Below are 450,920 nucleotides of genomic sequence, written 5' to 3'. Positions count from 1 at the left end.
GAGGTAAACTGATGACTATGCAATTTTCCCGCGTCAAACCGCTGCTTTTCGGACTGGCTTTGCTGGGCGCCTGCGGCCGGATGGACCATCTGGGCAAGCCGCCCACATTCACCCCGGCCAATGAAACGCCTGAACATGTTGCAATGCTGTATCAGGGGCTGCCAATGCAAACGCAGACCCGGCGCACGGTCGACGGCTCCTCTCTGTGGAGCGGCTCGCAGCAGTCGCTCCTGGGCGACCGCCGTGCCATAAAGCGTGGCGACATCCTGACAGTGGTGATCGAGATCGACGAGGAAGCGGAGATTTCCAACGATACCCAGCGGTCGCGTTCAGGCTCTGAAAGCATGAACATGCCTCAGCTTCTGGGCCTGCCGCAGCGTCTGGACCGGAAACTTCCGGAAGGTGCGTCCTCTGCAGACGCTGTAGAGATTGGCAGCTCCAGCGCCTCAGGCGGCAAAGGGTCCGTCAAGCGCAGCGAAAAGCTGGAGCTGCGAGTTGCCGCGACCGTCGTCGACGTGCTGCCGAATGGCGTGCTGGCGATCAGCGGCACTCAGGAGCTGCGGGTGAATTTCGAACTTCGCGAACTTCTGGTCACCGGCTATGTCCGGCCGCAGGATATCAGCCGCCAGAATGAAATCACCTATGACAAGATCGCCTCTGCCCGGGTGTCCTATGGCGGCCGCGGTCAGATCACTGATGTGCAGCAGCCCCGCTACGGCCAGCAGCTGCTTGACGTTGTCCTGCCGTTCTGAGGATTGCCATGCTCTCGAAGCTTCTGCCAGTCATCCTGCTGATCCTTGGAACCGGAGGCGGCATCGGCGCCGGTATAATGTTGGCGCCTGCTCCTGAGGAACAGCACGCCGCTGCAGGCGGCGGTGCTGCGCCTGCCCCGGCAGCGTTTGCGGAGGAACCCGCCGAAGAAGGCGAGGAAGCCCTGCGCGAATACATCAAGATCACCAACCAGTTCGTGGTTCCGGTGGTCGACCGTGATCAGCTGACTTCTCTGGTCGTCATTTCGCTCAGCCTCGAGACAGCCCCCGGTGCGGGTGAGAAAATCCGCGCTTTCGAGCCGAAGCTGCGCGATGTTTTTCTGCAAGTGCTGTTTGATCACGCCAACATGGGCGGCTTCCGCGGCGCCTTCACGCGCTCCGACATCCTAGAGCCGCTGCGCACTGCCTTGCGGGAAGCGGCGCAAAAACATGTCGGCAAGACAATTCACGACGTGCTGATCATGGAGATATCCCGTCAGGATGTCTGACCGGCAAACGGTCCACAGCCACCATGAAGTAACAGGCCGGTCCCAAAGGACCGGCCTGTTTTCTATGTGCAGGATCTCAGGCCCGTCAGCCGTCGAGCAATCTGTCCATCAGCGCCTTTTCCTGGGCAGCCTTGTGCCGCTTTCGCTCGGCTGCGGCCATGGTTTCTACCGCTTGCTTACGTCCAAAAGCCTTACGCAGCTGATCCATCATCCGCAGCTTCTGCGCAGTAGCCTGCGCCAGCTCCATGTTCAGCTGGCGCCGTGTGCGGGTATGCCAGCCCTGCCACAGGAGATCCGCGCCCAGGGCCTTCATGGCATGATCGCCATCCGCTTGCTCCCGGGCTGCCTGCACCTGTGCGTTCAGCTTGGCCAGTTGGCCGCGCAACTCCGCTTCGCGGGCCAGGGCAGGCTGGATCTTGGCATGTTCCTGCATGTATTGCGCTGCGGTCACCGCCGCCATCTGATCCAGCATCTTTTGCTTCATGTGATTTTCCCCTTGGCGCGTTTGCGCATTTCCTCGGCAAAGCGGATCGCAGCGGCAACCGGCGCATAATGCTCTTCCAGAATTTCGTCGCCGATCTCTATGGCTGCATGCAATGCCCGGGCGGTCGGCGGATCGCTGTGGATTGGAACAGCGTTTTCATTCGCCACACGCCGGATCGCCGCGGCCACTTCATCAACGCCCTTTGCGACGCAGACCGGTGCGGCCCCCTTCTCGCGGCTCCACTTGAGTGCTACCGCGTAGTGGGTCGGGTTCACGATCACCACATCCGCATTCGGCACATCGGCCATCATCTGCCCCATCGCAATTTCCTGGCCGCGCTGGCGCCGCTTGCCCTTCATATGAGGATCGCCCTCGGAATCCTTCATTTCGTCCTGGATTTCCTTGCGCGACATCATGTTCTTGCGGCGGTGCTCAGCATGCTGAAAGGCTGCATCAACAACACCGATTGCCAATGCAATGATCAGTGCCAGGAACAGAAACTCCAGTGCCAATTGCGACAGCATCGTTACCACCGACTGGGGACCGGTGCCGGAGGAGGCAATCATGTCCGGCAGCCGGTGGGTCAGATAGACGCTCAGGCACACCGAGTAGAGCAACAGCTTCAGGAAGCTCTTCAGAAACTCGAACAGTCCCGCCCTGCCGAATTTGTTCTTGGCGTTGGAAATGATGGAAATGCGCGACAGTTTCGGCTCCAGCTTGCTGGGCGCAAAAACCAGGGCCCGCTGGCCGACAATCGAAAGCAGAACAAGCGCAAATGGCACTAGGAACCATGGCAGGATGGGCCGTATCAAGCTGCCGGCAAAGCCCCCGGACGGAGCGGCTGCGGAGCCTTCGAAGAATAGCTGTGCCAGCCGGTCTGGTTGGTCCAGAAACGCCATCAGCGCGGTGCCGGTTCCCTCGACGCTGCTACTGCCGGCCGCATAAAAGGCAACAATCAGACCCAAGTAAGCCGCCGCCACCGACAGGTCTGTGGATTTCGCGACTTCGCCTTTTTCGCGGGCCTTGCGAAGCTTTTGTTCCGTTGGCTCGAATGACTTGTCAGAATCGTCGTCGCCGCCGCTCATGGCATGCCGCCTCCGGGATTCACGAGAAATGTCATCAATGCGCGGGACCAGACATCCAGTATCATCGGGCTGCCGACCATCAGGATGAACAGGCCGAAGAAAGTAATGACCGGCGCACCGACCATCGCGACCATTAGCTGCGGCATGGCCCTGTTAATCACCCCGAGAGCCAGGTTGTAGATCACCGCGGTGATTACAAACGGAGCCGCCAGCGTGAAGGCCAGTGAGAAGCTTTCCGACACCCTGAACACTCCCCATTCGGCCAGCCCGGCGGCAGCAGGGAACTGACCGGCAGGAAACATCTGGTATGACCCGATCAGCAGCTCTGCCACCCGGACGTGCAGCCCCAGCATCACCGCCAGGGTCACACCCGAAATCATGAGCACGGCTCCAAGTGCCGGCATTGGTTCCGCACCGATGCCCCCCAGCACTTGCGACAGCGACGTGCTTTGCGCGGCCATTGCACCCGCTGTCTGAAGCGTAAAAACAAAGATCCGCACACCGATGCCCAGCGCCAGGCCGATGATCGCTTCAGTCACTGCAAAGCGGGCGTAATCGAAGATCCCGTCCGGTTCGGGAAACGCTGGAAGCGCAGGCGCCACCACAAAAGTGAATGCAACGGCCACTGCCAGCTTGACCCGCGTCGGCACGTACAGCTCCCCCATCGCGGGCAGGACCGACACCATGGCGGACACCCTCAGGAAAACGATGGCTGCGTGCCAGAACCCTGCCCCCAGCAGCAGAACCAGCTCTGGCGGCAGGAAGTTCATGTTCATGCCTGAACCATCCCGACGAGGGCCGGACGCGCCTCGAGGCCGATTTCCTCAAACGAAAGCACAGGATTGCTGATGCCGCGGGACTTCAGAATGGTCTTAAGATACCGGCGGCGGCGGGTTGAGGTCACCACCGCGGCGAAGACACCCTGATCCGTCGTGGTGCCCAGTTTGTCACTCAGCCCGTCCGCAAGCCTGTTGAACAAGTCAGGCGGCAAGGCAATATCGAGGCCAGCCCCCTGCGCGTCCACTTGATAGGTGGAGAACTTGTCCTCCCATTCCGGCGCCAGCTGGATCAGCGGAATGGTACCATCGTCGCGCTTCATCTCAGCCACAAGCTGGAAGCCCAGCCGCTGGCGCACATGCTCGCAGATCATCTCCGGCTGGGTTGTGTGCATCCGCGCCTCTGCAATCGATTCAAGGATCAGCGGCATGTTTCGGATAGACACCCGTTCCTCCAGCAGCAGCCGCAGCACCGCATGAAGAGTATCCATCGGAACCTTGTCCGGCACCAGCGCATCCAGCAGTTTACGGTTTGACTCAGAGCGGAAGCCATCGGACAGCTGGGTCATCTCGTCCAGGAGGCGGCGCAGCGACTTGAGCGTCAGCAGGCGCGGGAAATTCTGCTTGATGGTTTCCAAAAGATGGGTCGCCAAAATCTCCGGCGGGGTGACAACGGTCGCCCCGGACAGGGCGGCCTGCTCCTGCGCCTTGGCGGAAATCCAGCGGGCAGGCGCGCCATAAACCGGCTCTGTCACATCGGTGCCGGCTGGCAGCGCATCGTGATTGTCAGGCATCAGTGCCAGAACCATGTCGGGATGCAACGTGCCGCGGGCCTGTTCAACGCCCTGCACTTTGATCAAATAGGTTCCCCTATCCAGTTCATTCTGGTCGGTGAGACGGATCTCGGGAAGAATCAGGCCGAATGTGGTGGCAATATGAGACCGCATATTGGCTATGCGTGCATCCAGACCGGTTCCGGCATCCAGCACCATGCTCACTAGGTCCGGTGCAAATTCCAGATGCAGGTCGTCAAGGTCGAGGATGTCGCCCAACGGCCGCGATGCAGCCGGGTCGGACGCCTCTTCGATCTTCTCTTCGATCTCGGCTTCGGCGTCGTCCTTCTTTTTCTTGGCCATCCGGAACGCAGTATAGCCAAGCACCCCGCCGCCGATCACAAAAGGCAGGAAGGGGAGGCCCGGAACCAGCGCGAACAGCACCATGAGAACCGCAACCGTCGTCAGCGCGGCAGGGTGGCGGCCGAATTGCTCGAACAGGGCAATGTCTGTGGCACCGGTGGTGCCGCCGCGGGCCAGCAGCAGCGCAGCGGCAATCGAAATGATCACGGACGGGATCTGCGACACCAGACCGTCGCCAACCGTGAGAATTGCGTAGGTTTCAAACGCGTTGCCAACCGGCATTCCATGGACCAGAACGCCCATGATCAGCCCCATGACCAGGTTCAGCAGGGTGATCAGCAAACCGGCAATGGCATCGCCCTTGACGAACTTCGACGCGCCGTCCAGCGAGCCGAAGAAGGTGGTTTCCTGCTGGTCGCGTTCCCGGCGCTCCTTGGCGGTCTGATGGTCGATGGCCCCGGCCGACATATCCGCGTCGATTGCAAGCTGTTTGCCGGGCATCCCGTCCAGCGCAAAGCGGGCACCCACCTCGGCCATCCGCGCGGCACCCTTGGTGATCACCATGAAGTTGACGATCAGCAGAACGCCGAACACCACCAGCCCGAGGAAGACGCTGCCCCCCATAACAAACTGGGCAAAGCCCTCGATCACATTGCCCGCTGCGTCGGTGCCGGTATGCCCTTGTCCGATGATCAGCTTGGTCGAGGACACGTTCAGCGACAATCGCAGCATCAGCGAAGCCAGCAAAATCGTCGGAAACGACGAAAAGTCCAACGGCCGCTCGATGAACAGCGTGATTGTGAAAATCAGGATGGCCAGCGCAAAAGAGGCCGCCAGGCCGACATCCAGCACCCAGGCCGGCATTGGCAGGATCATCATCACAATGATCGCCATCAAAGCCAGCGCCAGAAGCACAGTCGGGCTGAAAAGTTGTTCAGTTGTCAGCTTAGGCAATGTTCAAGCCCCGCTTCTGGATTGCTTTCAACGGGTTGGAAGCCTGGCTGCACCGTAATGGAGACAGCGTGAGACGAGGCTTGTTCAAACGGCGGACACCCAGCTCCGGCTCACGCCGCACAAAAGGCCGCCCGGCTGCTGTCTGTAAGGAAACTGCATCAGCAACAGCCGCTGCAGCCGGCTGGCAGCAGGACGAAGCAGCTATGGGAATAAGTTTCAGCAGAGCTGCCGCTCTGCTCTCTGCGCCTGTTGCGCGCAGAATCAGCCCGTTCGGGCATTTTTTCGAGTAGTTTTCCGGCATTCTGCCCGTTCCAAATCAGGATTCACCCGTTTGTCACGTTACCGGCAGCCGGTTGACAAAGTGTTATCATCGGGGACCAAGGCCGCCTTGAGACAAGGCGGCCTACAAGCCGTGCATCCCTGTTCAGGTCACTGGCTTACCTCAGGATTTCCGCGTCCTGTGCCCACTTGGTTCAGCAGTTCTGCTATGCCGCCTCGCGTACCTGCACTGCTTTCGACCAGCGCCCGCGCGTGGGCCAAAGGCGCTAGTCCTTCGGGGTCTTTGGCGGTTTCACCGATTTGCGTTGTGACCGAAGCAACCGCTCCGAACGCCGCACCGGAATCTGCCCCGATGGCCTCAATTGCCCCCAGGTTCTCGGAATGCCAAAAACCCCGGGCAGCCGCGTCCGCGTCATCTTCGGCCAGCAGGTATTCCCCGGCCCGGCCGAATTCACCGTTGCGCCACAATGCTTGCGCACGCATGCGGTTGGCTTCTGACCCTTCCAGCCCCATGAGCTCAACCAGCGCCCGGTGCGGCCTGTCCTGGCCCAGGGCAGCTTCAGCCATCAGCAGGCGTCGGGTTTCGTTCTCAGGCTCAAGAGCAAGTTTGGTAAGCAGGTCCTGAGCTTGTCTCGCAAAGCCCAGGTTCAGCAGCCTGCGCGCTACCTGCGCGGCCACGGGTGCTGCCTCAGCCGGGGTCGCCTGCGCGGAAAAAACCAGCGCGTACTGCAGGAACGTCACATCATCGGCTCGTTCTGCCAGCAGCAGCATTAGCGGTTCCAGGGCTGCTGCCCGCGCTTTCGGCCCGTCCCTGTCGCTCACGCTGTTCAGTTCCCTGAAGGCACCGTGAAACTCCCCCATCAGTGCCAGCGAGGCAACGTGGGCGCGGCGCAGTTCCGCGCCAAGTTCCGTGTCGCGGTGCTCCAGCTCGTAAGAGGCGATCAGGTCCGGCACATCAGGCGAAAGCGCCTTGCGTTCTTTGACGCTTAGAGCCACCAGATCAATCAGCGCTGCGGGAGCATTCCCGGTCCTCTCCGCGACTTCGCTGGTCAGTTCCTCGGCCATCTTTTCGGTGTCGCCTTCCAATTCGGCGATTGCTGCTTCGGCCAGATTGATCTCAGGGACGTCTTCCACCCCGGTCCGGTCCACTGAACGCAGCACAGCTTCGGCAACGTGGTGCTCTCCGGCGTCGGCAAACATCGTGCTGATCTTGGGGCCAAAATGCACCCTCAAATGCGGCGGCAGCTTGGAAAACGTCTGCTGGATGGCATCGGTATTGGCGCTTTTCTTGATCACTCCATCGGCCAATGCACCCCAGAACGCGCTGTCGCTCTCACAGCCTTGCTGCCCGGAGAGCGCATGATTGACCGGCAATGCGGTGCCATCCATCAGCAATGCCATCGTCCCCAGCAAAGCGACTTCGGGTTCATTGCGCTGTTCTGGCGGCAAAATTGTCATAATCGAACGCGCTTCAGCCCCGAAGCTGAAATAAAGGTAGAGCCGCGCAAGAGCATAGACACTAGCCGGATTCACGTCATCGAATTCATGCACCAGGGCATTGCGCAGAGGTGCCAGCTGATCCGCAAACGGGCTTTCATTGCCCCAGGACTGAATCGCGACGTCGCGGTCCGGAAGACAGTGGGACGCCTCGCCGCGGTTGCCAGACGAGGCCGCAACCAGCCCGGTCTCACGGTCGATCGCTGAGGTGACAGAAATATGCGCAAGCGGGTTCAGGGGCCTGTCCGCTGCGCCAAGCGGGTCAAGTCCGGCAGCCCTGCCGGCATCCGCCAGCCCTTCTTCAGCAACATTCAAAAGACCCTGGCTCGCTGCCCGGCCGATCTGCTGCAGCAACCGCTGCTCGGATTCGTTTACCGTCGCAGCACGTTCGGTTTCTTCCATATCGATAAGAAAATCGGTTTCAGGAATTTCGAGGACCGTCTTCTCTGTCTGGACATCCGCCTCCAATGCAGGCTGGCTGCCGTCCGTCTTCAGGCCTGGCTCTGCAGCCTCGGCCAACGGTTCATCCGCAGCGCCAGATTCGGTTTCCGCAATTGCCGGCTCAGTCTCTAGCTGCGGCTGAACCGTTTGGGACCGCCCCTGCTGGCCGGCCAGTGCCGCTGCCAGCTCCAGCGCCAGCCTTGCATCTGTTTCGGCCGACTGAGGAAAATTGAACCGGTAGCCGGTCTGCGGCAGCGGGGTTGTGAGGGGCAGAACATTTCCCGCAAATGTACGCTGCTGTTTTCCGCCCGGCCGGCCCCCATCGCGGATATCGACCACCAGATAACCGTCTTCCTGCACATAGGAGGTGACGGTGCAATCGCATCCCAACTGCAGCCTCAACGGCTGGCCAGGGCCGTTTTGCGCCAGTGATTGAAGCCTGGTCCGGGGGATCAGATTAAAAACCCGCGACGTGTCGAAAACCGCTTCCGGCGCACCGATGTTCACCGTCGCCGTCATTCCGCTTTGTGTCAGCGACCAATCTGCGCCTTGCGGCAGCCGCATCACCAGACGCGTGAACCCCTTATGCTCGCCCGAGCGGGTCACAATCGTCTGCGCCTGGGCAGCGCCTGCCGTCAGAAGAACGGCTGCAGTGGCAAATGCTCGCCAGATCATGCTGCGTCCTGTTTCACCGATTTGAGGGCTTCTTCAAGTTCCGAGAAGCCGGGACGGAAGTGCGAGGGAGTATTCTGGCGCCCGACCTCGATACAGATGGCCGCCGCATGATTGTGCAGGTTGGCCACCAGCACCTCACGGATCAGCTGATAGAAATGGGCATCCTCTTCGACCACGGCCTTCACCTTGCCCGCAAAGGGTGCAACCAGGCCGTAAGACAAGAAAACGCCCAGGAAAGTACCCACCAGCGCGCCGCCAATCAGCTTGCCGAGAACTTCAGGCGGCTGGTCGATCGATCCCATGGTCTTGATAACCCCCAGAACCGCGGCGACGATCCCCAGTGCAGGCAGGCCATCGGCCATCGTCTGCAGGGCGTGGCTGGAGTGCAGAGCGTGGTGCAGGTTGGCTTCCATCCGCTTTTCCAGAACTTCCTCAACTTGGTGCGGGTCATCGTAGTTCATAGAGGCTGAGCGCATGGTGTCGCAGATCAGGTTCACCGCTTCCTTGTCGGCCAGAATTTTGGGGTACTTGTTGAAGACAGAGGAGTTTTCCGGGTCTTCGATATGCTGCTCCACCTCGACAGGGTTGGCCCGGGCAATGCGAATCAGCGCAAACAGCAGGCAGAGAAGATCACGGTAGTCATCCGGCTTCCACTTGGGGCCTTTGAACACCTTTCCGATGTCCTTGAGCGTGTGTTTGACACCACCCATATCGTTGGCAATCAGGAAGGCCCCGACAGCTGCCCCGCCAATCATCATCATCTCAAACGGCAGCGACTTCAGGATGATCGCCATCTTGCCGCCGGCCAGAAGGTATCCGCCGAACACCATGGCAAAGATCACCACAATGCCTACAATCCCGATCATAGGTCCACTCCGAATTCCGTTGGTTTTTATAAGATTAGGCGAGTCTTCCTAAGGAATGACTAAGCCGCCGCGCCCAAGTTACTCCGTGGGCACGGATCCGTTGCGCCCTGCCAGAACCACGCTGATGGTATAGGCGGCTTCGGGGCTGAGCCCGGCCATGATTCCCGCCGCGGCCTCAGGCTGCATCCGGGCCAGAAACCCCGCCGCAAAGGCCGGGTCCATTTCCTCGAACAGCGCCGACGCTTCCTTGGGTTTCATCTGCTCGTAAACTGTCGTCAGCCGGGTCACATCGGCCTCGGTTGCGCCATCCGCCAGCGCCAGCGTCGCGCGCAGCTCTTCCTCTGCCTGCTCCAGCGCGGCGAGTTTTTTGTCAATAGCCTGGTCCGCAATTTCCAGCGCTTTCATGCGGTCCTGGATCTCCGCTTCGCGGGCAGCCAATTCCTGCTCCCGCTGCTGAAACGCAGCCAGCATGGTCTGCAGCTCCGCGGACGAAGGCATCGCATCCCGGAGCGGCTCGCCTTTGTGTGCAGGAGAGTCGCCGCCAGTCTCTTGCAGGCTGGCGACCTCACGGGCAATTGCCGGCCCCGCCTCAAGCCCAAGCCGCACCGCCGCGGAGCCCATCAGCAGCACCGCCAGCATCGTCAGCGTGCCGCTGCGCCGGAAGCGCCTGGTTTTCTTAGCCGCCTTCGCCATCACGCCACCCGGTTCTGGCTGCGGTTGTGGCGCACAAACATCAGACCGGAAGACTTGGGCTCTTCCTGCGGCTCGTCAGCAGGCTGCGGACCAGCCTCGTAAGCAGCCGCCATCTCCGCGTCTTCCGCTGCCGCCGGAGCGGGCGCTGCCGCAGTGCCGGCCTCCGGAATGTCGTGCATGGAAGCCATCATCAGCTCCAGCCGCTGAGCCACCGATTCGGCGCGCCCGGTCAGCTGCTGCAAAGCCTTGCTGGATCCGTCGGAAACATGCTGCGCCGATTGCAGCGACTTGTTCAGATCGTCCACTTGCGCAGACAGCACAGCAACCGCCCCGCCCACGCCTTTTTCCAGGTCATTGAACCGCTTCAGCCGGCGCGACAGCACCAGACAGTAGAATCCGGCGCCCAGCGCTCCGGCTGCAAGCAGGATATCAGCAATAATGTCCATCCTGTCCTCCTAGTTCAGTACGAAATCCATGATCAGCAGATCACGCACCCGGCCCTGGCCGGTGGCAATGTTGATCCGCCGCAGCATCTGCGCTCTCAGTTTCGGCAGTGCCATCGGATCGGAAAGATCCTCAAGCTCCAATGCTCTCAGGTAGCTGTTCAGGACATCGACAACCCGCGGGAGGATTTTTTCAACCTCGGCCTGGTGCTCCAGGCCGACCTCAAGTTGTGCTCGGAACCGCAAATGCTTCAAACCGCTGGCTTTGCGCAGGGTAATCAGAATCGGGTCCATTTCGATAAAGGCAAGATTGGCGATATCCTCCGCCGTCTCACCACTGTCCACGCCTTCTGGCGCCGCTTCGGCCGCGGGCACCGGTTCTGGCGCCGCTTTCTGACCAAAGGGAAGAAGGCCTGACTGAACGGCAAAGAATCCGCCGCCCGCGCCCGCCAGTGCCAGCACTGCCCCGATAATCAGGGGCAGTTTGCTTTTCTTGGCCTGGGCTTGTGCTTCGATATCTACTGCAGCGTCTGTCATGGCTATCCCTAAAACGTCGTGCAGCATCTTCATAACCTGCGAGGAACTAACCGAATGTTAAGGGCGATCCGTCAAAACGGTTGCAGACCGGAGAGAACGCCGGTGCGACGGAGGTTAATGTGCAGCAGATCAAGAATGTCTGGGCAGAAATGGACATGCGAAAGCGCCTGATTGCCGTGGGGGCCACGGTGATCATGATTCTCAGCGTGATCGCGATGTCCCATGTGGCAAGCAAGCCAACAATGACACTGCTTTATGCCGGGCTGGAAAGCGGCTCGGCCGGAGATGTGGTGCGGGCGCTGGAACAGCGCGGCACGCAATTTGAAGTGCGCGGCGGTTCAATCTACGTGCCGTCCACCCAGCGGGACGAACTACGGATGACCCTGGCCAGCGAAGGCCTGCCCGCCAACGGGGGCAAGGGCTATGAGCTGCTCGATTCGCTCAGCGGGTTCGGCACCACCTCGCAGATGTTCGACGCCGCCTACTGGCGCGCCAAGGAAGGCGAATTGGCCCGTACTATTGTCGCCAGCCCGCATGTGAGCCAGGCACGGGTGCATATCGCCAATACCGGTTCGAATCCCTTTCAGCGTTCTGTGGAACCAACGGCATCCGTCTCCATCGTGCCAATGGGATCGCCCATCACGCCGCCGCAGGCCAATGCCATCCGCTTTCTGGTTTCGTCCGCAGTCACCGGCCTAGCGGTGGACAACGTGGCCGTGATTGATGCCAATGGCGCCTTGATCGGCTCCACGGACGCAGCTGCGGCAGCCGGGGCCGGGACAGATGACCGTTCTCAGACGCTTCGCGAACGCGTCCTGCGTCTGGTCGAAGCCCGAGTCGGCCAGGGCAATGCAGTTGTCGAAGTGAGCGTGGAAACCGTCACCGACACCGAATCGATCCGCGAAAAACGGGTGGATCCGAAAAGCCGCGTCGCTGTCAGCACCGATGTAGAAGAGCGCGCCGATTCCTCTACCAACCAGTCCGGCGAAGTGACCGTAGCCTCAAACATTCCGGACGGTGATGCCGCCTCCGGCCAGGGCACCAAGGCCAATACCAGCGCAACCCGGGAACGGATCAACTATGAGATCTCGGAAACCGAAAAGGAAATCCTGCGCGGTCCGGGCGCCATTAAGCGCCTGACCGTGGCGGTCCTGATCAACGGCACCGAAACCACAAATGATGCAGGCGAAACCGTTTTCCAGCCCCGGCCCGAGGATGAGCTGGATGCCATGCGGGAACTGATTTCCGCTGCGGTTGGCTACGACGCGGACCGCGGGGACGTCATTACCCTCAAGTCGATGGAACTGCCCGCGGTTGAGCCGCAGGGATCAGTGGCAACTGCTTCCTTCATGGACAACTTGAACTTCGATGCCATGTCGCTGGTTCAGATAGCAGCACTGGCCGTTGTCAGCCTGATCCTGGGTCTCTTCGTGGTGCGGCCGATTCTGTCGAACCAAGCCGCTCCGGCGGCGGCATTGCCTGCGCCGGACCAAAATGGGCTGCCGGGTCTGCCAGGCATGGACGGCGGCGGTTTCATGACAGCGCCTGACCTCGGTGCAGGGCTCGCACTGGATGGTGAAATCCAAAACAATGAAACTGGTCAGTTCGAACCGCTGGGCGGCCTGCCGGCCATGGGAACCGGTGACATGATGGGCGCCGCGGGCCTGCCGGCTCTGGGCGGCGGGATGGATGATCCTGTTGACCGCCTGCGCAGCCTGATTGGCGAACGCCAGGAAGAAACCGTCCAGATCCTGCGCGGCTGGCTGGAAGAGAATAAGGAGCAGGCCTGATGACAATTGCACATTTGCTGGAAGATTTCGGAATGAAAACTCTGGTGGAACCCGCCTTGCCTGCGGTGTCCGAGGAAGTGCTGGAAGAACAGCGCCTTGCATCCTTCGAGAACGGCTACAGCGCCGGCTGGGACGATGCGGTAGCTGCCAAGGACCAGGAAAACATCCGGATTTCCGCCGAGCTTGCCAGTTCCCTCGAAGACCTCAGCTTCACGTTCCACGAAGCGCAAAGCCAGTTGCTCGATTCGCTGGACCCGATGTTCAAGGTCCTGACCAGCGCCGTACTGCCGGATGCAATGGCAGCCTCCTTTGGGCATCACATTGTCGATCAGCTGGCGGAAATGGCCAAAGGCCAGACTGACCAGCCGATGCAGATCGTGGTCTCCCCTGGCGAAGCCGCTGCGGTGCGAAGCCTCCTGCCGGAGAATTTTTCCGTGCCTGTGACCGTGCGGGAAGACAGCGTCCTGACTCCGGGGCAAGCCTACCTGAGCGTCGGCAGTACCGAATGCGAAATCAATTGCGACGCTCTGCTTGAATCGATTCAAGACTCGATTGAGGCCTTTACCTACCACGCAAATGAGGACAGCCAGTATGGATGATGCTGCCGATCTGAACCTTAAATCCGCCGATGCGGGCAATCCCTTTGTTTCGGTTCCCGTAGAGGTGACTGTCTCCGTCGGCAAAGCCCGGCCGCTGATCCGCGATCTGGTCAGCCTGGGTGAGAACGCTGTCCTGACCTTGGACAAGCGGGTCGAAGACCCCGTGGATCTCTATGTCGGCGACCGGCTGGTCGCGCGCGGCCAGCTCGAAGAACTGGAAGGCGACCAGGCGGGTCAGCTTGCCGTGCGCCTGACGGAAATCGCCGATCTGCAAAGCGGGTTGGGATGATACACACAACTTTTGTGCGGGCGGCTCTGGTTTCAGCGCTCCTGCTGGCCTTGCCGCACACCGCCCTGGCTCAAGAATTGAGTCTTTCACTGGCAGACGGGCAGTCGATCTCGGCCCGCTCAATCCAGCTGATTCTGCTGATTACCGTGCTCAGCCTGGCTCCCGGCCTGCTGATCATGATCACCTGCTTCCCGTTTCTGGTGACGGTTCTGTCGATCCTGCGTCAGGGCATCGGCCTGCAGCAGGCGCCGCCAAACATGCTGATTATCAGCCTGGCGCTGTTTCTGACGTATTTCGTGATGGAACCGGTTTTCACTGAGGCCTGGGCCACCGGGATCAACCCTCTGCTGGAAGAGCAGTTGGAACCAGGGGAAGCCATCACCCGCAGCCTGGATCCGTTTCGCGCCTTCATGGCCAACCGGCTGGATCCCGACACTTTCTATGCGATTGCAGATCTCAGACCCGAGACCCAGGGCCTGGACCCGGTCCCTGAAGCACCGCTGTCAGCACTGATTCCCAGCTTTCTGCTGTCGGAAATCGCACGCGCGTTTCAGATCGGCTTTCTGGTTTTCCTGCCGTTCCTGGTGATCGACCTCGTTGTGGCAGCGATTCTCATGTCGATGGGGATGATGATGGTGCCGCCCGCTATTGTGTCCTTGCCGTTCAAACTGGCGTTCTTTGTCGTTGCTGACGGCTGGAGCCTGATCGCCACCGCGCTGGTGCGCAGTTACTATCCCTGACTCAGCTGCTTCACGCTGAAACAAGCCGGGCATTCAAGGTGCCCGGTTTTTTTTGCAAGCTGGGCCCGTCTACCCCTTCTGGCAAATGATTGCCATCAATCCGTCGGCAATGCAGTCAGTTCCGGCAATATGCTGGGTGCTGCCTGCTCAGGAACCAGCGCTGCAGGCCGCAACGGATAAACGCCCCTTATCACTTGCCGGAATGGGACACTGCACAGCCGCCACTCCACCTGTCCCCCTCCGGCCGCTCACTTCATCATCAGAACCTTGAGGCGTTCAGGTGTTTGGTCTCTGATTTGACGATCCGGCCAAAGGCCGCAGGGTACGATTTTCCGAAACAGAAAGCCCCGGCCATTGCACGCAAGGCCGGGGCAGCTTTCTTTTCTGCAGGTCGCTTCAGCGGACCACGAACTCCGCGTGCAGGGCTCCCGCCGCCTTCAAGCTCTTGAGTATGTCGATCATGTCCCGCGGCGACACGCCAAGGGCGTTCAGACCTGCCACAACTTCAGACAGCGACGTGGTCTCAGGAACTTCTGCCAGCTGAATGCCTTCCTCTTCTTCGATGGCGGCACCGGTGCGCGGAACGACAACCGATTCACCATCAGCAAAAGGGTTCGGCTGCACAACCAGCGGGGTCTCTTCGATCCGCAGAGTAAGATTGCCCTGAGCCACGGCCACGCGGGAGATCCGCACGTCACTGCCCATCACAATTGTGCCTGAGCGCTGATCGACCACCACCCGCGCCTTGCGCTGGGGCTCCACCAGAATGTTCTCGATCCGGCCCACGGCATGAGCCGTCGAGCGCGTGTTGGTCCGGCGGATATCAACCTCAACTGTGCCGGAATCCCGCATCAGGGCGACATTGCTGCCGAACTCGGCGTTGATGGCCCGTTCGATCCGCCCGGCAGTCGTGAAATCAGGCTCCCGCAGCGCCAGCCGCATGGAGCTGAGCGAGGCCAGATCAAAATCAATCTCCCGCTCAACGCGGGCGCCGGACGGGATCACCCCCGCCGTCGGCACCCCTTGGGTCACAACAGCTGCATCCCCCTCGGCAACGGCGCCGCCAGCGAGGATGGTGCCCTGTGCAACCGCATAGATCTGCCCGTCAGCTGCATTGAGGGGGGTCATGATCAAGGTGCCGCCCAGCAGGCTTTTGGAGTCGCCGATAGCAGATACTGTCACATCAATGGTGCTGCCAACCCGGGCAAAGGGCGGCAGAGTCGCAGTGACAAAAACCGCGGCAACATTCTTGGGACGGAACTGCTCGCCGGTCACGTTGACCCCCAGCCGCTCAAGGATGTTGGACATGATTTCTTCGGTGAAGGGCGAATTCCGCAACCCGTCACCCGTGCCGTCCAAACCAACGACCAGGCCATAGCCAACCAGGTCGTTGCCGCGCACGCCGTCGAATTCCACCAGATCCTTCAGGCGGATTGTATTGGCCTGAGCCACTGCCGGCAGCAGGAACAGGCACGAGATGAGAAGACGAAGAATTCCAATCATGAGATGTACTTCAGCAGGGAAAGCTGCGAGCTGCGCGCGGTGACCGTGTAAAGGCCTTCGAGCTGTGTTTGCGCTTCCTGCAGCCGGGTGTAGGTTTCATATGGGTCTGCAGAGACCAGGTTGTTCTTGACGATGCTCAGGCTGGTTTTGGAGGCCTCGTTGCGGGCGTTGATCGCGTCCAGGCGCCCCTCGACAAAGCCAACATCGGCCTGCACCTTGATCAGCCGGTCTTCGCTTTCGGTCAGCTCGCTGCTGGCCTCGATGACCAGATCGATCTTCACGTCGTCGTTCAATCCGAGGCCGGGCTCATCGGCCAGCGCCGTGATGACATAGCTTTGCAGCGTATGCTTGAGGTTGTCGTCATTGGCTTGAATGCCCAAAGAGACCTGTTCCCCCTCGCCCACGGTCACGGGCTGCAGGGCTGTGGCGGAGCCTTGGTACATGACCGCATCAAAGCCAGCCGGGTCGTCAAACCAGTCCTTGACCGCTTGGATGATGTCATTGCTTGTCGTAAGCCCTGACACTTCGGTGAGGATCGCAGTCATCAGAGTGCCGGAATCATTCAGCGGCTTGGTATCCGTTGCGGTCCCGGCAAAAATTGTGCGCCCGCCAACAGACGTGTTCATAAGGTTGACGGCACTCTCCATTTTTTGCTTAGCTTGGCTGCCGAACTGTTCGGCGTTGTAAACATCCATTGCCGGCGACAGCCTCAGGATATCATTGCGCAGAGCCTGCACCTGGCTTTGAACCTTTTCTAAGCTGCCCTGGACCGTGGTTGCAAACAGCTGCACCTCGCCATTTGTAACCATATAGCTGTCGAGCCGGTTCAGAGTGCTTTCCAGATCTGCTAGATAGGTGAAATCACCGCCAAGCCGCTCGGTCAGGTTGGAGGTTTTACCTGTGGCAAACTCTTCGGAAAGCGTGGTGACGTTCTCCTTCAGATCCGCATTGCGGCCGCGGAGAAAGAGGTGCTGCGCCATATCGCCGTAAGAATTAATAATCATGCGTCAGATCCTCAGAAGTGTTTCCATAAGCTCATCCACGACAGAGATGACCCGGGCGTTGGCGGCATAGAATTTCTCCACCAGCATCAGGTTTTGCAGCTCGGCGTCCGTATCGACACCCAGCGCCAGTTCTGCCTGGCTTAGCTCGTTAAAACTGGTAGCCGCGAAGGTTGATGCGCGGGATGCGGTTTCGTTGTCCTGTGCAAACCGGGACAGCAGATTTGCGCTCAGGGTGCCTGCAGTCAAATCCGATGTGCCCAGACCAACCGACGATACCGTGCGCGTGGTGTTCAGCGCATCGGTATAGCTCTGCAAAAGGCTGGAATCACCCGGATCGCCTGGCGCAGCAGCATAAAGACCGTCGCGGAACCGCCATGTCTCTGCGCTTCCGGTTAGGGACACCAGGTCATTCAATTCAATCCTGTTTGCGATCCCGACAGTATTTGCAGCATCGAAAAAGCCGCCGTCATCGGTGAAGATACCGGCATCGGTGACCCCGATCGTGCCATCCAGTGCCGGATCCTGGAACCGTTCGATCAGATCCCGCGCCATCGCATCCAGGTCTTCCTGGGCCTCCACTGCGGTGACATCCCGGATCTCAAATTGCGCAGTCAGAGTGCCGCCGCGCAGCGGGCCCTCCGGACCGGTGTCGATCACCCTGCCGTTGACTTCCAGCCCAGAGAGCATTCCATTGCCGAGCGTCATATGCGGCATGATATCCCGCGACGGCGAGAAGCTCAGCTCCGACGCCTTGCCATCCAGCAGCATCACACCGCCCGCCGAGTACAGTGTCACCTGGCCGTTATCACGCCGGACAACGTTGACGGGAATGATTTCATTCACTTGGTCGATCAGCTGATCCCGCTGATCGTGCATGGAAACAGCATCCATGCCGCCCGCCTCCACGACCATGATGCGTGCATTCAGCTTTTCGATCTCTTTCAAGGCCTGGTTGACGGTGTCGACCTGGCTGTTGATTGCGCTGTCGGCGTTGATCCGCAGATCACGCAGCCCCTCGGCTGCACGCGAAATCGATTCCGCAAGGGAATCCGCCTTGACTGACAGGTCGTTGAGCCGGGGTTGTGAATCCGGGCGCGACACGACTTCGATCAGCGATGACTCGAAATTTGATAGTTGCGCTGCCAAGGACATCTCGTCATCCACGGTGCCAACCAGGCTGGACATCCTTTCAAAGAAGTCCGCTTGGATCTTGGCGGCGCCGAAATCCGCCTCGGCGACCCTGCGGTTGGAAATTACCACCGGATCGTTAAGCCGCTGAACATGCCCTACCTGGACACCGGGAACACCAACGCCCGGGCTGTTCAGATCCAAAACCCGGCGCGTGTACCCGGGCGTCAGGGCATTGGCGAGGTTCTCGGAAACGATCTGCGAAGACCGGCTGGCCGCAGTCAGGCCGCTCATCGCGCTGTTTAGGGCGGAATAAATAGACATGTTCAGCCTGCTTTCATGAAGGCAGTGTCAGGGGGCCATCAAGCGCCTTAGCGCTTGATGTTGGTGGTTTCCTGCAGCATTTCGTCAACGGTCTGGATGACCTTCGCGTTGGACGAATAGGCCCGCTGGGTCTGGATCATGTCGGTCAGCTCGGTTGCCACGTCGACAGCCGATTCCTCTTGGGCATAGCCCAGGATTTCACCGGTCGGGCCGTCGCCGGCATCCCACAGGTAGAACGCTCCGGAATCATCCGTCGGCTTGTAGGTTTGGGAATCCAAAGCCTGCATGCCGTTCAGGTTCGACACATCCGCCAGCGGAACCTTGTAGATGACCTTGGTGTCGCCGGAGTCATACTTGGCAATGACTTCCCCGGATTCGTTGATTTCCACCGAAACAAAGGAACCAACCGCGGTGCCGTCCTTCACGGTTGTGCCCGGAACGAATTCATCGCCCAGCTGGCTCATCCCGTTCTGCTCGCCGATAACGCCGATATTGATCTCGATTGGTCCGCCTGCGACGTTGATGGTGACCGAGCCTGCCGTCGCGTCATAGGCGCCGCCGGTCACGGTGGCCACGCTTTGCAATGTGCCGGCGGTGGACGCACTGTCGTCGAAGGTCAGAGTGTATTCGCCGATCACCGTGGCGCCGGTTGCCGAATCGACAATCTGCATCGTCCATTCATTGGTGCCGGTGGTTGCCGGCGGGGTCGCCACGCTTGGTGTGTAGGTGATCGCCAGTTCTTCGGAGCGGCCCATATTGTCATAGTATTGAACAACATGTTCCACCGGAGCCCCGGTGGCGCCAGGATCAGTTTCGGAGGCCGGCAGGTTCGCGGTCAGGCTGATCTCGGTTGTCGGCTCCGCCGAAAGGCGGTTCAGGTCGATGTGGACCGGCTCCAGCGAATTGCTGGTGTCACGTGCAGCATCCGGCACAGTACCATCCGCAAGCGCTGGAAAGCCCATCAGAACCAGGCCGGATTCGGTCGACAAGTAGCCGTTCGAATCGGTACGGAACGACCCGGTAGAAGTCAGCAGCATCGACGGGTTGCCGCCGGCCTCCACCTCGGTGATCGAGGCCACCGGCAGCATTCCGCGGCCGCGTACCGCCAGATCGGTTGCATTGTTGGTCGAGACCAGCGGCCCGCGTTCGTCAATCAGTCGCACATTGGTGGTGCGCACCCCGCCCGCCGAATAGGTGCCGCCAGAACCGGACAAGACCATGGAATGGAAATCTGTCTGAACCCGCTTGTAGCCGCGGGTCGAGGAGTTGGCGATGTTGTCGGAGATGGAAGCCAACCGGCTGGCGTTGGCGCTCAATCCTGAAACGCCCGCGTTCAGCGACGAAGAAATGGTCATAGCACGCCTTTCTGCTGCATCTAATCATTCTGATGCAACAGCTAGCGCAGCAGCCATTAACGGGCGGCTAACAGATCAAAAATGACGTATCTGCCAGCCGCACGTTGTGCGTTTTCAGCGGTTTATTAGCGAAGCAGGATGATTTCGATCCGGTCATTGCGGGCCGCCATTGGATTTTTAGCAGCGAGCTTGCGGTCAGCATGGCCGGTCACACGGTGAATCCTGGCTGCTGCCAAGCCTCCCGATTCGAGCAGCTTTCGGGTTTCATCCGCACGGTCATGGGACAGTTCCCAAACCGGATTCTTCGCCAGCACGACCGGATGCGAGCGGATATGGCCGCCCACAGCAATGTTGTTGGTCACGCCCTCGGATACACGCGCAATCATCCGGACCAGATCCCTGTACAAAGCAGTCGGATTCGCCTGCCCGTCTTCGAACAGCGGCACGTCTTCGGTGGCAAACAGCTCGATTATCAGCCCTTCGTCGGTGACGCGGGTCACAATGTGGCGGGCCATCGCGGTGGACACCATGCTCTCTCCGCCGCGGCCGGACAGCTGTTCCTCAATCGCTCGGAACTTGTCGTCATCCTGATCCCGCTTGTGGTCGGATTCAACCCCCGTGTCACCCTGCGCCTTCTGGGCATCTGCCGGATTGATATCCGTTGCGCCGGTGCCGGATTTTGGCTGGATATCCTCGGTGAACATGCTGTCCCCCTGGAAGGCACCATTGCCGCCGCCTGAGATCCGGCTCAGCGGAATCGATGGCGAGAAATAATCCGCCAGACCCTTGCGTTGTTTTTCCGTCGTCGCGTTCAGCAGCCACATCAGCATAAAGAAGGCCATCATCGCGGTCACGAAGTCGGCATAAGCCACTTTCCACGCGCCGCCGTGATGGCCATCGCCACCACTGACTTTTTTCTTTTTGATGATAATGGGCGCCACATTGCTCTGTGCGCTCATGTTCACCACCACTATTTTCACCCATTCCCGGGATAGCAGGCGGCACGTTAAGCCCGGCTTAACAGTTAAATTTGCCGGCAGTTCCTGCGACGACAAGCACATCTCCACAACGGCCTGCCGCGAACTGCCGGCAGCGCTGCAGCACTGGACCCGTAATCCTTCCAGCCACTTGCCTCGGCATCGGGAAAGCTTGTCAAAGGTTGATCAAGAGCAGTTTAACATGGCGTCGCCAGGCAAATTGGACCAGCACGGCACATGAGAAATCAAATGCTGATCCGAAGAGACCGATAGGCCCGTAGCCCTGTCTATTGCGCTGTGCCGCCCTTGTGCCAGGCTTCGGCCGGATCTATCTCAGCGTAGCCGCGCAGTTTCTGAACGTCCTCGATAACAGCGTGGTTCTTTTTGATTTCCACTCCAGCTGTTTTCAGACGGGCAAAGGCACGGCTCAGGCTTTCCGGTTTCATGCCTAGGCGGCCGGCGATCAAAACCTTGTCGTAGGGCAGGACCACCTCACAGCCGCCGCTATCGCAGCGACAGAGCTTCAGCAGGAATTCCGCCACCCTCTGGGCGCCGGTCTGTGCCTTTAGCTGTTCCAGCTGTTCGACCAGCGAATGCAGATGGGCAAAGGTCGACGCCAAAATGGAAATACTGATCTGCGGCTCCTGTTTCATCAGAGACACCAGCAGCGAAGAGGGAATGTGCAAAACCTCCGCGGGTGTCACCGCTTCGGCCGACACCGGATACCTGGCACCTTTGAGCGCCACCGCTTCTCCGAAGCTTTCGCCGCGGGCAAAGACACTTACCACAGTTTCAGAGCCGTTGGGCGCAATCCGGAACAGTTTGGCCCAGCCCTCGATCATGACGTGGATCTCAGCGGCTTCCTCATCCTGCAGAAAAATGGTTTCGCCCCGGTCATAGTGCCGGAAACTGCCGTGGGACAGCAGCGTTTCGACGTGTTGGTCAGGCAGCGAACGGAGCAAGAGCGAATTGCGTGCGACCGCTTTGTTCTGTTCGTGCGCCAAAGTCTTGTGTCTCCTGGGTTCCGGCTCCCGCCTTTGCCGGAGCTACATGTGCCTAGGATTCATGAATACAGACGCCGCAGGTGAAGGTCCACTGCCGCTCTGGTCCGCAATGGCCTGCCGCCTGTCTGTATCCTTGACCATAGTCATGGATGACGCCGCTGGTCCGTATCAGGATCCGCTCCAGACAGAATGGCAGATGCAAGCGAGCGGAGGCCCAGCCATGGATTTCGAACATTTTTTCAAGGATCGCCTGCAGGAGCTGAAAGACGAAGGAAACTACCGCGTTTTCATTGATCTTGAGCGGCGGCAGGGAGCATTCCCGCAAGCACAGCAAACCGAAGGCGGAACCCGTAGGGATGTGAAAATATGGTGCTCGAACGACTATCTGGGAATGGGCCAATGCCCGGAGGTGCTGGCTGCGATGCATGAGGCGCTGGATACGTCCGGAGCTGGAGCAGGCGGAACCCGCAATATTTCAGGCACCACCCATGCCCATGTGCTGCTGGAGGAAGAGCTTGCCGACCTGCATGGGAAGGAAGCGGCGCTTCTGTTCACTTCCGGATACGTGTCGAACTGGGCGGCGATCGGAACACTGGCCGCCAAGATACCGGGGCTGATCGTGTTTTCCGACAGCCTGAACCACGCCAGCATGATCGAGGGCATCCGCCATTCCCGCGCTGAAAAAGTGATCTGGAAGCACAACGACGTGAACGATCTGCGGGCCAAGCTGGCAGCGGCGCCAGCCAATGCACCCAAGATGATCGCATTTGAATCGGTCTATTCGATGGATGGGGACATAGCGCCGATCAAGGAGATCTGCGACGCGGCAGATGAGTTCGGCGCGATGACCTACTTGGACGAGGTGCATGCAGTCGGGCTTTACGGTCCGCGCGGTGGCGGCATTGCCGAGCGCGAAGGGCTGATGGACCGGTTGACAGTGATTGAGGGCACGTTGGGCAAGGCGTTTGGTGTGGTGGGCGGTTATATCGCCGCCAGTGCGCCGCTGTGCGATTTTGTGCGCAGCTTTGCCAGCGGATTCATTTTCACCACCGCCCTGCCGCCTGTTGTTGCCGCTGGCGCCCTTGCTTCCGTGCGCCACCTCAAGGCATCGCAGAGTGAGCGCATCCTGCAGAAGGAACGGGTCGCCGACGTCCGCGCCCAGCTTGATCTGCTGGGTATTCCGCACATCATGAACCCGAGCCATATCATTCCGATCATTGTGGGCGATCCGGTGAAGTGCAAGTTCATCTCTGATGCGCTGCTGGAGGAATTCGGCATCTATATCCAGCCGATCAATTATCCCACCGTGCCAAAAGGCACAGAGCGTCTTCGGATCACGCCGGGTCCGGTGCATTCACCCACCGACATCAAACAACTGGTGGAGGCGCTGGGAACGCTCTGGGAACGTTGCAAGATTGCGCGCCGGACGTCGGCAGCCCAGTAGGCTGCGGTCCAGTAATCCGCAGCCGGGGCATGCAGGTTGCGCACCCTAGCGGCCGCAAGGCCGCTGGGGCAGTTTACGTTTAGACTCGCCTTGGATTGGATGCATTGAAGAACACTGGGCACCGGGCTGGCACGGCGGAGCCTGGGCTGATTTGAATGGGCTGGCTGGAAGGAATGGCCGCGGCGCCCGCAGTGTTTTGCGGGCGCCGCGGTCCGAAACCAGCCATGCTGTTTGCCGGCCTCACCGTAAGACGGCGCCAGCGGACTGGTTAACCTGCGCCGGAATATTTCCGTCCGGAAAATACCCTTCTGGTCGGCGCCGTTTATTAGGTGCATCCGGATTTTAACCGTTTGGTCCGGCCGCTAGCCTTATCCAAAGTCAAGAGCTGGCCGGTTGAGGGAAATTATTGAGCTGCAGCCGGCGCAAGACGCCAGGCTGCAATCCCACGAACAAACCCGGGGTGGAGGCGAAAACCGGCCCGAAACTCACAAAACCGCGAGCGAAGTTGTCCAAAGTCAAAGAACTGCCGGCAGAATCCCCCTCTTATCCGGGTGCCTCACCAGCAAACGGAGAGTGATCATGTCACTTGGACTCAGCTACAAAAATACCCGCCGGGCACTGGGAGCAGGCTTTGCACTGCTGCTTGGTTCTGCCGCTATCCCCGCCTACGCCGAAGGCCCCACCTTGAGTGAGGAGGCTTTTGAATCTTCCAAGCAGCTTTATTTCGAACGCTGCGCAGGCTGCCACGGCGTTCTGCGCAAAGGCGCAACCGGCAAGAACCTGGAGCCGCACTTTAAACAGACCAAGGCTGACGGCACAGTGGTCGAAGGCGGCACCCTGAAATTGGGCCAGGAGCGTCTGGAAAAGATTATCGCCTGGGGTACCGAAGGCGGGATGAACAACTTCTCGGACATCATGACCGAGCAGGAAATCAAGGACATGGCGACCTACATCCAGATGGATCCGCCGAAGCCGCCAGAGATGTCGCTTGAGCAAATGAGACAGACCCGCAAGGTCTATGTCGAAGAAGCAGACTACCCGACCGAGCCGCTGCACGGCCGCAACTGGGAAAACTTCTTCGTCGTCATCGAGCGTGACGTGGGCAAAGTGGCCGTGATCGACGGCGACACCAAGGAAGTTCTTGCACACATCCCGACCGGTTATGCCGTGCACGTGCTGAAAGCCTCTGAACACCACAAACTGGAAGAGCCGGAAAACCCGGGCCGCTTCTGGTACACCATGGGCCGCGACGGCAAGATGACCAAGATCGACCTCTGGCAGACGCCGGACAAGATGCTGGTTTCCGAAGTCACCATTGGCTATGACGCCCGCGATGTGGCGGTGTCCGGCGACGGCAAATACGTCATCGGCGGTGCCTATTGGCCGCCGCACTTTGCAATCGTAGACGCCAAGACCATGGAACCGCTGAAGGTTGTTTCGACCCGCGGCACCAACGTTGACGGCGACTATGTGGAAGAAAGCCGCGTGGCTGCCATCTACACCACCCCCAACGAGCCGACTTGGATCGTTGCGGTGAAAGAGCTGGGCCAGCTGTGGCAGGTGGACTACTCCGACCTGGACAACCTGCGCATCGACAAGATCAACTCGGCCAAGTTCCTGCACGACGGCTTCTTTGATCCGACCGGCCGCTATTTCCAGATCGCTGCAAACGCATCTAACAAGATGGTTGTTGTCGACACCAAAGAGCGCAAGCTCGAGGCGATGATCGACACCGCGCCGCTGCCGCACCCCGGCCCGGGCGCCAACTGGGTTGACCCGAACTGCGGCCCGGTTGCCGGCACCACTCACCTTGGCGAAGGCACCGTGACGGTCTGGGGCAACGACCCGGAAGGCAACCCCGACAACGCTTGGAAGACCTGCTACGAGGTCGAGACCGATGGTGCGGGCCTGTTCATCCGGACCCACCCGAACTCCAAGTACTACTGGGCTGACCAGACCAAGCACCCCGAGCCTGAGGTTCAGCAGTCGGTGCAGGTCATCTCGAAAGAGACCGGTGAGGTCGTGAAAACGATCCAGATCACTGACGAGGAAGGCTCCGCGGCTGTGCACTTCGAGTTCAACGCGGACGGCACCGAAGTCTGGGTCTCCAAATGGAACCGCTCGACTTCGAAAGAGCCCAACGGCGAAATCGTGATCTTCGACGCCGAGACGCTGGAAGAGATCGGCCGCGTGAAGGGCCTGTATGCCCCGACCGGCAAGTTCAACGTCTACAACCGGTCGAACCACGTCACCTGACGATCAGGATGACAGACCTTCGGAAGGGCGGGCCCAGCGCCCGCCCTTCCTGCCTTAGCGGTACCGGATTGCGGCGGCCGCGGGGAGTCAGGGCACGGCAGATACCTCTGCATCCCGCCCTGCGCCCCCTGCAATCCGGGACTTAGACCTCCGTCGGCAGGGGGCTCATACAGAGATTTATGGAGCCTGGAGATGACCCAGACCAACCAAGCGGAAAAGAAAAGACCCCTCTGGCGGCGCTATGTCCTTTGGGGCATGCCGATCGGCGGGATTCTTGTTGCCTTCACCGCGGGCATTATTTTCTGGGGCGGTTTCAACACCGCCATGGAAGCAACCAACACAAAGCAGTTCTGCGTCTCCTGCCACGAGATGCGGGACTTCGTTTATGAGGAATACAAGGGCACGATCCATGATGTGAACCGCTCGGGTGTCGGCGCGGTCTGTTCTGACTGCCACGTGCCAAAGGACTGGACACACAAGATCATCCGCAAGATTCAGGCCTCGAAGGAAGTCTGGGGCAAGATTACCGGAACGATCAGCACTCCTGAGAAGTTCGAAGCCAAGCGCATTCACCTGGCCATGAACGAATGGGAGCGGATGAAGCGCACGGACTCGCGCGAATGCCGGAACTGTCATGACTTCGAGTCGATGATGCCGGAATTCCAGAAGCCGCGCGCGCGCCAGCAGCACTTGAACGCCATGACTGTGGGGCAAACCTGCATCGACTGCCACAAGGGTATCGCGCACTCCAACATCCGCGACCGGGCGGAGGACGAGTATCTCGAGAAGCTGGAGTCACCAGACCCGCGGTTCATCCGCGAGATTCCGGCAGAATACATGGAAAGCCTCGCCCGCATCGAAGCCAAGGAAGCCGCCGAAGCTGAGGCTGCCCAAGCGGCCAAACAAGCTGAGCAGGAAGTTGTTCAGGCCCGCATCGCCGCTGCAGTCGAGGCGGCACGTGCAGAGGAACGGGCTCTGGCGTCCGGAGAAACTGCCGAAGCGGCAGGATCAGGCGGCAGCAATGTTGCGCCGGGCATTGACTGGGATGCAGTTACCGCGGCGAACATGACTCTGTTCTACCCCGGCCAGGCCTCTTTCGAATGGGTGCAGAACGGCAAGCAGCACGGCGGCGCGCGCCCGCTGACCAAAGGCGGCGACCAATGTTCGACCTGCCACGGCAAAGAGGTGGAAGCCATCGGCAGCAAGATTGTCGCCGGAACCGAGAACACCGAGCCGACGCCAGTACCCGGCAAGCGCGGCGTGATCAATGCAACCGTGCAGGCGGCACATGACGGTGAGAACCTCTATGTGCGCATGCAATGGCCGGACGGTTCCCATGCTCCCGTACCCTTCGTGGACGGCGGCAAAATGGACCCGGACAACCAGATCAAGGTCGCAATGATGATCACCGGCACCGGCATCGAGATGGGTGAGCAGGTAGGCTGCTGGGCGACTTGCCACGCGGACAACACCTACATGCCCTTTGACCCTGGCGCCGAAGCGATTGCCGCCAGCGGCGATGTCGCGGCCCGCCTTGAGGCCAACGGCTCTGTCACCAAGTATCTAAGCGAGACCCGCTCCAGCATCGAGATCAAGGGGCGCCGCGGCAAACCGCAGGGCGGCTGGGATCAGCTGAAGGCGGCAGAGGAGATCGAGCAGTACCTGGCCGACGGCACCTTCATGGACCTGATGCGGGTCTACTCGGACGGCAGCGGCTCCAACGGGTATCTGCTGGAGCGCCGGGTCGAGAACGGCGGCGAGTTCGCCTCCGAAGCCACCCTTTCGGCCGGTATGTGGACCGTGGTCTTCTCACGGCCGCTGAACTCCGGCGCGCAGGGGGATGTTCCGCTGGAACCGGGCAAAACCTACACTGTCGGCTTCGCCATCCATGATGACTATGCCGCCGCGCGGTTCCACCACGTGACGCTGAACACCACCATGGCCCTGGACAACGGCGAGGCGCAGATCAACGTAGTCGGGCAGTAAAAACAAACCGGCGGCCGGGCCTTCCGGCCGCCGGATCTTCCGGCAAGGAGACTTCAGATGAAAAGGCTATCCATTCTTGTGTCTGCACTGCTGCCGCTTGCGGCAGCTTTTCCCGTTCTGGCGGAAGACGACGGTAATGCCGCGATTTGTGCTGAGGCCGAGGAGCGCTATGTCTCTATTTTCGGCAGCTCTTCCGCCGACGCGGAAGGCGTGACGGTCGTCAAAATGTACAAGTACAACTTCTGCCCTGCGGCAGTCACGGTGCCCGTGGGAACCACCGTGCGCTGGGTCAATGTCGACAAGCGCACCAGCCACAGCGTTTTGTCGCCCGCTGCCGGAATGCCGGAATCGGATCGCGCTTTTCCGGAGGAGAGCGTCGAATTCACCTTTCTGACCGCTGGAAGCCAGGAATACCTCTGTGGTCCCCATTGGGAGACACAGCAGATGATCGGAATGGTCACGGTCACAGAGGAATAAGCACAGCGGAAGCTGCGCTTTCCGCAGCCCGCGGCTGCGATTACCACGGGCACGAAGCACGGGATGCCGGTGCTCGCCAGAGCATCCTTTTCGAAGCCATTTAATTATCTATTACAATGGCTTAGACGAATATTGGCAGCAAGATCCCAACGCGCGACCGGCACCTTAACTTAAGTCAAGGAACCCGTGCCGGCTCCGGGGCATTCTGCCCCTGACATACCGGATTCGCAGGATCAGGCCATCTCCGCTGTATGGAACAAGCGGGACAGGACGCCGGGTCTTGGAAACCCTGATTATGGAAACAACAGATACATGCGAGGGACCTCATGAGCGGTAAAGTATTCCTGATAGGCGCTGGCCCGGGAGATCCTGACCTGCTGACCCTGCGGGCGCTCAAGATGCTGGAAGGGGCGGATGTTGTTGTCTACGACCGTCTGGTTTCGGATGAAATCATGGCGCTGTGCCCAAAAGGGGCGGCGCTGATTCCAGTCGGAAAATGCCCGAAAAACCATCCTGTCCCGCAGGACCGTATCAACGAGATACTGCTTGAGCAGGCAAGCCAAGGCCATACGGTGGCACGTCTCAAGGGCGGCGATCCGATGATTTTTGGCCGGGGATCCGAAGAGGCGCTGTATCTGACCGGGCACGGAGTCAGTGTCGAATACGCGCCGGGGATCACTGCAGCACAGGGCGCGTCCTGCTCGACCGGGGTGCCGCTCACCCACCGCGGCATCGCCACCAGCGTGCAGTATGTGACCGGGCACCGGCAGGCGGACAAGATTCTGGACCTGGACTGGAAGCGGCTGGCCGATCCTGACACGACGCTTGTCGTCTACATGGGGGTCGCCAATATCGGCCAGATTGCCATGGGGCTGATGACCGAAGGCCTGCCGGCGGGCACACCTGTGATGGCGATATCCAAAGCCACCTCGGCTGAGGAGCGGCGCATGGTCTCGACGCTCGGCTCGATTGCGCAGGATGCCCGCGAGGCCGGGCTGAAGCCGCCCACATTGTTCATCATCGGCCAGGTGGTTTCGCTGTATTCCGAACAGCCCGTTGCCGAACTGGTGGCGCAGGCTAAAGCCCATGGCTGACATCCGGCACGGCATAACCGCGGCTGCCCTGGCGCTGCTGTTGCCATGTGCCGCCGCTGCCGGCCCTGCTGGAGCGGAAGGGGCAGATGCCCTGCAGCGTCTGGTACACCAGGATTGCGGTTCGTGCCACGGGCTGCAGCTCAAGGGCGGGCTGGGGCCTGAACTCACACCTGAAGCGCTGCAGCACTACGACCGCGAGGTCCTTGTTTCGGTGATCCTAAACGGGGTTCCCGATACCCCCATGCCGCCCTGGCGCCCCTTGCTGAGCCAGGAAGACGCTGCGCGGATTGCCGATTACCTGTTGTCAGGAGAAATGAAGTGAAGCACCTCCTTGCCGCCGTCCTGTTCTGCGCGTCCGCAGCCGGTGCCGAGACCGTTGCCACAGGCGATCTTGGCGTTGTTATAGAGCGGGCCACAGGTTCTGTGCTGCTGGTCGATCAATCCGAGCGCGCGGCACTTGCGCGGATCGAAGGCTTCGGCGACCTCAGCCATGCCAGCCTCGTCTATTCGCCGGATGAACGTTTTGCCTATGTCTTTGGCCGCGACGGCGGGCTGACCAAGCTGGACATCACCACCCGCAAGGTTACGGGCCGGGTGATGCAGTCGGGAAATGCCATCGGCGGGGCGATCTCAGACGATGGCAAGCTGGTGGCGGTTTCCAACTATGACCCCGGCGGTGTGCGCATCTTTGACGCGGATACCCTGGAAATGGTTCTGGACATTCCCACCGGCGGCAAGACCATCGGCCTAGTGGATGCGCCCGGCACCCGTTTTGTGTTTACCGTCTGGGACACAGGCGAGACCTGGATCGCCGACATGTCCGGGGCGGAACCGGAAATCACCCGTATCCCGGGAATGGGCGATCGCCCCTATGATGCGCTGATCACGGCCAGCGGGCGGACCTATATCACCGGTCTGTTCGGAGAAGACGGGCTGACTGCACTGGACCTGTGGGCCGAGCAGCCGGAGCCCATCCGGGTGCTGCCCGGCTATGGCCGGGGGCAGGAAGAAATGCCGGTCTACAAGATGCCTCACCTAGAAGGCTGGGCACTGACCGGGCAGGAGTTCGTGCTGCCGGCAGTGGGCCACCACGAAGTGCTGTGGGTGGACGCAAACACTCTGGAGGAGACCGCCCGCACCAAGACGCACGGCCAGCCGGTCTTTGCCATGGCGCGGCCAGACGGGCGGCAGGTCTGGGTCAACTTTGCCCACCCTCTGAATGACACGATCCAGGTGATCGACAGTGTTTCCAAGGAAGTAATCCACCAGTTCAAGCCCGGACCAGCGGTGCTGCACATGGAGTTCACTCCGCGTGGTCACGAAGTCTGGCTGAGCGTCCGGGACGCCGGAAAGATTATGGTCTACGACACGCAGACCTTTGAGAAACTTCGTGAAATAGACGCGGAAAGCCCTTCGGGGATCTTCTTTACCGCACGGGCGCACAGGACGGGTTTGTAAGAAATGGACGGGATCGCCTGCTCGACCGACCGCCGCCTGCTGGATGACTGGCAGAGGGATTTCCCAGTCACCGCGCGCCCCTTCGCCCTGCTGGGCGAGGCGCTCGGGATCGGCGAGGACGAGGTCATCGCGCGCCTGTCGTTCATGCAGGGCGCTGGCCGCGTCAGCCGGCTCGGCGCAACCATCGCGCCCAACACAATTTCGGCCTCTACTTTGGCTGCGGTGGCGGCCCCGCCCAACCGCATCGAGGAAGTCGCGGCGCTGATCGGCACGCAGCCTGGCGTGAATCACAATTACCAGCGCGAAGACTTCTGGAACCTTTGGTTTGTGGCGACGGGGCCGGATCGTGCGCATGTGGATGAAACACTTGCCTGCATTGAGAAGGCCACTGGCCTGCGGGTTCTGGATCTGCGGCTTGTGCGTCCCTTCAACGTCGATCTGGGGTTCCGCATGAACGGCCCGCGCCAGCTCAACCCGCCGCGCCCGGCCGATCGCAGCGTGCTGCTTGATGGCGACAGGGACTTGCTGCAGATCCTTGCCAGGGGCATGCCCCTGGCGAAGCGGCCGTATGCTGAAATCGGGCTGCAGCTCGGTTTGGGCGAAGCAGTTGTGATCGACCGGATCAACGTGCTTCAGCAGGCAGGGATCATTTCGCGTCTTGGCGTCATCGTCCGCCACAGGGCGCTGGGATGGTCGGCCAATGCAATGGTGGTCTGGGACCTGCCCCAAGCGCAGATCGGCACCGCGGGGCCCGCGCTTGCAGCGCTGGACGGGGTGACGCTTGCCTATGAACGCAGGCCAGTTCCGGGTGTCTGGCCGTACAGGCTCTACAACATGGTGCACGCCCGCACCCGCAGCGGCGCGCAGACGGTGATCGATGCCGCAAGCGCCCTCCCTGAACTGGCGGGCGCGCGCAGCAAGGTGCTCTTCTCGAGCCGCTGCTTCAAACAGACCGGGGCTCTGATTGCCCGAAGCGATGGAAGGGCTGCATGATGCTGGACGATACCGATCGCGCATTGATCAACAGGCTGCAGGACGACCTGCCGCTTTCCAGCCGCCCCTTTGCCGCCGTCGGGGCGGAACTGGGGCTCTCAGAAACCGAGGTCATCGAGCGCACGAAAGCGATGAAGGACGCAGGCGCGATCACCCGCTTCGGTCCGTTCTTCGACGTGGCAGCCATGGGCGGGGCTTTCTGCTTGTGTGCGATGGAGGTGCCGACGGACCGTTTTGAAGAAGTCATGACCGAAGTCAATGACTTCCCGGAAGTGGCGCACAACTATGAGCGCGACCACGCGCTCAACATGTGGTTCGTGCTGGCCACCGAAACACCGGAGGGCATTGCGGATACGGCAGCGCGGATCGAGCGCAAGACCGGCCTGCAGGTTCTGTGTTTCCCGAAACTGCAGGAGTTCTTCATCGGCTTCCGGGTGAATGCATGACTGTCGAGACCGAAATTTCTGACCGCGAGATTACTGCGGCGCTTCAGGGCGGCCTGCCTCTGGTAGCTGAGCCCTATGCCGAAGTGGCTGGGCGCCTCGGTATCAGCGAAGAGGCACTGATCGAACGGATCCGGGCCATGAAAGAAAGCGGTGCGATCCGCCGCATCGCCGCGGCTGCGAACCACTACAAGCTGGGCATGGTGGCAAACGGCATGACCGTCTGGGATGTCGAAGATGCCCGGGTGGCGGAACTAGGCGCCTGCATTGGCGCGCTGCCTTTTGTCACCCATTGCTACGAACGGCCGCGCGCACCGGAGGCCGGCTGGACCTACAACCTCTTTGCCATGGTCCACGGCGACACCCGTGACGAAGTCGAGGCCAAACGCCAGGAGATTGCCGCGCTGCTGGGCGGTGCCTGCCGCAGCCACGACATTCTCTATTCCAAGCGCATTCTGAAAAAGACGGGGCTCAGGCTCCGCAAGCGGGGGTAATCCCATGTTTCGCATGTCCGAATACATGAAGCAGCTGACCGAGCCGAAACCCGTGCGCAAGCGCGGTGGCGCGGGGATGGTCAAGCCGGTGGTGATCTGGAACCTCACCCGCCGCTGCAACCTGAAATGCCGCCACTGCTATACGGTTTCGGCTGATGTCGATTTCCCTGGCGAGCTGAGCCAGCAGCAGGCGATGGAGACGCTGGAGGATTTGGGGCGGTTCCGCGTCCCCGCACTGATCCTGTCGGGCGGCGAGCCTTTGGACTGCAAGTACCTTGATCCTCTGGCCCGCCGGGCGCGGGAACTGGTCCGGGTGCTGGCGCTGTCGACCAACGGCACCAAGATCCACGGCGATGCCGCAGACCGGATTGCAGACATTGGATATGACTACGTGGGCATCTCGATCGACGGCATCGGCGCCACCAACGACTGGTTCCGCGGTGTCGAAGGCGCCTTTGACGCCGCCGTGCGCGGAGTGCGCGCGCTCAAGAAGCGTGGTGTCAAAGTGGGGCTGCGCTTCTGCCTGACCGAAGGCACCGGCCACCACCTGCCGGACCTGCTGCAGTTGTGCGACGATGAAGGGGTGGACAAGTTTTACCTCTCGCATCTTGTCTATGCGGGGCGCGGCGACAAGAACCGCGGTGAGGACGCGCATCACAAACGCACCCGCGCGGGCCTGGACCTGCTGATCGAACGCGCTTGGGACGGAGTGACCGGGAAGCGCGCGCCGCTGGACGTGGTCACCGGAAACAACGATGCCGATGCCGGGTATTTCCTGGACTGGGTGCGCCGCAATTTCAGCGCCGAGCAGACCGCCCACGTGCGCGAGCATCTTGTGGCCTGGGGCGGCAACTCCTCCGGCCTCGGCGTTGCCAATATCGACTTCCTCGGCGATGTGCACCCGGATACCTACTGGTCCAGCTACACTGTCGGCAACGTCAAGAAGACGCCTTTTACCGAGCTCTGGACCGGCAATGATCCGATGCTGGCAACGCTGCGGACCCGCCCGCGCCCGCTGGAAGGCCGCTGCGGCGCCTGCAGCCTGAAAGATGTCTGCGGCGGCAATACCCGTATCCGCGCGCTTCAGCTGACCGGCAACCCATGGGCGGAAGACCCGGCCTGCTACCTGACCGACAGCGAAATTGGTGTTGCCTCTGCCGGCCCGCGGCTGGAAGTCACCCCCTTCAAAGGAAAGAGCCATGACCCACAACACCGGTTTTTCGGATAACCCCGCGCCGAAACCGCTGGTGCGGAAAAAAATCTGGGCTGCAGCCCTGCCGGCGCTCATGCTGTTTGGCGGACCCGCCGCTGCCGATCCCGCCGAGCTGTATCATGAGCAGTGCAGCAGCTGCCACGGTGAAAGCCGTTTGGGCGGAACCGGCCCCGCGCTGATCCCTGAAACACTGAAGCGCATGCGCGGGCCGAAGGTGGCAAATGTCATTCTGCACGGCCGCGAGGCCACGCAGATGCCAGCCTTTGCCGAAGTGATTCCGGCGGATCAGGTTGATGAACTGGCAGCCTGGCTCAAGACGCCGCTGACGGAGGTGCCGGCCTGGAACGCAGAGCAGATTGCGGAAAGCCGCCAGATGAACCCGGACTATGCGCCGGCGGATGCCCCCGTGTGGTCTTCGGACCCGATGAATATCACCCTGGCGGTAGAGACCGGCGATCACCACGTGAGTGTGCTGGACGGCGACACCTTTGAGGTGCTCGACCGGTTCCCAACGCCTTTTGCTGTTCATGGCGGACCCAAGTTCGACCCGAAAGGCCGGTTTGTCTTCATCATGTCGCGGGACGGCTGGGTGCAGAAATACGACCTGTATTCGCTGAAAGAAGTGGGCCGTGTCCGAGCGGGCCTCAACAGCCGCAACATCGCAATGAGCGCCGATGGAAACTGGCTGGCTGTAGCCAACTACCTGCCCAATACTCTGACGATCCTGTCCACTGAGGACCTGACTGTTGCAGACGTGCGCGAGGTCAAAGGCAAGGATGGAACGCCCAGCCGCGTGTCCGCCGTGTACCAGGCGCCGCCGCGCGAAAGCTTCGTGCTGGCGCTGAAGGATGTGCCGGAGATCTGGGAAGTCTTTTATGGCAAGAACCCGCCCCAGCAGGGTTTTGCCCATGACTGGCGCATGGAGGGGCCTGCCCACACCGATATTCCTTTCCCGGTTCGCAAGATCACCACCCCGGATTATCTCGACGATTTCTTCTTTGACCAGACCTACGAATACGTGATGGGCGCTTCGCGCAGCGGTGAAGGCGGCCAGGTGATTGATCTGGTGATCGGTCAGAAAGTGGCAGATCTGGACCTTCCCGGTATGCCGCACCTCGGGTCCGGGATCACCTGGAAGTACGGCGACACGACAGTCATGGCGACGCCGCACCTGAAGGATGGCACCATCTCCGTGATCGACATGGAAAGCTGGGAAACCGTCAAGCGAATAGAAACCCAGGGTCCGGGCTTCTTCATGCGCAGCCACGAAAACTCCCCTTATGTCTGGGCCGATGTGTTCTTCGGACCGCATAAGGACAAAATGCATGTGATCGACAAAAAGACCCTCGAAATCGTCAAGACCCTGGACCCGGTGCCTGGCGCCACGGTTGCGCATGTGGAGTTCACCCGGGACGGCAAGCATGCTCTGGTATCGGTCTGGGAGGACGACGGCGAGGTTCTGGTCTATGACGCCAAGACGCTGGAGATCGTCAAGCGGCTGCCGATGCGCAAACCGTCTGGAAAATACAATGTCTGGAACAAGATCACCTTTTCCGAAGGCACCAGCCACTAGCGCAGTCGCTACGGTGCAGGGCAGCCGCGTTGGCCCGGGGCGATGACGCCCGCGGCAACTGATGCATCTGCGGAGCTTGGCGCCAGTTTCTGGCGAGCGCCGCACCGGCCGCTGATGCTGTGTGCGGTGCTGGCCGCGCTGGCTGGACCATTGCTGGCTGCAGCGGACCCGCAGAACCACGCCCGTATGATGGTCTTCGGCTTTGCCGGTGCGGCTATAGCAGCCTATCTGCTGACAGTGCTGCCGGGCTGGACCGGTGCGCGCGCTTCGCCTGCGCGGGTGGCGCTGCTGACGGCGCTGTGGCTGCTGGGGCGGTTGCTGCCCGGCCCCGCCGAGGCGCTGTTCTTTTTGCTGCTGGCTGCAACGCTGGCTCCGCCGGTTCTGCGCGCACAGCTGTGGGATCGGCTGTGGGCACCGCTGGCGGCGGTTCTTCTTGCCATGGCTGCACTGGTGCCCGGTCTTGACAGCGGTGTGCCGCCGCTTCTGATTGCTGCCCTTATTGCTGTGGTCGGCGGGCGTGCGCTGCCGTCCTTTCTTGCCAGCGCCGCGAGACTCCCGCAGCCATCGGACCGCCCCCTTATCCGGATCGCCGCCGCACTGTGCATCCTCGGGGCGGCCGTGCTGCCGCATCCAGGCTGGTATGCCGCCGCTGTAGCTGCCTTGGCCTGGCAAATGCTTCAATGGCCGCTGCGGCTGCCACCGATCGGCTTGCTTCTGCTGCCGCCGTGGCTTTGGCTAGCAGCGTCGCTGCTGCTGATGATGCAGTGGGAACAGCAGCCGTCGCTGGCCCTGCATACGCTAACGATGGGTGGCATTGGCGGCATGATCCATGCCTTCCTATCGCGGGTGTTTGCCCGGCGCACCGGGGCTGGACTGGCAGCTAGGCCGACCAGCCTCGCGGGCGCCGCATTGCTTCACGCAGCGGTCATTGCGCGTCTGGCAGAGATGCTGCCATCCGCCCACGCTCTGTGGGGCGCGGCTTGGGCCATCACGCTTTTGCAGTTGATCTGCCATTGCCGCCAGCCGCACAGAACGCCGGTCTTTATCGGATCCAGGTCAGGGACAGCATCAGGGGCCGGAAAGACAAAACCCTAACATAGGCCCGTTGAAAATGCGTGCAGCACGGCGGCCGGTATTCACCGACGGGCAGTGGCGCATTGGGTGGCACAGGCTGGCCGGTCTTGGCCCAGCGCGTACAGAAACCGCTGCGCCAAGTGCGGGATTGTGAACCGGGCTGGAAAACAGGGTGCCGCGCTGTGCATCAGCACAGCACCACACCCAACTGTGAGGGATCTCCGCAAGGAGTCCAGAAACGGGCGGGAGCGCCCTGCTCCCGAGGTCAGGATGCCCGGCTGTAGCGCACCCCTTCGGGCACATGCGCGTCAAAGCAACTGGCGATAATCCGGGTCAGCGGGCGGCCTTCAGGCAGGATCTCCAGAGCTTCCCCATCCAAGAGCACAAGATCGCCAAAGCGGGCTGCGATCTGCGCCAGATCCGCATCCAGTGTTGCCGCCAGACCATCGAAGCGCTGCTGCAGCTCTACTCGGTCCAGCCGGAATTCGCACATCAGCATTTCGATGGCACGGCCGCGCAGCAGATCCTCCTGGCTCATCACATGGCCGCGTGCACCGGTCAGCTGCCCGGCCTCAACCCGCTGCACATACGCAGGTGTGGCCGCTGCGTTCTGGATGTAACCGCCGGCAAAACGGGAGATCGACGACGCGCCGAAGCCGATCAGCGTCGGGCATGTGTCGTCGGTATAGCCCTGGAAGTTCCGCCGCAGATGGCCGGTGCGGGCCGCCACCTCCAGCCCGTCGCCGGGTTTGGCAAAATGGTCGATGCCGATTGCCGCAAACCCCGCCTCGGCGAATTTCTCCGCCGCAAGCCCGGCCAGATGGTAGCGGGCCAGATCGTCCGGCAGCGTCTCTTCCTTGATCAGCTTCTGACGCTTGGCCACCCAGGGCACATGCGCGTAACCGAACAGCGCCAGCCGGTCGGGATCGAGGCTCAGCACCTTCTCCACCGTGTCCGCCATCCGTGCCTGCGTTTGATGCGGCAAGCCGTAGACCAGGTCGGCATTCAGCGAATTGATCCCCGCCGCGCGCAAATCCTCTACACAGGCCTTTGTCACTTCAAACGGCTGCGCGCGGCCGATCGCTTGCTGCACAAGCGGATCGAAGTCCTGAATGCCGATGCTGGCCCGGTTCATGCCTTCCGCTGCCAGCGCAGCAATTTTCTCGCGGTCGACCATGGTGGGATCAATCTCGACCGAGAACTCCCAATCGTCAGTATGCGGAAATACAGCCTTCACCGCCTGCGCCAGCCGGTGGATCAGCTGCGGCGGCAGGATGGTCGGAGTTCCACCGCCCCAATGCATCCGCCCCATCCGCAACCCCTTAGGCAAAAGCGGTGCCACCAGCTTCAGCTCCTGTTCAAGCGTGCCGATGTAGCTTTCCACTGGACTCAGCGTCTGAGTGCCTTGCGTCCGGCAAGCGCAGAACCAGCACAGCCGCTCGCAGAACGGGATGTGTAAATAGACGGAAACCGGCACATCGGGATCCAGCGCCTGCAGCTCGCGGGCCTGTTCCGCAGCCCCCACAGCAGCGGAAAACACTGGCGCGGTTGGATATGAGGTGTAACGGGGCACCCGGCTGTCGAACAGCCCAAGGGCTTGGAGGCGGTCAATCTGTTTCATGACTTTCCTATGCCCCTTTTGCGAATCCGCTACTTTGCGCAGGATCAAACCGCCATCCGGATTTCTGAATAAGCGGAAACCGGGGCACTTTCGCCAACGCACTGGATTCACTTGGGAAAACGATCACAAGGCAAATTCTGGGGAATTTCGGTCTAGAGGCACATTTTCCGTTTGACGCTGCCTGCGACTCCGCTTATACGCCCTCCTCACGACACCTGCCCAGGTGGCGGAATTGGTAGACGCGCTAGCTTCAGGTGCTAGTGTCCGTATGGACGTGGAGGTTCGAGTCCTCTCCTGGGCACCATTCCCCCTCATTCAATAACCGGCTCACTGCAGCAACGAAACTGCGTGCTTTCGAAGCCATGCGCGCCCGCCGTTTCCGGCAGGCGCAGCGGAGAGTGTCAGGCCGCCTGATATTGCGGTGCTGTAGCCAGAAAGCGGCCATAGGCACTGGCATCGGGTGGTACGAATTGCTCCGCAAATCGATTCGACCGTTTCCACTGCGTGGCGCCCATATCCATCAGCAGCTCGTCGAAATGCTTGAAGTGGAATGGCGCCGAACATAGCCCTCCATAGATCTGCGCTGCTGGACGCTCCTTGCGGCGCCAGTCGAGCATCATCTGAATGTTCTCTTCCATCTCCGCCCGCGACGGCTGGCGCGCCAGCTTGCCATCGGCGTAGCGCACCAGCCAATTTGCCACCATCTCAGCCGACAGGATGGTGCAGAAGCTGGAGTTGAACCCGACAAAGCCCATCTCGGGCAAATCCGGGTTCACCGCCAGGCGGTAGGTCCGGTACTGGCCGTCCGCCTCGATCAGCTTGTCCAGATGCTGCTGCGCCAGATAGGGGATCCCCAGCTTCCAGCCGACCGCCGAAATCACCAGATCAGCGCCAATCCGCTCACCATTCTCCAGCACGATTTGATCACCGTCATAGTGCGAAAAGGTGGTGCGGTGCGGTTGAATCGAGCCGTCCTTGAAACCCTCGAACAGACCGGGCGTCACGATCGGCACCGAGCACGAGACATCCTTTTCAATCGGAATATCCGGGACCATATCCCATTTTTTCAAGCCCAGCTGCAGCTTCAATAGCGTCTCTAACCCGCGGAAGTTCGCCCATATCAGCGGCTTGGCGAGCCCGTAAAATGCCTTGTGCAGCCAGCTGCGCCCCCAGCCGTTGAACTGCACTTCTTGCGCCCGCATATAGAGAAGCTTCTTAAAATTGATGCCGCCGACGAAATACGGAACCCGCCAGACATTCTGCCGGTAGACCAGATGGACCTGTTTCGCACCGTTTTGCGCCGCGTTCACCGCCACATCGGTTGCGGATTTTGAGCCGCCCAGCACCACCACCCGCTTGCCGCGCGCGTGCTCTGGATCCAGGTACTCAGAGGAGTGCATCACCTCCCCGCCCTGCTCGGTGAACGCCTCTTGCCCGGGATGGGTCAGGATATTTTTCTCTGAGAACTGCCCGGTGCACACCACCGCGAAGTCCACATCCTGCACCCTGCTGTCGCCGTCCACCTCAATCACCAGCCGCCAGCCTGGCTGCCCGTCCGGGCGCCGGTCCATCTCAAGCACATTGGTGTTCATCTGGAACAGCCGGTGCAGATCATGCTTGGTTGCATAGGAATGCAAATAGGCATGCACCTGCGGCCCCTTCGGCCATTCCGGGTAATCATCCGGCATCGGGTGATCGGTATAGCAGTAGAGATCCTTGGGCGACTGCGTCTGCACACCGGGATAAGAGCGCGACGGCTCCCAAACCCCGCCCAAATCATGGCTCCGCTCGAACCCCAGAACCTGATGCCCCTTCTCCGCAAAGGCCTTGGCCGCGGCCAGCCCGCTCACCCCGCCGCCGATCACGGCGACCGTCTTGCGTTTCACCATGTCCGCCTCCCTTATTCCGCCGGCGGCGGCAGGAAATCGACCTCATGTAGGGCCGACAGCCGCACCAGTTCTTCCGGGTCGGTCACGCCGTCAAGCGCGCAGAAAAGGTCATAAAGCTTGCGTGAGGGCGCCACCCCGAAGACACAGGACGCGGTGCTGCCCGAGCGGTTGAAGATGCCGTGCGCCACGCCCATCGGCATTCGCACGGTGTCGCCCGGCCCTGCCTTGTAAACATCGCCGCCGAATTCCACGTCCAGGGTACCCTCCAGCATGGTGATCCATTCATCCTGGGTAGGGTGTACATGCGGTGGCACAAAGGTGCCGTCTGGAATGACTGCGTGCCAGATAAAGGCATTCTCGCTGTGAAGCTTGGGCGTATAGGTATGCCCGACCACATTCCAGGACGTGCCGCTCAATCCGTCGGCGGCCTTGGTGATTCCCTGATCCAGAGCCATTTGTTCCTCCCTTTCCAGCTCGTTCCAAAAGCCTAGGGGCAGCTCTGGAAAAGGATTATCCAAAATGCGCAAATAAGCGCACCCCGCCGTGATTGCCTGACCTGCAAACCGTGCTAGGCTGCGGGAATGACAGCACTGCAGCCTTCAGGAGAACGCGAGCCGCTGCGCGCATGGCGGCAGTTCCACAGCCGTGACATCGACGAAGTGCGCGCGCTGGTGGCACGGAAGTTCTGCGACCACCGTCTGCAGCCGGAAGGCCCTTCAAGGGGAACTGGCGCCCGCTACAACCATGTGCGCGGGCAGGCCTTGTCACTCAATTTCCTCAGCTACGGATCCGCGGTGCAAATCGACCCGGGCGAGTTGCAGGATTTCTACCTGGTGCAGATGCCGCTCAGCGGCCGGGCGCAAGTAGCCAATGGCAGTACTTCGGTGGCGTCAGACCGACGCACTGCCACGGTGCTCAACCCGACCCGGGCAACCCGGATGACCTGGCACGCCGACTGCCGGATGCTACTGCTGCAGATAAGACGGAGTGCCCTTCACAGGATTGCCGAGCAGGCTGCCGGCCTGTCCCTGCCAGAGGCTGTTGTTTTTGACACAGCACTCCCCGTGTCCGGCGGCGACTTGCGTGGATGGGCGCGCCAGTTCGCAGCCTGTGTCAGCGCCACTGAAAACCAGACCGGCTTTGGCAGCTGGAGCGCGCTGCAGCAACAAGTGATCGAAGAGCAGCTGATTCTTGGCCTGCTGACCCATCAGCAAAGCAATATCCGGCACCTGCTGGCTACCCGCGCTTCAGGGAGCAGCAACCAAATCCGCCGCGCCCAGGACTTTATCCACGCCAATATTGGCGAGCCGCTTTCCGTCCCGGCCATAGCTGCCGCCGCAGACTGCAGCATCCGGTCGCTGCAGGCCGGGTTCCGCAAGCATTTTGGCCTGACCCCGATGGAATACCTGCGTGACCTGCGGCTCGACCTGGCACGCTACCTGATGTTGTCGCGGAGCGCGCAAACCGCGGTCAGCAGCATTGCCTATGACTGCGGGTTCTCCCACCTCGGCCGCTTTTCCCAGCTCTACCGGGCCCGTTTCGGGGAACTTCCAAGCGCTACCCCGGGCATTCCGGGCCATTCTCTGTGATCCCCACTTGCACGGGAATTGCGCAGTGTTTAAACGGACATCACTTGTCTGCCGCCACCGGCGGAGGCCGGTGCCGCTGTAGCTCAGCTGGTAGAGCACGTCATTCGTAATGATGGGGTCGGGGGTTCGAGTCCCTTCAGCGGCACCACTAACCTTTCCAAATCAAGTCTGTGCGCCAGTTTCTGAACCTGGCAGGACGCCTTTCCCGGCGGCCGCCTGCCGCACCCGCTTTTCCGGTGACCGAAGTCCTGGCAGGAATTCAATAACCCGCAACCAAAGGAGTTTTAAGCAGAGGGATTGCCAGCTGAAACAACTTTATGGCGACCCCGGCAGGATTCGAACCTGCAACCTGCCCCTTAGGAGGGGGCTGCTCTATCCAGTTGAGCCACGGGGCCGCGCTTGTTTACGCGATAGCAAATCCCTCTTGCGATCACAATGGGATGGAGGCTGGTGAAAGCCGTTTTGCCGCGCGCAGTTTCCATTGTGCAGCAAGTGATGTCTGCGCTAACGTTAGAGGCAGACAAAACAAGAGGCTCAGGAACGTGACCACGGACAGCAAGCGCCCGCTTACCCTTCGCGATGTATCCGAAGCAACCGGTGTTTCCGAAATGACTGTGAGCCGGGTTCTGCGCAATCGCGGCGATGTGTCGGAGAAGACCCGCACCAAGGTGCTGACCGCCGCCAAGGAGCTGGGCTATGTGCCCAACAAAATTGCCGGCGCGCTGGCCTCGAACCGGGTGAACCTGGTGGCGGTGATTATTCCGTCGCTCTCGAACATGGTGTTTCCCGAGGTGCTGACCGGCATCAACAAGGTGCTGGAAAACACTGAGCTTCAGCCCGTTGTCGGCGTGACCGATTATCAGCCTGAGAAGGAGGAGAAGGTCCTCTACGAGATGCTGTCGTGGCGTCCTTCCGGGGTAATCATCGCGGGCCTGGAACATACGGACGCCGCCCGCGCCATGCTGAGCAGCGCCGGAATCCCGGTGGTGGAGATTATGGACACTGACGGCAAGCCGGTGGACGCGATGGTCGGCATCTCCCACCGCCGTGCAGGCCGTGAAATGGCCAAGGCCATCCTCAAGGCCGGCTACCGCCACATCGGCTTCATGGGCACCAAGATGCCGCTGGACCACCGCGCACGCAAACGGTTCGAAGGCTTTACCGAGGTGCTGGCCAAGGAAGGCGTGGAGATCGAGGACCGCGAATTTTATTCCGGCGGGTCGGCCTTGGCCAAGGGCAGGGAAATGACCCAGGCCATGCTGGAGCGTTCCCCTGAGCTGGATTTTCTATATTATTCCAACGACATGATAGGCGCAGGCGGCTTGCTGTACCTGCAGGAACAGGGCATCAGCGTTCCCGGACAGATCGGCCTAGCCGGTTTTAACGGGGTTGAACTGCTGCAGGGTCTGCCCCGGCAGCTCGCCACTATGGATGCCTGCCGCCTGGAAATCGGACGCAAGGCGGCAGAGATCATTGCCGCCCAGCTGGAAGATCCCGAAGCTGACATCGAAAAACATGTCACGCTGACCCCGACCATTTCTTATGGCGACACGCTGAAACGGCGCTGATGACGCTGCAGCGGCTCGGCAATCAAGGCGCGCGGTGGCTGTTCCTGGACCGCCACGCCCTGCTGGAGCAGCCTGCTGGCCCGGCCAAGGGCGCGGATCTGCTGGCACTTATCCAGCGGCTAGGGTTTGTGCAGCTCGACAGCATCAGCACCGTGGCACGGGCGCATGACGTGATCCTTTTCTCGCGCCGGCCGGGATACCGCGCGAAGAATCTCAAACAGCTTTACGAGCGAGACCGGGGGCTGTTCGAACACTGGACCCACGATGCCGCCATGATCCCGATGGCGTTTTTTCCTCATTGGCACCTGCGGTTTCAGCGCGACACTGAGCTGCTGCGCAAGCGCTGGCGCAACTGGCGGCGGGATGGTTTCGAGGCGCAGTTCGAAACCGTGCTGAACCATGTCCGGGACCACGGGCCTGTCAGCTCCTCCGATGTGGGCAAGGATGAAAAGAAAGGCTCTGGCGGCTGGTGGGACTGGCACCCGTCCAAAACAGCGCTGGAATACCTCTGGCGCTCCGGAGCGCTGACAGTGGTCGGGCGCGAAGGTTTTCAGAAACGCTATGACCTGACCGAGCGGGTCATCGAAGAACATCTGCGGCCCGGAACTTTCTGCGACGAGGCCGCGACCATCGACTGGCTGTGTTCCGCCGCGCTGGAACGGCTGGGATTCGCCACATCCGGCGAACTCGCCGCTTTCTGGGATACAGCTTCGCCAGCGGAAGCCAAGGCCTGGTGTGCCAAGCAACTGCGACGGGGAGAGCTGGAAGAGATAGAAGTGGAGCAAACAGACGGCCAGCTGCGCAAAGTATTCGCCCGTCCGGGCACGGTGGAGGCCGCCGCAGAACTTGGCCCGGCACCGGGCCGGATGCGTGTGCTCAGCCCCTTTGATCCTGCCCTGCGCGACCGCAAGCGGGCTGAAAGGCTGTTTGGCTTCCATTACCGGATCGAAGTCTTCACTCCCGCCGCCAAGCGGCGGTACGGATACTACGTCTTTCCGCTGATGGAAGGCGCGCGCCTGGCGGGCCGCATCGACATGAAGGCGGACCGCAACGCGGATCTCCTGTGCGTCACTGCGGTCTGGCCGGAACGGGATATCAAATGGTCAGCGGCCCGCACCAAACGGCTGGAGGCCGAACTGGACCGGGTCGCCCGTTTTGCGGGCGTTGGCCACGTGCGTTTTGCCGACGGCTGGCTGCGCTGATCCGCGTTACTCCGGCCGCAGCTGCGCCTCGATCACCTGACGGTAATCCTCCGGCGCGGGCCTTGCAGTGAAGCTTTCTGGTGCAATGAATACACAGACGAACTTCCCCTCGAAACACAGCTTGCCATCCTGCCGCGCGTTCACCCGGAAGGTGACTGACTTACTGCCCAGCGCCGAGGGCCAAACCTCGCACAGCAACCGGTGCCGCGGGGTGACCGGCGAGCGGAAGTCAATGCTCATGTGCACAAAGGGAGTGCCGGTGCCGCGGTCCAGCTCCATCTGATACCAGCCATCACCGCCCAGGTGATGCTCCCACCAGGCGTCGATTGCCTCCAGCGCAAAGGCCGGCAACCGTCCGGTATAGGCGATCCGCGCCGGATCGCAATCGCCCCAGCCCACGCGGATTTCATGGATGAAAGTGTCCTGCCCTGCCATTTTCTGCCGCCCCGCATATTTCTGCAGGTGCATCCTAGCGGTGCCGGTCTGAGGTATCAAACTGCAAAGGCAGAGGGGACCGCCGCGTCACGAACTGCCGCGGTTGCGGGACAGGATAAGATCCGGCAGCACCAGCGCGTCAATCAGCGCCTCGCACAGTCCAACGCAGTTGCTGCAACCCACACAGGGCCCTTGCAGCCCGGAAACCTCGGTGGCCAATGCCCTGACCTTGGAGGCTGCGGCTTTGCTTCGGCTGATTTGCATGGCGGGTCTCCCCTTGTGCGCGGTGTCGGACAGTACCAGCGGAACCCCGAAAGGTGATTCAGGTCAATCCGGGCTGGTGTCACGAAATATTTCCATATCCTGCACCAGCAGGCGAAAGGCCCCATCCCGCGCACAGCGGGAGAGGGCAGTGTGTCACTGCATTAGCATCAGCGGCAGCAGCGTGATGATCGGGAAGGCCACAAGGATGATCACCCGGATAATGTCGGAAGCGACAAAGAACATGACCGCCTTGTAGGTGTCGATCATACGGGTCTTGCGGTCCATCGCATTGATGATGAACAGGTTCATGCCCACCGGCGGGGTGATCAGGCCAACCTCCACCACGATCAGCACAAGCACGCCGAACCAGATGGCGACATATTCCGCTTCGATCCGGTTCACCCTGCTTTCGGTTACGCGGATGCCCAGTTCCTTCATCTGCTCGCGGGTCAGTTCGGCCCCGGTCGCGATGGCATCCTGTATCGAGGCAAGCATCTCCGCCCCCATCCCCTCAGGCACGCCGGCCTTCAAAACCTCCATTGCCGCATCCGCCTGCATCGCGGGCAGCGACAGCAGGCCAAAGTCCATGGCGGAGATCACAGGGAAGAAGATCGGAATGGTCAGCAGGATCATCGACAGCGAATCCATCAGGCAGCCGAACACCAGGTAGAAGGCCAGGATCAGCGCCAGCACCATCCAGGGGCTCAGGCCCTGGCTAACAACAAAATCCGCCAGTTCCTGCGGCACCTTGGTCAGCGCCAGGAAACCGTTGTAGAAGCCCGCGCCCAGCACGATGAAGAAGATCATCGCAGTGGAGCGCGCGGTCACTAGGAAACTATCCGCCAGGGTTTCGCGGTTCAGACCGCCATTGAGCCACGCGATCAGGCCGGTGCCGAACGCCCCCACAGCCGCGCCTTCAGTCGGAGTGAACCAGCCCAGATAAATACCGCCAACCACAAGGCCAAACACCAGAAGCACCGGCCACACATGGAATAGCGCGGCGAAGCGTTCGCCCCACGGGACTGGCGGGCGGGTGCCTGCGCTTTCCGGGAAAAGGCGGACATAGATGGAAATCGCAATCACGTAGCCAAGCGCTGCCAGCAGGCCGGGGATGAAGGCCGACAGGAACAGTTTGGCAATGTTCTGCTCGGTCAGAATTGCATAGATCACCAGCACCACCGAGGGCGGAATCAAAATGCCCAGCGTGCCGCCTGCAGCCAGTGTCGCGGTCGAAAACCCGCCGGCATAGCCGTATTGCTTCAGTTCCGGCAGTGCGACCCGGCCCATGGTGGCCGCAGTGGCCAGCGACGAGCCGCAAATTGCACCGAATCCGGCACAGGCACCAATAGCCGCCATAGCGACGCCGCCCTTGCGGTGGCCCAGGAACCCTTCGGCTGCCTTGAACAGCGCAGTGGACATGCCGCCCAGCGTCGCAAAATGCCCCATCAGCAGGAACATCGGCACGATGGTCAGCGAATAGGAGGAAAAGGTGGTATAGGTCTCGCTTTTCAAGCGGCCGAAGGCAACCTGGGTCCCGTCTGTCACCCAGATCAGCCCGCCGAGACCGACCAGGAACATCGAAAGCCCAATCGGAACCCGCAAAAAGATCAGAAGCATCAGAACCGGGAAGGAGGCGATGCCAATTTCAAGAGCTGTCACTGTTCACCCTCCACGCCGTCCCAGATCAGGATGCGGCCGGTAAAGAATTCAATGGTGCGAACCGCACCCATGTAGATGCCCACGATGGCGGCTACGACTGCTGCCAGCAGGCTGATGGCGTAAGCCCACCAGATCGGGAACTCGAGCAGGAAGGAGGTCTCGCCGTTGGAATATTTACCTGCCAGACCTTCCGCCAGCCGCCAGGCAATTAGCACCAGAACCGCGGCAAAGACAATTTCGGTCACCATCCGCAAAAACCGCTTCACACTGCGCGGAAAAGCATTGGCCACCACATCGACCGAGGCATGCCCCGCGGTGATCTGGCACAGCGGCAGAAAGGCGAAGATGGCAAAGGCCACCCCGGCCTCGACCAATTCGAAGTCGCCGTTCACAGGCCCGACCCAGCCTGTCATCCATTTCGAAAACCCCGGTGCAATCCGCTCCATCAAATCGCCATGGAAGAAACCGTTGAGCAACCGCCCAGCGATAGAAACACATGTCAGAATGATCAGAAGAGTGAGGACCGCACCGCCCAGGTAGGCCATTGATTTGGCCAGCCGCATCATGAGCTTGTGCATGGTTCAGTTGCCTTGTTCCGGTATGCAAAGGGCCGCAGTGCCAATGCCGCGCGGCCCTTCACCTTTATCAATCCAAACGCCTTACTGGTACTGAGGCGTGTATTTCTCGATCAGTGCGCTGGCTTCGTCGATCAGCGCGGCACCGTCGATGCCCTTTTCCTTCATGTCGGCGATCCACTGGTCATAGATCGGCTGCGCGCGCTCGCGCCAAATGGCGGTCTGCTCTTCGTCCAGAGTGATCACGTTGTTGCCCAGATCCAGTGCCATCTCGCGCGAGGGGCCGTCCGAGTCCGCCTGGGTGCCACCCGCGAAGACCGAGAATTCAAGGCCGGAGTTGTCGTCGATCGCCTTCTTCAGGTCATCGGGCAGGCTCTCATACTTTTCCTTGTTCATCGCCAGAACGAAGGTCAGGGTGTAAAGAGCCTTGCCGGTGAACTCGGTGTGGTTCTCCACCAGTTCCGGAACCTTCAGCGCCGCGGTCACTTCCCAAGGAATGGTGGTGCCGTCGATCACGCCTTTTGACAGGCCTTCCGGGATCGCCGGAACTGGCATCCCAACCGGGGTTGCGCCCAGTTCGGTCAGCAGCGCGTTGACCGAGCGGCCGCCGCCACGGATCTTCATGCCTTCCAGATCTTCAGGCGTTTCCACCGGATCCGAAGTGTGGATCATGCCGGGGCCGTGCACCCATGTGCCCAGGATGTGCACATCCTTGAACTCGGTGTCTTTCATATGCTTGTCGAACATCTCCCAATAGGCGTGCGAAACGGCGCGCGCATTGGTCATCATGAACGGCAGCTCAAACACCTCGGTTGAGGGGTAGCGGCCAGGAGTGTAGCCCACCACGGTCCAGACGATGTCGGCCACACCGTCGATGGCTTGGTCCATCAGCTCCGGCGGCTTACCGCCCAGCTGCATCGAGGGGAAGCGGTCGATCTTGATCCGCCCGCCAGACGATTCTTCAACATTGTCTGCCCAGACGTCCAGGATCAGTTTCGGCACGTTTGCCTGCGCTGGCAGGAACTGGTGCAGTTTCAGGGTCACCTCCTGAGCAAGAGCCGGCATCGCGCCGAACATTGCCAGGGCCGCTGCGCCCGCTGCCCCCAAAAGCTTTCTGCGAGTGGTCATGTGTGTCCTCCCTTTGACCAAATCACTTGCCGGACCTTCCGCCTTCGCAACATTGCTGCGGCGCCCTGCGAATTTCTTTCCGATTCTGCCGTCAAAGACCCCCATTGGGTTCGTTTAACGAACCGGCTGCTTCCCTGCTATTAGGTGCGTTTGTAACCATCAACAGCAGATTATGCATTTTTTACTCATGAAATCTGCCTGCACATCCTGTCTTCAGGCAGATTCGCCGGCCAACGTGTTACGAAACAGTCAGAAATCACACTTAAATTGATACATATGGAAACAGCCGCGTGGCAACAACTATCGAGGCATAGGCCGCTATGCGTCATTCCGCAGCAGCCAATGTCAGTTCAACCGGCGCCAGCCCGGCAATCCCACCGCGTATCCGGTCTCCGGCCTGCACAGCCCCTACCCCGGCAGGTGTGCCAGTCAGGATCAGGTCCCCCGGCCGCAGGTGGTAGAAACCGGAGAGGTGGCAAATGATGTCTGCTACAGACCAGATCATCTCTGCCAGAGTGGCTTCCTGGCGGGTCTCACCGTTAACCTCCAGCCATATGCGCTGCCCCTCGGGGCCGTCCCACCCCGCCGCCCGGGTCAGCGGTGCCAGGACCGTGCCGTTCTCAAGGTCCTTTCCCAGGTCCCAGGGCCGCTGCTTCTGCCGCTCGCGGATCTGCAAATCGCGCCGGGTCATGTCCAGCGCACATCCATAGCCGAATATGGATGCCGCAGCGGCTTCCTTTGTTGTCCGGAAAACCGGCGCCCCGATTGCCACAGCCAGTTCCATTTCATAGTGGAAATTTTCAGTGCCTGGCGGATAAGGCACAACCGCCCCCGTCAGCACCGCATTGGCGGCGGCTTTGGTGAAATAGAACGGCGCTTCCCGGTCGACTTCATTACCCATCTCCGCGGCATGCGCCGCATAATTGCGCCCAACGCAGAATATCCGCCCAACCGGGTACACAGCCGCTTCCCCAGCGACCGGGATGAGCGGAGCCTCTGGCAGTTCAAACAGAGACTGTCCCATGGGCATTTCCTTTCCGCCACCTGGCTTGCGTTCTTTGTCTCAAGTCAGAACTGTTTAAACCCCAGCTGTAAACCCTTGTTTTAACCGGCCGTGCCTAGGCAATTCCTCGGTTGTGCCCGGTCTCCAGGTCCAGAAGCTGTCACTTTTTCGGGTCATGATCCGGTCGCCGGAAGGCCTGCACGGCAGTTCATCAGACACGCCGCACCTATGCGGAAATAAAGCGGCGCGGCGGTGTCTGTGTTAAGCGCCCGCTCTCAGCAGGGGAAAGGGCGTTGCAGATCAGCGGCCCGTGGTACCAAGAATCGCCAAACCGGTTCTGGCGATGATCCCGACGTCCTTCCAGAAGCTGCACCGAGCCAGATAAGCCACGTCCAATGCCACGCGCGCCTCATAGCTGACACCATTGCGGCCGGAGACCTGCCACAACCCGGTGATGCCGGGTGTTTGGGCCAGATAGGCGGAGACGCTGCTGCCGTATTTGGCCAGCTCCGCGGCGACGATGGGGCGCGGCCCGACAAAGCTCATCTCGCCTTTCAGCACGTTCCAGATCTGCGGCAGCTCATCCAAGCTGGTCCTGCGCAGGATCTGACCCAGCCGGCTGACGCGTGGATCGCGGGCCAGCTTGCGGCTGCGCGCCCACTCCGCCGCCGCCGCCGGATCAGCGTCAAGGAGCGCCTGCAGCTGCGATTCAGCATCCGCCACCATGCTGCGCAGCTTCCAGCAGGTGAAGGGCCTGCCGTTCCGCCCCACCCGGGTATGGCCAAAAAACCCCGGGCCGCCGTCTAAACGCACAAACGTCCAAATACCCAGGACAACGGGTGCCACTACCGGCAGCAGCAGCAGAGCCAGGCCCAGATCAAACAGCCGCTTTCCCGACCGGGCGTAAAAGCCCAGGTTCACCGGGCCGCGACGGGCCGCGGTAGCGTCAATAGCAGTCGCAGTGAAGGTTAGATCATTCATCGTCAAACGCCTTGATCTGCAATGCGAATTAGAAGAATTGCACCCGCTATACGTGTTTGTTTTATTTCAAATGCAACTAAGATGGAATGACTGGGGGCAGAGTTTCCGGCATTTTTACGGTCGCTGGACTTCGCGCAGCCTGCGTGAAGCCCGGAGCGGTAGCGGCTATGCGGCGCCTGTAAGGGATCTTCTGCCCGCACCCGGGTTAGCTCCTCCGCCGACGGTTCAGCTCCCAGACCAGGGCCAGCGCGGCACCGGTAGCGGCCAGCGCCAGCAGGCCAGAGCCTGCATCAATTTCTGGAACCCCATGCGGGTTGCCAACCCCATTGCTCCAACCGTTGCCGCCGGAATTCCCATTGCCGGTGCCCCAGCCGCCATTGCCATTACCCCTGCCAGCGGCAAAGGCGGCGGATAAAGTTAAGCAGTTCACAACGGCTGCTGCTGCTGCGGCAACAGTCAAAAAGGATTTCATCGGCCCAGCCTCAAAGCGGAGTTATCTACTCTTTTTCGATGAAAATTAACACTTGTTAACCCAGCGCTCAATTTGGAGGCCATCCTTAGCCAACGCTTGCCCCCAAGCTGTAGCCGGCCTGCACCACTCCGCCCCGGCGACAGGCCCGGGCGCGCATGGCGCGAATCGCACCGCCGGCCTGCACGAGTTGGCGCTTCTCCAGTGCGGCGAAAACCGGTGCCGGGCCTCAATACGGGTTAAAAAGGTCAGATGGCGATGGCCACCCGCTGCGGGGCAAGCACTGCCGCTCCGGCGCTGTGGCAGGCAGGCTCCCCCTTCAAGATGATCTCGCTACCCTTGATCTTGGTCGCCCCGGAAATCCGGTTGCACCCCTCTACCATGAACCAGGCCTTCACGGGCGCGGGGCCGTGGAAGCCGAAGGTGGTGCCGCATTCGGCGCAGGCGCCGGGCTAATAATTTGCGCGGCAATAACCATGCCCCTTCTGAAACCGGGCCGACTCTAGCGAACCCAGACTTCTACCCGGCGGTTGATCTGCCGTCCCCATTCACTGTCGTCGCAGGCCATCGGCAAGGCCTCGCCAAAACCCTCTGTTCGGATATCAACACGGCTTGCATCTGCTGTTTCTGCTGCCTGGACAATAGCCTCCCGCACGGCAGCGGCCCGTTTCAATGCAATCTGCCGGTTGCCAGTGGCAGGTCCGACCCCGTCCGAGAAACCTGCAAAGACAAGCTCCTTTGCATCGAATTCACCTGCCTCCAGAGCCCGGGCAAGGTGTTCGATATTGCTGCGGGATTGAGCATCAGGGCGGGACGATCCAGGTTCAAAGCGGAAGGAGACCGTCAGCCGCCGCATTCCGCCCAGCTGGTTCATCAAGCGTTGCAGCTCATTGAGGTCTTCTTTTCCTTCTGCGGCAAGAATCGCGTTGGCCAGCCGGTTGCCCTGGCGGCTGACCGGGATCAGCTCCGGCGCCTGATCCACAAACCCGGCCCGGCGGATCACGGCCTGCGCAGCGGGCCCGCGCACATAGGCGAGAAAGTCCCGCACCACCTTGGGAAGGCGCCGGGCCGGCAAATACAGGAACATGGGAACCGTCAGCGGATAATCCTCTGTCTTGACTGCCCGGCGGCTGGCCTGCAGCGAAAACCCGCAAGGGCCGGTCAGCGTCAGCACACGTGCTGCGCCTTTCTCGGCGTAGCTGGCAATGCCGATGGCAAAAGGATCGATCAGTACCCGCCGGACCAGCGTGCTGCTGCGGTCATGGCGGCGGATTGCGGGTGTAAAGCCGGCGCCAAAAGGCACCATCAGCTTGTCTTCCACCGCCTGAGAGAGGCCGGAAGCGGACACCGGCATATGTATGGAAACGGGTGCATCCGGGCCGCCTAGCTCCTGCCAGTTTGTGATCCGGCCGGACAGGATCCCGGCAAGCTGCGGCAGGGAGATTTCGCGCACCGGGTTACCGGGCGCCACCACCGGCACAAACGCGTCCAACGCCAGCACCCGGCTGCGGCCGGCACCGGTCAAGTCCCCCAGCCCGGCCGCCCTCGCGGCCTTCCGCTCCAGCGGGCGGATTTCCCGCAATGCCATCGCGACATCTGCCTCATCGGAAATAAGGGCCGCAAAACCAGCATCGGTATTGCTGGCAATAAAGGTGAAGCGTGCAACCGGTGTCTGGCCGCGCATCAGCACATGGCTGAAGTTCCCTTCCGGCAGGGGCTCGCGGCGGCTCTGGTACCCGTTGCGCCGGGCAAAGCCTTCAATCAGCGCTGGCAGCAGCACTTCCGACATTACGGAGGAGCCAGCAAGGGTGATCTCGGCCACAAAGCCGGACAGACTGGGGCACCCAGGCCCTTCGCAGTCCACTCCCGAGCCGTCCACGGTGAGTTCGCCGAACTGGGTTTGCACCCGGTAGAATTCACCATCAAAACCCAATAGCGTGCCGGTGATTTCAACCGCGCCATCCGGAGAAGACAGGGTGACATCCTGGGCCGCGAGACCGCGCGCCAGAACCGTCAGAAAAAGTGCGGCGCAAACGGCCGCACGGAAGAAGGTCATGTGGATACCTGAAGTTACCGCAAATCAGTTGGCGGCGATTTTCAGGTCTTCCACCAGATTATTCAACACCAGAAAACTGCCCTGTGCGTCACAGTCCGGCATTGCCAGCACCAGATCACGGCTGCTGAGCCTGCCGCCGCGCAGCTGCAGCGCCTGTGCAAAGATGTCCCGTCCGCAATTGCTGGTGGTTACCTCAGCTTCTGCGGTCAGGGATACGGTGCCCGATTGTCCGGGCAGACGGGATGGCAGGCTGTAGACTTCAGCAACACGGGCTGCCAGATGGCTCTCGTCGCCAAACCGGTCGATCCACCCGGCTCCTGACCCGCCTGCGGCCCCGTGCCAGACGTGGCCTGCACTGCCATAAGCTGCACCGAATTCGCGGGCGTGCACTTCGAATCCGCTATTGCCGCTCCACTGCACGACAACACGCTCCATAGATTCGATACCATCCACCTCGGCAACCGCGACGGCCCCGGCGCCGCTTGCCGTTTCCGCAATAAAAACGGCTGTCCGCGCCAATGCAGGCACAAGGGATGCATACTGCCCAGTGCTGTCCAAGGAAGCTGTAAAGCTCATGCCGCTGTGATGCACTGTCAGACGCTCATGCGCGCGGCAAGGCGCATCAACGGAGAACGCCACCATTGCCTGGGGTGCGGCTTCGGCAGTTGCTGTCATCTGACATGATGCTGCCGGCACCGGATCCGCCCCGGGAGTGCCTTTCGGCTCGATGGCCGTATCCGGCGGCGCAGAGGTCAAAGCAATCCGTTCGATCCGAAGCTCGGCCGCTTCCGGCTCAATCGGCAATTCGGACGCGCCCCCTGCCAGTCCCTGGGCAGTTTCCACCCCGCGGCCGGCACCGGAATACTGCATGTAAATTCCGATGCCCAAGGCGCAAGCCAAAGTCATCGCAGCTGTCAGAATTACCTGTCTATTCGGCATTGGATCCTCCTGAGCCCGCCCAGTAGAGGAAACCTGCCCGGCAATGACGGCCAGTTTATGGCCGCCAGCAGGAGAGAATCCGGCAATTTCGCCGATTTCGTTGCGCACAAGGAAACAAACTCGGGGGAGCTGCCCACTCGGATTGGCAGCGCACTGCCCTCCTTTGACGAACCTGGTGCAGCACAGCACCTTCTCCAGCAGAGGCTTGCCATTCCGGCCCTGCCCTGGCCGCAGCCAGGGGCAGGTTACCGGAGTCAGGCTGTTACTTTATTGCAAGCCCGCAATCAGGCCAGGCTGCCGTGGCAATGCTTGAATTTCTTGCCTGACCCGCAGGGGCATTTTTCATTGCGCGAGGGGGTGCCCCAAGTTGCCGGGTCATCCTCAACGAAGCCTGGAGCGGGTTCTTCCGCCGGTGCTTCCGCTGCATGAGCCTGAGTTGCCATCTGCTGCATGGCGGCCTGGCGGGCTGCCATTTCCATCAGCATCTGCTGCTGCTCTTCCTCGGTCATCGGGCGCACGCGGCTGAGCTGCTGAGAGACCTCTTCGCGCAGACTGTCCAGCATGCCCTCAAACAGTTGGAAGCTCTCGTTCTTGTACTCATTGAGCGGATCGCGCTGCGCATAACCGCGGAAGCCGACAACGGAACGCAGATGCTCCAAAGTCAGAAGATGCTCGCGCCACTTCTTGTCGATGGTTTGCAGCAGCACCTGTTTTTCGATGTTGCGCATGTTTTCCGGACCGAAGGCTTCGGCTTTTTGCGCCATAAGCTTGTCAGAGGCTTCAACCAGGCGCTCTCTGATCTGCTCATCATCGACGCCCTCCTCAGCCGCCCATTCGGCAACCGGCGCGTCAATCGACAACATCTCCCGAACCTGTTCCTGCAGGCCGGCAGTATCCCACTGATCGGCGTAGGTCTTAGGCGGCATATAGGTGTCGAGCAGGTCGTCAATCACTTCATGACGCATGTCGTCGGTAATCTCGGACAGGTCATCCGCAGCCATAATCTCACGGCGCTGGTTGAAGATCACCTTGCGCTGATCGTTCATCACATCGTCAAACTTCAGAACGTTCTTGCGCATGTCGAAGTTGCGGCCCTCGACCTTCGCCTGCGCGCGTTCCAGCGATTTGTTGACCCACGGGTGAACAATCGCCTCACCTTCCTTCATGCCCAGCGAGGACAGCAGCTTGTCCAGCCGTTCGGAGCCAAAGATCCGCATCAGATCGTCTTCGAGGCTGAGGTAGAAGCGGGTACGCCCCGGGTCGCCCTGGCGGCCGGACCGGCCGCGCAGCTGATTGTCGATGCGGCGGCTTTCGTGGCGCTCAGACGCCATCACGAAAAGGCCCCCGGCATCCAGAACCTTCTGCTTTTCCTCGGCGTGCTTGGCTTCCTCAGTGGCACGCAGCTCCACCGGATCCGCCTCAGGGTTTGCTGCCAAGGCTTCCAGCACCTTCATCTCGACATTGCCGCCGAGCTGAATGTCAGTGCCGCGGCCGGCCATGTTGGTGGCAATGGTCACGGCACCCAGGCGGCCTGCATCCGCCACGATCTGCGCTTCCTGCTCATGGTGGCGGGCGTTCAGCACGTTGTGCGGGATGCCTTCCTTCTCCAGCATCTGGCTCAGCAGCTCGGACTTTTCAATCGAAGTCGTGCCCAGAAGCACTGGCTGACCCTTTCCGTGCGCTTCCTTTGCCTCTTCGATCATGGCTTCATATTTCTCACGGGCCGTGCGGTAGACCTGATCATCCTCGTCCAGACGCGCAATCGGACGGTTGGTCGGAACTTCCACCACGCCAAGGCCGTAGATTTCGGCAAATTCCTCGGCCTCAGTCATCGCGGTGCCGGTCATGCCCGACAGCTTGTCATAAAGGCGGAAATAGTTTTGGAAGGTGACCGAGGCCAGGGTGGTGTTCTCCGGCTGGATGTCCACCTCTTCCTTAGCTTCAATGGCCTGGTGCAGCCCTTCGGACAGGCGGCGGCCGGCCATCATGCGGCCCGTGAATTCGTCGATCAGCACCACCTGGCCGTTGCGGACAATGTAATCCTTGTCGCGCTGGAACAGCTTGTGCGCCCGCAGGGCCTGGTTGACGTGGTGAACCACCGTTGTGCTTTCGGGGTCGTAAAGCGACGCCTCTCCTTCCAGCAGCCCATGCTCACGCAGAACCTGCTCCAGGTATTCGTTGCCATCCTCGGTAAAGGTCACACCGCGGGTTTTCTCATCAATCTCATAGTGGTCTTCCGCCAGCAGCGGGATCACCTTGTCGATGGTCGCGTAGAGCTCCGAGCGATCCTCGGCCGGGCCGGAGATGATCAGCGGGGTGCGCGCCTCGTCGATCAGGATCGAATCCACCTCGTCCACGATGGCAAAGTTGTGCTGCTTCTGAAACACCTGATCCAGCGACGGTTTCATGTTGTCGCGCAGGTAGTCAAAGCCCAGCTCATTGTTCGTCGCATAGGTGACGTCGCTTTGATAGGCGGCCATTTTCTCGGCATCGGGCTGGCCCGACCAGATCACGCCGGTGGTCATGCCAAGCTGGGCAAATACCTTGCCCATCCACTCACTGTCGCGCTTGGCGAGATATTCGTTCACGGTGACCACATGCACGCCCTTGCCGGTCAGGGCGTTCAAGTAGGCCGGGAAGGTGGCAACCAGGGTCTTGCCCTCGCCGGTCTTCATCTCGGAAATGTTACCCTGGTGCAGGAACACACCGCCCATCAGCTGGGTATCAAAGGCGCGCAAACCCAGGGCCCGCTTGGCTGCTTCACGCACGTTGGCAAATGCCTCAGGCAGCAGCGCATCCAGGCTCTCGCCATCCAGCGCCCGCTTGCGCAGCTCCTCGGTCTTTGCCACCAGCCCGTCATCGCTAAGCTTCGCGAACTCATCTTCCAGCCCGTTGATTTGCGCAATCAGCGGCCGTGTCGCCTTGATTTTACGGTCGTTCGGCGTGCCGAAAACCTTTTTGGCGATTGTTCCGAAACCCAGCATATCTTCTCCAGCGATCCTATGTCCGGCCTTTGCATCGGGCAGGCTTGCCCGCCGTGTCCGCAACCCATAAACAATGGTGGAAAGACGGTCCTGCCAATGGCCTCAAAGCGATGTAAGCGGCAGGGTATAGAGTGTCAACGCCAGGCCCCACCGCGGCCAAGGAATAGGAAGGTTTCAATGCGTAAAGGTCTCACATTTCTGCGCGGCATGGCGATTGCTGCCTGTGCAGCGCTGCCGCTGACCGCAGCAGCAGCACCGCATGCAAACACCGTGGTTGCCTCGGTCAACGGCGAAGAGATCACCATCGGCCATATGGTCATGGCCCGCGAAAACCTGCCGGCCCAGTACAAGCAGCTGCCGGACGAAGTGCTGTACAACGCAATCCTGGACCAGCTGATCCAGCAGACGGCGCTGAAACAGCAGCTGCGAGGCGAGGTCCCGCGCTATGTCGAGCTTTCGGTCGAAAACGAGGAACGCGCCATGCTGGCGGCGGACGTGATCGAAATGGTTATGGACAAGGCCAGCGGTGAAGAGAAGCTACGGGCGGCATACGACGAGAAGTATTCCACCGGCGAAGGCGGCGATGAATTCCACGCTGCGCATATCCTGGTCGAAAGCGAAGAAGACGCGGTGGACGTCAAGGCCGAGCTGGACGCTGGCGCCGACTTTGCGACCCTGGCAAAAGAGCGTTCCACCGGCCCGTCCGGCCCCAATGGCGGTGACCTCGGCTGGTTCACCACCGGCCGCATGGTACCGGAATTCGAGCAGGCGGTCCTGAAACTGCGCGCGGGAGAGGTATCAGCCCCGGTCCAGACCCAGTTCGGCTGGCATATCATTCTGCTGAACGACCGCCGCAAAACGGAAGCGCCCGAATTCGAAGAGGTGCGTGCAGAATTGGCGGATGAGCTGCGCCAAAAAGCTGTTGAGGAGCGGGTGAACGAGCTGACCGCTGCCGCCAAAATCGAACGGCCCGAGATCGAGGACCTGGACCCGGCCATTCTCAAAGACATTAGCCTGGTAAGGAACTGATCATGGCCAAATCCATGCCCGTTTCACCGCTGGCACCCGCTAGCTTCCCCGATCTTCCCGTGATCAGCGGCGTGCGCTTTGCATCTGCTGCCGCCGGTGTCAAATACCAGGGCCGTACCGATGTGATGCTGGCTGTCATGGATCCGGGCACCGCGGTAGCCGGTGTCTTTACTCGCTCCAAGACCCGTTCCGCTCCGGTTCTCGACTGCCAGTCCAAGCTGGGCGGCGCGGCGGATGCCGGCGCGGCCATCCTGGTGAACTCAGGAAATTCCAACGCCTTTACTGGCCACTACGGCCAAACCTCAGTAGCGGAGATTACTTCGGCTGTGGCCGCAGAAACCGGCATCCCGGCGGAACGTGTATTCTCTGCCTCCACCGGCGTCATCGGCGAGCCGCTGCCGCACGACCGGATTATTGCCAAGATCGGAGAGCTGAACGGCGCATTGGATGAAAACGCGCTGGAAGACGCCGCCAAGGCAATCATGACGACCGACACATTTGCCAAAGGCGCCAGCGCCACGGTCGGCATCGAAGGCAAGACGGTCAAGGTCGCCGGCATCGCCAAAGGTTCCGGTATGATCGCGCCGGACATGGCGACGATGCTGGTCTACATCTTCACCGATGCCAAGGTGGAGCAGGCGGCGCTGCAGGCCCAGCTGGCGGAGATTTGCGACCGCAGTTTCAACTGCATCACCGTGGACAGCGATACCTCCACCTCCGACAGCCTGATGCTCTGCGCCACCGGAGCGTCCGGCGTGGACGCCACTGGCAACGCGGAATTTGCTTCCGGCCTGGAGCGGGTCATGCTGGACCTGTCGCACCAAGTGGTGCGCGACGGCGAAGGCGCGACCAAATTTGTGGAAATTCAGGTAACGGGCGCAGCTTCGGATGCTGATGCCAAGGTGCATGGCATGGCAATTGCCAACTCCCCCTTGGTGAAAACCGCCATAGCCGGAGAAGATCCGAACTGGGGCCGCGTAGTGATGGCAATCGGCAAGTCCGGCGCCGCTGCAGACCGCGATCTCCTGTCGATTTCCTTTGGCGATGTGCTGGTGGCCGAAAAGGGCTGGGTGTCGCCAGACTACAAGGAAGAGCTGGGTGCGGCGGAGATGAAGAAGCAGGAGATCAGCATCAAGGTCGACTTGGGGCTTGGCAGCGGCTCGGCAACCGTCTGGACGTGCGATCTCACGCATCAATACATCTCAATCAACGCGGATTACCGGTCATGAAGACAGTACTGGTATCCGCGGTTGCACTTATCGATGTGGATGGGCGCGTGCTGCTCGCGCAGCGGCCTGAAGGCAAGTCCATGGCTGGCCTCTGGGAGTTTCCCGGCGGCAAGATCGAACCGGGGGAAACTCCGGAGGCCGCGCTGGTCCGAGAGCTGCATGAGGAGCTGGGCATAGATACCTGGGCTTCCTGCCTGGCTCCGCTAACCTTTGCCAGCCATTCTTACGCGGATTTCCACCTGCTGATGCCGCTGTTTGCCTGCCGCAAGTGGGAGGGCATCCCGCAAGCAAAAGAAGGCCAGACCCTGAAATGGGTCCGCCCACAGGACCTGCGCGATTACCCGATGCCGCCAGCCGATATCCCGCTGATCCCCATCCTTCGCGATTGGCTTTAGCACGCGAACAGTCATTTTGCGGCGCAGCCGTCGCAAAGCGGAATCCGTTTTCTGCTTTTTTGCCGGGCATTTAACTGCCCGGCCCCGGCGCGCGTGAACCCTTTGTTAATTTATCTGATCAAGTATTTAAGAACAAACGGGCTTACCGGCTTCGACTTCAGCAAAACAGGAACCGCCTCTCATATTGAGGGGGATCCTTTCCCTGCTTCTCGGCTTCATCATACGGGCATTCCCGAACGGAGTAATCGCGGTGCAGTCCCCCCGGCAGCACCCGCGGCCTGGGCAGCCACTCACGCACGCCAGGCAAGGAAGGGCAGCTCCTCAGGCTGCCCTTCTTCCTGTTTTCACTGGTGACGCTGCTGAAGAGGGAAATGATGAACAAAAAAGGCCCCGGCAAAAACCGGGGCCTGTCTTTTCTGCTTCCCGCCGGGATTAATCGAGGGTGCGGGTCACTTCTTCGCGCTCGAAGATTTCGATCACGTCATTCGGGCGGATATCGTCGTAGTTCTCAAACGCCATACCGCATTCCTGACCGGACTGAACCTCAGAGACCTCATCCTTGAAGCGCTTCAGGGTCTTCAGCGTGCCTTCGTGGATCACCACGTTGTCACGCAGCAGGCGCACACCGGCCGAGCGGCGGGCAACGCCCTCGGTGACCAGACAGCCGGCAACTTTGCCAACACCCGTGACCTTGAAAACTTCCTTGATCTGCGCATAGCCGATGAAGTTTTCGCGGATCTCCGCCGACAGCAGGCCCGAAGCCGCTGCTTTTACGTCATCCACCAGGTCATAGATCACCGAGTAGTAGCGGATCTCCACACCCTTTTGGTTGGCGGTGTTACGGGCCGAGGCATTGGCACGGACGTTGAAGCCCATGATCGGTGCACCGGAGGCTTCCGCCAAGCCGACGTCGGTCTCGGTGATCGCGCCAACTCCGGAGTGCAGCACGCGCACGCGCACTTCCTCGTTGCCGATTTTCTCCATCGCCTGAACGATGGCTTCGGCGGAACCCTGCACGTCGGCTTTGACCAGGATCGGCAGTTCAGAGACGTTTTCGTCTTCCTTCGCCTTGGCCATCAGCTGTTCCAGAGTGGTTGCGGCACCAGCGGCGGCACGCTTGTCCTTGGCGGCCTGCTCGCGGTAGGCGGCGATTTCGCGCGCCTGCGCTTCGGTTTCGGTCACGTTCAGAACGTCGCCTGCTTCCGGAGTGCCGTTGAGACCAAGAACCTCGACCGGAACCGAGGGGCCTGCTTCCTGAACGCGCTCGCCCTTGTCGTTGATCAGCGCGCGGACCTTGCCGTACTGCTCACCCACAACAAAGATATCGCCCTGGCGCAGGGTGCCGTTCTGAACCAGAACGGTGGCCACGGGGCCGCGGCCCACATCCAGCTGCGCCTCGATCACGGCACCCTGTGCAGCGCGGTCGGGGTTGGCTTTGAGTTCCAGGATTTCCGCTTGCAGCGCAATGGCTTCCAGAAGCTCATCCAGACCCTGACCAGTGACAGCGGAGACTTCCACATCCTGCACTTCACCGGACATCTGCTCCACGATCACCTCGTGCTGCAGCAGGTCGGTGCGGACCTTCATCGGGTCTGCTGCCGGTTTGTCGATCTTGTTGATCGCGACGATCATCGGAACTCCAGCGGCCTTGGCGTGGTTGATCGCCTCGACGGTCTGCGGCATCACCGCGTCGTCCGCGGCCACAACCAGAACCACGATATCGGTCACCTGCGCACCACGCGAGCGCATCGAGGTGAAGGCAGCGTGGCCCGGGGTATCCAGGAAGCTGAGCACGGTGCCGCCTTCAGTGGTCACCTGGTAGGCGCCGATGTGCTGGGTGATGCCGCCGGCTTCGCCTGCCACCACACGCGCATCGCGGATGGCGTCCAGCAGCGAGGTTTTGCCGTGGTCGACGTGGCCCATGATGGTGATGACCGGGGGACGCGGTTTCAGGTCCTCTTCCTTGTCCTCGACCTCCTTGATCACATCCTCGACGTCCGCATCGGAAACGCGGGTCACCTTGTGGCCGAATTCCTCGATGATCAGCTCGGCGGTATCGGCGTCGATCGACTGGTTCTGGGTGACCATCATGCCCATCTGCATGAGCGACTTCACCACATCGGCGACGCGCTCAGCCATACGGTTGGCGAGTTCGGAAACCACAATAGTTTCCGGCAGCTGCACGTCGCGCACAACCTTTTCACGCTCGACAGAACCGCCCATGGCCTTCTGGCGCGCGCGTTCCTGCTTGCGCTTCATTGCAGCCATCGAACGCTGGCGGTTGCCTTCACCGCCAGTTGCCTGGCCCAGAGTCAGCTTGCCGGAGCGGCGGTTGTCGTCACGGCCCTTGCCGCGTGCCGGGCGCTGCTCGCGTTCCCGGTCGGCTTTGCGGGGCGCTGCAGCGGGAGCAGGCTTGCTGGGGGCAGGACGCTCTGCCTTGGCAGCAGCAGGTGCGGGCGCAGCGGCGGCACGTTTGGCCTCTTCTTCGGCCTCGATGCGCTTGCGCTCTTCCTCTTCAGCCTTCTGACGGGCGCGCTCTTCAGCTTCGCGCTGCTCGCGTTCCTTGGCTTCCTGCTCCGCCCGGCGGCGCTCACGCTCTTCGGCGCGGGCCTTTTCCTCGGCTTCGCGCTGCGCGGCTTCTTCAGCCTCGCGGGCCTTGGCGGCCTGCAGAGCCTTCAGGCGGCGTTCCATTTCTGCGTCGCTAATGCCGGCAGGCCGGCGCGATCCGGATGTGGAAGGCGCAGCACCGCTGCCGCCCTTGGCCGCACCCGGCTTGGGAACCACAACGCGCTTGCGCTTGGTTTCCACCACGACATTCTTGGTCCGTCCATGGCTGAAACTCTGTTTCACGTTCCCCGGACGGGAACCCCCACGCAGACCCAGTGTCTTTTTGCCGTCACTATCGCTCATAAAGCTACTTTTCCTTCCGTGCGGCCGTTGCCGCCCACCATTTCGCGCAAACCTTGCAGTCGTTGCGCCTCATCTACAACACGTTTGCTGAGTCCGCCAGAGGCGAGGGCGGCATGGATCGCAGTTTGGCGTCCAAATGCCATTCCCAGCTCGTCCGCCGTGAGGCAGCCGATGAATTTGCCCTTGTAGGGCGTGCTCAGCTTCGACTTTCCGCGCCCCGACCCGTCGGAGGCCTGGATCAGCACCCGCGCCTCTTCCTTGGCCAGCCAGTCCTTGACCCGCTCAAAGCCAGACACCGCATCGCCCGACTTGCGCGCCAGGCTGATCAGTTCGATCACCCGTCGAGCGACCTGGCGCTCGACATCCTGAACCAGCTCTTCCGGCACCTGGACTTGCGCCTTGAACCCGCGGGCAAACAGCTTCTTCTTGACCGCAGTGCCCAGGGCTTCCCGGCTGGAGGTGACATAGACGCCGCGGCCGGGCAGCTTGCCCATCACGTCGGGTACGACCCGCCCTTCAGGGCCCATCACAAAACGGATGAGGCCCTGCTTGGGCTGAGATTCACCGGTGGCGATGCATTTGCGTTCGCTCTCGCCAGTCCGGTCTTTTGTGACCCCGCCGCGTGTCATTCAGTTCTCCTGTACGAAGCCCCGGTTCAGGCTTCGCCTTCCTCTTCACCAGCTTCTTCGCCTTCAGCCGCTTCGGCTTCCAGCTCCGCCGGATCCACCCAGCCCAGCATGATGCGGGCGGTCATCACCAGATCCTGCGCTTCTTCCAGGGACACGCCAAAAGGTTCCAGGATGCCATCATCCTTGACCCGTTCGCCGCCATCGGTGGTCCAGCCGCCGGCCAGTTCCCAGTCCGCGCAGGTGGCGAAGTCTTCCAGCGATTTCACGCCGTCCTTGGCCAGCGCCTCGACCATCTGAGGGGTCAGGCCCTCAAACTGGATCAGGCTGTCTTCGGCACCCAGTTCACGGGCCGCATCCAGCGCCGCCTTGGCCTGGGCTTCCAGGTAGTCGCGGGCGCGGGCCTGCAGTTCCTCAGCAGTACCTTCGTCGACACCATCGATGACCAGCAGCTCGTCCAGCTCAACATAAGCAACCTCTTCGAGGTTGGTGAAACCTTCGGACACCAGCAGCTGGGCAAAGAACTCGTCCAGATCCAGGGTTTCCATGAACAGCTTGGTCCGTGCCTCGAATTCCTTCTGGCGGCGGGCCGATTCTTCTTCCTCGGTCATGATATCAATGTCGAGACCGGTCAGCTGCGACGCCAGGCGCACGTTCTGGCCGCGGCGGCCGATGGCCAGGCTCAGCTGCTCTTCCGGAACCACGACCTCGATCTTCCCGGCTTCCTCGTCTAGGACCACCTTGGACACTTCTGCAGGCTGCAGCGCGTTCACCAGGAAAGTCGGCTGATCTTCGTTCCACGGGATGATGTCGATCTTCTCGCCCTGCAGCTCGTTCACCACGGCCTGCACGCGGGAGCCTCGCATACCCACACAGGCGCCGACCGGATCGATCGAGCCGTCGTAGGAGATAACGGCAATCTTGGCGCGCGAACCGGGATCGCGGGCAACGGCCTTGATCTCGATGATGCCATCGTAGATTTCCGGCACTTCCATCTTGAACAGCTCGGCCATGAATTCCGGCGCAGTACGCGACAGGAAGATCTGCGGGCCGCGCGGTTCGCGGCGCACATCCTTGATATAGCAGCGCACACGGTCGTTCGGGCGGTAGCTTTCGCGGCCGATCTTCTCGTTGCGGCGAAGGATCGCTTCGCCGGCGCCCACATCGACGATGACGTTGCCGTATTCTTCGCGCTTGACCAGGCCATTGATGATGGTGCCTGCGCGGTCCTTGAATTCTTCGTACTGGCGGTCGCGCTCTGCTTCGCGGACCTTCTGCAGGATCACCTGCTTGGCCGACTGGGCGGCGATCCGGCCCATCTCAACCGGCGGCACTTCTTCGACGAAGGTCTGGCCCACTTCAGGGTCCGCCATGTATTGGCGCGCCTGCTCGACGGTCATCTCGGCCTGGTAGTTTTCTAGCTCATCATCGGCCACGACGGTGCGCACGCGGGTAAAGGTGGCGCGGCCGGTCTTGCGGTCGATCGAGACGCGGATGTCCATCTCGGCGCCATAGCGGCTTTTGGCCGCACGGGCGAGGCTCTCTTCCATCGCCTCAATCACCAGACCGGGGTCGATCATCTTTTCGCGCGCCACGGCCTCGGCGGTTTGCAACAGCTCCAGCTGGTTTGCAGAGGTGATAGCCATTACTTGTTCTCCTCTTCGGACTCTTCGGTCTCGATTTCGTCGAATGCGTCTTCGTTCAGCGTGCCGGCCTCTTTGCGCTGGCGTAGCATTTCCTTGATCAGATCATCAGTCAGGACCAGCTTGGCGTCGCTCAGCCAGTCGAATTTCAGACCAATGGTCACGGTTTCGCCCTGATCGTCGATGTTGATCAGAACTTCATCCTCTTCAGTGCCCGCCAGTTCGCCCTTGAAGCGACGGCGGCCGCCGACCATCTCGGCGGTTTCCAGCTTGGCCTCGTAGCCTTCGAACATCTCGAAGTCCTTCAGCCGGGTCAGCGGCCGGTCGATGCCGGGGCTGGAGACCTCCAGCGCATAGGCATCGATGATCGGATCCTCGACGTCCAGCACCGCGCTCACGGCGTTCGAAATTTCGGCGCAGTCATCCACCTCGATGCCGCCATCCGGCTTGTCCGCCATGATCTGCAGCGTGGTCGCCTTACCAGACATCAGCCGGATTCGCACCAGCTCATATCCCAGATCCTCGATCACCGGGGTGACGATCTCGGCCAGGCGCCGGTCGATGGCAGCTTTGGCAATCAGGTCGTTGGTCATCAGACCTCCACTTGGGGCGTGCAGACAAAGGCCTGCAAACACAAAAAAACGGGCGCGCGGCCCGTCGAATTTCCCGGTGGAGCCTTGAGCCAGAGGTTCAACGCGCCGCTGTTGTCAAAGGCATATAGGGGGAATTGGGGAAAACTGCAAGGCTTGTGTTTTCACCGGCTCCGAGGGGGCCTACGCTCGCCACCAGCGTTCAGCGATACGGCCATCGTCCAGCGGTGCGCGCTGCCCAACTTTGCGCGGAATGCCGACATCGTGGCGGGCGGCCAATGCCATATCCCTGGAGGAAGGATAGTACAGGAACTCCCCGCGCTTCAGCAGGCCCCGCGGCTCCGGCAGGGCAGCCACATCGACATAGCCGTCGCGCAGCGCCTCGGCCCGGACTGCAGAGTCCGGGATCACGATAATATCAATCGTATCCGCCCAGCCAGCAACGCCAGCCTTGTAATGGCCGGGCACTTTCGCTGCGCGGAAATGACGGTCCTCCTGAGCACGTTCAACCCGGTAACATCCGGTCCCCACTGCATCAGTCAGCGGCACGGGAAGTTTCCCGCCCGGGGCAATCAGCTGATCCGCATTGGCCAGCAGATAGGGAAGATGCGGGTTGGGCTGCGCAAGTTCCAGCAGCAGCTGATGGCCACCCAGCGCAGTGACGGACCGCACATCTGCACCGGTCACGCCAAGCGCGTTGAGCGAGGCCGCGGCATCCGCCGCCGTCAGCGGCGAGCCGTCGTGAAAAGCGACACCGCCGCGCAGATCAAAGGTCCAGGTTCGTGCATCCGGCGCCGATTGCCAGCTGGTTGCCAGCTCCCCGCGCAGCAGCCCGTCAGGCGCGATTTCCGTCAGCGTGTCATAGACCGCGCCGCGGGCAGCCTGCTCCAGCATTCCGCCCTCACGCGGCACTGCCAGGCGCAGCACACCGCCAGCCTTGGGCGACGCATGAACCGACCCCCCAGCTGCCGCCAGCAAGGCTGCAGCAGCACCCGAGGTGAACAGCGCACGGCGGTCGATGCGCGTCATGGCACAAGCTCTCCTGCGATCCGGTCCATCGCCCGGACCAGCTCTGCGCTGATTCCCGGCTCCGACAGAGCATGGCCCGCATTGCGCACCATCTTCAACTCCGCATTTGGCCACAGCTCGTTGAGGCGCCAGGCGGAGGACGGCGGGCAGATCATGTCATAGCGGCCCTGCACGATCACACCCGGAATATGGGAAATACGCCCCATATTGGCGAGAATCTGACCATCGTAGTCTAGGAACCCGCCGCTGCTGAAATAGTGATTCTCCAGCCGGGCAAAGGCACGAGCGTAATCGCCAGGGCTTTCTCCGCTGTGGCCATTGGAATGCACCGAAGCCAGCGCGTTTTCCCAAGCCGACCAGGCCCGGCCATAGCGCACTTCCTCGTCCAAGTTTCCGGAGAACAGCCGTTTCTTGTAGGCAGCGATCATATCGCCCCGCTCCGCATCGGGAATCAGCGAGACGAACTTGGCCCAGGTCTCTGGCCAGAACTTGCCCGCGCCGCCACCATAGAACCAGTCCAGCTCAGCCTTAGTCATCAGGAAAACGCCGCGCAGGATGATCTGGTGCACCCGGTTTGGATGGGTCTGGGCATAGATAAGCGCCAGTGTCGCCCCCCAGCTGCCCCCGAACAGGATCCACGAGTCGATTCCCAGCTGCGAGCGGATAAGCTCCATGTCGGACACCAGGTGCCAGGTGGTATTGTTCTCGCAGGACGCATAGGGGCGCGACCGGCCGCAGCCGCGCTGGTCGAACAGGATGATTCGATAAACATGCGGATCGAAATAGCGCCGCATAGCCGGGCTGCTGCCGCCCCCGGGGCCGCCGTGGCATACGATCACCGGAATGCCGTTGGGATTGCCGCTTTGCTCCGCATAGATACGGTGGCCCTGGCCTGCGTCGATCATACGCTGGTCAAAAGGCTCAACCGGCGGGTAAAGATAATGCACAGCGCGCTTTTGGTCCGGGTATCTATCCATTACTGACCTTAGTGAAACGTCAGACTACAAAAGAGCACACGGAGACAGGAATGCAAGCGCCTCAATCCACGGTCGACCCTGCGGAAATCGCCAAATTCGAAGCGATGGCGGCGGAGTGGTGGGATCCGAACGGCAAGTTCAAGCCCCTGCATATGCTGAACCCGTGCCGTCTCGACTACATCACCAGCCAGATCGCTGGCGAATTCGGCCGCGACCTCAGGTCACAGCGCCCGTTTGAGGGGCTGCGGCTTCTGGATATCGGCTGCGGCGGCGGGCTGCTGAGCGAGCCGATGGCGCGGCTGGGCGCCACCGTCATCGGCGCGGATGCAGCCGAAGGAAACCTGCCGGTGGCCCGCATTCATGCCGAGCAATCCGGGCTGGAAATAGATTACCGCCACACCACCGCGGAAGCGCTGGCCGAGGCAGGCGAACAATTCGACGTTGTGCTGAACATGGAAGTAGTAGAGCATGTCGCCGATCCGCTCAGCTACCTGACGGCCACGCAGCAGCTTCTGAAACCCGGCGGCTTAGAGATCTGCTCAACCATCAACCGCAACCCCAAGAGCTTTGCGATGGCAATTGTCGGGGCCGAGGTGATCATGCGCTGGCTGCCGCGCGGCACCCATGAATGGTCCAAGTTCATCACCCCCGACGAACTGTTCGAGCTGCTGCGCAACGCCGGGCTGAAACCGGTGGATCGCAAAGGATTTGTCTTCAACCCGATCACTTGGAACTGGTCGATCTCCGAGCGCGACCTGTCGGTCAACTACGTGACTGCCAGCGTGAAACCTGGCTGAGAAATCGGCCCGTGATGCCTGATCACGACAGCGGCTTATCCGAAAGGATAGGGAGTAATCCCTATGCACACTTTGTCGGCTAAGACCGGCTTGCTATCGTCAGATAGCGGATTTGGAATGTTTTCCGCTCCGCAAACGGGCGCAAGCCCAACAACCAAGTGAATGCTTGCCACTTTTAAACGGGTGGGTCCGCCCAAAGGTTACCGGGACCGCCACTCACGGACCGATGGGGAAGAAAGGCGCCTGCTTGCAGGTGTCTTTCTTTTTTGAAAGGTGTCCGCGCTTGGCCGAGTGCGGCCGTTTGGATCAGCCGCTCTCTTCCAGCTTGCCTCGGAGTTCCCGCAAAATCGGGAGGGTGGCCCGGACCCTGTCGCTGCCCAACTCCCCGACAACTTCGGAAATGACCGGGATGATCCCGGCCAGCGCCGCATCACGGGCCTGTTTTCCTGCCGGACTGATCGCCACCATTTTGCGCCGCGCATCGTCCCAATCGGGACGCACATGGATATAGCCAGCCACTTCCAGCTTGTTCAGGGTGTTGGTCATGGCGCCGCGTGTCACATGGAACGCTTTGGCCAGTTGCGCAGGCGACCTTTCAAGCCCGGCACGTGCCAAATGGTTCAGCACAGAGAAATGCGACAGTTCCATTCCCTTGGGCAGCACTTTGCTGAGACGTGACCGGGCCAGCTGGTCAGCCATCAAAATCTCGCTGAACAGCGATACTGCCAGGGAATGGGTCTCGTCCATCAGGGTCCGTCGAACTCCCGGTCATGGGTCAAAGAAGGCACACGTTTGCGTGCTTCTGCCACTTTTTCGAAGTCGAGATCAACGTAAGTCACGCCTGGTTCCTGACCCGCATCTGCCAGAACTTCGCCCCACGGGGCGACGGCCAGCGAATGGCCAAAGGTCGTGCGGCTGGGACCGCGGGACGCCGGGTGCCTTCCGGTCTGCGCAGGCGCCAGCACGAAACAGCCGGTCTCGATCGCCCGGGCGCGCAACAGCGAATGCCAATGCGCGGCACCAGTCACATAGGAAAAAGCGGCCGGCACGGTGATGATCTGCGCGCCGCCCTTGGCCAGCACCCGGTGCAGATGCGGGAAGCGCACGTCATAACAGATGGTCATGCCGATTTTGGCAAACGGCGTGTCTGCCACAACCGCCTTGGCGCCCGGACGGTATCCGTCGGATTCGCGGTAGGTTTCCTCCGGTGTAACCTCGACATCGAACATGTGGATCTTGTCATAACGCGCCTTGATTTCTCCTTGCGGTGAAATCAGGAACTGGCGGTTGGCAAAGCGGCCGTCATCATCATGGGTCTTTATCCCCAACGATCCGAGCAGCAGCCACACCCCATGCCTGGCTGCTTCTTCCTGCAAGGCCGCCAGAGTTGGATCATCTTCCTCGTGGCACAGCACACCATTCTGATGCGTCCGGCTGCCTGACAGGCAATTGGTGACCTCCGGCGTTAGTACAAACCCGGCACCGCCGCGCACAGCTTCCGCCATCATTGCCTTCACTGTTTCCAGGTTTTCGGCCGGAAGATCAGTGGATGTCATCTGAAGCAAAGCTGTACGCATGTCGATTCTCCGGGCTCAGGCCGCAAGCAGCGGGTCCAGCTTGCCCGCCTGCTCAAGCGCGTAAAGATCATCACAGCCACCGACGTGGGTATCGCCGATGAAGATCTGCGGCACCGTGCGGCCGCCATTGGCGCGCTGGATCATTTCCGCTTTGCGATCCGGCTGCGCCAGCACGTTAATTTCCGAAAATGTAACACCTTTCTGGTTCAGCAGCCGCTTGGCAGCGTGGCAGAAGCCGCAGAGCGGCGAGGTGTAGATTTCGACCGGTTTCATTCAGGACCCCATATTCTGGTTTCGAAGGTTGTGGAGGAATTGGGCATTCATTGCAACAATTGCCAGTGGCCGACCCGCGGCCTCACGCTTGCGTGACCCGGGCCAGAACCGCCACCCTCACTTCTGCCGCACCCGCTTGCAGGCAGGCATCGGTGCAGGCGCTGAGCGTGGCGCCAGACGTCATCACATCATCCACGATCAGCACGGCCCGCCCTTTGATCCTTGCCTTCCGGCCTCGCGGGACAGTTATGGCAGAGCCCAGGATCTGAAAGCGCTGATCCCGCGTTTTCCCCTCCAGCGCCGGTGTTCGCCGAGCGCGTCTTAGCAGGTCCGGGCAATGCTCCAGCCCCGCGCGCCGGGCCAGCACCCCCGCCAGCAAGGCGGATTGATTGTACTTGCGCTTCAGCAGCCGGGTCCAATGCAGCGGCACCGGGCAGACCAGCGGATGACCGTCCAGCAGCTGTTCAGAAGCCCTTTGCAGCCAGCCGGCGGCCGTGTCGGCAATTTCCGTGCGGTCCCCATGCTTAAAGGCCAGCACCAGCCTGCGGCCCTGCCCCTCATAAAGCAGTGCAGACCGCCCCTGGTTCCAAGGCCGCGGATGGCGCATGCAGCTGTCGCATTCTAGCCGAAACCCGTCCGCCTCCCCAGGCAGCGGGACACCGCAGCCTTCGCAAACTGTGCCGCTTATGAAATGCATGCCCGACCAGCAGTCGGCGCAAAGACCGAAGTCGCTGCCAACCAGCCCGCCGCAGCCCAGGCATTGTGCAGGGTAGATCAGTGAAACAGCGGTTTGAATCCGGGCCGTCAGCATCTAAATAGCCCCCATGACACAAGCACCCACGCAGCTTTTCGACCGCCGCGCCCTGGAAGCCCGCCGTTCACGCCGGCAGCCGGATGCCCTGTTCCTGCACCAGATGGCACGGGACGAGGCAGAGGATCGCCTAAGCCTGGTTAACAGAACCTTTACAGCCCCGGCTGTGGTCTGTCCCTTTCCGGAGGTTTGGGAAGGATCTCTGCCAGGCGCGAAGATCGTGGAAGATCAGGATGTGCTGGCGCTGGAGGAAGGTGCCCATGATGTGGTGATCCACGCCATGTGCCTGCATTGGGCCAATGATCCTGTCGGCCAGTTGATCCAATGCCGCCGTGCTCTGAAGGAGGACGGTTTGCTGCTGGTGATCACGCTGGGCGGCCAGACCCTGCACGAACTGCGCGCAGCCATGGCGGAAGCCGAAACCGTGGTGCTGGGCGGCCTCTCGCCACGGGTTGCGCCAATGGGAGAGATTCGCGAACTGGGCGGCTTGCTGCAGCGTGCGGGCTTTGCCCTGCCGGTTGCCGACCTGGTGCCGCTCACTGCCGAATACCGCGACCTGACCCATTTGATACACGACCTGCGCGGCATGGGGGAAACCAACGCCCTTGCCCAGCGCCTGAAACGCCCGGCGCCGCGCGGCCTGTTCCAACTGGCCGATCACATTTACCGGGAGCATTTCGCCAACGCCGAGGGCCGCCTGCCCGCCACCTTCGAACTTGTCTGCCTGACCGGCTGGTCGCCTTCGGACAGCCAGCAGAAGCCGCTGCGCCCGGGGTCAGCCCAAATGCGCCTGGCGGATGCGCTGAAAGTGCCGGAGACCAAACTTTGAACCCGGTCAGTTTCCGCTATAACTGCGCCAATGTGATCCAATTGGCCTTCTGCCCGTAAAGACAGTAACTTGCCTTCGTTCAACGAACTCTCAATCCCACAGGACCTGCCCATGCTGGACGCCGCCCGGACCGCCAAATGCCCTGCCCACGCCCCTGCCGATCACCCGAAGATCCCGGCGGAGAAGGTCGGCATCCTGCTGGCCAACCTAGGCACACCGGATGACTACTCCTACTGGCCGATGCGCCGGTATCTGAATGAGTTCCTGTCCGACAAGCGGGTCATCGACTACCCGTCCTGGAAGTGGCAGCCGCTACTGCAGCTGGTCATCCTGACCAAACGCCCGTTCTCCTCAGGTGCGGCCTATAAATCGATCTGGAACCACGACAAGGGCGAAAGCCCGCTGATGACCATTACCAAGGACCAGACCGCCAAGATGGCCGCGGCGATGAAGGCCCGTTACGGCGATCAGGTGATGGTCGATTTCTGCATGCGTTACGGCAATCCCTCCACCAAGTCCAAGGTGCGATCGATGGTGGATGCCGGCTGTCAAAAGATCCTGTTTGTGCCGCTGTACCCTCAGTACGCCGGCGCCACGTCGGGCACAGCCAACGACCAGTTCTTCCGTGCATTGATGGAAGAGCCCTGGCAGCCCGCCGCCCGCACCATCGCGCCGTATTTTGATCAGCCCGCCTATATCGACGCTTTGTCACGGTCGGTGGAAGAAGCCTATGCCAAAGCCGAGAAACGCCCGGATATTCTGGTGGTTTCCTACCATGGGATGCCAAAGCGGTATCTGGTGCAGGGTGACCCCTATCACTGCCAGTGCCAAAAAACGACGCGGCTGCTTAAGGAGCGGCTTGGTTGGGACGACACCCAGATTACCAGCACTTTCCAGTCGGTATTCGGGCCCGAGGAATGGCTGAAACCCTACACGGTTGATCACGTCGCCACGCTGGCCAAGGAAGGCAAGAAGAGCATCGCAGTGATTGCTCCGGCCTTCTCGGCGGACTGCATCGAGACGCTGGAAGAAATCAACGAAGAGATCCGCGAGAGCTTTGAGCACGCAGGCGGAGAAGACTTCCTTTATATCCCCTGTCTCAATGACGATGACGATCACGTTGCGGCACTGGCAGGCGTGATTGAGGAAAACCTGAAAGGCTGGCTGGACTAACCCTCCGCCTCAGTCCAAAAAGTATCCAATATTCAATTTCCGGACCTGCCGGAACACGGGGAGATATTGGATGACGCTTGCGCATTGGGCAGCTGCACTCCGGGAGCATTGGGGAATTGAGGCGGAGCTGACTCGCCTGGATGGGGAGTACGACCTGAACTTCCTGGCCAAAGGGCTGGATGGCCAAGGCTATATCCTCAAGGCTATGCGCCCCGGCTGCGAGGAGTGGCTGGTCGATATGCAGGTGAAGGCATTCGAGCATATCGCAGAGCGGCAGCCGGACCTGCCCTGTCCGCGGGTCATTGCCTCTGCCACCGGAAAATCTTTGCTGACCCTGCCGGACGAGGAAGGTCAAGACCGCCTGGTCTGGCTGCTGAACCAACTGCCGGGGCGCTGCTACGCCAAGACAGAGCCCAAAAGCGATGCGCTGATCCGTGAGATCGGTGAGGTTCTGGGCGGCTCGGCCAAGGCACTGAAAAATTTCCAGCACGAAGGGATGACGCGCGACTTCAAATGGGATCTGATGCGCGCAGGCTGGATCCAGGACCAGCTTTCCTGCGTCACGGATCCCGCGCGCCGGGCGATCTTGGAACAGATTTCAGCGGAATTTACTGGATTAGAGCCTGATCTGACAGCGTTGCCCGCGCAAGCCATCCACAATGATGCCAACGATTATAACATCATGGTGGCAGGTGTTTTGAACGAGCCGCGCCGGGTGTCCGGCCTGATCGACTTGGGCGACATGTGTGCTGCGCCGCGGATCTGCGATCTGGCAATAGCCGCGGCTTACATCGTTCTGGACCACCCGGCGCCGGAGGCCGCACTTGCGTCACTGGTCGCGGGTTACCACAACATCTACCCGCTCACCGCTGCCGAAGTGGACATGGTCTGGCCGCTGCTGCGGATGCGTCTGGCGGTCAGCGTGGTGAACTCCACCCTGATGGCCGCGGAAAACCCGGATGATCCGTATGTCACCATCTCCCAGGCGCCGGCCTGGCGGTTCCTGGAAGGCAATAAACTGCACGGCGGTCTGCTGACGGCCCGCCTGCGGGCCGCGTGCGGCCTGCCGGTGGTCGAGGGCGCAGACCGCGTAATGGCCTGGCTGGAACACGAACGCGGCAGCTTTGCCCCGCTAATGGGCTATGACCTGAATGACGCCCCGATGGGCTCGCTGTCGGTCGAAAACTCCACATGGCCGCAGAATCCCTTCAATATGCCTTTGGAGGAAGCCGCTCGGGTTGGCGGCGAATTCGAGGACAACGGACGTGTATGGCTTGGCTACTACCACGAACCACGTCTGATCTATACCGATAGCGCCTTCCGAAAGGGACCGTTCAAATCAAGCAACCGCCGCACCGTGCACCTGGCCGTTGACGCCTTTGCTCCGGCGGGCACGCCAATGTTTGCGCCATTGCGCGGCGAGGTCTTTGCCGCCGAATTCCGCAGCGGGCATCTGGACTACGGCGGCGTGATTATCCTACGTCATGAAACACCCGATGGAGATTCGTTCTACACCCTTTACGGCCACCTGGACCCGGAGTTTCTGGACCGTCTGAAGCCGGGCGACACGGTGGAAAAAGGCGAAGAGTTCTGCCGCCTGGGCGATCCTGGCCAGAACGGGGGCTGGGCGCCGCATGTGCATTTCCAGGTCGCGCTCAGCACCGAGGGAATCGAAACCGATTGGCCAGGCGTCGGGGATCCTGACGAAATGTACCTTTGGTGCGCGCTCTGCCCGAACCCGGCTGCCCTGCTGAACCTGCCGGATGAAAAGGTCCGGTATTATCCCACGAGCAAGGAAGACGTGCTTGCCGGGCGCCGTACCCATTTCGGCGGCAACCTCAGCCTCACCTACAGGGATCCGGTGATGCTGGTACGCGGCTGGAAACACCATTTGTTTGACGAATGGGGACGGCCGTATCTGGACGCGTATAACAACGTGCCGCATGTAGGACATGCGCACCCGCGTATCCAGGCTGTTGCGGCAGACCAGCTGAAGCGGATGAACTCAAACACCCGCTATCTGCACCCGGCACAGACCGCCTTTGCCGAGAAGGTGCTGTCCAAGCTGCCTGATCGTCTCGAGGTCTGCTTCTTTGTAAACTCGGGCACCGAGGCCAATGAGCTTGCCCTGCGCCTGGCCCGCGCCCATACCGGATCCAAAGGCATGGTGACGCCCGATCACGGCTATCATGGCAACACCACTGGCGCGATCAGCATTTCCGCCTACAAGTTCAACAAGCCCGGAGGAGTTGGACAGGCAGACTGGGTTGAGCTGGTCGAAGTAGCCGACGATTACCGCGGCTCCTTCCGCCGCGATGATCCTGACCGGGCGCAGAAATTTGCCAACCTTGTGGATCCGGCAATTGAACGCCTACAGAAGAAAGGCAATGGCGTTGCTGGATTCATCGCGGAAACCTTTCCCTCAGTTGGCGGGCAAGTCATTCCGCCCAAGGGGTATCTGCCTGCGGTTTATAAGAAAATCCGCGCCGCAGGCGGAGTTTGCATTGCTGACGAGGTGCAAACCGGCCTTGGCCGCCTGGGAGACTTCTATTTCGGCTTCGAACATCAGGGAGCAGTTCCTGACATAGTGGTCATGGGCAAGCCGATCGGCAATGGCCACCCCTTGGGCGTGCTGGTGACAACTAGGGAAATCGCCGACAGTTTCGATAACGGGATCGAGTTCTTTTCCACCTTCGGCGGCTCGACCCTATCCTGCCGGATTGGCAAGGAAGTGCTGGATATTGTCGATAATGAAGGGCTGCAGGAAAACGCCCGCGTTCAGGGTGGCAGGCTGATGGCAGGCCTGAAAGCGCTGGAGCAGAAATATGCCTGCGTCGGCGATGTCCGCGGCATGGGTCTGTTTCTGGGTCTCGAACTGATCAACACGGATGGCTCTGAAGCCACGGAAATCTGCTCCTACATCAAGAATAGGATGCGTGATTACCGGATTCTGATCGGCAGCGAGGGCTCAAAGGACAACATTCTGAAAATCCGCCCGCCCCTGACCATCGAATCAGACGACACAGACGTGATAGTCCGCACTCTGGACACTATCCTTCAAGAGGTGGAGGCGGCTTGACCGCCCTGCCATTTCACATTCGGGCAACAAAAAAGGCGGTGGGAAACCACCGCCTTTTCTGTAACCGTTTTTCGAAATTAGTTCGATGCAACAGCTACGCCGACCAGGACCAGCAGCAGCAGCGGCAGCAGGATGCCGCTGGAAGAGCCCTGAGCTTCTTCAACGATGACCGGCGGTTCAACAACCGGCTCAGCCAGGTTGCCAGCGGTTGCAGTCGAAGCAGCAGCGGTCAGCGCAGCAGCGATAACGAGTTTTTTCATGTTAACCTCCAGAATTTGCGCGGATCAAACATCTGAACCGCGCACCCAAGACTTACCTCGTATTTTTTTCTAACCAGCAAAAACGCGGGATTGCAATTGCTTGTTATAGTTAACAGCTTAGCGCCCAGCCGCGTGTCGTCAAATTAGCAACACCTGTGTGCCAACTTTTGCCAGACTGAACAGTTCAGCGATATGTTCGTTGTAAAGACCGATGCACCCGTTGGAAGATTTGCGGCCGATCTTGCGCGTGTCGTGGGTTCCGTGGATGCGGTAATACTTCCACCCAAGGTACAGCGCATGGGTGCCCAGCGGATTGTCCGGGCCGGGCGGAATATATGCAGGCCATTCCGGATTGCGCTTGCGCATGTTCGGAGTAGGCGCCCAGCCGGGTCCTTCGACCTTGCGAACGACTTGGGTGCGGCCACGGCGGGTCAGATCATCTGACAGCGGCACCGAAGAGGGGAACAGCTTGTAGGTGCTCTGGTCATGCGACCAGTAATGCAAAGCCCGGCTGTCAATGTCGACCAGAATCGCCCCGTTGTGCAGATTGTCGAAATACGGCCTCCAGGACTTCGCGCGGAAAGCTGAAATATTTCGCTGAACCGGCGGTTCCGGTTCCGGCGGCGGGCGCAGCGGATCGAAGGCCTGCTGCGTCACGTCACTGTCGTCCTGCGCCAATGCGGGAGAGGAAATCAGAGCGGCACTGCCGGCAAGAAACTGCCGCCGGCTGAAGGTTTCAAAGGGGTTTCTGGACATCACTCTTTCCAACTTGCGCATTCAGGATCCTAGATTGCGGCATTTTATGGCCGGAAAGCCGCAGTCGCAAATCAATCCGGGCGGGAGGCCTGCATATTTCTGCCGGTCCGTTTGCACCCCTGCCACAGGAAGGATAAATGCATCAGCAACTGATGGAGCGAGAGAGCATTATGAATCGCGTTTTTCTGCTGGTGGCTGCTGCACTTCTCACGGTGGCGGCTGCGTGTACGCCTTCAACCGAATCCGGCGGCTCCTACCGCATCAGGAATGCGGACAAAGTGCAGATCCGGATGCTCGACTCGGTCAATGCGCTGCGCCAGGCCTCCGGTGCGCAGGCCGTTCAGCTGAACGCGGAACTGAACGCAGCGGCTGCCACCCATTCCCGTGACATGTCGGTGCAAAACCGTCCTTGGCATTTCGGCTCCGACGGTTCTTCGCCGCTGGACCGGGTCGCCCGTGCGGGCTATGTCGGCACTCTGCTAGGGGAAAATATCTCCGAAACCTACGAGAACGAGCAGCAGACGCTGGCCGCCTGGCTTGAAAGGCCCGCAACCCGCGCAGTGATCCTCGATCCCAAGGCAGTGAACATGGGCTTCTCCTGGTTCCAGGAGCCGAACGGCAAGATCTGGTGGACGCTGGTGATGGCAAACTGAGCAGCGGCGCCGTGCGGCCGCACGGCTCTGTTCCCAAGCCCGGCTGTGTCTACACAGCTCTGCGGAGCGATCGCAGCCGCTGCAGAACTGTTCCTTACACCCGTTCCTTCTGATCAGGGCCGCAGCGCGATGGCAGTGCCATCCTGCACCATGGCATAGATCTCTTCTATTTCTTCGTTGGTCACGGCGATGCAACCGGCGGTCCAATCGTCAACCCGTGCTGCGCGCTTGCGCTCTTTGGGGTTGTTAGGCTGCCCGTGGATGAAAATCTCGCCGCCCGGCCGCTTTCCACTGGCCTGCGCATGGGCACGGTCCTGGCTGTTCGGATAAGAGATACCAACCGACAGGTGGTAACGGCTGTTGGGGTTACGGCGATCGACTACGTAAGTGCCTTCGGGTGTCTTGCCATCGCCTTCGAACTGCTTGGGCCCAAGCGGTGCAAAGCCGAGATCAACTGTGTACTCCCTCAGGATTTCGTCATCATGCATCAGGTACAGCTTCCGCGCACCCTTGTTGATCACAATCGACGTGACCTGCGGACCATCATACGCCCGGAATCTGCTCACCGATCCGCCTGTGGTGCTGCAACCCGCCAGCGCAAGGCTAGCGGCAGCACCGATGCCAAATGCCCTTCTGTTCATTGTCCCAGCCTGTATTTTGTTTTTGCCTCTATTCAGGCTTTAGCGCGAATTGGCTGTTAAGGAAATTCACAATTTCCTGTCTTGGGCCGCCTGATTGGACAGCTTCTGCTCGATGGCCTCCAGCCTGCTCAGAACCTCGTCCCGGTAAGCATCCGTGCGTTCGCCTTCTTCCTCGCCATGCGCATCCTGCATGGAATTGACGATCAGGCCGACCAGCAGGTTCACCACCGCAAATGTGGTGACCATGATGAAGGGCACAAAGAAGGCCCAGGCATGCGGATGAACCTCCATCACGGGCCGAACGATCCCCATCGACCAGCTCTCAAGTGTCATGATCTGGAACAGCGAATAGGCACTGAGCCCGAGGTCGCCGAACCATTCGGGAAAGTCCTGGCCAAACAGCTTGGTGGCAATCACCGAGCCGATATAGAAAATGATCGCCATCAGCAGAAACACCGACCCCATTCCGGGCAGCGCGGTGATGAACCCCTCGACCACCCGGCGCAGGCGCGGTGCAACCGAAATCACCCGCAGCACCCGCAGAATACGCAACGAGCGCAGCACCGACAGCCCCTGAGTGCCTGGCGCCAGCGCAATACCGACAATCACGAAATCAAACACATTCCAGCCGCTCATGAAGAACCGCAGACGCCGGACAAAGAGCTTGGCCAGGATTTCGACAACAAAAATCGACAGGCAGGTTTTGTCGATCAGGTGAATAAGCCCACCCACCTTCGCCATGACTGACGGCGCCGTCTCCAGACCCAGGGTGACGGCATTGACAAGAATGACAGCGGTGATGAAGCGGCCAAATCGGCTGCTGTCCAGAATGGCTTCCAGGCGGCGGGTCGGTGTCATCACATAGGTATCCGTCATGTCAGTCTTTCAGGGTAAATCTTGCAGCCAGTTCGGTATGGGCCGACCATCGGAACTGGTCAACAACCTGAACCCAGTCAAGGCTGTAGCCCGCCCCGGCAAGCACCTTTGCGTCGCGGGCAAAGCTGACCGGATTGCAGGACACATAGGCGATCACTGGGGTGCGCGCCTTGGCAAGCTGCGCGACCTGCGCCTCTGCTCCGGCCCGCGGCGGGTCGATCACCGCAGCCTCAAAGGCGGCGCCAAAGGGATTGAGGTCTTCCGGCAGCAGCGGATTGCGGAACAGGTCGCGGGCTTCGGTGGTAACTTTTTTCAAGCCCTTTGCCTTTCGCCAGCCGGCATCCAGGGCCTTCACCATATCCCGCTCACCCTCCACCGCATGCACTTCCGCCATTTGCGCCAAGGGCAATGCAAATGTGCCGCAGCCGGCAAACAGGTCCACGATGCGCTTGGCGCCTTTGGTTGCCTCCAGAACGGCGGCAAGCAGGGCTGCCTCGCCTTCGCGGGTTGCCTGCAGAAAAGCCCCCGGCGGCGGGCAGACATGCGCCGCGCCAAAGGGCTGCACGGGCGGCTGCTCCATCGCGACGGGCTCATCCTCCCAGGTCAGTCGTGCAATTCTGTGTTTCTCGGCCAGCTGCGCCAGTTCTATCCGCAAAGGGCCATCCAGCGGTTTTCCGTTGCGGACGAGCATATCAAGGCCGGCATCCGAAGTGGTGACCGTCACTGCCAGCGGCGTTTTCCGGCTGGCACCCGCCAGGGCCAGCGCTTCGGCCACCGGAATGGCCGACAGCAGCTCTGGCTCCAACAGCTGGCAGTCCGGGATCTCGGTGATCACATCAGACGCCTGACCATGAAAACCGACCATCGCCCCTTTCTTGGTGCGCCGTACCGCCAGCGTCGCGCGGCGGCGGGAGCGAGGCGGCGAAGTCAGGATCGGGCGGAACTCCGTCTCCAGACCTTGCGCAGTCAGCGCATTGCGCACCACATCTGTCTTCCACTCTGCCACAAAAGCATCGCTGGCGTGCTGCAACTGGCAGCCGCCGCAGGATTTATAGTGGCGGCAGGGCGGCTGCACCCTGTGTTCCGAGGGGGTCTGAATACGGATCTGGGTCAAACGGCTGCCCTCGGCAATACCGCTGACGATCTCACCCGGCAGGGTCCGCGGGGCAAACAGGGGGCCATCGGCCACGCCATCCCCCTGATGGCCCAGCCGGCTGATCGTTGCTGTGGTTCTGGCTGCGTCAGTCATGGCCGCTCATTACCCCGGCAAAACGGTCAGCAAAAGCAAAATGCGCCGGGAGCTTTATTCAGCTGCTGCCGTCCGCTCATCGTCGGTGCAGATGAAACCGCCCGACTGGCGGGCCCAGAAGGAAGCATAAAGGCCGCCCTTTGCCAGCAGCTGCGCATGGCTGCCGCTTTCGGCTATCCGGCCCTTTTCCATCACGATAATGCGGTCCATCTCGCTGAGCGTCGACAGGCGGTGCGCGATGGCCAGCACTGTCTTGCCTTCCATCACCCGGTGCAAAGCGGCCTGGATCGACGCTTCAACCTCCGAATCCAGGGCGGACGTCGCCTCATCCAGCACAAGGATCGGTGCGTCCTTGAGAATGGCGCGAGCCAAGGCAATCCGCTGCCGCTGCCCGCCGGACAGCTTCACCCCGCGTTCGCCAAGGTAGGCATCATACCCGGTGCGGCCCTGGCCGTCCTCCAGTTCGCTAATGAAGCCGTGCGCTTCGGCCTTCCTAGCCGCAGCTGTCAGTTCAGCCTCAGTTGCATCCGGCCGCCCGTACAGGATATTCTCCCGCGCGGACCGGTTGAACATAGCAGTTTCCTGCGTGACCATGCCGATCTGGCTGCGCAGGGAGTTCTGGGTAACATCCGAGATTTCCTGCCCGTCAATCAGAATGCGCCCGTTTTCTTCGTCATAGAGCCTGAGCAGGAGCGAAACGAGTGTCGATTTTCCGGCCCCTGATGCCCCGACAATGCCCAGTTTCTCGCCTGAATTGATCCGCAGGCTGATCCCCTGCACCCCGCCCACATCGCGGCCATAGGCAAATTCCACCTGGTCAAACTCAATTTCACCTTCAGTGACGCGAAGAGCTTTGGCGCCCGGCGCATCTTCGACCCTGTCGCGGACAGACAGGGTCTTCATGCCGTTTTCGATCTCGCCCACGTTGGAGTAGATCGCCATCAGCGTGAAACTGACCCAGCCGGTCATCTGCGCAATGCGGATCGAGACGGCACCTGCAGCAACGATGTCGCCTTCTGTTGCTGTGGCGAACTGCCACAGGAACAGCGTCGCACCTATTAGCAGCACCGGAAGAACGCCAGCTAGGCACATGAGGCAAAACCGGAAGCTGGCGGAAAGATAGCCGAAATGCAGCGACCTCTCGCGAAACGCAACCATAGCGTCCTGGGCCGTGCGCTCCTCGTGGTCGGCATGTGCAAACAGCTTCACCGTCTTGATATTGGTGATCGAGTCCACAACCTGCCCGGTCACCATTGCCCGTGCGCCCGCCCGTTTTCCGGACCGTTTGCGGATGCGCGGCAAGAACCAGCGGATCAGCGCGAAATAGGCCACCAGCCAGACCACGAACACACCAGTGACGCGCCAGTCAATAGAGCCTAACAAAGCCAAAGACCCAGCCAGAGAGGCCAGAGCAAAGGCCACCACGTTGATCATCTCAGTCGTGACCGACGTGACTGCCGTCGCCGTTTGCATCTGTTTCTGAGCAATACGGCCCGCAAAATCATCGTCAAAGAACCGCACCGACTGCCCCAGCGTCCAACGGTTCAGCCGCGACAGCACCAGCGGGTTCACATTAGGCTGCACGATGATCGCATTGGACGCCGCCGACAGGCCAAACAGCACCGGGCGCACAAACAGGAAGAAGCACAGCGCCAGCGCAATGACAGCCGTATTGCCAGCAGAGAAAAACTGCCCCGGCCCGCTGGCAATTGCCGTGTCGATCACCATGCCCAGGATGAAGGCCGTACCTGCCTCCATCCCGCCAGCCAGCGCAGAAAACGCCGCTGCCAGCAGCAGCATCGGCCAGGCGCCTTCCAGGCACCAGCGCAGGAAGGCCCCCAGCTTTTGCGGCGGCGGACCCTTAGCCGGGCGGAAGGCGTCGATCAGATTGCCTATGTTCATTCTGCTGCCTCGATGTTCAGGAAGCCTCCGGACTGGCGCGCCCAGAGCTGTGCATACAGCCCCTGCGCCTGCAATAGCGCCTCATGCGAGCCTTCTTCTACTATACGGCCCTGATCCATCACCAGGATACGGTCCATCTGCGCGATGGTGGACAGCCGGTGTGCAATTGCGATCACCGTTTTCCCCTGCATCATTCCGTACAGAGTCTCCTGAATTGCCGCTTCCACTTCGGAATCCAGCGCTGACGTCGCCTCGTCCAGCACCAGGATCGGCGCATCTTTCAGGATCACGCGCGCCAAAGTCACCCGCTGGCGCTGTCCGCCGGACAGTTTCACCCCGCGCTCCCCCACATGGGCGTCATACCCCGTGCGGCCCTGCGGATCCTCAAGGTCCAGAATGAACTCATGCGCCTGCGCCTGTTTGGCGGCAGCAATCATCTGCTCCTCGGTTGCATCCGGACGGCCGTACAGAAGGTTGTCTCGCACCGAGCGGTGCATCAGCGCGCTGTCCTGCTGCACCATGCCGATGCGGCTGCGCAAGCTATCCTGAGTGACACAACGGATATCCTGGCCGTCGATCAAGATCTGACCGCGCTCGGCGTCATAGAACCGCAGAAGCAGTTTCACCAGGGTCGATTTGCCGGCACCTGAGCGCCCGATCAGCCCAATCTTCTCTCCGGGCTGGATGGTGAGGCTGATCTTGTCCAGCCCGCCAGCCTCGCGCCCGTAATGGTGCGAGAGATTTCTCAGTTCGATTTCTCCCTTTGTCAGCTGCAGCGGTTCCGCATTGGCCGCATCCACCAGATCGATCGGCTGCGCGATGGTTTCCATCCCTTCGGCCACAACGCCCAACTGGCGGAAGAAGGACGTCAGCGCCCACATGATCCATCCCGTCATCGCGTTCAGACGCAAGGTCAGTGCTGTTGCCGCGGCGACCAGCCCGACCGATGCGGAACCCTGCATCCACAGCATCACTGCCCAGCCCACCACGCCGACAATCAGCAGCCCGTTCAGCGTGACCAGCGTGGCGTCCATGATGGTAAAGATCCGCATCTCTGTCTGAAACGTTTTGCGGGTATTCTCAATCGCATCCCGCGCATAGGTCAGTTCCCGGTTGTGATGGGCAAACATTTTGACTGAGTGAATGTTCGAATAGCTGTCGACAACACGCCCCGTCACGGTGGAACGCGCATCGGAAGACGCCTGGCTGGCAGGGCCAACCCGTTTGACGGTCCACATCACAAGCATCGCATAAAGCGCAAACCACACCGCCAGCGGCAGCATCAGCCGCACGTCCGCGACCCACAGCAGAACCGCCGCCCCGGCCAGATAGGCCAGCGAAAAAGTGATGGCATCAAAGACCTGAAAGATTACCTCCCCCGCGGCAGGCGGGGTTTGCATGATCCGGTTGGCAATCCTGCCGGCAAAGTCGTTCTCGAACCAGCCCACCGACTGGCGCAGCACGTGCTTGTGCGCCCGCCAGCGGATCAATGTGCCGTAGTTCGGCAGGATGGCGTTGTTCAGAAGCACAACATCCAGGAACTGGATCAGCGGCCGCAATAACAGGATGAACAGAGCAACCAGGATCAGCTCTGTGCCGTGATTTTCCCAAACTTGCGCCGGCGTCCCGGCCATCAGGTCCACAACCCGGCCCATGTAATAGATCAGGCCCACCTCGATCGCGGCGACAATCACCGACATCAGCGCGGTCAGCACAAAGATCTTTTTGAATGGCTTGGAGTAGTCGCGCAGGAACGGCCACAGACGCGTCGGCGGCGTGTTGGTTTCCGGATAGGCGCAATAAGGGTCAATTAGGTTTTCAAAAAAGCGAAACATGCGGGTGCTCCAGAAGTTCGAGCAAATCGGAATACAGATGAAGACAGCGGGCCGCCCAAGGCTCCCACGTCACACGGGGCAAGGTCTCAGGCGTTAGAGAAACCAGATCCCGTAATACATCAGCATTCCTCCGTCATGTGGTGGCTGCCTTATGGGTACGCAAGATTTGCCGTTTTGTCACCCCCCAAGGTTGTGACGCTGCTGACATCCCTTGTCAGCGCAAGGAGTCCAGCAGTTCCCCGCGGCTAAGGCTGAAACCCGACGCAATCCAGTCGGCTTCCATTTTTTTCAACGCCGCGCCCAGCTCCGGCCCCTTCAAATCCGGCAAAAGATCCCGCGCTTTCACCGGGAGCTTGGCATTGGCGCCCAGCTCAATATCAGTCTCTAAACTTAGGGAAAGCGGCTGTTCCAGCAGGGCAGCGCGCAGCAGAAGCGCATCCAGCGCTTTCTCCGCACCCAACCGGTACCCCAGCTCCCCTGCCCCCGCAGTACCAACGGCCGCTTCCCGGATTGCTTCCAGATGAGAGGCCTGAGCCTTGCTCAGCCGCAGCGCCTTCTGCAGATCCTCCCCGCCCAGCGCGGCAAGACGGCGGATGCCGGAGGCCACCCGGCCTGTCTCCAGGTGAATCAGCGGCGCAAGGGAACGGTCATCGGCCCCAGGCAGAATCTGTCCCAGGACGCCAGCCTGCTGCATTGCTGCAACCGAGGGCGCCGGATCGGGTGCTGCGAGCAGTTTCAACAGCTCCGCCCCCACGCGCTCTTTGGACAGCGAGACCAGCCCGTCCAGGTTGGCTGCAATCGCTGCCAGCGCATCCGCGTCGAAACCCTCTGCGTGATCGCCGTACCAGGCATGAAAGCGGAAATATCGCAAACTGCGCAGGTAATCTTCGCGGATCCGGTTTTCCGCAGTGCCGATAAAGCGCACCCGGCGCCGGGTGAGGTCCGCCAGACCGCCCAGCGGGTCGACGACTTCGCCATCCGGGCGGGCATAGATCGCATTCATTGTGAAATCGCGGCGGTGGGCATCCTCGGCGATATCGGTGGAATATGCCACCACGGCCCGGCGGCCATCGGTCGCTACATCCTTGCGGAAGGTGGTGATCTCATGCGGGATGCCGTTTTTGACGAGGGTCACGGTGCCGTGGTCGATCCCGGTCGGCACCGCCTTGATACCGGCACGGGCAGCCAGCTCCATCACCTGCTCCGGCCGCGCATCGGTGGCGATGTCCATATCTGAGACCGGTTCACCCAGCAGTGAATTGCGCACGCAGCCGCCGACAAACAGCACCTGCGCCCCATCCGCAGTGACAGCCTCGCACACCGCCTGAGTCGCCCGGTCCTTCAACCAAGGCTGATCTATCCGCATTTTTGCTCCATCCGTGCCGCAAGCCCGCGCAGCATACGCGCGGTGGCGCCCCAGATATAGTAGGGGCCATAGGGCACGGTATAATAGCGGCGCCGGGTGCCGCGCCAGCGGCGGGATTCGATGATGTAGTTCTTAAGAGCCAGAACATGGTCCAGAGGCACGGAAAACACTTCCGCCACCTCACCGGCTTCCGGCCGCGCGGCAAAGTTTTCCTGGATCAGCGCAACAACCGGGGTCACTGCAAACCCGGTTACCGTTTCATGCTCCGGCAGGCAGCCGATGATCCTGGGCATATCCGGCGGCAGGCCGATCTCCTCCCAGGCTTCCCGCAGCGCTGCGGCACAGGCATCCTTGTCGCCCGCATCCACCTTGCCGCCAGGAAAGGCGATCTGCCCCGGATGGTGCTTCAGCGCCGAAGAGCGCTTGGTCAGAATCAGCCGTGGCGAGCCGGAAGCAATGGAAACCGGGACCAGCACACCGGCAGGGCGCAGCTTGCGCCCCTGCGGCAGCACGGTGCCGGGATTGAGATCAAAATCGGACGAGCCGCTGCCCTGGCGGTTTAGGGCGGCGGCAATCCGGTCCGTCAGATCCTGGTTAGGTTCACTCACTGGGTGGGTTTTCCGCATCAAAGCCTACGCTCGACGGATCCAGGTCGTAATGCGCTCCGCAGAACTGGCAATCGGCTGTCACCCGGCCGTCGTCGGTGGTCATCTTCTCGATGTCCTTGACCGAATAGATCGACAGGCTTTGCCGCACGCGGTCCTCTGAACAGGTACAGCCAAACCGCACCGGCTGGGTATCGTAGACCCGCGGTTGTTCCTCGTGAAACAACCGGATCAGCAGATCCGTCGGCGTGACTGACGGGCCGATCAGTTCCAGTTCCTCCACCGTGCTCAGCAGCGTGGTGGCCCGGTTCCAGTTCTCTTCCTCGTCCCCGGACATCAGGTCGCTGGCCTGCAGGACATCCCCCGTCCCTTCACTCTGTGCCGCAAAGGGGGAGGCTTTCGGCATACTTTGCAGCATTACACCGCCCGCGCGCCAATGCTCCGCCACGCCCGGTTCCGCCGACTTGCCGAAGCTCATCTTGAACATGGTCGGCAATTGTTCGGACTGCGCGAAATAGGCCTCTGCACACGCGCTCAGCGATTCGCCGGACAGCGGTGTGATCCCTTGGTAGGGCTGGGTGCCGTTGCCCTGGTCAATCAGAATGGCAAAATAGCCTTCGCCCACTTGGTCAAAGGGGTTGCAGTCTGTCAGACGGTCGCGGTCAAAACTGGCATAGGCGCGGATCTGGCCGATCTCACCTTCCTTTTGCGGCGCGTAGTAGTCGGTTGCAATCATCCGCACCGCACCCTTGGACTGCACCTGCAGCGACAGTTTCCAGCGCAGCGCCACCGTCTGGCCGATCAGCGCCGTCAGCAGAGCCATCTCCGCAACCAGCGCCTCAACCACGGGCGGGTAGTCATGCTGTTTCAGGATGCCGTCCAGAACGCCGTCCAGCCGCGCAACGCGGCCGCGCATATCCGATGCATCAAGCTGGAAGGGCAGGACGGTGTCGTCCCACGCGATTTTCGAACCAAGAGTCATGGGGTTTCCTTACGCGCCGGGTGTTGGCATACCGGGGCTATATAGGAGAAACGACAGCAGAGTGAAGGGGCCGGCCCGTGATCAGACGATTTGGCGACACGCCTCAGAAGGACCAGCACTACCAGGTTCGTCCCGGCGCCTATGCGCTGCTGCCCCGCGACGGCAAGCTTTTGATCACCTGCCAGTATGATCCTCATCCCGATTTGCAGCTGCCCGGCGGCGGCATCGATCCGGGCGAGTCGCCAATCCCTGCGCTGCACCGCGAGGTCTATGAGGAAACCGGCTGGAGAATATCCACCCCGCGCAAGCTGGGAGTGTTCCGGCGGTTTGCCTATATGCCGGAATACGATCTTTGGGCTGAAAAGCTGTGCCACATCTACGTGGCCCGCCCGCTGCGCCGGATCGGCCCGCCTGCCGAAGAAGGGCATGAGGCGCTGTGGATCGACCCACAGATTGCTGCGCACCGGCTGGGCAATGCCGGCGACCGCCATTTCGCGGCGCAGCTCGCAGCGCGCATGTAGCAGCTCCAGTCAAACATTGCCGCAGACGCAAAAAGCCCGGCTGCAGCCAGGACACAATCAGGCAGAAGCGAATATCTGGATTACGGTCCTTGGTACTCAAACAAGGTGGCGGAGACGTCATCCTCCAGCCCGTGTTCCTTGCTCATCACCTGGGTGAGATGCCAGTAAAGGTCATCAAGGAATTCTTTACCGCTCTGCTCCGGACCGCATTTTCCAACCAGCTCCAGAAGGCCTTCGGGCTCCAGCATGGACCCATCCTCCAGCCTCGCTTCGGTGAAACCGTCCGAAAACAGCAGCAAACGGTCGCCATGCTCCATCACGAACTCTTCCTGGCTGTAGCCGATGTCAGGAACCAGCCCAACCGGCACGCCGCCTTTGCCGATGAACTCCAAGTCACCGTTTTTGCGCAGCAGCAGCGGGTGCGGGTGGCCGGCCTGCACCATCTTGACGACACCGCTGCGCAGGTCGGCAATGCAGTAAGCCATGGTGAAATACTCTTCGATCCCGGTATCCGCGATCAGCCGCGCATTCAGCAGGCTGGCGACCTCTTCGGGCTGGCGCAGGGCATAGAAGCGGTTGAACCGCTTTTCCATCCCGACGTTCTGGTCGAAATAACTCGAAGAAAGATACCCGCCCAGCCGCGCCGTCATCATTGCAGAGGTGATGCCATGGCCGGACACATCAATCGAATAGAAGCCGATTCGGTTCACTCCCGGCGAAAACATCCCCACCAGATCGCCGCCAATATGGCCGCAGGGTTTCAGCAGCAGACTGACCGTGGAAGAGCCGAAGCTTTTGGACAGTTCCGGAACCAGCGATTCTTGGATCTTGCGTGCCTGGATCAGGTCCTTGTCGATCGCATCATAGACCCGTTGCAGTTCCCCCAGAGTTTCCGACACGATACGGTTTTTCTCTGACAGCTCCCGCTGCATCCGCAAGATACGTTCGCCGGCGGAGATCCTCGCTCGCAGCTCATCCGAGCTTACAGGCTTTGTCAAAAAATCGTCGGCCCCGGCATCAAGCCCCTCGGCGACTTCGTTTTTTTCGCTCTTGGAGGTAAGCAGAATGAAATAGGCATAGTCGTCACTGGGCCGGGCGCGGAAGGCGCGGCAGAACTCCAGCCCGTTCATGCCCGGCATCATCCAATCACTGAGAATCAGGTCGGGCGGATCCTGCTGGCAGATTTCCATAGCTGCCTCGCCGCTCTCAGCCTCGACGACCTCAAAGCCCCACTTCTTGAGGGATGCGACAAGGATGCGTCGTTGGAGGCGGCTGTCGTCCACAACCAACACACGGCGTATTGATCCAGCCACTGCGTGGTCCTCGTTGTCCATCGAACTTTCTGGCAGCACCGAAGGCACCTCACAAATGGCAAAATCAGAAGATCTTGTGATACTATCGGTCCAGAGATTTAACAGGCGGTGAAGCCTAAAATTTGAGCTTCCTTCTTTATTTCACTATATTTTTACTGCAATCAACTTAAGAAAAGCGCACAGCGGAAGATCGTAAGGACGTATCACATGATTGACTGGCCACGCGTGACGGAGCTGCGCGAAGAAGTGGGTGCCGAGGACTTTCAGGAAGTAGTTGAAATCTTTCTGGAAGAGGTCGAAGAGGTCATTGGCAAACTGGAAGGCGGCGACCGCGGACAGCTGGAACAGGACCTGCACTTCCTGAAAGGCAGCGCTCTCAACCTCGGGTTTGACGAATTCTCTTCCATGTGCCTGGCAGGGGAACAAAAGTCGGCGCAAGGCGAGGCAGGCAGTGTCGACCTCTCGGCTATCATTGCCAACTTTCAAGCATCCAAGTCGGCGTTTCTGAGCGGCCTGTCCGAGAAATTCTGACGCTGGAAATCAGCGTCAGATCACGAACTGCGCCAGTGTCTCGTCCCGGGTGATGTCCGTATAGGTCATGCCTGCCGCATCCAGACGCGCAAACAGCTGTTCAAAGTTTTCCGGCCGCTTGGTTTCGATACCGATTAAAACCGAGCCGAAGTTCCGGGCCGACTTCTTCATATACTCAAAGCGGGCGATGTCATCCTCAGGACCGAGGATGCCCAGGAATTCCTTCAGCGCTCCGGGCCGCTGCGGCAGGCGCAAAATGAAGTATTTCTTCACCCCGGAATAGCGCTGCGCCCGTTCCTTTACCTCAGGCAGCCGCTCGAAATCGAAGTTTCCGCCTGAGGTGACGCAGACAACTGTCTTGCCGCGAATCCAGGAACGCACATCCTGCAGCGCCTCAACGGACAGCGCACCAGCCGGCTCCAAAACAATGCCCTCGACGTTCAGCATCTCGATGATGGTGGCGCAGATGCGGTCTTCGGAGATTGCCAGCACATCCGGCAGCGGCACGTCCTTCAGAATATCAAACGGCAGATCGCCGATCCGCCCCACCGCAGCGCCATCGACGAAGGTATCCACCGTGTCCAGCGGCACCGGTTTGCCCGCCGTCAGCGCCGCCCGCAGGCAGGCGCCGCCGTCCGGCTCCACAAACAGGCTGTGGACGTCTTCGCCAAACCAGGAGGAAACGCCCGCCGACATGCCGCCGCCGCCGACCGGCAGCAGCACATGATCGGGTGCCTTGCCCAGCTGCTCCTCAATCTCCACCGCGATGGAAGCCTGGCCTTCGATCACATCGGCATCATCGAACGGCGACAGGAAATGGCCGCCCTCCTGCGCACACCATTCCTGCGCGGCAGCCAGGCAGACGTCGAAATAGTCGCCGACCAGATGGATTTCGATATTGTCACCGCCGAACATCCGGGTCTTCTGGATTTTCTGCTGCGGCGTGGTGACCGGCATGAAGATCACCCCGCGCTTCCCCATGTGGCGGCACATGAAAGCCACGCCCTGCGCGTGATTACCGGCTGATGCACAGACAAACAGTTCCTGATCCGGCTGCTTGCGCATCGCGTTCATCGCGCCGCGGATCTTGTAGGAGCGGACCGGGCTCAGGTCCTCCCGCTTGAGGTAGATGTCGGCGCCGAAACGTTCGGACAGATGCACGTTTCGCTGCAGCGGCGTTGCCGGGAACACGTCGCGCATCGCCTGCTCAGCGGCGCGGGCCTGGGTCTTGAAATCACTCATGTATCCTTCAGTGGCGCAAGCCCGCCTCCAAGGCAAGAGGCGGGCTTGAAAGCATACATAAGAATACCGGCCGTCAGACCGGTCGTCCCTCGACGTAATGACCGTAAAGGGTGGTCAGAATGCTAATGTTCAGCAGCGCCAGAGCAGCAGACACCAGGATTGAAACACCAGCGGCCAAAGACGGTGATACAGCTAAGGATTCGGCAAAGAACTGTGCTGCATATTGCGCCGCAACCAAAATGGCAGCCAAACCCAATAGGTCACCAAAAGCGTTCCCGGTGAAGTTCCAAGCGTCGCGCAGGCCCATATCCGCACCCAGGGCTGCCGCAGGCAGAATGACAGAAAGCCTCAAAACCAGGTAGGTGACAAAAATTGCAATCGGCAGGTTGATCAATTGCAGTGCAGCCGGACCTGCCCCACTGAGAATGGTTGTCACCAGGAGGACGACCAGCATGACAGGGATCATCATGCAGATAAGAACAAGCGCGATCTGCACAGAGCGGCCGAAATAGGCCATGATCCGGCTGCCTTGCATGCGCGGCATCCAGCCCTGCGGCATTTCCTCGAGCAGGACGAAGCGATGCCAGGCAACGACACTCCACATACCGATCAAGAGCGAAAGAACTACGACCAGAAAAAACGGACCCCCGAGACCCGAGTCTTCCGGCAGCGGAGTCACTACGCCCCATTGCAAGATTTCCCACAAGCCCGTCGTCTTCAGAAACGTTGCAGACAGTGCCACGATCAGAAGCGTGGGGATCAAAAACACCCTCAGCATGTCGCTGAAATTCCGTGTCAGCATTCCAACTGAATGGCTGAACAGCGCCCAAGGTTTCATGAAAATCCGCTCCAGTTTGAAAATCTTGTTTGGCGCGGACCTTAGTTGCAGGGCAGTCTGTGCGAAACCCCGGAAAACCTTGCCCTTGCGGCCAAAACCCGCTACGCCGCAGGCGTTCTGACCTGAGAGGGAATTCCATGTCCGCGCCCAAGAAAGTTGTGCTCGCCTATTCCGGCGGCCTCGACACCTCGATCATCCTGAAATGGCTGCAGACCGAATACGGCTGCGAAGTTGTCACCTTCACCGCCGATCTCGGCCAGGGTGAGGAACTGGAGCCCGCCCGCAAGAAAGCGGAAATGCTGGGCATCAAGCCGGAAAACATCTTCATCGAAGATGTGCGCGAGGAATTTGTCCGCGACTTCGTGTTCCCGATGTTCCGCGCCAATGCGGTTTACGAGGGCCTCTACCTGCTGGGCACTTCGATCGCCCGCCCGCTGATCTCCAAACGCCTGGTTGAGATTGCAGAGGCCACTGGTGCCGACGCGGTTGCACACGGCGCCACCGGCAAGGGCAACGACCAGGTCCGCTTTGAACTGGCGGCCTATGCGCTGAACCCCGAAATCAAAGTGATCGCGCCCTGGCGTGAATGGGACCTGTCCTCGCGCACCAAGCTGCTGGAATTTGCCGAGGCGCACCAGATCCCGATCGCCAAGGACAAGCGCGGCGAGGCTCCCTTCTCGGTCGATGCCAACCTGCTGCACACCTCCTCCGAGGGCAAGGTGCTGGAGGATCCGGCGGAAATGGCGCCCGATTACGTCTACCAGCGCACCGTCCACCCCGAAGAGGCGCCGGACACCCCGGAGTTCATCGAGATCACCTTTGAAAAGGGTGATCCGGTTGCCATCAATGGCGAGGCGATGAGCCCGGCAACCATTCTGACCGAACTGAACGAGTACGGCCGCAAGCACGGCATCGGCCGCCTCGACCTGGTCGAAGGCCGTTTTGTCGGCATGAAGTCCCGCGGTATCTATGAGACCCCGGGCGGCACCATCATGCTGGAAGCCCACCGCGGCATCGAATCCATCACCATAGACCGCGGAGCAATGCACCTTAAGGACCAGTTGATGCCGCAGTACGCAGAGCTGATCTACAACGGCTTCTGGTACAGCCCCGAGCGTGAAATGCTGCAGGCGGCCATCGACAAGAGCCAGGAGTTCGTGTCCGGCACCGTGCGCGTGAAGCTGTACAAGGGTCTGGCTTCCACCGTTGGCCGCTGGTCGGACAATTCGCTCTACTCCGAAGCACATGTGACTTTCGAAGAAGACGCCGGCGCCTACGACCAGAAGGACGCTGCAGGCTTTATCCAGCTGAATGCCCTGCGTCTCAAACTGCTGGCCGCCCGCGAACGCCGGATCAAGAAGTGAGTGACCAAGACGGCATAGACGGCGAATTCGAGGACGATTTCGCGGAAGAGCTGGACATGTTCGTCGAAGCTCAGGACACCGTCTGGACGGCTGTCCTGAGCGAACTCTCTGCAGGAAAAAAGACGAGCCACTGGATGTGGTTTGTCTTTCCCCAGCTGGCTGAGCTTGGCCAGTCCCATATGGCGCAGCTTTACGGGATCGAAGACCTGACCGAAGCCACAGCCTATTTGAACCACGAGATACTGCGCGCCCGACTGGTCGAGGTCAGCCTGCTGATGCTGTCTCATCAGGGTGCGGATGCCGCACAGATCCTTGGCGGCATCGACGCCAAGAAACTGCGCTCCTCGATGACGCTGTTTGCCGCCGTCCCTGGCGCACCGGTGGAATTCCAGCAGGTTCTGGATGCCTTTTACGGCGGCCAGCCTTGCCCGCTGACCAAGACCGCACTTGCCGCGGCGTAATCCTTCCGCCTCTCCCGCGGTCAATCTTGCCCGGTTTTATCCCTCTGCCTAACCCTTTCGTATAGCGAGGGAGGACGAGATGGCATTGGACGATATTGCGGCTGGAATCCGGGACGGTCTGGCCGGGAAGAGTTTCGACGGGTCGCTGAAATTCGATTGCGGAACGGATGGTGTGATTGTCCTGTCGGAAGGAAGCGCCAGCACAGACGACCGCGAAACGGATTGCACGCTGCGGTTGTCGGCTGAAAACCTGAAAAAGCTGCTGACCGGAAACCTCAATCCGATGACCGCCGTCATGATGGGCAAGATCAAGATTTCCGGCGACATGGGCGTTGCGATGAAACTGAGCAAGCTGATCAGCTGATCCATTTCGAGCGGCAAGTTTCCTGGGCTGAGCGCCACAAGGGCGAGGGGAAGCACTCCTCAGCCCGTCAGATTTTGGCCGCCTTCATTTGCTCGTAATAGGGCATCGCTGCCTGCAGGACTGGCTGCAAATCCTCCGGCACGTCCGGCAAGGGGCCTTCAGGGCCGGCGAATCCGGTAGAGGTCCAGACAGCGCCATACCAATGAGCAGCCCAGACCCCGTCGTCCTTGTGGCCGCCTTTGGGCCAGCTCAGCATCTTCGGTGAATAGGGCATCCCCATCATCTCGCACAGCTGCTCCAGCTTGGCGGCTGGATCCTCGCGGATGTCATGGCTGTCCACCACTACCGGCACCTGACCCCAACTGCGCACCAGATCAAACAGCTCCGCCTGCTGGCGGAAGCCGATGTCCTCCAGCACCGGGTTCTCCCGTTTCGCTGCATAAGACGCGATCACCCGCGCCGGATGGCGGATCAGAAAGACGTTGGTGACATCCCGCATCCATTCCCGCGGAACCCCTGAGATCATGTGCTGGGTCATGTGTTTCTGGTAATAGAACGGCTTGGCCGCCGGCACCGGCCCCAACAGCGCCTGCGCCACGGTCTCAGGATCCTGCGGCTGGCTTTCCAGGATTTCCGCGCGCATCGGATGGTCGAGGCCCGTCATCGCCAGATAGGCCGCGTAAAACGGCTCATCCACAACGGCGCAATCGCCACGGTTGCCGAAGGCATACATCATTGCCGTCGACAGGTTCCGCGGCCCGGACCACATGGCAATCCGCATCAGGCGCACTCCTTCTCGATCAGCGCCTTGTAGAGACCGCGGATGCGCTCTGTCATCGCGCCCATCTGCCCGTCGCCGATCTGCCGGCCATCAATACTGCCCACAGGGGTTTGGGCGCCGAAGGTTCCGGTGAGAAAGGCTTCATCCGCACCGTAGGTGTCCACCAAAGAGTAGTTCCTCTCATAGACCGGGATGCCGTTCTCGCGGCAAAGATCGATTACTTTCTGCCGGGTGATGCCGTTCATGCAGTAGTCCCCGGTGGAGGTCCAAACCTCTCCCTTGCGCACGATGAAGAAGTTGCAGGCGTTGGTGGTGTTCACAAAACCATTCACATCCAGCATCAGCGCCTCATCCGCGCCGGCCTTCTCCGCCGCGATGCACGCGAGGATGCAATTCAGCTTGGAATGGGAATTGAGCTTGGGATCCTGCGTCATTGGCAGACCGCGGAGATGAGGCACTGTCGCCAGCTTGATCGGGCGCGGCAGATTGGGGCGGGAATGCTCCATGATAATGGTCATCGTCGGCCCCTGGCGCGACAATGAAGGATGCTGAAACGGCCGGGTTTTCACACCGCGTGTCACCATCAGCCGGGCATGGGCATCGGTCGTCATTTCATTGGCTGATTGTGTCTCTAACAAGGCTTTTCTGACACCATCTCGGTCAAGGCCAATATCCAGATCAATAGCCTTGGCCGCCTCGAACAGCCGGTCCAGATGCTCATCCATGAAAGCCCAGTTGCCATTGTACAGCCGCAGCCCTTCCCACACGCCGTCGCCCAGCATGAAGCCGCTGTCATAAACACTGACTTTGGCCTCGGCCTTGGGCACAATTTCACCGTTCAGATAAATCAGTATCTCTTCGTTGCGCTGATCTTCTTCCGCCTGGTGGGTGCTCATCTTGTCGGTCATGGAATCCTCCTTGGCCGGCACGTTAGTAATACTGGATCCGGAATCCAAACGATAACTTGCTGTCACCAGTCCGTGAAATCCTGACTTGCCGGGTTGAGCCGAGACGCGACAGCCGGCAGGCTGGCGGCAAGGCAAGATGGAGTCGGGAATGCAAATTCTGGAGAAATTGAAGCCGCTGGTTTTGACCGGTTTGATTGCCGTCGGGTTTTCTGCACACGGCAATCCGCTGCACGCGCAATCCACCGAAGTTCTGACCGTTGCCGGTGGCTGTTTCTGGTGCGTGGAGAGCGATTTCGAAAGCGTCCCGGGCGTAGTTGAAGCCGTATCGGGCTACACGGGTGGCACCACGGCAAACCCCACTTACAAGGACGTCACCCGCGGCGGCACCGGTCATTATGAGGCGGTGCAGATCGTCTTTGATCCTGCGAAAGTCTCTCGCGAGCGCCTTCTGGAGCTGTTCTTCCGCTCAGTTGACCCCACCGATCCCGGCGGCCAGTTCTGTGACCGTGGCGACAGCTACCGCACTGCGGTTTTTGTCTCTAACAGCCAAGAAAGGGCCCTAGCCGAACAAACGAAGGCGCAGGCGCAGCAAGATTTGGGGCAGAAGATCGTAACCCCAATACTTCCAGCCAAGACTTTCTATCAGGCCGAAGACTATCACCAGGATTATTACAAGGGCGACAGCCTAGTGTTCACCCGGTTCGGACCCAAGCGGCAGGCGGCAGCATACAAGCGCTACCGCCAGGCCTGCGGGCGCGACGCGAAGGTCGCGCAGCTTTGGGGCGACGCGGCTCCTTTTGCCAAAGGGCATTGAGCCTAGGCCGTCCGGTTTTAGAACCGGGCGGCTTGCACTTCCTTCAAGGTAGGAATGACATCAGCCGTGCCCCGTCGCGTGACCATAAGCGCCCCTGCCCGGCTGGCCTGCGCCATTGCTTCGGCAACCGTAAGGCCGAGATCCAAGCCAGACAGGACGTAACCAGTGAAGGTATCTCCTGCACCGGTTGTATCGACCGGCGTGACCGGCAAGGCGGGCACATCACTAACCGCGCCCGTTTCCCCGTCGATATGCCGCGCGCCCTTGGCACCCAGGGTGATGATCACATCCTTGACGCCCAACCCGCCCGGCTCTTTTCCTGTGGCCTGCTGAAGCTGCTGGGCCTCGACCTCATTCAGGATCAGGAAATCCAGGCACGGAAGAACCGCCTGTACCGCATCTGCGTCAAACGGTGCGGCTGCGTAGCAGACGCGCAGCCCCATCTTCCGCCCTAGCTGCGCCGCCTCTGCCTGCATGCTGGTTTCATTCTGCATGACCAGAATATCGCCGGCGCCCGCCCGGGACAGAGCCTGTTCCACCTGTTCCCGGCTCAGCGTCCTGTTAGCCCCAGGAAACAGAATGATCTGGTTTTCTCCCTCAGGTTCCACCGCGATGATGGCATGCCCGGTTGGAGTGTCCGCCTGGACGATGTGGCTGATGCCAACCCCATACTCCTTAAGACGCTCCAACGCCCATTTGCCGTCAGGCCCCACAGCACCGACATGGTGCACGTCGCTGCCTGCGCGGGTGGCGGCGACGGACATGTTGGCGCCCTTGCCGCCAAGAAAGCGGTCAAGGCTGAGGGCAGCAAGGGTTTCCCCCGCCGCCGGCAGATGCGGCATGGTATAGACCATATCCGCATTGATAGAGCCGAGGTTCCAGATCGCCATATCAGATCACCCGATATTGCAGGCTGCCAGCACCGCCATGTTCAGAATGTCATTGGTGGTGGAGGTGGTCGAGCAAATCTGGATCGGCTTGTCGATACCGGACAGGATCGGACCGATCACGGTGGCACCGCCCATCTCCTGCATCAGCTTGACAGAGATCGAGGCTGAGTGGCGGGCAGGCACGATCAGGATGTTGGCCGGGCCGGTCAGGCGCTGGAACGGATAATACCGCTGCGCGCGCTCGTTCAGAGCCACATCGACGGTCATCTCGCCTTCGTACTCGAAATTGACACCGCGCTGGTCCAGGACGGTCGGTGCGACATGCATTTTTTCAGCCCGCTCCGACACCGGATAGCCGAAGGTGGAGAAGCTGACAAAGGCAACCCGCGGCTCAAGGCCCATGTGGCGCGCCACCACGGCAGCACGCTCCGCGATGTTGGCCAGGTGGTTTTCATCCGGCCATTCGTGCACCAGTGTGTCGCCAATCAGCACGATCCGGCCCTTGTGCAACAGCGCGGTCACGCCGGCCACGCCGTGATCAGCATCGGCGTCGAACACATGGTTGATCCGGTCCAGCACATGCGCCGATTTACGGGTTGCGCCAGTCACCAGCCCGTCTCCGTGCCCATGCGCCAGCATCAGGCTGGAGAACACATGCCGGTCACGGCCCACCAAGCGGTGAATATCCTTGCGGTCAAACCCTTTGCGCTGCAGGCGGTTATACAGGAAATCCTTGTACATCTCGAAATGCGGCGTGTTGGCGGCGTTCACCACTTCCAGTTCACGCACGGCGTCACCCAGGCCGGCCTTTTCCAGCTTACCGCGCACGTCATCCGGCCGGCCCACGACCAGCGATTTGCCGAAACCGGAACGCTGGTACATCACTGCGGCACGCAAGGCCCGCGGATCGTCGCCTTCGGCAAAGATCATCCGGGACTGGGCAGAGCGTGCCCGGGCATTCAGGCCGCGCAGGATCGAAGCGGTCGGGTCCATTCGTGATTTCAGGCCAACCTCATAGGCGTCCATATCCACGATCGGGCGGCGCGCCGCACCGGTATCCATCCCCGCCCTGGCCACGGCGGGCGGAATCCGGTGGATCAGCCGCGGATCAAATGGTGTCGGGATGATGTAGTCGCGGCCAAAGGTCAGCGACTTGCCATAGGCCAGCGCTACCTCGTCCGGCACATCCTCGCGCGCCAGCGCCGCCAGCGCATGGGCGCAGGCAATCTTCATCTCGTCGTTGATGGCGCGGGCGTGAATGTCCAGCGCACCGCGGAACAGGTAGGGGAAGCCCAGAACGTTGTTCACCTGGTTCGGATAATCCGACCGGCCGGTGGCAACGATGGCGTCCACCCGAACTTCATGCGCCTCTTCCGGAGTGATTTCCGGATCCGGGTTCGCCATCGCAAAGATCACCGGATTGTCGGCCATGGAGGCGACCATTTCCTGGGTCACTGCACCTTTGACCGAAACGCCGAGGAACACATCGGCACCGCGCATCGCCTCTTCCAAGGTACGAAGATCGGTGCTGACGGCATGCGCCGATTTCCACTGGTTCATGCCCTCGGTGCGGCCTTGGAAGATCACGCCCTTGGTGTCGCAGACGATACAGTTTTCGTGACGCGCACCCATCGCCTTCAGCAGTTCGATACAGGCAATGCCTGCCGCGCCGGCGCCGTTCAGAACGATCTTCACATCCTCGATCTTCTTGCCCGACAGATGCAGCGCGTTGATCAGACCCGCGGCACAAATAACAGCAGTGCCGTGCTGGTCGTCGTGGAACACCGGAATGTCCATCTCTTCCTTGAGCTTCTGCTCAATGATGAAACATTCGGGCGCCTTGATGTCTTCTAGGTTGATGCCGCCAAAGGTCGGCCCCATCAGCTTGACCGCCTTGATGAATTCGTCCGGGTCTTCCGTGTCCAGCTCGATATCGATCGAGTTCACATCGGCGAACCGTTTGAACAGGACGGATTTACCTTCCATGACCGGCTTGGAGCCCAGTGCCCCCAGGTTTCCCAGGCCCAGCACGGCGGTACCGTTGGAGATCACCGCGACAAGGTTGCCCTTGTTGGTGTAATCGTAAACGGTTTCGGGGTTCTCCGCGATTGCCTCGCAAGGCACCGCAACCCCCGGAGAATAGGCCAATGACAAGTCCCGCTGGGTGGTCATCGGGACGGTCGCGTTGATCTCCCATTTGCCCGGAGACGGCTCCAGGTGAAACGCCAGGGCTTCTTCGTCGGTGATCTTGTTCTTAGGCATCTATTCTCATGTCCTCTCCTCGTCGCCGACCGTCTTAGCCCAGCACACGGCGCCCCTCAATCCGCGGTTTCAAGAATCTGTATCGCCAGATTTTAGAAAAAAGCGGCCAAAAGACGATAAATACCGTCAGGTTTTCGCCTTAAAGCAGACCTCCAGATGCTGTAATTTATTAATAGGTATTAACGCGCACCTGTGTTCCAGGTGGCGCTGAGGCCTGGAATTCATCGGCCTGCAGGCAACGCTCAGAACGGCGTTTGTCCGCCCGCAGTGCGGGCTTTGGATCAAAGGAAAAGCGAGGAATGATAAGCTTTCACAGCAATTCCGGTGCGATGGTCGCCTTGCAGACTTTGGGTGGTGTCAATAGCCAGCTGAATACCGTGCAAGACAGCATATCCACCGGCCAAAACGTGAACACAGCACAGGATAATGCAGCCCTTTGGGCGATCTCCGAGATGATGAATTCGGACCTTTCCGGGCTGTGGTCAGTTTCGGACACTTTGTCGCTGGGCGAGGCCACCGTGGCGGTTGCCTCGGCCGGGGCTGAGCAAATTACCGAAACACTGGCAGAAATGCGGTCGCTGGCGGTGATGGCTGCCAGCGGAATGGGCGACTTCAGCAAATTCGAAGATGCCATGGCGAAGAAGACCGAAAAGATCAATTCGATCATTTCCGCCTCCGGCTTCAACGGGGTGAACCTCCTGAGAACCGACGTCGACGGCGCTGGCGGCACTTCCCTCACTGTCCCGTCCGGGCTGTCAGGAGTCGGCAGCCTTTCAACGCTCAGCGTTGACGGGGTAGACTTTGAAGGCAGCCCGCAGTTTGACCTCGGCAGCCGCACCGCGGTCACCGACGGCGCCAGCGCTCTAGCCGCATTGGGTGAGATCGAAGGCTTCCTGTCCTACGCGATCGACAGTTCGGCTGCGTTAGGGGTCGGCGCCAATCAGCTTGCTGCCCAAGGGCAATTCGTCGGCAAACTGTCGGACTCCATCACCCAAGGCGTCAGTTCGATGATCGACACCAGCATTGAAGAGGCCGCGGCCAAGCTGCTGGCCTTGCAGTCTCAGCAGCAACTGAGCACCCTGTCGCTTTCTATCGTCAACACGATGCCTGACACGCTGCGCAATCTCTACTGACAGCAGGCTGCCGCCGGGGCTGCTGGCGGTAGCCATATCCGGGTTTTCCTCGGCCACCCCCCATTGTAGATGTCTTGCAAAGACGACCCCGGGGGACTTCCAATGACCGTAACGCCCATGATGGCGCAGTATCTCGAAATCAAAGAAGCACATGCGGATGCTCTGCTTTTCTACCGGATGGGCGATTTCTACGAGATGTTCTTTGAGGACGCGGTCAATGCTGCCGAGGCGCTGGACATCGCACTGACAAAACGCGGCAAGCACAACGGGGAGGACATCCCGATGTGCGGCGTGCCGGTCCATGCCGCCGAAGGGTATTTGCTGACCCTGATCCGCAAGGGGTTCCGCGTGGCCGTTGGCGAACAACTGGAAAGCCCGGCCGAGGCCAAGAAACGCGGGTCCAAATCGGTTGTGAAACGCGATGTGGTGCGTCTGGTGACCCCCGGCACCCTGACCGAAGATTCCCTGCTGGAGGCCCGCCGCCACAATTTCCTGGTCTCCTATTCCGAACTGCGCGACGACGCTGCACTGGCCTGGGCCGATATCTCCACCGGCGCATTTCACGTGATGCCGGTTGCGCGGGTGCGCCTATCTCCGGAACTGGCCCGCCTTGCACCTTCGGAACTGATCGTTGCCGACGGCCCGGCCTATGATGCCGCCCGCCCGCTGGCCGATGAATACAAGATCCCGCTGACCCCCCTGGGCAAGGCGAGCTTTGACAGCACCGCCGCCGAAAAACGCATCTGCACCCTGTTCAACGTCAGCGCGCTGGACGGCTTTGGAACCTTCACCCGCGCCGAAGTCTCGGCGATGGGCGCGCTGATCGACTACTTGGAAATCACCCAGAAGGGCAAACTGCCTTTGCTGCAGCCGCCGCAGCAGGAGGCTCAGGACCGGGTGGTGCAGATCGACGCCGCCACCCGCCGCAATCTGGAACTGACGCGGTCCCTGTCCGGCGGCCGTGCCGGCTCTCTGCTGTCCGTCGTGGACCGGACCGTCACCCCGGGCGGCGCCCGTCTGCTGGAACAGCGGCTGTCCAGCCCTTCGCGCAATCTGGGCACTGTCCATCAGCGGCTGGCCGCCCTGGATTTTGCCGTCGAAAATACGCGTACCGCCGAAGACCTTCGCACCGCGCTGCGCAAGACACCGGACCTCGACCGCGCGCTCTCGCGTCTCGCGCTGGAACGCGGCGGCCCCCGGGATCTGGCCGCCATACGCAACGGCTTGTCCCAGGCAGAGGTGATCGCCGGCCTCTGCTCCGGTATGGATCTGCCGGACCTGATGTCAGGTGCCTTGTCCGATCTTCAGGGCTTCGACGGTCTGCTGTCCTTGCTGGACGCCGCGCTTGTGGCAGAACCACCGCTGCTGGCGCGCGATGGCGGCTTCATTGCAGCAGGCTATGATCCGGAACTGGACGAGGCCCGCACCCTGCGCGACGAAGGCCGATCGGTCATCGCCTCGATGCAAAAGAAATACGCAGAACACACCGGCGTCGGCTCGCTGAAGATCAAGCACAACAACGTGCTGGGCTATTTCATCGAAACGACAGCGACACACGCGGACAAGATGATGTCGCCGCCGCTGAACGAGACCTACATCCACCGACAGACCACAGCCAACCAGGTCCGGTTCACCACGGTGGAACTGAGCGAGATCGAAACCCGCATCCTGAATGCAGGCAACCTGGCGCTGGAGATCGAAAAGCGGCTCTATGCAAGGCTTTCCGGCGCCATTCTGGACAATGCCGCGCGTCTCAACACTGCTGCGCGGGGACTGGCAGAACTGGACCTGCTGACCGGGTTGGCCGACTTGGCCCGCGGCGAGAACTGGACCCGCCCCAAGGTCGACAACAGCCGCGCGTTTCTCGTGGAAGGCGGCCGCCACCCGGTTGTGGAACAGGCCCTGCGCCAGCAAGGAGGAGAGACCTTCGTCGCCAACGACTGCGATCTGTCTGCGCAGGACGGTGCCGCTGTCTGGCTGCTGACCGGTCCCAACATGGCCGGTAAATCGACCTTCCTGCGTCAGAACGCATTGATTGCCCTGCTCGCCCAGATGGGCAGCTATGTCCCGGCTGAGGCCGCACATATCGGCCTGGTCAGCCAGCTGTTCAGCCGCGTCGGTGCCTCCGACGACCTGGCCCGCGGCCGCTCGACCTTTATGGTGGAAATGGTCGAGACCGCCGCGATCCTGAACCAGGCGGATGACCGGGCGCTGGTGATCCTCGACGAAATTGGCCGCGGCACCGCCACCTATGACGGCCTGTCCATTGCCTGGGCGACACTGGAGCACCTGCATGAGGTGAACCGCTCCCGCGCGCTGTTTGCCACCCATTACCACGAGCTGACTCAGCTTGCCGCCAAGCTGGACGGCGTCGACAACGCCACCGTTGCGGTCAAGGAATGGGAGGGCGAGGTCATCTTCCTGCACGAAGTGCGCAAAGGCGCTGCCGACCGGTCCTACGGTGTCCAGGTGGCCCAACTCGCCGGCCTGCCTGCCTCCGTCGTTGCACGTGCGCGCGACGTGCTCGACATGCTGGAACAAGGCAGCCGTGAAGGCGGGTCCAAGGTCCAGATAGACGACCTGCCTCTCTTCGCAGCAGCACCGCCGCAGCAGCCCAAGGCGCCGGCGGGCCCCTCTCCGGCCGAAGAGCTCCTCGCCGGCATCCATCCCGACGACCTCTCCCCGCGGGAAGCGCTGGAGATGCTCTACAAGCTCAAAGAAGCGGCAGGTTAAGAAAAAGGCAGGCCCGAACCGGACCTGCCTTTTCATCTTTCAGAAGTTACTCCCGCCGGAGGCACTGGCCCGTCAGGGCCTGTCCGCGTCAGCTGGCCGGCGTCGAGGACACGCCAACTTGCGCGGCCCGCAACAGCCGGTCATGCAGCATAAAGCCTTCCGCAGACACCTGGATGATGTCGCCCGCCTTGGTGCCCGGCACCGGCGCCTCGAACATCGCTTCATGCACTTGCGGATCGAACTTGTCGCCCACTTCCGGCGACACAATCCGGATGCCGTGCTTCTCGAACACCCCCAGCAGCGAGCGCATGGTCAGTTCCACGCCCTCGATCAGGGCGGCGGATACTTCGCGCTGCTCGTCGGTTGCCGCTTCGATCGCGCGTTTCATGTTGTCATAGACCGGCAGCATGTCGCGGGCCAGTTTCGAACCGCCATACTGTTCCGCCTCGCGGCGTGCCTTGTCACCGCGCTTGCGAGCGTTTTCCGCATCCGCCAGCGCCCGCATGAAGCGGTCCTTCAGCTCATCCCGTTCCGCCCGGAGCGCATCGATTTCCAGCGAGGCATCATCAAATTCCTCGGTCTGCGCTGCCAGCTCTTCAGCTTCGGCGGCGGCGATGTCGTCCAGAAAGTCTTCGTCCTTGAGCTCTGCCATGTTTCACCTCTAACTCCGGTCGGACAACAGTTTGCCGACCAGCTGTGCCGTGTAGTCCACGATCGGCACAATCCGTCCGTAATTCAGGCGCGTCGGGCCAATCACCCCAACCGCACCGATGATCTTTCGATCCGCGTTCATATAGGGAGACACCACCAAAGAGGAACCCGAAAGTGAGAAAAGTTTGTTCTCCGACCCGATAAAAATGCGCACGCCTTCGCCATCCTCGGTCAGTTCCAGGAATTCGGCGATGTCCCGCTTGCGTTCCAGATCATCAAACAGCGTGCGGATCCGCTCCAACTCCTCTGCCGCGCCGGTCTCGGCCAATAGATTCGCACGCCCGCGCACAATCAGCCTGGCCTGTTCGCTGCCTTCTTCCTCCCAAACCGCCAGACCGCTTTCAATCATTGCGTGTGCGAGGCTGTCAATTTCCTGACGCCGGGCCGAGATCTCCTTTTGGATCTGCCGTTGCACCTCGCTCAGCGTTTTTCCTTCGATCAGCGCATTCAGGAAATTCGCCGCCTCCCGCATCGAACTGGGCGTCTGCCCCGGCGGCGGTGTGAACAGCCGGTTCTCCACATGCCCGTCAGAAAACACCAGGACCACCAGCGCCCTGTCATGCGCCAGGGAGACGAACTCGATATGCCTGATCTCCGCCTCATGCTTGGGTGTCAGCACCAGAGAGGCGCCCTGCGTCACGCCCGACAGCGCCGCACCAACGCGGTCCAGCATTCCCCCGACATCTCCCGCATTCCGGCCAAGCGTCGCATCGATCTTCTCGCGGTCATTTGCGTTGAGGTCGCCAACCTCAAGCAATCCGTCAACAAACATCCTGAGCCCCATCTGTGTGGGCACTCTGCCCGCGCTGACATGCGGGCTGTCCAGCAGGCCCAAATATTCCAGATCCTGCATCACGTTGCGCACCGTGGCGGCACTGACCTTTTCGCTCAGCGACCGGGTCAGGGTGCGGCTGCCAACCGGATCGCCGCTCTCCAGATAGCTCTCCACCACTGCCCGGAACACCTCCCGGGAGCGGTCATTCAGGTCCTTCAGAATGTTGTTCGGATCGCTCATCAGCCTACCAGCATTTCTTCCGGTCTAAACATAGGAACCCAGCGCCAAAATGTCATTAAAGAGCACTTCGGGAAAAGGTCAATCGGGCTTGCATAGCCCCGCGTCCGGGGGATATCCCCAAGCCAACAGCAAAAGGATGTGCCATGCGACCCTCAGGACGAGAACTGAATGAAATGCGCCCTGTCTCGATCGAGACCGGCTTCACCAAACACGCCGAGGGCTCCTGCCTGATCAAGGTCGGCGACACCCATGTCCTGTGCACCGCCACCATCGAAGACCGCGTGCCGCCTTTTATCAAGGGCACTGGCTTAGGCTGGGTTACCGCTGAATACGGGATGCTGCCCCGTGCCACCAATACCCGGATGCGCCGCGAGGCTGCCTCTGGCAAGCAAGGCGGCCGCACCGTGGAAATCCAGCGCTTGATCGGCCGTGCGCTGCGGGCCGGCGTCGACCGTGTTGCCCTGGGCGAACGCCAGATCACCGTCGATTGCGACGTGCTGCAGGCCGACGGCGGAACCCGCTGCGCCTCGATCACCGGCGGCTGGGTCGCCCTGCGTCTGGCCGTCAACAAGCTGATGAAGGCCGGCGACGTTCAGATCGACCCCCTGATCGACCCGGTTTCTGCCGTGTCCTGCGGCATCTATGCCGGCCAGCCGGTGCTGGACTTGGACTACCCCGAGGATTCCGAAGCCGGCGTCGACGGCAACTTTATCATGACCGGATCCGGCAAGCTGATCGAAGTGCAGATGTCTGCAGAAGGTTCCGTCTTCTCCCGTGATCAGATGAACCAGCTGATGGATCTGGCAGCCAAGGGTACCACTGAACTGGCAGAAATGCAGAAGGCCGCCTGCAGATGACCCGCAAACTGGAAGGCGGCAAGCTGCTTGTCGCCACCCACAACAAAGGCAAGCTGAACGAGATCACCGAAATCCTCGCACCCTTCGGCGTGGAGGTCATTGGCGCCGGCGAGATGAACCTGCCGGAACCGGAGGAAACCGAGGATACATTCGTTGGCAATGCCCGCATCAAAGCCCACGCCGCCGCCGCGGCAACCGGCCTGCCGGCCCTGTCCGATGATTCTGGCATCACCATCGACGCACTGAACGGCGCGCCCGGGGTCTACACTGCCGACTGGGCAGAAACACCCAGTGGCCGCGACTTCAAACTGGCGATGACCCGCGCCAACGACGAACTGGCCGCGGCCGGCCCTGAAGCTCCCCGCACTGCCCAGTTCCGCTGCACACTGGTGATTGCCTGGCCCGACGGCCACGACGAGGTGTTCGAAGGCGTGATGCCGGGGCAGCTGGTCTGGCCGATCCGGGGAGAGCACGGCTTCGGCTATGATCCGATGTTCCAGCCGGACGGCTACAGCGTCACCTGCGCTGAGATGGACCCGGCGGAGAAGAACAAGATCAGCCACCGCGGCAAGGCGGTTGCGCAGTTCGTCCAGGGCTGTTTCGGTGGATGACTGGCGCAATGGGGGCTTTGGCCTTTACGTGCATTGGCCCTTTTGCCAGGCCAAATGCCCCTATTGCGATTTCAACAGCCATGTTTCGGCAAAAATAGACCAGAACCTATGGGTTAGTGCCTATCTGCAAGAACTCGACAGACTCTCGGAACAGCTTCAGGGCCGTGTTCTGAACTCCATTTTCTTTGGCGGCGGCACCCCTTCCCTGATGCAGCCGGAAACCGTGGCCGCAGTCATTGAGCGCGCACGTGAAATCTGGCCTTTTGCCAATGACATAGAGATCTCTCTTGAAGCCAACCCCGGGTCAGTCGAGGCCGGACGCTTTGCAGGCTACCGCGGCGCAGGCGTGAACCGGATCTCCATGGGCATTCAGGCCCTGAACGACGAAGACCTGCGCCGGCTTGGCCGCATTCATAGCGTTGCAGAAGCCAAGGTAGCTTTCGACGTAGCCCGCAAATGTTTTGACCGCGTGAGCTTTGACCTGATCTACGCGCGCCAGGGACAGACATTAGAAGCTTGGCAGGCAGAACTGCGCGAAGCACTTTCCATGGCAATTGACCACCTGTCTCTTTACCAGCTCACAATCGAGGAAGGCACCGCCTTCGGCGACCGCTACGCGCGCGGCAAACTGCGCGGCCTGCCAGAAGATGACACCGCCGCGGACATGTACCAGGCCACCCAGGAAATCTGCGCCGGGTTCGGCATGGCCGGCTATGAAATCTCCAACCACGCCAAACCGGGCGCGGAATCCCGCCACAACCTAGTCTACTGGCGCTATGGCGACTATGCCGGCATCGGTCCCGGCGCCCATGGGCGTCTGACCTTGAATGGCCAGCGTTATGCCACCGAAACCCATCTGGCGCCCGGGGCCTGGCTGAATGCGGTGAACAAGGGCTGCGGAGAATCCCTGCGCGAGCTGCTGAACAGGGAAGATGCTGCGGCTGAATACCTCATGATGGGGATGCGCCTGTCCGAAGGTCTGGATATGGCACGCTACAACCAGCTTTCAGGCCATAAACTGCCAGAAGACCGGCTGGATGACCTTGCACAAATGGGTATGGTGACTATCTCTGACCAGAGGCTTCGCGCGACTGACCAGGGCCGCGCGGTATTGAATGCGGTAATCCGCGAACTGTTGATGGATTGAAGCAATGCGTTTCCTTTACGCCGGCCTTGGACTGTTTTGCGTCGCTCTGGCCGTCATCGGCATTGTTCTCCCCCTGCTCCCCACCGTCCCATTCCTGCTGCTCGCGGCGTTCTTCTTCGCTAACTCCTCAGAGCGCCTGCATAACTGGATCGTCGCCCACAATGTGTTTGGTCCGATGATCATGGATTGGCGCGATCATGGCGCCATCCGGCCGGGCGCAAAAAAGGCGGCAACCCTGTCGATTGCCGCCGTCTTTGGCCTGTCTCTGCTGCTGGGTGCCCCGGGTCACGTTCTGGGGATTCAAGCAGTGGTTTTGTCCGCCGTGCTTATCTTCATCTGGACCCGGCCTAACGGCTGAGCAGATTGCACAGTTCATCCAGCTGATCCAGGGATTCGTAGCTGATCGTCACCGCGCCCGCCTCACCGCCAGGTTTATGGTCGATTGAGACTTTCATTTTCAGCATCGCTGACAGGTCGCCTTCCAGCGCCCGGGTGTCGGCATCCTTTTCCGGCACCTTGCGCGCTTTCTTTGCGCCGCCTGACTGGATACCCGCGGCATCCTTCTTGACCAATGCTTCAGTCGCACGGACAGACAGGCCGCCTTTCACAATCTTGGTTGCAAGTTCCGAAGCATTATCGGACGTGATCAGAGCCCGCGCATGGCCTGCCGACAACTTCCGCTCCTGCACCAGGATCTGCACATCTTCCGGCAGATGCAAAAGCCGGACCAGGTTGGCAATGTGGCTGCGGCTTTTGCCGAGCGCTTCTGCCATCTTTTCCTGGGTATGGCCGAACTTTTCCATCAGCTGCTTGTAGCTCTGCGCTTCTTCCATCGCGTTCAGATCGGAGCGCTGGATGTTTTCGATGATGGCAACTTCCATCATCTCCAGGTCAGAGTAGTCCCGGATAAGCACCGGAACTTCATGCAGCTGGGCCGCCTGTGATGCCCGCCAGCGGCGTTCGCCGGCTACAATCTCATACTTTCCACCAGGCCTTGGCCGCACGATCAGCGGTTGCAGGACGCCCTTCTCCTTGATGGAGGCCGTCAGATCATCCAGATCCTCCTGCAGGAACTGCCGGCGCGGCTGGTTCGGGTTGGCAATCACATTTTCAATGGGCACCAGAATTTCTGCATTGCGGGGTGCCTCAGCCTGCGTGCTTACCGGCGCAGGGTTCACATCTGCCATCAATGCCGACAACCCCCGGCCAAGCCCGCGCGGTTTTGTCTTTTTCTCTGCCATGGTTGCCTCCGGTTAGTGTTCTTCATTTACGCTGCTATCTTGTGATGCTTATTCAGGAGTTCTTCTGCCAGAGCCCGGTATGCCTGTGCGCCGAGGGAGTTTGTGTCATAGTTCAGAACCGGCTGCGCATAAGACGGGGCTTCGCTGACCCGGACGTTGCGCGGAATCTTCGTCTGGAACACGAGGTCTCCAAGATTATCCCGGGCATCCTGCTCAACCTGCTGGGACAGGTTGTTTCTCCGGTCGAACATGGTCAGAACGATCCCCTCGATCCGAAGATCGGGATTTGCCGACTGGCGCACTTCGCGAATGGTGAGCATCAGCTGCGTCACCCCTTCCAAGGCGAAGAATTCGCTCTGCAAAGGGACCAGGACAGAATGCGCGGCAACCATCGCGTTGACAGTCAGCAAGTTCAGGGAAGGCGGGCAATCGATCAGCACATAGTCCCAGTCGTATTCATCCATGGCCGTTTGCCGCAGCGCGTCATGCAGCAGAAAGCTCCGTTTTTCATTGGTGAACAGCTCAATATCTGCAGAACTCAGATCAACGGTCGCCGGTATGATGCATAGGTCCTCGATCTCTGTTTGGCGGATAACGTCCTGGAGAGACGCGTCTTCCACCAGGAGATCATAGGAGGTGAGTTCCCGCTCAGATGGCTCAATTCCCAGACCTGTCGAAGCGTTACCTTGCGGATCGAGATCCACCACCAGCACGCGCAGTCCGCATTCAACCAAAGCCGCAGCAAGGTTAATTGCCGTTGTTGTCTTCCCCACCCCGCCTTTCTGATTTGCGACCGCGATGATACGAGGCCCCTCAGGGCGGGAATAATCAGACACGTTCAACTCCCCAGATTTTCAGGATAACTGCTTCGGGCTCAGTCAGACTTTTAACGGGTTCCACTTCGAACCGCCATCTCTGCCGCGCGTTATCCACTTCTTTTTTCCAGTTCTGCCCCTTTGGAAAAAGCGCGACGCCATCCTCCGCAAGATGCCGCTGCGAAAACTCCAGAAGGTCAGAAAGATCCGCCAAAGCGCGCGCCGACAAGACCCCTGCCCCCTGAGGATTCACCTTTTCGATCCGGTCGGAAACAACCCTGACGGCTGCGCCACATTCCCGCGCCGCACTTCGGAGAAACGCTGATTTCCGCTGATCACTTTCAATGAGGGTCACTTCCATGTCCGGCGCTTCCTCGGCAGCCATCAAAGCAACGATAAGGCCGGGAAATCCTCCGCCGCTGCCGATATCCGCCCATCGGGAGGGCGCGGGAGTGCAGCGGAAAATTTGGACGGAGTCAGCTATATGCCGGGTCCAGAGGTGCTCCAGGCTGGACCGTGATACGAGGTTGATCTTCGGGTTCCACTTCCTTATTACGCCCTCAAACAGCTCCAGGCGCCCCATTGTTTCACGTGAAACATTGAGCGCCTTCCACAACTCACTGTCGATCATGCGGATTTCTCCTGCCGGACCTTGTCTTTTCGCAGTCGCGCGAGGATCAGCGCCAAGGCTGCCGGCGTCATGCCTTCAATCCGGGCAGCCTGCGCAAGTGTTTCCGGGCGGGCCTGCTTCAGTTTTTGCTGGATTTCATTCGACAACCCCTCAACCCCCTCGTAGACGAAGTTATTGGGGATCCGGTGCCCTTCATCACGCTTCAGCGCGGAAACCTCCCGTTCCTGGCGCGTGATATAGTTCGCATAAAGCGCGTCACGCTCGAGTTGCCGGCAGATATCCAGAGAAACGGTATTCAGCCCGGGCATAAGCGGCAGCAAATCTTCGAAGCTCACGTCAGGGAACGCAAGAACATCCAGCCCGGTTCGGCGGTTGCCGTCTTGATTGATCCGTATTCCGGCCTCGGAAATCTGTTTCGGTGTGAACGTCTGTGCTTCCAGAACTTCCCGCGCGGCCGACAATTGCTCGCTCTTATCCAGAAAGGCGCGTCGGCGCTCCTCTCCAACGCAGCCCAGGTCAATCGCCATTGGCGTCAGCCTCTGATCTGCATTGTCGGCACGCAGGGAGAGCCGGAATTCCGCCCGGGACGTAAACATCCGGTAAGGCTCGGCGACACCGTTTGTGGTGAGATCATCGATCATCACCCCGATATAGCTATTGGCCCGGCTGAAAGTCACTGGTTGTTCACCTTTTGCGCGGAGCGCAGCGTTCAGGCCGGCAACAAGACCTTGCGCCGCGGCTTCCTCATAACCGGTGGTTCCGTTGATCTGGCCGGCGAGATACAGCCCCGGGACATCCTTCAGAGCAAGATCCAGCTGCAGCGCGCGGGGATCGACGTAATCATATTCGATTGCGTAACCGGGTTGCAGGATGACCGCGTTCTCCAGGCCTCTGATCGACCTGACATAGGCCTCCTGAATGTCCTGCGGCAGGCTGGTTGAAATGCCGTTCGGGTATACCGTGTGGTCCGACACTCCCTCCGGCTCGAGGAATATCTGATGAGAGTCCTTGTCAGCAAACCGGACGATCTTGTCCTCGATCGATGGGCAATACCGCGGCCCGACCCCCTCAATATGGCCGCCATACATGGCCGAGCGACCCAGATTGCGGCGAATTATCTCATGGGTTTCCGCGTTAGTGTGGGTAATACCGCAAGATACCTGCTGAGTCTGGAGCGACTTCGTCAGAAATGAGAAGAACACCGGATCATCATCGCCGGGCTGTGCGTCCAGAATATCCCAGTTGATTGTGCGCCCGTCCAGCCGCGGCGGCGTACCGGTTTTCAGCCGGCCCAGCGGCAGTTCAAAACTGTCTAGCCGCTCCGCCAGCCTCACGGACGGCTTATCCCCCATCCGTCCGCCTGGTTTGGACACATCCCCGATATGAATAACGCCACGGAGGAAGGTTCCGGATGTCAGAATCACTGCTTTTGCGGGGATCTCGCTGCCATCCGCCAGAATCACGCCGGCGACCTGGCCACCCGCCATGAGGAAGTCCGTGACCTCCCCTTCGACAATATCCAAATCCCGCTGCGCTTCCGTCAGACGCAGCATTTCCTGCCGGTAAATTTTTCTGTCAGACTGAGCACGCGGCCCCTGTACCGCCGGCCCCTTGCGGCGGTTCAGCAAACGGAACTGAATACCGGCCCGATCGGCGACGCGGCCCATCACTCCGTCCATGGCGTCGATTTCCCGCACAAGGTGCCCCTTGCCAAGGCCGCCGATGGCCGGATTGCAAGACATCACCCCGATACCGCCCCGGTCAAGCGTCACCAGTGCAGTGGCGGCTCCCATCCGCGCGGACGCATGAGCAGCCTCGGTGCCGGCGTGGCCGCCGCCAACAACAACGACGTCGTACGATGAATGTTTCACGTGAAACACTCCTTCACTTTCCCAGACAGAAACTAGAGAAAATCTCATCCAGGAGATTTTCAACCCCTATGCGGCCCACCAGCATTTCAAGGGCCCGGATGGCTGAACGCATCTCTTCGGCAGCTATATCATAGAACTCAGAGCCGCGCTTCAGAATTTCCCGCGCTTCTCTGAGGTTGACAGCAGCAGACAGCATTGCGTCCCGGTGGCGGGCCCTTGTGGCGATGCCGGCCTGGGCCGAGCGCGCCTTCAGAACCTTCGACACATGATCAACCAGAAGATCGACCCCCTGCCCCGAACGGCCGGAGATTGCGCCGCCGGCGTCCGGCCGCAGATCCGCCTTTGGACGCAACCGGATGTCCCCCTGGCGCATTTCGACATCCAGGACCTCGCCATCTTCAGCCAGAAAGACGCGAAGATCAGCATCTTCCGCCCGCCGCCGGGCCAGGGCAATGCCGATCCCCTCAACATGGTCTTCGGTATCCCGCAGGCCGGCCGTGTCCAGCAGGGTGACCGGCAGCCCCGCCAGGTCCATGCGAACTTCGATGATGTCCCGGGTAGTTCCGGCGTATTCCGACGTGATGGCGGCTTCCCTGCCAGCAAGCGCGTTCAGCAGCGTGGACTTCCCGACATTGGGGGCGCCGACGATCGCAACTTCAAAACCGGTGCGGATCCGTTCGGCAATCCTGACGCCGGCAGTCTCCCGGTCCAAGCCGGCTTGGACTTCTGCCAAAAGCGTTGTGACCTCAGGTGTTACGTCGACAGGCACCTCTTCGTCCGCGAAGTCAATGGTTACTTCGATCAAAGAGGCCGCCCGGATCAGCTTCTCGCGCCAGGCCTCTGCCACTTTTCCAAGCCCGCCGGCGAGAATAACTTGCGCCTGCTTGCGCTGTGCCTCGGTTTCCGCGTCTATAAGATCGGCCAGACCCTCGACCTGTGCCAGATCCAGATTGCCGTTTTCCAGGGCGCGGCGGGTGAACTCACCTGGCTCGGCCATTCTTAGTCCATCGATTCGCCCAAGCGAATCAAGCAAGGCAGAAACAACCGCCGTGCTTCCATGTGTTTGAAATTCAACGGTATTTTCGCCAGTAAAGCTGTTGGGAGCAGTAAAGCTCAGGACCAGAGCTTCGTCCAAGCGTTCACCTGATTCGTCTTGCAGGATTCGCAGGCTGGTGCCCCGCGCCGGCAGATCGCCGCCGCAAAGCTGCGCGCCGGCAGCAAGCGCCAAAGGACCGGAGACGCGGATCACCGCGACCCCGGCCTTCCCTTGTGCGGAGGCCAGCGCAAAGATCGTGTCCATGGGGTGGCCTTTCTCTCTTGCCGGCCCGGATCAGGTGTTCATCGAGTCGAAGAACTCGGAATTCGACTTGGTCTGCTTCAGCTTGGACAGCAGGAACTCGATGGCGTCGGTGGTGCCCATCGGGTTCAGGATCCGGCGCAGAACAAAGGTCTTTGCCAGATCGCCCTTGTCGACCAGCAAGTCCTCTTTCCGGGTGCCGGATTTGAGAATGTCGATTGCCGGGAACACGCGTTTGTCGGCAATCTTGCGGTCCAGAACGATCTCCGAGTTGCCGGTGCCTTTGAATTCTTCAAAGATCACCTCGTCCATGCGCGAGCCGGTGTCGATCAGCGCAGTGGCGATAATGGTGAGCGATCCGCCCTCTTCGATATTCCGCGCAGCACCAAAGAAACGTTTGGGGCGCTGCAGAGCGTTAGCATCGACACCACCGGTCAGAACTTTACCCGAGGACGGCACAACCGTGTTAAACGCTCTACCAAGTCTTGTGATGGAGTCGAGAAGAATCACGACATCTCGCTTGTGCTCCACCAGCCGCTTGGCCTTTTCAATGACCATTTCGGAAACCGCAACGTGGCGTGTCGCCGGCTCGTCGAAAGTGGAGGATACGACCTCCCCCTTCACCGAGCGCTGCATGTCTGTCACCTCTTCCGGGCGTTCGTCGATCAGCAGGACGATCAGATAGCACTCCGGGTGGTTCTTTTCGATCGAGTGGGCAATGTTCTGCAGGATCACCGTCTTACCGGTCCGCGGCGGCGCCACGATCAGCGAACGCTGGCCCTTGCCGATCGGTGCAACCAGGTCGATCACCCGGGCAGAGCGGTCCTTGATGGTCGGATCCTCGATCTCCATCTTCAGGCGCTCATCCGGGTAAAGCGGCGTCAGGTTGTCAAAGGCGATCTTGTGGCGGGCCTTCTCAGGCTCCTCGAAGTTGATCTTGGTGACATTTGTCAGCGCGAAATAGCGCTCAGTCTCCAACGGCGCCTTGATCTGGCCTTCGACCGTGTCACCGGTGCGCAGGGAATACTGGCGGATCATGTCGGGGGAGACATAGATATCATCCGGGCCAGGCAGATAGTTTGCTTCCGGAGAACGCAGGAAACCGAAGCCGTCCTGCAGCACTTCCAGCACACCGTCGCCGCCGATGTCCCAGCCTTCATCCGCGCGCTCCCGCAGGATCTGGAACATCATCTCGCCCTTGCGCATGGTCGAGGCGTTTTCGATCTCAAGCTCCTCGGCCATCGCCAGCAGCGCTTTTGGGCTTTTCGCCTTGAGATCGGACAGATTCAGGGATTGCACGGTCATATAGATACGGCCTCTACTCCCCGCTTACCCGGGGGTCGGTCACACGACAGGTTTGGAAAACACGGTTGCCCGGACGGGCCCGCTGAGAGCCATACATAGGGACTCGTTTCAGATGAGTCAAACGCCGGCTGCAAACGTTTCGCAGCCACAGCCCCCACCCTAGCGCCGCTGCGTCAGAATTTGAAGATGACCGAGATCACAATCACCGCCATCAGGACCGTCGGCACCTCGTTCATCATCCTGAACTGCCGCCCCGTCAGCGTATTGCGTCCGTCTTTGAAATCCCGGTGGCGGAACAGCAGCCAGTGATGGAACCAGGTCATGGCGATAACGGACACGCCCTTGGTCCAGGGCCACAGATAGCTCCAGTCGACAATGCCGGGTGTCAGCACGATGAACAGCCCTGCGGCCCAGGAGACATACATTGCCGGGCGCATGATGATCCTGAGAAGCTTTTCTTCCATGGTCAGGAAGATCGGCAAAGCCTCCTGAACCTTCTCTGCCTGCTCCACGTGATACACATACAGACGGGGGAGATAGAATAGACCGGCCATCCAGCTGAGCACCGCCATGATGTGCAGCGACTTGGCATATGGGTAGAGCGTGAACATCAGATCGCTCAGGTCCATGGGCTGTTCTCCCCGGTCAGATCGGACCACCCTAATAAATAAAGAAATATTAGAAGGATGATGTTTTTGTAGTGTGCGTGGATTCCAGTGGATAACTGAATCTTCCTTCGCTTATCCCCAGCAGGGATAAGATTCCAGCGCACATGGGACAGAAGTCTCGAAAATTTCCTTACCGTCTTGTAAACAAGGCTTGTTAAGGTGCGGTTTACCAATCTGAACTTGGGGATAACGCCGGGATGATCCGGGGAGAGCCGGCATATCCACGGATTCAAAGTTATCCTGACTCACAAAGGACGACTCAGCCGGCTGAATCCTGAGATTTGCGTCAACCCCTGGAGTCTTTACTTAACCGCGGAAAACCATACAAAACGTCCTGAAACGATCTGCTTCTTTCCCACGGGGTTTTCCACATGACTGCCCACATTGTGCTGGCCTCCGGCTCCGAAATCCGGGCGCATCTGCTGCGCCAGGCGGGCATAGAATTCGACTGCGATGTTCCGCGCCTGGACGAGGATGCGATCAAATCGGCGCTGCTGGCCGAAGAAGCGCCGCCGCGGGACATCGCCGATGCGCTGGCAGAGGCGAAAGCGCGCAAGATCAGCGGCAAACACCCGGGAAGACTGGTGCTGGGCTGTGATCAAGTGCTTGATTTCGAAGGAAACCTTTTGTCCAAACCCGCCAGCGCAGAAGAAGCGCTGCGTCAGCTTCAGGAAATGCGCGGCAAACGCCACATGCTGCTGTCGGCGGCCGTGATATACCGGGACGGCGAACCCATCTGGCGGCATGTCGGGCAAGTCCGCCTGGTGATGCGTAATTGCTCTGACACCTATCTGGCGGACTATGTCAGCCGGAACTGGGATAGCATCCGCCACGCCGTTGGCGCGTATAAGCTGGAGGAGGAAGGTGTCCGGTTGTTCGCCAGTATCGACGGCAGCTACTTTAATGTCTTGGGATTGCCGCTGATGGAGCTTATCAGTTACCTGGGTCTTCAAGGGGTGATCGAGCAATGACAGAAGCAAGAATCCCGCTCGCCGGCGTTATTGGCTGTCCTGTCGCGCATTCCAAATCCCCGCAGCTTCATGGCCACTGGCTGAAGACGCACGGCATTGCAGGCCATTATGTTCCGATGCATGTGGAGCCGGATGACCTGGCTGAAACCATCCAGGCGATGCCAAAGATGGGTTTCGTTGGCGCCAATGTCACCATTCCGCATAAGGAAGCGGTGATGGAGATCGCCGGCAAGGTAACGGACCGGGCCAAACTGATCGGCGCCGCCAACACGCTGATCTTCCGCGAGGATGGAACGGTCATGGCCGACAATACCGACGGCTATGGATTCATCACCAACCTGCATCAGGGGGCACCGGATTGGGATCCGCAGACTGGACCTGCCGTCGTGCTGGGCGCTGGCGGGGCCTGCCGGGCCGTTGTCGCCTCGCTGTTGGAGGCCGGCGTGCCGGAAATCCTGCTGTCCAACCGTACCCGCGGCCGCGCTGATCAGCTGCACAAGGACTTCGGCGACCGGGTCAAAGTGGTGGAATGGGTTCAGGCCGGAAATGTCATCGAAGAAGGTGCGCTGATCGTGAACACCACCTCGCTTGGCATGGTGGGCAAGCCGCGTCTGCGGGTTCCATTGGACGGCCTGCAGCCAAGCGCGGTGGTGACCGACCTTATCTATGCGCCATTGAAAACCGATCTGTTGCAAACGGCAGAGGACGTCGGTTGCACCGTGGTCGACGGGCTGGGCATGCTGCTGCACCAGGCGGTGCCGGGGTTTGAGCGCTGGTTCGGCCACCGCCCGGAAGTTGACGCTGCCACGCGGGAAGCGGTGCTCGGATGAGTTTCAGCCTTGGCCTCACCGGCTCCATCGGCATGGGCAAAAGCACCACGGCCCAGCTTTTCGCGGCGCAGGGCTGCGCGGTCTGGGACGCGGATGCAGCGGTGCACCGGCTTTATGGCAAGGGGGGCGCTGCGGTTCAGCCGATGCAGGCGGCCTTTCCTGACGCGGTGGAGAATGGCGAGGTCAGCCGCACCGCGCTGAAGCGGATAATCGGTAACGATCCGGAGGCGCTGAAGCGCATCGAGGCCATTGTGCATCCGCTGGTCGCACAGGACCGGGCGGCGTTCCGGGCAGCGGCCCAAAGCGACATTCTGGTGTTCGACATCCCGCTGCTGTTTGAAACCGGCGGCTATGCGGAAATGGATGCGGTGGCCTGCGTGACAGTGGATGCACAAACCCAGCAACAGCGGGTTCTTGCCCGCGGCACGATGACGGTTGAGCAATTCCGGCATATCCTGCAGAAACAGATGCCGATCGAGAAGAAACTCTCCCGCGCCGACTATGTGATCGAGACAGATACGCTCGACCATGCCGCCGCGCAGGTAGCAGAGATCCTCGCAGATATCAGGAGCAAGCTGGGCCATGCGTGAAATCGTTCTCGATACCGAAACCACCGGGTTTGATCCGTTTTCCGGGGACCGGATCGTCGAGATCGGCGCGGTGGAACTCTACAACCACATGCCGACCGGGGAAACGTTTCACGTTTACATCAACCCGGAACGGTCAATGCCGGCTGAGGCTTTTTCTGTACATGGTATCGGCCCGGACCTGCTGGAACCGCCGCAGAAACCCGAACCAGGTGCAGTAACGCTGCGCGACAAGCCGGTCTTTGCCAAGGTCGGCCAGAAGTTCCTGGACTTTGTGCAGGATTCCAAGCTGGTCATTCACAATGCCAGCTTTGACATGAAGTTCCTGAATGCGGAACTCGACTGGATGGGGCTGCCCAAACTGCCAATGGATCAGGCCATCGATACGCTGGCGATGGCGCGCCAGCGGTTTCCGGGCTCGCCGGCGACGCTGGATGCGCTTTGCCGCCGGTTCAATATAGACAACTCCAACCGGACCCTGCACGGGGCGCTTCTTGACTCCGAAATCCTTGCGGATGTCTATCTGGAGCTGATCGGCGGGCGGCAGCCCGATTTTGGCCTGTCAACGCAGACTTCCTCTGCCGGCAATGCGCAGGTGGAAGACGACTGGCGCCCTGCCCCGCGGCAGTCTCCGCTGCCGCCGCGGATCACTGCGGAGGAACTGGCAGCACATGAGGCGTTTGTCGAAAAAATGGGCGACGGCGCTTTGTGGAAAGCGTCATGAGCTTTACGAAAGCCGCCAAAGAAAAACGCCGCTGAATTTCAGCGGCGTTTTCTGTTTCAAAGGATTGACGCCTTACTGCGGCGTTGCCGCAGCCGCAGCCTCTTGCTGGCGGCGGGCCAGTTCGTTGCGGTAGATCCCGACAAAGTCGATGTTGTCCAGGTTCAGCGGCGGGAAGCCGCCGTCGCGGGTAACGTCGGACACGATGCGGCGCAGGAACGGGAAGGTCATGCGCGGGCATTCGATCAGCAGGAAGGGGTGCAGCTGATCCTCCGGCACACCGACGATGTTGAAGACGCCGACATATTCCAGCTCCAGCACGAACAAGACGTTGCCGCTTTCCTTGTTTTTGGACTCGACGGTCAGTTTGGTGACAACCTCATACTGGTTCTCGGCCGAGCGCTTTTTCGCATCCAGGTTCACCTGCACGCTGACGTCGGGCTGAACCTCGCCGCCGGTGCCTTTCTGCGCCATCACGTTTTCGAACGACATGTCGCGGATGAACTGGGCCAGAATGTTCATCTGGACTTGCGGCTGCTGCTGGGCTTCGCCGTTTTCGGCCATCGGGATACTCCTGAAAATATGCTTTGGACCGTGCTTAACAGCTTGGTCCAGCCAGCTCAACGGGGCCCGTCGACCCAGCCCGACGGGCCGCTGGGCCGCTGTTCTGGCGTCACATCTTCGTAATCGCCGTCGATGATGTCATCCGGCCTGCCGGCGGTGCCGGGATAGTGCCTGCCCTGCATGCTGCCTGGCCCCATCTGGAACTGCGCTACAGTGACACGGGCGCGAATGTATCGGTAGACCGCCAGCCGCACGGGCGGCGCTAGCAGGAGAAAGCCGGCGGCATCGGTGAAAAAACCGGGTGTCAGCAGCAATGCGCCAGCAAACAGGATCATCGCCCCATGGGCCAAAGGTTCCGCCGGATCCGACAATTGCTGGAAGGAAGACCGCAGCTGACCCATTGCCATGCGCCCCTGGGTCTTCACCAGCCAGGTGCCCAGCACTGCGGTCAGCACCACGATGGCCAATGTCGGCCACAGGCCGATGGCGCCGCCGACTTGAATAAACAAAGCAATTTCAATGATGGGAACCATCAGAAAGGCCAGGAAGAGATACATGAGGGTTTCCTTGCGATCATACACCCGGGCGGTAGACTTGCCCCCGCCCGTCACCTACATAAGACCTGACCGCTTTGGTTTCAAACAAAGCACGAACGCCTAGCATGAGGTATCCATGGAGTCGCCTGTGATTCAGCTTTTGGTTCTGGCCGGTATCGCCGTGTTTCTGATCCTGCGCTTGAAAAGCGTTCTGGGAACACGCGAAGGTTTCGAGAAGCCGCCGCTGCCGAAGTCGGAAGCCAAGAGCCGCCGCCCGGATCTGGAAGTGATCGAAGGCGGGCCTGACCGCGACATCACGGATTATGTTGAAGAAGGCAGCACGCAGGCTCAGGCCCTGGCTGCGATGAAACGGGCTGAGCCCTCGTTCCAGGTGCAGGATTTCGTTCAGGGTGCCCGCGGCGCCTATGAGATGATCCTGATGGGGTTCGAACACGGCAATCTGGATGATATCCAGCCGTTCCTGGCGGAGGATGTGTTCGAAAGCTTCGTGGACGCCGTCGCACAGCGCGAAGACCAGGGTTACAAGATCGAGGCCGAATTCATCGGTGTGCGTGAAACCACCCTGTCCGACGCACGGTTTGACGCGCAGTCCGGGCGTGCGGAAATCACCATGCGTTTCGTGGGAGAGCTGACCTCGGTCGTGCGTGACCGCGGCGGCGACATCGTCGAGGGCGACCCCAAGGCGGTCAAACGCCAGAAGGACACCTGGGTTTTTGCCCGCACCATGGGCAGCGACGATCCCAACTGGCAGCTTGTCGCGACGGACGCATGATTGCGGCGCTTCGGGGGGCACTTGGGGCGGCTGCTATTGCAGGTGCCGCGATGACCGCCTCCGGGGCGCAATCCGAGACCGTGTCCAGCATACTGGATTTTGCCCAGCTGGATGGCTGGGCAGAGGATGATCATGCTGCTGCACTGAAGGTCTTTCTGGAAACTTGCCTGGATCTTAAAGATCCTGACTGGGCGGCGCTGTGCAACGCTGCGCGATCCCAGTCACCGGACGGTGCGCGGGCGTTTTTCGAGCTGTTCTTCCGCCCGGTGCTGATCGAGGACGGCAGCCCTGCCCTGTTCACCGGCTATTTCGAACCAGAACTGAACGGCTCGCGCTATCCCACGGACCGCTTCCGCTATCCGGTCTACAAGATGCCGCCGGAAGCACGCAGCACTGATCTTTGGCTGCCGCGGCGGGACATTCTGACTGGTGGCGTGATGCAGGGCCGCGGGCTGGAAATTGCCTGGGTTGATGACCCGGTGGAGCTGTTCTTTTTGCAGATCCAGGGCTCTGGCCGGATCCGCCTGCCCGACGGGTCAACCATTCGCGTGGGGTACGGCGGGGCCAACGGCCACCCTTACAAGTCCATAGGCAAAGAACTGGTTCGCCGCGGCGTTTACAATGCCCACCAGGTGAGCGCGCAGGTGATCAAATCCTGGGTGCGGCGAAACCCGGCGGACGGCAAGGAGCTGCTGTTCCACAACCCGTCCTATGTGTTTTTCCGCGAGGTGCGTAAAGTGGCGGCGTCCAAGGGGCCGCTTGGTGCGATGAACCGCTCGGTCACACCAATGCGCACCATTGCCGCTGATCCGGCTTACACCCCGCTGGGCGCACCGGTATGGGTGGAAAAGGACGGACACATGCCGCTGCGCCGGCTGATGGTGGCGCAGGACACCGGTTCCGCGATCAAAGGGGCGCAGCGGGCCGACATCTTTGTCGGAACAGGCGACGACGCCGGTGAAGCCGCCGGCACGATGAAAGACCCGGGACGGATGGTTGTGCTGCTGCCGATCCAGCGGGCCTATGCGATGCTGCCGGAAGATCTTTGAATGACACGGCGCAAACTGACAGGCGATGAAATCGACCTCTGGCACAAGGTCGTGAAGCACACCGAGCGGCTGCATCCGGGTGCGCATTCCACTCCGCCAGCCCTGCCTATGCCGAAACCCAAACCGGTCAAGCAGCCAGAGCCGCGCCTGGCGCCGTTCAAGGTCGGAAGCAATGCCAAACCCAAGCCGGTGAAACACGATCTGAAGCCGTCGATTGCCCGCAACTTGGCCAGTGATCCGCTGCAGATGGACGAAAAGGCCTTCCGCCGGATGAAGCGCGGCAAGATCAGGCCGGAAGGCAAACTGGACCTGCATGGCATGCGGATCGACACCGCGCATCCTGCGCTTACACGCTTCATCCTGTCGGCGCAGGCCTCTGGCAAGCGGCTGGTGCTGGTGGTGACCGGCAAAGGCAAGGACCGGGATGAACCGGGCCCGATGCCGGTGCCGCGCGGAGTGCTGCGCCACAAGGTGCCTCAGTGGCTGGCCTTGCCGCCGCTGTCGCAAGCGGTGCTGCAGGTCACGCCGGCCCATGTCAGCCATGGCGGTGAAGGCGCCTACTACGTTTACCTCCGGCGCTGCCGCTGAGGGCTGTCATCTGTTGTCGGATGGCGGGAGTGCCAGCGCCACGGCAATGACGTTGTCCCGGACTATGATCTGGCCGGGCAGAATCCTGCGAAGCCCGTCCTGATCCCTCTCGAACGACTCTGTCGTTTCCCGGGCCCCCTTTAGCAGGGCCAGCAGCGCCGGCGAGGTCGCAGCAACAAAATGCTGCGATTCAGCTTCATCGGCAAATGCAGTGGTATCGATGACTTCTACCGGCAGTTCGCTGATTTCATCGATATTATTCAGATTGCCCAGCCGCGCGCGCCCGTCCAATCCGCGCAGACGTTGAGACAGGGTCAGAACGTTGTCTTTTTGCGATACGAAGATCACAAAAGGCTGCGGTACTTTGGCAAAGCGCTGCATCTGCGATTTGAACACGTCAACATCCAGGTCCGGTGACATCAGCACAACGCCGCCAAGGTTGCCGGCAGCCCAGCCGGGGGTTTTGATTTCAATCTGCCGCAGAGCCTCCATGGTCAGCAGGCCTCCCATGGAATGCGCAACCACGACAACCCGCCCGGCACCGGATGCACCCAGCTTGCGCAGCAGCATTTCCAGCCCGTCCCGGGCAAACAGAACGCTGTCTCCGTCGTAAGCATAGCCAAGCGCCTTGCCTTTGCTGGGCCAGGAATAGATCACTGTTGCGCCGGGAACATTGATGTCGTGGGTCAGCTGTGCGGCCCGGAACGCAGTCTCTGCCTGGGTGGAATTGAATCCATGTACAAAAACCGTGACGTCCCGCTCGCCGGCGGGAAATTTGGCCAGCTCCTGCCGCAGCCTCGTGGAAAAGGCCGCTTCACTTTCGAATTTCCTGCGCCCGGCCATGGTGAACTCGGTAGTGGGATCCGGGTCCCCATAACCGAACTTCAGCGAGCCGGGCTTGTGTTCCGGCGGAATGGAGACCGTAAGTTCCAGAAGGCTGAATCCGTCGGTTCTCTCTGACCCGTATGTGCCATCCGGCAGCGGTTCGCGGTTTGTGGCGGCAAAGACGGTTTTCGGGGTGCCGATCTTCAAGGCGCTGGGGACTGTCGGCGAGAAGGACCTGTCCGCACAGCCCGCCAGTCCGATCAGTAGAAAAACGCAAACCGCGCGCAGGACCTGCTTCATGTTTGCCCCCAAATTCAAATGGCGGCAGGCTATCCGACCTGCCGCCATTGTCCAGTGGCTGCGACTGGCGCTGGCGGTTTACAGCACGTAACGGCTGACATCGGCGGAGCGCCCAAGCTCGCCAAGGTTCTTTTTCACAAATGCAGCATCAACCGTGACTGCCTCACCGGATCGGTCAGGCGCCGTGAACGAGAGCTCTTCGAAGACACGTTCCATCACGGTGTAGAGCCGCCGTGCGCCGATGTTTTCCACCGTCTGGTTCACCTCGGCCGCAATCCTGGCCAGCGCAGCGATACCGTCCTCCGTGAAAGTCACTTCGACTTCCTCGGTGCCCATCAGCGCAGTGTACTGCCGTGTCAGCGCGTTGTCGGTCTCGGTCAGGATGCGGACAAAGTCCTTTTCGGTCAGCGCCCGCAGGTTGACCCGGATCGGCAGGCGGCCCTGCAGCTCCGGCAGCAGGTCCGACGGTTTGGCGATGTGGAAGGCGCCGGAAGCAATGAACAGGATATGGTCGGTCTTGACCGGCCCGTGCTTGGTGCTGACGGTGGTGCCTTCGATCAGCGGCAGCAGGTCGCGCTGCACGCCTTCCCGGCTGACGTCACCGCCGCGGGTCTCCTGCCGGGCGCAGACTTTGTCGATCTCATCCAGGAACACGATGCCGTTCTGTTCGACGGCTTCCAGAGCGGTGCGGGTGACGGTTTCGTCGTCCAGCAGCTTGTCGGCCTCTTCGCTGATCAGCACCTCATAGCTTTCGGCAACGGTCATCTTCTTGCGGGTGGTGCGCCCGCCCATCGCCTTGCCGAACAGGTCGCCAAGGTTCAGCATCCCCATGTTGCCGCCGCCGGGCTGGCCGGGGATTTCGAACATGCCCATCGGGTTGGAGGTGTCGGCCACGTCCAGCTCGATCACCGTGTCGTCGAGTTCCCCCGCCTTCAGCTTCTTGCGAAACATCTCGCGGGTCGCTTCACGTGCATCGCTGCCGGCGATGGCTTCCACAACCCGGTCTTCCGCCGCCTTGTGGGCGTTGGCCTTCACGTCCTCGCGCATGTACTCGCGGGTTTGGGCAATGGCGCTGTCCACCAGGTCGCGGATGATCTGCTCCACATCACGGCCGACATAGCCAACTTCGGTGAACTTGGTGGCTTCAATCTTGATGAAAGGCGCGCGCGCGAGTTTGGCCAGGCGGCGGGAAATCTCGGTCTTGCCGACGCCGGTGGGGCCGATCATCAGGATATTCTTGGGATACACCTCATCGCGCAGGTCGTCAGCCAGCTGCTTGCGCCGCCAGCGGCTGCGCAGCGCCACCGCCACGGCGCGCTTGGCTTCCTTCTGGCCGATGATGAAGCGGTCCAGCTCCGAGACGATTTCGCGGGGGGTCAGATCGGTCATGTCAGTCCTTTCCGGGGCAAAACTTTTTAGAAAAAGTTTTGCTAAGAATCTTGAGGGAAACTCTTAGCCGCCGATAGTTTCGACGGTCAGGTTTCCATTGGTGTAGACGCAGATATCGGCGGCGATGGCCATGGCATCCCGGGCCACGGTTTCGGCGGATCTATCGCTGTCCATCATGCCTCGGGCGGCAGCCAGCGCAAAATTGCCGCCGGAACCGATGGCAGCAACATCATGCTCAGGCTCCAGCACGTCGCCGGCGCCGGTGATCACGAACATGTCGGTGCCGTCGGTCACAATCAGCATCGCCTCCAGCTTCTGCAGGTATTTGTCGGTGCGCCAGTCCTTGGCCAGTTCAACACTGGCGCGGGCCAATTGCCCGGGGGTGGCTTCCAGCTTGGCTTCCAGCCGTTCCAGCAGGGTGAACGCATCTGCGGTCGAGCCGGCAAAGCCCGCCACCACGTCAAAGCCGCCCGGCGACAGGCGGCGCACCTTGCGGGCGGTTCCCTTGATCACTGTCTGCCCCAGCGATACCTGGCCGTCGCCGGCGATGACCACCTGGCCGTCCTTCTTGACACCGATGATGGTGGTGCCGTGCCAGCCGGGGAATTGATCGTCTGCCATAAATGCCTCCGTTAAGTTGCCCCCTATATGGAACCATCCCCACGCCGGCACAAGGGACAGGGCCGGATCCCGCGTGCTGCACCGGCTGCAAGGCTTTTTGCTGCTATGCAGAAAGCGCAAGGCGGGGCTGTTGAACCGGCAATTGCGGGACTCAGCTGCGCATCCTACATGGGGCTTACAACCGGCACAGGGTCGGCTGTTTCTCAGAAGGATATGCGCAAATGACGACCGCAAACATTCATGCGCCGCTCGGAGCAGTCACCGTTCTCCGTGTGGTCGACGCCATGACCAGCGTGAAAACCTCCATCGTGGAGTGGTACGAAGCCCGTGAGACCCGCAAGGCACTGGCACAGCTGACTGATGCGCAGCTGGACGACATCGGCCTGAGCCGCGCCGACATCGCCAAGATCTGAGACTGAAATGGTCGAAGACTTAGAATGAGCCGCCCTGACATGGGCGGCTTTGTTCATTTTGGGGCGGTGATTTTGTATTTTCCAGCCTGATCCGGCAGCCAGGCCTCGATCGCAGCGGTTGCCACCACGTGGCGGCTGCCGGCGTCTGCATCCTCCACACCCAGCCCGCCCTTGACGGCGCGCACGCTGGCCCTGCCCCGCGGCAAATCCTGCGCCACCAGATCGCAATCCACCATCTCCGGCTGCTGCACGCCGATGGTCACCTCCACCCGCATTTCGCTGTGATCGATCCCAAGCTGGGCAAACAGGGTGATCGAAGAATGGTGCAGCGCGTCCTGCACCGCGCGGCGGGCTGCCTTGGTGTAATCCTGGCCATAGAGGTCGTTGCCGGTGCCCATTTCTAGGATGATGCGTTTTTCGCTCATTCCGCCGCCTCCAGGTCAAACGACACGATCACGGCTGCATTGGCGATCACGGTGCGCCCGCCGTTTGGTTTCCCGACGTCCAGCCCGCCTTCCACAACACGGATATTGGGCTGGCCGTAGGGGAAGATTTCCAGCAACGCCTCTGTGTCCACCGCCTCCGGTTTCTGTACGCCGATCTCGGCATCGATGATCATGTCTTCCTTACGGAAATCGAACAGTTCCGCCATATTGACGGAGTTATGCCACAGCGCGTCTTTGATCGCCCGGCGGGCGGCTTCGGTATAGTCTTCGCGCCTCAGCGACGTGCCCATGCCGAATTCCACGAGAACCCTTGTCTTGGCCATGCTGCCTCCTGAAATTGTTCCAGCCCGGACCGTTGCAGTCCGCGGCACCAAAGGAAAGAGCCAGTTTCAGGCCGCCGGCTGAACCAGTGCGCAGGTACAAAAAAGGGCTGTCCCGGCGGGGACAGCCCTTGGAAATCCGTTTGGATCCGGCTTAGATCGACTCTTCGATCCAGCTCTGCAGCGCGGCCTTGGGGGCGGCGCCGGCGCGGTTGGAGATCACCTGGCCGTCCTTGAAGATAAACAGCGCCGGGATGCCGCGCACGCCCATGGCGGCAGCGGAGTTCGGGTTGCTGTCAACGTCGACCTTGGCGATTTTCACCTTGCCGCCGAATTCCGCGGCCAGCTCTTCCAGAGCCGGGCCGATCTGTTTGCAGGGACCGCACCACTCGGCCCAGAAATCCACCACAACGGGGATATCGGAGTTCTTGACTTCGGCGTCAAAAGTGGCGTCGGTGACGGCTACGGTGGACATATGCATGTCTCCATGAGTGTGTGGCAACTGGAGTCGGAACCTATGTACGGCTTAACGGATCGTCAAGGTTCCAGACGCCGCATCAGCGCGGCTGTCACAAGTTCGTGCGGCAGCGGCATCAGCGTGGCCGTTCGGGTCCAAAGAAGCGCGGTTTCGACGGTGCGGCCGGGGTAGATCTGCGCCAGCGCATGGGCATAGGCGCCCATCTGGCGCAGCAGCCCTTCGGGGCATTGCCCGGGTGTTACAGGCACGGTGGCATTTGATTTGAAATCGACGGCCAAAACCCTGTCCGGTGTGACAATCAGGCGGTCGATGATGCCATGCAGGCGGGTCCCGTGCAGGTCCGCGGTTACAGTGACTTCAGCCAAAGTTTCCGGGGCGAAAATATGGGACAAGCCGGCGTTTTGCAGAACACCGGACGCCTCGGCGAGCAGTTCCGCAGTATCCTCAGCGTCCTGCAGAAGGCTGCCGGCTAGCTGCGGCCAGTGGGTTTCAGGCCGGCCCGGTAGGTGCTCCAGCAGCAGGTGCAGCCGGCTGCCGCGGGCCTTGGCGGCATCCTCGTCCAGGCCCAGATCACCTGGCAAAGCCTTGGCTCCGCCCAGGTCAGAGGGGCTGAGCGCCGGCGCCGGCGCCTCATAGGCTTTGGCCGCGCGGGAGAAGACCTCTGGCAAGCAGTGTTTCACGGCTTCCTCGACCGGTTTTTCGATCAAAGGCAGCCGGTCCCAGTTCCCGTGCTGCAGGCGCAATCCTGCCCCGCCAGGACAGTCAAGCTCCACTGCGCCGCCCTCGCGCATGGCGCGCTCTGTCATGCGGTACCAGCTGTCGCCCTGCTCGCCCGCGTCGCCGGCGGCAGCGACAATCAGCCACTTTTCTGCCCGTGTTAGAGCCACATACAGCAGCCGCAGGCGTTCATTCTGCAGCTTTTCCTGGGCAGCTTCACGGGCCGCCAGCATGGCGGCAGGCATCTGGTCCTTGGGCAGTTTCCAGACCGGGGTGCCCTCGGCCAGCATGATCTCCGCGTCCCGCGGGGCCTGGCGTTTGGCGGTGTCCGGCAGGATCACGATCGGCGCCTCCAGCCCCTTGGACCCATGCACCGACATCACCCGGATCATGTTGCCGGCGGCGCCCATCTGGCGTTTGATTTCCAGATCGTCAGTCTGCATCCAGACCAGAAACCCGGTGAGGCTGGGCACGTCGGTGCGCTCATAAGCCAGCGCCTGCGACAACAACGCGTTGATTCCATCCTCTGCCTCGGGCCCCAGCCGGCCCAGCAGCTTCTGGCGGCCGCCGTGGCGGGTCAGGATGCGTTCGATCAGGTCAAACGGGCGCAGGAAATCCGCATTGGCGCGCAGGTCATCCAGCACCGCCATGGTTTCCGGGAACTCCCCTGCCCGGTCGCGCAGCGCCGGCCACAGGTACATGGCCTCCCGCCGGTGCGCGAGATCGAACAGAGCCTGCTCCGTCCAGCCGAAAAGCGGCGATTTCAGCGCTTCCGCCAGCGACAGGGAGTCTTCCGGCAGCGCCAGGAACCGCAGCAGCGCGGCAATGTCCTTGACCGCCAGTTCCGCGCCGACCTTTAGCCGGTCAGCGCCGGCGATGGGCAGTTCCGCCTTCTTGCAAGCGCGGATGATTTCCGAAAACAGATCGGACCGGCGCTGCACCAGGATTAGGAAGTCGCCGGCCTGCACCGGACGGCGCTGAAAGGTGCCGCGTTCGGCGCCGTCCTCGGGGATGGTAACGCCGGTCTCAATCATCTGCTTGATCGACGCCGCAATCCTTTCGGCCAGGATCACCGTATGATGGCGGCTGCTGGGGCGGTCGACGGGGCTGGTCCAGTCGGGATCCTCGTCATCCTCCACCTTTTCGACCACCGGCCACAGGTCTACCCGGCCCGGCAGGTCCGACTTGAAAGCCCGGTGCAGTGCGTCCTTGCGGAAACCGGCGCGGGGGCTGTCCTTGAACACCAGGTCGACCAGCTTCAGGATTGCAGCAGAAGAGCGGAAGGAGAAATCGAGCGAGGCATCCTGCAGCCCTGCCCCGGTTTCCGCCAGCCGGTTGCCGAACTCCTGCTGCATCCGGTCAAACGCATCCGGGTCAGCGCCCTGAAAAGAATAGATCGACTGCTTCTTGTCACCGACGACAAAGATGGTGCGCTCCACATCCGAGCGCGCGCCCTCGCCCGCGGTGAATTCCTGTGCCAGCTTCTCGATCACGTCCCATTGCACCGGGCTGGTGTCCTGTGCCTCGTCCACCAGAATGTGGTCGATGCCGCCGTCCAGACGGTACAGCACCCAGGCGGCCACGCCCGGATCGTTCAGCAGTTGGCGCGCCTTCAGGATCAGGTCATCAAAGTCGAGCCAGCCGCGCAGCTGTTTGCGGCGCTCATACTCCGGCAAGAAGGCGGCGGAGAAGCGGTGCAGATCGTGGCTCTTGCGTGCGGCACTCAGCGCCAGACGTTTCGCGCGGGTATCCTCGACCCGCAGCATAAGCGGTTCCAGCTGATTCATCAGCGACAGATGCGCTTCGCGCAATTTCTTGGTCGGGAACTTGCCCACTTTGGCGGTGAATGGCTCTTTGGCGCTGGCCCCGGTCAGGAAAACACTTTCGAGCGTGCTCAGATCCGTGAGCGTTGGTTTGGTGATACCACTAAGCTTCACCCCTGCCTTCTGATCGGTCGAACCGCCGTGCCCCAGCATTTCACGGGTGCGTTGCAGCAGCTCTTCCTCGCCGCCCAGGAACACCAGGGATTCCAGCGCTGTTTCGTCGAATCCCGCGGGCAGTTCAAAAAGGTCCAACAGCCCGTCCCAGTCCAGCGGCTCGCCGAAATCGGCGCGGCGCTGGCAGATCGCGGAGGTCAGAGTCTCGAAGTCACTGTCGCTGACATGGCGCGCCAGCGCATCGACCAGCAGGGCGTCAGCTCCTTGAGCAAAATCCTCCATGATTTCCGCCCGCAGCAGCTGGCCTGCGCGGTCGTCCATCTCGGAAAACTGCGGGCTGACGCCGGCCTCCAGCGGAAAGCGGCGCAGCAGCGAGGAACAGAAGGAATGGATGGTTTGGATCTTCAACCCACCCGGCGTCTCGATCGCGCGGGCAAACAGGGTGCGGGCCTTGGCCAGATCCTCAGCCGCAGTGTTGACTTCACCCAATTCGGTCAGCGCTGCGATAAGCGCCGGGTCTTCCAGCATCGCCCATTCACCGAGCCGCTTGAACAGCCGGTTCTGCATCTCGCTGGCGGCGGCCTTGGTATAGGTGAGGCATAGAATGTGCTGCGGCTGAACGCCCTTCAACAGCAGCCGCGCCACCCGGTCGGTCAGCACCTTGGTCTTGCCGGAGCCCGCATTGGCCGCCAGCCAGGTGGAGGCATCAGGGCGGGCGGCGCGGAACTGCGCCTCGGAGGCGGCGTCGCGGATGGTCATGCCAGATCCTCCGGTTGCGGTTCAGCGCTGCGGTCCCATTCGCCGTAGCGTGCCAGGTGGTCGTAATCGCCGGCGATGTCATCCCGGTGCACCATGCGGCGGCTCGAATAGCCTTGTTCAGGCTCGAAATAGGCGCCGATCAAGGTGCGCAGCTCGTCCCAGACCTTGGCGGGCGGTTCTTCCTCCAGAGGAGCGCGCACCTCTTTCATGCTGCTGCCCAGCCCAATGAACAGGGCGCGGGCAACCTCAGCCGGGCCAAGATCGTCAAAGGCGCCCTCTTTGGCCATGGCGGCTTCGATCAGCAGTTGCTTTTCGAACTTCTTCTGCTGGGACTCGCTGGGCGGCGCGCCAGTCTTGTAGTCATAAAGATGCAGGAACCCGCGCTCATCCATGTCGATCCGGTCAGCGCGGCAAGCAATGGTAAAGTCCAGCGGATCCAGCCGGGCGCTGCCCTTGGCTTCAAACGCAACCGGTTTGGCGCGGGCCTGTCGCTCCTGTTCCGCCAGGACAAAGTCTCCGGCAATCTTGCGGATGCGGCTGTGCCACAGGATGCGGGCAACGGGCCAGGGCACATGGGTTTCCAGCAGTTCACGGGTCTTTTCGATGAGCTGGCCGGCGGTCAGCAGGCTCGGATCTGCCTGGGCTTCCTTGATGAAATGCTCGAACACCTCATGCACCACGATCCCGCGCAGCAGGGCGTCGGGCTCCTGCACCAGCGGGTTAAGCGGTTTTAGGCGCAGCACATGCTTGGCGTAGATTGCATAAGGGTCACGGATGAGCCGCGGGATTTCCGTGATCGTCAGGCGGCGCGGGCGGGCCGCAACTGGCGGTCGCGGCGAGGGGCGCGGCATCTGTGGAATGGGCGTGGGCTCCTCCAGCGCGTCTGCCCAGCCGAGCCATTGCTGGCCCCTTGCACGCATCGCCATCAGCGCATCCTGGCCGCCCTGATCCGGCAGGCCGGACAGCAGGTTGGTCAGCCGGTTCAGCCAGCGCGACGGTACGGTGTCGGCTTCCTCCGAGCGTTCAGCACGGGTCAGCCAGACTTCTGGCGCCGCAATCGCCTGCTGGAAATCATGCGCCGACAGCCCGATGCGGCGTTCGGGCAGCAACAGGCCTGCCTGATTGCGCAACTGGCGGTTCAGCCAGGGATCGGGACTGGCGGCCTCCGGCCAGCTGCCTTCATTGAGGCCGCCCAGAATGACCAGATCGGCGCCCTGCACCCGGGCCTCCAGCGTGCCCCAGATCATGATCGAGCCATATGGCGCATCGCGGTCGCGCACCTCGCCTTGGCTCAGCAGCGCGCCCAGCAGGTCAGCGAAATCGCGGGCGGTCATCTCGCCGCCATAGGGGGCCTCAGTTTCCAGGTTTTCGATGCAGGCGAGCGCGGCCTGGCCGGCCTTCTTGTCCCACAGTGTGCCGGCGCCGTCCGTCTGGCTGCCGGCAGCGATGCGCTCGGCCATATCACGCAGCCGTTCGACCCAATCGGTCAGGGGCAGGGTGCCAGCGATCTCCTGATCCGCGAAACAGGCGCTCAGCCAGCCGGTCCAGCCCGGTGTCAGCTGTCGGCCCTTCTCAAAGCCGGCAAAGGCCGCAGCATCGGGGAAGGGTGGGCCGTTGCGGCGCAGGGACAGCTCCAGCTCGCGGGTCTGGCGCAGGTGGTTGCCACGGTCCGCACCGTCATGGGTCAGCGGGTGCTTCAGCAGCGTCAGCAGGCTGTCGCAGGCCAGCGGCTTGCAGAACAGCCCCGCCACGTGGCGCAGGAACCGGCCAGGCGGCGACAGCTGCAGCGGCTGGCCGGCGGAATCATCCGGCAGGATGTCCCAGCGGTCCAGTGCGGCAGAGACCTGACGTGTCAGCATCCGGTCGGGCGTGATCAGCGCAGCGGTCTGGCCGTCCTCCGCCGCCTGGCGCAGGCGCAGCGCAATGGCGAGCGCCTCGGCACGGGGGCTGGGAGCTTCGACAAGCAAAACGTTTTCCGTTGCGCTGTCCAGACCGGTCAGCTTGGGGCCTTCGCTCATCCAGGCGTCTGTCACCGGGGCCGGGCGCAATGCCAGCGAGACCAGCCGGTTGCGTTCGGGAGAGACCGGCGGGGTATCGGTCCAAGGCCGCACATCGCGCGGGGCCAATTCCAGGTCTTTCATCAGCTTGTGGAACCGGTACTGAGGATGGTCTTCCGAGATCATCGGGTCATCCAGACTGCCCCAGACGTGGTCCGGCTGATCGAAATCGAAACCAGGCAGCACCACAGCGCCCTGCGGCAGACGGGCAATGGCTTGCATCAGCATCAAGGTGGTGCCGCGGGACCCGGTGGAACCGGCCAGAATGACGGGGTGCAGCGGCGGGTTTTGCTGCCATTCCTCAATCAGGTTCAGAACCACCTGCCGCTGCCGCGCCTGGGCATCCATTGCGCCTTCGTGCAGGCCGGTGAACTCGTCGGCGATACCGATGAAGGCCTGCGCCCGCGCCCAATGGCCGGACATGTCCGAGACGTCCAGATCCCGGATGGCATCGGTGCTGACACCTTCACCCTGCATCTCGTCGATCAGAGCCGCGAGGCTGTCAGAAAGGTCATAAAGTGACGCGCGGGAGGCGAGGTCGGGCTGCGCATCCAGCAGTTTGGCGATCAGCTGCGACAGCTCCAGCCGGCGCCGCAGCGGGGGCAGGGCGGGCGGCAGCCCGTCCAGTGCAGCTCGATGCGCCAGATCGGTCAGCATCAGCATCCGCGGCAACAGCATTGCGGGGCCGTCGTCAAACAGGCTGCGGATACGCCGCGCCATGCGGGAGGTGTTGACGATCAGTTCAGCCCGGGCCAGCGCTTCCGGCGCCAGGTTCCGGGAGCGCTCCCGCAGCCCCTCGACCAGCGCACGCGGGAAATCGACACCGCAGGGCACGGCAAAGACGCGCGGTTTGGCGGATGGCTCAAACATCATCTGCGGCTATCAGGTCCTCGGCCAGTTTGATCCCTTCGGGATGGCCCACATCGCACCAGCGGCCGGGATATTCCAGCGCAAACAGCCTGCCGGCTGCAGCCATCCGGTTCCACAGGACATTGAGTGAGAATGCCTGCTCCTCTACCTCGTGCAGCCCCTCCGTTTTCAGGATCTGCACACCGCCATAGACCAGATTTCCGCCGCGGCTGATACGGCCGTCGGCATCGGCTGAGAAATCGCCCTGTCCAGTGCGGCCAGCGGCATACGCAAGCGGCACACAGACCAAAAGCGCATCCATACGGTCCGGGTCCCAAGCCTCTTGCGCCAATTGCAGCGGGTTCGGGCCTTTCCAGATGGCATCCGTGTTCATGGTGAAAACCGGGCCGCCGCCCAGCAGGGGCAGGGCATGGCGCAACCCGCCGCCGGTATCGAGAATCTGGGGCGCTTCATGGCTGATCCGCACGTTTTCAGGCTCTAAAAAGGCTTTTAGCGGCTCAGGCTTGTAATGCAGGTTGGCTGCAATCCGGGCTGGCCGGACCGCTTTGGCCAAGTCCAGAGCATGGGCAATCAGCGGCCGGCCGGCAACTTCGATCATCGGTTTTGGCATGTCGCGGGTCAGCTCCCGCATCCGGGTGCCAAAGCCTGCGGCAAACAGCATGACGGCTTCGGGCGAGCGCTGCATCAGGGCCTCAGCTTGTCCAGGTTTTCCGGGGTTGGGGCAGGCAGGCTGTCACGCAAAAGGCCTGCCACCGGGGCCAGTGCCGAGTGGTCCAGCCCGCGGATGAAATGGTCCCAGACCCGCGGGATCAGATCCACATAGTGCGGTTTGCCGTAGTCGAGGCTGAGCCGGGCAAAGACACCCAGAATGCGCAGATTCCGCTGTACGCCCAGCACGGTATAGGCGGTGCGGAAGCCGGATTCATCGGCGCCGGCAGCTGTTATATAGCGGCTGATCATTTGCATCTCGATGCCGGCGGGCACGTCGCGGCGGGCGTCTTGCAGGAGAGAAACAAGATCATAGGCAGGGTGGCCTGCGCGTGCGTCCTGGAAATCCAGAAGGCCTACGCGGGCAACACCGTCCCGGTCCGGCAACCACAGCAGGTTTTCAGCGTGGTAGTCCCGCTGCACCAGGACCGGATCGCCCTTCACCGTTTCGCGCAGGATGTCCTCGAACTGGTTCTCGAACCGTGACTGCAGCTCCGGGTCATGGCCGCCATGAATTCCATCGCGGTATTTCGACAACGCAAGCCCGGCCATTTCCGCCATCAGCCGCGGGCCATAGGGTGCCAGTTCCGGCATCGGCGCCTGGTGGAGGGCAACCAGCGCGTCTGTTGCGGCTTCGTATAGTTCCCTTTCCAGCGTCGGCTCCCGCTCAATGACGCGCGCATAGAGATCGTCACCCAGATCCTCCAGCAGCAGAAAGCCATGCTCAACATCTTTTGCCAGGACCTCCGGGGCGCTGAGGCCCTGGGCACGGAGGTATTCGGCAATGCGGATGAAGGGGCGGACGTCCTCGCCCTTTTCCGGCGGTGCGTCCATCAGCACGACAGTCTCACCGGCTGAGCCGGTCAGCCGTTCATAGCGCCTGTTGGAGGCATCGCCTGCCAGCGGTGCGCTTTGCCAGCTGGCATAGGCCGTTTCCGAGAGAAAGGTTTCGCGCAGGGAATTGCGATCGGTCATGCGCAGATGCGCTCCATCAGGGGCAGCCATTTTGCATCGCTCCAGCGGAGAGTCAGATGGCGGCGGTCTTCGTGTTCAGGGTCCAGCGCCAGCGTAAGATGCAAGGCGTGCGGCGGTGTCAGTTCCTGCAGCCGGTCAGGCCATTCGACCAGGCAGATTGCATTGTCAAAGGCTTCGGTCAGGCCCAGTTCCTCCAGCTCATCCAGGGAGGACAGCCGGTAGAGGTCGGTGTGCCAAAGCTCGCCGGCGGGAACATCATAAGTCTGCACCAGCGTAAAGGTGGGCGAGGGCACATCCTCTGGCTCTTCCATCAGAGACTGGATCAGGTGGCGTGCGAAATGGGTCTTTCCGGCGCCGATCACACCGTCCAGCAACAGGCAATCGCCGGGGCGCAGGGCTCCGGCGATCCGCGCGGCCAGCTGGGCCGTTTCCTCAGGTGAATTCAGCGTGCAGGCCGCAGTCTTTGTCGTCATGGCGGTACAATGGCGCCGCCGCCTGCCCGCTGCAAGCCGGTTTCCCGGCTCAGTTCTTGCTTGAAGCGGGGAAGCGCTCCTGGCCGGCCGGAAGAGCCGCAGTTTGCGGCGCCCGGAAACTGACCATGGTGGCGCCGTTCTGGATCGCAGTCACCTTGCAGACCATACGGGTGCCGTCGCGAAGCTGGATGTGCGACCACCACGATTCGCGGCCATCGCATCCCGCCACAAAGTCGCGGATCTCGCCCCAGACAGGGGTCGGTGCGCAGGTGTCCTGCCAAACCCGGCTCGCGTCCATGATCGACACTTTGGCAAAGCTCGCATTGGGATCCATTTGCCAGAGGCTGTCATAGGTGCTGTTAGAGAAGGTCATGCTGCCGTCGTTGGCGAAAACCGCGATGCCCTCATCCATCTGATCCAGAATTGACTGGCCCATCTCCAGCTCGGAGCGGAACTGGCGGGTGAGGGTGACTTCGGCGGTAATGTCCTCGAACAGGAAGGCAATGGCGCCATCCGGGTGCGGTCGGCCCGAAACCTTGTAGACAGAGCCCGACGGCAGCGACCAGGTCTCCTGATAGCGGCCCTCGGCTGCGGCTTCCAGCAGGTCGGCCATCTGGTGGCGCCAGCTGGAATAGCTTTTCGGCTCCGGCATCATCCGCTGATCGCGCAGCCGGTCAAAGAAAGTAAGAAGGTTCGGACGCGAACTGAGGAAATTTGCCGGCAGCGCGGTGAGGTCGATCAGCACCGGGTTGAACAGAACCAGCTGCCGGTTGCGGTCGAAAATTGCCAGGCCGATAGACAGCTGGGCAAAGGTCTTGGCCAGCGTCTGGACAAAGTTGCGCTGGGCGACCTCGGCATCGACGACAGCGTTCACGTCGACCGCATGGCACAGCCACCCGGCCTCCGTTTCGGTGGTTGAAACGTTGTACCACAGCTTCTTGTTGCTTTCCGGCAGCGGAATATAGATCCGTTCCGGCTTGCCGCTTGTCATCGGGTCGTGGAGGTCGGTGAACAAGGGGTCCGCAAAATCGGCGCCGCGGCCCCGGATTTTGTGGTTGAGGTTGTCGTAGGCAAGATTGGACCAGGTGACGCTGCCCTCTTCCGACTGCAGCCAGACCGGGTAGGGCGCCTGATGCACAGCGGCCCGCAGGGTGGTCAGCTCCTGATCCAGGGATTTGTTCTGCTCGTCCAGGGTGCTGCGGCGCAGCTGCACGCGGGTCACCCCGTCGATCCATTCGCAATGCGCCTCGCGGCTTTCGGCAGCGGCGGTGCCTGACAGCACCAGCGGCCCCACGTCTTTCAAATAGCCTGGCGACTGCGGCAGGCCGGGATAGCTGCGGGACAGCTGGTCGCGCAGCATGCTCCAATCGAAATTTTCCGCCTGGTCACCGATGAACTTGCGGGCACCGGAGGACCAGCCGATCAGGCTGCTGTCATCGAACAGAAACACCGCATCGGTGCGGCCATCGCCAGCCAGAAGGTCGTGTTCCAGCCCCTGCCGGCGGGGGGCGGGCGACAGCCACCAGACAGCCGCAGCAGCCGTTGCCGCGCAAAGGGCTGCCAGCACAAACCATTCCATCGAAGCGAAATCCTGCATGTTTTCCTGCCTAGTTCAGCTCTTTTTCACCCGTATGGTTCCCTAAAAATGGTTAAATGAAGTTTAATTGGTTGCCCAAAAGTGAATAGTTAAATTTCTAAAGGTAAATTTTTGCCGGTAACAGGGGCTCCTGCTTCCATGGCGTCGATTTTCTTTCGCGGCCAGGCGACTTCGACGATGGCGCCGCGCCCGTTGCTGTTGCTGAGCGTCTGATAGGGGTCTGAGCCGTTTGCAAACCTCAGCTGGGCGCCGGTGCGCTGCAACAGGGTCTTGGCGATGAACAGGCCCAGCCCCATCCCCTCGTATTCCGGGCGCTGCTTCCGCTCGCTTTCGCCCCGGCGGCGGCGCACAAAGGGATCGCCTATGCGGCCCAGCAAATGCGGCGGAAATCCTTGGCCGTCGTCGCTGATCGTCAGAATAATCCGGTCGTTGTCCCAGGCCGCATCTATCCAGACGGTGGATTGCGAGAAATCGACGGCATTCTGAACCAGGTTGCGCAGCCCGTGAATGATTTCTGGCTTGCGCAGCACCGTGGGCTGCTGAAAATCACCGCCTTCCAGCGGCTCCTCGTGGTAGAGGACTGCTTTGCCGCGGTGCATATGCGGCTCTGCCGCTTCTGTCACCAATGTCGAGAATGGGGCCTGGCGCAGGTGCAGGTCGTCTTTGCCGGCCCGGCCCATGCCGCGCAGGATATCGCGGCAGCGGTCGGCCTGTTCGCGGATCAGGGCAGCGTCCTCGCGCAGGTCCGGGCGGTCGTCCAGCTCCTCGATCAGCTCGGCGCTGGTCAGTTTGATGGTGGCCAGCGGGGTGCCCAGCTCATGCGCTGCCGCCGCCACCACGCCGCCGAGGTCGGTCAGCTTCTGCTCGCGCGACAGGGCCAGCTGGGTGGCGCTCAGCGCATCGGACATCAGCCGCATTTCGTTGCTGACCCGGAAGGAGTAGGCGCCGATAAACAGGATGGCGATGACGATGGCAATCCAGTTGCCGAAGATGAACACATCCGGGATCCGCAGGATGAAACCCTGCTCCGTGCGCAGCGGCAGGTGGAACTCCGCCATCAGGGTGACCAGGATGATGGCGGTTGCACCGATGATCAGGGTGGAGCGCAGCCCCATCACCGCGGCAGAAATCGTTACGGGGCCCAGCACAAGCAGGGCAAAGGGATTGTTCAGGCCGCCGGTCAGATACACCAGAAAGGCCAGCTGCAGCAGGTCGAAGAGCACCATGAGAAAGTTTTCAAACTCGCTTAGGCGCTTGTTTTCCGGAAAGGCGAAGATTGCGATCAGGTTGCCGGCGGCCGAAATGCCGATTGCCAAATAGCACAGGCCCAGTTCCAGCTGCAGGTTGAAGCGGTGCTGGGCTACGGCAATTGCGGTGATCTGCCCCGCAATTGCCACCCAGCGAAGCAGAATCAGCGTCCGCAACCGGATCCAGTGGCTGTGATCGTGGCTGCTCGGCAGCATGAAGAGGCGATCGCTCATTCGGTACCGGTGCTCCCTCAAATGTGACGCCGTGCGCCAGTTGCATCGGCTGTATTTCTTGATAGGTCTGGCGCTGCAAACGATCAACAACCCTTCCTATTCGAAAAGTGTGATCTCATGACCCGCGTTTATGCTCTCCTAGCCGCTGCTTTTGTCGCTGCCCTTGTGGGCGGTGCCTGGTTCCTGACGCGCGGGGGCAGCGGGGGTGACAAATTCGCGCAGTGCCGCAGCAGCCAGATCGCGGGCGGCGCTGATACCATTGGCGGGCCGTTTGAACTGGTCAACGCCAAGGGGGAAACGGTCACTGACCAGGATGTGATCACCGAACCGTCGATTGTCTACTTCGGCTATACATTCTGCCCGGATGTCTGCCCGATGGATGCCGCCCGCAACGCTGATGCTATCGACGTCCTGGCAGAGCGCGGCTACAGCGTTACGCCGGTGTTCATTTCCATCGACCCGGACCGCGATACACCAGAGGCCGTTGGTGATTTTGCCGCAAACCTGCACGAAAAGATGATCGGTCTGACCGGCTCGCTGGACCAAGTGAAGGCGGCCAGCAAGGCCTACAAGACCTATTTCAAGAAGAACGAAGGGGATGAGGAATACTACCTCGTCGACCATTCCACCTTCTCCTACCTGGTGCTGCCGGAGGCGGGTTTTGTGGAGTTCTTCCGCCGTGATGAAACCGCTGAGCAGTTGGCTGACAAAACCGCCTGTTTCATAGAAAAAATCTGAGCCAGGATAGCTGTTTGACCTTTCCCCTCGCCCGGACATATTCTTGCGTGAACGGATAAGAACTTCGCGGAGGACCGGGCATGGCCGAAACTGCTCTGCAGGACATTGGACCCGACAAAACACTGCTGCTGGTCGATGATGACGAGCCTTTTCTGCGGCGTCTGGCAAAGGCAATGGAGAAGCGCGGATTTGAGGTGGAAACCGCCGGCTCAGTCGCCGCGGGCAGCGCCATCGCAACGGCGCGGCCGCCGGCCTATGCGGTCGTCGACCTGCGGCTTGAGGACGGCAACGGCCTGGACGTGGTCGAAGTGCTGCGTGAGAAACGCCCTGACAGCCGGGTGGTAGTGCTGACCGGCTATGGCGCAATTGCCACGGCGGTTGCCGCGGTCAAGATCGGCGCAACGGATTACCTCTCCAAGCCGGCCGATGCCACCGACATCATGAATGCGCTGTTGTCCACCGGGGATGAGCTGCCGCCGCCTCCCGAAAACCCGATGAGCGCCGACCGGGTGCGCTGGGAGCATATCCAGCGCATCTATGAGCTCTGCGACCGCAACGTTTCGGAAACCGCCCGGCGGCTGAACATGCACCGGCGCACCCTGCAGCGGATACTGGCCAAGCGCAGCCCGCGCTGATCCTCAGATTTGCGACATCAGTTCCGCATGGCGGCGCAGGAACGCCATGCGGGTCTCCAACGGCGGCCGCAGCACGATATCCAGCCCCTCGACAATCTCCGGTTTCGGGGTGCCGAAGAACTTGCTGGCTTCCTTCTTTGAAAACCCGGCGATTTGCACGGCCTCCATCCAGGCGCTGACCTTGTCCGCCCGCTTGATCTGCGCCTTCACCGTCTTCGGCAGCGCAGCGGGCAGTCCGAACCGCAGATGGATGGCGGAGGTCAGCCGCTGGTCCAGATCGCCATAGCCCGGTCCCACAGCCGCCTTGACCGGCGAGATCATGTCGCCGATCACGTATTCCGGCGCATCGTGGAGCAGGGCGGCCAGCCGCCATTTGACCGGCGCCTTGGGCTGCATCCGGGCAAAGATATCTTCGACCAGCAGCGAATGCTCGGCCACCGAATAGGCAAAATCCCCCATCGTCTGGCCGTTCCAGCGCGCCACAAAGGCCAGCCCGTGGGCGACATCCTCAATCTCGATATCCACCGGTGTCGGATCCAGCAGATCCAGGCGGCGGCCGGACAACATGCGCTGCCAGGCACGGGCGGGTTTGGCGGGCATAGGGGATTCCTGTCGCTGCACTCAACCTTTTGACTACCTGCTGCGGCCGGGCCGGGCAATGCTTGCCGTGTTTGGAGTGTTTGCGCGAACACGGGTGAGAACGCGCAGTTTATGCTCTGTGAGTTTGAAAAAGGCGCATTTCGCACCAATATTTAAAGTATAGAAGGGGCATTGCCCCCATTACGGCAAACCCCCTTTTCCTGACGTGGCACGCAATGGAAAGGAGTTTGTCATGTTCAAGCGTTTACTGGGTCTTTCACTGTTGTTCGGCATGGCAGCGACGGCGCCGCCCGCTCTTGCAGCCAGTTGCGGCGACCGGGAAGTTCTGACGCAGAAGCTGGAAAGCGGATATTCGGAACGCCTGACCGCGGGCGGATTGCAGAAATCCAGGCCTGAGGCCACCGTGATCGAGGTCTGGTCGTCGGATGAAACCGGAACCTTCACGGTTCTGGTCACACATGCAAACGGAATCAGCTGTGTTGTCGCAACCGGTTCATCCTTTTTCCATATCACTGAAAAACAGCCGGATCCGGGCACGCCGAGCTGATGCCGGCAGCCTGACAGGCTTTCCCCTACAGCCTGGCATTTGACGAAAAGCCAGAGCCATCGGCTCCGGCTGCGGGTATCTTCGTTGAATATCAACAATTGCAGTGCTAGGCCCTGCTGCAAGTGTACTCGTAACCGGAATGGAGCAGACTATGGCCGGGGATTATATCGTCAAGGACATCGCGCTGGCCGGGTTTGGCCGCAAGGAACTGGACATCGCCGAAACCGAAATGCCGGGCCTGATGGCGCTGCGCGAGGAATACGGCGAAAGCAAACCGCTGAAAGGCGCGCGCATCGTCGGCTCGCTGCACATGACTATTCAGACCGCGGTACTGATCGAAACGCTGGTGGCGCTGGGTGCCGATGTGCGCTGGGCCTCCTGCAACATCTTTTCGACCCAGGACCACGCCGCCGCGGCAATTGCCGAAGCCGGCATTCCCGTATTTGCAATCAAGGGTCAGACCCTGGAAGAGCATTGGGATTACCTGGACAAATCCTTCATGTTCCCTGAAGGCGCGAACCTGATCCTGGACGATGGCGGCGACGCCACCCTCTATGTGCTGCTGGGCGCCCGCGCCGAAGCCGGCGAGGACATCATCCCGGTGCCGCAGTCCGAGGAAGAAGCGGTCATCAAGGCGCAGATCATGAAGCGCATGGAAGCATCGCCCGGCTGGTTCACCAAGACCCGCGACGCGATCCTGGGTGTCTCCGAGGAAACCACCACCGGCGTCCACCGCCTGTATGAGCTGCAGAAGAACGGCCAGTTGCCGTTCCCGGCGATCAACGTGAATGACTCGGTCACCAAGTCGAAGTTCGACAACAAATACGGCTGCAAGGAATCGCTGGTCGACGGCATCCGCCGCGCCACCGACACCATGATGGCCGGCAAGGTTGCCGTGGTCTGTGGTTATGGCGACGTGGGCAAAGGCTCCGCAGCCTCCCTGCGCGGCGCTGGCGCCCGGGTGAAAGTCACCGAAGCTGACCCGATCTGCGCTCTCCAGGCCGCCATGGATGGTTTCGAAGTCACCCTGCTGGAAGATGAAGTCGCCACTGCTGACATCTTCATCACCACCACCGGCAACAAGGACGTGATCCGTATCGAGCACATGCGCGAGATGAAGGACATGGCGATTGTCGGCAACATCGGCCACTTCGACAACGAGATTCAGGTCGCCAGCCTGCGCAACCACAAATGGACCAACATCAAGGACCAGGTGGACATGATCGAGATGCCCTCGGGCAACCGCATCATTCTGCTGTCCGAAGGCCGCCTGCTGAACCTCGGCAACGCCACCGGCCACCCTTCTTTCGTGATGTCGGCGTCCTTCACCAACCAGGTGCTGGCCCAGATCGAGCTGTGGACCCGCGGCGACCATTACGAAAACGACGTCTACATCCTGCCCAAGCACCTGGACGAGAAAGTCGCCCGCCTGCATCTGGGCCGCATCGGCGTCAAGCTGACCCAGCTGAGCGCAGAGCAGGCCGCCTATATCGGCGTCAAGCCCGAAGGCCCGTTCAAGCCGGAGCACTACCGCTACTAAGCGGATACCCCTCGAAAACATCGGCGCCGTAGGAGCAATCCAGCGGCGCCTTTTTTGTGCCCGATACCGTCAATTGCCGGTGGACGGGTCAATCACGGTCTCGATCCTGGTTATCTTGTTGGCCGGGAAGCCGCTCAGCTTCGCGTGCTCGTGTATCGCCTCTTCGGAATCGGCCAGGTAAATGCAGAAGGTCTTGTCGCCGGCGACATAGGAATGCTGCCATTGCACCCGGGGCGCGAGCTTGGCCAATGCCTCGTTGGACGTGCGTGCTGCGCCGCCCAGTTCTTCGCCGCTCATGCTGCCGACCTTCGGAATCTCCCGTTCAATGAGAAACTTCTGCATGAAACCCTCCTGATTTTCGCTGTTTCCGGTCTTCCATGTAGGACCGTTTCCCGAAAAGGCAGCAGTGCGGCATGAGTGATACAGCAGAAACCACCAATTCACCGTCGCTGCCTGCCGCTGGCGATTAATACCCAATCATGCACTGGGCGTACGGGCCGCTACTTCCTGAGCGCAACTGGCCCGGATGCCAGTGAAAAACCAAGTTATTCCCAACGGCTATCTGCGAGTATTCCGCGCCGGAGCTTCTCACACCGGGACGCCCCTTTCAGGTACTAAAAGACATCTCCGCCTCGCTACCGCTTCGGGTTGAAATTCTGAGCGGTCATTCGCGGGTACCTCCCATTTAACTCGCATTGTCAGGGTTATTGCTTTGCGGAATCGGCCGGACGGAAGATATACACAAGTAACCGGCCAGGACGGCCAGGAACCAGATTTTCAAACGCGTGTGGTGGATAGTGGAGCACGCGGGGTGGAAGGGAAGGTCCTGATTGTCCTCAGGTCCTTCCCTTTTTCAATTCAGTGCCTCTTTGAAGTCAGAAGAGTGTCAGCACCAGACCGGCCGCAGCGCAGGCCAGCGTCGCATAGCCGCCATCAATCAGCGTCAGCTTGACCGGCCGCATCCCGTACATGTTGTTCAGCGCAATCCAGGGGCTGATGAAAAACAGGCCGATGCCGGCGCCGCCGACCAGCCCTGCGCCCAGGGTTTCGATGCCTGACAGGCTGAATACATGGCGCATCATTCCGGCCACGATCAGCTGAAGGACAAATGCCATGGCAAAGATCATGGGGCTTTGCCCGCCCTCCGGCTTGCCGGTTTCGTCACACTCGACGCCGGAAGCCTCGACCCATGGTTTGGCCAACGCGCCGTAGTAGACGGCACCCAGCACAAACGCCGCCGCTGCCGCAACAATCACACTCAGGAATTCCACGATGCTCTCCTCAATGGTTTCAGCCACTTGAGAGCAGAGTGGCAGATCAGCTAGGGTCTGTCTCCCCCAGCGCGCAGATGGCGGCCCATTCGGCTTCGCTCACCGGCTGCACCGACAGGCGGGAGTTCTTGACAAGCACCATTTCCTCCAGACGCGGATCGGCTTTGATCTGGTCCAGGCTTACCGGCCTGGCAAAGGGGCGCACTGCCTTGATGTCGACGCATTCCCAGCGGTCGTCCTCGGTGGTGCTGTCCGGGTGCACCTCTGCGCAGACCTCAACGATGCCGACCACGGATTTCTCTTTCTGCGAATGATAGAAAAAGCCGCGGTCGCCAATTTTCATTTCGCGCATGAAGTTGCGCGCCTGGTAGTTGCGCACGCCGTCCCATTCCTCGCCCGCAGCACCCTTGGCAGCCTGGTTATCCCAGCTCCAGGTGGAAGGTTCGGATTTGAACAGCCAGTAACGCATCAGCCAATGACCTTTTTCCAGGTGATCAGTTCGACAGCTTCAAAAAGGCCGGCCTTGTTGTAGGGATCGTTTGCCGCCCATGCCTCGCCTGCTGCCATGTCCTCGACGTCCAGGATAACCAGGGAACCGGCCATATTGCCATCCTGATCCAGCAGCGGGCCTGCCTGCGCCACGGCGCCGGTGTCGTTGATATAGGCCAGATGGGCGTCACGGTTGTCCAGCCGGGTCTGCAAATGGCCGGGTTTGTCGCGGGCGATCAATGCGATGAGCATTTTATTCCTCTTTTAATGGTCTTTTAAGCAAATGTGCCGCTGCCTCGCTGATCGTCAAGCGCTGATCTACTAAATTGGTTACCGTGAGCGTGACCGGCATATCCAGCCCCCTCTGCTGGGCCTGCTCCGCAACGGCCCGCGCGGTGGCGGCACCTTCCACGGTGATGCTGGGATCGAATTCCTCGCCCCGGCCGATGGACAGGCCCAGCCGGTAATTGCGGGAGAGATCCGAGGTGCAGGTCAGCGCCAGGTCGCCAAATCCCGAAAGCCCGGCCAGGGTTTCCGCCTTGGCGCCGCTTGCCAGCGCCATCCGCTGCATCTCCGCATAACCCCGGGTCATCAGCGCAGCACGGGCGCTGTCACCGAGCCCGGCGCCGATCACGGCACCGCAGGCAATTGCCATCACGTTTTTCAGGGCGCCGCCGATTTCCGCGCCTATGGTGTCCGTCGTGCGGTACAGGCGCAGATTGGCCGTGGTCAGCTGCTCCTGCAGTTCCTTGCCCAGCTCCGCATCGCTGCAAGCCAGCGTCAGCGCGGTTGGCAGTCCGCGGGCAATGTCAGCAGCGAAGCTCGGCCCGGTCAGCAGTGCGGCCTGCGCATCCGGCAGAACTTCACGGATGACGGCAACCGGGCCTAGCCCGGTCTCCAGCTCAATCCCCTTGCAGCATGCAACGAGCGATTTTCCTGCGAGGTGTCCGCTGTACTGCTCCAGCACACCGCGGAGCGTTTGCATCGGCACCGCCAGAAGCAGAACTTCGGATTGGCAGGCGTCCGCGATATCCGCAGTGATGGCAAGGTTCCCTGGCAGCTCCACACCAGGCAGGCGGGTCCCGTTACGGCGGCTGTCCTGCATCGCCTGGGCCTTAACCGGGTTGCGGGCCCACAGGGTCACCGGCCCGTTGCCGGCCAGCGAAATCGCCAAGGCGGTGCCAAAGGCGCCCGATCCCAGTACCGAAATGCTCATGCTTTGGCTCCCTTGCGGCCTGACCCGATCAGCGCCGGGCTGCTTTGATCCAGCGGCCAGCGCGGTCGGGCGGTCAGGTCCAGCCCGTCGCGCGCACCCGTCTTGAACCGCTCCAGCCCGGCATAGGCGATCATTGCGGCATTGTCGGTGCACAACCGCAGCGGCGGCGCGGTAAAGGCGGCGCCGGCCTCGGTGCAGACAGTCTCTAACGCGGTGCGAATGGCAGTGTTTGCTGCCACACCTCCGGCAACAGCGACCGTTGGCTGTGCCGGTTCTTCTTGAAGGTACAGGCGGATGGCGCGGCGGGTTTTTTCCGCCAAGGTATCAACCACAGCAGCCTGAAACCCTGCACATAAGTCGGCACGGTCCTGGCGGGTGAGGCCGCCTTTTTCCGTCACGATCTGATCGCGCATCCGCATCAGCGCGGTCTTCAGCCCCGAGAATGACAGGTTGCAGTCCGGCCGGTCCAGCAAGGGACGGGGAAAGCGGAAGCGCTTGGGATCACCCTGTTCCGCTTCAGCCTGCACTGACGGCCCGCCCGGCTGCGGCAGCCCCAGCAGCCGGGCGGTCTTGTCAAAGGCCTCGCCCGGCGCGTCGTCAATAGTTCCGCCCAAACGGGTGAAATCCTCCGGCCCGCGCACCAGCAGGTACTGGCAGTGGCCGCCAGAGACCAGTAGCATCAGGTAGGGATAGGCGATCCCATCCGTCAGCCGCGGTGTCAGCGCGTGGCCTGCTAGGTGGTTCACCCCGACGAGCGGCAGGCCGGTTGCAGCGGCAATCCCCTTGGCGCACATCACCCCTGACATAACCCCGCCGATCAGCCCCGGGCCGGCCGTGACGGCCACCGCATCCATGTCCTTCAGGCTCAGCCCGGCCTCCAACAGCGCATCGCGGACGCAGATGTCCAGCTTCTCGGCGTGGGCGCGGGCGGCAATCTCCGGCACCACGCCGCCAAAGGCGCTGTGCAGCTCAGTCTGGCCGAAGACAACCGAGGACAGAACCTCGGGCCGCGCGCCTTCAGTCTGCCGCACCACGGCGGCAGCGGTGTCGTCACAGCTGCTCTCCAGCCCCAGAATTGTCAGGGTCTTTGTCATGGCCTTACCGTTGCATCAAACTGCCGCCGGGGCTACCACCGAAGCGGGTTGCAAACAATCCCGGGAGCCGTGCGATGGTGCCTTTGCTGATGACACGCCCGCTGGCAGCGGCAGAGAGTTTTGTGGACGGCCTGCCTGCCGGGGGGCGGGCCGGGCTGCGGGTGATCTATGCGCCGCTGATGGAGATCCGGCCAGCGCGGGCACCGGTCGCGTTGCAGGGTGTGAAAGGTGTGATTTTCACCTCGGCCAGCGGTGCCGAAGCCGCTTCACGTGAAACCACAGCGCGGCTGCCTGCCTATTGCGTCGGGGAACGCACCGCGCAGGCTGCCGCGGAACTGGGCTGGCAGGCGGAGGCCTTGGGGCAATGCGCCGAGGAGCTGACAGCAGCCCTGCTGCAGCAACGCCCGGCCGCGCCGCTTCTGCATCTGCGCGGTGCCCATACCCGTGGAAGCATTGCCCGGCGGCTGACGGAGGCAGGCCTCCCCTGCGGCGAGCAAATCGTGTATGATCAGGTGCTTCTGCCGCTGACAGCTGAGGCGCAGGCCGCGCTTGCTGCGCAAACTGATGTGATCGTGCCGCTTTTTTCACCCAGGACTGCGCGCCATTTTGCCAATCTGTGCGGGGATGCCTCGCATTTGCATCTGATTGCGCTTAGCCAGGCCGTTGCTGAACCGCTGAAAGGCTTGAATTGCAAGGCGTTGCGCGTAAGTAAGGCGCCGGATGCACCGGCCATGGCAGCGGCTGTCCTTGATGCCGCAGCGCAGCTGTCCCGGCTTGAGGGCAAGGGGCGCGCAGAGTAGGGTCCAGCGTGTTCGCACGAATGTATTTCAGGAATCGAGGGGGGAGGCCGGCGTGGCTGACAAGAAAAATCCGGAAGACGTGATTGAGCCTGGCCCCGGTGAAACCAAGCCGGCCGAGGATGCAGCAGAGACCTCCGGGCACGGAGCGGCGGATGAATCCGCTGCCAAGCCTGTTGACACCTCTGACGAAGTAGACTCTGCGGTTCCCGAGACCGAGACCGAGACCGAGACCGAGACCGAGACCGAGACCGAGACCGAGACCGAGACCGAGACCGAGACCGAGACCGAGACCGAGACCGAGACCGAGACCGAGACCGAGACCGAGACCGGGATTTCGCCCTTTGACCAGGACACCGCTGCAGAGCGGGAAGAGGCTTCGGTTGAACCGCTTGCCGCGGCTGAGGCTCCCCGCGCAATCGAGCGGGTGGTGGAAAAGCGCGGTGGCTTCGGCTCCGCCGTGCTGGGCGGTGCTGTAGCAGCTGTTATCGGTTTTGTGGCCGGCCAGGGCGGCTGGCTCGACAGCATCCTGCCGCCGTCGATGCAGGAAAACAGCGAAGAGCTGGCAGCCCTGGAAAGCGGCCAGTCGGACCTGAAGGCGGCATTGGCAGACTTGAAACAGCAGGTTGAGGCCAATCAGGCCCCTGATCTGGCACCGCTGGCCTCCCGCATTGACGCGTTGGCGGCTGAGATTGAACCCCTGAAGACTGCTCAGTCCCCTGACGCGGGCCTGCGCGCGGATCTGGATGCCTTGGCCGACCGGGTGGCGGGCCTGGAAACCCGGCCGCTGGAGGGGGCGTCACCCGAGGCCGTTGCGGCATTTGAAACCGAACTGGCCAAGCTGCAGGACAGCCTTGCTGCGCAGCGCTCAGAAGTCGAAGAGATGCTGGCCGAGGCCCAGGCGATGGATGTTGCCAGTGCCGAAGCCGCGCGGATCGCCAGCGCCCAGACCCAGCTGGCACAGCTGCGGTCCGCACTGGACAGCGGCAACAGCTATGCTGCCAGCGTTCAGGAACTCACCGCCCTTGGCGTAGAGGTGCCTGCGGCCCTGTCCGGCCCGGCCGAAAGCGGCGTAGCCACGATCTCTGCGCTGCGCGACAGCTTTGCCCCGGCAGCACGCGACGCGCTGGCCGCGGCACGCGAGGAGACCAAGGGCAGCGGCGGCTTGCTGGACTACGTGAACCGCCACTTGGGGGCACGTTCTGTGACGCCGCAGGAGGGCGGCACCCCGGATGCGGTGCTGTCGCGCGCCGAGGCCGCGGTGGCTGCGGGCAAGCTGCAGGATGCGCTGAACGAATTGTCCGCACTGCCCGAAACGGCGCGGAATGCCTTGTCCAGCTGGGAAGCTGCGGCAAATGCACGGGTGGCTGCCGTAACAGCCGCCGCTGATCTGGCCCAAAGCCTGCAAGCCAAATAAGGAAGCCGCCATGCTCTGGTCGTTGTTGAAGATCCTCGTATTTGTCGCAATTGTCGCGCTTCTGGCCTTTGGGGGCCGCTTGCTGATGGAAACCTCCGGCGGGATGCAGATCACCGTCGCCGGCACCGAATACACGCTAAGCGCGCTGCAATCCGTTATCGCGCTGGGTGTGCTGGTTGTGGGCGTCTGGCTGTTCCTGAAACTGCTGTCGCTGCTGGTTGCGACGCTGCATTTCCTGAATGGCGACGAAACCGCCCTGTCGCGTTATTGGGACAAGGGCCGCGAGCGCAAGGGCTACAAGGCGCTGGCCGACGGGCTGATGGCGCTGGCTTCGGGCGAGGGGCGCCTGGCGCTGGCCAAGGCAGCGCGGGCTGAGAAATACCTGCAGAAGCCGGAGCTGACCGATCTGCTGGTGGCCCAGGCAGCTGAGATGAGCGGCGACACCCACAAGGCGGCGGAGGCCTATAAACGTCTGTTGGCGAACCAGCCGACCCGTTTTGTCGGGGTGCGCGGGATCATGAAGCAGAAGCTTTCGGAAGGCGACACAGAGACTGCCCGCCAGCTGGCTGAGAAGGCGCTGGCGCTGCGGCCCAAGCATGAGGAGGTTCAGGACACGCTGCTGCGTCTGCAGGCGCAGGCCGAAGATTGGGCCGGCGCGCGCAAAACGCTGTCGACCAAGCTCAAGACCGGCACCCTGCCGCGCGATGTGTTCAAACGCCGCGATGCGGTGCTGGCGCTGTCGGCCTCCAAGGGCATTCTGGACGAGGGTGCGACGGTCGAGCAGCAGGAGCAGGCGATCGAAGCGAACCGCCTGTCGCCGGACCTGGTCCCTGCTGCCGCCATGGCAGCCCGCGCCTATATTGCCAAGGGCAAGAAGCGCCCGGCCGTCCGGCTGCTGAAAAAGACCTGGGAAAGCCAGCCGCATCCGGACCTGGCCCATGCCTTTGCGGAAATCGAACCGGAAGAAACCGCCGCCGAGCGTGTCCAGCGGTTTGATCAGCTGGCGCGTATCAAACCGCTCAACGACGAGACCCGCCTTGTTATGGCGGAGCTGAACATCGTGGCCGAAGACTTCCCCGAAGCCCGCCGCTGGCTGCATGATCTGGCGAAGCGGGCGCCGGATGCCCGCGCGCTGACGCTGATGGCTGCAATCGAGCGCGGCGAAGGCGCCGGCGACAAAGTGGTGCAGGGCTGGCTGGCCAAGGCGCTGACCGCCCCGCGCGGGCCTCAGTGGGTCTGTGACAGCTGCAACCACATCCATGCGGAATGGGCGCCGGTCTGCGAGCATTGCTCCAGCTTTGACACCCTGTCCTGGAAACGCCCCGAAACGCCGGAGGTTGCCAGCATGGCGGCCGCCCATATGCTGCCGCTGATCACTGGTGCGCTGGAGGACAAGTCCGCAGAGCCGGTCGAGGACGCGGAAATTGTCGAGGCCGCCGAGGATGCAGGGGGCAAGACACAGGACACGGTCACAGCGGTGAGCTGACACCGGTTTCCGGTCAAATGAAGACCCGTGATGAACGGCAGGCACGGCCTGCCGTTTTTCATTTCGGACGGTTGGCGCAGCACGCTTCCGCCAGCCGCGGAAAACTCCGTGACTTTGATGTTCATGATGTTCGGGGAATGGTGCCCAGGAGAGGACTCGAACCTCCACGTCCATACGGACACTAGCACCTGAAGCTAGCGCGTCTACCAATTCCGCCACCTGGGCAGGTGTCGTGGGACCGGCGTATAAGCAGCTTCCCGGGGGGCGTCAAACGGATTTTTTCAGGATCGCCGGGGCGGGATAGCAGAGGGAGTGGCGCTCCGGCAGAAAAACTGATGCAGGCAGGCCGCTTGGGCCGCAGCAGCGGCCATTTGCGCCTTGTTCGGCGCCTCTTGCGGCGCTAGAGCATACTTGCAGCTAAGTTCAGGAGCCAAATGATGTCCAAACTGGTCACGATCTACGGCGGATCCGGATTCGTGGGCCGCTACATCGCGCGGCGCATGGCCAAGGAAGGCTGGCGGGTGCGGGTCGCCGTGCGCCGCCCCAATGAAGCCATGCATGTGAAACCCTACGGTGTTCCGGGCCAGGTGGAGCCGGTGTTCTGCAACATCCGCGACGATATTTCGGTCGCGTCGGTGATGCAGGGGGCGGATGCAGTGGTGAACTGCGTTGGCGTGCTGAACGAGCTGGGCAAGAACACTTTTGGTGCCATCCATGCCGAAGGCGCGGGCCGCATCGCGCGCATCGCGTCGCAGCAGGGCGTTGCCAATCTGGTGCATATCTCGGCGATTGGCGCCGATGCGGATGCCGCCAGCGGCTATTCCCGCACCAAGGCCGCCGGCGAAGCTGCTGTGCAGCAGCATTTCCCGGGCGCGGTGATCCTGCGCCCCTCGGTGATCTTCGGGGCAGAGGACGGCTTCTTCAACCGGTTTGCTGGTATGACCCGCCTGTCGCCCTTCCTGCCGATTGCCGCAGGCGGCACCAGGTTCCAGCCTGTGTTTGTGGATGATGTGGCCAAGGCTGCGGTCAAGGGCGCGCTGGGCGAGGCCGAAGGCGGAGTCTATGAACTGGGCGGGCCGGAAGTCAAAACCTTCCGCGCGCTGATGGAGCAGATGCTGGAGGTCATTCACCGCCGCCGCGTCATCATCTCGCTGCCCGGTTTCATGGCGAAGCTGGTGGCTTTCGGCTTTGACATGCTGCAGTTCGCCAGCTTCCAGCTGATCGAGAACAAGATGCTGACCCGCGATCAGCTGAAAAGCCTGAAGTCGGACAACGTGGTATCCGACGGCGCCAAGGGTTTTGCGGATCTGGGCATCGACCCGGTGAACGCTGGCTCGGTGCTGCCGGATTACCTGTGGAAGTTCCGCCCCTCCGGCCAGTATGACGAGATGACCAGCTCCGCCCGCAATCTGCGTAACGGCGCCTGATTTTCGAAACGAGTCGAAGCTTTGAAAGCGCGGGGCAGCCCCGCGCTTTTTCCTTTCCGGTTCAGCTGCTGTAGGCGATGGCCAGAAGCACCGTGCCCAGGATCACCCGGTAGATCACATAAGGCGTGAAGCTGACCGAGCGCAGCAGCCGCATCATCAGGCTGAGCGCGGCAAGCGCCGAGAGCATCGCCAGTGCCGCGGCAATGGCGGCATCGCGCAACAGGGCGGTATTGGCCTCCAGCGCTACACCAGTACCTAGCAGAACAGCGGAGGCAAAGATCGATGGAATCGACATCAGCATTGCAATCCGGGCACCTTCCTCGCGCGTGTAACCCAGCTGGCGGGCGCCAGTAATAGTGATACCGGAGCGTGATGTGCCGGGAACCAGCGCCAGCATCTGCCATAGGCCCATGATCAGAGCGTCGCGCGTGCCCCAGTCAGCGGCCTGTTTTTCTTCGCTGCCTTTCTGGTCGGCCCAGTACATCACCAGGCCAAAGCCCAGCATTGCCCAGCCGATCACGGTGATCGACCGCATCGCCAGGCTGAGCCCGGTGCAATATAGCAAGGTACCAACCATGACGGTGGGAATAGTGGCGATGATCAGTCCCATCGCTAGTTTGGACCCCGGAGTGTCGGTGCGGCCGGAAAGGGCGCGGGGCAGGCCAAGCAAACCTTCGCGCACGTCGCCCCAGAAATAGAGCATAACCGCTGCCAGGGTGCCTGCGTGCACGGCCACGTCGACTACTTGGCCCTGATCTTCGAGGCCCGTGAGGCCGGGCAAGAGAATCAGGTGGCCGGAGGAGGAAACGGGCAGGAATTCCGTGAGGCCTTGGATAAGTGCAACCAGAATCAATTGGAAAAGCGGCATCCGCAAATCATCTCCTGCTGGCCTCGAAGGGGCGGTAAACTGTCGCGACTCTGTATAAATCCCGGCACTGGATTGGAAAGCAGATATTAAGGTCCGAATCGGGCCTAAAATTCCTGTACATTTCCGTCAAACACGGTATCAGAAATTAAGCGCTGGCAAAATAGGTCAGCAAAGTTGACATAAAAGCGTATCCGTACCCGAAATGGTGCCTGCGCAGCCAGACAAACGATGGAGTCCAGCCCGTGGCCAAGCAACCGATGCTGAAATTTGTGCAGATCGAACGCGACATGCCGGAAAAGCGTGACGCAAGTGTACGCAAGGAAGACTTCAAAGAGATTTACGCAGAGTACGCTGCTGCCAAGGCCGAAGAGCAGGCCAGCCGCTGCAGCCAGTGCGGCGTGCCGTATTGCCAGAGCCACTGCCCCCTGCACAACAACATCCCCGACTGGCTGCGCCTGACCGCCACCGGCCGCCTGGAAGAGGCCTATGCCACCAGCCAGGCCACCAACACCTTCCCGGAAATCTGCGGCCGCATCTGCCCGCAGGACCGCCTGTGCGAAGGCAACTGCGTGATCGAGCAGTCGGGCCATGGCACCGTGACCATCGGTTCGGTTGAGAAATACATCACCGACACCGCCTGGGAAAACGGCTGGGTGAAGCCGGCGGCTCCGCTGGCCGAGCGCAGCGAGAGCGTCGGCATCATCGGCGCCGGCCCCGGCGGCCTGGCGGCGGCGGACATGCTGCGCAAGGCGGGGGTGCAGGTCACTGTTTACGACCGCTATGACCGTTCCGGCGGTCTGCTGATGTACGGCATCCCCAGCTTCAAGCTGGAAAAGGACGTGGTGGAGCGCCGCAACAAGCTGCTGGCCGACGGCGGCGTGACCTTTGTCCTGAACTGCAACGTGGGCGAGGACATCTCGTTCGAGGAAATCCGCAAAAAGCATGACGCGGTGATCATCGCCACCGGCGTCTATAAATCGCGCGATCTGGCGATGCCGGGCAGCGGCTCGGAAGGCATCGTCAAGGCGATCGACTTCCTGTGTGCCTCGAACAAGAAGAGCTTTGGCGACGAAGTTGCTGAGTTCGACAACGGCAGCCTGAATGCAGAAGGCAAAAAGGTTGTGGTGATCGGCGGCGGTGATACCGCGATGGACTGCGTGCGCACTTCGATCCGCCAGGGCGCAACTAGCGTCAAATGCCTTTACCGCCGCGACCGGGCCAATATGCCGGGCTCGCAGCGGGAAACCCAGAACGCCGAGGAAGAAGGCGTGGTCTTCGAGTGGCTGTCGGCGCCCAAGGGCTTCACCGATGAAGGCGGCAAGGTTGCCGGCGTGATGGTTCAGAAGATGCGCCTGGGCCAGCCGGACGCCTCGGGCCGCCAGGCGCCGGAAGTGATCGAAGGCGCAGATTATGTCGAGGAGGCCGACCTGGTTATCAAGGCGCTGGGCTTTGAGCCGGAAGAGCTGCCCGTCCTGTGGAATCAGCCGGAGCTGCCAGTGACCCGCTGGGGCACCATCAAGGCAGCGTTCAAATCCGGCGCGACCGAGCTGGACGGTGTCTATGCGGTGGGTGACATCGTGCGCGGCGCATCGCTGGTGGTCTGGGCGATCAAGGACGGCCGTGACTGCGCCGAAGCGATCATCGAAAACTTCAACAGCAAGGCCGCGGTGGCGGCGGAATAGGCCGGCACCCCCTGTACACCGTCTGTGCACCCCCTGTGCACCGGCGGAACAGCCGGGAAACGCAGCAAGGTCAGCGATGCTGACCCAGCCAGCAGAAGGACAATGGATATGAGCGAACTGAAGGGACAATGCATGTGCGGCGCGGTAACCGTCACCGCCACCCCTGCGCGCGCTTCCATTTCCGCCTGCCACTGCGAAATGTGCCAGCGCTGGGCCAGCGGCCCTTACCTGAGCTTTCAGGCGGCCAGCGGTTATGCGGCGCTGGGCCCGGTGCAGACCTATGAGTCCTCCGGCTGGGCCGAGCGGGCGTTCTGCGGCAAATGCGGATCGTCGCTGTGGTACCGGATGACCGCAGGAGAACATAAGGGCCAGACGCAGATGTCGGCTGGCCTCTTTGAAAACGCAGGCGGCAACGAGTTGCGCCTGGAACTTTACATCGACAAGAAGCCAGCGGGCTACGCCTTCGACAGCAGCAGCCGGAAACTGACCGGCGCTGACGTGATCGAGATGTTCGCCCCCTCCGTAGAAGGAAACAGCCAATGACCAAATATGATGCCGATTGGGTGCGCGCCGAGGAAGCCAAGCGCAAGTGGATGGCTGATAACGGCCTGTATTCCGAGGAGGAAGAGCATTCCTCCTGCGGCGTTGGCCTGGTGGTTTCGGTTGACGGCAAGAAAAGCCGCAAGGTGGTTGAGGCCGGCATCGATGCGCTGAAGGCGATCTGGCACCGCGGCGCTGTGGATGCCGACGGCAAGACCGGCGACGGCGCGGGCATCCACGTGCAGATCCCGGTTCCGTTCTTCTATGACCAGATCCGCCGCACCGGCCATGAGCCGCGCCAGGATGAGCTGATGGCGGTGGGCCAGGTGTTCCTGCCGCGCACCGATTTCGGCGCCCAGGAACGCTGCCGGACCATCGTCGAGACCGAAGTTCTGCGCATGGGCTATTCCATCTACGGCTGGCGCCATGTGCCGGTGGATGTGGCCTGCCTGGGTGAAAAGGCCAATGCGACCCGCCCCGAGATCGAGCAGATCCTGATTTCCAACGCCAAGGGCGTGGACGAGGAAACCTTTGAGCGCGAGCTTTACGTGATCCGCCGCCGGATCGAGAAAGCGGCCAATGCCGCGGCGATCTCGGGCCTGTATATCGCGTCGCTGTCCTGCCGCTCGATCATCTACAAGGGGATGATGCTGGCAGAGCAGGTGGCGGTGTTCTACCCGGACCTGATGGATGATCGGTTCGAGAGCGCCTTTGCGATCTATCACCAGCGCTATTCTACCAACACGTTCCCGCAGTGGTGGCTGGCGCAGCCGTTCCGCATGCTGGCCCACAACGGCGAGATCAACACGCTGAAGGGCAACCTGAACTGGATGAAGAGCCATGAGATCCGCATGGCGTCGGCGACCTTTGGCGACTATGCCGAGGACATCAAACCGATCGTGCCGGGCGGCGCGTCCGACTCCGCGGCGCTGGATGGTGTGTTCGAGGTTCTGGTGCGCGCCGGCCGCTCCGCGCCGATGGCCAAGACCATGCTGGTGCCGGAAAGCTGGTCCAAGCAGGCGGTGGAACTGCCCCAGTCCTGGCGCGACATGTATTCCTACTGCAACTCGGTGATGGAGCCCTGGGACGGCCCCGCCGCGCTGGCGATGACCGACGGCCGCTGGGTCTGCGCGGGCCTGGACCGCAACGGGTTGCGCCCGATGCGCTATGTGGTGACCGGCGACGGGCTGGTGATTGCGGGCTCCGAGGCGGGCATGGTGCCGGTTGACGAGGCCACCGTGGTCGAGAAGGGCGCGCTGGGCCCGGGCCAGATGCTGGCCGTCGACATGGAGAAGGGCAAGCTGTTCCGCGACACCGAGATCAAGGACAAGCTGGCCCGCGCGCTGCCGTTCGGCGACTGGGTCAAGCGGATCAACGATCTGGACGCGGCCCTGGCCAAGGTGACGGAGCAGCCGCTGTTCAGCGGCGAAGAGCTGCGCCGCCGCCAGGTTGCGGCCGGCTATTCGATCGAGGAGCTGGAGCAGATCCTGGCGCCGATGGCCGAAGACGGCAAGGAAGCACTGGCCTCGATGGGGGATGACACCCCGTCTGCGGTTCTGTCCAAGCAGTACCGCCCGCTGAGCCACTTCTTCCGCCAGAACTTCTCTCAGGTGACCAACCCGCCGATCGACAGCTTGCGCGAATTCCGGGTGATGTCGCTGAAGACCCGCTTCGGCAACCTGAAGAACGTGCTGGACGAGGACAGCTCGCAGACCGAGATCATCGTGCTGGAAAGCCCGTTTGTGGGCAACGCCCAGTGGGACAAGCTGGTGGAGCAGTTCAACGCGCCGCTGGCGGAGATCGACTGCACCTTTGCGCCGGGCCGCGGCTCGCTGAATGCGGCGCTGGCGCGGATCCGGGCCGAGGCCGAGGAGGCGGTGCGCTCCGGCGCCGGCCATATCGTGCTGACCGACCAGTATTCGGATGAGGGCAAAGTGGCGATGCCGATGATCCTGGCAACCTCTGCCGTGCATTCGCATCTGACCCGCAAGGGCTTGCGCACCTTCTGCTCGCTGAACGTCCGCTCTGCCGAATGTATCGACCCGCATTACTTTGCGGTGCTGATCGGCTGCGGCGCCACCGTGGTGAACGCCTATCTGGCTGAGGATTCGCTGGCCGACCGTATCGAGCGCGGCCTGCTGGACGGCTCGCTGACCGACAATGTTGCCCGCTACCGCGAAGCCATCGACCAGGGCCTGCTGAAGATCATGGCCAAGATGGGGATCTCGGTGGTGTCTTCCTACCGCGGCGGCCTGAACTTTGAGGCGGTGGGCCTCAGCCGCGCCATGTGCGCCGAGTATTTCCCGGGCATGACCTCGCGCATCTCCGGCATCGGTGTCAGCGGCATTCAGGTGAAGGCAGAGGAAATCCACGCCAAGGCCTGGAAGGCGCCGGAAGGCGTCCTGCCGATCGGCGGTTTCTACAAGGCGCGGAAGTCGGGGGAGACCCACGCCTGGGAAGCGACCTCGATGCATATGATGCAGATGGCCTGCAATAGGGCCTCATACGAGCTGTGGAAGCAGTATTCGGCGAAAATGCAGTCGAACCCGCCGATCCACCTGCGCGACCTTCTGCAGATCAAGCCGCTGGGCAAACCGGTGCCGATCGAGGAAGTGGAATCGATCACCTCGATCCGCAAACGGTTCGTGACCCCGGGCATGTCGCTGGGCGCGCTGAGCCCCGAGGCGCACAAGACGCTGAACGTGGCGATGAACCGGATCGGCGCCAAGTCCGACTCCGGCGAGGGCGGCGAAGATCCGGCGCACTTTGTGCCGGAGCCGAACGGCGACAACCCGTCTGCGAAGATCAAGCAGGTGGCGTCGGGCCGCTTTGGCGTGACCGCCGAATATCTGAACCAGTGCGAGGAACTGGAAATCAAGGTGGCCCAGGGCGCCAAGCCCGGCGAGGGCGGCCAGCTGCCGGGGATGAAGGTCACCGACCTGATCGCCCGCTTGCGCCACTCGACCAAGGGCGTGACGCTGATCTCGCCGCCGCCGCACCACGACATCTACTCGATCGAGGATCTGGCGCAGCTGATCTACGACCTGAAGCAGATCAACCCGCGCTGCAAGGTGACGGTGAAGCTGGTGGCGTCCTCCGGCGTTGGCACCATTGCAGCAGGCGTTGCCAAGGCCAAGGCCGACATCATCCTGATTTCGGGCCACAACGGCGGCACCGGGGCGTCGCCTGCGACCTCGATCAAATACGCCGGCCTGCCGTGGGAGATGGGCCTGACCGAGGCGCATCAGGTGCTGGCGATGAACAACCTGCGCGAGCGGGTGACGCTGCGCACCGACGGCGGCCTGCGCACCGGCCGCGATATCGTGATGGCAGCGATGCTGGGGGCCGAGGAATACGGCATCGGCACCGCGGCGCTGATCGCCATGGGCTGCATCATGGTGCGCCAGTGTCAGTCCAACACCTGCCCGGTCGGCGTCTGCACCCAGGACGAGAGCCTGCGTGCCAAGTTCACCGGCAACGCGGACAAGGTGGTGAACCTGATCACCTTCTACGCCCAGGAAGTGCGCGAAATCCTGGCCTCCATCGGCGCCCGTTCGCTGGATGAGGTGATCGGCCGGGCCGACCTGCTGGCGCAGGTGTCGCGCGGTTCTGCCCATCTGGACGACCTGGACCTGAACCCGCTGCTGATCACCGTCGATGGCTCCGCCAATATCGCCTACAACCGCGACAAGGAGCGCAACGCGGTGCCGGACACGCTGGATGCGGAAATCGTGCGCGATGCCGCCCGCTTCCTGCAGGACGGCGAGAAGATGCAGCTATCCTATGCGGTGCAGAATACCCACCGCACCGTGGGCACCCGCACCTCCAGCCATATCGTGCGCAACTTCGGCATGCGGAACTCCTTCCAGCCGGATCACCTGACGGTGAAACTGCAGGGGTCCGCCGGCCAGTCGCTGGGCGCCTTTGCAGCGCCGGGGCTGAAGCTGGAAGTGTCGGGCGACGCCAACGACTATGTCGGCAAGGGCCTGTCGGGCGGGACCATCGTCGTGCGCCCGCCGCAGGTGAGCCCGCTGACCGCGTCCGAGAACACCATCATCGGCAATACCGTGCTGTACGGCGCCACCGATGGCTACCTGTTTGCGGCCGGCCGCGCGGGCGAGCGCTTTGCGGTCCGCAACTCCGGCGCCAAGGTGGTGATCGAGGGCTGCGGTGCCTGCGGTTGCGAATACATGACCGGCGGCGTTGCGGTGATCCTGGGCTCGATCGGTGCCAACTTCGGCGCCGGCATGACCGGCGGCATGGCCTATCTGTACGATCCGGAGGGCAAGGCCGAGACCCTGATGAACATGGAATCGCTGGTCACCTGCCCGGTTGCCGTGGCGCATTGGGAGGCAGAGCTGAAAACCCTGATCGAACGCCATCTGGAGGAAACCGGCAGCCGCAAGGCGGCAGAGATCCTGCAGCATTGGGACATCGAGAAGGCGAACTTCCTGCAGGTCTGCCCGAAAGAGATGCTCGACAAGCTGCCGCATCCGGTGATGCAGGAGCAGGAGGCTATTCCGGCGGAATAAGCCTGCTTAGAGAATGAAACCAAGCCCCGCAGGCCGTGCCTGCGGGGCTTTTCGTATCTGCTGGCCTCCCGCTGCCAGCCGGAATTTTCCGGGAGGTTTGTGCCGCAGCTGCAGGCGGGGCCGGCCCCAGGCGCGCGGATCAGCGGAATGCGGCGTCAAGCAAACTGTTCCTTTGTGAATGCTTCGCGGCCGTCCTATAGAGGGGCATGGCCAAGGCAGTTGCAAAAAAGAAGAAAACCAAGAGCAGCAAGAAGACAGCGAAGCTGAAGATTCAGCCGCTGCGCTGGCTGCGGCGCTGGGCATTGCGGGGCGCGCTGGCGCTTGCCGCGGTGTTTCTCTTTCTCATTCTGCTGTTTTCGGTGGTGAACCCGCCGATCACCCATACCATCTGGGCCGAGCAGCGCCGCCTGGGCGAGGTGGACCGGATGTGGGTGCCGCTGGAGGAAATCTCGCCGGTGCTGGCCCGCTCAGTCGTGGCGGCGGAGGATGCGCAGTTCTGCCGCCATTGGGGCTTTGATGCCCGCGCCATCCAGGCGGCAATCGAGGCCGGCGGCAGCCGCGGCGGCTCGACCATTTCGCAGCAGGTGGTGAAGAACGTGTTCCTTTGGCAGGGCCGCAGCTGGCCGCGCAAGGTGCTGGAGACGCTGCTGACCCCGGTGGTGGAGATCGTCTGGAGCAAGCGGCGCATCCTGGAGGTCTACCTGAACGTCGCCGAAATGGATGAGGGCGTGTTCGGCGCCGAAGCGGCGGCGCGCAAGTATTTCGGGGTCGGCCCCGACGAGCTGAGCGCCCGGCAGGCGGCGCTGATTGCCGCCGTGCTGCCCAACCCCAAGGAGCGTTCGGCCCGCAAGCCGTCAAACTTTGTGCAGCGCCGGGCCCGGCAGATCCAGGACGGAGCGGCCACCATTCGCGCAGACGGGCGGGCCGATTGTTTCGAGGATTGAATCTTTGCCCCGCCCAAGGCATTGCTGAACCAACCGTTGTAAGTTTTCTGGAGACCCCCTGTAGCCATGGCGCGCCTGTACCACGTTCCCCTGTCCCCCTATTGCCGCAAGGTGCGGCTGTCGCTGGCAGAGAAGAAGATCGAGGTTGAACTGGTCGAGGAGCGCTACTGGGAGCAGGATCCGGACTTCCTGCGCCGCAACCCGGCCGCCAAGGTGCCGGTGATCCGGCTGGACGGCCAGATGATGGCCGAGAGCGCCGCAATCTGCGAATATCTGGAGGAAACCCGCCCAGAGCCGGCGCTGATGCCCAAGGATGCCGCCGGCCGCTATGAAGTGCGCCGCCTGGTGAGCTGGTTTGACGACAAGTTCCACCACGAGGTGACATCGAAGTTGCTCTATGAGCGGGTGAACAAGAAGATCACCGGCGAGGGCTATCCCGACAGCCGCAACGTCAAGGCCGGCGCCAAGGCGATTAAATACCATCTGGATTACATGGCCTGGCTGCTGGACCACCGGCGCTGGCTGGCGGGGGATATGATGACGCTGGCGGATTTCGCCGCGGCGGCGCATCTGTCGTCGCTGGACTATATTTCGGATGTGGACTGGAACCGCTCGGCGGTGGTCAAGGACTGGTACGCCAAGATCAAGTCGCGGCCTGCGTTCCGCTCGATCCTGGCGGATCAGGTGCCGGGGTTCCGGCCGCCGCCGCATTACACCGATCTGGATTTCTGATATCAAGCGGGGTGAGGGGCGCTGCCCCCGCGGCCTGATGGGCCGCTCCCCCGGAGTATTTGGGCAAAGATGAAAGACGGAGCCGGCATCAAGGACAGACTGGTGGCGCAGGCGCTGGCCGAGGGGTTCGTGTCCTGCCGCATCTGCCGGCCCTGGGATGTGCCGCAGGTGCCGGGGCGGCTGCAGGCGTTTCTCGACGCGGGCTATCACGGGCAGATGGGCTGGATGGCGGAGCGTACCCATTGGCGCGGCGATCCGGCGCAGCTGTGGCCCGAGGCGCGGTCGGTGATCATGCTGGCCGAAAGCTACACGCCTGAGGAAGACCCGATGGCGGTGGTGGGGCAAGCGGACCGCGGTGCGGTGTCTGTCTACGCCCGGAACAAGGATTACCACGACCTGGTCAAGAAACGGCTGAAGCGGCTGGCGCGCTGGCTGATTGCGGAGGCTGGCGAGGATTGCGAAGTGAAGGTGTTTGTCGACACCGCGCCGGTGCCGGAGAAGGCGCTGGGCATGGCAGCAGGGCTGGGCTGGCAAGGCAAGCACAGCAATCTGGTGAGCCGGGATTGGGGGAATTGGGCCTTTTTAGGGTCTGTTTTCACCACGCTGGAGCTGCCTGCGGACAAGGCAGAACCTGACCGCTGCGGGTCCTGCCGGGCCTGCCTGGACAGCTGCCCGACGGATGCTTTCCCGGCGCCCTACCAGGTTGATGCGCGGCGCTGCATTTCCTATCTCACCATCGAGCACAAGGGGCCAGTAGACGAAGAGCTGCGCGGGAAACTGGGCAACCGGATCTATGGCTGCGACGATTGCCTGGCGGCCTGCCCCTGGAACAAGTTTGCGGTTGCCGCCAGCGACATGCGCTATGCCGCGCGCGAGGAGCTGAACGCGCCGAAGCTGGCGGAGCTTGCGGTGCTGGATGACGCCGCGTTCCGGGCGATGTTTTCCGGCTCGCCGATCAAGCGCATCGGGCGCGACCGCTTTGTGCGCAATGTGCTTTACGCGATTGGCAATTCCGGTCTGGCGGAGCTGCGCGAAGTGGCGCAAGGGCTGGCGGAGGATCCGGACCCGGCGGTGGCGGATGCGGCGCGATGGGCGGTTCAACGGCTTTCGTGACGCAAACAGGATGGACGGGCCGCAAATAGGCGTTACACCCGGTCCGGCGAACAGAGTTTGAGAGGGCTGGGCATGGCGTTGCTGCTGGGAGTGGACACGGGCGGAACCTATACCGATGCGGTGCTGATCCGCGACGAGAAAGAGGTGATCGCCTCGGCCAAGTCGCTGACCACGCGCCAGGATTTGGCGATTGGCGTTGGCGGCGCGATCCGGGCGGTGCTGGAACAGTCCAGGGTGAAGCCGCAGGAGGTGTCGCTGGCGGCGCTCTCCACCACTTTGGCGACCAATGCGCTGGTCGAGGGCCAAGGCGGCCGGGTGGCGCTGATCTACATTGGCTTTAAAGAGGATGATCTGGACCGGCACGGGCTGCGGGACGCGCTGAAGGGTGATCCGGCGCTGGTGATCGGCGGGGGCCACACCCACGCGGGCAGCGAGGCAGCGCCCCTGGACACGGAGGCGCTGGAGATGTTCCTGCGCACTGAAGGCCAGGGGGTGACGGGTTTTGCCGTGGCCGGGGTCTTTGCGACCCGTAACCCGGCGCATGAGATGGAAGCGGCGCGGGTCATTCACGAGATGACCGGCGCGCCGACCACCTGCTCGCATCAGCTGTCGGCCAAGCTGAACGGGCCCAAGCGGGCGGTGACAGCGGTGCTGAATGCCCGTCTCATCGGCATGATCGACCGGCTGATCGGGCGGGCGCAGGACACGCTGCGCGATCTGGGGATCGAGGCGCCGATGATGGTGGTGCGCGGCGACGGCGCGCTGATGAGCGGCGAGCAGGCGCGGGAGCGGCCGATCGAGACCATCCTGTCGGGCCCGGCGGCGTCGATCGTGGGGGCGCGCTGGATGACCGGGGCGGATCACGCGCTGGTCAGCGACATCGGCGGCACCACGACGGATGTGGCGCTGATCAAGGATGGCAAGCCCGCGATTGACCCCGCAGGTGCCCGGGTCGGGGCGTTCCGCACCATGGTGGAGGCGGTGGCGATGCGCACCACGGGCCTGGGTGGTGACAGCCAGGTGCATCTGAACACCAGCGGGCTGTCCGGCGGGCTGACCCTGGGGCCGCGGCGGGTGGTGCCGGTCTCGTTGATTGCCACCGACGCGCCCGAAGTGGTGCATGCGGCGCTGGATGAGCAGCTGCGCAATTCCACGGTGGGCGAGTTTGACGGGCGTTTTGTGCGGGCGGTGCCGGGGGTGCCGGTGGCGGGCCTCAGCGAGCGCGAGGCCGGGCTGCTGGCGCGGATCGGGATGCAGGTGCACCCGCTGGGCCAGATCCTGCGCACCCGGATGGAGCATGGCTCGCTGGGCCGGCTGGTGGACCGCGGGCTGGTGCAGGTCTCCGGCGTGACGCCCTCGGATGCCAGCCATGTGCTGGGCCGCGCGGATGCCTGGGACCGCGAGGCGGCAGAGAAGGCGCTGACGCTGTTTGCCCGCCGCCGGGTGGGCAGCGGCGATATGGTGGCAAAAGATGCGGAAACGCTGGCGCAGATGATCATTGATCAGCTGACCGAACAGACCGCTTTGACCTTGTTAGAGTCTGCTTTTGCCGAGGAAGCCGAAGATTTTGGCCTGCCCGCGGATCAACTGGCGCGGCATGTTCTGATGCGGCGCGGGCTGGCGAAACACCGCGGGCTGCTGGCGCTGGATGCGGCGCTGAATGTGGATGTGGTGGGGCTGGGTGCCTCTGCACCCAGCTATTACCCCGCGGTGGGGGAGCGGCTGCACTGCAACATGATCCTGCCGGAACATGCCGGTGTGGCCAATGCTATCGGCGCTGTGGTGGGGCGCGTCACCATGCGGCGCAGCGGCACCGTGACCTCGCCTTCCGAGGGCAAATTCCGGGTGCACCTGGAGAGCGGGCCGGTGGATTACCAGGCCTCGGACGAGGCGCTGGCAGCACTGGAGGCGGCGCTGGCAGGGGAGGCCCGCGGCGCAGCAGAGGAAGCCGGTGCCGAGGATATCCATGTGCATGTGGAGCGGGATATCCGCACCGCGCAGGTGGAGTCGCGGGAGGTGTTTGTCGAGGGCACGCTTACGGTGGAAGCCAGCGGGCGGCCGCGGGTGGCGCACGCCTAGGCCGGTTTCAGCAAGCGGGTTTTCAGGGAAAACCCGCTGCTTATGGCGGGGATATTTTTGGCCAGATGAAGCACGGATGGTTGCTGCGGATCTGATATTTGAAACGCCCCGCCGGAGTGCAGCGGGGCATTGAATGCCTTGTTAGAGCCTATTCTGCAGCGGCATCGCGCTTGGGCAGAACCCAGTCGGGCCGTGCGAAATGGCAGGTGTAGCCGTTCGGAAGCCGCTGCAGGTAGTCCTGATGCTCTGGCTCAGCCTCCCAGAAGTCGCCCACAGGCTCCAGCTCGGTGACCACCTTGCCAGGCCAGAGGCCGGAAGCGTTGACATCGGCGATGGTGTCTTCGGCCACGGCCTTCTGGGTTTCGTCCGCGTAGTAGATCGCCGAGCGGTAGCTCATCCCCAGGTCGTTGCCTTGGCGGTTCAGGGTGGTCGGGTCATGGATCTGGAAGAAGAATTCCAGAATCTCCCGGAAGGAGGTGACGGCGGGGTCAAAAATGATCTCGATCCCCTCGGCATGGGTGCCATGGTTCCGGTAGGTGGCATTGGGCACGTCGCCGCCGGTATAGCCGACGCGGGTGCTGATGACGCCGGGGCGCTTGCGGATCAGCTCCTGCATGCCCCAGAAACAGCCGCCTGCCAGGACGGCGCGTTCGGTGGTGCTCATTTCACGACCTCCACTTGGTTGATGTAGGCGCCATAGCCCTCGGCCTCCATGTCGTCCAGATGGACAAACCGCAGCGAGGCAGAGTTGATGCAGTAGCGCAGGCCGCCGCGGTCCATCGGCCCGTCCGGGAACACGTGGCCCAGGTGGCTGTCGCCATGGGTGGAGCGGACCTCGGTGCGGATCATGCCGAGGCTGCGGTCCTCCAGCTCCTGGATATGCGCGGATTCGATCGGCTTGGTGAAACTGGGCCAGCCGCAGCCGGATTCATACTTGTCGGAGGAGGCAAACAGCGGCTCGCCCGAGACGATGTCGACATAGATGCCCGGCTCTTTGTTATAAAGCAGTTTGCCGGTGCCGGGGCGTTCGGTGCCCGCGTTCTGGGTCACATAGAACTCTTCCTCCGACAGCGCTGCAACGGCGTCCGGGTTCTTGAAGTATTTGGTCATGGTGTCCTCCCGCCTGTTCGCGTTTGGTGCAGAACATGGGGTCTGGGTGCTGAAATGCAAAGCCCTGTTACAGGCGGCTCGCAAAGCCGTGTAGCGGGTGCCGGTCAGGCGGCGAAGGCGCCAGCCAGCTCCGCGGGCAGGGTGAATTCGCCCAGCACCCGGGTGCGGGCCTCTGCCGACATCTTGCGGGCGGTCTTTTCGACAATGCGCTGCACCTTGTCCGCCGGGTGCTTGGCGGCAAAAGGCTCAAAGTACCATTTCAGGAAGACAAAGCAGATGATGTCCTCCAGCGCCTGCACCTGGTCGTCGCGCTTGATGCCTTCCTTGCGCAGCATCTTTGCGGCGGCGTCCACGTCTTCTGCGCCGTAGCCTGCGTCCTGCATCAGCGCGGTGACGACTTCGGCGTGGTGCTCTGCCTCGGCCTTGCGCCAGGCGAGGTAGCCGGCGCGGCCTTCGGGGAAGGCGCTGCGTTCCAGCTTCCAGCGCTCCACATGCTGGCCGCGGGCGGCGATCTGCAGCGTCTCGGAGGCGTCCGGGAACAGGCGGGCCTGCTCTGCGCTCATCCGCTGGCCGTAAAGCAGCGCGGCGGGCTGGCCGTCTTCCAGGTTGGGGTCCTTGGCGTTGGCGGCGTCGATGGCGTCCAGCACCTGGGATAGTTGCGCGCTCATGCCCTTGTCCTCCTGTTGGGTCTTGGTGCTTCAGGTTAAGGCGGAAACCCAAGGACTTGCAACGGGGCCGCGCCGCGGCAGCGGCGCCGGGCCCAAGGGGCGGGGACGGGCGTCAGCCCGGTTTTGCCGCGCGGGAGAGTTCCGATTGCGGATGCGCGGGTTGCCGGGCCAGTTGCACGGCCAAAATGCCGCCGGTGACGATGGCAACGCCGAGCAGATCGAGCGGGCCCAGTTTTTCGCCCAGCAGCACGCTGGCGACGGCGACGCCGAACACCGGGTTCAGGAAATGGAAGGTGGCCGCGCGCACCGCGCCGATGCGGTTCAGGAGCAGCACCCAGATGAAGGTCGCCATCAGCCCAGGCACGATGGTGGTGTAGGTGAAAGCCGCCGCTAGCTGCCAAGTTGGATTGACAAAGATGTCCTCACTCAGCGGTGCGGCCACAAACAGGATGGCAGAGCCGATCAGCATTTGCAGCCCGACCACCATCATGAAATTGCCGCCGGAGGTGGCGCCGCGCAGGGCGAGGGTTGCGGCGGTCAGCGCCAGCACGCCAATGACGCAGAGGCCAACACCCAAGAGGTCCACCCCGGCGCTGAGACGGGTGCCCATGATCAGGGCAACCCCCAGGATGCCCGCCGCCAGCCCGGCATAGCCCAGGGGGCGCAGCCGCTCGCCGAACAGCATCCAGCCGGCCAGCGCCACCAGCAGCGGCATAGTAGAGGCGATGATGGCGGCCAGGGAGGCCTCGATCCATTGCATGGCGACGAAGTTGAGGCCGAGGTAGAGCGCGTTCTGGCAGATCCCGAAAATCACCGTGGCGCGCCACTGGCCCGGCGTCAGCCGCCAGGTCTGGCCCAGGGCGCGGGCGATGGCGACGCCGATCAGGCCGGAGATCAGGAAACGCACCGCAAGCGAGAACAGCGGCGATGCGTCCTGCACGATGATCCGGGCCGAGGTGAAGGCCGAGGACCACATCAGGGCAAAGGCCAGCCCCATGGCAATTGCGCGTGCGTCCATTGTCCCTACCCTTTCTGCTGCGGCGGACCTTCGGGGAAGCGGGCGGCGGGTTCAAGCCCTGTCAGCTGAGGCGGGCTGCAAAGATCTGCCAGCTGGCGGCGCCGAAGGCGGCGGCAAACAGGGCCTCGAACCCGCGGCGCAGGCGGATGTAGATGCGGCTCGCGGCGGCGCTGGAGAACAGGATCGCGTAGCCGTGGAAGATCAGCGTGCTTTGCACCGCGATGGCAGCGATCACCACCAGCAGCACCGACGGTTCTGTTCCGGGCGGGATGCCGATGGCATAGAGCGAGCCGAAGAACAGAACCGCCTTGGGGTTGGTCAGATGCAGCGCCAGCCCCTTGGCATAGGCGGCGCGCAGCGATGCGGCTGAGGAAGGGCGCAGTTCCGGGGCGCCGGAACGCAGGGCAGAGCGGGCGGAGCGGATGGCAAGATACATCAGGTAGGCCGCGCCGAAATAGCGGACCACCTCGAACATCCAAGCATTGGCCAGCATCACGGCACCCAGGCCGAAGGCGGCAGAGACCGACCAGATCAGCGAGCCGCTGCTGACCCCGGCTGCCAGTGCCAGCCCGGCAGCGCGGCCGCGTTGCATGGCGGTGCCGGCAATGGTCAGGGTCGCGGGGCCGGGGCTGGCGCCGGCCAGCAGCGCCGCACCCAGGATCAGCAGCAGATTGACGTTCTCCATGGCGCGGCTCCCTTGTGCTTTGACCTCAGCCTGCGCCTCTGTGCCCGGTTTGGCAATCGGGAACGCTGCGCTGGCGGCCGAACTGTCGGCGCAGGCTGCGCGGGGCAAAAGAAAAGGGCCGCCCGCGAGGGGCAGCCCTGTAACTGTCCGGATCAGGTCCGGTATCAGCCGTTCACGCTGTCCTTCAGCGCTTTGGCGATGGTCATTTTCACGACCTTGTCGGCTTCCTTGGTGAACTTCTCACCGGTTGCCGGGTTGCGCACTTCGCGCTCGGGGCGCTCGCGGCAGTAGATCTTGCCGACGCCCGGCAGAGTCACTGCGCCGCCGCCCGACACTTCGCGGGTGATCAGCGAGCAGACCGCTTCCAGGGCGGAACCTGCGACTTTCTTGTCGCTGCCCATTTCCTCTGCCAGAGCGGCAACAAGCTGGGTTTTGGTCATCGGTTTGGACATTCTTCGTCTCCTTAAAGCTGCCCGAACTGTGGGGCCTCATCGCGTGACATTATCGTTATGTTGTTGGACAACACAACTTCTTGTGTGCTCAGCGCAGGCAAAAATGGGCATTTTTTCTAGGAAATCCGCAAAAATCGGCCTTACAGGAAGGCTGTTTCGTCGAACGAGCGCAATTTCCGGCTGTGCAGGCGCTCCAAAGGCATGCCGCGCAAGCGTTCCATGGCTCTTATGCCGATTTGCAGATGGCGTGCAACCTGGGTCCGGTAGAAGTCCGACGCCATGCCCGGCAGCTTCAGTTCACCATGCAGCGGCTTGTCCGAAACGCACAGAAGCGTGCCGTAGGGCACCCTGAAGCGGTAGCCGTTGGCGGCGATGGTGGCGCTTTCCATGTCCAGCGCAATGGCGCGGGACTGGGACAGCCGCTGCACCGGGCCGGATTGGTCGCGCAGCTCCCAGTTGCGGTTGTCGATGGTGGCGACGGTGCCGGTGCGCATGATCCGTTTGAGGTCGAACCCTTCGTATTCGGTGATCTCTGCCACCGCCTCCTCCAGCGCGACCTGGATTTCCGCCAGCGCCGGGATCGGGGTCCAGATCGGCAGGTCGTCATCCAGCACATGATCCTCGCGCAGGTAGCCATGCGCCAGCACGAAATCCCCCAGCGCCTGGGTGTTCCTGAGGCCCGCGCAATGGCCGACCATCAGCCAGGCGTGCGGCCGCAGCACAGCGATGTGGTCGGTCGCGGTCTTGGCATTGGAGGGGCCGACGCCGATGTTGACCAGGGTGATGCCGTTCCCGTCCTCCCGCTTGAGATGGTAGGTGGGCATCTGCGGCAGCTTTCCGGCCTCGGGGATCACGGCCGAGGGATCGGTGATCTCGTGGTCGCCGGTGCTGACAAAGCTGGAATAGCCGCTGTCCGGATCCGCCAGCTGGGCGCGGGCGTAGGCTTCGAACTCCGCCACGTAGAACTGGTAGTTGGTGAACAGAACATGGTTCTGGAAATGCTCGGCGCTGGTGGCGGTGTAGTGGGTCAGCCGCGCCAGCGAGTAGTCAATGCGCTGGGCGGTGAAAAGCGACAGCGGGCCGGTGCCGTTGGCGGGCTGGTGGGTGCCGTTGACGATGTCGTCGTTGGTGGTCGACAGGTCCGGCACGTCAAACACGTCGCGCAGGGTAAAGCCGGCCGCGCCGTCCTGCGGCACGGTCAGATCCGGGCGCGAGGCAACCGCGAAATGCACCGGGATCGGGGTGTCCGAAACGCCGATGGTCACCGGCTGGCCGTGATTGCGGATCAGGAGGGAAATCTGCTGGATCAGGTAATTGCGAAACAGGTCCGGCCGCGTCACCGTGGTGGCATAGGTGCCGGGGGCCGAGACATGGCCGAAGCTGAGCCGGCTGTCCACCTGGGCGAAGGTCAGGGTGGAGAAGCGGATTTCCGGGTAATAGGCCCGGATGCGCTGATTGTCCGGCGCCCCGTCGGCCATGGCGCGGGTGAATTCCTCGCAGATGAAACCGGTGGCCTGCCGGTACAGCAGCTCCAGCCGGTCCACGGCCTCGGTGGCGTCATTGAAGCTTTCGTCCGGCGGATGGCCGGGGTGTTTTGTTGTTATCATTGGGCAGGCTCGATCACCGGGATTTTCTGGAAAGTGCGCACATCGACAAGGCCAAGGTCGGAGATCCTGAGTTCCGGGATCACCACCAGCGCCAGGAGCGAGTGCTGCATGTAGGCATTATTGAGCGCGCAGCCGCAGGCCTGCATCGCTTCCATCATCACCTGCGCCTTGGCGGCAACCTCGGTGGCGGGGCTGTCGGACATAAGGCCGGCAATCGGCAGCTCGACCAGCGCCAGCTCCTGCCCGTCCTTATAGAGGGTGATGCCGCCGCCCACCTGGGCCAGCCGGTTGGCCGCCATCGCCATCTGCTCGCGGTCGGTGCCGACAACAATCATATGGTGGCTGTCATGCGCCACGGTGGAGGCCATTGCCATCTTGCCCTGATAGCCGAAGCCCGAGACAAAGGCGTTGGTGACGCCGCCGGTGGCGCGGTGGCGCTCGACCAGGGCGATCTGGCAGACATCGCCGCTGCCCTCGACCAGACCGTCCACCACAGGCAGCTCTGCCTGCAGCGCCTTGGTCGGGGCCTGGTTTTCGACAACGCCGATCACATTGGCAGTGACGGCATTGGCGCCCTCCGGCGCGGCCAGTTCGAAATCCTGCGCTGTCAGCTCATGACCCAGATGCACGGTGCCGCGGGCGCTGGCGGGCCAGTCGTAATGCGGGCAATCTACCTTGATAGAGCCGGATTCCGCGACGATCCGGCCGCGGGCGATCACCACCTCGATCGGCAGTTCGCGCAAATCGGAGGTCAGGATCACATCGGCGCGGCGGCCGGGGGTGATGGAGCCGATCTCCCGCTCCAGCCCGAAATGGGCGGCGGTATTGATGGTCGCCATCTGCAGGGCAATCACCGGGTCGCAGCCGCAGGCAATGGCGTGGCGCACCACCCGGTTCATGTGACCGTCATTGACCAGCGTGCCGGAGTGGCAGTCATCGGTGCAGAGGATGAAGTTGCGCGGATCCAGCCCCTTTTCCGTCACTGCGGTGATCTGGCTTTCGACGTCATACCAGGCAGAGCCGAGCCGCATCATCGACCGCATCCCCTGGCGCACCCGGGCGATGGCGTCGGCTTCGCAGGTGCCCTCGTGATCGTCCGCCGGGCCGGCGGCCACATAGGCGGCGAAATCCGGGCCAAGGTCGGGGGAGGCATAATGGCCGCCTACGGTTTTGCCCGCGCGCTGGGTAGCCGCGATCTCGGCCAGCATCTTGGGGTCGGCGTTGGCAACGCCGGGAAAGTTCATCATCTCACCCAGGCCGATGATGCCCGGCCAATTCATCGCCTCTGCCACATCTTCGGCAGAGATTTCATAACCGGTGGTCTCCAGTCCCGGTGCTGAGGGCGCGCAGCTGGGCATCTGGGTGAAAATGTTGACGGGCTGCATCAGCGCCTCGTCATGCATATAGCGCACCCCGTCCAGACCCAGCACGTTGGCGATCTCATGCGGGTCGGTGAACATCGAGGTGGTGCCATGCGGGATCACTGCGCGGGCGAATTCCGCCGGCGTCAGCATGCCGCTCTCGATATGCATGTGGGCGTCGCACAGGCCCGGGATCATGTAACGGCCGTTTGCCTCGATGATCTGCGTCTCCGGCCCGGTGCAATAGGAGGCATCCGGCCCGACATAGGCGATGCGGCCGGCCTTGATCGCAATGTCATGGTCCGGCAGCTGTTCGCGGGTGTGGACGTTGACCCAAATGCCCTGCCGGATCACCGTGTCGGCCGGCGCGCGGCCTGCGGCTACTTCGATCAATTGCGGGGCGGTGTCGGGCCAGCTCGGGAAAATGTTATCTGACATAGTCCAATTGTTCCGATTGCGGGCGGGAAGGCAAGCGGATTGCTTGCATTGCCATCAAAGCTTCATGCCTGCGGTGGAAAGGCGCCGAAGGCTGGCGCATTTGGGATTGCGGCAGGGCGGAATCAGGGGAAGACTGGGCCGCATGGATTATGGACAGGCAGATGCGGACAATTTCGGACGCTCCCTGCGCGGGATCGGGATCAATCTGCTGGTGCGGGATGTGCCGGCAGAAGTTGCCTTCTTAGAGACTGTTTTTGCGATGAAAGGCCATCAGGTGACGCGGGATTTTGCCATCGTCACCTACGGCGGGCAGGTCTTTCAACTGCACAGCGACGGCACCTATGCGGAAAATCCGCTGCTGGGGCTGCTGCCGGAAAACCCGCCGCGCGGGGCCGGGATCGAGATCCGCCTGTATGACAGCGACCCGGATGAGGCCGTGGCGCGGGCGGAGGCGGCAGGGTGCACCATTCTGCAAGTGCCCACAGACAAGCCGCATGGCCTGCGGGAGGCTTATATTCTGTGTGAAAACGGCTACGCCTGGGTGCCAAGCCGGCCCAAGGGGTAAGCGGCGGGAAATCCTCCCCTTTCGCCGCGCGGCAGGCCGGTCCATGCTGGGCGGACCCGTATTGATGCCGCGAGGGACCGCAGATGCATGCCATTGCCGATACAACCGCGCTGGTCGAGGAAGGGGTGCTGACCCCGGTTCAGGCCCGCACCATCGAGGCGCGCTCGCGCGAGGTGATGGTGTCGCTGGCGGTCAATGCGATCCTGTGTTTCGGGATTATCGCCGCCACCGCTGGGTTCATCTTCTGGCTGGCGGATCCGCTTGCGGTAGCGGTCACCGGCATTCTGATGCTGGGCGGCGGGCTGGCGGTTCTGGCGCGCGGCGGCGAAATGCTGCGGATGTTCGGCAATTCCGCCACGCTGATCGGCGCAGGCATGCTGATGGGCGGCGCCGGGATCGAACTGGTAGACAAATACGAGGACGTCGCCGGCTGGGTGATGCTGCCTGCCGGCGCGCTGGTGGCGCTGATCTGCACCTGGCGCTGGCGTCACGGGGCTTGGTCTGCGGGCTTTGTGCTGGGGGCGATCCTGCTGATGGGGCTGGCGATGCATCTGGCCGGGATCGAACTGCTGCTGCAGCAATACGGCATCGGCTCACCGCTGCGGAACTTGGCGCTGCTTTACTATGCGGCGGCGCTGGCGCTGGCCGGCTGGCAGGTGGACGTGCGGTTTGTCACCGCGCTGGCAATTGCGCCCTTTGCCCAGATGCTGGAGACCGGCACCAGCTATTTCCACGCGGCCTATGTGTTCTATTCGCCGGAATCGACGCTGACGATCCTGCAGATGGTGCTGCTGATCGTGCTCTGTGTCTGGGGTGCCTCCCGGCTGGCGGAGCGCGATGCCCGGCATCTGCGCATTCTAGCGATATTGGGGTTTGTGGTCGCAAACCTTTGCGCGCTGGTCGGCTCGCTGTGGGGGGACGTGGTGGGCGAATCCGTCTGGGGGCCGGGCCGCTACAGCGATGGCTACCAGGACTGGGAGGCCTATGCCGCCGCGCGCGATGCCTTCCGCGACAGCGCGCTGTTCATCTCCGAAAACGTCTACTCCGTGCTTTGGGCAGCCGTGCTGGCGGCGGTGATCTTCTGGGCGGCGCAGCGGCACCAGCGCGGGCTGTTCAATGCAGCCCTGACCTTTGCCGCGATCCACGCCTATACGCAGATGTTCGAATCCTTCGCGGATGAGCCGCTGGCTTATGTGATCGGCGGCCTGGCCGCGATCCCGCTGGCCTGGGGGCTATGGCGGCTGAACCAGTGGATGGCAGCCAAACAGGCCTAGCCGCTGCTGCGCAAGCTGCGCGGGGTGGTTCCGAACTCCGCCTTGAAAGCCCGGGTCAGCGCGCTCGGGTCGTCATAGCCGCAGCGCAGGGCAATCTCGGAAACGCTCAGAACAGTCTCTAACACGAGCTTTCTGGCCTGTATCAGACGCAGCCGCCGGTAGACCGCCTGCGGCGTTGCCCCCAGTTCACCCTTCATCCGCGCCTCCAGGTCCTTCTGGCTGCGGCCCGCTTTCTTTGCCACGGCTGCGATGGGCAGGGGCGCCTCCAGATTGGCCTGCATCACCGCCACCGCGCGGGCAACCGATTTGCCGCGCACCAGGATCGGATCCTGTGTTTCTGTTGCCTCGGGCGCCATGAACAGCGTCGCCACCTCCAGACGCAGCGCGGCGCCATGCTGATCGCCGATCAGCTCCATCATGGTGTCAAAGGCCGCCAGCGCGCCGGTGCAGGTGATGCGGTCGCCGTCCCGGACCTGCCGTGCGCGCTCGGCCTGAACCTCGGGGAAAGCCTCGGTGAAACGGCCCAGCTCTTCCCAGTGGATGGTGGCGCGCCGCCCGTCCAGCAGCCCGGCCTGCGCCAGCAGCCAGGCGCCGGTGTCAAACCCCGCCAGTCCCTTGTAGCGGCGGGCAGCGGATTTCAGCGCGCGGGCGGTGGCCACGCTGGCATGGCGTAGGAAGTCATAAGACGGCATTGCAATCAGCAGATCGCCGCTGCAATCGCCCAGTTTCCCATGCGCCCGCACCTCCATGCCTGACGACGACACCGCCGCCCCGCCGTCTAGCGTCAGGAACCGCCAAGTATAGACTTGCCGCCCGGCGAATGTGTTGGCGGCACGCAACGGCTCCACCGTGTTGGCCAGGCAATGGGCCGAAAACGCATCGAACAGCAGCACATCCAATTGCTGCGCCGCAGCGGCATCTTTTGTCCAACTTCGCATGATTATTTCTATTCCCGCATGATGGGCGTGTGCAAGCGGCGTAATCTGATCCGCAACAGATTTGCAGAGGAAGACCGCCATGCAGTTCGGGATGACCGAAGAACAGTCGATGATCGTCGAAACCACCCGCGCCTTTGTGGAAAAGGAGCTGTATCCGCATGAGGCGGAGATCGAGCGCACCGGCCAACTGGACATGGACGTGATCCGTGAGGTGCAGAAAAAGGCGATGGAAGCGGGGCTTTACGCGGCCAACATGCCCGAGGAAGTGGGCGGTGCGGGCCTCGATACCCTGACCTGGCTGATGTATGAAAAGGAACTGGGCCGCGCCAATTACGCGCTGCACTGGACCGGAGTTGCGCGCCCCTCGAATATTTTGCTGGCAGGCACTGAGGAGCAGAAAGAGAAGTACCTGTTCCCCTGCATGAAGGGCGAGAAATGGGACTGCCTGGCGATGACTGAGCCGGACGCGGGCTCCGACCTGCGCGGCATGAAGGCCACCGCGCGCAAGGACGGCGACGACTGGATCCTGAACGGCACCAAGCATTTCATCAGCCACGCGGACATCGCCGATTTTGCCATCTGCTTCATGGCAACCGGGGTTGAGGACACGCCGCGCGGGCCAAAGAAGAAGATCACCGCCTTCTTTGTCGACAAGGGCACGCCCGGTTTCGAGGTGCGCGACGGCTACGGCAACGTCAGCCACCGCGGCTACACCAATGCGGTGCTGGAATTCGACGACTGCCGCCTGCCGTCCTCGGCCATTCTGGGCGAGGTCGACAAGGGGTTCGAGGTGGCCAACACCTGGCTGGGTGCCACCCGCCTGCAAGTGGCCGCCACCTGCCTGGGCCGCGCCGAACGGGCGCTGCAGCACTCAATCGAATACGCCGCAGAGCGCAAGCAGTTCGGCCAGCAGATCGGCAAGTTCCAGGGCATTTCCTTCAAGCTGGCCGACATGGCGCTGGAGCTGAAGGCGGCGAATCTCTTGACCTGGGAAGCCGGCTGGAAGTTCGACCAGGGCACCGTCACCGAAAGCGACATGTCAATGGCCAAGCTGAAAGCAACCGAGATGCTGGCCTTTGTCGCCGACGAGGCGATCCAGATTCACGGCGGCATGGGCCTGATGGACGAGCTGCCGCTGGAACGCATCTGGCGCGACGCGCGGGTGGAGCGTATCTGGGAAGGCACCAGTGAAATCCAGCGGCACATCATCAGCCGCGAGATGCTGCGCGCCGTCGGAGGCTGATCCATGACCCAGACCGGGAAACCCGTAGTTACCATTACCTACTGCATCGGCTGCAACTGGCTGCTGCGGGCCGGCTGGATGGCGCAGGAGCTGCTGCAAACCTTCCAGGACCAATTGGGCGGGGTGACACTGGTTCCCGGAGATTTGGGCGGGATCTTTGAGATCCATGTTGATAAGGAGCTGGTCTGGGAACGCAAACGGGACGGCGGCTTTCCTGATGTGAAAGAGCTGAAAACCCGCGTGCGCGACCGGATCAATCCTGAACAAGACCTCGGCCATCTGGACCGCGGCAAGACCGGTGAATAAGATCAAATGCAGTCTCTAAACAGGCTTTTCCGCCCGAAAACCATTGCTGTGATTGGCGGCGGCGCATGGTGCCGTCTGGTGATCGAGCAATGCCAGAAGATGGGGTTTCAGGGCATCATCTGGCCCGTCCACCCCAAGGCCGAAGAGGTCGCGGGCCTGCCTGCGTACAAGGATGCGGACAGCCTGCCGGAGGCGCCTGATGCGGCGTTCATCGGGGTGAACCGCTTTGCCACTATCGAAGTGGTGCGGGCGCTGTCGGCGCGCGGTGCCGGCGGTGCGGTGTGCTTTGCCTCCGGCTTCCTGGAGGCTGCGGCCGAGGATGCCGAAGGCGCGGACCTGCAGGCGCAGCTCTTGGAAGCGGCGGGCGAGATGCCCTTCCTTGGCCCCAACTGCTATGGCTTCATCAACTATCTGGACGGCGCGCTGCTGTGGCCGGACCAGCATGGCGGCCAGCGGGCGGAGAAGGGCGTGGCGCTGGTCACCCAAAGTTCCAACATTGCCATCAACCTGACCATGCAGAAGCGCGGCCTGCCGCTGGCTTATGTGGTGACTGCCGGCAATCAGGCGCAGTCCGGCATTGCCGCAATTGGCGAGGCGCTGCTGGAAGACGACCGCGTCACCGCGCTGGGCCTGCACATCGAGGGCTTTGGCGATCTGCGCGCTTTTGAGGCGCTGGCCGCCCGTGCCCGCGAACTGGGCAAGCCGGTCATTGCGCTGAAGGTTGGCAAATCGGCCGAGGCCCAGGCCGCAACTGTTTCTCATACCGCCTCGCTTGCAGGCGGCGACGCGGGGGCCGGGGCTTTGCTCTCACGCCTTGGCATTCCGCGTCTGGATGACCTGCCGTCCTTCTTGGAGACGCTGAAGCTGTTGCATGCGGCGGGGCGGCTGCCCTCGAACCGCATTGCAACCATCAGCTGCTCCGGCGGGGAGGCAAGCCTGGCGGCGGATACCGGCCATGCACGGAAGGTGGAGTTTCCGCCCCTGAACGCGCGCCAAAAAACGGACCTGCGCGACGCGCTGGGCCCGATGGTGGCGCTGGCAAATCCGCTCGACTACCACACCTATATCTGGCGCGATACCGAGGCGATGACCAAGGCGTTCTCGGCGATGATGGATCCGCAACTGGCAATGACCATGCTGATTGTGGATTTCCCGCGTGACGACCGCTGCGATGCCTCTGACTGGGAATGCGCCATTCAGGCGGCCATCGGCTCGCGCGAGCGGACTGGCGCCAACGTCGGTCTGGTGGCAACCCTGCCGGAACTGCTGCCTGAGGATGTGGCGGCCCGGCTGATGGAGGCCGGCGTCGTGCCCTTCTGCGGTCTCAGCGAAGCGGTTGCCGCCTGTGAGGCGGCCAGCCTGCCGCTGCCGGAAGCGCCTGCGCCGCTGCTGCTGCCGACGCCGGTTGTGGAGCCTGATCTGGTGCCGGAAGCCGAAGCCAAATGGCAGCTTGCCAGCTATGGGCTGCGCACTCCGCGCTCCAAACGGGCGGCTTCGGCCACCAACGCCCGCGCGGTGGCGGTGGATGTCGGCTTCCCGGTGGTTCTGAAAGGCGAAGGCGTCGCGCATAAGACCGAAGCAGGGGCAGTGGCGCTGAACCTGAACTCAGGCCAGGAGGTGAGCGATGCAGCCTTCAACATGCCTGCGGAGCGCTTCCTGGTGGAGGAAATGGTCACCGGAGCGGTGGCCGAACTGCTGATCGGCGTCGTCAAGGACCCGGCGCATGGGTTTGTCATGACCCTGGCGGCGGGCGGCACCCTGACCGAACTGATGGAGGACAGCGCGTCCTTCCTGCTGCCGGCCTCAGAAGCGGAGATCGAAGCCGCGCTCCAGTCGCTGCGCGTCTCCAAACTGCTGGACGGCTACCGCGGCGCCCCGGCGGCAGACCGGGAGGCAATCCTGCGCGCCATCCGCGCAGTTGAAGCCTACGTGATGGAGAACGCGCTGGGGCTTGAGGAGATCGAGATCAACCCGCTTCTTTGCACCCCTTCGGATGCGGTGGCGGCAGACGCGCTGATGCGCCGGAAATACTGAGGCTTCGGCCCTGAAACAGAACGGCATGCCAAATGCCAGGAGGAGACGACATGAGTGAAAGCCCCGTGAAAACCCGCCGCGACGGCGCCATTCTGGAAGTGACGCTGGACCGGCCCAAGGCCAACGCCATCGATCTGGCCACCAGCCGGGTGATGGGCGAGGTGTTCCGCGGCTTCCGCGATGATCCGGAGCTGCGGGTGGCGATCCTGACCGGCGGCGGCGAGAAGTTCTTTTGCCCCGGCTGGGACCTGAAGGCCGCGGCGGACGGCGATGCGGTGGATGGCGATTACGGCGTCGGCGGCTTTGGCGGGCTGCAGGAACTGCGCGATATGAACAAGCCGGTGATCGCTGCGGTGAACGGCATCGCCTGCGGCGGCGGGCTGGAGCTGGCGCTGTCGGCGGACATGATCATTGCCGCCGGTCACGCGACCTTTGCGCTGCCGGAGATCCGCTCCGGCACGGTGGCGGACGCGGCCAGCGTGAAGCTGCCCAAGCGCATTCCTTACCATATCGCCATGGAACTGCTGCTGACTGGCCGCTGGTTTGATGCCGAGGAGGCCAACCGCTGGGGGCTGGTGAATGAGATCGTTCCTGCGGATCAGCTGATGGACCGTGCCTGGGAGCTGGCAAGGCTGCTCGCCTCCGGTCCGCCGCTGGTCTATGCGGCGATCAAGGAAATCGTGCGCGATGCCGAGGACAGCAAGTTCCAGGATGCGATGAACCGCATCACGCAGCGCCAGCTCAAGACGGTGGATGTGCTTTACGGCTCCGAGGACAACCTGGAAGGCGCCCGCGCCTTTGCCGAAAAACGCGATCCGGTCTGGAAAGGCCGCTGACGAGGTTCTCCCGCCTGCTGCGGGGCATCCAAAGATGCCCCTGCACAGTTGGGCCCGGCGCCGCGCTTTGCGCGGCGTTTTCCTTTCGCTGAGAAGCTCTTTAGGAGCAGGTTTGCTCCTAAAGCAGCCTGATCGATTGTGTCATCCGCCAGCACAGCCTCAAGGGCAAGCCGCGCGTGCCGCACGGAGGCTGCGCCTCCCTTGACCCTGCGCTGGCGGGGCATTCTAAACTTTCTGGAACAGAGCAATCAGCGCGGTGTCGTCCTTGTGAGCCCCGGTGGCCCGCGAGCCATAAATGCGCAGCTCCGGCAGGGTGAGGCTCTTGATCCATTGACCGCGCAGCAGCCGGTCAAAGGCTTCGGCAAACCCTGCCTTTTCGTAGAACCTGGCATTCACCGACAAGGCAAACCAGGCACCGGGCGCAGCCACGCGCAGCAGGGAGGGCAGCACCTCAGGGCCCAGGTGGCCGTGGGTGAAAGTGCCCGAAGACACCACGCCGCGGTAGGAGCCGCGCGGCACCGGGATGCCCTCCAGCAGGTCGGCCTCTATCACGTCGCGGTAGGCGTCCTTGCGCAGCGCCTCGGCCAGCATGGCGGCGCTGATGTCGGTGGCGTCCACAGGCTCGACCCCAAGCGCCCGCAGCGCCTGGCCGCAGAGTCCGGTGCCCGCGCCCGCGTCCAGAACCGGACCTTCTCCCCCGGCGGCGGCAAAAGCCTTGGCTGTCAATCCGGGCAGCAGGTAATCCTGCCCGGCGGCGAAATCCTGATCGTAGGTGCCGGCCCAGTCCGCATAAAGCCGCCGGGAATCCTCAGGCGTGCTCAACCCATAGGCATCAGACAATCCGGGTGGTTGTTTTTTCATCGGGCCATCAAAGTCGTTGCGGAGATTCGAATCAACCCTTGCGCCCCGGGCTGTGGCGACGCATCTAGGAACCATGGGAAAAACGCTGCTTTGTCTTGGATTTGGCTATACCGCCCGGGCGCTTGCGCCGCGCCTGCTGGCGGACGGCTGGCGTGTCATTGGCACCTCGCGTGAGCCGGTGGCGGCTGAAGGCGTGGAGATGATCACCTGGCCTGGCCAGACGGTGCCGCTGGACGGCGTGACGCATGTCCTGAATTCGATCGGCCCCGCTGCGGACGGCGATCCGGTGCTGGCTGCGATGGGTGACGAGATCACCGCGGCCCCGGGCCTTGAATGGGTAGGGTATTTGTCGACCACCGCCGTCTACGGCCACCGCGACGGCGCCTGGGTGGATGAGGACACGCCGATGACGCCGTCAAGCGAGCGCGGCGACTGGCGGGCCAGGGCAGAGGCGCAATGGCAGGCTGTCCCCGGCCTGCCGCTGCATATCTTCCGCTTGGCCGGCATTTATGGCCCCGGCCGCGGCCCCTTTGCCAAGCTGATGGCGGGCAAGGCGCGGCGGATCATCAAGCCGGGGCAGGTGTTTTCCCGCATCCATGTGGACGACATTGCCCAGGTGCTGGCCGCCTCCATCGCGCAGCCGCGCCCCGGTGCCATCTACAACGTCTGCGACGATGACCCGGCCCCGCCGCAGGATGTGCTGGGCCATGCGGCAGAGCTGCTGGGCCTGCCGGTGCCGGCCGAGGTGCCCTTTGACGAAGCCGGCATGACGCCGATGGCGCGCAGTTTCTATGGCGAGAACAAGCGGGTCAGGAACCGCCGGATCAAGGACGAGCTGGGAGTGGAGCTGCTATATCCCACCTACCGCGAGGGGCTGCGGGCGGTGCTGGAGGCCGAGGATATGGAGAGCTTTGTGCCGCCGGCGCAGCCGCCGGGGGTGTGAATGCGTTGAACGGGTACGGCCAGGCGGGCCCCGGTCTGAAGTCGCCGGGAATTAGGCCCGCTTCTCGCTGATTGTCGCCACACCCAGCACGTCCAGAACCTTGGCCTCGATCTGCGGCGCGTTCATGGCCGCGATCTCATACATGTCTGCCGGGCTGGCCTGGTCGATGAAGGTGTCGGGCAGCACCATGGAGCGGTACTTGAGGCCGCTGTCGAACACGCCTTCCTCGGCCAGAAGCTGCGCCACGTGGGAGCCGAAACCGCCCACCGCGCCCTCCTCGATGGTGATCAGCGCCTCGTGATCCGCGGCCAGCTGCAGGATCAGATTGCGGTCCAGCGGTTTGGCAAAGCGGGCATCGGCGATGGTTGGCGTGATGCCCTTGGCGGCCAGCGCTTCGGCGGCCTTTTTGACTTCACCCAGGCGGGTGCCGAAGGAGAGGAGGGCGACACGTTTGCCGGCTTGGATCATCCGGCCCTTGCCGATTTCCAGAACTTCCGGGGTTTCCGGCATCTCGACGCCTTCGCCCTCGCCGCGCGGGTAGCGGAAGGCAATGGGACCGTCGTCATATGCCGCGGCGGTGGCGACCATATGGGTAAGTTCGGCCTCATCCGCGGCGGCCATCACCACCATGCCGGGCAGGTTGGCCATGAAGGCAATGTCGAAACTGCCGGCATGGGTGGCGCCATCGGCGCCGACCAGCCCCGCGCGGTCGATGGCAAAGCGCACCGGCAGGCGCTGGATCGCCACGTCATGCACCACCTGGTCATAGCCGCGCTGCAGGAAGGTGGAATACATCGCGCAAAACGGCTTCATGCCGCCGGCCGCCAGTGCTGCTGCAAAGGTGACGCCGTGCTGCTCGGCAATTCCGACGTCAAAGCAGCGCGAGGGGTAGCGTTCTGCCATCAGGCTGAGGCCGGTGCCATCGGGCATCGCCGCGGTGACGGCGCAAATCTTGTCGTCCTTGGCGGCCAGCTTCACCAGCTCATTCCCGAAGACCGACGTATATGAGGGCGCGTTGGAGGGGGCTTTCTTCTGCTCGCCGGTCACCATGTCGAACTTGGCGGTAGCGTGGCCCTTGTCGCGGGCGCGCTCAGCCGGGCCGTAGCCCTTGCCCTTCTTGGTGAGGACGTGGATCAGGATTGGACCGGTGGCGCGGGCCTTCACCGTGCGCAGGACCGGCAGCAGCTGATCCATGTCATGGCCGTCGATCGGGCCGAGGTAGGAGAAGCCGAGTGCTTCGAACATCGTGCCGCCGACGGCCATGCCCTTAATCATATCTTTGGCGCGCTTGGCGCCTTCGCGGAAGGGTTCCGGCAGCAGCGAGACCGCGCCCTTGGCGGCGGCCTTCAGCTCCTGGAACGGCTCACCGGCATAAAGGCGGGAGAGGTAGGAGGACAGCGCGCCCACCGGCGGGGCGATAGACATCTCGTTGTCATTGAGGATCACGAACAGCCGCTTGCCCAGGTGGCCTGCGTTGTTCATCGCCTCAAAGGCCATGCCTGCCGACATCGAACCGTCGCCGATCACCGCGATGGCGTCGCCGTTGCCCTCGGGGATTACACCGCCAAGGTCGCGCGCCACGGCAAACCCCAATGCGGCGCTGATCGACGTCGAGCTGTGGGCGGCGCCGAACGGGTCATAAGGCGACTCGGAGCGTTTGGTGAACCCGCTGAGCCCGTCCTTCATCCGCAGGGTGCGGATGCGGTCGCGGCGCCCGGTCAGGATTTTGTGCGGGTAGCACTGGTGGGAGACGTCCCAGATCACCTTGTCCCGCGGCGTGTCGAAAACCGCGTGCAAGGCGGTGGTCAGCTCCACCACGCCGAGGCCTGCGCCCAAGTGGCCGCCGGTGACGGAAACCGCGGAAATGGTTTCCTGCCGCAGCTCGTGGGCCACCTGCACCAGCTGCGCATCCGTCAGCCCCTTCAGATCCGCGGGGCGCGTGATCTGGTCCAGAAGCGGGGTCTTGGGCCGGTCGGACATGGTGTCTCCTTGGGCTGCGCCTTGAGGGTCGTGGCGCGGGGTTAGCTGTCGCGCGCAATAACGAAACGCGCGGCTTCCTTCAAGGTTGCGGCGTCTGCTTCATAGGGGGATAGTGCGGCGCAGGCTTCATCGCAAAGCGACTGTGCGCGGGCTTTTGCCTCTGCCAGCCCCAGCAAGGAGACAAAAGTTGCCTTACCGGCATCGGCATCCTTGCGCACGGCCTTGCCAACCTTGGCGGCGTCCCCTTCGACATCCAAGATGTCGTCGGCGATTTGGAAAGCAAGGCCCAGGGCGCGTGCGTATTGCCGCAGCGGGGCGGGGTTGTCACCGGCCAGTACTGCGCCGGCGGTGGCGGACCATTCGATCAGGCAGCCGGTCTTGCGGCCCTGCAGCAGGGTGATCTGTTCCAGCGTCAGCGGCGCGCCGGCGGTTTCTGCCGCAATGTCCAGCATCTGCCCTGACACCATGCCGTCCTTGCCGGAGGATTGCGCCAGCCCGCGGATCAGGGTCAGCGCATGGGGCCCGATCTTGGGGTCCGCCAGCAGCTCGAAGGCGAAGGTTTGCAGGCTGTCGCCTGCCAGAACCGCCATCGCCTCGTCCCATTTGCGGTGCACGGTGGGCTGGCCGCGGCGCAGATCGTCGTCGTCCATGCAGGGCAGATCGTCATGAACCAGCGAGTAGGCATGGATGCATTCGATGGCAAGTGCAGCCTCGATGGCGGCCTCTGCCGCGACCCCGTGCAAACGGGCGCTTTCCAGCACCAGGAAGCCGCGCAGCATCTTGCCGCCGGTGATGGCGTAACGCATCGCGGTGTGCAGCTCATCGCTGCCCGCCAGCCGCATCTCCATATGTGCGGTGATACGGCCTTGGGCGTCTTTCAGCGCCTCCGCGAAGGGGCGGGTCCGGGCGTCTGCTGCGGCGCTCATCGATCAGCCGGCGTCCAGCGGCTGGGTGCCCTTGGGGGTGCCGTTTGCGTCCAGCGTGATGGCAGCGACCTTTTCCTCGGCGCGCTTCAGCTCATCCTCGCAGCGTTTCTTCAGCGCGGCGCCGCGTTCATACAGAGCGATCGAGGCATCCAGCGCCACATCGCCGCGTTCCAGCTGGTCCACCACGCCTTCCAGCTCGCGCATCGCCTGTTCAAAGCTCATCTGGTCTACGGGGGTCTCAGTCATGCCGTTGCCTTCATCAATTCTTCCACATGCGCGCGGGTTGCCGCGGACAGCGCGTTCAGATCATATCCGCCTTCCAAAGTCGAGACGATACGGCCCTGGCACAGCTCACTGGCAAGTTTGCAGAGTTCCGCCGTGATCCAGGCAAAATCGGCAGTGGCCCAGTTGAGGCTGGCGAGCGGGTCGTCCTGGTGGGCGTCAAAGCCGGCCGAAATGATGATCAGCTCCGGCTTAAACGCGCGCAGGCGCGGGAAAGCCTGGCCCTCATAGGCCGCCTGCATTTCCACCCGGCCCGATCCCGGCGGCAACGGCATGTTGAGGATCTGGCCATGGGCGCCGTCCTCATCCGGACGGCCGGAGCCGGGCCACAGCGGCATCTGCTGGCTGGTCACCACCAGGGCGCGCGGCTCGTCCCACAGCAGGTCCTGGGTGCCGTTGCCGTGATGGACGTCGAAATCCACCACCGCAACGCGGCTGAGGCAATGGTGATCAAGCGCGTGTTTGGCCGCCAGCGCGGCATTGCCGAACAGGCAAAAGCCCATTGCAGTGTCTGTTTCAGCGTGATGCCCCGGCGGGCGCACCGCAGCAAAGGCGTTTTGCACCTCACCGCCCAGCACCATGTCGACGCCGCGCACCACGGCCCCCGCCGCGCGGAAGGCGGCATCGAGGGAACCGGGGGACATGAAGGTGTCGCCGTCGATCTGCGCCCAGCCCTCTGACGGGGAGGCCTTGCGCAGGTCCGACAGGTAGCCGGCCGGGTGGATGCGCAGGATGTCATCCTCGGCGGCCATCGGGGCCGTCACGCGCTTCAGGTCCAAGGGCTCCAGCGCGTGCAGGATGTGTTCCAGCCGCGCGACCCGTTCCGGGTGGCCCTCAGGTGTGACGTGATTGAGGCAATCCGCGTGGGTGATCAGGGCGGTGGTCATGGGCGCGTTCCTCCGGCTGCGGGTCTTGGCGCGACACTAGGAGGGGGCGGGCTGCGGCCGCAAGGGGAATCCGGGGCGCTGCCCCGGACCCCGGGAAATTTAGGGCCAGAAGGAGGCGCTGACCGTGCCTTAGTCCGGCGCCAGCATGTAGCCCGCGCCACGCACCGTTTGCAGGTACTGCGGCTGTTTAGGGTTCGGCTCGATCTTGCGGCGCAGCCGGGTGATTTGCACGTCAACAGCGCGCTCCTGCGCTTGGCCACGGTCGCGGCCCAGGTCCTCCACCAGCTTGGTGCGGGAGACCGGTTCGCCGGGCTGGGCGGAGAAGATTTTCATCAGCTGGCTTTCGGTGCCGGTCAGGCGGATCAGCTCATCGCCCTGCCACATCTCGCCGCGCTCGATGTCATAGCGGATGGCGCCCAGGTGCAGCACCTTGGGGGCGGCCTCCTGCGTGACGGTGTCCGGCATCCGCCGCAGGATCGCATTGACACGCAGCAGCAGCTCCTTGGGCTCGAAAGGTTTCGGCAGATAGTCGTCCGCCCCTGCCTCCAGGCCCGCAATCCGGTCCTCGGTCTCGCCCTTGGCGGTCAGCAGCAGGATCGGGGTGGTCATGGTTTCGCGCAAGGAGCGGGTCAGCGACACGCCGTCCTCGCCCGGCATCATCACATCCATCACGATCAGGTCGAAGTCGAGCCCGGCCAGCACGCGGCGCGCATGGGCGGCGTCACGTGCGGCCGTCACCAGAAAGCCGGAGCGCATCAGGAATTTTTTCAGCAGGCCGCGGATGCGCTCGTCGTCATCGACGATCAGCAGATGGGCGTCATGGGTGGTCATGCCTGATCAGTCCCGCAGCTTGGCGTAGGCGCGGCGCATGTCCGCGTCCATCATTGCTTCAAGCACCGTCTTGAAACCCTGCACGGCTTCCGGGCCCGCGTCCTTGTAGGCGGCGCGCATCCGGGCGCGCTGGGCGTCGGACAGCGTCGCCTCCAGCGCCTGGCCCTGATCGGTCAGGTAGAGGTGGCGTTCGCGCTTGTCGAGTTCCCCCACCTTGGAGATCACCAGTCCATCGCCGATCAGCGTGCGCAGCACCCGGTTCAGCGACTGTTTGGTGACGCCCAGGATGCTCAGGAGATTGTTCACCGTGGTGCCCGGCGAGCGGTTGATGAAGTGAATGGCGCGGTGGTGCGCGCGGCCATAGGACATCTCGGCCAGAATCCGGTCCGGATCGGCGGTAAAGCCGCGGTAGGCAAAAAACATTGCCTCGATCCCCTGGCGCAGCTGTTCATCTGTCAGAAACAGCAGGCTTTCGCTGCCGTATCCCTGCCCTGTCCGGCCCTCAGGCATGTGGTGCCCCCTCGTCTGTCTTGCCGGTCAGTTTATGTCAGTGTTGTTGACATTCCAAGGGTGAAGATGTATCGAATCGCAGCTTTGACGCAAGATTATGCCCGCTCCGGCCTTAACTTGCGCAATAAATGAAAATCACCGCAGAATTCAGGAGGGTGCGGCATGGCTGGTTACGACGACCGCGACGGTGTGATCTGGATGGATGGGGAGCTGGTCGACTGGCGGGATGCCAAGGTGCATATCCTGACCCATGCGATGCATTACGCCTCCTCCGTGTTCGAGGGCGAGCGCGCCTACAACGGTAAGATCTTCAAGAGCCGCGAGCATTCCGAGCGCCTGATCGCATCGGCCGAGGCACTGGACATGCCGATGCCCTACACCGTCGACCAGATCGAGGCGGCTAAGGAAGAAACCCTCAAGGCGTCCGGCCTGCAGGATGCCTATGTGCGGGCGCTGGTCTGGCGCGGCTCGGGCGAGGACATGGGCGTGGCCTCTGCCAAGAACCCGGTGCGCATGGCGATCGCGGTCTGGGGCTGGGGCGCCTACTACGGCGACGCCAAGATGAAGGGTGCCAAGCTCGACATCGCGGAATGGAAGCGCCCGAGCCCGGAAACCATCCCGGTTCACGCCAAGGCGGCGGGCCTTTACATGATTTGCACCATCTCCAAGCACAAGGCAGAGGCCAAAGGCTGCTCTGACGCGCTGTTCATGGACTGGCGCGGCTATGTGGCTGAGGCCACCGGCGCCAATGTGTTCTTTGTGAAGGACGGTGAGGTGCACACGCCGCTGGCCGACTGCTTCCTCAACGGCATCACCCGCCAGACCGTGATCCAGATGCTCAAGGACAAGGGCATCACCGTGCACGAGCGCCGCATCAAGCCGGAGGAGATGGAAGGCTTTGAACAGTGCTGGCTGACCGGCACCGCGGCCGAGGTCACCCCGGTGGGGCAGATCGGCGACTATACGTTTGAGGTTGGTGATCTGACCCGAGAGATCGCCGAGGATTACGAGAAGCTGGTCCGCGCCTAAGCGGCCCTGCAATACCCGGATTAAAACCCCCGCCATCGCGCGGGGGTTTTGCTTTGCGGGCCGGCCTGATTGCGTCAGCGTCTGGTCGCCAAGCCAATTTCCTGCAATTTTTTCAGCCCTGTGCCATAGTCGGGCATATTGCTGAAAAGTTATTCCAGGGCATGCTGTACGCTGCTGCCCGCCAAGAAGGAGCAGGAACGCGATGGACCTGAGCATTGCCTATGTGAGCTATCTTGAACTGGGCCTGCGGCTGATCTGCGCCGCTGCTGCCGGGGCGCTGCTGGGGCTGGACCGGGAACTGCGGCACCGCAAGGTGGGTATGCGGACCTACATGATTGTCTCGCTCGGAGCGGCGGGCTTTACGCTGATCACCATGGAAATGTCGATGGAGGCGCTGACCCTCGAGATGGGGGCCGACCCGACAAGGATCATGCAAGGGCTTGTCGGCGCGATCGGTTTTCTGGGTGCCGGCGCAATCATCCAGGGCGACGAGCGGGTCGGCGGCATGGCAACGGCGGCCAGCCTGTGGGTGGCCGGCGGGGTCGGCATGGCGTCGGGGCTTGGCTATTACGTCCATGCGGTGCTGCTGGCGATGCTTGCCGCTGGCATCCTGGCCATGAGCCGGGTGATGAGCAACCGCGGCAGTAGGGACCGGCCGGATATCAGCGAGTAACGGCGCCCAGCCAGGTGGTCCCGAGACCTTAGCGTTCGGTTGCCCGGCCGTTCACATTTCCTTGCGGATCGTCCGGTGCCATGGACGTGAGGTGCCTGCCGCCTAACATGCAGGGCATGTTGGATCTGCTCAGCGATATTCTCACCCGGCTGTCCCTTAGGGGGACGCTCTATTTCCGCACGTCATTCACCCCGCCGTTCGGGGTCCAGGTGCCGGCGTTCCAGAACGTGGCCCGGTTTCATTTCGTGCAGCGCGGGGAGTTGAAGGTGCATGTGCCGGCAACCGGCGAAAACTTGCGGCTGCGGCAGGGGGATCTGGTGCTGATCCCGCATGGCAATGCGCATATGCTCTTGTGCAACGAGGTGCAGCCGCTGGAGGCCCTGCCGTTGGAGCAGGTGCTGCAGGATGCAGGCTATGACGGCGGCGGGGTGCTGGTTTATGGCGGCGCGGAGGAGGACCGGGATACACAGCTGATCTGCGGCCATTTCTCCTTTGCCGGGATGCCGGGGCGGCGCGGCACCGGGCATATGCTGATCGACCGGCTGCCGCCCTACATCGTGATCGAGAACTACGGCGAGGAGGCAGGCGCCTGGATCGAGGCGACCCTGCGGATGATCGGCTCCGAGGTGCAGGGCGCCCGTATCGGCGGCGACCTGATTGCGTTGAAACTGTCGGAGGTGCTGTTTGCCCAGGCGATCCGCGCCTATCTGGAGCATCAAAGCCCCAGCGGCTCGGCGCTGGCTGGGTTTGCCGATCCGCGGCTTTCCCGCGCGCTGACCGCGTTCCACCAGGCGCCGGCGCAGGAGTGGAGCGTCGAGGGCCTGGCGCGCGAGGCCGGCATGTCGCGCACCGCCTTTGCCCAGGAATTCACCGCCAAGATGGCGGTGACGCCGATGCAGTACCTGACCAGCTGGCGGATGCAAATCGCTTGCCAGGGGCTGACGGAGCAGGGGCTGAACGTCGCGGATGCGGCCGAGATTGCCGGCTACGCCTCCGAGGCGGCGTTTTCGCGGGTGTTCCGCAAGCAGGTCGGCATGTCCCCGGCGGCCTACCGGCAGCAGCACAGGGCTGCCTGACCTGCTGGGCTCCCAAGTTCTGTACGATCTGCAAAATTTGCGGGGGCTTCTGAAATTCAGCGTCCGGTACTGATGGGGCAGATTGGGGCCACAGCCGCATCGGCGGCCAAGAGACCTCAGTAACAAGGACCTGATCCATGCCCCTCCGCTTTGTGACCCGCACCATCCACGCCTATCTCGACTACCCGGTGGCCATCGCCCTGATGGGACTGCCGTTCCTGCTGGGCCTCGGCGAAAGCAACCCGCTGGCGCTGTGGCTGTCGGTGGCAACCGGCATCGCCGCCTTTGTCCTGACGGTGCTGACTGACCATCACCTCGGCCTGATCCGGGTGCTGCCCTACAAACTGCATTTGACGGTCGACCTGATTGTCGGCCTCACCTTTCTGGCAGCGCCTTTTGCCTTTGGCTTTGCCGGGCTGGATGCAGCGTTCTACTGGCTCAATGGCGCTGCCGTGGTTGCTGTGATCTCGCTCAGCGCGCCGGAAGGGGCTGAGGCCGCCTCTGCCTGACCGCTATTGGCGCAGCAGCCAGTCCACCACTGTCTTGGCCCGGCCCTGAGTGCTGGGCCAAAGCACGTAGAAGCCCTGATCCCCCAGCCGCGGCGCCTGCCACAGCTCTGCCAGCGGCTGGCTGCCCAGGAAAATACGGGGCACAAGGGCAATGCCCTGCCCGTTCATTGCCGCATCCATCGCCAGTGCGGTTTGGTTGAACTGCAGCACCCGGCCCGTGGCCGTGAGCCCCTCCTGCCGCAGCAGCAGGTCCCAGTGCCGGTGCCCGTCCTGTATCAGCGTGTGCCGCGCCAGATCCGCCAGTTCGGGTGAATCCTCCTTGGTTAGAGCCGAATCCTGGCGTGCCACCGCTACCAGATCCACCAGTGACAGGAGCGCTGAGTTCAAGCTGCTTTCCTGCGGCTTGCCGCCCTGGCGGATGGCGATGTCGATGCCGTCGCGCTTGAAATCAGTCAGATTTTCCTCTGCCACGACCCGCAGGTCGATATCGGGGTGGCGGGCCTCGAATTCCGGCAGCCGCGGCACCAGCCATTTCGAGGCAAAGGAGGGCGGCACCGACAGCGTCACCCTCTGCACTGCCGGCGCCAGCTTGTCCGTTGCCTCTCGGATCAGCATCAGGGCCTGCCGGACCGGGGCGTGATAGCTGCGCCCGGTGTCGGTCAGCGTCAGCCCGCGGGCGTGTCGGTGGAACAGCTTGTGACCCAGATCCGCCTCCAGCCGCCGCACCTGCTGCGCCACTGCGCCCTGGGTCAGGTGCAGCTCCTCTGCCGCGCGGCCGAAATTCAGGTGGCGGGCAGCGGCGTCGAACATCCGCAGGGCGTTGAGGTTGGGCAGGCGCATCAGGTCTCAGCCAGTAGTTTCTCTACAGTCTGGCGCGATGAGACATGATTGGTCAAGCGCGGCCTGAGCAGCCATCCTGAGGGCAAGCAAAGGAGTAAAGACATGACCAAGGTTGCTCTCTTCACCGCCGCCGGCAGCGGTATGGGCGCGGATGCTGCCCGCCACCTTCATTCGCAGGGGTATGAGGTTGCGATCCTCTCCTCCTCCGGCAAGGGCGAGGGGCTGGCGCAGGAGCTGGGCGGGGTGGGCCATACAGGCTCCAACCTCGAACAAAGCGATCTGCAGGCTTTGGTGGGCAAGGCGATGGACCGCTGGGGGCGGATCGACGTGCTGGTCAACTCGGCAGGCCACGGGCCCAAGGGCGACATCATGGAGATCAGTGATGAGGACTGGCATCTGGGGATGGAATACTACCTGATGAACGTGATCCGTCCGGCCCGGCTGGTGGCGCCTGTCATGGCGGCGCAGGGCAAGGGGTCGATCATCAACATCTCCACCTTTGCGGTGTTTGAGCCGGATCCGCTGTTTCCCACGTCCGGTGTGTTCCGGGCGGGACTGGCAAGTTTTACCAAGCTGTTTGCCGACAAGTTCGCGGCCCGGGGCGTGCGGATGAACAACGTGCTGCCGGGCTTCATCGACAGCCTGCCCGAGACCGAGGACCGCAGGGCGCGCATCCCGATGGGGCGCTATGGCACCGCGCGCGAAGTATCAGCGCTGATTGCCTATCTGGCCTCGGATGATGCAGCTTATACCACCGGGCAGAACATCCGCGTCGACGGGGGGCTGACCCGCGCGATCTGAGCCGGCCGGTAGGGATGCAGGCTCTAACACTGCAGTAATCCCGTGTTAGAGCCTGCTATCCGCCCTTTGGGTCGATCAGCGGCTTGGCCTTGCCGCGCCGCAGGCCCAGCCGGTGCTCGCGCCAGATCACCAGCACATTGCCAGCGATCACTAGCGCCGCACCGGCCAGCATCACCAGCGTCGGCCACTCGTTGAACCAGACATAGCCGATCACAATGGCAAAGATCATCGAGGCATAGTCATAAGGCGCCAGCATCGAGGCGGGCGCAAAGCGGTAGGAGGAGGTGACCAGGATCTGTGCCACTCCGCCGACCAGCCCGGCGCTGACCAGCAGCGCCGCGGTTTGCGCATCCGGCATCACCCAGCCGAAGGGTGCCGTTAGCAGCGCCAGGCCAGAGGCGGTCAGCGAGAAATAGAAGACGATGGCCGCGGTATGCTCGGACTGCACCATGCGGCGGATGTGGATCTGCACAAATCCGCGGGCGACAGTGGCGCCAACCACCAGAAGCACCCCCAGCATGGCGCCATCGCCCAGGTCGCCGCCCAGGCGCGGCCAGATCATGATGAGCACGCCCAACAGGCCGATGGCCACCGCACTGATCCGCACCAGGCGGATGGTCTCGCCCAGGAACAGCGCCGCAAGGATCAGGGTGAAGATCGGGGTGGCATAGCCGATGGCGGTGACCTCCGGCAGCGGCAGCAGCGCCAGCCCCATGAAGGTCATCCCCATCGCCGAGGTTCCAACCAGTCCGCGCCACACGTGAAACATCGGCTTCTTGGTGATCAGCCCCTGGCGCAGCTGGCCGCGCGCCGTCAGCCAGACCACAATTACGGGGATCGCAAAGAAGGAGCGGAAGAACACCGCCTCGCCTGCCGGTACGGTTTCCGAGGTGGCCTTGATGATCCCGGACAGTGCGGTGAACAGCGCAATGGCGGTCACTTTCAGCAGGACCGCCAGCACAGGCCGATGCGATGTTAAGGATTCCGCCATGGCGCGACCCTGCGCCCAAGCGCCGCAAAGATCAATGGCTTGATTTCGGCGGGCCAAGGCGCGCAAATGGCGCCGCCAGATGAAGGAGCCGCCGATGTACGACGACAACCACCTGATCCGCCAGCTGCGCGAGTCCTCGCTGGGGCGCGAGGAGGATGTTTTTGCCCGGCTTCCGGGCGGCAGCACGGTCACATTCGGCGCGCTGTTTGCCGGCGCGGAGCGGATGGCCGCGGCGCTGGCCGCCCAAGGCGTGCAGCCCGGTGACCGGGTGGCGGTGCAGGTCCAAAAAACCATTCAGGCGATCGAACTGTACCTTGGCACCGTCATGGCCGGCGGCATCTTCCTGCCGCTCAACACCGCCTATACCGGGCCGGAGGTGGCTTATTTCGTTGGCGACGCCTCTCCGCGCGTGGTGGTCTGCGATCCCGCGCGGCTGGAGGAAACCGGCGCCATTGCTGCTGGGGCAAAGGTGCTGACACTGGACGCCGCAGGGCAGGGAAGCCTGCGCGATCTGGCGGATGGCCAGTCCGGTTTTGCACCCGTGTCACGTCAGCCAGATGATCTGGCGGCAATCCTTTACACGTCCGGCACCACCGGCCGCTCCAAGGGCGCGATGCTGAGCCATGATAATCTGGCGTCCAATTCGCTGACCCTGCGCGACACCTGGCGGTTCACTAAGGATGACGTTCTGATACATGCGCTGCCGATCTTCCACACTCACGGGCTGTTTGTGGCGACCAATGTGGCGCTGTTTGCAGGCAGCCAGGTGGTGTTCCTGCCGGGCTTTGATGCCAATGCCATTCTGGAGGCAATGCCGTCCTCCACAGCGATGATGGGGGTGCCGACGTTTTATACCCGCCTGCTGGCGGATGAGCGGCTGACCCGTGAGCGTGCCGCCAATATGCGACTGTTCATTTCCGGCTCTGCGCCCTTGCTGGTCGATACCCATGAGCAGTGGGAGGCCCGCACCGGACACCGCATTCTGGAACGCTACGGGATGACCGAAACCAATATGAGCACCTCCAACCCCTATGAAGGCGAGCGCCGCGCGGGCACCGTCGGTTTCCCGCTGCCGGGCGTGGAAGCCCGGGTGATGCAGGACGGCGCCGAGGTGCCCGACGGAGAGATCGGCGTGCTGGAGGTGCGCGGCCCGAACGTGTTCCAGGGCTACTGGCAGATGCCGGAGAAGACGGCGGAAGAGCTGCAGGCGGACGGCTGGTTCATCACAGGCGACATGGCAAAGGTCGACGCCGACGGCTATGTCACCATTGTCGGGCGCGAGAAGGACCTGATCATCACCGGAGGCTTCAACGTCTATCCCAAGGAGGTTGAGAGCCTGATCGACGACCTGCCAGGCGTTCTGGAAAGCGCGGTGATTGGCGTGCCGCATCCCGATTTCGGCGAGGGTGTGGTGGCCGTGGTGGTGCCGGAGGGCGAAGGCACCAGCGCCGAGGCGATCAAGGAGGCTCTGTCGGGGCAATTGGCCAAGTTCAAGCAGCCCAAGGAGATCATCCTGCTGGAGGCCCTGCCGCGCAACACTATGGGCAAGGTGCAGAAGAAAGCCCTGCGCGAGGAGTACGAGGGTCTTTTTGCCTGACCTTTGCTCTACCAGGCCGATAGGCCGGGCTGCGCCTGCCTGCCCGTCAAACCGGAGGTTTGCCTCCGGCAAAACGGACAGGCGCATTTGCGCCAGCCCAGGCAAGAGCACCCTCGGTTCTTATTGTGTATGCGCCGCCGCGTGCGCCTCTTCCACGCGCCATTCCCGCACTGCCTGCACCAGGATCTGGAAGGCGGAGTTCAGGAACAGCCCGCCCATGATGCCGGCCACAATGAGGTCCGGCCAGCCGGTTGCCGTGCCCCAGACCCCCAGGGCCGCAAACATCACTGCAACATTGCCAATCGCGTCGTTGCGCGAACACAGCCAGACCGACCGCACATTGGCGTCGCCGTCCTTGTAGCGGGCCAGCAGCAGCACCGAGATCAGGTTCGCCGCCAGTGCCATGAAGCCGATCACCCCCATGATATGGGCCTGCGGCACGCCGACGTAGAATACTTGGTATACAGTGGAGCCAAACACCCAGAGCCCCATCAGCAGCAGGCTGACGCCCTTGCCCAGTGCCGCCAGCGCCCGGGTGCGCAGGGTGGCCCCGATCACCGCCAGCGAAATGCCATAGGTCAGCGCGTCACCCAGAAAATCCAAGGCGTCCGCCTTCAGCGCCTGGCTGCCGGACAGCTGGCCCGCACCCATTTCCACTGCAAACATGCCGGCGTTGATGGCGATTACCAGCCAAAGCCTGCGTTTGTAATCGTCCGAGACCCCGTCGAATTTTGCGCTGTGGTTGCAGCAGCCTGCCATTGCTCTTGTCCTCATTCCTGATTCGACATCAATGTAGGGCCTCTAGTCACTAGAGCATCAAGAGGGTTTGCGCATGTTTTCCATCGGCCAGCTGTCCAAGGCCACCGGCGTCAAGGTGCCCACCATCCGCTATTACGAGGAAATCGGCCTATTGCCTGAACCGGGCCGCAACGCCGGCAACCAGCGCCGCTACGGGCAGGACGGCATGGACGCGCTGGGTTTCATCAAACACGCGCGCGATCTCGGGTTTTCACTGGAGGACATCAAGGCGCTGATGGGGCTGGACGGGCATCTGGGCGATGATTGCGCCGAGGCCGACCGGATTGCCCGCAGCCAGCTGGCCAATGTCCGGGACCGCATCCGCAAGCTGCGGCAGCTGGCGTCCGAACTGGAGCGGATCAGCCACCTGTGCGACGGCGGCAACGGCGGCTGCTGCAAGGTGCTGACTGCGCTGGGCGACCACAGCCAATGCGCGGGCGAGCACGAATAAGAGTGCAGGCTGAGAGGCGCCATCCGAATCAAATTCGGGCAACTCTCCTTGTTAGGGCCTGAATGTCAGCCGATGCGGCCCTGGTTTTCGCCGATCTGGCCCCGGTGCAGCAGCAGATGGTCCAGGATCACGCAGGCCATCATTGCCTCGGCCACCGGCACCGCGCGGATGCCGACGCAAGGGTCGTGGCGGCCCTTGGTGATCACCTCGGTGGCGGAGCCGTCCTTGCGGATCGACTTGCGCGGTGTGAGGATTGACGACGTCGGTTTCACTGCAAAGCGCACCACCACATCCTGCCCGGTGGAGATCCCGCCCAGGATGCCGCCGGCGTGGTTGGAGGAATACTCCGGGCCGTTTTCACCCATGAAGATCTCGTCGGCGTTTTCCGAGCCCTTGAGGCGCGCGGCATTCATGCCTTCGCCGATCTCGACGCCCTTCACGGCGTTGATTGACATCATCGCGGCGGCCAGATCGGTGTCCAGCTTGCCATAAACCGGCGCGCCGATGCCGGCGGGGACGCCGCGGGCGACAACCTCAACCACCGCACCAACCGAGTCATGCGCTTTGCGCAGGGCCTGCAGGTAGTCTTCCCATTCCTGCACTGCGCCTGCATCGGGGATCCAGAAATCGTTCTGATCAATCGCGTCCCAGTCGAACCGGCTGCGGTCGATCTCCAGCTCGCCCATTTGGGTCATGTAGCCCTTGATCTCCAGCCCCGGCACCAGCGCCTTGATTGCTTCACGTGCAACACCGCCGGCCGCAACCCGCGCCGCGGTTTCGCGCGCCGAGGAGCGGCCGCCGCCGCGGTAGTCGCGGTTGCCGTATTTCTGGAAATAGGTGATGTCGGCGTGGCCCGGACGGAAGGTCTGGGAAATCTCACCGTAATCCTTGGACCGCTGGTCGGTGTTTTCGATCATCAGCTGGATCGGGGTGCCGGTCGATTTGCCCTCGAACACGCCGGACAGGATCTTCACCGCATCCGGCTCATTGCGCTGGGTGGTGTTCTTGTTCTGGCCGGGGCGGCGCCTGTCGAGCCACTGCTGCAGCATTTCCGGCTCCAGCGGCACGTTCGGCGGGCAGCCGTCGACGGTGGCGCCAAGCGCGGGCCCGTGGCTCTCGCCCCAGGTGGTGACGCGGAAGAGGTGTCCAAAGCTGTTCATCGACATGAGGCGCGGTCTCCTTTGCGGGACGTGCTTAGCGGGCAGGGGCCTGTGCCTCAAGCGGATTCCACTGCGGCGGATGGCACAGGGGGGCGGGGATCGGCGCCGAAAGCGGTCCAGTTTGCCTGAAGCGTAGGTCCTGGCGGGGCTTTGGCTTGTCTTTGTTGCGGCCAAACCCTAATGTCCGCGCCACCTCGGGGTGCGCTTCGGCGCTGAGATGACACCCGTTGAACCTGAACCGGATCACACCGGCGGAGGGAAGGTACTGGACAGCCTCCACCCTTGCCCAAAGCCGCAAAGGAGGATGGCATGAAACATCTTGCATTTGCAGCGGGACTGCTTGGCGCCTCGGCAGCCTTTGCCGATACGCCCGAACTCACCGTTTATACCTATGACAGCTTTGTCTCCGACTGGGGCCCCGGCCCGGCGGTGGAAAAAGCGTTTGAGGAAACCTGCGGCTGCGACCTGAAACTGGTGGGCGCTGGCGACGGCGCGGCACTGCTGGCGCGGGTCAAGCTGGAAGGCGCACGCTCTGACGCCGATGTGGTTCTGGGCCTCGACACCAACCTGACCGCGGCGGCCAAGGAAACCGGCCTGTTTGCGGAGCATTCGGTCAGCGCCGACTATGCGCTGCCGGTCGAATGGAACGACGCGACCTTTGTGCCGTATGACTGGGGCTACTTCGCCTTTGTCCACAACGCCGATGCCGCGGCGCCTGCGGATTTCAAGGCGCTGGCCGCCAGCGACAAGAAGATTGTCATTCAGGATCCGCGCTCCTCAACCCCCGGCTTGGGCCTGCTCTTGTGGGTCAAGGCCGCCTATGGCGACGAAGCGCCGGAGATCTGGAAGGGCCTCTCTGACAACGTGGTCACCGTGACCAAGGGCTGGTCCGAGGCCTATGGCATGTTCCTGGAGGGCGAGGCCGACATGGTGCTGTCCTACACCACCTCGCCGGCCTATCACCTGATTGCTGAGGAAGACGGCTCCAAGGCAGCGGCTGCCTTTGACGAGGGCCACTACATGCAGGTGGAAGTTGCGGCGAAGCTCGCAAACACCGACCAGCCGGAGCTGGCCGACCAGTTCCTGGCCTTTATGGTGTCGGATGCGTTCCAATCGATAATCCCGACCACCAACTGGATGTACCCGGCTGTGACCCCGGCGGCGGGCCTGCCGGAAGGGTTTGAGACTCTGATCGCGCCGGAAAAATCGCTGCTGCTGAGCGAGTCTGAGGCGGCAGAGGTGCGCGATGCGGCGCTGGGCGAATGGCTGGACGCGCTCAGCCAGTAAGCCCTGTTCCCGGAAGCGCCGCTGCCCTGCTGGTGGCGGCGCTGATCCTGGGAACCCTTGCGGCTGTTGCCGTGAGGGCTGAGGCCGGAGGCGGATTTGCAGCCAGCGACTGGGCCGCGGTCCGCTTCACGCTGACCCAGGCAAGCCTGTCGGCGCTCCTGAGCGTCGGCCTCGCGGTGCCGGCGGCGCGCGCGCTGGCGCGGCGGCGGTTCCGGGGGCGGAGCCTGCTGATCGCGCTTTTGGGGGCGCCGTTCATCCTTCCTGTCATTGTGGCCATCCTAGGCCTGCTGGCGGTCTTTGGCCGCGCCGGCTGGCTGAGCAGCCTGCTAGGGCTGTTCGGGCTGGAGCCGGTACAGATCTACGGGCTGCACGGGGTGGTGCTGGCGCATGTCTTCTTTAACCTGCCGCTGGCGACCCGGCTGATCCTGCAAGGCTGGCAGGAAATCCCTGCGGAACGCTTCCGCCTGGCGGCGCAGCTGGATGCAGGGCCGCTGGCGATGTGGCGGCTGCTGGAAGGCCCGATGCTGCGGCGGGTGGCGCCGGGCGCGCTTGCGGTTGTCTTTGCCATTTGCCTCTCCAGCTTTGCGGTGGCGCTGACTTTGGGCGGGGGGCCAAGGGCCACCACCATCGAACTTGCCATCTATCAGGCGTTCCGCTTCGATTTCGACCTCGGCCGCGCGGCGCTTTTGTCCGGCATGCAACTGCTGCTGACCGGTGCCGCCGCGCTGGTGGCGCTGCGGGTGTCAGCGGGCGAGGGCTTTGGCGCCGGCCTTGACCGGGCAGTGCGGCGCTGGGACGGGCAGAGCGCCTTGGCGCGCGGACTGGATGGGTTCTGGATTGTCCTGTCTGCCGCGTTTCTGCTGCTGCCGCTGGCAGCAATTGTGCTGGCGGGGCTGCCAGGTGTGCTTTCGTTGAAAGCATCCGTCTGGCAGGCCGCTGGGAACTCCATACTGGTTGCGGCGCTCAGCACTGTGATCCTGCTGACGCTGGCCTTGCCGATGGCCGCTGCTGTGGCGGCAGGCCGCAACGGCATGACCGAGCTTTCGGGCATCCTCGGCCTTGCGGCCTCGCCGCTGGTGATCGGCACGGGGCTGTTTATCCTAATTTACCCTGTCGCAGATCCTTTTGCGCTGGCGCTGCCGGTGACGGCGCTGGTCAATGCGGTGATGGCGCTGCCTTTTGCCATGCGCATTCTGGTGCCGCGGGCGCGGGAGGTGCTGGGGCGCTATGGCCGCCTGTCGCTGTCGCTGGACATGCAGGGCTGGGCCTTTGTGCGCCGGGTCTACCTGCCGCGGATGCGGGCGCAGACGGGGTTTGCCGCAGGACTGGCGGCCGCCCTGTCGATGGGCGACCTCGGCGTGGTGGCGCTGTTTGCCGATCCGGATTTCGCAACGCTGCCCTTGCAGATTTACCGGCTGATGGGGGCCTACCGGATGGAAGCGGCGGCGGGTGCGGCGCTGCTCTTGCTGATGCTGTCGATGGGGGCGTTTTGGATTTTGGACCGCGGGGGGCGCTGGCATGCTGAGGCTTGAGAACTGCCGGATCATGAACGGCGATTACGCGGTGGAGGCGGATCTGGAGATCGCGCCCGGTGCCTGCGTTGCGGTGATCGGACCGTCCGGCGCCGGGAAATCCACGCTGGTGGAGGCGATCGCCGGTTTTCTGCCCGTCACCCGCGGGCGAGTCTTGTGGAACGGAGCCGACCTGACCCGCCAGCCGCCGGGCAAGCGGCCGGTGGCGATGCTGTTTCAGGACGGCAACCTGTTTCCGCATCTGACCGTGGCGCAGAACGTTGGCTTGGGGCTGCATGCAAACCTGCGGCTGAACCAGTTGGAGTGGGATAGGGTCGGCGCGGCATTGGCGCGGGTTGGACTTGGCGGCATGGGCGGGCGCAAGCCTGCGGCGCTGTCCGGCGGGCAGCAAAGCCGGGTGGCGCTGGCGCGGGTTCTGGTGCAGGGGCGCGATATCCTGCTGCTGGATGAGCCCTTTGCCGCGCTGGGCCCGGCGCTGAAGGCTGAGATGCTGGATCTGGTGGCGGAACTGACCCGCGAAAGCGGCGCCACGGTGCTGATGGTCAGCCATGATCCGAACGACGCCCGCCGGATCGCGGATCAGGTGGTGCTGGTGGCGGAGGGCGAGGCGCATCCGCCCAGAGCGACGGCGGAGCTGCTGGACAACCCGCCGCCTGCCTTGAAGGCTTATTTGGGGTGAACAATGGCCGGGCTGGCGTTGGCCGCTGTTTTATGCAGCCAGCGCCGTTTCCCGCGTTTTGGTGATCATCAGCGCGGCATTGGCAGCTTCACGCCCCTTCTCCACAAAATGCGCGCGGTAAATCGCGTTGTGGTGCTCAGTCTCCTGATACTGATGCGGGGTCAGCGACACCGACAGCACCGGCACCCCGGTGTCCATGCCGGCGCGCATCAGCCCGTCGACCACCGCCTGGGCGACAAAATCGTGCCGGTAGATGCCGCCATCCACCACAAAGGCAGCGCAGGCGACAGCGGCGTATTTCCCAGTCTTGGCCAGTTCCTGCGCCATGAGCGGCATTTCAAAGGCGCCGGGAACATCGAACACGTCGACCTGTTCCGCCGGGATCAGCTGCAGGAAGCCCTCCAGCGCCCGGTCGACAATATCGGCATGCCATTGCGCCTTGATGAAGGCATAGCGGGTGTGTGTCATCTCGTAATCTCCTTGTGCTTCTGACACGTCACCCAAGGCGATCACGAACAGACGGGCGCACGCCTGGCGGCGCCCTTCTGCACGTTCTCTTCCATCCGGACTGTGACCGTCGGCTCTGGAGTCGCACCAGATCTGCTGACACTTCCAACCTTGGAAGCCGCTCGCGGGCTTGCGGGACGTGCCCGCTTACCGCCGGTGGGGAATTCCGCCCCGCCCTGAGAACGAAACGGACCTTGCCAACAGGTGCGGGGATTTTCAAGAGTGTGGATGAAGGAGACAGCCCATGCATCCCAATCCTGCTTTTCACGATGCTGATACCGCGCAGAACCTGGCATTTGCCCGGGCGCGGGGCTTTGGCGTGCTGGCTGTCTCCGCAGCGGAGGCGCCGCTGATCAGCCATGTGCCGTTCCTGATTTCGCAGGATGGGGCGTGGGCGGACCTGCATCTGGTGCGATCCAACCCGATTGTGCGGGCGCTGAAGGAAGCGCGCCCGGCGAAGATCGCCGTCAGCGGGCCGGACGGCTACGTGTCGCCGGACTGGTACGGGGTGCCGGACCAGGTGCCGACCTGGAATTATGTCGCGGTGCATTTGACCGGAAAGCTGGAACTGCGCCCGGATGAGGAGCTGCGCGGGCTGCTGGACAGGCAGTCGGCCTTTTATGAGACGCGGCTGGCACCGAAGCCGCCCTGGACCACCGGCAAGATGGACGCAGAGGCGCTGGCGCGGATGATGCGTATGATCGTGCCCGCCCGGATGCGGATCACCGGTGCCGATGGCACCTGGAAGCTGAGCCAGAACAAACCGGAGGCCGCGCGCGCCGCAGCGGCGGAAAAGATCGCCGGCGGCACCGGTGCGGAGCTGGAGGAGCTGGCAGCGCTGATGCGTCAGGTTTCAACCAGGTCATAGTGCCTGATGGTGCGCGACTCGACCAGTTCTGCCTCGGCGGGGTCGATGTGGGGGCTGGTGTAATCCTCGCCCACGAATGCCTTGAGCGAGGCCAGATCCTTCCAGACCATCACAAAGCTGAACTCCCGCGGGGTTTCGGCACGCGGCGCTCCCGGCAGCACCGAGACGATGCCGTCGGTGCCCTTCATCAGCGGAATCGCGGTTTCATGAAAGAACTTGCTGAACTCGGCTTCCTTGCCGGGCCGGATCACAACCTGGAATATCCGCATGATCATTGGGGGACTCCCTTCGCTTGATGCACAGATCCAGCGTAACACAGCGCGGAAATTGGCTCTTCCCCTCAGCCCGGCTTGCAGTAGGCTGCGGCCAAACAGCGGAGGATTTCCCATGAGGCTCACGTATTCCCAAGCATCCCCTTTTGCCCGCAAAGTTGTGGTGCTGCTGCATGAAACCGGGCAGCTGGACGAGGTCGAGATCCAGGATGTCACAACCACCCCTCTCAGCCCCAGTCCAGATGTGAAGGCCAGCAATCCGCTCGCCAAGATCCCGGCGCTGGAGCGCAACGACGGGCCGGCGCTTTACGACAGCCGGGTGATCTGCGCCTATCTGGATGACCGCGCAGGCGGCAGGCTGTACAGCGGCGGCTGGGACAGCATGGTGCTGGAGGCCACCGCCGACGGGATCATGGATGCGGCGGTGCTGATGTCCTATGAAAAACGGCTGCGTCCCGAGGAAATACAGTGGGACAGCTGGCTGGAGGCGCAGCAGGGCAAGGTGCTGGGCGGCTGCGCCGCGCTCAACGCGCGCTGGATGAGCCAGCTGCAGGGGCCGCTGGACATCGGCCAGATCGCAGTGGCCTGTGCGCTGGCCTATGTGGACTTCCGCCACCCGGATACAAACTGGCGCCAGGGCAACGAGGCGCTGGCGGACTGGTTTGCCGGTTTCGAATCGCGCCCGGCAATGCAGGCGACAAAACCGCCTGCGGCCTGAGCGCCGGCCCTTGAAACATGCATGTGCCGCACAGATATGGGTGCGGCACTGTCACACAGGCGTGACAGAATTGCTGTCTGCGGCTTTCTGCGCGCCCATGACCGCTGGACGAATTGCTTTCTCCCCGCTAGACACGCGCCTGAGTCACTGCGAGCAATCGCGGTGCATGCGCATGTTTGCCCTAAACGGGCGCTGGAATTGGAGAAAACCTCGTGTCCCACGCAGAAGACCACGAAGGAACCCGGAGAGATTTCCTCTACTACGCCACTGCCGGCGCCGGGGCAGTGACCGCGGGTGCCGCCGTATGGCCCCTGGTCAACCAGATGAACCCCTCCGCCGACGTGAAAGCGCTGTCCTCGATCCTGGTCGATGTCAGCGGCGTGGAAGTTGGCACGCAGATCTCGGTCATGTTCCTGGGCAAGCCGGTGTTTATCCGCCGCCGCACCCAGGAAGAGATCGAGCAGGCCCGTGCCGTGGAGCTGTCCGAGCTGATCGACCCGCGGTCGGAAAACCCGAACAAGCCGGGCACCGACGCAGCGGACGTGAACCGCACCATGGACGACGCCGGCGAATGGCTGGTGATGATGGGTGTCTGCACCCACCTCGGCTGTGTGCCGCTGGGCGACGGCGCCGGCGAATTCAACGGCTGGTTCTGCCCCTGCCACGGCTCGCACTACGACACCGCAGGCCGCATCCGCAAAGGCCCGGCGCCTGAGAACCTGCACGTGCCGGTGGCTGAGTTCACCGACGCCAACACCATCAAGCTGGGATAAGGAAACGCGCTCATGTCCGGTATTCCGCACGACCATTACGAGCCGAAGACAGGCGCAGAAAAGTGGCTGCACAGCCGCCTGCCCATCGTCGGCCTGATCTATGACACCATCATGATCCCCACCCCCAAGAACCTGAACTGGTGGTGGATCTGGGGCATCGTCCTGGCCTTCTGCCTGGCGCTGCAAATCGTCACCGGCATCGTTCTGGTGATGCATTACACCCCGCATGTCGACATGGCCTTTGCCAGCGTCGAGCACATTATGCGCAATGTGAACGGCGGCCACATGCTGCGCTACCTTCACATGAACGGCGCCTCGCTGTTCTTTGTTGCTGTCTACATCCACATCTTCCGCGGCCTGTACTACGGCTCCTACAAGGCGCCCCGCGAGATCACCTGGATCGTCGGCATGCTGATCTATCTGATGATGATGGGCACCGCCTTCATGGGCTACGTGCTGCCCTGGGGCCAGATGTCCTTCTGGGGTGCAACCGTTATTACCGGCCTGTTCGGCGCGATCCCGTTCATCGGCGAAGCAATCCAGACCTGGCTCTTGGGCGGGCCGGCGGTGGACAACGCCACTCTGAACCGCTTCTTCTCGCTGCACTACCTGCTGCCCTTCGTGATTGCAGCGCTGGTGATCGTGCACATCTGGGCTTTCCACACCACCGGCAACAACAACCCCACCGGTGTTGATGTCCGTAAGGGGTCCAAGGAAGAAGCCAAGAAAGACACCCTGCCGTTCTGGCCGTACTTCGTGATCAAGGACTTCCTGGGCCTGGCTGTTGTGCTGGTTGTGTTCTGGGCCATCGTCGGCTTCATGCCGAACTACCTGGGCCACCCGGACAACTACATCGAAGCCAACCCGCTGGTGACCCCGGCGCACATCGTTCCGGAATGGTACTTCCTGCCGTTCTACGCGATCCTGCGTGCCTTCACCTCCGAGGTCTGGGTGGTGCAGTTCGCCTCCTTCATCACCGGCGGCATCGTGGACGCGAAGTTCTTCGGCGTGATCGCCATGTTCGGCGCGATCCTGGCCATGGCGCTGGCGCCTTGGCTGGACACCTCCAACGTGCGTTCGGGCCGTTACCGTCCGATGTTCAAATGGTGGTTTGCGCTGCTGGTCGTCGACTTCTTTGCCCTGATGTGGCTGGGTGCGATGCCGGCGGAAGAGCCCTATGCATCGTTCTCGCTGATCGCATCGGCCTACTGGTTCGGCTACTTCTTCGTGATCCTGCCGCTGCTGGGCGTGATTGAGAAGCCGCTGGCTCAGCCCGCAACCATCGAAGAGGATTTCGACGCCCACTACGGCAAGAAGTCTTCTGCAGACGCCACTCCTGCCGAGTAAGAAGAAGGAACACCTGACAATGTTCAAGAAACTGGCAACCGGTGCCGCCTTCGCTCTGGCCATGATCCCTGCTGCGTCTTACGCAGCAGGCGGCGGCGAGCAGCACATCACCGACTACGCCTTCTCGTTCGAAGGGCCGTTCGGCACCTACGACCGCAATCAGCTGCAGCGCGGCCTGCAGATCTACACCGAAGTCTGCGCAGCCTGCCACGGGCTGAAGCTGGTGCCGATCCGCACCCTGTCGGACGAGGGCGGCCCGCAGATGCCGGAAGACCAGGTGCGTGCCTACGCAGCTGACAACTTCAGCGTCTACGATCCGGAACTGGATGAGGACCGCCCGGCCAAGCCGGTCGACAATTTCCCGGAGAACAACAACGCCGGCGCCCCGGACCTCAGCATGATGGCTAAGGCGCGTGCGGGTTTCCACGGCCCCTACGGCCTGGGCATCAACCAGCTGTTCAAGGGCATGGGCGGTGCCGAATACATCGCCTCGCTGCTGGCCGGCTACACCGGAGAGGAAAAGGAAGAGGCTGGCACCATCTTCTATGAGAACACCGCCTTCCCGGGCGGCTGGATCTCGATGGCGCCGCCGCTGTCGGACGAGCAGGTGGAATTCGCAGACGGCCACGCCAACGACGTGGACGCCATGGCGCAGGACGTCGCGGCTTTCCTGATGTGGACCGCCGAGCCCAAGATGATGGCGCGCAAGCAGGCCGGTTTTGTCGGCGTGCTGTTCCTGACCCTGCTGTCGGTGATGCTGTATCTGACCAACAAGCGCCTGTGGGCGCCGCACAAGGGCAAGCACTGATCCCCGGCGGCTGACAGCGCTGAAACATCAAACCCCCGCAAGTGCCACTTGCGGGGGTTTTTCATTGCTGGGGGCGTGCTTGGCGGCCTAGGCCAGCGGGCTGACCGTCAGATGCGGAAGGCCGTTGGAGGTCTTCTGCGGCGAGCGGTCGTCCGCATTGATGACCGCGGATACCCGGTGCCGCCAGGACGAGAAGCTGTCGAACTGGACCACGTCCACCGGCGTGTCGAATTGCAAGGTGATCCTGCGGTGGCCGTTGCTGCCGCAGGCTGTCAGCCCGTGGACATAGCCGGTGAAGGGCTGGCCTAGATAACGCCCTTCGACCCGCATCCCCACCTGCAGCTCCGGCGCGTTGGAAGCACGGGCGCTGAGAGTGTTCCAGTCGCGGAAGCCGTAATACTGGGCAATTCGCTCCAAGGCGGTGCTGTGGCTGATGGGCTGGCACTGGGCTTCGGAATGCTTGCGCAGCAGCCGTGCTTCGGCTTTGAGCTGCGCAACAGAAGGAAGGGCAGAGTTTGTCTGCATGGAAGGTCCTTTCGCAAAAGGGTGCTAATGCCGTTGCAGACAGGGCTCGCGTTGCTGTCCGGGAGTGCACCCAGGCGTCAGGATAAACCTTGTCCGGATTTCACCATGGCCAGAGGCCGCGAGCGGCAGGTATCCGGGACCGTGCTTTGATATTTAGCGGGAAAGCTTAGTGTTGGCAATTCCCGTCCGGTTCAAGCCACCAGCTGGTGGCCCTCAACGCCGGCAATCACTGCGCTGACAATCCGGCCTTCTTCCTGCGGCATTGTAAATGCCACCTCGGTAAACTGCTCGGTGCGGCCCATGTGCGGGTTTTCCATCAGGATGCGGTGGGTCTTGCCGACCTGCTCTGCCAGATGGCGGCTGATCTGCGCGTCGCCGGCGGCGCGCAAGCGGGCGGCGCGCTCCTTGATCACATTGCCGTTCACCTGGTTCGGGATCTTCGCCGCCGGGGTGCCCTCGCGCTTGGAATAAGGGAAGACGTGCAGCCAGGTCAGGCCGCAGTCGGTGACCAGCTTTAGCGAGTTTTCGAAATGAGCGTCAGACTCGGTCGGGAAGCCCGCGATGATGTCGGCGCCAAAGGTCATCTCCGGGCGCAGCCGGCGGGCTTCCTCGCAAAACGCAATGGCGTCGTCGCGCAGGTGGCGCCGGGCCATGCGTTTCAGGATCAGATCGTCGCCGTGCTGCAGCGACAGGTGCAGATGCGGCATCAGCCGCGGTTCGGTGGCAATCGCCTGCATCAGGTTTTCGTCCGCCTCAATCGAATCGATCGAGGAGATGCGCAGCCGCGGCAGGTCCGGCGCCAGTTTCAGGATCCGCATCACTAGGTCGCCCAGGCGGGGCTGTGCGGGCAGATCGGCGCCCCAGGAGGTCAGGTCCACGCCGGTCAGAACCACCTCGTTGTAGCCCCTGTCCACCAGCCGCTTGATCTGGTCGATCACCACACCGGCAGGGACCGAGCGGGAGTTGCCGCGGCCGTAGGGGATGATGCAGAAGGTGCAGCGGTGGTCGCAGCCGTTCTGGACCTGCACATAGGCGCGGCTGCGGGTGCCGAAACCGTCGATCAGGTGGCCTGCAGTCTCCGTCACCGACATGATGTCGTCGACCTGGACTTTCTCCGTCGTCCCGATGAAATCCGGGCCCTTGGCGATCTGCTGCCAGGTCTCGGCCTGCATCTTCTCGGTATTGCCGATGACGCGGGTGACCTCTTCCATAGAGGCAAAGGTTTCCGGCTCGGTCTGGGCCGCGCAGCCGGTCACGATGATCGGCGCCTCCGGATTTTCGCGGCGCAGCTTGCGGATCTCCTGGCGCGCCTTGCGCACGGCCTCAGCGGTCACAGCGCAGGTGTTGACCACCACGGCGTTTTCCAGGCCCGCCTGCTGGCTCAGCTCTTTCATCGCCTCGGTCTCATAGGCGTTTAGACGGCAGCCGAGGGTGGTGAACTTGGGCACGCTCATGCCAGCGACTCCAGGAATTCACGGGTGAAGGTGCCGTCGAACACATGCATGGTCGGGCCGGTCATCCAGACGCCGTCCTCGGCCCAGTCGATCCACAGGGTGCCGCCGTCCAGGTCGATCTGCACCTTGCGGCCCGTCAGCCCGCGCCGTGCGGCTGCAACGGCCGTTGCGCAGGAGGAGGAGCCGGAGGCCAGTGTAACCCCCACACCGCGCTCCCAGACGCGCATGCGGATGCGGTCGGGGCCGGTCACCTGGGCAACCTGCACATTGGTGCGCTGCGGGTAGAGCGTGTGGTGCTCATAGCGCTGGCCGAATTCCTCCAGCGGAATAACCTCTGCGTCTTCGACAAAGAAGGTGCAATGGGGGTTGCCCATGCCGGTGGCTGTGGGGCCTCCCTCGATCGGCAGCTCCAGCGTGTCCGCTTCCTCGGCCAGGGGAATGTCCTGCCAGTCCAGCTGCGGCGCCCCCATGTTGACGGAGGTGAGCCCGCTGCCGGCGTCGCGGGCATAAAGGTCGCCGCGGTCGGTGGTCAGGTGCAGCTCCGGTTTGCCGGTTTCCAGGATCAGGTGACGGGCAATGCAGCGGGTGGCATTGCCGCAGGCCGCGGAGGTGGAGCCGTCGGCATTGTAAAAGGTCAAATGCGCGTCGCCCGGGCCGTTCGAAATCACCGTCAGCTGGTCGAAGCCGACGCCGAACTGGCGGTGCGCGATTCCCTTGGCCATTGCCGGGGTGATGGCAATATCCTGCATGCGCGCGTCGACAACGACGAAGTCGTTGCCCAGCCCGTGCATCTTCATGAAGGGGAGTTTTGTGTCTGCCGAGGTGCTCATGGCGGGCATATAGACCCGGCGCGGAGATGAATCCAGCCTTCGCTGAGAAAAGTTGAAAAAAGGGGTTGACCCCCCGCCGCACTGGCCCTAGATACGCCGCCTATCGGGACAGCGTGACACACACCGCCACGCCGGACCAAAGCGAAATAAGTGCTTGAACCTTCTGGGAAAAACACTTAGACCGCGACGAAGAAGTGGGCCGTTAGCTCAGTTGGTAGAGCAACTGACTTTTAATCAGTGGGTCGCAGGTTCGAATCCTGCACGGCTCACCACTTCCTACCTAAAAATCAAATACCTACAAGCCTAGCAGGATAAGCCTTCTGGGCTGACACGGTTTTTGGTGCAAAAACGGTGCAAATCTCCACAAATCCCCCTATCCTTGACGATAACCAACATTGCCAACGGAGTGGCGAGCTTGGCGTCTGTTCAAAGAGTGCAAAGTGCGAAAGGTTTTCGTTGGCGAGCCCAGGTTCGCCGCAAGGGCTATGAGCAGCAGTCGGCATACTTTGATCGCAAAAGCGATGCTGAAGCTTGGGCTAGGCAGATTGAAGCAGGAATCGACGCTGGAAAGAGACCGATTGGATCTGAAGCGAAAAAGCACACATTGGCGGACGCCATAGATCGCTATGTGCTCGAGGTTCTACCGGACAAGAAGTCGGCCAAGGACCAGAAGCAGCAACTGTCAGTTTGGAACTCACTCATTGGCGACTTGAAGCTTTCTGAGGTCACGACCGACCGGCTCTTGAAGGCAAGGACTTCTATCTCGGAGCATCGTGGCAGACGCGGAGGGAATGTTTCAAACGCGACTGTGAACCGCTACTGGGCGGCCCTCCACCATGTACTCGAGATCACAGTTCGGGAATACGGATGGCTGGAGCAAAACCCGATGAAGCGGGTCAAGAAGCTGAAGGAACCCCAAGGAAGAGTGAGGTTCTTGAACGCAGCCGAGCGAGTAGCCCTTCTCTCCGCTTGCTCCAAAAGCGAAAACCAGTTCCTTGAAACCATCGTTTTGATTGCGATTACCACGGGGTTGCGCAGACGGGAAATTCTGGAGCTAGACTGGGATCGGGTGAACCTGGAAACCGGGCAAGTCATCATAGAAGAGACAAAGAATGGCACACGGCGATCTACGCATCTACTTGTGCCTATCTTGGATAGGCTAAAACAGCTCTACAAACAGAAAGAGGCAAACTCGGGTCTCGTGTTTCCTGGCCGTAGCGGCCTGCGTCCAATTGACATCAAGTCCGCTTGGTACCGCGCGGTTGAAGAAGCTGGTCTAGAGGATTTCCGTTTCCATGACCTCAGGCATACCGCAGCGAGCTACATTGCTATGGATGGGGGTTCAGTGCCTGAAATTGCAGCCGTCCTTGGGCACAAGTCGTTTCAGATGGCATCCAGGTACGCGCACCTGAGTGACGACCACACCAAGACTATTCTCGAGAAGACTATGAAGGGTGTGTTGGGCGATGAATAGCGACATCCAATGGTCACTCGACATGACCGATAGCGACTATGTTGAAGCCACGAAAAAATACTTCCAACGAAACTTCATCGACCTTCACACAGCGTGCTGCCTGGTAGCAAAGGTGAATCCGGCACTTAAGGAGGAGCCCGTTGGTAAGGGGTATATGCAGTGGGATACTCAGCCTGAGCCAGAGGTTTACGACTACACTAGGCGCCCGTTTCTTGTAGCATTGAGGGCGTTGAGGGGAGAAATCCCGGAACATCCGCTCCACCCAGCGCAGCCTTTACCATTAGAGGTGAAGGATGCTCGTGATATTATGATGAGTACGCGGACCTTCGTGACGTGGGCATTGAAGAAGTGGCCCGATACCACAGGATACTTGCAGAAAGCCGAAGACTATTACGCGAAGAAAAAAGCTAAGTCTTCGACGGGGTTCCTTAGTACCAAGAAGTCACCAGCAGAAATGAAGTGGGCCGCGATCAAAGCAGAGTTTGAGAAACTGTTGGCAGATTGCGGCGCAGCGGCTGCAAAGATGAGCACCCGTGAGTTGGCAGACGACTTAGCGAAACGATTAGTCGGTAAGCAACACGCTGCTAAAGCTGAAACGCTTCGAAAGCGAATCGCTAAATGGCGTGGTTAGCTTGGGTCTTTGGGGCATCAAACGTCGCTAATAAATACCCAGCCAGACGTTCTTAAAATATTGTAAAATAATGTTTTTTCTCTTGGTGGGTTTGTTTACAGCACCAAAATACCCACAAAAAATTGGGGCATCGAGTTTTCAAGGAGGATAGTTCGATGCTCAAGAAAGACAAACCGCAGACCAGCGCACTGAAATCACCCTCTCACTATAATCACGGAACAGCACTGAACGAAAACGCACCTGTGTCGGAGCGCAAACTCGTGACTGTCAAGCAGATGCTGACGTTGAAAAAATATGGGTGGGCAACTGAGAGTTTTCTGCGCCACGCGATCTTTCAAGCGGAGGACCGTCTCGGTACGGGTGGCGCAGTTGTCCCTGGCAACGGGCTTGCACCCGCCATATTGCGCATTGGGCGAAAAATTCTGATCGACTTAGATGAGTTTGATAATTGGGTTGAGCAGCAGCGCATGCAGCCCGTCAAATGCCGCACGGCAGCGGACCAGTAATCGTCAACGAGTGGATCGTGCAATTGTTTGCACACTCTCAGTTCTGGGAGCCAAGAATGCCGGTCAGATCATCAAAACTTTTCCACCAGGAGCGGCGTCTTTGGAGCAAAGTCCAAATGGCGCATGGCAAGGGCAAGGGCTTTCGCGCTGCCAGCAGGGAGTACTTGAACAGCTTTGCTTGTCGCTACGCTGCGGTGAAAGAGGCGGTTAAAGATTTGGGGAAGCAATTCAGCGAAGAGGACGTGCAATCAATTGCACGGAAGCTTCATCTTTGGACACCTTGCGCGGAAGAGGTTCGTCTGCATCCTAAGTTGAAACCTGATTGTGCTGACCACACGTGGGGAAGCTACCGGTACATTCTGAGTTTCGGGCTGGAAAACCGGGCCCGCCAGATCCTAGTGCGCAACCTGTTGTTGGCTGGTTGGGATCTTCAGGCGGAACAGTACCAGTTCAATGGCGGGCGGGAAGCCGCAATCAAGCATTTGCTACGGGCTTACCGCAAGGGTTACCGGCACGTCTTTGAGATAGACGTATATCACTGCTTCAAGAGTTTCGACAGGGAAGGGGTGGCAAAGTACCTCTCCCTGCCCGAAAGAGTTGTCACCAATGTACTTTCTGGTGATGAGCTCAATATCGTTCTCTCTCCCCAGTATGAGAAGGAGGTAGAGAAGATTTGCTTGGACCTCGACGGTCTTCCTGAAACGCCCCTTGAAAAATTCGGGCTGATGGATGCCGATTGGGGATCGGCCCGGTCGGGTTTGACTGAAGGCTCGAAGGTCTCGCCTTTTGCAGCAGAGTTGTTGCTTGCATGGGTTCTTAAGAACGTCCCGGATGGAGCGTGGCGTATCGTGAACTATGCGGACAACTATCTTTGTCTTTGCAAAAGTGAAAACGCGGCCTTTGAACTACGCGACATACTTCAGAAGTTGCTCCATCAACACCCTGCCGGGCCGCTCAAAGCAAAACAGTTCCCCAAGATTTATGCTCCCAATGAAGCATTTCCGTTCTTGGGCTACCATCTGGTGCCAAAGAACCCGCTTGGACTACACGTTTGGTGGTCTGAAGAGGCAGAGAAGAAGGCCAAAAGACTTCGTCGAACCACTTACAAGGTTCTGAGCTCTCCGAGCCTGTCGAAGAGCCAAAGGAAGGTCCGCTTTAGATGGTTCGAAAAGAAGCATTGGGCCATCGTGAATGGATACCCGTCATGGAAAGAAGGTAAGCAATTCCATTGGGATAAGTTTGCTAAGATTAAAAAAACTGTGCTCTGATACGCTGTTGCCGCCAAGGAAGTCACCCAGCATTGACTTCCCCCATTACTTGAATGCTCATGTGAGAAACTGATGGAAAGGTGGGGTGCGCGAATGACTTACGAGAGAAATTGGCTCAATCGCAAAGGTGCACCTTACTTGCTCTCCCTGCTGCTAGAGAAACTGGAAACGATGGATGAGCCCTTCGTTACCTACGGTGAAGCCGCCGAGATGCTGGAACGCGAGTTAGGGACCACTAAGATCTTTAGCCTCCACATCGGCGGTGTTGCTGGCAAGATGATGAACGAGATTATGTCCGTTGCGAAGAATGCCCCTCCTATCAACGCAATAGTTACCAACACCTTGGGAATTCCGGGCAAGGGCTTTGCAGGATACTATGACAATCTTTGGCGAGAGAAGCGTGGTCAACGGTGGGAGCAATTAGACAAGGGTCAGAAGCTTGATGTCGTGAGGAACGTTCGAGAGGCGGTCAAACAGTATGAAGGCTGGAATCGAATTTTTCAGGAGGCCTTTGGCGACCGCCCTAGCAAGCTTGAGCGAAAGAGGTTCACGGAGCAGGACGGCAAGCAAGCCGAAACGGAATTTCCGCGCGGCAGGGGCGAGAGTAAGCAGCACCAACGGCTGAAGGAGTGGGCTCGAGACAATCCACGCGAGATCGGCCTCCCGAAGGGCTACGAAGGAGTTGCGGAAAGCGATCTGCTGTCCGGCGATCGGGTTGATGTTCTCTTCACGCGAGGAGAGGAGTTCGCTGTTGTAGAGGTCAAGTCCTGCTTGTCGAGCAACGATGATCTCCGCCGCGGGATATACCAGTGCATAAAGTATCGAGAGGTGGTCCGGGCAACACGCCTGCCAGTGGAAGTAGCCGTACGCGCGATCCTCTTGACTGAGCGAGAACTGCCCTCAGAACTCGCAGCCAGGGCAAAACTTCTGGGTGTAAGATCCAAGGTTTATAAGATAAATGGGTAGGCGCTAACTACAGGCATCGAGTTGAAGCCGGTTGCAACACTTACATGGATTGCACGAATTTGGTAATCTTGAATGGTCAGCTTGGCACGGAAGATAAGGGAGCCTAGAGAGATTGTTTTTTACTTTGCGTAAGCAAAGGGTCAAGAAGATCTCTGGCAGGAACTCCGAGGGCAACCGCAACCTTGTAGATGTTATCCAGTGATATGTTCTGCTCGGACCTCTCTACAGCACTGAGATAAGTCCGGTTCAATTTTGCTTCCCCGGCTAGAAACTCCTGGCTCCAGCCCCGCTCCGCCCGCAGCATTCTCATGTTGCGAGCAAGCACGTCTCGTAGGGGGCTTTTCACAGTCGTCTTCACACAGGAATCTGTGCGACTTCACCTGTTTTAAATCGACCGGTTATAACATACATTCGTGTTAAGAACCTATTTTCTGCATCGCCACCCTAGGTGCAGAGGAGACCAGGTAGCAGAGGCATAGATTTCAAGGCCATGTGGTCGAGGAACGCTTCAACCTCAGAAAACCAAAATGCTGACAGCATGAAACCAAATGGAGAAGCAGATGGAACCTTCGAAGGACAGTCGCCTAGATGCAGACGATTGGAAGAAGTCCATCCGTTGGGGGCTAATCGGAGGAGTGGTCGTAAGTGTTCTGTATTTTGCGGGAAAGTATGAGGATCAACCTAGCGGCCCCTATGACCCGTACAAACCCGGAGAGCATCCAGGGATGACTGTACTCAGCGACTCAGAGGGTAAGGTCATCAGACGAGCGTTGACAAGTAGCGGGCGGCCTTGCCCTCCCCCTGTGTACGCTGTCCACAACCTCCGTACTGACAGGTATGAAGTCTCCTGCAACAGCCGTGACTTCTATGAACTGAGTAAAGCTTCGAATGGACAGTTTGTTGTGTTTGTTGGCGACGCCGATGGGCCTGCTGGGGTGACATCCGCAAAATAAATTGTGTGGGGTGACTGAGAGATAAATGTATCTTCCACTGCTTGTCGGCTGATTGTCGGAACTGTTGAATTTCCGACGAAACTCGCAACGTGGTGCCAGTCCAAGGGATGCTAAGGCCGAAGCTTTGTCGGAATACGGCAGCTAGCGGCATCCGAGTTGTCGGAAATGTCGGAAGGAACGATCCCCTTTGGAGGCTTGCAGATTGCCGTGCAACTGATTGCACGAAAATGGAGGAGAAGATGTGATTTCTATCAAGTAATTGAAAATAATAACTTTAATTGACCAGAGGATCGTAAAGATTAGACTGGATTGGGGATCTATAGCCCTCCGGAACTTCAGGAGGGGCAACTTTTGATTGCACACGATCACTACGAGACAGCAGTTCGGGACAAGATGTATGGGCTGGTGTCCCGCTTCAAACCGCGATGCCTGGTTCATAGTCCAGTTTTAGACCGGTACCTGGCGGCCAGCCTGCTACAGAAATCAATTCGAAGGGATGAACCTGAGCTTGCTTGGCAAGCGGCGAGCTACCTTCTCGAGAATCACCCTGCGTATTTCTGGAAACGCTTGCCGGTTATCGGGATGGAAGACATTGGCGTAGCTGATTTGGACGTCACAATGATGGCGATCCTAGCGGGAACAGAACCGGAATTGCGTGAACAACTGGGGGGATGTCTAAAAGTCGCAACAGCGCTCATTGAGATCATGTGCTCCTCAACGAAGGACAGAACGCCTGATGACCTTTACGACGTCATCTCCCGTTCAATCAGCCTGCGAGAGGCTCGCACCATGTATGCAGACGAAAATTTCCCAGGATCGCTGCCCTTTGGTCTTCAAACAGAAGGCGGGGTGCTTGAAAGAGCAAATCGCTTAGCTCTGCTTGCCGGCTGCGCGGGAGATGTACCGGCAGTTGGTATCAGGCGGCGAAGGTGGCTAGAGGCAATACAGGTAATCGGTGTTGAAGCCGCATCCAATGCTGTTCAAGAAACCGCGATTTTGGGCCTTCTGCGCACTGGCTCAATTCTTTCCCCGATGTTGTTCGTCGCGGGTTCGGAAGGCGATCAAGTATCAACAGAAATTGATGACCCTTTATTGCCCGCTCCCGACGATACAGCAGTACCGGTTTGGGTTCTGGGACAGCACACACGGATCGGCCTAGCTGGTTTCAGGAAATTTGCTAGCAGGTCGTCTCGTATGAAAGCGTTTCTGGCAGATGCGATGGATGGCTCGGTTTCTAGATCGAAGGTGGTTGGAGCGCTGGTGTTCCGGCTGGACTGCGGTCAATTGCGCCGCCGCCTCGATTGGTCGTTAGCCTCCGAACTGAAATGCCAAGCTACGGGCCTTGGATGGGGTATTCCCGACTGTACTGTGCCCGAGGCCATGTCAATTCTGCGGGACGAGTTTGATCTCCTGAACGAATGTCGGGCCGACGCTCTGCACGTCTACCTCCGATAACCTTCCATTATCGGAGGCAAAATCATGAGAGACCTGAAGAAACCCTCAGATGATAACACACCCGGCAGAATTGGGGCGAACGACCTCCTGGAAGCGGCCTATGCAGCAAACACACGCCGCGCATATAGGTCCGATGTAACCAGCTTTTTGAAGTGGGGTGGCTCCATCCCATCTTCCCCCGAGCAGATCGCTGCGTTCGTTGCCTTCCGTGCAAACAATTGCACGGTCGCCACCATCAAGCGGCAGCTGGCTTCTCTGTCGTCTCTACATTCAACCCTTGGACACACGCCAAATCCCGTCAAAAGCCGCCTCGTGGTCTCTACAGTCCGAGGTCTGGCCCGGCTTCATGGAAAACCCCAACGCGCTGTAGAGCCACTTCTCATCGAGCACCTGCGGGAAATTCTGGATAGCTTGCCGGGAAGCACCATCGGGAAGCGCGACGCTGCCCTTCTAACGATTGGGTTTGCGGGCGGACTGCGCCGGTCTGAGCTGGTGGGAACCAACGTCGAAGACATCGAATTTGTACCCGCGGGTGTTCGCATGACAATAAAGCGTAGTAAAACTGACCAGGCTGGATGTGGTCGCTTGGTCGCTATCCAGTTTGGCCGAACCCGCTACTGCCCAATCAGGTTCTTGGAAGCTTGGCTTGCAGAAATGGGTGCGCAAAAGGGTGCAGCTTTCAAATCGTGTCTTAAGGGCGGACGGATAAGTAGGCGCAGGCTTTCAAACGAAGCCGTCGCGAAAATTGTCAAACGCCATGTCGCGCGAATTGGTTTGAAGCCGGATGAGTACTCAGGACATTCCTTGCGAGCCGGCTTTGTGACGAGTGCTATCATGGCAGGCGCTCCGGAGCATGCTGTTCGACGGCAGACAGGACACGCATCCAGCGCGACTATGGAACGGTACATTAGGTTGGCCAATCTGTTCGAAGATAACCCAACAGGCTTACTGTTCTGACACAGAGATGAAATCAAAAGCGGGAAGCAGAAACGCACAACGAACGTACGAAGTTCACATGCTATGGAGAAGAAAGTGATAGAAATCTGGCCCAGGCTTCGTCTCCAGGCTACTAGATATGCGTGCGAATGCTGAGTTGGTGGCTACCATGGTTCAAAGTCTCCCATTGTGGGCCTTGCAGTGCAGATCACCTGCCGATAAGAACGTATTAAGAACACCTGCTCTATCCTATTCCCAATGTTGATTTGCGCCTGCACAACTGGTTGTATGAAGCAAAAAAGGGTGGACAAGATGCAGGCACATTATCAGAAATCCCTGCAAATCGACTAGGTAGGTAGTGCATCATGAGCAGGCCAAGTGTAATCGATCTTTTCTGTGGTGCTGGCGGCTTGTCTGAAGGTTTGAGACAAGCTGGCTTCAAGGTCTTAGCTGGAAATGACATCGACACGCATGCAGGGAATACGTTCGCCGCAACTCACCCAGATGCAAAGTTCTTGCCTGGCTCGATCTATGACCTTTCCGCTCAAGATTTTCTGAGAGAGACGGGGCTAAAAAAGTATGAGCTAGATGTGCTTGCTGGTGGGCCGCCTTGCCAAGGTTATTCGGTATACAACCATCAACGAGGCATGCACGATGAACGAAGTCACTTGTTCAAGGAATACCTGCGTATCGTTGAAGGGCTGATGCCAAAATGGCTTGTGATGGAAAACGTTACGGGCATCATGTCTGCCGGGGAAGGAGAAGCTTTCCAGGCTGTTCTGGCTGGAATTCGTAACTTGGGCTACACCGTCGAAGCTGAAATTTTGCGCGCTGAGGAGTATGGCGTCCCACAAGAGCGTCGGCGCGTGGTGTTTCTTGGCAATAGAGTAGGGGCTCCAATCGTGTGGCCTGAGAAAACCCACGGACCGGATCGAAAGCCGTTCACTACAATTCGCGATGCTCTGTCCGACTTGCCAAGTTTGATGAACGGCGAAGACAAAGGAATACCCGACTATCGCACGCCAGCCACGTCTGAATATCAGCTTGAACTGAGGAATGGGTCGAGCTCGGTGCACAATCATTCGGCATCTAAACTAGGTGCGATCAATCTCGAGCGCATGAAGCACATTCCTCAAGGTGGGAGCTGGCGAGATGTGCCTCATGAGCTTTTGCCTGCGGGCATGCAGCGAGCTAAACGAAGCGATCACACGAAAAGATATGGGCGCATGCGTTGGGAGGGTCTATCTTGCACCGTTCTCACCAAGTGCGACATTCACTGGGGGGCATACATCCACCCCGAGCAGGACCGCAGCATTACAGTTCGTGAGGCTGCGCGTTTGCAGTCATTCCCAGATTGGTTTCATTTTACCGGTCCGAGGACAGAGCAGTTCGTCCAAGTAGGAAATGCCGTCCCGCCTTTGCTGGGAAAGTGCATCGGAAAAGCCATTCTGGAAGCCGAAGCAGGCTCAAACGACGCTCAAACACAAAAAGCCGCAATGGCCTGAGCAACGTTGCCTCCCGACAGTCACAGAGTGGCTTTGCGACTTAGGGCAGCAAGTTTCGCAGAGATTGTATCCTCATAGATCCCCAGAGGGGGAAGGTTTTGAGGTGAGACAAATGCAAACGCTATTTGCTCAACAGTCGTGGTGAATTCCGTTACAAGCTCAATCGGGCGTTCTGCCTCTGTCCATTCGTCTGCTAGTTGATAGGAGTGAAAAGTAACGGTACCCGGCCCTTTGGGGTACTCCAAGAGAGAGCTACCAATGCGCGTTCGAATTTTTTGTAAAACCGGATCTGGCAACACAAAAAACAGGCCATGCCGAGCTAACTTTTCTCGTCGAAGTGCATGTCCCTTGTAGATGATCTGGGGCAAGATGCGCTTAGTAACATTCTCCCAATTGAAACCTGCGTTGGTTCCACCTTCTCCCCATTTGCTTGGATGGTTTTGTTCAGCGTAGTAGCTAGTTGATGCTTTTTTATAGCTGTTTGTGGTGTCGATCGTCTGGACTTCGACAGCCACTATGGCCTCAGGTTCAAGGTCTGGCCCGATAGAAGTCAGCAAAAAATCTACTTTGAAAGACCCGGATTCTCCTTCAGCCGCTGGGGCTTTGATACCCACTTCCCCGCTATACCCCTGCCCGAACACGATGACCTCGCGTCCGCTCAACGTGCCGTTTCTACGCCTAGCCTCAGCATCTAGGTCAGTCACAAGCTCGCAATCGTCCCCGAATGCTTGTCTCGCGATGCGTCCAATCACCTCAAATTGATTACCGTACAAGCGATTTGGGCAGATGATCACGGGAGCGGATTTCGGTGCTTTCAGCGCACAAGCGCCACCGCTCCGGGCCTTTTTACATTTGTCGTCAACAAATGGGCACCAACGTCGGGAAGCAAACATTTTGCTTTCCTGAGAGAGCGGCTTAAACCCATGAAACTCTAAGACTTTTGTCGGCATGCGATGATTCCTTCCAGGCACAGGAAACTGGTCAGAGTAGGAAGCTTCAACCGGATCTAGGCGTAATTGCTTCCATTGGTCTCAAATCAGCCACAGTGAAATGTACGTTCCGCCTGACTCGCCTATTGGCTGTCGGAACTCGTCAATTTAGGGGGGGGCATTGGCCTCAATGTAGTTCTCAAGCTGGTCAACTTCTACGCGAAGCATCTGCAGTTCAGCCTCAACTTCATGGAGTTGCTCCAAGGACGCACCGCCCCAACCAGGGAGATAGGAAGGAGCGAAGGCTACAAACAATTGCAGCACAGCAAATAGGACGGCAACCACGGGGAGCCAAACTGCAAATTGATTGCGGATCCCGCGAACAGCTGTCTCTCCGGCCTCTTGTGAGATCTTCTTTGTGTCCAGGAAAGTTTTCGGGAAGAAAGCAGCCGCGTTCTTCCGCACACTGTTGATGTAGCCGTTCAGCTCATTTGGCTTTGTTCGTCTAAATTTCTCTTCAACTTCAGCATGTTCGAAGAAGGACACTCTTAGAAATTTGTCACCGATCTGAACCACATGATCGACTTTTCCGAAGTTCAGCAAAGTTGTAGCAATCGGTGCATCCCAACCTGGATCGACGATACCGACTGTAAGCGCCCAGATACCGTCTCTGGTCAGTGTGGTTTTGCAAGTTACGTGTCCCGTTACAGTCTTAGGCAGGCGAAAGACCTGCTTGGTGACGACCTGCACCATGTGCCCTGGCTTCAATATATACGGGCCTGGTATGCTTTTCCCTTCCCCGTCAATGATTTGCCCAACCGTTAGATCATAGCTTGACCCGCATTGGACTGGGTCGCCTTCTGAGAAGTATTGATTTGCTGAATTGAGGCGAAGCCCTGCTAGAAGTGTCATCGAATAACCTTTATCAAACCTCTGCCACCAGTTGGTAGGATGCAGAATGACGATCTCAAAGACCGACTTGAAGTTTTTACGTCTGAGCGATGAAGCTAGGCAACAGAGCCATGACCCGCATCGACAAGTAGGGGCGGTGATCGTGGACGATAGAGGTACCGTGCTTTCGGTTGGGGCAAATAGCCCTCCAACAGCGCTACAGCTTTCTTCTAGTGCAAGCTTCCTTGCGATAACTGACGACCCTTCCTGGAAGTACTTCATGCTGGAGCATGCGGAAAGGAACGCAATATATGACGCTCAGCGGAGGGGAGTTTCGTTGGTTGGAGCTACTATGTACTGCACGCTCTTTCCTTGCGCGGATTGCGCTCGGGCGATTGTGGCTTCGGGTATCACTAGGTTAGTAGCGCCGTCTGGTCATGGCGCCTCTAACCGTGATGACAAATGGTCAGATCACTATAGATTCGCTCGCAAAATTCTAGATGCTGCGGGCGTGATACTTGAAATGGTGCCGTACCAAGTTTCTGCTGCGGATCAAAGCAGCCAAGTAAGTTCTCAAGACATCGGAGAATGACCGAAAGTGAGTTTTGGTGCAATATTGGTGCAACACCCCATCTGTCCAGCTACAAGCAGCAGTATGACTGATGGAAACTTGTGAAGTTTTTCAATAGCAAGTTTCATGCAGAGTATGCCAATTTTTACGTGGTTTCTCGAAAGGGCTTTCTTTTAATCATTGGGTCGCAGGTTCGAATCCTGCACGGCTCACCACTTCCTCCCTGAACCGCTGATAATGACGCCAGAAACCGCTACAGGTAGCCCCGGGCGCGGAAGCTGAGTTCGGTGGATTTTCCGATGATGAGATGGTCATGCAGGGTGATTCCCAGCGCAATCAAAGCGGCCTGGATCTGATCTGTCATGCCGATGTCGCTGTCCGAGGGGGTGGGGTCGCCGGACGGATGATTATGCACCAGAATCAAGGCGCTGGCGTTGAGTTCCAGGGCGCGTTTGGCGACCTCGCGGGGGTATACGGGCACGTGGTCGACGGTGCCGCGGCCCTGTTCCTCGTCGGCGATCAGCACGTTCTTGCGGTCCAGGAACAGGATGCGGAACTGTTCGGTTTCGCGGTGGGCCATGGTGGTGTGGCAATAGTCCAGAAGGGCGTCCCAGCTGGAGATCACCTGGCGCTGAATCACCCGGGCGCGGGCCATGCGGTGGGCGGCGGCCTCCAGCACCTTGAGGTCAGTGATGACCGCGTCGCCGATGCCCGTCACTTGCGCCAGCCGTTCCGGTGGGGCTGTCACAACGCGGTTGAAATCTCCAAAGGTATCAAGCAGTTGCCGCGCCAAGGGTTTCACGTCGCGGCGCGGGATGGAGCGGAACAGGACCAGTTCCAACAGCTCGTAATCCGGCATCGCCGCGGCGCCGCCGGCCATGAAACGCTCCCGCAGGCGGGCGCGGTGGTCCTTGATGTAGGAGGGCAGGCGGCCGGGGGAGATCGGGGCCGCAGGAGCCTCCTCGCTGCCGGGGAACAGCGGCAGGGAGACGTCCTCGAATGCGGGGTCCTGTGCCATGGCGCCATGGTGCCGCCATCATGGTTGAGGAAGTGTTAATAGGTGCCGTGGCGGAGCGGCCGCAGGGCAGCAGCGGGGGGGTGACAGGCGTGCACCCCCTGTACACCCCCTGTGCACCGCCGCAGCGGGGCGTAAGGCGTTTGGGCTGTAGCCTGCGTAAAGGATGCGCAAAAGAAAAGCGCCCCGGATTGGGGCGCTTTTGATCGAGGCGTTTTAGGCTAGTGGCCGGGGCTCCGCCCGTTCGCAAGCGAAACGCTCCCCCGGAGCGTTTCCGGGGAGCTTGCTCACCCCTTCATCCCGTCCCAGAAGCTTTTCACCGAAGAGAAGAAGCTGCGGGATTCGGGGTTGGTGTTCTCCTCGGAGATCTCCTCAAACTCGCGCAGAAGCTCCTTCTGGCGGGCGGTGAGGTTCATCGGGGTTTCCACCGCCAGTTCGATGAACATGTCGCCGGTGGCACCGCCGCGCAGCGCCGGCATGCCTTTGCCGCGCAGGCGCATCTGGCGGCCGGACTGGCTGCCCTCGGGGATCTGCACCCGGCCGCGGCCGCCGTCGATGGTCGGCACCTCGATGGAGCCGCCAAGCGCCGCCTTGGCCATGCTGACCGGCACCCGGCAGTAAAGGTTGTTGCCGTCACGCTCGAACAGCTTGTGCGGCGAGACCTCGACAAAGATGTAGAGATCGCCCGGAGGGCCGCCGCGCAGGCCGGCTTCGCCTTCGCCTGCCAAGCGGATGCGGGTGCCGGTTTCCACGCCTGCCGGAATGTTCACGGACAGCGAGCGGTCTTTCTCTACCCGGCCGTGGCCGTGGCAGGATTTGCACGGGTTCTTGATGATCTGGCCCAGGCCCGAACAGGTCGGGCAGGTGCGTTCAACGGTAAAGAAACCCTGCTGCGCGCGGACCTTGCCCATGCCGGAGCAAGTCGGGCAGGTGGTGGGTTCCACGCCGCCTTCGGCGCCGGTGCCCTCGCAGGAGGTGCAGGAGACCGAGGCCGGCACTTTGATGGTCTTGTGCAGGCCGCCAAAGGCTTCCTCCAGCGAGACGCGCAGGTTGTAGCGCAGGTCGGCGCCGCGGGAAGCCCGCTGGCGTCCGCCGGCACCGCCGCGCTGGCCGCCCATGAAGTCGCCGAACAGGTCGTCGAACACGTCGGAGAAGGCGGAAGAGAAATCGCCGCCGCCAAAGCCCTGGCCGCCGCCGCGCTGGCCGCCGCCCATGCCGTTTTCAAAGGCGGCATGGCCAAAGCGGTCGTAGGCTGCCTTCTTGTCGGCGTCCTTCAGGACGTCATAGGCCTCGTTGGCCTCCTTGAACTGCGCCTCGGCGTCCGGATTGTCCTTGTTCCGGTCGGGGTGCAGTTCCTTGGCTTTCTTGCGGAAGCCTTTTTTGATTTCGTCTGCGCTGGCGCCTTTGGCCACGCCCAGAACGTCGTAATAGTCACGTTTTGACATCGGTTACCCCATCTGCCTCAACGAAAATGGGCCGGTCCGGGGTTCGGACCGGCCCGCCTTGGCCTGAGTGGTCAGGCGTTAGCGCTTGTCGTCGTCCAGGTCTTCGAATTCGGCGTCAACGATGTCGTCATCGCCGGGGCCTGCGGTCTCATCTGCGGCTGCGGGCTCATCGTCGCCGCCTTCTTCAGCCTGCGCCTTGTAGATCGCCTCGCCCAGCTTCATGGCGGCCTCAGTGACGTTCTGGATGCCGGATTTGATCTTCTCGGCGGTCGATTTCTCGTTTTCCAGATCGTCCTTCAGCGCGGCCACGGCCAGCTCGATCACCTCGACGGTGGACGGGTCGACCTTGTCGCCATGCTCTTCCACCGATTTCTCGGTCGAGTGGATCAGCGATTCGGCCTGGTTCTTGGCTTCGATCAGCTCGCGGCGTTCCTTGTCCGCCTCGGCGTTGTCCTCGGCGTCCTTGACCATCTTTTCGATGTCCTCGTCGGAGAGGCCGCCCGATGCCTGGATGGTGATCTGCTGTTCCTTGCCGGTCGCCTTGTCCTTGGCGCCGACCGACACGATGCCGTTGGCGTCGATGTCGAAGGTCACTTCGATCTGCGGCATGCCGCGCGGTGCCGGCGGGATTTCCTCGAGGTTGAACTGGCCGAGCATCTTGTTGTCGGCAGCCATTTCACGCTCGCCCTGGAACACGCGGATGGTCACGGCGTTCTGGTTGTCTTCCGCGGTCGAGAACACCTGGCTCTTCTTGGTCGGGATGGTGGTGTTGCGGTCGATCAGGCGGGTGAACACGCCGCCCAGGGTTTCAATGCCCAGCGACAGCGGGGTCACGTCGAGCAGCACCACGTCCTTGACGTCGCCCTGCAGAACGCCGGCCTGGATGGCGGCGCCCATGGCAACCACTTCGTCCGGGTTCACACCCTTGTGCGGCTCCTTGCCGAAGAACTTGGAGACCTCTTCGATGACTTTCGGCATCCGGGTCATACCGCCGACCAGAACCACCTCGTCAATGTCGGAGGCGGACAGGCCTGCGTCCTTGAGGGCCGCCTTGCACGGATCCATCGAACGCTTGATCAGGTCGGAGACCAGGCTTTCCAGCTTGGCGCGGGTCAGCTTCATCACCATGTGCAGCGGCTGGCCCGAGGACGGGTCCATCGAGATGAACGGCTGGTTGATCTCGGTCTGCGAGGTGGAGGACAGCTCGATCTTGGCTTTTTCAGCGGCTTCTTTCAGGCGCTGCAGGGCCATCTTGTCCTTGGACAGATCGACGCCGTTTTCCTTTTTGAACTCATCCGCCAGGTAGTTGACGATGCGCATGTCGAAGTCTTCGCCGCCCAGGAAGGTGTCGCCGTTGGTCGACTTCACTTCGAACAGGCCGTCGTCGATTTCCAGGATGGTCACGTCGAAGGTGCCGCCGCCGAGGTCATAGACGGCGATGGTCTGGGTGTTTTCCTTGTCGAGGCCGTAGGCCAGCGCAGCCGCGGTCGGCTCGTTGATGATGCGCAGCACTTCGAGGCCGGCGATCTTGCCGGCGTCTTTGGTGGCCTGACGCTGGGCGTCGTTGAAGTAGGCCGGCACGGTGATCACCGCCTGGGTGACTTCCTCGCCCAGGTAGGATTCCGCGGTTTCCTTCATCTTGCCCAGGGTGAAGGCGGAGATTTGCGACGGGGAGTATTTCTCACCCTTGGCTTCGACCCATGCGTCGCCGTTGCCGCCGTTCACGATGGAGAACGGCACCATTTTCTTGTCCTTGGCGACGGCCGCGTCGTCGAACCGGCGGCCGATCAGGCGCTTGACGCCGAAGATGGTGTTGTCGGGGTTGGTCACCGCCTGGCGTTTGGCCGGCTGGCCGACCAGCCGCTCGTCGTCGGTGAAGGCGACGATCGACGGGGTGGTGCGGGCGCCCTCGGCGTTCTCGATCACGCGGGGCTGGGAGCCGTCCATAATGGCCACGCAGGAGTTGGTGGTGCCCAGGTCGATTCCGATAACTTTGCTCATTTTCGATCCCTTTTTACTACTCAAGGCGATTACCCGAGGCCTGAACCCGTTGCGGCATCCCGGCCCCGATTGATTTGCGGTTTGGTCTGCACCTTGCCGCGTCCCGGCGTATATAGGGACGTGAAATCGGCCCTGCAAGCGCTCAGGCACGCCCGCGGGCGTGAATCAATGCGGTTTTTTGCAAGGGTTGCAGTTAAGGATGGATGAACGGCAATGACCCTTTTGCGGGTGCGCGGATTCGATGTTCACAAGGGGTATCTGGACCCGGGCAAACAGGCGGCGCTGATCGAGAGCTTGCGGCCGGTGCTGAAGGCGGCGCCCTTGTTCTCGCCAAAGGTGCCGGGCGGCGGGCAGATGTCGGTGCGGATGACCTCGGCCGGGCGGTTCGGGTGGTACTCGGATGCCAAGGGCTACCGTTACGCCGAGGCGCACCCTTCGGGCCGCGCCTGGCCTGAGATCCCGGGCGAGGTGCTGCAGATCTGGGATGCGCTGACCGGCCTGGAGCGGCAGCCGGAATGCTGCCTGCTCAATTACTACGGCGAGGGCGCCCGGATGGGGCTGCACCAGGACAAGGACGAGGCGGATTTTTCCTATCCTGTGGTGTCGGTCTCCCTGGGCGATGACGGGCTGTTCCGGATCGGCAACCGGACCCGCGGCGGCAAGACGGAATCGGTCTGGCTGAGCTCGGGCGATGTGGTGGTTATGGGCGGCGAGGCGCGGCTCACCTATCACGGGGTGGACCGGATCCGCTTCAAATCCTCGCGGCTGCTGCCCAAGGGCGGGCGGATCAACCTGACGCTGCGGGTGGTGACGTGATGCCGGCGGGGCAAAAGCTTTAAGGAAAGCTTTTGCCAAGACTTTTGCTGAAAAGTCTTGGGGCCGGCCGCCTAGGGCACCAGCGAGCAGCAGCCGGTCAGCAGGTCCATCTTGCCAGCGCCGCGCAGGTGCAGCAGGTCGATTGCGATGCCGTAGGTCCGGTCCGACATGCCGTCCGAACATTGCCCTGCGGTGAGGGTGCCGAAGATGCCGGCCGGCTCCGGCCCGGACAGCCCGCTGCCTGTCTGGCCGGCGGCATAGAAGCCGGACTTGCCGCTGCGGCCCGCCGCGGGCTCCCGTGCCTGCAGGGTAAAGGCGGTGCCGGGCCTGTCCGGGGTGGAAAGGATTGGAGTTTCGTCCAGACTGAGGGACCAGAATGGTTCGGTTCCGAAACAGTCCAAAGGCTGATCCTGCCGCCTGTGCCAATCCGAACTGGCTTCCAGGTCAAGAAACCGCAGCGCGGCCCAGCCGGAGCGCTCGCCGATGTTGACCAGCCCCCATTTGCCGCTGTCATCTGCCAGCACCACCTCGACCCCGGTCTGGTCAGGCGCCAGGCTGCCAATGATTTCTGCACCTGCCGACGGGGCGCTGCGGACATTCAGCACGTCGTCAGCTGCCACGCCGGCAACGGAATAAAGTGCCGGAAACTCCTGCGCCGCTGCCGGCAGGGCCGCGCAGGCCAGCCAGAGGAGGGCAGCAGCGACGCGTTTCCTCACCGCCGCGCGCTCCAGCTGAGGGAGACCTGGCGGCGGGTGTAGAATTCGCCCATCAGGCCGACGACGATCAGCACCAGCGCGATCCATGCGGCATACTGCCAGGAGCTGAAATGCGGGTTGTAGTTGATGAACACGTACCCCCGCGACTGATCAATGCAGTGAAACAGCGGGTTCCAGTCGAACATGGCGAGCATGAAGCTGGGCAGCGTGTTGGCCAGGAACATCTTGCCCGAAGCGATCATGTTGGCGCGCTGGTAGATCATCGTCAGGATGCCGACAAAGCTGGGCGCCCAGGGTTTCAGCACCAGGAACACCAACCCCACACCGGCGCCTGTTATCCACGCCAGCAGAACCATGCCGAAGGCGGGAACCGGCTCCTCGATATGCAGGGGGGTGAAGGCGACATGGTAGACAAACAGAATGGTGAACAGCGACAGCACCTGAATGTACAGCGCGCCGATTGCCGCCGACAGAATGGCGACCATCGTGTTCATCGGCGCGTGCTGCATCATCGGGCTGCTGGGCCCTTCGGCGCCGGAAACCGCGCTGACGGTCTTGGTGTGCACCATGAAGAGGAAGACGCCGGACATCACGTAGAGCAGGAAGTCGCCGCGGATGGCGGAGCCGCGCATGCCCAGCACCGCAAACATCACATAGAAGGCCAGGACGAACAGAACCGTCTGCAGCAGGTTCAGGCCAAGCGCGATAAAGGCGTTGTTGTGCTTGGAGCGGACACTGCGCACGACGGAATGGAACACCACCTCGGACAAGGTGAAGAATCCGGACATCCGCGAAGGCTGGGTGCGCTGCTGAAACATGAACCTGCGTTCTCTGCTCGAATGTGATGCGGCTGCTTGCCGTTCTGCTGTCCGGGCATCATAAGGGGCAAGAGGCAAATTTTCAATTAAACCCGTGTTGGGGAGATGCGTGTGACCTATGACGACCTGGTGCCCGTGATCCGCCGCCTGGCCATTGAGGCCGGTGCGAAGATCATGGAAATCTACAACTCCGACGATTTCGACGTGAAGGTGAAATCCGACGACAGCCCGGTAACCGAAGCGGATGAGGCGGCGGATGCGCTGATCTCGGCAGGGCTGCGGGCGGCGTTTCCGGACATGATGCTGGTCACCGAGGAGCAAGCTGCGTCGCACAAGGAGCGCGGCGACACCTTCCTGATCGTCGATCCGCTGGACGGCACCAAGGAATTCATCCACCGCCGCGGCGATTTCACCGTCAATATCGCGCTGGTGGAGAAGGGCGTGCCGACCCGCGGCGTGGTTTATGCGCCTGCGCGGCAGCGGATGTTCTTTACCCTGGCCGATGGCAGCGCGGTCGAGGAGACCGGCGCCTTTGATCCGGAGACCATCGGCGAAACCCGCGCGATCCGGGTTGCGGACAGCGACAATTCCGCGCTGATGGTGGTGGCGTCGAAGTCGCACCGCGATCAGGCCACCGACGACTACATCGGCAAGTACAATGTGAAGGACAGCAAGAGCGCCGGCTCCTCGCTGAAGTTCTGCCTGGTGGCCACCGGCGAGGCGGACATCTACCCGCGCGTCGGCCGCACCATGGAGTGGGACACTGCCGCAGGCCATGCGGTGCTGGCGGGCGCGGGCGGCAAGGTGGTGCGTTTTGACGATCACACCCCGCTCGCCTACGGTAAAGAGGGCTATGCGAACCCGTTCTTTATTGCCTATGCCCCGGCCGTGGAACTGAAGGAAGCCTGATGTCCGTTCTGATCGTCATCCCCGCCCGCTATGCCTCCACCCGCTATCCCGGCAAGCCGCTGGTGCCGCTGACCGGAGCCAGCGGCGAGAAACGCTCGCTGGTCGAACGCTCCTGGCGGGCGGCCTGTTCGGTGCAGGGTGTGGACCGGGTGGTTGTGGCGACGGATGACGACCGGATCAGGGAGGCGGCGGAGGCGTTCGGCGCCGAAGTGGTGATGACCTCGGAGTCTTGCGCCAATGGCACCGAGCGCTGCGCCGAGGCGCATGCCGCGCTGGGCGGCGGCTATGAGATCGTGGTGAATCTTCAGGGCGACGCGCCGCTGACCCCGCATTGGTTTGTCGAGGATCTGGTCGCAGGGCTGCGGGCGGCTCCCGGCATGGGGCTGGCAACACCGGTGCTGTGCTGCAACGGCGAGACGCTGAACAGCCTGCTGGCGGACCGCAAGGCCGGCCGGGTCGGCGGCACCACCGCGGTATTTGCCGCGGACCACAGTGCGCTCTACTTCTCCAAGGAGGTGGTGCCTTATTGCGGTCAGGTATACGGGGATGGCGAAAACACGCCGGTCTTTCATCATGTCGGAGTCTATGCCTACCGTCCGGATGCCTTGGCAGCGTATTCTGGCTGGGATACAGGGCCGCTGGAACGGCTCGAAGGGCTGGAGCAGCTGCGGTTTCTGGAAAACGGGCGCAAGGTGCTGTGTGTTGAGGTTGACGCGCGCGGGCGCGAATTCTGGGAGCTGAACAACCCGGAAGATGTGCCGCGCCTGGAGGCCATGATGAAGAAAATGGGGCACGAGTGACTGGAGTATGGTAATGAAGTCAGACATGCGCACGCGTAAGTTGCGTATTGGTGCTGCCGGGCGGCAGCAGACAGCCGCAGCAGCTTTTGCTGGAGACCGCCGGGCGTGAGATGCGCCTGCGCCCCGCGGCAAAAACGGGCATCAACCGCCGCCCCGGGAATTTGAGTGCAGAGAGAACGACATGCGTAAAAAAGTAACCAAAGCGATTTTTCCGGTTGCAGGCTTGGGAACCCGGTTCCTGCCGGCAACCAAATCGGTTCCCAAGGAAATCATGACCCTGGTCGACCGGCCGCTGGTGCAATATGCCATCGACGAGGCGCGCGCTGCCGGGATCAAGGAGTTCATCTTTGTAACCTCCCGCGGCAAAGGCGCGCTGGAGGATTACTTTGACCACTCGCCGGTTCTGGAGCAGGAGCTGCGCAAGAAGGGCAAGGACGATCTGCTGGAGATCCTGAAGAGCACGGATATGGAATCCGGCGCCATTGCCTATATCCGCCAGCACAAGGCGCTGGGCCTGGGCCATGCGGTCTGGTGCGCCCGCCGCCTGATTGCCAATGAGCCCTTTGCCGTGATTCTGCCGGATGACGTGATCGCGGCGGAAACGCCCTGCCTGAAGCAGATGGTCGAGGCCTATGAGGAAACCGGCGGCAACATGGTTGCGGCGATGGAAGTTCCGCGGGAGAAGACCTCGTCTTACGGTGTGCTTGATGTGAAAGAGGACATGGGCCAGGTGGTTGCTGCCAATGGCATGGTGGAGAAGCCCAAGATGGAGGACGCGCCGTCGAACCTGGCGGTGATCGGCCGCTATATCCTGGCGCCCTCGGTTCTGAAGAACCTCAACAAGATGAAGCAGGGTGCAGGCGGCGAGATCCAGCTGACCGATGCAATTGCCGAGGATATTGCCCAGGACGTGCCGGTTTACGGATACCGTTTCAACGGCCAGCGGTTCGACTGCGGATCCAAGGCCGGCTTTCTGCAGGCGACCGTGGCCTTTGCGCTGGCGCGGGATGAGCTGCGGGACGACCTGATGAGCTATATCACCGAGATCGCGCAGGTCGGCAAGGCCGCGCAATAACCACTGTGGCCGCCCGTTGCGGGGCGGCCCAGCATGGGGCAGAGACAGTGACCAACATCCTCGTGACCGGCGGTGCCGGATATATCGGCTCGCACGCTTGCAAGGCGTTGAAGGCGGCGGGCTATACGCCCGTGACCTATGACAACCTGGTGACCGGCTGGCAGGATGCGGTAAAATTCGGTCCGTTCGAGAAAGGCGACCTGAACGACCGGGCGCGGCTGGATGAGGTGTTTGCCAGATACCAGCCGGCCGCGGTGATGCATTTTGCGGCGCTCAGCCAGGTTGGTGACGCGATGAACGAGCCAGGGCTTTACTGGGCCAACAACACCGGCGGGTCGCTGAACCTGGTCGAGGCCGCGGTGGCCGCGGGCTGCCTGGACTTAGTGTTCTCCTCGACCTGTGCCACCTACGGCGAGCACGACAACGTGGTGCTGGATGAAAACACGCCGCAGCTGCCGCTGAACGCCTACGGCGCCTCCAAGCGCGCGGTGGAGGACATCCTCAAGGATTTCGGTGCCGCGCACGGGCTGCGGTCGGTGATCTTCCGCTATTTCAACGTGGCGGGTGCTGATCCTGAGGCAGAGGTGGGCGAATTCCACCGGCCCGAGACCCATCTGGTGCCGCTGGTGCTGGATGCGATTGCCGGAAAGCGCGATGCGCTGACCATCTTCGGCACCGATTACGACACGCCGGACGGCACCTGCATCCGCGACTATGTGCATGTCTGCGACCTGGTGGATGCCCATGTGCTGGGCCTGAAATGGCTGGAGGACGGCAAAGGAAGCCGGGTGTTCAACCTGGGCACCGGCAGCGGCTTCTCTGTGTGCGAGGTGATGAACAAGGCTGAGGCTGTCACCGGGAAGGCCGTGCCCTGCAATATCGGCCCGCGCCGTGCGGGCGATTGCACCAAGCTGGTGTCGGGGTCTACCCGCGCTGTCACTGAGCTGGGCTGGGAGCCGCGCCGGTCCGCGCTGGAATCCATGATCGCCGATGCCTGGAAGTGGCACAAGACTGGCCGCTACGAGGCCTGACAATGGCAAAACCTGCCGCCCCTGACCTGCCTCCTCTGGGCCTGACCGGGGCCTACAGGATGCGGTGGAAGCGGCGGCGGATGCTGTGGCGTGCGCTGCGCGCCCGCCGACAGATGCAGAAAGTGGCCGACCGCACCCGGCAGATTCCCGGGACCGGCGTTCTGGTCTTTGCCGTGCTGCGCAACGAGATCACCCGGCTGCCCTATTTCCTGAAGCACTACCGGCAGTTGGGGGCCGCGCATTTCCTGATGGTCGACAATGGCAGCGATGACGGCAGTGCAGAACTGCTTGCCGATCAGCCGGATGTCTCCTTGTGGCGAACAGAGGCCGGCTACCGGGACTCGCGCTTCGGTCTCGACTGGCTGGGCTGGCTGCTGATCCGCCACGGCCACGGGCGCTGGTGTCTGACGGTGGATGCGGATGAGCTGCTGGTCTATTCCGGCATGGAGACCCACGGGCTGGACGATCTGACCAGCATGCTGGAGCAGCGCGGGCGCGCCGGGTTTGGTGCGCTGATGCTGGACCTTTATCCCAAGGGGCCGCTGGGCGCACAGGCCTGCGCGCCGGGTCAGGATCCTTCGGAAGTGCTGCAGTGGTTTGATGCCGGCCCCTACCGGGCGGTGCGGCAGCCGCCGCAGGGCAACCTGTGGGTCCAGGGCGGCATGCGCGAAAGGGTGTTCTTTCAGGACCAGCCAAAACGTTCGCCAACCTTGAACAAGCTGCCTCTGGTGCGCTGGAACCGGCGCTATGCATATATCAATTCCACCCATTCCATGCTGCCGCCCCGTATGAATGCGCTTTACAGCGGGCCGGGCGGGACAGAACCCTCGGGGGTGCTGCTGCATACGAAATTCCTGCCGGAGATTGTTTCCAAATCCGCGACAGAGAAGCAGCGGCAGCAGCATTTCCATATGCCGCAGCAGTTTGACGGCTATTACGACCGGATCACTGACGCGCCGGATCTGTGGCATGAGGGATCTGTCCGCTACCGCGGTCCGGACCAGCTGGCGGAATTGGGATTGATGACCCCGCTTGCCTGGTGACCGGAGCGGCAGGCGGCGGGCACTGTTGCAGCCGCGCCGTTCGCCCGCGTAACTGTTTCTAAATCCATTGTTAATACACTGCGTGCGTGACATATTGCGCGGAAACTTGCCGTCGGCCGGGGGATTAAGGCAGGCAGGCGCGCTCCTTGGAAAATGGTTTGGAGTAGACGTGGGGCTTTGGGATTCTTACCGGATGCGGTTGCGGCGCAAACGGCGTCTTGTCCGCGCCGTGCGCAAATCCGGTGAGCTGACACCCGTGCAGGACCATACCGGGGCAATCCGGCCGGATGACATCCTGCTGGTCTGCACCATGCGCAATGAGCAGATCCGGCTGCCCTATTTCCTGCAGTACTACCGCAGCATGGGCATCAATCATTTCCTGTTCGTGGACAATGGCTCAACCGATGGCACCGCCGCCTACCTGAGCGGAATGGAGGATGTCTCGCTGTGGCACACCGCTGCCAGCTACAAGCGCGCCGGGTACGGCATCGACTGGATGAACTACCTGAAGCGCAAATACGCGCACGGGCACTGGGTGCTGGTGGTCGATCCGGATGAGTTTTTCATCTACCCGTTCTGCGACACCCGGCCGATCCGGGCGCTGACCGACTGGCTGGACAATTCGGCAATCCGCAGCTTCTCGGCGATGCTGCTGGACGTCTATCCCAAGGGCCGGGTCGGCGAGGTGCCTTACCAGGCCGGGCAGAACCCGCTGGAGATCGCCCATTGGTTCGACAGCGGCAATTACACCATCAGCCGCAACCCGGAATACGGCAACCTGTGGATCCAGGGCGGGCCGCGGGCGAGGGTGTTCTTTGCCGACCAGCCCCGGAAAGCGCCGGCGCTGAACAAGATCCCGCTGGTCAAATGGCACCGGCGCTACGCCTATGCCAGCTCCACCCATGCGCTGCTGCCGCGCGGGCTGAACCAAGTCTATGAAACCAATGGCGGCGAAAAGGCGAGCGGCGCGCTGCTGCACACCAAGTTCCTGGACACCTTCACGGCCAAGGCCGAGGAGGAGCTGCAGCGCGGCCAGCATTACGGCGGCTCGGTCGAGTACAGGGCCTATGCCGGCAAGCTGGCGGAGCAGCCGGAGCTGTGGTGCAAGTGGAGCGAGAAATACATCAACTGGCGCCAGCTGGAGATCCTGGGGCTGATGTCCAAGGGGAACTGGGCATGAGCACGGTCGGGGTAGTCATGCTGGTGCACACGGCGCTGGAGCGGGCGGCGCAGGTGGTGCGCCACTGGACCGCCAGCGGCTGCCCTGTGGTGCTGCATGTGGACCGCAAGGTCCGGCGCGACGCCTTTGACCGCTTCCGCCAGTCGCTGGATGGCAACCCGCTGGTGCGGTTTTCCGCCCGCCACCGCTGCGAATGGGGCACCTGGGGCATCGTTGCCGCCTCGCAATCGGCGGCGGAAGTGATGCTGGCGGAGTTTCCGGATGTGCGCCACGTCTACCTGGCCTCGGGCTCCTGCCTGCCGCTCAGGCCGGTGCAGGAACTGGCGGATTACCTGGCCGCGCGGCCGGACACCGATTTCATCGAAAGCGCAACCACCGCGGATGTGCCCTGGATTGTCGGCGGCCTCAGCCATGAACGTTTCACTTTGCGGTTCCCGTTCTCGTGGAAAAAGCGCCGCTACCTGTTCGACCGCTATGTGGACCTGCAGCGCAAGCTGCGGATCAAGCGGCGGATCCCGGCCGGGCTGGTGCCGCACATGGGCAGCCAGTGGTGGTGCCTGACCCGCAAGACCCTGTCGGCGATCCTGGAGGACCCGGAGCGCCCAGTCTATGACGCCTATTTCCGCAAGGTCTGGATCCCGGACGAAAGCTACTTCCAGACCCTGGCGCGGCAGTATTCCGGCAACATCGAGAGCCGATCGCTGACACTGAGCAAGTTCGACTTCCAGGGCAAGCCGCATATTTTCTACGACGACCACCTGCAGCTGTTGCGCCGGTCTGATTGCTTTGTCGCGCGCAAGATCTGGCCGCATGCGGAGCGGCTTTATCAGGCGTTCCTGACCGATCCCGCCGGGGCGATGAAACGGACCGAGCCGAACCCCGGCAAGATCGACCGGATCTTTGCCAAGGCGGTTGAGCGGCGCACCCGCGGCCGGGCGGGCCTCTATATGCAAAGCCGCTTTCCCGGCCACGGCTCGGAGAACGGTGTCACCTCCAACCCCTATTCGGTGTTCCAGGGCTTTACCGAGCTGTTCGAGGATTTCGAGACCTGGCTGGGCAGGACAACAGGGGCCAGGGTGCATGGCCATCTTTTTGCGCCGGAGGGCGCGGCGTTCTCCGAAGGGCAGAGCCTGATCAACGGCTGTCTCAACGCCAGTGCCGGCATGCGCGACTACAATCCGGAAAGTTTCCTGACCAGCCTGATCTGGAACACCCGCGGCGAGCGGCAGTGCTTTCAGTACGGGCCGCGCGCCAACCAGGCGGTGAACTGGCTGATGGCGCGGGATTCCAACGCGCAGATCTCAGTCATCAGCGGCGCCTGGGCAATCCCGCTGTTCAAATCCAGCGGCAGCTTTGCCGAGCTGCGCCAGGAGGCCGCCAGGCTGCAGCAGCGGGAGGCCGAGCAGCTACAGATCCTGCGCTCGCAATGGACCAAGGCGCGGGTGCGGATCTGGACCATGGCGGAGTTTGTCGAGGCGCCGATGGAGCCCTTGCAGACCATTATCGACGAAATCGGCCCGCTGGCCGTGCGGCACCTGAGCGAAGCGCCCAGGATGACCGATCTTGAAGGCTTCGGGCAGTTCCTGCAGAATCTGAAGAACCAGGGCATGCATCCCTATCTGATGGGGGATTTCCCGGTGGAGCATAGCCCTGCCAGCCCGGCCAAGCCGCAGCGCAAACCTTATCTGGTGCGATAAACCCTGATGCCTACTGCCTCCTTTGACTACTTTGTTGTCTTCGCTGAAATGCGGACCGGCTCCAATTTTCTGGAGACCAACCTGAATGCCTTTGACGGGCTCGCCTGCCATGGCGAGGCCTTCAATCCGCATTTCATCGGCTATCCGAACAGCACGGAAATCCTGGGCGTGACCCGGGCGATGCGGGAAGCGGACCCGGCGCGGCTGATCGAGGCGGTCAAGGCGGACCCCGGCAAGCTGGGGGGCTTTCGCTATTTCCATGACCATGACCCGCGGGTGCTGGACTTGATGCTGGAGGATCCGCGCTGCGCCAAGATCATCCTGACCCGCAATCCGCTGGACAGCTATGTGTCCTGGAAGATCGCCCGGCAAACCGGCCAGTGGAAGCTGACCAATGTGAAGCGCCGCAAGGAGGCCAAGGCGCAGTTCGACGCGGCGGAATTCGCTGTCCATGTAGGGGCGCTGCAGGATTTCCAGGTCACCCTGCTGAACCGGCTGCAGGCGCTGGGGCAGACGGCGTTCTACGTGGCTTACGAGGATCTGCAAAGTCTTGAGGTGATGAACGGGCTGGCCCGCTGGCTGGGGGGCTCGCAGCAGCTGGAGGCGCTGGACGAAAGCCTCAAGCGGCAGAACCCGGCGCCAGTGCTGGCCAAGGTGGCCAATCCAGATGAGATGCAGGCGGCGCTGGCCGGCATGGACCGGTTCAACCTGACCCGGACCCCGAATTTCGAGCCGCGCCGCGGCCCGGCAGTGCCGGGATATGTGGCCGGGGTGGCGACGCCGCTGTTGTACCTGCCGCTGAAGGGCGGGCCGGAGGCCGGGGTGGTGCAGTGGATGGCGGCGCTGGACCATGTGGCGCCTGAGGGGCTGATACAGGGCATGAACCAGAAGCAGCTGCGCCAGTGGAAGCGCGGCAACAAGGGCTTTCGCAGCTTTACCGTGCTGCGCCACCCGGCGGTGCGGGCGCATGCAGTGTTCTGCCGCCGGATCCTGAATGCGGGTGAAGGCAGCTACCGGCAGATACGCAACACGCTGCGGCGGCAGTTCAAGCTGCCCATTCCCGAAGAAGGCCCTGGCGCCGGTTATTCGCGCGCCCAGCACCGCGAAGCCTTTGCAGGGTTTCTGGAGTTCGTGCAGGCCAGCCTGGCAGGGCAGACCTCTGTCCGGCTGGATGCGGAATGGGCGACCCAGAGCCAGGCGCTGGCCGGGTTTGCCGAACTTGGCTCTCCGGACCTGCTGATCCGTGAAAATGAAATGGGTGAGGATCTGCCCGCGCTGGCCCGCAAGCTGGGGCGGATGGAGCCGGGGGCGGTGCCGGAAGCGGGCCCTGACGAGCCAATTGCGCTGGCGGACATCTATGATGCGGACCTAGAGGCGCTGATCGCCTCGGTTTACCAACGCGATTACCTGGCCTTCGGCTTTGGCGCCTGGCGGCAGGAGTAATCCTGCTGGCCCGCAGCGGCCCGAGCGTTTCAAAAAGAGCCGCTATGCGGAAGATTGCAGGCCGTGCGCCGTGGGCCTGGCTTGACGGCAGCAGCTTTCCCGTCCGCGAGGCGAAGAAAGGCGGGAGCGGCGGTAACAGCCGGGAGTGATCGGCTTGGGTGTCAGGCGGCCTGGACGGACTGGCCTTCGGTCAGGATGGTATAAAGCGTAGCCGGATCGTGGTTGGCGCGCAGCTTGGTGCAGAAGCTCTGCTCGCGAAGGGTGCGCGACACCAGTGCCAGTGCCTTCAGGTGTTCAACCCCGGCGTCCTCGGGCGCGAACAGGGCAAAGGCGATGTCCACCGGCTGGCGGTCCACTGCACCGAAATCCAGCGGTTTTTCCAGGATCAGGAAAGTGCCGCAGACCTCGCTGATGGTATCGAGCCGGGCATGCGGCAGGGCGACGCCATGGCCGACCCCGGTGGGGCCGAGGCTTTCGCGGTCCAGCAAAGCCTCGACAGTGCCTTGGGCGTCCAGCCCGTAAGCGACCTGAGCGACATCCGCGATTTCCTGGAACAAGCGCTTCTTGCTGGAGACCGCTCCGATAACCCGGACGGCCTCTGGCTTGAGGATGCTGGAAATCTGCATGTGTCTGCTCCGTTCCGGCGCCCCTGCGGGGCGCCGATGCCTTGGGTGTGTTTACGGATCGATCCAGCCGATGTTGCCGTCTTCACGGCGGTAGACCACGTTCAACCCGTCTTTGCCTTCATTGCGGAAGACCAGAACCGGGGCGCCTGCCAGCTCCATCTGCATCACCGCTTCCCCGACGGACAGGGAGGGGATGCGGGTCTCCATTTCGGCGACGATGATGGGCTGCAGGGAGTCCGGTTCGGAATCCGCTTCCTCAGAGGCGAGGATATACGAATTGGCGCCCAGATGTTCAACCGGTTCGCTGCGGTCCTTGTGGTGATCCTTCAGCCGGCGCTTGTAGCGGCGCAGCTGCTTTTCCATTTTCTCGCAGCAGGCGTCGAAGGCGGCGTAGATTTCGGTTTCGTGGGCTTTTGCCTGCGCGCTCAGCCCGGTCGACAGATGGACGGTGGCTTCACACACATACTCATGCGCCGAACGGGAAAAGACCACAGTCGCGTCGGTTGGCCGTTCGGCGTATTTTTGAACGGCCGAACCCAGCTCGTTCTGCACATGAACCTGCAGAGCTTCGCCGATGTCGATCTGTTTGCCGCTGATTTTGTAACGCATGTGATCTCCTTCACAAATTATTGCGGCCGGGCCCGCTGCCAAGGCAATCCTTGGCAGTGTCACGTCAGGTCCGGATCCGGGGGGCAGGCCAGCCGTCCGGTTGCATCCGTCCGGGCCTTGTCGCCAAGGCTGTTATTCGGACTGCATCGGACTGCGCGTATGCCATGGGCCAATTCGACGGCAAGATAGCGGGAGAGTCAATGGATAACGCGAAAAAAGAGGCCGGGTTTGCAGCGGGTTTTTGCGCCCGGAAAGCGGCGGCAAAACGGGTCAGGAAATGCGGAAATTGTCACCCAGGTAGACCCTGCGGACGTTCTCGTTCTCCACCACTTCCTCGGGGCTGCCGGACATCAGCACCTGGCCGTCATGCAGGATATAGGCACGGTCGACGATCTCCAGCGTTTCGCGCACATTGTGGTCGGTGATCAGCACCCCGATGCCGCGTTTCTTGAGGTCGGCCACCAGGTGGCGGATGTCGCCGACAGAGATCGGGTCGACGCCGGCAAAGGGTTCGTCGAGCAGCAGGTACTTGGGGTCTGCGGCCAGGCAGCGGGCGATTTCCACCCTGCGCCGTTCACCGCCCGACAGGGCAAGCGCCGGCGCGCGGCGCAGGTGTTCGATGGAGAAATCGGACAGCAGTTCCTCCAGCCGCTCGCGGCGCTTGTGCTCGTGCTTTTGCGAGATGTCCAGCACCGCGGAGATGTTGTCCTCAACCGACAGGCCGCGGAAGATCGACATCTCCTGCGGCAGGTAGCCGATGCCCATACGCGCCCGGCGATACATCGGCAGGCCGGTGACGTTCTGGCCGTCGATGCTGACGGTGCCGGCCTCGGGAAAGACAAGACCCGCGATGGCATAGAAACTGGTGGTCTTGCCGGAGCCGTTGGGGCCCAGCAGCGCCACAACCTCGCCGCGGTTCAGGGACATCGAAACATCCCGGATCACCACCTTCTTGCGGTAGGATTTCCGCAGCCGCTCGATGCGCAGCCCGGAGGAGCCTTCGGTGACGGTGAGTTTGGGTTTCGCCATCAGTTGCTACCGCCGTTCGGGTTGAGGATGGTCTTGACCCGGCCGTCCATCTTGGCGGTGCCGGACGTCAGGTTCACCTCCAGCCGGTTCGAGGCCAGGGTGCCGGTTTCCTGGGTCAGCAGAACGTCGCCGGTCATCACGATCGTGCCCTTGTCGATGGTGTATTCGGCGTAACGGGATTCAGCGGCGTCGGGGCCGCTGACAAGCACCACGTTGCCGGTGGCCTCCAGCCGTTCGATGCCGGCCTTGCCGCCGCCTTCGCTGACGGTCTTGTAGATGACCAGCACGTTGTCGGCGGACAGCCGCATGATGCCCTGCACAATCAGGACGTTGCCGGTGAATTCCGCGGAGCCGTCGGCCTGATTGACGGCCAGATTGTCAGCGGTCACTTCAACCGGCAGGGTGGGGTCGGCTTCGACAGTGCCGAAGGCCACAGAAGCGGTTTGCGCCGCTGCGAGGCCGGGAAATACGGCGAGAGGCAGACAAAGAATAAATGCACGCAAATAAGACACAGGCTATCTTTCCGGTTTCTGGGGGTCATATAGCAGTTTTACCCCGTTTTTGAACACCATATGGACCGGGCCGCCCTGGGTTTTTGTCCTGATCTGCATGTTGCCTGCGGTCAGGTCGCCAATTGCGCCGGTGGCCCGGACTGGACCGGGGCTGACGGCCTCCAGCCCGCTGAGCGCGGTGTCCAGTGCCTCGGTTTCGACCACCAGGCCATCGGCCGACGTGATGACCACATTGCCGGTGAAACGGGCGAGGTCCTGGTCCGGCTGAATGGCGCCGGTTTCGGAAACCAGGGTGATCCGGCCGCCATCGGCCAGCTTGAATTCCGCGGAAAGGTCGCTGGCAACCGGGGCGGAGCCGGTCCGGCCGGGACGGGCCAGCGCGGCGGTGACCATGATCTCGTCGCCCCGCATGGTGGTGCCTGAGAAGAACGGAGCGGTGACCTGCTGGCCTTTCATCCGGTCCTCGATCTCCTTCTGGGCAAAGGGGATCACGGCATCCGTGTTCACCCCGCGCGAGATCATGAACAGGGTCGACAGCAGGACCAGGGCTGCCAGCGGCAGCAGCACCTTGAGGTAGGCGACGGCTCTGGAATGGCTGTCCATGCTCTGCTTCCCGGCCTCCGTGTCAGCCCAAGCCCGCGCGCAGGCAGTCATGGATGTGCAACAGGCCCTCGGCCTTGCGGCCGTTTTCCGGGTCGACGACGAACAGGCAGGTGATCTTGCGCTGGTTCATCACCGCAACGGCCTCTTGCGCCATGGCGCCGGGGGCGATGGTGGCGGGGGCCGTGGTCATCACCTCAGCCGCGGTCTTGCCCAGCAGCCCGTCCATGTGGCGGCGCAGGTCGCCGTCGGTGATGATGCCCGCCAGCGAGCCATCGGCGGCGGCGACACCAGCAACACCGAAGCCTTTCTGGCTGATTTCGATCAGGGCGTCGGCCATCGGGGTGGTCTCGGAGACCAGCGGCAGCGCATCATCCGCGTGCATCAGGTCGCGCACCTTGCTGAGCTGCGCGCCGAGCTTGCCGCCCGGGTGAAAGTCGCGGAAGTTTTCCGGGCGGAAATCGCGGTGCTTCATCAGCGCAATCGCCAATGCGTCGCCCATTGCCAGCGTCAGCGTGGTGGAGATCGAGGGCACCATGCCAAAGCCGCAGGCCTCGCCCATCGATGGGATCTGCAGGTGCACGTCAGCCTGCTTCATCAGGGTGCTGTCCATCTTGCTGGACAGGCCGATCAGCGGAATCGCGAAGCGGCGGGTGAAGGCCAGCAGGTTGGCCAGCTCCGGCGCCTCGCCGGAGTTGGAGATCGCCAGCACCACGTCGCCGTCTGACAGCATGCCGAGGTCGCCATGGCTGGCTTCGGCCGGGTGCACGAAATAGGCCGGCGTGCCGGTGGAAGCCAGGGTCGCTGCGATCTTGTGGCCGATATGGCCGGACTTGCCGATGCCGCTGACGATGATGCGGCCCTTGGCCTGCAGGATCAGCTGCACTGCTTCGGCAAAGCGCTCATCCAGCCCTTCGGCAAGGGCGTCCAGCGCCTTGGCCTCATCGGCGATCACCTGACGCGCGGTGACAAGGAATTTTTCGGTATCGGTCATGAGTGGGCAAAGATGTCAGTTTCGGGCCAGCCAGCCAGGTCCAGCTTGGCGCGCGTTGGGAGGAAATCGAAACAGGCCTGGGCCATTTCGGTGCGGCCTTCACGGGCCAGGCGCTTGTCCAGGGCGTCGCGCAGCTTGTGCAGGTGCAACACGTCCGAAGCCGCGTAGTCGAGCTGCGCCTCGGTCAGTTCTTCGGCGCCCCAGTCGCTCATTTGCTGCTGCTTGGAGATGTCGATGCCCAGAAGCTCCTGGGTCAGGTTCTTGAGGCCGTGGCGGTCGGTATAGGTGCGCACCAGGCGGCTGGCGATCTTGGTGCAATAAACCGGTGCTGCCAGGGCGCCGAAAGCGTGGTGCATCGCGGCGATGTCGAAGCGGCCGAAATGAAACAGTTTCAGCACATTGGCATCTTCCAGCATGCGGCACAGGTTGGGGGCAGCGGCCTGGCCCTTTTCCACCTGCACGATATGGGCGTTACCGTCGCCGCCGGACATCTGGATCACGCAGAGCCGGTCGCGGTGCGGGTTCAGCCCCATGGTCTCGCAGTCGATGGCAACAACGGGACCGAGGTCCAGCCCGTCGGGCAGGTCGTTCTTGTACAGGTAATTGGCCACTGGAATTCCCTTTTGATGTTCACCGCGCCGGGCTGTGCTGCAGACGAAATAGGCACTTTGCTCCGCAAACTCAACTGCGCCATAAAAAGGGAAATGCTGCTAAGAAATGCTGAAGAGCGCCGCCCTGCGAACAAGTCCTTTGCAGGGCGGTGCTTTTGGCACTGGTCAGAAGATGAAGTCGTCTGCGGAAAGGCTGCTCAACTGCACATCTTCGAGAAGGACCGAGCTGTTTGCGCCGGTTGAAATCCGGACGCCGTCAGCGGTCTCAACGGCGTCTGCCAGAACGTCGCCGAAGCCGTCGAACCCGGACAGCCGGGAGAAATTGATGCGGTCCGCGCTTTGGCCGGCGGTGAAATCCAGGATCCGGTCGTGGCCATGGCTGCTGCCAAACACAAAGACATCGTTTCCGGCGCCGCCGGTCAGGATGTCATCGCCTGCTCCGCCGTTCAGCAGGTCGCGGCCGCTGCCGCCGTCCAGCCGGTCACGCCCGGCGCCGCCGTACAGCCGGTCATTCGCGTTGCCGCCGTTCAGCCGGTCGATCTGGCCGCCGCCGAACAGCCTGTCATTGCCGCCGCCGCCCACCAGCCGGTCGCGGCCTGCGCCGCCGCTCAGATGATCGTTGCCGGTGTTTCCAAACAGTTGGTCGTTGCCATCGCCGCCGTCCAGCCGGTCGCTGCCGCCCATCGCCCGGACAGTATCATCACCCGCCTGAGTACGGATGTCATTGGCGGCGCTATTGCCGGTCACAGTGTCATTCCCGGCGCCGGTGATGAGGTTCTCAACGACGGTGCCGCGCGCAATCCCGATATTGCCAATCAATCCGCCCGCATCCGAAAAATGCCCCTGGCGCAAGTCGACGCGGCTGGCTGTGTCGATGCTGCTGAGGTCCAGCGTGTCTGTGCCGCTCTGATCGTAGATGGTGAAGGCAACGGGCTCGCCCTCGTAATTGGACCGGTTGCCGAACAGGTCGCCAAGAACGCCAGGCAGGCTGGAACCGGGTCCCCAAACTGTGTCGCCCGCTGTTGCGCTGCCGCTGCCGGGTGCGCCGTAAAGTTCCTGTATTGCAAGGATGTCTGCCATCATCGGTGTCAGCAGGCTGGCGTAGCTGGCGTCCACGCTGGTGTTTTCTGTCTGGCTGAAATAGGACATGATTGACAGCTGCCAGCTGTCGTTGCTGAATTCCTCGCTGGACCCGTAAGTCGCGGTGCCGTTGTAGTCGCCCTGGTGTCCCAGTCCCAGCGCATGGCCAACCTCGTGAATGTAGGTCTGGAGGGAGTAGCTGTCGATGCTGGTGCCAAATTCGGTCAGCCAGGGAAGCGAGACGTTCACTATAGATGAGGTGATCACGCCGTTCGTCACCTCGGAAGTCGAGTATGCGGTAGCGTAGGATTCGTCGTCGGTGAATGTGATGTCCGCGCTTCCGGTGATTTCGGAAAACTCGATGCCGGCAACCATCTCCCAGGCCTCCAAGGCCCAGCGTGCGAGTTGCCGGCCCTCAGCGGTCAGCCCGGTCAGGTTTACGGTAATTACATTGCTTTCCGACGTGTCGAAGCTTCTACGGCTTCGGTTGCTGTCCTCCCAGTAACCGTCTGTCAGATAGCCTGCCAGGTCATTCAGAGACCCATGCGGAGCCGGTTCATCCAGACCAGTTGAGATCGTGTAGCTGCCAGAGTAATTGTCTGAATATGAGCCCGCGCCAATGTAGTAAGTGCCGGTGGCGGTCGCAGTAAAGGTAATAGCGGAATCATAACCTGGCCCGCTGTCATCATCGCTGCGGATCAGGCTGCCCTGGCCATTGTACAGCCGCAGGTAGGGGTCGCTCAACGTGCCGCCGCCGCTGGCCGCACCGCTCAGTTCAATTTCGTAGGTTTCACCTTCTGTCAGTGTGATGGCAACCCAGTCCCGGTCGCCGCCGCTGGAAAGCGTGCCATGGAACGTATCGCCGGGGGACATGCGGTATGAGGTCCAGGTTCCATGGCCTGCGTCCGAGATTTCGACAACCCTGGCAGAGCTAACATTGTCCTGGCCTTCGGATGCGGCACGTTCAATGCAATCTAAACACATGAAAAATCTTCCTGTTGGCCTTCGTCGCGTGTTGAAAACCGTAAAACTATTGAAACAACTCTTGGTGGCGGTAACTCCCCACCTGCAATCAGTGCGCTTAAATCATTTTAAACGAGTTGCTGAAAGCCCGGTTGCTAGGGCTTCGTCGGGAGTGCGGCAAAAACGTTGCGTGAACCGATTGCAAACAGAGCAGGAATCAAAGGAAAACAGATGCTTGCGCTTGTTGGCTCGCAAACAGAAACAGTATGTTGCTGAAGGGGGATGGTGCCCAGGAGAGGACTCGAACCTCCACGTCCATACGGACACTAGCACCTGAAGCTAGCGCGTCTACCAATTCCGCCACCTGGGCAGGTGTCGTGAAACCGGCGTATAAGGCGGTTTTACGGGGGCGTCAAACGGAAATGGCAGGTGTGGCTGCCGGCCGCGGGTTCACCGGATCGACGGCTGCTGCTGCAAGCGCGGCCCATCAGTGGTTCCTGTGACTATCCGGACTGATTTCGGGGCTTGGCATTCCATTTTGGAATGATGACAGAACGCAAACTCATTGGCTTTAAGCGGCGGATTCGCGGATAAAGGCGCGGTCATTAAGCGCAAGGAGGCCGCATGGACCGCGCCCAGATCGTGCATCAGAACTTCGTGGACCGGGTTCAGGCCGGGAAACTTCCAGCAGGCGCTGTGCCGGGCGGGCCGCTGGCTGCAGCTGAGGCCGTTTCCGCATTCCGCGCGCAAGTGCTGAGCCGGGCGCTGGATCTGACCAGCCGCGACATGCAGAAAGCGGGGCAGGGGTTCTATACCATCGGCTCCTCCGGGCATGAGGGGATGGCGGCGGTGGCCCGCGCCCTGCGCCCCACTGATATGGCGTTTCTGCATTACCGGGATGCGGCGTTTCAGATCGCCCGTGCCGATCAGGTGCCGGGGCAGCGGATTGCTTGGGACATGCTGTTGTCCTTTGCCTGCTCCAGCGAGGACCCGACCTCGGGCGGGCGGCACAAGGTGCTGGGGTCCAAGGCGCTGATGATCCCGCCGCAGACCTCGACCATTGCCTCGCATCTGCCGAAGGCGGTGGGCGCAGCCTATTCCATCGGTGCTGCCAAGCGGCACCAGCCGGAGCATCAGCTGCTGCCGGAGGATGCCATCGTCATGTGTTCCTTCGGCGATGCATCCGCCAACCATTCGACGGCGCAAGGGGCGATCAACACCGCGGGCTGGACCTCGGTGCAGTCGACGCCGGTGCCCTTGCTGTTTGTCTGCGAGGACAACGGTATCGGCATTTCGACCAAGACGCCGAAAGGGTGGATCGAGGCCTCGATGGCCCATCGTCCCGGCATCCGCTACTTCAAGGCGGACGGGCTGGATATCTACAACGCCTTTGCGGTGGCGCAGGAGGCGGCGGAATATGTGCGGACGCGCAAGAAGCCCGCGTTCCTCCACCTGCGCACCGTGCGTCTGTATGGCCATGCCGGGGCGGATGTGCCGACCACCTATATGGCCAAGGCAGAGGTCGAGGCGGATGAGGCCAACGATCCGCTGCTGCATTCGGTGCGGCTGCTGGAGGAGGCGGGGGCGCTGCGTCCCGAGGAGGCGCTGAAGATCTACCAGGACACCTGCGCGCGGGTGGATCGGATCCGGGCGGAAGCGGTGACGCGGCCGCATTTGAAAACCGCGGCGGATGTCGCGGCCAGCCTGATCCCGCCCAAGCGGAAGTGCGCGCCCACCAATGGCCCCAGTGCCGAAGCGCGCGCAGAGGCGTTCGGCAGCGACATGCGGGCGATGGAGGAACCGCAGCCGATGTCGCGCCTGATCAACTGGGCGCTGACCGACCTGATGCTGAAGCACGGCGAAATCGTCATGATGGGCGAGGATGTGGGCCGCAAGGGCGGGGTCTATGGTGTCAGCCAGAAGCTGCAGCAGCGGTTCGGGCCGGACCGGGTGATCGACACGCTGCTGGACGAGCAGTCGATCCTGGGACTGGCGATCGGCATGGGGCACAACGGGTTCCTGCCGGTTCCGGAAATCCAGTTCCTCGCCTATCTTCACAATGCCGAGGACCAGCTGCGCGGCGAGGCCGCGACGCTGCCGTTTTTCTCCAACGGGCAGTTTTCCAATCCGATGGTGCTGCGGATTGCCGGGCTGGGGTACCAGAAGGGGTTCGGCGGCCATTTCCACAACGACAACTCGCTGGCGGTGCTACGCGATATCCCGGGGCTGGTGATTGCCTGTCCGTCGGACGGGGCCGAGGCTGCGATGATGATGCGCGAGGCGGTGCGGCTGGCGCGCGAGGAGCAGCGGGTGGTGGTCTTTGTCGAGCCGATTGCGCTCTATCCGATGCGTGACTTGCATGAGGTCAAGGATGGTGGCTGGATGCGGAGCTATCCCTCGCCGGACCGGCGCATCGGCCTGGGAGAGGTTGGTGTGCACGGCGATGGCAGCGATCTGGCCATCGTGACTTATGGCAATGGGCGTTACCTGTCGGCCCAGGCGCAGGCAGAGCTGGCGGCGAACGGGGTGAATGCGCGGATCGTGGATTTGCGCTGGCTGGCGCCCTTGCCGGAGGAAGCACTGCTGGAGGCGGTTAAAACCTGCAAGCATGTGCTGATTGTCGACGAATGCCGCATCACTGGCAGCCAGTCGGAGGCGCTGATGGCGTTGTTTGCTGAGCAGAGCGATATCCCTACCGCCAGGATTGCAGCCAGCGATTGCTTCATTGCAACCGGCCCTGCCTATGGCGCGACGCTGCCATCGAAGGACAGCATTGTGGAGGCAGCGATGAAACTGGCAGGAGGCAAGAAATGACCCGCACCGCTGTTCTGATCTGCCCGGGCCGGGGCACCTACAACAAGGCGGAGCTGGGCTATCTGCACCGCCACCATGCGGACAAGGCCGCGCTGTTTGCGGGCTTTGATGCGCAGCGCCGGGACGCCGGACAGGAAGAGATCACCGCGCTGGACGGAGCCACGCGGTTTTCGGTGTCGAAGTATTCGCGCGGGGATATTGCCTCGCCGCTGATTTATGCATCCGCATTGGCGGATGCGCAGTCCCTGGCGGAGGATATCGAAGTGGTTGCGGTCACCGGCAACTCGATGGGCTGGTATATTGCGCTGGCAGCGGGTGGGGCGCTGAGCGCGGCGGACGGGTTCGAGGTGGTGAACACCATGGGCACGCTGATGCAGGCGCAGCTGATCGGCGGCCAGCTGGTCTATCCCTTTGCCGGGGCGGACTGGCAGAACGACCCTGCGCGCAAGGCAGAGCTGCTGGTGCAGGCGGCAGAGATTGATGCCCGCGAGGCGCATGACCTGGCGCTGTCGATTGATCTGGGCGGGATGCTGGTGCTGGCCGGAAACGAGGCCGGGCTGGCGGCGTTTGAAGGCGCAGTGCCAATGGTTGAGGAACGTTTCCCGATGCGGCTGGCCAACCACGCGGCGTTTCACACCAGCCTGCAGGCGCCGGTGGCTGCGGAAGGGCGCAAGCGTCTGGGGCAAGGGATGTTCACCCAGCCGGAAGTGCCGCTGATTGACGGACGCGGGCAGATCTGGTGGCCCGGTGCCACGGATACGCAGGCCCTGTGGGATTACACTTTGGGGCATCAGGTGGTGGAGCCCTATGATTTCACGCTCGCTGTGCAGAATGCGGCCCATGAGTTTGCGCCGGATCTGTTCATCGTAACCGGTCCGGGCACCACGCTGGGCGGCGCGGTGGCGCAATCGCTGGTGCAGGCGAGCTGGCAGGGGATGACTTCCAAGGCGGATTTCAAGGCGCGGCAGGCCGAGACGCCGCTGCTGGTCTCGATGGGCGATGCAGCGCAGCGCTCCTTGGCGGCGGGCTGATCGAGCGGCGCGGGGGGCTCCCGCGCCTGTGGCCTGGCATCACAGACGCGGGCAAAGCAGCTTTGGGCGCGGCACTGCCCTGCGGGCAGTGCCGAAGGGGTTTGCTGAGAAGGCCTTCAGGGGCAGGTTTGCCCTGAAGGCCGTGTTCCAGTGTGGTGCGTTCATCTCCGCCTCAAGGGTGAACCGCGCATAGCGCGGCGGCTGCGCCGCCCTTGACCCGGTGCTGAACAGGGACAGGGCTACTCCGCAGCCGCCTGGGAATTCCCTGAAGCCTGAATTGCAAAGCAGCTGACGGGCTGGGAGACATTGTGCAGGCTGACAGCGCCGAGCGAGACGCCCTGCGAGCTGTCGCCCAGGATGTCGCGGCTGACGACAATCGCGTGGTCAGCGGTTTTGCCGTAGTCGCCCAGCCGGGCGGCGATATTGGCGGCCTGGCCGATCACCGTGAAGTCCAGCCGCTCCCGCGAGCCGATGTTGCCATAGGTCACGCGGCCATAGGCAATGCCGATGGCGGCCTCGCAGCGGTGGCCGTCTTCTTCCTGGGCAATTTCCTCCAGCCGGGCGACGATGGCGCGGGCGCTGTCCAGGGCCTGCTGCCGAGCCTTCTTTGGGTCGTTTCCGGCCGGGAAGACCGCCAATACAGCGTCGCCGATGAATTTCAACACCTCGCCGCCGTGATCATGCACGATGGTCGAGGCGGTTTCGAAGAACTGGTTCAGCAGCGCGATATAGTCCCGGCGGCCCAGCTGCTCTTCCAGCCGGGTCGAGCCGCGCAGGTCGCAGAACATGATGGCAGCGTCAATCTCGTCGCCGTCGCCGCGGCGGATCTCGCCGCCGAGCACCCGGGCGCCGGTGCGCTTGCCGACATAGGTTTCCAGCAGCGACTGGGCATTCTCGCGCTGCATGAAAATCTCGTAATAGCGCGCGATCACCCCGGAGCATTCGAAGATCAGGCCCAGGTTGGCGGTGGAAAAGCCATTTGGGTGATCGCTGGTCAGCGTCAGCACGTTGATCCGCCCGTCCGAGAACCGCAGCGGCATCGCGACATAGTCGGTGGCGCCTTCCTTGCGAAGATCCTCGAGAATGGGAAAAGCATCGTCGGTGCAGCAGCTGTCCAGCCGGTGCCGCACCCCGCCCAGCCCGTTGGAGACATGGCGCAGCGGGCTGTTCTGGTAAGCGGGATGGTCGTGGATTTCATACGACGGGGCGTAGGTCGTGACCTCGCCGGTTTTCTTCTGCCAGATATAGTTCTTGCCCGCGATAAGCGGGTGCAGCGACCAGGCCATGACCGAAAGGCGGGACAGGTAAATGCCCTGTTCCACGAATTTCTCTGCCAGCGCGGCGGTCAGCTCTTCCGGGGTTGCCACCATCGAGGCATCGCGCAGGAGCCAGTCGATCACCGGGCCGGAGATATTTCCGTAGTCCGGCATCTCCACCGTGTTGCTGCCGAAATCGAATTCGACCTCTGCGCCGGGCATGAAACCGATGTGGCCGGAAATGGCGGCGGCCTCCGGCATGGCATCCTCGTAGGCCCAGACGCCGTTTTGCACCGTGCCGCCGGGCAACAGAATGTCGCGGTAGCTGGCGGTGCCTTTGAACGGGCAGAAGGTCTGCAGATCCGTATGCTGCGAGAGCGGGGCGCTTACGTCTTCAGCCGGGAAGTAGACCGCTGGCGGGAGCCGGGTTTCGTACATCACCTTGGCACGGGTGCTTTGCGCCAGAACGGTGCCGCCGCGCCGGGCAGTGACCGGGCCTTGCAGCGGTTCGACAACAATGCCGTAGCCCCGGTTGCGGGTCTGCACCTGTGTGTCCATCCCAGAGATCCTTGTCCTATGTGCCGTTCAGGCGGCGGAAACAGGACCGGCCGGCGCAGGCCGGTTCTGAACTATCTGGGGAGTGTGCCGGAAAAATCCAGAGCCGGACACATGATATTGAGGAGAACGGAGCGGAAGGGTCAGACCATGCGGATCACATCCTTGCTGATCGCCAGCACATAGCCGCGTTTGGCGATGTTCTTGACCAGCAGTTCGCTGACCATCTGGTTGCCCAAGGTGTCGCGAAGGCGCTTGATCCGGGTGGCGCCGGCAGCTTCCTCGCAATCGGCGGAGGTGCGGCCGGAAATCACTGCCTCGATCTCGGCGCCGGACAGCACGTCGCCGTCCAGCCGGGCCTCGGCCAGGACCGAGAGGGTTTCCATTGCCGCGGGTGTCAGCTTGAACCCCATGTTGTTGAGGTAGACGGTGTTCTCATCGCGGCTGATCAGCAGTTCGTTCACCTGGATACCGGAGCGTTCGATCTGTGCCATGCGGCGGTTCAGCATCACCAGCATGCCCAGCACCGCCAGCGCCGCCACCAGCATCGCGGTGGCAAAGACCAGCAGCACAAAGATCACCATCCGGTAGCTTGTCAGCGTGTCGGCAAAGGCAGTGCCGGACTGAGCCAGGATTTCCAGCAGCTTGATTTCAGCCTGGGTGGTGAGGTCGTTTTCGATAAACAGCCGCTCGACCCGGGCGTTGAAAGCGTTGGCATCCGGCAGCGTCAACAGAAGCACGGTGCCCGCCACTGCCAGCATCGCAATGATGGCGGCGATGCCAAGGGCGATCACCCGGCTGCCGGCGGCCCGGGCGTCAGAAACGGAGATAGTAGGATCCGGCATCGGCCTTCCTTTGCTGCAGGCCTTCGGGGCCGAAGACGGAAAGGACGTTCAGAAGCTTCCAACCCGCAGGGGCGATACGGGCCTCGATTTCGCTGCGGGCCGCTTTTTTCTTGCAGGCGCCGGACAGCTGGATCACGCCATAGTGCAGGCGCAGCGGATTGTCCTGCTTGGCCTTGTAGTCGGCATAGCAGTCAGCCGCCTGCGCCGGCGCGGAAAGCGCCAGAAGGGCAGCCGTAAGGGCGGGGATCAGGAGGTGCTGTTTCATGCGGCCATCCTGCGGCTGCACCACTTGAAATTCAATAACCGCAGGAGGTTGGGGCGGCTGATATCCGATAACAAGCCGCCGATATTGCCTGTCTGAAAGGGCCGGGGCCAGGCTGTGTGCATCAAGCGCTGTCATTGCGTTTTGCATATTCAAAAGAAAGGTCCCGATATGACCCGTATTCACCGCCCTCAGCCGCACCGTAGATTCATTGCCTTGATTGTTGCCGCCGCCATTGCCGTTACCGGCTTTTCCGCGGCGCCCGCGCGCGCAGACGAGGATTTCGCCAAAGTGCTTGGAGGCCTGGCGCTGCTGGGAATCATCGGTGCTGCCATCAAGCATTCCAGGGATGACGACGACCGGCATGTGAGCCGCAAGTACACACCGCCGGCGCATAATCATTCGCACGGCGGCCACAAGTACTACGGCAGCGATCGCCACGACGGCTACGTCAGGCCGCTGCCGCCCCGGGTGCGCCGCTATGACCTGCCGTCCCAGTGCCTGAGGTATTTCCCGGCGTACAGCCGCAGCCATGCGCTGGTCGGCAAGGGCTGCCTGGAGCGCAGCTATGGCTACACCCATGCATTGCCGAAGTCCTGCAAGGTCACTTTCTGGAACGGCAAGCGCCATCGCACCGGCTACAAGCCCGGCTGCCTGAACAGCCACGGTTACCGGCTGGTGCGGCGCTGAGCAGACAACAATCGGGCAGCAGCAGACTGGGGGCCTCGGCCCCCTTTTTTTACGCGGGTTGCATCGGCTGCCTGAATTGGTTTTCTGGCTGGCATGACACAGCCTGATTACAGTCTTGAAGCCGCCGCCCTTGCGAAAGGGTTCCTGAGGATTGCCGGTGTCGACGAGGTCGGCCGCGGTCCGCTGGCCGGGCCGGTCACGGCTGCCGCCGTCGTTGTGGATGCTGCCGCGCTCCCGGAAGGCCTGAATGATTCCAAGAAACTGAGCCCGAAAAGGCGCGAGGCGCTGGAGGGGGAAATCCTGTCCACGGCGCAGGTGTCGGTTGCTCATGCCACGGTCGAAGAGATTGATTCCCTGAACATTTTGCGAGCGTCGCACCTGGCGATGGAGCGCGCGGTAGCGGCGCTGGATCCGGCTCCGGACTACTTGCTGATTGATGGCAATCTGATCCCCAAGGGGCTGGCACTGCCGGCTGAGGCGGTGGTCAAGGGCGATGCCAAATCGGTGTCGATCGCGGCGGCCTCGATTTTGGCAAAACTGGCGCGTGACAGGATCATGGTGGATTTGGCGCAACAGTTCCCGGGTTATGGCTGGGAGAAAAACGCAGGCTATCCCTCGAAACAGCACCGCGACGCGCTAGTTCAGTTGGGGGTGACCCCACATCATCGGCGCTCGTTCAAGCCGGTACACAATATCTTGTATCAAGAGTGAACCGTAGGGCGTTGTTATAATAAACAAATTGACCTCGAATCCGCGATGACTCATCCTGTGGACAACCTAATGAGCGCAAAAATGCGCCGCGGTTATGAGGCAGAGCAATGAATAAAACCATGACAAAGGGCGCGGCAGCGCTCCCTTTAAACACGATTATTGGCGGGGACTGCGTCGAAGCGATGAACAGTCTGCCGGCCAATTCGGTCGATCTGATCTTCGCGGATCCGCCGTATAACCTGCAGCTGAAAGGCCAGTTGCACCGCCCCGATAACTCCAAAGTCGACGCCGTGGATGATCACTGGGACCAGTTTTCCAGCTTTGCGGCCTATGACCAGTTCACACGCGAGTGGCTGAAGGCGGCGCGCCGGGTGCTGAAGCCGAACGGCTCGATCTGGGTGATCGGCTCCTACCACAACATCTTCCGCGTCGGCGCCGTGCTGCAGGACGAAGGCTACTGGGTGCTGAACGACGTCATCTGGCGCAAGTCGAACCCGATGCCGAACTTCCGCGGCAAGCGGTTCACCAACGCGCATGAGACGATGATCTGGGCGTCCAAGTCCGAGGGTGCGAAGTACACCTTCAACTACGAAGCGCTGAAAGCACTGAACGAGGGCATCCAGATGCGCAGCGACTGGGTGCTGCCGATCTGCACCGGCCACGAGCGCCTGAAAGACGAAAACGGCGACAAGGCGCATCCCACGCAGAAGCCGGAATCGCTGCTGCACCGGATTCTGGTCGGCGCGACCAACCCGGGCGACGTGGTGCTGGATCCGTTCTTTGGCACCGGCACCACCGGCGCGGTGGCCAAGATGCTGGGCCGCGAGTTCATCGGCATCGAGCGCGAGGAAGCCTACCGCAAGGTGGCGGAGAAGCGGATCAAGGCAGTGCGCAAGTTCGACCGCGAGGCGCTGGAGGTTTCCGCCAGCAAGCGCGCGGCGCCGCGGGTGCCCTTCGGCCAGCTGGTCGAGCGCGGTATGCTGCGCCCGGGCGAGGAGTTGTACTCGATGAACCGCCGCCACAAGGCCAAGGTGCGCGCGGATGGCACCCTGATCGGCGACAACATCAAGGGTTCGATCCATCAGGTGGGCGCGCATCTGGAAAATGCGCCTTCGTGCAACGGCTGGACCTACTGGTGTTTCAAGCGAGACGGCAAGACGGTGCCGATCGACGTGCTGCGCCAGCAGATCCGGGCAGAAATGCAGAACTGAGACCCGAGGCTTTTCAGACCACAACAGTCTATTGCAGGCGCCTGTGCATCTTGCGCAGGCGCACACCTTGCCCCGCCTGGATCAGGCGGGGTTTTTTGCGTTTGCCCCGGCTGATGCGCTATTCCCAGATTGAAGCAGGGCCACTATCTGAAATGGGTATGCTGCTGCAGCCAGCGGGAAGAGGGAGAGCCAATGACCGATACGGCGCTTGCAACCGGAGCCGGTGCTGCCAGTGCAGCAGAAACAGGCAGCCAGCAGGTTTCTGCGGCCGAGGGAAGGTTTGCGGAGGCCGCACTGGATGCGCACAAGCGGCGCGGGCTGCAGCTGGCGGTGCGGGCCCGTTGGATCGCGATGCCATTCATCGGCGTTTTGCTTGTGTTCCTGAACCCGGCTTGGGAGATGCTCTATTATCATGGGATCCTGGCGCTTTTGTGCCTGAACGGCTGGTTCATCAGCCGCGCGGGCAAAGTCGGACGGTCGCGAATGGAGCTGTTTCTGATTTTCCTGGACCTGTTGATCATGACGGTAGGAATGGTGGTGCCGAATCCGTTCGCCAGTCATGAGATGCCGGTGGCGATGCAGTACAGGTTTGACAATTTTCAGTATTTCTTTGTCATTCTGGCGGCCGGCACCATGGCCTATTCTTGGCGTACGGTGATTGCAATCGGCACCTGGACGGCGGCGATGTGGCTAAGCGCCTTGGCGCTGGCTTGGTGGTTCGCACCCCCGTTTCCGGGCCTGACCGAAGCTGTTGAGGCTGCTTTTGGCCCGGACTTATTGCTGGCAGAGTTTTTTGACCCGAACAATTTTGTGGTCCGGATGCGGGTGCAGGAAGCGGTCGTCTTTGTCCTGGTTGCTGTGACGCTGGGTTTCTCGGTGCGCCGTTTCAACGGTTTGCTGATGAGCAACGCAAGCCTGACCCGGGAGCGGGCCAACCTGTCGCGCTACTTCTCGCCCAATGTAGTGGAGCAGCTGTCGCAGAACGATGAGCCGCTGAAACAGGTGCGCAGCGAGAATGTGGCGGTTCTGTTCATCGACATCATCGGCTTTACCCGGCTGTCAGCAGGCATGGATCCGCGGGCCGTGATTGATCTCTTGCGCGAATTCCATGGCCGGATGGAGCGGGAGGTGTTCCACCACCACGGCACGCTGGACAAGTATCTGGGGGACGGGCTGATGGCGACATTTGGCACGCCGGTCGCCGGGACACAGGATGCAACCAACGCGCTAGCTTGCGCCCATGCGATGCGGACCTCACTGGCGAGATGGAACCGGGAGCGTGCGAAACAGGGCAAGCCCGAGATTCGCGCCGGGATCGGCATTCATTATGGCGAGGCGCTGCTGGGCGATATCGGTGCCAACCGGCTGGAATACGCGGTTTTGGGCATGACGGTGAACATTGCCGCGCGGCTGGAGAACCTGACGCGCAGGCTGCAGGCCAGTATTGTTGTCAGCGAAACGATGGCCGCGCAGGTCAAGGCTGAGCTGGCTGGGCTGGACCTGCTGGACGGCGCAGCCCGCCATCCGGATCAGGAAGTGCGCGGGCTGGACCAGCCGATGACGGTTTTGGCTTGGGCGTAATCCTTAGCGCGGCATCGGGTTCTGCGCCTTGTTGTAGGCGTGCCAATCGGTGATTTCGGGGTAGTACCGCTGCCGCCAGCGCCGCACCCGCGGGTTCATCACCCGCCGCCACAATGGCGGGATCATCGCGGCAATGGTCATCACCGGATAGCCGTAGGGCAGCTGCGGGGCGTCGGCCTCTGTATAGTTCTGCAGAAGCGGGAAGCGCCGGTTCGGCTTGTAGTGGTGGTCCGAATGGCGCTGCAGGTTGATCAGCAGCCAGTTCGATGCCTTGTGCGCCGCATTCCAGGAATGGCGCGGCTGGACCGGCTCGTATTTGCCCTCGCCCAGGTGTTTGCGGGTCAGCCCGTAGTGTTCGACGTAGTTGACCACTTCCAGCTGCCAGATGGCGGTGCCGGCCTGAACCAGGAACAGAAGGACGCCGGTCAGCCCGCCGAGCAGCAAGGCCAGCAGAAGCATCGCCGCCTGCAGCGCCCAGTAGCGGAAGAACGGGTTGGAGCGGTCGGTCCAGGGGCGGTCCTTCTTGGCAAGCTTCTCTTTTTCGGCACGGAAGGCGGAGTGCCAGCATTGTCGCAGCACCCGCGGATAGAAGCGGTGGAAACCCTCGTTGTAGCGCGCCGTGACCGGATCGCGGGGCGTTCCGACATAGCGGTGGTGCACCAGCAGGTGCTCTGACCGGAAATGCGAATAAAGCACCATTGCCAGCAGAATGTCGCCCAGCCAGCGTTCGACCCGGCTGGACTGGTGCATCAGCTCGTGGCTGTAGTTGATGCCGACGGCGCCGGTCACAACACCAACACCGAAAAAGGCCGCGAATTTCTCGAACGCGCTCAGATGTTCTGCGCTGCTGACATACCAGATCAGTCCGAACAAAGTGACGAACTGAAGCGGCACCCAGGCCGCAGTCAGCGCCTTGTACCATTTCAGGTCGCTGTCCGGTGTCTCCGGGTCGGCGTTTTCCAGGTTGAGGCCGAACATCCCGTCCAGCACCGCAAACAGGTGCCAGGTGACCAGCGGCGGCAGCAGCAGCGCCCAGCCGCCCTGCAGCGCAGCGACCCAGACCAGCGGCAAAAGCAGAAAGGACATCCAGAACGGCAGGGCGCTTTGCCAGCGGGCAAGGGTTTCGGAGGCAATCATGCCGGGTCTCCCAAATCAGTCAGCGCGCGTTTGAGCGAACCCTATGCCTTGGCTCCTGAAAACCCAATAGGGGCGCAAGGTAACCTAGCGGTCTTTGTACAGGCTGAAGGCTTTGCGCATCACCGTGGGCAGGCTGGAAGGGCGGAAATCTTGCTGCGGGACCAGCTCTTGGTCCGCATTCCGGTTGAACCCGCGGGGGAGCTCTGCGGTCATCACCTGCAGGATCAGGTGGAAATGGGTGAAAGTGTGCCGCACTTCGCCTGGCAACGCCTGCCAGTCAGCTTCAAAAGGCGGGGCAGGGACAGGGGCGCCGTTCCACTCCGAGCCGGGCCATCCGAGCATTCCGCCCAGCAGCCCCTTGTCCGGCCGCCGTTCCAGCAGCCAGATTCCATCGGCCGATTGCGCCAGATAGACAATGCCGTGCCGGGTGGGTTTGGGTTTCTTTGGCGTCTTCCTGGGCAGCTCGGCGGCGGTTCCTGCAGCCCGTGCCGCGCAAGGTTCGCGCCAGGGGCAGATGCCGCAGGCAGGGTTGCGGGGGGTGCAGATGGTGGCGCCAAGATCCATCACCGCCTGCGCGTAATCACCGGGCCGCTGATCCGGGGTCAGCGCTTCCGCACGGGTTTTCAGTACGGGCTTTGCACCGGGCAGTGGGTCGTGAATGTCATGCAGCCGCGCCATCACGCGCTCCACATTGCCATCTAGCACGGTCTCGGGGCGGTCAAAGGCGATCGAGGCGATGGCCGCGGCGGTATAGGGGCCGATGCCGGGCAGCTTGAGCAGGCCCTCGTAGCTGTCCGGGAAGCTGCCGCCGTGATCCTGCGCCACCGCGCGGGCGCATTTCAGCAGGTTGCGGGCGCGGGCGTAATAACCGAGGCCGGCCCATTCGCTCATCACATCTGCGTCTTCCGCGGCAGCCAGACCCAGAACCGATGGCCAGCGGCCGGTGAAGCGGAGGAAGTACTCGCGGACGGCGGCCACGGTTGTCTGCTGCAGCATCACCTCGCTAAGCCAGACCTTGTAAGGATCCGGGCGGACGCCTGCGGCACGGTCTGCCGGGCTGACACGCCAGGGCATCTCGCGGGCATGAACGTCATACCACGCAAGCAGGTCTTCGCCCATCGCAGCAAAATCGCTATTCAAGTCACGCATTCGTTATTCCCCGGCTTGCGGTTTGGCTGGCGCCTGCATTACCGCTCTTTACAATAGGGCGGGCAGTCGAGCAAAACCTAGATCATGGCATTCAGGCGCAGCACCACACGCGGGTTCTCCCGGACCTCCAAGCTCCTCAGCGAGCAGATCCGCAAAGCGGGGGAAAGCCGCGGATTCGCGGTGTCCCGGCTGCTCACCCATTGGGAGGAGATCGCTGGGCCGGATATCGCTGCCATGGCCCGTCCCGTGAACATCGGCTATGGGCGGGGCTCCTTTGGCGCCACGCTGACGGTTCTGACCACCGGGGCCAACGCGCCGATGCTGGAAATGCAAAAGGAACGCCTGCGCGAGCGGGTGAACGCGGTCTATGGCTTCAACGCCATCTCCAAGGTGCGGATCACGCAAACGGCACCGACGGGATTTTCCGACGGACGCGTGGAATTCAAATATGCCCCCAAGGTGCAAGCGCCGCTGCAGCCGGACCCGCAGGATGCGGCTGAGGCCAGCAAGGCAGCCGCCGGGGTGGAAAATGACGATTTGCGCGCCGCCCTGGAACGCCTGGGGCGCAATGTGCTGACAAAACAGAAAACGCAAGGAAAGGGGTTCAAATGACCCGTTTGATGTCTGGTGTCTTGGCCGCGGTTGCGGTGGTTGCGGGCGGTTATGCCCTGTCGGGTTTGGGCAGCCAGAGCAATCTGCCGGCAAACCCGCTGGTTGGCGCCGCTGTTGCGCAAGAAACCGAAGTGGACACTTCGACCATCACCGAGATGACCCTGGGGGCGGAGGACGCGCCGGTCACGCTGATCGAATACGCCTCTTACACCTGCCCGCACTGCGCGAACTTCCACAACAACACCTTCAAGCAGCTGAAGGCGGACTACATCGACACCGGAAAGGTTAAATTCACCTACCGGGAGGTCTATTTCGACCGTTACGGGCTGTGGGCCTCGATGATCGCGCGCTGCAGCGGGCCGGAGAAGTTTTTCGGCATTTCCGATCTGATCTACAAGGGGCAGTCGGAATGGGCGCGGGCCGGGGGCGCGTCGGAGATCATCGACGAGCTGCGCAAGATCGGCCGCCTGGCAGGGATTGAAAACGATCAGCTGGAAGCCTGCTTGCAGGATGGCGAAAAGGCGCAGACCCTGGTGGCCTGGTATCAGGAAAACGCGACTGAGCACGGGATCGAGTCGACGCCGTCCTTCATCCTGAATGGTGAGAAAATCTCGAACCAGTCCTACGAAGACTTCAAGAAGCTGATCGACGCAGAGCTGGAAGGCTGAGGGCGGCTGGCCGCAAGAATGAAAAGCCCGGGCGGCTGCCCGGGCTTTTTCTTTTGGGCGGCACGCGCCGCCGCATGGATTGCAACCGGGCAGCGCTCAGGGTGCTGGCGCCGCCTTTTGCAGCAGGGCCTTCAGGCCGTCGGCACCATCGATCTGCAATCGCACCGGCAGGGTGATCACCTTGGAGCGGAAGCTGTCTGGCAGGCGGACGGCGTCTTTTTCGGTTGTGACCAGCTGCGCGTTCAGCAGCTTGGACTCGTTTTCCAGCCGGTTCATCAGCGCCGGGGTCAGCGGCTGGTGGTCGTCCAGCGCCTCGGCCCGGGCTATTTCGGCACCGAGGCTGCGCAGGGTGCTGAAGAACTTCTGCGGGTGGCCGATGCCGGCAAAAGCCAGCACGCGGGTGCCGTTCCAGGGCATCCCGGTCTGCAACGGTTCCAGCGCGCCGGTGAAATGCGGCAGCCCCTGCAGATGGCTGCCCCAAGCGTCCGTGAATGTTTTTTGGGCGGGTTCCTGCCCCAGCGATAGCACCGCGCCGGCGCGTTTCAGCCCGGTGGCAACCGGTTCGCGCAACGGGCCGGCCGGCAGGCAGCGCCCATTGCCGAACCCGTGCTGCGCATCCACTACTACCAGCGACAGGTCCTTGGCCACGGATGGATTCTGAAAGCCGTCGTCCAGCACGATGACCGTCGCCCCGGCGTCAGCTGCAGCGCGGGCGCCCGCGGCGCGGTCCTTGGCAACCCAGACCTCTCCAAAGGCGGCCAGCAGCAGCGGCTCGTCCCCGGTCTGCGCGGCCTTGTGGCGGCCGGGGAACACCTGCACCGGCCCCTCCAGCGTGCCGCCGTAGCCGCGGGTGACGACATGCGGCTCGTGGCCGAGGCTGCGCAGAGTTTCCAGCAGCCAGATCACCGTGGGGGTCTTGCCGGTGCCGCCGGCGTTCAGATTGCCGACGCAGATCACCGGCACCCCGGCCGCTTGCGGGCTGCCCTTGGCCAGCCGGGACGCCGTGGCACGCGCATAGGCCCATCCCAGCGGTGCCAGCAAGGTTGACCGCAGATCAAATTGCTCCGGCGGCTTGTGCCAGAAATCAGGTGCCCGCATTGGTATCCTCGTGCTGGTCCAGCAGAGTCTGGACCTTGTCCATCAGCATGTCGGTTGTGGCTGCGCTTTCGGTCACGCTCTGCCAGCCGGCCAGCGCCATTTCGGCAGCCTTGTCCGGTGCGGAAACCGCGACGACGGCATCCGCCATTTCAGCCGGGGTCTGAACCTGCAGAGCGGCGCCGGATTTGGCCAGCCGGTCATAGAGGTCACGGTGCGCGTGGATACCAGGCCCGTGCAAGAGGGCAGAGCCCAAGGACGCGGCATCCAAGGGGGACTGGCCCTGTGCCGCGGGATCGAGGCTGCTAGCGATCAGGGCAACCGGAGACAGGCGGTACCAGAGTCCCAGGTCCTCGCCGCCGGTCAGCAGCACCTGGTTGAAGTCTTCCGGTTCGCCGCCGTCCTCCCAGTCGGCAAAGGACAGCCCGCTGTCCTGCAGCAGGCGGCGGGCGGCGGCCAAGTCGGCGGTGTCGTCCAGCGCGATCACCAGCAGCAGCCGGTGCAGCAGCCGCAAGGCGGTCCGGTGGGCTTCCAGCACCCGGGCAAGCTCCGCCAGTTTGACATGTGCTGCCAGCCAGACCGGGCGGCTGCCCAAGGTCTCCTGCATGGCGGCCAGCTCGTCGTCGTTGCAGCCCGGCGGAATGGCGGACACCCGCAGCTTGCCGGCCAGTTCCACCCGCTCTGCCGGGACGCCTGCCCGGATCAGCCGGTCTTGCACCGCCTTGGAGGGGGTCAGAATGCAGGTCAGCCCCTCCAGCAGCCGCCGCCGCTGATCTGGCAGCCAGCGGCTGGTGCGGTGCGGCATTTCGCTGTCCAGCAGATCCGCCAGCAGGATGCCGGTGCCGCGCTCGCGCAATTGCCGCAGCATCACCCGCCGTGCGGGCGTGCCGGTCCAGATGCAGGCGTCAGGCTGCCAGTGGGCCAGGAAATCCCGCGCCTCTGCCATCGTGTCCTCTGCCAGCGGGCCAACCGGAATATCGCAGCCAACGGTTCCCGTCAGGTGCAACTCAGGCTCCCAGCTGGCAAGCACCAGCAGATCCGGGCGCAGCGTTTTGAGCCGCCGGCCGACATCACAGAGCGCCAGATAGCGTTCGGGCGTTGTCGCGTGCACCCACAGCAGCTCCCCCTTGGGGCGGGGCTGCAGGCCGGCGGAGCGCCTGGAAGCTGTGGTTCGCAGTTGCATCTGGTTCGATTTTATTTTTCCGGCCCAAGGTATCTGCAACATGCGGGTTTGTCTGTGAAAAATTTGCTTCTGGCGATGGCTGGACTGCTGAGACCGCTTAAGGCCTGCCTGGTTCAAAGTCCAGCGATGCCGGGGCTGGATGGATCGAGTGCCGCCAGCAGCGCCTGATGCAGGGCGCGGCAGCCGGCGATCACCCCGTTCAGGCGCGGGTGCGGGTTGTTGAAACGCAAGGGGTGGCCTGCGCGGTCGCTGATCACACCGCCTGCCTCGCGCAGCAGCAGGTCGCCCGCGGCAATGTCCCACTCCCAGCTGGGGCGCAGAGTCAGCATGGCGCCGAACCGTCCATCGGCCACTTTGGCCAGCCGGTAGGCCAGCGAGGGCCGGTAGCTGCGGATGAACGCAGGCGGGGCGCCGCCCAGCCAGTGGTGCGCCTGCAAATTGGGCTTGGCTGCCAGGATTTCAGTGCTGGCAAGCTCAGTTGCGGAGGATACCTTGATCGGATTGCCGTTGCAGGCCGCACCCAGCCCCTTGGCCGCGGTGTACATAAGCTCCCGCTGGGGCAAATAGACCACCGCAGCTGTCACCTCTCCCTGTTCCGCAACAGCGATGGAATGCGCCCAGGTGCGGGAGCCTTCGGCAAAGCTGCGGGTGCCGTCGATCGGGTCGATGATGAACACCCGGTCGCGGGCCAGGCGGGCGGCGCTGTCCTCGGTCTCCTCCGACAGCCAGCCGTAGCCGGGCCGCGCTTGCTGCAGCATATCCTCCAACATGGCGTTGACGGCCAGATCAGCTTCGGTCACCGGGCCTGCGCCGCCGGGCTTGTCCCAGCGCCTGGCGTCGGGTCCAGTGTAGCGGCACGCGATGTCTCCAGCCTGTTCCGCCGCTTTTACAAGCAGGGAAAGGTCAGTTGCCGGCAAGGGTCATTCCTTCGACCAGCAGCGAGGGCACCACGCTGGAAAGATGCGTGCGCGCGTCATTGGCCGGAATGATCCGGCGCAGCATGCTGTGCAGGTTGCCGGCGATGGTGCATTCGTTGACCGGATAGGCAATCTCGCCGTTTTCCACCCAGAAACCCGAGGCGCCGCGGGAATAATCGCCGGTGTTCGGATTGATGGTGGAGCCGATCATCGAAGTGACCAGGAGGCCGGTGCCCATCTGTGCGATCAGGTCCTCGCGGCTGGCATCACCCTGGGTCAGCGCGATGTTCCAGGTCGAGGGGGAGGGCACCCCGCCGATGCCGCGGGCGGCGTTGCCGGTGCTTTCCAGCCCCAGCTTGCGGGCAGAAGCGAGGTCCAGCGTCCAGCCGGTCAGCACGCCTTTGTCCACCACGGTGCGTTTGCGGGTCGCCAGCCCCTCGCCGTCAAACGGGCGTGAGCCGGAAATGCGCGGGCGGTGCGGGTCCTCAACGACAGAGAGGGTTTCGGGCAGCACCTGCTGGCCCAGCGAATCCTTCAGCCAGGAGGAGCCGCGGGCGATTGCGGCGCCGTTGGCTGCCGACATCAGGTGGCCGATCAGCGAAGAGGAAATCCGCTCGTCGAACAGAACCGGGAAACTGCCGGTCTTGGGCTTGCGGGCGCCCAGCCGGGCCACGGCCCTCTCACCTGCGGTGCGGCCAATTTCCTCTGCACCGCGCAGGTCGGCCTGGAAGGTGCGGGAATCGCCGTCGTGGTCACGCTCCATTCCGGTGCCCGTGCCGGCGATTCCGGTGCAGGAAAGCGACCGGCCCGTGCGCTGGTAACCGCCGGAGAAACCGTTGGTCGCGGCCAGATGCACAGCATGGCGGCCATAGCCCGCCGCTGCGGATTGCACCTGGGTAATACCCTCAATCTCCTGGCAGGCGGCCTCGGCCGCCAGGGCATCCGCTTGCAGGGCTGCCGGCTCCGGTTCGCTGCTCGGGTCTTCCAGCTCCAGCGCGGCCAGATCCCAGTCCCGGGCCAGCTGAGACGGATCGGCCAAGCCGGCATAGGGGTCTTCCGGTGCTTCCCTTGCCATGGCAACGACGCGTTCGGCCATCGCTGCGATGGTTTCGGGCCGCATGTCGGAGGAGGAGACCAGCGCCTGGCGCTTGCCGACAAACACCCGCAGGCCGAGGTCGGTGCCTTCCGAGCGCTCTGCATGTTCCAGCTTGCCCTCGCGCACTTCAATGCTGAGAGAGCTGCCCTCGGCTGCCATGGCGTCGGCGGCATCCGCGCCGGCCTTGCGGGCGGCGTCAATCAGGGCGTGGCAAAGCGCTTCGGGAGACTGGGTCATGGGCACCTTCTGTTCTGCTCTTTAAAAGAGCTATCCAGAGAGACCGCGTGCCGCAAGTGCGGGCCGCAAAAAAGGGGCCGCGCCAGGCAGCCCCTTTGCAGGTCTTGTCCGGGCTTTGACGGTTACTTGATGCGCTGGCCGTTGGCGAGCACCTGGCCGTCCTCGGTGACTTCGATCTTCGAGGTCAGCGTGTCCTCGCCTTCGCCCGGGACCGCCAGCATGCCCATCATCATCCGCGCGCCCATGGCGTCGCTGTCGGACATCAGGCCCATGCCGATCAGCTTGTCGATCAGGGTGTTGGCGCCGGTCAGCTTGAAGTTGGCTTCGCCTGCGGGTGCCGGCATGCCGTCAAAGCTGGTCAGGTCTTCGTTGTTGAAGGTGAAATCGCCGGTGCCGGTCAGCTCGGCGCCTGCTGCGGAGACCTGCAGCTGCTTCACGGTCAGCGCATTCAGCTCACCCGGCTGCTCTTCGCCCTTTTCCACGGCTTCCATGGCTTCGGGGTCAAACAGGTCAAACAGCACCTTGCCTTTGCCAGCCAGGTCCAGAATGACGGTGGCTGGGTCATGCGGCAGCTGGCCGGTCGGGTCGATCATGCCCCACAGCATTTCCGGCACAGCAAACTCGCGCAGGGTGACGCCCAGGGCGAAATCCTGCTCTTCCTCGGATTTCGAAAGCGGCATCATCAGCTTGAAACCGGTTTCCGCCATGCTGAGCGCCAGCGGGAACGGGATCTCTGATCCCGTGATGTTCACATTGGTTCCGATCTGCGAAACGTCATAGGTCAGGTGCTCCTTGTCCATCGACACGGTAAAGGAGCCGCCCTGGGAGTTGCTTTCCATCGCAAAGGTTTCGCTACCGTCCACGCCGGAAACGGAGCCGTTGCCGCCTTCGAAGGTGAAGGTGCCGTCAAAACCGAACCCGGCTTCCAGAAGCGCTGCCATGTCGGTGCCCGGCGTGCCCTCGGGAACGGTGCCGGTGCCGGTGAAGGCCAGGCCCTGCAGCGCCCCCTTGAAGGAGCCCTTGCCCTCGCCTTCGGGGTCGTTGAAACCCATGTCATAGCTGAGGCTGGAGGCAGTCAGCGTCTGCTCATAGCTGCGAGCGCCGGCCACCTTCATGTTGCTCCTGGTGGCGACGTCGCTCATGACGAGCTGGGCTTTCGCGACATCCGCGGGCACGGCCTCGCCGTCCGCGGTCAGCTCCTCAAGCGTCAGGGCAACCTTGGAGGAGCTGTAGTCATAGCTCATGTTCTCGGCGTCGCCGGCCACCTTCATCGGGGTGCCATCGTGGGAATAGATCAGCTTGCCGGAAAAGGTTTCGCCGTCGCCGGAGAAATCAAATGTCATCGGGAATTCTGCAGGCAGCAGCACGTTGACGGTGCCATCGCCGTTTTCGACAAACTGGACTTCCGGAAAGCTCAGGGTGCCGGATCCGTCTTCTTCGGGGATTGGCATGACCATCGACACGTCGGATACCGTGAGAGTGCTGCCCGAAACAGTTTCGGTGCCGGATACCGTGTAGCCGGTGCCGGTCAGGTACGCCTTCCAGTCGGCCCAGACTTCCTGCGCGCTCAGATCGGCCAGGGCGCCCTGCGCGGAAACAACCAAAATTGCTGCTGCGGCACCGCCGCGCGCAAAAATAACGGACATTAGAGAACCTTTCTCTGTGAGATAATTGAAATCATCGTCGGCCCGGCAGGCAGCGCCGTCAAGGGGGCCTTGGGCTGGACCGTTCCCCCTAAGGGCTTTACCACATGGGTTATCAGTCACTTGGAGGGACGGCGGATGGATTTCAACGGAAAAACAATTGCAATTACAGGCGCTAGCCGCGGGATTGGTGCGGATGCGGCCCGCCTCTTTGCTGCCGCCGGGGCCAATCTGGCCTTGCTGGCAAGGAGCGGCGATGCCCTGAAGGCGCTGGCAGAGGAGATCGGCGGAAACGTGCTGGCCTTTGCCTGTGATGTGGCTGACTATGCTTCGGTGGAGGCGGCGCTGGCCAAGGCGCGCCAGCAATTCGGCAGCCTGGACGTCCTGATCAACAATGCCGGGGTGATCGAACCGATAGCCCGGCTGGAGGATGCATCGCCGGACGGCTGGGGCAAGCTGATCGACATCAACCTGAAAGGCGTTTTCAACGGCATGCGGGCTGCGCTGCCGCTGATGAAGCCATCGGGGGGCGGCACCATCATTACCGTCAGCTCCGGCGCGGCGCACCGGCCGCTGGAAGGGTGGAGTGCCTATTGTTCGTCGAAGGCAGGCGCGGCGATGCTGACTTCTGCGCTCGACCTGGAAGAACGCGGCAACGGCATCCGCGCCATGGGCCTGTCGCCAGGGACGGTTGCGACCCAGATGCAGCGCGAGATCAAGGCCAGCGGCATCAACCCGGTGAGCGAGCTGGACTGGGAAGACCATATTCCGGCCGAATGGCCGGCCCGGACGCTGATGTGGATGTGCACTGGCGACGCAGATGATTATGTAGGCCAAGAGGTTTCCCTGCGCGAGGACAGCATCCGCAAACGGGTGGGCCTGGTATGATCGGACTGGAAATCGCGGAAAACGGTCTGTGGACCGTCACCATCAACCGGCCGGACAAGGCGAATTCGCTGACAGAAGCAATGCTCACAGAGCTGGCGGAGATTGCCGAACGCGCGCAGGAGGCCCGCGGGCTGATCCTGACCGGAACCGGCAAGGTGTTCAGCGCCGGTGCCGATCTGGATGAGGCGCGGGCAGGCCTGGCGACCTCGCCGGTGTGGGAGCGGCTGTCGGCGGCAATGGCCGCTGTTCCCTGCCTCAAGGTGGCCGCGCTGAACGGCACCTTGGCGGGCGGCGCCAATGGCATGGTGCTGGCTTGCGATATCCGCATCGCGGTGCCATCGGCCAAATTCTTCTACCCGGTGATGAAGCTTGGTTATTTGCCGCAGCCTTCGGACGCGGGCCGGATGGCTGCTCTGATCGGGCCTGCCCGCACTAAGATGATCCTGGCGGCCGGGCAGAAGATCACCGCGCAGGAGGCATACGACTACGGCCTCGTGGACCGGATTGTGGAGCCTGAGGCCTTGCTGGACACGGCGGAGGATTTGCTGGCGCATTCGCTGGAGGCCAAACCGGAAATTGCCGCCGGCATCCTGAGGATGTGCCGGTGAAGCGGCTTTCAGGCCTTCGGCTACAGGTCGAAGACCCAAAGATGCTGGCGGGGTTTTACGCGGATGTGCTCGGCATGGAGGCACGGTCTGAGGGTGAAGCCTGGCGTGCCGGTTATGCCGGCGGGGATGCGGACCTGATCCTGCTGCCCGGCGGCAGCCGGGCGCCGCATTCACGCGATGAACGTTATTGGAAGATCGGCATTTGCCTGCCCGATCTGGACATCGCCTGTGAGCATTTGCGGCAGAAGGGCGTGGAGGTTTCTGCGCCGCACCAGTTCCGCGATATCGGCTATATGGCGCATCTGCACGATCCCGAAGGCTTTGCCATAGAGCTTTTGCAGCATGATTTCCTTGGCAACCGGCCAGACGGTGCCGGCGATCCTGCACTGCCGCTGGGCGGCGGCGCGCATGTCGGGCAGATCACGTTGCGGACCGGGGACATCGCGGCCGAGCTTGCCCTGCGTGCAGACATGAAGCTCTTGTCAGTTCAGGATGTGGCGGAGTTCGGGTTCGACCTGCATTTTCTTGGCTTTACAACGGAAACACCGCCGGATGCGGATTTGCAGTCGCTGGCGAACCGGGAATGGCTGTGGCGGCGGCCCTACACAACATTGGAGTTTCAGCACATTCCCGGGGCGCAGCTGCGTGACAGCCCGGCCTTTATAGGGCTTGAAATCAGTTAGCGCTTGCGCCGCTTGCCGGGCACGCGGGAGCGGAAATCCGGCGGACGTTTCTGAACCCAGGCGATGAACTTTGCCAGCCGCGGATGGGCTTGCAGCGCTTCCGGTGTGTTGAAGTCGCGGGCCAATTCCGCCTCTGTCAGCGTGGCGTGAATCTCGCGGTGGCAGATGTCATGCAGCAGAACGGTTGGTCCGCCCTTGCCTCCTTTCAGTTTTGGGATCAGATGGTGCAGGCTTTGCGGCGCACCCTTTGGGATAGGGCGGCCGCACAGCGGGCAGTTCGGATCAGACATGCACAGGCCTCGGCTGGTTTCGTGCGGGCACTAGACACGCCGGCGGCAAGGGCTGGCAAGGGGATGGCATGACAGAGGCGTGGGACGCAGTGGTGATCGGAGCCGGGCCAGCCGGGCTGATGGCTGCCGAAGAACTGGGCCGCGCCGGGCACCGGGTGCTGGTGGCTGAGGCCAAGCCGTCAGCTGCCCGCAAGTTCCTGATGGCGGGCAAATCCGGCCTGAACCTGACCAAGGACGAACGTTTCGAACAGCTGATCACCCGCTACGGTGAGGCAGCGGACTGGCTGGCGCCGATGATCCGGGACTTTGATGCACAGGCAGTGCAGGTCTGGGCGCAGGGGCTGGGGAGCGAGCTGTTCACCGGCTCCACCGGCCGGGTGTTCCCGAAGGTGATGAAAGCATCGCCGCTTTTGCGGGCCTGGCTGGGGCGTTTGGGCGGGTATGGCGTGCAGATCCGCACCCGCTGGCGCTGGGCCGGCTGGGACGGCGCGGCTCTTCTTTTTGAAACGCCAAGCGGTTCGGTGCGGATTGAGGCAGGCACCACCGTTCTGGCGCTTGGCGGTGCAAGCTGGGCGCGGCTGGGGTCGGATGGGGCGTGGCGGCCGCTGTTGCAGGAACGAGCGGTAGAAGTTTCCCCATTCAAGCCTGCCAATGCCGGGCTGCTGGTGGAGTGGTCCAAGCACATGGCACCGCAATTCGGCCAGCCGCTCAAAGGGATTGCGCTGCGGGCGGGCGGCCAGGTTTCGCGCGGTGAAGCGGTAATTTCGCAGCGCGGGCTGGAGGGCGGCGGTATCTATTCCGTCTGTGCCGCGGTGCGGGAGGGTGCGGTGCTGCAAATGGATCTGCTTCCGGATCTGGAAGAGGCGGAAGTTGCCCGCCGCCTGTCGCGCCCGCGCGGCAAGGCGAGTTTCTCCAACCACCTGCGCAAGGCCTTGAAGCTGTCACCGGCTGCGGTGGCGCTGTTGCAGGAATTCGGGCGCCCGCTGCCGCAGGAGGCGCAGGCCCTGGCAAGGCTGATCAAGGCGCTGCCGGTGAAACACGCGGGTTTGCGCCCGATGGACGAGGCGATTTCGACCGCCGGCGGCGTTTGCCGTGATGCAGTGGATGGCAACCTGATGCTGAAACAAATCCCCGGAATTTTCTGCGCCGGGGAGATGCTGGATTGGGAAGCCCCGACGGGCGGTTATCTGCTGACCGCCTGCCTGGCCACCGGGCGCTGGGCAGGGCAGGCGGCGGCGGGTTACTTGGCGAGTTCGGCCACCCGCTGAAACGCCGGGCGTTCCCGCATCCGTTTGCCGTAGTCCTGCAGCTTTTCACCCTCGACCGGGAACTTGGCGCTGCGCGCCCAGTTCAGGCAATGGGTGCAGATGATGTCGGCGATGGTGAACTCCTCTCCCATCAGGAAGGGGCCTGCCATCTTGCTTTCAAGGCGCGACAGGTTGTGGGCAAACTCCCATTTCAGGCTGCCTTTCACCTCTGGCACCCGCTGTTCCTCGGGCAGGATGAAGCTGTGCCGTGCCGCGGCCCAAAGGACGGCATCGACCTCGTCCAGCAGCAGATGGGTCATCGCGTCCTGCTTGGCGCGCCCAATGGTTCCCGCGGGGGCCGTCAGCGCGCCGTGCTTGTCAGCCAGGTAGGTGAGAATTGCAGTCGAATCGGTGATGACCTCACCTTCCGCCTGCAGCACCGGGACCTTGCCAGAGACATTCAGCGCCTGCACTTCCGGGCTGCGGGGGCCATGCTGATTCAGCTCGTAGGGCTGCCCAAGCTCTTCAAGCGCCCACAGCACCCGGAAGGTGCGGGTAAGCGGAATGCCGGTGACCGTATACATCGTCTTTCTCCTGTTCTTACCGTGCCATGATGGGCGGCGCTGCAAGGCGGATCAAGCGGGACGGTGCGTTTCGGGATCAGCGGGCGCGGCTGAGCATGGCTAGCCGGATCAAAGCCCGTTCCATCAGGGCCAGCGCCGGCGCGGTCTGGCCGGCAGAACGCAGCGCCAGATCGGTGTCGGTGATGATCGTCAGCGCAGTTTCCAGCCGGTTTGCGCCCCAGTTCTGGGCCTGCCGCAGCATCCGGTCGCGGCGTTTACCGTAAAGCGGCGGGCGCAGCTGGCCGATGCCCTGGGCCGGGCCGCCGGGAGCCGAGGCGATGGTGTAGAGCGTGCGGAAATGCCGGGTGGCGCCGATGCAGAGGGTCACGGCGTTGGTGCCCTGCGCCTGCAGGCGGCGGATCAGCGGGCCGATTTCAGGGCTGCGGCCCTCGGCGACCACGTTCAGCACGTCATCCAGCGCGGCTTCGGTCGACTGCGGGGCCACGGCGCCGATGTCGTCCAGTGACAGCGGGCTGCTGTCGCCGTGCTTGTAAAGCGCCAGCTTCTCGATCATGCGGGAAAAGTTGCCGGGGCCGATGTCATTGGCGATATCGGTCAGCGCCGACATGCTGTCGCCGGGCACGTCGCGGATGCCGGCCTCGCCCAGAATGCGTTCGATCTCGGCACGCGAGGGCGGGTCGTCGTAAATGCCAACCGCATAGGCGTTGCTGTGGCCCTCAAACGCCTTGCGCAGCTTGGAGGACGCTTTCAGCTGGCCGGCCGTGGCCACGATCTGAGCATCGCCCGGCTGCCATTCCTCCAGTGCTGCGGTGATTGCGGGGGTGGCGGTGTCGTTGGCGCCTTCGACAAACACCGCCCGGACACCGGGAAAGAACCCGACCGCCTTGACCGCATCCAACAGCTGCGCCGGATCCTTGCGCAGGTCGCCGCCTGGCAGGCGGGTCAGGCGCATTTCTTCCTCGGCGCCGGGGCCAAGCAGGGCGGTCAGCACCTGCTGCCGCTTCAAGGACACGCGCATCGCGTCGGCGCCATAGATAAGGATGCCGGTCTTGCCGGGATCGGGCTTGGCGAAATAGCCGTCAGCTTCGCGCGGGGAAAGCTTCATTCAGCAGCGGCGGAGAGATCCGCGGTTGCCAGGATCTGCGTGGTGATCTGATCGGCCAGAATCACCATCAGGCGTTCATGCGCGTCCCGCTCGCCGGCCAGAGTCTCCACCGTGGAGCCGGTGGCGGAGTAGCCGGTGAAATTCCGCACAGTGCCGCTGGACGCGACCTTGCCATCCGACTGCCGGGTCAGCGAAAATCCTGCGGTGCCGATCACCGAGTAGCGGGTGATTTCATTATCCGCCGTAATCGCCTGGCGCTCTTCCTCAGTGCTGAGTGTGAGGTCCAGCTTGTAGGCGGCACCGCTGCCGCGGCCCAGGCGCTGCTCCAGGTTCTGCACCAGGAAATAGGCATCAGAGCCGTTGGCGCCCTTGATCTTTTCCGGCGCCTGAACCTCGATCTGGCCATGCAGCTCCGCGCCGGTTCCGCCAGGGGCGTAGACCGGGGTGAAGCCGCAGGCAGCTGCCGCCAAGGGCAGCGCCATCAGCAGGGTTCTGCGGTTAAGCAACGACATTCACAATCCGGCCCGGAACAACGATCACCTTCTTAGGGGCGCCGCCATTCAGCGCCTTTTGCACAGCTTCGTGTGCCAGGGCGAGTTTTTCAACCTCTGCCTTGTCCAGATCCTTGGCGACCTCAATCTCGCCGCGGCGCTTGCCGTTGATCTGGATCGGCAGGGTGACGGTGTCTTCGACCAGCATGGCGTCGTCGGCAACCGGCCAGGGCGCGGTGGCGCACAGGCCTTCGCCGCCCTGATGGTTCCAGATGTCCTCTGCCAGGTGCGGGGTCATCGGGGACATCAGCTGCGCCAGCGTCATGATCGCCTGCTTCTGCACCTTGGCGCTGGCCTTGGATTTGGCGAGCGTGTTGGTGAAGGCGTACAGCTTGGCAATCGCGGCGTTGAAGCCGAAGGAGTCGATGCCCAGCGTCACATCGCGGATGCATTTGTGCATCTCGCGCAGCAGCTCCTCGTCGCCTTCGCCCGCCGCCTCCGGATCCATCTCACCAATGCGGTCGCACAGGTTCCAGACACGGTTCAGGTGTTTGTGGGCGGCTTCGGCGCCGGCAGCGGTCCATTCCACGTCACGCTCGGGCGGCGAATCCGACAGCACGAACCAGCGGGCAGTGTCCGCGCCGAAGGACGAGATGATGTGCAGCGGGTCCACGACGTTGTTTTTGGACTTGGACATCTTGGCAGAGGGGATGATCTCCACCTCAGTGCCGTCCTTCAGGAAGCCCTTGCCGTCGCGCAGCTCCACTTCTTCGGGATAGTGGTAAACCGGGCGGTGGTTCTCGCCGGTGGTCTTGTAGATCGCGTGGGTCACCATGCCCTGGGTGAACAGCGCATCGAACGGCTCGATGGATTTCTCCGGCAGGTGGCCGCAGATCTGCATCGCGCGGGCAAAGAATCGCGAATAAAGCAGGTGCAGAATCGCGTGCTCGATGCCGCCGATGTACTGGTCGACGTTCATCCAGTATTCGGCCTCGGCCATGTCGGTAGGGGTTTCGGCGCGCGGTGCGGTGAAACGGGCGAAGTACCAAGACGAATCGACAAAAGTGTCCATGGTGTCGGTTTCGCGCTGGGCCGGCTTGCCGCAGGACGGGCATGCGCAATCACGCCACGTCGGGTGGCGGTCCAGCGGGTTGCCCGGCACCGAGAAGTCGATCGGCTTGCCGCCCTCATCATAGGGCAGCGCAATCGGCAAGTTCTCTTTCTTCTCCGGCACCACGCCGCAGTCCCCGCAGTGGACCACGGGAATCGGGCAGCCCCAGTAGCGCTGGCGGCTCAGGCCCCAGTCACGCAGGCGGTATTTGGTGACGCCCTGGCCCCAGCCGGCCTTTTCCGCATAATCCACGGTGGCATCGATGGCTTCCTCGCCGGTGGCCTCGGTCAGACCGGCGAAATGGTCGACCCAGCGGACATTCTCGGTTTTCGGCGGGACAAAAGCCTCGTTTGCAACCGGAGTGTCATTGTCCAGCGCAAAGAACGTGTCGATGACCGGCAGATCGTATTTGCGGCAGAAGTCCAGGTCGCGCTGGTCATGCGCCGGGCAAGCAAAGATCGCGCCGGTGCCGTAGTCCATCAGGATGAAGTTCGCGATCCAGACCGGCAGCTCCCATTCCGGGTTCAGCGGGTGTTTGACACGGATGCCGGTGTCATAGCCCAGCTTCTCGGCCGTCTCGATGGCTTCCTCGGTGGTGCCGCCCTTGCGGCACTCGGCGACAAATGCCGCAACCTCGTCCGATTCGGCTTCCAGCGCCTTGGCAATCGGATGGTCGGGCGAGATGCCGACAAAGGACGCGCCCAGCAGCGTGTCGGGGCGGGTGGTGTAAACCTCGACCGGCTCGCCGCCGTCGGTGCGTTCAAAGGAGAACTGCAGGCCGCGCGACTTGCCGATCCAGTTTTCCTGCATCAGGCGGACCTTGGCGGGCCAGTTTTCAAGAGTGTCCAGCGCCGACAGCAGCTCTTCGGAGAAATCGGAGATCTTGAAGAACCACTGGGTCAGCTCGCGCCGCTCCACCAGCGCGCCCGAACGCCAGCCGCGGCCGTTCTCGACCTGCTCGTTGGCCAGCACGGTCATGTCGATGGGGTCCCAGTTCACCACGGCGTTCTTGCGGTAGACCAGGCCCTTTTCCAGGAAGTCGAGGAACAGCGCCTGCTGCTGGCCGTAATATTCCGGGTCGCAGGTCGCGAACATGCGGCTCCAGTCCAGCGACAGGCCCAGCGGCTTCATCTGCTCGACCATGGTGTCGATGTTTGAATAGGTCCAGTCCTTGGGGTGCCCGCCCGAAGCCATCGCGGCGTTTTCGGCCGGCATACCGAACGCGTCGAAGCCCATCGGGTGCAGCACGTTATGGCCGGTGGACAGTTTGTAGCGCGCGATCACGTCGCCCATCGTGTAGTTGCGCACATGGCCCATGTGCAGCTTGCCCGACGGGTAGGGGAACATCTCCAGCACATAATACTTGGGCTTGTCGCCGGTACGCTTGGCCTGGAAAATCCCGGCCTCGTCCCAGGCCTTCTGCCATCGTGCTTCGATTTCAGGAGCTATGTAACGCGGCATCAGAGCGGTCCTTTGCATGAAAACGCCGGGCAGGTGGCCCGGCGCTTCTGATAATGGGGTTTGGCTGGCGATTCCAGAGGGCGCAGGGTCAGAGTTTCTTGTCTGCAATCCGCAGCTGGCGCGCGCGGGACAAAATCGCGTCCTCGACGGCACGGGTGGTGCTGGCGCTGACCGCTCCGCTCTTGGACTGCAGCGCCACGTTCAGGGAGCGTGCGTCCAGCGCCGGATCCTTGATGTGGATCGTGGCCCGGTAAGAGCGGCCGCCGCCGGGGGGGGTGCCGTAGCCGGTCACGATGACGCCGGTGAAGGGATCAACCGACTGCACGGGCAGGAAGCTCAGCACATCCAGGCTGGCGGTCCACAGATAGCGGTTCACCTGCACGGTCTGGTCCGGCTTGGCGTTCAGAAAGTCGAAGATGGACGACTTGGTCGCGTTACGCTGGATCTCTTCCTTTTGGCTGATCGTCCGCGCCGTGTTTGCCGGCACCTCGCCGCTTCTGTTGCCGCCGCCGCAGGCTGCGAGGCCAAGACAGATCGCGCCGATCACTGTTACCCGCAGGGTCTTTCCGTATTTCATAACCGCTCCCGGAGCCATTTTCTGCGCGAACACCTAACGCAAGGCGCAACAGCGGAGCAAGGGCTTTGGCTTCTATGACGCTGCTCCTGCGGGGCATTTCCGGCTCTATAGGACTTTTGCAGGGCTGATCGGGGATGTGGCGGGGGCCTCAGACGGGCGGACTGTGGCAAAGCTGCACCATCCGGGGCCGCATCGTTTCGCCCGACTTTCCCAAGCCTTGCCAAAACGGGGGCGAAAGAGCGAAACCCCTTGGCATACCCACGCCGGATTCCCCGGTTTGGGCTGAGGAATAGAAAACCGAGGGAAAAACATGAAAAAGGTTCTCTTCGCGACTACCGCGCTGATCGCCACCGCAGGCATGGCCGCGGCAGAAGTCAAGATCTCCGGCTACGGCCGTTTTGGTCTGGACTGGAACGAAGCCAACGACCGTGACGTCAACGGCGCTTCCGAAACCAACATCACCAGCCGTTTCCGTCTGACCTTTGACGCGTCGACCGAAACCGACGGTGGCGTGACCGTTGGTGGCCGTATCCGCGCCCAGGCAGAAAGCCGTGACGGCAACGCAGGCGTTGCTAACTGGTCCGCTCCGCAGTTCCACGTCGCATACGGCGGCCTGCGTGTTAACGTCGGCAACATCTGGGGCGCAGTTGACTCCGTTCAGGGCCTGTACCTGAACACCACCTCGGTCGGCACCGGCATCGACGGCATGGGCTTCAACTCCCTGGCCATCGGCAACGGCTTCAACTGGGATACCTTCACCTCCGCGGGCAACGGCCGCAACGGTGTTGAAGCGATCTACTCCGCAGGCGGCTTCACCGGCCACATCTCCTACTCGAACCAGAACGACACCATCGCAGTTGATGTTGACGACGATCCGTCCGACGGTACCGTCAGCCCGGCAGTTGAAGCGGCTGAAGGCGAAGAGCGTATCGCAGTGGCTCTGGGCTACTCCTTCGGCGACTACTTCGTGTCCGGTGCTTACCAGGACTCGAACGTTGAAGCCAACGACGAGCTGGGCTTCCTGGCAGTCGGCGGTGACTTCGGTCAGTTCGGCGCGACCCTGTCCTATGGTACCACCATGGCAAGCGACTCCATCACCCTGGCTGGCGACGTTGAGCTGGGCTCCGCGTCCACCATCGTTGCATGGGTGAACTCCGCTGATGCAAACGAAGAAGGCGGCCGTGACGGCACTGCCTTCGGCATCAACTACGAGTACGACCTGGGCGGCGGCGTGACCTTCGTTGCTGGTGCGGTTAGCTCGCACGCAGACGAAGACGAAAACTCCGTGCAGGCAGGTCTGCACTTCAGCTTCTAAGCTGAAGCACGCCTAGCGTGACTTTCGGGGCGGGTTCCTTCGGGACCCGCCCTTTTCTTTTGCGGCTTAACATTTCCAGGCAAACAGTGTTTCTTGCGGCCAAACAGTGATGAGGCCGGACCCATGCCGCTTGAAGAGATCAAATCCAGAATAGCCAAGGCCGAGACCAAGGCGGGCCGCGCACCGGGCAGCGTGCAGCTGATCGCGGTATCCAAAGTGCAGCCGAATGAGCGGGTTCAGGCGGTGCTGGAGGAAGGCCACCGCTGTTTTGGCGAGAACAAGGTGCAGGAAGCTGCGGGCAAATGGCCGGGTTTCGCGGAACAGTTCGACGGGATTGACCTGCACCTGATCGGCCCCTTGCAAACCAACAAGGCGCGCCAGGCGATGGAATTGTTCGACAGCATCCATTCGCTGGACCGGCCCAAGCTGGCCAATACAATTGCCCGGCTGGCACAGGAACTGGGCAAATGCCCGGACCTGTTCATTCAGGTGAACACCGGTGAAGAAGAGCAGAAGGCGGGTGTGATGCCGGCTGATGCAGACGCTTTCATTGCGGAGTGCCGCAAGCTGGATTTGCCTGTGAAGGGGCTAATGTGCATCCCGCCGGTCGATGAGGAGCCCAGCCTGCATTTTGCACTGCTGGCGAAAATCGCCGAGCGCAATGGGCTGCAGGGCCTGTCGATGGGGATGAGCAGCGATTTTGAATCGGCCATTGCGCTGGGCGCGACCCATGTCCGCGTCGGCTCAGCCATCTTCGGCGCCCGGACCTATTGAGGCGCAAAAGTTTTCTGAAAGCTCATGCCAGGATTTTTCTGGAAAGCCCCGGATGCGTCAGGCGCGGCCCAAGGCGGGCACGATGACCCGGGTGCCGGGCTTGATCCGGGCGGCCAGCCAGTGGAGGTGGGCCCGGGAAAAGGCGATGCAGCCTTCGGTGGGGAAGCCGGGGCGCCGCCACTGGTGCAGAAAGATGGCCGATCCATTGCCGGGAATGGCATCCGGCCAGTTCCAGTCAGTGATCAGGACCAGGTCATAAAGCGGGTCCGCCCGGCGCAGCCGTTCGTGGCTGAAAGCATAGGGGGCGCGAACACGGTGGTTGTAGCTGCCGTGGCCCGCATCATCAGACCAAAGATCCCGCGGGCCGATGCGTTCAGCCCAGGGCGCGGGGCGGCGCAGCCGGTCGGGACGGTAGAGCATGCCTGAGATCCGGTGAATGCCAACCGGTGTGGCGCCATCGCCTTCGCGCTTGCCCGCGGACAGCCCGCCCTTGCCGATTGTGCAGGGCAGCACCCGGCCCAAAAAGCGGACACCGGCCGGGGTCAGGACCAGATCCGCGGGCGTCATTACAGCATGTGCCCGGATTTGCGGGCCTTGGTAGCCAGATAATGCTGATTGTGGGCGTTTTCCCCCACTTTCAGCGGCACACGTTCAGCCACCTGAATGCCGGTTTTTTTCATCATCGCGATCTTGTTGGGGTTGTTGGTCAGCAGCCGCACCTGGGAGAAGCCCATTTTTTGCAGGATGGCCGCGCCCAGGCGGAAGTCGCGTTCGTCGTCTTCAAACCCCAGCCGGTGGTTGGCTTCCACCGTGTCGAATCCCTGATCCTGCAGCGAATAAGCCCGCATCTTGTTGGCCAGTCCGATGCCGCGGCCCTCCTGGTTGAGGTACAGAAGAACACCCGCGCCTTCCGTCCCCATCTGCGCCAGCGCGCCCTGCAGCTGCGGGCCGCAGTCGCATTTGAGCGAGCCCAGCACGTCGCCGGTGAAACAGGCCGAATGGAGCCGCGCAAGCACTGGCTTGGAACGGTCGGGGCGGCCGATCTCCACTGCATAGTGCTCTTCCGCGCCATCTTCCGGGCGGAAAATATGGAGCCTCCCGGCTTCGGCGGCTGTCATCGGCAGCCGGGCCGCTGCGACAGGGTGCAACGGTGAGCTTTCGCTCAGCAGAGGTTCGGCAGCGCTGCGCGAAACAGTTGTCAGTCCGTGGGATGCGGCAAAGGCAGACGGATCGCTGACAGGCACAAGCGCGGCAGCAGGCAGCAGCCGGGCGGATTTCGCCAGGGCAATGGCCAGCCGGTGCAGATCCGCGCTGCCGCCGCGTTGGCTGGACAGCGGGCCTTTCATCGGTGTGTTCAGATCATCCGCCGGATCCGCCAGCGCCTGGATCCAGTTCAGCCCTTCGGCTTCCGGCACGCACACACGGGCAGTATCCTCGTCATAAACCCGCGCCTTCAGCGTTTCTGCCCGGCGGGCCGTGAGCGCCAGAGACAACGGGCCCAGGGACCGCATGTCCGACAGGCGTGCCTCAGTCAGCGCTTCCACGGCAATCGCCAGCGCGCCCTCGCCACCGTCCGTCAGCACAACCGGCAGCCCCATGCGCAGATCGACCCGGGCGCGGGCCAGCAGTTCGATCATGGTGGGCATCAGGCTCATGCGGGAGTTCCGGTGTTATTTTGTAACAGAAGCTCGCTGTCTTTACGCCTAAATGCAACGGATGTGAAACATTTTCCATGCCATGGACACGTCGGCGTGAGAGTTTTGCAGCAAATCTTGCCGCGGGCGCAAGGGATGCGCATGTGTGGTCTTGAGAACAGGAGGGCGAGCCGATGGCGCAACTGAAAAAAATTCTGCTGGTTGATGACGACGAGGACCTGCGCGAGGCCTTGAGCGAGCAGCTGGTGATGACCGAGGACTTCGACGTGTTCGAGGCGGAGAACGGTCAAACTGCAATGGAGCGCGCCAAGGAGGCCCTTTACGATCTGATTATTCTGGATGTCGGCCTGCCGGACACCGACGGGCGCGAGCTGTGCCGCCTGATGCGCAAGCAGGGTGTCAAGGCGCCGATCCTGATGCTGACCGGTCACGACACCGATGCGGACACCATCCTCGGCCTGGATGCGGGCGCCAATGATTATGTATCGAAGCCCTTCAAATTCCCGGTGCTCCTGGCCCGTATCCGCGCCCAGTTGCGCCAGCATGAGCAGTCCGAGGACGCGGTCTTTGCGCTTGGCCCGTATACGTTCAAACCGTCGATGAAGCTCTTGATCACTGAGGATGAGCGCAAAATCCGGCTGACGGAAAAAGAAACCAACATCCTCAAGTTCCTTTACCGCTCCAGCGACGGCGTGGTGCCGCGCGACGTGCTGCTGCATGAGGTCTGGGGGTACAACGCGGGTGTCACCACTCATACGCTGGAAACCCATATCTACCGTTTGCGGCAGAAAATCGAACCCGATCCGTCAAATGCGCGTCTGCTGGTGACAGAATCAGGCGGATACCGATTGGTCGCCTGATGCGGATGGCCTTGAGGCAGATCAACGAAGAACCCGAGGTTCATCTTTAGAAAGACCTCATACCCGCGCATATCCGGGTCATGATATGCACCTCCCTGTTGGACTTGGCCGGGCTTGATGCCCGGCCTTTTTTTGTTCCGGCTGTCTGATGCCGCCCAAGAAAAACACTTCTGGCACTTCCCCGCCCGCGCAGGCAGTATCGCGGCCGAACCCGGATTACATGACGAGGCGCGCGATGCCATTTTCCCTGGCCACCTGGAATATCAACTCCGTCCGCCTGCGCGAGCCGATCGTGCAGAAGCTGTTGCAAGAGGAAGGGCCGGACATTCTCTGCCTGCAGGAATGCAAGAGCCCGGTGGAGAAGATCCCGTTGGAGGGCTTTGCCGCGCTTGGCTACACCCACATGATCGGTCGCGGCCAGAAGGGCTACAATGGGGTCGCCATTCTGTCGCGGCTGCCGATCGAGGATATCGGCGACAAGGATTTTGCCGACCTCGGCCATGCCCGTCACGTCGCGGGCCGGCTGGAGAACGGGGTGGTAATCCACAATTTCTATGTGCCCGCAGGCGGCGATGTGCCGGACAGGGAGCAGAACGAGAAATTCGGCCAGAAACTGGACTACCTTACGGATATGCGGGACTGGTTCCGCGCGGAGAAGCCGGAGAAGTCGATTCTGGTCGGCGATCTCAATATCGCCCCGCGGGAGGATGACGTCTGGGACCACAAGAAGCTGCTGAAGGTCGTCAGCCATACGCCGGTTGAAGTGGAGCATTTTGCTGAGGTGATGGACGCAGGCAACTGGTCCGATGTGACCCGCGCCGATATCCCGGAAGGCCGCCTTTACAGCTGGTGGAGCTACCGGGCCAAGGATTGGGATGCCGCCGACAAGGGACGCCGCCTGGATCATGTCTGGGCGACGCCGGACATCAGGCATGCGGCGCATTCCAGCCGCATCCTCCGCGATGCCCGCGGCTGGGAGAAACCCAGCGATCACGCGCCAGTGTTTGCGACCTTTGATCTCTAACTGAGGGCGGAGCCCTCCCGCCTGATCGCGAACATCCGCCGGATGTTCCCTCGCAGCTGGGCATGGCACTGCGCTGCCGCGCAGTGCAGTACCGCCGCGCCTCAGCGCGGCGCTCGGCCCAACGCCGCAAGAGAGCCGGCAAAGCCGGGGCCTTCAGCGGGGGCGGGAGCAGCCCGGGTCAGCGCAACCAGCGGGCATAGCTGGGGTGTTTGTCCTGCATGTCCTGATACAGCCAGGCCATCCGGTCCACGAACCACAGCTTGCCGCCAATCATCAGGATCAGCCCGGCCAGGGCGGTGCCCGGGTTCAATGCCCACAGGCCGTGAACCCAGGGGATAATGCCGATGCCTGACACCCAGGCCAGGCCTTTTGCCCACATCTCGTGATGCCGGGGAACGGGAACCTGTGCGCGGTTCAAAAACACCCGTTCGCCAAATGTGCCGCGCGAGGCCCAGTTGTCCGTGCTGGCAGGCGGCGCAAAGGCGCGCGGGTTCCACCAGGTCCATGCCAGCACCAGCAGAACCGGCAGCAGGGCGCCCCAGCCCAGCCAGACTCTTGACCAGATGGCCAGGGTCATCAGCGGCAGCACCGACATCCGGCTGAAAACGCTCCACGGGTTTGCGTGCCGCGCCCAGGCGGCGTCGTCCATCTTCATCAGCCGCTCTGACGCAGCGAAGAGATCGAACCTGTGGCGGGCCATTGGCAAACTCCTCTCTTGGTTTCCGGCGCGCAGGATTCCATATAGGGGGCAAGTTCCTAGCGGAGAACAATCTGATGAGTGAAATTCTTGGCAGCGCCGCACCGGCGGATGATCTGATCAAAGACGTGACCGAAGCCACTTTCATGCAGGACGTCGTGGACGCATCCATGCAGGCGCCGGTGATCGTGGATTTCTGGGCGCCCTGGTGCGGCCCGTGCAAAACCCTGGGCCCAATGCTGGAGGCGGCGGTCACCAGGGCCAAGGGCGCGGCCACCATGGCCAAGATCAATGTGGATGAAAACCAGCGGCTGGCCCAGGCGCTGGCCCAGCAGGGCTTGCCGCTGCAGTCGATCCCGACAGTTGTGGCCTTCGTGCAGGGCCGCCCCATCGACATGTTCCAGGGCGCGTTGCCGGCGTCCGAAATCGATGCCTTCGTGAAGAAGGTGATCGAGGCCGCAGGCGGCACTGCCGATGGCGGCCTGGGAGAGGCGCTGGAAGCGGCGGAGCAGATGCTGGCCGAAGGGGCGGTTACGGACGCGGCCCAGACCTTCGCGGCGATCCTGGGCGAGGATGACAAGAATGCCGCTGCCTATGGCGGGCTGGCGCGCGCCCATATCGCGCTGGGTGACCTGGATCAGGCCGAGGCGGTTCTGAACGGCGCCCCCGCGGAGATTTCCAGCGCGGCGGAGATCGAAGCGGTCCACGCGCAGATCGCGCTGGCGCGGCAGGCAGAGAATGCCGGTCCAGTGGCAGAACTGCGGGCAGCGGTGGACGCCAGCCCGGACGACCTGCAGGCGCGTTTCGACCTGGCGCAGGCGCTGCATGCCGCGGGGGATGCAGAGGCGGCGGTGGCGGAACTGCTGGAGCTGTTCCGCCGCGACAGGGAGTGGAACGACGGCGCCGCCAAGACGCAGCTGTTCACCATCTTCGATGCGCTGAAACCGAATGACCCGGTGGTCCTGAACGGGCGCCGCAAGCTCAGCTCGCTGATATTTGCCTAACACCGGGGCAGCACTACACTCTGTCCCATGATCCAGCCTGCCGATCTGCCGGACACGATTGCCGTGTTTCCTTTGCCCGGGGCGCTTTTGCTGCCCCGGTCCCGCCTGCCGCTGCACATCTTCGAGCCGCGGTATCTGCAAATGCTTGAGGACACGCTGAAAACGCGGCAGCGGCTGATCGGGATGGTGCAGCCCTGTCCTGCCCCGCATGGCAACGGAGAGGACCTGCACAGCATTGGCTGCGCCGGGCGTGTGACCCAGTTTTCCGAAACCGAGGACGGGCGCTACCTTGTCACGCTGTCCGGTGTCTCCCGGTTCCGGATTACCCGTGAAGCAGGCGGATTCACGCCGTACCGGCGCTGCGACGTCAGCTGGACGGGGTTCGACCGCGATCTTGGCCGCTGCGAAGCGGATGAAACCCTTGACCGTCCGTCTTTTCTGGACCTGCTGGAACGCTTCTTTTCTGCCCGACACCTGTCCACGGATTGGGACGCCTTGAAAGAAGCGGATGATGAGTTGCTGATCAACTCGCTGTCGATGCTCCTGGAATTTGATCCCGAGGACAAACAGGCCTTGCTTGAGGCGCCGTGCCTTGCCACAAGGCGGGAAACGCTTGTCACTTTGATCGAGTTTGCCCTGCGCGGCGGCTCTCAGGAGGAAACCCTGCAATGACCGAGACACAGGCGCCTGCCTTTGACCGGCGGATGCTGGAAGCACTGGTCTGCCCGCTGACCCAGACAGTGCTGGAATACGACGCCCAGGCGCAGGAGCTGGTTTCGCGCGCGGCCAACCTGGCCTTCCCGATCCGCAACGGCATCCCGGTGATGCTGGTGGATGAGGCGCGCGAGCTGGACTGATCCGGCCGGCGGCGCCAATTCCCCTTAAATCGCCTGCCCTTTCAGCAGCCGCGGCAAATCGCCGGTCAGGCCTGCCGCCTCGCGCACAAAACCGCGGCGCAGGCCGGGGATGGCCCCCGCAAGCCCCATGCCGATGTCCCGGCCCAGCCGCAGCAGCGGGTTGTCGTTGGAGAACAGGCGATTGAACACGTCAGTCGCCGCCGCCAGAGAGGCGGTGTCGAAACGGCGCCATTGCTGGTAGCGCTCCATCACCAGGGAGGAGCCGATGTCCTCGCCCCGCCGGGTGGCCTCGGTGATCACCTCGGCGAGCGCGCCGACATCGCGCAGGCCCGCGTTCAGCCCTTGGCCGGCAATCGGGTGCATCCCGTGCGCGGCATCGCCGATCAGCGCCATCCGGTCGCCGATGAAACTGTTGGCGATGGTCAGGTTCAACGGGTAGGTGAAGCGTTTTCCGGCCAGGGAAATCTCCCCCAGGAAATCGCCGAACCGGGGCCGCAGCGCCTGGATGTATTCCGCGTCATCCAACGCGTGGATCGCCTTGGCGGTCTCGGTCCGCTCGCTCCACACAATCGATGACCGGTTGCCCGGCAGCGGCAGGATGGCCAGCGGCCCGGGCGGCATGAAGAACTGGTGGGCAATGCCGTGGTGCGGCTTTTCGTGGTCGATGGCGCAGACCAGCGCGGTCTGGCCATAGTCCCAGCCAGTCCTTTTGATACCGGCCCGCTGCGCGGTACCGCTGCGGCGCCCGTCGGAGCCGACCAGAACCTGGCCGCGCAGCTCCCCGCCGTCATCCAGCGTGACTGTCACGCCGGTCTGATCCGGCGCCTGCGCGACTACGGTGCGTCCGGACACCAGGGTAATCCCGGGCGCATCCTCCATCGCCTGCAGGAAGGCGCGGCGCAGGAAGCGGTCCTCGACCATATATCCCATCGGGCCTTCTTCCAGCTCCGCATGGTCGAAGTGGATGAAAAACGGCGACGGCCCGTGGCCCGCGTGGCCGTCCGTCACCTTGATCTCCAGCATGGCTTGCGCGTTGTCCCCGACATGCTGCCAGACTCCGGTCTGCTGCAGCAACCGCTGCGAGGCCAGCGCCAGCGCATAGCCGCGGCCGTCGAAACCTTCGTCGGCCAGTTTGTCTGGGGTCAGCGAGTCGACAACGGTAACGCTGTGGCCGGTCTGGGCCAGGGCCAGAGCCAGGGCCGGACCATTCAGACCGCCGCCTACGATCAGGATATCGGACGCATTTTTCATGCCCCGCAATATGCGCCTGCTGACGGGATTGTCCATGCAGGAAGCGCGGGATTGTGCCTGCGTCCTGCTGCCGCTACCGTCACCGGCAGCTGCCAAGGGGAGAGATGCTGATGCAAGACTGGCTGACGATGACTGCCGCCGATCTGGGACGCGGGATTGCGGCCGGTGAAATCGGCCCGGTGGCACTGACGCACTGCTATCTGGACGCTATCGACGCGCATCCCCTGAAAGACCGGATCTACACGCAGGTGACTCATGACCGCGCGCTGGCGGAGGCGGAGGCGGCTGAGAAGCGCGCCCGTCTGGGCTTGCGCCGCTCGCTCTTGGATGGGGTGCCGATCAGCTGGAAGGACCTGTTCGACAGCGCCGGCACCGCAACCGAATCCGGTTCGGACCTGCTCAAGGGGCGGGTGCCGGATCAGGATGCCGCCGTGCTGTCCAATGCAACGCTCATGGGCACGGTCTGCCTCGGCAAGACCCACATGAGCGAGCTGGCGTTCTCCGGCCTTGGCTTCAACCCGGTCAAGGAAACACCGCCCTGCGTGAATGGCCAAGAGGCCGCTCCGGGAGGGTCGTCCTCTGGCGCGGCAGCCTCTGTGGCTTATGGGCTGGCAGCGGGCGGAATCGGCTCTGACACTGGCGGTTCTGTCCGGATTCCTTCGGCCTGGAACGATCTTGTGGGGCTCAAGACAACCTCCGGCCGGATCACGCTGGAGGGCGTCGTGCCCCTGTGCCTGAAGTTCGACACCGTCGGCCCGCTGGCCCGGTCAGTCGAAGATGCCGGGCTGCTGCTGGGCGTGCTGGAAGGGACTGCGGGTCCTGACCTGCGCAACCCTGGCTCCCTGAAAGGCCGCCGGTTTGCCGATTTGCAGAACGTGGCGCAGGACGATCTCGATTCTAAAGTTGCCGCTGCCCACCGCGAGACGCTGGAAAGGCTGAAAGGCGCCGGGGCAGAGATCGTGCCGCTGGAGGTGCCTGCGCTGGACGAGGCGATGGGCCTCAGCCCTATTCTATACACCACAGAGGCCTATGGATTGTGGAAGGATGTGATCGAAGCGTCTCCGCAGCTGATGTACGCGGAGATCTTGGAACGCTTCCGCTCCGGTGCGCAGTTCAGCGGCCCGGACTTTGTTGCGGCATGGGCCAAGCTGGAGCAGTGCCGGATGGCCTGGGATCAGGCGGTGGCCGGATTTGACGCGGTGCTCAGCCCTGTCTCGCCGATCCTGCCGCCCAATCTGGACCGGCTGCAGAGCGACCACGACTATTACGTCCATTCCAACCTGATGGCGCTGCGCAACACCAGGATCGGCAACCTGATGGGGCTGTGCGGCCTGTCGCTGCCCACCGGCATCCCCAGCTGCGGGCTGCAGGTGCTGGGGCAGCCGGACTGCGAGGAAGCCCTGCTGCGCACCGGCGCCGCGATCGAGGCTGCCTTGGCCTGAAAGCCACATTCGGCCCAACGGCCGCATCACCGGGTGGACGCGTCCGCCCGCCCCCTGTAACCTGAGGCGCAAACGGGGCGCCAATGATCCCGTGACCGAGGCATAAGATATGGATTTTCCTGAGCGGTTTTCGAACCTGCCAGCCTATGCGTTTCCGCGCCTGCGGGCGTTATTGGACCATCACACCCCTGGCGGGGATGTGGTGCATATGACCATTGGCGAGCCGAAACATGCGTTTCCGGCCTGGGTCACCGATGTCATCGCAGAAAATGCCGCCGGGTTTAACCAATACCCCAACAACGATGGCACGCCGGAGCTGTGCGGTGCGATTTCGGACTGGATCCACCGTCGCTACGGTGTGACTGCGGATCCTGAAGCCCAGATCATGGCGCTAAACGGCACCCGCGAGGGGCTCTACAATGCCGCCATGGCGCTGTGCCCGGAGCAGAAGAACGGGCAAAAGCCCGTGGTGCTGATCCCGAACCCCTTCTACCAGGTCTATATGGTGGCGACGATTTCTGTCGGGGCAGAGCCTGTGTTTGTCCCCGCGACAGCAGCGACCGGCCATCTGCCGGACTATGAAAACCTGCCGGAGGATGTTCTGAACCGCACGGCGGTCGCGTACATCTGTTCGCCCGCGAACCCGCAGGGGGCCGTGGCCTCGCGCGCGTACTGGACCCGGCTGATCCAGCTGGCAGAACAATACGATTTCCGCATCTTCGCGGATGAATGCTACTCCGAGATCTACCGCGATGCGGCCCCCGTGGGTGCGCTGACCGTTGCGCAGGAACTGGGTGCTGATCCCGAACGGGTGGTACTGTTCAACTCGCTTTCGAAACGTTCGAACCTGCCAGGGCTGCGATCCGGGCTGATCGTCGGCGGGCCGGAGACCATCAAGCGGGTCAAACAGCTGCGCGCCTATTCCGGTGCGCCGCTGCCGGGGCCCTTGCAGGCCGCCGCCGCCCGGGTCTGGGCGGATGAGGCGCATGTGGCGGAGAACCGTGCGCTCTATCAGGAAAAATACAAAATTGCGGATGAGGTCTTTGACGGCCTCAACGGCTACATGGCGCCCGAAGCGGGCTTCTTCCTTTGGCTTCCGGTGGAAAACGGCGAGCAGGCCGCGCTGAAGCTGTGGAAGGAAACCGGGGTGCGGGTGCTGCCCGGCGCCTATCTGGCGCAAGGCGCGACCGGCCAGAACCCGGGCGAGACTTACATCCGGGTGGCGCTGGTCGCCCCCGCCGAGGACACCCGCGAGGCGCTGAGCACGCTGCGCGGCTGTCTTTACTGAATTCTGCTGAGCGGCCCTTGGCTGGGGGCCGCGCAGCCAAAACCAAGAACGGACAGGCCTTTGACCTTGCGGTGAACAGCGGGGCAGGGGCGAATGAAACGGAACTGAGGTAGGCATGGCATTTCAAACCCGCAGCCGCGATCCGCTGCTTGACAGCAACATGCAGGCGGCCATTGAAAAGCGCGGCAAGGAACTGATCGGGATTGCCCTGATCCTGGTGGGGCTGATGGTTGCGGCCATGCTCGGCTCGTACACGCCCGAAGACCCGAACTGGACGGTGTCCACTGACGCGCCGGTGCAGAACTGGCTGGGCCGCCCGGGCGCCTCTGTCTCCTTTATCCTGATCACCCTGTTCGGCAAAGCCAGCTGGGCGATGCCGCTGTTCCTGTCGGCCTGGGGCCTGCGGTTTGTGCTGCACCGGGGCGAGGACCGCGTGGTCTGGCCGCTGCTCTTGTCGGTGCCCTGGCTGCTGGTGGTGTCCCTGCATATGGAAACCCTTAACGCCAGCACCAGCTGGCAGCAAAACTATGATTTCGGTCTCGGCGGAATGGTTGGCTACACCTTCCTGGGCGCGCTGCTGGCGCTTCTGCCGGTTGGCCTGCACTTCATGGTCAAGATCATGTCCCTGCTGAGCGCTGCGGGTATGCTGGCGCTTGGCTGCGTGGTGCTGGGCTTCACCTGGCCCGAGGTCAAGAAAGGCCTGCACAAGGTGATGATCGGGCTGATCCTGGGCTATGGCGCCGCAGCTGCGCTGCTGGGCCGCGGTGCCTCCAGCGGGCTGCAGGCGGCGCTGACCTACCGCCGGGAGCGTGCCGAACGCGCGGATGCTGCCGATGAGGACCTCTATGCCGGCGCAGATGCAGACCCTGAGATGTTCGAGGACTATCCCGAAGACGTTTATGCGGCTGATGCTGATCTGGAAGAACCTGAAACGCCGGCCAAAGGCGGGTTGCTGTCGCGAGTGCCGGGGCTGATCCGCCGGGCTGCGCCCGCGGCGCAAGCACCTGAAGATGTTTATGCCGCTGAAACTCATTTTGCGGACGAGGAAGAGACCTTTGCCGATGACCAGGGCGGCGAAGACCGGATCTCCAAGAAGATCGCAAATGCGGTGCGGATCCGCCGCGCCGCCGATACACCGCCGGAGCTGGACCCGAACCTGCCGCTGACCAAGGGCCGCGGCCAGCGTCCCGCGCCGCTGATTTTCAATCCCGCAGCCGCACAGGGCGGCCTGCCCGCCGAGCCGCCGCTGACCGCTGCGCAAATGTCGGTGCCGCCGGTGCCGGACGAGTCGCCGCTGACCTGGCAGGCGGCAGAGGCTGAAACCTTTGTTCCGAACGCACCGGAAGCGCACGCGCAGGAAGAGGACGCCCGCGCCGGCTTCGGCGACGACGCGCCCCGGATGCTGACGCCGGACCACGTGCCGGCCGAGACTCTGCCGGACGCGGCGGCGCCGGTTCAGGATGCCCCCCAGGCGGCCAAGGCCCCCGGGCCGCGGCTGACCGTCGATCTGCCGGTGGCAGAGCCGCGCAAGGCGGTGGTGGAGAAACCGGCGCGAAAGCCGGTGCAGCCCTCAGCGCGGGCCAAGGCGGAAGCCCAGCCCAACCTGGCCTTCGACGACAGTGACAGCGATTTCGAACTGCCGCCGCTGAACCTGCTGACCAACCCGGTCAGCATCGAACGCCACCATCTGAGCGATGAGGCGCTGGAAGAAAACGCCCGGATGCTGGAGACGGTGCTGGACGACTATGGTGTGAAGGGCGAGATCGTCTCGGTTCGCCCCGGCCCTGTTGTCACCATGTATGAGCTTGAGCCCGCGCCGGGTCTCAAAGCCTCCCGCGTGATCGGCCTTGCGGATGACATCGCGCGGTCCATGTCTGCGCTGTCGGCGCGGGTTTCGACTGTGCCCGGCCGCACCGTGATCGGCATCGAACTGCCGAACGAGAAGCGCGAGAAGGTGGTTCTGCGCGAAATCCTGTCCTCCCGCGATTTCGGCGACGGCAACCACGCGCTGCCGCTGGCACTGGGCAAGGACATCGGCGGCGACGCAATGGTCGCGAACCTCGCCAAGATGCCTCACCTGCTGATCGCGGGCACCACCGGCTCCGGTAAATCGGTGGCAATCAACACGATGATCCTGTCGCTCCTCTATAAGCTGACGCCGGATGAATGCCGCCTGATCATGATCGACCCCAAGATGCTGGAACTGTCCGTATATGACGGCATCCCGCATCTGCTCTCGCCCGTTGTGACCGACCCGAAGAAGGCGGTTGTTGCCCTCAAGTGGGTGGTGGGCGAGATGGAAGACCGCTACCGCAAGATGTCCAAGATGGGGGTGCGCAACATCGCCGGCTACAACGGCCGTGTGAAGGAAGCGCAGTCCAAGGGCGAGATGTTCTCGCGCACAGTGCAGACCGGGTTTGACGATGACACCGGCGAACCGGTGTTCGAGACCGAAGAGTTCGAACCCAAGGCGCTGCCTTACATCGTGGTGATCGTCGACGAAATGGCCGACTTGATGATGGTTGCCGGCAAGGAAATCGAGGCCTGCATCCAGCGCCTGGCGCAGATGGCGCGGGCCTCGGGCATCCACCTGATCATGGCAACCCAGCGCCCCTCGGTCGACGTGATCACTGGCACCATCAAGGCCAACTTCCCGACCCGGATATCCTTCCAGGTGACCTCCAAGGTCGACAGCCGCACCATTCTCGGCGAGATGGGTGCCGAGCAGCTCCTGGGCATGGGCGACATGCTGTATATGGCGGGCGGCGCCAAGATCACCCGCTGCCACGGTCCGTTCTGTTCGGATGAAGAGGTCGAGGAGGTGGTCAACCACCTCAAGCAATTCGGCCCGCCGGATTATGTGGGCAGTGTGCTGGACGGCCCGGATGAGGACAAAGCCGACAATATCGACGCGGTGCTGGGGCTGAACACCGGCGGCAATACCGACACCGAGGACGCGCTCTATGACACAGCGGTTGCCATCGTGATCAAGGACCGCAAGTGCTCCACCTCCTACATCCAGCGCAAGCTGGCGATCGGCTACAACAAGGCCGCGCGTTTGGTGGAGCAGATGGAGGACGAAGGTGTCGTCTCAGCCGCCAACCACGTCGGCAAACGGGAAATTCTGGTTCCCGAACAGTAAGCTGACAAAAAACCGCCGATGCCGGATCCCTGCGGGTCCGGCATCTTCACATCTGCAGCAGCGCACCTATGTTGAGCCCATGAAACGGATTCTACTTGCCCTTGCGCTGACCTTTTCTGCCCCGGCTTCCTGGGCGGCAGAGAAGCTGAGCCTGAATGAAATCTCCCGCTACCTGAACGGGATCACGACGGCGACATCCCCCTTCACACAGATCAATGACGACGGCAGCCTGTCCACGGGCAAACTGTATATGCACCGGCCGGGGCGCATGCGGTTTGAATATGACGGCAATGGCGGCGGCACCGTGGTGGCCGGCGGCGGCGCGGTAGTGATCCACGACCCGAAGTCGAACCAGCCGCCCGAGACTTATCCGCTGAAGCGGACGCCGCTGTCGATCATCCTGGACCGCAGGGTGGACCTGGGCCGGGCCAACATGGTGGTGGGGCACAGCTTTGACGGCACCTCGACCATCGTGCGGGCGCAGGACCCGGGAAACCCGGACTATGGCAGCATCGAGATGATGTTCACCGGCAGCCCGGTCGAACTGCGCAAATGGGTGATCCATGACAGCGCCGGCGGTCAGACAACCGTTGTCCTGGGGGCGATGGAAACTGGACAGAAATTGTCCTCCAGCCTGTTCACGACAAGCGGGCGCTCCCGCTGAGCCGGCTGCTGACGTTCACTCAGTGTGCCGTCGGATGAACGGCATCGCTTCGTCAAAGAACTCCTGAAATCCCGGGTGCCCGCCAACCATGCCGTGGTTGTTGCCAGGCAGTTCGACAAAGCTAGCACCGGGGATCAGCCGCGCCGCCAGCCGCCCTTCCTCCACCGGAACCGCCCGGTCGCCGCGGCAGTGCAGGACCAGGGTGGGAGTCCTGACGTTTCCTGCATGGGGCGTTGCATCTATCACGGCGTTCATCTCCATGATGCGCAGGGCGTTTTCGGTGTTGGTGGACAGCCGCTGCAGTTCATCGAAGGATTCCCCTTCCTCCGCCGTGGCGTCGGGAATGTATGTGGTTGAAAAGAAGTGCCGGTAGATGGAATTCGGCGACCCCCAGCCGTCCCGGATCATATTGTAGCCGATCTGGTAGAACCGGTCCGCCTCCGGGTCCTCGCGCTGCAAACGCCCGCGCACGTAGCCGCCAAGCAAAACCAGGCATTTGACCCGCTCCGGGTGCTGTGCCGCAAAGCGCATGGAAAAGGCGGCGCCCTGGCTGATGCCGAACAGGGCAAAGCGGTCCAGCCCTGCGGCATCGGCAACGGCCAGCATGTCGTCGATCATCCGGTCTTCGGATATCTCCTCCACCTCCCAATCTGACAGCCCGTTGCCGCGCTGATCAAATCGGGTCAGGCTGCAGCTGCTTGCAAATTCGTTCAGGAACTGGCCCCACACCGGGCTTTGCCACTCGTATTCGATGTGGTTGATCCAGTTCGGCGCCTTCAGCACCGGCGGCCCGTTGCCGATCGTGGTATAGGCCAGGTGCGTTCCGTCAGGCGACGTGCAGTATTTCACTCTTTGCTGCAGCGCTGCTTCGGGCGGCTCACGTTCCGGGCGGGCATCGGGCACCCATTGCCAGACCCGGACCGGGCGGGAGATGTTCTTGATCCGCTGCGAGCCCATGTCCCGGAAACTTTCGCCAAGCCGGTCCCTGACGGTTTCGTGGACGATGCCGGAAATGCATATGCCGCCTGGTTCCGCAAGCCCCTCCAGGCGGGCGGCGACGTTGACCCCGTCGCCAAAGATATCCGCGCCGTCAAAGACCACATCGCCGATATTGATCCCGACACGGTAACGGATGCGGCTTTGCTCCTGGGTGTCCGCTTCGCGGCCTGGCATCTCCTTCTGGATTGCCAGCGCGCAGCGGACTGCGTCGTGGGCTGACGCAAATTCCACCAGCATGCCGTCGCCGGTGGTTTTCACGGTGTGGCCGCGGTTGGCAGAGATTTGCGGGTCGATCAGGTCCCGGCGGTGCTTCTTCTGGCGCTGCAGAACGCCTTCTTCATCCGCTTCCATCAGCCGGGCGTAACCGGCCATGTCGGCGACCAGAACCGCGGCAAGCCTGCGTTCCATGAACTGTATCCTCCCCCCTGAATGTTAGGGGAGAGGCTGCGGAAATCCAGCTCAGGCCGCGGTCAGCGGAACTTGCGGCAGGTGGCGAGCTGGGCCTGATAAGTCAGCGCCCGGGATTCGACCTGGCCGGCAACCCGCATCAGCCAGGACTTGGACCTGTAGCTGCCGCGGGCATAGCCGGAGTGCCCTTCATGATAGGCCAGGTACTGGTTGCGCGCGTCATAGAGGGGGATGCCGTTCTTCTCGAGGCTCTGGCGCATGTACCAGCCCATGAAGTCCGCGGCATCGCTGATCTTGTCGCGCTTGGCCCGGCGCCGTCCGGTGTCCCGGCGGTAATCGTCCCAGGTGCCGTCCAGAGCCTGGCTGTAGCCATAGGCGCTGGATTGCCGCCCGACCGGGATCACCCCCAGAAGATACTGATGCGGTGTGCGTGCATCGCCGCGGAACCGGCTCTCATGATAGATGGTTGCCATCTGCACATGCACCGGAACACCCCAGCGGCGCTGGGTCGCGCGGAATGCTTTCAGGTATTCGGGGCGCTGCTGGATGATGCTGCAGGCATTATCCAGGTTGCGCGGCGGCGCTTTGTGCCCGCCTCCGCAAGACGCAACCGCCATGAGGAGAACGAGGGCGCTGATGAGTCTGCTCATTGCCTCTGCCCATTTTTGTTTTGGGTTTGTTTTGCGGCAAGTCTAGCGGATTGCTGCGTGCGAGGAAATCAAATTTCAGGAAGCCGCGCCCGCAGCAGCAGCCAGTCAGAAGGTGTCTTCCGGGCAGGGCTGCAGGCATACGGAGCCAATGGCCCGACACCGCTTGGCAGAGCGTTTCTGCCGTGGCGCCCACCTCGCCGCGGCGGTGCCAAACCTTTGGACGGGCTGCCGCTTTCAGGGCTGCTTCAGGACTCCCGATGTGGCATGTCCCACCTCCTGATGGCAATTGCGCCAACGCGCCGGACGGGCAGCCTAAGCCACTGTTAAAGCAGGGTTCACAGTCTGTTTCCCTGAAAATTTGCCTCAACTGTTGGACAATTGCCCGGCCCCCGCGCTATTTAATAAGGACGGGGGCAGCATGACCATGATGAGAACACGCGCAAAATACAATCTCGGGCAGGTTGTCCGCCACCGCAAGCATCCCTTCCGCGGGGTGGTCTTTGATGTGGATCCGGAGTTTTCCAATACCGAGGAATGGTACGAGGCAATCCCGGAAGACAGCCGTCCGGTCAAGGACCAGCCGTTCTACCACCTGCTGGCCGAAAACGACCAAAGCTATTACGTGGCCTACGTGTCCGAACAGAACTTGGTTGCGGACTATTCGGGGGAGCCAGTCGGGCACCCGGATGTGCCCGAAATGTTCGGCAATTTCGACGGCGGCGCCTATTCGCTCCATTATCAGCTGAACTGAAACCTGCAGCATCCGGCTGCCACGCTGCGCCGGTGTCAGTATCCCAGCGCGCATCCGTCCTTGCGCGGATCGCTGGCGCCTTCCAGCACGCCTGACGGATGGATGCGGATCGCCTGAGCTCCGCCAAGCGGAGTATCCGGCACCTCCACCCTATGCCCCAGATCCGACAGCGTCCGGCGGGCTGACTCGCCATAGCCGCGTTCGGTTTTCAGAACCCCGCCGTCGGCAAAACAACGCGGTGCGTCAATCGCCGATTGCAGGTCCATGCCGAAGTCCGCAAGGTTCGACACCAGGCGGGCATGGCCTGTGGGCTGATACCCGCCGCCCATCACGCCGAACGGCATGATCACCTCTCCATCTTGCTGCAGCATTGCCGGAATAATCGTATGCATCGGTCTTTTGCCGGGGCCCAGTTCATTGGGGTGGCCTTCCTCCAGCGTGAAACCAGCGCCGCGGTTTTGCAGCAGGATGCCGAACTTCTCTGACGCGATGCCAGAGCCGAAGCCGTGGAAAATCGAATAGATCAGCGACACCGCCATCCGGTCCTTGTCCACCACCGTGATATAGACCGTGTCCTTGTGCACGGCTTCTGTCAGTGGTGCAGCGGCGGCCATGGCTCGTTTGGGGTCGATCAGCGCAGCCAGACGGGCGGCAGTTTCCGGCGCCAGCATATGGGCCAGCCGCGCGGTGTGATCCGGGTCGGCCAAGAACCGGTTGCGTGCATCATAGGCCAGCTTGGCGGCTTCTGCCTCGATATGCGCGCGTTCGGCGCCGGATGGATCCATCCCAGAGATGTCGAAATGCTTCAGGATGTTCAGCAGCAATAGGGCCGTAGCGCCCTGGCCGTTCGGCGGATGCTCGGCAAGGCTCAGCTCCTTGTACTCGCCCGCAACCGGCTGCGTTGCAAAGCTGCAGGCGGCAGCAAAGTCCCCGGCCGTATGGACACCGCCTTGTGCTGTCAGCGCTGCGATCATGTCTTCAGCCACTTCGCCGGTGTAGAACGCTTCCCGCCCGTGCCGGGCAACGCGGCGCAGGACTTCAGCCTGCCCGGGTGCGCGGAACAGATCGCCTTGGCGGAGCGGGCGGCCGTTGTGCAGGTAATGCTGCCGTGCTGCGCCTTGCAGGGTGCCTTCGCTGTTGCGCCAGTCAAAAGCCGTGCGCGGCGCAACGGGAACGCCGGCTTCAGCATAATGAATGGCAGGTTGCAGCAGAACGTCGAGACCAAGCAGGCCTTCGATTTCCGCCAGCCGGCAAAAGGCGTCGATCGCGCAGGGGACCGTGACCGCATCAGCGCTGCCCAGCGGCACCGAATCCAGCCCCTGCGCCCGCAGAGCCGCGGCGCTGGCTGCGGCAGGGGCGCGGCCGGACCCGTTCAGGGCTTGGATGCCTTGCCCGGGCCGCGCGTAGAGAACAAAGCAATCGCCGCCGATCCCGGTCATCTGCGGTTCGCATATCCCCAGCAGAACCGCCCCGGCCAAAGCTGCATCCATGGCATTGCCGCCGCGTTTCAGCATATCCAGCGCGACGCTGGCCGCCAGCGGGTGCGACGTGGCGCACATGCCGGAAGCGGCAAAGACGGCCGATCGCCCGGGCAAATGGAAATCTCGCATGGCAGTGCTCCCCTTTTGACGCGCCAAGCCTAGGCACGGGTCCGCTGAAGGCAATTCAAATCCTGTGCAGCCCGGCTGGAACGGGGCGTCATGGCCTGAAGCGGAGGAGGAGGCGGGCTGAAACAGGTGTCCCCGGTGCCGTGCACTGGTGGGGGCAAAGATACACGGCACCAGGGGAAGCTCGTTTCAGCTACAGGTAAGGTTTCGCATATCTGTTGGGCCGTGGTTGGCCGGGAATAGGGCGCAATTGTGGCGAAGCGTTAAAATGCAGCAAAACCAGCTGCCGGAGACGCAGCGCCGCCAGCCGGATCAGACTTGGGCAGGCGGGCTGGTGACTTGGATTTCGAAGCAGAGTGAAAGGTTGTTGCTGCCTTCCGCGCGCTCATATTGGACCTGGCTTGCCAATTCGCGGATCAGGAACCAGCCAAAGCCGCCCTCGGGCAGGCTGTCGGCGGGAACAGTGACATCGGCAGGCTTGCCTTCCGGCAGTTCGCCGTTCGGAAACGGGGCGCCTGCGTCCTGAATGCTGATCCATAGGCGCTCAGGAGACAGCTCTGCGCGAATCCGGACATCTCCCGGGGGCTTGCCCTCGTAAGCATGCTCGACCACGTTGTTCACGGCTTCGGTCAGGGCAATTTGCACCTCGTCCACGCGGGCCGCCTGGAGACCCAGGGACCGCAAGTGTTCCACGACAGACGCGATGCCGTTACGGGCATCAAGATTCGTGGCCGTGAACGAGCAGGCAAAGGTTTTTACCATCAAATTCTCGCTTTGCGCCGCCAGCGCAGTCGTCTTCAGGAATTCGCGCCAGCCGGCGCGGTTGCTTCACTCAGGGAACTGTAGAGATTGAAGACCGTATCCATCCGGGTCAGCCGGAACACCTTTTCCACCATCGGAGTCAAACCGGCCAGGTCCAGCCTGCGGCCCCCGCCCAGCTGCTTCATTGCGGCGACAATCGCGCCAAGCCCGCTGGAATCAATGAACTGTACTTCGGACAGGTCCAGAATCACGCGCTCCGGACCGCTTTCCGTTTCCGTGCGCATGTCTTCCTTGAATTGGATGGCCATGGCGGCATCAATGCGTTCGGCATTGACTTTGACGATTTGCGCTTCGCCCGTCATGGTGGTCGTCAGGCTCATTTTAGTCCCCCGGGATGTAACGTCATTACGCAGCACTCTAGACCGCAAACCTTACTATTCTGTAGGTAATATTTCGACGATTGGAGGAAAATTGCATGAAAGACGTTGTTATCGCCGGAGCAGCCCGGACGCCGATGGGCGGATTCCAGGGCATGTATGACGGGGTGACGGCTGCAGAGCTGGGCGGCGCGGCAATCCGGGCAGCTTTGCAGCAGGCCGGATCCGCCACGGCTGACGAGGTCCTGATGGGCTGCGTCCTGCCCGCGGGCCAGGGCCAGGCCCCCGCACGCCAGGCGGGGTTCGCTGCCGGCCTGGGTGAAGAGGTGCCGGCCACCACACTCAACAAGATGTGCGGCTCCGGCATGAAGGCGGCAATGATCGCCTTCGACCAGATTGCCCTGGGCCACGCGGACACGATGATTGCCGGCGGCATGGAAAGCATGACCAACGCGCCCTACATGCTGCCCAAGATGCGCGGCGGCGCCCGTATCGGCCACGGCCAGGTGATCGACCACATGTTCCTGGACGGGCTGGAAGACGCCTATGACAAGGGCCGCCTGATGGGCACCTTTGCTGAGGACTGCGCCGAAAAGTACCAGTTCACCCGCGAAGCCCAGGACGAATACGCGCTGAAGTCCCTGTCCAACGCGCTGGAAGCGCAGGAAAGCGGCGCCTTTGACGGTGAAATCGCGCCCGTGACCGTGAAGACCCGCAAGGGCGAAGTGGTGACGGATGCGGATGAGCAGCCGAAATCGGCGCGCCCGGAAAAGATCCCGACGCTGAAACCGGCTTTCCGCAAGGATGGCACTGTGACCGCAGCCAATGCGTCTTCCATTTCCGACGGTGCCGCGGCGCTGCTCCTGGCCTCTGCCGAGGCGGCCGAGGCGCAGGGCCTGAAGGTCCGCGCCCGCGTTCTCGGCCACGCCAGCCATGCCCAGGCGCCGGGCTGGTTCACCACCGCACCGGTGCCGGCCGCCCAGAAGCTGCTAAAGTCCATCGGCTGGACCGTCGAGGACGTCGATCTGTGGGAAGTGAACGAGGCCTTTGCCGTGGTGCCGATGGCCTTCATGCATGAAATGGGCATCTCGCGCGACAAGGTGAACGTGAACGGCGGCGCCTGCGCGCTGGGCCACCCGATCGGCGCTTCCGGCGCGCGGATCATGGTCACCCTGCTGAACGCGCTGGAAAAGCGCGGCCTGAAACGCGGCGTTGCCGCGATTTGCATCGGCGGCGGTGAAGGCACGGCCATTGCGATCGAGCGGGTGTGATCTTCACCTTTGAGAAATACTCTCGGGGGTGAATTGACCGTGAGGTCAAGAGGGGGCAGACAGCCCCCCCAATACGTTTCAGGAGAGCTGCACATGCAGGTTGATTACGAAACCCTGGCCAAGACCATCGCGGCGCTGACCGAAGGCGAAACAGATGAGGTGGCGCTGATGGCCACTGTGGCCTGCGAGGTGCACCACGCGGACGGCCGCTTCAACTGGACCGGCTTCTACCGCGCCGTGGCGCCGGAGCTGCTGAAGATCGGGCCCTATCAGGGCGGCCATGGCTGCCTGCAGATCCCGTTCTCCCGCGGCGTTTGCGGTGCCGCCGCGCGTACCGGCCAGGCGCAGCTGGTGCCGGATGTCGATGCCTTCCCGGGCCATATCGCCTGTGCCTCCTCCACCCGTTCGGAACTGGTGCTGCCGGTTTGGAACGGCGCCGGGGATCTGATCGGGGTGTTTGACATCGACAGCGACCAGCCCGATGCCTTCACCCAGGAAGACGCTGACCAGCTTGAGGCAATCCTGCGGCAGGTGTTCAGCCGCGGCTGATTCGCATGTCTGAGGCTTTGCCCCCGGCCTCGCGACCTCATCCCAAGGGGCTGTAGACCAGAAAAAAAGCCGCCCGGCGCCTGAAGGCGCTGGGTTTTTTCATGGCATCCTTCCGGTTCGTGAAAAAATGCTTGGAAATTTCACGAACTCGGTCCATCGTGAAAAACGAGAGGATTTTTTCACGAAGCGGGGAGAGGGCCGGTGAACGATCAGACGGTGGCAACGGCGACACTGGGGGCGGATATCCGGGCCTTGCGCAAGGCGCGCGGGCTGACCCTGTCGGATATTGCCGCGATGCTGAACCGCTCGGTCGGCTGGCTGAGCCAGGTAGAGCGCGACATGTCCGAGCCCTCGATCTCCGACCTGCGGCAGATTGCCGAGGCGCTGGGCGTGCCGATGTCGATGCTGTTTGCCCACTCCGGCGCCCCGGCAGATGAACATGGGTATATTGTGCGTGCCGGCTCCCGTCGGCCGATGGGCTCCGGCGAGGAAGGGCTGATCGAAGAACTGCTGTCGCCGGACCTGACCGACGATTTCGAGATGGTGCATTCCACCTTTCAGCCCAATTCGCGGATGCAGACGCTGGCCAACCGGCCGACACAGGAGGTCGGCTACATGATCTCGGGCAGGCTGGACCTGCTGATCGGTGGCCGCAGCTTTACTGCCGGTCCTGGCGACAGCTTCCGGATCAAGCATGAGCCGTATCAATGGTCGAACCCGTACGACGAGCCCGCGGTGGCCGTCTGGGTGATCGCGCCGCCGGTCTACTAGGAGGAAGACGATGATCAAGGGATCCTGTCTCTGCGGCGATATCCGTTTTGAAACCGCGGCCAAACCGCAGAATGCCTCGATGTGCCATTGCAGCCAGTGCCGCAAGCAGTCGGGCGGCATCTGGGCCTCTGCGCAGGTGCGCGACGAGGAGCTTGCCATCACCGGTCCGGTGAGCTGGTTCGAGGCAACGCCGCAGGCCAAGCGCGGCAGCTGCCCGCGCTGCGGCTCCTTCCTGTTCTGGAAGGGGACGGGGGAAGACACCACCAGTTTCGCTTTGGGCGCTGTCGACGGGAACACCGGTCTCAGCGTCGAAAAGCACATCTTTACCGCCTCCAAGGGCGACTACTACCGGATTGCGGACGGCGTGCCGCAAGAAGACTGAGACTAGGGAGCGAACATGTCTGATTTTCCAACCAAGGCCCGTGTGGTCATCATCGGCGGCGGCGTCGTCGGCTGCTCATCGCTTTATCATCTGGCCAAGAAAGGCTGGACCGATTGTGTTCTGCTGGAGAAGAACGAGCTAACTGCCGGCTCGACCTGGCACGCGGCCGGCAATGTGCCGACCTTCTCGACGTCTTGGGCGATCATGAACATGCAGCGCTACTCGACCGAGCTTTATTCAGGCTTGGCCGAAGAGGTCGACTACCCGATGAACTACCATGTTTCGGGCTCGATCCGCCTTGCACACACCAAAGAGCGGATGCAGGAATTCGAACGCGCCATGTCCATGGGCCGCTACCAGGGTATCCCGATGGAAATGTGGACCCCGGAGGAAACCAAGGAACACTATCCCTTCCTCGAGACACACGACCTGGCAGGGGTTCTCTATGATCCGACCGATGGCGACATCGACCCGGCACAGCTGACCCAGGCCCTGGCCAAGGGTGCGCGCGACATGGGCGCGAAGATCCTGCGCTTCACCCCGGCGACTGGTGTGACCCAGCACGAAGACGGCACCTGGACCGTGCACACCGAAAAGGGTGACATTGATTGTGACTACGTGGTGAACGCCGCCGGTTACTACGCGCAGCGCGTGGGCGAGATGTTCAAGCCCTACGGCGGCCGGACCGTGCCTGCCATGGTGATGGAGCACCAGTATCTGCTGACCGAACAGATCCCCGAGGTCGAAGCCTGGTCGAAGGAGCACGGCGGCAAGCTGCCCCTGATCCGCGATGTGGACGTGTCCTACTACCTGCGCCAGGAAAAGCACGGCTACAATCTCGGCCCCTACGAGCCGAACTGCAAAGGCCACTGGCTGACCGAAGACGATCCGATGCCTGAGGACTTCTCGTTCCAGCTATGGCAGGAAGACTTGGACCGGATCGAGGATATTGTCACCGATGCGATGGAGCGGGTGCCGCTGATGGCGACCTCCGGTGTTTCCAGCGTGATCAATGGTCCGATCCCATATGCGCCCGATGGCCTACCGATGATCGGCCCGATGCCGGGTGTTAAAAACGCCTTCGAGGCACATAGCTTTACCTTCGGCATTGCCCAGGGCGGCGGCGCCGGCAAGGTGCTGGCCGAGTGGATCGTCGATGGCCATACTGAGTGGGACATGTGGGCCGTCGATCCGCGCCGCTACACCGACTACACCGACCAGGACTACTGCAACCAGAAAGGCATGGAAGTTTACGGCAACGAATACGCCATGCACTTCCCGCACCACGAGTGGCCGGCCGCGCGCGACAAGAAGGTCAGCCAAGTTCATACCAAGATCAAAGAACTAGGCGGCGTGATGGGCGCCTATAACGGCTGGGAACGCGCCAACTGGTTCGCGCAACCGGGTGACGACACCTCCGAAGAATCGACCCATACCTGGGCCCGCTCCGGCCCGTGGCAGCAGCGCATCCAGGAAGAATGCGAAGCAGTCCGCGATGGTGTCGGCGTACTGGATCTGCCGGGCTTCTCCCGCTTCAATCTCGAAGGCGAAGGCGCCGCGGAATTCCTGCGCGGCCTCGTGACCGGCGGTCTGCCCAAGGTGGGCCGGATGAACCTCGTTTACTTCTCGGACGACCGCGGCCGTATCCTGACCGAGATGTCCTGTGTCCGTCACGGCGAAGACCACTTTACCATGATCACCGCAGGCTCGGCCCAGTGGCACGACTTCGAGATCCTGAAGAAGGCGCTGCCCGCAGGCCTGACCCTGTCCGACCGCACCACCGAATTCGCGACCATGATCGTCACCGGTCCGAAATCGCGTGAGCTGTTTGCAGGTATCTCCGACGCCGACCTGTCGCTTGGCTGGCTGACCCACCAGGAAGCCACCGTCGCGGGCAAACCCGCCTTCCTGGCGCGGGTGTCCTTTGCCGGCGAGCTGGGCTGGGAGGTGCATTGCGCCAATGAGCATCAGCCGGCAATCTATGATGCCTTGCTCGCAGGCGGTGCCAAGCCGTTCGGCATGTATGCGCTGAATTCCCTGCGTATCGAGAAGGGCTACCGCACCTGGAAAGGCGACCTCAGCACCGACTACTCGCTTCTCGAAGGCGGGCTGGAGCGTTTCGTCAAGCTGGATAAGCCGCAGGACTTCCCGGGCAAAGCTGCGATTCAGAACGAAAAGCAGCAGGGCGTGAAAAAGTCCTTTGTGACCCTGATCGTAGAGGCTGGCGACGCCGATGCACCTTACATGTCCTGCATCTGGAAAGATGGCGAGATCGTGGGCGAAACCACCTCCGGTGATTGGGGCTACCGTGTGAACGCCTCCATCGCGCTGGGCATGGTGCGCCCTGAGCTGGCCGTGCCGGGCACCGAGCTGGAGGTCGAGATCTACGGCGAGAAGTGCCGCGCGGTGGTTCAGAAAGATGAACCGCTGTGGGATCCGGCCAACGAGCGCCTGCGCGCCTGATGTGCTACGGTCGGCCCGTCACGCTTAATTCAGGAGGCTTCAGCGATGGCCCAGATGATGAAAGGCGTCTGTTTGACCCGGCATGGCGGGCCGGATGCGCTCGAATGGCGTGAAGATATTCCTGTTCCGGTCCCTGGGCCGGGGCAGGTGCTGGTCAAGGTTCTGGCGGCCGGCGTCAACAACACCGACATCAACACCCGGATCGGCTGGTATTCGTCAGATGTGACGGGGGCCACCGATACGGTCGGCGATGACGCAGAGGTCGAGGCCGGCGGCTGGGGCGGCGCCCTGAGCTTCCCCCGCATCCAAGGCGGCGACCTGTGCGGCGTGGTGGTTCAGACCGGCACCGGTACCGGTGCCATCCGCGTGGGGCAGCGGGTCACCAGCCAGATCAATATTCCCCGGCCGCAGCCGGACAATCCGGTGGCCTTTGTCGCCCTAGGGTCAGAGCTTGACGGTGCTTTCGCACAATACTGCCTGACTGACGCGGCAGAGCTGTTCGATGTCAGCGCCTCTCCCCTGTCAGATACCGAGATTGCGGCCATGCCCTGTGCCTATGGAACCGCCTGGAACCTGCTGCACCGGGCCGGTGTCTCTGGTGGCCAGCGGGTGCTGGTGACTGGCGCTTCCGGCGGGGTCGGGCTGGCCGCGGTGCAGCTGGCGGCCCATCTTGGTGCGCAAGTGACCGGCCAGACATCGCCCGCCAAGGCGGAGGCGGTGACCGCGATGGGGGCGGGCAGCATTATCGGCCGCGATGAGGTTCCTGAACCTGGACGCTACGACGCCGTCATCGACGTGGTCGGCGGCCCGGCCTGGCCCGCGCTGATACAGGCGCTGCGGCCCGGCGGGCATTACGCGGTCTCCGGCGCCATTGCCGGACCGATCGTCACAGCGGACCTGCGTGAGATTTACCTGCGCGACATCACCATCCACGGCTGCACCTTCTCCCCGCGTGCGGTCTTTGCCGAACTGGTGGAACTGATCAATTCCGGCACAATCCGCCCCTTGGTCTCGGCAACCTATCCCCTGCAGGACATCGTCCGGGCGCAAGCCGATTTCATGAGCAAGGCGTTTCCGGGCAAACTGGTCCTGATTCCCCCGCAGGAGGCCCCATGACAGAAATCATCCTCCTTGACGGCTCGATCGGGCAGGAGGTCGTCAAACGGTCCGGCGACCGGGCGACGCCACTGTGGTCAACCTCCGTGATGATCGAAAAGCCGGATGTGGTCGGCGGCATTCACGCGGACTACTTTGCTGCCGGGGCAACGGTTGCCACCATGAACACCTATGCGGTGCTGCGCGACCGTTTGGCCCGCGCCGGGATCGAGGAGCATTTCGAAGAATTGCTGGCCAAGGCCGCTGCACAGGCAACCGTTGCACGGGACGCCCACGGATCGGGCCGCGTTGCTGCTGCGCTTGGGCCGCTGATTGCCTCTTACCGCCCGGACATCTGCCCGCCGCACCAGGAGGCCGCACCTGTCTACGCAGAGCTTGTTCAGCTGCTGGAGCCGCAGGCGGATCTGTTCCTGATCGAAACCGTGTCCTCGGTTGAACAGGCCAGGGGCGCCTTGCTCGGCTGCGCCGGTACGGCCAAACCGGTGTGGCTGGCAGCCTCGGTTTCCGATGAGGACGGAACGCTGCTGCGCTCCGGCGAGCCGCTGGCTGACCTCGCGACGCTGGTTGAGGAATTCCAGCCGGAGGCGCTTCTGATCAACTGTTCGCGCCCAGAGGTCGTCGGCGCAGGCCTGGAAATCGTGAAGAGCTTCGGCAAGCCCTTCGGCGCTTATGCCAACGGCTTCACCCGGATATCCGAGGGCTTCCTGCAGGATGCCCCGACCGTGGACGCGCTGGAGCAGCGCCAGGATCTGGGGCCCAGGGCCTACGCGGAATTTGCCATGGGCTGGGTTGCCCAAGGCGCTACCATCGTCGGCGGCTGCTGCGAAGTCGGCCCGGACCATATTGCCGAACTGGCCCGCTGCTTGCGCGCGGCCGGGCATCGGATCGTCTGACCAGGGGAGGGGATCAGCATGGCAGCTCCGGAAAAACTGAAAGCGGCAGACCCGGCCCGGGTCTGGCACATTGACATCATCGTCACCGAAGGTTTCGTGCTGATCGAGATGTCGGCGATCCTGGAGGTGCTGCGGATCGCCAATCGCGTGCTGGCCCAGCCGCCGTTCAAATGGACCGTCCGCTCGCTGCAGGGCGGCCGGGTGGGCTGCCGGGCGGGCCTCAGCGTGGATACCGAACCCTTCGCGGCCAAGCCGGACGCGGATTTCGCCTTCTTCCTTGGCAACTCGGACCCGGATCATCCGGGCCTCAGCCTGGGACGGGTGATCTCCAGCTACACCTGCCGCGATATCAAGGTCTACCTGCTGGCCGAGGCCGCTGCCCGCTATATCCGCGACCAGGGCGGCGCGGCCGGGCGGCTGACGACCCATTGGGAGAACTCCGCCCTGCTGCGCGAGCGGATGGGGCTGAATGATTCCAGCCATGCGCTGGCCAGCGAAGACGGGCCGGTTGTGACCTGCGCCGGCATGGGATCCACCGTCGACATCATCCTGGCGCTGGTCGGCAGGCTGACTTCTGCTGCGGCGCAGATGACCGTGGGCAACATCATGCTGCACGAACAGGTGCGCGACTTCTCTTCGCTGCAGCCCTTTGCCGGCGCCAAGCCAACCATCACTGGCGACAGCGACTTGGACCACTGCATCCGCATCATGCAGGACAACATCGAGGAACCGGTGCCGATCAGCGACATAGTCGATGAACTGGGCATTTCCACCCGCTCTCTGGAGCGCAAGTTCCGGACCTTCCTGGGAACCACTCCCAATGGGTTTTACAGGGAAATGCGGCTCTCCAAGGCCAACAATCTCCTGCTCAATACCACCATGAGCGTCCGCGAGATCGGTCTTGCCTGCGGCTTTCCGAACGGATTCTCCAGCCTTTACAAGAGCTTCTTTGGCATCACGCCCTTTGCTCTGCGCAAGCGCCGCCGACTGGGCGAGGACAGCCCGGAAAAAATCCTCAAGGCCGGAGAATAGCCTCGGGAGTCTGGCGTTTTTGATGCATTTTGCGCCGCCTATTCATGATAATCAGGCGCAAACTCTCATTCAGGAGCGATGATATGAGCGATCTTCCCAACAAGGCCCGCGTGGTGATTATCGGCGGCGGCGTGATCGGCTGCTCGGTGGCTTATCACCTGACCAAGCTCGGCTGGAAGGATGTGGTTCTGCTGGAGCGCAAACAGCTGACCTCCGGCACCACCTGGCACGCCGCGGGCCTGATCGCCCAGTTGCGTGCTACTGCCAACATGACCAAACTGGCAAAATACAGCCAGGAGCTCTACGGCTCGCTGGAGGAGGAAACCGGCGTCGCCACCGGCTTCAAGCGTTGCGGCTCGATCACCGTGGCCCTGACCGAAGAGCGCAAGGAAGAGATCTTCCGCCAGGCCGCCATGGCGCGCGCGTTTGGTGTCGAAGTTGAGGAAATCTCCCCCGAGGAAGTCAAAGCCCGCTACGAGCACTTGAATGTGGGCGACGTGACCGCCGGCGTATGGCTGCCGAAGGACGGGCAGGGCGATCCGGCCAACATCGCGCTGGCCCTGGCCAAAGGCGCCCGCCAGCGCGGCGCGCTGGTCAAGGAGCGGATCAAGGTCACCGGCATCTCCAAAAACGGCCGCCGCGTCACCGGCGTTGACTGGGTCAGCGATGATGGCCAGTTGCAAGGCCACATCGAAGCCGACATGGTGGTGAACTGTGCCGGCATGTGGGGGCATGAGGTCGGCCGCATGGCAGGCGTCAACGTGCCGCTGCACGCCTGCGAGCACTTCTACATCGTGACCGAAGGCATCGAAGGCCTGACCCAGATGCCGGTGCTGCGGGTGCCGGACGAATGCGCCTATTACAAGGAAGACGCCGGCAAGATCCTTTTGGGTGCCTTTGAACCCAACGCCAAGCCCTGGGCTATGAAGGGCATCCCCGACAGCTTCGAGTTCGACCAGCTGCCCGAGGACTTCGACCACTTCGAGCCGATCCTGGAGGCCGCCTGCAACCGGATGCCGATGCTGGCGGAGGCTGGTATCCACACGTTCTTCAACGGACCGGAATCCTTTACCCCGGACGACGCCTACCACCTCGGCCTGGCGCCGGAGATGGACAACTTCTGGGTCGCCGCTGGCTTCAACTCGATCGGCATTCAGTCCGCAGGCGGCGCCGGCATGGCGCTGGCGCAGTGGATGGAAGACGGCCAGAAGCCGTTTGACCTCGGCGATGTGGACATCTCCCGCATGCACCCGTTCCAGGGCAACAAGCATTATCTGTTCGAGCGTTCGAAAGAGACCCTGGGCCTGCTGTATGCAGACCATTTCCCCTACCGCCAGAAGGCCACGGCCCGCGGCGTGCGCCGCACTCCGTTCCACTACCACTTCAAGGAACAGGGCGCCGTCTTTGGCGAAATCGGCGGCTGGGAGCGCGCCAACTGGTTTGCAAACGAAGGCCAGGAGCGCGAGTACCAATACAGCTGGAAGCGCCAGAACTGGTTCGAAAATTCCGCCGCTGAACATCGCGCTGTGCGGGAAAATGTCGGCATGTACGACATGTCCTCCTTCGGCAAAATCCGCGTCGAAGGCCCGGATGCGGAAAAGTTCCTGAACTACATCTGCGGCGCCAATGTCTCGGTTCCCGCGGGCAAGATCGTCTACACCCAGTTCCTGAACCCGCGCGGCGGGATCGAGGCGGATGTGACCGTCACCCGCCTGAGCGAGACCGTCTATCTGGTGGTGACACCGGCGGTGACCCGCCTCGCCGACCAGACCTGGATGATGCGCAACAAGGGCGGTTTCAACGTCGTGCTCACCGATGTGACCGCAGGCGAGGGCGTGCTGGCAGTGATGGGTCCGAACTCCCGCGAACTGCTGCAGAAAGTGTCGCCCAATGATTTCTCCAACGAGGTGAACCCCTTCGGCACCGCACAAGAGATCGAACTGGGCATGGGCCTCGCCCGTGTGCACCGGGTGACCTATGTGGGTGAGCTTGGCTGGGAAATCTATATCCCGGCAGAGATGTCCGGCCATGCCTTCGAAACCCTCTGGGAGGCGGGCCAGGATTTAGGGCTCAAGCTCTGCGGCATGCACATGATGGACAGCTGCCGGATCGAGAAGGGCTTCCGCCACTTCGGCCACGACATCACCTGCGAGGACAATGTGATCGACGCAGGGCTCGGCTTTGCGGTCGCCGCCGGCAAGGACGACTTCATCGGCAAGGCTGCGGTGCTGGAGCGCAAGGAGAGCGGCCCCAAGAACCGCATGGTTCAGTTCAAGCTGACCGATCCCGAGCCGCTGCTGTTCCACAACGAGCCGATCATCCGCGACGGCAAATATGTGGGCTATCTCAGCTCCGGCAACTACGGCCACACCTTGGGTGCCGCCATCGGCATGGGCTACGTACCCTGCGAGGGCGAAAGCGCAGCGGATGTGCTGGGCTCCACCTACGAGATCGACGTCTGCGGCGTGAAGGTGAAAGCCGAAGCTTCCCTGAAGCCGATGTACGATCCGAAATCGGAGCGGGTGAAGGCCTAAGCACCTCTCCTGTGCAATCACCTGCCCGTATCACGCCCCGGACAAAGCGCCGGGGCGTTTTTCATACTTGTCTCTGCGGGGGCAGCGCCGGGTTCTGCTGCAACGTTTGCCCCGGTTTCGCGGTCCAGCCGCGCAGCCCCTCTTGACCCCGCCGGAAATCCCTTGGAGAAATCCATAAAAAGCCTTGTGCGGCAGGGGTAAACAGGTAGGTTGCTTGTCCCGGCCACTGACACGGGCCTGACGAAGAGGATTTGGGACATGAAGATCAGCATCGAACGCGGCACGCTTCTCAAGGCCGTGGCCCAGGCGCAGTCTGTGGTCGAGCGCCGCAACACCATTCCGATTCTGGCGAATGTGCTGATCGAAGCCGAGGGCGACAGCGTCCAGTTCCGAGCCACCGACCTGGATATCGAGGTGGTCGACAAGGCCCCCGCGCAGGTGGAGCGCGCCGGCGCCACCACCGTGGCCGCCACCACCCTGCACGAGATTGTCCGCAAGCTGCCCGACGGCGCGCTGGTCACCCTGACCGCCGACGCCGCAACCGGCCGCCTGGCGGTCGAGGCTGGGCGTTCCAACTTCTCGCTGGCGACCCTGCCGCGCGAGGATTTCCCGGTGATGGCGTCATCGGAATATCACTCGAACTTCGCTGCCAAGGCGGCCGTGCTGCGCCGCCTGTTCGACAAGTCGAAATTCGCGATCTCCACCGAGGAGACCCGCTATTACCTGAACGGTGTCTACCTGCACGTCTCCGCCGGTGCCGAAGGCGGCAAGGCGCTGCGCGCTGTGGCCACCGACGGCCACCGCTTGGCCCGTATCGATGCCGAGCTGCCGCTGGGTGCCGAGGACATGCCCGGCGTGATCGTGCCGCGCAAGACTGTGGGCGAGCTGCGCAAGCTTCTGGATGATGACGACATGGACATTGCGGTCTCGGTCTCGGAAACCAAGGTGCGCTTTGCCACCCCGAACATCACCCTGACGTCGAAGGTAATTGACGGCACCTTCCCCGACTACACCCGCGTGATCCCGGCCGGCAACACCCGCCGTCTGGAAGTGGATGCAGCCGAGTTCGCACAGGCCGTTGACCGGGTTGCCACCGTTTCCTCCGAACGCTCCCGCGCGGTGAAGCTGCAGCTGGAAGAGGACCGCCTGATCCTGTCGGTGAACGCACCCGACAGCGGCGCCGCCGAGGAAGAGCTGGCCGTCGCCTACAATGACGAGCGGCTGGAAATCGGCTTTAACGCAAAGTACCTGCTGGAAATCGCCAACCAGGTGGACCGCGAGAACGCCGTGTTCATGTTCAACTCCTCCGGCGATCCGACCCTGATGCGCGAAGGCAACGACGAAAGTGCCGTTTACGTCGTGATGCCGATGCGGGTCTGACGCGCCTGACGGCGCTGCCTCCCCTCTCGGCGGCAAAGCCGCCTGCCGGGCAGCGGGACGCGAGTATTTTTAGAAAGATGAAAAGGGAGCGCGCCGCGTGCTGGCCCTGACCGCCTTGACCCTGTCCCATTTCCGCTCGCATTTGCGGGCGGAATTGCATTTGGACGGGCGTCCGGTGGCCATTTACGGCAACAACGGCGCGGGCAAGACCAACATCCTGGAAGCGGTATCGCTGTTTTCCCCCGGCCGCGGGCTGCGCCGGGCCAGCGCAGCGGAGATGGCGCGCCAGCCGGAGATGCTGGGCTGGAAGCTGAAGGGCGAGCTGCGGACGCCTTCGCAGACCTATGAGGTGGAAACCTGGTCCGAAAGCGGCAATGCGCGCCAGGTGAAGATCGACAACAAATCCGCGAGCCAGCTGGCGCTGGGGCAGGTGGCGCGCGTTGTCTGGCTGATCCCAGCGATGGACCGGCTGTGGATCGAAGCCGCCGAGGGGCGGCGGCGGTTTCTGGACCGGATCGCGCTCAGTTTTGAGCCCGCCCATGCCGAGGCCTCGCTGGCTTATGACAAGGCGATGCGCGAGCGCAACCGGCTGCTGAGGGAACAGATCCGCGACGCTGCCTGGTACAAGGTGCTGGAAGACCGGATGGCCTCCGCCGGGCACCGGATTCATGCCGCGCGGGTGCAGGCGGTGGAGCTGCTGCAATTGGCGCAGGCCAGGGCGGAAACCGCCTTTCCCGCTGCCGAACTGGAATTGATGCAGTCGGAGGGCAGCATGCCGTCCACAGAGGCTGATTTCAAAGAGGCGCTGGAAGAAAGCCGGTTCCGAGATCTGGCGGCGGGCCGCACCCTGGTGGGGCCGCACCGCACGGATTTGATTGGCACCTACCGGGCCAAGGGCATCCCGGCCAGGGATTGCTCCACCGGCGAGCAGAAGGCGCTGCTGGTGTCGCTGATCCTGGCCAATGCGCGGGCATTGGCCGAGCGCGAGGGCGCGCCGCCGATCCTGCTGCTGGATGAGGTGGCAGCGCATCTGGATGCCGCACGCCGCGCCGCGCTGTATGACGAGATTTGCGCCTTGGGAACCCAGGCCTGGATGACGGGCACGGGCCCTGAGCTGTTTGCGGAGCTGGGCGGCCGGGCTCAGGTGCTGGAAGTGTCGGAAGCCGAAGGTGTGTCGGAGGTTTCCCGGAAATGACCGTGACGCCTTGGGATCTGGCGCTCTACGCCGGCGCCTTGCTGATCCTGTTCCTGACCCCCGGCCCAGTCTGGCTGGCGCTGATGGCGCGCTCGGTTTCCGGCGGGTTCCCGGCGGCTTGGCCGCTGGCGGTTGGCGTCGCCTGCGGTGACATCTTCTGGCCACTGATCGCGGTGGCAGGCATGTCCTGGGTGGTCTCGGAATTCGAGGGCATCATGACCGTGCTGCGCTGGGTTGCCTGCGCGATGTTCCTGGGGATGGGATACCTGCTGATCCGCCATGCCGGCGACGCGGTGGAGGAAAACCGCGCCCTGACCCGTCCCGGCATCTGGGCCGGTTTCATGGCTGGCATCGCGGTGATCCTCGGAAACCCCAAGGCGATTCTGTTCTACATGGGCGTGCTGCCCGGGTTCTTTGACCTGTCGGGCATCTCCTGGAGCGACGTGGCGGCGATCGTCACCCTGTCCTTCCTGGTGCCGCTTCTGGGCAACCTGGCGCTGGCGGGGATGGTGCACCGCGTGCGCCGCGCGGTGACATCCACCCGGATCCGGCGGCGGATCAACCTTGTCTCCGGCGGGCTGCTGATCTGCGTCGGGCTGGTGATCCCGTTCACCTAGGTGGCGGGCTGCAGCCAGGCCTGCAGGTAGGGCTCAAGCGCCCTGGCAGGCGGCGTTTCATCATCGTGCTCCATGCAGAACCACACACCCAGGACGTGGTTCAGGAAAGCCTGAATGCCTTCGGCCAGCAGTTCCGGCGGCTGATCGCGGCGGATCCGGCCTGCCGCCTGTAGAAGCTGCAGCCAGCGGGTCAGCAGGGCAACCTGGCGGAGGAAGCCTGCGGTGATCACTTCGTCCGGTTCTGCCGCCGTGGTGCCGGAGTAGCGCAGCAGCAAATCGAAAATCACGCGGTCCTGGCCGACGTAGTCCAGATGCGGCGCCAGCCGGGCGGTCAGCTCAGCTGCATCCCGGGGGGCGCCACCTGCCTCCATACCGTCCAGAAGGCGCAGGACCTCATCCCCGATCAGCACGGCCAGCAGCCCGTCCTTGTCCTTGAAATGCGAAAACAGGGTGCCCTTGGCCACACCGGCGCGGGCGACCACATCCTCCACCCGCAATCCGCTGTAGCCCTGTTCCTGCACGATTGCGGCTGCCATCTCCAGCAGTCTTGCCCTGGTTTCCAGCCGCCGTTTCTGCGGTGCACGTGTCATGTCTCAGCCTCACGACCTCTTTTATTGACCGCGGTCATTTTTACAATTGACCGCGGTCATTTTTGATTCAATAAAGTGACCACGGTCAACTTAGCTAATGGAGAGTGAGATGTCTGCCCGGAAAATCCTGATTTTGAATGGCCACCCCGGCCAAACCTCCCTGTCGAAATCCCTGTGCGCCGCATATCAGGCCGCGGCGGAGGAAAACGGCCATCTGGTGCGCTGCCATGACATCTCACAGATGCAATTCGACATGGACTATGGGCAAGGCGGGTATAAGAACCCGAAACCCTTGGAGCCGGATCTGGCAGCCTTTCTGGAGGATCTGGAGTGGGCAGAGCATGTGGTGATGGCCTCTCCGCTGTGGTGGGGCGCCATCCCTGCCAAGCTGAAGGCGGTATTTGACAGGGCTTTGCTGCCGGGGCGGGCCTTCGATACCCGCAACGTCAACTTCGTGGGGCTCCCGGCCCCGATGCTGACCGGCAAGACTGCCCGGGTGCTGCTGACGTCGGACACGCCCGCGCTGCTGTTGCGGCTGTTCTACGGCAATGCTGTCAAGAAGTTCATCAGCCGCCAGATCCTTGGGTTTGTCGGCATAAAGCCCACGCGGTTCAGCACTTTCGCGCCAGCTACGGACGCGCCAGAGGCCAAGGTCAAAACCTGGCTGGCGGCAGCTGGCGGATTGGGGGCCAAGGCAGCCTGATTCTGCCAAGAAAAAAGGGGGCTTGCGCGTGACAATCCCGGTCAGGTTTCGTATAAAATCCCGAAGCTAAGACAGGAAGATGTGAATGTCCGGAAACGAGCAGGCCCCCGCAGAATATGGCGCGGATTCCATCAAGGTTCTCAAAGGGTTGGAGGCGGTCCGCAAGCGCCCCGGCATGTATATCGGGGACACGGATGACGGCTCGGGCCTGCACCATATGGTGTACGAGGTCGTGGACAACGGCATCGACGAGGCCCTGGCGGGCCACGCCGACCACGTGACGGTCAAGATCCACGCCGATTCCAGCGTCTCCGTCAGTGACAACGGCCGCGGCATCCCGGTGGATATCCACGCCGAGGAAGGCGTGTCGGCAGCCGAGGTCATCATGACCCAGCTGCACGCCGGCGGTAAGTTCGACTCGAACTCCTACAAGGTCTCGGGCGGTCTGCACGGCGTGGGCGTGTCGGTGGTGAATGCGCTGTCCGACTGGCTGGAACTGCGCATCTGGCGCAACGGCAAGGAGCACATCGCCCGCTTCGAGCGCGGCGATACCGTCAAGCATCTGGAAGTGGTCGGCGATTGCGGCGACCAGACCGGCACCGAGGTCCGGTTCATGGCTTCGACGGATACATTCTCGAACCTCGAATACTCCTTTGAGACGCTGGAAAAACGCCTGCGCGAGCTGGCCTTCCTGAACTCCGGTGTGCGGATCATTCTGGAGGATGAGCGTCCGGCGGAGAAGCTCTCGGCAGAGCTGTACTACGAGGGCGGCGTCAAGGAGTTCGTCAAATACCTTGACCGGCACAAGACTCCGGTGATGGATGCTCCGGTCTACATCGTGGGGGAGAAGGACGACATCGGTGTCGAAATCGCCATGTGGTGGAACGACAGCTACCACGAAACGGTCTTGCCCTTCACCAACAACATCCCCCAGCGCGATGGCGGCACCCATGTGGCAGGCTTCCGCGGCGCGCTGACCCGGACCATCAACAACTACGCGCAGACTTCGGGGATCGCCAAGAAGGAAAAGGTGTCCTTCACCGGTGACGACGCCCGCGAAGGACTGACCTGTGTTCTGTCGGTCAAGGTGCCGGATCCGAAATTCTCCAGCCAGACCAAGGACAAGCTGGTCTCTTCCGAGGTGCGGCCGGTGGTCGAAAGCCTGATGGGCGAGAAGCTGGCCGAATGGTTCGAGGAAAACCCGAACGAGGCCAAGCAGATCGTCGGTAAGATTGTCGAGGCGGCGCTGGCGCGCGAGGCCGCCCGCAAGGCGCGCGAGCTGACCCGCCGCAAGACCGCGATGGACGTGAACTACCTGGCGGGCAAGCTCAAGGACTGCTCCGAGAAAGACCCCTCCAAGACCGAAGTCTTCCTGGTCGAGGGTGACTCGGCCGGCGGCTCCGCCCAAACAGGGCGGGACCGGATGACCCAGGCAATCCTGCCCCTGCGCGGCAAGATCCTGAACGTGGAGCGCGCGCGCTTTGACCGGATGCTGTCGAGCCAGGAGATCGGCAACCTGGTGATGGCGCTGGGCACCGGCATCGGCCGCGATGAGTTCAACATCGAAAAGCTGCGCTACCACAAGATTGTCATCATGACCGACGCCGACGTCGACGGCGCCCACATCCGCACTCTGCTGCTCACCTTCTTCTACCGGCAAATGCCGGAGCTGATCGAGGGCGGCTACCTCTATATCGCGCAGCCGCCGCTCTATAAGGTCGCGCGCGGCAAATCCGAGGTCTATCTCAAGGATCAGGCGGCGCTGGATGATTACCTGATCAACCAGGGCGTCGACGGTGCGGTTCTGAAACTGGGCGACGGCTCCGAAATGGCCGGCGCCGACCTCACCCGCGTGGTGGATGAGGCGCGCCAGCTCAAGCGTGTGCTGGATGCCTTCCCGACCCATTACCCGCGCCACATCCTGGAGCAGGCCGCAGTGGCCGGTGCCTTTGTGCCCGGCGCCGTGGATTCCGACCTGCAGGGCGTGGCCGACAAGGTTGCCGCCCGCCTGGATGCCATCGCGCTGGAGTATGAGCGCGGCTGGCAGGGCCGGATCACCCAGGACCACGGCATCCGCCTGGCCCGCATCCTGCGCGGCGTCGAGGAAGTCCGCACCCTGGACGGCCCGATGCTGCGCTCTGGCGAAGCCCGCAAGACCGGCAGCTTCACCCAGAGCCTGCAGGAAGTCTATGGCACCACCGCGCAGCTGGTCCGCCGTGACCGCAGCCAGATGATCCACGGCCCGCTTGGCCTGTTGAAAGCGATTCTGGAAGAAGGCGAAAAGGGTCTCACCCTGCAGCGCTATAAGGGTCTCGGCGAAATGAACCCCGATCAGCTGTGGGAGACCACACTCGACCCGGATGCCCGCACCCTCTTGCAGGTGCGCATCGACGATATGGTAGAGGCGGATGATCTGTTCACCAAACTGATGGGCGACGTGGTGGAACCGCGCCGCGAGTTCATCCAGAAGAACGCTCTCAGCGTCGAAAACCTGGACTTCTGAAAACTTCTAACCATCTGAAAAATTTTGATTTCTGAAACGGCGCGCGCTCCTGCACGGGGCGCGCGCCGGCTTTTTTGGCCTGCTGCGTTCGATCATGTGTCTCTCGGCTGCCCGGCCCGGCTCAGGCAGTTAACTGTTCTGCGGGCCGCACTGGCGCGGCTGTGGTGCGGTGAAAATACAATTTCGATTTTTTGAATATTTAGTTTTTCAAATCAAACACCTGCGAAATGATTCAGATCAAGGTCCGGGGAGCCGTGCTTTTACATGGTGGCGCTGGCAGGACCGAACCCGGTAGGTCGTAAATATGAATCAAAAATGCCTTTTGATTATGATTCGGCTTTGTTGAGTTAAGGTGGTTCTGCCTGCACCAGCCTTTCGCGGGCGTTCCGCGTGGATTTAGTGTAGAATAAATTAGCTAAGGAGGACGCTTATGTCCGAACAGCCAACCAAAGCCGAAGAGCGGAATACCTTTCTGTTCCTCGCTGTGATCCTGGCGCCGGTTCTGGCAGTGGGAATCGTAGGCGGGTACGGTCTGATGATCTGGATCTCGCAGATCTTCCTGGGGCCACCCACCGGATAAGAGCCCAGTCCGATGCCAGCACATGCCAGCACAGCCCCTTCGCGGCGCGCCTTCCTGACCGGAAGGGTGTCCCGCCCGGATCCGGAATTCCGCCCGCCCTGGACGGATGAGGCCCGGGTGCAGGCCCATTGCACCAGCTGCAATGCCTGCGTGGAGGCCTGCCCGGAAAACATCATCGAATTCGACAGCCGCAACCGCCCGCGGATCAGTTTCCGGGGCGGCGAATGCACCTTCTGCGCCGCCTGCGCCGAAGCCTGCCCGGAGCCGGTGTTCGATCTGGAACTGCCTGCGCCCTGGCCGGTGACGGTGGAGATCACCGGCAGCTGCCTGAATGCGGCTGGCATCGCCTGCCAGCTGTGCACTGACATCTGCGACCCGCGCGCCCTGCGGATGGACCTGTCGGTCCGCCCGGTCGGCGCCATCCAGGTGGACGCCGACGCCTGCACCGGCTGCGGCGCTTGCCTGTCCACCTGCCCCAGCAACGCCATCGCGATCAGCGACCCCCGCCAGCAAAGGATGCCTGCGTGACAGAAGAAATCCATATCTCCAGCCTGCTGGTGCGCAGCAACCCGGCGCAGATGGAGGCCGTTCTGGCCGAAATCAAATCCATGCCGCGCGCCGAGATTTCGCAAACCGACCCCTCGGGCAAGATCGTCGTGCTGTTCGAAGCGGACAGCGACCGGGCCATCGGTGACGCGCTCGCCAAAATTCAGCTTCTCGACGGCGTCGCCAGCGCGGCGCTTGTCTTCCATCAAACCTGCGATGCGCAGGACCTCGCCATTGAAGAAGGAGTCCCCCAATGACCGGACTTACCCGCCGTGACGCCATCAAGGCGCAGGCAGCTGCAGCCGCGGCCCTTGCCGCCGGCCTGCCGATCCCCGCGGCCGCGCAGAACCTTGTCACAGACGCAAATGTGACCGAACTGAAATGGTCCAAGGCGGCCTGCCGATTCTGCGGCACCGGCTGCTCGATCATGGTCGCCACCAAGGCTGGCCGCGTGGTCGCCACCCACGGCGACACCCAGGCCGAGGTCAACCGCGGCCTGAACTGCGTCAAGGGCTACTTCCTGTCGAAGATCATGTATGGCGCCGACCGCCTGACCACGCCGCTGCTGCGCAAGACCAACGGCGAATATGACAAGAACGGCGAATTCACCCCGGTCAGCTGGGATGAGGCCTTCGACATCATGGCCGAGAAGTGGAAGAAAACCCTGGCCGAGAAAGGCCCCGAAGGCATCGGCATGTTCGGCTCCGGCCAGTGGACCGTCTGGGAAGGCTATGCGGCCTCCAAGCTGATGAAGGCGGGCTTCCGCTCCAACAACATCGACCCGAACGCGCGCCACTGCATGGCCTCGGCCGTGGGCGGCTTCATGCGCACCTTTGGCATCGACGAGCCGATGGGCTGCTATGACGACTTCGAGAACGCCGACGCCTTCGTGCTGTGGGGCTCGAACATGGCAGAGATGCACCCGATCCTGTGGACCCGCATTACTGACCGCCGCTTCAGCCACCCGCATGTCAAGGTGGCAGTGCTGTCGACCTTCACCCACCGCAGCTTCGATCTGGCCGATATCCCGGCGGTGTTCACCCCGCACACCGACCTGGTGATGCTGAACTACATCGCCAACTACATCATCCAGAACGGCGCGGTGAACGAGGATTTCGTGTCCAAGCACGTCAACTTCAAGCGCGGTAACCAGGACATCGGCTATGGCCTGCGTCCGGAGCATCCGCTGGAGCAGATGGCCGAGAACGCGGACAAGGCCGGCGGCGCCTCGGATATGACGTTTGAGGAATTTGCCGAGTTCGTTTCCGAATACACGCTTGAAAAAGCAGCGGAAATGTCCGGTGTTCCGGCAGAGACGCTGGAGAAGATCGCCAAGCTTTACGCCGATCCGGATACCAAGGTGATGTCGCTTTGGACCATGGGCGTGAACCAGCACACCCGCGGTGTCTGGGTCAACAACATGATCTACAACATCCACCTGCTGACCGGAAAAATCTCCACCCCCGGCAACTCGCCGTTCTCGCTGACCGGCCAGCCCTCGGCCTGCGGCACCGCCCGCGAAGTTGGCACCTTTGCCCACCGTCTGCCTGCCGACATGGTGGTCAAGAACCCGGAACACCGCGCCTATGCCGAAAAGATCTGGAAGCTGCCCGAAGGCACCGTGCCCGGCTGGGTCGGCGCCCACGCGGTGAAGCAGAACCGCGACCTGAAGGACGGCAAGATCAACTGCTACTGGGTGCAGGTAAATAACAACATGCAGGCCGCCCCCAACATGATGGAGGAAGGGCTGCCGGGCTACCGCAACCCCGACAACTTCATCGTGGTGTCGGACGCCTACCCGACGGTGACGGCAGAAGCCGCCGACCTGATCCTGCCCGCCGCCATGTGGGTGGAAAAGGAAGGTGCCTACGGCAACGCCGAGCGCCGCACCCAGTTCTGGTATCAGCTGGTCAACGCGCCGGGTGAATCCAAATCCGACCTGTGGCAGCTGGCGGAATTCTCCAAGCGCTTCACCACTGACGAGGTTTGGCCGGCGGAGATCCTGGACGCCAATCCGGACTACAAGGGTAAGACCCTGTTCGAGGTGCTGTTCGCCAACGGCAAGGTCGACCAGTACGAGCTGAGCGATAAGGCCAAGGAATACGGCAACCACGAATCCGAGGACTTCGGCTTCTACATCCAGAAGGGCCTGTTTGAGGAATATGCCGAGTTCGGCCGCGGCAAGGCGCACGACCTAGCGCCCTTCGACACCTACCACGAGGTGCGCGGCCTGCGCTGGCCGGTTGTGGACGGCAAGGAAACCCAGTGGCGCTTCAAAGAAGGCTACGACCCCTATGTTAAGCCGGGCTCGGATTTCGAATTCTACGGCAAGCCCGACGGCAAGGCAGTAATCTTTGCGCTGCCCTACGAGCCGCCGGCGGAAAGCCCGGATGAGGAATACCCGATGTGGCTGGCCACCGGCCGAGTGCTGGAGCACTGGCACTCCGGCTCGATGACCCAGCGGGTGCCGGAACTGTACCAGGCGATCCCGGATGCGCTCTGCTACATGCACCCGGACGACGCCAAGGAGCAGGGCTTCCGGCGCGGCACCGAGGTGCGGGTGATCTCGCGGCGCGGCGAAATCCGCACCCGGATCGAAACCCGCGGCCGCAATAAGCCACCCAAAGGCTTGGTCTTTGTGCCCTGGTTCGATGCGCGCCGGCTGATCAACAAGGTCACGCTGGATGCCACCGATCCGATCTCGAAACAGACGGACTTCAAAAAATGCGCAGTCCGTATCGAAGCAGTGTGAGGCCCGTCATGAAACATCTCCGTCTCGCCATCCTGGCCGCACCGATCCTGCTGGCCTCGGCAGCTTTCGCCCAGAACCAGGTCGCCACGCTGCGCAACACCGCGCCGCTGGGCGAGCAGGGTGAAGCCACCCAGATCCCCGGCGTTGTCAACACCGACATCCGCCAGGTGCGCAACTACCCGGACCAGCCGCCGCTGATCCCGCACAAGACCGACAACTACCAGGTCGATCTGAACTCCAACAAATGCCTGACCTGCCACAGCCGCACGGCCGTGGAGGTCAGCCAAGCGCCGATGATCTCGGTCACCCACTTCATGAACCGCGAGGGCCAGACCCTCGGCGCGGTCAGCCCGCGGCGCTATTTCTGCAACCAGTGCCACGTGGTGCAGACCAACGCCCGGCCGCTGGTGGAGAATGAGTTCGTCGATGTCGACAAGGTGATCGATTACGTGAAGGCAAAGCAGGGCGGGGCGGACTGATGTTTGGTTTCCTGAAACGGCTCTGGTGGATCATCAGGCGACCCAGCGCCTATTTCTCGCTCGGCTTCCTGACCATGGGCGGCTTCGTTATGGGGATCATCTTCTGGGGCGGTTTCAACACCGCGCTTGAAGTGACCAACACCGAGGCCTTCTGCACCAGCTGCCACGAAATGCGCGACAACGTGTTCGAGGAGCTGAAGCCGACGATCCACTATTCCAACCGCTCCGGCGTCCGCGCGTCCTGCCCGGACTGCCACGTGCCGCACAACTGGACCAACAAGATCGCCCGCAAGATGCAGGCCTCCAAGGAGGTTTGGGGCAAGATCTTCGGCACCATCAACACGCGGGAGAAATTCCTGGAGCACCGGCTGGAACTGGCGCAGCACGAATGGGCGCGGCTTGAGGCGAACGACTCGCTGGAGTGCCGCAACTGCCACTCGGACGAGTCGATGGACATCACCCGCCAGTCCAAGCGGGCAGCGGACGCGCATGAGCGCTTCCTGTTCACCGGCGAGAAAACCTGCATCAACTGCCACAAGGGCATCGCCCACCAGCTGCCCGACATGGCCGCAGCCGAAGGCGAAGATCACGCGGGCCTGCTGGCGCCGGCCCACGGCGAGGGCCTGCTGGCCAGCACCCGCAGCTACCTGGGCCTGAGCAGCAACTGACGCTGCCTGCCCTTCAAAAACAAGAAAAGGCCGCTGTCCCGATGGGCAGCGGCCTTTTTAGTGTCTGTTTCACGCGGATCTTACAGCGGGATGCTGCCCAGGTGATCCTCACCGCGCTCGCGGGCCAGCTTCATCTGCTTCTGCCGCTCGCGGAACCGCGCCTTGTCCTCTTCCGAGGTCTGATCGATGCACAGGTGGCAGCTGACGCCCTGCTCGAACTCGGGCCGTTCCTTGTCTTCCGACAGGATCGGGCGGCGGCAACCGTGGCACAGCTCATGCGGGCCTTCGACCAGCCCGTGGCCGACTGACACACGGTTGTCGAAGACAAAGCATTCGCCTTCCCAGGTGCTGTCCTCGGCGGGCATTTCCTCCAGGTAGCGCAGGATGCCGCCCTTCAGGTGATAGACATCCTCCACGCCCTGGCCCAGCAGGTAGTTGGTCGACTTCTCGCAGCGGATGCCGCCGGTGCAGAACATCGCAACCCGCTTGTTGTGGAAGCGGTCCTTGTTCTCCTCCCACCAGGCGGGGAAGTCGCGGAAGCTTTCTGTCTTGGGGTCGATCGCGCCCTCGAAGGTGCCTATCGCCACCTCGTAATCGTTGCGGGTGTCGATCAGCACCACATCGTCCTGCCGGATCAGGTCGTTCCAGTCCTCGGGCTCGACGTAATGCCCGACAGAGGCCAGCGGATCCACATCCGGCTGGCCCATGGTCACGATCTCTTTCTTCAGCCGCACCTTCATCTTGCCGAACGGCGGCTCGGCTGCGGTGGCCTCCTTCCATTCCAGACCGGCGCAACCGGGCAGCGCCTTGATATGGGCGAGCACTGCGTCGATGCCTGCCCGCGGGCCGGCGATGGTGCCATTGATCCCCTCCTGCGCCAGCAGCAAAGAGCCTTTGACGCCCTGTGCCTGGCACAGGTCCAAGAGCGCCGGCCTGACCGCGGCGGGATTGGGGAAACGGGTGAAGTGATAGAGGGCGGCAATCGTGTACATGGCCCGCCCATAGAACCAAGGCGCGCGTATTTCAAGCAAAAGCCCTGCTGCACAGGCTTGGAAAGCTGTGCCCTGAATGCACTTTTTATTGCGGACTACGACCCCGAACCCAGCAGGAGTTCCCAAGACCGGACGGCACCGCTACATATTGTATAAGCCACAATAGGAGCAGCCCGTGTCCCAAGCCCTGATTGTTGTCGATGTACAGAATGATTTCTGCCCCGGAGGCGCGCTGGCCGTGCCCGGAGGGGATGAGGTGGTTGCCCCCGTAAACGCGATGATGGAGCGGTTCGACACCGTGATCCTGACCCAGGACTGGCATCCGGCGGGGCATTACTCCTTTGCCTCCGCGCATCCGGGCAAGGCGCCGTTCGAGACCGTGGAAATGCCCTATGGCACCCAGGTGCTGTGGCCGGACCACTGTGTGCAGGGCACCGAAGGGGCGGCCTTTCACAAGGATCTGCGCACCGATGGCGACCTGATCATCCGCAAGGGGTTCCGCGCAGGGATCGACAGCTATTCCGGCTTCTTCGAGAACGACCGGACCACGCCCACCGGGCTGGAGGGATACCTGCGCAGCCGCGGCATCATGGATCTCACGCTGGCCGGCCTGGCCACGGATTTCTGCGTAGCCTTCACGGCGCTGGACGCGGCTCGGTTGGGCTTTGCGGTAACAGTGGATCTCGCCGCCTGCCGCGCAATCGACCTGGAGGGCTCGCTTCAGACGGCGCTCTCACAGATGAAGGAGGCGGGGGTCGATTTGCAATCTTGAGTTGAGGTTTCCAAATATTAACACAATCATATTAACCTTGGCGGGGTGTCCTGGCAGCAAGGCTGGATGATGACTTTAGCAGAAGGGCCGGCTACCGGCCCGTTAGCCAGCTATGAAAGGAAATACAGCTCGCAAGAGCTGATGATGCGCTATGCCAGGGGGCGCTGCAAAACCTTCTGGCCGCGCCAGGCGTTTGTCCTTGGGGCGTGCCTTCTGCTGGGCCTGGCAACGGACATGCGGCTTGCGGCGCTTGCGTTTCTGGCGGCAATGGCCGGCGACATCATCGACAGCCTCTGCCTCCGGCAGCTTCCGGCAATGGCCGCCAGGGGCGTTCCGGAACAGCGGATGCGCCTTCTCAGCAGTTTTTCTGCCGCCATCTATGGCGCGGGAATTAGCATGTGCGCCACGCTTCCGTATTGGCCTGTAATGAAGGCGGAGGTGCATACCGCGCATCACCTCGACCTGTTGTTCTCCATCGCTTTCATGTCGGGCATTGCGATGAATGCGGCGATCACCTTGCCGTTTCACCGGGCCGCTTCGCTAATCTGGATGGCATTTTTCTGCACCGTGCCTGCTATCATGCTGTGGCACGATCTGGCAGATGGCGGCGGGGTCACTACCGAATGGCAGCTGCATGCCGTAGGCTTCCTGATTCTGTTTGGCTACATGATATGGCTTGCCGGCTACGGCCGCCGTTCGTTTGAAAATACCCGCCAGTACAATCTTGCCACCGCCACCCAGCAGCAGGAGCTGGAGGCGGCAAACACCCGTCTTCAGGAGCAGCGGAAGGAGGCCCGGCGCCTGGCGCTGGTTGCCGAAAATGCCAACGACAGCGTGATGCTGATGGACCGGGAGGGGCGGATCACCTGGGTGAACGACAGTTTCACCCGCATCACCGGCTATTCCTTCGGCGAAGCGCTGGGCCGGCTGCCCGGCGATCTTCTGAACAGCGGCGAGACCGATCCGGAAACCGTCCGGCAACTGCAGGACAGCGTCCGCTACGCCCGCCCGGTCCGGGTGGAAATCCGCAACCGGCGCAAGGACGGTCAACTGGTCTGGATCGAAACCAGCCAGGTGCCGATGGTGGACAGCGAGGGCAGGCTGGAAACCCTGATCGCCGTCGAACGCGACATCACCGCCGCCAAGGAACATGCCCAGCAACTGGAGCAGGCACGCATCGCGGCTGAGGAGGGCGCCCGCGCCAAGGCGGATTTCCTGGCGACGATGAGCCATGAAATCCGCACCCCGATGAATGGCGTGATCGGCATGGCGCAGCTATTGCGTGACAGCGACCTCGGCAAGGAGCAGGAACTTTATGCCGATACGATCCTCAGTTCCGCCGACATGCTGCTGGCCCTGATCAATGATGTCCTGGACTTTTCCAAGATGGATGCCGAGGAGTTCACCCTCAGCCCTGTCAACTTTGATCCCCGCGCCTGTTTCGAAAGCACCATCCGGCTGCTGCAGTCCCAGGCAGAGGCAAAGGGGCTGAAACTTTCGCTGGAGATCAGCAGCAGCCTGCCCGGCCTGTTGCGGGGGGATGACCGCCGGATCCGGCAGATTCTGATGAACCTGGCGGGCAACGCGATCAAGTTCACCGATCAGGGCAGCGTGGCCGTCGCGGTGGACAGCGAACCGGCAGGGGACGGGACCGACCTGACCTTCACCGTGACGGACACCGGGATCGGCATCGCCGAGGACAAGCTGGACGGCGTGTTCGAGCGGTTCTCCCAAGCCGATGCCGCGATCAGCCGCCGCTTTGGCGGCACCGGGCTGGGGCTGGCCATTTCCCGCCGCCTGGCAGAGGCGATGGGCGGCAGCATAGCGGTGTCCTCCGAGCTGGGCCTCGGGTCCTGCTTCGCGGTGCGGCTGCATTTGCTGCCGCCGCAGGAGGACACCGCCGCACCGCAGGCAGACCCGCCGCCGGCGGACGGCACGGCCGCTTTGGACGGGCTGCGGGTGCTGGTGGCCGAGGACAACGCCGTCAACCGGCTGCTGGTCGAAAAATTCCTGCAATCGGCCCCGGTGGAGCTGGCCTTTGCCAAAGACGGCCGCGAGGCGGTGGCCCAGTTCGAGGCGTTTGCCCCGGATATCATCCTGATGGACATGTCGATGCCGGACATGGACGGGCTGGAGGCGACCCGGTCCATCCGCGCCCTTGCACGCCCGCAGCCCGCCATCGTCGCCCTGACCGCCAATGCCTTCGACTCCGACCGCAAGGCCTGCCTGGCGGCCGGCATGGACGAATTCATGAGCAAACCGATCAGCAAGCCCAAGCTGCTGGCGCTGCTGGGCCAATTGGCGCCGCAGGCGCTCAGCCGCCGCGCGGGCTGATGTCCTTGCCCCGGGTGGCGGGCTGTCCTATCAATCAATGACCCCTATGCACGAGGCCGCCGGTGGATATTGCAACCCGCGTCTACAATCACAAATGGAAGATCGACCCGATTATCCGGTCGCTCATCGATACTGATTTCTACAAGCTTCTGATGTGCCAGTCGGTGTTCCGCAACAAGCCGGACACCACCGTGACCTTCTCGCTGATCAACAGGTCGGCGCATGTGCCGCTGGCCCGGCTCATTGACGAGGGGGAGCTGCGCGAACAGCTGGACCACATCCGCTCGCTGTCTCTCAGCCGCGGTGAAAGCACCTGGCTGCGCGGCAATACCTTCTATGGCAAGCGGCAGATGTTCCGCCCGGATTTCATGGAGTGGTTCGAGGGGCTGCGCCTGCCGCCCTACCACCTGGAGCGCAAGGGTGATCAGTACGAGCTGACCTTCGAGGGTAAATGGCACGAGGTGATGCTGTGGGAAATCCCCGCCCTTGCGGTGCTGATGGAGCTGCGCAGCCGCGCGGTGCTGGACCAGATGGGCCGGTTCGAGCTGCAAGTGCTTTACGCCCGCGCCATGACCCGCGTCTGGGAAAAGATCGAGCGCCTGCGCGAGGTGGAGGACCTGACCATCGCCGATTTCGGCACCCGCCGCCGCCATTCCTTCCTGTGGCAGGACTGGTGCGTGCAGGCGATGATCGAGGGCCTGGGCGAGAAATTCACCGGCACCTCCAACTGCCTCATCGCCATGCGCCGCGAGGTGGAGGCGATCGGCACCAACGCCCACGAACTGCCGATGGTTTATTCGGCGCTGGCAGACAGCGACGCGGAACTGGCCCAGGCCCCCTATGACGTTCTGTCCGACTGGCATGACGAGCACGAGGGCAACCTGCGCATCATCCTGCCCGACACCTACGGCACCCAGGGGTTCCTGGACCGCGCGCCGGACTGGCTGGCGGGCTGGACCGGCATCCGCATCGACAGCGGCGATCCGGTCAAGGGCGCCGAGGTGGCGATCAACTGGTGGAAGGCGCGCGGCGAGGACCCGGCTGAGAAACGGGTGATCTTCTCCGATGGGTTGGACGTGCAGCAGATCCAGGACCTGCACGCGCAATTCTCGGACCGCACCAAGGTTTCCTTCGGCTGGGGCACACTCTTGACCAACGACTTCCGCAAGCTGGTGCCGGATGACGCGCTGGCGCCGTTCTCGCTGGTCTGCAAGGCGGTTGCAGCCAACGGGCGTCCCACGGTGAAACTGTCGGACAACCCGGAAAAGGCGATGGGTCCGGCAGATGAAATCGAACGCTACAAGCGGGTGTTCGGCGTCGGCAGGCAGGAGCGGCAGGCGGTAATCGTCTGAGAGCGGAAGAGGGGGCGCCGCCCCCTCGGCCTGGCGGCCTCACCCCCGGAGTATTTTGGAAAGGTGAAAGAGGCGCGCGCTTAGCCGTGATGCGCCGCCACAGTTTTCAGCTGCGAGAAACCGTAAAGCGCCTCAAAGCCTTTCTCCCGCCCGTGGCCGGATTTCCCGACCCCGCCGAAAGGCAGCTCCACCCCGCCGCCGGCACCGTAGTTGTTGAGGAACACCTGGCCCGCCCGCAGCCGTTTTGCCAGCCGCATCTGCCGCGCGCCGTCGCGGGTCCAGACGCTGGCGACAAGGCCATAGTCCGTGGCATTGGCGATCCGCAGCGCGTCTTCTTCGGTGTCGAACGGGATCAGCACCTGCACCGGGCCAAAGATTTCTTCACGCGCCAGCACGTGATCCTCCGGCACATCCGCAAACAGGGTGGGGCGCACATAGGCGCCGCATTCTGGCGCGTGCTCCACGATGGACCCCTGCGCCGCAACCGGCAGGTCCGCGCCTTGATTCAGATAGTCCTCGACAATCTGCTTTTGGCGGCTGGAAATCAGCGGCCCGACCCGCAGGTCCTCTGCTGCCGGCCCAACCGTCAGCGCGCCATAGGCCGCTGCCATCCGCGCCTTCACGTCCTCGTAAATCCCGCGCTGCACCAGAATGCGCGAGGAGGCAGAACAGGTCTGGCCCGCGTTCTGGATGCCCGCGTTCACCAGAAACGGCAGCGCAGCGTCCAGGTCGGCATCGTTAAACACCAGCTGCGGGGACTTACCGCCCAGCTCCAGCGTCACCGGCACCACATTGGCGCCCGCTGCCTGCTGCACCAGCGCGCCGGTCCGGACCGACCCGGTGAAGGAGATGTGATGCACACCGGGATGCCCGGCCAGCGCCGCGCCGGCCTCAGCCCCCAGGCCCGGCACCACGTTCAAGGCCCCCGCAGGCAGCCCGGCCTCCATGGCGATATGGGCAAAGGCCAGCGCCGTCAGGCAGGCCTCCTCCGCGGGTTTCAGCACGCAGGCATTGCCCATCGCCAGCGCGGCCCCGACTGAGCGGCCGATGATCTGCATCGGGTAGTTCCAGGGCACGATATGCCCCGTCACCCCATGCGGCTCGCGCAGGGTATAGACGGTGTAGCCATCGAGATAGGGGATGGTCTCCCCCATCACCTTGTCTGCCGCGCCGCCGTAGAACTCGCAGTAGCGCGCCAGCGCCACCGCGTCGGCCCGCGCCTGGGTCAGCGGTTTGCCCACGTCCATCGCCTCGGTCGTGGCCAGCAGCTCCACCCGCTCCAGCACGAACTGGCCGATCCGGGTCAGGATGCGGCCCCGCTCCAGCGCAGTCATTCGGCCCCATTCGCCGTCCAGCGCCGCCTGTGCTTCCAGCACGGCGGCCTCGACATCCGCTGCGCCGCCGCGGGCGATCTGGCAGATCTCGCTGCCGTCGGAGGGGTTCACCAGCGGCAGCGTGCCGCCGCTGGCTGCGGGCAGCCACTTGCCGCCAATCAGGCAAAGCGCGGGATCGAACCAGAGGGGATCAGACATGCTGGGGGTTCCTTTCGAGGCCATTGAGATCGGGCAGCACCGGCGCTGCGGCGATCAACTGGCGGGTGTAGGGGTGCTGGGGATCGCTGAACACGGCTTCGGTTTCGCCCTGCTCGACGATCTTGCCCTGTTTCATCACCAGGCAGCGGTCGGTGATCGTGCGCACCACGCTCAGGTCGTGGCTGATGAACAGATAGGTGAGCGAATAGGCCCCGCACAGCTCCGCCAGCAGGCCGAGGATACGGGCGCGGACGGAGACGTCGAGCGCAGAGACCGCTTCGTCGAAGATGATCAGCTCCGGCCGTGTGATCAGGGCGCGGGCGATGGCGATACGCTGGCGCTGGCCGCCGGAGAACTGGTGAATGTATTTACCGGCATCCTCCGGCTTTAGCCCGACTGCGGAGAGTGTCTCGGCAATCAGATCCCTGCGCGCCGCCCCGGCGGGCGGATCGGGCAGCGTATGGAACGGTTCGGTGATCAGCCGCTCCACGCGGTGGCGCGGGTTGAAGCTGCCGTAGGGGTCCTGGAACACCACTTGAATTTTTCGGCGAATCGCCGGTTCAAGCTGAGTCGTCACAGGCTGGCCATCCAGACGAATCTCCCCGCCTTGCAGCGGCTCCAGCCCTAGAATCGCCCTTGTTAGGGTCGATTTTCCGCAACCCGACTCACCCACCAGCCCCAGCCGTTCGCCGCGGTTCAGGGTGAAGGAGACATTGTTCACGGCGCGGAAACTGCCAGGTTTTGCAAACAGCGATTCGCGCGGGGTTCTGTAGTCGCGCACAGCGTTCCGGACCTCCAAGAGCGGCGTCGGCGCAGGCGGGTCCGGCAGCGCCACCTGATGGCTGGAGGCCGCAAACAGCATCCGCGTGTAGGGATGGCGCATGTTCCGGAGCAGCCAGCCGGTGTGGCCGGTTTCCACCACCTCGCCATGGCGCATGACGACGATCCGGTCTGCCAGATCCGCCACAACCGCCAGGTCGTGGGTGATGATCAGAAGGCCCATGCCATAGTCCTGCACCAGGTCCTGCAGCAGCGCCAGGATCTGCGCCTGGGTGGTCACATCCAGCGCCGTGGTCGGCTCATCCGCGATCAGCAGTTTCGGACGCAGGGCGATGGCCATGGCAATCACCACCCGCTGGCGCTGGCCGCCCGACAGCTCATGCGGATAGCGCGACAGCGGAAAGCGGTCCTGAGGCAGCCCGACCCGCTCCAGCACCTCGCGGGCGCGGGCCTCGGCCTTCTCGCGCGGCATTGCCTTGTGGATCAGAATGGTTTCCATCACCTGCGCGCCAATGGTTTTCACCGGATTGAGCGCGGTCATCGGTTCCTGGAACACCATGCCGATGGACTGGCCGCGGATGGCGCACATGCGGTCCTCGGGCTGCTCCAGCAGCTGGGTGCCGTCCAGGGTGATATAGCCGCGGGCCTCCGCCAGTTCCGGCAGCAGCTGCATGATGGCGAGTGCGGTCATCGACTTGCCGGAGCCGCTCTCGCCGGTGACGGCAACAATCTCGCCCGGATCCACGTGAAAGGACACGTCCTTCAGCACCTGAAAGGCGCCGATGCTGACTGACAGGCTGGTGACATCCAACAAGGTCATGCGCGCGCCACCCTCAGCTTCGGGTCCAGATAATCGCGTAAGCCGTCGCCCAGCAGGTTCAGTCCCAGCACGGTCAGGATGATGGCCATGCCCGGCACCAGCGCCAGATGCGGGGCAAAGCTGACCATGGTCTGCGCATCTGCCAGCATCCGCCCCCAGCTGGGGGTGGGCGGCTGCGCACCGAGGCCGACGTAGCTGAGGCCCGCCTCCGCCAGGATGCCGAGCGAAAACTGGATGGTGCCCTGCACGATCAGGAGGTTCATCACATTGGGCAGGATATGCTCGGCCGAGATCCGCGCCGCGCCCTTGCCCGCAACCCGCGCGGCCAGGATGAATTCGCGCTCCCACAGGGACAGCGCCGCGCCGCGGGTGATGCGGGCAAACACCGGGATGTTGAAGATGCCGATGGCGATGATGGCGTTGACCGCCCCGGCGCCCAGCACGGCGGTGATCAGGATGGCGATCACTAGCGACGGGAAGGCAAAGACCAGGTCATTGCCGCGCATGATCAATTCATCCAGCCAGGATCCCTTGCGCGCGGCCGCCGCCAGCCCCAGCGGCACGCCCGCGCCCATGCCGATGCCAACCGCCACCAGCGCTACGGCGATGGAGGTGCGGGCGCCGACCATGATCATCGACATGAGGTCGCGGCCGAAATGATCGGTGCCCAGCCAGTGCTGCGCATTGGGTGTCTGCAGCTTGGCCGGGATGTTCATCGCCGCGTGGTCAAACGGCGTCCAAAGGAACGACACCGCCGCCGCCAGCAGCACCATCGAGGACAGCGCTGTGCCAAGGATCAGGTTGCGGGTCATGTCCGGCTCCTTAGCCGCGGGTCGACCAGCGCATAGGCGAGATCGACCAGGAAATTCACCGTTATGACGGCAAAGACCAAGAGCATTACCACCGACTCCACCACGATCAGATCACGCGAGGAGATCGCCTGGAACACCAGCCGCCCGAGGCCAGGCAGGTAGAACACCTGCTCGATGATGATGGCGCCTGCCAGCAGGAAGGAAAACTGCAGCCCGATGATGGTCAGCACCGGGATCAGGGCGTTGCGCACCCCGTGCCGCCACAGCGCCTGACGGCGTGTCAGCCCCTTGGCGCGGGCAGTGCGCATGAAATCCTCGCCCAGGATGTCCAGGAGGGCGGAGCGCATGACCCGGGTCAGGATCGCCGCCTGCGGCAGCGCCAGCGCGATGGCAGGCAGGGTGAGCGCATGGAGGCCGCTCAGCAGACCCGCGTCCCAACCCGGAAACCCGCCGGCGCCGAACCAGCGCAGGTTGATGGCAAAGATCAGGACCAGCATCATCGCAAACCAGAAGTTCGGCACCGCAACGCCCAGCTGGGTGGCGCCCATCACCGCCATATCACCCGGTTTGCCGCGGCGGGCGGCGGCGTAGATGCCGGCCGGAAAGGCAATCAGCGTCGACAGTGTCAGCGCGTAAAGCGCCAGCGGCAGCGACACCCACAGCCGGTCCGCGATCATCCCGGCGACCGGCGTGCGGTAGGTGTAGGAGGTGCCGAAATCGCCGCTGAGCATCCCTGCGGCCCACGTCAGGTAACGGGCCAGCTTGCCCTGATCCAATCCCAGCTCCGCCCGCAGCGCGGCAATTGTATCGGGCTGCGCATTGACGCCCAGCATGAAGGAGGCCGGATCGCCCGGCGCCACCTCCACCACGAGGAAGATCACCAGCGAGGCAACGGCCAGGCTGAGGAACAGCGACAACAGGCGTTTCAGGGCATAACGCAGCATGGATGCCACGTTAGGAGCGCGCGGCAGCCGGGTCCAGAGGGCGGCGGAAGGAAACGAAGCGCGGGCGGTAAAAATGCGCAGCGTCAAGAGGTTGTGCGCAGTTCGGCCGGTAAGAGGCCAAAGACACTCGGCAGGCACTTTGGCAGCGGGCGGAAACCAGCTATCACTGTACCATGCTGTCCCGCCCCCTTTTCATCGGATCGGAAATCTACCGCGGCTCCTCATATGGCCGCACCCATCCCTTGCGGGTGCCGCGGGTTTCGACCGTGATGGACCTGTCCTGCGCGCTGGGCTGGCTGCCGGACGCGGTCTATGTAAATTCGCCCCGGGCCAGGCCTGCGGCGCTGACTGTCTGGCACACGCCCGAATTCGTGGCAGCATTGCAGGCGGCGGAGGCAGCGCAGGAAGTAAGCGCGGCGGTGCGCGCAAGGCATCATCTCGGCACCCTCTCCAATCCGGTGTTTCCGGAAATCTTCCGCCGCCCGGCCACCGCCGCGGGCGGTTCGATCCTGGCGGGCGAGCTGTTGGCGGATGGCGGCATCATCTACAACCCGGCGGGCGGCACTCATCACGGGATGCCGGACCGCGCCAACGGCTTCTGCTATCTGAACGATCCTGTCCTGGCGATGCTGTCGCTGCGCCATCACGGCGTCCGGCGGATCGCCTATGTGGACATTGACGCCCATCACGCCGACGGGGTGGAGCACGGCTTTGCCGGCGACGCGGATGTGCTGATGATCTCGGTGCACGAGGAGAACCTCTGGCCCAAGACCGGCAGGCTAACCGATGACGCGGGCGGATCAGCGCTGAACCTGCCGGTGCCGCGCGGCTTCAACGATGACGAGATGGCGCATATCCGCGACGCGCTGATCCTGCCGGCGGTCGAGGCGTTTCAGCCGGATGCGATCGTGCTGCAATGCGGGGCGGATGCCGTCACCGAAGACCCGCTGCCGCATCTGGACCTGTCGAACAACGCCCATTGGGCGGTGGTGCGGGCACTGATGGGGATGGCGCCGCGCTATCTGGTGCTGGGCGGCGGCGGTTACAACCCGTGGTCGGTCGGGCGGCTCTGGACCGGGGTGTGGGCCACGCTGAACGGGTATGAGGTGCCGGACCGCCTGCCTGCTGCGGGCGAAGCGGTGCTGCGCGGGCTGGCGTTCAACGGCAACCGGCTGGGCCGCAACCCGCCGGAGCATTGGTTCACCACCCTCAGGGACCAGCCGCGCGGCGGCGAGGTGCGGCGGGAAATCCGGGAGAGGGTGGATTATTTGCGGAAAAGACGGGGGCTTTGAACCTGGTTCCGCCTGGCCGCAGGGCGGGCAGCGCCCGTCCCGCCTCCCACGGGGCGGGCGCTTCGCTTCCCACCCCGCCGGGCCGGGCACTGCCCTGCGCGACAGGGATCGAACTTTACTCCGTCCAGCTGAGCGCGCTGAGGTCGATGGCCGCTGTCGGTGCGTTCTCCCACAACCCCTGCAGCCCGGCCTTTGCCACCCCCAGCTTGGCCAGCTGGAACAGGTAGCCGTTCACGTAATCCGCCGAAATCATCTCCTGCGCCTTCTGCAGGATCGCGGCGCGGGCGTCCGCATCAGTGGTGGCGGTCAGCTTGGCCATCAGCTCCTGGAACGGTTTGCTGTCATACTGGAAGTAATACTCGGGCCGCGCATAGATGCCGATGTCCATCGGCTCGGTATGGCTGATGATGGTCAGGCCAAAGCTCTTGCCGCGGAACACGCTCTCCAGCCATTGCGCCCATTCGACGTTGATGATCTCAGCCTTGATCCCCACGGCGGCCAGCTGTGCGGCAACGATTTCGCCGCCGCGCCGCGCATAGGAGGGCGGCGGCAGGTGCAGGGTGGTCTCGAACCCGTCCGGGAACCCGGCCTCTGCCAGCAGCGCCTTGGCCTGATCCGGGTCATAGGCTGATTTGCCGGTCAAGTCTTTGTAGGCCGGATTGTGCGGTGCGAAATGCGTGCCGATCGGGGTGCCATAGCCGAACATGGCGCCATCGATGATCGCCTGCCGGTCGATGGCATGGGCCATCGCCTGCCGCACCCGGATGTCGTCGAACGGCGGCTGCTTGTTGTTGGTGGACAGGATGGTCTCGCCCTCGGTCGAGCCGACCAGCACCTGGAACCGCGGATCGGCATCAAACTGGGGCAGGTTTTCCGGCGCCGGGAAATTGTCAAAGGCGTCGATGTCCTCTGCCATCATCGCGGCAAAGGCTGCGGTCGGGTCAGAGATGAACTTGAAGGTGGCCGAGGTCAGCGCAGGCTGTTCGCCCCAGTAGTCCGGATTGCGCGCCAGCGTGATACGGTCGCCCTGCACCCACTCCTGGAACGTATAGGCGCCAGTGCCGACCGGATTGGTCTTGATGCTTTCAATGCTCTCCGGCGCCACGATCACCGCATCGCCCCAGGCGAGGTTGAACAGCAGGCTGCCCTGCGGCGCCTCCAGCGTGATCTGCACGGTCTGCGGGTCCACCGCTTCGACTGCAGTAATCCCCTCGAACAGCGCCTTCTGCGCGTTTGTGCTGTCCTCTGCCCGCGCGCGGTCGAGCGAGAATTTCACGTCCTCCGCATCCATCGTGCTGCCGTCGTGAAAGGTGACGCCCTCACGCAACTTGAACGTATAGATGGTGCCGTCCCCGGATATTTCCCAGCTTTCTGCCAGCCCCGGCACCACCGACCCATCGCCCATGAAGCGGGTCAGCCCCTCGAAGATGTTGCTGTACACCACCGAGTCGATGGCCTGCGCCGCGGCGCTGGTCGGGTCCAGGTGCGGCGGCTCCAGCTGCAGGCCGATGGTGACGCTGTCCTTGGCCCAGGCGCCGCCCGCCATCAGGGCCAGCGCGGAACTGGCGGCAAAAACAAAGGATTTAAAACCCATCGGAAAACTCCCTGTTTGCAATAAACGGGCCTGAAAATGGCGCCCATTGGAAACGAGTTTCCCTGTTTCCCGAACGTAATCAAGACCACGGGACATTTCGCGCACTGGAAGCACGCGGCGTTAATTGGTAATCCGTGCGCCATCCGAACCGCGAACAGGACAGCCATGAGCGCGACAGCCAAGAAACAGGCGCCCAACGCCGAAGATATCCGTGCCCGCAAGGGCGGCACCCCTTTGGTGAGCCTGACGGCCTACACCACGCCAATGGCGCGGCTGATGGACAAGCACTGCGACTTCGTGCTGGTCGGCGACAGCGTCGGCATGGTGCTGCACGGGCTGACCTCCACTCTGGGCGTCACCATGGAGATGATGATCATGCACGGCCAGGCGGTCGCGCGCGGTCTTGAGCGCGCGATGCTGGTCATCGACATGCCCTTCGGCTCCTACGAAGAAGGCCCGCAGCAGGCATTCCGCAACGCCGCCCGGCTGATGGCGGAAACCGGCTGCGCCGCGGTCAAGCTGGAAGGCGGCGTCGAGATGGCAGAAACGATCCGCTTCCTGGTCAAGCGCGGCATTCCGGTAATGGCCCACATCGGCCTCACACCGCAGTCGATCAACACCCTGGGTGGCTACAAGGTGCAGGGCCGCGATGCGCAGGCTGATGCGGTGCTGGCGGATGCCCGTGCGGTGGCCGAGGCCGGGGCGTTTTCCGTGGTGCTGGAAAAGGTGCCGCAGAAACTGGCCGACAAGATCACCGCCGAAGTTGCGATTCCCACCATCGGCATCGGTGCCAGCGCCGGCTGCGACGGGCAGATCCTGGTGGTCGATGACATGCTGGGCTTCTTCACCGCCTTCAAGCCGAAATTCGTCAAACGCTACGCCGATCTTGGCCCGCTGGCAGAGGCCGGCATCGCCGAATACACCGCCGAAGTGCGCGCCCGCAGCTTCCCCGCGGCAGAGCATGTCTTTGCCGACCAGGCGCCTGCGTCCAAGACGTCTTCCAAAGGATGACTGCCGACATGACCGCTCCAATCCTGCGCCGCTTAGGCGACCTGCGTGCCAAGACGGGTGAATGGCGCCGTTCTGGTGAAACCATCGGCCTTGTTCCCACCATGGGCGCGCTGCACGCAGGCCACTTGTCGCTGGTGGAAGCCGCCAAGGCGGCCTGCGACCGGGTGATCGTGACCATCTTCGTGAACCCCAAGCAGTTCAACAACCCGGAGGATCTGGCGAACTACCCGCGCACCGAAAACGAGGACGCGGAAAAGCTCGCCCCCTACGGCGTCGACTTGATTTATGTCCCGGACCCGGACCAGATCTACCCGGACGGCTATGCCACTAATGTCTCCGTCAGCGGCAGCATCACAGCGGTGATGGAAGGCCCCTTCCGGCCCGGCCATTTCGATGGCGTCGCAACAGTGGTCGCCAAGCTGTTCCTGCAGACCAGCGCGGACAAGGCGTTCTTCGGCCAGAAGGATTACCAGCAGCTGATGGTGGTGACCCGCATGGCCCGCGATCTGGACATCCCGATTGAGGTGATCGGCTGCCCGACGGTGCGGGAGGCCTCGGGCCTCGCCATGTCCTCGCGCAACCTGCGCCTTTCACCGGACGCGTTGGCCAAGGCCGCGGCCCTCAATGCGGCCATGCGCGAGGCCGCCGTCAAGGCATCCGCAGGTAAGCCCTGGGCGCCGCTGGAAGCCGCCGCGCGCCAGGCGCTGGCAGAGGCGGGGTTCGGCGATGTGGAATACTTCGACCTGCGCTGCGCCGAAACGCTGGAGGCGCTGGACACCCCCTCCCGTCCCGCCCGCCTGCTGGCCGCGGCCTGGATGGATGGCATCCGCCTGATCGACAATATCGACGTGCCGCAAAAATAATTCTGAAGGCTTACCCGCAGCCAGGTCTGCATACCTTAACCAAGGGCGGCGACTGACCCTGGGTGGGTGCGAAGCGCCCTCCCGTGGGGAGGGGCGGGCGCCGCCCAGCGGTGCCTCCAGGCAGAGGTGTTGCGGTTTTCGGAGGTTCATCAACTAAATTTTTAGTAGGGGCTGGTAGCGGTAGCACCTTTGCGTTTATTGTCCCCGGTCAGAGGAGACTGGAGGGCAGCCGATGACCTATATTCTGGCAATTGATCAGGGCACCACGTCGACCCGGGCAATCCTGTTTGATGCAGGTATGCAGGTCGCGGGCACCGCGCAGCAGGAGTTCACCCAGCATTACCCGCAGGCGGGCTGGGTGGAGCATGACCCGGAGGAGATCTGGGAAACCACGGTTGCGGTCTGCCGCAAGGTGATGGCGGATCTGGATGTCTCTGCCGCGGATATCGCGGGTATCGGCATCACCAACCAGCGCGAAACCACCGTGGTCTGGGACAAATCCAGCGGCAAGGCGATCCACAACGCCATCGTCTGGCAAGACCGCCGTACCGCCGCCATCTGCGAGGATCTGCGCAAGGCGGGCCATGCAGAGATGGTGGCGGACCGCACCGGGCTGCTGCTGGATCCCTATTTCTCCGGCACCAAGGTGAAATGGATCCTCGACACCGTTCCCGGCGCACGGGAGCGGGCGGCGGCAGGCGATCTTCTGTTCGGCACCGTGGACAGCTTCCTGATCTGGCGCCTGACCGGCGGCGCCTCCCATGTGACCGACGCCACCAACGCCGCGCGCACGCTGATGTATGACATCCGCAAGGGCCGCTGGAGCCGCACCATCAGCGACCTTCTGGATGTGCCGCAGCAGATGCTGCCGGAGGTGAAGGACAGCGCTGCCGATTTCGGCACCACCGATCCGGAAATTCTGGGCGGTGCGATTCCGATTCTGGGCGTGGCCGGCGATCAGCAGGCCGCAACCATCGGCCAGGCCTGTTTCCAGCCGGGGATGATGAAGTCCACCTACGGAACGGGTTGCTTTGCGCTGCTGAACACCGGGGATGAGCCGGTGGTGTCCAAGAACCGGATGCTGACCACCATCGCCTATCAGCTGGACGGCAAGCCGACCTATGCGCTGGAAGGCTCGATCTTCATCGCCGGTGCCGCGGTGCAATGGCTGCGCGACGGGCTGGGGATCATCGAGCAGGCGTCGGAATCGGGCGAACTGGCCCTGCGCGCCGACCCGGGCCAGGACGTGATCCTGGTGCCCGCCTTCACGGGCCTCGGCGCGCCCTATTGGGAGCCGGAGTGCCGCGGTGGCATGTTCGGCCTCACCCGCAACTCCGGCCCGGCGGAGTTTGCCCGCGCCGCGCTGCAAAGCGTCGCCTACCAGACCCGCGATCTCTATGAGGCGATGCGCGCCGACTGGGAGGATGACAGCCACCACACCGTGACCCTGCGCGTCGATGGCGGCATGAGCGCCAGCGACTGGACGATGCAGAGCCTGTCGGACCTTCTAGGTGCTGCCGTCGACCGCCCGGTGATGCAGGAAACCACCGCACTGGGCGCTGCCTGGCTGGCGGGGATGCGGGCCGGGATCTATCCGGATCAAACCGGCTTTGCCGACACCTGGAAGCTCGACCGCCAGTTCGTGCCGCTGATGCAGCCCGCCGCGCGCGAGGCGGCCTACGGGCGCTGGCAGCGCGCGGTGCAGGCGGTGATCGGAGTCTGACCTCTGTGAAATAGGGCAGGGCAAGGCACTCCCGCCTGCTCCTGCCCATTCACAGAATGGGCCGCACAGTTGGGCGTGGCGCCGCGCTTTGCGCGGCGTTTTCTTTTTGCTGAGAAGCGATGGAAAGGCAGGTCTGCCCTTCCATGCGCCGTTTCGAGCGTGTTCGCGCCCATGTGCGCCTCAAGGATAAACCGTGCCTGCGGCACGGCGGCTGCGCCGTCCTTGACCCGCACATGGGTGCGGGCGTGCCTCAGCTGATGCGGGCGCCTGCCGGGATGGTCGGGGGGCGGGCGTTCAGCTCCTCGATGGAGAAGCCTGCAATCGACTTGTACTTGGCAGCATGGGCGGCCAGTTCCGCCTGCGGGATCACCTCGCTGATGTCTGCAAAGTCTCCACCGCAAAGATCCTCGACCCGCTGCAGCACCCCGTCCGGCCCGCCGCCCGCGCGGTTGGCGAGACCCACTGCCGTTGTGACCGGGCGCACCTCTGCCTCGTAAGCCTTGAGCGCGGCGGATGTGACCCCGTGCTCCAGCAGCTTGGCGCCGATCACCCGTGAGTCCACAATGGCCTGGCTGGCGCCGTTTGACCCCACCGGGTAGGTCGGATGCGCGGCGTCGCCCATCAGGGTCACGTTGCCATGGGTCCAGCGCGCCAGCGGATCGCGGTCCACCATCGGGTATTCATAGACCGCCTCCGCGCCGCGGATCAGGGCCGGCACATCGATCCAATCAAACTGCCAATCCTCGAAATCCGGCAGGAAATCCTGGATGTCCGCAGGCCGGTTCCAGTCTTCCTTCCGCCAAGGGGCAGAGGGATCAAAGCTCTTTTCCGCAATCCAGTTCATCATGACGCGGTCATCACCATCCGGGTGTGAGATCGGGTAGGCCACCAGCCGCAGGTGGTCGTGCCCGATCATCGCCATTGCCGCGCTGCCCTTGAAGGCGGGCGCCCGGGTCGTGGCCCGCCACAGGATGCGGCCGTTCCAGATGGGCGCCCCCTCATCCGGAACCATCTGCGCGCGCAGGGCGGAGTGGATGCCATCCGCCGCGATAACCAGGCTGCCTTCGATCCGCCGCCCGTCCGCCAGCAGCAGCGCGGCACCATCGCCCGTGTTTTCAAACCCCGCGGCCCGCGCGCCGGTCTCGATGCAGTCCGCACCGGCACGCTCTGCCAGCGCACGGTAGAGCATCATCTGCAATTCGCCCCGGTGCACCGAATACTGCGGCCAGGCATAGCCCGCGCCGGTGCCGCGCGGCTCCTCCCAGATCGTTCTGCCCAGCTTGCTGTAGAACCCCAACTGCCGGGTCCTGACGCCGATTGCGTCCAGTTCCGCCTCCAGCCTCAGATCGAACAGCTCCCGGACCGCGTTGGGCTGCAGGTTGATGCCAACCCCCATCGGCTTCAGCTCCTGTGCCGCTTCAAAGATGCGGAACGGCACCCCGATCTGATGCAGCGTGAGCCCCAGGGTCAGCCCGGCAATGCCGCCGCCGGCGATGAGGATGGACATGATAAGCATACTCCCTATTTGCGCGCGCAGATAACCACGGCGTGCAGGGCGGGGCAAGCGGGCAGGGAAGATAAAGAGGTCAGCGCCGCCCGGCGATGATCAGGTCGGGCCCAAAGATCACATCGGCGTAGTTGTGCAGGTAGATCTTCAGCCACGGGGTGAAGCGCTCGGGATGGCGGCTCACCTCGGCCAGCAGGTCGTGGTAATCGACCCAGCGGGTCTCCATCACCTCATCCGGGTTGGCGGCAATCCGCAGCGGCCGGTGGGCGTGGGCCAGGAACACATCCACTGCTTCATGTTCGACCAGGCCGTTGCCGACATCGGCGTGGTATTCCAAGTGGTGGCGGAATTCGGGGTAGAGGCCGGTCAGCCCCAGTTCCTCGTTCATCCTTCGCACTGCGCAGGCCGAGGGCTGTTCATCCCATTTCGGATGGGTGCAGCAGGTGTTCGCCCACAGGCCGGGGGTATGGTATTTCCCCATCGCCCGCCGCTGCATCAGGATTTCCACGCCCTTCACCACAAAGACGGAAACCGCCTTGTGCTTCAGCCCGCGCTCATGCGCGGCCAGCTTGTCGACCGGGGTCAGTTCACCGTTCACCCAGGCGGGGATCATGTGGCTCATGCTGTGTCCGTGACGGTTTTTTTGTTCTGCGGCCTGCCGCATTCCGGCAGGTATAGCAACTACCGCTAACGATTGCCGGCACGGAAAGCAATTACGCGAAAAGCCGCGGCGAAAATGCCGCGGCTTCCAATCCGGTTTTGCCGGTTTCAGCGCTTATTCGGTGGCGGCTTCTGCGCCTTCCTCAGCTGCGGCGCCTTCAACCGGTGCCGGTCCGTGGCTGGCCAGGAAGGCAAAGATATCCTCGCCGCCCTTCTTCAGGCGGAAGGACATTTTCGATTTGGCTTTGGCGTTGCCGGTTTGCTCTTGCAGGAAGGTCTTGGGATCAGTGGTGAAGGCGACGAACTTTTCTTCGTCCCAGACCAGGCCGGCTTCACCCGCCGCGACCAGGTCGTCACCGTATTTGAAGCCTTCAACGGTGCCTGCCTGGCGGCCGGCCAGGCCCCACAGGTTCGGGCCGGTCTTGCCGCCTTTTACGATCACGTCGCCGCTATCCGAAACCACAGTGTGGCAGGATTTGCATTTGTTGAACCCCTTCTCGCCAGCTGCCGGGTCACCTTCGGCAAGGGCGGGGGTGGCGAGGAGGCCGAAAATAGCGGCGGTCAAAAGAGGTTTCATATTGCTTGCTCCAGGTTTGGGTTGGCAGGTGTGACTCATGGTCCAATAGCCCGCAGTGTCAACCGGCAGTTTGACGCGCATCAAATTCCGGCAGGATGCCGCAGCGTTTTAAGGCGCGGACCAGCAGGGCAGCAAGTCCCCGGTTTCCGGGCGGGCGAGACAGACGGCACGGGCAATGGCGCGGCTGAGACACAGGGACGCGGCATGGCAGAGCAGGCCCAGCTCCGCGTCCGGTGCCTCCAGCCTTCGCGCGCCGGTGCTGGCGGCAAAGACCAGATCACCGTCGCCGGGGGAGTGGGCCGGGACAATGGCACGGCCGATGCCGTCATGCGCCGCGGCGGCCAGCCGCTGGCATTGCGCCTTGGTCAGTGCGGCATCGGTGGCAACGATGGCAATAGTGGTATTGGCACGCTCCGGCGGCAGCGGGGCGCCGCCCAGTTTCTGGATGGCCTCGATCTTGCGGCTGTCCATGCTGCGGCCCAGTCCCGCTGCGGGATCGGGGCCCAGCCCGCCGAACTCATCGCCAATCTCAAACGGCGCGGCCCAGAAATGCCGCTCTCCCGGGGTGGTGACGGCGCCGAGCGGATTGGCGGCCACCAGCGCCCCCACCGTGACGCCGCTCTCCAGCACCAGCGAGGCAGAGCCCAGCCCGCCTTTCAGCATCGCGGTCAGCGCGCCGGTGCCGGCACCGGCGGTGCCAAGTTCGAATTCCTCCTCCGCCGCCTCAAAGGCTGCCCGGCCCAACGCGCGGTAGGGATTTTCTTTCCATGCCTTGTCCCCGCCGTTCAAGAGATCGAAGAGGATCGCGCCCGGCACCAGCGGCACCCGCGCCGGACCAACCGGAAAGCCCCGGTCTGCAGCATGCAGCGCGTCCATCACCCCCGAACAGGCATCCAAGCCAAAGGCAGAGCCGCCCGACAGCACCAGCGCGTCGATCCTGGTGACGGATTTGTCGGGCGCCAGCAGATCGGTCTCCCGGGTGCCCGGTGCTCCGCCCATCACATGCACCGACGCAGTAAAGGGCGCGTCCGTGGTCAGCACCGTGGTGCCGGATTTCAGCGCCGCATCCTGGGCGTTGCCGACCAGCAGGCCGGGCACGTCGGTGATCAGGTTTCTGGGGCCGGGGAGCATGGCGGAAAGTCCTTTGTCTGATTGAAGCGCGCTGGCGCGCGCTGCCTCCGGCGGGAGCATTTTCCGGAAAGATGAAAACAGGGAGGCTAGATGCAGCGCCCGCCGTCCACTTCCATCGCGACGCCGGTCACCATGCTGGCCTCATCCGAGCACAGGAAACAGGCGGCATTGCCCATGTCCTCCGGCGTAGAGAAGCGGCCGATCGGGATGGTGGACAGGAACTTGGCGCGCATCTCCGGGGTGTCCTCGCCCATGAAGGATTTCAAGAGCGGCGTTTCGCCCGCCACCGGGTTGATCGCATTGACCCGGACCCCATGCGGCGCCAGCTCCACTGCCATCGTCTTGGTGGCGGTGATCATCCAGCCCTTGGAGGCGTTGTACCAGTTGAGATTGGGGCGCGGCGACACGCCGGCGGTGGAAGCGACGTTCAGGATCGCGCCCGCCTTCCTGGCCTTCATATGCGGCACCAGGGCGCGTGCGGTGAGGTAGACGGATTTGACGTTGACGCCCAGAACCCGGTCGAAATCCTCCTCGCTGATCTCCTCCAGCGGCGCGGGCAGATGGGTGACGCCTGCATTGTTGACGAGGATGTCGAGATGCCCGAAGGCTGCCAGCGCCGCCTCTGCCATCGCAGTGACCGAGGCGCGGTCCGAAACATCCACGGTCTGCGCAATGGCATTGCTGCCCAGTTCCGCCGCCATCGCCTCTGCCGCGGTGATGTTGATGTCGGCGATCATCACCCGGGCGCCTTCCGCCAGGAACTTGCGGGTTATCCCGGCGCCAAAGCCCGAAGCGCCGCCGGTCACGATGGCGGTCTTTCCTGCCAGCCGCATGATATCTCCTCCCGATTTGCCTGGCGTCAGCATGGGCGGAGAGGATGGCGGGTGCAATCCCAGTTCAATCCGGGTCGATCTTACCGCGCGTCGCTTTCAGTTCGCCGCGCTGCTTTTTGGCCTCCAGCCGCCGCTTGACCGAGCCGCGGGTAGGCTTGGTGGCGATCCGCCGCTTGGGCGCCACCAGCGCCTTGCGCACCAGCTCCGCCAGCCGCTCGCGCACGATCTCGCGGTTCCGCTGCTGCGAGCGGGTCTCGTCGCATTGCAGGATGATCGCGCCTTCCTTGGTCCAGCGGCGGCCTGCCAACCGCTTCAGCCGCGACTTGACCGCAGGCGCCAGCGCAGGCGAGCGGGCGGCCTCGAACCGCAATTCAACCGCGGTTGCCACCTTGTTCACATTCTGCCCGCCGGGACCCGAGGCGCGGATGAAGCTCTCGGTCATTTCCCAGTCCTGCAGGGTGATGTTCTCGTTGATGCGGATCATGGCTCTGCTTGTTCGCGGCGGGGGTGTTCCAAAATCGAAAGGGCTGTTCCACACGCGGGGAACAGCCCTTCGAGATGATAGGAGGTGCACCGGTTAGGTCAGCACCAATTCAGTGATCTATACGTACCAAGGGCTGCCTCGGCCGCACTCCTTCTGAACTGTTCCGGCACTGCTCTCCATAGCTTCTCTAGACAATGGGCACCTCCTTTCTGATGTTTCGTGTAAGTTCAGCCTGCCACAGATTCTGCCAATGTCAAAACAAAATCATGTGGCCTTCTTGGTTAACGAACGCACTATGATGCGGAAGGGCACAAGCGCGAGCAGCGCCAGCGACAGTTTCACCAGCCAATCGGCAAAGGCCAGCGAGACCCAGTAGGGCACCACGGGACCCTGCCCGATCAGGGGCAGCATGTCGCCCGCCCAGGACACATCATTGGCCGGATCGATCCAGGCAAGCGAGACGGAAAAGGCGACAGAGAAGAAGATTGCGGTATCGACCGAGGAACCGATCAGGGTGGAGGCCAGCGGCGCCCGCCACCAGCTCCCCTCGCGCAGGGCCGAGAACACCGCGACGTCCAGCATCTGCGCCGTCAGAAACGCCAGGCCAGAGCCGAGCGCGATGCGCAGGGTCACCGCCGGGTAGGTGAAACCGTCGCCCTGCAGCGTGATCTGGGTGCCGATCAATGAACAGGCCACCCCGGTGATGAACCCGGCCATCACCACCTGGCGCGCCGCCGCCGCGCCATAGACACGGTTCATCACGTCGGTCACAAGGAAAGCCACCGGATAGGTGAAGGCGCCCCAGGTCAGCCAGTCGCCGAACAGGAATTGCACCAGGACGTTGGAGGCCACCACCACGGCGGCCATGGCAAGAATGCCGGGAATATGCGAGCGGGTCATCGGTCGGGTCCGTATGTTTCGGGGGCGCGGATAAAATCTCCGCGGCTGCAAAAGACCGGCCCCTTTATCCCGCTGGGATCCTGCCTGCAAGTTTTCCAGGCAGGGAAAGGCTCCCGCCCGCGCCGGGGGCATTGGGGGAATGCCCCTTGCGGTTGGGCCGGGCGCCGCTGCCGCGGCGCGGGCGCGGGTGTCAGCGGGGCAGGGCGTATTCCACCAGCTCGGTGCGCTGCACCGGCAGGAAATTGTCGTCCGAGATCATGGTGGCGTGCAACTGGCCGTTTTCGCCGGCCCAGACCGACAGGCCTTCGAGGTTGTCGTGGGTGCCGGGGCCGGTCTGCAGCAGCAGCGTCTCGTTGATCGGGCCTGCGGCGGTGATGTCCCAGCGGCGCAGTCGGCTGCGGAAGCCCAGCAGGGTCAGGTCCCGCTCCAGCAGGTAGAACCGCCCGTCGGGGCCGAAATCCGCATCCACCGGCAGGAAACCGCCGCGCGGCGGCAGGCTGAAGGGCCGGCTCCAGCGGCGGCCGTTCCAGCGCCAGACCGGGATCTGTCCCTGTTTGTCAAAGGCGCGTTCCGGCAGGGTGTAGAGGCGGCCGCGGGAATCGATCGCCAGTGTCTCCAGCGACTTGTTGAGCGGCAGCTTGCGGAACGCCTTGGGCCGCGGCAGCACCTTGGCCCGGTCCTGCCCGTCACGGTAGCGGGCCACCCGCGCGGAGCCCTCAAAGGAGATGTAACGGCTGCCGTCCGGCCCGATGGCAAGGCCTTCGCTGTCGCCGGCAGCACCGCGCAGGATCCTGCCGGTAGAGGAGCGCAGCCCGTGGGCGGCGCGCGCGGCAATGCCGGAAATCCGGCCTTGGCGGCGTTCGATATCGGTTGTCACCAGCGTGGCGCGGTCGCTCAGCACCGTCATCTCGGTGCCGCCCCCGCTGATCTTCAGCGCGGAAAAGCCGCCGAACCAGGGCTGCTTCAGCTTCCAGGTGTAGCTGCCCAGGAACTGCGCCGTGCTTGCCGCCGCAACGGGGCGGTTGGCCGCGATGGCCGCCGCCGCAATTCCGGCAGCGGCGGCAACAGCCAGGGTCAGTTTGATCGCAGAACGGCAGCGCATTGATTGGGCAGGTCCGAAAGGGTGTAGTCCCGTCTCGGTTTAGGCTTCGGGGCGTTCGGGTCAACCGGTTTCGGCGGCGGCGGGTTCAGAATGTTGTGCACCCATTGCCGGGCATCGGCGCAGCCGTCGCCCTTGGGCGGGGCCGCCTGATCGACGCAGCCGCGGGCGCCGCGCGGGCAGTTGAGCCGCACATGGAAGTGGTAATGGTGCCCCCACCAGGGCCGGATCTTGCGCAGCCAGCGGCGGTCGCCTTTCTCGTCATTGCACATCTGCACCTTGGCACCGGGAAAGACGAAGATCCGCGCCACCCGCTTGTCCTGCGCGGCCGCCTTGAGGATCTCGTGATGCGCCCGCGTCCAGCTGCCGTTGACATAGGCGCCATTGGCCCGGCGCATGGAGATCGAGGAGATGTTCTCGCGGGCGCTGCGGCTGAGGTTCAGCCGGTCCGGCGGCCGCATCCAGATGTCGATGTCCAGCCCGATCTGGTGGCTGCGGTGGCCCGACAGCATCGGCCCGCCGCGCGGCTGGCTGATGTCTCCGATATAAAGCCCCTTCCAGCCGCGCTGTTTCGCGGCCTCGCGGCTCAGGTCCTTGACGAAATCGATCGCCGCCGGGTGGCCCCAGTTGCGGTTGCGGCTCAGCCGCATCGCCTGCCAGGTGGGGCCGGTTTCCGGCAGCTGCTCTGCCCCGGCGACGCAGCCCTTGGCGTAGGAGCCGAACGGCGCGGGTTTCTGCTGCGAGGCGCTGGGCTTGGCCCCGAACAGCGCCTTCGCGGGGGTCTGCGCGCTTGCCGGAACACTTAATCCCGCAACCGCCAGACAGATGGCAATTAACAGTCTCAACCCTGATCTCCTTCTCCTTGAACCCAGAATAACAGTACCAATCCGATCAGAAACAGGCCGATGACCGGGGTGATCCCCAGCCGGGCGCTGCCGGTGACAGTTGTAGCAACGCCGATCAGCATCGGTGCCAGAAACGCGGTGGCGCGCCCCGAAAGGCCGTAAAGGCCGAAACTCTCGGTCGCCTTGGCCGGGTCGGTGTGGCGCACCATCAGGCTGCGGCTGGCGGATTGCAGGATGCCGCCAAAGCCGCCGATCAGCACGCCGCAGCCAAAGAACACCGCATCCGGCAGCTTGGAGCCTTCCGGCAAGGCGATGCCGAATATCTGTTCGCGCGACATGCTGACGATGGTCAGGCAGACAAAGCTCAGCACCAGGATGGAGGTGATGATCACCGGTTTTGGCCCGTATTCGCGGTCTGCCTTGCCGCCGATCCAGCAGAAGATCGTGGCCGCCAGTGCCGCCACGATACCAAAGACGCCAATAAGGGTGATCTGCCAGCCCAGCACCAGCTTGGCGTAAACCCCGCCAAAGCCGTAAAGCCCGTTCAGCGCATCGCGGTACAGCATGGAGGAGCCGAGGTAGCTGGCGAGGCTCACCCGGTTGCGCAGGTTCTTGACCGATTGCACCACCAGCGCCACCGCCTGGCCCAGCGTGCCGCGCTGGCCGGTGGCGCGGCCTTCCCGCACCCACAGGAAATAGGGGATCATGAAGACGGCAAACCACAGCGCGGTGAAGGGGCCGACCGCGCGGGTGCCTTCGCGCGCCTCCGAATCCAGGCCGAACAGCGGGCTGAGGCCGATCAGGGTCCTGCCGCTGGCCTGTTCGACAAACAACAGCAGCATGATGAACAGCGAAATCACCCCGCCCAGATAGCCAAAGGCAAAGCCGGAGCCGGAGACATTGCCGACGTCCTCTTTGCTGGCCAGCGACGGCAGCTGCGCGTTGACGAAGATCAGCGCGAACTCCGCGCCGATGAAGCCAAAGCCGAAGCTGATCAGCATCCACCACAGGTTGCTGCCCGCGGGATCCATGTGCCACAGCCCCCAGGCGCCCAGCACATACATGCACGAAAACATCATGATCCAGGGCCGCCGCCGCCCGGAGATATCGGCCAGCGCCCCCATGAAGGGCGCGCCAAAGCCGATGATCAGGCCGGTCACGGTCAGGCACAGCGACCACACGGTCTGCGCCTGCGCCTTGGCGGCCTCGCCGTCCAAACCCTGTCCGAGGAAATGCTCCGCCGCCACGGCGGCAAAGAACGGGCTGAAAACAAAGGTGACCAGCAGGGTGTGGTAGGGCTGGCTGGCCCAGTCGAAGAACCACCATCCCCAGATGCGCTTGCGCATGGATACCTGCTGCATACCCGGCCTCTTTTTATAGTTGCCTTCAGGTATGGCAGGCGGGCAGGGGCCTAGGCAAGCCCGTCCTGCATCGGCGGCCAGGGCCGGCCGCCATCCGCCGCGCACCAGTCCTTGATCCAGCCGGGCAGATCTGGCGAAGGCGCCGTGTCCTGCCCCAGCGCCTGCAGCACCTGCGCGGGCGGCACGATGCCGTTCCGGTCCGTCACCGCTGTGCGCAGCATCACATGGCTGGCGCAGTCGCCGTTTGCCTTCCACATCGACTGCTCGACATAGATGAATTTTTCATCCCAGCCCGCGGTGCGGCTGCGCATCTCGAATTTCTCGAAACCGCGGATGCGCCGGCGGTAGCGCACCGAGGACCCTGCCACCGTCAGCCCCCAGCGCTGCTGCCGCAGGCAGCGGATCAGCCCGACCCGCTGCGCCAGCATGGTGCGGCCCAGGTCATAGAGCGTCATGGTGCGGCCGTTGTTCAGCTCCATCCACATGTCCAGGTCCCAGGGCCAGCAGATGTGGCTCGAGACATGCATGCCGGTGATCGGCAGCCGCTCCATCCGGCTGGCCAGAACGGTATCCTTGATCAGTCGGACAATCGGGTACATCGGCGCGCGCTCCTTGATGGCATGTGCCTGTGATGCCACCCGTTTACAGCGCGTCAACCGCAACCTCGCGGAAGCCTTGCGCATTTCATTGCGTCTGCTTACCTGTGTGGCTGTTCGAAAGAGGGAAATACCGATGGTCTCGCTGTTCCAAATCCTGATGCTGATCCTGGACATTGTCTGGTTCTTCATCATTGCCCATGTGATCATGAGCTGGCTGATCAACTTCCAGGTCCTGAACCTGCACCAGCAGCTGGTGGCGCAGATCTGGTACGGGCTGAACCGGATATTGGAGCCGCTCTATGCGCCGGTGCGCCGGTTTATGCCCAACATGGGCGGCATCGACCTGGCGCCGCTGGTGGTGCTGATCGCGGTCTACGCGCTGCGCATCATCCTGGTGAACAACGTCTCGGCGTTCTACTGACTTGATTTTTCCATGCAAGGGCTGAGCACGTCCGCGAGCGGAAGCGGAGCGCCCGCCCATGAGGGCGGACGGGCGCTGCCCGGCTTATCGGCCGGGCGGAGCTGATTGATAGTTTCTGAAACCCCTCTCCCCCTTGCCGCCCCATGCCTCCTGTGGGATTGTGCCTGCCAAGCAAGAGCAGACCACCACAACAAGGCACACCGCCCCCATGACAGCCCCGGCATCCCCGGCACAACTGACTGGCGCGTCCCCGATCCTGCGCGAGATCTTCGGCTTTGACGCCTTCCGCCCGGGGCAGGAGGAAATCGTCGACGCCGTGACCGCAGGGGAAAACGTGCTGGCGATCATGCCCACCGGCGGCGGCAAGTCGCTGTGCTACCAGCTGCCCGCGCTGCTGCGCGACGGTATCACCGTGGTGATCTCCCCGCTTATTGCGCTGATGCGCGACCAGGTCCGCGCGTTGCAGGAGGCCGGCGTCAACGCAGGCGCGCTCACCTCCGGCAACACCGACGAAGAGACAGAACAGGTCTGGCAGGCGATCGAGGCCGGGCGGCTCAAGCTCCTCTACATGGCTCCCGAACGGTTGGCTTCCGGCGCCGCCATGGGCATGCTGCGCCGCATCGGCGTCAGCCTGATCGCGGTGGACGAGGCCCATTGCGTCAGCCAATGGGGTCATGACTTCCGCCCGGACTACCTGCGCATCGGCGAACTGCGCCGCGCCCTGGACGTGCCGCTGGCCGCCTTCACCGCAACCGCCGACCAGGAAACCCGGGAAGAAATCGTCCAGAAACTGTTCGACGGCGAGGCCCCCCGCAGCTTCCTGCGCGGCTTTGACCGGCCCAACATCCACCTCGCCTTCGGCGCCAAGGACAGCCCGCGCCGCCAGATCCTGGACTTCGCCGCCGCCCGCAAGGGCCAGTCCGGCATCGTCTACTGCGGCACCCGCGCCAAGACAGAGGCGCTCTCCGCCGCCCTGCGCGAGGCGGGCCATTCCGCCTGTTTCTACCACGGCGGCATGGAGGCCGAGGACCGCCGCATCGTCGAAACCCGTTTCGCGCGCGAGGACGGCCTGATCGTGGTCGCCACAGTTGCGTTCGGAATGGGCATCGACAAGCCCGACATCCGCTGGGTCGCCCACGCCGACCTGCCGAAATCAATCGAAGCCTATTACCAGGAAATCGGCCGCGCCGGCCGCGACGGCGCGCCCGCCGAAACCCTGACCCTGTTCGGCCCCGACGACATCCGCCTGCGCCGCGCCCAGATTGACGAGGGCCTCGCCCCGTCTGAACGCCGCGCCGCCGACCACGCCCGGCTCAATGCGCTCTTGGGCCTGGCCGAGGCGCTGCACTGCCGCCGCCAGAAACTGCTGGGCTACTTTGGCGAAGAGGCCGAGCCGTGCGGCAATTGCGACCTCTGCGACACGCCCGCCGATGTGTTCGACGGCACCACCGTGGTGAGGAAGGCGCTGTCGGCAGTTCTGCGGACAGAGGAATGGTTCGGCTCCGGTCATCTGATCGACATCCTTTTGGGCGCCGACAACGACCGCATCCGTGCCAAGCGCCATGACGAGCTGTCGGTCTATGGCTGCGGCAAGGAATTCGGCAAGCGCCAGTGGCAGGCGGTGTTCCGGCAGATGATGGGCCACGACCTGCTGCGCCCCGACCCGGACCGCCACGGCGCCCTGCGGTTAACCGAAGCGGCGCTGCCGATCCTGCGCGGCGAGCAGTCCATCGACCTGCGCCGTGACACCATCAAATCCGCCGAGCGCCGCCCGGCGGTCAAGGCGCTGGTCTCCGAGGAGGACGCGCCGCTCCTCTCCGCGCTCAAGGCCAAGCGCCGGGCGCTGGCCGAGGCGCAGAAAGTGCCGGCCTATGTGATCTTTCCGGACCGCACCCTGATCGAGATGGCCGAGCAGCGCCCGGAAACCCTGGACCAGATGGCGCGCATCAGCGGCGTCGGCGCCAAGAAGCTGGAACGCTACGGCGATGATTTCCTGAGCGTGATCACCGGTGCGGCGGAACAGCTGCATCCCGCAAGACGCAAGCTGGCGGGGCGCAATTCCGGCTCCGTTTATGACGGGCTTTTGGAAGTGCAGGCGCAGCTAGCGCGCGGCGAATGCGGCACCCTGAAGCCCTTGACCTGCTCGGCCTCGCTGCTGGCAAAGGTGGCGCAGCTGCGCGAAGGCGACGAGGCCGGCATCACAAGGCTGCTGGGGGAGCGCCGCGCCGAACGTTTCGCGGCGGCGTTTCTGGACGTCCTGCGCGGCGCGGGCTAGGGTCGCGCCAAGAAACCGGGCTAGGAAAATTTGGGGGCAGATATGCTGGTAGTAACCTCTCCGGCCAAGAAGCTGGACTGGGCGGAACGGGATCAGGAAATGACCTGGCCCGCGCTGCATAACGATGCGGTGGCGCTGGCTGAGGTGGCCCGCGAACAATCGGTGGCGGATCTGATGAAGCTGATGCACATCAGCGAGGATCTGGCCAAACTGAACCACGCCCGCTTCCAGGACTTTGCCGCCGACCCGAAAGCTGACGCCACCCGCCCGGCGGCGCTGGCCTTTGCCGGCGACACGTATCAAGGGCTGGAGGCCGCCTCGCTTGATGCGGAGGAAATGGCCTGGGCGCAGGAGCACTTCCGCATCCTGTCGGGGCTTTACGGCGTGCTGCGGCCGCTGGACGCGATGCAGCCCTACCGGCTGGAGATGGGCTCGCGCCTGAAAAACCCGCGCGGCAAGAATCTCTATGAGTTCTGGGGGAGCAAGATCTCCGAGGCGCTGAATGCGCAAGGAGAGGCCGTGGGTGCGGAGGTGCTGGTGAACTGCGCCAGCCAGGAATATTTCGGCGCCGTGGATCTGGCGGCGCTGAAGCTGCGGGTGGTCACCCCGGTGTTCATGGAAGACAAGAACGGCACGCCCAAGGTGGTGAGCTTCTATGCCAAACGCGCCCGCGGCGCGATGGCCCGGTATATCATCCAGCACCGCCTGACTGACAGCGAAAGCCTCAAGGACTTCGATGCCGGCGGCTATGCCTACCAGCCGCAGATGTCGGAGCCGGACAAGCCCGTCTTCCTGCGCAAGGCCTGAGCCGCGGCAAGGGGGCAGCTCCCGCCCGTTCCGGCACATTCAAGGAATGCACCGTCCCGGTTGGGCCCGCATGAATGGCGTGCCGGCGCAGCCGGTGCGCCTGCGGGCGCGGGAGGGTTCGGCTGGTCCTGTCCGCAGGGGCAATGGCAGCAGCGCCGGAACAATCCGGAACTCTCGCGGCCCCTGCTGCCAGAGGCCGCTTTCACCGCCAGCGGCGCAATCCGCATCGGATGCACGTTTCCGGCTGGGCCTCCGGTGCGGACCTTCCGGCAGCCCGGCCGGCAGACCGCTGCTCAGAAAGCGCCTGCCGCTGCGGGAGCCGGGTCCTCGTCGTCGTCCAGCGGCTGGGTGCCGGCGGGCGCATAGGTGCGGATCTTGTCGTGGATCAGGGCCTTGCGCAGCGGTTTGGTCAGGTAATGGTCCAGTCCGGCAGCCAGGATGCCTTCTGAATCGCCGGCCATTGCATGGGCAGTCAGGGCCACGATCGGGACATGCCCGCCCGCCCCGGCCCCGGCCTCGATCTTGCGGATCTCTGCGGTGGCTTCCTTGCCGTCCATCATCGGCATCGAGATGTCCATGAAAATCAGGTCCGGATGGAAGTTCTTGAACGCTTCCACCGCCTCCAGCCCGTTGCCGGCAAACCTGAGATCGATGTTCAGCTCCTTCACGATCTTGCGGAACACCAGCTGGTTGGTCTTGTTGTCCTCGGCTGCCAGCACCCGCATCCTGCGGATTCCGGGCTCTGCCGCGGCGGCCGGCGGCAGCGGCGCGGGCGCCGGCGGCGCTGCCGGTCCGGGGGCGGACTCCTGCGCTGCCGGGGCCGCCGCCGGCGGCGCCAGCGCTTGCGCCGGCGCCTCTGCCAGGCTGCCCAGCCGGGCCAGCTGGCTGAACAGATCGTCGCGCGGCGCCGGGCTTTGCAGCACGCCGCTCACCAGCTGGCGGGCCTCCGTGTCGATGGCGGCCTGCGGGCTGGAGTTCAGCAGCAGCACCGGCACCGCGTCCCAGCCGCCGGACTTGAGGTCCCGGGCCAGCTGCAGCCCGTCCAGCCCCGGCAGGTTGTGGCCGCTGATCACCAGGTTGATGCCGTCCTGCATCGCTGCCAGCGCGGCGGCGGCGGTGCCGGCGGTGGTGACCTGGATCCCCAGCATCAGCAGATGCTTCTGCAGGATTTCGCAGTTGAGCGGCACATCGTCCACAATCAGCACATGGCGCAGCGCGCCGGGCAGTTTCGGCAGCGCCTGTTCCGCCGCGCTTTCGGCCGGCAGCGGCAGGCGGAAGCCGAAGCAGGAGCCCTTGCCCTCTTCGCTGTCGACCCAGATCTCGCCGCCCATCATCTCGATCAGCCGCTTGGAAATCGCCAGCCCAAGGCCGGTGCCCTCGAACTTGCGGTTGCGGTCGTCCTCAACCTGGTTGAACTCGCCGAACACGTGGTCGACCTTGTCGGCCGGGATGCCGATGCCGGTGTCCTCAATGGTGACATGCACCGCGTAATGCCTGTCGTCGGGTGAGGAGATGCCGGTCACCCGCAGGGTGACATGGCCCTCGCGGGTGAACTTCACCGCATTGCCCGCCAGGTTGGTCAGCACCTGGCGGATGCGGCCCGGATCGCCGGTGAAACGGGTCGGCAGGAACAGATCGTAATCGACCAGCAGCGCCAGCCCCTTGTCCCGGGCGCTCGGCTGCAGCAGCATCACCACCTCATGCAGGCTGCGCTCCAGGTCGAAGACTTCCGGATGCAGTTCCAGCTTGTCGGCCTCGATCTTGGAATAGTCGAGCACGTCATTGATGATGACCAGCAGCGCCTCGCCCGAATTCTTGATGGTATTTGCATAAAGCCGCTGCTCGTCGTCCAGTTCTGTATCGTTGAGCAGCTCCGCCATGCCGACCACGCCGTTCATCGGGGTGCGGATTTCATGGCTCATATTGGCGAGGAAGGCGGACTTGGCGCGGTTCGCCGCCTCGGCGCGTGCGCGGGCCTCCTGCAGTTCGATCTCGTAGCGCACGGTGGAGGTGATATCGAGCGCCAGCGTGACCATATCGCCGCCGTGGCCGCGCTGGTCGATCAGCCGCAGATAGCGTTCATCCCATAACTGCACCACCACCGGTTCCGGCGCGTCCGATTGCCAGCGGCTGTTCATCATGCTGCACCAGGCTTCCGGGTCCAGTTCGCCGGTATTGATCAGCCCTTCCTCGGCCAGCAGCTGCAGGATCCGGTTATAGGAGACCCCGGGGGTGACCTCTTCCAGCCCGTCAAAGATATTGAGGTATGCGGTGTTTGCGCCGATCAGGATGCCGGCCGCGTCAAAAAAGGCAAAGCCGTCCTGAAAGGCCTGGATCGAATGCCACAGCCGCCGTTCGGCTGTCTCTATCTTTTCGTTGGCGGTGTTGAGGTCGGATTTTACCTTGGCGTTCTCGTCGCGGACCGTGGCGACTTCCGCCTGGGTCTGGCCGATCTGCTTGGTCAGGGCCAGCGCGTGGCGGCCCAGTTTGCGGTTGGCAGCGGACAGTTCGGCCTGCTTCAGCTCAAGCAGCCGTTCGGCGGCCAGGCGGGCGCGCCTTTCTTCCGCTAATTTGTCGGCAAGGCTCATCCCTGCGCACTCCGCAATACATAAACAAGTACGGCGCGCGGCTAATTCCGCACGCAAAGGCAGCAGGGCTGCTCTGCCTTATTGTTACGCTGAGGAATCTTGCTATGACGTTAAGCCCGTGCCAGCCTGCCTCCAGTATTGGAGGGTGCCATGCCGCGTCTGTTTGCTTCTGCTTTTCTCTATATTTTTGCATTTTTTGCGGTTTTCCCTGCAGCCTGGGCAGGTCCGGCGGTTCCCGGATTCCGCTACCAGTCTTATGCGGATACCGATTTCTTCGGCTCCGACCTGCAGCCGCTGTTTGATACCGACGTGGCCTCCTGCGCCCGCGCCTGTTCAGCCCAGGCAGACTGCGCAGGCTTCGTCTTCAACCAAAAGGCAAACGCCTGCTTCCCGAAATCGGCGCTGGCGCAATCCAGCCCCTACGCGGGCGCCGTCTCGGCGGTGAAACAGCCCGCTGCGGGCGGGCTGGCAGCGGCGGCGGCCTCTCGCGCCGCGCGGCTGGATTTCCTGCCAGAACAGGATCTGCAGCGTGCCTCGGGCTTTGCCCGCAGCCTCGGGCTGGATTACCCGCTGGCCGCGGCGGACGCGGCAGAGGCCCGCGCCGCCGCCCGCGCCCGGCTGCGGGAGGGTGATTCCCACGGCGCCCTGCGCTGGATGGCGCAGGCGGTGGTGCTGAGCGACGCGGCCGCGGACTGGACTTCATTTTCCGGCTACCTGCTGCGCGCCGCCAAGGACAGCAGCAGCCGCAGCCAGCAGCGTCGCTACCGGTCGCAGGCCTATGCCGCGGCGCTGAACGGCTATCTGCGGGCCGCGGACCCAGCCGCGCAGGCCGAGGCGCTGGCAGCCGCCGCCAGGGTGCAGGAACTGCAGGCACGCGGCCGTGCCATGCTGCCGCTGTTGCGGCTGGCGCAGGACATCGCGCCGGATGCCGCCCGTGCCGCGCAGCTGGAGGATGCCATTGCCAAATACGGCTTCCGCGTTCTCACCAGCACGGTTGAAAGCGACAGCGCCGCGCCGCGCATCTGCGCCGAGTTCTCGGAAGACCTGGAACAGGCCGGCACCGATTACGAAAATTACGTCCGCCTGCCCGAGGCGAGCCTCGCCGTCACTGCCCAGGGCCGCCAACTGTGCCTTGACGGAGTGGAACACGGCAAGCGCTACCGCCTGACCCTGCGCCGCGGCTTGCCCGCGGCCAGCGGCGAACAGCTCTATAAGGACGTGGAGCTGACCCATTACGTCCGCGACCGCGCCCCGCAGGTCCGCTTCCCGGGCCGCGCCTATGTGCTGCCCGCAGGCGGCCAGGCGGCGCTGCCGGTGGAAACCGTGAACCTGACGGAACTGGACCTGCGCCTGCGCCGGGTCAGCAGCCGCAACGTGCTGCGCACCCTGCAGGAGGGGTACTTTGCCAAGCCGCTCTCCCAGTGGGAGGATGAGCATTTCGCTGAAAATATTGCCGAGGAAATCTGGACCGGCAGCGCCGAAGTGGACACCGCCATCAACCAGGTGATGACCAGCCGACTGCCGCTGGATCAGGCTCTAAATGGGCAAAAACCGGGGCTTTACGCGCTGACCGCCCGGGTGCCGGGCGCTGATCCCTATGACGATGCCGGCGCCACCCAGTGGTTCGTGCTGACCGGCCTCGGCCTTTCCACCATGTCCGGCAGCGATGGCCTCCATGTGCAGGTGCAGGCACTGGCGGATGCGAAACCGCATGAGGGCGCCGAGGTCAGCCTGATCTCCGCCGCCAACGAAGTGCTGGCAAGCGCAACCAGCGACGCCAGCGGCCATGTGCATTTTGCCCCCGGCCTTACCCGCGGCACCGGCGGCGCGGCCCCGGCACTGATCACCGCGCGGGCAGGGGAGGGCGATTTCACCTTCCTGCCCCTGAACGATGCCGCCTTTGACCTCTCCGACCGCGGCGTTTCGGGCCGCCCCGCACCGGGGCCGGTGGATGTGTTCCTGGCGACCACCCGCGGCGCCTTCCGGGCCGGTGAAACCGTGCATGTGACCGCCCTGGCCCGTGACAGCAAGGCGCAGGCCATCGACGGCCTGCCGCTGACCGCGATCCTGCTGCGCCCGGACGGGGTGGAATACACCCGCCAGACCTCCGCCGCAGGCCATCAGGGCGGCCATGTCTTTGCCCTTGCCACCGGCCCAGCCGCCCCGCGCGGCACCTGGCGGATCGAGATCAAGAGCGACCTCAAGGCCCCGACGCTCGCCAGCCGCCAGATCCTGGTCGAGGATTTCCTGCCCGAGCGCATCGACTTCGAGCAGGAGGTTACGAATGCCGCCAGCCTCCAGCCCGGCGGCGCGGCGCAGATCGCGCTGCAGGCCGATTACCTGTTCGGCGCACCGGGTGCCGGGCTGAAGGTGGAGGGCAGCATCCGCCTCACCGCCGCCAATACGCTGAGTGAGTGGCCCGGCTTCCGCTTTGGCCGCTACGATGAGGCATCCTCGGCCCAGACCGAACATTTCGGCGGCCAGGAAACCGGCCCTGACGGGAGTGCAACTTTCACCGTCAGCCTCCCCGCCGCCGCCCCGGCAGAGGGCAAGCCGCTGCTGGCCACCCTCACCACCCGCGTCGCGGATGGATCTGCCCGCCCGGTGGAGCGCAGCCTGGCGCTGCCCGTCCGCCCCGCTGGCCCGGTCCTCGGCATCAAGCCGCTGTTTGACGAGGTCGCGGCAGAAGGCAGCGAGGCGGGTTTCGAACTGATTGCCCTGACCCCGGACCTGCAACCCATGCCAATGCGGGTCAAATGGACCCTGAACCGGGTCGAAACCCGCTATCAGTGGTATCAGCTCTACGGCAACTGGAACTGGGAGCCCATTACCCGCCGAACCCGGATTGCCACCGGCGAGGCGCAGCTGGGCAGCGACCCGCTGCCGCTCTCCCAGCCCGTCGATTGGGGCCGCTATGAGCTGGTGGTGGAACGCCTCGACGGCGAATATGCCTCTGCCGCTTTTGACTTCTACGCCGGCTGGTATGCGCCCGAAGGCAGCACCGAGACGCCCGCCCGGCTGGACCTGTCGCTGGATAGCGAGAGCTACGCTCCCGGCGACACCGCCCGCCTGCGCATCGTGCCGCAGGCCGCAGGCACGGCGCTGGTCTCGGTGGTCTCCAACCATCTGATCCACCGCATGGCAGTGGAAGTGCCCGCAGGCGAAACCGTGATACCGCTGGAGGTGACGCAGGACTGGGGCAGCGGCGCCTATGTGACGGCAACCGTGATCCAGCCCGTGGCTGGCGACCGTGGCCGCACCCCGCTGCGTGCCCTGGGCCTCGCCCACGCCAGCGTCACCCAGCCTGACCTGCTGCTGCAGGTCGCGATTGACGTCCCCGAAGTCACCCGCCCGCGCGGCACCCAAGTTGCAAAACTCCGCGTGGACGGTGCGGCTGAGGGCGAGGAGGTCTGGCTCACCGTGGCCGCCGTCGACCTCGGCATCCTCAACCTCACCGGCTTCACCAGCCCCGATCCCAGCGCGCATTACTACGGCCAGCGCCGCCTTGGGATGGAGCTGCGAGACGTCTACGGCCGCCTCATCGACCCCGGCAACGGCGCGATGGGCCGGATCCGTTCCGGCGGCGACGCAGACGGCGGCATGAAGATGCAATCGCCACCCCCGACTCAGGACCTTGTGGCGCTGTTCTCCGGCCCGCTGAAAGTTGATGCCAGTGGCGAGGCGGAGTTCCCCCTGACGCTCCCCGCCTTCAACGGCACCGTTCGGCTGATGGCAGTCGCGTGGTCGGGCAAGGCCGTGGGCCAGGCAGAGGCCGATATGCTGGTGCGCGACCCGGTGGTGGTCACCGCCTCCCTGCCGCGCTTCCTGGCGCCGGGCGATGAGAGCCGCGCCCGCATTGAAATCGTCCACGCAGACGGCCCTGCCGGTGAGATGAAGCTGACCGCCAGCACTGCAGGCGGCCTGACACTGGGCAGCCTGCCAGCCTCCGTCACTCTGGCCGAGCGGGGCAAGGCAGTGCTGGAGCTGCCGGTCACGGCGGAAACCGTGGGCGACCACGACCTGGGCCTCACCCTCACCACGCCCGATGGGCAGGAGCTGCGGCAAACCCTGCGCATGCCGGTCCGCGCCAATGATCCGATGACCTCGGAAACCCGCCGCTTCACCCTCGCAGCCGGCGACACTTTCCTGTTCAGCAAGGACGTCTTCACAGGCCTCCGCCCCGGCACCGCCCGCGCCACCCTCTCCTCCGGCCCGCTGGCGAAATTCGACGTGCCGGGCCTCTTGGCGGAACTGGACCAGTACCCCTATGGCTGCACGGAGCAGGTCACGTCCAAGGCGCTGCCGCTCCTCTACCTCAGCAGCGTCGCGCAGGCGGCGGGGCTGGGTGACGGCCCGGCGGTGGACGCGCGCATCAATGCCGCCATCCGCCAGGTGCTGACCCGCCAGGCCCCCAGCGGCGCCTTCGGAATGTGGCGCGCGGACAGCGGCGAGTTCTGGCTCGACGCCTATGCCAGCGACTTCCTCAGCCGCGCCCGCGCGCAAGGCTACGCGGTGCCGCAGCGGGCCTTTGCCCAGGCGATGGACAACCTGCGCAACCGCATCAACTATGCCCCCGACTTCGACAAGGGCGGTGAGGAGATCGCCTATGCCCTCCTGGTGCTGGCGCGTGAGGGAGCCGCCCAGATGGGCGACCTGCGCTACTATGCGGATGTGAAGGGCGAGGCTTTTGCCACCCCCCTCGCCGCCGCTCAATTGGGCGCAGCTCTTGCGGCTTATGGCGACCAGCGCCGCGCCGACCGGATGTTTGCCCGCGCCGCGCAGATGATCACCTCTGAGGCTCGAGACGAGGCCCGTCTCTGGCGCGCCGATTTCGGCACGAGGCTGCGTGACACCGCCGGCGTTCTGGCGCTGGCGGCAGAGGCCGGATCGGAAGCCGTGGACCACGCAAGCCTGTCAGCAAGGCTTTCGAACGCCAGCGGCACCCGCTCCACCCAGGAGTCCGCCTGGACCCTGATGGCCGCCCACGCACTGACGCAAAATCCCGAAGACTCCGGTCTGCTGGTCAACGGCCAGCCCGTGCAGGGGCCGTTTGTTCAGGCCGCAGACGGTCAGGATATCCCGGAACTCGCTCTGACCGCTGCCAGCGGCCGAACCGCGGAAATCACCCTCACCACGCTTGGCGTGCCTCAGGTCCCGCCCGCCGCGGGCGGCTTTGGCTACACCATCGAGCGCAGCTACTACACGCTGGAGGGCAAGGTGCTGGAGGTGCAGTCCGTGCAGGCGGGGGCGCGGTTTGTGGCGGTCCTGCGGGTGAAGCCGCATGAAAAGACCGGCGCGCGGCTGATGATCAACGACCCGCTGCCCGCGGGGTTCGAGATCGACAACCCCAACCTCCTGCGCTCCGGCGATCTGCGCGATCTTGACTGGCTGAACCCGGCTGAGGCCGAGCACGCCGAGTTCCGCAGCGACCGCTTCCTGGCGGCGGTGAATGTGCGCGACGCTTCGGCGGTGACGCTGGCCTATGTGGTTCGTGCGGTGACACCGGGCGTGTTCCACCACCCGGCTGCCTCGGTTGAGGACATGTACCGCCCCGCCTACCGCGCCCGCACGGGCACGGGGCGTGTGGAAGTCAGGTGAGACGCTGGCGAACCAACGCTAAGGGCAGCGCCCGGCCCGGCGGGGTGGGAAGCGAAGCGCCCGCCCCGTGGAGGGCGGGACGGGCGCTACCCGGCCTTCGGCCAGGCAAAAGGCTGAAATGGTATGCCGCTGCTTTAGCGGTTCTGCTTATTGCAGTCTTTACGGCCTATCGCGCTTTCGACACTTGGATCGACCGCACAGACCTCCCGCTCACCCTGACTGAAACCTCCACCGAAGTCCTCGACCGCAATGGCAAGCTGCTGCGTGCCTACCCCGTCGGCGACGGCCTTTGGCGCCTTGCCGTCCAGCCCGCCGACGTCGACCCGCGCTTCCTGCAGATGCTCTTGCGCTACGAAGACAAGCGCTTCCGCTCCCATGCCGGTGTCGACCCCGTAGCCCTTCTGCGCGCCGCGGGCCAGGCGCTGTGGAACACCCGCGCCGTCTCCGGCGGCTCCACCCTCACCATGCAGGTCGCGCGCCTCTTGGAGGACGGCACCACCGGCCGCTGGGCGGGCAAGCTGCGCCAGATGCGGGTGGCGCTGGCGCTGGAACGCCGCCTCAGCAAGGACGAGATCCTCACCCTCTACCTGACCCACGCCCCCTATGGCGGCGCGGCAGAGGGCATCCGGGCGGCCGCCTACAGCTGGTTCGGCAAGGAGCCGAAACGCCTGACACCGGCAGAGGCCGCGCTGCTGGTGGCCCTGCCGCAGAGCCCCGAACGCCGCCGCCCCGACCGCTTCCCGCAGGCCGCCAGCGGCGCCCGCGACCGGGTGCTGGAGCGCATGGAACGCCAAGGCATCCTCAGCGCAGAACAGGCCGAGGCCGCCCGCCGCACCCCGCTGCCGCACCAAATGGCCGCCTTCCCGCGCCTAGCGCCGCATCTGGCGGACCGCGTGGCAGCCCGGCACCCCGGCCAGCGCCAGTTGCGCCTGACCCTTGACGGCGCGGTGCAATCCCGGATGGAGACCCTGCTGGCAGAGGCCGTCCGCACCAGCCCGCGCCTCTCCGCCGCCCTCATCGCCGTTGACCACCAGACCGGCGAAGTGCTGGCGATGGCCGGCTCTCCCGGTTATTCAGATGCCGCACGCCGCGGCTTTGTCGACATGACCCAGGCCATCCGCTCCCCCGGTTCCACCCTGAAACCGCTGATCTACGGCCTTGCCTTCGACCAGGGACTGGCGCATCCGGAAACCCTGATCCACGACGGCCCGGTCAATTTCGCAGGCTACGCGCCGCAGAACTTCGACGGCGCATTCCGCGGCGACATCACCGTGCGCGAGGCGCTGCAGCTTTCCCTCAACATCCCCGTCGTGAAACTGACGCAAGAGCTTGGCCCGGCCCGCGTGATGGCGTCTTTGCGCGCCAGCGGCGCCCGCCCGGAACTGCCCGGCGGTGCCCCGGGGCTGGCGCTGTCGCTGGGCGGGCTTGGCATCAGCCTGCAGGATATGGTGCAGCTTTATGCCGGGCTGGCGGTAGGCGGGCAGGGGCCGAAGCTGCGGGTGATACAGGGCGAAGCGCCGCAGCCCGCGGGCCGCCTGACCTCGCCGGAGGCCGCCTGGCAGGCCGCCGACATTCTGCGCGGGCTGCCGGTGCCCGCAGGCGCGCGGGCAGGAACGATCGCCTACAAGACAGGCACGTCATACGGCCACCGCGATGCCTGGGCGATCGGCTGGGACGGCCGCCATGTGATCGGCGTCTGGATGGGCCGCGCCGACGGCACGCCGGTGCCGGGCATCTTCGGCGGCGACCTCGCCGCGCCGGTGCTGTTTGAGGCCTTCGGCCGCCTGAAACCCGCAGTTGATCCCTTGCCGCCGCCGCCGCCCGCCACGCTGATCGTCAGCTCCGCCGAACTGCCGCCGCCCTTGCAGCGCTTCCGCCCGCGCGATGCGGCCTTCTCGGACCCCGCAGACGCACCGGAGCTGATCTTCCCGCCTGAAGGCGCCCGGCTGATGCTGGAGGGTGCTGACCTCACTCTGAAACTCCGCGGCGGCACCGCGCCGTTTCTGGTGCTGGCAAACGGCCAGCCGGTGATCTCCGGCCAGCGCAGGCGCGAGTTCTCCCTGCCCAGCCCCGGCCCCGGCTTCTCCTCGCTGGTGATTGTCGATGGCGCCGGCCGCTCGGACCGGGTTAACCTGCGGATTGATTGATCCCGCAAATTTCCCTGAGGCCCCTTCATGCTGAAACCTCTCCTTGCCGCCTGCACCATTACCCTGTCCGTGTCCTTGGCCGCCCCCGCCGCCTGGCCTGCCTGCGCGACAGACGGTGAAATCACCGTCTTCGTCGAAAGCTTCACTGCCAAGACCCCGGCGCAGGCGCTGTCACCCGGCGGCAGTATGCAGGATGCGCTCTGCTCCCAGGCCAAACTCGCCGCCGCGCTGGAGCCGCATATGGGTCCGGTGATCGGCTACAAGGCCGGCCTCACCAGCAAACCCGCGCAGGACCGTTTCGGCGCCACAGAGCCGGTGCAGGGCCTGCTGTTCCGGAACATGATGCTGGAGGACGGCGCCGCGCTCGACGCCCCATGGGGGGCGATCCCGATGGTGGAGGCCGACCTTGTGCTGGTGGTCGCGGATGAAGCGATCAACACCGCTACCACACCTGAGGAGGCGCTGGCCCATATCTCCGCCGTTCGCCCCTTCATCGAACTGCCGGACCTGACGCTTGCCAAGGGCCAGCCCTTCACTGCGGAAACCATCACCGCGATGGGCGTCGGCACCCGGCTGGGCATCCTGGGTGCGCCGGTGGCGGTGGAGGACCCGGCAGCGATGGCCCGTATGCTGGAGGAGATGTCCGTCACGATGCGCGACGCGGCGGGCGGCGTACTGGTGCAGGCACCGGGCCGGGCGGTGCTGGGCAACCCGGTCAATGCCGCCCTGTGGCTGCGCTCCAAAGGGGTGGAGTTCAAGGCAGGGGATTTGATTTCCGTCGGCTCTTTCGGCCCGCTGTTCCCGCCGCGCGCGGGAAAGGGCGGGGTCAGCGTCACTTATGACGGGCTGCCGGGCAACCCGGTGGTGCGGGTGCAGTTCAAGGAGTAATCCGCAGACCGCTGGATAAGGTGTTTCGCTTCGGGCAAAGCCCGCAGCGACCCGCGCCGCGCCCTTGGCGCGGCGCCTGACCCAATGCTCGCGGGTTTTCGCAAGAAACCTGCGAAAGGCGGGAGCGCCCCGGTTGCGGGAGCCGCCTACCGCCGCCCCTCGCGCAGCCATCCCGCGACGAGGAAGAAGGACGCCAGCACCAGAGCCAGCCAGCCGGGCAGCAGCGGGCCTTGGCTGACCGACAGCGTCTCATAGGCCTCCCGCGGGGTCAGGCCGATCCAGCCGCGCCCCGCCGCCGGGCGCCCGGGCCGCACGCTGCGCAAGGACGGCATCCCGTCCGCCAGCCGCAAGACGCCGCCGCGCAGTGGCTCCAGCGCCGACGCCAGCACAGACCCGGTGGCAATGGTTTCCTCGAACTCCTTCGGCGCTGCAGGGCCAAGCCCGACCACCGTGCTCTCTTCGCCTTCCTCCAGCCGGTACAGCCCCGGCTCCGGCCCCTCATAGCGGGTTTCCCACTGCCCCGGCGCGGTCTGGCGCAGCTCCAGCTCAGCTGTCGAGCCGTCGGGGTTGGTCACCGTCACCGGCCCCGCCTGTTCCGCCAGCGTGCGGCGCAAGATGCGCATCCGCTGGCCCGAGGCCTCGGCCCACAGCGCCTCCTCCTCCAGTTCCGGCTCCTTCATCATCCAGTGCGCAAGACGGCGCAGCAGTTCCAGCTGCGGGCCGCCGCCCTCGTACCCGCGGCTCCACAGCCAGGCGTGGTCAGAGGCCAGCAGCGCCACCCGGCCCTCGCCCACCCGGTTCAGCACCAGGAGCGGGCGTTCGCCTGCGCCGCTCATCAGCACATGGCCCTCCGGTGCGCGCAGCTCGATCTGGCGCAGCCAGCGGCCCCAGTCCGCAGCCCCCTCCAGGCCCGAAGTCACCGGGTGCTGCCTGCCCAGATCCGTCACCGCGGGGCGGTAGGCCTCCTCCAGCACCCGCGCCGAGGGTTCTGCGGGCAGGATCAGCGACAGAGGCGAGCGGTAGATGCTGTCGGCACTTGCAAAATCAGGGCCGGCCGCCACCAGCACCGCACCGCCGCCCATCGCGTAATTGGCCACGTTGTCCAGGTAGACCGCTGGCAGGATGCCGCGCCGCTTGTAGCGGTCAAAGATGATCAGGTCGAAGTCCTCGATCTTCTCCAGGAACAGCTCGCGGGTGGGGAAGGCGATCAGAGATAGTTCCTCCACCGGCACTCCGTCCTGCTTCTCCGGCGGCCGTAGGATGGTGAAATGCACCAGATCCACTGCGCTGTCGGATTTCAACAGGTTGCGCCAGGTGCGCCCGCCCGCATGCGGCTCGCCCGACACCAGCAGCACCCGCAGCCGGTCGCGCACCCCGTTGATCTGCACCAGCGCCTGGTTGTTGCGCGCGGTCAGTTCGCCCGGCTCTTCCGGCACGCTGAACTGGATCACGTTGCGGCCGCCGTGCTGCAGCACGACCGGCAGCTCGAAATCGACGCCCACCGGCAGGGCAAAGCGCTGCGGCGCCTCGCCCCCCACGGAGATGTCCAGATCGGCAAACCCGTCCTGCACCGGCACCGCGCCCTGATCCTCGATCCTCAGCGTCAGCCTGACCGGTTCGCCGATGATGGCAAAGCCGGGGGCGTTTTTCACGATCAGGCGGCGGTCCCAGTCGTCCTCGCGGCCGGTCAGCAGCAGATGCATCGGCGCGGGCAGGCTGACCGGCTGATCGGCGTCATGCACCTGGCCGTCACTCAGGGCAATGATCCCCGCCACCCGCGCCCGCGGCTCATCCGCCAGCGCCTGCGCGACGGCCGCCATCAGCCGCGTGCCCTCGTCGCCCTCGCCATCCGGCACGGTGATCCAGCGCACATCGGTGCCGGGGCGGCCCGCCAGCGCGGCCTTCAATTGGGTGCGGGCGCGGGCCATCTGCTCCGGGCGGTCCCGCAGCTGCTGGCTGGCGGTCTGGTCCTCCGCCACGATCACGATGTCACTAAGGGCCGCGCGGTCCTCGCTCTGATGCACCGGGCCTGACAAAGCGGCCAGCAGCACCAGCGCCGCCAAGGCACGCAAGGCCCAGCCGGACAGCCCCTTCCACAGCCCCAACAGCAAGGCGGCCAGGGTCACCGCCCCCGCGGCCCAGATCACGGGCCAGGGCACCAGCGGGTCGAACAGGATCGTCTGTGTCATCGCGCGCTCCTACTGCCCCAGCCGGTCCAGCAAGGCCGGCACATGCACCTGGTCGGATTTGTAGTTGCCGGTCAGCACATGCATCACCAGGTTGACGCCAAAGCGGAACGCCAGTTCCCGCTGCCGCTCGCCGGCATAGCCGCGCCCGACCGGCAGCAAGGGCCGGCCGTTGCCGTCCACCGCCCAGGCCGCGGCCCAGTCGTTGCCGCCGATCACCACCGGCGTCACCCCGTCGTTCAGATTGCGGAAGGGGATGCCCTCGGCCTGTTCCGCATCCGGCGGCGCCGCCTCGACCCAGACCAGGCCGCGGCTGTGGCGGCCGGGGAAGTCCTGCAGCAGGTAGAACGCACGGGTCAGCACATGGTCCTCCGGCACCACCTCCAGCGGCGGAATGTCCAAAGGCAGCGCAATCTGCTGCAGCCGCCGCGCCGCCGGGCTGGTCGCACCCGAGGCCGCCAGATCCGCATCGCGGGTGTCAAACAGGATCATGCCGCCCGCCCGCAGATAGGTGTTGAGCTTGCCGTAAGCTTCCGATGAGGGCAGCGGCTGATCGCGGGTGATGGGCCAGTAGAGCAGCGGATAAAAGGCCAGCTCATCCCGTTCCAGATCGACACCCGCCGGGATGGCCGGCTCCACCGAGGTGCGGAAGAACAGCGTGTCCGACAGTCCGCGCAGGCCCGCGGCAGCAATACGGTCCACCTGCGCGTCCCCCGTCAGCACATGCGCCAGCACCAGTTCCGAGGCCAGTTCGGCGGCCCGCAGATCCGCCTGTGCCTGCTCCCGCGAGAGGGCCTCCTGCGCCCGCAGATCTTGCGGCGCGGCCAGCGCCGCCAGCCCCAGCGCCGCCGCCAGCGCCGCGGTGCGGGCACGGCCCAGCAGGCCGGACACCAGAAGCGTGCCCAGTACATCCAGCGCCAGCAGCACCAGCGCCAGCGTCAGGAGCGCGCCGCCCAGCGGCAGCTCCTGCGGCGCGCCATAGCCGCTCACCGCCACCGAGGCCGGCCAGCGCGCCGCCAGCAGTTCATCCTCGGGGCGCAGCACATTGCGCGCCAGCATCCGCCGCCCGCCGTCATAGACGCCGGGCCGCAGCTCCGGCCCCGCAGGTGCCGCCACCAGGTCCGGGCCCGCCACACCGGGCAGCGTTTCCGCCGCTTCCAGATGGCCGAAACCGTCCAGCACCTCCACCGGCGTCCAGGTGGTGCCTTCCAGATCCTCTGCCTTGGGCTGTGCAGCAGAGGAGGAGACTGCCAGCCGCTCCAGCATCGACACGAACAGGCCCGACAGCGGCAGGCTGCTCCACTCCGCATTGGCGGTCACGTGAAACAGCACCACCTGGCCCTGGCCCAGCGTCTTGCGCGTCACCAGCGGGGTGCCGTCGGCCAGTTCCGCAATCACCCGCTGCGCCAGCTCCGGGTCCGGCTGCGCCACCACCTGCGAGCTGATCGAGACCTCGCCCGGCACCTCCAGCCCGTAGAACGGGGAGCTTTCATCAAAGGGCGCCAGCGTTTTCGGCTCGCCCCAGCTCATGGCGCCGCCGATGCTGCGGCCGCCAATGCGCAGGCGCACCGGCATCAAGGGCTCCTCGCCCGCGCGCGCGGTGTCGCTGGCCGCCAGCCGCGGTCCGGCAAAGCGCAGCAGCAAGCCGCCGTTTTCCACCCATTCAATGACCGCCTCTTCCTGCGCGGGCGCCAGCCGCGCCACATCGGCCAGCACTATCACATCCGGATTGGCCGGCAGCAGGTCCCGCAGCGCGCCTTCCAGCAGCTCCGCCGAGGGCGCCAGCGCCTGGCGCAGGTAGTGCAGCGGCGACAAGAGTGCGAGGCCCTCATCGGCGCTTTCGGAGGAGACCAGCGCCACCTCGCGGCGGCGCAAGCTGTCATCGGTCAGCGCCACCGCGCCCGCCGATTTCACGCCGCTGATTTCAAACCGCGACAGCCGCGCGCGCAGCTCCGCCGGCAGCGACAGCCCGGCAGAAGCACTGCGGGCGCCGTCCGCAAACCGCACCGGCAGCGAGGCCAGGCTGCGCTCAGTGCCGCCGGGATCCTTGCCCTGCGCCACCACGGAGACCTCCTGCGCCGGCCCGCCGCGGCTGCGCTGCACCGTCAGTTCGATCGTGCCGCCGGTATAGCTCGCGGGCATCAGGCCCAGCACCGGCAGGGGCTGTTCAAAAACCTCGATGTCGCCGCGGCGGCTCAGCGCCTCGATCAGTCCTTCGCGGCCCGGGTATTCCAGACCGTCGCTGAACCACACGGTGTCAAAGCTGCCCTCGTCGCTGCCAATCGCCTGCAAAGCTTGCGCCAGTTGCTCCGGCCCCGGCTGCCAGGGCAGCGGCGCCAGCCCGGCCAATTGCCGCTGCCAGTCGCTGGCGGCGCGGAACTGCAAGGGTTCCGGCGCGCTCAGGCGCAGCACCGCCACCCGGCGTTCCGCCCGCCCGGCTTCCTCCAGCTGCACTTCGGCCTGGGCGCTGGTCTGTTTCCAGCCCGCCGCGCCGCCCCAGCTGGCGTCCATCACGATCAAGAGCGGCCCGCTGCCGCCCGCGTCCTCGGTCGAGGGGTTCAGCACCGGCCCCGCCAGCCCGATGATCGCCGCCGCCACTGCCAGAAGCCGCAGCAAGAGCAGCCACCACGGCGTGCGGTCCGACAGGCTCTCGTCATCCTTCAGCCCCAAGAGCAGCGTCACCGCCGGAAACGGCTGGCGCCGGGGCGCAGGCGGGATCGCCCGCAACAGCAGCCACAGCACCGGCAGGGCCAGCAGCCCCAGCAAAAGCCAGGGCGCGGTAAAGCCGATGCCTGCAATCATGGTCATGGCGCGGTTCGCTCCAAAGCGTGGTAAAGCCACATCAGCGCCGCCTGCGCTGCGTCGCCCGTGTGATGCTGCCCGAACCGCCAGCCGGCCTCGCGGCACAGCCGCTCCAGCGCGTCCCGCCGTTCCGCCAGCCGGTCCAGGTAGCGCTCCTGCAGGGCAGAGGCCTTCAGTGTTTCATGTGTGACACCGCCCGCGATGCTTTCAAACAGCGTGCGCCCGGAAAAGGGAAAAGCCTCCTCCGCCGGGTCCAGCACCTGCAACAACACGCCCCGGACGCCGCGCGCGGCGGCCTTGGACAGCGCCTGCTCCACCGGCTCATACGGCCCCAGGAAGTCCGAGATGAACAAGGCGCGCGCATGCGGGATCAGCGCGCGGTGGCCGGGCGGGGCGTAATCCTCCGCGCCGTCATCCGACAGCGCCTCTGCCAGCCGCAGGATCTGCACATTGCCGCGCCGCGGCGGCAGGGTGCCGCCGGTGAGGCCCACCCGCTCGCCGCCCTGCACCATCAGCACCGCGGCAGCCAGCCCCAAAAGCCGCGCACGGTCTGCCTTCTGCGGCAGCTTGGCCGTGGAGGCAAAGCGCATCGAGGCGCCGGTATCGACCCACAGATGCACCGTCTGGGCGATCTGCCACTCCCGCTCGCGCACGTACTGCACGTCACCCATGGCAGAGCGCCGGTGGTCGATCATCCGGCGGCTGTCGCCGGCCTGCGCCGGGCGGTACTGCCAGAAATCATCGCCGGTTCCGGCCCGGCGGCGGCCATGCTCGCCCATCAGGACAGACCCGGCCAGATGCCGCGCCTGCACCAGCAAGGGGGGCAGGGCGCTGGCCTCGGCCTCCGCCCGGTGCCGCAATCCAGTTGCAGCCTGAGAGGCGGCAGGCCTGGTCACGCGGCGGCCCCGGTCCGGGCCAGTTCGCTCGCGGTTTCCTCGATCAGCGCGGCCAGGCTCTCACCGCGCGCCCGGGCGGCAAAGTTCAGCTGCATCCGGTGGCTCAGCACCGGTTTCGCCATGTCCAGCACGTCCTCCGCATTGGGCGCCAGCCGCCCCTGCAAGAGCGCCCGCGCCCGCACTGCCAGCATCAGGGCCTGCGCCGCCCGCGGACCCGGCCCCCAGGCCACGGTCTGCGCCACATGGTCGGACACGCCGGGCTCTTCGGGGCGGAAGGCGCGCACCAGATCCAGGATCATCTCCACCACCGACTCGCCCACCGGCATCCGCCGCAGCAGGGTCTGCGCTTCGATCAGCTCAGAGGCGGTAAACACCTGGTAGGCCTGCGTCTCCTCCACCCCGGTGGTGGCCAGCAGGATGTCCCGCTCGGTTTCGCGGTCGGGGTAATTCACGTCGATCTGCAGTAGAAACCGGTCCAGCTGCGCCTCCGGCAACGGATAGGTGCCCTCCTGCTCGATCGGGTTCTGGGTCGCCAGCACATGGAACGGCGCGCCCAGTGAACGGTCCTCACCCGCCACTGTCACCATCCGCTCCTGCATCGCCTGCAGCAGCGCCGACTGGGTCCTGGGGCTTGCGCGGTTGATTTCGTCCGCCATCAACAGCTGGCAGAACACCGGCCCCGGAACAAACCGGAACGACCGGTGCCCGTCGGCGGCGGTGTCCAGCACCTCGGAGCCCAGAATGTCGGCAGGCATGAGGTCCGGGGTGAACTGGATGCGGTTGCCGTGCAGCCCCATCACCGTGCTCAGCGTCTCCACCAGCCGGGTCTTGCCCAGGCCGGGCAGGCCGATCAGCAGCCCGTGGCCGCCGCACAGCAGAACCGAGAGGGTGAGGTCCACCACCCGCTCCTGCCCGATAAATCGCTTGGTGATCGACGCGCGCGCCTCTTGCAGCTTGGCTTCCAGCGCTTCGATACCGGCCAGCAGATCGTCCGTTTCAGGCATGACATTCCTCGTTTCCCGGATATATGCTGTTACTCTATCGTGCTGACAGGAAATGGCAAAAGCAATGAGCGGACAAAAACCCGTGACCCCCGATGCCGAAGGCATTGCGGCGGCGGCAAAAGCGGCCGGCAAGGGCAGGGGTTTGCCGCCTGTCCACCTGTGGAACCCGCCGTTTTGCGGCGACCTGGACATCCGCATCGCCCGCGACGGCTCCTGGCATTATCTCGGCACGCCCTTCACCCGGTTTGAGCTGGTCAAGCTGTTTGCCTCCATCCTCAAGCTGGAGGACGGCAAATACTATCTGGTGACCCCGGTCGAAAAGGTCGGCATCACCGTCGAGGACGCGCCCTTTGTGGCAGTGGATTTCGACGTGGCAGGGCAGGGGCGCGATCAGGTCATCACCTTCACCACCAATATAGGCGACACCGCTGCAGCCGGCCCGGACCACGTGATCCGGGCAGAGCGCGACCCCGAGAGCGGCGAGCCTGCGCCCTATGTCATGATCCGCGCCGGGCTGGAGGCGCTGATCGACCGCAAGAGCTTCTACCGGCTGGCGGATCTGGGCGAACACTATGACGGCTGGTTCGGCGTCTGGTCCGGCGGCAAGTTCTTCCCGCTGATTCCGTCTGCTGAGCTGGACGGGGAGTAGGCTTTTGAATCTGCGCCACCCGGCCGGCAGGCCGGGCAGCCGCTGACTCGCCGGCCGCAGCCGGCAGAAACCGGCCGGCTTGCAGTTAACGAAAGTTTAATAGGAAAATGCTGCACTTTTGACGCCTTGGCTGCACCGCCGCGCGGCGGTAGATCATCAGTCAAGAAGGAGAATCCGATGCCCCGCTTCGCGGCCAATATCTCGCTGCTGTTTGCTGAGCTGCCCTATCTCGACCGGTTTCAGGCTGCTGCCGCTGCCGGGTTCGAAGCTGTGGAGATCCTTTACCCTTACGAACTGGCGGCCAAGGAAACCCAGCGCGCGCTGCTGGCGAACGGGCTGCAGCTGCTGCTGATCAACGCGCCGCCGCCGAATTACACCGGCGGCATGCCCGGCTATGCGGCGGTTCCGGAAGGGGGCGACCGCTTCCAGCGCGACATCCGCAGGGTGCTGCGCTACGCCGAGGCGCTGAAGGCCGGCAAGATCCATGTGATGGCGGGCTACGCCAAGGGCGATGCGGCGCAGCAGACTTTTGTCGAGAATCTGCAATGGGCCGCCGACCGCGCGCCGGAGCAGCAGTTCACCATCGAACCGCTGAACAGCGGCGACCAGCCCGGCTATTTCCTCGACGACTACAATCTCGCGGTGGAGGTGCTGGATGCGGTGGACCGGCCCAATGTGGGCCTGCAGTATGACGCCTACCACGCGCAGATGATCCACGGCGACGCGCTCAAGGTCTGGGAGACCTTCGGCCCCCGCGCCGTGCATGTGCAGATCGGCGCCGCGCCGGGCCGCTGCGAGCCGGGCACCGGGCCGGTGGATTTCCAAAGGCTGTTCGACGCCATCGACGCCAGCGGCTATGACGGCTGGGTCAGCGCCGAATACACCCCCTCGACCCGGCGCACTGAGGACAGCCTGGGCTGGATGGGCTGACCGCGCGGCCAGGCTGCGCAGACACCTGTGCAGCGGCGCAGATTGTTTCATATTCGGCGCACCGCATATCTCCTGCAGCACCCCGCCGCCAAGGAGACTGCCATGATACCCGCCCGTTTTGCCCCGCTTCTGTCCGGCTTTCTGATGTCGCTGATGATGTCCTCGATCGTGTCGGGCATCTCCACCCTGCGGGCAGTTGGCGCGGAGGATGGCCTTGCCGCCGCCTGGCTGACCGCCTGGGCCTACAGCTGGCCGGTGGCCTTCCCGGTTGTCCTGGTGGTGGCGCCGCTGGTGCGCCGCATCGTGGCCGCCGCCATCCGCACACCGGATGCGGCATGATGCCCGCGGGAGCAAGACAAACACATTCAGTAATTGAAATGTGACACTTGGCGGGGCATAAGGCGCAGGACCAGTGAAAGGATGCCGCCGATGCTGCCCGCCCGATTTGCCCCTGTTCTGTTCAGCCTGATCCTCTCGGGGCTGATGTCCTTCATCGTGACCGGTGTTGCGACCTGGAAGGCGCTGGGCTTCGGCACGGGCTTCGGCGGCGCCTGGATGCAGGCCTGGTGCTTGAGCTGGCCGATCGCCTTCGCCGTCGCCTTCACCGCCGCGCCCATGGTGCGCAGGCTGGTGGCGAAACTGGTCAAACAGCCCGCCGAAGGCTAAGGCCGGGCGCACCGGCGCACGGGGGCTCTCCCGCCCGCCGCAATCTGCATCAAAGATGCAGCAGCGCCCGTTGGGCACGGCGCCGCTGGCGCGGCGCAATGAGATTTTGCTGAGAAGCCCCTAAGGGCAAGACTGCCCGTAGGGGCGTTTTCGATTGTTTTCAGGGCGGGCCGCGTCAAGGGCAAGCCGCGCTGGACGCGCGGAGGCTGGCGCCTCCCTTGACCCGGTGAGGGGAGGGTGCGGGAATTTCCGCGCCGCGCCAGCGGCGCCCGGCCCAACGGGATGAGATCATCAGATCGAAGCCGGGCGGGAGCGCCCTGCCGGCTATGCGGGGCGGCTCTTAGTGCGCTTCGGCCCAGTTCAAACCGCGGCCTGCGTCCACCACCAGCTTCACGTCCAGATGCACCGCCGGATCGGCGGCGTTTTCCATCACCTGGCGGGCGGCGGCGATGGTCTCCTCCACTGCCGCTTCCGGCACTTCGAACAGCAGTTCGTCGTGCACCTGCAGCAGCATCCGCGCGGGCAGATGGGCGATCGCCTCCGGCATCCGGATCATCGCGCGGCGGATCACGTCGGCAGCGGTGCCCTGGATCGGCGCGTTGATCGCCGCGCGTTTGGCAAAGCCCGCCTTCGGCCCCTTGGCGTTGATCTCCGCGGTGTGGATCTTGCGCCCGAACAGGGTCTGCACATAGCCGTGCTCCTTGGCGAACTCGACGGTGCTGTCCATGTATTTGCGGATGCCCGGGAAGCGCTCGAAATAGCGGTCGATGAATCCCTGCGCGTCCTTGCGCGGAATGCGCAGGTTACGCGCAAGGCCAAAGCCGGAAATGCCGTAGATCACGCCGAAGTTGATTGCCTTGGCCTGGCGGCGGATTTCCGGCGTCATCTCCTCCAGCGGCACCTCGAACATCTCCGACGCGGTCATCGCGTGGATGTCCTGCCCTTCGGCAAAGGCCTGTTTCAGCGTGTCGATCCCGGCCATGTGGGCCAGAATGCGCAGCTCGATCTGGCTGTAGTCGAGCGACAAGAGCACATTGCCCTCTTCCGCCACAAAGGCTTCGCGGATGCGGCGGCCTTCCTCGGTGCGCACCGGAATGTTCTGCAGGTTCGGATCGGTGGAGGCCATGCGCCCGGTGCTGGCCCCGGTCTGGGCATAAGACGTGTGCACCCGGCCGGTGTCGGGATTGATATGGTCCTGCAGCGCATCGGTATAGGTCGACTTCAGCTTGGACAGCTGCCGCCAGTCCAGCACCCGCTTCGGCAGGTCGTGCTCGGTCGCCAGATCCTCCAGGATATCGGCGCCGGTGGAGTACTTCCCGTTTTTGCCGCGCTTGCCGCCTTCCAATCCCATCTTGTCGAACAAGATCTCGCCCAGCTGCGCTGGTGAGCCGACGTTGAACGTTTCCCCCGCCAGCTCATGGATCTCGGCTTCCAGCCCGGCCATTTTTTGCGCAAACGCATTCGACATGCGGCTCAGCGTATCGCGGTCCACCTTGATGCCGTTGCGCTCCATATCCGCCAGCACCGGCACCAGCGGCCGCTCCAGCGTCTCATAGACCGTGGTGACCCGTTCCTGATGCAGCTGCGGTTTGAACAGCTGCCACAGGCGCAGGGTGATGTCGGCATCCTCGGCGGCATAAGGCACCGCGTCGTCAATCGGCACCCGGTCAAAGGTGATCGCCGATTTACCGGAGCCCAGGAGCGGCTTGATCGGGATCGGCGTGTGATCCAGGTAGCGTTCCGACAGCGTGTCCATGCCATGCCCGTGCATGCCTGCGTGCAGCGCATAGGACATCAGCATGGTGTCGTCGACCGGCGCCACATCCACCCCGTAGCGGTGCAGGATCTTGGCGTCGTATTTCATGTTCTGGCCGATTTTCATGATCGCCGGATCTTCCAGAACCGGCTTCAGCATCGCGACCGCGTCCTCCAGCGGCATTTGCCCCTCGGACAGGCCCTCGCCGCCAAACAGATCATCGCCCCCGGCTTTGTGCGCCAAGGGAATATAGCAGGCCTCGCCCGCCTCGACGCACAGCGAGATGCCGACCAGATCGACGACCATTTCATCAAGGCCGGTGGTCTCAGTATCCACCGCCACCCAGCCGCGCTCGCGGATGCGGCCGATCCAGACCTGCAGCGCCGCGGCATCGCGGACGCATTCGTATTTCTCCTTGTCGAACGGCACCGCTTCCGGCGCTGCCGCCGCACTGGCCGCCGCTGTGGCAGGGGCCTCCGGGATCGCCGGCGCCTCCATGCCTAGCTGATCCGCCATGCGTTTCGACAGCGTGCGGAACTCCATCTCAGAAAGGAATGTCAGCAGGGTCTCCGCATCCGGCTCCTTCACCTCCAGATCGTCCAGGGTGAAGTCCAGCGCCATATTGCAGTCCAACTGCACCAGCTTCTTGCTGAGCTCGATCTGGTCCCGCTTCTCGATCAGGGTCTGGCGGCGCTTGGGCTGCTTGATCTCCTCCGCCCGGTCCAGCAGCTCCTCCAGAGAGCCGAATTCATTGATCAACAGCGCCGCGGTCTTGATTCCGATGCCCGGCGCGCCCGGCACGTTGTCGACGCTGTCGCCGGCCAAAGCCTGCACATCCACCACCCGGTCAGGACCAACGCCGAACTTCTCCACCACGCCGTCGCTGTCGATGCGCTTGTTCTTCATTGCGTCCAGCATCTCGACGCCGCCGCCGACCAGCTGCATCAGGTCCTTGTCCGACGAGATGATGGTCACCCGGCCGCCGGCATCCCGCGCCTGATGCGCCAGCGTTGCGATGATGTCGTCGGCCTCAAAGCCTTCGATTTCCTTGCAGGCGATGTTGAACGCGCGGGTCGCCTCGCGGGTCAGCGGGAACTGCGGCACCAGATCCTCCGGCGCCGGCGGGCGGTTGGCCTTGTACTGATCGTACATCTCGTTGCGGAACGACTTGCCGGAATAGTCGAAAATCACTGCCACATGGGTCGGCGCATCCGGGCCCTTGTTGTCCTCCACCTGCTTGAACAGCATGTTGCAGAAGCCGGCGACAGCGCCGATCGGCAGCCCGTCGGACTTGCGCGTGAGCGGCGGCAGCGCGTGATAGGCGCGGAAGATGAAGGCCGAGCCGTCGATCAGATGCAGATGGCAGCCCTTGCCGAATTGTGTCCCGCTCATGTGCGCCGCGCTCCCGTTGGAAATCCGTTCGTGTTCTGTTTCCCGGTTATCGGTGATCCGGGCAGGAAGGGCAATTGGAGTTTCGAACGGCTGGCAGGACCGCGCAACGCGCCGCCTCCCTCAGCAGTCAGGGGGCACGGCGGCCCGTTGCGCACCAGGCTTTTTCACCGCGGCCGCCGTGCGCCGCACCGGTTCAGCGCAGGCTGAATGCGCACCGGTCGCTGTGCCAGACCAGCCGGGTCTTCTGGGCGATGAGGTCCAGGCGCTTGTGCAGGGACCGGTCGTTCAGGGAGCGGGACAGCGAGCGCAGCGGCACCACGTTCCTTTCACCGTAGCCGTCGATCAGGAAAAACGCCTTAACCCCGCCGCGGTGGCCATAGACGATGTTCTTGTTGTGGATGTCGCGGGCGACAATCTGCAAATCGAACAGCTTCCTGGCAAAGACATTCAGATCCTCCAGCACCGCATCGTTCATCCCGCCAGATTTTCTGAGTTGCTGCAGATGCGGGGCGAGATTGCCGTCCGGACCGGAAATGCGCTCGACGGCAACACCCGGGCCGCGGTCCGTCTGCACCACTCCCAGGCACCTGGCAAGCGGAGAGCCCGGGATATCCTCGCCGAGCTTGAGGGCCGCCATCAGCTCGCATTCGATCTCTTTAAGGGTGTTGCGGTGTATGGTGTCCGGAAACAGATGCCGGACAAGCCGCTTGCCCAGCGAATAGTCATGCTGGGGATTCTGCAGCGTGGCGACCTTGATCAGCAGGTCCGGCTGCCCGGGAAACGCATATACGCTGCGGACCCGCCCTGTGGCCAGCGGCTCCAGACCTGATAGCGAGACAACTTCCGCTGCAAACAACTTTAACTCTCCTGTGGACACGGGCGGGCCAAGAACAACTCAGCATAGAGCAGGCCTCCGGGTGCGGTGGGCCGGGGTTGTTCAAACCCGTTTGTAACGGTTTTGTAAAGGCTTGAACCGCACCGGCGAAGCAGCGCACTGGTGTTTTGAAGTCATGTGATCCGCGCTCCGGCGCCGGAAGCGCCAGGCAGGCCGCGGTTGATGCCGCTCAGAACACCCCCATCGCCAATCCTGCCCCCAGGGCCAGACCCAGCTCGCGGCAGGCCTCCAGCTGATCCTGGGGGATCACCTTCTGCGCCAGAATGGCCTCGGGCGTCTGCGCTTGGGTGCAGATGATCAGCGGCGCCTGCACCTCTTTCAGGCGCCAGCCGGTGGCGATCCGGGCGCATTGCCGCGCCGCGTTCTCCCCGTCCGACCCGGCGCAGACCATCTGGGCATAGGGCCGCCCCTCGATCTTTCCCAGCACCGGGTAATAACAGCGGTCAAAGAACTCTTTCATCTGGCCGGACAGCGCCGCCAGGTTTTCCGGGGCGCAGAACAGATAGCCGCTTGCGGCCAGCAGATCCTCCGGCCCGGCCTCTTCGGCCCGTTTCAGGACGGTTTCAATTTCGCTGCGCGCCGCTGCCTGCGCGGCCTCCGCCATCTGGCGGCTGCCGCCGGTGCGGCTGTGGTAGACGATCAGAAGCTGTGCCATCAGCGGCAGCTTACGCAGCCGGTGCAATGGCGGAAAGCCCGGATCACTCCGCCGCCTTGGCCGCGTCCTCGTAGATGTATTTGCAGTCGCAATAGGGGCATTCCACAAAGCCTTCGGCCTCGGGGATCTGCAGATAGACCCGCGGATGCCCCAGCGCGCCTTCGCTGCCGTCGCACGCAACCTTGCGGCTGTTCACAATCTTGGTTTCCGGCGCTTCGGTGCTCATGGCTGGCAGTCCTTTCGGTTTTCGGCTAGGCGCTTTTATGAGCCAAGGAAAAACCGGGGGCAAGAGCGGCGATGAGTGCTGATGCAATCCAGATCAAAGCTTTGCGCAAAATCTACAGGGGCGGCAAAGGCCAGCCGGAGAAACACGCGCTCAAGGGCGTTGACCTGACGGTGCCGCGCGGCTCCGTCTTCGGCCTCCTGGGGCCGAACGGCGCGGGCAAATCCACCCTGATCAACATCCTGGCGGGGCTGGTGCGCAAGACCTCCGGCAGCGTCTCGATCTGGGGTTTCGACCAGGACGCAAACCCGCGCCAGAGCCGCGCCGCCATCGGGGTGATGCCGCAAGAGCTGAACCTGGACCCGTTCTTTACCCCGCGCGGCGCGCTGGAGGTGCAGGCCGGCCTCTACGGCGTGCCCAAGCACGAGCGCCACAGCGACGAGATCCTGCGGATGATCGGGCTCACGGACAAGGCAGAGGCCTATGCCCGCACCCTGTCAGGCGGCATGCGGCGGCGCCTGCTTCTGGGCAAGGCGCTGGTGCATCACCCCTCGGTGCTGGTGCTGGACGAACCCACCGCGGGCGTCGACATCGAACTGCGCCAGATGCTGTGGGAGAACATCCGCAAACTGAACGCGCAGGGCATGACCATCATCCTCACCACCCACTACCTGGAAGAGGCCGAGGAGATGTGCGACGAGATCGCCATCATCAACCAGGGCGAGGTGGTGGCGCGGGACACCAAGGCGCGCCTGCTGGGCCGGCTTGATGCCAAGACCATGGTGGTGCAGCCCGCGGTGCCGGTGACAGTGCTGCCGCAGGGCGACGGCATCGAGGCCGAGCTGCGCGAAGACGGCGCCGTCTGCTTGCGCTACCGCAGCCAGGCCACCAGCGCCGAAGACGTGCTGGCCGCGGTCCACGCCGCCGGAATTTCGATCCGTGACGTCAAGACCGAGGAAGCGGACCTTGAAGATGTGTTCCTGTCTCTGACCAAGGCGGGGTGAGGGGGCACCTCTGCCTGGTGAACAAGTTGCGGGCCGGAGCGGGCATTCGCTGCGCGCGCAGCCTTGGCGGAACCGAGTGGCTCTCGCTCGAAGTTATCGGACGTTCGAGTTAGCTACCAGAGCGGCGCACCGTATTGCGAGTGGCCTTCATTTCTCACACGATAGCGCAGACCTTTGTTGATGGCTGCAGTTCGTCATAGTATGAGAGAAACAAAACTCCTAAGCGTTCGGAGTTCTTAATCCGCTCTCGGCAAGGGATGTGCCTGGCTGAATCACCTAGGAATTTACACGAAATGCTTGAAAGCTTTAGAATTTCCAATTTCAAAAGTTATGCAGATGCAACGCTACCATTGTCTGCTTTGACTGTTTTGATTGGGGCCAATGCAGCCGGGAAGTCAAATGCGATTGAGTGCATGAGGCTAATTTCATGGCTTTCTCAAGGGCAGCCCCTCTCCAGTATTCAGTTCAATGTAAACACCAATGAGACTGTTGTAAGAGGTACGGTCTCTAATCTACCTCGTGACGGTGAAAATAGCTTTGAAGTTGGCTGCACTTTTGCCAAAGTTGGGTGGGGAGAATGGGATGCGACTATCGAGAATAGGCGTGACGGGCTACACATTTCTGGAGAGAAGATAACGTCTCGCTCAGAGAACGTCCCACTTTACCTTCTTGATCAACCATCAACTGAACGAGCAACTGACGTTGGGGTTGCTTACAACAACTTCGCACGTGGCGGAATTAAGCCTCACATTAAATGCATAGATCAAATTCCAATGTTCTTGCAGCTTCAAAGTCCTGCTACATTTGCCAGCTCCCACAAGAGATCAAGAGAGATAATCCCAAAAGTCTCTAGGAAAATATCTGAGACGCTGTCGGAGATAATATTTCTAGACCCCAACCCGCAGGTAATGCGAGACTATTCTTTCCCTTCGGATGCAAAGGTGAGAGGAGATGGGTCCAACATATCAGCAGTTCTCTTCAATTTGTGCGGACAACCATCGCCAGATGCTACAATTGAGATCGAATTGCCAAGTCCCTATTCGGATAACCATGGCACTGATCTTTTGATGCTCATTAAAAGCCTTCCGGAGCAAAATATTAAAGGAATTCGATTCATCCATGAGCCTCGCGGAGGAGTTATGGTCGCGTTGCAAGAAACTTTTGGCAATAAGATTTTGACTTTCGATGCGTCTCTATTATCTGATGGTACGCTGAGAGTGCTCTCCATAGCCGCTGCGCTGTTGTCAGCGCCGCCCGGATCAATGGTCGTTATTGAGGAAATTGATAACGGCGTTCACCCGAGCCGAGCAGAACATCTTCTTTCAAGCATTCAAAGAATTGCTGAGCGCCGAGACCTGCGCGTTCTTCTGTCCACACACAATCCAGCGTTATTGGACGCCGTTCCGGACAAAAGCATCCCAGATGTAGTATTCTGCTATAGAAGTCCTGAAGATGGAACGAGCAAACTTGTACGCCTTTGTGATTTGGAAACCTATCCAGAATTGGTAGCGCAAGACACCCTCGGTGGGTTGCTTACCTCAGGTGTTTTGGATAGGTACGCAAAAATAAGAAGCACCCAAAGTGAACGAATTCGATCTGGCCTCGAGTGGCTCAAGAGTATTCGCCAATCATGAATGAGATAGTTTTATTAGATACGTCAGTGTACCTCAACATTCTTGATGTTCCAGGTTGGAATCAGGATCGAGATCAAATTTTAAATGATTTCGAGGTGAGAATTAAATCCGGCGATATTTTTCTTCTTCCCATGGCTACAATTTGGGAAACTGGAAACCACATTGCTGATGTGAAAAATGGAGCGCACAGGCGTAAGTATGCGGAAATCTTAGTGTCACAGGTTATGGCTGCATTGGAAGGTGAGACCCCCTATAGGGCAACACACTTTCCAGACAAATCTGAATTTGGCTCATGGATTTCCGACTTCCCCGAGTATGCTCAAATCAATAAAAGTGAGAAGAAGACTCGGGAAGGAGTTAGCCTCTCCGACATGTCAATCATTAAAGAGTGGGAAATGCTGTGCGAGCGACACAGCATGAGTAGTGTTTTAATATGGTCTCTAGACGCCGACCTCGCATCATATCACAGAGTTCCTGGAAAATAATGTGATGATTCCCTCAACTATTTAGGCACTCGTCAACAATCCGATTTACCTGTTCACTGGGCGCCCGCTATACCTGGGTACCTGATACGGTTGATAACTTTTGGCTGCAATTGCCCAATGCTGCGGTTGGCACGAAGGTCCGCAATGTCCCGGGAGCAGACCAATGCCTTTGCAGCATCCAGAGTGGGCTGAGGCGCCGACTGGGCTCGTTGTGCCGTTGGCTGACAGAGTGAGACACCGCAGCCACCGCCCGCCCGCAGCCCTCACCCCCGGTCAATCCGCGCCTGATAGCAGTTGTTGCGCGACGACCGGATGTGGATGTAGTCCACCCGCACATCGGCAAAGATCGCCTCGGCCCGCCCCATCATCTCCGCCTGCGGGATGACAATGCCGGTGCCGTAAACGATCCTGTGATCGGCGCTGTAGCCCTTGATCAGGTATTCGGGGGAGCCTTCCAGAACCTCCGGCACCGCCTCGCCCTCATGCCGCGCGCAATGATTGGCGCACAGGAAAATGGGCCCGGTCTCGGCATAGGGCTGCGCCTCGGGGAAGGGGCGGTGCGCCAGGATCAGCATCTCCTGGCCTTCGGGGATGTATTGCAGGCAGTGGCGGCAGGGGTTGCCGCCGCCGTCCGACACCGTGCGCTCCGGCATCTGGCCATGGGCGTCAGGGCCGCCCTCCTGCAGGGCGCGGACAATCTCGGTGGGCAGGGCGGTGATCTTGGTCATGTGTTTCTCCTTTGCTGCCAGCACCCTGCCCGATCCGCCCCGCCGCAATCGACCCGGATCTTGCGCATCCTGCAGAGAGCCGGAGCAAATCTCTCCCGCCCGCCGTGCAGGCATTGAAATGCCCTGCGGCGGTTGGGCGTGGCGCCGCGCTGGCGCGCGGCGCGGCACCGCAGTCCAGCAGGACTCCACATGAGAACAAAACGGGAATATCATGCGGGGCATGTTTGCCGAATTCGCCTGCCTTTCGAACTTCACCTTCCTCACCGGGGCCTCCCACCCGGAGGAATACGCCGCCCGCGCGCTGGAGCTGGGGCTCGGCGCCTTTGCCGTTGCGGACGAGAACTCGGTGGCGGGCATCGTGCGCGCCCATGCGGAATGCCGCGACATTGCCCGCCGGGTGCGGGAGCGGCAGGCCTGGGACCGGCAGAACTCCCCCATCGGCCCGCCGCGCCCCAAAGGTATTCCGCAGCCCGCGTCCTTCCCGGTCTATGAAACCGTGCGGCTGATTCCGGCAGCAAAGCTCATGTTCACCGACGCGCCGGACGTCATCGCCCTGCCGCGGACCCGCGCGGGCTGGGGCAGCCTGACCCGGCTTTTGTCCACCGGGCGGCTCAGGGCTCAGAAGGGCAGCTGCACCCTGCATCTCTCGGACCTCCTGGAATTTGCGGAGGGCCTGCACCTGCTCTTGCTGCCGCAGGCGCAGCATCTGCCCGGCGGCGCGGATGGATGGGACCTGCATATGGGTGCGCTGACGCGCCGCTTTGGCACCCGCATGCACCTGATGATGGCGCCTGCCTATGACGGCGGCGACCAGGCGCGCTTTGCCCAGCTTGCGGAGCTGGCCAGCCGTCTGAACCTGCCCCCCTTGGCCAGCGCCGCGCCGCGGATGCACCACGGCAGCCGCCGCCGCCTGGGCGATGTGCTGAGTGCCATCCGGCTGCGCTGCAAGGTGGAGGATCTGGGCCGCGCTGCCATGGCCAATGGCGAGCAGCGCCTGCGGTCCGAGGCAGAAATGCGCCGCCTGTTCCGGGGCTATGAACACGCGGTGGACAATGCCGCCCATCTGGCAGCGCAGCTGACCTTCTCGCTGGATGAGCTGCGCTATGACTACCCGGACGAGGGCAGCGAAAACGAAACCCCGCCCCAGCGCCTGCGGCGGCTTGCCGAAGAGGGTCTCAGGTGGCGCTACCCGGGCGGCGCGCCGGACAAGGTGCGCGGCCTGCTGGAGCATGAGCTGGCCCTGATCGCCAAGCTGAAATACGACCCCTATTTCCTCACCGTGCGCGACATCGTCGCCTTTGCCCGCTCCCGCGGGATCCTCTGCCAGGGGCGCGGCTCGGCGGCAAACTCGGTGGTCTGCTACTGTCTGGGCGTCACCTCCGTCAGCCCGGAACTGGGCACCATGGTGTTCGAGCGTTTCGTCTCCGAGGCCCGCGACGAGCCGCCCGACATCGACGTCGATTTCGAGCACGAGCGGCGCGAGGAAGTGATCCAGTGGATCTATGAACGCTACGGCCGTCACCGCGCAGGGCTCTGCGCCACGGTGATCCACTACCGCGGCAAACGCGCGATCCGCGAGGTGGGCCGCGCCATGGGCCTCACGGAGGACACCATCTCCGCCATGTCCTCGCAGCTTTGGGGCTTCTTCAGCGCCAAGGGCGTCGAGGCGGAGCGGATGCGCGAGATCGGGCTGGACCCGAACAGCCGCCGCCTGCAGCTGACGATGGAGCTGGTGGAGCAGATCATCGGCTTCCCGCGCCACCTGAGCCAGCATGTGGGCGGCTTCATCATCACCCAAGGAAGGCTGGACGAACTGGTGCCCATTGAAAATGCCACCATGGAAGGGCGCACGGTGATCTGCTGGGACAAGGACGACATCGACACGCTGGGCATCCTCAAGGTCGATGTGCTGTCTCTGGGCATGCTCACCTGCATCCGCAAGGCGTTCGGCCTGATGCAGCAGCACCACCAGCTGGACTACAGCCTCGCCACCCTGCCGCCGGAGGACCCGGCGGTCTACAACATGCTGTGCCGCGCCGACAGCATCGGGGTGTTCCAGGTCGAAAGCCGGGCGCAGATGAACTTCCTGCCCCGGATGCGGCCGCGCTGCTTCTATGATCTGGTGATCGAGGTCGCCATCGTCCGCCCCGGCCCGATCCAGGGCGACATGGTGCACCCCTATATCCGCCGCAGGAACGGCGAGGAGCCGGTGCATTTCCCCTCCGACGCGCTGGGCGAGGTGCTGGGCAAGACCCTCGGCGTGCCGCTGTTTCAGGAGCAGGCGATGCAGATCGCCATCGTCGGCGCCGGCTTCACGCCGGAACAGGCCGACCGGCTGCGGCGGTCCCTGGCGACCTTCAAGAAACACGGCAACGTCAGCGAGTTTCGCAGCCTGTTCCTGCGCGGCATGGCCAAGAACGGCTATGATCAGGAGTTTTCCGAGCGCTGCTTTTCCCAGATCGAGGGCTTCGGCTCCTACGGCTTCCCCGAAAGCCATGCCGCCAGTTTCGCGCTCTTGGTCTATGCGTCGGCCTGGATCAAGTGCCACCACCCGGGCATCTTTGCCTGCGCGCTGCTGAATTCGCAGCCGATGGGGTTCTACGCTCCTGCCCAGATCGTTCGCGACGCCCGCGAGCACGGCGTGGAGGTGCGCCCGGTCTGCATCAACAACTCCTACTGGGACAACGTGATGGAGCCCGACGGCCACGGCGGGCTGGCGCTGCGGCTGGGGTTCCGGCAGGTGAAGGGCCTGCGCGATGAGGACGCCGCCTGGCTCACGGCCGCGCGCGGCAACGGTTACCACGAGGTGGAGGATGTCTGGCGCAAGGCCGGCATCGCGCCGCCGGTGATCGAGCGGCTGGCCGAGGCGGATGCCTTTGCCGCGCTCGGCCTCAACCGGCGCGAAGCCTTATGGGCCGCAAAGGCGATCACCGCCCGCAAACCCCTGCCGCTGTTTGCCCGCGAGCTGGAGGGCGAGGGGATCTATGAGCCGGAGGCGGACCTGCCGCAGATGGGCCTGGGCGAGGAGGTGGTGGAGGACTACGTCGCCATGCGCCTGTCCTTGCGGGCGCATCCGGTGGCGCTGATCCGGCATTTGCTGACGCCGCAGAACGGCGGCGGCGTAGAGGGCGGGCCGGGGAAGTGAGTATTTGGGGAAAGATGAAGCGGGGAATGCCATTTGACACCTTGGTACCTTGATAACATATGGGACTCCTCATATATCAGCCCTCTGAAAGGAGGGTGCGATGACATCTGTAACCCGTGTTCAAACCGGCCTGCGCCTGGAGGCGCGGCTGCTGAAAACCATGAAGGCGCTGGCAGAATATCTGGATATTTCGGTGGCGGAGCTGGTCGAGGGCATGGCGCTGCACGCCTTTGAAGGCAAGGCGCCGTTCTCTGATGAGACCCTTGGCAAGATCGAGGCGCTGCGGGCCGTCTACGGGCTGGACCTGACCGCCGCCGACAGCCACAGCCTGACGGAGGATCCGCAATGAACGAACGCACCGACTATGCCGTGATGGCAGAAGAGCTGGCTGCAGGCAGCTTGCAGCCGCAGGGGTTCAGCCACCGGGCGCATCTGGGGACGGCCTATGAAATCCTCTGCCGCCACGAGGTGTTCGAGGGCATGGCCATCTACGCCCGCGGCCTGCGCCGGCTGACCGAGGCTGCCGGGGTGCCGGAGAAGTTCAACGCCACGGTGACGCTCGCGTTCCTGAGCCTGACGGCAGAGCGGATGGCGCAGGGCGATTATCCGGACACGGACGCTTTCCTGGACAGCAATGCCGACCTGCTGCAGCCCGGTGTTCTGCGCCGGTACTTCCCGGCAGAGACGCTGGCCAGCGACCTGGCGCGGCGGGTGCCGGTGCTGGCGCCGCGGAACGCCGGCGGCAGCGCTGCGGCGCCGGGCGGGGCTTGAGTATTTCGGGAAAGATGAAGGCGCTTGCCGGGGCTTGCTGCCGCCAAGCGGCCTGATAACGCCAACTGTGGCAGGAAAGCCGGTTCACCCCGGCGCGGCAAGGCGTTAGAAGGCTTGCGAAGCTTTCCTTGCCCCGGAGATGATCCATGACCGCACCCAAACCCGTTGTCCTGTGCATTCTTGACGGCTGGGGCAGCGGCGAGCCTGGCAAGGCAAACGCGCCCTACCTGGCGCAGACACCAACCTTTGATGCGATCATGGCCAAAGGGCCGGCGGCAAAACTGATCACCCACGGGCCCGATGTGGGGCTGCCGACCGGGCAGATGGGCAACTCCGAGGTGGGGCACACCAATATCGGCGCGGGCCGGGTGGTGGCGATGGACCTGGGCCAGATCGACCTGGCGATCGAGGACGGGTCGTTCTTTGAAAACGAAGCGCTGCAGGCGTTTATTGCCAAGCTGAAGGACAGCGGCGGCGCGGCGCATCTGATGGGGCTGGTCTCCGACGGCGGCGTGCACGGCCATATCAACCACATCCTGGCGGCGGCCAAGGCGATCACGGATGCGGGGGTCCCCGTCTGGCTGCATGCCATCACCGACGGCCGCGACGTGGCGCCGAAATCGGCCTTCCGCCATTTCCGCCGGCTGGAGGAGCGGCTGCCCGAAGGCGTCCGCATCGCCACCGTCACCGGGCGCTATTTCGCGATGGACCGCGACAACCGCTGGGGCCGCGTGGCTGAGGCCTATGACGCGATGATCCATGCCAAGGGGCGCCCCGGGCAGACGGCCCACGGTGCGGTGGACCATGCCTACAACCAGTCGGAAACCGATGAGTTCATCGGCGCCACCGTGCTAGAGGGCTATGAAGGGGTGAAGGACGGCGACGGGTTCTTCTGCCTCAACTTCCGCGCCGACCGCGCGCGGGAGATTCTGCGCGCCATCGGCGAACCGGGCTTTGCCGAGTTTGACACCGGCGAGCGGCCCAAGCTGGCAGGGCTGTTGGGCATGGTGGAATATTCCGATGCCCATAACGATTACATGACCACCGCCTATCCCAAGGCGGCAATCGTCAACACGCTGGGCGCCTGGGTCGCCAAGCAGGGCAAGACCCAGTTCCGCCTGGCCGAGACCGAGAAATACCCGCATGTGACCTTCTTCCTCAATGGCGGCAAGGAAGAGCCGGAGGAGGGCGAGGACCGCTATATGCCGAAGTCGCCCAACGTGGCGACCTATGATTTGCAGCCGGAGATGTCGGCGCCGGAGGTGACGGAGAAATTCGTCGAGGCGATTGAGGCGGGCTATGACCTCATTGTGACCAATTACGCCAACCCGGACATGGTCGGCCACACCGGCGATCTGAAGGCGGCGATCCGCGCCTGCGAGGCGGTGGACCAGGGGCTGGCCAAGGTGGTTGCCGCGCTGGAGAAGGCGGGCGGCGCGATGATCGTCACCGCCGACCACGGCAACTGCGAGGTGATGGTGGATCCGGAAACCGGCGGCGCCCATACCGCCCATACGCTGAACCTGGTGCCGGTGGCGCTGGTCGGCGGGCCGGAGGGCGCGGCACTGCGCGACGGCCGTCTGGCCGACTTGGCGCCCACGATCCTGCAGCTGATGGGGCTGGAGAAACCGGCCGAGATGACCGGGGAGAGCCTGCTGTCATGATCCGGCGCGCGGGCCTGATGCTGCTGGCCGTGCTGGCTGCGCCCGTGCAGGCGGCGGACCCGGCCGGAGCCGCGCGGGATGCGGCAGAGCAGCTTGAGCTGGCCTCGGTCCAGCTGCAGGAGGCCGCCAGCTCCCGCGACCGGGTGAAGGCGCTGACCTCCACCGTGCAGGCCTATGAGGCGGGGCTGGCTGCCATGCGCGACGGGCTGCGCCGGGTGGCGCGGCGCGAAGGGCAGCTGAGCGCGCAGCTGGCGGCGCGGCAGGAGGAGGTCTCGGGCCTTCTGGGCATCATCCAGACGATTGAGACCTCGCCGCCGCCGGTCCTGATGGTGCATCCTTCCGGGCCCTTGGGCGCGGCGCGTTCGGCGATGATGCTGGCAGAGGTGACGCCGGCGCTGCAGGCCAAGGCGCAATCCCTGAAGGCGGATCTGGACGAGGTGCAGGGCCTGCGCCTGCTGCAGCAGAATGCGGCCAAGACGCTGGAGGAGGGGCTGTCGGGCGTGCAAAGCGCGCGGGTGCAGCTGTCGACCGCAATCGCCGACCGCACCACCCTGCCGAAACGTTTCACCGAGGACCCGGTGCGCACCGCCATCCTGATCTCCTCGACCGAGACGCTGTCGGGCTTTGCCGACGGGCTGGCCGAGATTGCCGGCGGTGAGATCGCCGCCAGCGAGGCGGACATCAGCGCCCTGCGCGGCAGCCTGCCGCTGCCGGTCGAGGGGCTGGTGCTGCGCGGCTACGGCGAGCGCGATGCCGCGGGCATCGCCCGCCCCGGCCTGCTGATCGCCGCCCGCCCGCGGGCGCTGGTCACGGCGCCCGCTGCCGCCACCATCCGCTACCGCGGGCCGCTTCTGGATCTGGGCAACGTGGTGATTCTGGAACCACAGCCGGACACGCTGTTTGTGCTGTCGGGCCTGGCCGAGGTGTTCGGCGAGACGGGCCAGGTGATCCCCGAAGGCACCCCGGTCGGATTGATGAGCGGGGAAAACCCGAAACCGGACGCAATTCTGTCAACAAGCGGTGAAGGGGGTGGAACTGACCGGACAGAAACGCTCTATATAGAAGTGAGAATGGACAACAGCCCGGTGGACCCGGAAACATGGTTCCGCACTGGAAAAGGTGGATGAAGGCTTGATGAAAAAATTTGCGATGGCCGCCGTTGGCGGCACGCTGGCAGGGATCGTTGCAACAACCTATGTCGCAGGCCCCTTGCTGGCGCAGGAAGGCGCGCGCGAGGCAAACGTCTATGAGCAGCTGGACCTGTTCGGCGATATCTTCGAGCGCATCCGGGCGCAGTATGTCGAGGAGGTCGACGAGAAGGAGCTGATCGAGGCGGCCATCGGCGGCATGCTGGCGTCCCTGGACCCGCATTCCAGCTACCTGTCGCCGGATGACGCGGCCAACATGCGGGTGCAGACCCGCGGCGAGTTCGGGGGCCTCGGGATCGAGGTCACCCAGGAGGAGGGCTTCGTCAAGGTGGTCTCCCCGATCGACGGCACCCCGGCCGATGAGGCCGGCATGGAAGCCGGCGATTTCATCACCCATGTGGACGGCGAAAGCGTGCTGGGCCTGTCGCTGGACGAGGCGGTGGAGCTGATGCGCGGGCCGGTCGGCTCCGAGATCGTGATCACCGTGGTGCGCGAGGGCGAGCCGGAGCCGTTCGACGTGTCGATCATCCGCGACACCATCAAGCTGACCGCGGTGCGCGGCCGCACCGAGGGCAACACCGTGGTGATGCGGATCACCACCTTCAACGACCAGACCACGCCGAACCTCGAGGAAAACCTGAAGAAGCAGATCGAGGAAGCCGGCGGCATGGAGAGTGTCAACGGCATCGTGCTGGACCTGCGCAACAACCCCGGCGGCCTGCTGACCCAGGCGATCAAGGTGGCCGACAGCTTCCTGGAGTCGGGTGAGATCGTCTCCACCCGCGGCCGCGACCCGGAAGACGGCGAGCGGTTCAACGCCACCCCGGGCGACCTGGCTGAGGGCAAGCCGATCGTGGTGCTGATCAACGGCGGCTCGGCCTCGGCCTCGGAAATCGTCGCGGGCGCGCTGCAGGACCACCGCCGCGCCATCGTGGTGGGCACCAAATCCTTCGGCAAGGGCTCGGTCCAGACCGTGATGCCGCTGAAGGGCGAGGGCGCGATGCGCCTGACCACTGCGCGCTATTACACGCCGTCGGGCCGCTCGATCCAGGCGCTGGGCGTGTCCCCCGACATCGTGGTGGCGCAGCCCCGCCGGACCGCCGCGGCTGAGGAAGAGAATGACTCGCCCGCCCGCCGCTCGCGTTCGGAGGCCGACCTGCGCGGCAGCCTGAACAACGACAGCCTGTCCGAGGATGAAATCCGCCAGATCGAGGAAGAGCGCGAGAAGGCCGAGAAAGCCGCGGAGCTGCGCGAGCAGGATTACCAGCTGGCCTATGCCATCGACATCCTGAAGGGGATGGTGGCGCTGGGGCCGAAGTAAGCCCGCGGCAAACACGCATCAGGAAGGGGCCGTCCGGTTGGGCGGCCTTTTTCATTTTTGCTGTGCCGCCGGGTCTGGCGGCGTGTGGTTGCTGTGCCGTTTTAGCGCTGTGTCCCAGTTAAGGGGGCGGCGCCGCCGGGTGGAGGTGGACAGACCCCGCCGGGGGCCTGCTCGGACAAGCTCGCTTGGACGACCCCCTTTTTATCAGGGCCGGTCTCCTTGTGTTGCGCAGGCAGCCGCACAGATGCCTGCGCCTCGTATCATGGCCCATGCGCGGGGCCATGGCAGGGGATCGATCGTCTGGCAGTCTGGCATAGGGGAATGAGGATCGCGTGAAGGCACCGTACGCCGGGTGCGCAACACCCGCAGGGGGCAGTCCGCCGAAAGCCATTTCTGCCGCCATGCTTTTTCCGGCTTGCCAGAGGCAAGGGCCTTGGTAGTGTCGCGCGGAAATTGCATTCAGGATTGCTCCAATGGATCTTTTGGCCCCGCTCATCGCCTATTCCGTCGCTCTGTCCATCGCGGCTGTCATTCCCGGGCCGGGTGTGGCGGGTCTGGTCGGGCAGTCTCTTGGCAATGGCTTGCAGGTGTCGCTGTTCTTTCTGGCGGGCATTGCGCTGGGCGATGTGGTTTACCTGACCATCGCGATTGCGGGCCTGGCCGCAATTGCGCAGCTGTTCTCTGGCGCGCTGCTGGCGATAAAGGTGTTGGGTGGCCTGTACCTGGTCTATCTCGCCAGCAAGTTCTGGCGCAACGAGGCCGGGCTCACCCATGTGCGCAAGGCCGGCAGCCGCCGCGGGTTGAAGACGTTTCTGTCGGGGTTTGCGCTGACGCTGGGCAATCCCAAGACGATCATCTTCTATCTTGCCCTGCTGCCAACCGTCATTGACTTGGGGGCTGTCGGTCTGCCGCAATGGGCCGCGCTGAGCGTGCTGACCGTTGCGGTGCTGTTTGTGACGCTGCTGCCCTATGCGCTGCTGGCCTCGGGCGCGCGAACGATGATGACGCGGGCTGATGCCCTGCAAAAGCTGAACCGGCTTGCCGGTGCCATCATCGGCGCTGCCGGGGTTTTCATCCTTGGCCAGGCAGCTACGGCCTTTGCCCGCCGGGCGTGACGTCCGGGCAGATCAACGGGTTTTGAAAATCAACGCCCGATATCCGGCGTACTGACGGGGCGGGCTGGTCTATGCTCCGTCCATGATGTTTGACCTGCCTGATTCCCGCACGCTCTACCAAGCTCTGCTAGACCGCGACGCTGCCTATGAAGGGCGCGCCTATGTCGGTGTGACCTCCACCGGCATCTTCTGCCGCCTGACCTGCCCGGCGCGCAAACCCAAGTTCGAGAACTGCCGGTTCCATGCCACTCCCGGCGAGTGCATCGAGGCGGGGTTCCGCGCCTGCAAGCGCTGCAAGCCCTTGGCTGCAGCGGCCGGGGATGACCCGATGGTGCAGGACCTGCTGGCGCGGCTGGAGGAACGGCCTGCCTACCGCTGGGGCGAGGGCGATCTGCTGCGGCTGGGGCTGGATGCCTCGACCGTGCGGCGCGCCTTCAAGCGGCATTTCGGCATGACCTTCCTGGAGATGGCGCGCCAGCGCCGCCTGCGCGAGGGGTTTACTGCGCTAAAGGCCGGCGAGCCGGTGATTGCGGCGCAGATCGACGCCGGCTTCGAAAGCGCCAGCGCCTTCCGCGCGGCATTCGCGAAACTGGTGGGGATTGCGCCGGGCGCGTTCCGCAAGGATGCGCTGTTGCTGGCGGATTGGATCGACACGCCGCTGGGGGCGATGATCGCGATCAGCTGCACCCATCAGCTGCATCTGTTGGAATTTGCCGACCGCAAGGCGCTGCCGCGTGAAGTGGCTAAGCTGCAGAAGGCGCAGCCCGGCGGCTTGGGCTTTGGCCGCCCGGCGCCGACGGAGCAGATTGCGGAGGAGCTGCGCCGGTTCTTTGCAGGCGAGGGGGCGGATTTCCAGACCCCGCTGGGGCTGCACGGCACCGCGTTCGAGCGCGAGGTCTGGCGCTACCTGCTGACCATCCCGGCGGGCGAGACCCGCAGCTATTCGCAGATCGCGCGGGAGCTGGGGCGGGCCTCGGCGACGCGGGCGGTGGCGCGGGCCAACGGCTCCAACCAGCTGGCGCTGGTGGTGCCCTGCCACCGGGTGCTGTCGGCGGACGGATCGCTGACCGGCTATGGCGGCGGCTTGTGGCGCAAGCAGCGGCTGATTGAGATTGAGACAGGCTACAGGCAAAGGATTTCAGCATGACATATTCCGACCGCGCAGCGGCTTTTGCGGCGCTGCACCAGCCGGGCAGCCCGGTGGTTTTGTACAACATCTGGGACGCGGGCAGCGCCAAGGCGATTGCCGGGGCAGGGGCGTCGGCCTTGGCAACCGGCAGTTTCCCGGTGGCAGCGGCGCAGGGGTTTGCGGACGGCGAACAGGTGCCGCTGGAGTTTGTACTGGGCAATGCGGAACGCATCGTCGCCGCCACGGAGCTGCCCGTGACCATTGATTTCGAGGGTGGATACGCCCGCGAGCCGGAGCAGCTGACTGCCAATGTGAAACGGCTGGCAGAGACCGGTGCGGTGGGGCTGAACTTTGAGGATCAGGTGGTCGGCGGCGAGGGCTTTTACAGCATCGAAGAGCAGGCGCGGCGGGTGGCCGCGGTGCGCGCGGCCCATGCGGATATCTTTGTGAATGCGCGCACCGATCTGTTTCTGAAGGAAAAAGATGCCGCCAAACACGCCGGGCTGGTGGCGGAAGCGCTGGAGCGCGCGGCGGCCTATACCGAGGCCGGCGGCAACGGGTTCTTTGTGCCGGGGCTGTCGGATCCCGATCTGATTGCACAGGTCTGCGCGGGCTGTGCGCTGCCGGTCAACACGATGATGCGCGGCATCACGCTGGAAACGGCGCGGCAGGCAGGTGTGGCGCGCTGCAGCTATGGCCCGATCCCGCACGCGAAACTGATGCAGGTGCTGGCAGAGCATTTCCAGGCGCTGGAATAACTGGCGGTTACATCGTTTCCAGGCAGTGGCGGCGGAAGGCGCGTTTCAGCATGTCGAGCTCGGCGCGCAGCAGCTCCACCTCGGCGCGCAGGTCGTCCGACACCGCCTCGCCCGCGATCAGGGTGAAATCGCCCAGCCGGGTGCTGTCGGCGGCGTCGAAGATCACGAAGGTCTGCACCCCGTCGGCCAGCGCCTCTGCCGGGACCGGGATGGCGACCAGCCAGTCGCCCTCTGTCTGGCCCTCGGTCAGGATCACCGATCCAACCGGCTGATCCTGGAACATCACGGTGATGTCCGGCTTGGCGCCGCTGGCCGGGGCATTGCTGATCTTGCCCTCCCAGATGCCGTTGCGGAAGCGGATTTTGGTCAGGGTCAGGCTGCTCATGCTCGGGCTCCTCAGATCGCCGCGCGGCGGTGGCGCGAGAAGGTCAGGTCGCGCAGGACCACCTGGTTCATATCGGGCGCCTCGAAGATCAGGTCGAGCCAGATCTTCTCGATCCGCTTTTCGTTTAGGCGGGAATAGGCCAGGTCGAATTCCACCACGATGTTCTTTTCCTCCTGCGGCAGCTCGCGCACCAACTGTTCGGTGTTGGGGCCGTGCTGGATGTTGAGCCGGGCGAAGATCTCGATCGGCTTTTCAGATTCGATGATGCTGTCGATCCGCAGCAGGTGCTGGCGGGTCATGCCGGCGGCGGCCTCCGGCGGCAGGTCGATCACCAGCGACAGGAAAGAGCCGTCGAATTTGAACACGTCCATGCGCAGGCCGAAGGGGGCCAGGTCCTCCTCCCGGGTGTTCCTGAGCTGGCGCAGGGTCAGTTCGGAGAAGGCGCAGTCGTGGAACAGCTGCACCTCATTTCCCAGCCGCGCCTTGGTGGGAACCGAGGACAGCCCGCGTTCCGGCAGCGGGCCGCGCCACAGTTCCGGGCGCCAGGACCAGTCGGTGCCATGCGGGCGCGGAAAGAAGGAGGAGCCGATCTGCGGCAGCGCCAGGCGGCCGTCGGCGGTGTGGATCAGCCGGTCCAGATGGGTGCGCAGCTGGCGGGCCTGGTTGCGCTGGCGGCGCAGTTCGGACAGCGGCGCGCGGGCGGAGTCCTCGGCCGCCGCGCGCCAGCGGCGCAGGCTGCGCAGGTGAAGCAACCGGTCCATGATCCTGCCCATCGTGCTCTCTTCCGCCCTGTGGGGCCTTATCGCTTGCCCTGGCCCGGCGCGTCTGGCGCGGGCGCTGCCGGCAGTGTAACCGCGTGCGGCTATTGAAATAAACCGGCAATCCGCTGGCGCAGCCCGCGTTTTTTGCCGGTCTCTGCGTCGGCGGGGACCTTCTGCGCCGCCAACTGCACCGGGCGGGCTTGCGGCCGCAGGCCCGGAGCCGCAGCCAGCGCCGGGACTGCGGCGCGGGGGCCGGGCGCGGCCTCCAGCGGCGGCAGGGTGGAGGCCTCCAGCGTGCGGTGGGTCAGCTCGTTCAGGAGCGCAGCACCGTGGCTGCCAAGCGCCCGGCTGCCTTCGGGGGCGTAGAGCGCCAGCGCCACCAGGTGGCGGTCGAGCACAAAGGCGCCGCGCCAGTGCACCGGGCTGGCGCTTTCGGCCACGGCACCGGGGAACTCGAGCTTGACCAGCGGCAGCAGCTGGTCCTCGCTGGTTTCCAGCACCTTGGCGGCCGGGAACATGGCGGCGATATCCGCGGCCTGCGGCGCTGCCGCATCCTGCCGGGCGGGGCCGATCGAGGCGGTGAGCACCGCCGATTTGCGGGCGCCGAACCAGTTCTGGCGGCCCAGCCGGCTGCAATGGGCCAGGAGGGCAAAGCCGCCGTCCTTGTCCGGCTGGCTGCTGCGGCGGTCAAAGCAGTAAGCCTCCGGCGCCGCCAGCAGCACGTCGCCGCCGGCGAAGGACATCACCTGGGCGCCTGCGCGCGGGGCCTTGCCGCCGCTGCTGGCGGCAAAAGCCATTTCCCGGGGCGCCGGGCTGCATCCCGCCAGTGCCAGTCCGGCCAGCAAGGCCGCCACCGCCGCGCGCGGTCTGAGCGCGTTTCCGCCTGCAGGCGGGCAAGGTGCGGGTCTGCCGCTGCTTTTTCTGGTCACTGCTGGTCCTGCCGGTTCTGTTTTTTTGATAAATTCATTAGGCAGAGGGCCATGTTGCGGCAAGCCTGAACCGCGTCCGGCCGTGCATCCCTTGCCTTGGCGTTGCAGCAATGCCTAACGTAGGCCGGATTGCCGCCCGCCGCGGGCCGGAGAGGACATATGCACGACAGGCACAGCTACAGGGCGCATGAGGCATTGGTGCGGTTTGCCCGCATTCAGCCGGCGCTGTGGCGGCTGATGCTGGGGCTGGTGCTGGTGGCGGCTGTCAGCTTTTCCCTGACCGCGGCGCTGCAGGTGACATTGGCCGGGCTGTTCCCGGGCGACTGGCTGCAGGGGCTGGCCGACGGCAGCACCCCCGGCGCGATGCTGGTGCTGCTGGGCAGCTTTGCCTTTCTGCCGCTGGGGGTGGCGCTGGCGGCGCGGCTGCTCCACCAGCGCGGTTTTGCCACCGTGACCGGGCACCTGCGCCCCTTGGCGCATCAGTTCGGGCGGGTCAGCCTGTACTTGCTGGGCCTCAGCCTGCTGCTGATGGCCTTGCCGCCCTACGACATGGGGCCGCCGATGACCCAGAACCTGCCGTTCTGGACCTGGCTGGGCATCCTGCCGCTGTCGATAGCCGCGGTGCTGGTGCAGACCGGGTCGGAGGAGATCCTGTTCCGCGGCTACATCCAGCAGGCGCTGGCGGCGCGGTTCCGCCACCCCGCGGTCTGGCTGCTGGTGCCCTCGGCGCTGTTCGCGCTGGGTCACTACCTGCCCGCCGAGGCCGGCGGCAATGCGCTGCTGATCACCGCCTGGGCCGGGGTGTTCGGGGTGCTGATGGCGGATCTGACCGCGCGGGCCGGAACCCTCGGCCCGGCGATGGCGGTGCATTTCTTCAACAACGTCACCGCGCTGCTGCTGTTCGGCTCCCCCACCAGCCTCAACGGGCTGGCGCTGTTCCTGATCCCCTTCGACCTGGCCGACGTGCAGGCGCTGCGGCCCTGGGTGGCTGTCGACTTTGCCCTGATGCTGGTCAGCTGGCTTTGCGCGCGGCTTGCCATACGCCGCTGATTGCAATTGCGGCAAATGCGCCTTATCTGGGGGACAAACCGCGCCCCCGGAGAGGCAAGCAATATGAACTGGATCACCAACTACGTCCGGCCCAAGATCAACTCGATCTTTTCGCGCCGTGAAGTGCCCGAGAACCTTTGGCAGAAATGCGATGAATGCGGCACCATGCTGTTTCACCGCGAGCTGAGCGACAATCAGAACGTCTGCACCAGCTGCGGCCACCACATGCATATCTCGCCGCGCGACCGTTTCACCGCGCTGTTTGACGGCGGCGTGTTCACCGAGGTCGCGGTGCCGGAGCCGCTGACCGATCCGCTGAAGTTCAAGGATCAGAAGAAATACCCTGAGCGGATCAAAGCCGCGCAGAAGAAGACCGGCGAGAAAGAGGCGATGCTGGTGGCCGCGGGCGAGATCGGCCGCACCCCGATCATCGCCGCCGCGCAGGACTTCTCCTACATGGGCGGCTCGATGGGCATGTATGTGGGCAATGCCATCATCGCCGCGGCGGAGGAAGCGGTGAAGCTGAAGCGCCCGCTGGTGCTGTTCTCTGCGGCCGGCGGCGCCCGGATGCAGGAAGGCATCCTGTCGCTGATGCAGATGCCGCGCACCACTGTTGCGGTGGAGATGCTGAAAGAGGCGGGCCTGCCCTATATCGTGGTGCTGACCCATCCGACCACCGGCGGGGTGACGGCGTCTTATGCGATGCTGGGCGATGTGCATATCGCTGAGCCGAACGCGCTGATCTGCTTTGCCGGCCCGCGGGTGATTGAGCAGACCATCCGCGAGAAGCTGCCGGACGGCTTCCAGCGCGCCGAGTACCTGCTGGACCACGGCATGCTGGACCGGGTGACCCCGCGCACCGAGATGCGCGAAGAGCTGATCACCATCATCCGCATGCTGATGGGCCTGCCGCCGCAGGTGGTGGGCGATCTGCCGGTGCCGGCGCAGGAAGAGGCGCCCAAGGCCGCAAACGCGCCGGCGGATGGCGCAGTCAGCGAAGAAGCTGCCGAGTAACTTCGATTATATACCCTTGCCTGGCCGAAGGCCGGGCAGCGCCCGTCCCGCCCCCCACGGGGCGGGCGCTTCGCTTCCCACCCCGCCGGGACGGGCGCTGCCCTTTGCGTACAAGCAGCTCTTAGGATTGTCCGGCTGAACAGGACCAGGCTGATGACCCAGACCTCCGACGCGATCCTCGCCCGCATGATGGCGCTGCACCCCAAGATCATCGACCTGACGCTGGACCGGGTCTGGCGGCTGCTGGCGGCGCTGGACAACCCGCAGGAAAAGCTGCCGCCGGTGATCCATCTGGCCGGCACCAACGGCAAGGGCTCGACCCAGGCGATGATCCGGGCGGGGCTTGAGGGCATGGGAAAGAGCGTGCACGCCTATACCTCGCCGCATCTGGCGCGCTTTCATGAGCGGATCCGGCTGGCGGGGGGGCTGATCTCCGAGCCGCATCTGAGTGAGGTGCTGGACGAGTGCTATGCCAAGAACGGCGGCGAGAACATCACCTATTTCGAGATCACCACGGTGGCGGGGCTGCTGGCGTTTTCGCGCACGCCTGCGGATTACACCCTGCTGGAGGTTGGCCTGGGCGGGCGCCTGGATGCGACCAACGTGATCACCCCGGAGGTTTCGGTGATCACCCCCATCTCCATCGATCATGAGCAGTTCCTGGGCAACACCCTGGCCAAGATCGCGGCCGAGAAGGCAGGCATCATCAAGCGCGGCGTGCCGGTTGTGGTCGGCCCGCAGCCGGAGGAGGCGATGGACGTGATCGAGGCCACCGCCGCCCGCCTCGGCGCGCCGCTGATTGCATACGGCCAGCACTGGCATGTCTGGGAGGAGCGCGGCCGGCTGGTGTTCCAGGACGAAAACGGCCTGCTGGACCTGCCGCTGCCCGCATTGCTGGGCGCGCATCAGATCCAGAACGCCGGTGCCGCACTGGCGGCGCTGCGCCATCTGGGCGCCGATGAGGCCGCCTGCGAGGCCGCCATGCGGAACGCCGAATGGTCCGCGCGGATGCAGAAACTGAAAACCGGCCCGCTGATCGAGGCCGCGCCCGAGGCCGAGCTGTGGCTGGACGGCGGCCACAACGCCGCGGCCGGCGTGGCGCTGGCGGATGTGCTGGCAAAACTGCCCGAGCGCCCCACGCATCTGATCTGCGGCATGCTGAACACCAAGGACGTGAGCGGTTACATGCGCCCGCTGGCGCCGCATGTTGCAAGCCTGACCGCGATTTCGATCCCGGATGAGATCAACACGCTGAGCGCCGAAGAGACCGAGGCCGCGGCCAAATCGGTGGGCATCGCGGCCGGCACGGCGGAGAGCACCCTGGCAGCGCTGCAGGCAATCGTGGCCAAGGACCCGCAGGCCCGCGTGCTGATCTGCGGCTCGCTCTATCTGGCGGGCCATATCCTGCGCGAAAACGGTTGAGGTTTTGAGGCGGGGGAAGCTCTCCCGCCCGGCTTCGACCTGCCGGTCTCATCCCGTTGGGCTGGGCGCCGCTGGCGCGGCGTGGCAGCTTTTCATCTTTCCGGAAGTACTCCGGGGGTGAGGCCAAGGGCCAAGGGGGGCAGCGCCCCCTTCCTGCCGCCGGCCGCTAGTCCAGAACGTGGTTCACCGGCTCCAGCTTGGGCGGCGCCTCGCGGCCCAAGGCGTTGCAGACCGAGATTTCCATCACCCGGCACATGGCGCTGAGCGGCACCGAATTGGCCTGCTTGCGGAACGGGTGCTCCAGCTCATGGGTGACCTCGGCGAGGCCGAAGAACACATAGGCCACCACCGCTGCCACCAGCGGCTCGAACCAGCCGGCGCTGTCCAGGAGGGCGAAGGGCAGCAGCAGGCAGTAAAGATAGGTCGTGCGCCAGACCAGCAGCGAATAGACGAAGGGCAGCGGCGTGGTCAGCAGCCGCTCGTTTCCGGCCTGGGCTGCGGGGAAGGCCGCCAGCCGTTCGGCCAGGGCACGCTGGCCGAAGCCGTCGATGCGGCCACCCTCTGCCATTTCCCGCAGCCGGGTGGCGATGTCCTGCAGGGCGGCATTAGGGGCATTGGCGTTTTGCATCAGCTGCTCTGCTGCCTCCGGCCCGACCCAGTGCTCCACCGTCTCCCGTACCTCATCGCCGCGCAATTGGGCGCGGTGCAGGTGGTGAAAGGCAAGGATGCGGGTCAGGATGAAGTCCTCGTCCGGGCCCTTGCCTGCAAAGATCCTGAGCTCCTGCGCCAGGCTGCGCACGTCGGAGACCATCCGGCCCCAGATCCGCCGCGCCTCCCACCAGCGGTCATAGGCAGCGTTGTTGCGGAAGCTGAGGAACAGCGACAGCGACAGGCCGAAGACCCCCATCGCGGCGATGGAAATCTGCGGCATCGCAATGACATAGCGGTCCAGCACCAGCACCAAGAGCGCCCAGAGCGCGGCGCCGATGATGTTGGGCAGGATGCGCGGCACCACCGACCCGTTCAGGATCAGGAAGATCTCCCGCCGCCGGGGCGTATCGCGGACGATCATGAGGTTTCGCTTCCCCAGTCCTTGTCCTCCATCTCGCGCAGGCGGGAGGCGGTGCGTTCGAACTCGAAGGTGCCCTCGCCCTCGACATAGAGCATCTCGGGCTGGGCCGCGGCGGAGCAGATCAGCCGCACCCTGGCCTCATACAAAGCGTCGATCAGGGTGACGAACCGCTTGGCCTCGTTGAAGTTGTTGCGGCTGAGGCGCGGGATGTCCTCGAGGATCAAAACCTTCACCTCTTCGGCGATGGCGAGGTAGTCGCCCGGCCCCAGCATCTTGCCGCACAGGTCATAGAAGGTGGCGCGCGCCACCCCGTTGCGGAAGGCGGGCAGGGTGACTTCGCGGCCCTTCACCTCCAGCGTCAGCGGCTGCGCCGCGCCGCCGCCCGACAGATCCTGCCAGATCGCCCGGATCAGGGTACGGGCTTCGGAGTCAATGGGGGCGAAGTAGACCTGGGCGCCGGTCAGCCGGTCCTGACGGTAATCAGTGGCGCTGACCATCTCATGCACCGCCATATGGTCCTTGATCAGATCGATGAAGGGCAGGAACAGCTGGCGGTTGAGGCCGTTCTTGTAGAGGTCGTCCGGCACCCGGTTGGATGTGGTGATGACGGTGACGCCGGCGGCAAACAGCGCCTCGAACAGGCGCCCCACGATCATCGCATCGGTGATGTCGGTGATCTGCATCTCGTCAAAGGCCAGCAGCCGCACGGAGTCGGCAACCTCTGCCGCTGCCGGGGCCAGCGCATCCTCGACGCCGCTCTGGCGGGCCTGGTGCATCTTGGCGTGGATTTCCTGCATGAAGGCATGGAAATGCACCCGCCGCGACGGGATATCGCCGAGGCTGTCGACAAACAGGTCCATCAGCATCGACTTGCCGCGCCCGACCCCGCCCCAGAGGTAGAGCCCCTGCACCGGTTCAAATTCCGCCTTGCGGAAGAAGCCGCGTTTCACCGGCGGCGCCATCAGGCCCTGGGCGATGCGGTCGAAATGGGGAAGCACGGCTTCCTGTGCCGGATCGGGCTTCAATTCGCCCGCGTCGATCTTCTGCCGGTAAAGCGCACTCAAATGGGTCATGGGGACAGGGATAGCGCGGGGCGCGGGGGATGGGAAGCGGGGAGCAACTGGTCTCACATTGCTTATGGTAGAGGTCTGGTTGAACGGTTACTCTCGGCTATGCTGCTTAGGGAGCCTTACAACCCCGCAAGACAGGCGCTATGCGGCCGGATCGTCGGAACAGATTTTTCAGGAGAAAGGCATTTTGCTGCAATATTCAACAGCTAGAGCATATCGTTTATTTATAGTTTTTGTCATGTTCGCTCTGACTGCATTCCTGCTGTTGGACCCTGTTAAAGGCCATGCAGCATCAATTTTTGAAAGTGTGACAGACACTATAGATGACACTTATCTATTTGAGGGTCACTGGCCGCAAAAAGCGGGAGACGAAACGCTTTATCCAATTGTAACAATCCATAAAGTGATAAATCGGGGCGGCCGAACGTACGTTTGTGCTGCGTACATTTCTGCACACGGAAGGGCGCATTTGTTTTTTAAACGATCTAAGGTCTACGCAGGGAAAAGAAACTTGAAAGCGGCCCTGTGGCACCTGAAGACGCCTGCCATAGGTCGGTCGTATACTGGCACCACAGAGATGCAGGCAATAACAGAATGGTTTTCAGGAAGAACAATCAACTGCGCCCGGGCGCGTGCCCGATGGCGACCGGAATTTGCCAGCAAACCTTCACGATTTTCTGTTCCTGGAACGGTCTGGATCAAAGAGCAAAAACGCTGGTGATCAAAATTTCTTAACCGCAGCCGCAAAATTCCTGATTTGACCGGGCGGCAGATTTCCCTGACAGTTCCGCAGCTTGTCAGGAGAGAGCCCATGGACCGTTCCGCGCCGCTGTTTACCCCCGTTCTGATCGTGGGCTGTATCATCATCATGGCGAGCTTTGCGGTGCGCGCATCCTTCGGGGTCTTTCAGATCCCGATTGCGGAGGAGTTCGGCTGGCTCAGGTCGGAGTTTTCGCTGGCGATTGCGATCCAGAACCTGGCCTGGGGCATCGGGCAGCCGATATTCGGCGCCATTGCCGAGAAGATCGGCGACCGCAAGGCGATCATCATGGGGGCGATTGTCTATGCCGCGGGTCTGGTGCTGAGCGCGGCGTCCACCACCCCGTTCGAAATGCAGGCCTATGAATGGCTGGTGGGGTTCGGCATCGCGGGCACCGGGTTCGGCGTGGTGCTGGCGGTTGTCGGGCGGGCGAGCTCGGACGAGAACCGCTCGATGTCGCTGGCAATCGTCACCGCTGCGGGGTCTGCCGGGCAGATTTTCGGCGCGCCGACGGCGGAGTGGCTGCTGGGTTTCCTGCCCTGGCAGACGATCTTCCTGCTGTTTGCGGGCGTGGTACTGGCACTGATTGCGCTTTTGCCGCTGATGCGCGCGCCAGAGGCGGCCTCCAAGATGGAGCTGGAAGAGAGCATGGGGGCGATCCTGAAGAAGGCGTTCAAGGATCCGTCTTACACGCTGATCTTCCTGGGCTTTTTCAGCTGCGGCTATCAGCTGGCCTTTGTCACCGCGCATTTTCCGGCCTTTGTGACCGAGATGTGCGGGCCGATCTTGCCGGGCGGGGCGCTGCATTCGATCGGCATTACCACCACCTCTGCGCTGGGGGCGGCGGCGATCTCTCTGATCGGCGCGGCCAATGTGGGCGGCACGCTGCTGGCGGGCTACCTGGGCAAGCGCTATTCCAAGAAATACCTGCTGGCGGCGATCTATACCGGGCGGACCATTGCGGCGGCGGCCTTCATCCTGTTCCCGATCACGCCGCTGAGCGTCATCATCTTCTCGGTCGCGATGGGGTCGCTGTGGCTGGCGACGGTGCCGCTGACCTCTGGCCTGGTCGCGCATATCTATGGCCTGCGCTACATGGGCACGCTTTACGGCATCGTCTTCTTCAGCCACCAGCTGGGCAGTTTCCTGGGTGTGTGGCTGGGCGGGCGGATGTATGATGCCTATGGCGACTACACCCTGGTTTGGTGGATCGGTGTCGGTGTCGGGGCGTTCAGCGCGATTGTGCATCTGCCGGTGAAGGAGCGCCCGCTGGGGCAGGCCGCGGCGGCTCCGGTGGCGGCGTAACGCAGGCGGCCTTTTCCGGGGCCGGTCAAGGAACCGGCCCCGGTCTCCGGAGGATTTCTGGAAAGATGAAATCGGGGCGGCCGTGGTCAGATCAGGCCGCGGCGGTGCTGCAGGGCGATGATCTCCAGCACCTCCTCGGTGTGGGTATAGGGCAGCCCGTGTCCGGCGCCCGCGACCTCCTCCTGCCGGACGGAGCGGGCGCGCTCAGCCAGGCGGCCGGCTGAGGTGGGCGGGATCACCGCGTCCTCCTGGCCCCAGATCGCGAGGGCCGGCACGCCTTTCTGGTGCAGGCCGCGCAGTTCTTCGGTGAAATCCTCGTTCAGGATGCCGCGGAGGGAGGCGAGCACGGCGGGGATGAAGCCGCGGTAGCCCAGCTCCTGCTGCTGCAGTTTGACGATGCCGGGGACCGAGCTGGGCAGGCTGCGCTCGGCCCGGGTGCTGCGGATATGCAGGGCGGGGTAGAGGGCGTGCATCAGCCAGTCGCCGAAGCCCGGCACCTGGCGGATGATCTGTGTAAGGCGCCCGGCGCTGCGGCCGAAACCGGCGGGTGCCAGCAGGATCAGCTCGCGCAGGCGGTCGGGATGGGCGGCGGCAAAGGCGGTGGCGATGGCGCCGCCCATGGAATAGCCGATCAGGGTGAAATCACCGCCCACCTGCTGATCCTCCAGCAGCTCCTCCAGCTGGGTGAGGAAGAAGGCGCGGTCCTGCGGCCCCGCGGGGCGGTCCGAGTAGCCGCGCCCGTAGAGGTCGTAGGTCAGCACCCGGTAGCCCATGGCGCCCAGCCCCTTGGCGATGCCGTTCCAGACGAAGGACGGCGTGGTGAGGCCGTGGACGCAGACCGCAACCGGGCCGCGATGGGGGCCGGTCCAGCGGTAGTGGGTGCAGCCGCTGGGCAGCTGCGCCAGCGCGCCGGGGGCGGTCTGCCGGGCCTGGGCGTCCATCGGCTTGCGCAGGTGCTCGCGCAGGAAGGGCGCGGCGGCTATCAGCAGGACAGCGGCCAGGAGCAGCAGCCAGATCATGCCTTGGCCTTCCACTTCTGCAGGATGTGGTGGCTGGTCATCAGGTCCAGATGGGCGCCGCCGCCGTTCTTGAACAGGGTAATCTGCGCCGGGTCATAGGTGGCAAACCGGCCGAGGCTGTAGTAATCCGCCAGCACGTCGCTGCGCTGGATGGTGCCTGCGGCCAGCGGGATCTTGAATTCGCCGATGTGGTCCAGGGTGGTGTCAAAGCTGTCGCAATAGATCTGCGCGCGCTTCAGCGCCGTGTCATCGGCCTCGCGCATGTCGGGGCGGTAGGCGCCGATCAGGTTGAGGTGCTGGCCGGGGCTGAGCCATTCGCCCTGGATCACCGGGTCGGAGGACATGGTGCAGGTGACAATAATGCCGGCGGCGCGCACCGCCGGTTCCAGATCGGGGGCGTGTTTGGTGCCGGGGTACTGGGCGCAGAGCTCCTGCGCCTTGGACGCGGTGCGGTTCCAGACCCGGATCTGCGCCTGCGGGAAACCGGCGGAGAAGGCCTCGATCAAAGAGCCGCCAACGGTGCCGGCGCCAACGATCAGCACTTCTTGGGCATCGGGGTCGGCCAGCCGCAGCGCGCCCAGCAGGCTGTCGCCGGCGGTCTTCCACTTGGTGACAAGGTGGAAATCGACGAGGGCCTCAAGGGTGCCGTCGGTGTCGGAGTAGAGGCAGACGGAGCCGTTGATCATCGGTTTTCCCGCATCCGGGTTGCGGGGAAAGATGTTGGCGGTCTTCACTGCCAGCCCCAGACCGTCGATCCAGGCGGAGCGGCTCAGCAGCGTGTCGGGATCGCGGTAGAGGAAAGTATCGCCGATCTCTGCCTTGGGCAGATCGTGGCTGGCGGCCAGGGCGTCCGTGAAGCTGACCCAGTCGAGCAGCGCCTCGCCCTCGTCGAAACTGATGAACGGGATGGTCATGGGCCTGTTGTCCTTCTTCCTGCGGGCCGTCTCAGGCGGCTTCTTGTTCGGTCAGCAGCCCGGCCTGCACAAGCCGCGCCGCGAACGGTGCGGGGGCGGTGAACAGGTGGGTCTGCCAGCCGCGCGCATCGGCGGCTTCGATGTTTTCGGGGCGGTCGTCGGTGAACAGCAGCCTGCCCGGCGCCACCCCGGTTTCGCGTTCGAGAATGGCATAGATTTCCGGTTCCGGCTTGATGCATTTCAGATGCGCGGAGACAAATGTGCGGTCAAAGCCACGTAAGGCGGCGTAGGTTCCGCAGGCGAGCTCAAAGGTTTCGGCGCCGAAGTTGCTGAGAGCAAAGACCGGGCAGCCCTTGGCCTGCAGTGCCTGCATCAGGCGGACGGAATGGGAGATAGCGCGCGGCACCATCTGCAGCCAGCAATCGTGCCACCAGCGGATTTCCTCAGTCCATTCCGGGTGCTGCTCTGCCAGGGCATAAACACTCTCGCGGAAGGGGTGGCCGCGGTCGACGTTCAGGTTCATCTCGTGCAGCGGCACCTGTTCGAACAACTGCTTGCGGCGGGTGGCGCCGATGCGGCTGTCGTAGAAGCGTTCCGGCTCCCATTCGATCAGCACACGGCCTATGTCGAAAACGACGGCATCAACGGGCATGGGGGTTATCCTTCTGCGCGCGGGCGGGGCCGCGTGGCGGGGCGGTTGCGGCGGGTCTCGCGCCAGACGGAGACCAGGCCGGAGGCAATGATCAGGGCACTGCCGGCCCAGACGGCGAGGTCGGGCCATTCGTTGAAGATCAGCACGCCCCAGAGGACCGACATCGGCATGGCGATGTATTCGAAAGGTGCCGCCAGCGCGGCCTCGTTCATGCGGTAGGCCTGGCTGACCAGATAGCCGCCGACGGAGCCCGCGATGCCGACGCCGATCAGATAGGGCCAGTCCTGCGGCGCGGGCCAGATCCAGGCGCGCAGGATGAAGTCGAAGGCGGGGCTGTCGCCGGTGGCAAAGCGGCCGTCGCCAAAGATCAGCCCGGCCAGGGCGCTGAGGATCAGGAAGCCCAGCATCGGGTAGAAGGCGAGCGTTGCCCCGGCCTCTGTCCCGCCTGCGCGGCGGGTCAGCACATGCAGGGTGGCATAGCCGCAGGCGCCGAGGAAGGGCAGGATTGCGGCGGGCTGGAACGTGCCGGCGCCGGGGCGCATGATGATCAGCACGCCGAGGAAACCGGCCACCACCGCACCCCAGCGCCAGGGGCCGGGGCGTTCGCCCAGGAACAGGGCCGACAGGGTGGTGACGATCAGCGGGGTGGCAAAGGCGATCGCCACCGCCTCTGCCAGGGGCAGAATGGCGATGCCGGTGAAGAAGAAGATGTTGGCAAAGAACACCACCAGGCAGCGCAGCAGGTGCAGTTTCGGCTGATGGGTGCGCAGCAGGTGATAGCCGCCTTCCAGCGGCACGATGATGGCCAGCATGACGGCCACCGCGATGACTGAGCGGAACAGCACCATTTCATAAAGCGGGTAGTCGCCCGACAGGAACTTGAAGATCATGTCGATGACAGAGAAGGCGATGCCGGCGCCGGCTGCGGCAAACAGGCCGGGGACGCTGATTTTCACCTCTGCGCTCATGCCGTTGCCCTCCCGTCTGCTGCCCTTGATCAGTGGCGGATTTGATCTGGCCGGGCAATGGGCGGGGGCGGAAAAATGCAATTTTTCCGGGCAATATTCCGGGGCGGAAATTTGGGGCGCGGAACATGGGTGATCGGGGCCGGTGAGAGGGGGGAATTCTTGCTGAGAAGCGGTTCAGGGGCAGATCTGCCCCTGAACGCGCCTGTCCGAGTGTGGGGCGGCCTGATCCCGCCTCAAGGCCACGCCGTGCTCAAGCACGGTCCGCTGGCGCGGAGCCTTGACCCCGGGACCAGGCCTGTTGGCCCGTGTATTTGCGTTTGCGAACAGGGGGATCACGCAAAGTCATTGGGCAAGGCGGGCAGCGGCGCCTAGCCTTGGCCGTGAACCAGCACATGAGGCGGCCATGATCACCTGTTACATCACTTACGAAATTCACCCGGACAAGGTTGAGGCGTTTGAAATCTACGCCAAGGCCTGGATCCCGCTGGTGGAGCGCTTTGGCGGCACCCATCACGGCTACTTCCTGCCGCATGAAAGCGCCAATGATCTGGCGGTGGCGCTGTTTTCCTTCCCGTCGCTGGCCGCCTATGAGGACTACCGCGCCAAGAGCTTTGAGGATGAGGACTGTCTAGCGGCGTTCCGGTTCGCCAGGGAAAACGGCATTGTCCGGCGCTATGACCGGACCTTCCTGCGCCCCGTTCTGAAGGGTGACCTTGCACCGCTGAAGGCAGCGATGTCCTAGCGGCCCGCCTTGGCGGCGCGCAGCTCGCGCTCCAGCGCATCCAGGAACCGCGAGCGGTCGGCCTTGGTGAAGCCCTTGCCGCCGCCCTGCATGCCCAGCGGGTTGGCGGCGCGGAGATCCGCCATCAGGTCGCGCATCGCCAGCTGCTGGCCGATGTTGGCTTGGGTGAACCGCTCGCCGTTGTGGCGCAGCACGCAGGCGCCTGCCTCGATGCATTTGGCGGCGAGGGGGATGTCGCCCGTCACCACCACGTCGCCCGGCCCGCAGCGTTCCGCGATCCACATGTCGGCCACATCGGCGCCCTCGGCCACGATCACGGTTTCCACCAACGGGTTCTGCGAAGGCCGCAGCCCGCCGTTGGAGACCACGAACATGTGCAGGCCGTGGCGGGTGGCGACCCGCTCAGCCTCCTGCTTCACCGGGCAGGCGTCGGCGTCGATGTAAAGCGCGGTCACTCCGCCGCCTTCTTGTCTGCCACCGGAGGCTTTTCTGCCTTGGCCTCGGGCTTGGGCGCGGCCTTGCCCTTGCGGGCGGGCTTCTTCACCTTGAACTCTTCCGGGATCGGCATCCGGTTGAAGGCGTCGAGACCGGCGATCTTGTAGGCCTCCGCCAGGGTCGGGTAGTTGAAGGTGTTCTGCACGAAGTAGTCCACCGTGCCCTTGAGGTTCAGCACCGCCTGGGCGATGTGAATGAGCTCGGTTGCGCCTTCGCCGACGATCTGCACGCCCAGCACCCGGCGGGTTTTCAGCGAGAACAGCATCTTCAGCATGCCGTGCTCCAGCCCCATGATGTGGCCGCGGGAGGTTTCGCGGAAGCGGGCGACGCCGACCTCGTAGGGGATGCCGCGCTCTTGCAGTTCTTCTTCGGACATGCCGCAGGTGGACATCTCCGGCACCGAATAGATGCCATAGGGGTACCAGGGGCTTTCCGGCAGGGTCGGGGTTTCCAGCGCGTGGCAGGCGGCGACGCGGCCCTGCTGCAGCGAGGTGGAGGCCAGTGACGGGTGGCCGATCACATCGCCGGCGGCATAGATGTGCGGCACTGCGGTCTGATAGGTCTTGCGGTCAACGCTGATGCGGCCGCGGTGGTCGGTCTTGAGCCCGACGGCGTCCAGATTAAGCGCCGCGGTGGCACCCATCCGGCCAGCCGCAAACAGCAGCATTTCCGAGCGCACATGGCGGCCGTTTGCGAGGATCACTTCGATATGCTCGCCCCGGTCCTCGATGCTTTCGACCGCGGAGCCGAGCCGCAGGTCGACACCGTTTTCGCGGATCTGGTGGGTGAAGTCCTGGATCAGGGTCTTGTCGATGAAGTCGAGGAAGGTCTCGCGCGGCTCGATCAGGGTGACGCGCACGTCCAGCGCCGAGAACATGGTGGCATATTCCACCCCGATGACGCCGGCGCCGATCACCACCAGCGAACGGGGGATTTCAGCCATCTCCAGGAACTCGTCGCCATCAACAACGGTCTTGCCGTTGAACGGCACATAATCCGGCCGGTAGGTGCGGGTGCCGGTGGAGATCAGGAATTTCTCCGCGGTCAGCCGGGTGGTCTCGCCGGCCTCGGTCGCCACCTCCACCTCATTCGGGCCGATGAATTTCGCCAGCCCGTTCAGGGTGTCCACGTGGTTACGGTTGAACTGGTGCTCCAGCACGTCGACTTCGTAGTCGAGCGTCATGTGCAGGCGCGCCTTCAGGTCGTTGGCCTCGATCTGGTCCTTCACGCGGTAGGAGCGGCCATAGAACGAGCGTTCGCGCCAGCCGGAGAGGTTCAGCACGGTTTCGCGCAGGGTCTTCGACGGGATGGTGCCGGTGTGCACCGACACGCCGCCCAGCCGGTCCTTTCGGTCGATCACAAGCACCCGGCGGTGCAGCTTGCCCGCCTGGATGGCGGCGGCGCGGCCCGAGGGGCCGGAGCCGATGATGATCAGGTCATAATCAAAGTCTTCACTCATGGCCGCGTCCTTTGGTCTTAGTTCTGGTACAGCGCGTCGGCGTGGAAGGAGACATGCTCCTCCATGAAGGTCGACACGAAGAAATAGCTGTGGTCATAGCCCGGCTGCATCCGCAGGGTGGCCTGCTGGCGGCGTTCGGCGACGGCGTGGGCCAGCGCCTCGGGCTTCAGCAGGTCGATGAACTGGTCGGAGGTGCCGGTGTCGATCAGGATCGGGCCGTCAAAGCCCTTTTCCCGCATCAAGAGGGTGGCGTCATGCTTGGCCCAGGCGGCTTCATCGTCGCCCAGATAGGCGCTCAGCTGCTTGCGGCCCCAGTCCGACTGGGTCGGGTTGGAGATCGGTGCAAAGGCGGAAACCGACTTGTAGCGGCCCGGCAGGTTCATCGCCAGCGTCAGCGCGCCGTGGCCGCCCATCGAGTGGCCGGTGATCGCCTGGCGGTCCAGGTCGATCGCAAAATTCTCACCCAGCAGCGCGGGCAGTTCCTCGGCCACGTAGTCCCACATGCGGAAATGCGGCGCCCAAGGGTCCTGGGTGGCGTTCACGTAGAAGCCCGCGCCCTGGCCCAGGTCATAGGCGTCATCATCGGCCACGCCTTCGCCGCGGGGCGAGGTGTCGGGGAACACGATGGCGATGCCCTGCTCGGCGCACCAGGCCTGGGCGCCGGCCTTGGTCATGGCGTTCTCGTGGGTGCAGGTGAGGCCCGACAGATACCACAGCACCGGCACCGGGCCGTCCTTGGCCTCTTCCGGCAGGAACAGGCCAAAGGTCATGTCGCCGCCGGTGGCGCTGCTGGCGTGTTTGTAGACGCCCTGGGTGCCGCCAAAGGCGCGGTTCTCGGAAACGGTTTCCATGGGTGAGGCTCCTTAAATCTGTTAGCCCTATCGCTATCCGCAGTTGGCCTCAGGGTCCAGCGGATGGGCGGCAGCAATGCCGGTTTTTGCGGCATCAGGCTTGCGGAAACGCAAACAATCGGGGCTTTGGCCGCCGGGCGGCTGCCGCATTTGCGCAGGGGGGTGCTGGACAGCCGGCGCGAAAACCGGGACAGTCCGCGGCTGGAACCAGAGGGAGGCAAAGGCATGAGCGATTTTCTGAGACTGACACCGGAGGCCGCGGAGGCGGAGGTGGAGCGACCGGCAGCCGACAGGGTGATTGCGGGCGATCCGGTGTTCACCACCTGGAACGCGGAGGAGCGGGACGGGCTTTACTGCGGCATCTGGCAGTCGACGCCGGGCAAGTGGCGGATTTCCTATGACGAGTGGGAATACTGCCGGATCCTGGAGGGACGGTCTGTCATCACCAGCGACGACGGCACCGAATACCCGCTGGCGGCGGGCGACAGTTTCATCCTGCGGCCCGGCTTCAGCGGCACCTGGGAGGTGATCGAGACCACCCGCAAGGATTACGTGATCCGGCTCTGAGGCCGGGCTCTGGCCCTCAAGAGCCGGAGACCCAGGTGATCACCGCCGGCACGGTGACGATTGACACCACGGTGGAGATGAAGATGGCGGCGGAGGCCCGGTGCGGGGCCACGCCGTAATGCTGCGCCAGCATGTAGACATTGCCCGCCACCGGCAGGGAGGCGGCGGCGATGGCGACCGCGGCGGAGAACGGCGCCGCCGGGATCAGCCACAGCACGGCGATTGCGACGCAGGCCGGGTGCAGCACCAGCTTGGCAAAACTGAGCCAGCCGGAGATGTGCACCCTTTCCGCCGATTTAGAGGCCAGCGAGGCGCCGATGGCAAACAGCGCGCCGGGGGTGGCGGCGCCGCCGAGGATGGTGAGGAAATTGTTTGCGGGCTCCGGGATCGGCAGCGCTGATGCCGACCAGGCAAGGCCCGCAACGATGGACAGGATCATCGGGTTCTTCAGCAGGCCCAGCCCCACCAGCCGGAGCGTGGCAAGGCCAAGCCCCTGGCCGCGGCCCGCGTTGATCAGGATCACGATCAGCGAGGAGAACACCACCAGATCGACGCTGAGCACCACCATCATCGGCGCCGCGGAGGCCGGGCCGAACAGGATCGCCATCATTGGCAGGCCGAGGAAACCGACATTGCCGATCGCTGCGCATTGCGCCTCCACCGCCGCGGTGGGCACGTCCAGGCCGCGGATCATGGCGACGGCTGTCACCAGCAGGTAGACCGCCAGCGTGCCCGCCAGGTAGCCGAGGATCAGCGTGGGGTCGAAGACCTCGGCAAAGGAGAGGTTGGCGGCAAAACCGAAGATCATCGCCGACAGCGGGAAGTAGAACACGAAGCGGGTGAGATAGGCGGTGGCTTCCTCGGTGAAGAACCGGCTGCGCCCGGCCCAGTAGCCAAGGCCGATGATTGCGAAGAAGGGCAGGGTGCGGAAGAATATCTCGGCCATGGGGAATTGGTAACAAGAGCTGACCAATTGGCAAAGGCTGTTTTTTGGGCAGGCGTTGAACGGGCAGGGGCGTGCTCCCGCCTGTTCAGGGTCATTCGAAGAATGCCCTTCACAGTTGGGCGTGGCCCTGTGCTGCGCACAGGGCAGGGGTTACTGCTGAGACGCGCTCCAGGGGCAGATCTGCCCTGAGAGCGCCTGGTCAATTGTGACCTCGTCCAAGACAGCGGCACCCGCAGCGCGTCAGCGCTGCCGAGCCCAACCGGGAAGGGGCAGCCTTTGGCTGTTCCGGAGCGGGCGGGAGGGTCCCGCTGCGGTTCTAGCCGCTGCCGATCAGCGCGCCGGCGCCCAGCACCAGGGCACCGCCCAGCACCACCTGCATGGTGGCGCGCCAGAACGGGGTCTCCATGAACTTGTTCTGGATCCAGGCGATGGCCCAGAGCTCCACAAACACGATCAGCAGCGCCAGCGTGGTGGCGGTCCAGAATTCCGGGATCAGGTAGGGCAGGGCGTGGCCGAGGCCGCCGACGGTGGTCATGATGCCGGAGGCCAGCCCGCGCTTGACGGGGGAGCCGCGGCCCGAGAGTTCGCCGTCGTCGGAGGCCGCTTCGGTGAAGCCCATCGAGATGCCGGCCCCGACCGAGGCCGCCATGCCGACCAGGAAGGTGGTCCAGGTGTCCTGGGTGGCAAAGGCGGTGGCAAAGATCGGCGCCAGGGTGGAGACCGAGCCGTCCATCAGCCCGGCCAGTCCCGGCTGCACCCAGGTCAGCACGAACTGGCGGTGGGCGGCGCGGTCCTCGTCTGCGCGCGTGTCCGCGTCCAGGTGCGCCTCCTGCAGCTCACCGGCGCGGGCCTGGTGGCCGGCCTCGGCAGCGGCCAGATCGCCCAGCAATTTGCGGGTGGCGGCGTCCTGGGTGCGGGCGGCAGCGGCGGTGTAGAAACGCTCGGCGTCGCGTTCCATCGCGCGGGCCTCATCGCGGATGCGGTCGAGGCTCAGGTTCTCCATCAGCCAGATGGGGCGACGGGCGTAGTAGCCCGCCACATGCTCGCGCCGGATCAGCGGGATTGCGGGGCCGAACCGGGCCTCGTGCAGGGCAATCAGCTGGGCGCGGTGTTCGTCCTCCTCTGCCGCCATGCCGTCGAACATCGCGGCAGAGGCGGGAAATTCGGCGCGCAGCCGCTCGGCGTAGCCGCGGTAGATGCGCGCATCGTCCTCCTCGGAGGAGATCGCCAGGGCCAGGATCTCTTGCCCGGTCAGCTCCGCAAAGTGCTTGCGCTGGGTGAAAAAACGCATTTGCTGCCCCTCAATTTAGAATAATTCTAAACATAACGGTTCCGCGAGGGAGCGCAAGGCGGTGCGGCTTATGCTGTTGCAATGCGGCGGCGCAGGCTACATTAGGCCCAGACCCCTACGCAGCCAACGGAGCCCGCATGAACCAGCAAGCCAGCGTCCTGCGCACCGGCCGGAAATTCGATCAGGTCCTGGAAGGCGCGCGCGAGGTGTTCCTGGCGGACGGATTCGAGGGCGCCAGCGTCGACAAGATCGCCAAAGCGGCGGGGGTCTCCAAGGCGACGCTGTACAGCTATTTCCCCGACAAGCGGGTGCTGTTCATGGAGGTGGTGCGTTCTGCCTGCGTGCAGCAGGCGGATGAATCGCTGGACCTGACGCCCGGCAGCTGCGGGCCGCGGGATGTGCTGCGGCGGGCGGCGGAGCGGGTGCATGGGGTGCTGCTGGGCGGTTTCAGCCTGCAGCTGTTCCGCATCTTCGTGGCCGAGGCCGACCGGTTCCCGGAGCTGGGTCCGATGTTCTATGAAAGCGGGCCGATGGTGCTGCACGGGGAGATCCAGGAGTATCTGGAGGCCGCGGCGGCGCGGGGCGAACTGAAGATCGGGGATGCCAATCTGGCCGCCGCGCAGTTCATCGAGCTGTGCAAGGCCGATATCTTTCTGCGGTTCCTGTTCAAGATCGACACCGAGTTTTCCGAGGCCGAGCGCGAGCGGGTGATCAGCGGCGCCATTGAGACGTTCATGGCGCGGTTCGGCGCCTGAGCTGCCGGCCCGTGGGGCCGCTTTGCGGTCAGTGGGTCGTGAAACTGTTGGGCGTGCTGCGGTAGGTGTCGTGGCAGCTGAGACAGCTTTGCATCAGGCCGGGCAGGGTGCGGCGCAGAGCGGGCAGGGAGCGGGTGTTGAGATTGCGGGCCGCGGTTTCCGCGGTGTCCGCGCGGGCCTTGAAGTCGTCCCAGGCGTTCCAGATCTGCGGCCGGGCGTTCGAACGCGGGTCCATCCGGTGTTTGCGGAAATGCTTGCGGATGCTGCTGGTGGATTTGATCAGCTGCCGCCGGGCGCTGCGCGCCCTGTCTTTGTCGAACATGCTGCGCCCGGCCATCATGGCGGTCAGCACATCCATGGCGGCTTTCTGCGAGGTCATCAGGGCCATCCGGCGGGTCACATGCTTGCTGAGGCCGTCACCGGCAGTGACCGGGGCGGAGGGCCCGGCAGCAAGGGCAGCGAGGAGCGCGAGACAGGCAAGAGGTTTAAAAAGGCGCAGTGTCATTGCGGGGCTCCTGACCGGATTGACCGAATCGAAAAATGAGAACAAAATAAGAACACACCGAATGTGCCTCCCGTTGTCTGGCGGCCTTCCGGCCTCTGCTGCCCCACTGCTCTGCCCCGTTGCCCTGCGCCTGCTGCCATGTCCCACCGCCGCATTCTTTCGCTTTGGTTTCCGCGCCTTGGGGCGGAGCGCATCCTGCGGGCGGAGCGCGGCGGCATTGCCGGGCCGCTGGCCGTCGTGGAGGAAGTGTCCAACACCCAGGTTATTTCCGCGTTAAACACGGCCGCCTCGGCAGAGGGGCTGCAGGCCGGTCAGCCCTTGCGCGATGCCCATGCGATGTGCGCAGGCCTGGCGGTGCGGCCGCGCAGCCGCGCGGCGGAGGCGGCGTTCCTGGCGGCGCTCCGGCGCTGGGCGGGCAAGTTCAGCCCCTGGGTGGCGGAGGCCGGGGAGGACGGGCTGACCGTCGACCTCACCGGCTGCGCGCATCTGTTCGGCAGCGAGGCGGCGCTGATGGAGATGGCGGGGCAGGATTGCGCGGAGATGGGCCTGAGCGTGCGGATGGGGCTGGCGGACACCCTGGGCGCGGCCTGGGCGCTGGCGCGCTACGCCGATGAGGAGGCGGCGCCGGAGCGGTCGGGCGATGCCATCGACCAGGAGGCGCGCGCGACCCGTGCACGGGCGCAGAAACGCCAGAGCGTCAAGCGGCGTCACTGGACCCGGGGCGGCGCGGCGCCGCAGCTGCAGGCGGCGGTGCCGCAGCTGGGGCGGATTGCCGAAGCCGGCCAAGCCTATGGCGCGCTGGCACCGCTGCCGGTGGCGGCCTTGCGGCTGGACAGCGCCACGGTGGCGCAGCTGAACCGGCTGGGCCTCAGACGGATCGGCGATCTCTTGGGGCAGCCGCGGGCCAGCCTGGCGCGCCGTTTCGGCCAGGGGCTGGTCTTGCGGCTGGACCAGGCGATGGGCAGCGCGCCGGAGCCGGTCTCGCCCGCGCGCAGCCCGGACCGCTTTGCGGTGCGGCTGACCCTGCCGGAGCCGATCGGGCTGATGGAGGACCTGCTGGCAGGCATTGACCGGATGCTGCCCCGGCTGTGCGCCCGGCTGGAGGCGCGCGGCAAGGGCGCCCGCGTCCTGCGGCTGGAGGCGCACCGCTGCGATCAGGAGATGGAGGCCGTGACCCTGGGGCTTGCCCGTGCCAGCCGCGCGCCGGACCGTATCCGGCCGCTGCTGGAGATGAAGCTGGAGCAGATCGACGCTGGATACGGCATCGACATGCTGCGGCTGGAGGTCTTGCAGGCCGAAGCCATTCACGCCCGCACCCCGGCGGGCCACCTGCAGGCAAGCGCCGCGGCGCGGGCGCGGCAGGAGGATGGCGCGGCGCTGGAGGATCTGATCGGCCGGCTGGGCGCGCGGCTGGGGCTGGAGGCGATCACCCGTTATCACCCGGCGGAAAGCCACATTCCGGAGAAGACCTTCACCGTGCAGGCCGCGGCCTGGTCGGAGCCTGCTGCCGGGGACTGGCCGCTGCCGCCCCGGCCCCGGCCGCTGCGGCTGTGGCGGCCCGAGCTGGTCCATGCGCCGGATGTGCCGCAGGTGCCGGAGCAGTTCCGCTGGCGCGGCCGCGACTGGGTGCTGGCGGCGGCGGAGGGGCCGGAGCGGATTGCCCCGGAATGGTGGCTGGAGGATCCGGAGTGGCGCAGCGGGGTGCGCGATTACTGGGTGGTGGCGACGGGGTGCGGGGCGCGGCTGTGGCTGTTCTTTGCCCATGGCGGGGCGCTGTCGCCGGGCTGGTTCTGCCACGGGTCGTTTGCGTGACCGGGCGCGCGGACAGTTCGGCGCGCGGCGAAGGGTTTTGCTTGGGTGTCCCTGCGCAAACCGCATAGGGTAGGGGCATGATCACACCGCGTTTCGACATTCTGGGCCAGGCCATCAGCGACGCCAGCCGCACGCAGATGCTGTGCGAGCTGATGGAGGGGCGCGCCTATACCAACAAGGAGCTGGCGGCGGCTGCGGGGGTGACGCCGCAGACCGCCTCTGCCCATCTGCGGCTGCTGCAGGATGCCGGGCTGGTGGTGGCGCAGAAACGCGGCCGCTGCGTCTATCACCGGCTGGCCGGGCCGGAGGTGGCCCATGCGCTGGAGCAGCTGGCGGCGATTGCGCCAGCGGACAGCCTGCACCGTGCCCAGCAGCGCAAGGCGGGCGGGCTGGCGCAGCTGCGCAGCTGTTACGACCATCTTGCAGGCCCGCTGGCGGTGGCGATGACCCGCGTCTTCCTGGACCGCGGCATGCTGGTGGAGGAGCAGGGCGCCTTTCGTGCGGAACCTGCCGGGGAATGGCTGAAACTGGGGGTGGTGCTGCCGGAAAAGACAGGCCGGCAGCCCTTTGCCCGGCCTTGCCTGGACTGGACCGAACGCAAGCTGCATGTGGCCGGGCCGATGGGGCGGCAAATCCTGGATCACGCGCTGGCGAGCGGCTGGGTCAAGCGGCACCGGCACAAGCGCGGCCTGCTGCTGACCGCCCCCGGACGGGTGGCGCTGGAGCAGATTCTAGATGTGCGCTGCGGCGCTCTGGCGGCGGCCTGAGAGGGCCAAAAACAGGCTCTGACAAGGGGCGGATCAGGGTCTTTGCGCCTGTGGGCCTGATGCACCACACGAAAATTCGACCGTTAAAAACCTTGATTTGCCCCGGAAACGGCGCAACCTTTTACCTATGAGCTTTGATCAGGTGCAGCCTTTTCCCGGATCTCCCATACCTCAGCAAGTCGCGTTTGACCGGCGGGAACTGTCGGTAATCATGACATTGTACGGCCGCATGGTGGCGGCCGGGGAGTGGCGCGATTACGGGATTTCTTCCTTGCGTGATCTGGCAGTATTCTCCGTCTTCCGGCGCACGGCAGAGCATCCGCTCTACCGCATCGAAAAGCGCCCCAAGCTGCGTAACCGGCAGGGGCAGTATTCGGTGGTCGGCATGGACGGGCATATTCTGAAGCGCGGAACGGATCTGAAAACCGTGCTGAGGGTGCTGGAGCGCAAGCTGATCCGCTCCGTGGAGTAGCCGCGAGGATCGCGGCGGAGCGGGGACCGGAAAATTCGAATTTTCCGGCCAAAAATCTTCGTAGGAATTTTACCGCCTGTGGCGGCAGTTGCGGATTACGCCAGCCGTTTGTGCGCGGTGACCGGGCCGTCGCCCTGGGCCGCGATCCGCGCGATGGCGTCTGCGATGGGTTCAATGGCAACTGCCATATCGTGGGCATTGGCGTGGATCAGGGTCTCCGCGTCCCGCACCAGTGCGACATGGCCTTTCCAGAACAGGAGATCGCCGCGCCGGTAGTCTCCGCCGGGGGCAGGCTGGCCCAGCTCTGCCTCCTGCATGTCGCTGTCGCCGGGGCAGGGGGTGCCGCAGGCCAAGAGCGCCGCCTGCACCAGGCCGGAGCAGTCGATGCCGAAGCGGCTGTTGCCGCCCCAGAGGTAGGGCGTGCCGAGGAATAGCTCCGCCACCATCACCGGATCATCGGCATGGGCGCCCAGCGGCGCCAGGTGGCGGGCGGGGATGAAGCCGAGGTTGGTGTCCGCGAACCGGCCCTCACCGCCCAGAACCTGCACCCGGCTGCCGTGGCTGAGCGCATGGGTTTCCGGTGATTTGAAATCATCCGCCGAATAGGCATGGGTGGCCGCGGCGCTGACCCAGTGGGTGGCTTCGAACGGTTGGGTCAGGGCTGCGCTGGGCACATAGCCCGCATAGGAATCCTTGGCCGCCTGCACAAAGGCCCAGCCGTCGCGGTGCTCATAGACCGTGACCGGCTCGCCGTAGACAAGCTGGCGGTCGCGGGCGCCGTTTGGCGCGCGCAGCAGGTCCGCGACGGCCACGCCGATGCGGGCGGCGGCCCCCTCCACACGGTCCAGCCCCGCGGGCGCGTCCGCCAGATGCGCGGCGGCAACACGGTCATTCATCGGTGTGCGGCGGCGGTCAGCCATGGCGTTCAGAGCTCCAGCATGTCCGGCAGCGCGGCAAACAGCGCGCGGGCGCCCTGCAGGGCGCCGCCCTTGGGGCGGCCCGGCGCGGCGCTGGGGGTCCAGCCGTAGATGTCGAAATGCATGTAGCGGGTGTCCCCGGCGAAGCGGCGCAGGAACAGGGCGGCGGTGATCGAGCCGGCAAAGCCGCCGGCGGGTGCGTTGTCCAGATCGGCGATGCCGGGTTCGATCATCGTCTCGTAAGGATCGTGGAAGGGCATCCGCCAGACCGGGTCTGCGGTGCGGGCGGCGCTGGCCGCAAGCGCGGCGGCGTCCTCCTCGTGACCGGTGTAGAAGGGCGACAGGTCCGGGCCGACGGCAACGCGGGCGGCGCCGGTGAGGGTGGCCATGGAGACCAGCAGGTCCGGCGCATCCTCTGCCGCCAAGGCCAGCGCGTCGGCCAGCACCAGGCGGCCCTCGGCGTCGGTGTTGTTGTTCTCCACCGTCAGCCCCTTGCGCGACATCAGCACATCGCCGGGACGGAAGGCGGAGCCGGAGACGGCGTTTTCCACTGCCGGGATCAGCACCCTGAGCTGCAGGTTCAGCCCGGCGGCCATAATCATTCGGGCCAGGCCCAGCACGTTGGCCGCGCCGCCCATGTCCTTTTTCATCAGCGCCATGCTGTTTCCGGGCTTGAGGTTCAGCCCGCCGGTGTCGAAACAGACGCCCTTGCCCACCAGGGTGAGCTTGGGGCCGGTGCTGCCCCAGCGCAGATCGATGAGCCGCGGCGCGCGGTCCGAGGCGCGGCCGACGGTGTGGATCAGCGGGAAGTTCTGCTTCAGCAGGTCCTCGCCCAGGGTAACGGAGGCCTCGGCGCCGAACTCCTGTGCCAGGGATTCGGCTGCGGCCTGAAGCTCTGCCGGGCCCATGTCGGAGGCGGGGGTGTTGATCAGGTCGCGGGTGAGGCATTCCGCCGCGGCCAGCGATTCCACGGCGGCAGCATCCACGCCCTCGGGCGCTTGCAGGGCGGCGGCTTCGCCGTTGGCGTCCTTGTAGCGGTCGAACCGGTAGGCGGTCAGCAGCCAGCCCAGGGCCTCGCTGGCGGCGTCCTCCGCCGGCAGGCCGGAGGCAATGCAGTAAGTTCCCGCAGGCAGTTTCTGCGCTGCCTCGGCCAGCACAAAGCGGCGGCGCGCGCGCTGGGCGGCGCTGCCGTAACCCGCCAGGGCCATCCCGAGTCCGCCATCGGTGTCCGGCACCGTCAGGGCCTGGCCGCAGGCGCCGGTAAAGCCCTGCGCCTTTGCCCAGGCCTGAACGCGCTGCGGCTGGCCCGAGAGCCAGCTTTCGAAAACATCGCTTGCGATAACATGCACAGGGCAGGCGTCCGGGCCAGGAGTGGCAAATACTGGCGGCATCGAAAAACTCCGGTTGCAATCGGTCTGATGCGCCAGAGTAGCCGCCGCAGCGCGGCCTGCAAGCCCTGCGGGCTGCGGAAAGGTCAGATCGTCATATCCTGCTGGTCCCACACTGCGGTCAGCGAGCGTTCGCCCACCCGCATCAGGCGGAACAGGATTGCGGCCACGGCCGGCGCGTCCTCGCCATCAATCGCTTCGGTCACGTCCCTGGCAATGGTTGCCAGCGCGGTCATGCCGATCTGCTCGGCAATCGCGATCAGCGAGCGGGCGCTTTTACGCAGGTTCGCCATATCGTTCTGCCGCCACAAACGCTCGCAATGCGTCAGGCGGACCGCCATTTCCTCAATCGCCCGGCACACGACGTCCTCGGCACCGGTTTCGCCGAGCTGGTCATACAGCGCGGAAAGTTTGTCTGGATCCAAGCGCACTGTCTCGGAGTGCATCACTGTCAGTATATTGGCCACCACATTCACCCAATTCTTCATGCCCCCACGGCACGTCTGCCAATTTGGAATCCATAAGTTTTCAAAAGGTTTCCGCGGCCGGATCAAATCTCTCGAATTTAGGGACAATGCAGGCTATTACGGCCCGCAACGCGCATTGATCAGAGGACACGACAATGGAATTTGCCAAACCTCTCCCCAGTTACCTGGTGACCCGATACCATGGCTGGAAGGCTACTTCTTATGAGGAAAACCAGGGCTGGTACCGCCGTTTGGCGACAGAGGGGCAGCGGCCGCGAGCGATGGTGATTTCCTGCTGCGACAGCCGGGTGCATGTGACTTCGATCTTCGGCGCCGACCAGGGCGAGTTCTTCATCCACCGCAATATTGCCAACCTGGTGCCGCCGTTTGCGCCCGATGGCGACCACCACGGCACCTCGGCGGCAGTGGAATATGCGGTCACCGCGCTGAAGGTGGCGCATCTGATCGTGCTGGGCCATTCGCAGTGCGGCGGCGTGCAGGGCTGTATCGACATGTGCAAGGGCAACGCGCCGCAGCTGGAGGAAAAGACCAGCTTTGTCGGCCGCTGGATGGACATCCTGAAGCCGAAGTTCGATGGCGTTGCCGACATCGACGATCCGGTGCAGCAGGCGCGCCAGTTCGAGCGCCAGGCGGTGGTTGCCTCGCTGGAGAATCTGATGACCTTCCCGTTCATCGAATCGGCGGTCAAGGCGGGCGAGCTGAGCCTGCACGGGCTGTGGACCGACATCGGCGAGGGCGGGCTGGAATGCTATGACCCGAAGACGGGCACCTTCGCCCCGGTCTGATCCGGGCCTGGGTTTCAGGCCGTTGCCTTATCTGAACCAAACGCAGCCGCCAGATTGGCGGCTGCTTGCGTATAGCCGCCCGCGGCGCCGTCGACGAAGTGGATGTGATCGTCCTCCACCGGCGAGGGCACGATGCAGGTGACCATGGCGGCGTCCTGCTCGTGCAGCCCGAACTGCACCAGCCCGGCCGCCGCCGCCTGCTGCAGATGCTGGCGGATGCGGTCGCGGACAGCCGGGGTGCAGTCCAGCGTCATTTTCAGCCCGTCGTCGAATTTGCGGAAATCGGAGTGCGCGCGGAGCACAGACAAGTAATGCACCGGGTCGAAGCCGCCGATCCGGCGCCGGGTAAGAAAGATCAGGCCGGCCAGGGCGCTGTGAGCAAACAGGTGGAGTTGCCGCAGGAAGACCGGCAGTCGGCCGTGGGAGGCTTTCGCTTCCAGCGTCAGCCCGGCGGGCGGAAACTGCAGCCGGGGGCCGGATTCCGGGACCGGGTGGCCGCCGTCCTCCAGCTCTGCCGCCAGTTCCAGCACCTCGGCGGCAAGCCGGGCAAAGCCCTGCGGGTCCGCGCCTGGCGCAGGCTGGGCGACCACCGACAGGATGATGCCGTTGCGGGCAGGCGTGTTGCTCCAGCGGCACGACAGGCCCGAGAGGTCAGGCGGCGCGGCCTGCGGAACGGCTGCCACCGCGAAGGCGCCGGCCTTCATCTGCGTCTCGGCCCAGGCCAGGCCGCCGCCGCTGAACATGGCGAAATCGGCGTGGTCCGATACCGCGTAGCGGGCGACCCGCACATCCAGCCCCTCTGCCCGGATCCGGCTGAGCGGCAGCATGGCGGCGCGCAGGGAGATGCCGTATTCCGCCTCGGTCCAGCTGCGCAAGGAGCCCAGAACGCGCCCGGCGGTGGCGCGGTGGCGCGGCGGCACCGCAAAGGAGGCGCCGTCGCCGCCGAAGATATAGGGAAAGGCCTCGCCCCCCAGCGCGTTGCGCATGGCGGCGATCACCGCGGCGCCGACCATGTTGACGGTCTTGTAGCGGCCCGCCTGCACCAGCCCGGTGGAATTCACGATATCGGTGCAGCACAGGTGCCAGTCAGACGGCAGCGGTGCAAAGACCGACGGATCGGAAAGATCGCCGAAGGCGCGGACCTTGGGGACGGCGGCATAGAAAGTGTCGGTTGTCATGGGCGTCTGCCCCTCTGTGACCTGCCGTTTCTTCCTAAACAAATTGTGCGCCCGCGCCAAACGTGCAAGCTGTGCGGCAGCAACGAAAAACCGTGGGAACCTTGGGGGGAGGGCAAATGCAGGCAGGGTTGTTCTTATTGTGCCTGGCCTATGTGCTGAGCCAGTTTTTCCGGGCCTTCCTGGCGGTGCTTTCGGGGGTGCTGGGGCAGGATATCGGTGCGGCGCCGGATGATCTGGCCTTTGCCTCCGGGCTTTGGTTCCTGTCCTTTGCGGCGATGCAGCTGCCGGTGGGCTGGGCGCTGGACCACATCGGGCCGCGGCGCAGCGCGTCGCTGCTCTTGCTGATCGGCGGCGGCGGCGGCGCGGCGGTGTTTGCTGCCGCCACCGCGCCCTGGCATGTGGGCGCTGCCATGTTCCTGATCGGCATCGGCTGCTCGCCGGTGCTGATGGCGTCCTACTACATCTTTGCCCGCCAGTACCCGCCCGCGCGGTTCGCCACCCTGGCGGCGCTGATGCTGGGGGTGGGATCGGCCGGCAATCTGGTCGCCTCCTACCCGACGGCGCTGGCGGTGGACCTGTTCGGCTGGCGCGGCACCCTGGCGGGGCTGGCAGCTGTGTCGGCCATCGTGGCGGCGGGGATCTTCCTGACCGTGAGCGATCCGGACAAGCCCGAAGGCGAGCACAAGGGATCGGTCTTCGACCTGCTGAAGATGCCGGCGATGTGGGCGATCTTCCCGCTGATGCTGGTGGCCTATGCGCCGTCGGGCGCGCTGCGGGGGCTGTGGATCGGGCCGTATCTGAGCGACCTCTACGGCCTCAGCACCCAGCAGGTGGGGCTGGCCACGCTGGTGATGGGCGCGGCGATGATTGCGGGCACCTTTGCCTACGGGCCGCTGGACCGGATGCTGGGCACCCGCAAATGGGTGATTCTGGGCGGCAACCTGTTGGGCTGCGGCGCCCTGGGCGGGCTGATCCTGGCGGGCGGGCTGCCGGTCTGGGTACCGGTGGCGCTGATGGCCGCGGTGGGGTTCTTCGGCGCCTCCTTCCCGGTGATCATGGCGCACGGGCGCGCCTTTGTGCCGCCGCATCTGGCGGGCCGGGGCGTCACCCTGCTGAATTTCTTCGGCATCGGCGGGGTGGGAATCATGCAGTTCGCCACCGGCCGCCTCCATGCAAATCTGGCCGGAGCGGACCCATCCTTGCCCTATATAGGCATTTTCGGCTTCTTTTTGGTGTGTCTGGCGCTGGGATGCGCAATTTATCTGCTCAGCCGCGACAGCATGGACTGATCGGCCCCTTTAAACTTGTCCCCAGAGGCAGTATCACTCCGGCGCCGGCCATGAGGCCGGGCAAGACTGGAGAAACAGATAAATGGGTTACCGCATCGTCGTCGTTGGCGCCACTGGCAACGTGGGCCGCGAAATGCTGAACATCCTGGCCGAGCGCCAGTTCCCTGTGGATGAGATCGCTGCGCTGGCAAGCCGCAAATCTCTCGGCACTGAAGTCAGCTTTGGCGATAAGACACTCACTACCCAGGATCTGGACACCTTCGATTTCACCGGCTGGGACATCGCGCTGTTTGCTGTCGGTTCCGCCGCGACCAAGGATTACGCGCCCAAGGCCGCTGCGGCGGGCTGCACCGTGATCGACAACTCGTCGCTCTACCGCTACGACCCGGACATCCCGCTGATCGTGCCGGAGGTGAACCCGCAGGCGATCCACGGCTATGCCAAGAAGAACATTATCGCCAACCCCAACTGCTCCACCGCGCAGATGGTTGTGGCGCTGAAGCCGCTGCACGACCGCGCCAAGATCAAGCGCGTCGTCGTCTCGACCTACCAGTCGGTGTCCGGCTCCGGCAAGGACGCGATCGACGAGCTGTGGAACCAGACCAAGGGCGTTTACGTCCCGGGTCAGGAAGTGCAGCCCAAGGTCTACCCCAAGCAGATCGCCTTTAACGTCATTCCGCATATCGACGTCTTCATGGAAGACGGCTCGACCAAGGAAGAGTGGAAGATGGTGGCCGAGACCAAGAAGATCGTCGATCCGTCGATCAAGGTTACCGCGACCTGCGTCCGGGTGCCGGTGTTTGTCGGCCACTCCGAATCCATCAACATCGAGTTCGAGGATTTCCTGGACGAGGACGAGGCGCGCGACATCCTGCGCGAGGCGCCCGGCATCATGGTGATCGACAAGCGCGAGGCCGGCGGCTACGTGACCCCGGTGGAATGCGTTGGCGATTTTGCCACCTTCATCAGCCGCATCCGCCAGGATTCGACCATCGAGAACGGCCTGAACCTGTGGTGCGTCAGCGACAACCTGCGCAAGGGCGCAGCGCTGAACGCGGTGCAGATTGCCGAACTGCTGGGCCGCGAGGTCCTGAAGAAGGGCTGAGCCTTTCGTCCATCCGATCAGGGGGCCGCTTCGCAAGAGGCGGCCCTTTTTCTTTTGCGTGGCCTCGGGGCGGGGCGGCAGCTAGGCTTGGCAGCGGGCGGGCGGTTTTGCCCCGTGGATTTTTGATCGAGAGTTGCCAATGCGATTTCCCTTGATGGCCTTTGCCTTATCCTCTTTTGCGGCGGCGGCCGCGCCCTTTGCAGCGGCTGAAACCATTGCCGTCAGCAGCACCGTGTCGGAGGTGACGCTGTATCCCGGGCTGGCGGAAGTCACCCGCAGCGCCGCGCTGACCCTGCCGGAAGGGCGCCACCGGCTGATCCTGCAGAACGTTCCGAAATCCGCCTTGCTGGAGACCCTGCAGGTGGAGATCGCCGGCGCCCGCCGCGTTGCCACCCTGCTGCGCGAGAATTACGTGCCGCCGCGCGATGCGGATGATCCGGAGGTGGAGGCGGCAGAGGCGCGGGTCCGCGAGGTTGAGGCGCGGATTGCCGCGGTCCGGGACGAGGCTGCGCGGGCGCGCTCCGGGGTGCGGGCGGCCGAGGCCTCGATTGGTTTCCTGCAGCAGCTGGGGGCAAACGAAGGGCTGGCAGAGGCGGATGCCGCAGCGCTGAGCGCGATCGCCAAGATGATTTCCGAGGAGGCTGCGGGCGCCAGCCAGGCGGCTGTTGCGGCGGAGGCTGAGGCGCGCCGGATCGAGCTGCAGCTAGAGGACCTGGAGGAGGAGCTGGCAGAGGCCCGCGCGGCGCTGGGCGCGATCACGCTGGAGGATGAGGACCGGCTGTTCATCGCAGTGGACATAGACGCGGAACGGGCGGGCGAAGGCGCCATCAAGGTGAGCTACTACACCGCGGGCGGCGGCACTATCGGCTGGCAGCCGTCTTATGAGATGCACCTCAGCACCGTGAAAGGGGAGCAGGTGATCCTGAAGCGGGCGGTGATGCTGGCGCAGGACACCGGCGAGAACTGGCAGGATGTGGCGCTGACCCTGTCGACCGCGGTTCCCGGCGAACAGGGCAGCCCGTCGGTGCTGTACCCTTGGCTGCGCCGGATCGAGGAGCCGCAGCCGCCGCGGGCGCTGAAATCCATGGGGCAGGATGCAGCGGAACTGTCGGCGCTGGCGGAGCCGGCGGCAGCGCCCCCGGCATTCGAGGAAGAGGCGCGCGGCGGCTGGGGGGCTGATCTGAGCGGCGCGGCGGCCACTTACCGGTTTGGCCTGCCTGTGTCGGTTGCCTCCGGCGCCGATCTGCTGCGGCTGGAGATGGACAGCCTGACCGCTGATGCAAAGGTGCGGGCGGTGGCGGTGCCGTCGCGGGATGTGACTGCCTACAGGGTGGCGGCTTTCACCAACACATTCGGCGAGCAATTGCTGGCCTCGGCTGAGGTGCCGCGGTTTGTCGATGGCAAGCTGGTTACGGTGGAGCCTTTCGCCGGGCTGGCGCCTGGGGCGGAGATGGAGGCGGGGTTCGGCCCCATCGAAGGCCTGCAGCTGCGGCGCGATGTGCTGGGGCAGAGCGAGGGTGAGCAGGGGCTGATCTCGCGCAGCAACGCGCAGGTGCAGAAGGTGGAGATCACGGTGGAGAACCTGACCGCGCAGGACTGGCCGGTGCGGGTGCTGGACCAGGTGCCCTATTCGCAGCAGGATGATCTCGAGATCGACTGGAGCGCCACGCCGCGGCCAACGGAAGAAAACGTGGAGAAGCAGCGCGGTATTCTGGCCTGGGACCTGGATATTGCGGCAGGGGAAAGCCGCACCATCCAGCTGGACACCACGCTCAGCTGGCCCGAGGGCATGGTGCTGCGCTGATCCCGATCTGGTCCTGGCGCGGCGCCTGGCGACAGAGGCGTTCTCCCGCCCGTCGTCAGGCATTGAAATACCTTCCTCCCGTTGGGCGTGGCACCGCGCATGGCGCGGTGCCACGCCCAAGCCCGCTGCCGCTGCGTTGGCAAAGCCAGGGCTGCGGGTGGGCGCGGGAGTGATTCCTGTGCGGTTAGCGGTGCGGGTCTAGTCAGCCTTCCACTTGGCAGCCAGATCGCGGGCGTTTTTGGCCAGCACCATGACGTCGATGCCGACCGCCAGGAACTGCGCGCCCATGTCGGTGTAGGCCTGGGTGGCCTCATCGGTGGTGCCGAGGATGCCGGGGGCGAGGCCTGCCGCCTTGATGCGTGTGATGGCATCGGCAATTGCCGCGCGCACCTCCGGGTGGGCGGAGTTGCCCTGGTGGCCCATGTCGGTGGACAGGTCCGCCGGGCCGATAAAGACGCCGTCGATGCCCTCCACCTGCAGGATTTCGTCCAGCGCAGCCATGCCGGCGCGGTTTTCCACCTGCACCAGCAGGCAGACCTCCTGATCGGCGGTTTGGATGTACTCAGTGACCGTGCCGAACATGGTGGCCCGTGCTGCCGTGGCGCCGACGCCCCGCACGCCCTTGGGCGGGTAGTGGCAGGCGCGGACCAGTTCGCGGGCCTGATCGGCGCTTTCGACAATCGGCACCAGCACTGTCTGCGCGCCTGCATCCAGCACCTGCTTGATCATCCAGGTCTCGCCCACCGGCACCCGCACCACCGGGTGGCTGGGCGACGCCGCCAGCGCGATCAGCTGGTCGCGGATCGAGCGGATATCGTTGGGCGCATGCTCGCCGTCAATCACCAGCCAGTCGAAACCGCAAGTGCCCATGATCTCGGCGATCTGACCGTCGGCAAAGCTCATCCAGCAGCCGATCTGGCGTTTGCCCTGTGATAGAGCCTGTTTGAAGCTGTTCTTGGGCGCGGGCATGGGCGGGGCCTCCTGTCAGGCGAAGTTGATGGATACGGAACCGAAGGGGCCGAAATCTGCGGCGATCTCCGAGCCCGGCGGGCATTCGATGGGGCGGATGAAAGAGCCTGAGAGCACGATATCCCCGGCCTCGATCTGTTGTCCATATTCCGCCATCCGGCGCGCCAGCCAGAGGACCGAGGTGACGGGATCATTCAAGACGCCCGCGCCGAGGCCGGTTTCCTCCACCGTGCCGCCCCGGGCCACGATAGCGCCGGTCCAACGCAGGTCGTGTGCGTCAACAGCGTGGCGCTCCGCTCCCAGCACCACGCCGGCATTGGCGGCGTTGTCGCTGATGGTGTCGGTGATGATGCGGGCTTGGCCGGTTGCCGGGTCGGCACGCAGTATGCGGGTGTCGAGGATCTCCAGCGACGGCGTCACAAAGTCTGTCGCGGCCAGCACATCTGCGCGGGTGCACTCGGCGCCTGCCAGCGGGGACTTCATGACAAAGGCGATTTCCGCCTCCGCCCGCGGCTGGATGAAGCGGCCGGCAGGGACGGTGCTGCCGTTCTCAAACGCCATGTCGTCCAAGAGCACGCCGCTGTCGGGGGTGGTGATGTTCAGCGCCTGCTGCATGGCGCGGCTGGTGAGGCCGATCTTCCAGCCGATTTTCTTGCGGCCGGAGGCCAGTTTTTGCCTTACCAGAGCCTGTTGCACAGCGTAGGCATCGTCCAGCGTCATGCCGGCATAGGCCAGCGAAAGCAGGCCGCATTGCTGGCCGGTTTGCTCGGCTTGCAGCAGGGTTTCGGCGGCTTCCTGGTGCTGTTCCGGAGTCATGCTTCTCCCCCGCTGAACTCATCCTCAACCGTGTTGCGCAAGGTTCCGATGCCCTCGACTTCAACCTCCACCACGTCGCCGGGGGCCAGGTATTTCGGCGGATCAAACCGCGCGCCTGCGCCGGTGGGCGTGCCGGTGATGATCACGTCGCCCGGCTGCAGGGTGGTGAAGGTTGAGATATAGGCGATCTCCTCGCGGATCGGGAACATCATGCGGGCCAGGGTGTCATCCTGGCGGACCTCTCCGTTCACGCGGGTGAGGATGCGGGCCTCATCCAGCTGGGCAGCATCGGTGAAGGGCACCAGCCAGGGGCCGATCGCGCCGGAATTGTCCCAGTTCTTGCCTTGGGTGACGTTGAATTTGGCGTGGCGCACCCAGTCGCGGATGGTGCCCTCATTTGCCAGTGTTAGAGCCGCAATATGATCGTAGGCATCCTCCGGCTTGATCCGGCGGCCCGGTTTGCCGATCACCACGGCGACCTCGCCCTCGTAGTCCAGCGTGTGGTTTTCCGGTGGGCGGATCAGCGGGCGCCCGGCACCGGTGAAGGAGCGCGGGAAGCGTGGGAACAGGGACATGTGCTTGGGCTGAGCGGAGCCGTCCTTGTATTCCGCATTACGGTCCGGGAAGTTGACGCCGACACAGATGATCTTTTCCGGGTTGGGGATCGGGATCTCATAGCTAAAATCCGTGTGGGTGACGGGTTGGCCCTCGGCGGCCTGAGCCAGTGCGGGCAGGCCGTCTGCCGCGATCACGTCGCGCAGGGTGGGCCAGTGCGGGAACTGCGGCGACAGGGCGATCATGCCGGCGTCCGTCACGGCGCCATAGAAGGTTTCGCTATCGGCGGAGTAGGTGGCAAAGCGCATCAGGTCAGGCTCCTTGCGATTTCGGTGATGACATCGAAGGCCATCATCACGTCGGCTTCGGTGGTCTCGAACTGGCCTGCCTGGAAGCGGATCACCAGCTCACCGTCGAGGCGGGTCTGGGTCAGGTAGATGCGGCCGTCGCCGTTAATGGCATTGACCAGCCGCAGGTTCAGATCGTCGAGGTCTGCGGCGCCTTCGGGCGCATAGCGGAACGACCAGAGCGACCACATCGGCGCGCTGGTGATCTGAAAATCAGGCTCGGCTTTCAGCTTTTCGTGCAGCTGATTCGACCAGTTGATGTGATTGCGCAGCCGCTGGCGCAGGCCCTCCAGCCCGTAGGTGCGGATCAGGAACCAGATTTTCAGCGCGCGGAAGCGGCGGCCCAGCGGCACCGACCATTCGGAATAGTTGATGATGCCGTCATGGCCGTGAGTCTTGAGGTACTCCGGGCTGATCGCCAGGGTTTGCACCAGGTCATCCGGGTTCTTCAGGAAATGGGCGGAACAGTCGAACTGCACGCCGAGCCATTTATGCGGGTTGAAGACGATGCTGTCGGCGCGTTCGACGCCGGGCCAATAGTGGCGGTATTCCGGGCAGATCATCGCAGAGCCGGCCCAGGCGGCGTCCACATGGGTGTAGAGACCGTACTTCTCGGCCACGTCCAGCACCTGATCCACCGGGTCGGTGGCGCCCACCCCGGTGCCGCCGACGCAGAGGATCACACCCGCGGGCTGGTGGCCAGCGGCGAGGTCGGCCTGGATCGCTGCCTCCAGCGCGCCCGGGTCCATGCCGCGCCAATCGCCCTTTATAGGGATGCGGATCAGGTTCTGCTGGCCGATGCCTGCGACCCAGATGGCGCGGTCGATGGAGGTGTGGACCTCGGAAGAGCAGTAGATGCGAAGGGCCTTTTGCCCGAACAGACCCTGCTGGTTGCCCTGCCAGTTCAACGCCTTTTCCCGCATGGTCAGGACGGCGGCGAGGGTGGCGGAGGAGGCGGAGTCCTGGATCACACCCTGGAACTGGTCCGGCAGGTCCAGCGCCTGGCGCAGCCAGTCCATCATCCGCGTTTCCATCTCGGTCGCCGCTGGAGAGGTCTGCCACAGCATGCATTGCGGCGCGATGGCCGAGGCCAGGAATTCCGCCAGCACCGAGGGCGCGGCGGCGTTGGAGGTGAAATAGGCAAAGAAGCGGGGGTGCTGCCAGTGGGTGATGCCGGGCATCACGATGTCCTCGAAATCGCGGAAGATTGCTTCCATGCCCTCGCCGTCCTCAGGCGGGGTTTGGGGCAGGGCGTTCAGCACCTCGCCGGGTTCGGTCTTGGCCCGTACTGGGCGGTCGCCGACGGTCAGGTGGTAGTCCTGCGTCCAGTCCGCGACCCGGCGGCCCCATTCGGAGAATTCATCCCATTTCATTTGTGCATACTCTCAATGGACGCAGGGCGGTCCTCAATTTCTATATCTTCCGCCCGGCGGTACCGCCGGGCCGCGCCTGCCTGCCCCCCGGCAGGCGCGTTCGCGCCCGCCCAGGCAGCCGCGCCCCTCAGCTTTGATACCGGGAGGTTCAAGGTGCAATAATCGGCTGCGCGTTCAAGGCGCTTGGTTTCGGAGTGGTGCCTTCGAATACCGAGCCTTCCTCGAACCAGCTGCGCGGCGCCGGGGCGCCCCAAAGGGTCTGGCGCTGCGGGTCGGTGAGCGACCACTTGATCGGCTCCAGATCCGGGTCGACGGTCTGGTAGTCGGAGCAGTAGATCTCAATCCGGTGGCCGTCGGGGTCGCGCACATAAAGGAAGAAGGCGTTGGAGATGCCGTGGCGGCCGGGGCCGCGCTCGATGTTATCGACGTAGCCGGTGGTCGACATCAGATCCAAGAGGTCGATGATGTTGAGCGGGCTCGGCACCCAGAAAGCGGTGTGGTGCAGGCGGGGGCCAAGGCCATTGGTGAAGGCCACGTCATGCACGCCGCCTTTGCGGTGCATCCAAGCCGCCCAGACCTTGCCGCTCTCGTCATCCTCGGTGAACTCGGTGGTCCGGAAGCCCATCTCGTTATAGAAGGCAACCGCGCCGTCCACATCCGCGCTGAACATGTTGAAATGGTCGATGCGCAGCGGTTTTACCCCGTTATAGAGCCTGTATTTCTGGTGGATCGGCTCCAGCCGGTCCATTTTCACATAGAACTCCAGCGGGATGCCCCAGGGGTCGCGGGTGCGCAGGGTCTTGCCCATGTGCGGGCGCTCGACCCATTCGACGGGCAGGTCCTTGGAGGCGAAGAACTCGGCGGCCTTGTCCAGGTCGGGCGCGTCATAGAGCTTGAAGCCCAGAACCCCGACCGAGGCCGTATCCGCCTGAACCAGAACGATGCAGTGGTGGCCGCGTTCCTCCATCGCGCGGAGATAGATGCGCTCGCTGTCTTCATGCGTCACCTGCAGGCCGAGGGTATCCACATAGAAGGCGCGGGAGGCGGCGAGGTCGGTCACGGCGTATTCGACATGGCTGAGCCGCACGATGTTGAAAGGCGGATAGAGGTTCGGGGCGGGGACGGGCATTGGGGGGGCTCCTATTACTGAACCGGGAAGATCACGTTGGTCTGACCGGTGCCGGAACTGGGAAAATACTCGGTGATCACTTCGCAAGGGGCGGTGTAGCTGTCCCAGCCAAGCGCGCCGTAGAGCATGGCGGTGTCGTGCATGGAGCCTTCGCCGCAGCAGAACTCGGCGTATTCGCCCAGCAGCCTGAGGAAGGTCGCGTGGTCACCCTTCTGCCACAGCTCCAGCACCCGCAGGTCCATCTGGCGGTTGAACTCGGAGCTGATGGTGAAGGTGCCGTTGTTGGCGGCATAGTCCTTGTTCGCCCAGATCTTGTGGCTGAGCGAGCCGGAGGCGACCAGCAGCACCTTGCTGTCCGAGGCCTCGACCGCCTCGCGGATGGCTTCGCCGATCACCCGGCTTTCGTCGTGATCATGGACGGTGCACCAGGCGGCGATGGAGACCACCTTGAAGTCGCCCTCGCGGCTCATGAAGCGCATCGGCACCAGGGTGCCGTATTCCAGTTCCAGCGAGTCGAGCTGGTGCGACAGGGTGTAGACGCCCTTGTCCGACGCTTTGGCGGCGATGGCATCGCCCAAGGCCGGGTTGCCCTCGTACTCATAGGGCAGGTTCTGGATGAACTGAGGGAATTCGTTGGAGGTGAACAGCCCCTTGAACCGGCTGTTGGCGTTGATGTGGTAGCCCGCATTGATCACCCAGTGGGTGTCGCAGATCACGATGGTGTCGGCGCCGAGCGCCTTGGCACGGCGGGCGATTTCCCGGTGGCCGTCGATGGCGGGCTTGCGGGCGCCCTCCAGCCGGCCGGGCTGTTCCGACATCAGCATGGTGGGCACATGGGTGCATTTGGCGGCGAGAACGATTTCTCCCATGGTCTTCTCCTCAAAGATGGGTTGCGCGTTTCCTTGAGGTCAGGCGCCGAGGCGCGGGATCTTGTGGTGGCCTAGGGCAAAGCCGATGTGTTTCTGTTCCATGTAGAACTCGAAAGACCAGTCGCCGCCGTCGCGGCCGATGCCGCTGGCCTTGACCCCGCCAAAGGGGGTGGGCAGGTGGCGGACGTTTTCCGAGTTCACCCAGATCATGCCGGCCTCCAGCGCGTTTGTGAAGCGCAGGGCGCGGGTGAGGTCGTTGGTCCAGACATAGCCGGTGAGGCCGTATTGCGTGTCATTGGCCAATGTTAGAGCCTCATCCTCGTCTTTGAAACGGATTGCGGTGAGGACCGGGCCGAAGATTTCCTCCTGCGCGATGGTCATATCGTTGGTGGCGTTGGTGAACAGCGTCGGGCGGACGAACCAGCCTTGATCGCCAACACGGCTGCCGCCGGCGGCGATTGTGGCGCCGTCCTGTCTGGCGGTCTCGAAATAGGATGTGACCTTGTCGAAATGCACCTTGTGGATCAGCGGGCCGACTTCGGTGGCGGGGTCCAGCGGGTGGCCGACCTTGATGTTGTTGACGCGCTCGATCAGCTTGGCCTCAAACGCCTCCGCGATGCTCTCCTGCACCAGCAGGCGGGAGGAGGAGGTGCAGCGCTCGCCGTTCAGCGAGTAGATCATGAAGATCGCGGCATCGAGCGCGCGGTCGAGGTCGGCGTCGTCGAAGACCACCGCCGGGTTCTTGCCGCCCAGTTCGAAGTGCACGCGTTTCAGGGTGTCGGCGCCCTGTTTCATGATCATCGAGCCGGTCTTGCTTTCGCCGACAAAGGCAATGGCCTTGATGTCCGGGTGTTCGGTCAGCGCCTTGCCCGCGTCCTCGCCAAAGCCATTGACCAGGTTCCAGACGCCTGCGGGCAGTCCGGCCTCATGGGCGATCTCGGCCAGGATGCGGGCGGTGAGGGGCGAAAACTCGGCCGGTTTGTGGACCACGGTGCAGCCGGCCGCCAGCGCCGGGGCGATCTTCCACGTGGACAGCATGAAGGGCGTGTTCCACGGGGTGATCACGCCGACCGGGCCGATCGGCACCCGGGTGGTCACATTCATCAGCGTCGGCGACTGCAGTTGTTGGCCGTCGCGGGCGGAGGTGGCCTTGTCAGCGAAGAAGCGGAAGTTTTCGGCGCCGCGCAGGGCGGCCTTGGACATGAAGCGCAAGGCCTGGCCAGTGTCCCAGCATTCGCACAGGGCGATTTCCTCGGCGCGTTCGACGATCAGATCGGCGATGCGGTGCAGGATCTTCTTGCGTTCCAGCGCCGGCATGTCGCGCCAGGCGGGAAAGGCGGTCTTGGCGGCGGCAGCGGCGGCGTCAATGTCTGCTGGGCCGCCCTTGGCGACGGCACAGATGGTGCTCTCGTCTACTGGTGAAGAGGTTTCAAAAGTGGCGCCTGAGGCGGCGGGGCGGCTTTCGCCGCCGATCAGGTTCAGGATGCCACCCTTGCGGAAACGGGTCAGGTGGGTGTTCAGCGTTTCGATGTTGGTGGTCAGATCGCTCATCACTGGTCCGCCTTTTGCATGTGGTCGCGGATGGTGCCGCATTTCGGGGAAAGCTCGGGGTCGATGTCGCGCATCTCCAGCGAGAGCGCGATGGAATGCTGCTGCAGGGCCGGTTCCAGGAAGGCTTGGGCTGCGTCGAACACCGCCTGCGCGGCGCGTTTGCGGGTGTCGAGGTCACGGCCCGCGCGCAGCCGGATGGAGATGTCGATATAGCCGTGCTGCGGATCGCCGTCGGCAATCGAGACATGATTGGCCGCAAAGGCGCGCACCCGGATTCCAGCCAGGGGAAACACGCCGGTCGCCGCTGCGGCCTGCCGCAAATGGCGGCACAGCGCGGCGATGTCGGTGCGCTCTTCCATATTGGCCGAGTAGTCCAGCGTGATGTGCGGCATGTCCGGTACCTCTCCTGAATTACTTAACATGTTTAGCAAAATGTATAGCGTTGAGTCAAGCAGAAGAAACCCAAGCGGCAATTGCGTTTAGCCGGAAGCGGGGTGATAATCACGCATGACCAGGATGATGCCCTCCACCGACCGTTCGCTGCCAATCGCCCTTCTGCGGGCGCGGGAGCGCGTGATGGGTCCGATCCGTGCCCTGCTGAGCGGCGCGGGGCTGACCGAGCAGCAATGGCGTGTGCTGCGGGTGGTGCAGGAAAGCGGGCCGATCGATCCGACCCAGATCGCGGACAAGGCCTGTTTGCTGCTGCCCAGCCTGACGCGCATCCTGCAGAAGCTAGAGGAAAAGCAGCTGATCAGCCGGGAGCGCGACCAGCAGGACCGCCGCCGCCAGGTGGTGCAGATCTCTGCGGCGGGGGAGAAGATCATTGCCGACAACCTGGAGGCCAGCCTGGAGCTGATGGAGCGCACCCGCCGGAAGATGGGGGCGGAACGCTATGAGGCGCTCCTGGATCTGCTGAACGAACTGGATCAGATTGATCTGGCGGAGTGAGTCGCCGGTGCCGCATATGGCGCGGATGGCGGTGTGCGTGGCGCAAACCGGCCTGGCAGCAATTTCTGGCCGCTGACACGGTGGCGGATCATCTTTTCATTTAATAACATATATTTAAATTGAAAAAGGGTCTGTGAAGTTGTGGCGGGCCATGCTGCATCTGCATTGGTGATTTCCCGCCTGTGACGCAAATGGCGCTGCCGATGTCCGAAATCCCCCTGTGAAATGACGCATTTCTCAACGATTCTGCCGGGGACAGTTGATGAGGACATCATGCGGTACTCCGGCCTGAAAGTGATCAAGGAGGCCCTGACGGGCCACAAGGGATGGCGCCCGACCTGGCGCGATCCGGAACCCAAGAAAAGCTACGATGTGGTGATCATCGGCGGCGGCGGGCACGGGCTGGCGACGGCCTATTACCTGGCCAAGAACCACAACATCACCAATGTCGCGGTGATCGAGAAGGGCTGGATCGGCGGCGGCAACGTCGGCCGCAACACCACCATCATCCGCTCCAACTACCTGCTGGACGGCAACGAGCCGTTTTACGAGCTGTCGCTGAAGCTGTGGGAAGGGCTGGAGCAGGACTTCAACTACAACGCCATGGTCAGCCAGCGCGGCATTCTGAACCTGGTGCATACGGACGCGCAGCGCGATGCGGCGCGGCGCCGCGGCAACGCGATGATCCTGAACGGCTCCGACGCGGAGCTGCTGGACACCGACGGCGTGCGGGCGATGTACCCGTTCCTGAACTTCAACGACGCGCGCTTCCCGATCAAGGGCGGGCTGCTGCACCGCCGCGGCGGCACCGTGCGCCACGACGCGGTGGCCTGGGGCTATGCCCGCGGCGCCGACCTGCGCGGCGTTGACATCATTCAGAACTGCGAAGTCACCGGCTTCCGGATCGAGAACGGCAAATGCCTGGGTGTGGAGACCAGCAAGGGTTTCATCGGCGCCAACAAAGTGGCGAGCTGCGTCGCCGGGTCGTCGAGCCGGGTGATGGAAAGGGCGGGCATGCGCCTGCCGATCGAAAGCCACGTGCTGCAGGCCTTTGTCTCTGAGGGGCTGAAGCCGGTGCTGGACGGGGTTATCACCTTTGGCGCGGGCCACTTCTATTGCAGCCAGTCGGACAAGGGCGGGCTGGTCTTTGGCGGCGATCTGGACATGTACAATTCCTATGCGCAGCGCGGCAATCTGCCGGTGGTCGAGGATGTGATGGAGGGCGGTATGGCCCTGATCCCGGCTCTGGGCCGGGTGAGGATGCTGCGCAGCTGGGGCGGCATCATGGACATGTCGATGGACGGCTCCCCCTTCATCGACAAGACCCATATCGACGGGCTCTATTTCAACGGCGGCTGGTGCTACGGCGGGTTCAAGGCAACCCCGGCCTCGGGCTGGTGCTATGCGCATCTGCTGGCGACCGATACCCCGCACAAGGTGGCAACGGCCTACCGGCTCGACCGGTTCCGCAAGGGGCTGATGATCGACGAAAAGGGCCAGGGCGCCCAGCCGAACCTGCACTGAGGAAAGGACAGAAGCGATGATTATCAACCATCCGATCCTCGGGCCGCGGGATTCGCAGGAGTTCACCTATCTGGGGGACGCCAGCCTGATCGACCGGCCGGACTGGCAGGCCGACAATGCAGCGGATCAGTTCCACGACTACCTGTATCTGCGCGACAACCCGGCGGGCGAGCACCGCGAGCTGTGGTTCCATGAGCAGGGCGACCGGTCCTGGCTGGTGGTGACCCGCAACACCGTGACCCATGAAATCCTGAATGTCGAACTGGCCCGTGATGTGGCCCGGGCAAGGGGGCGCAGCAAATGACTGACGCAGTGATGAATGCCGGCCGTGTGGCCTTTCAGGCCGACGGCAGCACCGGTGCCCGCAAGGGGGTGCAGGTGAACCGCCTGGATGGCGGGCTGATCAAGGGCAGCAAGGCGCTGAGCTTCACCTTTGATGGCAAGAGCTACAAGGGGTTCGAGGGCGACACGCTGGCCTCGGCCCTGCTGGCAAACGGCGTGCGGCTGATGGGCCGCTCGTTCAAGTACCACCGCCCGCGCGGTGTGCTGACCTCTGGCTCTGAAGAGCCCAACGCGCTGGTCGAGCTGCGCAGTGGCGGACGGCAGGAGCCGAACACCCGCGCCACCGTGGCGGAGCTGTATGATGGGCTGGAGGCGAATTCGCAGAACCGCTGGCCGTCGCTGCAGCATGACTTCATGGCGATCAACGACCGGTTCTCGAACTTCCTGACCGCTGGCTTTTACTACAAGACCTTCATGTGGCCTGCCGCGTTCTGGGAGAAGCTGTACGAGCCGATCATCCGCAAGGCGGCGGGTCTGGGCAGCATCAGTTTCGAGGCGGATCCGGATGCCTATGACAAGGGCTTCCTGCATTGCGATCTCTTGGTGATCGGGGCCGGCCCCACCGGCCTGATGGCGGCGCTGACGGCTGGCCGGGCCGGGGCGCAGGTGATCATTGCGGATGAGGATTTCCTGCTCGGCGGGCGCCTGAATGCGGAAACCTTTGGCATCGGCGATCTAGCCGGGTCTGCCTGGGTCGAGCAGGCACAGGCGGAGCTGGCGGCGATGCCGAACGTGCGGGTAATGCCGCGCACCACCATCATCGGCGCCTTTGACCACGGTATCTATGGCGCGGTGGAGCGCACCGCTGACCATGTTCTGGCACCGGAAGCGGGCAAGCCGCGGCAGATCTTGTGGCGGATCTATTCCAAGCGGGCGATGCTGGCGGCGGGCGCCACCGAGCGGCCCATCGCGTTTGAGAACAACGACCGCCCGGGCGTGATGCTGGCCGGTGCGGTGCGCGCCTATGCCAACCGCTGGGCGGTGACGCCGGACCAGACCGTAGCGGTCTTCACCAACAACGACGACGGCCACCGCACTGCCGCCGACCTGATCACCAAGGGCGTCAAGGTCACCGCGGTGATCGACACCCGCGCCGATGCGCCCAAGGTCGAAGGTGCCGAGCTGTTTGCCGGTGCCCAGGTGATCGACACCAAGGGCCGGCTTGGGCTGGAATGGGCACGGGTGCGCTTGGCAAACGGCACCACCCGCGACGTGCCTTGCGGGGCACTGGCGGTGTCCGGCGGCTGGAACCCGAACGTGCATCTGACCTGCCACCAGCGCGGCCGCCCCGCCTGGCGCGAGGATATTGCCGCCTTTGTGCCCGCGGGTGAGCTGCCGCAGAACATGTCGGTTGCCGGTGCCGCCAATGGCGATTTCTCCACCGCTGCCGCATTGCGGGCCGGTGCCGAGGGCGCCGTGGCCGCGCTGTCGGAGCTGGGGATCGAAGCGAAAGCTGCGGATCTGCCCGAGGCCGAGGACGCGCCCATTAACGTGACCCCCTTCTGGTATGTGAAGGAAGGCAAGGGCCGCGCCTGGCTGGACCAGCAGAACGACGTCACCGTCAAGGACGTGAAACTGGCGCATCAGGAAAACTTCCGCTCGGTCGAGCACCTGAAGCGCTACACCACCCTGGGCATGGCGACCGATCAGGGCAAGACCTCCAACATGGGCGGTCTGGCGATCATGGCCGAACTGGCGGGCAAGCAGATCCCCGAGGTCGGCACCACCATGTTCCGCCCGCCCTACACGCCGGTGTCCTTTGGCGTGATGGCAGGCCGCTCGGTGGGCGAGGAGTTCCGCCCCACCCGCAAGACCCCCAGCCACAAATGGGCCGAGGAGCAGGGCGCGGTGTTTGTCGAGGTCGGCCAGTGGCTGCGGGCGCAGTGGTTCCCCCAGGCGGGCGAAACCCATTGGCGCCAGTCGGTGGACCGCGAGGTGCTGCAGACCCGCAACTCTGTCGGTGTCTGCGACGTGACCACGCTGGGCAAGATCGACGTGCAGGGCAAGGACGCTGCCGAGTTCCTGAACAAGATGTATGCCAATGCCTTTGCCAAGCTTCCGGTGGGCAAGGTCCGCTATGGCCTGATGCTGCGCGAGGACGGCATTGCCTATGACGACGGCACCGCGGCGCGTTTTGCCGAGGATCATTTCGTGGTGACCACCACCACCGCCAACGCAGTTCTGGTCTACCGCAACATGGAATTTGCGCGCCAGTGCCTGTTCCCTGACATGGATGTGCAGCTGATCTCGACCACCGAGGCCTGGGCACAGTTCGCGGTGGCGGGTCCGAATGCCCGTAAGCTGCTGCAAAAGGTCGTGGACCCCGAGTTCGATATCTCGAACGAGGCGTTCCCCTTCATGGCCTGCGGGGAAGTGACCGTGGCGGGCGGCTGCCGGGCGCGGCTGTTCCGGATCTCCTTCTCGGGCGAGCTGGCCTATGAGATCGCGGTGCCAACCCGGTACGGCGATGCGATGATCCGCAAGCTGATGGAAGCGGGCGAGGAGTTTGGCGCTGTTCCTTACGGCACCGAGGCGCTGGGCGTCATGCGGATCGAGAAGGGCCATGCGGCCGGCAATGAGCTGAACGGCACCACCTCGGCGCTGAACCTCGGCATGGGCAAGATGGTCAGCAAGAAGAAGGATTGCATCGGCAACACGCTGAGCGAACGACCGGGCATGAACCGGGAGGATGCGCTGAAGCTGGTGGGCTTCAAGCCGGTGAATGCCGCCGATCCGGTGCAGGCCGGGGCGCATCTGATGAACGCCGATGGCGAGGTGAGCGCGGCCACCGATCAGGGCTATATCACTTCTGCCGCCTATTCGCCGGTGCTGGGCTGTTCGATCGGGATCGGGTTCCTGAAGCGCGGCGACAGCCGCAAGGGTGAGGTGATCCGCGCGGTCAACCCGCTGGAGGGCAAGGAAATCCAGGTCGAAGTTGTCAGCGCGCATTTTGTGGATCCGGAAGGGGAGCGTCTCCGTGGGTAAGATTGATAATCATGGGCTCAAAGCCATCTCTCCGCTGGGCGGGCATGAGCCGCGGGTGGATGTCTTCACAGGTCTCCAGATCCGTGAAGTCACCGACCGGGCGCTGGCCTCGCTGGCGGCACGCCAAGGCAGCGAAGATGCGGTGAAATCTGCGGCTGCGTCTTATCTGGGCGGAGCGTTGCCGGAGGCTGCCGGCTGGAGTGAGCACGGTGTGTTTGCTGCCTGGTGGATGGGGCCGGACCTGTGGATGGTCTCTGCCCCGCATGACAGCCACGAACTGATGGCGGCGGATCTGAAGCAGGCAGTGGGCGAGGCTGGCTCCGTTGTGGAACAGACCGACGGCTGGTGCCGCTTCGACATGGAAGGCCCGCGCTGCTTTGACGTGCTGGAGCGGCTGTGCAACGCCAATGTCCGTGCGGGCAAGGCGGGTGATGCCACCCGGACCTCGATGGAGCATCTGGGTGTGTTCCTGCTGTGCCAGACCCCCGGGCAAGGATATTCGATCATTGGCCCGCGGTCCTCTGCCGGCTCGCTGCATCATGCGCTGGTGGCTGCGGCGAAATCGGTGATCTGAACAGAAAAAGGCCGGTGGTTTCTGAGAAAACCACCGGCCTTTTTGTGCCTGGTCTTTCCTGTTTGGGCGGGTCAGGCCGACGGGATCGGCCGGTTGTCCTGAACCCGGAACAGGTTCACCTTGCGGCGTTCCTCCTGCGGGGTAACGCCGAAGCTTTCGCGGTAGTGCTGCGACAAGGTGGAGGAAGTGGCGTAGCCCACCGCATTGGCGATCGAGGTGATCGAGTCGCGCGAATACATCACCAGCTGACGTGCCGCGTTCATCCGCAGGGTGCGGTAATAGATTGCCGGGCTCTGGCCGGTGGCGGCCTTGAAGCTGCGCTCCAGCTGGCGCGGCGAGACGCCGATCTCGCTGGCCGCGTCGCGGATCGACACCGGATGTTCCAGGTTGTCGGCAAACAGCTCCACCGCCTTGGCCACCGGCGGCGGCAGGCTGTCGGCGGTGCTGTCGGTCTTGAACGCCGGGGTCTTCTGGCGCACGCCCTCAGCGCGGACCATCGGGTGCTGGAACCAGCAGGCGACCTCGGTCATCACCGCGTCGCCCAGGGTCTGCTCGATCAGCTTGAGCGACAAGTCGAACATCGCTGCGGCGCCGCTGGCGGTGAAGCGGCGGCGGTCGAGGACGATAACGTCGTCGACGGTGGCCAGTGACGGGAATTCAGATGTGAAGGCCGCCTTGTAGCACCAGTGGACCGAGCAGCTGTGCCCGTCGAGCAGGCCGGAGCGGGCCAGGGGAAAGACGCCGCCGGAGACCGCGCCCATGTTGGTGCCGTGGCGGGCGAGGTGGCGCAGCTTGCCGTTGGAGGCCTTGGGGTCGTCGAACTTGCCCTGCGGGCTGGACAGCAGGAACAGGGTGTCGATGCCCTCCGCCCGGTCCAAGGAGCAATCAGGCTGGAACGCCACATTGGCGGAGGCGTTCACGCTGGCGCCGGTTTCAGAGATCAGTTTCCACCGGAAGGTATCGGTGCCGGCTATTTCGTTTGCTGCGCGCAGCGGTTCGATGGCCGAGGTCAGGCAGGCCATTGGAAAGCCGGGGAAAATCAGAAAGCCGAGTGTCATGGTTTTATCGCGCTGCATGAGGTGAATTATAGCTTGCGAAGAGGGATTCGCACAGCAGCGAAAGGGTGCCTGCGCCGTACAGGAAGGGGAAAACGGCGCAGGCGTATCTGCCTAGTTCTGCAGATATACTTCCAGCGTGTCGTCCAGGGCGTCCTTCCACGGGGTGTGGTGCACGGGCGCCATGGTGCCGGTGATGACCGATCTGTAGGAGTTGTTGCGGAAGGCCATGATGTCCTGGGCCTTATGCGCTTTCCACTCGTAGAAGGCCTGGCAGGCGCCGGCCACGTCGAAGGTCGGGTAATCGGTCTCCTCGATCAGCTCCAGCACGTAGTCGCCCTGGTATTTGATCGCGTATTTGACGTCGTCCGAGGCTTCCTCGCGCTCTTCGCGCTCTTTCACGTCGGCCAGCAGGGTTTCCTTGTCCGCCGGGATCTCGATCTTGCCCATGATCGCGTCGCGGACCCACCAGGCCTGCGCATCGAACATGTTGAAGGTGAACCACTGGTCCTGCATGCCCAGATAGAACATCTTGGGGTTATGCGCGTAGACCACGCCCTTGTAGAGGTCGGCAGTGGCCAGGCGGTTGGCGGTCTTCAGGCGCAGATCGTCCGGCAGGAAGTTGAAGAAATGCTTGTAGCCGGTGCAGAGGATGATCGCGTCGACCTCCTTCTGGGTGCCGTCAACGAAGGTGGCGGTGTTGCCCTCGACGCTTTCCAGCGCCGGTTTTTCTTCCCAGTTGTCCGGCCATTTGAAGCCCATCGGCGCGGTGCGGTAGGAGGTGGTGATCGACTTGGCGCCATACTTCCAGCACTGGGAGCCGATGTCCTCGGCAGAGTAGGAGGCGCCGAGAAGCAGGATGTCCTTGCCGGCGAATTCGCGGGCGTCGCGGAAGTCATGGGCGTGCAGCACGCGGCCGTTGAAAGTGTCGAAACCGGGGTAGAACGGCACGTTCGGGGTCGAGAAATGGCCCGAGGCGCAGATCACGTGGTCGAAGTCTTCCTTGTAGGTGCTGTCCTTGGTGTGGTCATGCACGGTGACGGTGAAGTTGCCCTTGTCCTCGTTGTATTCAACCCAGCGGATCGGGGAGCTAAAGCGGATCCACTTGCGCACGTCCGCCTTCTTCACCCGGCCTTCGATGTAGTCGAACAGCACGGCGCGCGGCGGGTAGGAAGCGATCTGCTTGCCGAAATGCTCCTCGAAGGAATAGTCGGCGAACTCCAGGCCCTCCTTGGGGCCGTTCGACCACAGGTAGCGGTACATCGAGCAGTGCACCGGTTCGCCATTTTCGTCCAGGCCGGTGCGCCAGGTGTAGTTCCACAGGCCGCCCCAGTCGTCCTGCTTTTCAAAGCAGACGATCTCCGGGATCTCTTCGCCCTTGTTGGCGGCGGACTGGAATGCGCGCAGCTGGGCCAGGCCGGACGGCCCTGCGCCGATGATGGCAATGCGTTTCTTGGTCATGTGGCTCTCCCATTGGTTCGGACCAATATTTTAATTTGGATCATTTGGTCTGGTCCAATTAGGTCCAAACTTGCACCAATAAGTCAACATTTTTTCACATCTGGAATAATTTGGTGCGCAATTGGACTGGAAGCGCGTTGTTTTCTTGGTAGGATTTCTTCATGAGTACGACCAGTTTTGCGCATCAGCTTGCCGCCCGCGCGGCGCTGCCCCGGTTGTCCGTGGGAATGAGAGAATCAGTGAATATCGGCTTTCTGGGCCCGCTTTCGGGCCGGGTGGAGAGCTGGGGGCTGCCGGGACTGAACGGCTGCCGGATCTGGGAGGACGGGCTGAACAAGGCTGGCGGGGTGCTGATCGGCGGCCGCCGCTACCCGATCCGCATCCATTCCTATGATTGCGGCTACGACCCCGAGCGCTCGCTGGAGGGTGCCGTTCAATTGGTACAGCAGCACAACGTCAAGCTGATGCTGATGCTGGGCGGCGATACCTTTGCGCCGGTGCGCGACTTCCTGATGCGCAACAAGGTGCTGACCTCCACCCTGCTGCCCAGCGACCTGTCGCCGGACACGCCCTATCTGATTGCGCCGAGCGAGGCACATCCGATCCAGAACGTGACCGGCGTCGCCTGGCTGGCAGAGGCCAGGCCGGAGCTGAAGACGGTGGCGCTGTGCAGCCAGTCCGACCTTTTGGGGCTGCCCGCGCAGGCGGTCTACCGGGCGGCGTTCAAGGCGGCGGGCAGGACGATCCTGCGCGAGGTGCAGTATGATCCCGGCGCCAGCGACCCGGCGCCGGTGGTGGATCCGATGCTGGAAAGCGGCGCCGATATCCTGTGCTGGTGCTCCTCATACGCGCCGATGGTGCACGCGATGACGGAATACGCCCACGCCAAGGGGTTCAAGGGGCAGATCATCAGCTGCACCATGGATGGCTATGACCGGCTGGTGGCGCGGACCTCGCCGGAATTCATGGAAGGGGTGGTGTTCCAGTTTCCGGATTTCGACGATCCGATGCTGCGGGAGAAGGCGTTTTTCTTTAACCGCCCGCATGAGTTCTACGAGGAGTACAACCGGCGTTTTCCGGGCAGCTGGTCGGCGGTGAGCTGGGAGTATGTGGCGATCCTGGATATCTGGCACAGCGCGGTGGAGAAGGCAGGTTCGGTTGAGCCGCCGTCGGTGCTGGCGGCGATGAAACAGCTGGGGCATGTCACCCATGCCTTTGGCCACGCGGAGTGGTGGGGCGAGGATATCTTCGGCATTTCCAATGCCTTGGTCGGTGACTGGCCGGTGGTGACAATCCAGGAAGGCAAGGCGCGGATTGCCGCTTTCAAGTCTATTCCGGCATGGCTGGCGGAGCATTCCGGGCTGTTGAAATCGGAGATGGAAGCGCTGGGGCAGCTGTGGCATCAGCGGCTGGAGAGCGGCGCGCCGGGCAGCGAAGTCAGCTCGCGCGCGGTGAAGGGCTGAGCGGGCTCAGACCTCCTGCAGCAGCAGCTTCTGCTCGTCGATCAGGTGCAGCTTGATGAACTCGACCGCCGATTCCACATCGCGCGAGGCGATGGCGTTGAACAGCGTGTTGTAGCGCTTCTGGTAGTCCTGGATCCGCTGCGGCGTCAGGTGGCGGCGGCGCAGCGCAGTGCGGTAGGACAGGCGGCAGGCCTCGATCGTCAGCTCGTAGCAGGAGTGCAGCAGCGGGTTGCCGGTGCCCTCGGCGATCTTGCGGTAGAGATCCTCCTCCGCCTCGATGAATTCGCCGGGATCAGTGCGCACGGCCTCGACGCGGGACAGGATCTGGTCCAGCTCCTCGATCTGGCGCGGGGTCATATTGATCACCGCCAGGCGCACCAGTTCCGGCTCCAGAATGCCGCGCACCACCAGGTGGTCGAGCGGCGAAACCTCTTGGGCCAGTGAAGTGTAGGAAGAGGTTTCCGGTTTGGGATCGGAGCGGAATTTCACAAAGCTGCCGGAGCCGGCCCGGCGGTTGATCACGTTCTGGCTGGCCAGCACATCCAGCGCCTCGCGCACGGTGTTGCGTGCCACCCCCAGTTCGGAGGCCAGCGTGCGTTCGGAAGGCAGCCTTGTGTCCACCGGATAGGTGCCGGACTTGATCCGGGCAAAGAGCGTGTCGATCACCACCTGCACCGTGGCGCCGACGGAATGGGTGGTGAGGATTTGCGAAGTGGTGTCTTCTGCTGAACTCATGGTTTGCCTTCTTTGCGGGCCGGATGAGCGGGATTGCCCCTGCTCCTGTTCGCTGCGGCGGGTATTCTGCCGCAGGGGGCGGTTGCGAAGCAACTGTTCGCCGCAGTCTCAACTGGTCCTCAGCCTAGCCTGTCGCGCGCCGGGCAGCAAGGAAGCAGAAGAAAATTGGTTCCTTTCCGCGGTTCCTGCGGCTGCAGTCGGATCTAGCCTAAGGGGTTATTTTTATGTTGTTTTCGCATCTTTTGTACGGGGAGCGCGGCAGTGGTCTGAAATTGGTTCCTGTCAGTTCCGTGATTTGCCGCGGGTTGGTGCAGCCGCCCGCTAGACCGGCCGCCGCGTGTCGGCAGCGCAGCAACTTTTTTGTTTCCTTTGACGGTACGGGGTTGGGAAAAACTAGTAACCACAGTAAAATAATTTTCGCGTGGTTTGTTGTGTTTCGGAAAGTTTTTGCATATCGGCTGCTGCGCGCTTGTCAGAGGCTGTCCATAAGGAAGATAACACAGTGGCTAAACTCAAAGATGATAGTGACGCAGTGGCACATAACCTCTCTCAAGACCCGCACCGGGTGCGCGATGGCGCAGAAAAAGTTCTGGAAGTGGCGATCGGCCGCGAAGTGCGGTCGTTCCGGCGGCAGCAGGGGATCACGGTGGCGGACCTGGCCAATCTGACCGGCCTGTCGATCGGGATGCTGTCGAAGATCGAGAACGGCAACACCTCGCCGTCACTGACCACGCTGCAGCTTCTGGCGAACGCGCTGAGCGTGCCGATCACATCGTTCTTCCGCCGCTTCGAGGAAAGCCGCGAGGCGGTGCACACGAAGGCCGGGGAAGGTGCCGAAACCGAGCGTGCCGGCACCCGGGCCGGGCATCAGTACCAGCTTCTGGGCCATCTCGGCGCCAATGCCTCGGGCGTCATGGTTGAGCCATACATGATCACCCTGACCGAAGAGTCGGATGTCTTCCCGACCTTCCAGCACGACGGTGTGGAGATGCTCTACATGCTGGAAGGTGAGGTGGATTACCGCCATGGCGACAAGGTGTTCCCGCTGAAGCCGGGGGATACACTGTTTTTTGACGCGGATGCGCCGCACGGGCCGGAGGAGCTGGTCAAGCTGCCCGCGCGCTACCTGTCGATCATTTCCTACCCGCAATCGAGCTGACGCACAGCCGGGGGAGCGCCCGCCTGCTTCGGGGCATCTGAAGATGCCCCTGCACCACCCGGCCGGCCGCCGCGCATCGCGCGGCGCTTTTTTGGTTTTCGGAGCGGCAGTGCCGGGAAGCCCCCCAAAAAAAGAAACTGCCGGAGCCAGAGGCAACGGCAGTCAGTGAAGCGGGCCTACGTGACAGGGGTAGGGACGGCCCGCAAGTCCGCTCGGGATCAGTCGTCGTCGGGCCAGATGCCGTCCGAGGTCGGGCTGCCGTCGTCAAACTGCGAGAGCCATTCCACCATCAGAGGGCGGTTGTCGATGAAGCCCTTGTAGGTTGCCAGCTCCTCCGGCAGGTCGCGGATCACCCGGTGCAGGCGGCGGGCCCATTTCGGCACCGTGACCAGATCGTTGAAGCTGATCAGGTAGCAGCGGATCGGGAACACCAGCGCGTTGGAGCGCGGCAGGCGGAAGAAGGTCTGCAGTTCGACCCGCAGGTGCTGCTTGTCGCCGATGTTCTCCATCGTCAGCCCCTGCTTCATCACGCCCCACTTGTGGTAGTTCTCGGGGCTGGTGTCCAACAGCGGGTTGACCGTCATCGTCCAGTTCAGTCGGCGGGCGGGCTGGCCCTGCTGGATGTTCAGGAGGAACTTCAGCGCCCGCACGAAGATGCCCATCTCATGCGCTTTCGGGACCGGCGCGTGCCATTCGAAGAAGTTCATGCCGATATCGAAGTCCAGCGACCAGTCGGCCTGGGTGGTGACCATGCCGGCATCCATCCACAGGTTGTCGTCGCGCTGGTCGAGCACCGCAAAGTCGCCCTGGGTCTGGCGGGTGATGTATTCCATCGGCCCGTAGGGCAGGGTGCTTTCATCGAGGAAGGTGAAAGTGTCGTCGATGCCCAGCGGCTTGTTGATCCAGCGCCAGCGGTTGCCGTCCTTGTGCAGTTCGAACAGGTCCGGGTATTCGCGCGCCTTGGCTTCCATGATCAGCTCGACCAGATCCCAGCCCGCAAGGGTCATATGCGGCAGCGACTGGCAGCGCAGCGGGTCGTTTGCCAGCACCCGGGCGCGGTCCTTCATCTCGGAGACATAGTGCTCGTCCACGTCGAAGGTGCGTTCGAACACCGAGCCGGGCCGGTAGGAGGTGTGCGGCTCCATGTTCACCGAATACATGTAGCTGTCTTCGTGGAACGGGAAGGGGAAGCGTTTGATCGCCCAGTCCGAGTTCTTGAAGGTGAAGTCGCCGTGGAAGGTTTCGTCGTTGAATTGGATGGTCATGTCTGTCTCCCTCAGCGGTCCAGAACCAGTGTCTTGCCTTCAAAGCGCGACACGCAGGGCATGATGTGCTTGCCGCCGGCCTTTTGTTCGTCGGTCAGCCAGTGGTCGTAGTGCAGGAACTTGCCGTCGTAGCCGATGACACTGGTCTCGCACTGGCCACAGGCGCCGCCGCGGCAGAGGTAGGGGGCGTCGATGCCGGCTGCTTCCAGCGCTTCCAGCAAGGACTGATGCTCGCCGACCTGGACGATCTTGTTCGAGACCGCGCATTTCACCTCGAACGGTTTGCCGGAGGCGGGTGCCAGGAATTCCTCGGAATGCACCGCCTCGCGCGGCCAGCCCATTTCCTCGGCGGTGGAATGCACCCATTCGATCATGCCCTTGGGGCCGCAGACGTAGACATGGGTGCCCAGCGGCTGGTTGGCGAGCAGGGTCTTGAGGTCGACCGCCTCGTTCTGATCGTCATGATAGATGTGCACCCTGCCGGGATAGTGCTCTGTCAGCTCCTTGGCGTAGGTGCCCAGAGAGGCTGTGCGGACCGAGTAATGCAGCTCGAAATGGCCGCCCATCATGGAGAGCTGATGCATCTGCGCCATGAAGGGGGTGATGCCGATGCCGCCGGCCAGCATCAGATGTTTGCCCGCGCGCAGGTCCAGCGAGAACAGGTTCACCGGGTTGGAGATCACCATCTCCATGCCCTCTTTGACCTGGGAGTGCATGAACCTGGAGCCGCCGCGGCCCTGGTCGTCGCGCCGCACCGAGATGGTGTAGGCGCCGCGGTCGGCCGGGTTGGACATCAGCGAATAGGCGTTGAGCCGGGTGATATCGCCGTCCTGCATTTCCACCACGGTATGCGCGCCGCCCGAGAAGGTGGGCAGGTCGCCGCCGCCGGTGCGGACGAATTTGAAACGGGTGACCAGGTCGTTGATCGGTTTGACCTCAGCCACGGTGACATTCAGTTTTGCGGTGCCAGCACTCATTTGAACAGCTCCACTTTCTCGGGGATGTTGCCCGGATCCTCGGCGTCCACCCGCACGCCCTGGAAGGCCGCGAGGCGGCGCGAGTAGTGATCGCGCACGAACAGGCTGAGGCCGCAGTGGCTGCATTCGAAGGGGTCGGTGGTGACGTCCTCGGTGATGCCCTTGCAGTGCACGCACTGCATGCGCCGCGCGGTGGAGCCGCGGTGTTCGGCCTGGATCGCGGTGTGCGGGATGCCGGCCGCGGTGGCCTCGGCCATGGCCTGGCCCATCAGGCTTTCGGTGCCGCTGAGATACACCTGGGTGCCCATGTGGCAATCCAGCAGGGCGCGGCGGATGCGGCCTTGCGCGGCTTCATAGGACGGCCCGGCGTAATACTGGCCCGCACCCAGCTCCTCCAGCTGGCTGCTGTATTTAGTGCCGGTTTTCTTGGGGATGTAGATGATATGGGCCTTGGCCCAGAAGCCCTGGTCCACGGATTTGGCGAGATCAAGGATCGCTTCAGCGCCTTCGGCGTCGGCGATCATCAGGTGGCCGCTGCCGGAGCGGGCCTCAAGCTCGCCGTAGACCGGGCGGCTGGTGATGGAAGGGGGGAATTGGGTTTTAGACATGTGGGTCGCTTTTCCTGCAGTCCGGGTGAACGAAAACAGGCGCCCCCGGAGTGGGGACGCCCGGGATTCGGCTCAGCCTTTTGCGGTCCGGCGTTTCTTTTCCGGATCGTGGAACGGCATTTCCGCTGCAACGCAGGGGATTTCGCCGGTGGAGTTCTTGACGGTCAGCGGCACGCCGGGTTCGGCGCAGTCGACCGGCATGCGGGCGATGCCCACATTGTGCTCGTTCAGCGGCGAGTACATGCCGATGGTGACGACGCCGACCTGCTTGCCGTCGCGCAGCAGCGGCGCGCCCTCTTCGGCCGGCTCGGTGCCTTCCAGCTTGACGCCGTAGATCTTGAAGCGTTCCTTGCCTTTCAGGCGGTAGTGCTCCTCGGCGCCGCGGAAGCCGGTCTTGCCCGGCGAGACGGTGAAGTCGAGGCCCAGTTCCCACAGGGTGTCGCCGCATTTCTCGTTCTCGAAGGGGTACATTTCCGAGTTGTCATACGGGAAGAACAGCAGGTAGCTCTCTGCCCGCAAGAGGTCGAGGGTGGTGAAGCGGGTCGGGATGATGCCCATCGGGGCGCCTTTTTCGACCAGGTTGTCCCAGATATGCGGCGCGTCCTGGCCGCGGCAGAAGATCTCGTAGCCGCGCTCGCCGGTGTAGCCGGTGCGGGAAATGGTGACGGGCTTGTCGAACAGGGTGGTGTGGATGTGGCTGAAGTAGACCACGTCCCGGATGCCGGGCACGCCCTGTTTTTCCAGGAAATCGACTGCCGTCGGCCCCTGCAAGGAGATGTCGTGCAGGTTGTCGTCAAAGCGGATGTCGACGTCGCGGCCCTGCGCCGCCATGGTCAGCTGCTCGTGGCCCTGGCCGGAGCCGTGCACCACCATCCAGCTGTTCGGACCCATGCGGTAGATCACGCAGTCGTCGACGAACTTGCCTTCGTCGTTCAGCATGCAGGCATAGGTGCTGCGGCCGGGTTTGATCTTTTCCACGTTGCGGGTGGTGGCCCGGTCGATGACGTGGCTGGCATGGGGGCCGACGATGTGAACCTTCTTGAGGCCGGACACGTCCATGAAGCCCGCCTTGGTGCGGATCGCCATGTATTCTTCGGTCTGGTCCTTGTCATAGGTCCAAGCGGTGCCCATGCCGCTCCAGTCTTCCAGATCCGAGCCCAACGCGCGGTGGCGGTCAGCAAGGGTTGAGAAGCGCCAGGATGCAGTCATTTCTAAAGTCTCCCTATTGGTGCGGACCAAAATTCTTGATTTGGTTCCTTTGGTCTGGTCCAGTTAGCCAAGAGAGGGGGTGTTGTGTCAATGAATATTCCTATCAGGAAAAAGATTTCTCTTAAAAGGCAGATTTCGAACGTGTTTGCGGCATGAACTGGCCTGAAACGGTCTTTTTGGCGGGCCGCCTTGGCTTGCGAAATCCGCCAAATGACCCGCTTGAAGTGAGAATCGCCTGGGATTGCGTCGGAAGGTTGAGTGATTCTGCCGCATTTCGGCAGGTGCGCCCTGTGTCCGCCTGCGGCTCGCCGGGAAGGCCGCAGCCCGGATCAGGCCGGAAGCGGGCGGATTTAGCCCTTGTCTGGCTGGGGTTTAAGGGGGGCAAGCGGCGTTGCTGGAGACCGGCTCAGCTGCAGGGCGCTTTCCCTAAAGGTAACAATTTTTCACATGATTATTGACAGCTCGCCCCGCTGAGGCACAGTATTTCGGTAAAATAATATTCCCAAGAGGCAACAAATGCCCGGGATACTGCCAACAGGAGGGCAAAACATTGGATGGAAATCTGAACGCGTTAACAACGGTGTTCACCGAGTTCTATTACTGGGTGACCGTTGTCTTCATGTTCCTCATTCACGTGGGGTTCTGCATGTATGAGGTCGGCGCCAGCCGCCACCGCAACCACATGCACACACTGATGAAGAACATCATGATCATTCCCTTGGTCACGGTGACCTTCTTCTTCTTCGGCTGGTGGATCTACTGGTCCTTCCCCAGCTTCCCGTTCTTCGGCGGGCTGAATCATGATGCGGGGGCAGCGAACCTGCCGTGGTCGGAAAACATGGGCACCAACCTGTCGGACCGGATCACCGGTGTGTTCTGGGCAGCGTTCCTGCTGTTCTCCTGGACCGCGGCCTCGATCGTGTCCGGTGCGGTCATTGAACGGATCCGCTCCTCCGCTCTGTGGGTGCATGCGGTGATGATCGGTTCGGTGTTCTGGATCATCGACGCCGCCTGGGGCTGGCATGCCGAGGGCTGGATGGTGAAATACCTGGGCTATCACGATGCCTATGCGTCCGGCGTGATCCACGCGATTGCCGGCGGCTACGCGCTCGGTGTCATCATGGTGCTGGGGCCGCGCCTGGGCAAGTTCGCCGCCGACGGCACCCCGCGGGACATCCCGCCGCATAACCCCTGGATGCTGACCATCGGGATCTTCCTGATCTACTCGGGTTTCTGGGGTTTCTACGCGGCCTGCAACATTCCGGCGATTTCGCCTGAGGGCATCGGCGGCCTGCTGACCGGCGAGACCTGGACGGCCACCAATATCTACCTGGCGCCGACCTCGCTGTCCGCGATCACCTTCAACTTCCTGATGTCGCTGTCCGGCGGCCTGATGGCGGCCTATGTGGTATCCAAGGGCGATGCGTTCTGGACCTTCTCCGGCGGCCTGGCGGGCATCATCACCGCCTCTGCGGGCAACGACCTGTACCATCCGATCCAGGCGATGCTGGTCGGCGCGGTTGGTGTCGTGATCGTCTACAAACTGCACTACTGGGTCGAGCGCACCTTCAAGATCGACGATGCGGTTGGTGCGGTTGCGGTGCATGGCTATTCCGGCATCGTGGGCCTGATCATCGCCGGCTTCCTGCTGTGGGGCGCACCGAGCTCGCCGTATGAAGGCTATGCCGCCGTCAACCCGGTCGGCCAGACCGTCGGCGCAGTGATCATGTTTGGTGTGCTTGGCTGGCTGCCGGGCTTTGTGATCGCCAAAATGCAGGCGGCGGCCGGCGTGCTGCGCATCCCGGTCGAGGTCGAGCTGCAAGGTCTCGATTACGCCGAACACCATGCCTACGAAGATGCCAAGGCCGAAATCATCGCTGCTGACAAGGCTGCGTTGAACGGTGGCGGTGTTCCAGCTGAATAAGGAGAATTGAAATGTCGACAATCGGTTACGACAGCTGGGCCGTGGACCTGGCGGAGGTCGGGGCGGTCTATCCCTTCCAAGGATCAGAAGGACTGATGGTGCTCCTTGGCGTGATCTTCTGGATCGGCTGGCACAGGATCCAGTTTGTCCGGGAGGGGGCGCATTTGGAAAAGGCCAAGAATATGGGAGACAAGGAAAAAATAAGTTCCTTGCTCGAGAAATACTGACCTGAATGAACACGGGGGCGCGCCATCACGGCGCGCCCTTGTTTCCTTCTAAGGAAAATAAGTTTCATAAGAGTTGAACGGATGAACGCAAACTGCTAGCGTTGATTCGAGTTGAAAACCAGGAGGCACACCCATGTGCGGGATTGTCGGTCTTTTTCTGAAAGACAAATCACTAGAGCCGAAGCTGGGCGATATGCTCACCGATATGCTCATCACCATGACGGACCGCGGTCCGGACAGCGCCGGCATTGCCATCTATGGCGCGGACAGCAGCGGGCGGGCCAAGCTTACCGTTCAGTCCGATGCGCCGGAGGAAGCCTTTGACGGGCTCGACGGGGCGCTGGCCGAAGCGCTGAGCGGCGATGTGTCGATCCGGGTGATCGACACCCATGCGGTGCTGGAGCTGCCCGCGGGCAAGGAAGAAGAGGCCCGCGCCGCGCTGGCGGAGCTGCGCCCGGGACTGCGGGTGATGAGCGCAGGCGACACCATCGAGATCTACAAGGAAGTCGGCCTGCCTGAGAAGGTTGCCGAGCGCTTCAACGTGCGCGGCATGGGCGGCAGCCATGGCATCGGCCACACCCGCATGGCCACTGAATCCGCCGTGACCACCGAGGGCGCGCATCCGTTCTCCACCGGCTCCGACCAGTGCCTGGTGCACAATGGCTCGCTGTCCAACCACAACGCGCTGCGCCGCAAGCTGCGCCGCGAAGGCGTGCGGATCGAAAGCCAGAACGACACCGAAGTGGGCGCTGCCTACCTGACCTGGAAGATGCAGAACGGCGCATCGCTGGGCGAGGCGCTGGAAAGCAGCCTGGAGGACTTGGACGGCTTCTTCACCTTTGTGGTCGGCACCAAGGACGGCTTTGGCGTGGTCCGCGATCCGATCGCCTGCAAGCCGGCCGTGATGGCAGAGACCGACCAGTATGTGGCCTTCGGCAGCGAATACCGCGCGCTGGTCAATCTGCCGGGCATCGAAGACGCCCGCGTCTGGGAGCCCGAACCCGCAACCGTTTACTTCTGGAACCACTAAGATGCAGACATATGATCTTGAAGCGAATGGCCTGCGCGGTCTGAACTCGGCCCTGCAGGAACTCAACGGCAGCACCAACAAGACTGCCTGGGAAATCGTCAACCCCAAGGGCAGCCATGCGATTGCCGTTGGCCTGAACTCGCCGGTCGAGGTGACCGTCAAGGGCTCCACCGGCTACTATTGCGCCGGCATGAACCAGCAGGCGACGGTCCGGGTCGAAGGCTCGGTCGGGCCCGGTGTGGCGGAAAACATGATGTCCGGCACCGTAATCGTCGATGGCGACGCCAGCCAGTATGCCGGGGCCACCGGCCATGGCGGCCTGCTGGTGATCAAGGGCAATGCGTCGTCGCGCTGCGGCATCTCGATGAAGGGCATCGACATCGTCGTGCACGGCAACATCGGCCACATGTGCGCCTTCATGGCGCAGGCGGGCAATCTGGTGGTGCTGGGCGATGCCGGCGATGCGCTGGGCGACAGCTGCTACGAGGCGCGGTTCTTTGTGCGCGGCTCGGTCAAGAGCCTGGGCGCCGACTGCATCGAGAAGGAAATGCGCCCGGAGCATATCGAGATCCTCAAGGATCTGCTGGCACGCGCCGGAGCGGATGCGAAGCCGGAGGAGTTCAAGCGCTACGGCTCCGCCCGCAAGCTCTACAACTTCGACGTCGACAACGCGCAAGCGTACTAAGGACAGGGATCACTAGACATGGATAGCAATAACATCCCCCGTACGGTTCCGATCCAGTCGGCGACCTTCTCGAACCCGATCAACGCGGAAATCCGCCGCGCGGCGGCCACCGGGATCTATGACATCCGCGGCGGCGGCGCCAAGCGCCGGGTCCCGCATTTCGATGACCTGCTGTTCCTTGGCGCCTCGATCTCGCGCTACCCGCTGGAGGGCTACCGCGAGAAATGCGAGACCAAGGTGACGCTGGGCACCCGCTTTGCCAAGAAGCCGATTGAGCTGGATATTCCGATCACCATCGCCGGGATGAGCTTTGGCGCGCTGTCCGGCCCCGCCAAGGAGGCCCTGGGCCGCGGCGCCTCCGCTGCGGGCACCTCGACCACCACCGGCGACGGCGGCATGACCCCGGAAGAGCGCGGCCATTCCACCAAGCTGGTCTACCAGTATCTGCCGTCCCGCTACGGCATGAACCCGGACGACCTGCGCAAGGCGGACGCGATCGAGGTCGTGGTCGGCCAGGGCGCCAAGCCCGGCGGCGGCGGCATGCTGCTGGGCCAGAAGATCTCTGACCGGGTTGCGGAAATGCGCACCCTGCCGAAAGGCATCGACCAGCGCTCTGCCTGCCGCCACCCGGACTGGACCGGCCCGGATGACCTGGAAATCAAGATCCTGGAACTGCGCGAGATCACCGATTGGCAGGTGCCGATCTACATCAAGGTCGGCGGCACCCGCCCCTACTACGACACCGCACTGGCGGTGAAGGCCGGCGCTGACGTTGTGGTGCTGGACGGCATGCAGGGCGGCACCGCCGCCACCCAGGATGTGTTCATCGAGCATGTCGGCCTGCCGACCCTATCCTGCATCCGCCCCGCGGTGCAGGCGCTGCAGGACCTGGGCGTGCACCGCGAGGTGCAGCTGATCGTCTCCGGCGGCATCCGCACCGGCGCCGATGTGGCCAAGGCGATGGCGCTGGGCGCCGACGCGGTTGCAATCGGCACTGCGGCGCTGGTTGCGCTGGGCGACAACGACCCGAAATGGGAAAGCGAGTACCAGAAGCTGGGCACCACCACCGGCGCCTATGACGATTGGCACGAAGGCCTGGATCCGGCCGGCATCACCACCCAGGATCCTGAGCTGATGAAGCGCCTGGACCCGGTCGATGCGGGCCGCCGCCTGCGCAACTACCTCAAGGTGATGACGCTGGAAGCCCAGACCATCGCCCGCGCCTGCGGCCACAACCACCTGCACAACCTCGAGCCCGAGGATCTGTGCGCCCTGACCATGGAGGCCGCCGCGATGGCGCGGGTGCCGCTGGCCGGGACCGACTGGTATCCGGGCAAAGCCGGGTTCTGATGATTGGCGGGGCGCGGCTGGCAACAGTCCGCGCCCCATTTTCGAAATACGTTCAACAGGGAAAGGAAGTAGGACCATGACAACAGATCTGGCTGCTTTCGCAAAAGAAAAAGGCGTCAAATACTTCATGATCTCCTTCACCGACTTGTTCGGTGGCCAGCGCGCCAAACTGGTGCCGGCGCAGGCGATCGCGGATATGCAGGAAGACGGGGCCGGCTTTGCCGGTTTTGCCACCTGGCTTGACCTCACCCCGGCGCATCCGGACATGCTGGCGGTGCCGGATCCGTCCTCGGTGATCCAGCTGCCGTGGAAGCCGGAGGTCGCCTGGGTGGCGGCTGACTGCGTCATGGAAGGCGAGGACGTAGCCCAGGCGCCGCGCAACGTGCTGCGCCGTCTGATCAAGGAGGCTGCGGATGAAGGCCTGCATGTGAAGACCGGCATCGAGGCCGAGTTCTTTCTGCTGACCCCGGAAGGCGACGAGATCTCCGACCCGTTCGATACGGCGGAGAAGCCCTGCTATGACCAGCAGGCGGTGATGCGCCGCTATGACGTGGTTCGCGAGATCTGCGACTACATGCTGGAGCTGGGCTGGGGCCCGTACCAGAACGACCACGAGGACGCCAACGGCCAGTTCGAGATGAACTGGGAGTTCGATGATGCGCTGTCGACCGCCGACAAGCACAGCTTCTTCAAGTTCATGACCAAGTCGGTGGCAGAGAAGCACGGCTACCGTGCGACCTTCATGCCGAAACCGGTCGAGGGTCTCACCGGCAACGGCTGCCACGCCCATATCTCGGTCTGGGACGCGCCGGGCAAAGATGCCCGGGTCAACGTCTTTGCCGGTGAAAAAGGCGCGGGCCAGATTGCCGAGCTGGGCTTGTCGGAGCAGGGCGGCTGGTTCCTGGGCGGCATAATGAAGCACGCCTCGGCGCTGGCGGCGATCACCAACCCGACGGTGAACTCCTACAAGCGGATCAATGCGCCGCGCACCATGTCGGGCGCGACCTGGGCGCCGAACACCGTGACCTGGACCGGCAACAACCGCACCCATATGGTGCGCGTTCCCGGCCCCGGCCGGTTCGAGCTGCGCCTGCCGGACGGGGCGGTGAACCCCTATCTGCTGCAGGCGGTGATCATCGCTGCGGGCCTTTCGGGCATCCGCTCCAAAGCTGACCCGGGCCCGCGCCATGACATCGACATGTATGCCGAAGGCCACACCATCACCGATGCGCCGAAGCTGCCGCTCAACATGCTGGATGCGCTGCGCTTCTACGACAAGGACGACGGGCTGAAGGCGATGATGGGCGAGGAGTTCTCCGCAGCCTATCTGAAAATGAAGCAGCAGGAGTGGAACTCCTTCGTCAACCATTTCTCCCGCTGGGAGAAGGACAACACGCTGGATATCTAGGCACTGATTCCCCTGTCCGGCCTCTGGGCCGACCTTGCACGGCCCGGGCAATGCCCGGGCCTTTTCATATGCGGCAGCACCTGCCGCATATGCGCCGCCTTCACCCGGGGTGAAATTCCGCCTGTTTCCGATCGGCGGCGGAAACTCGGGAAATGCCAGGTTTTTCAGGGGAAACGGGTCAGGAATGTGTTGACGCCCAGGAAAATTAATTGAGTAATAGGAATATATCTTGCCTCGCATTGAACTTTTGCCGCGGGGAGTGAACCGGAACTGATGGCAGCAGGGAGACGGCCATGAGCTACAAGAGTGACATCGAGATTGCGCGTGAGGCGCAGAAGAAGCCGATCCAGGAGATTGGCGCGAAGATCGGGATTTCGGACAGCGACCTGCTGCCCTACGGCCATGACAA

General features: G+C 63.2%; 426 protein-coding genes, 6 tRNA genes and 2 riboswitches (1 of these 434 running past the window's edge). Of the genes, 213 read left to right on the top strand and 219 right to left on the bottom strand.

Annotated features, from left to right (window positions below; translation table 11 throughout):
• The 3 genes in view from flgA to KUW17_RS06710 are tightly spaced (at most 8 nt apart) and all read left to right on the top strand, a layout consistent with a single transcriptional unit that may run on beyond the window.
• Positions 1-12: the end of a flagellar basal body P-ring formation chaperone FlgA gene (gene flgA / locus KUW17_RS06720; protein ID WP_222477057.1), read on the top strand. The gene continues 411 nt to the left of window position 1, outside the view; 12 of the gene's 423 nt are visible here — the last part of the coding sequence; the start codon falls outside the window, past its left edge; its stop codon occupies positions 10-12.
• Positions 12-752 (top strand): flagellar basal body L-ring protein FlgH, encoded by a 741-nt coding sequence (flgH, locus tag KUW17_RS06715; RefSeq protein WP_222477055.1) that lies wholly within the window; start codon positions 12-14, stop codon positions 750-752. Before flgA ends, flgH begins: the two co-directional genes overlap by 1 nt.
• Positions 753-760: 8 nt before the next feature.
• A complete protein-coding gene (locus KUW17_RS06710; protein WP_222477054.1) occupies positions 761-1,258 on the top strand; it encodes a flagellar basal body-associated FliL family protein in 498 nt (165 codons plus the stop codon).
• A gap of 85 nt (positions 1,259-1,343) precedes the next feature.
• Here KUW17_RS06710 and KUW17_RS06705 read toward each other — a convergent pair whose 3' ends face one another.
• The 9 genes from KUW17_RS06705 to fliL all read right to left on the bottom strand — a co-directional run bounded on the left by KUW17_RS06705 (position 1,344) and on the right by fliL (position 11,124).
• Positions 1,344-1,742 carry a hypothetical protein gene (locus KUW17_RS06705; RefSeq protein ID WP_222477053.1) on the bottom strand — a complete coding sequence of 133 codons (399 nt, stop codon included), beginning with the start codon at positions 1,740-1,742 and terminating at the stop codon, positions 1,344-1,346.
• Positions 1,739-2,827, bottom strand: coding sequence for a flagellar type III secretion system protein FlhB (flhB, locus tag KUW17_RS06700; protein ID WP_222477052.1), 1,089 nt, complete (start codon positions 2,825-2,827; stop codon positions 1,739-1,741). The genes KUW17_RS06705 and flhB overlap by 4 nt, the downstream gene beginning before the upstream one ends.
• Positions 2,824-3,603 (bottom strand): flagellar biosynthetic protein FliR, encoded by a 780-nt coding sequence (locus KUW17_RS06695; RefSeq protein ID WP_222477051.1) that lies wholly within the window; start codon positions 3,601-3,603, stop codon positions 2,824-2,826. Before KUW17_RS06695 ends, flhB begins: the two co-directional genes overlap by 4 nt.
• The gene (flhA, locus tag KUW17_RS06690) at positions 3,600-5,693 is read right to left on the bottom strand and encodes a flagellar biosynthesis protein FlhA (protein WP_222477049.1); all 2,094 of its coding nucleotides are present in this window, start codon (positions 5,691-5,693) and stop codon (positions 3,600-3,602) included. Before flhA ends, KUW17_RS06695 begins: the two co-directional genes overlap by 4 nt.
• A 429-nt stretch (positions 5,694-6,122) precedes the next feature.
• Positions 6,123-8,585, bottom strand: a complete 2,463-nt coding sequence (locus KUW17_RS06685; RefSeq protein WP_222477047.1) for a hypothetical protein — start codon at positions 8,583-8,585, stop codon at positions 6,123-6,125.
• A complete protein-coding gene (motA, locus tag KUW17_RS06680; protein ID WP_222477046.1) occupies positions 8,582-9,451 on the bottom strand; it encodes a flagellar motor stator protein MotA in 870 nt (289 codons plus the stop codon). The genes KUW17_RS06685 and motA overlap by 4 nt, the downstream gene beginning before the upstream one ends.
• Before the next feature lie 78 nt (positions 9,452-9,529).
• A complete protein-coding gene (locus KUW17_RS06675) occupies positions 9,530-10,144 on the bottom strand; it encodes a MotE family protein (protein ID WP_222477042.1) in 615 nt (204 codons plus the stop codon).
• The gene (locus tag KUW17_RS06670) at positions 10,144-10,590 is read right to left on the bottom strand and encodes a hypothetical protein (RefSeq protein WP_222477041.1); all 447 of its coding nucleotides are present in this window, start codon (positions 10,588-10,590) and stop codon (positions 10,144-10,146) included. Before KUW17_RS06670 ends, KUW17_RS06675 begins: the two co-directional genes overlap by 1 nt.
• A gap of 9 nt (positions 10,591-10,599) precedes the next feature.
• Complete coding sequence (fliL, locus tag KUW17_RS06665; RefSeq protein WP_222477587.1) at positions 10,600-11,124, bottom strand: flagellar basal body-associated protein FliL; 525 nt, start codon at positions 11,122-11,124, stop codon at positions 10,600-10,602.
• A 119-nt stretch (positions 11,125-11,243) separates the two neighbouring features.
• Here fliL and fliF point away from each other — a divergent pair, with 119 nt between their 5' ends.
• From fliF to fliP, 4 genes are read left to right on the top strand one after another with little or no spacing between them, the layout of a single operon-like run.
• The gene (gene fliF, locus KUW17_RS06660) at positions 11,244-12,914 is read left to right on the top strand and encodes a flagellar basal-body MS-ring/collar protein FliF (RefSeq protein WP_222477039.1); all 1,671 of its coding nucleotides are present in this window, start codon (positions 11,244-11,246) and stop codon (positions 12,912-12,914) included.
• Positions 12,914-13,513 carry an ABC transporter ATP-binding protein gene (locus KUW17_RS06655; protein WP_222477037.1) on the top strand — a complete coding sequence of 200 codons (600 nt, stop codon included), beginning with the start codon at positions 12,914-12,916 and terminating at the stop codon, positions 13,511-13,513. The genes fliF and KUW17_RS06655 overlap by 1 nt, the downstream gene beginning before the upstream one ends.
• Entirely contained in the window at positions 13,506-13,802 is a 297-nt protein-coding gene (locus tag KUW17_RS06650; RefSeq protein WP_222477035.1) for a FliM/FliN family flagellar motor switch protein, read from the top strand. The genes KUW17_RS06655 and KUW17_RS06650 overlap by 8 nt, the downstream gene beginning before the upstream one ends.
• Positions 13,799-14,542 (top strand): flagellar type III secretion system pore protein FliP, encoded by a 744-nt coding sequence (gene fliP / locus KUW17_RS06645; protein WP_222477030.1) that lies wholly within the window; start codon positions 13,799-13,801, stop codon positions 14,540-14,542. Before KUW17_RS06650 ends, fliP begins: the two co-directional genes overlap by 4 nt.
• 396 nt (positions 14,543-14,938) lie before the next feature.
• Here the strand turns inward: fliP and KUW17_RS06640 are convergent, their stop codons facing one another.
• The 5 genes from KUW17_RS06640 to KUW17_RS06620 all read right to left on the bottom strand — a co-directional run bounded on the left by KUW17_RS06640 (position 14,939) and on the right by KUW17_RS06620 (position 20,815).
• Positions 14,939-16,045 carry a flagellar basal body P-ring protein FlgI gene (locus KUW17_RS06640; RefSeq protein WP_222477026.1) on the bottom strand — a complete coding sequence of 369 codons (1,107 nt, stop codon included), beginning with the start codon at positions 16,043-16,045 and terminating at the stop codon, positions 14,939-14,941.
• Positions 16,042-17,049 carry a flagellin gene (locus KUW17_RS06635; protein WP_222477024.1) on the bottom strand — a complete coding sequence of 336 codons (1,008 nt, stop codon included), beginning with the start codon at positions 17,047-17,049 and terminating at the stop codon, positions 16,042-16,044. The genes KUW17_RS06640 and KUW17_RS06635 overlap by 4 nt, the downstream gene beginning before the upstream one ends.
• 3 nt (positions 17,050-17,052) lie before the next feature.
• Positions 17,053-18,501, bottom strand: coding sequence for a flagellar hook-associated protein FlgK (gene flgK / locus KUW17_RS06630; RefSeq protein WP_222477020.1), 1,449 nt, complete (start codon positions 18,499-18,501; stop codon positions 17,053-17,055).
• Between the two features lie 47 nt (positions 18,502-18,548).
• Complete coding sequence (locus tag KUW17_RS06625) at positions 18,549-19,856, bottom strand: flagellar hook protein FlgE (RefSeq protein ID WP_222477019.1); 1,308 nt, start codon at positions 19,854-19,856, stop codon at positions 18,549-18,551.
• Positions 19,857-19,981: 125 nt separating this feature from the next.
• Complete coding sequence (locus KUW17_RS06620; RefSeq protein WP_222477017.1) at positions 19,982-20,815, bottom strand: flagellar motor protein MotB; 834 nt, start codon at positions 20,813-20,815, stop codon at positions 19,982-19,984.
• On the opposite strand from KUW17_RS06620, the gene KUW17_RS06615 reads away from it, so the two are divergent.
• Positions 20,814-21,074 carry a hypothetical protein gene (locus KUW17_RS06615; protein ID WP_222477014.1) on the top strand — a complete coding sequence of 87 codons (261 nt, stop codon included), beginning with the start codon at positions 20,814-20,816 and terminating at the stop codon, positions 21,072-21,074. The genes KUW17_RS06620 and KUW17_RS06615 overlap by 2 nt on opposite strands.
• Positions 21,075-21,120: 46 nt before the next feature.
• On the opposite strand, the gene KUW17_RS06610 is transcribed toward KUW17_RS06615, so the two are convergent.
• Positions 21,121-21,837 carry a Crp/Fnr family transcriptional regulator gene (locus tag KUW17_RS06610; protein ID WP_222477012.1) on the bottom strand — a complete coding sequence of 239 codons (717 nt, stop codon included), beginning with the start codon at positions 21,835-21,837 and terminating at the stop codon, positions 21,121-21,123.
• Positions 21,838-22,057: 220 nt separating this feature from the next.
• Between KUW17_RS06610 and hemA the strand changes: the two genes are divergently transcribed.
• The 13 genes from hemA to KUW17_RS06545 all read left to right on the top strand — a co-directional run bounded on the left by hemA (position 22,058) and on the right by KUW17_RS06545 (position 36,363).
• Positions 22,058-23,281, top strand: coding sequence for a 5-aminolevulinate synthase (hemA, locus tag KUW17_RS06605; protein ID WP_222477585.1), 1,224 nt, complete (start codon positions 22,058-22,060; stop codon positions 23,279-23,281).
• A 579-nt stretch (positions 23,282-23,860) separates the two neighbouring features.
• Entirely contained in the window at positions 23,861-25,537 is a 1,677-nt protein-coding gene (locus tag KUW17_RS06600) for a cytochrome D1 domain-containing protein (RefSeq protein WP_222477010.1), read from the top strand.
• A 192-nt stretch (positions 25,538-25,729) separates the two neighbouring features.
• A complete protein-coding gene (locus tag KUW17_RS06595; RefSeq protein WP_222477009.1) occupies positions 25,730-27,523 on the top strand; it encodes a NapC/NirT family cytochrome c in 1,794 nt (597 codons plus the stop codon).
• A gap of 57 nt (positions 27,524-27,580) precedes the next feature.
• Positions 27,581-28,000 carry a plastocyanin/azurin family copper-binding protein gene (locus tag KUW17_RS06590; protein WP_222477002.1) on the top strand — a complete coding sequence of 140 codons (420 nt, stop codon included), beginning with the start codon at positions 27,581-27,583 and terminating at the stop codon, positions 27,998-28,000.
• Between the two features lie 326 nt (positions 28,001-28,326).
• Positions 28,327-29,094, top strand: coding sequence for a uroporphyrinogen-III C-methyltransferase (gene cobA / locus KUW17_RS06585; protein ID WP_222477000.1), 768 nt, complete (start codon positions 28,327-28,329; stop codon positions 29,092-29,094).
• Positions 29,087-29,416, top strand: coding sequence for a c-type cytochrome (locus KUW17_RS06580; protein WP_222476998.1), 330 nt, complete (start codon positions 29,087-29,089; stop codon positions 29,414-29,416). Before cobA ends, KUW17_RS06580 begins: the two co-directional genes overlap by 8 nt.
• The gene (locus KUW17_RS06575) at positions 29,413-30,552 is read left to right on the top strand and encodes a cytochrome D1 domain-containing protein (protein ID WP_222476996.1); all 1,140 of its coding nucleotides are present in this window, start codon (positions 29,413-29,415) and stop codon (positions 30,550-30,552) included. Before KUW17_RS06580 ends, KUW17_RS06575 begins: the two co-directional genes overlap by 4 nt.
• A gap of 3 nt (positions 30,553-30,555) precedes the next feature.
• On the top strand, positions 30,556-31,545 hold the full coding sequence (locus KUW17_RS06570; RefSeq protein ID WP_222476994.1) for an Lrp/AsnC family transcriptional regulator: 990 nt from the start codon (positions 30,556-30,558) through the stop codon (positions 31,543-31,545).
• Entirely contained in the window at positions 31,542-31,991 is a 450-nt protein-coding gene (locus KUW17_RS06565; RefSeq protein ID WP_222476987.1) for an Lrp/AsnC family transcriptional regulator, read from the top strand. The genes KUW17_RS06570 and KUW17_RS06565 overlap by 4 nt, the downstream gene beginning before the upstream one ends.
• A complete protein-coding gene (locus KUW17_RS06560) occupies positions 31,988-32,482 on the top strand; it encodes an Lrp/AsnC family transcriptional regulator (RefSeq protein WP_222476985.1) in 495 nt (164 codons plus the stop codon). Before KUW17_RS06565 ends, KUW17_RS06560 begins: the two co-directional genes overlap by 4 nt.
• A 4-nt stretch (positions 32,483-32,486) precedes the next feature.
• Positions 32,487-33,710, top strand: a complete 1,224-nt coding sequence (nirJ, locus tag KUW17_RS06555; protein WP_222476983.1) for a heme d1 biosynthesis radical SAM protein NirJ — start codon at positions 32,487-32,489, stop codon at positions 33,708-33,710.
• Between the two features lie 58 nt (positions 33,711-33,768).
• Entirely contained in the window at positions 33,769-35,268 is a 1,500-nt protein-coding gene (locus KUW17_RS06550; protein ID WP_222477583.1) for a nitrite reductase, read from the top strand.
• A 42-nt stretch (positions 35,269-35,310) separates the two neighbouring features.
• Complete coding sequence (locus KUW17_RS06545; protein WP_222476982.1) at positions 35,311-36,363, top strand: NnrS family protein; 1,053 nt, start codon at positions 35,311-35,313, stop codon at positions 36,361-36,363.
• A gap of 244 nt (positions 36,364-36,607) precedes the next feature.
• On the opposite strand, the gene hemN is transcribed toward KUW17_RS06545, so the two are convergent.
• Complete coding sequence (gene hemN, locus KUW17_RS06540) at positions 36,608-37,963, bottom strand: oxygen-independent coproporphyrinogen III oxidase (RefSeq protein ID WP_222476980.1); 1,356 nt, start codon at positions 37,961-37,963, stop codon at positions 36,608-36,610.
• 217 nt (positions 37,964-38,180) lie between these two features.
• On the opposite strand from hemN, the gene KUW17_RS06535 reads away from it, so the two are divergent.
• Positions 38,181-38,267, top strand: a tRNA-Leu gene (locus KUW17_RS06535).
• Between the two features lie 97 nt (positions 38,268-38,364).
• Here the strand turns inward: KUW17_RS06535 and KUW17_RS06530 are convergent.
• Together KUW17_RS06530 and KUW17_RS06525 are read right to left on the bottom strand one after the other, a co-directional pair.
• Positions 38,365-39,852, bottom strand: a complete 1,488-nt coding sequence (locus KUW17_RS06530) for a flavin-containing monooxygenase (protein WP_222476978.1) — start codon at positions 39,850-39,852, stop codon at positions 38,365-38,367.
• 11 nt (positions 39,853-39,863) lie between these two features.
• The gene (locus KUW17_RS06525; protein WP_222476976.1) at positions 39,864-40,307 is read right to left on the bottom strand and encodes a cupin domain-containing protein; all 444 of its coding nucleotides are present in this window, start codon (positions 40,305-40,307) and stop codon (positions 39,864-39,866) included.
• Between the two features lie 126 nt (positions 40,308-40,433).
• Between KUW17_RS06525 and KUW17_RS06520 the strand changes: the two genes are divergently transcribed.
• Entirely contained in the window at positions 40,434-41,441 is a 1,008-nt protein-coding gene (locus tag KUW17_RS06520) for a helix-turn-helix domain-containing protein (RefSeq protein ID WP_222476974.1), read from the top strand.
• Positions 41,442-41,513: 72 nt separating this feature from the next.
• A tRNA-Thr gene (locus KUW17_RS06515) sits at positions 41,514-41,589 on the top strand.
• A gap of 170 nt (positions 41,590-41,759) precedes the next feature.
• On the opposite strand, the gene KUW17_RS06510 is transcribed toward KUW17_RS06515, so the two are convergent.
• Positions 41,760-41,836, bottom strand: a tRNA-Arg gene (locus KUW17_RS06510).
• Between the two features lie 147 nt (positions 41,837-41,983).
• On the opposite strand from KUW17_RS06510, the gene KUW17_RS06505 reads away from it, so the two are divergent.
• Positions 41,984-43,009: a LacI family DNA-binding transcriptional regulator gene (locus KUW17_RS06505; protein WP_222476971.1), complete on the top strand. Its 1,026-nt coding sequence runs from the start codon at positions 41,984-41,986 to the stop codon at positions 43,007-43,009.
• Positions 43,009-44,211, top strand: coding sequence for a winged helix-turn-helix domain-containing protein (locus KUW17_RS06500; protein WP_222476969.1), 1,203 nt, complete (start codon positions 43,009-43,011; stop codon positions 44,209-44,211). The genes KUW17_RS06505 and KUW17_RS06500 overlap by 1 nt, the downstream gene beginning before the upstream one ends.
• A 6-nt stretch (positions 44,212-44,217) precedes the next feature.
• Here the strand turns inward: KUW17_RS06500 and KUW17_RS06495 are convergent, their stop codons facing one another.
• From KUW17_RS06495 to KUW17_RS06460, 8 genes are all read right to left on the bottom strand, one after another.
• Positions 44,218-44,679 (bottom strand): acyl-CoA thioesterase, encoded by a 462-nt coding sequence (locus KUW17_RS06495; protein ID WP_261397035.1) that lies wholly within the window; start codon positions 44,677-44,679, stop codon positions 44,218-44,220.
• 54 nt (positions 44,680-44,733) lie between these two features.
• Positions 44,734-44,910 (bottom strand): hypothetical protein, encoded by a 177-nt coding sequence (locus KUW17_RS06490; RefSeq protein ID WP_222476967.1) that lies wholly within the window; start codon positions 44,908-44,910, stop codon positions 44,734-44,736.
• Positions 44,911-45,063: 153 nt separating this feature from the next.
• Positions 45,064-46,569: a TRAP transporter large permease gene (locus KUW17_RS06485; protein WP_222476965.1), complete on the bottom strand. Its 1,506-nt coding sequence runs from the start codon at positions 46,567-46,569 to the stop codon at positions 45,064-45,066.
• On the bottom strand, positions 46,566-47,147 hold the full coding sequence (locus KUW17_RS06480) for a TRAP transporter small permease (protein WP_222476963.1): 582 nt from the start codon (positions 47,145-47,147) through the stop codon (positions 46,566-46,568). Before KUW17_RS06480 ends, KUW17_RS06485 begins: the two co-directional genes overlap by 4 nt.
• An 81-nt stretch (positions 47,148-47,228) precedes the next feature.
• The gene (locus tag KUW17_RS06475) at positions 47,229-48,272 is read right to left on the bottom strand and encodes a TRAP transporter substrate-binding protein (protein ID WP_222476961.1); all 1,044 of its coding nucleotides are present in this window, start codon (positions 48,270-48,272) and stop codon (positions 47,229-47,231) included.
• Positions 48,273-48,597: 325 nt separating this feature from the next.
• The gene (locus KUW17_RS06470; RefSeq protein ID WP_222476960.1) at positions 48,598-49,296 is read right to left on the bottom strand and encodes a fumarylacetoacetate hydrolase family protein; all 699 of its coding nucleotides are present in this window, start codon (positions 49,294-49,296) and stop codon (positions 48,598-48,600) included.
• A gap of 279 nt (positions 49,297-49,575) precedes the next feature.
• The gene (locus KUW17_RS06465; RefSeq protein ID WP_222476959.1) at positions 49,576-50,256 is read right to left on the bottom strand and encodes a sugar transferase; all 681 of its coding nucleotides are present in this window, start codon (positions 50,254-50,256) and stop codon (positions 49,576-49,578) included.
• A gap of 205 nt (positions 50,257-50,461) precedes the next feature.
• On the bottom strand, positions 50,462-50,728 hold the full coding sequence (locus KUW17_RS06460) for a VPEID-CTERM sorting domain-containing protein (RefSeq protein ID WP_222476958.1): 267 nt from the start codon (positions 50,726-50,728) through the stop codon (positions 50,462-50,464).
• 255 nt (positions 50,729-50,983) lie between these two features.
• Between KUW17_RS06460 and KUW17_RS06455 the strand changes: the two genes are divergently transcribed.
• Positions 50,984-51,181, top strand: coding sequence for a hypothetical protein (locus tag KUW17_RS06455; RefSeq protein ID WP_222476957.1), 198 nt, complete (start codon positions 50,984-50,986; stop codon positions 51,179-51,181).
• A 46-nt stretch (positions 51,182-51,227) separates the two neighbouring features.
• Here the strand turns inward: KUW17_RS06455 and KUW17_RS06450 are convergent, their stop codons facing one another.
• From KUW17_RS06450 to secA, 3 genes are all read right to left on the bottom strand, one after another.
• Complete coding sequence (locus KUW17_RS06450) at positions 51,228-52,781, bottom strand: phosphate ABC transporter substrate-binding/OmpA family protein (RefSeq protein ID WP_222476956.1); 1,554 nt, start codon at positions 52,779-52,781, stop codon at positions 51,228-51,230.
• Positions 52,782-52,805: 24 nt separating this feature from the next.
• Positions 52,806-53,909 carry a hypothetical protein gene (locus KUW17_RS06445; RefSeq protein ID WP_315899384.1) on the bottom strand — a complete coding sequence of 368 codons (1,104 nt, stop codon included), beginning with the start codon at positions 53,907-53,909 and terminating at the stop codon, positions 52,806-52,808.
• Positions 53,910-54,004: 95 nt separating this feature from the next.
• Positions 54,005-56,704: a preprotein translocase subunit SecA gene (secA, locus tag KUW17_RS06440; protein WP_222476954.1), complete on the bottom strand. Its 2,700-nt coding sequence runs from the start codon at positions 56,702-56,704 to the stop codon at positions 54,005-54,007.
• A 177-nt stretch (positions 56,705-56,881) separates the two neighbouring features.
• On the opposite strand from secA, the gene KUW17_RS06435 reads away from it, so the two are divergent.
• From KUW17_RS06435 to mutT, 3 genes are read left to right on the top strand one after another with little or no spacing between them, the layout of a single operon-like run.
• Complete coding sequence (locus KUW17_RS06435) at positions 56,882-57,733, top strand: peptidylprolyl isomerase (protein ID WP_222476949.1); 852 nt, start codon at positions 56,882-56,884, stop codon at positions 57,731-57,733.
• A 2-nt stretch (positions 57,734-57,735) separates the two neighbouring features.
• Positions 57,736-58,962, top strand: coding sequence for a bifunctional glutamate N-acetyltransferase/amino-acid acetyltransferase ArgJ (gene argJ / locus KUW17_RS06430; RefSeq protein WP_222476946.1), 1,227 nt, complete (start codon positions 57,736-57,738; stop codon positions 58,960-58,962).
• A complete protein-coding gene (gene mutT, locus KUW17_RS06425) occupies positions 58,959-59,357 on the top strand; it encodes an 8-oxo-dGTP diphosphatase MutT (RefSeq protein WP_222476945.1) in 399 nt (132 codons plus the stop codon). The genes argJ and mutT overlap by 4 nt, the downstream gene beginning before the upstream one ends.
• A gap of 432 nt (positions 59,358-59,789) precedes the next feature.
• Here the strand turns inward: mutT and infB are convergent, their stop codons facing one another.
• The 6 genes from infB to pip all read right to left on the bottom strand — a co-directional run bounded on the left by infB (position 59,790) and on the right by pip (position 67,132).
• On the bottom strand, positions 59,790-62,267 hold the full coding sequence (gene infB / locus KUW17_RS06420) for a translation initiation factor IF-2 (RefSeq protein ID WP_222476941.1): 2,478 nt from the start codon (positions 62,265-62,267) through the stop codon (positions 59,790-59,792).
• A complete protein-coding gene (locus KUW17_RS06415; protein WP_222476931.1) occupies positions 62,264-62,896 on the bottom strand; it encodes an RNA-binding protein in 633 nt (210 codons plus the stop codon). Before KUW17_RS06415 ends, infB begins: the two co-directional genes overlap by 4 nt.
• 26 nt (positions 62,897-62,922) lie before the next feature.
• Positions 62,923-64,539, bottom strand: a complete 1,617-nt coding sequence (nusA, locus tag KUW17_RS06410; RefSeq protein ID WP_222476930.1) for a transcription termination factor NusA — start codon at positions 64,537-64,539, stop codon at positions 62,923-62,925.
• On the bottom strand, positions 64,539-65,129 hold the full coding sequence (rimP, locus tag KUW17_RS06405; RefSeq protein ID WP_222476929.1) for a ribosome maturation factor RimP: 591 nt from the start codon (positions 65,127-65,129) through the stop codon (positions 64,539-64,541). Before rimP ends, nusA begins: the two co-directional genes overlap by 1 nt.
• A 180-nt stretch (positions 65,130-65,309) precedes the next feature.
• Entirely contained in the window at positions 65,310-66,155 is an 846-nt protein-coding gene (locus tag KUW17_RS06400; protein ID WP_222476927.1) for an ABC transporter substrate-binding protein, read from the bottom strand.
• Positions 66,152-67,132, bottom strand: a complete 981-nt coding sequence (gene pip, locus KUW17_RS06395; protein WP_222476919.1) for a prolyl aminopeptidase — start codon at positions 67,130-67,132, stop codon at positions 66,152-66,154. Before pip ends, KUW17_RS06400 begins: the two co-directional genes overlap by 4 nt.
• 50 nt (positions 67,133-67,182) lie before the next feature.
• Between pip and ubiG the strand changes: the two genes are divergently transcribed.
• Positions 67,183-67,929 carry a bifunctional 2-polyprenyl-6-hydroxyphenol methylase/3-demethylubiquinol 3-O-methyltransferase UbiG gene (ubiG, locus tag KUW17_RS06390; protein ID WP_222476917.1) on the top strand — a complete coding sequence of 249 codons (747 nt, stop codon included), beginning with the start codon at positions 67,183-67,185 and terminating at the stop codon, positions 67,927-67,929.
• Positions 67,930-68,235: 306 nt separating this feature from the next.
• Here the strand turns inward: ubiG and KUW17_RS06385 are convergent, their stop codons facing one another.
• From KUW17_RS06385 to KUW17_RS06370, 4 genes are all read right to left on the bottom strand, one after another.
• Positions 68,236-68,676, bottom strand: a complete 441-nt coding sequence (locus KUW17_RS06385; protein WP_019295272.1) for a MarR family winged helix-turn-helix transcriptional regulator — start codon at positions 68,674-68,676, stop codon at positions 68,236-68,238.
• Entirely contained in the window at positions 68,676-69,506 is an 831-nt protein-coding gene (locus tag KUW17_RS06380) for a carbon-nitrogen hydrolase family protein (RefSeq protein WP_222476915.1), read from the bottom strand. Before KUW17_RS06380 ends, KUW17_RS06385 begins: the two co-directional genes overlap by 1 nt.
• Before the next feature lie 15 nt (positions 69,507-69,521).
• The gene (grxC, locus tag KUW17_RS06375) at positions 69,522-69,779 is read right to left on the bottom strand and encodes a glutaredoxin 3 (protein WP_222476913.1); all 258 of its coding nucleotides are present in this window, start codon (positions 69,777-69,779) and stop codon (positions 69,522-69,524) included.
• Between the two features lie 82 nt (positions 69,780-69,861).
• Complete coding sequence (locus KUW17_RS06370; protein ID WP_222476912.1) at positions 69,862-70,590, bottom strand: ComF family protein; 729 nt, start codon at positions 70,588-70,590, stop codon at positions 69,862-69,864.
• A gap of 13 nt (positions 70,591-70,603) precedes the next feature.
• Between KUW17_RS06370 and KUW17_RS06365 the strand changes: the two genes are divergently transcribed.
• From KUW17_RS06365 to KUW17_RS06355, 3 genes are all read left to right on the top strand, one after another.
• Positions 70,604-71,419, top strand: coding sequence for a methyltransferase domain-containing protein (locus KUW17_RS06365; RefSeq protein WP_222476911.1), 816 nt, complete (start codon positions 70,604-70,606; stop codon positions 71,417-71,419).
• Between the two features lie 111 nt (positions 71,420-71,530).
• Positions 71,531-72,592, top strand: a complete 1,062-nt coding sequence (gene hemH, locus KUW17_RS06360) for a ferrochelatase (protein WP_222476910.1) — start codon at positions 71,531-71,533, stop codon at positions 72,590-72,592.
• 70 nt (positions 72,593-72,662) lie between these two features.
• Positions 72,663-75,671 carry an aminotransferase class III-fold pyridoxal phosphate-dependent enzyme gene (locus KUW17_RS06355; protein WP_222476909.1) on the top strand — a complete coding sequence of 1,003 codons (3,009 nt, stop codon included), beginning with the start codon at positions 72,663-72,665 and terminating at the stop codon, positions 75,669-75,671.
• A 77-nt stretch (positions 75,672-75,748) separates the two neighbouring features.
• Here the strand turns inward: KUW17_RS06355 and KUW17_RS06350 are convergent, their stop codons facing one another.
• Both KUW17_RS06350 and KUW17_RS06345 read right to left on the bottom strand, forming a co-directional pair.
• Positions 75,749-75,931 (bottom strand): hypothetical protein, encoded by a 183-nt coding sequence (locus tag KUW17_RS06350; RefSeq protein WP_222476908.1) that lies wholly within the window; start codon positions 75,929-75,931, stop codon positions 75,749-75,751.
• Between the two features lie 138 nt (positions 75,932-76,069).
• The gene (locus KUW17_RS06345) at positions 76,070-76,687 is read right to left on the bottom strand and encodes a L,D-transpeptidase (protein ID WP_222477544.1); all 618 of its coding nucleotides are present in this window, start codon (positions 76,685-76,687) and stop codon (positions 76,070-76,072) included.
• Positions 76,688-76,857: 170 nt separating this feature from the next.
• On the opposite strand from KUW17_RS06345, the gene KUW17_RS06340 reads away from it, so the two are divergent.
• Positions 76,858-77,340, top strand: coding sequence for a CAP domain-containing protein (locus KUW17_RS06340; protein ID WP_222476907.1), 483 nt, complete (start codon positions 76,858-76,860; stop codon positions 77,338-77,340).
• A gap of 113 nt (positions 77,341-77,453) precedes the next feature.
• Here the strand turns inward: KUW17_RS06340 and KUW17_RS06335 are convergent, their stop codons facing one another.
• From KUW17_RS06335 to KUW17_RS06300, 8 genes are all read right to left on the bottom strand, one after another.
• Positions 77,454-77,981 carry a murein L,D-transpeptidase family protein gene (locus tag KUW17_RS06335; protein WP_222476906.1) on the bottom strand — a complete coding sequence of 176 codons (528 nt, stop codon included), beginning with the start codon at positions 77,979-77,981 and terminating at the stop codon, positions 77,454-77,456.
• 66 nt (positions 77,982-78,047) lie between these two features.
• Positions 78,048-78,857: an ion transporter gene (locus tag KUW17_RS06330; RefSeq protein ID WP_222476905.1), complete on the bottom strand. Its 810-nt coding sequence runs from the start codon at positions 78,855-78,857 to the stop codon at positions 78,048-78,050.
• Between the two features lies 1 nt (position 78,858).
• A complete protein-coding gene (locus KUW17_RS06325) occupies positions 78,859-80,106 on the bottom strand; it encodes a class I SAM-dependent RNA methyltransferase (RefSeq protein ID WP_222476904.1) in 1,248 nt (415 codons plus the stop codon).
• 54 nt (positions 80,107-80,160) lie between these two features.
• On the bottom strand, positions 80,161-82,008 hold the full coding sequence (locus tag KUW17_RS06320) for an ABC transporter ATP-binding protein (protein WP_222476903.1): 1,848 nt from the start codon (positions 82,006-82,008) through the stop codon (positions 80,161-80,163).
• On the bottom strand, positions 82,005-83,843 hold the full coding sequence (locus KUW17_RS06315; protein ID WP_222476902.1) for an ABC transporter ATP-binding protein: 1,839 nt from the start codon (positions 83,841-83,843) through the stop codon (positions 82,005-82,007). The genes KUW17_RS06320 and KUW17_RS06315 overlap by 4 nt, the downstream gene beginning before the upstream one ends.
• Positions 83,844-84,057: 214 nt before the next feature.
• Positions 84,058-85,209, bottom strand: a complete 1,152-nt coding sequence (locus tag KUW17_RS06310; RefSeq protein ID WP_222476901.1) for a CCA tRNA nucleotidyltransferase — start codon at positions 85,207-85,209, stop codon at positions 84,058-84,060.
• The gene (locus KUW17_RS06305; protein ID WP_222476895.1) at positions 85,200-85,835 is read right to left on the bottom strand and encodes a CoA pyrophosphatase; all 636 of its coding nucleotides are present in this window, start codon (positions 85,833-85,835) and stop codon (positions 85,200-85,202) included. The genes KUW17_RS06310 and KUW17_RS06305 overlap by 10 nt, the downstream gene beginning before the upstream one ends.
• Positions 85,810-86,796 carry an Hsp33 family molecular chaperone HslO gene (locus KUW17_RS06300; RefSeq protein WP_222476894.1) on the bottom strand — a complete coding sequence of 329 codons (987 nt, stop codon included), beginning with the start codon at positions 86,794-86,796 and terminating at the stop codon, positions 85,810-85,812. The genes KUW17_RS06305 and KUW17_RS06300 overlap by 26 nt, the downstream gene beginning before the upstream one ends.
• A 77-nt stretch (positions 86,797-86,873) precedes the next feature.
• On the opposite strand from KUW17_RS06300, the gene KUW17_RS06295 reads away from it, so the two are divergent.
• Positions 86,874-87,317 (top strand): NUDIX hydrolase, encoded by a 444-nt coding sequence (locus tag KUW17_RS06295; protein WP_222476893.1) that lies wholly within the window; start codon positions 86,874-86,876, stop codon positions 87,315-87,317.
• An 80-nt stretch (positions 87,318-87,397) separates the two neighbouring features.
• Here the strand turns inward: KUW17_RS06295 and KUW17_RS06290 are convergent, their stop codons facing one another.
• Positions 87,398-88,651 carry a PP2C family protein-serine/threonine phosphatase gene (locus KUW17_RS06290; RefSeq protein ID WP_222477543.1) on the bottom strand — a complete coding sequence of 418 codons (1,254 nt, stop codon included), beginning with the start codon at positions 88,649-88,651 and terminating at the stop codon, positions 87,398-87,400.
• A gap of 186 nt (positions 88,652-88,837) precedes the next feature.
• Between KUW17_RS06290 and KUW17_RS06285 the strand changes: the two genes are divergently transcribed.
• Entirely contained in the window at positions 88,838-89,161 is a 324-nt protein-coding gene (locus KUW17_RS06285; protein WP_222476892.1) for an Hpt domain-containing protein, read from the top strand.
• Positions 89,162-89,176: 15 nt separating this feature from the next.
• On the opposite strand, the gene ilvA is transcribed toward KUW17_RS06285, so the two are convergent.
• Positions 89,177-90,403, bottom strand: coding sequence for a threonine ammonia-lyase IlvA (gene ilvA / locus KUW17_RS06280; protein WP_222476891.1), 1,227 nt, complete (start codon positions 90,401-90,403; stop codon positions 89,177-89,179).
• A 73-nt stretch (positions 90,404-90,476) separates the two neighbouring features.
• A complete protein-coding gene (locus KUW17_RS06275) occupies positions 90,477-91,241 on the bottom strand; it encodes a hypothetical protein (protein WP_222476890.1) in 765 nt (254 codons plus the stop codon).
• A gap of 137 nt (positions 91,242-91,378) precedes the next feature.
• Here KUW17_RS06275 and KUW17_RS06270 point away from each other — a divergent pair, with 137 nt between their 5' ends.
• From KUW17_RS06270 to KUW17_RS06260, 3 genes are all read left to right on the top strand, one after another.
• Positions 91,379-92,605 (top strand): argininosuccinate synthase, encoded by a 1,227-nt coding sequence (locus KUW17_RS06270; protein WP_222476889.1) that lies wholly within the window; start codon positions 91,379-91,381, stop codon positions 92,603-92,605.
• The gene (locus KUW17_RS06265; protein ID WP_222476886.1) at positions 92,602-93,066 is read left to right on the top strand and encodes a DUF1810 domain-containing protein; all 465 of its coding nucleotides are present in this window, start codon (positions 92,602-92,604) and stop codon (positions 93,064-93,066) included. The genes KUW17_RS06270 and KUW17_RS06265 overlap by 4 nt, the downstream gene beginning before the upstream one ends.
• 79 nt (positions 93,067-93,145) lie before the next feature.
• Positions 93,146-93,430 (top strand): SCP2 sterol-binding domain-containing protein, encoded by a 285-nt coding sequence (locus KUW17_RS06260; RefSeq protein WP_222476883.1) that lies wholly within the window; start codon positions 93,146-93,148, stop codon positions 93,428-93,430.
• Positions 93,431-93,497: 67 nt separating this feature from the next.
• Here the strand turns inward: KUW17_RS06260 and KUW17_RS06255 are convergent, their stop codons facing one another.
• Together KUW17_RS06255 and KUW17_RS06250 are read right to left on the bottom strand one after the other, a co-directional pair.
• Positions 93,498-94,211 carry an HAD family hydrolase gene (locus KUW17_RS06255; RefSeq protein ID WP_222476882.1) on the bottom strand — a complete coding sequence of 238 codons (714 nt, stop codon included), beginning with the start codon at positions 94,209-94,211 and terminating at the stop codon, positions 93,498-93,500.
• On the bottom strand, positions 94,211-95,119 hold the full coding sequence (locus tag KUW17_RS06250) for a D-amino acid aminotransferase (protein ID WP_222476880.1): 909 nt from the start codon (positions 95,117-95,119) through the stop codon (positions 94,211-94,213). Before KUW17_RS06250 ends, KUW17_RS06255 begins: the two co-directional genes overlap by 1 nt.
• A gap of 148 nt (positions 95,120-95,267) precedes the next feature.
• On the opposite strand from KUW17_RS06250, the gene msrA (KUW17_RS06245) reads away from it, so the two are divergent.
• Positions 95,268-95,933 (top strand): peptide-methionine (S)-S-oxide reductase MsrA, encoded by a 666-nt coding sequence (gene msrA / locus KUW17_RS06245; RefSeq protein ID WP_222476877.1) that lies wholly within the window; start codon positions 95,268-95,270, stop codon positions 95,931-95,933.
• 17 nt (positions 95,934-95,950) lie between these two features.
• Here the strand turns inward: msrA (KUW17_RS06245) and KUW17_RS06240 are convergent, their stop codons facing one another.
• Together KUW17_RS06240 and KUW17_RS06235 are read right to left on the bottom strand one after the other, a co-directional pair.
• On the bottom strand, positions 95,951-96,823 hold the full coding sequence (locus KUW17_RS06240; RefSeq protein ID WP_222476876.1) for a ribokinase: 873 nt from the start codon (positions 96,821-96,823) through the stop codon (positions 95,951-95,953).
• Positions 96,824-96,829: 6 nt separating this feature from the next.
• Entirely contained in the window at positions 96,830-99,085 is a 2,256-nt protein-coding gene (locus tag KUW17_RS06235) for an NADP-dependent malic enzyme (RefSeq protein WP_222476875.1), read from the bottom strand.
• Between the two features lie 299 nt (positions 99,086-99,384).
• On the opposite strand from KUW17_RS06235, the gene KUW17_RS06230 reads away from it, so the two are divergent.
• Positions 99,385-100,218: a flagellin gene (locus tag KUW17_RS06230; RefSeq protein WP_222476873.1), complete on the top strand. Its 834-nt coding sequence runs from the start codon at positions 99,385-99,387 to the stop codon at positions 100,216-100,218.
• A gap of 102 nt (positions 100,219-100,320) precedes the next feature.
• The gene (mutS, locus tag KUW17_RS06225) at positions 100,321-102,951 is read left to right on the top strand and encodes a DNA mismatch repair protein MutS (protein ID WP_222476871.1); all 2,631 of its coding nucleotides are present in this window, start codon (positions 100,321-100,323) and stop codon (positions 102,949-102,951) included.
• Between the two features lie 88 nt (positions 102,952-103,039).
• On the opposite strand, the gene KUW17_RS06220 is transcribed toward mutS, so the two are convergent.
• Both KUW17_RS06220 and hrcA read right to left on the bottom strand, forming a co-directional pair.
• The gene (locus KUW17_RS06220; RefSeq protein WP_222476870.1) at positions 103,040-103,603 is read right to left on the bottom strand and encodes a nucleotide exchange factor GrpE; all 564 of its coding nucleotides are present in this window, start codon (positions 103,601-103,603) and stop codon (positions 103,040-103,042) included.
• Between the two features lie 9 nt (positions 103,604-103,612).
• The gene (gene hrcA / locus KUW17_RS06215; RefSeq protein WP_222476869.1) at positions 103,613-104,677 is read right to left on the bottom strand and encodes a heat-inducible transcriptional repressor HrcA; all 1,065 of its coding nucleotides are present in this window, start codon (positions 104,675-104,677) and stop codon (positions 103,613-103,615) included.
• A gap of 143 nt (positions 104,678-104,820) precedes the next feature.
• Here hrcA and rph point away from each other — a divergent pair, with 143 nt between their 5' ends.
• From rph to KUW17_RS06195, 4 genes are read left to right on the top strand one after another with little or no spacing between them, the layout of a single operon-like run.
• Positions 104,821-105,534: a ribonuclease PH gene (rph, locus tag KUW17_RS06210; protein ID WP_222476868.1), complete on the top strand. Its 714-nt coding sequence runs from the start codon at positions 104,821-104,823 to the stop codon at positions 105,532-105,534.
• Positions 105,531-106,145, top strand: a complete 615-nt coding sequence (gene rdgB / locus KUW17_RS06205) for an RdgB/HAM1 family non-canonical purine NTP pyrophosphatase (protein ID WP_222476867.1) — start codon at positions 105,531-105,533, stop codon at positions 106,143-106,145. The genes rph and rdgB overlap by 4 nt, the downstream gene beginning before the upstream one ends.
• Positions 106,138-107,292 (top strand): radical SAM family heme chaperone HemW, encoded by a 1,155-nt coding sequence (gene hemW / locus KUW17_RS06200; RefSeq protein ID WP_222476865.1) that lies wholly within the window; start codon positions 106,138-106,140, stop codon positions 107,290-107,292. The genes rdgB and hemW overlap by 8 nt, the downstream gene beginning before the upstream one ends.
• Positions 107,293-107,296: 4 nt before the next feature.
• Positions 107,297-107,650 (top strand): YbaN family protein, encoded by a 354-nt coding sequence (locus KUW17_RS06195; protein WP_174145228.1) that lies wholly within the window; start codon positions 107,297-107,299, stop codon positions 107,648-107,650.
• Here KUW17_RS06195 and KUW17_RS06190 read toward each other — a convergent pair.
• The 7 genes from KUW17_RS06190 to KUW17_RS06160 all read right to left on the bottom strand — a co-directional run bounded on the left by KUW17_RS06190 (position 107,640) and on the right by KUW17_RS06160 (position 115,081).
• Positions 107,640-108,533 carry a ParB/RepB/Spo0J family partition protein gene (locus tag KUW17_RS06190; protein WP_222476864.1) on the bottom strand — a complete coding sequence of 298 codons (894 nt, stop codon included), beginning with the start codon at positions 108,531-108,533 and terminating at the stop codon, positions 107,640-107,642. The two genes, KUW17_RS06195 and KUW17_RS06190, sit on opposite strands and share 11 nt — an antisense overlap.
• A 26-nt stretch (positions 108,534-108,559) precedes the next feature.
• A complete protein-coding gene (locus KUW17_RS06185) occupies positions 108,560-109,369 on the bottom strand; it encodes a ParA family protein (protein WP_222476862.1) in 810 nt (269 codons plus the stop codon).
• A complete protein-coding gene (rsmG, locus tag KUW17_RS06180) occupies positions 109,362-109,979 on the bottom strand; it encodes a 16S rRNA (guanine(527)-N(7))-methyltransferase RsmG (RefSeq protein ID WP_222476860.1) in 618 nt (205 codons plus the stop codon). The genes KUW17_RS06185 and rsmG overlap by 8 nt, the downstream gene beginning before the upstream one ends.
• Positions 109,976-111,850 carry a tRNA uridine-5-carboxymethylaminomethyl(34) synthesis enzyme MnmG gene (gene mnmG, locus KUW17_RS06175; protein ID WP_222476857.1) on the bottom strand — a complete coding sequence of 625 codons (1,875 nt, stop codon included), beginning with the start codon at positions 111,848-111,850 and terminating at the stop codon, positions 109,976-109,978. The genes rsmG and mnmG overlap by 4 nt, the downstream gene beginning before the upstream one ends.
• 13 nt (positions 111,851-111,863) lie before the next feature.
• Entirely contained in the window at positions 111,864-113,150 is a 1,287-nt protein-coding gene (gene mnmE, locus KUW17_RS06170; RefSeq protein WP_222476855.1) for a tRNA uridine-5-carboxymethylaminomethyl(34) synthesis GTPase MnmE, read from the bottom strand.
• Between the two features lie 30 nt (positions 113,151-113,180).
• Entirely contained in the window at positions 113,181-114,452 is a 1,272-nt protein-coding gene (gene rho, locus KUW17_RS06165; protein WP_174145217.1) for a transcription termination factor Rho, read from the bottom strand.
• A gap of 173 nt (positions 114,453-114,625) precedes the next feature.
• Complete coding sequence (locus KUW17_RS06160) at positions 114,626-115,081, bottom strand: CopD family protein (RefSeq protein WP_222476854.1); 456 nt, start codon at positions 115,079-115,081, stop codon at positions 114,626-114,628.
• A gap of 410 nt (positions 115,082-115,491) precedes the next feature.
• Between KUW17_RS06160 and KUW17_RS06155 the strand changes: the two genes are divergently transcribed.
• Genes KUW17_RS06155 through dnaQ form a run of 4 tightly spaced genes read left to right on the top strand, consistent with a single transcriptional unit; the run spans position 115,492 to position 118,232 of the window.
• The gene (locus KUW17_RS06155; RefSeq protein ID WP_222476851.1) at positions 115,492-116,091 is read left to right on the top strand and encodes a Maf family protein; all 600 of its coding nucleotides are present in this window, start codon (positions 115,492-115,494) and stop codon (positions 116,089-116,091) included.
• Positions 116,088-116,921 (top strand): shikimate dehydrogenase, encoded by an 834-nt coding sequence (locus KUW17_RS06150; protein WP_222476850.1) that lies wholly within the window; start codon positions 116,088-116,090, stop codon positions 116,919-116,921. Before KUW17_RS06155 ends, KUW17_RS06150 begins: the two co-directional genes overlap by 4 nt.
• Positions 116,918-117,511, top strand: a complete 594-nt coding sequence (coaE, locus tag KUW17_RS06145; protein ID WP_222476849.1) for a dephospho-CoA kinase — start codon at positions 116,918-116,920, stop codon at positions 117,509-117,511. The genes KUW17_RS06150 and coaE overlap by 4 nt, the downstream gene beginning before the upstream one ends.
• Positions 117,504-118,232 carry a DNA polymerase III subunit epsilon gene (gene dnaQ / locus KUW17_RS06140; protein ID WP_222476848.1) on the top strand — a complete coding sequence of 243 codons (729 nt, stop codon included), beginning with the start codon at positions 117,504-117,506 and terminating at the stop codon, positions 118,230-118,232. Before coaE ends, dnaQ begins: the two co-directional genes overlap by 8 nt.
• Positions 118,233-118,304: 72 nt before the next feature.
• Here the strand turns inward: dnaQ and secB are convergent, their stop codons facing one another.
• Positions 118,305-118,793, bottom strand: a complete 489-nt coding sequence (gene secB / locus KUW17_RS06135) for a protein-export chaperone SecB (protein WP_222476847.1) — start codon at positions 118,791-118,793, stop codon at positions 118,305-118,307.
• 56 nt (positions 118,794-118,849) lie between these two features.
• Positions 118,850-119,350 (bottom strand): FxsA family protein, encoded by a 501-nt coding sequence (locus tag KUW17_RS06130; protein ID WP_222476845.1) that lies wholly within the window; start codon positions 119,348-119,350, stop codon positions 118,850-118,852.
• A gap of 115 nt (positions 119,351-119,465) precedes the next feature.
• Between KUW17_RS06130 and KUW17_RS06125 the strand changes: the two genes are divergently transcribed.
• From KUW17_RS06125 to KUW17_RS06115, 3 genes are read left to right on the top strand one after another with little or no spacing between them, the layout of a single operon-like run.
• Positions 119,466-120,122, top strand: coding sequence for a Tim44/TimA family putative adaptor protein (locus KUW17_RS06125; RefSeq protein WP_222476844.1), 657 nt, complete (start codon positions 119,466-119,468; stop codon positions 120,120-120,122).
• Positions 120,119-121,171 carry a murein transglycosylase A gene (locus tag KUW17_RS06120; RefSeq protein WP_222476838.1) on the top strand — a complete coding sequence of 351 codons (1,053 nt, stop codon included), beginning with the start codon at positions 120,119-120,121 and terminating at the stop codon, positions 121,169-121,171. Before KUW17_RS06125 ends, KUW17_RS06120 begins: the two co-directional genes overlap by 4 nt.
• Entirely contained in the window at positions 121,172-121,759 is a 588-nt protein-coding gene (locus KUW17_RS06115) for a Smr/MutS family protein (protein WP_222476835.1), read from the top strand.
• A 6-nt stretch (positions 121,760-121,765) separates the two neighbouring features.
• On the opposite strand, the gene KUW17_RS06110 is transcribed toward KUW17_RS06115, so the two are convergent.
• From KUW17_RS06110 to hslV, 3 genes are all read right to left on the bottom strand, one after another.
• Positions 121,766-122,884, bottom strand: coding sequence for an alpha/beta hydrolase (locus tag KUW17_RS06110; protein WP_222476834.1), 1,119 nt, complete (start codon positions 122,882-122,884; stop codon positions 121,766-121,768).
• A 78-nt stretch (positions 122,885-122,962) separates the two neighbouring features.
• Positions 122,963-124,273, bottom strand: coding sequence for an ATP-dependent protease ATPase subunit HslU (gene hslU / locus KUW17_RS06105; protein WP_222476831.1), 1,311 nt, complete (start codon positions 124,271-124,273; stop codon positions 122,963-122,965).
• A 63-nt stretch (positions 124,274-124,336) separates the two neighbouring features.
• Positions 124,337-124,894 (bottom strand): ATP-dependent protease subunit HslV, encoded by a 558-nt coding sequence (gene hslV / locus KUW17_RS06100; protein WP_222476830.1) that lies wholly within the window; start codon positions 124,892-124,894, stop codon positions 124,337-124,339.
• 221 nt (positions 124,895-125,115) lie between these two features.
• Here hslV and KUW17_RS06095 point away from each other — a divergent pair, with 221 nt between their 5' ends.
• Positions 125,116-125,307, top strand: coding sequence for a DUF1127 domain-containing protein (locus KUW17_RS06095; RefSeq protein ID WP_222476826.1), 192 nt, complete (start codon positions 125,116-125,118; stop codon positions 125,305-125,307).
• A 53-nt stretch (positions 125,308-125,360) separates the two neighbouring features.
• On the opposite strand, the gene KUW17_RS06090 is transcribed toward KUW17_RS06095, so the two are convergent.
• From KUW17_RS06090 to regB, 10 genes are all read right to left on the bottom strand, one after another.
• Positions 125,361-125,732 (bottom strand): Lin0512 family protein, encoded by a 372-nt coding sequence (locus KUW17_RS06090; RefSeq protein WP_222476825.1) that lies wholly within the window; start codon positions 125,730-125,732, stop codon positions 125,361-125,363.
• Positions 125,729-126,076, bottom strand: coding sequence for a Lin0512 family protein (locus KUW17_RS06085; protein ID WP_222476819.1), 348 nt, complete (start codon positions 126,074-126,076; stop codon positions 125,729-125,731). The genes KUW17_RS06090 and KUW17_RS06085 overlap by 4 nt, the downstream gene beginning before the upstream one ends.
• 151 nt (positions 126,077-126,227) lie before the next feature.
• A complete protein-coding gene (gene trxA / locus KUW17_RS06080; protein ID WP_019295334.1) occupies positions 126,228-126,548 on the bottom strand; it encodes a thioredoxin in 321 nt (106 codons plus the stop codon).
• 62 nt (positions 126,549-126,610) lie between these two features.
• Complete coding sequence (addA, locus tag KUW17_RS06075) at positions 126,611-129,964, bottom strand: double-strand break repair helicase AddA (protein WP_222476815.1); 3,354 nt, start codon at positions 129,962-129,964, stop codon at positions 126,611-126,613.
• Positions 129,961-132,894, bottom strand: a complete 2,934-nt coding sequence (addB, locus tag KUW17_RS06070) for a double-strand break repair protein AddB (RefSeq protein ID WP_222476814.1) — start codon at positions 132,892-132,894, stop codon at positions 129,961-129,963. The genes addA and addB overlap by 4 nt, the downstream gene beginning before the upstream one ends.
• Entirely contained in the window at positions 132,884-133,576 is a 693-nt protein-coding gene (locus KUW17_RS06065) for a nucleotidyltransferase family protein (RefSeq protein WP_261397028.1), read from the bottom strand. The genes addB and KUW17_RS06065 overlap by 11 nt, the downstream gene beginning before the upstream one ends.
• Entirely contained in the window at positions 133,576-134,574 is a 999-nt protein-coding gene (locus KUW17_RS06060) for an aminoglycoside phosphotransferase family protein (protein ID WP_222476813.1), read from the bottom strand. Before KUW17_RS06060 ends, KUW17_RS06065 begins: the two co-directional genes overlap by 1 nt.
• Positions 134,571-135,047 carry a tRNA (adenosine(37)-N6)-threonylcarbamoyltransferase complex ATPase subunit type 1 TsaE gene (gene tsaE / locus KUW17_RS06055; protein WP_222476812.1) on the bottom strand — a complete coding sequence of 159 codons (477 nt, stop codon included), beginning with the start codon at positions 135,045-135,047 and terminating at the stop codon, positions 134,571-134,573. Before tsaE ends, KUW17_RS06060 begins: the two co-directional genes overlap by 4 nt.
• Before the next feature lie 49 nt (positions 135,048-135,096).
• Entirely contained in the window at positions 135,097-136,644 is a 1,548-nt protein-coding gene (locus KUW17_RS06050) for a PAS-domain containing protein (RefSeq protein WP_222476811.1), read from the bottom strand.
• 89 nt (positions 136,645-136,733) lie between these two features.
• Positions 136,734-138,125: a sensor histidine kinase RegB gene (gene regB, locus KUW17_RS06045; protein WP_222476809.1), complete on the bottom strand. Its 1,392-nt coding sequence runs from the start codon at positions 138,123-138,125 to the stop codon at positions 136,734-136,736.
• A 117-nt stretch (positions 138,126-138,242) separates the two neighbouring features.
• Between regB and KUW17_RS06040 the strand changes: the two genes are divergently transcribed.
• Both KUW17_RS06040 and KUW17_RS06035 read left to right on the top strand, forming a co-directional pair.
• Positions 138,243-138,863, top strand: coding sequence for an SCO family protein (locus KUW17_RS06040; RefSeq protein WP_222476807.1), 621 nt, complete (start codon positions 138,243-138,245; stop codon positions 138,861-138,863).
• Between the two features lie 80 nt (positions 138,864-138,943).
• Positions 138,944-139,498 (top strand): ActR/PrrA/RegA family redox response regulator transcription factor, encoded by a 555-nt coding sequence (locus tag KUW17_RS06035; RefSeq protein ID WP_222476806.1) that lies wholly within the window; start codon positions 138,944-138,946, stop codon positions 139,496-139,498.
• A gap of 3 nt (positions 139,499-139,501) precedes the next feature.
• Here KUW17_RS06035 and KUW17_RS06030 read toward each other — a convergent pair whose 3' ends face one another.
• On the bottom strand, positions 139,502-140,098 hold the full coding sequence (locus KUW17_RS06030; protein WP_222476804.1) for an HD domain-containing protein: 597 nt from the start codon (positions 140,096-140,098) through the stop codon (positions 139,502-139,504).
• A 232-nt stretch (positions 140,099-140,330) separates the two neighbouring features.
• Here KUW17_RS06030 and KUW17_RS06025 point away from each other — a divergent pair, with 232 nt between their 5' ends.
• Both KUW17_RS06025 and ahcY read left to right on the top strand, forming a co-directional pair.
• Positions 140,331-140,645, top strand: coding sequence for a hypothetical protein (locus KUW17_RS06025; protein ID WP_222476802.1), 315 nt, complete (start codon positions 140,331-140,333; stop codon positions 140,643-140,645).
• A gap of 151 nt (positions 140,646-140,796) precedes the next feature.
• Entirely contained in the window at positions 140,797-142,185 is a 1,389-nt protein-coding gene (gene ahcY / locus KUW17_RS06020) for an adenosylhomocysteinase (protein WP_222476801.1), read from the top strand.
• A 69-nt stretch (positions 142,186-142,254) separates the two neighbouring features.
• Here the strand turns inward: ahcY and KUW17_RS06015 are convergent, their stop codons facing one another.
• The 6 genes from KUW17_RS06015 to tsaD form a co-directional block, all read right to left on the bottom strand.
• Entirely contained in the window at positions 142,255-142,527 is a 273-nt protein-coding gene (locus tag KUW17_RS06015) for a DUF4242 domain-containing protein (RefSeq protein ID WP_222476800.1), read from the bottom strand.
• 533 nt (positions 142,528-143,060) lie between these two features.
• Entirely contained in the window at positions 143,061-143,456 is a 396-nt protein-coding gene (locus KUW17_RS06010; RefSeq protein WP_222477538.1) for a DUF1761 domain-containing protein, read from the bottom strand.
• 46 nt (positions 143,457-143,502) lie between these two features.
• Positions 143,503-143,925: an EVE domain-containing protein gene (locus tag KUW17_RS06005; protein WP_222476798.1), complete on the bottom strand. Its 423-nt coding sequence runs from the start codon at positions 143,923-143,925 to the stop codon at positions 143,503-143,505.
• A complete protein-coding gene (locus KUW17_RS06000) occupies positions 143,925-144,197 on the bottom strand; it encodes a YciI family protein (protein ID WP_019295350.1) in 273 nt (90 codons plus the stop codon). The genes KUW17_RS06005 and KUW17_RS06000 overlap by 1 nt, the downstream gene beginning before the upstream one ends.
• Before the next feature lies 1 nt (position 144,198).
• On the bottom strand, positions 144,199-145,161 hold the full coding sequence (locus KUW17_RS05995) for an NAD(P)H-dependent glycerol-3-phosphate dehydrogenase (RefSeq protein ID WP_222476794.1): 963 nt from the start codon (positions 145,159-145,161) through the stop codon (positions 144,199-144,201).
• Positions 145,158-146,255, bottom strand: coding sequence for a tRNA (adenosine(37)-N6)-threonylcarbamoyltransferase complex transferase subunit TsaD (gene tsaD, locus KUW17_RS05990; protein WP_222476792.1), 1,098 nt, complete (start codon positions 146,253-146,255; stop codon positions 145,158-145,160). Before tsaD ends, KUW17_RS05995 begins: the two co-directional genes overlap by 4 nt.
• An 89-nt stretch (positions 146,256-146,344) precedes the next feature.
• Here tsaD and KUW17_RS05985 point away from each other — a divergent pair, with 89 nt between their 5' ends.
• From KUW17_RS05985 to KUW17_RS05975, 3 genes are read left to right on the top strand one after another with little or no spacing between them, the layout of a single operon-like run.
• The gene (locus KUW17_RS05985) at positions 146,345-147,055 is read left to right on the top strand and encodes a uroporphyrinogen-III synthase (protein WP_315899388.1); all 711 of its coding nucleotides are present in this window, start codon (positions 146,345-146,347) and stop codon (positions 147,053-147,055) included.
• Between the two features lie 52 nt (positions 147,056-147,107).
• The gene (locus tag KUW17_RS05980) at positions 147,108-148,469 is read left to right on the top strand and encodes a COG4223 family protein (RefSeq protein ID WP_222476788.1); all 1,362 of its coding nucleotides are present in this window, start codon (positions 147,108-147,110) and stop codon (positions 148,467-148,469) included.
• Between the two features lie 10 nt (positions 148,470-148,479).
• On the top strand, positions 148,480-149,955 hold the full coding sequence (locus KUW17_RS05975; protein WP_222476787.1) for a heme biosynthesis protein HemY: 1,476 nt from the start codon (positions 148,480-148,482) through the stop codon (positions 149,953-149,955).
• A 138-nt stretch (positions 149,956-150,093) separates the two neighbouring features.
• Here KUW17_RS05975 and KUW17_RS05970 read toward each other — a convergent pair.
• Positions 150,094-150,180, bottom strand: a tRNA-Leu gene (locus KUW17_RS05970).
• 212 nt (positions 150,181-150,392) lie between these two features.
• On the opposite strand from KUW17_RS05970, the gene KUW17_RS05965 reads away from it, so the two are divergent.
• Positions 150,393-151,382, top strand: a complete 990-nt coding sequence (locus KUW17_RS05965; RefSeq protein WP_222476785.1) for a complex I NDUFA9 subunit family protein — start codon at positions 150,393-150,395, stop codon at positions 151,380-151,382.
• A gap of 61 nt (positions 151,383-151,443) precedes the next feature.
• Here the strand turns inward: KUW17_RS05965 and KUW17_RS05960 are convergent, their stop codons facing one another.
• Positions 151,444-152,250 (bottom strand): undecaprenyl-diphosphate phosphatase, encoded by an 807-nt coding sequence (locus tag KUW17_RS05960; RefSeq protein WP_222476783.1) that lies wholly within the window; start codon positions 152,248-152,250, stop codon positions 151,444-151,446.
• 242 nt (positions 152,251-152,492) lie between these two features.
• Between KUW17_RS05960 and KUW17_RS05955 the strand changes: the two genes are divergently transcribed.
• The 7 genes from KUW17_RS05955 to KUW17_RS05925 all read left to right on the top strand — a co-directional run bounded on the left by KUW17_RS05955 (position 152,493) and on the right by KUW17_RS05925 (position 163,872).
• Positions 152,493-153,932, top strand: a complete 1,440-nt coding sequence (locus tag KUW17_RS05955) for an NAD(P)-dependent oxidoreductase (protein ID WP_222476781.1) — start codon at positions 152,493-152,495, stop codon at positions 153,930-153,932.
• A gap of 108 nt (positions 153,933-154,040) precedes the next feature.
• Positions 154,041-154,475 (top strand): GFA family protein, encoded by a 435-nt coding sequence (locus tag KUW17_RS05950; RefSeq protein ID WP_222476776.1) that lies wholly within the window; start codon positions 154,041-154,043, stop codon positions 154,473-154,475.
• Positions 154,472-159,004 carry a glutamate synthase large subunit gene (gene gltB / locus KUW17_RS05945; protein ID WP_222476774.1) on the top strand — a complete coding sequence of 1,511 codons (4,533 nt, stop codon included), beginning with the start codon at positions 154,472-154,474 and terminating at the stop codon, positions 159,002-159,004. The genes KUW17_RS05950 and gltB overlap by 4 nt, the downstream gene beginning before the upstream one ends.
• Positions 159,005-159,210: 206 nt before the next feature.
• The gene (gene mtgA, locus KUW17_RS05940; RefSeq protein ID WP_222476773.1) at positions 159,211-159,948 is read left to right on the top strand and encodes a monofunctional biosynthetic peptidoglycan transglycosylase; all 738 of its coding nucleotides are present in this window, start codon (positions 159,211-159,213) and stop codon (positions 159,946-159,948) included.
• Between the two features lie 66 nt (positions 159,949-160,014).
• Positions 160,015-160,680, top strand: a complete 666-nt coding sequence (locus KUW17_RS05935) for a glutathione S-transferase family protein (protein WP_222476772.1) — start codon at positions 160,015-160,017, stop codon at positions 160,678-160,680.
• 69 nt (positions 160,681-160,749) lie between these two features.
• Entirely contained in the window at positions 160,750-161,793 is a 1,044-nt protein-coding gene (queG, locus tag KUW17_RS05930; RefSeq protein WP_222476770.1) for a tRNA epoxyqueuosine(34) reductase QueG, read from the top strand.
• Between the two features lie 72 nt (positions 161,794-161,865).
• Positions 161,866-163,872: a hydantoinase/oxoprolinase family protein gene (locus tag KUW17_RS05925; protein ID WP_222476768.1), complete on the top strand. Its 2,007-nt coding sequence runs from the start codon at positions 161,866-161,868 to the stop codon at positions 163,870-163,872.
• 148 nt (positions 163,873-164,020) lie between these two features.
• On the opposite strand, the gene msrA (KUW17_RS05920) is transcribed toward KUW17_RS05925, so the two are convergent.
• The 8 genes from msrA (KUW17_RS05920) to ade form a co-directional block, all read right to left on the bottom strand.
• Positions 164,021-164,536 (bottom strand): peptide-methionine (S)-S-oxide reductase MsrA, encoded by a 516-nt coding sequence (msrA, locus tag KUW17_RS05920; RefSeq protein WP_222476766.1) that lies wholly within the window; start codon positions 164,534-164,536, stop codon positions 164,021-164,023.
• Complete coding sequence (gene msrB, locus KUW17_RS05915; protein ID WP_174145171.1) at positions 164,533-164,982, bottom strand: peptide-methionine (R)-S-oxide reductase MsrB; 450 nt, start codon at positions 164,980-164,982, stop codon at positions 164,533-164,535. Before msrB ends, msrA (KUW17_RS05920) begins: the two co-directional genes overlap by 4 nt.
• A gap of 104 nt (positions 164,983-165,086) precedes the next feature.
• Positions 165,087-165,650: a DUF4202 domain-containing protein gene (locus KUW17_RS05910; protein WP_222476764.1), complete on the bottom strand. Its 564-nt coding sequence runs from the start codon at positions 165,648-165,650 to the stop codon at positions 165,087-165,089.
• 112 nt (positions 165,651-165,762) lie between these two features.
• Entirely contained in the window at positions 165,763-166,668 is a 906-nt protein-coding gene (locus KUW17_RS05905; RefSeq protein ID WP_222476763.1) for a DMT family transporter, read from the bottom strand.
• A 61-nt stretch (positions 166,669-166,729) separates the two neighbouring features.
• Positions 166,730-167,353 carry a LysE family transporter gene (locus KUW17_RS05900; RefSeq protein ID WP_222476762.1) on the bottom strand — a complete coding sequence of 208 codons (624 nt, stop codon included), beginning with the start codon at positions 167,351-167,353 and terminating at the stop codon, positions 166,730-166,732.
• Between the two features lie 164 nt (positions 167,354-167,517).
• Complete coding sequence (locus KUW17_RS05895) at positions 167,518-167,805, bottom strand: HU family DNA-binding protein (protein ID WP_019297532.1); 288 nt, start codon at positions 167,803-167,805, stop codon at positions 167,518-167,520.
• A gap of 140 nt (positions 167,806-167,945) precedes the next feature.
• The gene (locus tag KUW17_RS05890) at positions 167,946-169,412 is read right to left on the bottom strand and encodes an AMP nucleosidase (protein WP_222476758.1); all 1,467 of its coding nucleotides are present in this window, start codon (positions 169,410-169,412) and stop codon (positions 167,946-167,948) included.
• On the bottom strand, positions 169,409-171,211 hold the full coding sequence (gene ade / locus KUW17_RS05885) for an adenine deaminase (protein WP_222476756.1): 1,803 nt from the start codon (positions 171,209-171,211) through the stop codon (positions 169,409-169,411). Before ade ends, KUW17_RS05890 begins: the two co-directional genes overlap by 4 nt.
• A 142-nt stretch (positions 171,212-171,353) precedes the next feature.
• Here ade and KUW17_RS05880 point away from each other — a divergent pair, with 142 nt between their 5' ends.
• Positions 171,354-171,776, top strand: a complete 423-nt coding sequence (locus tag KUW17_RS05880; RefSeq protein ID WP_222476754.1) for a VOC family protein — start codon at positions 171,354-171,356, stop codon at positions 171,774-171,776.
• A gap of 83 nt (positions 171,777-171,859) precedes the next feature.
• A complete protein-coding gene (locus tag KUW17_RS05875; RefSeq protein WP_222476751.1) occupies positions 171,860-173,050 on the top strand; it encodes a hypothetical protein in 1,191 nt (396 codons plus the stop codon).
• Here the strand turns inward: KUW17_RS05875 and KUW17_RS05870 are convergent.
• Positions 173,047-173,988, bottom strand: a complete 942-nt coding sequence (locus KUW17_RS05870) for a GlxA family transcriptional regulator (RefSeq protein ID WP_222476750.1) — start codon at positions 173,986-173,988, stop codon at positions 173,047-173,049. The genes KUW17_RS05875 and KUW17_RS05870 overlap by 4 nt on opposite strands.
• A 79-nt stretch (positions 173,989-174,067) precedes the next feature.
• Between KUW17_RS05870 and KUW17_RS05865 the strand changes: the two genes are divergently transcribed.
• The 4 genes from KUW17_RS05865 to KUW17_RS05850 are packed head-to-tail and all read left to right on the top strand — an operon-like array spanning position 174,068 to position 178,407.
• Positions 174,068-175,231 carry an acyl-CoA dehydrogenase family protein gene (locus tag KUW17_RS05865; protein ID WP_222476748.1) on the top strand — a complete coding sequence of 388 codons (1,164 nt, stop codon included), beginning with the start codon at positions 174,068-174,070 and terminating at the stop codon, positions 175,229-175,231.
• 3 nt (positions 175,232-175,234) lie between these two features.
• Positions 175,235-175,537 carry a SelT/SelW/SelH family protein gene (locus KUW17_RS05860; RefSeq protein ID WP_039147503.1) on the top strand — a complete coding sequence of 101 codons (303 nt, stop codon included), beginning with the start codon at positions 175,235-175,237 and terminating at the stop codon, positions 175,535-175,537.
• Positions 175,538-175,543: 6 nt separating this feature from the next.
• On the top strand, positions 175,544-177,571 hold the full coding sequence (locus KUW17_RS05855; protein WP_222476746.1) for an acetate--CoA ligase family protein: 2,028 nt from the start codon (positions 175,544-175,546) through the stop codon (positions 177,569-177,571).
• 50 nt (positions 177,572-177,621) lie between these two features.
• Entirely contained in the window at positions 177,622-178,407 is a 786-nt protein-coding gene (locus KUW17_RS05850) for a carnitinyl-CoA dehydratase (RefSeq protein ID WP_222476744.1), read from the top strand.
• Between the two features lie 225 nt (positions 178,408-178,632).
• On the opposite strand, the gene KUW17_RS05845 is transcribed toward KUW17_RS05850, so the two are convergent.
• Positions 178,633-179,268, bottom strand: coding sequence for a class I SAM-dependent DNA methyltransferase (locus KUW17_RS05845; RefSeq protein ID WP_222476742.1), 636 nt, complete (start codon positions 179,266-179,268; stop codon positions 178,633-178,635).
• A gap of 73 nt (positions 179,269-179,341) precedes the next feature.
• Here KUW17_RS05845 and KUW17_RS05840 point away from each other — a divergent pair, with 73 nt between their 5' ends.
• Positions 179,342-180,211, top strand: coding sequence for an SDR family oxidoreductase (locus KUW17_RS05840; RefSeq protein ID WP_222476741.1), 870 nt, complete (start codon positions 179,342-179,344; stop codon positions 180,209-180,211).
• A 51-nt stretch (positions 180,212-180,262) separates the two neighbouring features.
• On the opposite strand, the gene dxs is transcribed toward KUW17_RS05840, so the two are convergent.
• From dxs to KUW17_RS05810, 6 genes are all read right to left on the bottom strand, one after another.
• A complete protein-coding gene (gene dxs, locus KUW17_RS05835; RefSeq protein ID WP_222476739.1) occupies positions 180,263-182,191 on the bottom strand; it encodes a 1-deoxy-D-xylulose-5-phosphate synthase in 1,929 nt (642 codons plus the stop codon).
• A gap of 41 nt (positions 182,192-182,232) precedes the next feature.
• A complete protein-coding gene (locus KUW17_RS05830; protein ID WP_222476738.1) occupies positions 182,233-183,117 on the bottom strand; it encodes a polyprenyl synthetase family protein in 885 nt (294 codons plus the stop codon).
• A 3-nt stretch (positions 183,118-183,120) separates the two neighbouring features.
• Positions 183,121-183,363 (bottom strand): exodeoxyribonuclease VII small subunit, encoded by a 243-nt coding sequence (locus tag KUW17_RS05825; protein ID WP_019297546.1) that lies wholly within the window; start codon positions 183,361-183,363, stop codon positions 183,121-183,123.
• Complete coding sequence (locus KUW17_RS05820; RefSeq protein WP_222476737.1) at positions 183,360-184,286, bottom strand: histone deacetylase family protein; 927 nt, start codon at positions 184,284-184,286, stop codon at positions 183,360-183,362. The genes KUW17_RS05825 and KUW17_RS05820 overlap by 4 nt, the downstream gene beginning before the upstream one ends.
• A gap of 129 nt (positions 184,287-184,415) precedes the next feature.
• On the bottom strand, positions 184,416-185,117 hold the full coding sequence (locus tag KUW17_RS05815) for a response regulator (protein WP_222476735.1): 702 nt from the start codon (positions 185,115-185,117) through the stop codon (positions 184,416-184,418).
• Positions 185,118-185,123: 6 nt separating this feature from the next.
• Positions 185,124-185,627, bottom strand: coding sequence for a MarR family winged helix-turn-helix transcriptional regulator (locus tag KUW17_RS05810; RefSeq protein WP_222476734.1), 504 nt, complete (start codon positions 185,625-185,627; stop codon positions 185,124-185,126).
• A 162-nt stretch (positions 185,628-185,789) separates the two neighbouring features.
• Between KUW17_RS05810 and KUW17_RS05805 the strand changes: the two genes are divergently transcribed.
• The 4 genes from KUW17_RS05805 (at position 185,790) to KUW17_RS05790 (ending at position 188,914) form a co-directional block, all read left to right on the top strand.
• A complete protein-coding gene (locus KUW17_RS05805; RefSeq protein WP_222476732.1) occupies positions 185,790-186,656 on the top strand; it encodes a branched-chain amino acid aminotransferase in 867 nt (288 codons plus the stop codon).
• Positions 186,657-186,858: 202 nt separating this feature from the next.
• Positions 186,859-187,329, top strand: a complete 471-nt coding sequence (locus KUW17_RS05800) for an MgtC/SapB family protein (protein ID WP_222476725.1) — start codon at positions 186,859-186,861, stop codon at positions 187,327-187,329.
• A 116-nt stretch (positions 187,330-187,445) separates the two neighbouring features.
• A complete protein-coding gene (locus KUW17_RS05795) occupies positions 187,446-188,405 on the top strand; it encodes an AraC family transcriptional regulator (RefSeq protein ID WP_222476724.1) in 960 nt (319 codons plus the stop codon).
• A 137-nt stretch (positions 188,406-188,542) separates the two neighbouring features.
• A complete protein-coding gene (locus KUW17_RS05790) occupies positions 188,543-188,914 on the top strand; it encodes a hypothetical protein (protein WP_222476723.1) in 372 nt (123 codons plus the stop codon).
• A 3-nt stretch (positions 188,915-188,917) separates the two neighbouring features.
• Here the strand turns inward: KUW17_RS05790 and KUW17_RS05785 are convergent, their stop codons facing one another.
• Positions 188,918-189,754 (bottom strand): LysR substrate-binding domain-containing protein, encoded by an 837-nt coding sequence (locus KUW17_RS05785; protein ID WP_222476722.1) that lies wholly within the window; start codon positions 189,752-189,754, stop codon positions 188,918-188,920.
• A 102-nt stretch (positions 189,755-189,856) separates the two neighbouring features.
• Between KUW17_RS05785 and KUW17_RS05780 the strand changes: the two genes are divergently transcribed.
• Positions 189,857-190,555, top strand: a complete 699-nt coding sequence (locus tag KUW17_RS05780; RefSeq protein ID WP_222476721.1) for an SDR family oxidoreductase — start codon at positions 189,857-189,859, stop codon at positions 190,553-190,555.
• Positions 190,556-190,610: 55 nt separating this feature from the next.
• Here the strand turns inward: KUW17_RS05780 and KUW17_RS05775 are convergent, their stop codons facing one another.
• Positions 190,611-191,546, bottom strand: a complete 936-nt coding sequence (locus KUW17_RS05775; RefSeq protein ID WP_222476719.1) for a DMT family transporter — start codon at positions 191,544-191,546, stop codon at positions 190,611-190,613.
• Positions 191,547-191,640: 94 nt separating this feature from the next.
• Between KUW17_RS05775 and KUW17_RS05770 the strand changes: the two genes are divergently transcribed.
• The gene (locus KUW17_RS05770) at positions 191,641-193,143 is read left to right on the top strand and encodes a malonate--CoA ligase (protein WP_222476717.1); all 1,503 of its coding nucleotides are present in this window, start codon (positions 191,641-191,643) and stop codon (positions 193,141-193,143) included.
• 120 nt (positions 193,144-193,263) lie between these two features.
• Here the strand turns inward: KUW17_RS05770 and KUW17_RS05765 are convergent, their stop codons facing one another.
• Positions 193,264-193,902, bottom strand: a complete 639-nt coding sequence (locus tag KUW17_RS05765) for a cation transporter (RefSeq protein ID WP_222476715.1) — start codon at positions 193,900-193,902, stop codon at positions 193,264-193,266.
• Between the two features lie 73 nt (positions 193,903-193,975).
• Between KUW17_RS05765 and KUW17_RS05760 the strand changes: the two genes are divergently transcribed.
• A complete protein-coding gene (locus KUW17_RS05760; protein ID WP_222476713.1) occupies positions 193,976-194,392 on the top strand; it encodes a MerR family transcriptional regulator in 417 nt (138 codons plus the stop codon).
• 65 nt (positions 194,393-194,457) lie between these two features.
• Here the strand turns inward: KUW17_RS05760 and aroC are convergent, their stop codons facing one another.
• A complete protein-coding gene (gene aroC / locus KUW17_RS05755) occupies positions 194,458-195,558 on the bottom strand; it encodes a chorismate synthase (protein ID WP_222476711.1) in 1,101 nt (366 codons plus the stop codon).
• Positions 195,559-195,737: 179 nt separating this feature from the next.
• Positions 195,738-195,829, top strand: a riboswitch (TPP riboswitch).
• 32 nt (positions 195,830-195,861) lie between these two features.
• On the opposite strand from aroC, the gene thiB reads away from it, so the two are divergent.
• From thiB to KUW17_RS05740, 3 genes are read left to right on the top strand one after another with little or no spacing between them, the layout of a single operon-like run.
• Positions 195,862-196,839: a thiamine ABC transporter substrate binding subunit gene (thiB, locus tag KUW17_RS05750; RefSeq protein WP_222476710.1), complete on the top strand. Its 978-nt coding sequence runs from the start codon at positions 195,862-195,864 to the stop codon at positions 196,837-196,839.
• The gene (locus KUW17_RS05745; protein WP_222476708.1) at positions 196,815-198,371 is read left to right on the top strand and encodes a thiamine/thiamine pyrophosphate ABC transporter permease ThiP; all 1,557 of its coding nucleotides are present in this window, start codon (positions 196,815-196,817) and stop codon (positions 198,369-198,371) included. Before thiB ends, KUW17_RS05745 begins: the two co-directional genes overlap by 25 nt.
• Positions 198,358-199,050: an ATP-binding cassette domain-containing protein gene (locus tag KUW17_RS05740; protein ID WP_222476707.1), complete on the top strand. Its 693-nt coding sequence runs from the start codon at positions 198,358-198,360 to the stop codon at positions 199,048-199,050. The genes KUW17_RS05745 and KUW17_RS05740 overlap by 14 nt, the downstream gene beginning before the upstream one ends.
• Positions 199,051-199,080: 30 nt before the next feature.
• Here the strand turns inward: KUW17_RS05740 and KUW17_RS05735 are convergent, their stop codons facing one another.
• Entirely contained in the window at positions 199,081-199,518 is a 438-nt protein-coding gene (locus KUW17_RS05735) for a 6,7-dimethyl-8-ribityllumazine synthase (RefSeq protein ID WP_222476706.1), read from the bottom strand.
• A 79-nt stretch (positions 199,519-199,597) separates the two neighbouring features.
• Positions 199,598-199,745, bottom strand: a riboswitch (FMN riboswitch).
• 56 nt (positions 199,746-199,801) lie between these two features.
• Between KUW17_RS05735 and KUW17_RS05730 the strand changes: the two genes are divergently transcribed.
• The gene (locus tag KUW17_RS05730; protein ID WP_222476704.1) at positions 199,802-200,425 is read left to right on the top strand and encodes an FMN-binding negative transcriptional regulator; all 624 of its coding nucleotides are present in this window, start codon (positions 199,802-199,804) and stop codon (positions 200,423-200,425) included.
• On the opposite strand, the gene KUW17_RS05725 is transcribed toward KUW17_RS05730, so the two are convergent.
• Entirely contained in the window at positions 200,404-200,700 is a 297-nt protein-coding gene (locus tag KUW17_RS05725; RefSeq protein WP_222476698.1) for an antibiotic biosynthesis monooxygenase family protein, read from the bottom strand. The genes KUW17_RS05730 and KUW17_RS05725 overlap by 22 nt on opposite strands.
• Positions 200,701-200,812: 112 nt before the next feature.
• Between KUW17_RS05725 and KUW17_RS05720 the strand changes: the two genes are divergently transcribed.
• The 4 genes from KUW17_RS05720 to KUW17_RS05705 all read left to right on the top strand — a co-directional run bounded on the left by KUW17_RS05720 (position 200,813) and on the right by KUW17_RS05705 (position 204,343).
• Positions 200,813-201,415, top strand: coding sequence for a glutathione S-transferase (locus KUW17_RS05720; RefSeq protein ID WP_222476697.1), 603 nt, complete (start codon positions 200,813-200,815; stop codon positions 201,413-201,415).
• Positions 201,416-201,627: 212 nt separating this feature from the next.
• The gene (gene petA, locus KUW17_RS05715) at positions 201,628-202,188 is read left to right on the top strand and encodes a ubiquinol-cytochrome c reductase iron-sulfur subunit (protein WP_222476695.1); all 561 of its coding nucleotides are present in this window, start codon (positions 201,628-201,630) and stop codon (positions 202,186-202,188) included.
• A 12-nt stretch (positions 202,189-202,200) separates the two neighbouring features.
• On the top strand, positions 202,201-203,535 hold the full coding sequence (petB, locus tag KUW17_RS05710) for a cytochrome b (protein ID WP_222476693.1): 1,335 nt from the start codon (positions 202,201-202,203) through the stop codon (positions 203,533-203,535).
• Positions 203,536-203,554: 19 nt separating this feature from the next.
• A complete protein-coding gene (locus tag KUW17_RS05705) occupies positions 203,555-204,343 on the top strand; it encodes a cytochrome c1 (RefSeq protein ID WP_222476691.1) in 789 nt (262 codons plus the stop codon).
• Positions 204,344-204,430: 87 nt separating this feature from the next.
• On the opposite strand, the gene KUW17_RS05700 is transcribed toward KUW17_RS05705, so the two are convergent.
• The 3 genes from KUW17_RS05700 to dapF form a co-directional block, all read right to left on the bottom strand.
• Positions 204,431-204,868: a glyoxalase superfamily protein gene (locus KUW17_RS05700; protein ID WP_222476690.1), complete on the bottom strand. Its 438-nt coding sequence runs from the start codon at positions 204,866-204,868 to the stop codon at positions 204,431-204,433.
• Positions 204,869-205,059: 191 nt separating this feature from the next.
• Positions 205,060-206,322 (bottom strand): tRNA (N(6)-L-threonylcarbamoyladenosine(37)-C(2))-methylthiotransferase MtaB, encoded by a 1,263-nt coding sequence (mtaB, locus tag KUW17_RS05695; protein WP_222476689.1) that lies wholly within the window; start codon positions 206,320-206,322, stop codon positions 205,060-205,062.
• A complete protein-coding gene (gene dapF / locus KUW17_RS05690) occupies positions 206,319-207,161 on the bottom strand; it encodes a diaminopimelate epimerase (RefSeq protein ID WP_222476684.1) in 843 nt (280 codons plus the stop codon). Before dapF ends, mtaB begins: the two co-directional genes overlap by 4 nt.
• A gap of 187 nt (positions 207,162-207,348) precedes the next feature.
• Here dapF and KUW17_RS05685 point away from each other — a divergent pair.
• The 6 genes from KUW17_RS05685 to KUW17_RS05660 all read left to right on the top strand — a co-directional run bounded on the left by KUW17_RS05685 (position 207,349) and on the right by KUW17_RS05660 (position 211,997).
• Positions 207,349-207,424: transfer RNA gene (locus KUW17_RS05685), tRNA-Lys, on the top strand.
• Positions 207,425-207,531: 107 nt separating this feature from the next.
• Positions 207,532-208,626, top strand: a complete 1,095-nt coding sequence (locus KUW17_RS05680; RefSeq protein WP_222476674.1) for a tyrosine-type recombinase/integrase — start codon at positions 207,532-207,534, stop codon at positions 208,624-208,626.
• Positions 208,627-208,648: 22 nt separating this feature from the next.
• Positions 208,649-209,257, top strand: a complete 609-nt coding sequence (locus KUW17_RS05675; protein WP_222476672.1) for a hypothetical protein — start codon at positions 208,649-208,651, stop codon at positions 209,255-209,257.
• A 155-nt stretch (positions 209,258-209,412) separates the two neighbouring features.
• The gene (locus KUW17_RS05670) at positions 209,413-209,763 is read left to right on the top strand and encodes a hypothetical protein (RefSeq protein ID WP_261397023.1); all 351 of its coding nucleotides are present in this window, start codon (positions 209,413-209,415) and stop codon (positions 209,761-209,763) included.
• A 56-nt stretch (positions 209,764-209,819) separates the two neighbouring features.
• Positions 209,820-211,031, top strand: coding sequence for a hypothetical protein (locus KUW17_RS05665; protein ID WP_222476671.1), 1,212 nt, complete (start codon positions 209,820-209,822; stop codon positions 211,029-211,031).
• 93 nt (positions 211,032-211,124) lie between these two features.
• Entirely contained in the window at positions 211,125-211,997 is an 873-nt protein-coding gene (locus tag KUW17_RS05660) for a hypothetical protein (protein WP_222476670.1), read from the top strand.
• Positions 211,998-212,100: 103 nt separating this feature from the next.
• Here KUW17_RS05660 and KUW17_RS05655 read toward each other — a convergent pair whose 3' ends face one another.
• On the bottom strand, positions 212,101-212,307 hold the full coding sequence (locus tag KUW17_RS05655; protein ID WP_261397022.1) for a helix-turn-helix domain-containing protein: 207 nt from the start codon (positions 212,305-212,307) through the stop codon (positions 212,101-212,103).
• 994 nt (positions 212,308-213,301) lie between these two features.
• On the opposite strand from KUW17_RS05655, the gene KUW17_RS05650 reads away from it, so the two are divergent.
• The 3 genes from KUW17_RS05650 (at position 213,302) to KUW17_RS05640 (ending at position 216,846) form a co-directional block, all read left to right on the top strand.
• A complete protein-coding gene (locus KUW17_RS05650) occupies positions 213,302-214,405 on the top strand; it encodes a hypothetical protein (RefSeq protein ID WP_222476664.1) in 1,104 nt (367 codons plus the stop codon).
• Between the two features lie 24 nt (positions 214,406-214,429).
• Positions 214,430-215,362, top strand: coding sequence for a site-specific integrase (locus KUW17_RS05645; protein ID WP_222476662.1), 933 nt, complete (start codon positions 214,430-214,432; stop codon positions 215,360-215,362).
• A gap of 344 nt (positions 215,363-215,706) precedes the next feature.
• Positions 215,707-216,846, top strand: a complete 1,140-nt coding sequence (locus KUW17_RS05640; RefSeq protein WP_222476659.1) for a DNA cytosine methyltransferase — start codon at positions 215,707-215,709, stop codon at positions 216,844-216,846.
• A 20-nt stretch (positions 216,847-216,866) separates the two neighbouring features.
• On the opposite strand, the gene KUW17_RS05635 is transcribed toward KUW17_RS05640, so the two are convergent.
• Together KUW17_RS05635 and KUW17_RS05630 are read right to left on the bottom strand one after the other, a co-directional pair.
• Entirely contained in the window at positions 216,867-217,796 is a 930-nt protein-coding gene (locus KUW17_RS05635) for a NotI family restriction endonuclease (RefSeq protein WP_222476657.1), read from the bottom strand.
• A 147-nt stretch (positions 217,797-217,943) separates the two neighbouring features.
• On the bottom strand, positions 217,944-218,687 hold the full coding sequence (locus tag KUW17_RS05630) for a dCTP deaminase domain-containing protein (protein WP_222476655.1): 744 nt from the start codon (positions 218,685-218,687) through the stop codon (positions 217,944-217,946).
• Between the two features lie 46 nt (positions 218,688-218,733).
• Between KUW17_RS05630 and KUW17_RS05625 the strand changes: the two genes are divergently transcribed.
• Complete coding sequence (locus KUW17_RS05625) at positions 218,734-219,258, top strand: deoxycytidylate deaminase (protein ID WP_222476654.1); 525 nt, start codon at positions 218,734-218,736, stop codon at positions 219,256-219,258.
• Between the two features lie 232 nt (positions 219,259-219,490).
• On the opposite strand, the gene radC is transcribed toward KUW17_RS05625, so the two are convergent.
• From radC to dnaK, 3 genes are all read right to left on the bottom strand, one after another.
• The gene (gene radC / locus KUW17_RS05620) at positions 219,491-220,255 is read right to left on the bottom strand and encodes a RadC family protein (RefSeq protein ID WP_222476653.1); all 765 of its coding nucleotides are present in this window, start codon (positions 220,253-220,255) and stop codon (positions 219,491-219,493) included.
• A gap of 284 nt (positions 220,256-220,539) precedes the next feature.
• Positions 220,540-221,697 carry a molecular chaperone DnaJ gene (gene dnaJ, locus KUW17_RS05615; protein ID WP_222476651.1) on the bottom strand — a complete coding sequence of 386 codons (1,158 nt, stop codon included), beginning with the start codon at positions 221,695-221,697 and terminating at the stop codon, positions 220,540-220,542.
• 78 nt (positions 221,698-221,775) lie between these two features.
• Complete coding sequence (gene dnaK / locus KUW17_RS05610) at positions 221,776-223,698, bottom strand: molecular chaperone DnaK (protein WP_222476648.1); 1,923 nt, start codon at positions 223,696-223,698, stop codon at positions 221,776-221,778.
• Between the two features lie 213 nt (positions 223,699-223,911).
• Here dnaK and KUW17_RS05605 point away from each other — a divergent pair, with 213 nt between their 5' ends.
• Complete coding sequence (locus KUW17_RS05605) at positions 223,912-224,514, top strand: alpha-ketoglutarate-dependent dioxygenase AlkB family protein (protein ID WP_222476647.1); 603 nt, start codon at positions 223,912-223,914, stop codon at positions 224,512-224,514.
• A 71-nt stretch (positions 224,515-224,585) separates the two neighbouring features.
• Here the strand turns inward: KUW17_RS05605 and KUW17_RS05600 are convergent, their stop codons facing one another.
• A complete protein-coding gene (locus KUW17_RS05600) occupies positions 224,586-225,230 on the bottom strand; it encodes an SH3 domain-containing protein (protein ID WP_222476646.1) in 645 nt (214 codons plus the stop codon).
• Entirely contained in the window at positions 225,227-226,048 is an 822-nt protein-coding gene (locus KUW17_RS05595; protein WP_222476645.1) for an ABC transporter permease, read from the bottom strand. The genes KUW17_RS05600 and KUW17_RS05595 overlap by 4 nt, the downstream gene beginning before the upstream one ends.
• Positions 226,049-226,159: 111 nt before the next feature.
• Here KUW17_RS05595 and cysQ point away from each other — a divergent pair, with 111 nt between their 5' ends.
• The 8 genes from cysQ (at position 226,160) to KUW17_RS05555 (ending at position 235,226) form a co-directional block, all read left to right on the top strand.
• Positions 226,160-226,957, top strand: a complete 798-nt coding sequence (gene cysQ / locus KUW17_RS05590) for a 3'(2'),5'-bisphosphate nucleotidase CysQ (RefSeq protein ID WP_222476643.1) — start codon at positions 226,160-226,162, stop codon at positions 226,955-226,957.
• Positions 226,957-227,757: a 3-deoxy-manno-octulosonate cytidylyltransferase gene (locus KUW17_RS05585; RefSeq protein ID WP_222476641.1), complete on the top strand. Its 801-nt coding sequence runs from the start codon at positions 226,957-226,959 to the stop codon at positions 227,755-227,757. The genes cysQ and KUW17_RS05585 overlap by 1 nt, the downstream gene beginning before the upstream one ends.
• A gap of 181 nt (positions 227,758-227,938) precedes the next feature.
• Entirely contained in the window at positions 227,939-228,832 is an 894-nt protein-coding gene (galU, locus tag KUW17_RS05580; RefSeq protein ID WP_222476640.1) for a UTP--glucose-1-phosphate uridylyltransferase GalU, read from the top strand.
• Between the two features lie 47 nt (positions 228,833-228,879).
• Positions 228,880-229,863: a UDP-glucose 4-epimerase GalE gene (galE, locus tag KUW17_RS05575; protein WP_222476639.1), complete on the top strand. Its 984-nt coding sequence runs from the start codon at positions 228,880-228,882 to the stop codon at positions 229,861-229,863.
• A 2-nt stretch (positions 229,864-229,865) separates the two neighbouring features.
• Positions 229,866-230,906 (top strand): glycosyltransferase family 2 protein, encoded by a 1,041-nt coding sequence (locus tag KUW17_RS05570; RefSeq protein ID WP_222476638.1) that lies wholly within the window; start codon positions 229,866-229,868, stop codon positions 230,904-230,906.
• Positions 230,907-231,099: 193 nt separating this feature from the next.
• On the top strand, positions 231,100-232,086 hold the full coding sequence (locus KUW17_RS05565) for a glycosyltransferase family 2 protein (RefSeq protein WP_222476633.1): 987 nt from the start codon (positions 231,100-231,102) through the stop codon (positions 232,084-232,086).
• On the top strand, positions 232,083-233,783 hold the full coding sequence (locus KUW17_RS05560; protein WP_222476631.1) for a beta-1,6-N-acetylglucosaminyltransferase: 1,701 nt from the start codon (positions 232,083-232,085) through the stop codon (positions 233,781-233,783). The genes KUW17_RS05565 and KUW17_RS05560 overlap by 4 nt, the downstream gene beginning before the upstream one ends.
• 6 nt (positions 233,784-233,789) lie before the next feature.
• Positions 233,790-235,226: a sulfotransferase family 2 domain-containing protein gene (locus KUW17_RS05555; RefSeq protein ID WP_222476629.1), complete on the top strand. Its 1,437-nt coding sequence runs from the start codon at positions 233,790-233,792 to the stop codon at positions 235,224-235,226.
• A 161-nt stretch (positions 235,227-235,387) separates the two neighbouring features.
• On the opposite strand, the gene KUW17_RS05550 is transcribed toward KUW17_RS05555, so the two are convergent.
• The 9 genes from KUW17_RS05550 to KUW17_RS05510 form a co-directional block, all read right to left on the bottom strand.
• Positions 235,388-235,852 carry a PTS sugar transporter subunit IIA gene (locus KUW17_RS05550; protein ID WP_222476628.1) on the bottom strand — a complete coding sequence of 155 codons (465 nt, stop codon included), beginning with the start codon at positions 235,850-235,852 and terminating at the stop codon, positions 235,388-235,390.
• A gap of 51 nt (positions 235,853-235,903) precedes the next feature.
• Positions 235,904-236,461: a ribosome hibernation-promoting factor, HPF/YfiA family gene (gene hpf, locus KUW17_RS05545; protein ID WP_222476627.1), complete on the bottom strand. Its 558-nt coding sequence runs from the start codon at positions 236,459-236,461 to the stop codon at positions 235,904-235,906.
• Between the two features lie 270 nt (positions 236,462-236,731).
• Positions 236,732-237,490 (bottom strand): LPS export ABC transporter ATP-binding protein, encoded by a 759-nt coding sequence (gene lptB / locus KUW17_RS05540; protein WP_222476625.1) that lies wholly within the window; start codon positions 237,488-237,490, stop codon positions 236,732-236,734.
• Positions 237,490-238,002, bottom strand: coding sequence for an LptA/OstA family protein (locus KUW17_RS05535; RefSeq protein WP_222476624.1), 513 nt, complete (start codon positions 238,000-238,002; stop codon positions 237,490-237,492). Before KUW17_RS05535 ends, lptB begins: the two co-directional genes overlap by 1 nt.
• A 3-nt stretch (positions 238,003-238,005) precedes the next feature.
• Positions 238,006-238,605 carry an LPS export ABC transporter periplasmic protein LptC gene (gene lptC / locus KUW17_RS05530; RefSeq protein ID WP_222476623.1) on the bottom strand — a complete coding sequence of 200 codons (600 nt, stop codon included), beginning with the start codon at positions 238,603-238,605 and terminating at the stop codon, positions 238,006-238,008.
• A gap of 22 nt (positions 238,606-238,627) precedes the next feature.
• Positions 238,628-239,596 (bottom strand): SIS domain-containing protein, encoded by a 969-nt coding sequence (locus tag KUW17_RS05525; protein ID WP_222476621.1) that lies wholly within the window; start codon positions 239,594-239,596, stop codon positions 238,628-238,630.
• Positions 239,593-240,207 (bottom strand): ribonuclease D, encoded by a 615-nt coding sequence (locus KUW17_RS05520; RefSeq protein WP_222476619.1) that lies wholly within the window; start codon positions 240,205-240,207, stop codon positions 239,593-239,595. The genes KUW17_RS05525 and KUW17_RS05520 overlap by 4 nt, the downstream gene beginning before the upstream one ends.
• 165 nt (positions 240,208-240,372) lie before the next feature.
• Positions 240,373-242,271 (bottom strand): M10 family metallopeptidase C-terminal domain-containing protein, encoded by a 1,899-nt coding sequence (locus KUW17_RS05515; protein WP_222476618.1) that lies wholly within the window; start codon positions 242,269-242,271, stop codon positions 240,373-240,375.
• A gap of 262 nt (positions 242,272-242,533) precedes the next feature.
• A tRNA-Leu gene (locus KUW17_RS05510) sits at positions 242,534-242,620 on the bottom strand.
• A gap of 254 nt (positions 242,621-242,874) precedes the next feature.
• On the opposite strand from KUW17_RS05510, the gene KUW17_RS05505 reads away from it, so the two are divergent.
• Together KUW17_RS05505 and KUW17_RS05500 are read left to right on the top strand one after the other, a co-directional pair.
• The gene (locus KUW17_RS05505) at positions 242,875-245,064 is read left to right on the top strand and encodes a dehydrogenase E1 component subunit alpha/beta (protein WP_222476617.1); all 2,190 of its coding nucleotides are present in this window, start codon (positions 242,875-242,877) and stop codon (positions 245,062-245,064) included.
• On the top strand, positions 245,061-246,095 hold the full coding sequence (locus tag KUW17_RS05500; RefSeq protein WP_222476616.1) for an ACP S-malonyltransferase: 1,035 nt from the start codon (positions 245,061-245,063) through the stop codon (positions 246,093-246,095). Before KUW17_RS05505 ends, KUW17_RS05500 begins: the two co-directional genes overlap by 4 nt.
• Positions 246,096-246,334: 239 nt before the next feature.
• On the opposite strand, the gene KUW17_RS05495 is transcribed toward KUW17_RS05500, so the two are convergent.
• From KUW17_RS05495 to KUW17_RS05485, 3 genes are all read right to left on the bottom strand, one after another.
• A complete protein-coding gene (locus tag KUW17_RS05495; RefSeq protein ID WP_222476614.1) occupies positions 246,335-247,909 on the bottom strand; it encodes a DUF427 domain-containing protein in 1,575 nt (524 codons plus the stop codon).
• A gap of 140 nt (positions 247,910-248,049) precedes the next feature.
• The gene (locus KUW17_RS05490; protein WP_222476612.1) at positions 248,050-248,751 is read right to left on the bottom strand and encodes a transcriptional regulator; all 702 of its coding nucleotides are present in this window, start codon (positions 248,749-248,751) and stop codon (positions 248,050-248,052) included.
• The gene (locus KUW17_RS05485; RefSeq protein WP_222476610.1) at positions 248,723-249,016 is read right to left on the bottom strand and encodes a hypothetical protein; all 294 of its coding nucleotides are present in this window, start codon (positions 249,014-249,016) and stop codon (positions 248,723-248,725) included. The genes KUW17_RS05490 and KUW17_RS05485 overlap by 29 nt, the downstream gene beginning before the upstream one ends.
• Before the next feature lie 168 nt (positions 249,017-249,184).
• Between KUW17_RS05485 and KUW17_RS05480 the strand changes: the two genes are divergently transcribed.
• From KUW17_RS05480 to KUW17_RS05465, 4 genes are all read left to right on the top strand, one after another.
• Positions 249,185-249,703, top strand: a complete 519-nt coding sequence (locus tag KUW17_RS05480; protein ID WP_222476609.1) for a hypothetical protein — start codon at positions 249,185-249,187, stop codon at positions 249,701-249,703.
• 93 nt (positions 249,704-249,796) lie between these two features.
• Positions 249,797-250,414, top strand: coding sequence for a ribonuclease HII (locus KUW17_RS05475; protein ID WP_222476608.1), 618 nt, complete (start codon positions 249,797-249,799; stop codon positions 250,412-250,414).
• A 107-nt stretch (positions 250,415-250,521) separates the two neighbouring features.
• Positions 250,522-251,625: a site-specific DNA-methyltransferase gene (locus KUW17_RS05470; RefSeq protein WP_019297600.1), complete on the top strand. Its 1,104-nt coding sequence runs from the start codon at positions 250,522-250,524 to the stop codon at positions 251,623-251,625.
• Between the two features lie 192 nt (positions 251,626-251,817).
• Positions 251,818-253,206, top strand: a complete 1,389-nt coding sequence (locus tag KUW17_RS05465; RefSeq protein WP_222476607.1) for an adenylate/guanylate cyclase domain-containing protein — start codon at positions 251,818-251,820, stop codon at positions 253,204-253,206.
• A 3-nt stretch (positions 253,207-253,209) separates the two neighbouring features.
• Here the strand turns inward: KUW17_RS05465 and KUW17_RS05460 are convergent, their stop codons facing one another.
• Together KUW17_RS05460 and mutY are read right to left on the bottom strand one after the other, a co-directional pair.
• The gene (locus KUW17_RS05460; RefSeq protein ID WP_222476606.1) at positions 253,210-254,343 is read right to left on the bottom strand and encodes an alkane 1-monooxygenase; all 1,134 of its coding nucleotides are present in this window, start codon (positions 254,341-254,343) and stop codon (positions 253,210-253,212) included.
• Between the two features lie 84 nt (positions 254,344-254,427).
• A complete protein-coding gene (mutY, locus tag KUW17_RS05455) occupies positions 254,428-255,492 on the bottom strand; it encodes an A/G-specific adenine glycosylase (protein WP_222476604.1) in 1,065 nt (354 codons plus the stop codon).
• Between the two features lie 84 nt (positions 255,493-255,576).
• On the opposite strand from mutY, the gene KUW17_RS05450 reads away from it, so the two are divergent.
• Both KUW17_RS05450 and KUW17_RS05445 read left to right on the top strand, forming a co-directional pair.
• Positions 255,577-256,104 (top strand): DUF721 domain-containing protein, encoded by a 528-nt coding sequence (locus tag KUW17_RS05450; protein ID WP_222476602.1) that lies wholly within the window; start codon positions 255,577-255,579, stop codon positions 256,102-256,104.
• Positions 256,101-256,772, top strand: coding sequence for a DsbA family protein (locus KUW17_RS05445; protein WP_222476601.1), 672 nt, complete (start codon positions 256,101-256,103; stop codon positions 256,770-256,772). Before KUW17_RS05450 ends, KUW17_RS05445 begins: the two co-directional genes overlap by 4 nt.
• Positions 256,773-256,868: 96 nt before the next feature.
• On the opposite strand, the gene lpxK is transcribed toward KUW17_RS05445, so the two are convergent.
• The 5 genes from lpxK to KUW17_RS05420 all read right to left on the bottom strand — a co-directional run bounded on the left by lpxK (position 256,869) and on the right by KUW17_RS05420 (position 262,946).
• A complete protein-coding gene (gene lpxK, locus KUW17_RS05440; protein WP_222476600.1) occupies positions 256,869-257,870 on the bottom strand; it encodes a tetraacyldisaccharide 4'-kinase in 1,002 nt (333 codons plus the stop codon).
• Positions 257,857-259,050, bottom strand: a complete 1,194-nt coding sequence (locus tag KUW17_RS05435; protein WP_222476597.1) for a 3-deoxy-D-manno-octulosonic acid transferase — start codon at positions 259,048-259,050, stop codon at positions 257,857-257,859. Before KUW17_RS05435 ends, lpxK begins: the two co-directional genes overlap by 14 nt.
• Positions 259,051-259,163: 113 nt before the next feature.
• Positions 259,164-259,967 carry a 3'(2'),5'-bisphosphate nucleotidase CysQ gene (locus KUW17_RS05430; RefSeq protein ID WP_222476593.1) on the bottom strand — a complete coding sequence of 268 codons (804 nt, stop codon included), beginning with the start codon at positions 259,965-259,967 and terminating at the stop codon, positions 259,164-259,166.
• Complete coding sequence (locus KUW17_RS05425) at positions 259,954-261,300, bottom strand: TldD/PmbA family protein (protein WP_222476591.1); 1,347 nt, start codon at positions 261,298-261,300, stop codon at positions 259,954-259,956. The genes KUW17_RS05430 and KUW17_RS05425 overlap by 14 nt, the downstream gene beginning before the upstream one ends.
• Positions 261,301-261,422: 122 nt before the next feature.
• Entirely contained in the window at positions 261,423-262,946 is a 1,524-nt protein-coding gene (locus KUW17_RS05420; RefSeq protein ID WP_222476589.1) for a DUF2125 domain-containing protein, read from the bottom strand.
• A 135-nt stretch (positions 262,947-263,081) separates the two neighbouring features.
• Here KUW17_RS05420 and KUW17_RS05415 point away from each other — a divergent pair, with 135 nt between their 5' ends.
• Genes KUW17_RS05415 through KUW17_RS05405 form a run of 3 tightly spaced genes read left to right on the top strand, consistent with a single transcriptional unit; the run spans position 263,082 to position 265,122 of the window.
• Entirely contained in the window at positions 263,082-263,831 is a 750-nt protein-coding gene (locus KUW17_RS05415) for an SDR family oxidoreductase (protein WP_222476588.1), read from the top strand.
• Positions 263,828-264,439, top strand: a complete 612-nt coding sequence (locus KUW17_RS05410) for an enoyl-CoA hydratase/isomerase family protein (RefSeq protein WP_222476587.1) — start codon at positions 263,828-263,830, stop codon at positions 264,437-264,439. Before KUW17_RS05415 ends, KUW17_RS05410 begins: the two co-directional genes overlap by 4 nt.
• Positions 264,436-265,122 carry a VOC family protein gene (locus KUW17_RS05405; protein ID WP_315899382.1) on the top strand — a complete coding sequence of 229 codons (687 nt, stop codon included), beginning with the start codon at positions 264,436-264,438 and terminating at the stop codon, positions 265,120-265,122. Before KUW17_RS05410 ends, KUW17_RS05405 begins: the two co-directional genes overlap by 4 nt.
• Here the strand turns inward: KUW17_RS05405 and KUW17_RS05400 are convergent.
• Entirely contained in the window at positions 265,119-265,412 is a 294-nt protein-coding gene (locus tag KUW17_RS05400; RefSeq protein WP_222476576.1) for an HNH endonuclease, read from the bottom strand. The two genes, KUW17_RS05405 and KUW17_RS05400, sit on opposite strands and share 4 nt — an antisense overlap.
• 68 nt (positions 265,413-265,480) lie before the next feature.
• Between KUW17_RS05400 and KUW17_RS05395 the strand changes: the two genes are divergently transcribed.
• A complete protein-coding gene (locus tag KUW17_RS05395) occupies positions 265,481-266,680 on the top strand; it encodes a TIGR03862 family flavoprotein (RefSeq protein WP_222476574.1) in 1,200 nt (399 codons plus the stop codon).
• Here KUW17_RS05395 and KUW17_RS05390 read toward each other — a convergent pair.
• The 5 genes from KUW17_RS05390 to KUW17_RS05370 all read right to left on the bottom strand — a co-directional run bounded on the left by KUW17_RS05390 (position 266,653) and on the right by KUW17_RS05370 (position 271,988).
• Positions 266,653-267,243: a glutathione S-transferase family protein gene (locus KUW17_RS05390; protein WP_222476572.1), complete on the bottom strand. Its 591-nt coding sequence runs from the start codon at positions 267,241-267,243 to the stop codon at positions 266,653-266,655. The two genes, KUW17_RS05395 and KUW17_RS05390, sit on opposite strands and share 28 nt — an antisense overlap.
• Positions 267,244-267,319: 76 nt before the next feature.
• Positions 267,320-268,348 carry a DNA polymerase III subunit delta gene (gene holA / locus KUW17_RS05385; protein ID WP_222476571.1) on the bottom strand — a complete coding sequence of 343 codons (1,029 nt, stop codon included), beginning with the start codon at positions 268,346-268,348 and terminating at the stop codon, positions 267,320-267,322.
• Positions 268,345-268,860: an LPS assembly lipoprotein LptE gene (lptE, locus tag KUW17_RS05380; protein WP_222476570.1), complete on the bottom strand. Its 516-nt coding sequence runs from the start codon at positions 268,858-268,860 to the stop codon at positions 268,345-268,347. Before lptE ends, holA begins: the two co-directional genes overlap by 4 nt.
• Positions 268,847-271,411 (bottom strand): leucine--tRNA ligase, encoded by a 2,565-nt coding sequence (leuS, locus tag KUW17_RS05375; protein WP_222476569.1) that lies wholly within the window; start codon positions 271,409-271,411, stop codon positions 268,847-268,849. Before leuS ends, lptE begins: the two co-directional genes overlap by 14 nt.
• 88 nt (positions 271,412-271,499) lie before the next feature.
• Positions 271,500-271,988 (bottom strand): DUF3576 domain-containing protein, encoded by a 489-nt coding sequence (locus KUW17_RS05370; protein WP_222476568.1) that lies wholly within the window; start codon positions 271,986-271,988, stop codon positions 271,500-271,502.
• Positions 271,989-272,298: 310 nt separating this feature from the next.
• Between KUW17_RS05370 and KUW17_RS05365 the strand changes: the two genes are divergently transcribed.
• Both KUW17_RS05365 and KUW17_RS05360 read left to right on the top strand, forming a co-directional pair.
• The gene (locus KUW17_RS05365; RefSeq protein WP_222476566.1) at positions 272,299-273,303 is read left to right on the top strand and encodes a porin; all 1,005 of its coding nucleotides are present in this window, start codon (positions 272,299-272,301) and stop codon (positions 273,301-273,303) included.
• 123 nt (positions 273,304-273,426) lie between these two features.
• Positions 273,427-274,077: a YggS family pyridoxal phosphate-dependent enzyme gene (locus tag KUW17_RS05360; protein ID WP_222476564.1), complete on the top strand. Its 651-nt coding sequence runs from the start codon at positions 273,427-273,429 to the stop codon at positions 274,075-274,077.
• A gap of 57 nt (positions 274,078-274,134) precedes the next feature.
• On the opposite strand, the gene KUW17_RS05355 is transcribed toward KUW17_RS05360, so the two are convergent.
• Together KUW17_RS05355 and ribA are read right to left on the bottom strand one after the other, a co-directional pair.
• Positions 274,135-274,644 carry a L,D-transpeptidase gene (locus KUW17_RS05355; protein ID WP_222476561.1) on the bottom strand — a complete coding sequence of 170 codons (510 nt, stop codon included), beginning with the start codon at positions 274,642-274,644 and terminating at the stop codon, positions 274,135-274,137.
• Positions 274,644-275,732, bottom strand: coding sequence for a GTP cyclohydrolase II (gene ribA, locus KUW17_RS05350; RefSeq protein WP_222476558.1), 1,089 nt, complete (start codon positions 275,730-275,732; stop codon positions 274,644-274,646). Before ribA ends, KUW17_RS05355 begins: the two co-directional genes overlap by 1 nt.
• Positions 275,733-275,905: 173 nt before the next feature.
• Between ribA and KUW17_RS05345 the strand changes: the two genes are divergently transcribed.
• Entirely contained in the window at positions 275,906-276,592 is a 687-nt protein-coding gene (locus KUW17_RS05345; protein WP_222476556.1) for a response regulator transcription factor, read from the top strand.
• A 235-nt stretch (positions 276,593-276,827) separates the two neighbouring features.
• Positions 276,828-277,616, top strand: a complete 789-nt coding sequence (locus KUW17_RS05340) for an exodeoxyribonuclease III (RefSeq protein ID WP_222476554.1) — start codon at positions 276,828-276,830, stop codon at positions 277,614-277,616.
• A gap of 178 nt (positions 277,617-277,794) precedes the next feature.
• Here the strand turns inward: KUW17_RS05340 and KUW17_RS05335 are convergent, their stop codons facing one another.
• Positions 277,795-278,316 carry a DUF6653 family protein gene (locus KUW17_RS05335; RefSeq protein ID WP_222476552.1) on the bottom strand — a complete coding sequence of 174 codons (522 nt, stop codon included), beginning with the start codon at positions 278,314-278,316 and terminating at the stop codon, positions 277,795-277,797.
• A gap of 74 nt (positions 278,317-278,390) precedes the next feature.
• Here KUW17_RS05335 and KUW17_RS05330 point away from each other — a divergent pair, with 74 nt between their 5' ends.
• The 3 genes from KUW17_RS05330 to KUW17_RS05320 are packed head-to-tail and all read left to right on the top strand — an operon-like array spanning position 278,391 to position 280,174.
• Positions 278,391-279,317, top strand: a complete 927-nt coding sequence (locus KUW17_RS05330; RefSeq protein ID WP_222476551.1) for a tetratricopeptide repeat protein — start codon at positions 278,391-278,393, stop codon at positions 279,315-279,317.
• A 27-nt stretch (positions 279,318-279,344) separates the two neighbouring features.
• Positions 279,345-279,989: an LON peptidase substrate-binding domain-containing protein gene (locus KUW17_RS05325; protein ID WP_222476548.1), complete on the top strand. Its 645-nt coding sequence runs from the start codon at positions 279,345-279,347 to the stop codon at positions 279,987-279,989.
• Entirely contained in the window at positions 279,986-280,174 is a 189-nt protein-coding gene (locus KUW17_RS05320; RefSeq protein ID WP_039184767.1) for a Trm112 family protein, read from the top strand. The genes KUW17_RS05325 and KUW17_RS05320 overlap by 4 nt, the downstream gene beginning before the upstream one ends.
• A gap of 24 nt (positions 280,175-280,198) precedes the next feature.
• Here KUW17_RS05320 and KUW17_RS05315 read toward each other — a convergent pair whose 3' ends face one another.
• Positions 280,199-281,425, bottom strand: coding sequence for an FAD-dependent monooxygenase (locus KUW17_RS05315; RefSeq protein ID WP_222476545.1), 1,227 nt, complete (start codon positions 281,423-281,425; stop codon positions 280,199-280,201).
• A gap of 110 nt (positions 281,426-281,535) precedes the next feature.
• Between KUW17_RS05315 and KUW17_RS05310 the strand changes: the two genes are divergently transcribed.
• The 4 genes from KUW17_RS05310 (at position 281,536) to KUW17_RS05295 (ending at position 287,961) form a co-directional block, all read left to right on the top strand.
• Positions 281,536-282,867: an amidase gene (locus KUW17_RS05310; protein ID WP_222476544.1), complete on the top strand. Its 1,332-nt coding sequence runs from the start codon at positions 281,536-281,538 to the stop codon at positions 282,865-282,867.
• 109 nt (positions 282,868-282,976) lie between these two features.
• The gene (locus tag KUW17_RS05305) at positions 282,977-284,155 is read left to right on the top strand and encodes an aminotransferase class I/II-fold pyridoxal phosphate-dependent enzyme (RefSeq protein ID WP_222476543.1); all 1,179 of its coding nucleotides are present in this window, start codon (positions 282,977-282,979) and stop codon (positions 284,153-284,155) included.
• Positions 284,156-284,270: 115 nt separating this feature from the next.
• Positions 284,271-287,297: a DNA translocase FtsK gene (locus tag KUW17_RS05300; RefSeq protein ID WP_222476542.1), complete on the top strand. Its 3,027-nt coding sequence runs from the start codon at positions 284,271-284,273 to the stop codon at positions 287,295-287,297.
• Between the two features lie 79 nt (positions 287,298-287,376).
• A complete protein-coding gene (locus KUW17_RS05295; protein WP_222476541.1) occupies positions 287,377-287,961 on the top strand; it encodes a LolA family protein in 585 nt (194 codons plus the stop codon).
• A 15-nt stretch (positions 287,962-287,976) separates the two neighbouring features.
• Here the strand turns inward: KUW17_RS05295 and KUW17_RS05290 are convergent, their stop codons facing one another.
• Together KUW17_RS05290 and KUW17_RS05285 are read right to left on the bottom strand one after the other, a co-directional pair.
• Positions 287,977-289,368: an alpha/beta fold hydrolase gene (locus tag KUW17_RS05290; RefSeq protein WP_222476539.1), complete on the bottom strand. Its 1,392-nt coding sequence runs from the start codon at positions 289,366-289,368 to the stop codon at positions 287,977-287,979.
• A 62-nt stretch (positions 289,369-289,430) separates the two neighbouring features.
• The gene (locus tag KUW17_RS05285) at positions 289,431-290,018 is read right to left on the bottom strand and encodes a lytic transglycosylase (protein WP_174148550.1); all 588 of its coding nucleotides are present in this window, start codon (positions 290,016-290,018) and stop codon (positions 289,431-289,433) included.
• Between the two features lie 424 nt (positions 290,019-290,442).
• On the opposite strand from KUW17_RS05285, the gene hspQ reads away from it, so the two are divergent.
• On the top strand, positions 290,443-290,769 hold the full coding sequence (gene hspQ / locus KUW17_RS05280) for a heat shock protein HspQ (protein WP_222477534.1): 327 nt from the start codon (positions 290,443-290,445) through the stop codon (positions 290,767-290,769).
• Between the two features lie 35 nt (positions 290,770-290,804).
• On the opposite strand, the gene KUW17_RS05275 is transcribed toward hspQ, so the two are convergent.
• From KUW17_RS05275 to KUW17_RS05265, 3 genes are all read right to left on the bottom strand, one after another.
• Positions 290,805-292,379, bottom strand: a complete 1,575-nt coding sequence (locus tag KUW17_RS05275; protein ID WP_222476536.1) for a gamma-glutamyltransferase family protein — start codon at positions 292,377-292,379, stop codon at positions 290,805-290,807.
• 309 nt (positions 292,380-292,688) lie between these two features.
• Positions 292,689-293,138 (bottom strand): ATP-binding protein, encoded by a 450-nt coding sequence (locus KUW17_RS05270; protein ID WP_222476535.1) that lies wholly within the window; start codon positions 293,136-293,138, stop codon positions 292,689-292,691.
• A gap of 35 nt (positions 293,139-293,173) precedes the next feature.
• Positions 293,174-293,518, bottom strand: coding sequence for an STAS domain-containing protein (locus tag KUW17_RS05265; protein ID WP_222476534.1), 345 nt, complete (start codon positions 293,516-293,518; stop codon positions 293,174-293,176).
• Positions 293,519-293,613: 95 nt separating this feature from the next.
• Between KUW17_RS05265 and KUW17_RS05260 the strand changes: the two genes are divergently transcribed.
• The 12 genes from KUW17_RS05260 to KUW17_RS05205 all read left to right on the top strand — a co-directional run bounded on the left by KUW17_RS05260 (position 293,614) and on the right by KUW17_RS05205 (position 307,718).
• On the top strand, positions 293,614-294,786 hold the full coding sequence (locus KUW17_RS05260) for an acetyl-CoA C-acyltransferase (RefSeq protein ID WP_222476533.1): 1,173 nt from the start codon (positions 293,614-293,616) through the stop codon (positions 294,784-294,786).
• A 93-nt stretch (positions 294,787-294,879) separates the two neighbouring features.
• The gene (locus tag KUW17_RS05255) at positions 294,880-295,335 is read left to right on the top strand and encodes a GAF domain-containing protein (RefSeq protein ID WP_222476532.1); all 456 of its coding nucleotides are present in this window, start codon (positions 294,880-294,882) and stop codon (positions 295,333-295,335) included.
• Positions 295,336-295,536: 201 nt separating this feature from the next.
• Positions 295,537-296,106, top strand: a complete 570-nt coding sequence (locus KUW17_RS05250; RefSeq protein ID WP_222476531.1) for a helix-turn-helix domain-containing protein — start codon at positions 295,537-295,539, stop codon at positions 296,104-296,106.
• A gap of 10 nt (positions 296,107-296,116) precedes the next feature.
• Positions 296,117-296,488: a GFA family protein gene (locus tag KUW17_RS05245; protein ID WP_222476529.1), complete on the top strand. Its 372-nt coding sequence runs from the start codon at positions 296,117-296,119 to the stop codon at positions 296,486-296,488.
• 15 nt (positions 296,489-296,503) lie between these two features.
• Positions 296,504-298,951, top strand: coding sequence for an FAD-dependent oxidoreductase (locus KUW17_RS05240; protein ID WP_222476526.1), 2,448 nt, complete (start codon positions 296,504-296,506; stop codon positions 298,949-298,951).
• Positions 298,952-298,996: 45 nt separating this feature from the next.
• On the top strand, positions 298,997-300,067 hold the full coding sequence (locus tag KUW17_RS05235) for an alcohol dehydrogenase family protein (RefSeq protein ID WP_222476524.1): 1,071 nt from the start codon (positions 298,997-298,999) through the stop codon (positions 300,065-300,067).
• Positions 300,064-300,960, top strand: a complete 897-nt coding sequence (locus KUW17_RS05230) for a homocysteine S-methyltransferase family protein (RefSeq protein WP_222476522.1) — start codon at positions 300,064-300,066, stop codon at positions 300,958-300,960. Before KUW17_RS05235 ends, KUW17_RS05230 begins: the two co-directional genes overlap by 4 nt.
• 18 nt (positions 300,961-300,978) lie before the next feature.
• Complete coding sequence (locus KUW17_RS05225; protein ID WP_222476520.1) at positions 300,979-301,992, top strand: GlxA family transcriptional regulator; 1,014 nt, start codon at positions 300,979-300,981, stop codon at positions 301,990-301,992.
• 83 nt (positions 301,993-302,075) lie between these two features.
• Positions 302,076-304,526 (top strand): FAD-dependent oxidoreductase, encoded by a 2,451-nt coding sequence (locus tag KUW17_RS05220; RefSeq protein ID WP_222476519.1) that lies wholly within the window; start codon positions 302,076-302,078, stop codon positions 304,524-304,526.
• 258 nt (positions 304,527-304,784) lie between these two features.
• Positions 304,785-305,906, top strand: coding sequence for a DNA polymerase III subunit beta (dnaN, locus tag KUW17_RS05215; RefSeq protein ID WP_065267974.1), 1,122 nt, complete (start codon positions 304,785-304,787; stop codon positions 305,904-305,906).
• Positions 305,907-306,003: 97 nt separating this feature from the next.
• Complete coding sequence (gene recF / locus KUW17_RS05210) at positions 306,004-307,101, top strand: DNA replication/repair protein RecF (protein ID WP_222476518.1); 1,098 nt, start codon at positions 306,004-306,006, stop codon at positions 307,099-307,101.
• The gene (locus tag KUW17_RS05205) at positions 307,098-307,718 is read left to right on the top strand and encodes a LysE family translocator (protein WP_222476517.1); all 621 of its coding nucleotides are present in this window, start codon (positions 307,098-307,100) and stop codon (positions 307,716-307,718) included. The genes recF and KUW17_RS05205 overlap by 4 nt, the downstream gene beginning before the upstream one ends.
• Here KUW17_RS05205 and KUW17_RS05200 read toward each other — a convergent pair.
• Positions 307,715-308,308, bottom strand: coding sequence for a TetR/AcrR family transcriptional regulator (locus KUW17_RS05200; RefSeq protein ID WP_222476516.1), 594 nt, complete (start codon positions 308,306-308,308; stop codon positions 307,715-307,717). The genes KUW17_RS05205 and KUW17_RS05200 overlap by 4 nt on opposite strands.
• A 109-nt stretch (positions 308,309-308,417) precedes the next feature.
• Between KUW17_RS05200 and KUW17_RS05195 the strand changes: the two genes are divergently transcribed.
• The 8 genes from KUW17_RS05195 to KUW17_RS05160 all read left to right on the top strand — a co-directional run bounded on the left by KUW17_RS05195 (position 308,418) and on the right by KUW17_RS05160 (position 316,539).
• Entirely contained in the window at positions 308,418-309,011 is a 594-nt protein-coding gene (locus KUW17_RS05195) for an NAD(P)H-dependent oxidoreductase (RefSeq protein WP_222476515.1), read from the top strand.
• Positions 309,012-309,096: 85 nt separating this feature from the next.
• The gene (gene gyrB / locus KUW17_RS05190) at positions 309,097-311,514 is read left to right on the top strand and encodes a DNA topoisomerase (ATP-hydrolyzing) subunit B (protein WP_222476512.1); all 2,418 of its coding nucleotides are present in this window, start codon (positions 309,097-309,099) and stop codon (positions 311,512-311,514) included.
• 430 nt (positions 311,515-311,944) lie between these two features.
• Positions 311,945-312,094 carry a periplasmic nitrate reductase, NapE protein gene (gene napE / locus KUW17_RS05185; RefSeq protein WP_039185196.1) on the top strand — a complete coding sequence of 50 codons (150 nt, stop codon included), beginning with the start codon at positions 311,945-311,947 and terminating at the stop codon, positions 312,092-312,094.
• A 12-nt stretch (positions 312,095-312,106) separates the two neighbouring features.
• The gene (gene napF, locus KUW17_RS05180) at positions 312,107-312,622 is read left to right on the top strand and encodes a ferredoxin-type protein NapF (protein ID WP_222476509.1); all 516 of its coding nucleotides are present in this window, start codon (positions 312,107-312,109) and stop codon (positions 312,620-312,622) included.
• A complete protein-coding gene (locus KUW17_RS05175) occupies positions 312,619-312,897 on the top strand; it encodes a chaperone NapD (RefSeq protein ID WP_222476508.1) in 279 nt (92 codons plus the stop codon). The genes napF and KUW17_RS05175 overlap by 4 nt, the downstream gene beginning before the upstream one ends.
• Positions 312,894-315,392 carry a nitrate reductase catalytic subunit NapA gene (gene napA / locus KUW17_RS05170; protein ID WP_222476507.1) on the top strand — a complete coding sequence of 833 codons (2,499 nt, stop codon included), beginning with the start codon at positions 312,894-312,896 and terminating at the stop codon, positions 315,390-315,392. The genes KUW17_RS05175 and napA overlap by 4 nt, the downstream gene beginning before the upstream one ends.
• A gap of 8 nt (positions 315,393-315,400) precedes the next feature.
• Complete coding sequence (locus tag KUW17_RS05165) at positions 315,401-315,871, top strand: nitrate reductase cytochrome c-type subunit (protein ID WP_222476506.1); 471 nt, start codon at positions 315,401-315,403, stop codon at positions 315,869-315,871.
• A complete protein-coding gene (locus KUW17_RS05160; protein WP_222476505.1) occupies positions 315,871-316,539 on the top strand; it encodes a cytochrome c3 family protein in 669 nt (222 codons plus the stop codon). The genes KUW17_RS05165 and KUW17_RS05160 overlap by 1 nt, the downstream gene beginning before the upstream one ends.
• Before the next feature lie 80 nt (positions 316,540-316,619).
• Here the strand turns inward: KUW17_RS05160 and KUW17_RS05155 are convergent, their stop codons facing one another.
• Complete coding sequence (locus KUW17_RS05155; RefSeq protein WP_222476504.1) at positions 316,620-317,531, bottom strand: rhodanese-related sulfurtransferase; 912 nt, start codon at positions 317,529-317,531, stop codon at positions 316,620-316,622.
• Positions 317,532-317,706: 175 nt separating this feature from the next.
• On the opposite strand from KUW17_RS05155, the gene pncA reads away from it, so the two are divergent.
• The 3 genes from pncA to pncB all read left to right on the top strand — a co-directional run bounded on the left by pncA (position 317,707) and on the right by pncB (position 321,989).
• On the top strand, positions 317,707-318,303 hold the full coding sequence (gene pncA / locus KUW17_RS05150; protein ID WP_222476501.1) for a bifunctional nicotinamidase/pyrazinamidase: 597 nt from the start codon (positions 317,707-317,709) through the stop codon (positions 318,301-318,303).
• Between the two features lie 69 nt (positions 318,304-318,372).
• The gene (locus tag KUW17_RS05145) at positions 318,373-320,637 is read left to right on the top strand and encodes a PAS domain-containing hybrid sensor histidine kinase/response regulator (protein ID WP_222476499.1); all 2,265 of its coding nucleotides are present in this window, start codon (positions 318,373-318,375) and stop codon (positions 320,635-320,637) included.
• 62 nt (positions 320,638-320,699) lie between these two features.
• Entirely contained in the window at positions 320,700-321,989 is a 1,290-nt protein-coding gene (pncB, locus tag KUW17_RS05140) for a nicotinate phosphoribosyltransferase (protein ID WP_222476497.1), read from the top strand.
• Between the two features lie 80 nt (positions 321,990-322,069).
• Here pncB and KUW17_RS05135 read toward each other — a convergent pair whose 3' ends face one another.
• From KUW17_RS05135 to KUW17_RS05120, 4 genes are read right to left on the bottom strand one after another with little or no spacing between them, the layout of a single operon-like run.
• Positions 322,070-323,521, bottom strand: a complete 1,452-nt coding sequence (locus KUW17_RS05135) for an aldehyde dehydrogenase family protein (protein WP_222476495.1) — start codon at positions 323,519-323,521, stop codon at positions 322,070-322,072.
• On the bottom strand, positions 323,514-325,121 hold the full coding sequence (locus KUW17_RS05130; protein WP_222476493.1) for an ABC transporter ATP-binding protein: 1,608 nt from the start codon (positions 325,119-325,121) through the stop codon (positions 323,514-323,516). The genes KUW17_RS05135 and KUW17_RS05130 overlap by 8 nt, the downstream gene beginning before the upstream one ends.
• Entirely contained in the window at positions 325,118-325,933 is an 816-nt protein-coding gene (locus KUW17_RS05125) for an ABC transporter permease (protein WP_222476491.1), read from the bottom strand. The genes KUW17_RS05130 and KUW17_RS05125 overlap by 4 nt, the downstream gene beginning before the upstream one ends.
• Positions 325,930-326,877, bottom strand: coding sequence for an ABC transporter permease (locus tag KUW17_RS05120; protein WP_222476489.1), 948 nt, complete (start codon positions 326,875-326,877; stop codon positions 325,930-325,932). The genes KUW17_RS05125 and KUW17_RS05120 overlap by 4 nt, the downstream gene beginning before the upstream one ends.
• A gap of 173 nt (positions 326,878-327,050) precedes the next feature.
• Here KUW17_RS05120 and KUW17_RS05115 point away from each other — a divergent pair, with 173 nt between their 5' ends.
• On the top strand, positions 327,051-328,169 hold the full coding sequence (locus KUW17_RS05115) for an acetoin utilization protein AcuC (protein WP_222476487.1): 1,119 nt from the start codon (positions 327,051-327,053) through the stop codon (positions 328,167-328,169).
• Between the two features lie 115 nt (positions 328,170-328,284).
• On the opposite strand, the gene KUW17_RS05110 is transcribed toward KUW17_RS05115, so the two are convergent.
• Positions 328,285-329,763, bottom strand: coding sequence for an ABC transporter substrate-binding protein (locus tag KUW17_RS05110; protein WP_222476486.1), 1,479 nt, complete (start codon positions 329,761-329,763; stop codon positions 328,285-328,287).
• A 165-nt stretch (positions 329,764-329,928) separates the two neighbouring features.
• Between KUW17_RS05110 and panB the strand changes: the two genes are divergently transcribed.
• The 3 genes from panB (at position 329,929) to glpK (ending at position 333,360) form a co-directional block, all read left to right on the top strand.
• On the top strand, positions 329,929-330,774 hold the full coding sequence (gene panB, locus KUW17_RS05105; RefSeq protein WP_222476485.1) for a 3-methyl-2-oxobutanoate hydroxymethyltransferase: 846 nt from the start codon (positions 329,929-329,931) through the stop codon (positions 330,772-330,774).
• Between the two features lie 8 nt (positions 330,775-330,782).
• Complete coding sequence (panC, locus tag KUW17_RS05100) at positions 330,783-331,637, top strand: pantoate--beta-alanine ligase (RefSeq protein ID WP_222476484.1); 855 nt, start codon at positions 330,783-330,785, stop codon at positions 331,635-331,637.
• 232 nt (positions 331,638-331,869) lie between these two features.
• Complete coding sequence (glpK, locus tag KUW17_RS05095; RefSeq protein ID WP_222476482.1) at positions 331,870-333,360, top strand: glycerol kinase GlpK; 1,491 nt, start codon at positions 331,870-331,872, stop codon at positions 333,358-333,360.
• A 250-nt stretch (positions 333,361-333,610) separates the two neighbouring features.
• Here glpK and KUW17_RS05090 read toward each other — a convergent pair whose 3' ends face one another.
• The 11 genes from KUW17_RS05090 to KUW17_RS05040 form a co-directional block, all read right to left on the bottom strand.
• Positions 333,611-334,867: a flavin-dependent oxidoreductase gene (locus KUW17_RS05090; protein ID WP_222476481.1), complete on the bottom strand. Its 1,257-nt coding sequence runs from the start codon at positions 334,865-334,867 to the stop codon at positions 333,611-333,613.
• A 79-nt stretch (positions 334,868-334,946) separates the two neighbouring features.
• Positions 334,947-335,489, bottom strand: a complete 543-nt coding sequence (idi, locus tag KUW17_RS05085; RefSeq protein WP_222476480.1) for an isopentenyl-diphosphate Delta-isomerase — start codon at positions 335,487-335,489, stop codon at positions 334,947-334,949.
• A gap of 153 nt (positions 335,490-335,642) precedes the next feature.
• Positions 335,643-336,104, bottom strand: a complete 462-nt coding sequence (locus tag KUW17_RS05080; RefSeq protein WP_222476478.1) for a c-type cytochrome — start codon at positions 336,102-336,104, stop codon at positions 335,643-335,645.
• 108 nt (positions 336,105-336,212) lie between these two features.
• The gene (locus tag KUW17_RS05075) at positions 336,213-337,235 is read right to left on the bottom strand and encodes a P1 family peptidase (RefSeq protein ID WP_222476477.1); all 1,023 of its coding nucleotides are present in this window, start codon (positions 337,233-337,235) and stop codon (positions 336,213-336,215) included.
• An 86-nt stretch (positions 337,236-337,321) separates the two neighbouring features.
• A complete protein-coding gene (locus KUW17_RS05070) occupies positions 337,322-338,068 on the bottom strand; it encodes an SDR family oxidoreductase (RefSeq protein ID WP_222476476.1) in 747 nt (248 codons plus the stop codon).
• 64 nt (positions 338,069-338,132) lie between these two features.
• The gene (gene arfB / locus KUW17_RS05065) at positions 338,133-338,552 is read right to left on the bottom strand and encodes an alternative ribosome rescue aminoacyl-tRNA hydrolase ArfB (protein ID WP_222476475.1); all 420 of its coding nucleotides are present in this window, start codon (positions 338,550-338,552) and stop codon (positions 338,133-338,135) included.
• Between the two features lie 264 nt (positions 338,553-338,816).
• Positions 338,817-339,452 carry a queuosine precursor transporter gene (locus KUW17_RS05060; RefSeq protein ID WP_222476473.1) on the bottom strand — a complete coding sequence of 212 codons (636 nt, stop codon included), beginning with the start codon at positions 339,450-339,452 and terminating at the stop codon, positions 338,817-338,819.
• Positions 339,453-339,642: 190 nt separating this feature from the next.
• A complete protein-coding gene (locus KUW17_RS05055) occupies positions 339,643-340,554 on the bottom strand; it encodes an esterase-like activity of phytase family protein (protein ID WP_222476469.1) in 912 nt (303 codons plus the stop codon).
• Positions 340,527-341,396, bottom strand: coding sequence for a penicillin-insensitive murein endopeptidase (mepA, locus tag KUW17_RS05050; RefSeq protein WP_222476466.1), 870 nt, complete (start codon positions 341,394-341,396; stop codon positions 340,527-340,529). The genes KUW17_RS05055 and mepA overlap by 28 nt, the downstream gene beginning before the upstream one ends.
• Complete coding sequence (locus KUW17_RS05045) at positions 341,393-342,757, bottom strand: MFS transporter (RefSeq protein ID WP_222476463.1); 1,365 nt, start codon at positions 342,755-342,757, stop codon at positions 341,393-341,395. Before KUW17_RS05045 ends, mepA begins: the two co-directional genes overlap by 4 nt.
• 50 nt (positions 342,758-342,807) lie before the next feature.
• Complete coding sequence (locus KUW17_RS05040) at positions 342,808-343,356, bottom strand: acyl-CoA thioesterase (protein ID WP_222477532.1); 549 nt, start codon at positions 343,354-343,356, stop codon at positions 342,808-342,810.
• A 133-nt stretch (positions 343,357-343,489) separates the two neighbouring features.
• Here KUW17_RS05040 and KUW17_RS05035 point away from each other — a divergent pair, with 133 nt between their 5' ends.
• From KUW17_RS05035 to yaaA, 3 genes are all read left to right on the top strand, one after another.
• Entirely contained in the window at positions 343,490-343,777 is a 288-nt protein-coding gene (locus KUW17_RS05035) for a YggT family protein (RefSeq protein ID WP_222476462.1), read from the top strand.
• A 208-nt stretch (positions 343,778-343,985) separates the two neighbouring features.
• A complete protein-coding gene (recQ, locus tag KUW17_RS05030) occupies positions 343,986-346,052 on the top strand; it encodes a DNA helicase RecQ (RefSeq protein WP_261397018.1) in 2,067 nt (688 codons plus the stop codon).
• 42 nt (positions 346,053-346,094) lie between these two features.
• Positions 346,095-346,859 carry a peroxide stress protein YaaA gene (gene yaaA, locus KUW17_RS05025; protein WP_222476461.1) on the top strand — a complete coding sequence of 255 codons (765 nt, stop codon included), beginning with the start codon at positions 346,095-346,097 and terminating at the stop codon, positions 346,857-346,859.
• 293 nt (positions 346,860-347,152) lie between these two features.
• Here the strand turns inward: yaaA and KUW17_RS05020 are convergent, their stop codons facing one another.
• Entirely contained in the window at positions 347,153-349,447 is a 2,295-nt protein-coding gene (locus KUW17_RS05020) for a response regulator (RefSeq protein ID WP_222476460.1), read from the bottom strand.
• A gap of 150 nt (positions 349,448-349,597) precedes the next feature.
• On the opposite strand from KUW17_RS05020, the gene KUW17_RS05015 reads away from it, so the two are divergent.
• From KUW17_RS05015 to KUW17_RS05005, 3 genes are all read left to right on the top strand, one after another.
• The gene (locus tag KUW17_RS05015; protein WP_222476458.1) at positions 349,598-355,045 is read left to right on the top strand and encodes an alpha-2-macroglobulin family protein; all 5,448 of its coding nucleotides are present in this window, start codon (positions 349,598-349,600) and stop codon (positions 355,043-355,045) included.
• A 113-nt stretch (positions 355,046-355,158) separates the two neighbouring features.
• The gene (gene pbpC / locus KUW17_RS05010) at positions 355,159-357,192 is read left to right on the top strand and encodes a penicillin-binding protein 1C (RefSeq protein ID WP_222477523.1); all 2,034 of its coding nucleotides are present in this window, start codon (positions 355,159-355,161) and stop codon (positions 357,190-357,192) included.
• Between the two features lie 27 nt (positions 357,193-357,219).
• Positions 357,220-358,080 carry a 2-keto-4-pentenoate hydratase gene (locus tag KUW17_RS05005; RefSeq protein ID WP_222476457.1) on the top strand — a complete coding sequence of 287 codons (861 nt, stop codon included), beginning with the start codon at positions 357,220-357,222 and terminating at the stop codon, positions 358,078-358,080.
• Positions 358,081-358,226: 146 nt separating this feature from the next.
• On the opposite strand, the gene KUW17_RS05000 is transcribed toward KUW17_RS05005, so the two are convergent.
• Genes KUW17_RS05000 through KUW17_RS04985 form a run of 4 tightly spaced genes read right to left on the bottom strand, consistent with a single transcriptional unit; the run spans position 358,227 to position 364,968 of the window.
• Complete coding sequence (locus tag KUW17_RS05000; protein ID WP_222476456.1) at positions 358,227-360,269, bottom strand: hypothetical protein; 2,043 nt, start codon at positions 360,267-360,269, stop codon at positions 358,227-358,229.
• 9 nt (positions 360,270-360,278) lie between these two features.
• Entirely contained in the window at positions 360,279-363,074 is a 2,796-nt protein-coding gene (locus tag KUW17_RS04995) for a DUF4159 domain-containing protein (RefSeq protein ID WP_222476455.1), read from the bottom strand.
• Positions 363,071-363,964, bottom strand: a complete 894-nt coding sequence (locus KUW17_RS04990) for a DUF58 domain-containing protein (protein WP_222476452.1) — start codon at positions 363,962-363,964, stop codon at positions 363,071-363,073. Before KUW17_RS04990 ends, KUW17_RS04995 begins: the two co-directional genes overlap by 4 nt.
• Positions 363,961-364,968, bottom strand: coding sequence for an AAA family ATPase (locus KUW17_RS04985; protein WP_222476451.1), 1,008 nt, complete (start codon positions 364,966-364,968; stop codon positions 363,961-363,963). Before KUW17_RS04985 ends, KUW17_RS04990 begins: the two co-directional genes overlap by 4 nt.
• 64 nt (positions 364,969-365,032) lie before the next feature.
• On the opposite strand from KUW17_RS04985, the gene KUW17_RS04980 reads away from it, so the two are divergent.
• The 4 genes from KUW17_RS04980 (at position 365,033) to KUW17_RS04965 (ending at position 367,213) form a co-directional block, all read left to right on the top strand.
• Entirely contained in the window at positions 365,033-365,617 is a 585-nt protein-coding gene (locus tag KUW17_RS04980) for a DUF1285 domain-containing protein (RefSeq protein ID WP_222476450.1), read from the top strand.
• Between the two features lie 177 nt (positions 365,618-365,794).
• Entirely contained in the window at positions 365,795-366,547 is a 753-nt protein-coding gene (locus tag KUW17_RS04975) for a hydroxypyruvate isomerase family protein (protein WP_222476449.1), read from the top strand.
• Positions 366,548-366,649: 102 nt separating this feature from the next.
• On the top strand, positions 366,650-366,886 hold the full coding sequence (locus KUW17_RS04970; RefSeq protein WP_222476446.1) for a DUF2798 domain-containing protein: 237 nt from the start codon (positions 366,650-366,652) through the stop codon (positions 366,884-366,886).
• 90 nt (positions 366,887-366,976) lie between these two features.
• On the top strand, positions 366,977-367,213 hold the full coding sequence (locus tag KUW17_RS04965) for a DUF2798 domain-containing protein (RefSeq protein WP_222476444.1): 237 nt from the start codon (positions 366,977-366,979) through the stop codon (positions 367,211-367,213).
• A 340-nt stretch (positions 367,214-367,553) separates the two neighbouring features.
• On the opposite strand, the gene polA is transcribed toward KUW17_RS04965, so the two are convergent.
• The 4 genes from polA to KUW17_RS04945 all read right to left on the bottom strand — a co-directional run bounded on the left by polA (position 367,554) and on the right by KUW17_RS04945 (position 372,137).
• Positions 367,554-370,361 carry a DNA polymerase I gene (gene polA, locus KUW17_RS04960; protein ID WP_222476443.1) on the bottom strand — a complete coding sequence of 936 codons (2,808 nt, stop codon included), beginning with the start codon at positions 370,359-370,361 and terminating at the stop codon, positions 367,554-367,556.
• A 193-nt stretch (positions 370,362-370,554) separates the two neighbouring features.
• Positions 370,555-371,217 (bottom strand): PhoP regulatory network YrbL family protein, encoded by a 663-nt coding sequence (locus tag KUW17_RS04955; protein ID WP_261397017.1) that lies wholly within the window; start codon positions 371,215-371,217, stop codon positions 370,555-370,557.
• Positions 371,218-371,425: 208 nt separating this feature from the next.
• A complete protein-coding gene (locus KUW17_RS04950) occupies positions 371,426-371,911 on the bottom strand; it encodes a flavodoxin family protein (RefSeq protein ID WP_222476440.1) in 486 nt (161 codons plus the stop codon).
• A gap of 43 nt (positions 371,912-371,954) precedes the next feature.
• On the bottom strand, positions 371,955-372,137 hold the full coding sequence (locus KUW17_RS04945) for a zinc-finger domain-containing protein (RefSeq protein WP_222476438.1): 183 nt from the start codon (positions 372,135-372,137) through the stop codon (positions 371,955-371,957).
• Between the two features lie 71 nt (positions 372,138-372,208).
• On the opposite strand from KUW17_RS04945, the gene KUW17_RS04940 reads away from it, so the two are divergent.
• The 3 genes from KUW17_RS04940 to KUW17_RS04930 all read left to right on the top strand — a co-directional run bounded on the left by KUW17_RS04940 (position 372,209) and on the right by KUW17_RS04930 (position 375,257).
• A complete protein-coding gene (locus KUW17_RS04940; RefSeq protein ID WP_222476436.1) occupies positions 372,209-373,138 on the top strand; it encodes an ABC transporter ATP-binding protein in 930 nt (309 codons plus the stop codon).
• A gap of 293 nt (positions 373,139-373,431) precedes the next feature.
• On the top strand, positions 373,432-374,772 hold the full coding sequence (locus KUW17_RS04935; RefSeq protein WP_222476434.1) for an AAA family ATPase: 1,341 nt from the start codon (positions 373,432-373,434) through the stop codon (positions 374,770-374,772).
• Complete coding sequence (locus tag KUW17_RS04930; protein ID WP_222476432.1) at positions 374,769-375,257, top strand: hypothetical protein; 489 nt, start codon at positions 374,769-374,771, stop codon at positions 375,255-375,257. Before KUW17_RS04935 ends, KUW17_RS04930 begins: the two co-directional genes overlap by 4 nt.
• Positions 375,258-375,520: 263 nt before the next feature.
• Here KUW17_RS04930 and KUW17_RS04925 read toward each other — a convergent pair whose 3' ends face one another.
• Complete coding sequence (locus KUW17_RS04925) at positions 375,521-375,985, bottom strand: DUF1203 domain-containing protein (RefSeq protein WP_222476430.1); 465 nt, start codon at positions 375,983-375,985, stop codon at positions 375,521-375,523.
• A gap of 220 nt (positions 375,986-376,205) precedes the next feature.
• On the opposite strand from KUW17_RS04925, the gene KUW17_RS04920 reads away from it, so the two are divergent.
• The 9 genes from KUW17_RS04920 to KUW17_RS04880 all read left to right on the top strand — a co-directional run bounded on the left by KUW17_RS04920 (position 376,206) and on the right by KUW17_RS04880 (position 387,036).
• Positions 376,206-379,130 (top strand): error-prone DNA polymerase, encoded by a 2,925-nt coding sequence (locus KUW17_RS04920; protein WP_222476428.1) that lies wholly within the window; start codon positions 376,206-376,208, stop codon positions 379,128-379,130.
• A gap of 100 nt (positions 379,131-379,230) precedes the next feature.
• Entirely contained in the window at positions 379,231-379,479 is a 249-nt protein-coding gene (locus KUW17_RS04915) for a hypothetical protein (protein WP_222476426.1), read from the top strand.
• Positions 379,476-379,901 (top strand): hypothetical protein, encoded by a 426-nt coding sequence (locus KUW17_RS04910; protein ID WP_222476423.1) that lies wholly within the window; start codon positions 379,476-379,478, stop codon positions 379,899-379,901. Before KUW17_RS04915 ends, KUW17_RS04910 begins: the two co-directional genes overlap by 4 nt.
• A gap of 146 nt (positions 379,902-380,047) precedes the next feature.
• A complete protein-coding gene (gene gpmI, locus KUW17_RS04905) occupies positions 380,048-381,565 on the top strand; it encodes a 2,3-bisphosphoglycerate-independent phosphoglycerate mutase (RefSeq protein WP_222476420.1) in 1,518 nt (505 codons plus the stop codon).
• A complete protein-coding gene (locus KUW17_RS04900) occupies positions 381,562-382,692 on the top strand; it encodes a murein hydrolase activator EnvC family protein (protein ID WP_222476418.1) in 1,131 nt (376 codons plus the stop codon). The genes gpmI and KUW17_RS04900 overlap by 4 nt, the downstream gene beginning before the upstream one ends.
• Positions 382,693-382,699: 7 nt before the next feature.
• The gene (locus KUW17_RS04895) at positions 382,700-384,034 is read left to right on the top strand and encodes a S41 family peptidase (RefSeq protein WP_222476416.1); all 1,335 of its coding nucleotides are present in this window, start codon (positions 382,700-382,702) and stop codon (positions 384,032-384,034) included.
• A gap of 473 nt (positions 384,035-384,507) precedes the next feature.
• Positions 384,508-385,149, top strand: a complete 642-nt coding sequence (locus KUW17_RS04890; RefSeq protein WP_222476414.1) for a LysE family translocator — start codon at positions 384,508-384,510, stop codon at positions 385,147-385,149.
• An 82-nt stretch (positions 385,150-385,231) separates the two neighbouring features.
• The gene (locus KUW17_RS04885) at positions 385,232-386,296 is read left to right on the top strand and encodes a bifunctional transcriptional activator/DNA repair enzyme AdaA (RefSeq protein WP_222476412.1); all 1,065 of its coding nucleotides are present in this window, start codon (positions 385,232-385,234) and stop codon (positions 386,294-386,296) included.
• Complete coding sequence (locus tag KUW17_RS04880) at positions 386,293-387,036, top strand: isocitrate lyase/phosphoenolpyruvate mutase family protein (RefSeq protein WP_222476410.1); 744 nt, start codon at positions 386,293-386,295, stop codon at positions 387,034-387,036. Before KUW17_RS04885 ends, KUW17_RS04880 begins: the two co-directional genes overlap by 4 nt.
• A 7-nt stretch (positions 387,037-387,043) precedes the next feature.
• On the opposite strand, the gene KUW17_RS04875 is transcribed toward KUW17_RS04880, so the two are convergent.
• From KUW17_RS04875 to KUW17_RS04865, 3 genes are all read right to left on the bottom strand, one after another.
• Positions 387,044-387,421: a hypothetical protein gene (locus KUW17_RS04875; RefSeq protein ID WP_222476408.1), complete on the bottom strand. Its 378-nt coding sequence runs from the start codon at positions 387,419-387,421 to the stop codon at positions 387,044-387,046.
• A gap of 11 nt (positions 387,422-387,432) precedes the next feature.
• Complete coding sequence (locus tag KUW17_RS04870) at positions 387,433-388,194, bottom strand: DUF6478 family protein (protein WP_222476406.1); 762 nt, start codon at positions 388,192-388,194, stop codon at positions 387,433-387,435.
• Between the two features lie 89 nt (positions 388,195-388,283).
• Positions 388,284-388,979, bottom strand: a complete 696-nt coding sequence (locus tag KUW17_RS04865) for a hypothetical protein (RefSeq protein WP_261397015.1) — start codon at positions 388,977-388,979, stop codon at positions 388,284-388,286.
• Between the two features lie 291 nt (positions 388,980-389,270).
• Here KUW17_RS04865 and KUW17_RS04860 point away from each other — a divergent pair, with 291 nt between their 5' ends.
• The 3 genes from KUW17_RS04860 to KUW17_RS04850 all read left to right on the top strand — a co-directional run bounded on the left by KUW17_RS04860 (position 389,271) and on the right by KUW17_RS04850 (position 392,597).
• The gene (locus KUW17_RS04860) at positions 389,271-390,161 is read left to right on the top strand and encodes a CPBP family intramembrane glutamic endopeptidase (protein ID WP_222476404.1); all 891 of its coding nucleotides are present in this window, start codon (positions 389,271-389,273) and stop codon (positions 390,159-390,161) included.
• Positions 390,162-390,224: 63 nt separating this feature from the next.
• Positions 390,225-391,175 carry an acetyl-CoA carboxylase, carboxyltransferase subunit beta gene (gene accD / locus KUW17_RS04855; RefSeq protein ID WP_222476403.1) on the top strand — a complete coding sequence of 317 codons (951 nt, stop codon included), beginning with the start codon at positions 390,225-390,227 and terminating at the stop codon, positions 391,173-391,175.
• Between the two features lie 153 nt (positions 391,176-391,328).
• The gene (locus KUW17_RS04850; RefSeq protein ID WP_222476402.1) at positions 391,329-392,597 is read left to right on the top strand and encodes a bifunctional folylpolyglutamate synthase/dihydrofolate synthase; all 1,269 of its coding nucleotides are present in this window, start codon (positions 391,329-391,331) and stop codon (positions 392,595-392,597) included.
• Positions 392,598-392,763: 166 nt separating this feature from the next.
• On the opposite strand, the gene KUW17_RS04845 is transcribed toward KUW17_RS04850, so the two are convergent.
• Positions 392,764-393,669: a bestrophin family protein gene (locus KUW17_RS04845; RefSeq protein WP_222476401.1), complete on the bottom strand. Its 906-nt coding sequence runs from the start codon at positions 393,667-393,669 to the stop codon at positions 392,764-392,766.
• Positions 393,666-394,742: a cell division protein ZapE gene (gene zapE / locus KUW17_RS04840; protein ID WP_222476399.1), complete on the bottom strand. Its 1,077-nt coding sequence runs from the start codon at positions 394,740-394,742 to the stop codon at positions 393,666-393,668. The genes KUW17_RS04845 and zapE overlap by 4 nt, the downstream gene beginning before the upstream one ends.
• A gap of 184 nt (positions 394,743-394,926) precedes the next feature.
• Between zapE and KUW17_RS04835 the strand changes: the two genes are divergently transcribed.
• Positions 394,927-395,460, top strand: a complete 534-nt coding sequence (locus tag KUW17_RS04835; RefSeq protein ID WP_222476398.1) for a hypothetical protein — start codon at positions 394,927-394,929, stop codon at positions 395,458-395,460.
• 90 nt (positions 395,461-395,550) lie between these two features.
• Positions 395,551-396,804: an MFS transporter gene (locus tag KUW17_RS04830; RefSeq protein WP_222476397.1), complete on the top strand. Its 1,254-nt coding sequence runs from the start codon at positions 395,551-395,553 to the stop codon at positions 396,802-396,804.
• A gap of 86 nt (positions 396,805-396,890) precedes the next feature.
• On the opposite strand, the gene KUW17_RS04825 is transcribed toward KUW17_RS04830, so the two are convergent.
• The 4 genes from KUW17_RS04825 to KUW17_RS04810 are packed head-to-tail and all read right to left on the bottom strand — an operon-like array spanning position 396,891 to position 400,357.
• Entirely contained in the window at positions 396,891-397,823 is a 933-nt protein-coding gene (locus KUW17_RS04825; protein WP_222476396.1) for an alpha/beta fold hydrolase, read from the bottom strand.
• Positions 397,820-398,737 (bottom strand): ornithine cyclodeaminase family protein, encoded by a 918-nt coding sequence (locus tag KUW17_RS04820; protein WP_222476395.1) that lies wholly within the window; start codon positions 398,735-398,737, stop codon positions 397,820-397,822. Before KUW17_RS04820 ends, KUW17_RS04825 begins: the two co-directional genes overlap by 4 nt.
• Positions 398,738-398,768: 31 nt before the next feature.
• Positions 398,769-399,389, bottom strand: a complete 621-nt coding sequence (locus KUW17_RS04815; RefSeq protein WP_222476394.1) for an HAD family hydrolase — start codon at positions 399,387-399,389, stop codon at positions 398,769-398,771.
• 5 nt (positions 399,390-399,394) lie between these two features.
• A complete protein-coding gene (locus KUW17_RS04810; protein ID WP_222476393.1) occupies positions 399,395-400,357 on the bottom strand; it encodes a DMT family transporter in 963 nt (320 codons plus the stop codon).
• A 403-nt stretch (positions 400,358-400,760) separates the two neighbouring features.
• Between KUW17_RS04810 and KUW17_RS04805 the strand changes: the two genes are divergently transcribed.
• Positions 400,761-401,099 carry an NIPSNAP family protein gene (locus tag KUW17_RS04805; RefSeq protein ID WP_222476391.1) on the top strand — a complete coding sequence of 113 codons (339 nt, stop codon included), beginning with the start codon at positions 400,761-400,763 and terminating at the stop codon, positions 401,097-401,099.
• Here KUW17_RS04805 and KUW17_RS04800 read toward each other — a convergent pair.
• Genes KUW17_RS04800 through fghA form a run of 3 tightly spaced genes read right to left on the bottom strand, consistent with a single transcriptional unit; the run spans position 401,096 to position 403,904 of the window.
• Positions 401,096-401,554 (bottom strand): YaiI/YqxD family protein, encoded by a 459-nt coding sequence (locus tag KUW17_RS04800; protein ID WP_222476389.1) that lies wholly within the window; start codon positions 401,552-401,554, stop codon positions 401,096-401,098. The two genes, KUW17_RS04805 and KUW17_RS04800, sit on opposite strands and share 4 nt — an antisense overlap.
• Complete coding sequence (sthA, locus tag KUW17_RS04795; RefSeq protein ID WP_222476387.1) at positions 401,551-403,053, bottom strand: Si-specific NAD(P)(+) transhydrogenase; 1,503 nt, start codon at positions 403,051-403,053, stop codon at positions 401,551-401,553. The genes KUW17_RS04800 and sthA overlap by 4 nt, the downstream gene beginning before the upstream one ends.
• Before the next feature lie 17 nt (positions 403,054-403,070).
• Positions 403,071-403,904 (bottom strand): S-formylglutathione hydrolase, encoded by an 834-nt coding sequence (gene fghA / locus KUW17_RS04790; protein WP_222476386.1) that lies wholly within the window; start codon positions 403,902-403,904, stop codon positions 403,071-403,073.
• A 225-nt stretch (positions 403,905-404,129) separates the two neighbouring features.
• Here fghA and KUW17_RS04785 point away from each other — a divergent pair, with 225 nt between their 5' ends.
• Positions 404,130-404,471 carry a cupin domain-containing protein gene (locus KUW17_RS04785; RefSeq protein ID WP_222476384.1) on the top strand — a complete coding sequence of 114 codons (342 nt, stop codon included), beginning with the start codon at positions 404,130-404,132 and terminating at the stop codon, positions 404,469-404,471.
• Positions 404,472-404,487: 16 nt separating this feature from the next.
• Here KUW17_RS04785 and KUW17_RS04780 read toward each other — a convergent pair whose 3' ends face one another.
• Entirely contained in the window at positions 404,488-405,417 is a 930-nt protein-coding gene (locus tag KUW17_RS04780; protein ID WP_222476383.1) for an AEC family transporter, read from the bottom strand.
• Positions 405,418-405,733: 316 nt separating this feature from the next.
• On the bottom strand, positions 405,734-406,708 hold the full coding sequence (gene mbfA, locus KUW17_RS04775) for an iron exporter MbfA (protein ID WP_222476382.1): 975 nt from the start codon (positions 406,706-406,708) through the stop codon (positions 405,734-405,736).
• 137 nt (positions 406,709-406,845) lie between these two features.
• Between mbfA and KUW17_RS04770 the strand changes: the two genes are divergently transcribed.
• Complete coding sequence (locus KUW17_RS04770) at positions 406,846-407,463, top strand: TetR/AcrR family transcriptional regulator (RefSeq protein ID WP_222476381.1); 618 nt, start codon at positions 406,846-406,848, stop codon at positions 407,461-407,463.
• 28 nt (positions 407,464-407,491) lie between these two features.
• On the opposite strand, the gene KUW17_RS04765 is transcribed toward KUW17_RS04770, so the two are convergent.
• Entirely contained in the window at positions 407,492-407,968 is a 477-nt protein-coding gene (locus KUW17_RS04765; protein WP_222476380.1) for a c-type cytochrome, read from the bottom strand.
• 138 nt (positions 407,969-408,106) lie between these two features.
• Here KUW17_RS04765 and KUW17_RS04760 point away from each other — a divergent pair, with 138 nt between their 5' ends.
• The 3 genes from KUW17_RS04760 (at position 408,107) to KUW17_RS04750 (ending at position 411,019) form a co-directional block, all read left to right on the top strand.
• Positions 408,107-409,780, top strand: a complete 1,674-nt coding sequence (locus KUW17_RS04760) for a Y-family DNA polymerase (RefSeq protein WP_222476379.1) — start codon at positions 408,107-408,109, stop codon at positions 409,778-409,780.
• Between the two features lie 77 nt (positions 409,781-409,857).
• The gene (locus KUW17_RS04755) at positions 409,858-410,547 is read left to right on the top strand and encodes an ArsR/SmtB family transcription factor (RefSeq protein WP_222476378.1); all 690 of its coding nucleotides are present in this window, start codon (positions 409,858-409,860) and stop codon (positions 410,545-410,547) included.
• 127 nt (positions 410,548-410,674) lie between these two features.
• Positions 410,675-411,019 carry a DUF2794 domain-containing protein gene (locus tag KUW17_RS04750; RefSeq protein WP_222476374.1) on the top strand — a complete coding sequence of 115 codons (345 nt, stop codon included), beginning with the start codon at positions 410,675-410,677 and terminating at the stop codon, positions 411,017-411,019.
• A 95-nt stretch (positions 411,020-411,114) separates the two neighbouring features.
• Here the strand turns inward: KUW17_RS04750 and KUW17_RS04745 are convergent, their stop codons facing one another.
• The 3 genes from KUW17_RS04745 to KUW17_RS04735 form a co-directional block, all read right to left on the bottom strand.
• The gene (locus tag KUW17_RS04745; RefSeq protein WP_222476371.1) at positions 411,115-411,939 is read right to left on the bottom strand and encodes a C40 family peptidase; all 825 of its coding nucleotides are present in this window, start codon (positions 411,937-411,939) and stop codon (positions 411,115-411,117) included.
• Between the two features lie 5 nt (positions 411,940-411,944).
• Positions 411,945-413,327 carry a leucyl aminopeptidase family protein gene (locus tag KUW17_RS04740; protein WP_222477521.1) on the bottom strand — a complete coding sequence of 461 codons (1,383 nt, stop codon included), beginning with the start codon at positions 413,325-413,327 and terminating at the stop codon, positions 411,945-411,947.
• Between the two features lie 83 nt (positions 413,328-413,410).
• Positions 413,411-413,770 (bottom strand): hypothetical protein, encoded by a 360-nt coding sequence (locus KUW17_RS04735; RefSeq protein ID WP_222477519.1) that lies wholly within the window; start codon positions 413,768-413,770, stop codon positions 413,411-413,413.
• Positions 413,771-413,946: 176 nt separating this feature from the next.
• Here KUW17_RS04735 and KUW17_RS04730 point away from each other — a divergent pair, with 176 nt between their 5' ends.
• Positions 413,947-414,597 carry a carbonic anhydrase gene (locus KUW17_RS04730; protein WP_222476369.1) on the top strand — a complete coding sequence of 217 codons (651 nt, stop codon included), beginning with the start codon at positions 413,947-413,949 and terminating at the stop codon, positions 414,595-414,597.
• 14 nt (positions 414,598-414,611) lie between these two features.
• Here the strand turns inward: KUW17_RS04730 and KUW17_RS04725 are convergent, their stop codons facing one another.
• Positions 414,612-415,775, bottom strand: coding sequence for a DUF3095 domain-containing protein (locus KUW17_RS04725; RefSeq protein ID WP_222476368.1), 1,164 nt, complete (start codon positions 415,773-415,775; stop codon positions 414,612-414,614).
• A 116-nt stretch (positions 415,776-415,891) separates the two neighbouring features.
• Here KUW17_RS04725 and KUW17_RS04720 point away from each other — a divergent pair, with 116 nt between their 5' ends.
• From KUW17_RS04720 to KUW17_RS04710, 3 genes are all read left to right on the top strand, one after another.
• Positions 415,892-417,064 (top strand): MFS transporter, encoded by a 1,173-nt coding sequence (locus KUW17_RS04720; RefSeq protein ID WP_222476367.1) that lies wholly within the window; start codon positions 415,892-415,894, stop codon positions 417,062-417,064.
• A gap of 82 nt (positions 417,065-417,146) precedes the next feature.
• Positions 417,147-418,169, top strand: coding sequence for an aspartate-semialdehyde dehydrogenase (locus tag KUW17_RS04715; protein ID WP_222476365.1), 1,023 nt, complete (start codon positions 417,147-417,149; stop codon positions 418,167-418,169).
• 139 nt (positions 418,170-418,308) lie between these two features.
• The gene (locus tag KUW17_RS04710; protein WP_261397012.1) at positions 418,309-419,973 is read left to right on the top strand and encodes a DUF4139 domain-containing protein; all 1,665 of its coding nucleotides are present in this window, start codon (positions 418,309-418,311) and stop codon (positions 419,971-419,973) included.
• 198 nt (positions 419,974-420,171) lie between these two features.
• Here the strand turns inward: KUW17_RS04710 and KUW17_RS04705 are convergent, their stop codons facing one another.
• From KUW17_RS04705 to KUW17_RS04670, 8 genes are all read right to left on the bottom strand, one after another.
• Positions 420,172-420,942, bottom strand: a complete 771-nt coding sequence (locus tag KUW17_RS04705; RefSeq protein ID WP_222476362.1) for an HpcH/HpaI aldolase family protein — start codon at positions 420,940-420,942, stop codon at positions 420,172-420,174.
• A 15-nt stretch (positions 420,943-420,957) separates the two neighbouring features.
• A complete protein-coding gene (gene hpaH / locus KUW17_RS04700) occupies positions 420,958-421,758 on the bottom strand; it encodes a 2-oxo-hept-4-ene-1,7-dioate hydratase (protein WP_222476359.1) in 801 nt (266 codons plus the stop codon).
• Positions 421,755-422,621: a fumarylacetoacetate hydrolase family protein gene (locus KUW17_RS04695; protein WP_222476358.1), complete on the bottom strand. Its 867-nt coding sequence runs from the start codon at positions 422,619-422,621 to the stop codon at positions 421,755-421,757. The genes hpaH and KUW17_RS04695 overlap by 4 nt, the downstream gene beginning before the upstream one ends.
• On the bottom strand, positions 422,621-424,033 hold the full coding sequence (locus KUW17_RS04690; RefSeq protein WP_222476357.1) for a pyridoxal phosphate-dependent decarboxylase family protein: 1,413 nt from the start codon (positions 424,031-424,033) through the stop codon (positions 422,621-422,623). Before KUW17_RS04690 ends, KUW17_RS04695 begins: the two co-directional genes overlap by 1 nt.
• A 148-nt stretch (positions 424,034-424,181) precedes the next feature.
• Complete coding sequence (gene hpaD, locus KUW17_RS04685; protein ID WP_222476356.1) at positions 424,182-425,162, bottom strand: 3,4-dihydroxyphenylacetate 2,3-dioxygenase; 981 nt, start codon at positions 425,160-425,162, stop codon at positions 424,182-424,184.
• Between the two features lie 14 nt (positions 425,163-425,176).
• The gene (gene hpaD, locus KUW17_RS04680) at positions 425,177-426,031 is read right to left on the bottom strand and encodes a 3,4-dihydroxyphenylacetate 2,3-dioxygenase (protein WP_222476355.1); all 855 of its coding nucleotides are present in this window, start codon (positions 426,029-426,031) and stop codon (positions 425,177-425,179) included.
• A 39-nt stretch (positions 426,032-426,070) separates the two neighbouring features.
• Entirely contained in the window at positions 426,071-427,582 is a 1,512-nt protein-coding gene (hpaE, locus tag KUW17_RS04675; RefSeq protein ID WP_222476352.1) for a 5-carboxymethyl-2-hydroxymuconate semialdehyde dehydrogenase, read from the bottom strand.
• Positions 427,582-427,974, bottom strand: coding sequence for a 5-carboxymethyl-2-hydroxymuconate Delta-isomerase (locus tag KUW17_RS04670; RefSeq protein ID WP_222476351.1), 393 nt, complete (start codon positions 427,972-427,974; stop codon positions 427,582-427,584). The genes hpaE and KUW17_RS04670 overlap by 1 nt, the downstream gene beginning before the upstream one ends.
• Before the next feature lie 115 nt (positions 427,975-428,089).
• Here KUW17_RS04670 and hpaR point away from each other — a divergent pair, with 115 nt between their 5' ends.
• From hpaR to KUW17_RS04645, 5 genes are all read left to right on the top strand, one after another.
• Complete coding sequence (gene hpaR / locus KUW17_RS04665) at positions 428,090-428,530, top strand: homoprotocatechuate degradation operon regulator HpaR (protein WP_222476350.1); 441 nt, start codon at positions 428,090-428,092, stop codon at positions 428,528-428,530.
• 273 nt (positions 428,531-428,803) lie between these two features.
• Positions 428,804-430,054: a sarcosine oxidase subunit beta family protein gene (locus KUW17_RS04660; RefSeq protein ID WP_222477515.1), complete on the top strand. Its 1,251-nt coding sequence runs from the start codon at positions 428,804-428,806 to the stop codon at positions 430,052-430,054.
• Positions 430,055-430,070: 16 nt separating this feature from the next.
• Entirely contained in the window at positions 430,071-430,358 is a 288-nt protein-coding gene (locus KUW17_RS04655) for a sarcosine oxidase subunit delta (RefSeq protein WP_039185401.1), read from the top strand.
• An 11-nt stretch (positions 430,359-430,369) separates the two neighbouring features.
• Positions 430,370-433,381 (top strand): sarcosine oxidase subunit alpha family protein, encoded by a 3,012-nt coding sequence (locus KUW17_RS04650; protein WP_222477507.1) that lies wholly within the window; start codon positions 430,370-430,372, stop codon positions 433,379-433,381.
• Complete coding sequence (locus KUW17_RS04645) at positions 433,374-433,955, top strand: sarcosine oxidase subunit gamma (protein ID WP_222476348.1); 582 nt, start codon at positions 433,374-433,376, stop codon at positions 433,953-433,955. The genes KUW17_RS04650 and KUW17_RS04645 overlap by 8 nt, the downstream gene beginning before the upstream one ends.
• A 71-nt stretch (positions 433,956-434,026) precedes the next feature.
• Here KUW17_RS04645 and KUW17_RS04640 read toward each other — a convergent pair whose 3' ends face one another.
• Positions 434,027-435,031, bottom strand: a complete 1,005-nt coding sequence (locus tag KUW17_RS04640; protein ID WP_222476346.1) for a GlxA family transcriptional regulator — start codon at positions 435,029-435,031, stop codon at positions 434,027-434,029.
• 93 nt (positions 435,032-435,124) lie between these two features.
• Positions 435,125-436,471 (bottom strand): NAD(P)-binding domain-containing protein, encoded by a 1,347-nt coding sequence (locus KUW17_RS04635; protein ID WP_222476344.1) that lies wholly within the window; start codon positions 436,469-436,471, stop codon positions 435,125-435,127.
• A 161-nt stretch (positions 436,472-436,632) separates the two neighbouring features.
• Here KUW17_RS04635 and KUW17_RS04630 point away from each other — a divergent pair, with 161 nt between their 5' ends.
• Positions 436,633-437,934 carry an ABC transporter substrate-binding protein gene (locus KUW17_RS04630; RefSeq protein ID WP_222476342.1) on the top strand — a complete coding sequence of 434 codons (1,302 nt, stop codon included), beginning with the start codon at positions 436,633-436,635 and terminating at the stop codon, positions 437,932-437,934.
• 6 nt (positions 437,935-437,940) lie between these two features.
• Here the strand turns inward: KUW17_RS04630 and KUW17_RS04625 are convergent, their stop codons facing one another.
• On the bottom strand, positions 437,941-438,669 hold the full coding sequence (locus KUW17_RS04625; RefSeq protein ID WP_222476340.1) for a FadR/GntR family transcriptional regulator: 729 nt from the start codon (positions 438,667-438,669) through the stop codon (positions 437,941-437,943).
• 502 nt (positions 438,670-439,171) lie between these two features.
• On the opposite strand from KUW17_RS04625, the gene KUW17_RS04620 reads away from it, so the two are divergent.
• Positions 439,172-439,828 carry a helix-turn-helix domain-containing protein gene (locus KUW17_RS04620; RefSeq protein WP_222476338.1) on the top strand — a complete coding sequence of 219 codons (657 nt, stop codon included), beginning with the start codon at positions 439,172-439,174 and terminating at the stop codon, positions 439,826-439,828.
• A 218-nt stretch (positions 439,829-440,046) separates the two neighbouring features.
• Here the strand turns inward: KUW17_RS04620 and KUW17_RS04615 are convergent, their stop codons facing one another.
• The 4 genes from KUW17_RS04615 to KUW17_RS04600 form a co-directional block, all read right to left on the bottom strand.
• Positions 440,047-441,093, bottom strand: a complete 1,047-nt coding sequence (locus tag KUW17_RS04615) for a heme-dependent oxidative N-demethylase family protein (RefSeq protein ID WP_222476336.1) — start codon at positions 441,091-441,093, stop codon at positions 440,047-440,049.
• A gap of 11 nt (positions 441,094-441,104) precedes the next feature.
• The gene (locus tag KUW17_RS04610) at positions 441,105-442,070 is read right to left on the bottom strand and encodes a PDR/VanB family oxidoreductase (protein WP_222476335.1); all 966 of its coding nucleotides are present in this window, start codon (positions 442,068-442,070) and stop codon (positions 441,105-441,107) included.
• A complete protein-coding gene (locus tag KUW17_RS04605; RefSeq protein WP_222476334.1) occupies positions 442,067-442,678 on the bottom strand; it encodes a dimethylamine monooxygenase subunit DmmA family protein in 612 nt (203 codons plus the stop codon). Before KUW17_RS04605 ends, KUW17_RS04610 begins: the two co-directional genes overlap by 4 nt.
• 72 nt (positions 442,679-442,750) lie before the next feature.
• The gene (locus KUW17_RS04600; RefSeq protein ID WP_222476333.1) at positions 442,751-443,887 is read right to left on the bottom strand and encodes an aminomethyltransferase family protein; all 1,137 of its coding nucleotides are present in this window, start codon (positions 443,885-443,887) and stop codon (positions 442,751-442,753) included.
• Between the two features lie 550 nt (positions 443,888-444,437).
• On the opposite strand from KUW17_RS04600, the gene KUW17_RS04595 reads away from it, so the two are divergent.
• The 7 genes from KUW17_RS04595 to KUW17_RS04565 all read left to right on the top strand — a co-directional run.
• Positions 444,438-445,811, top strand: a complete 1,374-nt coding sequence (locus tag KUW17_RS04595) for an ammonium transporter (protein WP_222476332.1) — start codon at positions 444,438-444,440, stop codon at positions 445,809-445,811.
• 11 nt (positions 445,812-445,822) lie between these two features.
• Positions 445,823-446,038, top strand: a complete 216-nt coding sequence (locus KUW17_RS04590; RefSeq protein WP_222476331.1) for a hypothetical protein — start codon at positions 445,823-445,825, stop codon at positions 446,036-446,038.
• A gap of 133 nt (positions 446,039-446,171) precedes the next feature.
• Positions 446,172-447,068, top strand: coding sequence for a class II glutamine amidotransferase (locus KUW17_RS04585; protein WP_222476330.1), 897 nt, complete (start codon positions 446,172-446,174; stop codon positions 447,066-447,068).
• Between the two features lies 1 nt (position 447,069).
• Positions 447,070-447,753, top strand: coding sequence for a protein GlxC (locus KUW17_RS04580; protein ID WP_222476329.1), 684 nt, complete (start codon positions 447,070-447,072; stop codon positions 447,751-447,753).
• An 18-nt stretch (positions 447,754-447,771) separates the two neighbouring features.
• Entirely contained in the window at positions 447,772-449,103 is a 1,332-nt protein-coding gene (locus tag KUW17_RS04575; RefSeq protein WP_222476328.1) for an FMN-binding glutamate synthase family protein, read from the top strand.
• A gap of 76 nt (positions 449,104-449,179) precedes the next feature.
• Positions 449,180-450,511 (top strand): type III glutamate--ammonia ligase, encoded by a 1,332-nt coding sequence (gene glnT, locus KUW17_RS04570; protein WP_222476327.1) that lies wholly within the window; start codon positions 449,180-449,182, stop codon positions 450,509-450,511.
• 293 nt (positions 450,512-450,804) lie between these two features.
• Positions 450,805-450,920, top strand: a 116-nt coding sequence (locus KUW17_RS04565) for a formate--tetrahydrofolate ligase (RefSeq protein ID WP_222477505.1), incomplete at its 3' end; no start/stop codon positions are given.

It is taken from the genome of Leisingera aquaemixtae, from assembly GCF_019801145.1.
Classification (GTDB): domain Bacteria; phylum Pseudomonadota; class Alphaproteobacteria; order Rhodobacterales; family Rhodobacteraceae; genus Leisingera; species Leisingera aquaemixtae_A.
Note: the sequence above shows the minus strand (reverse complement) of the source record. Positions and strands in the feature narration are given on the sequence as shown.

Bases quoted from the DNA above. Each gene is read 5' to 3' on its own strand.
- flgH (WP_222477055.1), top strand. From the start codon at position 12: ATGACTATGCAATTTTCCCGCGTCAAACCGCTGCTTTTCGGACTGGCT.
- KUW17_RS06710 (WP_222477054.1), top strand. From the start codon at position 761: ATGCTCTCGAAGCTTCTGCCAGTCATCCTGCTGATCCTTGGAACCGGA.
- KUW17_RS06705 (WP_222477053.1), bottom strand. From the start codon at position 1,742: ATGAAGCAAAAGATGCTGGATCAGATGGCGGCGGTGACCGCAGCGCAA.
- flhB (WP_222477052.1), bottom strand. From the start codon at position 2,827: ATGAGCGGCGGCGACGACGATTCTGACAAGTCATTCGAGCCAACGGAA.
- KUW17_RS06695 (WP_222477051.1), bottom strand. From the start codon at position 3,603: ATGAACATGAACTTCCTGCCGCCAGAGCTGGTTCTGCTGCTGGGGGCA.
- KUW17_RS06685 (WP_222477047.1), bottom strand. From the start codon at position 8,585: ATGATCTGGCGAGCATTTGCCACTGCAGCCGTTCTTCTGACGGCAGGC.
- motA (WP_222477046.1), bottom strand. From the start codon at position 9,451: ATGATCGGGATTGTAGGCATTGTGGTGATCTTTGCCATGGTGTTCGGC.
- KUW17_RS06675 (WP_222477042.1), bottom strand. From the start codon at position 10,144: ATGGCGAAGGCGGCTAAGAAAACCAGGCGCTTCCGGCGCAGCGGCACG.
- KUW17_RS06670 (WP_222477041.1), bottom strand. From the start codon at position 10,590: ATGGACATTATTGCTGATATCCTGCTTGCAGCCGGAGCGCTGGGCGCC.
- fliL (WP_222477587.1), bottom strand. From the start codon at position 11,124: ATGACAGACGCTGCAGTAGATATCGAAGCACAAGCCCAGGCCAAGAAA.
- KUW17_RS06655 (WP_222477037.1), top strand. From the start codon at position 12,914: ATGACAATTGCACATTTGCTGGAAGATTTCGGAATGAAAACTCTGGTG.
- KUW17_RS06650 (WP_222477035.1), top strand. From the start codon at position 13,506: ATGGATGATGCTGCCGATCTGAACCTTAAATCCGCCGATGCGGGCAAT.
- fliP (WP_222477030.1), top strand. From the start codon at position 13,799: ATGATACACACAACTTTTGTGCGGGCGGCTCTGGTTTCAGCGCTCCTG.
- KUW17_RS06640 (WP_222477026.1), bottom strand. From the start codon at position 16,045: ATGATTGGAATTCTTCGTCTTCTCATCTCGTGCCTGTTCCTGCTGCCG.
- KUW17_RS06635 (WP_222477024.1), bottom strand. From the start codon at position 17,049: ATGATTATTAATTCTTACGGCGATATGGCGCAGCACCTCTTTCTCCGC.
- flgK (WP_222477020.1), bottom strand. From the start codon at position 18,501: ATGTCTATTTATTCCGCCCTAAACAGCGCGATGAGCGGCCTGACTGCG.
- KUW17_RS06625 (WP_222477019.1), bottom strand. From the start codon at position 19,856: ATGACCATTTCTTCGTCGCTGAACGCGGGCGTTTCAGGATTGAGCGCC.
- KUW17_RS06615 (WP_222477014.1), top strand. From the start codon at position 20,814: ATGTTCACCACCACTATTTTCACCCATTCCCGGGATAGCAGGCGGCAC.
- KUW17_RS06620 (WP_222477017.1), bottom strand. From the start codon at position 20,815: ATGAGCGCACAGAGCAATGTGGCGCCCATTATCATCAAAAAGAAAAAA.
- hemA (WP_222477585.1), top strand. From the start codon at position 22,058: ATGGATTTCGAACATTTTTTCAAGGATCGCCTGCAGGAGCTGAAAGAC.
- KUW17_RS06600 (WP_222477010.1), top strand. From the start codon at position 23,861: ATGTCACTTGGACTCAGCTACAAAAATACCCGCCGGGCACTGGGAGCA.
- KUW17_RS06595 (WP_222477009.1), top strand. From the start codon at position 25,730: ATGACCCAGACCAACCAAGCGGAAAAGAAAAGACCCCTCTGGCGGCGC.
- KUW17_RS06590 (WP_222477002.1), top strand. From the start codon at position 27,581: ATGAAAAGGCTATCCATTCTTGTGTCTGCACTGCTGCCGCTTGCGGCA.
- cobA (WP_222477000.1), top strand. From the start codon at position 28,327: ATGAGCGGTAAAGTATTCCTGATAGGCGCTGGCCCGGGAGATCCTGAC.
- KUW17_RS06580 (WP_222476998.1), top strand. From the start codon at position 29,087: ATGGCTGACATCCGGCACGGCATAACCGCGGCTGCCCTGGCGCTGCTG.
- KUW17_RS06570 (WP_222476994.1), top strand. From the start codon at position 30,556: ATGGACGGGATCGCCTGCTCGACCGACCGCCGCCTGCTGGATGACTGG.
- KUW17_RS06565 (WP_222476987.1), top strand. From the start codon at position 31,542: ATGATGCTGGACGATACCGATCGCGCATTGATCAACAGGCTGCAGGAC.
- KUW17_RS06560 (WP_222476985.1), top strand. From the start codon at position 31,988: ATGACTGTCGAGACCGAAATTTCTGACCGCGAGATTACTGCGGCGCTT.
- nirJ (WP_222476983.1), top strand. From the start codon at position 32,487: ATGTTTCGCATGTCCGAATACATGAAGCAGCTGACCGAGCCGAAACCC.
- KUW17_RS06550 (WP_222477583.1), top strand. From the start codon at position 33,769: ATGCTGTTTGGCGGACCCGCCGCTGCCGATCCCGCCGAGCTGTATCAT.
- KUW17_RS06545 (WP_222476982.1), top strand. From the start codon at position 35,311: ATGACGCCCGCGGCAACTGATGCATCTGCGGAGCTTGGCGCCAGTTTC.
- hemN (WP_222476980.1), bottom strand. From the start codon at position 37,963: ATGAAACAGATTGACCGCCTCCAAGCCCTTGGGCTGTTCGACAGCCGG.
- KUW17_RS06530 (WP_222476978.1), bottom strand. From the start codon at position 39,852: ATGGTGAAACGCAAGACGGTCGCCGTGATCGGCGGCGGGGTGAGCGGG.
- KUW17_RS06525 (WP_222476976.1), bottom strand. From the start codon at position 40,307: ATGGCTCTGGATCAGGGAATCACCAAGGCCGCCGACGGATTGAGCGGC.
- KUW17_RS06520 (WP_222476974.1), top strand. From the start codon at position 40,434: ATGACAGCACTGCAGCCTTCAGGAGAACGCGAGCCGCTGCGCGCATGG.
- KUW17_RS06500 (WP_222476969.1), top strand. From the start codon at position 43,009: ATGACGCTGCAGCGGCTCGGCAATCAAGGCGCGCGGTGGCTGTTCCTG.
- KUW17_RS06495 (WP_261397035.1), bottom strand. From the start codon at position 44,679: ATGCACCTGCAGAAATATGCGGGGCGGCAGAAAATGGCAGGGCAGGAC.
- KUW17_RS06490 (WP_222476967.1), bottom strand. From the start codon at position 44,910: ATGCAAATCAGCCGAAGCAAAGCCGCAGCCTCCAAGGTCAGGGCATTG.
- KUW17_RS06480 (WP_222476963.1), bottom strand. From the start codon at position 47,147: ATGCACAAGCTCATGATGCGGCTGGCCAAATCAATGGCCTACCTGGGC.
- KUW17_RS06475 (WP_222476961.1), bottom strand. From the start codon at position 48,272: ATGACCACTCGCAGAAAGCTTTTGGGGGCAGCGGGCGCAGCGGCCCTG.
- KUW17_RS06470 (WP_222476960.1), bottom strand. From the start codon at position 49,296: ATGGGACAGTCTCTGTTTGAACTGCCAGAGGCTCCGCTCATCCCGGTC.
- KUW17_RS06465 (WP_222476959.1), bottom strand. From the start codon at position 50,256: ATGAATGATCTAACCTTCACTGCGACTGCTATTGACGCTACCGCGGCC.
- KUW17_RS06460 (WP_222476958.1), bottom strand. From the start codon at position 50,728: ATGAAATCCTTTTTGACTGTTGCCGCAGCAGCAGCAGCCGTTGTGAAC.
- KUW17_RS06455 (WP_222476957.1), top strand. From the start codon at position 50,984: ATGGCCACCCGCTGCGGGGCAAGCACTGCCGCTCCGGCGCTGTGGCAG.
- KUW17_RS06450 (WP_222476956.1), bottom strand. From the start codon at position 52,781: ATGACCTTCTTCCGTGCGGCCGTTTGCGCCGCACTTTTTCTGACGGTT.
- secA (WP_222476954.1), bottom strand. From the start codon at position 56,704: ATGCTGGGTTTCGGAACAATCGCCAAAAAGGTTTTCGGCACGCCGAAC.
- KUW17_RS06435 (WP_222476949.1), top strand. From the start codon at position 56,882: ATGCGTAAAGGTCTCACATTTCTGCGCGGCATGGCGATTGCTGCCTGT.
- argJ (WP_222476946.1), top strand. From the start codon at position 57,736: ATGGCCAAATCCATGCCCGTTTCACCGCTGGCACCCGCTAGCTTCCCC.
- mutT (WP_222476945.1), top strand. From the start codon at position 58,959: ATGAAGACAGTACTGGTATCCGCGGTTGCACTTATCGATGTGGATGGG.
- infB (WP_222476941.1), bottom strand. From the start codon at position 62,267: ATGAGCGATAGTGACGGCAAAAAGACACTGGGTCTGCGTGGGGGTTCC.
- KUW17_RS06415 (WP_222476931.1), bottom strand. From the start codon at position 62,896: ATGACACGCGGCGGGGTCACAAAAGACCGGACTGGCGAGAGCGAACGC.
- nusA (WP_222476930.1), bottom strand. From the start codon at position 64,539: ATGGCTATCACCTCTGCAAACCAGCTGGAGCTGTTGCAAACCGCCGAG.
- rimP (WP_222476929.1), bottom strand. From the start codon at position 65,129: ATGACCAACGACCTGATTGCCAAAGCTGCCATCGACCGGCGCCTGGCC.
- KUW17_RS06400 (WP_222476927.1), bottom strand. From the start codon at position 66,155: ATGACGCGCATCGACCGCCGTGCGCTGTTCACCTCGGGTGCTGCTGCA.
- pip (WP_222476919.1), bottom strand. From the start codon at position 67,132: ATGGATAGATACCCGGACCAAAAGCGCGCTGTGCATTATCTTTACCCG.
- ubiG (WP_222476917.1), top strand. From the start codon at position 67,183: ATGCAAGCGCCTCAATCCACGGTCGACCCTGCGGAAATCGCCAAATTC.
- KUW17_RS06385 (WP_019295272.1), bottom strand. From the start codon at position 68,676: ATGGACGAGACCCATTCCCTGGCAGTATCGCTGTTCAGCGAGATTTTG.
- KUW17_RS06380 (WP_222476915.1), bottom strand. From the start codon at position 69,506: ATGCGTACAGCTTTGCTTCAGATGACATCCACTGATCTTCCGGCCGAA.
- grxC (WP_222476913.1), bottom strand. From the start codon at position 69,779: ATGAAACCGGTCGAAATCTACACCTCGCCGCTCTGCGGCTTCTGCCAC.
- KUW17_RS06370 (WP_222476912.1), bottom strand. From the start codon at position 70,590: ATGCTGACGGCCCGGATTCAAACCGCTGTTTCACTGATCTACCCTGCA.
- KUW17_RS06365 (WP_222476911.1), top strand. From the start codon at position 70,604: ATGACACAAGCACCCACGCAGCTTTTCGACCGCCGCGCCCTGGAAGCC.
- hemH (WP_222476910.1), top strand. From the start codon at position 71,531: ATGCTGGACGCCGCCCGGACCGCCAAATGCCCTGCCCACGCCCCTGCC.
- KUW17_RS06355 (WP_222476909.1), top strand. From the start codon at position 72,663: ATGACGCTTGCGCATTGGGCAGCTGCACTCCGGGAGCATTGGGGAATT.
- KUW17_RS06350 (WP_222476908.1), bottom strand. From the start codon at position 75,931: ATGAAAAAACTCGTTATCGCTGCTGCGCTGACCGCTGCTGCTTCGACT.
- KUW17_RS06345 (WP_222477544.1), bottom strand. From the start codon at position 76,687: ATGTCCAGAAACCCCTTTGAAACCTTCAGCCGGCGGCAGTTTCTTGCC.
- KUW17_RS06340 (WP_222476907.1), top strand. From the start codon at position 76,858: ATGAATCGCGTTTTTCTGCTGGTGGCTGCTGCACTTCTCACGGTGGCG.
- KUW17_RS06335 (WP_222476906.1), bottom strand. From the start codon at position 77,981: ATGAACAGAAGGGCATTTGGCATCGGTGCTGCCGCTAGCCTTGCGCTG.
- KUW17_RS06330 (WP_222476905.1), bottom strand. From the start codon at position 78,857: ATGACGGATACCTATGTGATGACACCGACCCGCCGCCTGGAAGCCATT.
- KUW17_RS06325 (WP_222476904.1), bottom strand. From the start codon at position 80,106: ATGACTGACGCAGCCAGAACCACAGCAACGATCAGCCGGCTGGGCCAT.
- KUW17_RS06320 (WP_222476903.1), bottom strand. From the start codon at position 82,008: ATGAACATAGGCAATCTGATCGACGCCTTCCGCCCGGCTAAGGGTCCG.
- KUW17_RS06315 (WP_222476902.1), bottom strand. From the start codon at position 83,843: ATGTTTCGCTTTTTTGAAAACCTAATTGACCCTTATTGCGCCTATCCG.
- KUW17_RS06310 (WP_222476901.1), bottom strand. From the start codon at position 85,209: ATGCGGATAGATCAGCCTTGGTTGAAGGACCGGGCGACTCAGGCGGTG.
- KUW17_RS06305 (WP_222476895.1), bottom strand. From the start codon at position 85,835: ATGCGGAAAACCCACCCAGTGAGTGAACCTAACCAGGATCTGACGGAC.
- KUW17_RS06300 (WP_222476894.1), bottom strand. From the start codon at position 86,796: ATGACTCTTGGTTCGAAAATCGCGTGGGACGACACCGTCCTGCCCTTC.
- KUW17_RS06290 (WP_222477543.1), bottom strand. From the start codon at position 88,651: ATGGACAACGAGGACCACGCAGTGGCTGGATCAATACGCCGTGTGTTG.
- KUW17_RS06285 (WP_222476892.1), top strand. From the start codon at position 88,838: ATGATTGACTGGCCACGCGTGACGGAGCTGCGCGAAGAAGTGGGTGCC.
- ilvA (WP_222476891.1), bottom strand. From the start codon at position 90,403: ATGAGTGATTTCAAGACCCAGGCCCGCGCCGCTGAGCAGGCGATGCGC.
- KUW17_RS06275 (WP_222476890.1), bottom strand. From the start codon at position 91,241: ATGAAACCTTGGGCGCTGTTCAGCCATTCAGTTGGAATGCTGACACGG.
- KUW17_RS06270 (WP_222476889.1), top strand. From the start codon at position 91,379: ATGTCCGCGCCCAAGAAAGTTGTGCTCGCCTATTCCGGCGGCCTCGAC.
- KUW17_RS06260 (WP_222476883.1), top strand. From the start codon at position 93,146: ATGGCATTGGACGATATTGCGGCTGGAATCCGGGACGGTCTGGCCGGG.
- KUW17_RS06255 (WP_222476882.1), bottom strand. From the start codon at position 94,211: ATGCGGATTGCCATGTGGTCCGGGCCGCGGAACCTGTCGACGGCAATG.
- KUW17_RS06250 (WP_222476880.1), bottom strand. From the start codon at position 95,119: ATGACCGACAAGATGAGCACCCACCAGGCGGAAGAAGATCAGCGCAAC.
- msrA (WP_222476877.1), top strand. From the start codon at position 95,268: ATGCAAATTCTGGAGAAATTGAAGCCGCTGGTTTTGACCGGTTTGATT.
- KUW17_RS06240 (WP_222476876.1), bottom strand. From the start codon at position 96,823: ATGGCGATCTGGAACCTCGGCTCTATCAATGCGGATATGGTCTATACC.
- KUW17_RS06235 (WP_222476875.1), bottom strand. From the start codon at position 99,085: ATGCCTAAGAACAAGATCACCGACGAAGAAGCCCTGGCGTTTCACCTG.
- KUW17_RS06230 (WP_222476873.1), top strand. From the start codon at position 99,385: ATGATAAGCTTTCACAGCAATTCCGGTGCGATGGTCGCCTTGCAGACT.
- mutS (WP_222476871.1), top strand. From the start codon at position 100,321: ATGACCGTAACGCCCATGATGGCGCAGTATCTCGAAATCAAAGAAGCA.
- KUW17_RS06220 (WP_222476870.1), bottom strand. From the start codon at position 103,603: ATGGCAGAGCTCAAGGACGAAGACTTTCTGGACGACATCGCCGCCGCC.
- hrcA (WP_222476869.1), bottom strand. From the start codon at position 104,677: ATGAGCGATCCGAACAACATTCTGAAGGACCTGAATGACCGCTCCCGG.
- rph (WP_222476868.1), top strand. From the start codon at position 104,821: ATGCGACCCTCAGGACGAGAACTGAATGAAATGCGCCCTGTCTCGATC.
- rdgB (WP_222476867.1), top strand. From the start codon at position 105,531: ATGACCCGCAAACTGGAAGGCGGCAAGCTGCTTGTCGCCACCCACAAC.
- KUW17_RS06195 (WP_174145228.1), top strand. From the start codon at position 107,297: ATGCGTTTCCTTTACGCCGGCCTTGGACTGTTTTGCGTCGCTCTGGCC.
- KUW17_RS06190 (WP_222476864.1), bottom strand. From the start codon at position 108,533: ATGGCAGAGAAAAAGACAAAACCGCGCGGGCTTGGCCGGGGGTTGTCG.
- rsmG (WP_222476860.1), bottom strand. From the start codon at position 109,979: ATGATCGACAGTGAGTTGTGGAAGGCGCTCAATGTTTCACGTGAAACA.
- mnmE (WP_222476855.1), bottom strand. From the start codon at position 113,150: ATGGACACGATCTTTGCGCTGGCCTCCGCACAAGGGAAGGCCGGGGTC.
- rho (WP_174145217.1), bottom strand. From the start codon at position 114,452: ATGACCGTGCAATCCCTGAATCTGTCCGATCTCAAGGCGAAAAGCCCA.
- KUW17_RS06160 (WP_222476854.1), bottom strand. From the start codon at position 115,081: ATGGACCTGAGCGATCTGATGTTCACGCTCTACCCATATGCCAAGTCG.
- KUW17_RS06155 (WP_222476851.1), top strand. From the start codon at position 115,492: ATGACTGCCCACATTGTGCTGGCCTCCGGCTCCGAAATCCGGGCGCAT.
- KUW17_RS06150 (WP_222476850.1), top strand. From the start codon at position 116,088: ATGACAGAAGCAAGAATCCCGCTCGCCGGCGTTATTGGCTGTCCTGTC.
- coaE (WP_222476849.1), top strand. From the start codon at position 116,918: ATGAGTTTCAGCCTTGGCCTCACCGGCTCCATCGGCATGGGCAAAAGC.
- dnaQ (WP_222476848.1), top strand. From the start codon at position 117,504: ATGCGTGAAATCGTTCTCGATACCGAAACCACCGGGTTTGATCCGTTT.
- secB (WP_222476847.1), bottom strand. From the start codon at position 118,793: ATGGCCGAAAACGGCGAAGCCCAGCAGCAGCCGCAAGTCCAGATGAAC.
- KUW17_RS06130 (WP_222476845.1), bottom strand. From the start codon at position 119,350: ATGTATCTCTTCCTGGCCTTTCTGATGGTTCCCATCATTGAAATTGCT.
- KUW17_RS06125 (WP_222476844.1), top strand. From the start codon at position 119,466: ATGGAGTCGCCTGTGATTCAGCTTTTGGTTCTGGCCGGTATCGCCGTG.
- KUW17_RS06120 (WP_222476838.1), top strand. From the start codon at position 120,119: ATGATTGCGGCGCTTCGGGGGGCACTTGGGGCGGCTGCTATTGCAGGT.
- KUW17_RS06115 (WP_222476835.1), top strand. From the start codon at position 121,172: ATGACACGGCGCAAACTGACAGGCGATGAAATCGACCTCTGGCACAAG.
- KUW17_RS06110 (WP_222476834.1), bottom strand. From the start codon at position 122,884: ATGAAGCAGGTCCTGCGCGCGGTTTGCGTTTTTCTACTGATCGGACTG.
- hslU (WP_222476831.1), bottom strand. From the start codon at position 124,273: ATGACCGATCTGACCCCCCGCGAAATCGTCTCGGAGCTGGACCGCTTC.
- hslV (WP_222476830.1), bottom strand. From the start codon at position 124,894: ATGGCAGACGATCAATTCCCCGGCTGGCACGGCACCACCATCATCGGT.
- KUW17_RS06095 (WP_222476826.1), top strand. From the start codon at position 125,116: ATGACGACCGCAAACATTCATGCGCCGCTCGGAGCAGTCACCGTTCTC.
- KUW17_RS06090 (WP_222476825.1), bottom strand. From the start codon at position 125,732: ATGAGCGAAAAACGCATCATCCTAGAAATGGGCACCGGCAACGACCTC.
- KUW17_RS06085 (WP_222476819.1), bottom strand. From the start codon at position 126,076: ATGGCCAAGACAAGGGTTCTCGTGGAATTCGGCATGGGCACGTCGCTG.
- trxA (WP_019295334.1), bottom strand. From the start codon at position 126,548: ATGTCCACCGTAGCCGTCACCGACGCCACTTTTGACGCCGAAGTCAAG.
- addA (WP_222476815.1), bottom strand. From the start codon at position 129,964: ATGACCATCCGCGACGCCGCCTCCGAGGCGCAGTTCCGCGCCGCCCGC.
- addB (WP_222476814.1), bottom strand. From the start codon at position 132,894: ATGATGTTTGAGCCATCCGCCAAACCGCGCGTCTTTGCCGTGCCCTGC.
- KUW17_RS06065 (WP_261397028.1), bottom strand. From the start codon at position 133,576: ATGCAGCGCTCGCCCGAAGCCGTCATGCTGTTTGCCGCAGGCTTTGGC.
- KUW17_RS06060 (WP_222476813.1), bottom strand. From the start codon at position 134,574: ATGACCGATCGCAATTCCCTGCGCGAAACCTTTCTCTCGGAAACGGCC.
- tsaE (WP_222476812.1), bottom strand. From the start codon at position 135,047: ATGACGACAAAGACTGCGGCCTGCACGCTGAATTCACCTGAGGAAACG.
- KUW17_RS06050 (WP_222476811.1), bottom strand. From the start codon at position 136,644: ATGCAGGATTTCGCTTCGATGGAATGGTTTGTGCTGGCAGCCCTTTGC.
- regB (WP_222476809.1), bottom strand. From the start codon at position 138,125: ATGAGCGATCGCCTCTTCATGCTGCCGAGCAGCCACGATCACAGCCAC.
- KUW17_RS06040 (WP_222476807.1), top strand. From the start codon at position 138,243: ATGACCCGCGTTTATGCTCTCCTAGCCGCTGCTTTTGTCGCTGCCCTT.
- KUW17_RS06035 (WP_222476806.1), top strand. From the start codon at position 138,944: ATGGCCGAAACTGCTCTGCAGGACATTGGACCCGACAAAACACTGCTG.
- KUW17_RS06030 (WP_222476804.1), bottom strand. From the start codon at position 140,098: ATGCCCGCCAAACCCGCCCGTGCCTGGCAGCGCATGTTGTCCGGCCGC.
- KUW17_RS06025 (WP_222476802.1), top strand. From the start codon at position 140,331: ATGTTCAAGCGTTTACTGGGTCTTTCACTGTTGTTCGGCATGGCAGCG.
- ahcY (WP_222476801.1), top strand. From the start codon at position 140,797: ATGGCCGGGGATTATATCGTCAAGGACATCGCGCTGGCCGGGTTTGGC.
- KUW17_RS06015 (WP_222476800.1), bottom strand. From the start codon at position 142,527: ATGCAGAAGTTTCTCATTGAACGGGAGATTCCGAAGGTCGGCAGCATG.
- KUW17_RS06005 (WP_222476798.1), bottom strand. From the start codon at position 143,925: ATGCGTTACTGGCTGTTCAAATCCGAACCTTCCACCTGGAGCTGGGAT.
- KUW17_RS06000 (WP_019295350.1), bottom strand. From the start codon at position 144,197: ATGCTCATCGCATTGATCGCCCGCGACAAACCCGGCCATTTGCAGACC.
- KUW17_RS05995 (WP_222476794.1), bottom strand. From the start codon at position 145,161: ATGAGCATTTCGGTACTGGGATCGGGCGCCTTTGGCACCGCCTTGGCG.
- tsaD (WP_222476792.1), bottom strand. From the start codon at position 146,255: ATGACAAAGACCCTGACAATTCTGGGGCTGGAGAGCAGCTGTGACGAC.
- KUW17_RS05985 (WP_315899388.1), top strand. From the start codon at position 146,345: ATGACACGCCCGCTGGCAGCGGCAGAGAGTTTTGTGGACGGCCTGCCT.
- KUW17_RS05975 (WP_222476787.1), top strand. From the start codon at position 148,480: ATGCTCTGGTCGTTGTTGAAGATCCTCGTATTTGTCGCAATTGTCGCG.
- KUW17_RS05965 (WP_222476785.1), top strand. From the start codon at position 150,393: ATGTCCAAACTGGTCACGATCTACGGCGGATCCGGATTCGTGGGCCGC.
- KUW17_RS05960 (WP_222476783.1), bottom strand. From the start codon at position 152,250: ATGCCGCTTTTCCAATTGATTCTGGTTGCACTTATCCAAGGCCTCACG.
- KUW17_RS05950 (WP_222476776.1), top strand. From the start codon at position 154,041: ATGAGCGAACTGAAGGGACAATGCATGTGCGGCGCGGTAACCGTCACC.
- gltB (WP_222476774.1), top strand. From the start codon at position 154,472: ATGACCAAATATGATGCCGATTGGGTGCGCGCCGAGGAAGCCAAGCGC.
- mtgA (WP_222476773.1), top strand. From the start codon at position 159,211: ATGGCCAAGGCAGTTGCAAAAAAGAAGAAAACCAAGAGCAGCAAGAAG.
- KUW17_RS05935 (WP_222476772.1), top strand. From the start codon at position 160,015: ATGGCGCGCCTGTACCACGTTCCCCTGTCCCCCTATTGCCGCAAGGTG.
- queG (WP_222476770.1), top strand. From the start codon at position 160,750: ATGAAAGACGGAGCCGGCATCAAGGACAGACTGGTGGCGCAGGCGCTG.
- KUW17_RS05925 (WP_222476768.1), top strand. From the start codon at position 161,866: ATGGCGTTGCTGCTGGGAGTGGACACGGGCGGAACCTATACCGATGCG.
- msrA (WP_222476766.1), bottom strand. From the start codon at position 164,536: ATGAGCACCACCGAACGCGCCGTCCTGGCAGGCGGCTGTTTCTGGGGC.
- msrB (WP_174145171.1), bottom strand. From the start codon at position 164,982: ATGACCAAATACTTCAAGAACCCGGACGCCGTTGCAGCGCTGTCGGAG.
- KUW17_RS05910 (WP_222476764.1), bottom strand. From the start codon at position 165,650: ATGAGCGCGCAACTATCCCAGGTGCTGGACGCCATCGACGCCGCCAAC.
- KUW17_RS05905 (WP_222476763.1), bottom strand. From the start codon at position 166,668: ATGGACGCACGCGCAATTGCCATGGGGCTGGCCTTTGCCCTGATGTGG.
- KUW17_RS05900 (WP_222476762.1), bottom strand. From the start codon at position 167,353: ATGGAGAACGTCAATCTGCTGCTGATCCTGGGTGCGGCGCTGCTGGCC.
- KUW17_RS05895 (WP_019297532.1), bottom strand. From the start codon at position 167,805: ATGTCCAAACCGATGACCAAAACCCAGCTTGTTGCCGCTCTGGCAGAG.
- KUW17_RS05890 (WP_222476758.1), bottom strand. From the start codon at position 169,412: ATGATAACAACAAAACACCCCGGCCATCCGCCGGACGAAAGCTTCAAT.
- ade (WP_222476756.1), bottom strand. From the start codon at position 171,211: ATGTCAGATAACATTTTCCCGAGCTGGCCCGACACCGCCCCGCAATTG.
- KUW17_RS05880 (WP_222476754.1), top strand. From the start codon at position 171,354: ATGGATTATGGACAGGCAGATGCGGACAATTTCGGACGCTCCCTGCGC.
- KUW17_RS05875 (WP_222476751.1), top strand. From the start codon at position 171,860: ATGCATGCCATTGCCGATACAACCGCGCTGGTCGAGGAAGGGGTGCTG.
- KUW17_RS05870 (WP_222476750.1), bottom strand. From the start codon at position 173,988: ATGCGAAGTTGGACAAAAGATGCCGCTGCGGCGCAGCAATTGGATGTG.
- KUW17_RS05865 (WP_222476748.1), top strand. From the start codon at position 174,068: ATGCAGTTCGGGATGACCGAAGAACAGTCGATGATCGTCGAAACCACC.
- KUW17_RS05860 (WP_039147503.1), top strand. From the start codon at position 175,235: ATGACCCAGACCGGGAAACCCGTAGTTACCATTACCTACTGCATCGGC.
- KUW17_RS05855 (WP_222476746.1), top strand. From the start codon at position 175,544: ATGCAGTCTCTAAACAGGCTTTTCCGCCCGAAAACCATTGCTGTGATT.
- KUW17_RS05850 (WP_222476744.1), top strand. From the start codon at position 177,622: ATGAGTGAAAGCCCCGTGAAAACCCGCCGCGACGGCGCCATTCTGGAA.
- KUW17_RS05845 (WP_222476742.1), bottom strand. From the start codon at position 179,268: ATGAAAAAACAACCACCCGGATTGTCTGATGCCTATGGGTTGAGCACG.
- KUW17_RS05840 (WP_222476741.1), top strand. From the start codon at position 179,342: ATGGGAAAAACGCTGCTTTGTCTTGGATTTGGCTATACCGCCCGGGCG.
- dxs (WP_222476739.1), bottom strand. From the start codon at position 182,191: ATGTCCGACCGGCCCAAGACCCCGCTTCTGGACCAGATCACGCGCCCC.
- KUW17_RS05830 (WP_222476738.1), bottom strand. From the start codon at position 183,117: ATGAGCGCCGCAGCAGACGCCCGGACCCGCCCCTTCGCGGAGGCGCTG.
- KUW17_RS05825 (WP_019297546.1), bottom strand. From the start codon at position 183,363: ATGACTGAGACCCCCGTAGACCAGATGAGCTTTGAACAGGCGATGCGC.
- KUW17_RS05820 (WP_222476737.1), bottom strand. From the start codon at position 184,286: ATGACCACCGCCCTGATCACCCACGCGGATTGCCTCAATCACGTCACA.
- KUW17_RS05815 (WP_222476735.1), bottom strand. From the start codon at position 185,117: ATGACCACCCATGACGCCCATCTGCTGATCGTCGATGACGACGAGCGC.
- KUW17_RS05810 (WP_222476734.1), bottom strand. From the start codon at position 185,627: ATGCCTGAGGGCCGGACAGGGCAGGGATACGGCAGCGAAAGCCTGCTG.
- KUW17_RS05805 (WP_222476732.1), top strand. From the start codon at position 185,790: ATGGCTGGTTACGACGACCGCGACGGTGTGATCTGGATGGATGGGGAG.
- KUW17_RS05800 (WP_222476725.1), top strand. From the start codon at position 186,859: ATGGACCTGAGCATTGCCTATGTGAGCTATCTTGAACTGGGCCTGCGG.
- KUW17_RS05795 (WP_222476724.1), top strand. From the start codon at position 187,446: ATGTTGGATCTGCTCAGCGATATTCTCACCCGGCTGTCCCTTAGGGGG.
- KUW17_RS05790 (WP_222476723.1), top strand. From the start codon at position 188,543: ATGCCCCTCCGCTTTGTGACCCGCACCATCCACGCCTATCTCGACTAC.
- KUW17_RS05785 (WP_222476722.1), bottom strand. From the start codon at position 189,754: ATGCGCCTGCCCAACCTCAACGCCCTGCGGATGTTCGACGCCGCTGCC.
- KUW17_RS05780 (WP_222476721.1), top strand. From the start codon at position 189,857: ATGACCAAGGTTGCTCTCTTCACCGCCGCCGGCAGCGGTATGGGCGCG.
- KUW17_RS05775 (WP_222476719.1), bottom strand. From the start codon at position 191,546: ATGGCGGAATCCTTAACATCGCATCGGCCTGTGCTGGCGGTCCTGCTG.
- KUW17_RS05770 (WP_222476717.1), top strand. From the start codon at position 191,641: ATGTACGACGACAACCACCTGATCCGCCAGCTGCGCGAGTCCTCGCTG.
- KUW17_RS05765 (WP_222476715.1), bottom strand. From the start codon at position 193,902: ATGGCAGGCTGCTGCAACCACAGCGCAAAATTCGACGGGGTCTCGGAC.
- KUW17_RS05760 (WP_222476713.1), top strand. From the start codon at position 193,976: ATGTTTTCCATCGGCCAGCTGTCCAAGGCCACCGGCGTCAAGGTGCCC.
- aroC (WP_222476711.1), bottom strand. From the start codon at position 195,558: ATGTCGATGAACAGCTTTGGACACCTCTTCCGCGTCACCACCTGGGGC.
- thiB (WP_222476710.1), top strand. From the start codon at position 195,862: ATGAAACATCTTGCATTTGCAGCGGGACTGCTTGGCGCCTCGGCAGCC.
- KUW17_RS05745 (WP_222476708.1), top strand. From the start codon at position 196,815: ATGGCTGGACGCGCTCAGCCAGTAAGCCCTGTTCCCGGAAGCGCCGCT.
- KUW17_RS05740 (WP_222476707.1), top strand. From the start codon at position 198,358: ATGCTGAGGCTTGAGAACTGCCGGATCATGAACGGCGATTACGCGGTG.
- KUW17_RS05735 (WP_222476706.1), bottom strand. From the start codon at position 199,518: ATGACACACACCCGCTATGCCTTCATCAAGGCGCAATGGCATGCCGAT.
- KUW17_RS05730 (WP_222476704.1), top strand. From the start codon at position 199,802: ATGCATCCCAATCCTGCTTTTCACGATGCTGATACCGCGCAGAACCTG.
- KUW17_RS05725 (WP_222476698.1), bottom strand. From the start codon at position 200,700: ATGATCATGCGGATATTCCAGGTTGTGATCCGGCCCGGCAAGGAAGCC.
- KUW17_RS05720 (WP_222476697.1), top strand. From the start codon at position 200,813: ATGAGGCTCACGTATTCCCAAGCATCCCCTTTTGCCCGCAAAGTTGTG.
- petB (WP_222476693.1), top strand. From the start codon at position 202,201: ATGTCCGGTATTCCGCACGACCATTACGAGCCGAAGACAGGCGCAGAA.
- KUW17_RS05705 (WP_222476691.1), top strand. From the start codon at position 203,555: ATGTTCAAGAAACTGGCAACCGGTGCCGCCTTCGCTCTGGCCATGATC.
- KUW17_RS05700 (WP_222476690.1), bottom strand. From the start codon at position 204,868: ATGCAGACAAACTCTGCCCTTCCTTCTGTTGCGCAGCTCAAAGCCGAA.
- mtaB (WP_222476689.1), bottom strand. From the start codon at position 206,322: ATGAGCGTGCCCAAGTTCACCACCCTCGGCTGCCGTCTAAACGCCTAT.
- dapF (WP_222476684.1), bottom strand. From the start codon at position 207,161: ATGCCCGCCATGAGCACCTCGGCAGACACAAAACTCCCCTTCATGAAG.
- KUW17_RS05675 (WP_222476672.1), top strand. From the start codon at position 208,649: ATGACCGATAGCGACTATGTTGAAGCCACGAAAAAATACTTCCAACGA.
- KUW17_RS05670 (WP_261397023.1), top strand. From the start codon at position 209,413: ATGCTCAAGAAAGACAAACCGCAGACCAGCGCACTGAAATCACCCTCT.
- KUW17_RS05665 (WP_222476671.1), top strand. From the start codon at position 209,820: ATGCCGGTCAGATCATCAAAACTTTTCCACCAGGAGCGGCGTCTTTGG.
- KUW17_RS05660 (WP_222476670.1), top strand. From the start codon at position 211,125: ATGACTTACGAGAGAAATTGGCTCAATCGCAAAGGTGCACCTTACTTG.
- KUW17_RS05655 (WP_261397022.1), bottom strand. From the start codon at position 212,307: ATGAGAATGCTGCGGGCGGAGCGGGGCTGGAGCCAGGAGTTTCTAGCC.
- KUW17_RS05645 (WP_222476662.1), top strand. From the start codon at position 214,430: ATGAGAGACCTGAAGAAACCCTCAGATGATAACACACCCGGCAGAATT.
- KUW17_RS05640 (WP_222476659.1), top strand. From the start codon at position 215,707: ATGAGCAGGCCAAGTGTAATCGATCTTTTCTGTGGTGCTGGCGGCTTG.
- KUW17_RS05635 (WP_222476657.1), bottom strand. From the start codon at position 217,796: ATGCCGACAAAAGTCTTAGAGTTTCATGGGTTTAAGCCGCTCTCTCAG.
- KUW17_RS05630 (WP_222476655.1), bottom strand. From the start codon at position 218,687: ATGACACTTCTAGCAGGGCTTCGCCTCAATTCAGCAAATCAATACTTC.
- KUW17_RS05625 (WP_222476654.1), top strand. From the start codon at position 218,734: ATGACGATCTCAAAGACCGACTTGAAGTTTTTACGTCTGAGCGATGAA.
- radC (WP_222476653.1), bottom strand. From the start codon at position 220,255: ATGGCACAGGACCCCGCATTCGAGGACGTCTCCCTGCCGCTGTTCCCC.
- dnaJ (WP_222476651.1), bottom strand. From the start codon at position 221,697: ATGTCAAAACGTGACTATTACGACGTTCTGGGCGTGGCCAAAGGCGCC.
- dnaK (WP_222476648.1), bottom strand. From the start codon at position 223,698: ATGAGCAAAGTTATCGGAATCGACCTGGGCACCACCAACTCCTGCGTG.
- KUW17_RS05605 (WP_222476647.1), top strand. From the start codon at position 223,912: ATGACCCTTTTGCGGGTGCGCGGATTCGATGTTCACAAGGGGTATCTG.
- KUW17_RS05595 (WP_222476645.1), bottom strand. From the start codon at position 226,048: ATGTTTCAGCAGCGCACCCAGCCTTCGCGGATGTCCGGATTCTTCACC.
- KUW17_RS05585 (WP_222476641.1), top strand. From the start codon at position 226,957: ATGTCCGTTCTGATCGTCATCCCCGCCCGCTATGCCTCCACCCGCTAT.
- galU (WP_222476640.1), top strand. From the start codon at position 227,939: ATGCGTAAAAAAGTAACCAAAGCGATTTTTCCGGTTGCAGGCTTGGGA.
- KUW17_RS05570 (WP_222476638.1), top strand. From the start codon at position 229,866: ATGGCAAAACCTGCCGCCCCTGACCTGCCTCCTCTGGGCCTGACCGGG.
- KUW17_RS05565 (WP_222476633.1), top strand. From the start codon at position 231,100: ATGCGGTTGCGGCGCAAACGGCGTCTTGTCCGCGCCGTGCGCAAATCC.
- KUW17_RS05560 (WP_222476631.1), top strand. From the start codon at position 232,083: ATGAGCACGGTCGGGGTAGTCATGCTGGTGCACACGGCGCTGGAGCGG.
- KUW17_RS05555 (WP_222476629.1), top strand. From the start codon at position 233,790: ATGCCTACTGCCTCCTTTGACTACTTTGTTGTCTTCGCTGAAATGCGG.
- KUW17_RS05550 (WP_222476628.1), bottom strand. From the start codon at position 235,852: ATGCAGATTTCCAGCATCCTCAAGCCAGAGGCCGTCCGGGTTATCGGA.
- hpf (WP_222476627.1), bottom strand. From the start codon at position 236,461: ATGCGTTACAAAATCAGCGGCAAACAGATCGACATCGGCGAAGCTCTG.
- lptB (WP_222476625.1), bottom strand. From the start codon at position 237,490: ATGGCGAAACCCAAACTCACCGTCACCGAAGGCTCCTCCGGGCTGCGC.
- lptC (WP_222476623.1), bottom strand. From the start codon at position 238,605: ATGGACAGCCATTCCAGAGCCGTCGCCTACCTCAAGGTGCTGCTGCCG.
- KUW17_RS05525 (WP_222476621.1), bottom strand. From the start codon at position 239,596: ATGACCGATACCGAAAAATTCCTTGTCACCGCGCGTCAGGTGATCGCC.
- KUW17_RS05515 (WP_222476618.1), bottom strand. From the start codon at position 242,271: ATGTGTTTAGATTGCATTGAACGTGCCGCATCCGAAGGCCAGGACAAT.
- KUW17_RS05505 (WP_222476617.1), top strand. From the start codon at position 242,875: ATGGACCGCGCCCAGATCGTGCATCAGAACTTCGTGGACCGGGTTCAG.
- KUW17_RS05500 (WP_222476616.1), top strand. From the start codon at position 245,061: ATGACCCGCACCGCTGTTCTGATCTGCCCGGGCCGGGGCACCTACAAC.
- KUW17_RS05495 (WP_222476614.1), bottom strand. From the start codon at position 247,909: ATGGACACACAGGTGCAGACCCGCAACCGGGGCTACGGCATTGTTGTC.
- KUW17_RS05490 (WP_222476612.1), bottom strand. From the start codon at position 248,751: ATGCCGGATCCTACTATCTCCGTTTCTGACGCCCGGGCCGCCGGCAGC.
- KUW17_RS05485 (WP_222476610.1), bottom strand. From the start codon at position 249,016: ATGAAACAGCACCTCCTGATCCCCGCCCTTACGGCTGCCCTTCTGGCG.
- KUW17_RS05480 (WP_222476609.1), top strand. From the start codon at position 249,185: ATGACCCGTATTCACCGCCCTCAGCCGCACCGTAGATTCATTGCCTTG.
- KUW17_RS05475 (WP_222476608.1), top strand. From the start codon at position 249,797: ATGACACAGCCTGATTACAGTCTTGAAGCCGCCGCCCTTGCGAAAGGG.
- KUW17_RS05470 (WP_019297600.1), top strand. From the start codon at position 250,522: ATGAATAAAACCATGACAAAGGGCGCGGCAGCGCTCCCTTTAAACACG.
- KUW17_RS05465 (WP_222476607.1), top strand. From the start codon at position 251,818: ATGACCGATACGGCGCTTGCAACCGGAGCCGGTGCTGCCAGTGCAGCA.
- KUW17_RS05460 (WP_222476606.1), bottom strand. From the start codon at position 254,343: ATGATTGCCTCCGAAACCCTTGCCCGCTGGCAAAGCGCCCTGCCGTTC.
- mutY (WP_222476604.1), bottom strand. From the start codon at position 255,492: ATGCGTGACTTGAATAGCGATTTTGCTGCGATGGGCGAAGACCTGCTT.
- KUW17_RS05450 (WP_222476602.1), top strand. From the start codon at position 255,577: ATGGCATTCAGGCGCAGCACCACACGCGGGTTCTCCCGGACCTCCAAG.
- KUW17_RS05445 (WP_222476601.1), top strand. From the start codon at position 256,101: ATGACCCGTTTGATGTCTGGTGTCTTGGCCGCGGTTGCGGTGGTTGCG.
- lpxK (WP_222476600.1), bottom strand. From the start codon at position 257,870: ATGCGGGCACCTGATTTCTGGCACAAGCCGCCGGAGCAATTTGATCTG.
- KUW17_RS05435 (WP_222476597.1), bottom strand. From the start codon at position 259,050: ATGCAACTGCGAACCACAGCTTCCAGGCGCTCCGCCGGCCTGCAGCCC.
- KUW17_RS05425 (WP_222476591.1), bottom strand. From the start codon at position 261,300: ATGACCCAGTCTCCCGAAGCGCTTTGCCACGCCCTGATTGACGCCGCC.
- KUW17_RS05420 (WP_222476589.1), bottom strand. From the start codon at position 262,946: ATGTCCGTTATTTTTGCGCGCGGCGGTGCCGCAGCAGCAATTTTGGTT.
- KUW17_RS05415 (WP_222476588.1), top strand. From the start codon at position 263,082: ATGGATTTCAACGGAAAAACAATTGCAATTACAGGCGCTAGCCGCGGG.
- KUW17_RS05410 (WP_222476587.1), top strand. From the start codon at position 263,828: ATGATCGGACTGGAAATCGCGGAAAACGGTCTGTGGACCGTCACCATC.
- KUW17_RS05400 (WP_222476576.1), bottom strand. From the start codon at position 265,412: ATGTCTGATCCGAACTGCCCGCTGTGCGGCCGCCCTATCCCAAAGGGT.
- KUW17_RS05395 (WP_222476574.1), top strand. From the start codon at position 265,481: ATGACAGAGGCGTGGGACGCAGTGGTGATCGGAGCCGGGCCAGCCGGG.
- KUW17_RS05390 (WP_222476572.1), bottom strand. From the start codon at position 267,243: ATGTATACGGTCACCGGCATTCCGCTTACCCGCACCTTCCGGGTGCTG.
- holA (WP_222476571.1), bottom strand. From the start codon at position 268,348: ATGAAGCTTTCCCCGCGCGAAGCTGACGGCTATTTCGCCAAGCCCGAT.
- lptE (WP_222476570.1), bottom strand. From the start codon at position 268,860: ATGTCGTTGCTTAACCGCAGAACCCTGCTGATGGCGCTGCCCTTGGCG.
- leuS (WP_222476569.1), bottom strand. From the start codon at position 271,411: ATGCCGCGTTACATAGCTCCTGAAATCGAAGCACGATGGCAGAAGGCC.
- KUW17_RS05370 (WP_222476568.1), bottom strand. From the start codon at position 271,988: ATGAAATACGGAAAGACCCTGCGGGTAACAGTGATCGGCGCGATCTGT.
- KUW17_RS05365 (WP_222476566.1), top strand. From the start codon at position 272,299: ATGAAAAAGGTTCTCTTCGCGACTACCGCGCTGATCGCCACCGCAGGC.
- KUW17_RS05360 (WP_222476564.1), top strand. From the start codon at position 273,427: ATGCCGCTTGAAGAGATCAAATCCAGAATAGCCAAGGCCGAGACCAAG.
- KUW17_RS05355 (WP_222476561.1), bottom strand. From the start codon at position 274,644: ATGACGCCCGCGGATCTGGTCCTGACCCCGGCCGGTGTCCGCTTTTTG.
- ribA (WP_222476558.1), bottom strand. From the start codon at position 275,732: ATGAGCCTGATGCCCACCATGATCGAACTGCTGGCCCGCGCCCGGGTC.
- KUW17_RS05345 (WP_222476556.1), top strand. From the start codon at position 275,906: ATGGCGCAACTGAAAAAAATTCTGCTGGTTGATGACGACGAGGACCTG.
- KUW17_RS05340 (WP_222476554.1), top strand. From the start codon at position 276,828: ATGCCATTTTCCCTGGCCACCTGGAATATCAACTCCGTCCGCCTGCGC.
- KUW17_RS05335 (WP_222476552.1), bottom strand. From the start codon at position 278,316: ATGGCCCGCCACAGGTTCGATCTCTTCGCTGCGTCAGAGCGGCTGATG.
- KUW17_RS05330 (WP_222476551.1), top strand. From the start codon at position 278,391: ATGAGTGAAATTCTTGGCAGCGCCGCACCGGCGGATGATCTGATCAAA.
- KUW17_RS05325 (WP_222476548.1), top strand. From the start codon at position 279,345: ATGATCCAGCCTGCCGATCTGCCGGACACGATTGCCGTGTTTCCTTTG.
- KUW17_RS05320 (WP_039184767.1), top strand. From the start codon at position 279,986: ATGACCGAGACACAGGCGCCTGCCTTTGACCGGCGGATGCTGGAAGCA.
- KUW17_RS05315 (WP_222476545.1), bottom strand. From the start codon at position 281,425: ATGAAAAATGCGTCCGATATCCTGATCGTAGGCGGCGGTCTGAATGGT.
- KUW17_RS05310 (WP_222476544.1), top strand. From the start codon at position 281,536: ATGCAAGACTGGCTGACGATGACTGCCGCCGATCTGGGACGCGGGATT.
- KUW17_RS05305 (WP_222476543.1), top strand. From the start codon at position 282,977: ATGGATTTTCCTGAGCGGTTTTCGAACCTGCCAGCCTATGCGTTTCCG.
- KUW17_RS05300 (WP_222476542.1), top strand. From the start codon at position 284,271: ATGGCATTTCAAACCCGCAGCCGCGATCCGCTGCTTGACAGCAACATG.
- KUW17_RS05295 (WP_222476541.1), top strand. From the start codon at position 287,377: ATGAAACGGATTCTACTTGCCCTTGCGCTGACCTTTTCTGCCCCGGCT.
- KUW17_RS05290 (WP_222476539.1), bottom strand. From the start codon at position 289,368: ATGGAACGCAGGCTTGCCGCGGTTCTGGTCGCCGACATGGCCGGTTAC.
- KUW17_RS05285 (WP_174148550.1), bottom strand. From the start codon at position 290,018: ATGAGCAGACTCATCAGCGCCCTCGTTCTCCTCATGGCGGTTGCGTCT.
- hspQ (WP_222477534.1), top strand. From the start codon at position 290,443: ATGATGAGAACACGCGCAAAATACAATCTCGGGCAGGTTGTCCGCCAC.
- KUW17_RS05275 (WP_222476536.1), bottom strand. From the start codon at position 292,379: ATGCGAGATTTCCATTTGCCCGGGCGATCGGCCGTCTTTGCCGCTTCC.
- KUW17_RS05270 (WP_222476535.1), bottom strand. From the start codon at position 293,138: ATGGTAAAAACCTTTGCCTGCTCGTTCACGGCCACGAATCTTGATGCC.
- KUW17_RS05265 (WP_222476534.1), bottom strand. From the start codon at position 293,518: ATGAGCCTGACGACCACCATGACGGGCGAAGCGCAAATCGTCAAAGTC.
- KUW17_RS05260 (WP_222476533.1), top strand. From the start codon at position 293,614: ATGAAAGACGTTGTTATCGCCGGAGCAGCCCGGACGCCGATGGGCGGA.
- KUW17_RS05255 (WP_222476532.1), top strand. From the start codon at position 294,880: ATGCAGGTTGATTACGAAACCCTGGCCAAGACCATCGCGGCGCTGACC.
- KUW17_RS05245 (WP_222476529.1), top strand. From the start codon at position 296,117: ATGATCAAGGGATCCTGTCTCTGCGGCGATATCCGTTTTGAAACCGCG.
- KUW17_RS05240 (WP_222476526.1), top strand. From the start codon at position 296,504: ATGTCTGATTTTCCAACCAAGGCCCGTGTGGTCATCATCGGCGGCGGC.
- KUW17_RS05235 (WP_222476524.1), top strand. From the start codon at position 298,997: ATGGCCCAGATGATGAAAGGCGTCTGTTTGACCCGGCATGGCGGGCCG.
- KUW17_RS05230 (WP_222476522.1), top strand. From the start codon at position 300,064: ATGACAGAAATCATCCTCCTTGACGGCTCGATCGGGCAGGAGGTCGTC.
- KUW17_RS05225 (WP_222476520.1), top strand. From the start codon at position 300,979: ATGGCAGCTCCGGAAAAACTGAAAGCGGCAGACCCGGCCCGGGTCTGG.
- KUW17_RS05220 (WP_222476519.1), top strand. From the start codon at position 302,076: ATGAGCGATCTTCCCAACAAGGCCCGCGTGGTGATTATCGGCGGCGGC.
- dnaN (WP_065267974.1), top strand. From the start codon at position 304,785: ATGAAGATCAGCATCGAACGCGGCACGCTTCTCAAGGCCGTGGCCCAG.
- KUW17_RS05205 (WP_222476517.1), top strand. From the start codon at position 307,098: ATGACCGTGACGCCTTGGGATCTGGCGCTCTACGCCGGCGCCTTGCTG.
- KUW17_RS05200 (WP_222476516.1), bottom strand. From the start codon at position 308,308: ATGACACGTGCACCGCAGAAACGGCGGCTGGAAACCAGGGCAAGACTG.
- KUW17_RS05195 (WP_222476515.1), top strand. From the start codon at position 308,418: ATGTCTGCCCGGAAAATCCTGATTTTGAATGGCCACCCCGGCCAAACC.
- gyrB (WP_222476512.1), top strand. From the start codon at position 309,097: ATGTCCGGAAACGAGCAGGCCCCCGCAGAATATGGCGCGGATTCCATC.
- napE (WP_039185196.1), top strand. From the start codon at position 311,945: ATGTCCGAACAGCCAACCAAAGCCGAAGAGCGGAATACCTTTCTGTTC.
- napF (WP_222476509.1), top strand. From the start codon at position 312,107: ATGCCAGCACATGCCAGCACAGCCCCTTCGCGGCGCGCCTTCCTGACC.
- napA (WP_222476507.1), top strand. From the start codon at position 312,894: ATGACCGGACTTACCCGCCGTGACGCCATCAAGGCGCAGGCAGCTGCA.
- KUW17_RS05165 (WP_222476506.1), top strand. From the start codon at position 315,401: ATGAAACATCTCCGTCTCGCCATCCTGGCCGCACCGATCCTGCTGGCC.
- KUW17_RS05160 (WP_222476505.1), top strand. From the start codon at position 315,871: ATGTTTGGTTTCCTGAAACGGCTCTGGTGGATCATCAGGCGACCCAGC.
- KUW17_RS05155 (WP_222476504.1), bottom strand. From the start codon at position 317,531: ATGTACACGATTGCCGCCCTCTATCACTTCACCCGTTTCCCCAATCCC.
- KUW17_RS05145 (WP_222476499.1), top strand. From the start codon at position 318,373: ATGACTTTAGCAGAAGGGCCGGCTACCGGCCCGTTAGCCAGCTATGAA.
- KUW17_RS05135 (WP_222476495.1), bottom strand. From the start codon at position 323,521: ATGTCTGATCCCCTCTGGTTCGATCCCGCGCTTTGCCTGATTGGCGGC.
- KUW17_RS05130 (WP_222476493.1), bottom strand. From the start codon at position 325,121: ATGACCTTGTTGGATGTCACCAGCCTGTCAGTCAGCATCGGCGCCTTT.
- KUW17_RS05125 (WP_222476491.1), bottom strand. From the start codon at position 325,933: ATGACCCGCAACCTGATCCTTGGCACAGCGCTGTCCTCGATGGTGCTG.
- KUW17_RS05120 (WP_222476489.1), bottom strand. From the start codon at position 326,877: ATGCTGCGTTATGCCCTGAAACGCCTGTTGTCGCTGTTCCTCAGCCTG.
- KUW17_RS05115 (WP_222476487.1), top strand. From the start codon at position 327,051: ATGCTGTCCCGCCCCCTTTTCATCGGATCGGAAATCTACCGCGGCTCC.
- KUW17_RS05110 (WP_222476486.1), bottom strand. From the start codon at position 329,763: ATGGGTTTTAAATCCTTTGTTTTTGCCGCCAGTTCCGCGCTGGCCCTG.
- panB (WP_222476485.1), top strand. From the start codon at position 329,929: ATGAGCGCGACAGCCAAGAAACAGGCGCCCAACGCCGAAGATATCCGT.
- panC (WP_222476484.1), top strand. From the start codon at position 330,783: ATGACCGCTCCAATCCTGCGCCGCTTAGGCGACCTGCGTGCCAAGACG.
- glpK (WP_222476482.1), top strand. From the start codon at position 331,870: ATGACCTATATTCTGGCAATTGATCAGGGCACCACGTCGACCCGGGCA.
- KUW17_RS05090 (WP_222476481.1), bottom strand. From the start codon at position 334,867: ATGTCCATCCTCATCGCCGGCGGCGGCATTGCCGGGCTGACCCTGGGG.
- idi (WP_222476480.1), bottom strand. From the start codon at position 335,489: ATGAGCCACATGATCCCCGCCTGGGTGAACGGTGAACTGACCCCGGTC.
- KUW17_RS05080 (WP_222476478.1), bottom strand. From the start codon at position 336,104: ATGAAACCTCTTTTGACCGCCGCTATTTTCGGCCTCCTCGCCACCCCC.
- KUW17_RS05075 (WP_222476477.1), bottom strand. From the start codon at position 337,235: ATGCTCCCCGGCCCCAGAAACCTGATCACCGACGTGCCCGGCCTGCTG.
- KUW17_RS05070 (WP_222476476.1), bottom strand. From the start codon at position 338,068: ATGCGGCTGGCAGGAAAGACCGCCATCGTGACCGGCGGCGCTTCGGGC.
- arfB (WP_222476475.1), bottom strand. From the start codon at position 338,552: ATGATCCGCATCAACGAGAACATCACCCTGCAGGACTGGGAAATGACC.
- KUW17_RS05060 (WP_222476473.1), bottom strand. From the start codon at position 339,452: ATGACCCGCTCGCATATTCCCGGCATTCTTGCCATGGCCGCCGTGGTG.
- KUW17_RS05055 (WP_222476469.1), bottom strand. From the start codon at position 340,554: ATGCGCTGCCGTTCTGCGATCAAACTGACCCTGGCTGTTGCCGCCGCT.
- KUW17_RS05045 (WP_222476463.1), bottom strand. From the start codon at position 342,757: ATGCAGCAGGTATCCATGCGCAAGCGCATCTGGGGATGGTGGTTCTTC.
- KUW17_RS05040 (WP_222477532.1), bottom strand. From the start codon at position 343,356: ATGTACCCGATTGTCCGACTGATCAAGGATACCGTTCTGGCCAGCCGG.
- KUW17_RS05035 (WP_222476462.1), top strand. From the start codon at position 343,490: ATGGTCTCGCTGTTCCAAATCCTGATGCTGATCCTGGACATTGTCTGG.
- recQ (WP_261397018.1), top strand. From the start codon at position 343,986: ATGACAGCCCCGGCATCCCCGGCACAACTGACTGGCGCGTCCCCGATC.
- yaaA (WP_222476461.1), top strand. From the start codon at position 346,095: ATGCTGGTAGTAACCTCTCCGGCCAAGAAGCTGGACTGGGCGGAACGG.
- KUW17_RS05020 (WP_222476460.1), bottom strand. From the start codon at position 349,447: ATGAGCCTTGCCGACAAATTAGCGGAAGAAAGGCGCGCCCGCCTGGCC.
- KUW17_RS05015 (WP_222476458.1), top strand. From the start codon at position 349,598: ATGCCGCGTCTGTTTGCTTCTGCTTTTCTCTATATTTTTGCATTTTTT.
- KUW17_RS05005 (WP_222476457.1), top strand. From the start codon at position 357,220: ATGCTGAAACCTCTCCTTGCCGCCTGCACCATTACCCTGTCCGTGTCC.
- KUW17_RS05000 (WP_222476456.1), bottom strand. From the start codon at position 360,269: ATGACACAGACGATCCTGTTCGACCCGCTGGTGCCCTGGCCCGTGATC.
- KUW17_RS04995 (WP_222476455.1), bottom strand. From the start codon at position 363,074: ATGACCATGATTGCAGGCATCGGCTTTACCGCGCCCTGGCTTTTGCTG.
- KUW17_RS04985 (WP_222476451.1), bottom strand. From the start codon at position 364,968: ATGCCTGAAACGGACGATCTGCTGGCCGGTATCGAAGCGCTGGAAGCC.
- KUW17_RS04980 (WP_222476450.1), top strand. From the start codon at position 365,033: ATGAGCGGACAAAAACCCGTGACCCCCGATGCCGAAGGCATTGCGGCG.
- KUW17_RS04975 (WP_222476449.1), top strand. From the start codon at position 365,795: ATGCCCCGCTTCGCGGCCAATATCTCGCTGCTGTTTGCTGAGCTGCCC.
- KUW17_RS04970 (WP_222476446.1), top strand. From the start codon at position 366,650: ATGATACCCGCCCGTTTTGCCCCGCTTCTGTCCGGCTTTCTGATGTCG.
- KUW17_RS04965 (WP_222476444.1), top strand. From the start codon at position 366,977: ATGCTGCCCGCCCGATTTGCCCCTGTTCTGTTCAGCCTGATCCTCTCG.
- polA (WP_222476443.1), bottom strand. From the start codon at position 370,361: ATGAGCGGGACACAATTCGGCAAGGGCTGCCATCTGCATCTGATCGAC.
- KUW17_RS04950 (WP_222476440.1), bottom strand. From the start codon at position 371,911: ATGGCACAGCTTCTGATCGTCTACCACAGCCGCACCGGCGGCAGCCGC.
- KUW17_RS04945 (WP_222476438.1), bottom strand. From the start codon at position 372,137: ATGAGCACCGAAGCGCCGGAAACCAAGATTGTGAACAGCCGCAAGGTT.
- KUW17_RS04940 (WP_222476436.1), top strand. From the start codon at position 372,209: ATGAGTGCTGATGCAATCCAGATCAAAGCTTTGCGCAAAATCTACAGG.
- KUW17_RS04935 (WP_222476434.1), top strand. From the start codon at position 373,432: ATGCTTGAAAGCTTTAGAATTTCCAATTTCAAAAGTTATGCAGATGCA.
- KUW17_RS04930 (WP_222476432.1), top strand. From the start codon at position 374,769: ATGAATGAGATAGTTTTATTAGATACGTCAGTGTACCTCAACATTCTT.
- KUW17_RS04925 (WP_222476430.1), bottom strand. From the start codon at position 375,985: ATGACCAAGATCACCGCCCTGCCCACCGAGATTGTCCGCGCCCTGCAG.
- KUW17_RS04920 (WP_222476428.1), top strand. From the start codon at position 376,206: ATGTTTGCCGAATTCGCCTGCCTTTCGAACTTCACCTTCCTCACCGGG.
- KUW17_RS04915 (WP_222476426.1), top strand. From the start codon at position 379,231: ATGACATCTGTAACCCGTGTTCAAACCGGCCTGCGCCTGGAGGCGCGG.
- KUW17_RS04910 (WP_222476423.1), top strand. From the start codon at position 379,476: ATGAACGAACGCACCGACTATGCCGTGATGGCAGAAGAGCTGGCTGCA.
- gpmI (WP_222476420.1), top strand. From the start codon at position 380,048: ATGACCGCACCCAAACCCGTTGTCCTGTGCATTCTTGACGGCTGGGGC.
- KUW17_RS04900 (WP_222476418.1), top strand. From the start codon at position 381,562: ATGATCCGGCGCGCGGGCCTGATGCTGCTGGCCGTGCTGGCTGCGCCC.
- KUW17_RS04895 (WP_222476416.1), top strand. From the start codon at position 382,700: ATGAAAAAATTTGCGATGGCCGCCGTTGGCGGCACGCTGGCAGGGATC.
- KUW17_RS04890 (WP_222476414.1), top strand. From the start codon at position 384,508: ATGGATCTTTTGGCCCCGCTCATCGCCTATTCCGTCGCTCTGTCCATC.
- KUW17_RS04885 (WP_222476412.1), top strand. From the start codon at position 385,232: ATGATGTTTGACCTGCCTGATTCCCGCACGCTCTACCAAGCTCTGCTA.
- KUW17_RS04880 (WP_222476410.1), top strand. From the start codon at position 386,293: ATGACATATTCCGACCGCGCAGCGGCTTTTGCGGCGCTGCACCAGCCG.
- KUW17_RS04875 (WP_222476408.1), bottom strand. From the start codon at position 387,421: ATGAGCAGCCTGACCCTGACCAAAATCCGCTTCCGCAACGGCATCTGG.
- KUW17_RS04870 (WP_222476406.1), bottom strand. From the start codon at position 388,194: ATGGGCAGGATCATGGACCGGTTGCTTCACCTGCGCAGCCTGCGCCGC.
- KUW17_RS04865 (WP_261397015.1), bottom strand. From the start codon at position 388,979: ATGGCTTTTGCCGCCAGCAGCGGCGGCAAGGCCCCGCGCGCAGGCGCC.
- KUW17_RS04860 (WP_222476404.1), top strand. From the start codon at position 389,271: ATGCACGACAGGCACAGCTACAGGGCGCATGAGGCATTGGTGCGGTTT.
- accD (WP_222476403.1), top strand. From the start codon at position 390,225: ATGAACTGGATCACCAACTACGTCCGGCCCAAGATCAACTCGATCTTT.
- KUW17_RS04850 (WP_222476402.1), top strand. From the start codon at position 391,329: ATGACCCAGACCTCCGACGCGATCCTCGCCCGCATGATGGCGCTGCAC.
- KUW17_RS04845 (WP_222476401.1), bottom strand. From the start codon at position 393,669: ATGATCGTCCGCGATACGCCCCGGCGGCGGGAGATCTTCCTGATCCTG.
- zapE (WP_222476399.1), bottom strand. From the start codon at position 394,742: ATGACCCATTTGAGTGCGCTTTACCGGCAGAAGATCGACGCGGGCGAA.
- KUW17_RS04830 (WP_222476397.1), top strand. From the start codon at position 395,551: ATGGACCGTTCCGCGCCGCTGTTTACCCCCGTTCTGATCGTGGGCTGT.
- KUW17_RS04825 (WP_222476396.1), bottom strand. From the start codon at position 397,823: ATGATCTGGCTGCTGCTCCTGGCCGCTGTCCTGCTGATAGCCGCCGCG.
- KUW17_RS04820 (WP_222476395.1), bottom strand. From the start codon at position 398,737: ATGACCATCCCGTTCATCAGTTTCGACGAGGGCGAGGCGCTGCTCGAC.
- KUW17_RS04815 (WP_222476394.1), bottom strand. From the start codon at position 399,389: ATGCCCGTTGATGCCGTCGTTTTCGACATAGGCCGTGTGCTGATCGAA.
- KUW17_RS04810 (WP_222476393.1), bottom strand. From the start codon at position 400,357: ATGAGCGCAGAGGTGAAAATCAGCGTCCCCGGCCTGTTTGCCGCAGCC.
- KUW17_RS04805 (WP_222476391.1), top strand. From the start codon at position 400,761: ATGATCACCTGTTACATCACTTACGAAATTCACCCGGACAAGGTTGAG.
- sthA (WP_222476387.1), bottom strand. From the start codon at position 403,053: ATGAGTGAAGACTTTGATTATGACCTGATCATCATCGGCTCCGGCCCC.
- fghA (WP_222476386.1), bottom strand. From the start codon at position 403,904: ATGGAAACCGTTTCCGAGAACCGCGCCTTTGGCGGCACCCAGGGCGTC.
- KUW17_RS04785 (WP_222476384.1), top strand. From the start codon at position 404,130: ATGAGCGATTTTCTGAGACTGACACCGGAGGCCGCGGAGGCGGAGGTG.
- KUW17_RS04780 (WP_222476383.1), bottom strand. From the start codon at position 405,417: ATGGCCGAGATATTCTTCCGCACCCTGCCCTTCTTCGCAATCATCGGC.
- mbfA (WP_222476382.1), bottom strand. From the start codon at position 406,708: ATGCGTTTTTTCACCCAGCGCAAGCACTTTGCGGAGCTGACCGGGCAA.
- KUW17_RS04770 (WP_222476381.1), top strand. From the start codon at position 406,846: ATGAACCAGCAAGCCAGCGTCCTGCGCACCGGCCGGAAATTCGATCAG.
- KUW17_RS04765 (WP_222476380.1), bottom strand. From the start codon at position 407,968: ATGACACTGCGCCTTTTTAAACCTCTTGCCTGTCTCGCGCTCCTCGCT.
- KUW17_RS04760 (WP_222476379.1), top strand. From the start codon at position 408,107: ATGTCCCACCGCCGCATTCTTTCGCTTTGGTTTCCGCGCCTTGGGGCG.
- KUW17_RS04755 (WP_222476378.1), top strand. From the start codon at position 409,858: ATGATCACACCGCGTTTCGACATTCTGGGCCAGGCCATCAGCGACGCC.
- KUW17_RS04750 (WP_222476374.1), top strand. From the start codon at position 410,675: ATGAGCTTTGATCAGGTGCAGCCTTTTCCCGGATCTCCCATACCTCAG.
- KUW17_RS04745 (WP_222476371.1), bottom strand. From the start codon at position 411,939: ATGGCTGACCGCCGCCGCACACCGATGAATGACCGTGTTGCCGCCGCG.
- KUW17_RS04740 (WP_222477521.1), bottom strand. From the start codon at position 413,327: ATGCCGCCAGTATTTGCCACTCCTGGCCCGGACGCCTGCCCTGTGCAT.
- KUW17_RS04735 (WP_222477519.1), bottom strand. From the start codon at position 413,770: ATGCACTCCGAGACAGTGCGCTTGGATCCAGACAAACTTTCCGCGCTG.
- KUW17_RS04730 (WP_222476369.1), top strand. From the start codon at position 413,947: ATGGAATTTGCCAAACCTCTCCCCAGTTACCTGGTGACCCGATACCAT.
- KUW17_RS04725 (WP_222476368.1), bottom strand. From the start codon at position 415,775: ATGACAACCGACACTTTCTATGCCGCCGTCCCCAAGGTCCGCGCCTTC.
- KUW17_RS04720 (WP_222476367.1), top strand. From the start codon at position 415,892: ATGCAGGCAGGGTTGTTCTTATTGTGCCTGGCCTATGTGCTGAGCCAG.
- KUW17_RS04715 (WP_222476365.1), top strand. From the start codon at position 417,147: ATGGGTTACCGCATCGTCGTCGTTGGCGCCACTGGCAACGTGGGCCGC.
- KUW17_RS04710 (WP_261397012.1), top strand. From the start codon at position 418,309: ATGCGATTTCCCTTGATGGCCTTTGCCTTATCCTCTTTTGCGGCGGCG.
- KUW17_RS04705 (WP_222476362.1), bottom strand. From the start codon at position 420,942: ATGCCCGCGCCCAAGAACAGCTTCAAACAGGCTCTATCACAGGGCAAA.
- hpaH (WP_222476359.1), bottom strand. From the start codon at position 421,758: ATGACTCCGGAACAGCACCAGGAAGCCGCCGAAACCCTGCTGCAAGCC.
- KUW17_RS04695 (WP_222476358.1), bottom strand. From the start codon at position 422,621: ATGCGCTTTGCCACCTACTCCGCCGATAGCGAAACCTTCTATGGCGCC.
- KUW17_RS04690 (WP_222476357.1), bottom strand. From the start codon at position 424,033: ATGAAATGGGATGAATTCTCCGAATGGGGCCGCCGGGTCGCGGACTGG.
- hpaD (WP_222476356.1), bottom strand. From the start codon at position 425,162: ATGCCCGTCCCCGCCCCGAACCTCTATCCGCCTTTCAACATCGTGCGG.
- hpaD (WP_222476355.1), bottom strand. From the start codon at position 426,031: ATGGGAGAAATCGTTCTCGCCGCCAAATGCACCCATGTGCCCACCATG.
- hpaE (WP_222476352.1), bottom strand. From the start codon at position 427,582: ATGAGCGATCTGACCACCAACATCGAAACGCTGAACACCCACCTGACC.
- KUW17_RS04670 (WP_222476351.1), bottom strand. From the start codon at position 427,974: ATGCCGCACATCACGCTGGACTACTCGGCCAATATGGAAGAGCGCACC.
- hpaR (WP_222476350.1), top strand. From the start codon at position 428,090: ATGACCAGGATGATGCCCTCCACCGACCGTTCGCTGCCAATCGCCCTT.
- KUW17_RS04660 (WP_222477515.1), top strand. From the start codon at position 428,804: ATGCGGTACTCCGGCCTGAAAGTGATCAAGGAGGCCCTGACGGGCCAC.
- KUW17_RS04655 (WP_039185401.1), top strand. From the start codon at position 430,071: ATGATTATCAACCATCCGATCCTCGGGCCGCGGGATTCGCAGGAGTTC.
- KUW17_RS04650 (WP_222477507.1), top strand. From the start codon at position 430,370: ATGAATGCCGGCCGTGTGGCCTTTCAGGCCGACGGCAGCACCGGTGCC.
- KUW17_RS04640 (WP_222476346.1), bottom strand. From the start codon at position 435,031: ATGCAGCGCGATAAAACCATGACACTCGGCTTTCTGATTTTCCCCGGC.
- KUW17_RS04635 (WP_222476344.1), bottom strand. From the start codon at position 436,471: ATGACCAAGAAACGCATTGCCATCATCGGCGCAGGGCCGTCCGGCCTG.
- KUW17_RS04630 (WP_222476342.1), top strand. From the start codon at position 436,633: ATGAGTACGACCAGTTTTGCGCATCAGCTTGCCGCCCGCGCGGCGCTG.
- KUW17_RS04625 (WP_222476340.1), bottom strand. From the start codon at position 438,669: ATGAGTTCAGCAGAAGACACCACTTCGCAAATCCTCACCACCCATTCC.
- KUW17_RS04615 (WP_222476336.1), bottom strand. From the start codon at position 441,093: ATGACCATCCAATTCAACGACGAAACCTTCCACGGCGACTTCACCTTC.
- KUW17_RS04610 (WP_222476335.1), bottom strand. From the start codon at position 442,070: ATGAGTGCTGGCACCGCAAAACTGAATGTCACCGTGGCTGAGGTCAAA.
- KUW17_RS04605 (WP_222476334.1), bottom strand. From the start codon at position 442,678: ATGTCTAAAACCCAATTCCCCCCTTCCATCACCAGCCGCCCGGTCTAC.
- KUW17_RS04600 (WP_222476333.1), bottom strand. From the start codon at position 443,887: ATGACTGCATCCTGGCGCTTCTCAACCCTTGCTGACCGCCACCGCGCG.
- KUW17_RS04590 (WP_222476331.1), top strand. From the start codon at position 445,823: ATGTCGACAATCGGTTACGACAGCTGGGCCGTGGACCTGGCGGAGGTC.
- KUW17_RS04585 (WP_222476330.1), top strand. From the start codon at position 446,172: ATGTGCGGGATTGTCGGTCTTTTTCTGAAAGACAAATCACTAGAGCCG.
- KUW17_RS04580 (WP_222476329.1), top strand. From the start codon at position 447,070: ATGCAGACATATGATCTTGAAGCGAATGGCCTGCGCGGTCTGAACTCG.
- KUW17_RS04575 (WP_222476328.1), top strand. From the start codon at position 447,772: ATGGATAGCAATAACATCCCCCGTACGGTTCCGATCCAGTCGGCGACC.
- glnT (WP_222476327.1), top strand. From the start codon at position 449,180: ATGACAACAGATCTGGCTGCTTTCGCAAAAGAAAAAGGCGTCAAATAC.